384 protein-coding genes, 6 tRNA genes, 3 rRNA genes, 7 pseudogenes and 1 riboswitch (2 of these 401 only partly in view) are annotated in these 458,696 nt (G+C 64.9%); of the genes and pseudogenes, 189 read left to right on the forward strand and 211 right to left on the reverse strand.

The window, feature by feature from the left end; genetic code table 11:
- Positions 1–430, forward strand: the 3' portion of a protein-coding gene (locus tag ACPRTJ_RS05825; RefSeq protein ID WP_078479911.1) for a YkgJ family cysteine cluster protein. It extends 332 nt beyond the left edge of the window; 430 of the gene's 762 nt are visible here — the last part of the coding sequence; its start codon lies off the left edge, out of view; its stop codon occupies positions 428–430.
- A 7-nt stretch (positions 431–437) separates the two neighbouring features.
- On the opposite strand, the gene ACPRTJ_RS05830 is transcribed toward ACPRTJ_RS05825, so the two are convergent.
- Together ACPRTJ_RS05830 and ACPRTJ_RS05835 are read right to left on the reverse strand one after the other, a co-directional pair.
- On the reverse strand, positions 438–1,310 hold the full coding sequence (locus ACPRTJ_RS05830; RefSeq protein ID WP_370409068.1) for a methyl-accepting chemotaxis protein: 873 nt from the start codon (positions 1,308–1,310) through the stop codon (positions 438–440).
- A gap of 429 nt (positions 1,311–1,739) precedes the next feature.
- A pseudogene (locus ACPRTJ_RS05835) lies at positions 1,740–2,084 on the reverse strand (PAS domain-containing protein); the annotation flags it as partial.
- Positions 2,085–2,232: 148 nt separating this feature from the next.
- On the opposite strand from ACPRTJ_RS05835, the gene ACPRTJ_RS05840 reads away from it, so the two are divergent.
- The 7 genes from ACPRTJ_RS05840 to ACPRTJ_RS05870 all read left to right on the forward strand — a co-directional run bounded on the left by ACPRTJ_RS05840 (position 2,233) and on the right by ACPRTJ_RS05870 (position 12,189).
- Complete coding sequence (locus tag ACPRTJ_RS05840; RefSeq protein ID WP_054916289.1) at positions 2,233–3,411, forward strand: efflux RND transporter periplasmic adaptor subunit; 1,179 nt, start codon at positions 2,233–2,235, stop codon at positions 3,409–3,411.
- Complete coding sequence (locus tag ACPRTJ_RS05845) at positions 3,408–6,509, forward strand: multidrug efflux RND transporter permease subunit (RefSeq protein WP_426428346.1); 3,102 nt, start codon at positions 3,408–3,410, stop codon at positions 6,507–6,509. Before ACPRTJ_RS05840 ends, ACPRTJ_RS05845 begins: the two co-directional genes overlap by 4 nt.
- Before the next feature lie 9 nt (positions 6,510–6,518).
- The gene (locus ACPRTJ_RS05850; protein ID WP_043864394.1) at positions 6,519–7,193 is read left to right on the forward strand and encodes a heavy metal response regulator transcription factor; all 675 of its coding nucleotides are present in this window, start codon (positions 6,519–6,521) and stop codon (positions 7,191–7,193) included.
- On the forward strand, positions 7,168–8,550 hold the full coding sequence (locus tag ACPRTJ_RS05855) for a heavy metal sensor histidine kinase (protein WP_100632998.1): 1,383 nt from the start codon (positions 7,168–7,170) through the stop codon (positions 8,548–8,550). Before ACPRTJ_RS05850 ends, ACPRTJ_RS05855 begins: the two co-directional genes overlap by 26 nt.
- A gap of 208 nt (positions 8,551–8,758) precedes the next feature.
- Positions 8,759–8,980, forward strand: a complete 222-nt coding sequence (locus ACPRTJ_RS05860) for a hypothetical protein (RefSeq protein WP_043864392.1) — start codon at positions 8,759–8,761, stop codon at positions 8,978–8,980.
- 255 nt (positions 8,981–9,235) lie between these two features.
- Positions 9,236–10,510, forward strand: a complete 1,275-nt coding sequence (locus ACPRTJ_RS05865) for an OprD family porin (RefSeq protein ID WP_231390716.1) — start codon at positions 9,236–9,238, stop codon at positions 10,508–10,510.
- 176 nt (positions 10,511–10,686) lie between these two features.
- Entirely contained in the window at positions 10,687–12,189 is a 1,503-nt protein-coding gene (locus ACPRTJ_RS05870; RefSeq protein ID WP_058541380.1) for a GGDEF domain-containing protein, read from the forward strand.
- Here ACPRTJ_RS05870 and ACPRTJ_RS05875 read toward each other — a convergent pair.
- On the reverse strand, positions 12,186–12,662 hold the full coding sequence (locus ACPRTJ_RS05875; RefSeq protein ID WP_043864389.1) for a PA2169 family four-helix-bundle protein: 477 nt from the start codon (positions 12,660–12,662) through the stop codon (positions 12,186–12,188). The genes ACPRTJ_RS05870 and ACPRTJ_RS05875 overlap by 4 nt on opposite strands.
- A 204-nt stretch (positions 12,663–12,866) precedes the next feature.
- Between ACPRTJ_RS05875 and ACPRTJ_RS05880 the strand changes: the two genes are divergently transcribed.
- Positions 12,867–13,097 carry a DUF3820 family protein gene (locus tag ACPRTJ_RS05880; protein WP_043864478.1) on the forward strand — a complete coding sequence of 77 codons (231 nt, stop codon included), beginning with the start codon at positions 12,867–12,869 and terminating at the stop codon, positions 13,095–13,097.
- Here ACPRTJ_RS05880 and ACPRTJ_RS05885 read toward each other — a convergent pair whose 3' ends face one another.
- Genes ACPRTJ_RS05885 through ptsP form a run of 3 tightly spaced genes read right to left on the reverse strand, consistent with a single transcriptional unit; the run spans position 13,098 to position 18,648 of the window.
- Positions 13,098–14,837 (reverse strand): PTS fructose-like transporter subunit IIB, encoded by a 1,740-nt coding sequence (locus ACPRTJ_RS05885; RefSeq protein WP_426428349.1) that lies wholly within the window; start codon positions 14,835–14,837, stop codon positions 13,098–13,100.
- Positions 14,834–15,790 carry a 1-phosphofructokinase gene (gene pfkB, locus ACPRTJ_RS05890; protein WP_426428351.1) on the reverse strand — a complete coding sequence of 319 codons (957 nt, stop codon included), beginning with the start codon at positions 15,788–15,790 and terminating at the stop codon, positions 14,834–14,836. Before pfkB ends, ACPRTJ_RS05885 begins: the two co-directional genes overlap by 4 nt.
- Entirely contained in the window at positions 15,790–18,648 is a 2,859-nt protein-coding gene (gene ptsP / locus ACPRTJ_RS05895; protein WP_426428353.1) for a phosphoenolpyruvate--protein phosphotransferase, read from the reverse strand. Before ptsP ends, pfkB begins: the two co-directional genes overlap by 1 nt.
- Positions 18,649–18,932: 284 nt before the next feature.
- Between ptsP and cra the strand changes: the two genes are divergently transcribed.
- Together cra and ACPRTJ_RS05905 are read left to right on the forward strand one after the other, a co-directional pair.
- Positions 18,933–19,928 (forward strand): catabolite repressor/activator, encoded by a 996-nt coding sequence (cra, locus tag ACPRTJ_RS05900; protein ID WP_054916282.1) that lies wholly within the window; start codon positions 18,933–18,935, stop codon positions 19,926–19,928.
- A 2-nt stretch (positions 19,929–19,930) separates the two neighbouring features.
- Positions 19,931–20,707: a TatD family hydrolase gene (locus ACPRTJ_RS05905; RefSeq protein WP_054916281.1), complete on the forward strand. Its 777-nt coding sequence runs from the start codon at positions 19,931–19,933 to the stop codon at positions 20,705–20,707.
- A 41-nt stretch (positions 20,708–20,748) separates the two neighbouring features.
- On the opposite strand, the gene ACPRTJ_RS05910 is transcribed toward ACPRTJ_RS05905, so the two are convergent.
- The 4 genes from ACPRTJ_RS05910 to ACPRTJ_RS05925 all read right to left on the reverse strand — a co-directional run bounded on the left by ACPRTJ_RS05910 (position 20,749) and on the right by ACPRTJ_RS05925 (position 26,592).
- A complete protein-coding gene (locus tag ACPRTJ_RS05910; RefSeq protein WP_054916280.1) occupies positions 20,749–22,767 on the reverse strand; it encodes a methyl-accepting chemotaxis protein in 2,019 nt (672 codons plus the stop codon).
- A gap of 180 nt (positions 22,768–22,947) precedes the next feature.
- Positions 22,948–23,781, reverse strand: a complete 834-nt coding sequence (ampE, locus tag ACPRTJ_RS05915; RefSeq protein WP_254997828.1) for a regulatory signaling modulator protein AmpE — start codon at positions 23,779–23,781, stop codon at positions 22,948–22,950.
- Positions 23,778–24,338 (reverse strand): 1,6-anhydro-N-acetylmuramyl-L-alanine amidase AmpD, encoded by a 561-nt coding sequence (gene ampD, locus ACPRTJ_RS05920; protein ID WP_043864381.1) that lies wholly within the window; start codon positions 24,336–24,338, stop codon positions 23,778–23,780. Before ampD ends, ampE begins: the two co-directional genes overlap by 4 nt.
- Positions 24,339–24,417: 79 nt before the next feature.
- Positions 24,418–26,592, reverse strand: coding sequence for a DUF1631 domain-containing protein (locus ACPRTJ_RS05925; protein ID WP_353229774.1), 2,175 nt, complete (start codon positions 26,590–26,592; stop codon positions 24,418–24,420).
- A 249-nt stretch (positions 26,593–26,841) separates the two neighbouring features.
- Here ACPRTJ_RS05925 and nadC point away from each other — a divergent pair, with 249 nt between their 5' ends.
- Complete coding sequence (nadC, locus tag ACPRTJ_RS05930) at positions 26,842–27,690, forward strand: carboxylating nicotinate-nucleotide diphosphorylase (protein ID WP_054916277.1); 849 nt, start codon at positions 26,842–26,844, stop codon at positions 27,688–27,690.
- Positions 27,691–27,787: 97 nt separating this feature from the next.
- Here the strand turns inward: nadC and trxB are convergent, their stop codons facing one another.
- Positions 27,788–28,750 (reverse strand): thioredoxin-disulfide reductase, encoded by a 963-nt coding sequence (gene trxB / locus ACPRTJ_RS05935; RefSeq protein ID WP_043864378.1) that lies wholly within the window; start codon positions 28,748–28,750, stop codon positions 27,788–27,790.
- A gap of 336 nt (positions 28,751–29,086) precedes the next feature.
- Here trxB and cysZ point away from each other — a divergent pair, with 336 nt between their 5' ends.
- Entirely contained in the window at positions 29,087–29,815 is a 729-nt protein-coding gene (gene cysZ / locus ACPRTJ_RS05940) for a sulfate transporter CysZ (protein ID WP_054916276.1), read from the forward strand.
- Between the two features lie 42 nt (positions 29,816–29,857).
- Here cysZ and ACPRTJ_RS05945 read toward each other — a convergent pair whose 3' ends face one another.
- Entirely contained in the window at positions 29,858–30,289 is a 432-nt protein-coding gene (locus ACPRTJ_RS05945; RefSeq protein WP_373870459.1) for a methyl-accepting chemotaxis protein, read from the reverse strand.
- A gap of 159 nt (positions 30,290–30,448) precedes the next feature.
- Positions 30,449–31,294, reverse strand: a pseudogene (locus ACPRTJ_RS05950) (PAS domain-containing protein); the annotation flags it as partial.
- A gap of 55 nt (positions 31,295–31,349) precedes the next feature.
- Between ACPRTJ_RS05950 and ACPRTJ_RS05955 the strand changes: the two are divergent.
- On the forward strand, positions 31,350–32,543 hold the full coding sequence (locus ACPRTJ_RS05955; RefSeq protein ID WP_426428357.1) for a glycosyltransferase family 4 protein: 1,194 nt from the start codon (positions 31,350–31,352) through the stop codon (positions 32,541–32,543).
- Here ACPRTJ_RS05955 and ACPRTJ_RS05960 read toward each other — a convergent pair.
- The 3 genes from ACPRTJ_RS05960 to ACPRTJ_RS05970 form a co-directional block, all read right to left on the reverse strand.
- Positions 32,512–33,615, reverse strand: a complete 1,104-nt coding sequence (locus tag ACPRTJ_RS05960) for an NADH:flavin oxidoreductase (protein WP_054916275.1) — start codon at positions 33,613–33,615, stop codon at positions 32,512–32,514. The genes ACPRTJ_RS05955 and ACPRTJ_RS05960 overlap by 32 nt on opposite strands.
- A 166-nt stretch (positions 33,616–33,781) precedes the next feature.
- A complete protein-coding gene (locus tag ACPRTJ_RS05965) occupies positions 33,782–34,264 on the reverse strand; it encodes a glutathione peroxidase (protein WP_043864373.1) in 483 nt (160 codons plus the stop codon).
- A 164-nt stretch (positions 34,265–34,428) separates the two neighbouring features.
- Entirely contained in the window at positions 34,429–34,914 is a 486-nt protein-coding gene (locus ACPRTJ_RS05970) for an FKBP-type peptidyl-prolyl cis-trans isomerase (RefSeq protein WP_043864372.1), read from the reverse strand.
- Here ACPRTJ_RS05970 and ACPRTJ_RS05975 point away from each other — a divergent pair.
- Genes ACPRTJ_RS05975 through ACPRTJ_RS05985 form a run of 3 tightly spaced genes read left to right on the forward strand, consistent with a single transcriptional unit; the run spans position 34,913 to position 38,247 of the window.
- On the forward strand, positions 34,913–35,221 hold the full coding sequence (locus tag ACPRTJ_RS05975) for a DUF3565 domain-containing protein (RefSeq protein ID WP_043864371.1): 309 nt from the start codon (positions 34,913–34,915) through the stop codon (positions 35,219–35,221). The genes ACPRTJ_RS05970 and ACPRTJ_RS05975 overlap by 2 nt on opposite strands.
- A gap of 33 nt (positions 35,222–35,254) precedes the next feature.
- Positions 35,255–37,351, forward strand: coding sequence for a phosphate acetyltransferase (gene pta / locus ACPRTJ_RS05980; protein ID WP_043864370.1), 2,097 nt, complete (start codon positions 35,255–35,257; stop codon positions 37,349–37,351).
- A gap of 2 nt (positions 37,352–37,353) precedes the next feature.
- Positions 37,354–38,247: an acyltransferase gene (locus tag ACPRTJ_RS05985; RefSeq protein ID WP_054916274.1), complete on the forward strand. Its 894-nt coding sequence runs from the start codon at positions 37,354–37,356 to the stop codon at positions 38,245–38,247.
- Between the two features lie 74 nt (positions 38,248–38,321).
- On the opposite strand, the gene ACPRTJ_RS05990 is transcribed toward ACPRTJ_RS05985, so the two are convergent.
- Complete coding sequence (locus ACPRTJ_RS05990; RefSeq protein WP_043864368.1) at positions 38,322–39,014, reverse strand: OmpA family protein; 693 nt, start codon at positions 39,012–39,014, stop codon at positions 38,322–38,324.
- A 376-nt stretch (positions 39,015–39,390) separates the two neighbouring features.
- On the opposite strand from ACPRTJ_RS05990, the gene ACPRTJ_RS05995 reads away from it, so the two are divergent.
- The 3 genes from ACPRTJ_RS05995 (at position 39,391) to ACPRTJ_RS06005 (ending at position 51,735) form a co-directional block, all read left to right on the forward strand.
- On the forward strand, positions 39,391–41,085 hold the full coding sequence (locus ACPRTJ_RS05995) for a ShlB/FhaC/HecB family hemolysin secretion/activation protein (RefSeq protein WP_078479897.1): 1,695 nt from the start codon (positions 39,391–39,393) through the stop codon (positions 41,083–41,085).
- Between the two features lie 61 nt (positions 41,086–41,146).
- Positions 41,147–51,412, forward strand: coding sequence for a DUF637 domain-containing protein (locus ACPRTJ_RS06000; protein ID WP_426428360.1), 10,266 nt, complete (start codon positions 41,147–41,149; stop codon positions 51,410–51,412).
- Positions 51,413–51,417: 5 nt separating this feature from the next.
- On the forward strand, positions 51,418–51,735 hold the full coding sequence (locus ACPRTJ_RS06005) for a hypothetical protein (protein ID WP_058541370.1): 318 nt from the start codon (positions 51,418–51,420) through the stop codon (positions 51,733–51,735).
- Positions 51,736–51,766: 31 nt separating this feature from the next.
- On the opposite strand, the gene ACPRTJ_RS06010 is transcribed toward ACPRTJ_RS06005, so the two are convergent.
- Positions 51,767–51,826 carry a hypothetical protein gene (locus ACPRTJ_RS06010; protein WP_081315181.1) on the reverse strand — a complete coding sequence of 20 codons (60 nt, stop codon included), beginning with the start codon at positions 51,824–51,826 and terminating at the stop codon, positions 51,767–51,769.
- A 302-nt stretch (positions 51,827–52,128) separates the two neighbouring features.
- Between ACPRTJ_RS06010 and ACPRTJ_RS06015 the strand changes: the two genes are divergently transcribed.
- The 7 genes from ACPRTJ_RS06015 to ACPRTJ_RS06045 all read left to right on the forward strand — a co-directional run bounded on the left by ACPRTJ_RS06015 (position 52,129) and on the right by ACPRTJ_RS06045 (position 59,135).
- On the forward strand, positions 52,129–53,409 hold the full coding sequence (locus ACPRTJ_RS06015; protein WP_426429081.1) for a DUF637 domain-containing protein: 1,281 nt from the start codon (positions 52,129–52,131) through the stop codon (positions 53,407–53,409).
- A complete protein-coding gene (locus tag ACPRTJ_RS06020; RefSeq protein WP_078482008.1) occupies positions 53,409–53,885 on the forward strand; it encodes a lytic transglycosylase in 477 nt (158 codons plus the stop codon). The genes ACPRTJ_RS06015 and ACPRTJ_RS06020 overlap by 1 nt, the downstream gene beginning before the upstream one ends.
- Before the next feature lie 826 nt (positions 53,886–54,711).
- Positions 54,712–55,917, forward strand: a complete 1,206-nt coding sequence (locus ACPRTJ_RS06025) for a hypothetical protein (protein ID WP_426428363.1) — start codon at positions 54,712–54,714, stop codon at positions 55,915–55,917.
- Between the two features lie 12 nt (positions 55,918–55,929).
- Positions 55,930–56,199 carry a hypothetical protein gene (locus ACPRTJ_RS06030; protein WP_054916221.1) on the forward strand — a complete coding sequence of 90 codons (270 nt, stop codon included), beginning with the start codon at positions 55,930–55,932 and terminating at the stop codon, positions 56,197–56,199.
- Between the two features lie 789 nt (positions 56,200–56,988).
- The gene (locus ACPRTJ_RS06035; protein WP_147303853.1) at positions 56,989–58,206 is read left to right on the forward strand and encodes a hypothetical protein; all 1,218 of its coding nucleotides are present in this window, start codon (positions 56,989–56,991) and stop codon (positions 58,204–58,206) included.
- Positions 58,203–58,511 (forward strand): DUF3630 family protein, encoded by a 309-nt coding sequence (locus ACPRTJ_RS06040; RefSeq protein ID WP_054916223.1) that lies wholly within the window; start codon positions 58,203–58,205, stop codon positions 58,509–58,511. Before ACPRTJ_RS06035 ends, ACPRTJ_RS06040 begins: the two co-directional genes overlap by 4 nt.
- A 354-nt stretch (positions 58,512–58,865) precedes the next feature.
- A complete protein-coding gene (locus ACPRTJ_RS06045; protein WP_353229557.1) occupies positions 58,866–59,135 on the forward strand; it encodes a toxin glutamine deamidase domain-containing protein in 270 nt (89 codons plus the stop codon).
- Between the two features lie 490 nt (positions 59,136–59,625).
- Here ACPRTJ_RS06045 and ACPRTJ_RS06050 read toward each other — a convergent pair whose 3' ends face one another.
- From ACPRTJ_RS06050 to ACPRTJ_RS06095, 10 genes are all read right to left on the reverse strand, one after another.
- Positions 59,626–60,132, reverse strand: coding sequence for a GNAT family N-acetyltransferase (locus ACPRTJ_RS06050; RefSeq protein WP_054916224.1), 507 nt, complete (start codon positions 60,130–60,132; stop codon positions 59,626–59,628).
- A 52-nt stretch (positions 60,133–60,184) separates the two neighbouring features.
- A complete protein-coding gene (locus ACPRTJ_RS06055; protein WP_043864366.1) occupies positions 60,185–60,589 on the reverse strand; it encodes a hypothetical protein in 405 nt (134 codons plus the stop codon).
- Positions 60,590–60,719: 130 nt separating this feature from the next.
- Positions 60,720–62,027 (reverse strand): carbohydrate porin, encoded by a 1,308-nt coding sequence (locus ACPRTJ_RS06060; RefSeq protein WP_258661706.1) that lies wholly within the window; start codon positions 62,025–62,027, stop codon positions 60,720–60,722.
- 156 nt (positions 62,028–62,183) lie between these two features.
- The gene (locus ACPRTJ_RS06065; RefSeq protein WP_043864365.1) at positions 62,184–62,876 is read right to left on the reverse strand and encodes a sensor histidine kinase; all 693 of its coding nucleotides are present in this window, start codon (positions 62,874–62,876) and stop codon (positions 62,184–62,186) included.
- Positions 62,873–64,480 (reverse strand): tetratricopeptide repeat-containing response regulator, encoded by a 1,608-nt coding sequence (locus ACPRTJ_RS06070; protein WP_043864364.1) that lies wholly within the window; start codon positions 64,478–64,480, stop codon positions 62,873–62,875. The genes ACPRTJ_RS06065 and ACPRTJ_RS06070 overlap by 4 nt, the downstream gene beginning before the upstream one ends.
- Before the next feature lie 251 nt (positions 64,481–64,731).
- Positions 64,732–67,452: a LuxR C-terminal-related transcriptional regulator gene (locus tag ACPRTJ_RS06075; RefSeq protein ID WP_315403806.1), complete on the reverse strand. Its 2,721-nt coding sequence runs from the start codon at positions 67,450–67,452 to the stop codon at positions 64,732–64,734.
- Between the two features lie 252 nt (positions 67,453–67,704).
- A complete protein-coding gene (locus ACPRTJ_RS06080) occupies positions 67,705–69,069 on the reverse strand; it encodes a DUF1329 domain-containing protein (RefSeq protein WP_043864362.1) in 1,365 nt (454 codons plus the stop codon).
- Between the two features lie 25 nt (positions 69,070–69,094).
- Positions 69,095–70,978: a DUF1302 domain-containing protein gene (locus tag ACPRTJ_RS06085; protein ID WP_088515274.1), complete on the reverse strand. Its 1,884-nt coding sequence runs from the start codon at positions 70,976–70,978 to the stop codon at positions 69,095–69,097.
- A 337-nt stretch (positions 70,979–71,315) separates the two neighbouring features.
- Positions 71,316–72,998, reverse strand: a complete 1,683-nt coding sequence (locus tag ACPRTJ_RS06090) for a fatty acid--CoA ligase (protein ID WP_054916228.1) — start codon at positions 72,996–72,998, stop codon at positions 71,316–71,318.
- A gap of 132 nt (positions 72,999–73,130) precedes the next feature.
- Positions 73,131–73,760, reverse strand: a complete 630-nt coding sequence (locus tag ACPRTJ_RS06095) for a LysE family transporter (RefSeq protein ID WP_043864359.1) — start codon at positions 73,758–73,760, stop codon at positions 73,131–73,133.
- Between the two features lie 188 nt (positions 73,761–73,948).
- On the opposite strand from ACPRTJ_RS06095, the gene ACPRTJ_RS06100 reads away from it, so the two are divergent.
- From ACPRTJ_RS06100 to ACPRTJ_RS06110, 3 genes are all read left to right on the forward strand, one after another.
- Positions 73,949–74,911 (forward strand): 2-hydroxyacid dehydrogenase, encoded by a 963-nt coding sequence (locus ACPRTJ_RS06100; protein WP_426428368.1) that lies wholly within the window; start codon positions 73,949–73,951, stop codon positions 74,909–74,911.
- A 42-nt stretch (positions 74,912–74,953) separates the two neighbouring features.
- Complete coding sequence (locus tag ACPRTJ_RS06105) at positions 74,954–75,952, forward strand: class I SAM-dependent methyltransferase (RefSeq protein WP_043864357.1); 999 nt, start codon at positions 74,954–74,956, stop codon at positions 75,950–75,952.
- Between the two features lie 38 nt (positions 75,953–75,990).
- A riboswitch (yybP-ykoY riboswitch) is annotated at positions 75,991–76,112 on the forward strand.
- An 87-nt stretch (positions 76,113–76,199) separates the two neighbouring features.
- Entirely contained in the window at positions 76,200–76,787 is a 588-nt protein-coding gene (locus tag ACPRTJ_RS06110) for a TMEM165/GDT1 family protein (RefSeq protein WP_043864356.1), read from the forward strand.
- 87 nt (positions 76,788–76,874) lie between these two features.
- Here the strand turns inward: ACPRTJ_RS06110 and ACPRTJ_RS06115 are convergent, their stop codons facing one another.
- Positions 76,875–77,690 carry a M48 family metallopeptidase gene (locus ACPRTJ_RS06115; RefSeq protein WP_043864476.1) on the reverse strand — a complete coding sequence of 272 codons (816 nt, stop codon included), beginning with the start codon at positions 77,688–77,690 and terminating at the stop codon, positions 76,875–76,877.
- Between the two features lie 1,333 nt (positions 77,691–79,023).
- On the opposite strand from ACPRTJ_RS06115, the pseudogene ACPRTJ_RS06120 reads away from it, so the two are divergent.
- Both ACPRTJ_RS06120 and ACPRTJ_RS06125 read left to right on the forward strand, forming a co-directional pair.
- Positions 79,024–79,083: pseudogene (locus ACPRTJ_RS06120) on the forward strand (hypothetical protein); the annotation flags it as partial.
- 198 nt (positions 79,084–79,281) lie between these two features.
- Positions 79,282–79,986 (forward strand): methyl-accepting chemotaxis protein, encoded by a 705-nt coding sequence (locus tag ACPRTJ_RS06125; protein ID WP_426429084.1) that lies wholly within the window; start codon positions 79,282–79,284, stop codon positions 79,984–79,986.
- 85 nt (positions 79,987–80,071) lie between these two features.
- Here the strand turns inward: ACPRTJ_RS06125 and ACPRTJ_RS06130 are convergent, their stop codons facing one another.
- From ACPRTJ_RS06130 to ACPRTJ_RS06140, 3 genes are read right to left on the reverse strand one after another with little or no spacing between them, the layout of a single operon-like run.
- Positions 80,072–80,692: an SOS response-associated peptidase gene (locus ACPRTJ_RS06130; protein ID WP_043864354.1), complete on the reverse strand. Its 621-nt coding sequence runs from the start codon at positions 80,690–80,692 to the stop codon at positions 80,072–80,074.
- Positions 80,693–80,701: 9 nt separating this feature from the next.
- The gene (locus ACPRTJ_RS06135) at positions 80,702–80,962 is read right to left on the reverse strand and encodes a putative signal transducing protein (protein ID WP_043864353.1); all 261 of its coding nucleotides are present in this window, start codon (positions 80,960–80,962) and stop codon (positions 80,702–80,704) included.
- Positions 80,962–81,144 carry a CPXCG motif-containing cysteine-rich protein gene (locus ACPRTJ_RS06140; protein WP_054916232.1) on the reverse strand — a complete coding sequence of 61 codons (183 nt, stop codon included), beginning with the start codon at positions 81,142–81,144 and terminating at the stop codon, positions 80,962–80,964. Before ACPRTJ_RS06140 ends, ACPRTJ_RS06135 begins: the two co-directional genes overlap by 1 nt.
- 123 nt (positions 81,145–81,267) lie before the next feature.
- On the opposite strand from ACPRTJ_RS06140, the gene ACPRTJ_RS06145 reads away from it, so the two are divergent.
- Positions 81,268–82,431 carry a 1-acyl-sn-glycerol-3-phosphate acyltransferase gene (locus ACPRTJ_RS06145; RefSeq protein WP_043864351.1) on the forward strand — a complete coding sequence of 388 codons (1,164 nt, stop codon included), beginning with the start codon at positions 81,268–81,270 and terminating at the stop codon, positions 82,429–82,431.
- Positions 82,432–82,538: 107 nt separating this feature from the next.
- Here ACPRTJ_RS06145 and ACPRTJ_RS06150 read toward each other — a convergent pair whose 3' ends face one another.
- On the reverse strand, positions 82,539–82,799 hold the full coding sequence (locus ACPRTJ_RS06150; RefSeq protein ID WP_054916233.1) for a hypothetical protein: 261 nt from the start codon (positions 82,797–82,799) through the stop codon (positions 82,539–82,541).
- A 163-nt stretch (positions 82,800–82,962) separates the two neighbouring features.
- Here ACPRTJ_RS06150 and ACPRTJ_RS06155 point away from each other — a divergent pair, with 163 nt between their 5' ends.
- The gene (locus ACPRTJ_RS06155) at positions 82,963–83,169 is read left to right on the forward strand and encodes a hypothetical protein (protein WP_043864349.1); all 207 of its coding nucleotides are present in this window, start codon (positions 82,963–82,965) and stop codon (positions 83,167–83,169) included.
- 72 nt (positions 83,170–83,241) lie between these two features.
- Here the strand turns inward: ACPRTJ_RS06155 and ACPRTJ_RS06160 are convergent, their stop codons facing one another.
- Positions 83,242–83,826, reverse strand: a complete 585-nt coding sequence (locus ACPRTJ_RS06160) for a YajG family lipoprotein (protein ID WP_043864348.1) — start codon at positions 83,824–83,826, stop codon at positions 83,242–83,244.
- 791 nt (positions 83,827–84,617) lie between these two features.
- On the opposite strand from ACPRTJ_RS06160, the gene mqo reads away from it, so the two are divergent.
- Entirely contained in the window at positions 84,618–86,123 is a 1,506-nt protein-coding gene (mqo, locus tag ACPRTJ_RS06165) for a malate dehydrogenase (quinone) (protein ID WP_043864347.1), read from the forward strand.
- A 54-nt stretch (positions 86,124–86,177) separates the two neighbouring features.
- Here mqo and ACPRTJ_RS06170 read toward each other — a convergent pair whose 3' ends face one another.
- From ACPRTJ_RS06170 to ACPRTJ_RS06180, 3 genes are all read right to left on the reverse strand, one after another.
- Positions 86,178–86,465, reverse strand: coding sequence for a PA4642 family protein (locus tag ACPRTJ_RS06170; RefSeq protein WP_054916234.1), 288 nt, complete (start codon positions 86,463–86,465; stop codon positions 86,178–86,180).
- 71 nt (positions 86,466–86,536) lie between these two features.
- The gene (locus ACPRTJ_RS06175) at positions 86,537–87,004 is read right to left on the reverse strand and encodes a hypothetical protein (protein ID WP_054916235.1); all 468 of its coding nucleotides are present in this window, start codon (positions 87,002–87,004) and stop codon (positions 86,537–86,539) included.
- A 154-nt stretch (positions 87,005–87,158) separates the two neighbouring features.
- Entirely contained in the window at positions 87,159–87,716 is a 558-nt protein-coding gene (locus ACPRTJ_RS06180; RefSeq protein ID WP_043864344.1) for a hypoxanthine-guanine phosphoribosyltransferase, read from the reverse strand.
- Between the two features lie 165 nt (positions 87,717–87,881).
- Between ACPRTJ_RS06180 and upp the strand changes: the two genes are divergently transcribed.
- Positions 87,882–88,520 carry a uracil phosphoribosyltransferase gene (upp, locus tag ACPRTJ_RS06185; RefSeq protein WP_054916236.1) on the forward strand — a complete coding sequence of 213 codons (639 nt, stop codon included), beginning with the start codon at positions 87,882–87,884 and terminating at the stop codon, positions 88,518–88,520.
- 2 nt (positions 88,521–88,522) lie between these two features.
- The gene (locus ACPRTJ_RS06190) at positions 88,523–89,797 is read left to right on the forward strand and encodes a uracil-xanthine permease family protein (RefSeq protein ID WP_043864342.1); all 1,275 of its coding nucleotides are present in this window, start codon (positions 88,523–88,525) and stop codon (positions 89,795–89,797) included.
- Positions 89,798–89,884: 87 nt separating this feature from the next.
- On the opposite strand, the gene hemH is transcribed toward ACPRTJ_RS06190, so the two are convergent.
- A complete protein-coding gene (hemH, locus tag ACPRTJ_RS06195; protein WP_043864341.1) occupies positions 89,885–90,901 on the reverse strand; it encodes a ferrochelatase in 1,017 nt (338 codons plus the stop codon).
- Between the two features lie 12 nt (positions 90,902–90,913).
- On the reverse strand, positions 90,914–91,816 hold the full coding sequence (locus tag ACPRTJ_RS06200; RefSeq protein WP_043864340.1) for a TIGR01777 family oxidoreductase: 903 nt from the start codon (positions 91,814–91,816) through the stop codon (positions 90,914–90,916).
- 185 nt (positions 91,817–92,001) lie between these two features.
- Here ACPRTJ_RS06200 and ACPRTJ_RS06205 point away from each other — a divergent pair, with 185 nt between their 5' ends.
- The 5 genes from ACPRTJ_RS06205 (at position 92,002) to ACPRTJ_RS06225 (ending at position 97,105) form a co-directional block, all read left to right on the forward strand.
- Positions 92,002–92,988: an NAD(P)/FAD-dependent oxidoreductase gene (locus ACPRTJ_RS06205; protein WP_043864339.1), complete on the forward strand. Its 987-nt coding sequence runs from the start codon at positions 92,002–92,004 to the stop codon at positions 92,986–92,988.
- A gap of 112 nt (positions 92,989–93,100) precedes the next feature.
- Positions 93,101–94,057, forward strand: coding sequence for a YbgA family protein (locus ACPRTJ_RS06210; RefSeq protein WP_282362166.1), 957 nt, complete (start codon positions 93,101–93,103; stop codon positions 94,055–94,057).
- Positions 94,047–94,937, forward strand: coding sequence for a MerR family transcriptional regulator (locus ACPRTJ_RS06215; protein ID WP_426428376.1), 891 nt, complete (start codon positions 94,047–94,049; stop codon positions 94,935–94,937). The genes ACPRTJ_RS06210 and ACPRTJ_RS06215 overlap by 11 nt, the downstream gene beginning before the upstream one ends.
- A 28-nt stretch (positions 94,938–94,965) precedes the next feature.
- Positions 94,966–96,393, forward strand: coding sequence for a deoxyribodipyrimidine photo-lyase (phrB, locus tag ACPRTJ_RS06220; protein WP_282362168.1), 1,428 nt, complete (start codon positions 94,966–94,968; stop codon positions 96,391–96,393).
- A gap of 10 nt (positions 96,394–96,403) precedes the next feature.
- The gene (locus ACPRTJ_RS06225; RefSeq protein WP_158554925.1) at positions 96,404–97,105 is read left to right on the forward strand and encodes an SDR family NAD(P)-dependent oxidoreductase; all 702 of its coding nucleotides are present in this window, start codon (positions 96,404–96,406) and stop codon (positions 97,103–97,105) included.
- A 57-nt stretch (positions 97,106–97,162) separates the two neighbouring features.
- On the opposite strand, the gene ACPRTJ_RS06230 is transcribed toward ACPRTJ_RS06225, so the two are convergent.
- From ACPRTJ_RS06230 to hemA, 6 genes are all read right to left on the reverse strand, one after another.
- Positions 97,163–97,681, reverse strand: a complete 519-nt coding sequence (locus tag ACPRTJ_RS06230; RefSeq protein ID WP_043864335.1) for an acyloxyacyl hydrolase — start codon at positions 97,679–97,681, stop codon at positions 97,163–97,165.
- Positions 97,682–97,795: 114 nt separating this feature from the next.
- The gene (gene murI, locus ACPRTJ_RS06235; RefSeq protein ID WP_043864474.1) at positions 97,796–98,587 is read right to left on the reverse strand and encodes a glutamate racemase; all 792 of its coding nucleotides are present in this window, start codon (positions 98,585–98,587) and stop codon (positions 97,796–97,798) included.
- Positions 98,580–99,335 (reverse strand): molybdopterin-synthase adenylyltransferase MoeB, encoded by a 756-nt coding sequence (locus tag ACPRTJ_RS06240; RefSeq protein WP_054916242.1) that lies wholly within the window; start codon positions 99,333–99,335, stop codon positions 98,580–98,582. The genes murI and ACPRTJ_RS06240 overlap by 8 nt, the downstream gene beginning before the upstream one ends.
- Positions 99,329–100,159 (reverse strand): peptide chain release factor N(5)-glutamine methyltransferase, encoded by an 831-nt coding sequence (gene prmC, locus ACPRTJ_RS06245; RefSeq protein ID WP_426428380.1) that lies wholly within the window; start codon positions 100,157–100,159, stop codon positions 99,329–99,331. The genes ACPRTJ_RS06240 and prmC overlap by 7 nt, the downstream gene beginning before the upstream one ends.
- The gene (prfA, locus tag ACPRTJ_RS06250; protein WP_054916244.1) at positions 100,160–101,242 is read right to left on the reverse strand and encodes a peptide chain release factor 1; all 1,083 of its coding nucleotides are present in this window, start codon (positions 101,240–101,242) and stop codon (positions 100,160–100,162) included. It abuts the gene before it with no gap.
- Entirely contained in the window at positions 101,239–102,516 is a 1,278-nt protein-coding gene (hemA, locus tag ACPRTJ_RS06255) for a glutamyl-tRNA reductase (protein WP_043864331.1), read from the reverse strand. Before hemA ends, prfA begins: the two co-directional genes overlap by 4 nt.
- Before the next feature lie 177 nt (positions 102,517–102,693).
- Between hemA and ACPRTJ_RS06260 the strand changes: the two genes are divergently transcribed.
- The 9 genes from ACPRTJ_RS06260 to ACPRTJ_RS06300 all read left to right on the forward strand — a co-directional run bounded on the left by ACPRTJ_RS06260 (position 102,694) and on the right by ACPRTJ_RS06300 (position 111,893).
- Complete coding sequence (locus ACPRTJ_RS06260) at positions 102,694–104,424, forward strand: tetratricopeptide repeat protein (RefSeq protein WP_054916245.1); 1,731 nt, start codon at positions 102,694–102,696, stop codon at positions 104,422–104,424.
- Positions 104,425–104,428: 4 nt separating this feature from the next.
- On the forward strand, positions 104,429–105,046 hold the full coding sequence (lolB, locus tag ACPRTJ_RS06265) for a lipoprotein insertase outer membrane protein LolB (RefSeq protein ID WP_043864329.1): 618 nt from the start codon (positions 104,429–104,431) through the stop codon (positions 105,044–105,046).
- Positions 105,046–105,894: a 4-(cytidine 5'-diphospho)-2-C-methyl-D-erythritol kinase gene (ispE, locus tag ACPRTJ_RS06270; protein ID WP_229589142.1), complete on the forward strand. Its 849-nt coding sequence runs from the start codon at positions 105,046–105,048 to the stop codon at positions 105,892–105,894. The genes lolB and ispE overlap by 1 nt, the downstream gene beginning before the upstream one ends.
- Positions 105,895–105,928: 34 nt before the next feature.
- A tRNA-Gln gene (locus ACPRTJ_RS06275) sits at positions 105,929–106,003 on the forward strand.
- A 47-nt stretch (positions 106,004–106,050) separates the two neighbouring features.
- A complete protein-coding gene (locus tag ACPRTJ_RS06280) occupies positions 106,051–106,992 on the forward strand; it encodes a ribose-phosphate pyrophosphokinase (RefSeq protein WP_010225730.1) in 942 nt (313 codons plus the stop codon).
- Between the two features lie 138 nt (positions 106,993–107,130).
- Positions 107,131–107,727, forward strand: a complete 597-nt coding sequence (locus ACPRTJ_RS06285) for a 50S ribosomal protein L25/general stress protein Ctc (protein ID WP_043864327.1) — start codon at positions 107,131–107,133, stop codon at positions 107,725–107,727.
- 75 nt (positions 107,728–107,802) lie between these two features.
- Positions 107,803–108,387: an aminoacyl-tRNA hydrolase gene (gene pth, locus ACPRTJ_RS06290; RefSeq protein ID WP_043864326.1), complete on the forward strand. Its 585-nt coding sequence runs from the start codon at positions 107,803–107,805 to the stop codon at positions 108,385–108,387.
- Positions 108,388–108,408: 21 nt separating this feature from the next.
- Entirely contained in the window at positions 108,409–109,509 is a 1,101-nt protein-coding gene (gene ychF / locus ACPRTJ_RS06295) for a redox-regulated ATPase YchF (RefSeq protein WP_054916246.1), read from the forward strand.
- Between the two features lie 179 nt (positions 109,510–109,688).
- Positions 109,689–111,893, forward strand: coding sequence for an OsmC domain/YcaO domain-containing protein (locus ACPRTJ_RS06300; protein WP_058540633.1), 2,205 nt, complete (start codon positions 109,689–109,691; stop codon positions 111,891–111,893).
- Between the two features lie 99 nt (positions 111,894–111,992).
- Here ACPRTJ_RS06300 and metE read toward each other — a convergent pair whose 3' ends face one another.
- On the reverse strand, positions 111,993–114,281 hold the full coding sequence (metE, locus tag ACPRTJ_RS06305; RefSeq protein WP_229589135.1) for a 5-methyltetrahydropteroyltriglutamate--homocysteine S-methyltransferase: 2,289 nt from the start codon (positions 114,279–114,281) through the stop codon (positions 111,993–111,995).
- A gap of 208 nt (positions 114,282–114,489) precedes the next feature.
- Between metE and ACPRTJ_RS06310 the strand changes: the two genes are divergently transcribed.
- The 5 genes from ACPRTJ_RS06310 (at position 114,490) to ACPRTJ_RS06330 (ending at position 121,102) form a co-directional block, all read left to right on the forward strand.
- On the forward strand, positions 114,490–115,866 hold the full coding sequence (locus tag ACPRTJ_RS06310; RefSeq protein WP_078481512.1) for a pyridoxal-phosphate dependent enzyme: 1,377 nt from the start codon (positions 114,490–114,492) through the stop codon (positions 115,864–115,866).
- A complete protein-coding gene (locus ACPRTJ_RS06315; protein ID WP_043864321.1) occupies positions 115,863–117,029 on the forward strand; it encodes a trans-sulfuration enzyme family protein in 1,167 nt (388 codons plus the stop codon). The genes ACPRTJ_RS06310 and ACPRTJ_RS06315 overlap by 4 nt, the downstream gene beginning before the upstream one ends.
- A gap of 101 nt (positions 117,030–117,130) precedes the next feature.
- Positions 117,131–117,661 (forward strand): sigma-70 family RNA polymerase sigma factor, encoded by a 531-nt coding sequence (locus ACPRTJ_RS06320; RefSeq protein ID WP_043864320.1) that lies wholly within the window; start codon positions 117,131–117,133, stop codon positions 117,659–117,661.
- On the forward strand, positions 117,658–118,626 hold the full coding sequence (locus ACPRTJ_RS06325) for a FecR domain-containing protein (protein WP_256589645.1): 969 nt from the start codon (positions 117,658–117,660) through the stop codon (positions 118,624–118,626). Before ACPRTJ_RS06320 ends, ACPRTJ_RS06325 begins: the two co-directional genes overlap by 4 nt.
- An 85-nt stretch (positions 118,627–118,711) precedes the next feature.
- Complete coding sequence (locus ACPRTJ_RS06330; RefSeq protein WP_426428387.1) at positions 118,712–121,102, forward strand: TonB-dependent siderophore receptor; 2,391 nt, start codon at positions 118,712–118,714, stop codon at positions 121,100–121,102.
- A 7-nt stretch (positions 121,103–121,109) separates the two neighbouring features.
- Here ACPRTJ_RS06330 and ACPRTJ_RS06335 read toward each other — a convergent pair whose 3' ends face one another.
- Positions 121,110–122,465 (reverse strand): amidase, encoded by a 1,356-nt coding sequence (locus ACPRTJ_RS06335; protein WP_054916250.1) that lies wholly within the window; start codon positions 122,463–122,465, stop codon positions 121,110–121,112.
- A gap of 13 nt (positions 122,466–122,478) precedes the next feature.
- On the reverse strand, positions 122,479–123,810 hold the full coding sequence (locus ACPRTJ_RS06340) for an MFS transporter (protein ID WP_043864317.1): 1,332 nt from the start codon (positions 123,808–123,810) through the stop codon (positions 122,479–122,481).
- Positions 123,811–124,057: 247 nt separating this feature from the next.
- Between ACPRTJ_RS06340 and ACPRTJ_RS06345 the strand changes: the two genes are divergently transcribed.
- From ACPRTJ_RS06345 to ACPRTJ_RS06360, 4 genes are all read left to right on the forward strand, one after another.
- Entirely contained in the window at positions 124,058–125,056 is a 999-nt protein-coding gene (locus ACPRTJ_RS06345; protein WP_229589130.1) for a LacI family DNA-binding transcriptional regulator, read from the forward strand.
- A gap of 110 nt (positions 125,057–125,166) precedes the next feature.
- Positions 125,167–125,682, forward strand: a complete 516-nt coding sequence (locus ACPRTJ_RS06350; protein WP_043864315.1) for a sigma-70 family RNA polymerase sigma factor — start codon at positions 125,167–125,169, stop codon at positions 125,680–125,682.
- Positions 125,669–126,625 (forward strand): FecR domain-containing protein, encoded by a 957-nt coding sequence (locus tag ACPRTJ_RS06355; protein WP_043864314.1) that lies wholly within the window; start codon positions 125,669–125,671, stop codon positions 126,623–126,625. The genes ACPRTJ_RS06350 and ACPRTJ_RS06355 overlap by 14 nt, the downstream gene beginning before the upstream one ends.
- A 91-nt stretch (positions 126,626–126,716) precedes the next feature.
- Positions 126,717–129,173, forward strand: a complete 2,457-nt coding sequence (locus ACPRTJ_RS06360) for a TonB-dependent siderophore receptor (protein WP_426428391.1) — start codon at positions 126,717–126,719, stop codon at positions 129,171–129,173.
- A gap of 9 nt (positions 129,174–129,182) precedes the next feature.
- Here the strand turns inward: ACPRTJ_RS06360 and ACPRTJ_RS06365 are convergent, their stop codons facing one another.
- The 3 genes from ACPRTJ_RS06365 to ACPRTJ_RS06375 all read right to left on the reverse strand — a co-directional run bounded on the left by ACPRTJ_RS06365 (position 129,183) and on the right by ACPRTJ_RS06375 (position 131,861).
- On the reverse strand, positions 129,183–130,340 hold the full coding sequence (locus ACPRTJ_RS06365) for an MFS transporter (RefSeq protein WP_043864312.1): 1,158 nt from the start codon (positions 130,338–130,340) through the stop codon (positions 129,183–129,185).
- Between the two features lie 76 nt (positions 130,341–130,416).
- Positions 130,417–130,554 (reverse strand): hypothetical protein, encoded by a 138-nt coding sequence (locus tag ACPRTJ_RS06370; RefSeq protein ID WP_168186857.1) that lies wholly within the window; start codon positions 130,552–130,554, stop codon positions 130,417–130,419.
- Positions 130,555–130,640: 86 nt separating this feature from the next.
- Positions 130,641–131,861 (reverse strand): MFS transporter, encoded by a 1,221-nt coding sequence (locus tag ACPRTJ_RS06375; RefSeq protein ID WP_088515261.1) that lies wholly within the window; start codon positions 131,859–131,861, stop codon positions 130,641–130,643.
- Positions 131,862–132,095: 234 nt separating this feature from the next.
- Between ACPRTJ_RS06375 and ACPRTJ_RS06380 the strand changes: the two genes are divergently transcribed.
- The 4 genes from ACPRTJ_RS06380 (at position 132,096) to ACPRTJ_RS06395 (ending at position 136,217) form a co-directional block, all read left to right on the forward strand.
- Entirely contained in the window at positions 132,096–132,617 is a 522-nt protein-coding gene (locus tag ACPRTJ_RS06380; RefSeq protein WP_043864310.1) for a sigma-70 family RNA polymerase sigma factor, read from the forward strand.
- On the forward strand, positions 132,614–133,540 hold the full coding sequence (locus ACPRTJ_RS06385; protein ID WP_116052781.1) for a FecR family protein: 927 nt from the start codon (positions 132,614–132,616) through the stop codon (positions 133,538–133,540). The genes ACPRTJ_RS06380 and ACPRTJ_RS06385 overlap by 4 nt, the downstream gene beginning before the upstream one ends.
- A gap of 96 nt (positions 133,541–133,636) precedes the next feature.
- Positions 133,637–136,048 (forward strand): TonB-dependent siderophore receptor, encoded by a 2,412-nt coding sequence (locus ACPRTJ_RS06390; protein WP_426428394.1) that lies wholly within the window; start codon positions 133,637–133,639, stop codon positions 136,046–136,048.
- Between the two features lie 92 nt (positions 136,049–136,140).
- Positions 136,141–136,217: transfer RNA gene (locus ACPRTJ_RS06395), tRNA-Met, on the forward strand.
- Between the two features lie 116 nt (positions 136,218–136,333).
- Here the strand turns inward: ACPRTJ_RS06395 and ACPRTJ_RS06400 are convergent.
- From ACPRTJ_RS06400 to ACPRTJ_RS06415, 4 genes are all read right to left on the reverse strand, one after another.
- Entirely contained in the window at positions 136,334–138,790 is a 2,457-nt protein-coding gene (locus tag ACPRTJ_RS06400; protein WP_043864307.1) for a TonB-dependent siderophore receptor, read from the reverse strand.
- Between the two features lie 76 nt (positions 138,791–138,866).
- Positions 138,867–139,808, reverse strand: coding sequence for a FecR family protein (locus tag ACPRTJ_RS06405; RefSeq protein ID WP_229589126.1), 942 nt, complete (start codon positions 139,806–139,808; stop codon positions 138,867–138,869).
- Positions 139,805–140,320, reverse strand: coding sequence for a sigma-70 family RNA polymerase sigma factor (locus tag ACPRTJ_RS06410; RefSeq protein WP_043864306.1), 516 nt, complete (start codon positions 140,318–140,320; stop codon positions 139,805–139,807). The genes ACPRTJ_RS06405 and ACPRTJ_RS06410 overlap by 4 nt, the downstream gene beginning before the upstream one ends.
- 112 nt (positions 140,321–140,432) lie before the next feature.
- Positions 140,433–141,050 carry a LysE family translocator gene (locus ACPRTJ_RS06415; RefSeq protein ID WP_058540620.1) on the reverse strand — a complete coding sequence of 206 codons (618 nt, stop codon included), beginning with the start codon at positions 141,048–141,050 and terminating at the stop codon, positions 140,433–140,435.
- A gap of 115 nt (positions 141,051–141,165) precedes the next feature.
- Here ACPRTJ_RS06415 and ACPRTJ_RS06420 point away from each other — a divergent pair, with 115 nt between their 5' ends.
- Positions 141,166–142,014, forward strand: a complete 849-nt coding sequence (locus ACPRTJ_RS06420) for a LysR substrate-binding domain-containing protein (RefSeq protein ID WP_078481779.1) — start codon at positions 141,166–141,168, stop codon at positions 142,012–142,014.
- Here the strand turns inward: ACPRTJ_RS06420 and ACPRTJ_RS06425 are convergent.
- Positions 142,001–143,644 carry an AarF/UbiB family protein gene (locus ACPRTJ_RS06425; RefSeq protein WP_116052775.1) on the reverse strand — a complete coding sequence of 548 codons (1,644 nt, stop codon included), beginning with the start codon at positions 143,642–143,644 and terminating at the stop codon, positions 142,001–142,003. The two genes, ACPRTJ_RS06420 and ACPRTJ_RS06425, sit on opposite strands and share 14 nt — an antisense overlap.
- A 96-nt stretch (positions 143,645–143,740) precedes the next feature.
- A complete protein-coding gene (locus ACPRTJ_RS06430) occupies positions 143,741–144,334 on the reverse strand; it encodes a YcbK family protein (RefSeq protein WP_054916259.1) in 594 nt (197 codons plus the stop codon).
- 87 nt (positions 144,335–144,421) lie between these two features.
- Here ACPRTJ_RS06430 and ACPRTJ_RS06435 point away from each other — a divergent pair, with 87 nt between their 5' ends.
- Positions 144,422–145,546: a hypothetical protein gene (locus ACPRTJ_RS06435; protein ID WP_043859819.1), complete on the forward strand. Its 1,125-nt coding sequence runs from the start codon at positions 144,422–144,424 to the stop codon at positions 145,544–145,546.
- Between the two features lie 88 nt (positions 145,547–145,634).
- On the opposite strand, the gene can is transcribed toward ACPRTJ_RS06435, so the two are convergent.
- On the reverse strand, positions 145,635–146,273 hold the full coding sequence (can, locus tag ACPRTJ_RS06440) for a carbonate dehydratase (protein WP_043859818.1): 639 nt from the start codon (positions 146,271–146,273) through the stop codon (positions 145,635–145,637).
- A gap of 118 nt (positions 146,274–146,391) precedes the next feature.
- Here can and ACPRTJ_RS06445 point away from each other — a divergent pair, with 118 nt between their 5' ends.
- Positions 146,392–146,715 (forward strand): serine kinase/phosphatase, encoded by a 324-nt coding sequence (locus tag ACPRTJ_RS06445; RefSeq protein WP_286898886.1) that lies wholly within the window; start codon positions 146,392–146,394, stop codon positions 146,713–146,715.
- A gap of 4 nt (positions 146,716–146,719) precedes the next feature.
- Here ACPRTJ_RS06445 and rimI read toward each other — a convergent pair whose 3' ends face one another.
- Positions 146,720–147,175 (reverse strand): ribosomal protein S18-alanine N-acetyltransferase, encoded by a 456-nt coding sequence (gene rimI, locus ACPRTJ_RS06450; protein ID WP_043859816.1) that lies wholly within the window; start codon positions 147,173–147,175, stop codon positions 146,720–146,722.
- On the reverse strand, positions 147,168–147,950 hold the full coding sequence (locus ACPRTJ_RS06455; protein WP_426428397.1) for an energy transducer TonB: 783 nt from the start codon (positions 147,948–147,950) through the stop codon (positions 147,168–147,170). The genes rimI and ACPRTJ_RS06455 overlap by 8 nt, the downstream gene beginning before the upstream one ends.
- 166 nt (positions 147,951–148,116) lie before the next feature.
- Here ACPRTJ_RS06455 and mksB point away from each other — a divergent pair, with 166 nt between their 5' ends.
- Genes mksB through mksF form a run of 3 tightly spaced genes read left to right on the forward strand, consistent with a single transcriptional unit; the run spans position 148,117 to position 152,916 of the window.
- Entirely contained in the window at positions 148,117–149,394 is a 1,278-nt protein-coding gene (gene mksB, locus ACPRTJ_RS06460; protein WP_078481776.1) for an Mks condensin complex protein MksB, read from the forward strand.
- Entirely contained in the window at positions 149,384–150,085 is a 702-nt protein-coding gene (gene mksE / locus ACPRTJ_RS06465; protein ID WP_043859813.1) for an Mks condensin complex protein MksE, read from the forward strand. Before mksB ends, mksE begins: the two co-directional genes overlap by 11 nt.
- Positions 150,082–152,916, forward strand: coding sequence for an Mks condensin complex protein MksF (gene mksF, locus ACPRTJ_RS06470; protein ID WP_054916262.1), 2,835 nt, complete (start codon positions 150,082–150,084; stop codon positions 152,914–152,916). Before mksE ends, mksF begins: the two co-directional genes overlap by 4 nt.
- A gap of 106 nt (positions 152,917–153,022) precedes the next feature.
- On the opposite strand, the gene ACPRTJ_RS06475 is transcribed toward mksF, so the two are convergent.
- The 5 genes from ACPRTJ_RS06475 to rplU all read right to left on the reverse strand — a co-directional run bounded on the left by ACPRTJ_RS06475 (position 153,023) and on the right by rplU (position 156,700).
- A complete protein-coding gene (locus ACPRTJ_RS06475; protein ID WP_043860223.1) occupies positions 153,023–153,484 on the reverse strand; it encodes a CreA family protein in 462 nt (153 codons plus the stop codon).
- Between the two features lie 4 nt (positions 153,485–153,488).
- Positions 153,489–154,607: a glutamate 5-kinase gene (gene proB / locus ACPRTJ_RS06480; RefSeq protein WP_043860222.1), complete on the reverse strand. Its 1,119-nt coding sequence runs from the start codon at positions 154,605–154,607 to the stop codon at positions 153,489–153,491.
- Positions 154,608–154,682: 75 nt separating this feature from the next.
- On the reverse strand, positions 154,683–155,906 hold the full coding sequence (gene cgtA, locus ACPRTJ_RS06485) for an Obg family GTPase CgtA (protein WP_043860221.1): 1,224 nt from the start codon (positions 155,904–155,906) through the stop codon (positions 154,683–154,685).
- Positions 155,907–156,097: 191 nt separating this feature from the next.
- Positions 156,098–156,355: a 50S ribosomal protein L27 gene (gene rpmA / locus ACPRTJ_RS06490; RefSeq protein WP_010225698.1), complete on the reverse strand. Its 258-nt coding sequence runs from the start codon at positions 156,353–156,355 to the stop codon at positions 156,098–156,100.
- A gap of 33 nt (positions 156,356–156,388) precedes the next feature.
- Positions 156,389–156,700, reverse strand: a complete 312-nt coding sequence (rplU, locus tag ACPRTJ_RS06495) for a 50S ribosomal protein L21 (RefSeq protein WP_038614793.1) — start codon at positions 156,698–156,700, stop codon at positions 156,389–156,391.
- Between the two features lie 253 nt (positions 156,701–156,953).
- Between rplU and ACPRTJ_RS06500 the strand changes: the two genes are divergently transcribed.
- The 3 genes from ACPRTJ_RS06500 to ACPRTJ_RS06510 all read left to right on the forward strand — a co-directional run bounded on the left by ACPRTJ_RS06500 (position 156,954) and on the right by ACPRTJ_RS06510 (position 158,745).
- Positions 156,954–157,922 carry a polyprenyl synthetase family protein gene (locus tag ACPRTJ_RS06500; RefSeq protein WP_054916263.1) on the forward strand — a complete coding sequence of 323 codons (969 nt, stop codon included), beginning with the start codon at positions 156,954–156,956 and terminating at the stop codon, positions 157,920–157,922.
- 99 nt (positions 157,923–158,021) lie between these two features.
- On the forward strand, positions 158,022–158,363 hold the full coding sequence (locus ACPRTJ_RS06505) for a zinc ribbon domain-containing protein YjdM (RefSeq protein ID WP_043860219.1): 342 nt from the start codon (positions 158,022–158,024) through the stop codon (positions 158,361–158,363).
- Positions 158,364–158,496: 133 nt separating this feature from the next.
- The gene (locus tag ACPRTJ_RS06510) at positions 158,497–158,745 is read left to right on the forward strand and encodes a hypothetical protein (protein ID WP_043860218.1); all 249 of its coding nucleotides are present in this window, start codon (positions 158,497–158,499) and stop codon (positions 158,743–158,745) included.
- A 114-nt stretch (positions 158,746–158,859) separates the two neighbouring features.
- On the opposite strand, the gene ACPRTJ_RS06515 is transcribed toward ACPRTJ_RS06510, so the two are convergent.
- The 5 genes from ACPRTJ_RS06515 to ACPRTJ_RS06535 form a co-directional block, all read right to left on the reverse strand.
- Positions 158,860–159,477: an FKBP-type peptidyl-prolyl cis-trans isomerase gene (locus tag ACPRTJ_RS06515; RefSeq protein ID WP_043860217.1), complete on the reverse strand. Its 618-nt coding sequence runs from the start codon at positions 159,475–159,477 to the stop codon at positions 158,860–158,862.
- A gap of 86 nt (positions 159,478–159,563) precedes the next feature.
- Positions 159,564–159,869, reverse strand: a complete 306-nt coding sequence (locus tag ACPRTJ_RS06520; protein WP_043860216.1) for a DUF6482 family protein — start codon at positions 159,867–159,869, stop codon at positions 159,564–159,566.
- A 136-nt stretch (positions 159,870–160,005) separates the two neighbouring features.
- Positions 160,006–160,494, reverse strand: a complete 489-nt coding sequence (locus tag ACPRTJ_RS06525) for a TIGR00645 family protein (RefSeq protein ID WP_043860215.1) — start codon at positions 160,492–160,494, stop codon at positions 160,006–160,008.
- A gap of 108 nt (positions 160,495–160,602) precedes the next feature.
- On the reverse strand, positions 160,603–160,944 hold the full coding sequence (locus tag ACPRTJ_RS06530) for a hypothetical protein (RefSeq protein ID WP_043860214.1): 342 nt from the start codon (positions 160,942–160,944) through the stop codon (positions 160,603–160,605).
- Positions 160,945–161,160: 216 nt separating this feature from the next.
- Positions 161,161–163,599 (reverse strand): Lon protease family protein, encoded by a 2,439-nt coding sequence (locus ACPRTJ_RS06535; protein WP_043860213.1) that lies wholly within the window; start codon positions 163,597–163,599, stop codon positions 161,161–161,163.
- A gap of 276 nt (positions 163,600–163,875) precedes the next feature.
- Here ACPRTJ_RS06535 and ACPRTJ_RS06540 point away from each other — a divergent pair, with 276 nt between their 5' ends.
- The 4 genes from ACPRTJ_RS06540 (at position 163,876) to ACPRTJ_RS06555 (ending at position 167,359) form a co-directional block, all read left to right on the forward strand.
- Entirely contained in the window at positions 163,876–164,364 is a 489-nt protein-coding gene (locus ACPRTJ_RS06540) for a DUF3015 domain-containing protein (protein WP_426428405.1), read from the forward strand.
- 79 nt (positions 164,365–164,443) lie between these two features.
- Positions 164,444–166,297 (forward strand): DUF4105 domain-containing protein, encoded by a 1,854-nt coding sequence (locus ACPRTJ_RS06545; protein WP_426428407.1) that lies wholly within the window; start codon positions 164,444–164,446, stop codon positions 166,295–166,297.
- A gap of 155 nt (positions 166,298–166,452) precedes the next feature.
- Positions 166,453–166,803 (forward strand): hypothetical protein, encoded by a 351-nt coding sequence (locus ACPRTJ_RS06550; RefSeq protein WP_253086772.1) that lies wholly within the window; start codon positions 166,453–166,455, stop codon positions 166,801–166,803.
- A gap of 67 nt (positions 166,804–166,870) precedes the next feature.
- A complete protein-coding gene (locus ACPRTJ_RS06555) occupies positions 166,871–167,359 on the forward strand; it encodes a GreA/GreB family elongation factor (RefSeq protein ID WP_054916265.1) in 489 nt (162 codons plus the stop codon).
- Here ACPRTJ_RS06555 and gdhA read toward each other — a convergent pair.
- The 27 genes and pseudogenes from gdhA to tssA form a co-directional block, all read right to left on the reverse strand.
- On the reverse strand, positions 167,356–168,693 hold the full coding sequence (gene gdhA, locus ACPRTJ_RS06560) for an NADP-specific glutamate dehydrogenase (protein ID WP_043860208.1): 1,338 nt from the start codon (positions 168,691–168,693) through the stop codon (positions 167,356–167,358). The genes ACPRTJ_RS06555 and gdhA overlap by 4 nt on opposite strands.
- A 265-nt stretch (positions 168,694–168,958) precedes the next feature.
- Entirely contained in the window at positions 168,959–170,623 is a 1,665-nt protein-coding gene (ettA, locus tag ACPRTJ_RS06565) for an energy-dependent translational throttle protein EttA (RefSeq protein ID WP_043860207.1), read from the reverse strand.
- A 120-nt stretch (positions 170,624–170,743) separates the two neighbouring features.
- The gene (locus ACPRTJ_RS06570; protein WP_054916267.1) at positions 170,744–171,007 is read right to left on the reverse strand and encodes a PAAR domain-containing protein; all 264 of its coding nucleotides are present in this window, start codon (positions 171,005–171,007) and stop codon (positions 170,744–170,746) included.
- Between the two features lie 217 nt (positions 171,008–171,224).
- The gene (locus ACPRTJ_RS06575; protein WP_426428408.1) at positions 171,225–171,764 is read right to left on the reverse strand and encodes an SMI1/KNR4 family protein; all 540 of its coding nucleotides are present in this window, start codon (positions 171,762–171,764) and stop codon (positions 171,225–171,227) included.
- A 188-nt stretch (positions 171,765–171,952) separates the two neighbouring features.
- Positions 171,953–172,433, reverse strand: a pseudogene (locus tag ACPRTJ_RS06580) (RHS repeat-associated core domain-containing protein); the annotation flags it as partial.
- A 101-nt stretch (positions 172,434–172,534) separates the two neighbouring features.
- The gene (locus ACPRTJ_RS06585; RefSeq protein ID WP_210015181.1) at positions 172,535–173,149 is read right to left on the reverse strand and encodes a hypothetical protein; all 615 of its coding nucleotides are present in this window, start codon (positions 173,147–173,149) and stop codon (positions 172,535–172,537) included.
- Positions 173,150–173,545: 396 nt separating this feature from the next.
- A pseudogene (locus tag ACPRTJ_RS06590) lies at positions 173,546–174,268 on the reverse strand (RHS repeat-associated core domain-containing protein); the annotation flags it as partial.
- A gap of 255 nt (positions 174,269–174,523) precedes the next feature.
- Positions 174,524–175,138, reverse strand: a complete 615-nt coding sequence (locus ACPRTJ_RS06595) for a hypothetical protein (RefSeq protein WP_426428410.1) — start codon at positions 175,136–175,138, stop codon at positions 174,524–174,526.
- Positions 175,139–175,150: 12 nt separating this feature from the next.
- The gene (locus ACPRTJ_RS06600) at positions 175,151–179,857 is read right to left on the reverse strand and encodes an RHS repeat-associated core domain-containing protein (RefSeq protein ID WP_426428412.1); all 4,707 of its coding nucleotides are present in this window, start codon (positions 179,855–179,857) and stop codon (positions 175,151–175,153) included.
- Entirely contained in the window at positions 179,854–182,874 is a 3,021-nt protein-coding gene (locus ACPRTJ_RS06605) for a type VI secretion system tip protein VgrG (protein WP_426428414.1), read from the reverse strand. The genes ACPRTJ_RS06600 and ACPRTJ_RS06605 overlap by 4 nt, the downstream gene beginning before the upstream one ends.
- 87 nt (positions 182,875–182,961) lie before the next feature.
- Entirely contained in the window at positions 182,962–183,480 is a 519-nt protein-coding gene (locus ACPRTJ_RS06610) for an Hcp family type VI secretion system effector (RefSeq protein ID WP_043859617.1), read from the reverse strand.
- A gap of 317 nt (positions 183,481–183,797) precedes the next feature.
- Entirely contained in the window at positions 183,798–184,847 is a 1,050-nt protein-coding gene (locus ACPRTJ_RS06615; RefSeq protein WP_426428415.1) for a serine/threonine-protein kinase, read from the reverse strand.
- The gene (locus ACPRTJ_RS06620; protein ID WP_058540723.1) at positions 184,844–185,572 is read right to left on the reverse strand and encodes a PP2C family protein-serine/threonine phosphatase; all 729 of its coding nucleotides are present in this window, start codon (positions 185,570–185,572) and stop codon (positions 184,844–184,846) included. Before ACPRTJ_RS06620 ends, ACPRTJ_RS06615 begins: the two co-directional genes overlap by 4 nt.
- Positions 185,573–189,130: a type VI secretion system membrane subunit TssM gene (tssM, locus tag ACPRTJ_RS06625; RefSeq protein ID WP_123752314.1), complete on the reverse strand. Its 3,558-nt coding sequence runs from the start codon at positions 189,128–189,130 to the stop codon at positions 185,573–185,575.
- Positions 189,131–189,144: 14 nt separating this feature from the next.
- Positions 189,145–190,014, reverse strand: coding sequence for a type IVB secretion system protein IcmH/DotU (gene icmH / locus ACPRTJ_RS06630; protein WP_058540725.1), 870 nt, complete (start codon positions 190,012–190,014; stop codon positions 189,145–189,147).
- Positions 190,015–190,018: 4 nt separating this feature from the next.
- Positions 190,019–191,350 carry a type VI secretion system baseplate subunit TssK gene (gene tssK, locus ACPRTJ_RS06635; protein WP_054916577.1) on the reverse strand — a complete coding sequence of 444 codons (1,332 nt, stop codon included), beginning with the start codon at positions 191,348–191,350 and terminating at the stop codon, positions 190,019–190,021.
- 2 nt (positions 191,351–191,352) lie between these two features.
- Entirely contained in the window at positions 191,353–191,847 is a 495-nt protein-coding gene (gene tssJ / locus ACPRTJ_RS06640; protein WP_043860551.1) for a type VI secretion system lipoprotein TssJ, read from the reverse strand.
- Positions 191,848–191,852: 5 nt separating this feature from the next.
- Positions 191,853–193,016 carry a type VI secretion system-associated FHA domain protein TagH gene (gene tagH / locus ACPRTJ_RS06645; RefSeq protein WP_078481829.1) on the reverse strand — a complete coding sequence of 388 codons (1,164 nt, stop codon included), beginning with the start codon at positions 193,014–193,016 and terminating at the stop codon, positions 191,853–191,855.
- Positions 193,017–193,033: 17 nt separating this feature from the next.
- Positions 193,034–193,174, reverse strand: a complete 141-nt coding sequence (locus tag ACPRTJ_RS06650; protein WP_058540727.1) for a hypothetical protein — start codon at positions 193,172–193,174, stop codon at positions 193,034–193,036.
- Positions 193,175–193,270: 96 nt separating this feature from the next.
- Positions 193,271–194,788 (reverse strand): annotated as a pseudogene (locus tag ACPRTJ_RS06655) (sigma 54-interacting transcriptional regulator).
- A gap of 10 nt (positions 194,789–194,798) precedes the next feature.
- Positions 194,799–197,387: a type VI secretion system ATPase TssH gene (gene tssH, locus ACPRTJ_RS06660; RefSeq protein WP_426428419.1), complete on the reverse strand. Its 2,589-nt coding sequence runs from the start codon at positions 197,385–197,387 to the stop codon at positions 194,799–194,801.
- A 6-nt stretch (positions 197,388–197,393) separates the two neighbouring features.
- Positions 197,394–198,401 (reverse strand): type VI secretion system baseplate subunit TssG, encoded by a 1,008-nt coding sequence (gene tssG / locus ACPRTJ_RS06665; protein ID WP_426428421.1) that lies wholly within the window; start codon positions 198,399–198,401, stop codon positions 197,394–197,396.
- Complete coding sequence (gene tssF, locus ACPRTJ_RS06670; protein ID WP_054916573.1) at positions 198,365–200,152, reverse strand: type VI secretion system baseplate subunit TssF; 1,788 nt, start codon at positions 200,150–200,152, stop codon at positions 198,365–198,367. Before tssF ends, tssG begins: the two co-directional genes overlap by 37 nt.
- 65 nt (positions 200,153–200,217) lie before the next feature.
- Positions 200,218–200,625 carry a type VI secretion system baseplate subunit TssE gene (gene tssE, locus ACPRTJ_RS06675; protein ID WP_426428423.1) on the reverse strand — a complete coding sequence of 136 codons (408 nt, stop codon included), beginning with the start codon at positions 200,623–200,625 and terminating at the stop codon, positions 200,218–200,220.
- 14 nt (positions 200,626–200,639) lie between these two features.
- Complete coding sequence (tssC, locus tag ACPRTJ_RS06680) at positions 200,640–202,115, reverse strand: type VI secretion system contractile sheath large subunit (RefSeq protein WP_058540731.1); 1,476 nt, start codon at positions 202,113–202,115, stop codon at positions 200,640–200,642.
- A gap of 25 nt (positions 202,116–202,140) precedes the next feature.
- Positions 202,141–202,650 carry a type VI secretion system contractile sheath small subunit gene (gene tssB, locus ACPRTJ_RS06685; protein ID WP_043860560.1) on the reverse strand — a complete coding sequence of 170 codons (510 nt, stop codon included), beginning with the start codon at positions 202,648–202,650 and terminating at the stop codon, positions 202,141–202,143.
- 32 nt (positions 202,651–202,682) lie between these two features.
- Entirely contained in the window at positions 202,683–204,245 is a 1,563-nt protein-coding gene (gene tssA, locus ACPRTJ_RS06690; RefSeq protein WP_043860561.1) for a type VI secretion system protein TssA, read from the reverse strand.
- Positions 204,246–204,609: 364 nt separating this feature from the next.
- On the opposite strand from tssA, the gene ACPRTJ_RS06695 reads away from it, so the two are divergent.
- Both ACPRTJ_RS06695 and glyA read left to right on the forward strand, forming a co-directional pair.
- The gene (locus ACPRTJ_RS06695) at positions 204,610–208,452 is read left to right on the forward strand and encodes a sensor domain-containing protein (RefSeq protein WP_426428426.1); all 3,843 of its coding nucleotides are present in this window, start codon (positions 204,610–204,612) and stop codon (positions 208,450–208,452) included.
- Between the two features lie 208 nt (positions 208,453–208,660).
- The gene (gene glyA / locus ACPRTJ_RS06700; protein ID WP_043860563.1) at positions 208,661–209,914 is read left to right on the forward strand and encodes a serine hydroxymethyltransferase; all 1,254 of its coding nucleotides are present in this window, start codon (positions 208,661–208,663) and stop codon (positions 209,912–209,914) included.
- 142 nt (positions 209,915–210,056) lie between these two features.
- Here glyA and yjiA read toward each other — a convergent pair whose 3' ends face one another.
- The 3 genes from yjiA to ACPRTJ_RS06715 all read right to left on the reverse strand — a co-directional run bounded on the left by yjiA (position 210,057) and on the right by ACPRTJ_RS06715 (position 213,385).
- Positions 210,057–211,040: a GTPase gene (gene yjiA, locus ACPRTJ_RS06705; RefSeq protein WP_162484866.1), complete on the reverse strand. Its 984-nt coding sequence runs from the start codon at positions 211,038–211,040 to the stop codon at positions 210,057–210,059.
- A 62-nt stretch (positions 211,041–211,102) separates the two neighbouring features.
- The gene (locus ACPRTJ_RS06710; protein ID WP_043860565.1) at positions 211,103–211,300 is read right to left on the reverse strand and encodes a YbdD/YjiX family protein; all 198 of its coding nucleotides are present in this window, start codon (positions 211,298–211,300) and stop codon (positions 211,103–211,105) included.
- Between the two features lie 18 nt (positions 211,301–211,318).
- Complete coding sequence (locus tag ACPRTJ_RS06715) at positions 211,319–213,385, reverse strand: carbon starvation CstA family protein (protein WP_426428429.1); 2,067 nt, start codon at positions 213,383–213,385, stop codon at positions 211,319–211,321.
- A 197-nt stretch (positions 213,386–213,582) separates the two neighbouring features.
- Here ACPRTJ_RS06715 and ACPRTJ_RS06720 point away from each other — a divergent pair, with 197 nt between their 5' ends.
- The 3 genes from ACPRTJ_RS06720 (at position 213,583) to ACPRTJ_RS06730 (ending at position 216,407) form a co-directional block, all read left to right on the forward strand.
- On the forward strand, positions 213,583–213,948 hold the full coding sequence (locus ACPRTJ_RS06720; RefSeq protein ID WP_058540734.1) for a PilZ domain-containing protein: 366 nt from the start codon (positions 213,583–213,585) through the stop codon (positions 213,946–213,948).
- Between the two features lie 264 nt (positions 213,949–214,212).
- Entirely contained in the window at positions 214,213–215,733 is a 1,521-nt protein-coding gene (locus ACPRTJ_RS06725) for a nucleobase:cation symporter-2 family protein (protein WP_054916569.1), read from the forward strand.
- Between the two features lie 176 nt (positions 215,734–215,909).
- Entirely contained in the window at positions 215,910–216,407 is a 498-nt protein-coding gene (locus tag ACPRTJ_RS06730) for a hypothetical protein (protein ID WP_426428432.1), read from the forward strand.
- A 602-nt stretch (positions 216,408–217,009) separates the two neighbouring features.
- On the opposite strand, the gene ACPRTJ_RS06735 is transcribed toward ACPRTJ_RS06730, so the two are convergent.
- The 4 genes from ACPRTJ_RS06735 to radA all read right to left on the reverse strand — a co-directional run bounded on the left by ACPRTJ_RS06735 (position 217,010) and on the right by radA (position 219,257).
- Entirely contained in the window at positions 217,010–217,201 is a 192-nt protein-coding gene (locus ACPRTJ_RS06735; RefSeq protein ID WP_146095003.1) for a hypothetical protein, read from the reverse strand.
- Between the two features lie 76 nt (positions 217,202–217,277).
- Positions 217,278–217,550: a colicin immunity domain-containing protein gene (locus tag ACPRTJ_RS06740; RefSeq protein WP_104572301.1), complete on the reverse strand. Its 273-nt coding sequence runs from the start codon at positions 217,548–217,550 to the stop codon at positions 217,278–217,280.
- Positions 217,547–217,798 (reverse strand): hypothetical protein, encoded by a 252-nt coding sequence (locus ACPRTJ_RS06745; RefSeq protein ID WP_426428435.1) that lies wholly within the window; start codon positions 217,796–217,798, stop codon positions 217,547–217,549. Before ACPRTJ_RS06745 ends, ACPRTJ_RS06740 begins: the two co-directional genes overlap by 4 nt.
- Before the next feature lie 91 nt (positions 217,799–217,889).
- Positions 217,890–219,257 carry a DNA repair protein RadA gene (gene radA / locus ACPRTJ_RS06750; protein WP_054916566.1) on the reverse strand — a complete coding sequence of 456 codons (1,368 nt, stop codon included), beginning with the start codon at positions 219,255–219,257 and terminating at the stop codon, positions 217,890–217,892.
- 175 nt (positions 219,258–219,432) lie between these two features.
- Here radA and mscL point away from each other — a divergent pair, with 175 nt between their 5' ends.
- Positions 219,433–219,846, forward strand: a complete 414-nt coding sequence (gene mscL / locus ACPRTJ_RS06755; RefSeq protein WP_054916565.1) for a large-conductance mechanosensitive channel protein MscL — start codon at positions 219,433–219,435, stop codon at positions 219,844–219,846.
- Between the two features lie 48 nt (positions 219,847–219,894).
- Here the strand turns inward: mscL and ACPRTJ_RS06760 are convergent, their stop codons facing one another.
- On the reverse strand, positions 219,895–220,671 hold the full coding sequence (locus tag ACPRTJ_RS06760) for a ferredoxin--NADP reductase (protein ID WP_043860573.1): 777 nt from the start codon (positions 220,669–220,671) through the stop codon (positions 219,895–219,897).
- A gap of 246 nt (positions 220,672–220,917) precedes the next feature.
- On the opposite strand from ACPRTJ_RS06760, the gene ACPRTJ_RS06765 reads away from it, so the two are divergent.
- Positions 220,918–221,622 carry an autoinducer binding domain-containing protein gene (locus tag ACPRTJ_RS06765; RefSeq protein WP_426428438.1) on the forward strand — a complete coding sequence of 235 codons (705 nt, stop codon included), beginning with the start codon at positions 220,918–220,920 and terminating at the stop codon, positions 221,620–221,622.
- Positions 221,623–221,727: 105 nt separating this feature from the next.
- Complete coding sequence (locus ACPRTJ_RS06770; RefSeq protein WP_210015158.1) at positions 221,728–222,852, forward strand: methyltransferase; 1,125 nt, start codon at positions 221,728–221,730, stop codon at positions 222,850–222,852.
- Between the two features lie 135 nt (positions 222,853–222,987).
- Here ACPRTJ_RS06770 and ACPRTJ_RS06775 read toward each other — a convergent pair whose 3' ends face one another.
- The 3 genes from ACPRTJ_RS06775 to ACPRTJ_RS06785 are packed head-to-tail and all read right to left on the reverse strand — an operon-like array spanning position 222,988 to position 225,603.
- Positions 222,988–223,143, reverse strand: coding sequence for a DUF2474 domain-containing protein (locus tag ACPRTJ_RS06775; protein WP_043860576.1), 156 nt, complete (start codon positions 223,141–223,143; stop codon positions 222,988–222,990).
- Positions 223,144–223,155: 12 nt separating this feature from the next.
- The gene (gene cydB, locus ACPRTJ_RS06780) at positions 223,156–224,163 is read right to left on the reverse strand and encodes a cytochrome d ubiquinol oxidase subunit II (protein ID WP_043860577.1); all 1,008 of its coding nucleotides are present in this window, start codon (positions 224,161–224,163) and stop codon (positions 223,156–223,158) included.
- Positions 224,164–224,166: 3 nt separating this feature from the next.
- Positions 224,167–225,603 carry a cytochrome ubiquinol oxidase subunit I gene (locus tag ACPRTJ_RS06785; RefSeq protein ID WP_043860578.1) on the reverse strand — a complete coding sequence of 479 codons (1,437 nt, stop codon included), beginning with the start codon at positions 225,601–225,603 and terminating at the stop codon, positions 224,167–224,169.
- Between the two features lie 373 nt (positions 225,604–225,976).
- On the opposite strand from ACPRTJ_RS06785, the gene ACPRTJ_RS06790 reads away from it, so the two are divergent.
- A complete protein-coding gene (locus ACPRTJ_RS06790) occupies positions 225,977–227,206 on the forward strand; it encodes an MFS transporter (RefSeq protein ID WP_313328236.1) in 1,230 nt (409 codons plus the stop codon).
- A gap of 92 nt (positions 227,207–227,298) precedes the next feature.
- Here the strand turns inward: ACPRTJ_RS06790 and ACPRTJ_RS06795 are convergent, their stop codons facing one another.
- Positions 227,299–227,784 (reverse strand): GNAT family N-acetyltransferase, encoded by a 486-nt coding sequence (locus tag ACPRTJ_RS06795; RefSeq protein WP_054916561.1) that lies wholly within the window; start codon positions 227,782–227,784, stop codon positions 227,299–227,301.
- Positions 227,785–227,943: 159 nt separating this feature from the next.
- On the opposite strand from ACPRTJ_RS06795, the gene ACPRTJ_RS06800 reads away from it, so the two are divergent.
- Positions 227,944–229,239: an NCS2 family permease gene (locus ACPRTJ_RS06800; protein ID WP_043860685.1), complete on the forward strand. Its 1,296-nt coding sequence runs from the start codon at positions 227,944–227,946 to the stop codon at positions 229,237–229,239.
- Positions 229,236–230,321 (forward strand): tRNA (uridine(54)-C5)-methyltransferase TrmA, encoded by a 1,086-nt coding sequence (trmA, locus tag ACPRTJ_RS06805; protein WP_043860686.1) that lies wholly within the window; start codon positions 229,236–229,238, stop codon positions 230,319–230,321. The genes ACPRTJ_RS06800 and trmA overlap by 4 nt, the downstream gene beginning before the upstream one ends.
- Positions 230,322–230,429: 108 nt before the next feature.
- Here trmA and ACPRTJ_RS06810 read toward each other — a convergent pair whose 3' ends face one another.
- Entirely contained in the window at positions 230,430–231,596 is a 1,167-nt protein-coding gene (locus ACPRTJ_RS06810) for an alkaline phosphatase family protein (protein WP_088513889.1), read from the reverse strand.
- 168 nt (positions 231,597–231,764) lie between these two features.
- Here ACPRTJ_RS06810 and ACPRTJ_RS06815 point away from each other — a divergent pair, with 168 nt between their 5' ends.
- Complete coding sequence (locus ACPRTJ_RS06815; RefSeq protein WP_426428442.1) at positions 231,765–232,625, forward strand: shikimate dehydrogenase; 861 nt, start codon at positions 231,765–231,767, stop codon at positions 232,623–232,625.
- A gap of 75 nt (positions 232,626–232,700) precedes the next feature.
- On the opposite strand, the gene ACPRTJ_RS06820 is transcribed toward ACPRTJ_RS06815, so the two are convergent.
- Positions 232,701–233,369: a TetR/AcrR family transcriptional regulator gene (locus ACPRTJ_RS06820; protein WP_043860689.1), complete on the reverse strand. Its 669-nt coding sequence runs from the start codon at positions 233,367–233,369 to the stop codon at positions 232,701–232,703.
- A gap of 81 nt (positions 233,370–233,450) precedes the next feature.
- The gene (gene quiC, locus ACPRTJ_RS06825) at positions 233,451–235,358 is read right to left on the reverse strand and encodes a 3-dehydroshikimate dehydratase QuiC (RefSeq protein WP_054916558.1); all 1,908 of its coding nucleotides are present in this window, start codon (positions 235,356–235,358) and stop codon (positions 233,451–233,453) included.
- A gap of 279 nt (positions 235,359–235,637) precedes the next feature.
- Between quiC and ACPRTJ_RS06830 the strand changes: the two genes are divergently transcribed.
- Positions 235,638–236,978 carry an MFS transporter gene (locus ACPRTJ_RS06830; RefSeq protein ID WP_043860691.1) on the forward strand — a complete coding sequence of 447 codons (1,341 nt, stop codon included), beginning with the start codon at positions 235,638–235,640 and terminating at the stop codon, positions 236,976–236,978.
- A 41-nt stretch (positions 236,979–237,019) separates the two neighbouring features.
- Here ACPRTJ_RS06830 and ACPRTJ_RS06835 read toward each other — a convergent pair whose 3' ends face one another.
- Both ACPRTJ_RS06835 and ACPRTJ_RS06840 read right to left on the reverse strand, forming a co-directional pair.
- On the reverse strand, positions 237,020–237,841 hold the full coding sequence (locus ACPRTJ_RS06835) for a sugar phosphate isomerase/epimerase family protein (protein ID WP_078481786.1): 822 nt from the start codon (positions 237,839–237,841) through the stop codon (positions 237,020–237,022).
- 145 nt (positions 237,842–237,986) lie between these two features.
- Positions 237,987–238,763, reverse strand: coding sequence for an IclR family transcriptional regulator (locus tag ACPRTJ_RS06840; protein WP_043860693.1), 777 nt, complete (start codon positions 238,761–238,763; stop codon positions 237,987–237,989).
- 170 nt (positions 238,764–238,933) lie between these two features.
- On the opposite strand from ACPRTJ_RS06840, the gene ACPRTJ_RS06845 reads away from it, so the two are divergent.
- The 3 genes from ACPRTJ_RS06845 (at position 238,934) to ACPRTJ_RS06855 (ending at position 242,191) form a co-directional block, all read left to right on the forward strand.
- Positions 238,934–240,652 (forward strand): FAD-dependent oxidoreductase, encoded by a 1,719-nt coding sequence (locus ACPRTJ_RS06845; protein ID WP_426428446.1) that lies wholly within the window; start codon positions 238,934–238,936, stop codon positions 240,650–240,652.
- Between the two features lie 56 nt (positions 240,653–240,708).
- On the forward strand, positions 240,709–241,620 hold the full coding sequence (locus ACPRTJ_RS06850) for a LysR family transcriptional regulator (RefSeq protein WP_078481788.1): 912 nt from the start codon (positions 240,709–240,711) through the stop codon (positions 241,618–241,620).
- A gap of 100 nt (positions 241,621–241,720) precedes the next feature.
- Positions 241,721–242,191 carry a hypothetical protein gene (locus tag ACPRTJ_RS06855; RefSeq protein WP_078481789.1) on the forward strand — a complete coding sequence of 157 codons (471 nt, stop codon included), beginning with the start codon at positions 241,721–241,723 and terminating at the stop codon, positions 242,189–242,191.
- Between the two features lie 6 nt (positions 242,192–242,197).
- Here ACPRTJ_RS06855 and pcaG read toward each other — a convergent pair whose 3' ends face one another.
- Entirely contained in the window at positions 242,198–242,803 is a 606-nt protein-coding gene (gene pcaG, locus ACPRTJ_RS06860; protein WP_426428449.1) for a protocatechuate 3,4-dioxygenase subunit alpha, read from the reverse strand.
- Positions 242,804–242,814: 11 nt separating this feature from the next.
- A complete protein-coding gene (pcaH, locus tag ACPRTJ_RS06865) occupies positions 242,815–243,534 on the reverse strand; it encodes a protocatechuate 3,4-dioxygenase subunit beta (protein WP_043860698.1) in 720 nt (239 codons plus the stop codon).
- A 193-nt stretch (positions 243,535–243,727) separates the two neighbouring features.
- Between pcaH and ypfJ the strand changes: the two genes are divergently transcribed.
- Positions 243,728–244,612 (forward strand): KPN_02809 family neutral zinc metallopeptidase, encoded by an 885-nt coding sequence (gene ypfJ / locus ACPRTJ_RS06870; protein ID WP_043860699.1) that lies wholly within the window; start codon positions 243,728–243,730, stop codon positions 244,610–244,612.
- A gap of 195 nt (positions 244,613–244,807) precedes the next feature.
- Positions 244,808–246,715: a methyl-accepting chemotaxis protein gene (locus ACPRTJ_RS06875; protein ID WP_043860700.1), complete on the forward strand. Its 1,908-nt coding sequence runs from the start codon at positions 244,808–244,810 to the stop codon at positions 246,713–246,715.
- A 97-nt stretch (positions 246,716–246,812) separates the two neighbouring features.
- On the opposite strand, the gene ggt is transcribed toward ACPRTJ_RS06875, so the two are convergent.
- The 3 genes from ggt to ACPRTJ_RS06890 form a co-directional block, all read right to left on the reverse strand.
- Positions 246,813–248,480 (reverse strand): gamma-glutamyltransferase, encoded by a 1,668-nt coding sequence (gene ggt, locus ACPRTJ_RS06880; protein WP_043860701.1) that lies wholly within the window; start codon positions 248,478–248,480, stop codon positions 246,813–246,815.
- 80 nt (positions 248,481–248,560) lie between these two features.
- Positions 248,561–249,457, reverse strand: coding sequence for a LysR family transcriptional regulator (locus tag ACPRTJ_RS06885; protein ID WP_054916552.1), 897 nt, complete (start codon positions 249,455–249,457; stop codon positions 248,561–248,563).
- A gap of 67 nt (positions 249,458–249,524) precedes the next feature.
- Complete coding sequence (locus ACPRTJ_RS06890; protein ID WP_054916551.1) at positions 249,525–250,115, reverse strand: NAD(P)H-dependent oxidoreductase; 591 nt, start codon at positions 250,113–250,115, stop codon at positions 249,525–249,527.
- Between the two features lie 186 nt (positions 250,116–250,301).
- Here ACPRTJ_RS06890 and ACPRTJ_RS06895 point away from each other — a divergent pair, with 186 nt between their 5' ends.
- Positions 250,302–250,616 carry a putative quinol monooxygenase gene (locus tag ACPRTJ_RS06895; protein WP_043860704.1) on the forward strand — a complete coding sequence of 105 codons (315 nt, stop codon included), beginning with the start codon at positions 250,302–250,304 and terminating at the stop codon, positions 250,614–250,616.
- Here the strand turns inward: ACPRTJ_RS06895 and ACPRTJ_RS06900 are convergent.
- A complete protein-coding gene (locus tag ACPRTJ_RS06900; protein ID WP_088513834.1) occupies positions 250,606–251,370 on the reverse strand; it encodes a sulfite exporter TauE/SafE family protein in 765 nt (254 codons plus the stop codon). The two genes, ACPRTJ_RS06895 and ACPRTJ_RS06900, sit on opposite strands and share 11 nt — an antisense overlap.
- 77 nt (positions 251,371–251,447) lie before the next feature.
- Here ACPRTJ_RS06900 and ACPRTJ_RS06905 point away from each other — a divergent pair, with 77 nt between their 5' ends.
- Genes ACPRTJ_RS06905 through ACPRTJ_RS06935 form a run of 7 tightly spaced genes read left to right on the forward strand, consistent with a single transcriptional unit; the run spans position 251,448 to position 258,157 of the window.
- Entirely contained in the window at positions 251,448–252,386 is a 939-nt protein-coding gene (locus ACPRTJ_RS06905; RefSeq protein ID WP_426428453.1) for a LysR family transcriptional regulator, read from the forward strand.
- Between the two features lie 41 nt (positions 252,387–252,427).
- Positions 252,428–253,033, forward strand: coding sequence for a CDP-alcohol phosphatidyltransferase family protein (locus ACPRTJ_RS06910; RefSeq protein WP_054916548.1), 606 nt, complete (start codon positions 252,428–252,430; stop codon positions 253,031–253,033).
- A 30-nt stretch (positions 253,034–253,063) separates the two neighbouring features.
- Positions 253,064–254,821, forward strand: coding sequence for a bifunctional alpha/beta hydrolase/class I SAM-dependent methyltransferase (locus ACPRTJ_RS06915; RefSeq protein ID WP_043860708.1), 1,758 nt, complete (start codon positions 253,064–253,066; stop codon positions 254,819–254,821).
- On the forward strand, positions 254,818–256,137 hold the full coding sequence (locus ACPRTJ_RS06920) for a phosphatase PAP2/dual specificity phosphatase family protein (protein WP_123752300.1): 1,320 nt from the start codon (positions 254,818–254,820) through the stop codon (positions 256,135–256,137). Before ACPRTJ_RS06915 ends, ACPRTJ_RS06920 begins: the two co-directional genes overlap by 4 nt.
- Positions 256,134–256,589 (forward strand): hypothetical protein, encoded by a 456-nt coding sequence (locus ACPRTJ_RS06925; protein WP_078481796.1) that lies wholly within the window; start codon positions 256,134–256,136, stop codon positions 256,587–256,589. The genes ACPRTJ_RS06920 and ACPRTJ_RS06925 overlap by 4 nt, the downstream gene beginning before the upstream one ends.
- A 10-nt stretch (positions 256,590–256,599) precedes the next feature.
- Entirely contained in the window at positions 256,600–257,223 is a 624-nt protein-coding gene (locus tag ACPRTJ_RS06930) for a lysophospholipid acyltransferase family protein (protein WP_043860711.1), read from the forward strand.
- Between the two features lies 1 nt (position 257,224).
- Positions 257,225–258,157 carry a phosphatidate cytidylyltransferase gene (locus tag ACPRTJ_RS06935; protein WP_043860712.1) on the forward strand — a complete coding sequence of 311 codons (933 nt, stop codon included), beginning with the start codon at positions 257,225–257,227 and terminating at the stop codon, positions 258,155–258,157.
- 96 nt (positions 258,158–258,253) lie between these two features.
- On the opposite strand, the gene mmsB is transcribed toward ACPRTJ_RS06935, so the two are convergent.
- Positions 258,254–259,141 carry a 3-hydroxyisobutyrate dehydrogenase gene (gene mmsB / locus ACPRTJ_RS06940; protein ID WP_043860713.1) on the reverse strand — a complete coding sequence of 296 codons (888 nt, stop codon included), beginning with the start codon at positions 259,139–259,141 and terminating at the stop codon, positions 258,254–258,256.
- Positions 259,142–259,151: 10 nt separating this feature from the next.
- On the reverse strand, positions 259,152–260,678 hold the full coding sequence (locus ACPRTJ_RS06945) for a CoA-acylating methylmalonate-semialdehyde dehydrogenase (protein ID WP_043860714.1): 1,527 nt from the start codon (positions 260,676–260,678) through the stop codon (positions 259,152–259,154).
- 134 nt (positions 260,679–260,812) lie between these two features.
- Between ACPRTJ_RS06945 and ACPRTJ_RS06950 the strand changes: the two genes are divergently transcribed.
- The gene (locus ACPRTJ_RS06950; protein WP_043860715.1) at positions 260,813–261,760 is read left to right on the forward strand and encodes a LysR family transcriptional regulator; all 948 of its coding nucleotides are present in this window, start codon (positions 260,813–260,815) and stop codon (positions 261,758–261,760) included.
- Here ACPRTJ_RS06950 and ACPRTJ_RS06955 read toward each other — a convergent pair.
- From ACPRTJ_RS06955 to ACPRTJ_RS07015, 13 genes are all read right to left on the reverse strand, one after another.
- Positions 261,757–262,248, reverse strand: a complete 492-nt coding sequence (locus tag ACPRTJ_RS06955) for an OmpA family protein (RefSeq protein WP_058540757.1) — start codon at positions 262,246–262,248, stop codon at positions 261,757–261,759. The two genes, ACPRTJ_RS06950 and ACPRTJ_RS06955, sit on opposite strands and share 4 nt — an antisense overlap.
- A 5-nt stretch (positions 262,249–262,253) precedes the next feature.
- The gene (locus tag ACPRTJ_RS06960) at positions 262,254–263,531 is read right to left on the reverse strand and encodes a diguanylate cyclase domain-containing protein (RefSeq protein WP_043860716.1); all 1,278 of its coding nucleotides are present in this window, start codon (positions 263,529–263,531) and stop codon (positions 262,254–262,256) included.
- Positions 263,528–264,103 carry a YfiR family protein gene (locus ACPRTJ_RS06965; protein WP_043860717.1) on the reverse strand — a complete coding sequence of 192 codons (576 nt, stop codon included), beginning with the start codon at positions 264,101–264,103 and terminating at the stop codon, positions 263,528–263,530. The genes ACPRTJ_RS06960 and ACPRTJ_RS06965 overlap by 4 nt, the downstream gene beginning before the upstream one ends.
- 115 nt (positions 264,104–264,218) lie before the next feature.
- Positions 264,219–266,297 (reverse strand): exodeoxyribonuclease V subunit alpha, encoded by a 2,079-nt coding sequence (gene recD, locus ACPRTJ_RS06970; RefSeq protein WP_426428458.1) that lies wholly within the window; start codon positions 266,295–266,297, stop codon positions 264,219–264,221.
- Complete coding sequence (gene recB, locus ACPRTJ_RS06975; RefSeq protein ID WP_426428459.1) at positions 266,294–269,977, reverse strand: exodeoxyribonuclease V subunit beta; 3,684 nt, start codon at positions 269,975–269,977, stop codon at positions 266,294–266,296. Before recB ends, recD begins: the two co-directional genes overlap by 4 nt.
- On the reverse strand, positions 269,974–273,453 hold the full coding sequence (gene recC, locus ACPRTJ_RS06980) for an exodeoxyribonuclease V subunit gamma (protein WP_426428461.1): 3,480 nt from the start codon (positions 273,451–273,453) through the stop codon (positions 269,974–269,976). The genes recB and recC overlap by 4 nt, the downstream gene beginning before the upstream one ends.
- A gap of 135 nt (positions 273,454–273,588) precedes the next feature.
- Positions 273,589–273,704 (reverse strand): 5S ribosomal RNA (rrf, locus tag ACPRTJ_RS06985).
- 138 nt (positions 273,705–273,842) lie between these two features.
- Positions 273,843–276,732 (reverse strand): 23S ribosomal RNA (locus ACPRTJ_RS06990).
- Between the two features lie 224 nt (positions 276,733–276,956).
- Positions 276,957–277,032, reverse strand: a tRNA-Ala gene (locus ACPRTJ_RS06995).
- 7 nt (positions 277,033–277,039) lie between these two features.
- A tRNA-Ile gene (locus ACPRTJ_RS07000) sits at positions 277,040–277,116 on the reverse strand.
- Positions 277,117–277,200: 84 nt separating this feature from the next.
- Positions 277,201–278,737, reverse strand: a 16S ribosomal RNA gene (locus ACPRTJ_RS07005).
- Together the 16S, 23S and 5S rRNA genes with 2 tRNA genes alongside form the textbook arrangement of a ribosomal RNA operon.
- A 569-nt stretch (positions 278,738–279,306) precedes the next feature.
- Positions 279,307–280,800 (reverse strand): CoA-acylating methylmalonate-semialdehyde dehydrogenase, encoded by a 1,494-nt coding sequence (locus tag ACPRTJ_RS07010; protein ID WP_043860970.1) that lies wholly within the window; start codon positions 280,798–280,800, stop codon positions 279,307–279,309.
- 62 nt (positions 280,801–280,862) lie between these two features.
- Complete coding sequence (locus ACPRTJ_RS07015; RefSeq protein WP_043860969.1) at positions 280,863–282,209, reverse strand: aspartate aminotransferase family protein; 1,347 nt, start codon at positions 282,207–282,209, stop codon at positions 280,863–280,865.
- 124 nt (positions 282,210–282,333) lie between these two features.
- Here ACPRTJ_RS07015 and ACPRTJ_RS07020 point away from each other — a divergent pair, with 124 nt between their 5' ends.
- From ACPRTJ_RS07020 to ACPRTJ_RS07040, 5 genes are all read left to right on the forward strand, one after another.
- Positions 282,334–283,251, forward strand: a complete 918-nt coding sequence (locus ACPRTJ_RS07020) for a LysR family transcriptional regulator (protein WP_043860968.1) — start codon at positions 282,334–282,336, stop codon at positions 283,249–283,251.
- Between the two features lie 100 nt (positions 283,252–283,351).
- Positions 283,352–284,011 carry a TetR/AcrR family transcriptional regulator gene (locus ACPRTJ_RS07025; protein WP_043860967.1) on the forward strand — a complete coding sequence of 220 codons (660 nt, stop codon included), beginning with the start codon at positions 283,352–283,354 and terminating at the stop codon, positions 284,009–284,011.
- A gap of 9 nt (positions 284,012–284,020) precedes the next feature.
- Positions 284,021–284,605, forward strand: coding sequence for an IMPACT family protein (locus ACPRTJ_RS07030; protein ID WP_043860966.1), 585 nt, complete (start codon positions 284,021–284,023; stop codon positions 284,603–284,605).
- A 361-nt stretch (positions 284,606–284,966) separates the two neighbouring features.
- On the forward strand, positions 284,967–285,653 hold the full coding sequence (locus tag ACPRTJ_RS07035; protein WP_426428462.1) for an SDR family oxidoreductase: 687 nt from the start codon (positions 284,967–284,969) through the stop codon (positions 285,651–285,653).
- A 115-nt stretch (positions 285,654–285,768) separates the two neighbouring features.
- Positions 285,769–287,124, forward strand: coding sequence for an 8-oxoguanine deaminase (locus ACPRTJ_RS07040; protein ID WP_426428463.1), 1,356 nt, complete (start codon positions 285,769–285,771; stop codon positions 287,122–287,124).
- Between the two features lie 4 nt (positions 287,125–287,128).
- Here ACPRTJ_RS07040 and ACPRTJ_RS07045 read toward each other — a convergent pair whose 3' ends face one another.
- Positions 287,129–288,214, reverse strand: coding sequence for a calcium:proton antiporter (locus ACPRTJ_RS07045; protein WP_043860963.1), 1,086 nt, complete (start codon positions 288,212–288,214; stop codon positions 287,129–287,131).
- A gap of 146 nt (positions 288,215–288,360) precedes the next feature.
- Between ACPRTJ_RS07045 and ACPRTJ_RS07050 the strand changes: the two genes are divergently transcribed.
- A complete protein-coding gene (locus tag ACPRTJ_RS07050; protein ID WP_054916632.1) occupies positions 288,361–289,314 on the forward strand; it encodes an adenosine deaminase in 954 nt (317 codons plus the stop codon).
- Between the two features lie 58 nt (positions 289,315–289,372).
- On the opposite strand, the gene ACPRTJ_RS07055 is transcribed toward ACPRTJ_RS07050, so the two are convergent.
- Together ACPRTJ_RS07055 and ACPRTJ_RS07060 are read right to left on the reverse strand one after the other, a co-directional pair.
- Positions 289,373–290,101, reverse strand: coding sequence for an ArsR/SmtB family transcription factor (locus ACPRTJ_RS07055; protein WP_043860961.1), 729 nt, complete (start codon positions 290,099–290,101; stop codon positions 289,373–289,375).
- Between the two features lie 356 nt (positions 290,102–290,457).
- The gene (locus ACPRTJ_RS07060) at positions 290,458–291,378 is read right to left on the reverse strand and encodes a LysR family transcriptional regulator (RefSeq protein ID WP_043860960.1); all 921 of its coding nucleotides are present in this window, start codon (positions 291,376–291,378) and stop codon (positions 290,458–290,460) included.
- A gap of 112 nt (positions 291,379–291,490) precedes the next feature.
- Between ACPRTJ_RS07060 and ACPRTJ_RS07065 the strand changes: the two genes are divergently transcribed.
- Both ACPRTJ_RS07065 and ACPRTJ_RS07070 read left to right on the forward strand, forming a co-directional pair.
- Positions 291,491–292,504, forward strand: coding sequence for a zinc-binding alcohol dehydrogenase family protein (locus ACPRTJ_RS07065; RefSeq protein ID WP_043860959.1), 1,014 nt, complete (start codon positions 291,491–291,493; stop codon positions 292,502–292,504).
- Positions 292,505–292,618: 114 nt separating this feature from the next.
- Positions 292,619–292,783, forward strand: coding sequence for a sensor domain-containing protein (locus ACPRTJ_RS07070; protein WP_116052671.1), 165 nt, complete (start codon positions 292,619–292,621; stop codon positions 292,781–292,783).
- Here the strand turns inward: ACPRTJ_RS07070 and ACPRTJ_RS07075 are convergent.
- Together ACPRTJ_RS07075 and ACPRTJ_RS07080 are read right to left on the reverse strand one after the other, a co-directional pair.
- Positions 292,767–293,948: a multidrug effflux MFS transporter gene (locus tag ACPRTJ_RS07075; RefSeq protein WP_054916633.1), complete on the reverse strand. Its 1,182-nt coding sequence runs from the start codon at positions 293,946–293,948 to the stop codon at positions 292,767–292,769. The two genes, ACPRTJ_RS07070 and ACPRTJ_RS07075, sit on opposite strands and share 17 nt — an antisense overlap.
- Positions 293,949–294,200: 252 nt before the next feature.
- Positions 294,201–294,401, reverse strand: coding sequence for a heavy-metal-associated domain-containing protein (locus ACPRTJ_RS07080; protein WP_043860957.1), 201 nt, complete (start codon positions 294,399–294,401; stop codon positions 294,201–294,203).
- A gap of 136 nt (positions 294,402–294,537) precedes the next feature.
- Between ACPRTJ_RS07080 and ACPRTJ_RS07085 the strand changes: the two genes are divergently transcribed.
- From ACPRTJ_RS07085 to cueR, 3 genes are read left to right on the forward strand one after another with little or no spacing between them, the layout of a single operon-like run.
- Positions 294,538–294,924 carry a hypothetical protein gene (locus ACPRTJ_RS07085; protein WP_054916634.1) on the forward strand — a complete coding sequence of 129 codons (387 nt, stop codon included), beginning with the start codon at positions 294,538–294,540 and terminating at the stop codon, positions 294,922–294,924.
- Between the two features lie 54 nt (positions 294,925–294,978).
- Complete coding sequence (locus ACPRTJ_RS07090) at positions 294,979–297,381, forward strand: heavy metal translocating P-type ATPase (protein WP_058540777.1); 2,403 nt, start codon at positions 294,979–294,981, stop codon at positions 297,379–297,381.
- A complete protein-coding gene (cueR, locus tag ACPRTJ_RS07095) occupies positions 297,378–297,779 on the forward strand; it encodes a Cu(I)-responsive transcriptional regulator (RefSeq protein WP_043860954.1) in 402 nt (133 codons plus the stop codon). Before ACPRTJ_RS07090 ends, cueR begins: the two co-directional genes overlap by 4 nt.
- Before the next feature lie 4 nt (positions 297,780–297,783).
- On the opposite strand, the gene ACPRTJ_RS07100 is transcribed toward cueR, so the two are convergent.
- Positions 297,784–298,677 (reverse strand): PA4780 family RIO1-like protein kinase, encoded by an 894-nt coding sequence (locus tag ACPRTJ_RS07100; protein ID WP_043860953.1) that lies wholly within the window; start codon positions 298,675–298,677, stop codon positions 297,784–297,786.
- A 192-nt stretch (positions 298,678–298,869) separates the two neighbouring features.
- Positions 298,870–299,661 (reverse strand): AraC family transcriptional regulator, encoded by a 792-nt coding sequence (locus ACPRTJ_RS07105; protein WP_054916636.1) that lies wholly within the window; start codon positions 299,659–299,661, stop codon positions 298,870–298,872.
- Between the two features lie 85 nt (positions 299,662–299,746).
- On the opposite strand from ACPRTJ_RS07105, the gene ACPRTJ_RS07110 reads away from it, so the two are divergent.
- A complete protein-coding gene (locus ACPRTJ_RS07110) occupies positions 299,747–300,763 on the forward strand; it encodes a bile acid:sodium symporter family protein (RefSeq protein WP_043860951.1) in 1,017 nt (338 codons plus the stop codon).
- On the opposite strand, the gene ACPRTJ_RS07115 is transcribed toward ACPRTJ_RS07110, so the two are convergent.
- Positions 300,750–302,027, reverse strand: a complete 1,278-nt coding sequence (locus ACPRTJ_RS07115) for an acetyl-CoA C-acetyltransferase (RefSeq protein WP_043860950.1) — start codon at positions 302,025–302,027, stop codon at positions 300,750–300,752. The genes ACPRTJ_RS07110 and ACPRTJ_RS07115 overlap by 14 nt on opposite strands.
- Before the next feature lie 124 nt (positions 302,028–302,151).
- On the opposite strand from ACPRTJ_RS07115, the gene ACPRTJ_RS07120 reads away from it, so the two are divergent.
- The 9 genes from ACPRTJ_RS07120 to ACPRTJ_RS07160 all read left to right on the forward strand — a co-directional run bounded on the left by ACPRTJ_RS07120 (position 302,152) and on the right by ACPRTJ_RS07160 (position 310,371).
- The gene (locus ACPRTJ_RS07120) at positions 302,152–303,504 is read left to right on the forward strand and encodes a 3-oxoacyl-ACP reductase (RefSeq protein ID WP_196933181.1); all 1,353 of its coding nucleotides are present in this window, start codon (positions 302,152–302,154) and stop codon (positions 303,502–303,504) included.
- Positions 303,505–303,506: 2 nt separating this feature from the next.
- Entirely contained in the window at positions 303,507–304,379 is an 873-nt protein-coding gene (locus ACPRTJ_RS07125) for a MaoC family dehydratase (RefSeq protein WP_088514183.1), read from the forward strand.
- Positions 304,380–304,419: 40 nt separating this feature from the next.
- Positions 304,420–305,253, forward strand: coding sequence for an AraC family transcriptional regulator (locus ACPRTJ_RS07130; protein ID WP_043860947.1), 834 nt, complete (start codon positions 304,420–304,422; stop codon positions 305,251–305,253).
- A gap of 49 nt (positions 305,254–305,302) precedes the next feature.
- On the forward strand, positions 305,303–305,893 hold the full coding sequence (locus ACPRTJ_RS07135) for a LysE family translocator (protein WP_104572955.1): 591 nt from the start codon (positions 305,303–305,305) through the stop codon (positions 305,891–305,893).
- Positions 305,894–306,015: 122 nt separating this feature from the next.
- Complete coding sequence (locus ACPRTJ_RS07140; RefSeq protein WP_043860945.1) at positions 306,016–306,321, forward strand: MazG-like family protein; 306 nt, start codon at positions 306,016–306,018, stop codon at positions 306,319–306,321.
- Positions 306,318–307,067, forward strand: a complete 750-nt coding sequence (locus tag ACPRTJ_RS07145; protein WP_100632880.1) for a methyltransferase domain-containing protein — start codon at positions 306,318–306,320, stop codon at positions 307,065–307,067. Before ACPRTJ_RS07140 ends, ACPRTJ_RS07145 begins: the two co-directional genes overlap by 4 nt.
- Before the next feature lie 30 nt (positions 307,068–307,097).
- Entirely contained in the window at positions 307,098–307,727 is a 630-nt protein-coding gene (locus tag ACPRTJ_RS07150; protein WP_426428470.1) for a DUF4136 domain-containing protein, read from the forward strand.
- Between the two features lie 19 nt (positions 307,728–307,746).
- Positions 307,747–308,316 carry a DUF4136 domain-containing protein gene (locus ACPRTJ_RS07155; RefSeq protein ID WP_043860942.1) on the forward strand — a complete coding sequence of 190 codons (570 nt, stop codon included), beginning with the start codon at positions 307,747–307,749 and terminating at the stop codon, positions 308,314–308,316.
- 105 nt (positions 308,317–308,421) lie between these two features.
- Positions 308,422–310,371: a pilus assembly protein TadG-related protein gene (locus ACPRTJ_RS07160; RefSeq protein WP_426428472.1), complete on the forward strand. Its 1,950-nt coding sequence runs from the start codon at positions 308,422–308,424 to the stop codon at positions 310,369–310,371.
- Here the strand turns inward: ACPRTJ_RS07160 and ACPRTJ_RS07165 are convergent.
- Positions 310,356–313,031: an ATP-binding protein gene (locus ACPRTJ_RS07165; protein ID WP_426428474.1), complete on the reverse strand. Its 2,676-nt coding sequence runs from the start codon at positions 313,029–313,031 to the stop codon at positions 310,356–310,358. The two genes, ACPRTJ_RS07160 and ACPRTJ_RS07165, sit on opposite strands and share 16 nt — an antisense overlap.
- Positions 313,028–313,471 (reverse strand): TadE/TadG family type IV pilus assembly protein, encoded by a 444-nt coding sequence (locus ACPRTJ_RS07170; RefSeq protein ID WP_043860940.1) that lies wholly within the window; start codon positions 313,469–313,471, stop codon positions 313,028–313,030. Before ACPRTJ_RS07170 ends, ACPRTJ_RS07165 begins: the two co-directional genes overlap by 4 nt.
- 75 nt (positions 313,472–313,546) lie before the next feature.
- Here ACPRTJ_RS07170 and ACPRTJ_RS07175 point away from each other — a divergent pair, with 75 nt between their 5' ends.
- The 4 genes from ACPRTJ_RS07175 to ACPRTJ_RS07190 all read left to right on the forward strand — a co-directional run bounded on the left by ACPRTJ_RS07175 (position 313,547) and on the right by ACPRTJ_RS07190 (position 316,391).
- A complete protein-coding gene (locus tag ACPRTJ_RS07175) occupies positions 313,547–314,017 on the forward strand; it encodes an A24 family peptidase (protein ID WP_043860939.1) in 471 nt (156 codons plus the stop codon).
- A 134-nt stretch (positions 314,018–314,151) separates the two neighbouring features.
- Positions 314,152–314,931, forward strand: coding sequence for a response regulator transcription factor (locus ACPRTJ_RS07180; protein ID WP_043860938.1), 780 nt, complete (start codon positions 314,152–314,154; stop codon positions 314,929–314,931).
- A gap of 126 nt (positions 314,932–315,057) precedes the next feature.
- Positions 315,058–316,224: a hypothetical protein gene (locus ACPRTJ_RS07185; protein WP_054916643.1), complete on the forward strand. Its 1,167-nt coding sequence runs from the start codon at positions 315,058–315,060 to the stop codon at positions 316,222–316,224.
- 38 nt (positions 316,225–316,262) lie between these two features.
- Positions 316,263–316,391: a hypothetical protein gene (locus tag ACPRTJ_RS07190; RefSeq protein WP_256582768.1), complete on the forward strand. Its 129-nt coding sequence runs from the start codon at positions 316,263–316,265 to the stop codon at positions 316,389–316,391.
- Positions 316,392–316,431: 40 nt separating this feature from the next.
- On the opposite strand, the gene ACPRTJ_RS07195 is transcribed toward ACPRTJ_RS07190, so the two are convergent.
- Genes ACPRTJ_RS07195 through cpaB form a run of 8 tightly spaced genes read right to left on the reverse strand, consistent with a single transcriptional unit; the run spans position 316,432 to position 323,874 of the window.
- The gene (locus ACPRTJ_RS07195; RefSeq protein WP_258661304.1) at positions 316,432–316,689 is read right to left on the reverse strand and encodes a DUF3613 domain-containing protein; all 258 of its coding nucleotides are present in this window, start codon (positions 316,687–316,689) and stop codon (positions 316,432–316,434) included.
- Entirely contained in the window at positions 316,686–317,369 is a 684-nt protein-coding gene (locus tag ACPRTJ_RS07200; RefSeq protein WP_043860936.1) for a tetratricopeptide repeat protein, read from the reverse strand. Before ACPRTJ_RS07200 ends, ACPRTJ_RS07195 begins: the two co-directional genes overlap by 4 nt.
- 14 nt (positions 317,370–317,383) lie before the next feature.
- Positions 317,384–318,268, reverse strand: coding sequence for a type II secretion system F family protein (locus tag ACPRTJ_RS07205; protein WP_054916706.1), 885 nt, complete (start codon positions 318,266–318,268; stop codon positions 317,384–317,386).
- Position 318,269: 1 nt separating this feature from the next.
- Complete coding sequence (locus ACPRTJ_RS07210) at positions 318,270–319,118, reverse strand: type II secretion system F family protein (protein WP_286901664.1); 849 nt, start codon at positions 319,116–319,118, stop codon at positions 318,270–318,272.
- A gap of 35 nt (positions 319,119–319,153) precedes the next feature.
- Positions 319,154–320,428, reverse strand: a complete 1,275-nt coding sequence (locus tag ACPRTJ_RS07215; RefSeq protein ID WP_043860934.1) for a CpaF family protein — start codon at positions 320,426–320,428, stop codon at positions 319,154–319,156.
- The gene (locus ACPRTJ_RS07220; RefSeq protein ID WP_043860933.1) at positions 320,429–321,619 is read right to left on the reverse strand and encodes a pilus assembly protein; all 1,191 of its coding nucleotides are present in this window, start codon (positions 321,617–321,619) and stop codon (positions 320,429–320,431) included. It lies immediately after the preceding gene.
- Positions 321,616–322,911 (reverse strand): type II and III secretion system protein family protein, encoded by a 1,296-nt coding sequence (locus tag ACPRTJ_RS07225; protein WP_054916708.1) that lies wholly within the window; start codon positions 322,909–322,911, stop codon positions 321,616–321,618. The genes ACPRTJ_RS07220 and ACPRTJ_RS07225 overlap by 4 nt, the downstream gene beginning before the upstream one ends.
- A gap of 21 nt (positions 322,912–322,932) precedes the next feature.
- On the reverse strand, positions 322,933–323,874 hold the full coding sequence (gene cpaB / locus ACPRTJ_RS07230; protein ID WP_426428479.1) for a Flp pilus assembly protein CpaB: 942 nt from the start codon (positions 323,872–323,874) through the stop codon (positions 322,933–322,935).
- A gap of 324 nt (positions 323,875–324,198) precedes the next feature.
- On the opposite strand from cpaB, the gene ACPRTJ_RS07235 reads away from it, so the two are divergent.
- A complete protein-coding gene (locus tag ACPRTJ_RS07235) occupies positions 324,199–324,384 on the forward strand; it encodes a Flp family type IVb pilin (RefSeq protein WP_043860930.1) in 186 nt (61 codons plus the stop codon).
- A 15-nt stretch (positions 324,385–324,399) separates the two neighbouring features.
- Positions 324,400–324,807, forward strand: a complete 408-nt coding sequence (locus tag ACPRTJ_RS07240; protein ID WP_043860929.1) for a response regulator — start codon at positions 324,400–324,402, stop codon at positions 324,805–324,807.
- Positions 324,808–324,899: 92 nt separating this feature from the next.
- Here ACPRTJ_RS07240 and ACPRTJ_RS07245 read toward each other — a convergent pair whose 3' ends face one another.
- The 3 genes from ACPRTJ_RS07245 to pbpC all read right to left on the reverse strand — a co-directional run bounded on the left by ACPRTJ_RS07245 (position 324,900) and on the right by pbpC (position 330,877).
- Positions 324,900–326,573, reverse strand: a complete 1,674-nt coding sequence (locus tag ACPRTJ_RS07245) for a ShlB/FhaC/HecB family hemolysin secretion/activation protein (RefSeq protein WP_426428481.1) — start codon at positions 326,571–326,573, stop codon at positions 324,900–324,902.
- A 109-nt stretch (positions 326,574–326,682) separates the two neighbouring features.
- Positions 326,683–328,248 (reverse strand): collagen-like triple helix repeat-containing protein, encoded by a 1,566-nt coding sequence (locus tag ACPRTJ_RS07250; RefSeq protein WP_353230225.1) that lies wholly within the window; start codon positions 328,246–328,248, stop codon positions 326,683–326,685.
- Between the two features lie 286 nt (positions 328,249–328,534).
- Positions 328,535–330,877 (reverse strand): peptidoglycan glycosyltransferase PbpC, encoded by a 2,343-nt coding sequence (gene pbpC / locus ACPRTJ_RS07255; protein ID WP_104572961.1) that lies wholly within the window; start codon positions 330,875–330,877, stop codon positions 328,535–328,537.
- A gap of 104 nt (positions 330,878–330,981) precedes the next feature.
- Here pbpC and ACPRTJ_RS07260 point away from each other — a divergent pair, with 104 nt between their 5' ends.
- Positions 330,982–331,275, forward strand: coding sequence for a hypothetical protein (locus ACPRTJ_RS07260; protein WP_043860925.1), 294 nt, complete (start codon positions 330,982–330,984; stop codon positions 331,273–331,275).
- Positions 331,276–331,355: 80 nt separating this feature from the next.
- Here ACPRTJ_RS07260 and ACPRTJ_RS07265 read toward each other — a convergent pair whose 3' ends face one another.
- On the reverse strand, positions 331,356–336,305 hold the full coding sequence (locus ACPRTJ_RS07265) for an alpha-2-macroglobulin family protein (RefSeq protein WP_426428483.1): 4,950 nt from the start codon (positions 336,303–336,305) through the stop codon (positions 331,356–331,358).
- A 147-nt stretch (positions 336,306–336,452) separates the two neighbouring features.
- Here ACPRTJ_RS07265 and ACPRTJ_RS07270 point away from each other — a divergent pair, with 147 nt between their 5' ends.
- A complete protein-coding gene (locus ACPRTJ_RS07270; RefSeq protein WP_426428485.1) occupies positions 336,453–337,793 on the forward strand; it encodes an MATE family efflux transporter in 1,341 nt (446 codons plus the stop codon).
- A gap of 100 nt (positions 337,794–337,893) precedes the next feature.
- On the opposite strand, the gene speA is transcribed toward ACPRTJ_RS07270, so the two are convergent.
- From speA to ACPRTJ_RS07290, 4 genes are all read right to left on the reverse strand, one after another.
- Complete coding sequence (gene speA / locus ACPRTJ_RS07275) at positions 337,894–339,807, reverse strand: arginine decarboxylase (protein WP_043860454.1); 1,914 nt, start codon at positions 339,805–339,807, stop codon at positions 337,894–337,896.
- A gap of 149 nt (positions 339,808–339,956) precedes the next feature.
- Complete coding sequence (locus ACPRTJ_RS07280) at positions 339,957–340,328, reverse strand: translation initiation factor Sui1 (protein WP_043860455.1); 372 nt, start codon at positions 340,326–340,328, stop codon at positions 339,957–339,959.
- A 194-nt stretch (positions 340,329–340,522) separates the two neighbouring features.
- On the reverse strand, positions 340,523–341,059 hold the full coding sequence (locus tag ACPRTJ_RS07285) for an NUDIX hydrolase (protein ID WP_043860456.1): 537 nt from the start codon (positions 341,057–341,059) through the stop codon (positions 340,523–340,525).
- Positions 341,059–342,132 carry a DUF2333 family protein gene (locus tag ACPRTJ_RS07290; RefSeq protein ID WP_043860457.1) on the reverse strand — a complete coding sequence of 358 codons (1,074 nt, stop codon included), beginning with the start codon at positions 342,130–342,132 and terminating at the stop codon, positions 341,059–341,061. The genes ACPRTJ_RS07285 and ACPRTJ_RS07290 overlap by 1 nt, the downstream gene beginning before the upstream one ends.
- 278 nt (positions 342,133–342,410) lie before the next feature.
- Here ACPRTJ_RS07290 and ACPRTJ_RS07295 point away from each other — a divergent pair, with 278 nt between their 5' ends.
- The 6 genes from ACPRTJ_RS07295 to accC all read left to right on the forward strand — a co-directional run bounded on the left by ACPRTJ_RS07295 (position 342,411) and on the right by accC (position 350,635).
- Entirely contained in the window at positions 342,411–344,027 is a 1,617-nt protein-coding gene (locus tag ACPRTJ_RS07295) for a response regulator (protein WP_043860458.1), read from the forward strand.
- Positions 344,028–345,372: 1,345 nt separating this feature from the next.
- Positions 345,373–346,152, forward strand: coding sequence for a methyl-accepting chemotaxis protein (locus ACPRTJ_RS07300; RefSeq protein WP_371920457.1), 780 nt, complete (start codon positions 345,373–345,375; stop codon positions 346,150–346,152).
- A 165-nt stretch (positions 346,153–346,317) separates the two neighbouring features.
- Positions 346,318–348,087, forward strand: coding sequence for a protein-disulfide reductase DsbD (locus tag ACPRTJ_RS07305; protein WP_426428488.1), 1,770 nt, complete (start codon positions 346,318–346,320; stop codon positions 348,085–348,087).
- Positions 348,088–348,259: 172 nt separating this feature from the next.
- Positions 348,260–348,712, forward strand: a complete 453-nt coding sequence (gene aroQ / locus ACPRTJ_RS07310) for a type II 3-dehydroquinate dehydratase (RefSeq protein ID WP_043860461.1) — start codon at positions 348,260–348,262, stop codon at positions 348,710–348,712.
- Positions 348,713–348,803: 91 nt separating this feature from the next.
- Positions 348,804–349,262: an acetyl-CoA carboxylase biotin carboxyl carrier protein gene (gene accB / locus ACPRTJ_RS07315; RefSeq protein ID WP_043860462.1), complete on the forward strand. Its 459-nt coding sequence runs from the start codon at positions 348,804–348,806 to the stop codon at positions 349,260–349,262.
- A 17-nt stretch (positions 349,263–349,279) separates the two neighbouring features.
- Complete coding sequence (accC, locus tag ACPRTJ_RS07320; protein ID WP_043860463.1) at positions 349,280–350,635, forward strand: acetyl-CoA carboxylase biotin carboxylase subunit; 1,356 nt, start codon at positions 349,280–349,282, stop codon at positions 350,633–350,635.
- A 162-nt stretch (positions 350,636–350,797) separates the two neighbouring features.
- On the opposite strand, the gene ACPRTJ_RS07325 is transcribed toward accC, so the two are convergent.
- Entirely contained in the window at positions 350,798–352,663 is a 1,866-nt protein-coding gene (locus tag ACPRTJ_RS07325; RefSeq protein WP_426428491.1) for a sigma-54-dependent Fis family transcriptional regulator, read from the reverse strand.
- Positions 352,664–352,931: 268 nt separating this feature from the next.
- Here ACPRTJ_RS07325 and ACPRTJ_RS07330 point away from each other — a divergent pair, with 268 nt between their 5' ends.
- From ACPRTJ_RS07330 to ACPRTJ_RS07385, 12 genes are all read left to right on the forward strand, one after another.
- Positions 352,932–353,990 (forward strand): ATP-NAD kinase family protein, encoded by a 1,059-nt coding sequence (locus ACPRTJ_RS07330; protein WP_043860465.1) that lies wholly within the window; start codon positions 352,932–352,934, stop codon positions 353,988–353,990.
- A 22-nt stretch (positions 353,991–354,012) separates the two neighbouring features.
- A complete protein-coding gene (locus ACPRTJ_RS07335; protein WP_043860466.1) occupies positions 354,013–354,990 on the forward strand; it encodes a thiamine pyrophosphate-dependent dehydrogenase E1 component subunit alpha in 978 nt (325 codons plus the stop codon).
- Between the two features lie 39 nt (positions 354,991–355,029).
- Positions 355,030–356,049: an alpha-ketoacid dehydrogenase subunit beta gene (locus ACPRTJ_RS07340; RefSeq protein WP_058541559.1), complete on the forward strand. Its 1,020-nt coding sequence runs from the start codon at positions 355,030–355,032 to the stop codon at positions 356,047–356,049.
- A complete protein-coding gene (locus ACPRTJ_RS07345) occupies positions 356,046–357,152 on the forward strand; it encodes an acetoin dehydrogenase dihydrolipoyllysine-residue acetyltransferase subunit (RefSeq protein WP_058541560.1) in 1,107 nt (368 codons plus the stop codon). Before ACPRTJ_RS07340 ends, ACPRTJ_RS07345 begins: the two co-directional genes overlap by 4 nt.
- 223 nt (positions 357,153–357,375) lie before the next feature.
- A complete protein-coding gene (gene prmA / locus ACPRTJ_RS07350; protein WP_043860469.1) occupies positions 357,376–358,254 on the forward strand; it encodes a 50S ribosomal protein L11 methyltransferase in 879 nt (292 codons plus the stop codon).
- A gap of 40 nt (positions 358,255–358,294) precedes the next feature.
- Complete coding sequence (locus ACPRTJ_RS07355; protein ID WP_278929519.1) at positions 358,295–359,626, forward strand: DUF3426 domain-containing protein; 1,332 nt, start codon at positions 358,295–358,297, stop codon at positions 359,624–359,626.
- A 207-nt stretch (positions 359,627–359,833) separates the two neighbouring features.
- Positions 359,834–360,847: a tRNA dihydrouridine synthase DusB gene (gene dusB / locus ACPRTJ_RS07360; RefSeq protein WP_043860471.1), complete on the forward strand. Its 1,014-nt coding sequence runs from the start codon at positions 359,834–359,836 to the stop codon at positions 360,845–360,847.
- A complete protein-coding gene (fis, locus tag ACPRTJ_RS07365) occupies positions 360,844–361,164 on the forward strand; it encodes a DNA-binding transcriptional regulator Fis (protein WP_003186237.1) in 321 nt (106 codons plus the stop codon). Before dusB ends, fis begins: the two co-directional genes overlap by 4 nt.
- 82 nt (positions 361,165–361,246) lie before the next feature.
- Positions 361,247–362,854 (forward strand): bifunctional phosphoribosylaminoimidazolecarboxamide formyltransferase/IMP cyclohydrolase, encoded by a 1,608-nt coding sequence (purH, locus tag ACPRTJ_RS07370; protein WP_058541562.1) that lies wholly within the window; start codon positions 361,247–361,249, stop codon positions 362,852–362,854.
- Between the two features lie 181 nt (positions 362,855–363,035).
- Positions 363,036–364,331 (forward strand): phosphoribosylamine--glycine ligase, encoded by a 1,296-nt coding sequence (gene purD / locus ACPRTJ_RS07375; RefSeq protein ID WP_426428494.1) that lies wholly within the window; start codon positions 363,036–363,038, stop codon positions 364,329–364,331.
- A 92-nt stretch (positions 364,332–364,423) separates the two neighbouring features.
- Positions 364,424–367,201, forward strand: a complete 2,778-nt coding sequence (locus ACPRTJ_RS07380) for a hybrid sensor histidine kinase/response regulator (protein WP_043860474.1) — start codon at positions 364,424–364,426, stop codon at positions 367,199–367,201.
- Positions 367,202–367,240: 39 nt separating this feature from the next.
- Positions 367,241–367,837, forward strand: a complete 597-nt coding sequence (locus ACPRTJ_RS07385; protein ID WP_043860475.1) for a MarC family protein — start codon at positions 367,241–367,243, stop codon at positions 367,835–367,837.
- A 3-nt stretch (positions 367,838–367,840) separates the two neighbouring features.
- Here ACPRTJ_RS07385 and ACPRTJ_RS07390 read toward each other — a convergent pair whose 3' ends face one another.
- The 7 genes from ACPRTJ_RS07390 to cobG form a co-directional block, all read right to left on the reverse strand.
- Entirely contained in the window at positions 367,841–368,494 is a 654-nt protein-coding gene (locus ACPRTJ_RS07390; protein WP_043860476.1) for a hypothetical protein, read from the reverse strand.
- Positions 368,481–369,212, reverse strand: a complete 732-nt coding sequence (locus tag ACPRTJ_RS07395) for a hypothetical protein (protein WP_426428496.1) — start codon at positions 369,210–369,212, stop codon at positions 368,481–368,483. The genes ACPRTJ_RS07390 and ACPRTJ_RS07395 overlap by 14 nt, the downstream gene beginning before the upstream one ends.
- Positions 369,213–369,267: 55 nt before the next feature.
- Complete coding sequence (locus ACPRTJ_RS07400) at positions 369,268–370,059, reverse strand: hypothetical protein (protein ID WP_058541565.1); 792 nt, start codon at positions 370,057–370,059, stop codon at positions 369,268–369,270.
- Between the two features lie 128 nt (positions 370,060–370,187).
- Positions 370,188–371,894 (reverse strand): precorrin-3B C(17)-methyltransferase, encoded by a 1,707-nt coding sequence (cobJ, locus tag ACPRTJ_RS07405; protein ID WP_229589700.1) that lies wholly within the window; start codon positions 371,892–371,894, stop codon positions 370,188–370,190.
- Entirely contained in the window at positions 371,894–372,625 is a 732-nt protein-coding gene (locus ACPRTJ_RS07410) for a precorrin-2 C(20)-methyltransferase (protein ID WP_054916149.1), read from the reverse strand. The genes cobJ and ACPRTJ_RS07410 overlap by 1 nt, the downstream gene beginning before the upstream one ends.
- Positions 372,625–373,251 (reverse strand): precorrin-8X methylmutase, encoded by a 627-nt coding sequence (locus ACPRTJ_RS07415; RefSeq protein ID WP_426428498.1) that lies wholly within the window; start codon positions 373,249–373,251, stop codon positions 372,625–372,627. The genes ACPRTJ_RS07410 and ACPRTJ_RS07415 overlap by 1 nt, the downstream gene beginning before the upstream one ends.
- On the reverse strand, positions 373,244–374,587 hold the full coding sequence (cobG, locus tag ACPRTJ_RS07420) for a precorrin-3B synthase (protein WP_426428500.1): 1,344 nt from the start codon (positions 374,585–374,587) through the stop codon (positions 373,244–373,246). Before cobG ends, ACPRTJ_RS07415 begins: the two co-directional genes overlap by 8 nt.
- 101 nt (positions 374,588–374,688) lie before the next feature.
- Here cobG and cbiE point away from each other — a divergent pair, with 101 nt between their 5' ends.
- The 12 genes from cbiE (at position 374,689) to cycA (ending at position 388,131) form a co-directional block, all read left to right on the forward strand.
- Positions 374,689–375,900 (forward strand): precorrin-6y C5,15-methyltransferase (decarboxylating) subunit CbiE, encoded by a 1,212-nt coding sequence (gene cbiE / locus ACPRTJ_RS07425; RefSeq protein WP_258661165.1) that lies wholly within the window; start codon positions 374,689–374,691, stop codon positions 375,898–375,900.
- Complete coding sequence (locus ACPRTJ_RS07430; protein ID WP_258661163.1) at positions 375,893–376,987, forward strand: cobalt-precorrin-5B (C(1))-methyltransferase; 1,095 nt, start codon at positions 375,893–375,895, stop codon at positions 376,985–376,987. The genes cbiE and ACPRTJ_RS07430 overlap by 8 nt, the downstream gene beginning before the upstream one ends.
- Positions 376,984–377,697, forward strand: a complete 714-nt coding sequence (locus ACPRTJ_RS07435; RefSeq protein ID WP_054916152.1) for a cobalt-precorrin-6A reductase — start codon at positions 376,984–376,986, stop codon at positions 377,695–377,697. Before ACPRTJ_RS07430 ends, ACPRTJ_RS07435 begins: the two co-directional genes overlap by 4 nt.
- Before the next feature lie 175 nt (positions 377,698–377,872).
- Positions 377,873–378,259, forward strand: coding sequence for a DUF2946 domain-containing protein (locus ACPRTJ_RS07440; protein WP_054916153.1), 387 nt, complete (start codon positions 377,873–377,875; stop codon positions 378,257–378,259).
- Positions 378,260–378,306: 47 nt separating this feature from the next.
- Complete coding sequence (locus tag ACPRTJ_RS07445; protein ID WP_043863478.1) at positions 378,307–378,777, forward strand: copper chaperone PCu(A)C; 471 nt, start codon at positions 378,307–378,309, stop codon at positions 378,775–378,777.
- 20 nt (positions 378,778–378,797) lie between these two features.
- The gene (locus ACPRTJ_RS07450; protein WP_054916154.1) at positions 378,798–379,214 is read left to right on the forward strand and encodes a DUF2946 domain-containing protein; all 417 of its coding nucleotides are present in this window, start codon (positions 378,798–378,800) and stop codon (positions 379,212–379,214) included.
- A gap of 82 nt (positions 379,215–379,296) precedes the next feature.
- Positions 379,297–381,357, forward strand: coding sequence for a TonB-dependent copper receptor (locus tag ACPRTJ_RS07455; protein ID WP_054916155.1), 2,061 nt, complete (start codon positions 379,297–379,299; stop codon positions 381,355–381,357).
- Between the two features lie 198 nt (positions 381,358–381,555).
- A complete protein-coding gene (locus tag ACPRTJ_RS07460; RefSeq protein WP_426428504.1) occupies positions 381,556–383,694 on the forward strand; it encodes a TonB-dependent receptor in 2,139 nt (712 codons plus the stop codon).
- Between the two features lie 97 nt (positions 383,695–383,791).
- Positions 383,792–384,580 (forward strand): ABC transporter ATP-binding protein, encoded by a 789-nt coding sequence (locus ACPRTJ_RS07465; RefSeq protein ID WP_282362446.1) that lies wholly within the window; start codon positions 383,792–383,794, stop codon positions 384,578–384,580.
- Complete coding sequence (locus ACPRTJ_RS07470) at positions 384,577–385,521, forward strand: ABC transporter substrate-binding protein (RefSeq protein WP_043863483.1); 945 nt, start codon at positions 384,577–384,579, stop codon at positions 385,519–385,521. Before ACPRTJ_RS07465 ends, ACPRTJ_RS07470 begins: the two co-directional genes overlap by 4 nt.
- Positions 385,518–386,531, forward strand: coding sequence for a FecCD family ABC transporter permease (locus ACPRTJ_RS07475; RefSeq protein ID WP_282362445.1), 1,014 nt, complete (start codon positions 385,518–385,520; stop codon positions 386,529–386,531). The genes ACPRTJ_RS07470 and ACPRTJ_RS07475 overlap by 4 nt, the downstream gene beginning before the upstream one ends.
- A 178-nt stretch (positions 386,532–386,709) precedes the next feature.
- Positions 386,710–388,131 carry a D-serine/D-alanine/glycine transporter gene (gene cycA / locus ACPRTJ_RS07480; protein WP_054916158.1) on the forward strand — a complete coding sequence of 474 codons (1,422 nt, stop codon included), beginning with the start codon at positions 386,710–386,712 and terminating at the stop codon, positions 388,129–388,131.
- Here the strand turns inward: cycA and ACPRTJ_RS07485 are convergent.
- Positions 388,122–388,652, reverse strand: a complete 531-nt coding sequence (locus ACPRTJ_RS07485) for a hypothetical protein (RefSeq protein WP_196932992.1) — start codon at positions 388,650–388,652, stop codon at positions 388,122–388,124. The two genes, cycA and ACPRTJ_RS07485, sit on opposite strands and share 10 nt — an antisense overlap.
- Positions 388,653–388,898: 246 nt before the next feature.
- Between ACPRTJ_RS07485 and urtA the strand changes: the two genes are divergently transcribed.
- The 6 genes from urtA (at position 388,899) to ACPRTJ_RS07515 (ending at position 395,056) form a co-directional block, all read left to right on the forward strand.
- Positions 388,899–390,164, forward strand: a complete 1,266-nt coding sequence (gene urtA / locus ACPRTJ_RS07490) for an urea ABC transporter substrate-binding protein (protein WP_043863487.1) — start codon at positions 388,899–388,901, stop codon at positions 390,162–390,164.
- Positions 390,165–390,261: 97 nt separating this feature from the next.
- A complete protein-coding gene (urtB, locus tag ACPRTJ_RS07495) occupies positions 390,262–391,764 on the forward strand; it encodes an urea ABC transporter permease subunit UrtB (RefSeq protein WP_104572981.1) in 1,503 nt (500 codons plus the stop codon).
- The gene (urtC, locus tag ACPRTJ_RS07500) at positions 391,764–392,843 is read left to right on the forward strand and encodes an urea ABC transporter permease subunit UrtC (RefSeq protein WP_426428507.1); all 1,080 of its coding nucleotides are present in this window, start codon (positions 391,764–391,766) and stop codon (positions 392,841–392,843) included. Before urtB ends, urtC begins: the two co-directional genes overlap by 1 nt.
- Positions 392,840–393,700, forward strand: coding sequence for an urea ABC transporter ATP-binding protein UrtD (gene urtD / locus ACPRTJ_RS07505; protein WP_167400197.1), 861 nt, complete (start codon positions 392,840–392,842; stop codon positions 393,698–393,700). Before urtC ends, urtD begins: the two co-directional genes overlap by 4 nt.
- Positions 393,701–393,803: 103 nt before the next feature.
- On the forward strand, positions 393,804–394,502 hold the full coding sequence (urtE, locus tag ACPRTJ_RS07510) for an urea ABC transporter ATP-binding subunit UrtE (protein ID WP_043863491.1): 699 nt from the start codon (positions 393,804–393,806) through the stop codon (positions 394,500–394,502).
- 32 nt (positions 394,503–394,534) lie between these two features.
- Entirely contained in the window at positions 394,535–395,056 is a 522-nt protein-coding gene (locus ACPRTJ_RS07515; protein WP_058541576.1) for a GNAT family N-acetyltransferase, read from the forward strand.
- Between the two features lie 15 nt (positions 395,057–395,071).
- Here the strand turns inward: ACPRTJ_RS07515 and ACPRTJ_RS07520 are convergent, their stop codons facing one another.
- Together ACPRTJ_RS07520 and cbpA are read right to left on the reverse strand one after the other, a co-directional pair.
- Positions 395,072–395,377, reverse strand: coding sequence for a chaperone modulator CbpM (locus tag ACPRTJ_RS07520; RefSeq protein ID WP_043863493.1), 306 nt, complete (start codon positions 395,375–395,377; stop codon positions 395,072–395,074).
- 2 nt (positions 395,378–395,379) lie between these two features.
- Positions 395,380–396,342: a curved DNA-binding protein gene (gene cbpA / locus ACPRTJ_RS07525; RefSeq protein WP_043863494.1), complete on the reverse strand. Its 963-nt coding sequence runs from the start codon at positions 396,340–396,342 to the stop codon at positions 395,380–395,382.
- A 166-nt stretch (positions 396,343–396,508) separates the two neighbouring features.
- Here cbpA and ACPRTJ_RS07530 point away from each other — a divergent pair, with 166 nt between their 5' ends.
- The 3 genes from ACPRTJ_RS07530 to ACPRTJ_RS07540 are packed head-to-tail and all read left to right on the forward strand — an operon-like array spanning position 396,509 to position 399,651.
- Positions 396,509–397,774 carry an Hsp70 family protein gene (locus tag ACPRTJ_RS07530; RefSeq protein ID WP_043863495.1) on the forward strand — a complete coding sequence of 422 codons (1,266 nt, stop codon included), beginning with the start codon at positions 396,509–396,511 and terminating at the stop codon, positions 397,772–397,774.
- A 27-nt stretch (positions 397,775–397,801) separates the two neighbouring features.
- Positions 397,802–398,716 (forward strand): hypothetical protein, encoded by a 915-nt coding sequence (locus ACPRTJ_RS07535; RefSeq protein ID WP_043863496.1) that lies wholly within the window; start codon positions 397,802–397,804, stop codon positions 398,714–398,716.
- Complete coding sequence (locus tag ACPRTJ_RS07540) at positions 398,713–399,651, forward strand: hypothetical protein (RefSeq protein WP_078479884.1); 939 nt, start codon at positions 398,713–398,715, stop codon at positions 399,649–399,651. Before ACPRTJ_RS07535 ends, ACPRTJ_RS07540 begins: the two co-directional genes overlap by 4 nt.
- Before the next feature lie 7 nt (positions 399,652–399,658).
- On the opposite strand, the gene ACPRTJ_RS07545 is transcribed toward ACPRTJ_RS07540, so the two are convergent.
- On the reverse strand, positions 399,659–400,666 hold the full coding sequence (locus tag ACPRTJ_RS07545; RefSeq protein ID WP_054916161.1) for an AI-2E family transporter: 1,008 nt from the start codon (positions 400,664–400,666) through the stop codon (positions 399,659–399,661).
- Between the two features lie 166 nt (positions 400,667–400,832).
- On the opposite strand from ACPRTJ_RS07545, the gene ACPRTJ_RS07550 reads away from it, so the two are divergent.
- Both ACPRTJ_RS07550 and ACPRTJ_RS07555 read left to right on the forward strand, forming a co-directional pair.
- Complete coding sequence (locus ACPRTJ_RS07550) at positions 400,833–401,384, forward strand: hypothetical protein (protein ID WP_116052605.1); 552 nt, start codon at positions 400,833–400,835, stop codon at positions 401,382–401,384.
- Entirely contained in the window at positions 401,377–402,321 is a 945-nt protein-coding gene (locus tag ACPRTJ_RS07555) for a hypothetical protein (RefSeq protein ID WP_353228754.1), read from the forward strand. Before ACPRTJ_RS07550 ends, ACPRTJ_RS07555 begins: the two co-directional genes overlap by 8 nt.
- Before the next feature lie 14 nt (positions 402,322–402,335).
- Here ACPRTJ_RS07555 and ACPRTJ_RS07560 read toward each other — a convergent pair whose 3' ends face one another.
- Both ACPRTJ_RS07560 and ACPRTJ_RS07565 read right to left on the reverse strand, forming a co-directional pair.
- The gene (locus ACPRTJ_RS07560; RefSeq protein WP_043863501.1) at positions 402,336–402,620 is read right to left on the reverse strand and encodes a PsiF family protein; all 285 of its coding nucleotides are present in this window, start codon (positions 402,618–402,620) and stop codon (positions 402,336–402,338) included.
- A 75-nt stretch (positions 402,621–402,695) separates the two neighbouring features.
- Entirely contained in the window at positions 402,696–403,481 is a 786-nt protein-coding gene (locus tag ACPRTJ_RS07565) for an AraC family transcriptional regulator (protein WP_043863502.1), read from the reverse strand.
- Between the two features lie 113 nt (positions 403,482–403,594).
- On the opposite strand from ACPRTJ_RS07565, the gene ACPRTJ_RS07570 reads away from it, so the two are divergent.
- Complete coding sequence (locus ACPRTJ_RS07570) at positions 403,595–404,506, forward strand: DMT family transporter (protein WP_043863503.1); 912 nt, start codon at positions 403,595–403,597, stop codon at positions 404,504–404,506.
- Here ACPRTJ_RS07570 and ACPRTJ_RS07575 read toward each other — a convergent pair.
- Positions 404,466–405,356: an esterase/lipase family protein gene (locus ACPRTJ_RS07575; RefSeq protein WP_213606831.1), complete on the reverse strand. Its 891-nt coding sequence runs from the start codon at positions 405,354–405,356 to the stop codon at positions 404,466–404,468. The genes ACPRTJ_RS07570 and ACPRTJ_RS07575 overlap by 41 nt on opposite strands.
- 134 nt (positions 405,357–405,490) lie before the next feature.
- On the opposite strand from ACPRTJ_RS07575, the gene osmE reads away from it, so the two are divergent.
- Positions 405,491–405,835, forward strand: coding sequence for an osmotically-inducible lipoprotein OsmE (gene osmE, locus ACPRTJ_RS07580; RefSeq protein WP_043863505.1), 345 nt, complete (start codon positions 405,491–405,493; stop codon positions 405,833–405,835).
- A gap of 85 nt (positions 405,836–405,920) precedes the next feature.
- Positions 405,921–406,451 carry a ferritin-like domain-containing protein gene (locus ACPRTJ_RS07585; protein ID WP_043863506.1) on the forward strand — a complete coding sequence of 177 codons (531 nt, stop codon included), beginning with the start codon at positions 405,921–405,923 and terminating at the stop codon, positions 406,449–406,451.
- 85 nt (positions 406,452–406,536) lie between these two features.
- Here ACPRTJ_RS07585 and ACPRTJ_RS07590 read toward each other — a convergent pair whose 3' ends face one another.
- Positions 406,537–408,609, reverse strand: a complete 2,073-nt coding sequence (locus ACPRTJ_RS07590) for an AsmA family protein (protein ID WP_043863507.1) — start codon at positions 408,607–408,609, stop codon at positions 406,537–406,539.
- Between the two features lie 177 nt (positions 408,610–408,786).
- On the opposite strand from ACPRTJ_RS07590, the pseudogene ACPRTJ_RS07595 reads away from it, so the two are divergent.
- The 3 genes and pseudogenes from ACPRTJ_RS07595 to ACPRTJ_RS07605 all read left to right on the forward strand — a co-directional run.
- Positions 408,787–409,062: pseudogene (locus ACPRTJ_RS07595) on the forward strand (phage infection protein); the annotation flags it as partial.
- 112 nt (positions 409,063–409,174) lie between these two features.
- Positions 409,175–409,807 (forward strand): TetR family transcriptional regulator, encoded by a 633-nt coding sequence (locus ACPRTJ_RS07600; RefSeq protein WP_043863508.1) that lies wholly within the window; start codon positions 409,175–409,177, stop codon positions 409,805–409,807.
- A 90-nt stretch (positions 409,808–409,897) separates the two neighbouring features.
- The gene (locus tag ACPRTJ_RS07605; protein WP_043863509.1) at positions 409,898–411,007 is read left to right on the forward strand and encodes an AGE family epimerase/isomerase; all 1,110 of its coding nucleotides are present in this window, start codon (positions 409,898–409,900) and stop codon (positions 411,005–411,007) included.
- Between the two features lie 66 nt (positions 411,008–411,073).
- Here ACPRTJ_RS07605 and ACPRTJ_RS07610 read toward each other — a convergent pair whose 3' ends face one another.
- From ACPRTJ_RS07610 to ACPRTJ_RS07635, 6 genes are all read right to left on the reverse strand, one after another.
- Positions 411,074–411,838 carry an SDR family oxidoreductase gene (locus ACPRTJ_RS07610; RefSeq protein WP_043863510.1) on the reverse strand — a complete coding sequence of 255 codons (765 nt, stop codon included), beginning with the start codon at positions 411,836–411,838 and terminating at the stop codon, positions 411,074–411,076.
- Positions 411,839–412,642: 804 nt separating this feature from the next.
- Complete coding sequence (locus ACPRTJ_RS07615; RefSeq protein ID WP_043863511.1) at positions 412,643–413,359, reverse strand: ABC transporter ATP-binding protein; 717 nt, start codon at positions 413,357–413,359, stop codon at positions 412,643–412,645.
- Positions 413,356–414,231: an ATP-binding cassette domain-containing protein gene (locus ACPRTJ_RS07620; RefSeq protein WP_054916169.1), complete on the reverse strand. Its 876-nt coding sequence runs from the start codon at positions 414,229–414,231 to the stop codon at positions 413,356–413,358. The genes ACPRTJ_RS07615 and ACPRTJ_RS07620 overlap by 4 nt, the downstream gene beginning before the upstream one ends.
- The gene (livM, locus tag ACPRTJ_RS07625) at positions 414,228–415,511 is read right to left on the reverse strand and encodes a high-affinity branched-chain amino acid ABC transporter permease LivM (RefSeq protein WP_426428516.1); all 1,284 of its coding nucleotides are present in this window, start codon (positions 415,509–415,511) and stop codon (positions 414,228–414,230) included. The genes ACPRTJ_RS07620 and livM overlap by 4 nt, the downstream gene beginning before the upstream one ends.
- Before the next feature lie 2 nt (positions 415,512–415,513).
- Complete coding sequence (locus tag ACPRTJ_RS07630) at positions 415,514–416,428, reverse strand: ABC transporter permease subunit (RefSeq protein ID WP_043863513.1); 915 nt, start codon at positions 416,426–416,428, stop codon at positions 415,514–415,516.
- Between the two features lie 162 nt (positions 416,429–416,590).
- Entirely contained in the window at positions 416,591–417,727 is a 1,137-nt protein-coding gene (locus tag ACPRTJ_RS07635; protein ID WP_253087316.1) for a branched-chain amino acid ABC transporter substrate-binding protein, read from the reverse strand.
- A gap of 458 nt (positions 417,728–418,185) precedes the next feature.
- Here ACPRTJ_RS07635 and pncB point away from each other — a divergent pair, with 458 nt between their 5' ends.
- On the forward strand, positions 418,186–419,388 hold the full coding sequence (gene pncB / locus ACPRTJ_RS07640) for a nicotinate phosphoribosyltransferase (RefSeq protein ID WP_043863515.1): 1,203 nt from the start codon (positions 418,186–418,188) through the stop codon (positions 419,386–419,388).
- Between the two features lie 3 nt (positions 419,389–419,391).
- A complete protein-coding gene (gene nadE, locus ACPRTJ_RS07645; RefSeq protein WP_043863516.1) occupies positions 419,392–420,219 on the forward strand; it encodes an ammonia-dependent NAD(+) synthetase in 828 nt (275 codons plus the stop codon).
- A gap of 101 nt (positions 420,220–420,320) precedes the next feature.
- Here nadE and azu read toward each other — a convergent pair whose 3' ends face one another.
- From azu to rnr, 11 genes are all read right to left on the reverse strand, one after another.
- The gene (gene azu / locus ACPRTJ_RS07650; RefSeq protein WP_043863517.1) at positions 420,321–420,767 is read right to left on the reverse strand and encodes an azurin; all 447 of its coding nucleotides are present in this window, start codon (positions 420,765–420,767) and stop codon (positions 420,321–420,323) included.
- A 295-nt stretch (positions 420,768–421,062) separates the two neighbouring features.
- Positions 421,063–421,965 (reverse strand): transglutaminase family protein, encoded by a 903-nt coding sequence (locus ACPRTJ_RS07655; protein WP_100632902.1) that lies wholly within the window; start codon positions 421,963–421,965, stop codon positions 421,063–421,065.
- Positions 421,965–424,436: a circularly permuted type 2 ATP-grasp protein gene (locus ACPRTJ_RS07660; protein WP_196932994.1), complete on the reverse strand. Its 2,472-nt coding sequence runs from the start codon at positions 424,434–424,436 to the stop codon at positions 421,965–421,967. Before ACPRTJ_RS07660 ends, ACPRTJ_RS07655 begins: the two co-directional genes overlap by 1 nt.
- A gap of 180 nt (positions 424,437–424,616) precedes the next feature.
- Positions 424,617–426,920, reverse strand: a complete 2,304-nt coding sequence (locus ACPRTJ_RS07665) for a YgiQ family radical SAM protein (protein ID WP_043863520.1) — start codon at positions 426,918–426,920, stop codon at positions 424,617–424,619.
- 101 nt (positions 426,921–427,021) lie between these two features.
- The gene (gene dnaB, locus ACPRTJ_RS07670) at positions 427,022–428,419 is read right to left on the reverse strand and encodes a replicative DNA helicase (RefSeq protein WP_043863521.1); all 1,398 of its coding nucleotides are present in this window, start codon (positions 428,417–428,419) and stop codon (positions 427,022–427,024) included.
- A gap of 110 nt (positions 428,420–428,529) precedes the next feature.
- Positions 428,530–428,976 (reverse strand): 50S ribosomal protein L9, encoded by a 447-nt coding sequence (rplI, locus tag ACPRTJ_RS07675; RefSeq protein ID WP_043863522.1) that lies wholly within the window; start codon positions 428,974–428,976, stop codon positions 428,530–428,532.
- A gap of 21 nt (positions 428,977–428,997) precedes the next feature.
- Complete coding sequence (locus ACPRTJ_RS07680) at positions 428,998–429,888, reverse strand: hypothetical protein (RefSeq protein WP_043863523.1); 891 nt, start codon at positions 429,886–429,888, stop codon at positions 428,998–429,000.
- A 36-nt stretch (positions 429,889–429,924) separates the two neighbouring features.
- Positions 429,925–430,155: a 30S ribosomal protein S18 gene (gene rpsR, locus ACPRTJ_RS07685; RefSeq protein WP_003171373.1), complete on the reverse strand. Its 231-nt coding sequence runs from the start codon at positions 430,153–430,155 to the stop codon at positions 429,925–429,927.
- A 28-nt stretch (positions 430,156–430,183) separates the two neighbouring features.
- The gene (gene rpsF, locus ACPRTJ_RS07690; RefSeq protein ID WP_043863524.1) at positions 430,184–430,609 is read right to left on the reverse strand and encodes a 30S ribosomal protein S6; all 426 of its coding nucleotides are present in this window, start codon (positions 430,607–430,609) and stop codon (positions 430,184–430,186) included.
- Between the two features lie 264 nt (positions 430,610–430,873).
- Positions 430,874–431,626, reverse strand: coding sequence for a 23S rRNA (guanosine(2251)-2'-O)-methyltransferase RlmB (rlmB, locus tag ACPRTJ_RS07695; protein ID WP_043863525.1), 753 nt, complete (start codon positions 431,624–431,626; stop codon positions 430,874–430,876).
- A complete protein-coding gene (rnr, locus tag ACPRTJ_RS07700) occupies positions 431,623–434,262 on the reverse strand; it encodes a ribonuclease R (RefSeq protein WP_058541588.1) in 2,640 nt (879 codons plus the stop codon). The genes rlmB and rnr overlap by 4 nt, the downstream gene beginning before the upstream one ends.
- 264 nt (positions 434,263–434,526) lie before the next feature.
- Between rnr and ACPRTJ_RS07705 the strand changes: the two genes are divergently transcribed.
- The 4 genes from ACPRTJ_RS07705 to ACPRTJ_RS07720 all read left to right on the forward strand — a co-directional run bounded on the left by ACPRTJ_RS07705 (position 434,527) and on the right by ACPRTJ_RS07720 (position 437,584).
- Positions 434,527–434,613, forward strand: a tRNA-Leu gene (locus tag ACPRTJ_RS07705).
- An 83-nt stretch (positions 434,614–434,696) separates the two neighbouring features.
- Positions 434,697–434,783: transfer RNA gene (locus ACPRTJ_RS07710), tRNA-Leu, on the forward strand.
- 222 nt (positions 434,784–435,005) lie between these two features.
- Positions 435,006–436,019 carry an extracellular solute-binding protein gene (locus ACPRTJ_RS07715; protein WP_043863527.1) on the forward strand — a complete coding sequence of 338 codons (1,014 nt, stop codon included), beginning with the start codon at positions 435,006–435,008 and terminating at the stop codon, positions 436,017–436,019.
- A complete protein-coding gene (locus ACPRTJ_RS07720) occupies positions 436,019–437,584 on the forward strand; it encodes an ABC transporter permease (RefSeq protein ID WP_426428522.1) in 1,566 nt (521 codons plus the stop codon). Before ACPRTJ_RS07715 ends, ACPRTJ_RS07720 begins: the two co-directional genes overlap by 1 nt.
- A gap of 87 nt (positions 437,585–437,671) precedes the next feature.
- On the opposite strand, the gene ACPRTJ_RS07725 is transcribed toward ACPRTJ_RS07720, so the two are convergent.
- The 12 genes from ACPRTJ_RS07725 to ACPRTJ_RS07780 all read right to left on the reverse strand — a co-directional run bounded on the left by ACPRTJ_RS07725 (position 437,672) and on the right by ACPRTJ_RS07780 (position 452,032).
- The gene (locus tag ACPRTJ_RS07725; RefSeq protein WP_043863529.1) at positions 437,672–439,606 is read right to left on the reverse strand and encodes a methyl-accepting chemotaxis protein; all 1,935 of its coding nucleotides are present in this window, start codon (positions 439,604–439,606) and stop codon (positions 437,672–437,674) included.
- Positions 439,607–439,805: 199 nt separating this feature from the next.
- Positions 439,806–441,095 (reverse strand): adenylosuccinate synthase, encoded by a 1,290-nt coding sequence (locus ACPRTJ_RS07730; protein ID WP_058541589.1) that lies wholly within the window; start codon positions 441,093–441,095, stop codon positions 439,806–439,808.
- 54 nt (positions 441,096–441,149) lie between these two features.
- Positions 441,150–442,337 carry an ATP phosphoribosyltransferase regulatory subunit gene (locus ACPRTJ_RS07735; RefSeq protein ID WP_043863531.1) on the reverse strand — a complete coding sequence of 396 codons (1,188 nt, stop codon included), beginning with the start codon at positions 442,335–442,337 and terminating at the stop codon, positions 441,150–441,152.
- A 278-nt stretch (positions 442,338–442,615) separates the two neighbouring features.
- Positions 442,616–443,485 carry a protease modulator HflC gene (gene hflC, locus ACPRTJ_RS07740; RefSeq protein WP_043863532.1) on the reverse strand — a complete coding sequence of 290 codons (870 nt, stop codon included), beginning with the start codon at positions 443,483–443,485 and terminating at the stop codon, positions 442,616–442,618.
- Positions 443,485–444,651 carry an FtsH protease activity modulator HflK gene (gene hflK, locus ACPRTJ_RS07745; protein WP_043863533.1) on the reverse strand — a complete coding sequence of 389 codons (1,167 nt, stop codon included), beginning with the start codon at positions 444,649–444,651 and terminating at the stop codon, positions 443,485–443,487. The genes hflC and hflK overlap by 1 nt, the downstream gene beginning before the upstream one ends.
- Positions 444,652–444,717: 66 nt before the next feature.
- Complete coding sequence (hflX, locus tag ACPRTJ_RS07750) at positions 444,718–446,049, reverse strand: ribosome rescue GTPase HflX (RefSeq protein WP_043863534.1); 1,332 nt, start codon at positions 446,047–446,049, stop codon at positions 444,718–444,720.
- Between the two features lie 12 nt (positions 446,050–446,061).
- A complete protein-coding gene (gene hfq / locus ACPRTJ_RS07755) occupies positions 446,062–446,322 on the reverse strand; it encodes an RNA chaperone Hfq (protein ID WP_043863535.1) in 261 nt (86 codons plus the stop codon).
- A 95-nt stretch (positions 446,323–446,417) separates the two neighbouring features.
- On the reverse strand, positions 446,418–447,392 hold the full coding sequence (miaA, locus tag ACPRTJ_RS07760) for a tRNA (adenosine(37)-N6)-dimethylallyltransferase MiaA (protein WP_043863536.1): 975 nt from the start codon (positions 447,390–447,392) through the stop codon (positions 446,418–446,420).
- Between the two features lies 1 nt (position 447,393).
- Positions 447,394–449,289 (reverse strand): DNA mismatch repair endonuclease MutL, encoded by a 1,896-nt coding sequence (gene mutL / locus ACPRTJ_RS07765; protein ID WP_236176692.1) that lies wholly within the window; start codon positions 449,287–449,289, stop codon positions 447,394–447,396.
- Positions 449,286–450,710: an N-acetylmuramoyl-L-alanine amidase gene (locus ACPRTJ_RS07770; RefSeq protein ID WP_196932996.1), complete on the reverse strand. Its 1,425-nt coding sequence runs from the start codon at positions 450,708–450,710 to the stop codon at positions 449,286–449,288. Before ACPRTJ_RS07770 ends, mutL begins: the two co-directional genes overlap by 4 nt.
- A gap of 3 nt (positions 450,711–450,713) precedes the next feature.
- The gene (tsaE, locus tag ACPRTJ_RS07775; RefSeq protein WP_116052588.1) at positions 450,714–451,184 is read right to left on the reverse strand and encodes a tRNA (adenosine(37)-N6)-threonylcarbamoyltransferase complex ATPase subunit type 1 TsaE; all 471 of its coding nucleotides are present in this window, start codon (positions 451,182–451,184) and stop codon (positions 450,714–450,716) included.
- Positions 451,172–452,032 (reverse strand): NAD(P)H-hydrate dehydratase, encoded by an 861-nt coding sequence (locus ACPRTJ_RS07780; protein WP_058541594.1) that lies wholly within the window; start codon positions 452,030–452,032, stop codon positions 451,172–451,174. The genes tsaE and ACPRTJ_RS07780 overlap by 13 nt, the downstream gene beginning before the upstream one ends.
- 64 nt (positions 452,033–452,096) lie before the next feature.
- Here ACPRTJ_RS07780 and queG point away from each other — a divergent pair, with 64 nt between their 5' ends.
- Positions 452,097–453,164 (forward strand): tRNA epoxyqueuosine(34) reductase QueG, encoded by a 1,068-nt coding sequence (gene queG / locus ACPRTJ_RS07785; protein ID WP_058541595.1) that lies wholly within the window; start codon positions 452,097–452,099, stop codon positions 453,162–453,164.
- Positions 453,165–453,270: 106 nt separating this feature from the next.
- Here the strand turns inward: queG and ACPRTJ_RS07790 are convergent, their stop codons facing one another.
- Together ACPRTJ_RS07790 and orn are read right to left on the reverse strand one after the other, a co-directional pair.
- Positions 453,271–453,885 carry a trimeric intracellular cation channel family protein gene (locus ACPRTJ_RS07790; RefSeq protein ID WP_173925102.1) on the reverse strand — a complete coding sequence of 205 codons (615 nt, stop codon included), beginning with the start codon at positions 453,883–453,885 and terminating at the stop codon, positions 453,271–453,273.
- A 90-nt stretch (positions 453,886–453,975) separates the two neighbouring features.
- Positions 453,976–454,518, reverse strand: a complete 543-nt coding sequence (orn, locus tag ACPRTJ_RS07795) for an oligoribonuclease (protein ID WP_043863543.1) — start codon at positions 454,516–454,518, stop codon at positions 453,976–453,978.
- A gap of 100 nt (positions 454,519–454,618) precedes the next feature.
- On the opposite strand from orn, the gene rsgA reads away from it, so the two are divergent.
- Complete coding sequence (gene rsgA, locus ACPRTJ_RS07800) at positions 454,619–455,650, forward strand: small ribosomal subunit biogenesis GTPase RsgA (protein WP_196932997.1); 1,032 nt, start codon at positions 454,619–454,621, stop codon at positions 455,648–455,650.
- Positions 455,651–455,653: 3 nt separating this feature from the next.
- Here the strand turns inward: rsgA and ACPRTJ_RS07805 are convergent, their stop codons facing one another.
- Positions 455,654–455,941: a DUF3077 domain-containing protein gene (locus tag ACPRTJ_RS07805; protein ID WP_043863545.1), complete on the reverse strand. Its 288-nt coding sequence runs from the start codon at positions 455,939–455,941 to the stop codon at positions 455,654–455,656.
- A gap of 681 nt (positions 455,942–456,622) precedes the next feature.
- On the opposite strand from ACPRTJ_RS07805, the gene ACPRTJ_RS07810 reads away from it, so the two are divergent.
- Positions 456,623–457,102, forward strand: coding sequence for a toll/interleukin-1 receptor domain-containing protein (locus tag ACPRTJ_RS07810; protein ID WP_054916177.1), 480 nt, complete (start codon positions 456,623–456,625; stop codon positions 457,100–457,102).
- Positions 457,103–457,169: 67 nt separating this feature from the next.
- Here ACPRTJ_RS07810 and motB read toward each other — a convergent pair whose 3' ends face one another.
- Both motB and motA read right to left on the reverse strand, forming a co-directional pair.
- Positions 457,170–458,186, reverse strand: coding sequence for a flagellar motor protein MotB (gene motB / locus ACPRTJ_RS07815; protein ID WP_229589719.1), 1,017 nt, complete (start codon positions 458,184–458,186; stop codon positions 457,170–457,172).
- 3 nt (positions 458,187–458,189) lie between these two features.
- Positions 458,190–458,696: the 3' portion of a flagellar motor stator protein MotA gene (motA, locus tag ACPRTJ_RS07820; protein WP_043863548.1), read on the reverse strand. Its footprint extends 345 nt past the window's final position; the window shows 507 of its 852 coding nt (coding positions 346–852); the start codon falls outside the window, past its right edge — the gene reads right to left on this strand; it ends in the stop codon at positions 458,190–458,192.

The following is a 458,696-nucleotide window of genomic DNA, read 5'->3' on the forward strand; positions in this document are numbered from 1 at the left end:
CCGGCCGCTGGTGTGCCGCATCTACCCGATGGAAATCAACCCGCACATCCCGTTGCGCCCCGACGCCAAGGACTGCCCGACCGAAGCCTGGCAACGCGGCCCGGTACTGATCCACGGCAGCCAGTTGATGGACCGCCAACTGGCCGAGCTGATCGAGCGCTCGCGCCAGGCCGACCGCGACGATATCCACGCCAAAGTGCAGATCTGCCAGCAACTGGGCATCACCACCAGCGCGCTCAAGGGCAACGGCTTCACCGCCTACCTGCCCGACACCGGGGCGCTGCACGCCGCCCTGCACGCCCCGGGCAACGCCGCGCTGGCGCCCTGGACCCTGCACGTGGAAAACCCGGCACTGGTCGAGCAACTGCATCAGGCCGGCGCCCGGGTGTGCAGCACATCGGCTGGCCACTACAGCTTCATCGGTTTCTGAGCGGCGCCTAGCGGCGCTGCCAGAACTCCTCGGCCAGGCGCCGCAGGTCTTCGGCCAGGCCGGCCACGTCGCTGGCGTTGGCATGCCCGTGCTGACCGGCCACCACGCTCTCTTCGCTGGCCTGGCGAATGCTGATGATGTTGCGGTTGATATCTTCGCTGACCAGGCTCTGCTGCTCCACCGCCGCAGCAATCTGCAGGCTCATCTCGCTGATCTGGTTGACCTGCTGGCTGATGCCGTCCAGCGCCACCGCCGCCTGCTGCGCCTGCTCGACGCTCTGCCCGGCATGCTCGCGGCTCTCGTGCATGGCCTGCACCGCATCGCGGGTGCCGCGCTGCAAGGCGCTGATCATGCGCTGGATTTCGCCGGTGGACTCGGCCGTGCGCTTGGCCAGGCCGCGCACCTCATCGGCGACCACCGCAAAGCCACGCCCCTGATCCCCCGCCCGCGCCGCCTCGATGGCCGCGTTCAGTGCCAGCAGGTTGGTCTGCTCGGCGATGCTGTGGATAACCGACAGCACTCCGGAAATTTCCATGCTGTGGCCTTCCAGGGTGTGGATAACCTCGGTGGCAGCGCTCAGTGCGCTGGCCAGTTCGAGGATGCTGCTGCGGCTGCGGTCCACCAGCTGATGACCATTCTGGGTGGCATCCTCGGCATGCTCGGCGGCCTCCGAAGCCTGCTGGGCATTGCTGGCCACCTCGGCCACGCTGGTGGTCATCTGGTTGATTGCCGCCGCCACCTGATCGGCCTCGCCCTGCTGGCCCAGGGTGGTGGTGTGGCTGTGCTGCAGGTGCTGCGCCAGCTCTGCGGTGTGGCCGGCCAGGCGCTGCGAGGTGTCGCCAATGCGCCCCACCACCGCCCCGATCTGCGCCTCGAGCATCAGCAGGGCGAACTCGATCTGCCCCACGGCGCCCGCCTTGCCGGTATACAGCTGCTGGCTCAACGGGTTGTCGGCAATCGACTGCGCCCGCACCCGCAGTTGTTCCAGTGGGCGCAGCAGCACCGACACCAGCAGCGCACTGAGCCCACCGGCGGCCACCAGCTCCAGTAGCCACTGCCACGGCAGCGTCGGCAACAGCAGGCGGCTGGTGCCCAGCACCACTGCCAGCACCAGGCCTGTGCCCAGCCCCAGCTGCAACGCCAGGCCAGGGCGCGGCAGGCGTTGCCACCAGGGCAACGGGCGCTGCTGGCGCAAGCGTGCATAGCAACGTTCGGCGGCCTCCACCTGCGCCGGGGTGGGCTTGGTGCGCACCGACTGGTACTCCACCGTCTGGCCCTGGCTGGTGACCGGCGACACGAATGCGCTGACCCAGTAATGGTCGCCATTCTTGCAGCGGTTCTTCACCAGCCCCATCCACGAGCGGCCGGCCTTGAGGGTCTGCCACATCTGCGCAAAGGCCTGGGAAGGCATGTCGGGATGGCGTACCACATGGTGCAACTGGCCAATCAGCTCGTCGCGCTCGAACCCGCTGACCTTGAGAAAATCCTCGTTGGCATAGGTAATGGCGCTGGTCAGATCGGTGGTGGAAAGGATATTCGCGTCACCGGGGTAATCTACATTGCGGCCGGTCACAGGCAGATTGCTCTTCATCGAAAGCGCTCGCGTTTTTATAGGTGGAGGGGCGGCAGGGCGAGAGACTCTACGGGGCAACATTTAGTAAAACCTTGATCCAGCGCAGACTATTGGCACTTGGCCATCTGCCAGCTGACAGCGCTGACAGGTGGGCGTCACACTGCTGACCCCCAGTAGCAGCTATAACCTACTGACAGCCCTCCTTTTTCTGCCCTGGCGCCGTGCACGCATGCGAATTTCCAGCTCTCGAGTGTTTTTTTTCGGCCTGATAGCGTTGCTGCTGGGCCTGGCGCTGTACCTGACTTTCGGTCGCCATACGGCCAGCCAACCGGCCATGCCCGTGGCCACCCCGGTCAGTGTGATCCAGGTGCAGCAGCAGGATGTGCCGCACTACCTCAGCGCCATCGGCGCGGTGCAGTCGCTGCACAGCGTGCAGATCCGCCCCCAGGTGGAGGGCGTGCTGACCCGGATCCTGGTCAAGGAGGGCCAGCCGGTGCAGGCCGGTGACCTGCTGGCCACCCTGGATGACCGCAGCATCCGCGCCAGCCTCGAGCAGGCCCAGGCGCAACTGGGCCAGAGCCAGGCCCAGCAGCAGGTGGCCGAGGTCGACCTCAGGCGCTACCGCCTGCTCAGCGAAGACAACGGCATCTCGCGCCAGACCCTCGACCAGCAGCAGGCGCTGGTCAACCAGCTCAAGGCAAGCATCCTCGGCAACCAGGCAGCGATCGCCGCGGCCAAGGTGCAGTTGTCGTACACCCAGATCCGCTCGCCGGTCACCGGACGGGTGGGCATTCGCAACATCGACGAAGGCAACCTGGTGCGCACCAGCGACGCCCAGGGCCTGTTCAGCGTGACCCAGATCGACCCCATCGCGGTGGAGTTCGCCGTGCCGCAGCAATGGCTGCCGACCCTGCAGGGGCTGGTGGCCGCCGAACCCCCGGCGCCGATCCGTGCCTACCTCGAAGGCAACGGCGACAGCGGCGGCCTGCTGCTGGGTGAAGGGCACCTGAGCCTGATCGACAACCAGATCGCCGCCAACACCGGCACCCTGCGCGCCAAGGCCGCGTTCGACAATGCCCAGGCCCGCCTGTGGCCGGGGCAACTGGTGAGCCTGAAGATCCAGACCAGCATCCAGCGCGATGCGCTGGTGGTGCCCCCCGGCGTGGTGCAGCGGGGCATCGACCAGCACTTCGTGTACCGCGTCGAGGGCGACAAGGTCGCGGTGGTGCCGGTCAAGGTGCTGTATCAGGACAGCAACCTCAACGTGATCAGCGGCGTAGCGGTCAACGACACGCTGGTGGCCGACGGGCAGTCGCGGCTCAGGCCCGGCGCCCGGGTCGAGGTGCTGGCAGCCCCGCCCGCCGCGCCCGTCGGCGACGATGTTGCCGGCAGCGGTGTGCAGCCATGAGCGGGCGCAGCTCGATCAGTGCGTGGTGCATCGACCGCCCGGTGGCCACCCTGCTGCTGACCTTCGCCCTGGTGCTGCTGGGCGTGGTGGCGTTCCCGCAGTTGCCGGTGGCACCGCTGCCCGAAGCGGACTTCCCCACCATTCAGGTCAGCGCGCAGCTGCCCGGCGCCAGCCCCGAGACCATGGCCTCGTCGGTGGCCACCCCGCTGGAGGTGCAGTTCAGCGCCATCCCCGGCATGACCCAGATGACCTCCAGCAGCGCACTGGGCTCCACCAGCCTGATCCTGCAGTTCACCCTCGACAAGAACATCGACACCGCCGCCCAGGAAGTCCAGGCCGCGATCAACACCGCCTCCTCGCGCCTGCCCCAGGACATGCCGAGCCTGCCCACCTGGCGCAAGGTCAACCCGGCCGACAGCCCGGTGCTGATCATGACCGTCAGCTCCGCGCAGATGCCGGCCAACGAACTGAGCGACTACGCCGAAACCCTGCTGGCACGCCAGCTGAGCCAGATCGACGGGGTCGGGCTGGTCAACATCACCGGCCAGCAGCGCCCGGCGATTCGCGTGCAGGCCCAGCCGGAAAAACTCGCCGCCATCGGCCTGACCCTGGCCGACCTGCGCCAGGCCATCCAGCAGACCAGCCTCAACCTGGCCAAGGGCGCGCTGTACGGCGACAGCAACGTGTCGACCCTGGCCACCAACGACCAGCTGTTCCACCCCGATGAATACGCCCAGCTCATCGTCGCCTACCGCGACGGCGCCCCGGTACACCTCAAGGACGTGGCCACGGTCATCAACGGCGCCGAAAACGCCTATGTCAAAGCCTGGTCCGGCGACCAGGAAGGCCTCAACCTGGTGGTGTTCCGCCAGCCCGGGGCCAACATCGTCGACACCGTGGACCGGGTCATGCAGGCGCTGCCGCACCTGGAAGAAATGCTCCCGGCATCGGTGCAGGTGTCGGTGCTCAGCGACCGCACCCAGACCATCCGCGCCTCGCTGCACGAGGTGGAGATCACCCTGCTGATCGCCGTGCTGCTGGTGATCGCGGTCATGGCGCTGTTCCTGCGCCAGTGGTCGGCCACGCTGATCGTCTCCAGCGTGCTGGGGGTATCGCTGGTGGCCAGCTTCGCGCTGATGTACCTGTTCGGCTTCAGCCTGAACAACCTGACCCTGGTGGCCATCGTCATCGCCGTGGGGTTTGTGGTGGACGATGCCATCGTGGTGGTGGAAAACATCCACCGGCACCTGGAGGCCGGCGACGACAGCCGCACGGCTGCCCTCAAGGGCGCCGGCGAGATCGGCTTCACCGTTGTCTCGATCAGCTTCTCGCTGGTGGCCGCGTTCATTCCGCTGCTGTTCATGGGGGGCGTGGTGGGGCGGCTGTTCAAGGAGTTCGCCCTCACCGCCACCTCCACCATCCTGATTTCGGTGGTGGTCTCGCTGACCCTGGCGCCGACCCTGTGCGCGCTGTTCATGCGCCGCCCGCAACACCCCGAGCACGCCGCACCGACCTTCGGCGAGCGCCTGGTGGCCGGTTACGATCGTCTGCTGGTCAGGGCCCTGGCGCACCAGAGGCTGATGCTCGGGCTGTTCTTCGTGACCCTGGCCCTGGCCATCGGCGGCTACGTGGCCATTCCCAAGGGCTTCTTTCCGGTGCAGGACACCGGCTTCATCCTCGGCACCACCGAGGCCGCGGCCGACGTGTCGTACCCGGACATGGTGCGCAAGCACCAGGCGCTGGCGAAGATCATCGAGGCCGACCCTGCGGTACGCGCGTTCTCGCACTCGGTGGGGGTTACCGGCAGCAACCAGACCATCGCCAACGGGCGCTTCTGGATCGCCCTCAAGGACCCTGCCCAGCGCGACGTGTCGGCCAGCGAGTTCATCGACCGGCTGCGCCCCAAGGCCGCCCAGGTGCCGGGCCTGGTGCTGTACCTGCGGGCCGGGCAGGACATCAACCTCAGCTCCGGGCCCAGCCGCAGCCAGTACCAGTACGTGCTCAAGAGCAACGACGGCCCGGCGCTCAACCTGTGGACCCAGCGCCTGACCGAACGCCTGCACGCCAACCCGGCGTTCCGCGACCTGTCCAACGACCTGCAGCTGGGCGCCAGCGTGACCCGCATCGACATCGACCGCCAGGCCGCCGCGCGTTTCGGCCTGACCACCGCCGACGTCGACCAGGCGCTGTACGACGCCTTCGGCCAGCGTCAGATCAGCGAGTTCCAGACCGAGACCAACCAGTACAAGGTGATCCTGGAAATCGATGCACGCCAGCGTGGCAAGGCCGAGAGCCTGGCCTACTTCTACCTGCGCTCGCCCCTCAGTGGCGAGATGGTGCCGCTGGCGGCGCTGGCCAAGGTCGCGGCGCCCAGCACCGGGCCGCTGTCGATCAGCCACGACGGGCTGTTCCCGGCCGCCAACCTGTCGTTCAACCTGGCACCGGGGGTAGCCCTGGGCGATGCGGTGAGCATCCTCGAACGCACCCAGCGCGAGCTGGGCATGCCGGCCTCGATCATCGGCACCTTCCAGGGCGCGGCCCAGGCCTTCCAGAGTTCGCTGTCGAGCCAGCCGTGGTTGATCCTGGCCGCGCTGGTGGCGGTGTACATCATTCTGGGGGTGCTCTACGAGAGCTTCGTGCACCCGCTGACCATCATCTCCACCCTGCCCTCGGCGGGCCTTGGCGCACTGGCGCTGCTGTGGCTGATGGGCCAGGACTTCACCATCATGGGCCTGATCGGCGTGGTGCTGCTGATCGGCATCGTCAAGAAGAACGGCATCCTGCTCATCGACTTTGCCCTGGAGGCCCAGCGCCAGCGCGGGCTTGCGCCAGAGGCGGCGATCCACGAGGCGTGCCTGACGCGCTTTCGTCCGATCATCATGACCACCCTGGCCGCCCTGCTGGGCGCGGTGCCACTGATGCTCGGCGCCGGGGCCGGGGCCGAGCTGCGCCAGCCGCTGGGCATCGCGGTGGTGGGCGGGCTGCTGGTCAGCCAGGCGCTGACACTGTTCACCACGCCGGTCATATACTTGGCCCTGGAGCGCCTGTTCCACCGCCGCCGCAACGACCTGCCGGCGGCCCGGCCGATCGAGAACTGAGAGCCGACCATGCGCGTGCTGATTATCGAAGACGAACAGAAGACCGCCGACTACCTGCATCGCGGCCTCACCGAACAAGGCTTTACCGTGGACCTCGCCCCGGACGGCATCGAGGGCCTGCACCTGGCCCTCGAGGGCGACTACTCGGTGATCGTGCTCGACGTGATGCTGCCGGGCCTGGATGGCTACGGCGTACTGCGCGCCCTGCGTGCACGCAAGCAGACCCCGGTGATCATGCTCACCGCCCGCGAGCGCGTCGAAGACCGCATCCGCGGCCTGCGCGAAGGCGCCGACGACTACCTGGGCAAGCCGTTCTCGTTCCTCGAACTGGTGGCGCGCCTGCAGGCGCTGACCCGCCGCAGCGGCGGGCACGAGCCGGTGCAGATCCAGGTCGCGGACCTGTGGGTGGACCTGATCAGCCGCAAGGCCAGCCGCGCCGGCCAGCGCCTGGAACTGACCGCCAAGGAGTTCTCGCTGCTCAGCGTGCTGGCGCGCCGCCAGGGCGAGATCCTGTCCAAGACCGCGATTGCCGAGCTGGTGTGGGACATCAACTTCGACAGCGACGCCAACGTGGTGGAAGTCGCCATCAAGCGCCTGCGCGCCAAGCTCGACGGCCCGTTCGAGACCAAGCTGCTGCACACCATCCGAGGCATGGGCTATGTACTGGAAAGCCGTGCGCACTAACTCCATCGCCCTGCGCCTGAGCCTGCTGTTCAGCCTGGTGGCGCTGGGCGTGTTCCTGCTGATCGGCGGTGCCCTGTACAAACAGGTCGACCGCAGCCTCGACCTGCTGCCGGAGGCCGAACTGGACGCCCGCTACAGCGTGCTGGAATCGGCGCTGACCCGCTATGGCACCCGGGAGCACTGGGCCAAGATCACCAACAAGCTCAACCTGCTGGGCGAGGAAGACCGGCGTATCCGCTTCTGGGTGGTGAGTGGCGACGCGCACTACGAGTACGGCCAGCCCGACGCCGCGCTACGCGACTTTGCCGCCGGCCCGCTGGGCATGCGCGACCTGCAGCTGGAGGGGCGGCCGTACCCGTACAAGGTGCTGGTGAGCGAGCTGCCGGCGCTGGACCGGCGCCCTGCCCTGCGCTTTCTGCTCGGCATCGATACCGAAACCTTCTGGCACACCCAGCACACCCTGCTGGGGGCATTGATCAGCCTGGCGGTGATCGGCGTGCTGCTGGCCTCGGCCCTGGGCTACTGGGCTGCCCGCATCGGCCTGCGCCCGCTGCGGGCGCTGTCGGCCGAGGCCCAGCAACTGGCGCCACCGCACCTGAGCGCACGCCTGTATGCGGCCGACCTGCCGCCAGAGCTGCAACAGTTCGCCGGCACCTTCAATGCCACCCTGGAGCGGGTCGAGCAGGCCTATTCACGCCTGGAGGGGTTCAATGCCGACGTGGCCCATGAGCTGCGCTCGCCCCTGACCAACCTGATCGGCCAGACCCAGGTGGCGCTGACCCGCGGTCGCAGCGCCGAACATTACTTCGAGGTATTGCAATCGAACCTGGAGGAACTGGAGCGGCTGCGCAGCATCGTCAACGACATGCTGTTCCTGGCCAGTGCCGACCAGGGCAACAAGGCCACAGCGCTGACCAGCAGCTCGCTGGCCGAGGAAGTGGCGACCACCCTGGACTACCTGGACTACATCCTCGAGGACGCCCAGGTACGGGTGCAGGTCAGCGGCGATGCACGGGCGCGCATCGAGAAAGCGCAGTTGCGCCGGGCGCTGATCAACCTGCTCAACAATGCGGTGCAGCACACGGCCCGCCAGCAGGTGATCCAGGTGCATATCGAGCGTCAGGGCGAGCAGGTATGCATTGCCGTGAGCAACCCGGGCCCGGCCATCGAGGCCGTGCACCTGCCTCGCCTGTTCGAGCGCTTCTACCGGGTGGATGCCGCGCGCAGCAACAGCGCCGTGGGCAACCATGGGCTGGGGCTGGCGATCGTCAAGGCGATTGCGCTGATGCATGGCGGCAGCGTGTTTGCCCGCAGCCAGGCGGGGGCCAATACCTTCGGGATTCTGTTGCCGGCCTGAAGCCCCCATCGCGGGTCAAGCCCGCTCCCACAAGGGCCAGCGAACACCCTGTGGGAGCGGGCTTGACCCGCGATGGGCCAAACGCTGCGCTCGACTGTTACCCGAAATGCAACAGTGCATTGCCCAATCCCCTCTGTTTCAAGCCCCCACCGAGGACTATCGTACCCACACCAAATAGATAGCTTGCTATGCAAGAAGGTAGCTTCAAATGTCCAACAGTATGGGTATTGCCAGTATTTTCGTCCTGTCGTCCGTATTGCTCTCGCCCCTGGCCATGGCCGAGGAGTCCCCTGCTTTCGTGGCGCAGTACGCCGCCCGCGCCGCTGCCGCGCAGCAAGGCCGCGAAGCCCTCGCCCAGCAGCAGGACCACGCCAAAAACCTGGAGCAGACCGCGTCCAAAGGTTCTGCGAGTGCCGACAAAGACAGCTGATACGCTGCCTCTGCCTCTCTCCTATTCCCTCGACTGCTGCGCTGGCGACGTGTTCGCCTGCGTGGCCGTCTTTCAAAGCCGCTGCTATCAGCGGCTTTTTTTTGGCCTGGACAAAAGGTTCTGCGGCCAGAGATGTGTCCTCACAAGAAAACACCGCTTCGCACAATAAAAAGCTGCATCCCTCACCTCAAGGAGTCCACACCGGTGATCCACGCGTTTCGCTTGACCCCGCTGTTCGTTGCGCTGGCTGCAACGATGCCCCTGCACGCCCAGGCCGACGAGGCCGAAGGCTTCGTCGAAGGTGCGCACCTCGACGTGCTCAGCCGCAACTACTACCTCAACCGCAACCAGCTGCAGCGCGGCAACCACGACAACCGTGAATGGGGCCAGGGCTTCATCGGCAAGTTCGAGTCCGGGTTCACCCAGGGCACCGTGGGCTTTGGTCTGGATGCCCATGCCATGCTCGGCCTCAAGCTGGACGGCGGTGGCGGCACGGCGGGTTCGAGCATCCTGCCCTACCACTACAAGGACGATGGCGAACTGGGCAAGGCCCCGGATTCGTTCTCCAATGCCGGCGCTGCCATCAAGCTCAAGGCCTTCGACACCGTACTGCGTGCCGGCGACCTGTTCCTGACCAACCCGGTGATCGCCGGTGGCGAGACGCGCATGCTGCCGCAGACCTTCCGCGGCGTCAGCCTGACCAACAACAGCATCGACGGGCTGCAACTGGAAGGCGGCCAGGCCAGCTTCACCAAGCTCTACAACCAGAGCGGCCACAAGCGCATCGGCGCTACCTACGGCAACCTGCCAGATGACCGCGAAAGCCGTCACCTGAACTGGGCCGGCGCAGCCTGGGCACCGGTCGAAGGTTTTACCAGCAGCCTGTACGCCGCCGAACTCAAGGACGTGTGGAACCAGTACTACCTGGACCTGGACTACACCTGGCAGCTCGCCGACGGCGTCAGCCTCAACCCCGGCCTGCACTACTACCACACCCAGGACACCGGCGATGCGCTGCTGGGCAGCATCGACAACAACACCTACAGCCTGCACCTGGCGCTCGGCGTGGGTAACCACACCGTCACTGCGGTGTACCAGCGGGTCAACGGCAACACGCCGTTCGACTACATCACCCTGGGCGACAGCGTGTACCTGGACAACTCGCAGATGTACTCGGACTTCAACGGGCCTGGCGAGCGTTCGTGGAAACTCAAGTACGCCTATGACTTCGCCGGCGTCGGCATGCCCGGCCTGACCACCGCCGTGTCGTACTCGCGCGGCAAGCTGGACCTGAGCAAGGTCGACCCGGCCAGCGCCGGCTACAGCAACTGGTACAGCGCCGACGGCGACAATGCCCGTCACTGGGAACGCGACATGGACCTGGCCTACGTTTTCCAGCAAGGTTCCCTCAAGGACCTCAGCGTGCTGCTGCGCTGGGCCTCGCACCGTGGCAGCCAGGGCTACGCCCAGGTCGACAACGATGTGGACGAATACCGCGTGATCGTCGAATACCCGCTCAACGTCTTCTGATCCCACCGCCATGCGCCAAAGAGCTTGCAGGATGCAGGCTCTTTTCCTGCAAATAGCCCCAAGATGCCGTACATCAATCGGCACCAGCAACAGCTTGTCCGACAATCTGCACCCGCCTAGAATACCGCCGCCTCGCACCTGCCCTTTCAACGACAGCGGTACGAATCACCTCCATCATGCCTTCGCGCCTTCCGCCCCAGCGCCCGACCCTGTACAGGACTCATCCGGAGTTGATCCTTAACCTGGGCAGTTGCCTGGCGGTTCTGGCCATCATCACCATCGTGACCTTCCTGCTGGTACGCGAAAAAGCCAACGTGGGCCAGGCGGCCGCACGCTCGGCCAGCAATATCGTGCAGTTGATCGACACCGACATCGTGCGCAACGTCGAGCTCTACGACCTGTCGCTGCACGGACTGATCTGGGCCATCCAGCGCCCTGAGCTGGCCAGCGTGGCCGCGCCGCTGCGCCAGCAACTGCTGTTCAACCAGGCCTTCACCGTGCCGTTACGCGGCGACATCCTGTGGCTGGACCGCAACGGCAACGTGGCGGCCGACTCCACCAGCGTGGTGCCACGCAGCGCCAACTTTGCCGATAGCAAGGTGTTCCAGGCCCATCGCGACAACCCCGGCCTGGGCCTGGTCATCAGCCCGCCATTCAAGGCACGCCTGGGCGAGCTGGACTGGTGCATCAGTTTCAGCCGGCGCATCAACGATGCCGATGGGGCCTTCGCCGGTATCGCGTCAGGCGCCCTGCGCCTGGCCTACTTCAGCGAGCTGTTCCAGCGCCTGGACATCGGCCGCGACAGCAGCGTCAACCTGTTCAACAGCGACGGCGTGATGCTCGCCCGCCACCCTTCGCTGCCCAGCGACCCGCTGATCGGCGCCGACCTGTCCGAGCAACCCAACTTCAAGCGCGCAATGGCCCAGGGCAACGGCAGCTTCACCGCGCGTTCGAGCCTGGACGGCAAGCATCGCCTGTACACCTTTTCACGGGTGGACGACCTGCCGCTGCTGGTGGTGGTGGCCTTGTCCACCGACGAGGTCTATGGCTCGTGGCGGCGTACCGCACTGGTGGTCAGTATCGCTACCGGCCTGTTGTGCATCGGCATCCTCTGGCTGTCGTTGCTGCTGGGGCGCGAATTGCGCAGGCGCCACAGCGCCGAGCAGGGCCTGGCCGAACTGGCAGCCACCGACAGCCTCACGGGGCTGGCCAACCGTCGTCAGCTCGACCAGGTACTGCGCCGCGAATGGGCACGTGCCCAGCGCAGCCAGCGCCCGCTGGCGGTACTGATGGTGGATGTGGACCACTTCAAGGCGTTCAATGAACGCCACGGTCACCAGGGCGGGGACGAAGCGCTACGCCAGGTGGCGACGACGATCGCGCACAGCATCCGCCGCCCGGCGGACCTGGCCGCACGATATGGTGGGGAGGAATTTCTGGTGATCGTGCCCGAGACCGACCTCAACGGCGTGCTGACCCTGGCCGAACGTATCCGCAGCAGCGTCGAGGCACTGCCGCCGTTCGGCGACGACCAGCACCCGGTGACCGTCAGCATTGGCGTGGGCCTGCAGACGCCAGAAGCCCAGCAGGATCTTTCGACCTTGCTGGGCTGTGCGGACGATGCGCTGTATTGCGCCAAGCGCAACGGGCGCAACCGGGTAGAGGTGTACGCCGGTTAGGAACGTGCGCGGGCCGCGTCGCGCAGCACCTTGACCTGGTCATGGTTGCGCTGCACGCCATGGTACTGGCGCTCGACCAGGGCATATGCCGGGTCACTTGCCGGTACATTCAGCTTGGCCAGTTTTTCCAGGGCATCCTTGTAGGCTTTGAGGGCGTGGTCTTCACCGCGCTCCACTTCTTCCAGCACCGCCTTGTCGTCGTTGCTGGTCAGCGAAGACTTGAGGTTGACCCAGGCGCGGTGCATGTCACCGCTGAGGCTGGTGGTGGTTTCCGGGTCGCCGCCCAGGGAACGCACGTGCTGCTGCAGATCTGCGGCGGCGCTACGGCATTCGCCTTCACGCTGCAGGAAGAACGCCTTCAGGTCCGGGTTCTTGGCATCCTCGGCAGAAGTCTTGAAGCCCTTCTCGCCATCCTTGCTGTACTCGATGAGGTTGTTCAGAACCGAAATAACGTCTTTGTTCACGTTGGTCATGACAGTGCTCCTTTGCATGAGGGTGGTTGCGTAGTACAGGAGCAGTGTTCATGCCAGCTTTTCTGTAAAAATTAAATCTTTTAAAATCAACAACTTATAAAAATTTTGAACCTTCCCCAAGCAGCGTTTTGCATGAACGGACCTTTGGTCTCGTGCAGATTGCATGTATTGTCGGGGCCTTTCCTGCACTGCTGCGCCGAGCCCATGACTCCCGAGACACTCGAACTGCTGGTCACCCGCGAAATGCCCTATGGCAAGTACCAGGGCCGGCTGATCGCCGACCTGCCCGGCCACTACCTCAACTGGTTCGCCCGCCAGGGCTTTCCCAAGGGCGAACTGGGCGGGCTGCTGGCGCTGATGCACGAGGTCGACCACAACGGCCTGGCCGACCTGCTCGAACCGCTGCGCAAGAAGCACCCGCGCCCACGCCCCTGATCAGGCCTTGGCCGGCTCCAGTGCCAGCTCGGCCACGTCCCTGCGCTTGAGCACCGCGTACACCACAGCGGTCAGCAGGCTGCCGGCGGCGATGGCCAGCAGGTACAGCAGGGCGTGGTTGATCGCGTTGGGAATCAGCATCACGAACAGCCCGCCGTGGGGCGACATCAGCTTGCAACCGAAATACATCGACAGCGCGCCGGCCAGTGCACCGCCGACCACGCTGGCGGGGATCACCCGCAGCGGGTCCTTGGCCGCGAACGGGATCGCCCCCTCCGAAATGAAGCACATGCCCAGCACCAGCGCCGCCTTGCCGGCCTCGCGCTCGCTCTGGGCGAACTTGCGTCGCGCCAGGAAGGTGGCGATGCCCAGGCCGATCGGCGGTACCATGCCGGCGGCCATGGTCGCGGCCATCGGCGCCATGCTCTGGTTGGCCAGCAGGCCCACCGAGAAGGCATAGGCGGCCTTGTTCACCGGCCCGCCCAGGTCCACGCACATCATGGCGCCGAGCAGTATGCCCAGCAGCACCGCGTTGGCAGTGCCCATGCTGTCGAGAAAATGCGTCAGGCCATCGAGCATGCCGGCCACCGGCTTGCCCACCACGTAGATCATCACCAGGCCGGTGAACAGGCTGGCCAGCAGCGGGATGATAAGGATCGGCTTGAGACTCTCCAGGCTGCTGGGCAGGCGGACCCAGTGGCTGATCGCCTTGGCCGCGTAGCCGGCCACGAAGCCTGCGACGATGCCGCCGATGAAGCCGGCGCCCAGCGAACTGGCGAGCAGCCCGCCGATCATGCCCGGCGCCAGGCCCGGGCGGTCGGCAATCGAATACGCGATGTAGCCGGCCAGCAGCGGCACCATCAGCTTGAATGCGGCGTCTTCGCCGATCTGGCGCAGGGCGGCGGCCAGGGTGCCCGGCTCCTTGTAGGCATCGAGCCCGAACATGTATGCCAGGGCGATCAGCAACCCGCCTGCCACCACCATCGGCAACATGAACGACACCCCGGTCAGCAGGTGCTTGTACACCCCGGCCCTTTCACTGCGTGCAGGTGCGGCGCCGGCGTTGCCGGCGGCACGCTCTTCGCGACCTTCGGCCAGCGCCTTGTTCAAGGTGGCCTGGGCCTGCTTGAGGGCCACGCCGGTGCCACAACGGTAGATGCGCTTGCCGGCGAAGCGCTCGGTGGGCACTTCGATATCGGCGGCCAGCAGTACCACGTCGGCTTCGGCGATGGCCGCGGCGCTCAGCGGGGTGCGTGCCCCCACCGAGCCCTGGGTTTCGACGGCCAGTTGATAACCCAGTTGCCGGGCCGCCTGCTGCAAGGCTTCGGCGGCCATGAAGGTGTGCGCCACCCCGGTGGGGCAGGCAGTGACCGCAACGATCTTCTTCACCGCCCCCGCTGCGGCCGGCGCAGGCGCCATGGCTTCGGGGTGATGCACCTGGGCCTGTTCGGCGGCCAGGCGCAGAAAGCTCTCCACATCCTGCAGGGCCTGGGCCGGGGTGCTCTGGAACAGGCGCTTGCCGGCAAAGCGCTGCAGGTCGAACGGGCCGGTGCTGATCACCAGCACCCAGTCGGCGGCGGCGATCACTGCCGGCGAAAGCTGGCGCTCGGGATGGTCGGGGTCGTGCACCTCGACACTGGTGCTCCAGCCCTGGCGCTGCGCGGCCGCATCCAGCAGGCGAGCGCTGAGCAGGCTGGACACCTGGCCGTTGGGGCAGGCGGTGACGATGGCGATCTTCATTGTTCACCCTCTTGTCGAGCGTGGGGAATCTGCACCCGGACGGCATCTGCGAGCTGCGCCAGTTGCACGCGGTCGCCGATGCCGAAGCCGATCTGGGTCACGGCCTGGGCGGCAATCGCGGTGGCGCGGCGCAAGGTCTGCGCGGCAGGCTCGGCACTGAGCAGGCCGTGCAGCATGCCGGCCAGCAACGAATCGCCCGCGCCCACCGTGCTGGCCACCATCACCTGGGGCGGCAGCGCCTGCAGGGCGCCGTCGCGCCGGAACCAGATCACCCCCTGCTCGCCCTGGGACACCACCACATGCTCGACGCCCTGGTCGATCAACTGGCGGGCAGCGGCCTGCTGCTCGGCAATGCTGTGCAGCGGGCGGCCCAGCGCTTCGGCCAGTTCGTCGGTATTGGGCTTGACCAGCCACGGCGCGCTCTTGAGCCCGGCGATCAAGGCCGCACCACTGCTGTCCAGGATCACCTTCAGGCCCAGCGACTTGAACCACGCCAGCAGCATCTGCAGCCACTGCGGGCTCACACCCGGCGGCAGGCTGCCGGCCACCACCACCGCGTCATACCCGCTGGCCAGGTGCTGCAGGCGTGCCAGCAGCTCGCCCTGGGCGTTTTCGTCGACCTGCGGGCCCACGCCGTTGATATCGGTGACCCGGCCATCGCCCTCCACCAGCTTGAGGTTGCTGCGGGTTTCGCCGGGCACCCGCACGAAGCAATCGGCAAAGCCGCGACGGGCCATCAGGGCCTCGAAGGGCTGCAGGTTGTCCTGGCCCAGGAAGCCGCCCACCGTCACCGAATGCCCCAGGTCGGCCAGCACCTGCGCCACGTTCAGGCCCTTGCCCGCCGCGTGGCTGTGCTGCGCGTGGCTGCGGTTGACCGCGCCGGGCTGCAGGGTGGCGAGGCTGACGGTGAGGTCCAGCGCCGGGTTGAGGGTCAGTGTGAGTATCCGTGCCATCAATGCATCTCCACCCGTGCGCGCACATCGGCGGCACTGCCCTGCACCAGCGCATCACGCGCCAGTTGCCGGGCCTGTTCAAAATTCAGTTCGCGCACCACCGCCTTGACCTCGGCAATGCTGCGCGCCGCCACGCTCAGTTCATCCACGCCCAGCCCCACCAGCACCGCCACCGCCTGAGGGTCGGCGGCCAGTTCCCCGCAGATGCCCACCCACTTGCCGTGGGCATGCGCGGCGCGCACGGTGATGTCGATCAGCTGCAGCACCGCTGGGTGCAGGCCATCGGCCTGGGCCGACAGGCTCGGGTGGCCGCGGTCGATGGCCAGGGTGTACTGGGTCAGGTCGTTGGTGCCTACACTGAAGAAGTCCACCTCCGGCGCCAGCACCGGTGCCAGCAGCGCGGCCGAAGGCACCTCGATCATGATGCCCACCTGCAGGTCGCCGACCGGTATCTCCTGGCGCAGGCGCTCGACCATTGCTCGGGCCTGGCGCCACTCCTCCACCTGCCCGACCATCGGGAACATGATGCGCAGCGGTCGCTCGCCCGCCGCGCGCAACAGGGCGCGCAACTGGCTTTCCATGACCTGCGGCCGTTGCAGGGTCAGGCGAATGCCGCGTACCCCCAGAAACGGGTTTTCCTCCTTGGCGATGGGCCAGTAGGGCAACGGCTTGTCGCCGCCCACATCCAGGGTGCGCACCACCAGCGGCCGGCCCTGCAGGCCGTCGAGCACACGGCGGTACTCGGCTTCCTGGGTGGCCTCGTCGGGCACCTGTGGATGGGCCATGAAGATCAGCTCGGTGCGCAGCAGGCCGATGCCTTCCGCGCCCAGGTCGATCACCTGTTCGATACCCGCGCTTTCACCGATGTTGGCGAACACTTCCACGGCATGCCCGTCGCGGGTCACGGCAGGTTCCAGGCGACGCGCCCGGGCCGCCTGCAGGCGCTGTTCGCGCTGCTCGCGCTCGGCCAGGGCGCGCTGCAGCTCGTCCGCCGCCGGGGCCACGGTCAGGCGCCCACGCTGGCCGTCCAGCAACAGCTCGGTGCCGGCGGCGATCAGCAGCACCGCCGCGCCGGCCCCCACCACCGCCGGGATGCCCAATGCCCGCGCCACGATCGCGCTGTGCGCGGTGGCGCCACCCCGTGCGGTGAGAATCCCGGCCACCCGCGCCGGATCGAGGCGCGCCACATCGGACGGGCCGACTTCGTCCATCACCAACACATACGGCTGTTGCGGGTCCGCCACCTCGGCGGCCCCGCACAGGGTGGCCAGCACACGGCGGCCCACGTCGCGCAGGTCGGCGGCGCGTTCGGCCAGCAGGACGTCTTGCAAGGCCTCCTGCTGCCGCGCTGCGGCCTCGATCACGGTCATCCAGGCCGCTGGGGCGCTTTCGCCCTGGAGCAGGCGCAGCTCGACTTCATCGCCCAGCCCCGGGTCGCTGAGCATTTCCTGGTGAGTGACGAAGATCTCGCGGATGGCCTTGGCCGGGCTGCGCCGGATCAGCGCTTCGAGCTCACTGGCCACGGCGGCCAGGGCACGTTGCAGGCGGTCGCGCTCGATCACCGGCGACTCGCCCCGCAGCGGGTAGTCGAAATGGCGCAGCACCTGCACATGCGCCGGGCCGCAGGCGATGCCCGGCGATGCGGCCACGCCCTGGACCTGCGTGCCCGGCAGCGGCGCGCTCAGCACAGGCTCGAGCACCTGGGGCGCCGCTACCTCGCTCACCGGCGCCAGCGCCTCGACCGCTTCGCCCAGACCTGCCTGCACCGCCGCCAGCAACGCCGGCAGCGCGCTGTCGGCCACGCTCGGCTCGGCGATGAACTCCAGTACCTGGCCACGGCGTGCGCCCAGGCTCAACAACTTGCTCAGGCTCTTGACCGACACGGCGGCCTCGCCGCTGTCGACCACGCGCACGCGCACCTCGCCCTCGAAGGCCTTGGCCAGTTGCGCCAGCTCCTTGGCCGGGCGCGCATGCAGGCCGTGGGCATTGGCCAGACCGACGCGAACGCTGGGCCAGTCGGCCGGCAGCTCGCCGCCCAGCACCTCCAGCACCGCACGGCTGCTGGTAGCGCGAAACAGCTCCTGCGCCCGACCTTCGATCAGCAGGCTACACAGACGTTCGAGCAGGGCCTGGTGCGCCGCGCCCAGGCTGGCCAGGCAGAACAGGCCGTTGAGCGGCTGGCCCAGGTAGCGCAGCGGCTGCTGCGGGGTGACGAACGCCAGGCCCGGCTTGCGCACGGTCTGCTCGCTGTGCAGCCACCACAGGCCATCGCCCAGGGGCAGCGCCTCGACCTGCTGCAGCACGGCGGCAAAGCCATTGCCGGCGCAATCGGCACGGCGCAGCAGGCGGGCGCCACGCCATACCAGCTCTTCGAAATCCTCGGCGGGCACACCCAGGCCGATCATCTGTGCATCCAGTGCCAGCTCCTGCGGCGCCCCCTGCAGCAGTTTGAGCAACGCCTCGGCGCTGCCGGCCCGGCGCAGCGCCTGGGCCAGGTCGGTCTCGCCCAGCGCGCGGGTGAGCAATTGCAGCAGGCGCAGGTGCTCGTCGGAGCGCGCGGCGATGCCGATGGCCAGGTACACGATCTGCCCGTCGCCCCAGTCCACGCCCTCGGGGAACTGCAACAGGCGCACGCCGGTGGCATGCACCAGCTCGCGGGTCTGCGGGGTACCGTGGGGGATGGCGATGCCCTGGCCGAGAAAGGTCGAGCCCTGGGCTTCACGCGCCTGCAGCCCGGCCAGGTAGCCCTCGGCCACCAGCCCGTCGGCCACCAGGCGCTCGGCCAGCAGCTGCAGCGCGGCGGTCTTGTCCACGGCCGACTGGCCCATGGAAATCTGCTCTATGGTGAGCTCGAGCATGAACCTCTCCTTTGCAGCGCCGGGCCGGCGCCGAGGTATTGTTGTGAATTTAGCAGCACCCGACACTTCGCAGGGCCGGGCGCAGGCGAAGGCCACGGCAGAAAAATCGCCTGCTGAATCGTTTAACCTAGAATAGCGTGCACGTTACTCGATAACCTGCGAACAATGAAAGCCCCATTTTGTCGGACAATTGCGACAATGGTCGTCTGCGCCGATGCTTCGCAATCGGCGACAATACCCGGTCAGGCTCTGCAGCCAACCCCGGTAATAACAAGGAAAATTCGGTGAAACTCAGCGATATCGCCCGTCTGGCCGGTGTGTCCGTTACCACTGCCAGTTATGTCATCAATGGCAAGGCCGAACAGCAACGCATCAGCAGCAGCACGGTAGAGCGTGTGCGTGCGGTGGTCGAGGCCCATGGCTTCACGCCCAACCCGCAGGCGGCCGGGCTGCGCAGCCGTCACACGCGCACCCTTGGCTTCATCCTGCCAGACCTGGAAAACCCCAGCTATGCGCGCATCGCCAAGCAACTGGAACAAGGCGCAAGGGCCCAGGGCTACCAGCTGCTGATCGCCAGCAGCGACGACCAGCCCGACAGCGAGCGCCAGTTGCAGCAGCTGTTTCGCGCACGGCGCTGCGACGCTCTGTTCGTCGCCAGCTGCCTGCCCGAAGACGACGACAGCTACCGCACGCTGCAGGCCAACGGCCTGCCGATCATCGGTATCGACCGCAGCCTGGACCCGGCGCAGTTCTGCTCGGTGGTCAGCGACGACGAGCATGCCAGCCTGCACCTGACCCGCAGCCTGCTCGACAGCGCCCCGGCGCATATCGCACTGATTGGCGCACGCCCGGAGCTGAGCGTCAGCCGCGCTCGCGCACGTGGTTTCGACCAGGCCCTGCAAGGCTTCGACGGACGGGCCAGCCAGCACCAGGGCGAAGCCTTCAGCCGCGAGTGCGGGCGCCGCCTGATGAGCGAGCTGCTGGCCGACCTGGGGCGCCTGCCCGACGCACTGGTGACCACCTCCTATGTACTGCTGCAAGGCGTGTTCGATGTGCTGCAGACCCGCCCGCCAGCATCGCGCAGCCTGCACCTGGGCACCTTCGGTGACAACCAGTTGCTGGACTTCCTGCCCCTGCCGGTCAACGCCATGGCCCAGCAGCACGGCCTGATGGCCGAAACCGCCCTGCGCCTGGCGCTGGAGGCGGTGGAGAAGCAGCACTACACGCCGGGTGTGCACGCGGTGGCGCGCACCTTCAAGCAACGCCTCTTCAAGGCCTGACCATGCGCCTGGTAGACACCCACACCCACCTGGACTTCCCCGACTTCGATGCCGACCGCAGTGAAGTGCTGGGGCAGGCGCGCCGCGCCGGGGTCGAGCGCATGGTGGTGCTGGGGGTGTACCAGGACAACTGGCAGCGGGTATGGGAGCTGGTCAAGAGCGATCCGCAGCTGTATGCGGCGTTCGGCCTGCACCCGGTGTACCTGGAACAGCATCGCCCGGAACACCTGCTGGCGCTGGGCGACTGGCTGAGCCGACTGCGTGGCGACCGGCAGTTGTGCGCGGTGGGCGAGTTCGGCCTGGACTACTACGTGGCCGAGCTGGACCGCGAGCGCCAGCAGGCGCTGTTCGAGGCCCAGTTGCAGCTGGCGGTGGACTTCGACCTGCCGGCGCTGCTGCATGTACGGCGCAGCCATGCCGACGTGATCGCCCGGCTCAAGCGCTTCAAGCTGGCGCGTGGCGGCATCGTGCATGCGTTTGCCGGCAGCTACGAGGAGGCCCGCGAGTACCGCCGCCTCGGGTTCAGGCTGGGGCTGGGCGGTGCGGCCACCTGGCCCCAGGCGCTGCGCCTGCGCAAGGTGCTGCCGCGCCTGGGGCTGGACGGCGTGGTGCTGGAGACCGACTCGCCGGACATGGCCCCGGCGATGTACGCCGGGGTGCGCAACAGCCCTGTGCACCTGCCGCAGATTGCCGTGGCACTGGCTGAGGTGATGGGGGTTGCGCCCCAGGTGCTGGCCGAGGCCAGCACGCGCAATGCCTGCGAGCTGTTTGGCTGGTAATACCGGCCCTGCGCCTTGCCGGCGAAGGGCCCAGCCCTCGCTCAGACCCTGAACGCCCCGATCAACTGCTTCAACTCCATCACCTGCGCCGACAGCTGCCGGCTCGCATCTTCGGTCTGGTGCGCGCCCTCGGTGGTGTGCTCGGCCGCGCGATTGATCTGCACGATGTTCAGGTCGATGTCATGCGCCACCGCCGTCTGCTGCTCCACCGCCGCCGCAATCTGCTGGTTCTGCTCCACGATGCTGCCCATCGCCCCCAGAATGTTGACCAGCGCCTGCTGCACCTGCTGCGACTGCCCCACGGTGCCCGCCGCCATCTGGTGACTGCTGTCCATCGCCCGCACCGCCGCCTCCACCCCGCCCTGCAGGCGTGAGATCATCTGGTCGATTTCCTCGGTCGACTGCTGCGTGCGCTTGGCCAGCGTGCGTACCTCGTCGGCCACCACCGCGAAGCCACGCCCCTGCTCCCCGGCCCGCGCCGCCTCGATGGCGGCGTTGAGCGCCAGCAGGTTGGTCTGCCCGGCGATGCTCTTGATCACCTCCAGCACCTGGCTGATCTGCTGGCTGTCGCTGACCAGCTGGTTGATCACCCCCACCGACTGGTCGATTTCGGCCGCCAGCCCGGCAATGCTGCCCTGCTGCGACTCCACCAGCTCGCGCCCGCTGACCGTCTCGCGGTTGACCCCGTGGGCGCTGTTCACGGCTGCCGCAGCGCTGCGCGCCACTTCCTGGGCAGTGGCCGACATCTGGTTCATGGCCGTGGCCACCTGCTCGATCTGCCCGCGCTGGCCGCTTACCGCCTGGTTGCTGCGCGCCGATACCGCATGCACCTGCTCGGCCTGGTGTTCCACCTCGGCCACCGTCTGCCCGACCCGCTCGATCAGGTCATGGATGCGCCGCACCGTGGTGTTGAACACCTCGCCCAGCTCGCCCAGCTCGTCGCGACTGCGGGCCTGGAAGGTCACCGTCATGTCGCCCCCGGCCACCTTGTCCATCACCTTGCCCAGGGTACGCAGGGTGCTGCGGGTGGAGGCATAGAAGCCGCCATACAGGTAGCCGATCAGCATGAACACCGCCGCCAGGGCCAGCACCAGCAGCACCATGTGCTGGCGGTAGTCGCCCAGGCGCGCCTGCAACTGCTGTTCGAGTACCTGCAGGGTGGCGCCATTGAGCAGGTAGGTCTGCTCGATCAGGCCGCTGACCTGCTGGTAGAACGCCGGCCACGGCGCATCGAGGGTATCGGCCATCACCACCTGGTCTTCGAGCAGCTCGCTGGCCTGCTTGAGCGACGCCTGGCTGCTGGCGGCCTGGCTGGCCAGCCGCGGCTCGTCGCCCAGGGCGTCCTGCAGGCGAATGGCGTAGTCGGCCGACAGCTTGTCGAGGCTTTTGAGCAGTTCTTCGAAACGGGTACTGGCCGATGAGTTGAGAAACCCCTGGCCCAGCGAGTAAGCCCCGATTGCGCGGCCTTCACCCAGGGTCTGGGTGACCTGGGCGGTGACCGTGGTCAGCAGCTCGCCCATCTGGCGCACGCCGGCATCGCTGTCCTGGCCAAGGCCCGACTGGCTGACCACCAGCTTGCCAAGCAGCTGCGCCTGCGCCAGCAGGGCGTCGTACAGGGCTGCACGGGTCTGCAGCGAGGAGTCGGCTCGCGCCGCCTCGAGCCCTGCCAGCAACTCGTCGCGCCGGGCGGTGAAGGCCTGCACCTGGGCCGGGTCCTCGGTCATCGGGGCCAGCGCGGCCACGCGCTTTGCCACCTGCTGTTCCAGCGCATCGATGCGCGCCTCCAGGTCGTCGGCCTTGCCGGACTGCCCCAGCACCGCGTTGATCTGCACCAGGTTGCCCAGGCTCTCCAGATCACCGCGCACGGCCAGGCTCTCGCTCAGCAGGCCGAGGCTGTGCAGCTCCACACGGGTGGCGTGGAACTTGGCATAGGCGTCGCGCACCAGATAGAAATTGGTGACCAGCATGGGCAGAAAGAACAGCACGCTGATCAGGCTGAACTTCATGCCGAAGCTCAGCCGGTTCATCAATGCGATTGCCGGATACAAGAGGCGCTTCAAGGGTCGTCTCCTTTCGATTTCTTATTGTTTTCTGCGCAATAGCACTAGGCCACTGGCGATCGTCAGCAGCCTCTGTATAGCGCATATCGAAGGGAAGTTTTGTAACTTAAGGTTAACCACCAGTAGCGGCGGCCTGTAGGAACGAGCCGCCGTTGCGGCAGCCCGTTTACACGTTGTGAGTCAGCCGAGCACGGTCCACAGGGCAAAGCCCGCGTACCAGAGCACTGCGGCACGCAGCAGCAGTTCCCACAGGCTGTCGAGCCCGGCCAGGCCTTGCGGGCCGGCCTCGACGTCGGCGGGAATCTCCGCCGCTGCCGTGCCCGCCTGCTCCACCAGGCGCGGCGCGCCGATGTGCCAGTTGAGCAGCTCGTGCAGCATCATGCGGCTGACCGCCACAAAGTTGCCCACCAGTGCAAAACTGGCGGCCAGTACCCGCACCGGCGCCCAGTCGAAGGCGTGGCGCAACTGCCGGGCGCGTTCCTGTACCGCCGGGTTGCCGGCCCGCTCGCCCGTCAGCGCCAGCAGCCGGTAAGCCAGCGCTGCAGCCGGGCCCAGCAGCACATACCAGAAGATCACCGCAAAGAAGCTCTGGTAGGCCTGCCACAGCAGGTGCCCCTGCACCTTCTGGATCAGGCCCTGGCTGTCGTCGGCCGTCACCCCCAGGTCGCGCTCGGCCACGTGCACGGCCGCCTGTTCATCGCCGCGTCGCCAGGCATCGCGAAACGGCCCCAGCGCCGCCTTCACATCGCCCCGGCCCAGGCTGTAGATCAGCACCAGCAGGTGCACCGGCAGGGCCAGCAGGCCATAGGCGACCGGGTCGAGCACGTGCAGCAGCAGCGCCAGTACCACTACTGGCAACAGCACCAGAATGCCCAGCACCCACCAGGGGTCGGCCTTGGGCCTGCGCTCCAGGCGGGCCAGTTCGGTGAGAAAAAAGCCGTCGCGTTGCAGGCGCTGGCGCAGCGCCGAGAACTTCTCGACCCACAGCACCAGCAGTAACACCAGAAAACTCATGATCTGTCCTCGTTGACGTGCAGGCTGGCGCGATAGCGTTCCCAGTCGAACGCCGGCCCCGGGTCGGTCTTGCGCCCCGGCGCAATGTCGCTGTGGCCGCGGATTCGCCCCGCGATGGGCCAGGCAGCCTGCAGTTGCAGGGTCAAGTGTTGCAGGGCAGTGTACTGGGCGTCTGTGAACGGCGTCTGATCGGTGCCTTCGAGTTCGATGCCCACGGAAAAGTCGTTGCAGCCCTCGCGGCCCTCGAAGCGCGATACCCCGGCATGCCAGGCCCGGTCCAGGCACGAGACGAACTGGGTGACCCTGCCGTCACGCTCGATCAGAAAGTGCGCCGATACACGCAGGTCCTTGATCTGCTCGAAAAACGCATGCTCGGCGATGGGCAGGCGGTTCTGGAAGAACGCCTGCACCTTGCCGGTGCCGAACTGCCCGGGCGGCAAGCTGATGTTGTGGATCACCAGCAGGCTGATGGCTTCGCCCTCGGGGCGCGCGTTGAAGTTGGGGGAAGGGCAATGGGTGACGCCAGCGACCCAGCCAGTAGCGTGGTCAAGTTGCATAGAAGATCCTGAAGCATGAGGGCTCTGGCGCAGTATGCCCCGAGGAATCGACGGTTGTATCGTTAAAAAGTGCGGGCGCTCAGGGTTGGCGCTGGCGCAGTTGGCTGACCACCGAACCCAGTGCACGTTCGAACAGCTGGGTGGCATCGAGCAGGCGTACCTGGCCCTGACTCAACGCCCCGGCAAGCCCCTGCTGCGACCATTCGCGCAGCTTGCGCCCGGTACGGTCGACGAACACATAGGTGTGAGTGCTGTCGATGATCGCGATCAGCTTGCCGCGCACCGGCTCGTCATCCTCGTCGCGCAGCTCGATCCAGGCCCCCGGGCGCAGGTCGCGCACCTGGTGCAGCGCCGGGTCGTCGTCGGGCAGGCTGGAGCACAGTCCGCCCGCCGCCACCGACTCCGGCCCCAGCAGCACGATCCGATCACGCACCAACACCCGCTCGATACGCGCCTGGCCGGGGTGCCCTGCCCCTTCCACAGCCTGCAGGTGCAGCGCTTCGAGCTGGGCGAAGAACTCGCTGGTGGCAAAGGGATCGTAGGCAACCCGGGTCAACCCCTCGCGCAGGGCCTTGAGCAGGCCCGGCACCTGCTCCAGCAGCCGTGCACGGTCGTCGCCTGTGTGTGACTCGACACTCCAGAGCAGCAGGTCCATGTTGGCCAGCGCGCCCTGCCACTGGGTCGAACCCCGCCCATGCTTGAGGCAGGCCAGCAGCAGCACCTGGCTCCAGGCCTGCTCGATCACCCGTACCACGCCTTGCGGCAGGCACTTGCCGAGCAGGCGCAGGTTGAGTTCGCTTTCAACCTGCTGGCGCGCCAGCACGGTGCGTGCCCGGCCCTCTTCGGCATCGCGGGTGCGCTGTTCGAGCAACTCGGTACGGCGGCGCTCATCGGCACTGAAAGCAAGGAACTCGGCCAGCAGCTCGGCGAAGATCTGCGGGTCGTCGGCAAAATCGGTGAGCAGGCGCTGCACGATGGCCTCGACCCGCAGGTACAGCTCGTCGCGCTGCACGTCATCACGCGCGCCCCAGCCCATCGCCACTGCGGCAATCTCGTCGAGCAGGCGGCGCGCCGGGTGGGTGGCGCGGCTGAAGAAGCTCTTGTCGAGCAGCGCCACCTTGAGCATCGGGATCTGCAGGCGTGCGATCAACTGGCGCAGCGAATGCGGCAGGTTGCGATCGCCGAGGATGAAGTCGAAGAGCATGGCGATCAGGTTGATCACATCCTCATCGATCACCTCGACCCTGCGGTACTTGCCACTTTGCACGCTGGCCCGGGTCAGCAGCTGCTCCAGCTGGTGGCGCAGGTCGAAGTCCTGCACCTCCTCCGCTGCCGGCACGAACTGCTGCAGGTGCGAGAGCAGGCGCAGCAGATCCTGCCTGCTGATCGGCTGCACCCGGTCATAGGGCTCCAGGCGCGGGGCCACCCGACCGCGCACCGGGGACAACAGCACCTGCAGCGAGGCGAAGGCGGCCTGCGCCCCGGCATCGGCCATCAGCGGGGCTGGCTTGACCTCCGGATCGCCGGCCGGGTGCGCCGGTTCGGCCGCCGGGGTGCGCCAGCCCGGCGCGCTCTTGAGGTCGGGCAGGATCCCGGTGGCGCTCAACAGCTGGTTGGCTTCGCCGTACAACTGGCCGACGTCGCACAGCACGTAACGCTCGAACAGCTTGAGCAGTATCAGCTTGACCTTGATGCCCACGCCCAGGCTGCGCCCGGCCTGCAGAAAGTACTCGCACAGCAGCGCCGGCCCCAGCGGGTTGGCGCGATCGTCCAGGCGCTGGCTGATCAGGCTGTTCATGCGCAGGGTCAGTTGGCCGAGGGCGAAGCCGTCACGCGTGGCCACGCGGGCCACCATCGTCTCCACGGCCTGGGCCCGCTCACGCGCATCGTCGGCCATCAGCGCCTGCCTGTCGTAGCCACGGCGCGCCAACGGCGCGGTCGGGTCGTTGCCGGCAATATCGATGAAGGCGTCATAGAACAGGTCGAGGAAGGCACGCTCGATGCTCTTGCGCTTGAGGCGCAGGTCGCGCATCGCTTCGAAGAACAGGCTGCGGTCATGGTTGTCGGCGGCCGTGTCGGCCATTTCGAAGAGTGTGTCGTCGGCGTTGTCGAACAGCCCCTGCAGCGCCTGGCGCAGGTGCTGCGCTGCCTTGTCGCGCACTTGCAGCAGGATGACCGGCAGACGAGCGAACGGCGTGCGTGACGCCTGATCGGTGGCCGCCTTGAACGGCACCACCTTCCCGTCATTGGGCATCCCGGTCTCCTTGCTGGGTTGGCTACGAAGTGGATTGAATGGCTGTCAAAGTCATGACGCCAATTACAAGGCGCGCATTATCTGGCAAAAACGCGCGGCCTGCCAGCGAACTGTGCAGTACGTTTCGGCCAGCCTGTGGATAGACCGCCATGGGGCGCAAATGCTCATTTGCTGCGACCAAAGGCGGATTGCTGCACGCCCGCCCCGGGCTGCCCTATAATCGCGGCCACCTAGCTTGTGGAGCCCACCATGCCGAATCTACGCCTCGCCGACCTGACCGCCGAAATCGAAGCCAACGTGCGCCGTGCGTTGCTCGAAGATGTCGGCAGCGGCGACATCACTGCCCAGCTGATTCCTGCCGAGCGCCTGGCCAAGGCCACCATCATTACCCGCGACGACTGCGTGATCAGCGGCACGGCCTGGGTGGACGCGGTGTTTCGTCAGCTCGACCCGCGGGTGGCGGTGCACTGGCAGGTCAAGGACGGCGACCGGGCCACGGCCAACCAGGCACTGTTCCACCTGGAAGGGCCGGCCCGCTCGCTGCTGACCGGCGAGCGCAGCGCGCTGAACTTTTTGCAGCTGCTGTCGGGGGTGGCCACCCATGCGCGGCACCTGGCCGACCTGGTGACCGATACCCAGGTCAAGCTGCTGGATACGCGCAAGACCCTGCCGGGCCTGCGCCTGGCGCAGAAGTACGCAGTGACCTGCGGCGGCTGCCACAATCATCGCATCGGCCTGTACGACGCGTTTCTGATCAAGGAAAACCACATTGCCGCCAGCGGCGGGATTGCCGAAGCGATCGCTGCGGCGCGCCGCATTGCGCCGGGCAAGCCGGTGGAAATCGAGGTGGAGAGCCTGGATGAACTGCAGCAGGCGCTGGAGGCCGGGGCCGACATCGTCATGCTCGACGAGCTGAACCTGGACGAAATGCGCGAGGCGGTGCGCCTCAATGCCGGCAAGGCCAAGCTGGAAGCCAGCGGCGGGATCAGCGAAAGCACGTTGCGCGCAATTGCCGAGACGGGGGTGGACTACATCTCGATCGGGGCAATGACCAAGGATGTGAAGGCAGTGGACCTGTCGATGCGCCTGAGCCTTTGAAAGCATCGCGGGTCAAGCCCGCTCCCACAAGGACAGCAGTGATCCCTGTGGGAGCGGGCTTGACCCGCGAAGGGCTGCGAAGCAGCCCCAACAGTCCTCAGAACGAAGCGTTCTGCAGGCCGTCCAGGTAACGCTCGACATCCAGTGCCGCCATGCAGCCGGCACCGGCCGAGGTGATTGCCTGGCGATACACGTGGTCGGCCACGTCGCCGGCGGCGAATACGCCCTCGATGCTGGTGGCGGTGGCATTGCCGTCACGCCCGCCGTTGACCACCATGTAGCCATCCTTGAGCGCCAGCTGGCCTTCGAACAGCGAGGTGTTGGGGGTGTGACCGATGGCGATGAACACGCCGTCGACCTTCACTTCATCGAAGCTGCCGTCGTTGTTCTTCAGGCGCGCACCGGTCACACCCATGTTGTCGCCCAGCACTTCGTCCAGGGTGGCGTTGAGCTTGAGCTCGATCTTGCCTTCGGCCACGCGGGCGTGCAGCTTGTCGATCAGGATCTTCTCGGCGCGGAAGGTCTCGCGGCGGTGCACCAGGGTCACCTTGCTGGCGATGTTGGCCAGGTACAGGGCTTCCTCGACGGCAGTGTTGCCACCACCGACCACGGCCACCGGCTTGTTGCGGTAGAAGAACCCGTCACAGGTCGCGCAGGCCGAAACGCCCTTGCCCATGAACGCCTCTTCCGACGGCAGGCCCAGGTAGCGCGCGCTGGCGCCGGTGGCGATGATCAGTGCGTCGCAGGTGTAGGTGGCGCTGTCGCCCTTGAGGGTGAACGGCTTGTTGGCCAGGTCCACGGCGTTGATGTGGTCGAACACCACTTCGGTCTCGAAACGCTCGGCATGCTCCTGCATGCGCTGCATCAGCGCAGGGCCGGTCAGGCCATGTGCATCGCCCGGCCAGTTGTCGACTTCGGTGGTGGTGGTCAGCTGGCCGCCAGCCTGCATGCCGGTGATCAGCAGCGGCTTGAGGTTGGCACGGGCCGCGTACACGGCGGCGCTGTAACCGGCAGGGCCGGAACCGAGAATGATCACTCGCGAATGACGAACTTCAGACATGAAACGCTCCTGTCGAGCTGGCGAGCCAGCCACATGACGCCGGGGGCACCGGCTGGAATAAAAAAGAACCCGCGAAGCACTTGGGGAAGGCTATTGGCCGCAGGTTCTGGAAACCGTGAAATTGGTGCGACTGTAACGAGGAGGCAGAGATTAAGGAAATATCCTTAGACAATCCACCTTATAGACGACCTCTATTCACCTGCCGAGCACCGGCCGCTTTGCCTATTAAATGATCGACAGGGTTTTGTTACCGGGGGTTGCGCGCATTTCGCCGCGCTTTCGCCCAGGCGTCAAACTCGGTAAGGTCGGCGCGTTTACCACCGCTCGGAGCCTTTTATGCAAGCCCCTGTCCTGTCCGGCCCCCAATACCTGCGCGAGGGCCTGAAACTGGTCCTGAGCCCGGGCCTGCGCCTGTTCGTGCTGCTGCCGCTGGCGGTCAACCTGCTGCTGTTCGTGGGCCTGATCTATTTTGCCGGTCACCAGTTCAGCCTGTGGGTGGACTCGCTGATCCCGACCCTGCCGGGCTGGCTGAGCTTTCTCAACTATGTGCTGTGGCCGCTGTTCGTGGTGCTGGTGGTGCTGATGGTGTTCTTCACCTTCACCATGCTGGCCAACATCATCGCGGCACCGTTCAACGGTTTTCTGGCCGAAAAGGTCGAGGTGGTGGTACGTGGCACCGACCCGTTCCCGGCCTTCAGCTGGGGCGAACTGGCGGCCATGGTGCCGCGCACCCTGAGCCGCGAACTGCGCAAGCTGGGCTACTTCGTGCCGCGCGCCCTGGCGCTGTTCATCCTGTCGTGGATCCCGGTGGTCAACATCGTGGCCGCGCCGCTGTGGCTGCTGTTCGGTGTCTGGATGATGGCCATCCAGTACATCGACTACCCGGCAGACAACAACAAGATGAGCTGGCAGGACATGCTCGCCTGGCTGCGTGCCAAGCGCTGGCAGAGCCTGGGCTTTGGCGGCTCGGTGTACCTGGTGCTGCTGATCCCGTTCGTGAACATCGTGATGATGCCTGCCGCCATCGCCGGTGCCACGCTGTTCTGGGTGCGCGAACGCGGCTGACGGTTGCCGGGGCGACGGTGCAAGGCCGCCGCCACCGCGCCGTCAGGGCGCCAGCTGGTTGGAGAACTGGCCGACCGCGTCCACCACCTTCTGCGCGCCGTCCTGAATCTCGACGATCACCGTGCCGGTCTGCCCGGCCAGCGACAGGCCCTCTTCGGCCTGGCGCTTGCTGTTGTCGATGATGTCGACCGCCGCCTTGGCCAACTGGGCGTTCTGCTGCACCACCCGGGCGATTTCCTCGGTGGCGCTGCTGGTGCGCGAGGCCAGTTGCCGCACCTCGTCGGCCACCACCGCAAAACCCCGACCCTGCTCGCCGGCACGCGCGGCTTCGATGGCCGCATTGAGCGCCAGCAGGTTGGTCTGCCCGGCAATGTCGCTGATGGTCTTGATGATCGAACCGATCACCTGGGACTGCTTGTCCAGCGCCTCGATGCCGTCGGCGGCCTGCTGCATGTACGTCTCCAGGCCGCGCATGACCTCGACCGTCTGGGTCACCACCTCGGTGGCGCGACGTGCACTGGAGTCGGTGTCCAGGGACGTGGTGTAGGCGATGTCGGCGGCGTGGGCCACCGCCGCTTCCTGGTTGACCTGGTCGGTGATCACGGTGGCGAACTTGACCACCTTGTACAGCACGTCATGGGCGTCGATGATCGGGTTGTACGACGCCTCCAGCCAGACCACGCGGCCATGGGCATCGATGCGCTTGAAGCGCTCGGCCACGAACTCGCCACGGCGCAGTTTTTCCCAGAACTGCTGGTAATGCGCCGAGTTGTACTCTTCCGGCTCGCAGAACATGCGGTGGTGCTTGCCGCGCACCTGCTCCAGGGAATAGCCCATGGTCTTGAGGAAGCGGTCGTTGGCCGCCAGCACCTCGCCATTGAGGTTGAACTCGATCACTGCCGTGGAGCGCATCAGGGCCTTGATCAGGCTCTCGTGCTCGCGTGACGTCTCGATGGTGCGGGTCAGGTCGCTGGAGTGCAGGGTGAAGTAGCGCAGGCGCCCGTCACTGCCCTTGACCGGCTGCAGGATCGAGCGCAGCCAGGCTTCCTCGCCGTTGCCGCGCAGCAGGCGAAACGCGCCGTTGAGGTGCTCGCCGCGGTTGATCGCCTGTTTCATGCGCTGGTAGAAATCCAGCGGCTTTACATGCGCCGGCACGATCTCTTCGATGTTGCGGCCCAGCAGCTGCTGGCTGCTGTAGCGCATCTCTTTCTCGAAGTTGCCGTTGACCGCTTCGATGCGGCCCTGGGGGTCCAGTTGCAGCACCAGCATCTCGCTGTCCAGGCTGCACTTGACCTGCTCCATGGTCATCAGCTCTTCGCGCAGCCTGGCATTTTCTTGTTTCAGTTTGCTGTTGAACATCACCGCTCCTGGAGCGAAAGTCTCATTCGAATGCAACTTCATCGGCTGGCGATGCGGCATTCTTGAGGCGCTGGCCAAGCTTATTTTCACAGCGCAAAAGCGCCAATGATCGGGCGTCATGTATCCGTCATTTTGCTGTCATCCGGGCGCAATCGGCACCTCGGAAAATCCTCCCATGACCAGTCCCGCCGCCCTGCACATAACCCTTGTCAGCGAAACCTTCCCACCCGAAATCAATGGCGTGGCCAACACCCTTGGCCGCCTGCACGAAGGCCTGCGCCTGCGCGGCCACCGGGTGGAGCTGGTGCGCCCGCGCCAGGCCGACCTGCTGTTGTGCCGTGGCTGGCCCCTGCCCGGCTACCCCGGCCTGCAATGGGGGCAGGTGTCGATGCACAAGCTGCTGCGCCGCTGGCGCCGCGACCGCCCGGACGTGCTGTACATCGCCACAGAGGGGCCACTTGGCCTGAGTGCACTGCGGGCGGCGCGGCGCCTGGGCATCGCGGTGGTCAGCGGCTTTCACACCAACTTCCAGCAGTACTCCGGCCAGTACGGCTTCGGCCTGCTCACGCGGCTGGTCACCCGTTACCTGCGCGGCTTCCACCATCGCTGCCACAGCACCCTGGTGCCCAGCGTCAGCCAGCGCCTGGAGCTGCAGCGGCGCGGCTTCGAACGCCTGACCCTGCTGTCGCGCGGGGTCGACAGCAGCCTGTTCAACCCGGCCCGGCGCCGCCAGAGCTTGCGCGACCAGTGGGGCCTTGGGCCCGACGACATCGCCCTGCTGCATGTGGGGCGGCTGGCCACCGAGAAGAACCTGGGCCTGCTCGGCCAGTGCCTGGACGCCCTGCGCAAGGCCTACCCCCTGCGCAACCTGCGCCTGATCGTGGTGGGGGACGGCCCGCAGCGCGGCGCACTCGAGCAGCAGTTGCCAGGTGCAGTGTTCTGCGGGGTACAGCGCGGCGAATGCCTGGCCGAACACTACGCCTCGGGGGATATCTTCCTGTTCCCGAGCCTGACCGAAACCTTCGGCAACGTGGTGCTGGAGGCGCTGGCCTCCGGCCTTGGGGTAGTGGCCTACGACGAGGCCGCAGCAGCCCAGCACATTCGTCATGGGCACAGTGGCGCACTGGCCATGCCGGGAGATGCAGAGGCCTTCATCGATGCCGCCAGCTGGCTGCTGGAAGACAGCGAGACCTTGCGCCGGGTGCGCCTCAATGCCCGCCAGCATGCCAGCCGCCAGGGCTGGCCGGCCATCGTCGAACAGTTCGAGGCGCACCTGCGCGGCGCCTGCGAACAGGCACCGGCACCGTCTCAGCGCCGCGTCGATGCGGCGCTGCTGGTCAAGCCAGGCTCGTCAGCGCCTCGCGGCTGAACGGCAGGATGTCCTGCTCGCGCCCCTCACGCACCTTGGCCGCCCACTGGGCATCCACCAGCAAGGCACGCCCTACGGCCACCAGGTCGAACTCCTGGTCGCCCAGGCGCTGCAGCAGTTTCTCCAGGCTGGCCGGTTGCGCCACCTTGTCGGTGTCGACCATGAACTGCAGAAACTCCCCATCCAGGCCCACGCTGCCCACGGTGATGGTGGGCTTGCCGGTGAGCAGGCGGGTCCAGCCAGCCAGGTTCAGGTCCGAGCCTTCGAACTCAGGCTCCCAGAAGCGGCGCGTGGAGCAGTGGAAGATATCCACGCCGGCGTCGGCCAGCGGGCGCAGGAACTCGCCCAGCGCCTCGGCGTTGTCGACCAGGCGGGCGCTGTAGTCCTGCTGCTTCCATTGCGAGAAGCGCAGGATGATCGGAAAGTCCGGGCCTACGGCGGCGCGTACCGCCTGCACCAGCTCGATGGCAAAGCGCGAGCGGCCGGCCAGGTCGCCGCCGTACTCATCGCTGCGCTGGTTGCTCGTGGCCCAGAAGAACTGGTCGATCAGGTAGCCGTGTGCGCCATGTATCTCGACGCCATCCATGCCGATGGCCTTGGCATCGCGGGCAGCCTGGGCGAACGCCTCGATCACGTCGCGGATGTCGGCATGACTCATGCCGTGCACCACCACCTGGCCATCCTTGAGTTTTTCGCTGGGGCCGTAACCCGGCACGCTGGCGTCCGGCTCGGTACCCAGGCGGCGCACGCTGCCCACGTGCCACAGTTGCGGCACGATCCTGCCGCCTTCGGCGTGTACGGCATCGACGACCTTCTTCCAGCCCGCCAGGGCATCTTCACCATGAAAGCGCGGCACGTTGGGGTAACCGTTGGCGGCCGGGTGGTCGACGGTAGTGCCTTCGGTGATGATCAGGCCGACATCGGCAGCGGCGCGGCGGCGGTAATACTCGACCACCTGCGCATGAGGCACACCGCCGGGGCAGAAGGTTCGGGTCATCGGTGCCATGACCACACGGGTCGGCAGCTCGAGGGCGCCCAGCTTGAAGGGGGTGAACAGGGCTTGAGCAGGCATTCGGCGCTCCTGGGAAAGGGATGGCGCCTGAGCATAGGGCGGGATTGTCGCTGACCCCAGTACTATTGATAGCGGTGATCGGGGTGGATTTTTCGCCGGCAAGGCCGGCTCCTGCATACGACGGTGCATCCATTGCAGGAGCCGGACTTGCCGGCGAAGGGGCACGTCAGGCCAAGGCTTTCTCGATAGCCTGCACCACCGTGGCATCATCCGGCGCAGTACGCGGCGCAAAGCGCGCCAGCACGCGGCCGTCCTTGCCTACCAGAAACTTCTCGAAGTTCCAGGTGATATCCCCCGGGAACTCGGCGCCTTCACCGGCCAGCAGGCGGTACAGCTGATGCCGCTCCGGGCCGTTGACCTCCAGCTTGCTGCCCAGCGGGAAACTCACCCCGTAGTTCAGGCTGCAGAACTGGGCGATCTCCTGCTCGCTGCCCGGCTCCTGCCCGGCAAACTGGTTGCACGGCAGGCCCAGCACGCTGAAGCCCTTGTCCTTGTAATGCTGGTAGAGATTCTCCAGCGCCGCATATTGCGGGGTCAGGCCACATTTGGAGGCGACATTGACCACCAGCACCACCTGCCCCTTGAACGGCGCCAATGGCAACTCCTGGCCATCCAGCGCCTGCAATTTCAGGTCGTGAAATGCACTCATGACGTACTCCCCTTTCCAGTTCCCGGCCAGTTACCGGCATCGGTCCCGGCTGGCGCAACAAATGCTGCCCACTAAAAAAGCGCCCGGCCAAGCCGTCTGCCTCCAGGGAGAACACGACAGACTTGCCCGGGCGCCTTAGCGACCTTCTGAGCTTAGCGCAGAAATCAGTGCTGATGGCCACCTTCGCCATGCACGTGACCATGGGCGATTTCTTCTTCGCTGGCATCACGCACGGCAACGACCTTGACCTTGAAGTTCAGGCGCTGGCCAGCCAGTGGGTGGTTGCCGTCGACGGTCACGTCGTCGCCGTCCAGGTCACGGATGGTCACGATCTGCATCTGGCCATCAGGCGCGGACGCGTGGAACTGCATGCCCACTTCCAGCTCGTCGACACCTTCGAACATGCTGCGGTTCAGGGTGCTGACCAGTTCGGCCAGGTATTCGCCATAGGCGTCTTCCGGCTCGATGGCAACGTCCAGCTCGGCGCCGGTATCCTTGCCTTCCAGGGCTTTTTCCAGGCCCGGAATGATGTTGCCTGCACCGTGCAGGTAAACCAGCGGCGCGCCGCCGTTGGAGCTATCGATGACCTCACCAGCGTCGTTGGTCAGGGTATAGTCGATGGAGACAGCCTTGTTGGCGGCGATCGGCATGGGGCGAGACCTTTTGCATAAGAATGTAGAACGAACAAGTGTAACCAACGCATCGCCTGAAAGCGAACGCAACCCGGACAAACGGGAAGCCGCTTTTCCCAGCCGGGTGCTGGGTTTTCATCAGGACGAGCATGGCCACTGGGTGGTCGAACTGTCGTGCGGGCATACCCAGCACCTGCGCCACGAACCGCCGTGGCAGTCGCGTGGCTGGGTGCTGGACGCAGACCTGCGCCAGCAACGAATCGGCCAGCCATTTGCCTGCGGCTGGTGCGCTCAGGGGGTCGATAGCGCTACCCTTGGCAATTGATTCTTTTGCAACAGCTCACTTCGAGAAGCTCGCATGCAGACATTTTTCATCGCGCCGACCGACTTTGGTGTCGGCCTGACCTCCATCAGCCTGGGCCTGGTGCGCACCCTGGAACGCGCCGGACTCAAGGTCGGCTTCTTCAAGCCGATCGCCCAGCCCCACCCCGGCGACACCGGCCCGGAACGCTCCACCGAACTGGTCGCCCGCACCCACGGCCTCAAGCCGCCGCAACCGCTGAGCCTGGCGCATGTGGAACGCATGCTCGGCGATGGCCAGCTGGACGAACTGCTCGAAGAGATCATCACCCTGTACCAGCAGGCCTGCATCGGCAAGGACGTGCTGGTGGTCGAGGGCATGGTGCCGACCCGCCATGCCAGCTACGCGGCACGGGTCAACCTGCACCTGGCCAAGAGCCTGGACGCCGAGGTGATCCTGGTGTCGGCGCCGGAAAACGACGTGCTGGCCGAGCTGTCGGGCCGTGTCGAGCTGCAGGCCCAGCTGTTCGGCGGCCCGCGCGACCCCAAGGTGCTGGGCGTGATCCTCAACAAGGTGCGCAGCGACGAACCGATGGACACCTTCGCCAGCCGCCTGCAGGAGCATTCGCCCCTGCTGCGCAGCGGCGAGTTCCGCCTGCTGGGCTGCATCCCGTTCCAGGCCGGGCTCAACGACCCGCGCACCCGCGACGTGGCCGAGCTGCTCGGTGCCCAGGTACTCAACGCCGGCGACTACGAAACCCGGCGCATGAACAAGATCATCATCTGCGCCCGCACCGTGGCCAACACCGTGCCGCTGCTCAAGCCCGGCACGCTGGTGGTGACCCCGGGTGATCGCGACGACATCATCCTGGCCGTCAGCCTGGCGGCGATCAACGGTGTGCCACTGGCCGGCCTGCTGCTGACCAGCGACAGCAAGCCCGACCCGCGCATCCTCGAACTGTGCCAGGGCGCCCTGCTGGCCGGCCTGCCGGTGCTGTCGGTGAGTACCGGCTCCTACGACACCGCCAACCAGCTGAACCAGTTGAACAAGGAAATCCCGGTGGACGACCGCGAGCGTGCGGAGATCATCACCGACTTCGTGGCCAGCCACCTGGATGCCGACTGGCTCAACCAGCGCTGCGGCACCCCGCGCGAGATGCGCCTGTCGCCTGCGGTGTTCCGCTACCAGCTGATCCAGCGAGCCCAGCAGGCCAACAAGCGCATCGTGCTGCCCGAAGGCGCCGAGCCGATGACCGTGCAGGCCGCCGCCATCTGCCAGGCCCGCGGCATCGCCCGCTGCGTGCTGCTGGCCAGGCCCGAGGACGTACAGGCAGTGGCCCGCGCCCAGGGCATCAGCCTGCCCGAGGGGCTGGAGATTCTGGACCCGGACCTGATCCGCGAGCGCTACGTCGAGCCTATGGTCAGCCTGCGCAAGAGCAAGAGCCTGAACGCGCCGATGGCCGAGCAGCAGCTCGAAGACCCGGTGGTGATCGGCACCATGATGCTGGCCCTGGACGAGGTCGACGGCCTGGTCTCGGGCCTGGTGCACTCCACCGCCAACACCATCCGCCCGGCCCTGCAACTGATCAAGACCGCCCCCGGCTGCAGCCTGGTGTCGTCGGTGTTCTTCATGCTGTTCCCCGAGCAGGTGCTGGTGTATGGCGACTGCGTGATGAACCCGCACCCCACTGCCGGCGAGCTGGCCGAAATTGCCCTGCAAAGCGCCGATTCGGCCGAAGCCTTCGGCATTACCCCGCGGGTGGCGATGATCAGCTATTCCAGTGGCGATTCGGCCAGCGGCGAAGAGGTCGAGAAGGTGCGCGAGGCCACCCTGCTGGCCCAGGAAACCCAGCGTGGCCTGCAGATCGATGGGCCGTTGCAGTACGACGCCGCCGCCAACCAGGACATCGCCCGCCAGCTGGCGCCCAACAGCAAGGTGGCCGGACGCGCAACGGTGTTCGTGTTCCCCGACCTGAACACCGGCAACACCACCCACAAGGCCGTGCAGCGCAGCGCCGATTGCGTGAGCCTGGGGCCGATGCTGCAGGGCCTGCGCAAGCCGGTCAACGACCTGCCGCGTGGCGCCCAGGTCGACGACATCGTCTACACCATTGCCCTGACCGCGATTCAGGCCAACCGCTCGCTGGATAACTGACCATGCTCGCTTTTCTGCCCGCGCCCGTGCGCGGAGTCATCGGCTCGCTGCTGCTGGCCGCCAACACCATCCTGTGCTGCACACCGCTGTTCATCGTCAGCCTGTTCAAGCTGTGCCTGCCCTTTGCCGCCGCGCAGCGCGTCACCGACGAACTGATGCGGCACATCCACGAAGCCTGGATCAGCAACAACAAGGGCTGGATGAACCTGGTCGGGCGCACCCGCTGGGACATCGAGGGGCTGGCCGGGCTGGACTACCAGCACAGCTACCTGGTGACCAGCAACCACCAGAGCTGGGTGGACATCATGGTGCTGCAATACGTGCTCAACCGACGCATCCGACCGCTCAAGTTCTTCCTCAAGCAGGTGCTGATCTGGGTGCCGGTGATCGGCCTGGCCTGGTGGGCGCTGGGCTTTCCGTTCATGAAGCGCTACAGCAAGGCCTACCTGGCCAAGCACCCAGAAAAACAGGGCAAGGACCTGCAGACCACGCGCCGTACCTGCGCCAGGTTCCGTGGCAAGCCCACGGCGATCTTCAACTTTGCCGAAGGCACGCGTTTCACCCCCGCCAAGCATGCCGAACAGGGTTCGCCGTTCCGGCACCTGCTCAAACCCAAGGCGGGCGGCATTGCCTTCGTGCTGGATGCGATGGGCGAGCAACTGGAGTCGATCATCAACGTGACGATCCATTACCCGCAGGGCACACCGGGCTTCTGGGACCTGCTGTGCGGGCGAGTGGCGCGGGTGGAGGTGACGTTCGAGGCGCTGGCGATTCCCAAGGAATTCCTGGGACGCAGCTACGACCAGGATGAAGCCTACAGGCTGGCGTTCCAGCAGTGGATCAACCGGTTGTGGGAAGAGAAGGATGAACGGCTGGAGCGGATGCGCCAGCAGTGAGCCCTTCGCCGGCAAGGCCGGCTCCTACAACGGCGTGAGCTCCCTGTAGGAGCCAGCATTGCTGGCGAAAAGATTTACTGGTACTGCTGCCCAGGAATCGGCTTGAGGTTCACCTCCACCCGACGGTTCTGCGCACGCCCGTTGGCATCGGCGTTGCTCGCGATCGGCTGGTCCGGGCCCAGGCCACGCGCACTCACGCGCGAAGGGTCGACGCCCTGGGAGGTCAGGTAGGTGCTCACGGCCTGTGCACGACGCTGCGACAGGTCCATGTTGTGCTGGCGACTGCCGGTGCTGTCGGTGAAACCGACCACTTCGATGGTGTTCTGGTTGAACTGCTTGAACGAGTTGGCCAGGTTGTTCAGCGGCGCGTAGAAGCTTGGTGCAATGCTCGCCGAGTCGGTGGCGAAGGTGATGTTGCCCGGCATGATCAGCTTGATCTGGTCGCCTTGACGCTGCACTTCGACACCGGTGTTGGCCATGCTCTCGCGCAGTGCCGCCTCCTGGCGGTCGGCGTAGTAGCCGTAGCCGGCGGCGGCGGCGCCCACCGCGGCGGCGCCGATCAACGCACCCTTGCCACGGTTGTTGTGGTCGATGGCGGCACCGGCAACGGCACCGGCCAATGCGCCCAGGCCGCCGTACTTGGCGGTCTTGCTCATCCCGGTGGAGCCTTGCGCCTGGCCCTGGTTGTCATAGGGGTTCTGACTGGCGCAGCCAGTCATCAGGGCAGCAGCAGTAGCGACGATAATCAGACGACGCATGGTGAACATGGACAAGCTCCTACAGAATTCGTGTATGCAGCGGACCGACGGCGGTTCCCTGCCAGGCTTGGAACGCGAGCTGCGATAAAAATTCCCTCGGGACAAACTGTAGTCTACTGGCTGCCACGGTAAACCCGAAAAGTGCGAAGCCGGCGGCCCCCCAAACAAACAGGATGTTCATCACGCGCACCGGTCAGAACCGAGTGCACGTCTGCGCCCTGCAAATTCGACGCTGTTCACCCCATGTGCGGCAACCGGAAACCTCCTACACCCGTTACAAAAATGACGTCAATTAGCCATCACCTCGACGCTTTTTTGCAGTATCCTGCGCCGCGTTTGTAGGAAACAGACGTTCTTTTTGCATAACGAGTGATGGATCACCCTCATGCTCTACCTCTTCCGTCGCCTGGCTTTCGGCCTGGCGCTGCTGCCGTTTTTCGCCTCGGCCGACCCGCTGCAAACCCCAGGCGACCGCGACCTGATCCGCGACCGCCAGGAGCGGCTGCTGCAAGAACAGCGCAAACGCCTGCAGGAGCTGCAGAGCCTCCCAGGCAGGGCTGCGCCCCAGGTGCCAGCCAGCACACCTGAAGACACCCGTTGCTTTACCATCCGTCACATAGTGCTCGAGGGCGCCGAGCACCTGGGCGAGCGCGAGCAGCGCCGTCTGCTCGAACCCTACGAAGGCCAGTGCCTGGGTGTCGGCCAGCTCAATGCGCTGCTCAAGGTGGTCACCGATCACTACCTCAACCGTGGCTACATCACTACCCGCGCCTACCTGCCCCAGCAGGACCTGTCCTCCGGCACCCTGCAGATCACTGTCGTCGAAGGGCGCCTGGACGGCCTGGACAGCTCCAGCCTGGCCAGCCCGCGCGAGCTGGCCATGGCCTTCCCCGGCACCACCGGCGAGGTACTGAACCTGCGCGAACTGGAGCAACTGGTCGACCAGCTGACCCGCCTGCCCTCGCGCCAGGCGCAACTGGAACTGGTGCCGGGCGACGAGGTGGGCAGCAGCCGGGTGCAGTTGCAGGGGCAACGCGACAAGCCCTGGCGCGTGTCGGCCACGCGCAACAATGACGGCGACCGCAGCAGCGGTGAACAGCAGATGGGCCTGGGCCTGGACTGGGACAGCCCACTGGGCCTGGCCGATCAGTTCAGCCTGAGGGCCAATCAGGACGCGGTCAGCGACCACTGGCGCCACTCCGACAGCCAGTACCTGAACTACAGCGTGCCATGGGGCTGGTGGACCTTCACCTACAGCTACAACCAGAGCTACTACCGTACCCGCGACGATTCCAGCGGCTTTCCCTTCAAGCTCGATGGCGACAGCCAGATGCACCAACTGCGCGTCGAGCGCGTGATACACCGCGATGCCCTGAGCAAGACGGCGGTCAACCTCGGCATCAGCCACCTGCGTACCAACAACTACCTGGACGACAGCCTGATCGACGTGTCGAGCACGCGCCTGAGCGAAAGCCAGCTGGGCGTGAACCATGGGCGGCGCATCGGCACCGCCTTCCTCAACCTCGACGCCGGCTGGCAGCAAGGCATCGGCGCCTTCGACGCCCAGGGCGCGGGCGACCCGCACGGCACCGAACCGGTTGCCCGCTACAACAAATACAGCCTGACCCTGAGCTACCTGCAGCCGTTCACCCTGTGGGGCGAAGCATTCAGCTTCGACAGCCTGGCCACCGGCCAGCGCAGCGAAGACCCGCTCTACAGCCCGCAGCGCATCAGCGTGGGCGGGCTCAACTCGGTACGCGGGTTCAAGCAGCAGACCCTCACCGGCAACAGCGGCGGCTACTGGCGCAACCAGTTGCGCTGGCGTCGCCCGGTGAGCTGGGCGCCCTTGCAGCCCTTCGTGCAGGAGTACGGCGCGGCACTGGCCTACGACGTGGGCGTGATAAAGGGCGACCACAACAACCCCGACACCCATGGCCGCCTGAGCGGCAACGCCGTGGAACTGAACCTGCGCGGGCAGTACTTCGCCGCCAGCGTCAGTTTTGCCCGCTCGTTGCAGCGGCCCGACAGCCTCGAACGTCGTGAACACCCGATCTACGTGCGCATGGACGCGTTCTTCTGACCGGCCCCCCAGCCGATTAACGTGCCCTGATGGAGGGGCACCGATTTTCCGGAGTTTTGACATGGACGCCCGCAGCCCGTTGAACCAGTACCTGGCCCTGATCGTTGCCGGGGTCATGTTCCTCAACCCGATCGTCGCCACCGCCGCGCAGGTTACCGTGGATGCGGCGGCCAAGGCCGGCACCACGGTGGGCGCAGCCGGCAACGGGGTGCCCATCGTCAACATCGCCCGCCCCAACGGCAGCGGGCTGTCGAGCAACACCTTTCGCGACTACAACGTCGGCAAGCAGGGGCTGATCCTCAACAATGCCACCAACAAGACCCAGAGCACCCAGCTGGGCGGCATCATCGTGGGCAACCCCAACCTCAAGGGCCAGGCGGCCAAGGTCATCCTCAACCAGGTGACCGGGGGCAACCGCAGCACCCTGGCGGGCTACACCGAAGTGGCCGGCTCCGCTGCGCGGGTGATCGTGGCCAACCCCCACGGCATCACCTGCAACGGTTGCGGCTTCATCAATACCCCGCGCACCACGCTGACCACCGGCAAACCGATCATGGACGGCGAACGCCTGGACCGCTTTCAGGTCGATGGCGGCGACATCGCGCTCGAAGGCGCCGGGCTCAATGCCAGCAATGTCGAACAGTTCGACCTGATCACCCGCAGCGCCAAGCTCAACGCCACGTTGCACGCCCAGCAACTGAACATCGTTACCGGACGCAACGACGTCAAGGCCGACAGCCTGCAGGTCACGCCACGGGCGGACGACGGCAGCGGCAAACCCTTGCTGGCCATTGACAGTTCCGCACTGGGTGGCATGTACGCCGGCGCCATCCGCCTGGTGGGCACCGAAAAGGGCGTGGGGGTGAAACTGGCCGGCAACATGGCCTCCACCGCCAGTGACGTGCAGATCGACGTGAACGGCAAGCTGAGCCTGGGCAATGTCACCGCCGAGCGCGACCTGAAAATCGCCGCCCACCAGGTGGAGCTCGAAGGCAAGACCTACGCAACGCGCAACGCCGAGATTCGCAGCGCCGAGCAACTGGTCAACCGGCAAAGCCTGGCTGCTCGCGAACGCATCGACGTGGCAGCCAGGCAGATCGACAACCGCGGCGTGATCGAAGCCGGTGTCGAAGCCAACAACACCCGCAACAACCGCGGCGACCTGCACCTGGCCAGCCAGGACCTGCGCAACAGCGCCAGCGTGGTTGCCAGCCGCCAACTCGAAGTGACCGCCCGCGCCAACCTGGACAACCAGGGTGGCAGCCTGAAGGGCGCTACCACCACGGTGACCGCCGGCAAGCTGGACAACCGCCAGGGCCAGGTACTGGCCAGCCACACCCTCACGCTCAAGGCCGACACGCTGGACAACCGCGACAAGGGCCTGCTGCATAGCCAGCGCAGCACCGTGGTGCAGGCCAACTCCGGCCTGAACAACCAGGGTGGTCGAGTGATCGGCCTCGACAGCCTGGCCATTGACGCACCGCAGCTGGACAACAGCAACGCAGGATTGCTGGCCAGCAACCGGCAGGTGGTGATTCAAAGCCACGCGCTGAACAACCAGGCCGGCGAGGTTTCCGGCGCACGCAACGAAGTGCGCAGCGCCAGCGTGAACAACCAGGGCGGCAAACTGCTTGGAGGCGACGTGCTGCTGATCGCCAGCGCTGCCATCGACAACCGCCTGGGCCTGATCTCGGCCAGTCAGCACCTGGACATCCAGGGCCTTGGCCTGAACAACAGCAACAAGGGCGCCCTGCTCAGTCAGGGCACGCTGAACACCCGCATCAGCGGCCTGCTGGACAACCGCAACCAGGGCAACGTGGTGAGCGAAGGCGCGCTGCAGGTCACGGCCGGCCAATTGAACAACAGTGGCAGCGGCCTGCTGTCGAGCAAGGCCACACTGACGCTTTCGGGTGAGCGGCTGGACAATCGAGGCGGTGTACTGGTTGCCGATCAGGGGCTGACGGTGGTCGGCGACACCCTCGACAACAGTGGCGGCGGCAAAGCCAGCACCCAGGCCGACCTGGTCGTTGACGTGGGCACGCTGCGCAACCATGACGCCGGCAAGCTGCTCGGCCAGGGCCGCGTGACCCTCGACGCCAAGCACATCGACAACCAGCGCGCCGGGCAGATCGTCGGCAACGATGCGGTGACTATCACCACCCACGACCTGCTCAACCAGCAAGGTGTGGTGTCGAGCATCGGCACGGTGGGCATCGCAGCTACCGGGCAACTGGACAACACCAGCGGCAAGGTCATCGGCGACAGCGGCCTGACCCTCACCGTGCAGCGTCTGCTCAACCAGAGCAAGGGCCTGCTGGCTGGACGCGATGGGGTAGTACTGCGCGGCGCCGAGTTGCTCAACAGCGATGCCGGCCGGGTCAGCAGCCTGGCTTCGGTCGATATCGAACTCAGCGGCACGCTGGACAACAGCGTGGGCGGCGAGCTGGTCAGCGAGGGCCGCCTGAGCCTGAGTGCAGCTCAGTTGGACAACCACAACAAGGGCCTGGTATCGGCCATCGATACCTTGAATGTGGTCAGCCACGGCGCCCTGAACAACCAGGGCGGGACCCTGGTGACCGACGCCGCGTTGTCGATCCGCAGCGCGAACCTGGACAACCGTCATGGCGGCGCAATCAGCGCGGTGGGCGCACTCGAGCTGCGCAGTGGCGGGCTCGACAACCGCGACAAGGGCCGCATCGGCAGCGACACCGGCATCACCCTGCATGGCGCCCAGTTGTACAACGGCGAACAGGGCCGCATCACTTCCAGGGGCAAGATCGAGGCCACCCTCAGCGGGCTGGACCAGCGCGATGGCGGCTACCTGTTCAGCGCAACCGGCATCAGCCTGGACCTGCAGGGCGGCACACTGATCAACCGCGACAAGGGCGTGATCGCCAGCCCCGGCCAACTACTGCTGCGCCAGATCGGCGCGCTGGACAACAGCGCCGGTGGCGAGATATCCAGTGACCTCGGCTACAGCCTGCACACCGATCGCCTGGACAACCAGGGCGGGCGCCTGATCAGCGCCGACAGCCTCATCCTGCGCATCGCCAACGCCCTGGACAACAGCCGCAACGGCGTACTGTCGGCGGGCGCCGGGCTGGATATCGAAGCCGGCAGCCTGAGCAACACCCATGGCGGCACCCTGGCCAGCCGTGGCGACATCGGGCTGACCCTCGAAGGCCTGCTGGCCAACCAGCATCAGGGCACCCTGTCGGCAGGCGGCAATCTGCGCCTGCACAGCGGCGTTTTCGACAACAGCGACCAGGGGCTGGTATCCGCCAACCTGGGCTTGCACATCGACACCGGCACCCTGGACAACAGCCAGGGCGGCCAGTTGATCAGCCAGGGCGATGCACGCATCGACAGCACTACGCTGGATAACCGCAGTGGCGCCATCACCAGCGCCAAAGCCTTGCTGTTGAACAGCACCGACCTGCGCAACGGCGCCTACGCCAACGCCCTGCCCGGTGGCCGCATCAGCAGTGACGCCAACCTCACGATCACTGCCCGCCACCTGGACAATGGCCCGCGCGGCGAACTCTCGGCCAAGGGCGACCTGCGCCTGAGCGTACAGCGACTGATCCAGCAGCAAGGCCGCCTGATCGGCGAACAGGCCGTGCACCTGAACCTGCAAGGCGGCACGCTGGACAACCAGGGCGGGCTGATTCACGCCCGCGGCCCGCTGACCTTCGAGCGCCTGGGGCTGGTCGACAACAGCAATGGCGGTGAGATATCCAGCGAGCAGGCATTCAGCCTGCTCGCCACGCAACTCGACAACCAGCACAAGGGCCGCCTCATCAGCGCGGGCACATTGCAGGTCGAGGCCACCAGCATCGACAACAGCAACGCGGGGCTTGTCTCGGGCCTGCAGGGCCTTGAGGTCAGGGGCACTACGCTGGACAACCGCGGCGCCGGCACCCTCTCCAGCCAACATGGCCGCCTCGACGTGCACCTTGAAGACACCCTGGACAACCGCGACCAGGGCGCACTGGTCAGCCTTGGCAGGCAGCAGATCACTGCCACGCGCCTGGATAACCGACACGGCATCATCGCCGGTGAAGCCGATGTGACCCTGAGCATCGACGGCCGGCTCGACAACAGCCAGGGTGGCCTGATCGCGGCCACCCAAACCCTGAGCCTGAACCGTACCAGCAGCGTGATCGACAACAGCGGCGGCCAGCTCAATGGCCAGCGCCTGGAAATCGACGGCAAGCAGCTGAACAACCAGAACGGCCAGGTGACCAGCCAGGGCGCACTGCGCGTCACCCTGCTCGGCGCGCTGCTCAACACCCAGGGCGCACGCCTGGCCAGTGGCGGCGACCTGCTGCTAAACAGCGCCAACCTCGACAATCGCGGCGGCAGGCTGGTCAGCCAGGCCTTGCTGCGCATCGACGCCGACAGCCTGAACAACAGCGCTGGCGGCACACTGGCCAGCCAGCAGAACCTGGTATTACGTCTGAAGGGCGACCTGCTCAACCAGCAGGACGGCCTGGTATTCAGCGAACGCGGCAGCCTCGACATCCAGGCCCAGGCCCTCGACAACCAGGCGGCGAGCCTCAAGGCCCAGGGCAATATCCTGCTGCGCCTGGGCGACGACCTGCGCAATCAGGGCGGGCGCGTGGACAGCGTGGCCGGCAACCTCGATATCCACAGCACCCACCTGAACAACAGCGCCGGCGGCATGCTCAATAGCAGCCAGGGCCGGCTCACGCTGGTCAGCGGCCTGCTCGACAACAATGCTGGCACCCTCCAGGCCCAGACGCTGGACCTCGAGGCCCGCGACGGCCTGCAAAACCGCAAGGGTTTCATCTCTGCCTTGTCCGGCGACAACCGCATCGCCACCGCCACATTCGACAACCAGGGCGGCGGGCTGTATGCCGCAGGATGGCTGGGTGTGAACGCCGGGCAGTTCCTCAACCAGGCCGGCAAGGTGGGTGCCGGGCGCATCGACTTCGACCTGTCGGGCCTGCTCGACAACCAACTGGGCCAGCTCGAGAGCGAGGCTGACCTGGCCCTGCGCAGCCAGACGCTGAACAACGCCAATGGCAGCCTGCGCGCGCTGGGGCGCAGCGGCACCACCCTGATCAGCACCCGCGAGACGTTCAACAACAACGCTGGCCTGCTGGAAACCGCCAACCAGCACCTGGACCTGCAAGTCGCCGGCCTGAGCAACAACAGCGGGCAGTTGCTGCACACCGGTAGCGGCAACTTCGGCCTGGCCGCCGACAAGGTGATGCGTGCGGGCGGCCTGCTGTACACCAACGGCCTGCTCGACATCAAGGCCGCCAACTGGACCAACAGCAGCGTATTGCAGGCCGCGCGCCTGAACCTGGACATCGGCCAGTTCACCCAGACCGCGAGCGGCAAGCTGCTGGCGGCGCAGAGTTTCACCGGCAAGGGGGTCAATTGGCGCAACGACGGCCTGCTGGCCAGCGACGGCAGTTTGCGGCTCGACCTCACCGGCACCTACAACGGCACCGGGCGCACCACCAGCCTGGGCAACCTGACCCTGAACGCGGCCAGCATCGACCTTGCCAGCACCAGCACCCTTACCGGGGGCGCCACCAGCGTGGTGAGCGCCACCAACACCTTGACCAACCGCGGGCGGATCACTTCGGCGGGCAATCTGACCGCCACGGCCGGCACGCTCGACAACTACGCCACCCTGGGCAGCGCCACGGCCTTGCGCATCAATGCCGACACCCTGCGCAACGACCGCGGGCTGATCTTCAGCGGCAACGATATGACGCTGCGGGTAGGCACCTTCACCAACACCTATGCCGACCTGTACAGCCTCGGCGGGCTGAGCATCGCCCGTGATGACCGAGGTACCCGCGCCACGCACGTGGAGAACATTTCCGGCAGCCTGGAAAGCGCCGGCAACATGAGCCTGCTGGCCGACACCCTGATCAATCGCAAGGACAAGCTCACGGTCCGGACCGAACGGGTATCGGGGAGCATCAACACCTATGCCGACGACCATTGCAAGGGTAAGGGCTGCGAGTTCCAGTTCACCGCCGTCGAGATCTCCCACGATGTCATCGACCAGGACAGCCAGGCCGCATCGATCACCACAGGTGGCAGCCTGACGTTCAGCGGCAACGAGTTCAGCAACCGTTACAGCAGCGTCTCTGCCGCCCGCAACATCAGCATCGACACTGCCGTACTCAACAACGTTGGCGTGAGCGGTGGCGTGCAGCGCAACTTGAACGGTAGTTTCTACAGCCGTAACCGGTCGCACTATTCCGGCTTCATGCAAAAGAAGAACGCGTTCAACCAGTCCGGCGTACCCGGCATGGAAACCCTGGACCAATTCCTGGCCGCCGGCGGCTACCCCGGCAAAGGCGTATACAGGTTGAGCGACAACCGCACGCCCATCGCTGGCGCCGTGGTCTCCCCTGCCGTCATCCAGGCTGCGGGCGCCGTCACCATCAACGCCACCGAGCGCATCGACAACAGTGTGGTGCGCGCCAATGCCAGCGGGGTCGGCGGCATCGGCCAACGCGGTGCCAATGCCGACAAGGCCACCGCGCAAACCTCGGTACGTGCCGTTACCTCGCAGTTGCCGCCCGACCTGGCACAGCGCCAGGTCAACCCGGTCACGCTGCCAAGCTTCAGCCTGCCGCAGGGCGAGCACGGCCTGTTCCGCCTTAGCGGGCAGACCGGCCAGACAGCCCAGGCCAGCGGTGCACTGGCCGCAGGTGCCGACCTGACTCAGCACGGGCAAGCCGGCACGCTGGGCAGCCTGGCCAACACTGCCACCGGCAACGCCGGCCAGGGTCACTGGGCAGGCCCTGACGCACAGGCTGCCAGCGTTGCCGGGCAAACCGGTACGGGCCTGGACGGCTTGCCGGCAGGCGTGAAGCTGGTACAGGGCGTGCCAACCCCGGCAACTGCCAGCCAGCCGCACAAGTACCTGGTGGAAACCAACCCGGTGCTCACCGACCTGAAGAAATTCCTCAGTTCCGACTACCTGCTGGGCAGCCTCGACATCGACCCCGACGCCACCAAGAAGCGCCTGGGCGACGGCCTGTACGAACAGCGCCTGATCCGCGATGCGGTAGTGGAGCGCACCGGGCAGCGCTTGATCGCCGGGCTGGACAGCGACGAGGCGATGTTCCGCTACCTGATGGACAACGCCATTGCCAGCAAGGATGCGCTGAGCCTGAGCGTAGGCGTGTCGCTGAGTGCCGAGCAGGTGGCCGCCCTCACCCACGACATCGTGTGGATGGAAACCATCGAGGTCAACGGCGAGCAGGTGCTGGCCCCGGTGCTCTACCTGGCCCAGTCCGAAGGACGCCTGGCGCCCAACGGCGCGTTGATCCAGGGACGCGATGTCAGCCTGATCAGCGGCGGCGAGCTGAACAACGTCGGCACCCTGCGCGCCAGCAACAACCTTTCCGTCACCGCCGGCAACATCGACAACAGCGGCCTGATGGAAGCCGGCCAGCGCCTCGACCTGCTGGCCACCGATTCCATCCGCAACAGCGCCGGCGGCATCCTCAAGGGCCGCGACGTGAGCCTGTTGGCCCTGACCGGCGATGTCATCAACGAGCGCAGCGTCACCCGCCTGGACGATCGTGTCGGCGGCGAGCACGTGGTGCAGAACATCGTCAACAATGCGGCGCGCATCGAGGCTGCCAACGACCTGACCCTCTCGGCCGGTCGCGACATCGGCTTTGTCGGTGGCGTGGCCACCGCCGGCGGCAACATTGCGCTGAGCGCCGAGCGCGACCTCTACATCGCCAGCCAACAAGTCACCGACAGCCACGAGTACCAGCGTCGCCGCGTCAGCGGCTACGACAGCACCACCACCCAGTACGTCAGCCAAGTGCAGGCTGGCGGCAGCTTCAGTGCCTCGGCCGGGCAAGACCTGTCGGTCATCGCCAGCGAGATCGAGGCACGTCGCGACATCGCCCTGGAGGCTGGGCGCGACGTGTTCATCGCTGCTGCGGCAGACGAAGAACATGCCTATTCCAAAGGCAGAAAAGGCAACACCAAAACCGAGAAACAGCACGACAGCGTGCGCCAGCAGGCGGCCGAACTGACTGCCGGCGGCTCGCTCAGCATCGAGGCCGGCGACAACCTGCTGATGGTTGCCAGCAAGGCCACGGCGGGCGGCGAGGCCTACATCTCCGCCGGCAATACCCTGCAGCTACTGGCCGCCAACGACAGCGAGTACTCGCTGTACGACATGAACAAGAAAGGCAGCTGGGGCAGCAAGAAGACCCAGCGTGACGAAGTCACCGATGTAAAGGCGGTGGGCAGCGTGGTCACCAGCGGGGGTGACCTGACCCTGGTGAGCGGCGGTGACCAGTTGTACCAGGGCGCCGCCCTGGAGTCAGGCCGCGACCTCACAATAGAAAGCGGCGGTGCGGTGACGTTCGAAGCCGTCAAGGACATGCATCAGGAGAGTCACGAAAAGAGTAAGGGCGACCTGGCGTGGACCAGTGCCAAGGGCAAGGGGCAGACGGATGAGACGCTGCGCCAGACGCAGATGGTGGCCAACGGAAACCTGATAATCAATGCGGTAGACGGCATCAAGGTCGATATAAAAAAGATCGACCAAAGGACTGTCAGTCAGTCCATCGACGCCATGGTGAAGGCTGATCCGAAACTGGCATGGTTGAAAGAAGTGGAAGCCAGGGGTGGTATCGACTGGCGCCAGGTGGAGGAAATTCACTCTAGCTTCAAGTACGACAATTCCGGTTTGGGTGTTGGAGCACAACTGGCTGTAGCTATCCTGATGGCCGCCGCAATGGGCCCGGCAGGATTCGGTCTCACGGGCTTTCAGCTAGGCGCAGCAACAAGCCTGGCAACAACCGGTGCGGTCAGTACGATCAACAACCAAGGTGATCTCGCAGCAGCGCTCAAGGAAACACTAAGCAAAGACAGTCTGAAGAATGCAGCAGTCTCCTCACTGACGGCAGGTTCATTTGAATACGTAGACACTCACTGGTTCGGCGTAGAACAAAGCGGTCAAGCGGGCGGATTCGCGAAGGCTGCCGATGGCACCCTCATTCCGGTTTCCAGCAACCCGCGCAACGTACTCACATGGGCGAACGCCTCAGATACGCTCATTCGGGCTGGTGCGCACTCGCTTGTTTCGAGCGGAATATCTACGGCCATCAATGGCGGCAGCTTCAGCGACAACCTGGGTAATGCTCTAGTCGGCCAGGCAGGCAGCATCGCCATGGCCACGGGCTTCAAGTTTGCCGGTGACCAGACCATTCGATTTGAGAACGGCAGCCTGCCCAAAATTGTGGTTCATGCCGTCATGGGTGGTTTGCTGGCAGAGGCCACGGGCAGCGATTTCAAAACTGGCGCCATGGCTGCGGGCTTGAACGAAGCCATGGCAGATACGCTGTCAACGTTATCCGGTGGCGACACCAACGTTCATGTGATGCTGTCCCAATTGACTGGTGTGCTTGCCGCCGCAGCCGTCAACGGTGATCTTCAGAAAGGCTCCGAGGTTGCTCAGAGTGCAACCATTTACAACCATGACCTGCACAGGAAGAATGCCGAAAGCTTCGCCAAAGGCATCGCCGATGCATGCAGGCAAATGCCCGGTTACTGCGCGCCAGGGGCTGAAAACGTAACTGAACAGCAGATGGTTCAAGCGCTGGAAGCCACCGCGCGGCATGGTCAAGGGAGGGAAAAGGTCGATCCTGCTGCGCTGCAATTGGTCAGTCAGTTTCTGAACCAGTTTGAGAGCACCAAAGATACGCTGTTTACGCCGACCGAATCGGAGAGTCATCGGCTTGGGGTGGAGGCAGAAGCGGAACTGGCGCTGGCGATTATTTCGCTGGGAAGTGCTGCTAAAGCTGTGGCTTCGAAAACGCCAGGGTGGCTTGAGAAGCTGGCGGGGATGTTGCAAAGCGGGGAAAAAAATGCAACAAAGGCTGCAAAAGGAACTGTGCCTAGTGGGTTTGCGAATACAAAGGAGTTTTCTAGTTTCGGCGGCAGTGTAAGAGATGGTTTATCGAAAGCTGGTTACGGAAATGTTGAGCCCATTCTTCAGGGGAGCGCGGTAACAGGTAAAAGTTACCGAACTGGACAGGCGTTTGATGTGGGGAGGACTAGTGACTTTGATATTGCACTGGCAAGTCCGGAACTTTTGCGAAAAGCAGAATCTTTGGGGATTGGGTTAAGAAGTGGCGGGGCACGAACTGGTCCACTAAGCATGAGAGACCTAAAAGCGTTAGGTTTAAATGATCTGGCTAGTCAGCTGACTAAACAAGCCGGCCGAGATGTTAACTTCATGATTTATGGTTCGACATCCTCAGCAACAAGTCGAGCTCCAAGTCTTATTTTACCTAAGTGATTAAAATGCCTGCTTATGATTTATATGGTTTCAAGGGTGCGGCTATTTTGGAGGCCAAATCAAAAATCGAGGAAAAGTTAAATTTTTCTTTTGAGGAGAGAGATAGTTCATATCAAGGAGGGATCTATTATAAGTTTGGCGACAAGGAGTCAGAAAGCTTTGTTCTGAAAGGAAATATTGACCCTTTTGATGGAGAGTCTGTTGAGCAAATGTTCTCGGACTGTCCGATTTTGCTTTATGTGGACATGACTCTGCGCTCTGAGGAGATTAAATTGTTGTTAAGTACAGACTTTTATTTGCTCAGGCATGAATTGTTTGATTAGAAATATCCCCCGGCGTTGCCGGGGGATATTTTCACTCTGCCGTAATCACCAAACACCCCTTCATCACCCGCACTTTCACGTTCTCATTCACCTCAAACCCCGCCTGCCTTAGTCACAGCCCGCGTAACCTGACCTAGGGCACGGACCGGGCGCTAGCGTAGTCATTGTCCTTGTCGCTGGCCGGGTAGAAATCGGCGTTCAGTGCATGCACCTTGATTGCACTATTTCTGAACCCTATTTGCATCTTAAGCGCTCCATGAACCCCACATTCCAAGCACTTATCTGATGCTTGATGCTGTGGTCCTGATTTCTTTCTGAAGCTCAGCACCCTCATTCCGGTTTCCAGCCCCCCCGCACAACGTACTCACATGGGCGAACGCCTCAGATACGCTCATTCGGGCTGGTGCGCACTCGCTTGTTTCGAGCGGAATATCTACGGCCATCAATGGCGGCAGCTTCAGCGACAACCTGGGTAATGCTCTAGTCGGCCAGGCAGGCAGCATCGCCATGGCCACGGGCTTCAAGTTTGCCGGTGACCAGACCATTCGATTTGAGAACGGCAGCCTGCCCAAAATTGTGGTTCATGCCGTCATGGGTGGTTTGCTGGCAGAGGCCACGGGCAGCGATTTCAAAACTGGCGCCATGGCTGCGGGCTTGAACGAAGCCATGGCAGATACGCTGTCAACGTTATCCGGTGGCGACACCAACGTTCATGTGATGCTGTCCCAATTGACTGGTGTGCTTGCCGCCGCAGCCGTCAACGGTGATCTTCAGAAAGGCTCCGAGGTTGCTCAGAGTGCAACCATTTACAACCATGACCTGCACAGGAAGAATGCCGAAAGCTTCGCCAAAGGCATCGCCGATGCATGCAGGCAAATGCCCGGTTACTGCGCGCCAGGGGCTGAAAACGTAACTGAACAGCAGATGGTTCAAGCGCTGGAAGCCACCGCGCGGCATGGTCAAGGGAGGGAAAAGGTCGATCCTGCTGCGCTGCAATTGGTCAGTCAGTTTCTGAACCAGTTTGAGAGCACCAAAGATACGCTGTTTACGCCGACCGAATCGGAGAGTCATCGTCTTGGGGTGGAGGCAGAAGCGGAACTGGCGCTGGCGATTATTTCGCTGGGAAGTGCTGCTAAAGCTGTGGCTTCGAAAACGCCAGGGTGGCTTGAGAAGCTGGCGGGGATGTTGCAAAGCGGGGAAAAAAATGGTGCAAAAGCTACTGGTGGCGCTGCTGGAAAGGTAGATGATGTTGTAGCTCCATCGTCTAAACCTGAATGGTTGCAACGGCTTGATGCGGGTAATGAGTTTAATAAGGTACAGTCTAAAAACTACCCGAATAACGAAGTTTATATTCAGCGACCTGACGGGAATGGCTATTATCGTGTTGATTCGTATAATCCCATAAAAGGCGAAATCGTCTCTCGTAAATTGACACAGCTTTCTGAGGTTTCAGAGGCGACAGCAAAGAGCTACATAAATGAGGCCATTACGAAATACCCTTCTGGTGCGACCATTGCGAAAGTTCCATCTAGTGGGTCTTTGGGTGGTCAAAAATTGCAAAGTACTGTTATTCTGGAGGTTCCTCCACAGAATGGAGTAATTCCAAAAGCCATCTTGGACTCTGCCAATAAAGCAGGGGTTTTAATTAGAGATACTAATGGGAAGGTGTATTGATGGAGCTACCTATTTATTATTGTAAGACTTGGTTTCGGATGAAGAAGTTTGCGATAGAGCCTATGGATGAATCTCTGGCACATTCTAGGCATCTCTCGGGTGAGTCATATACGGCTCTCATTGGCTCGGACTCTGCGCCATCTTGCTTTGTTGAGTTCTCCATAGATAAAGGAATGGTTGGTGTCGGTTTTTTAGATAAAAAATGTCGTGAGTACCTGACCTACCAATTTCAAGTAACAGATTCGGATAACTTATTTTTGACTATGGCGACTCATCGTGAGTTTGAAGGGGATGGAGACGAGGTCATAGGTGGGGAGTCCTATATTTTCAATGAGGAAGGCGGTCTTGTTATTAGGCGAGAAAAATTTAATCCTCATGAGATTGAAGAGGCTAGATCAAGTTTCGAACCGTCTCGAAATTATGAAAAAATTCCCGAGTTTGGTTGTTACTCTAATTTAACAAAAGCTGATAGATGAAACAGGCAGGTGAGTTCCATTATAAATTTTAAGGGGTCTGAGTTGATATGGCACCGGCCTTGCGCCGGTGTTTTTGCACCCTGTCTGCACCCTTTTTGCCGCCTTCTTGCATCCTATTTGCATCCTTTCTGCAGTCAAGTTGCATCCCTTTTGCACCCACCCTGACGACCTACGGTCTAGCTGCTCAATACGCCCTTTTTGAGCATGATTTTTCGCTACTTAACAGGAGCAAAATCTCAATACACAACACGCACCCCCGTCCGGGGTAAGTGTTTCCTTGTAGATCAACGGATTAGCCATTTTTCGTGCTGATTGATGGCTATACATTTGTAATACAAAACAGAGCTAACTATTTGATTTGTCTAGGATCATGTGTATAGCTTTTGTTATACATCGCTCCATAGCTTCGCTTGCTTAGCTGTTTCGCCTGTCCCGAGCCTTTTCCAACGGATCAACCAGTTGCTCTGTCATGGCCAGCAGAAAGAATCCCCAGACGATAGCGGCATAAGCCCAAAAGCTATTGAGGTACTGTAGCCAAATGAAATGATCGTGACCAAATATGCTCAGCAGAGCATAGGCAAACAACAACGCTGCGATAACTGGAAATAGCAGAAAATTTGTCTTTAGGTACAGCTCAAAATGTAGTTCGGCAATTAGTTTGTAAGTGAGAAGTCAACAATCAGCTGTCGCCGGTAGAGTATGAGAAACGCTATTTTCTGAGCTTGGAGAATGTCAAGGAAACCAGGGGCGATTCAAACTGCACCTGGAAGAACGCAAGCTCATCTCCGAGCAAGCCAAGGCGCTCGCGCAAAAGCATAACATCAGCATGGCCGAGGCATTTGCCTACTACACCGACAAGGACTGGCAGACCACGATCAGCGCTGCGGGCGTGAAGTTCGACGACAGCACCCTCGCCCACCTCGGGCAGGCGCTGGCGCCGCTCGGGGCGAACTATGCGACCACGGACAAAGGGGATGTGCCGAGCATCAGCGAACCGCACAAGGTGTATACCGCCTCGGAAACGTTGGCGTTGCTCAAGAACTACGAGATCAACCACGCGAACTTCTATGATCCGAAGGTGAATCAGGAATACCTGATCAACGACAGATTCCTTCAGAACTGGGAACAACTCGCCTATTACGACCGCAACCTCAATTACGGCAAAACCGATCTGCTGGGTGGTGGGATTGGCGTAGGGCAAGGCATTGCGGCGGCAGTGGCCGAGTCAGCCAAAAACATCTACGGCTTGGGTGAAGGGCTGGTCACGGACTTTAGTGGCACCAGTTCTCGTATCACCAACGGACTGATTCAGAAGGCCAGCAATCCGTACGAAGTCGCACAAGCCTTTGAGAGCGCCAAGCAGGACGCGAAAGTCCAGGCATTTGTTTTGCGCCTGCAAGGCCAGGAACAGGCTGCCCTGCGGGTGGAAATGCAGTGGGAGACCGAGTTCGCCCTGAGCTTTGCGGTGATCAACAAGGCAGGGAAGCTGGGGCAGGTTGCGAAAGCGCTTGGGGAGCGGGAGACGGCTTGGAAGGCGTCGAGCCTGGTGGACAACGCTGGTGGTAAAAATGGGCCACCTGGAAAGAATCCGAATTCGACAAGTGGTATAACGGATGCGGAGGCAGGGATGCCTTATGCGCATTCGGTGGGGGGTGCAAAAGGAACTGGGGCTGTTGTAGATGACACGATCAAGGCATTACCAGCCCCAAGACAAATAGATGCATCGTGGAGCGCGAGCACTTATAACAAAGGCGGTTTGATGACAGGTATTGAGCATGTATTCTATCGCCATGGACCTGATTCAGGATTTGCGAATGTTAGTAAGTTCTCGCAAGGAACATCTGTTAAAGATGTCTCTAGTTATGTTGATAACGCACTGAAATATGGGAAGGTAACTCCTAATGGCCCAGGTGGGCACGTTATTGAGTACAATGCAGGTAAGGTGATTGGAACAAACGTCTCAGGCGCTCCAACATCGACAATCAAAATAAATGTTCGGGATGGTGTGATTCAGACTGCATTCCCGTACTAGTTAGGAATGGTTATGAGCAGTGGCGGCACACTAATAGAACGATTTGTCGCCCAAGAGTTGGACGACAGCGTTCGCTCTATTTTGAAAGATGCCTTTGATGAGCGGATGTGCTCAAAGAGCGTTCTGCTCAGGGAGTTCGAGTTTAATTGCTTTGACGTTTCTTTGGACTTTGAAAAAGGCATCGTCACATTGCAAGATGTTCTTTCCGCTGGAGAGAGTAGCTTTCTTGATATACCGATACGTGATTTTATCTCTGCTTGCGGTTTGAATGTCTCTTGTTAATTGTAGAAGCCTAGGTGTGATCTGACACCGGCCTAGCGCCGGTGTTTTTGCACCCGATCTGCACCCTTTTTGCCGCCTTCTTGCATCCTTTCTGCAGTCAAGTTGCACCCCTTTTGCACCCACCCTGACGACCTACGGTCTATCTGCTCAATACTCCCTTTTTGAGCATGAATTTTCGCTCCTTAACAGGAGCAAAATCTCAATACACAACACGCACCCCCGTCCGGGGTAAGTGTTTCCTTGTAGATCAACGGATTAGCCATTTTTCGTGCTGATTGATGGCTATACATTTGTAATACAAAACAGAGCTAACTATTTGATTTGTCTAGGATCATGTGTATAGCTTTTGTTATACATCGCGCCATAGCTTCGCTTGCTTAGCTGTTTCGCCTGTCCCGAGCCTTTTCCAACGGATCAACCAGTTGCTCTGTCATGGCCAGCAGAAAGAATCCCCAGACGATAGCGGCATAAGCCCAAAAGCTATTGAGGTACTGTAGCCAAATGAAATGATCGTGACCAAATATGCTCAACAGAGCATAGGCAAACAACAACGCTGCGATAACTGGAAATAGCAGAGAATTTTTCTTTAGATACAGCTCAAAATGTAGTTCGGCAATTAGTTTGTAAGTGAGAAGTCAACAATCAGCTGTCGCCGGTAGAGTATGAGAAACGCTATTTTCTGAGCTTGGAGAGTGTCTAGGAAACCAGGGGCGATTCAAACTGCACCTGGAAGAACGCAAGCTCATCTCCGAGCAGGCCAAGGCGCTGGCGCAAGAGCAGAACATCAGCGTGGCCGAAGCCGAGCGGCGCATGGCCGAGGCATTTGCCTACTACACCGACAAGGACTGGCAGACCACGATCAGTGCTGCGGGCGTGAAGTTCGACGACAGCACCCTCGCCCACCTCGGGCAGGCGCTGGCGCCGCTCGGGGCGAACTATGCGACCACGGACAAAGGGGATGTGCCGAGCATCAGCGAACCGCACAAGGTGTATACCGCCTCGGAAACGTTGGCGTTGCTCAAGAACTACGAGATCAACCACGCGAACTTCTATGATCCGAAGGTGAATCAGGAATACCTGATCAACGACAGATTCCTTCAGAACTGGGAACAACTCGCCTATTACGACCGCAACCTCAATTACGGCAAAACCGATCTGCTGGGTGGTGGGATTGGCGTAGGGCAAGGCATTGCGGCGGCAGTGGCCGAGTCAGCCAAAAACATCTACGGCTTGGGTGAAGGGCTGGTCACGGACTTTAGTGGCACCAGTTCTCGTATCACCAACGGACTGATTCAGAAGGCCAGCAATCCGTACGAAGTCGCACAAGCCTTTGAGAGCGCCAAGCAGGACGCGAAAGTCCAGGCATTTGTTTTGCGCCTGCAAGGCCAGGAACAGGCTGCCCTGCGGGTGGAAATGCAGTGGGAGACCGAGTTCGCCCTGAGCTTTGCGGTGATCAACAAGGCAGGGAAGCTGGGGCAGGTTGCGAAAGCGCTTGGGGAGCGGGAGACGGCTTGGAAGGCGTCGAGCCTGGCTGACAACGCTGGTGGTAAAAATGGGCCACCTGGAAAGAATCCGAATTCGACAAGTGGTATAACGGATGCGGAGGCAGGGATGCCTTATGCGCATTCGGTGGGGGGTGCAAAAGGTACTCCTGCTTGGGACAACGCTATATCTAAAGCTGACGGAGACTTCGGGTATCTCCCACCTGTCCGACAAAACTATGTTAAAGATGTTTACGACTTGCAAGGTGCTGTGGACAAAATGCGTGCCGGCGGCGCTAGCGCAGAAGAAGTCGCAAAATATGCATATGGCGCAAGAAACGAGTTGAAAGTAAAGTATAGGGAGTATACGCCTCCGGATATGCTTGACGTAATCGATGCAAGAAATTTAGAGCGATATGGTAACAAGATCGGCCCTGCATTTGATGATTTAGTTAAAAAGGGAAAAACTTTTGATCAGATAATTGAGAGCTCTACGCGAGCTGGTGGTGGAGATCTTTTTCAATGAAAAAATTTATTGATGAAAAAGTGTTTTCTCTTGGCCGCATGAGGTCTGGGAGACTGTATGCGGAGCTGACTTCTGATGTGGGCTGGGAAGGCTTCCCTAATTATGCCGAAGAATTCGTTAAGTTATTTTCTGGAAAGATTATTAGCAGAAGTGATTCTGTTGATACTAGAGTGTGGGGGGTGATTATAAAAGACCGGCTCCTGCGATTGGTTTATGAAGACTTTCCTGTGATGATTAGTTTGGAGTCGCAAAGTGAGGAGGGGGATCGACTTATCGAGGAATTAAAAGAAATTTCTATTAAGTAGAATTAGTCCTTCGGTGCAAAAGGCGCAGGTGAGGTTGCCTCTATAGGCGGAAAGGCCTGTGTTTATAACTGCGTTATTGATGGCGTGACTCGTTACGTTGGAAACCGACGACATAGTTAAACGCAGTCAAGCTCACCTCAGACAAAAAGGTATAGTGGTTTCCGAAATCAGAGGGCTTGAGAATATTTCTCGTGCTGACGCTCGGGCAGTTGAGCAAACACTGATCGATTACGATGGCCTTGGTAAAGATGGCGGCACGTTAATCAATACTAACTCTACATAGTCCATCAAAAAACCGACCAAGTATGGTTTGTTTTGCGCCTGCAAGGCCAGGCGAAAGGTGTCCCGCTGAGTGTGTTTCAAAAACAATTTGGCTCTAAATTTGGCCCTATAACGGCGCCTGACAATATTGCGCAGCAAATGGCAAGCTCCGGAAATGGCGCTCGGGGAGTTGTGTTTGGTTCTTATGGGCTGGGTCAGCCAGGGCATGTTTTCAATGTGTTTAATCAGAATGGTGTTGTTAGATTCCTTGATGGGCAGACCGGGAAGCCAGCAAATCTCAGTAATTTCAAAATACTACGCAGTCTGGTGCGCTTCATGTTCTTGGAACAGCAAAGCCCTTAGAAAGTTATTTGGAGGACTACATAAAAGAGAAGGCCGTGAAATCTAGGTGATTTAACGGTGCAAAAGCAACTGGTGGCGCTGCCAGAAAGGTAGATGATCTAGCTACTAGTGGCTTAAGCTCAGCGTCAAACCTTCCAAGTGGAACAGGTCTTGGGCCACGCTTACGCACAGTGGTTTCCTGCTGCTGACCAAACAGCTCTTCGAGTTTGGTCGAAAGCAGTCGGGCCAGCTCTCATCGCTGGAATAATTGTCAATGCACGGCGGTATGGATCTCTGACATTCCGCACAAGGGCGGGTGGGCCGGGTGGCTCGCTCTGGCTGTGGGACGGTGACGAAGAGTATCGACCGGACAGGGCATTCAGCTCGCAAGAGCAGAAGTACCCCACCCGAGGATTAATCAGCGCGCCCTTGCTGGTCGAGCGCATCGAAAAAAACTACAGGGCCCAGCCCCATGAAGTCTGGTGAGGCTTGCCGCTGGTAGCCGGCCCTTTCAATGCATGACCGCCCGCGTAATCAAAAAGCTCAGCAACTCGCCCTCGTCATCCAGTTCGATGGCCTGCACCGGCCGTGGCAGGTTGTCGAGCACGCTGCGCCAGAACGCCTGTGAGGTTTCATCCTGGTCATAGAAGCGCACCAGCCAGTCCCCTTCCCCACTCATCAGCACCTGGGTAGCCAATGCCTGGCCGATGCCCTTGCGCCGGTAGCGCTTGAGAATGAACAGGTCGGCCAGCTCCTGTGCGTCCAGCCCTGCCAGTTCGCTGCGCTCGACCAGCAGGAAGCCGGCGATGTAGCCATCGACCAGGATCAGGTTGGCGCTCCACTGCGGCTCCTGCCAGTAGCGGGCTAGGTGTTCGTCGTGGATGTAGAAACGGCCGTCCACCTCGACGTCTTCCTGCTCCCAGTCCGAGGACTCGTAGGCATAGAACTGGTAGAGGTTGCGGATCAGCTCGATGTGTTCAGGGCCGGTCGGGATCAGTTCGACGGTGAGTTCACTCATGGCTACGGCAGGGGCTCGATGAAAAAGAGCGCGCAGTCAGCCACGATTCGCGTCACAACTCAACCCATTCGCCCTGCGAGTAGACGCTGAACCGGTTCGACTCGGAAAGCCGCATGGTGTAGGACGATTGCACGTGGTGGGTCTGCCCGCCGTCGCCGAGCAGGCGTACTTCGGCACCGCAGATGAAGTTCGAATCGCGGTCCGGGCCCATCGATGCGCAAGAGACAGTGGAGACTTCTATGCGGCCCAGCACCTTGATCGGCGACGTCATCCGGCCACTGGCGTGAAGCTTGCGGGTGAAGTCAGCCATGGCATCTTGCACCTGGCCCTGGGTCGGCATCCAGTCGGGGCAGACATAATCGTCACCGCTGCAACTCTTGTCCGAGGCCGCAGGGGCGGCGTAGGTGAAAACCGGGAAGGAGAACAGAGCTAGGGCAAGCAGTGAAGTGCGAAGCATGAAGGCAGGCCATCCTGGGCGATCTGGGCGCGGGATGATGTCATGCACCCCTCTTCGCCAGCAAGGCTGGCTCCTACAGTCCTGTGCAGGGGTCAGCCTCCCGGCGAACAAGCGCATCGCGCTCACTCCATCAGAACTGCACCTTCACCTGTACGCCGGCCAGCAACGCGTCCTGGGTGTCCTTGCCGGAAAATGCACCCGGCTCCATCACGTACTGCACGCTCGGGCGCACCGTCAGCCAGCGGGTTACCTGGGCGGTGTAGCTCAGTTCCACCAACTGCTCGCCCATGTCCAGGTTGCTGACACTCTGCGCCTGGGCCAGGTCGCCACCGCGCTCCAGGTTGGCGATCTGGACATCGCGGCTGCGCGAGTTGAACACCGCACGGCCGTATGCCAACCCCACGTTGTCATGCTCGCGCGAAGCGAACGGTCGGCTCAGCACCGCTCCGGCCGCGTACCAGTGCGAGAACGGCGAAGTGGCCGTGTCGGTGTCGGTGGCCTGCGCGAACAGGCGTACGCTGCGCCCCCGGGTCGAATCCGAACGCCATACCATCTGATCGACCAGGACATAGGCACCGTGACGCCCCGCCGCCTTGCTGTCGGGCTGGCCGATGCGCGCAGTGTCGGAGGTGTCGTAATACCAGCCGAACTTGTACTGCCCATCATAGGTAGCCAGGTTGTTGTAAATCAGCTCCACCGGCAGGATGGCCCCGGTGGTGCCGCTGGAGGTCAGGTCGAAGGCCTTGGACGAGGCGCTGTTGGTCTCGGGGTTCACGTTGAACCAGGCGGTCTGCACCGTCCACTCGGGGCTGATGCGGTATTTCAGTTCCATGCCCCAGTGCGCCGTGGGGTAGTTGCCCCAGCCACTGCCACCGGACATGCTCAGCGGGTGCGCGCAGAAACCTGCGTTGACGAAGTTGGTGAGGATGCCCATGCCGCCGAAGTCATTGCCCATGGCCATCCAGCCGAGCTTGACGTTCAGGTCGTCGGTGAACAGGCTGCGCGCATAGCTCAGTTCGCTCAGGCGCGTGTACAGCCCGCCATAGATCTCCTGCACCGGCAGCCGGTTGCCCACCAGGTCTTGCGAGGCGCTGTTGCCGCGCCGGTCATTGATCGTCAGCTGGACCGTGCCTGCATCCGCCTCGCCCAGCAATGTCTCGAGGTCGAAGGTCGCGCCCAGGCGGACCTGCTGCGCATAGCGCGCACCGTGCTTGAGGCCACCGCTGACCAGGCCCATGGTTTCCGACACATATTCGCCGGTGAGCTTGACGCCGCTCGCCTCCAGGCGTGAGCGGCTGCCGCCCCAGTCGCCGGTCAGGGTCGGGCTGTCGACAAGGTTGTCGAATGCATCGGCCTGCACCGCACACGCCAGCAGGCTGGAAGAAAGGCCCACGGCAAACGCGAGGGGGCTGAACGGAAAACGCGAAAAGAGGCTCAAACGGCCCTCCCGAAAGACAATAGATCACCACCCGGTCAGCGACGAAGGCGCGAACCGGGACACAAGAAATGCAGGTGGCCTATGTTACGGGATTTTATGTACTAACCGTTTAATTTGTAGACTTTGGTGCAACGCCCTGGCCGACCGGCGGCTGGCTCAGGGCAGGTACAGCTGGAACAGGCCGCCGCCCAGGGCACCGCCATTGGCGATCTCGATGCGCCCGCGCACACCGTTGCGCTCGTGCAGCGCAGCAATGCGTTCAGCGAAGTACAGGCCCAACCCGGTGCTGCCGGTGTGCAGGTTGATGCCCTGCACGTAGTCGGCCTGACGGTCGATCATGCCCTGTGGATAACCCGGGCCGTCGTCATTGATGCTCAGCACCAGTTGTTCGCCCTGCTCGGTCACCGTGACCAGCAAGGCGTGCCCGGCATAGCGGATGGCGTTGTTGATCACGTTGGAGATCACCGAACCGACCAGCTCGCGGTCGAAGAAGCCCAGCGGGTTGAAGGCATCGATCTCGTAGCGCGCAATGATCTCGCGGCTGTCGATGATCGGCTGATTGGAGGCCAGCAGGCCGCCGATGAAGTCGTCCAGGTCATGGTAGTCGGGGCACATGGGCAACTGATTGACCCCGAGTTTGTACAACCCCAGCAGCTGCACGAGCATGCCGTTGAGGTGCGCGAACTCGTGCTCCACCACCGCCTGCTCCGGGCCTTGCGCCTGGGCGGCCGGCAGGCGCGACAGCCACTGGCTGTGCGCCTGCATCAGCATCGCCAGGGAGTTCTTCATGTCGTGTACGGTGGAGGCGATCACCGTGGAAAAATCCAGCCCCTGGGAATCGTTGCTCATGAGCCCACCGCCCGGATACGCAGTTTTCGATAGCGCTCGTAGCGCGGATCGGTATTGGGAATGCCCGCCACCTTGGCCAGGCACGCGCGGCATTCCTCCAGCGCGGCGCTCGAGGGGTTTTCCCCGGCCATGCGCAGCAGCGCCTGGGCAGTGTTCAGTGCAATGCTGATGTTCTTGGGCTGCAACGCCAGCGCGCGCCGGAACTGCTCCAGCGCCTCGCCGACCTTGCCGGCCTGATAGCTGCGCACGCCCTGGCGGTTGAGGTCGACGGCTTCGTTGCCGGCGCCCAGAATCGTCGGATCGTCGGTCAGCTTGGCGATGCTCTGCATCACGCTCGCGTCGTCACCGTAGACTTCCACGCAGTTCTTGAGGATGGCCGTGCCCGCCGCCTCCTGGCCCAGTTGCTGCAACTGCGCAGCCACTGCCAGGGCGGTTTCGGCCGAGAAGAACTGGTCCATGTTCTCCAGCCGCGCAACCGCCGCCTCGGTGAGCTTGGCGGCCGTCTCGGCATCGCCCGCCTGCGCCAGGCCGGTGGCCTTGATCAAGCGCGCACGTACCTGCAGGCCCTGGTCGTCGGTGTACTCCTTGGCCACATCGCCCAGCACCTGATTCAGCTCCACGCGTGTGCGTGCATCCAGGCCGTTGCCCACGTTCTTCTGGATCAGCGCCTGGGCCAGGCCCAGGTTGCTTTCAGGGTCTTTGAAACGCGAATTCTGGCCCTGGCTCACGGCCTGGCGATAGGCCCGCGACGAGGTGTCGAAGTCGGCGTTGCCCAGGGCCAGCTTGCCCAGTTGCATCTGCCGGCGGACCGCCAGCGGCGACAGGCGTACGGCCTCTTCGAGCACCGACTGGGCACGGCGGGTTTCACCTGCGGCAGCCAGCACGTCGGCCAAGCCGTCGTACAGGCCGGGCATCATCGAAAACGCCTTGATCGCCTGTTCGTAGATTTCCTTGGCCTGGACGGCCTGGCCGCGCTTGAACAGCAGCTTGCCCAGCGCCGCGTACGCCCACGGCGTAGGGCGGTTGGCCAGGATCGCCTTGAGAAAGCGCTCCAGCTCTTCATGCCGGTTGAGGGCGCCCAGGGCGTCGGCACGGTAGCGCAGGCACAGCGGCGCAAAGCGCGGGTCCTGCTTGCACAGGTTGTCGCAGGCCAGCAGCACTTCGGCCGGTCGGCCACGGTCCAGCGCCTGCAAGATAGGCTTGAGCAGGGTCTTGCGCTGTACCAGCTTGTCCAGGCGCTGGGTCAGCCCCAGGCGGTTGAAGGGCTTGGTCAGGTAGGCATCCGGCTCGTGCTCCAGGGCACTGAGCACCACCGCCTGGCTGCTCTCGGCCGTCACCATGACAAAGATCGCCTCGTGGCTGATCAGCTTGTCGATCATCAGGTCTTCCAGCACCTGCTGGCCGTTCTTCTTGCCGTCGCCCAGGTGGAAGTCGTGCAGGATGAAGTCATAGCGCTTCTGCCCGCACATGCGAATCGCCGTCTCGCCGCTCTCGGCGGTATCGACGTCGCGGATACCCATTTCCCGCAACATCGAACGCACGGACGTGCGGAAGTCGGTGAAGTCATCGACGATCAGAAAACTTTTTTGGCTATACACCAACATCCACAAAACCTGACTTGGAAGAAAGAAGAGCGGCGCCAAGGCGCCTACAGGGACAGGCTCGGCTTCAGGACGCAAGCAGCGCGACGATCATCGCCAGCGCATGCTGCTTGGCAAGCAACGTCAACGGCTGCAGGCCTCGGAAAGGCTATCGGCAGCACGTGCACTTTGCTTGAGGCGCCGCAAGCATGCGGCACGAAGCCAACGCGCCAAGTGTGATGGCGCGATGCCATCATACTTGGCCGACTGCCGTGCTACAACAGGCCCAGCGCCTTGGCCCGGGCGACCGCCTGGGTGCGGCGCTCGACGCCGAGCTTGCTGTTGATGTGGCTGGCGTGGGTCTTGACGGTGTGCAACGAAATGAACAGTTGCTCGCTGATCTGCTGGTTGGAACACCCCAGCGCGATCAGCTTGAGCACCGACATCTCTCGCGCACTCAGGGCCTCGGTGCCCGCCCCGGGGGCCGGCGAGGTATCAACCACCGGCAACAGCGACAGCAGGCGCGCCTGCACCGGCCCCGCCGGCTGGGCCAGCAACTGCTCGCGTATCCACTCGGGGTGATCTTCCAGCAGCCGCTGGAAGGGTTGCAGCACGCCCCCCTGCGCGGCCTCCAGGGCCTGGGGCAGCAACACCACGGCCGCCTCTGCAGCACCGCTCGCCAGCAACAGGCCGATATGCTGACACACCGCGGTGGTGCCGAGCAGCTGGCCGCCATTGCTGCGCCCGTGCTCGGTCAGCGCCTGCAGGCGTTGTGCGGCCTGTGCGGTACGCCCCTGGGCCTGTTCCAGCAGGGCCTGCTGCAGTTCGATGTGCAAAGGCAGCAGCGGATGGAACTCCGGTGCGGCGGCGGCACGTTCGCCACCGTAGGTCTGGCCCAGGCGCAGCAGCCAGGATTCGGCCAGGTCCATGCGCCCCTGGGCCAGCCACAGCTCGCATTTGACCAGGGTGATCATGGCCAGGTAGAACACCGGCGGCACGTCCCAGATATGCATCAGGCGCTCGGCCTCGGCCAGCTCGCAGAAGGCCTCGGTAAAACGCCCCTCGCGCCCGTCCAGGGTGGCCAGCACGCAATGCCCGATCAGTACGCTGATGTCGCGACAGGCACGCGCTTCCACCAGCCCGGCACGCAAGCGCGCACGCCCTTCCTGCGGCTGCAGCCCGGCGACCAGCAGGTAGCCTTCGTACAGCGCCAGGCGCGCACGCGCCGCGTACAGGCGCTGGGCCGACAGCCCTTGCAGGCGTTGCAGGCCGTGGCGCACCTCCTCCATCGAACGCAGGACCTCGCCACGGGCATGCAGCACCCGCGCGCGATCGTAGTGGGCCAGGGCCTCGAACAACGGGTTGCCGACCCGCCGTGCCAGCTCCAGCGCCTCGCGGTTCCAGCCACGGGCGTGCCAGAAATCGCCCTCGGCGATGGCCAGGTTGGACAAGGTGGACAGGCACATCAGGCGCTGGCCGTAGCGCTTGGTGGGCAGGCTGCGCAGCGCCTGCTGGCAGTACGAGCGAGTTTTCAGACGGTCGCCGCGACCGCGGGCGATGATTCCGCTCAGGGCCAGCCATTGCGCCAGCATGGACTTCTGCGCCGTGGCCGAAGGCGCCGGCAGGAACCGGCTGAGGTGGCTGACCAGTTCCTCGGCCGCATCCAGCTGGCAGGCCAGCCCCAGCGCCCAGCTGTACAGCACGATCAGGCGCGGGGTGCTGATCAGCAGGCTGTCGGGCAGGTCCATCTTCCAGCGCAGCAGCATGCCGACGTTCTGTTCGGCCAGCAGTTGCTCTTCGGACAGGTTCTGCACCAGGTTGGCCGCCACGTCCAGGTGACCGGCGCGCAGGGCCTGCTCCACCGCCTCGTCGAGCAGGCCCTGGGCGTGGAACCAGCGGCACGCGCGCAGGTGCAGGCTGGCCAGCGGCTGGCTGGCCTGGCGGGTGCGCAGCAGGTCGGAGAACAGGTGGTGATAACGCAGCCATTGACCCTGCTCGTCCAGCGGTACCAGAAACACCTGGTGTGCCTTCAGGTAACGCAGTATCTGCGCGCTGTCGTGGCTTTCGCGCAGGGCATCGCACAGGTCGGCGCAAAAACGCTCCTGGCAGGCGGTGTCGTAGAGAAACGCCTGCACCTCGGGCGGCAGGCAGTCGATGACTTCTTCGAGCAGGTAGTCGCGTATCAGCCCCTCGCCGCCATGCAGGGCGTGGGGCAAGGCGCTGTCGACCCCCGCCTCGGAGGCGGCCAGCAGCCAGAAGCGCAGGCCGGCGACCCAGCCATCGCTGCGTTGAATCAGGTTGTCCAGGGCCTGGCCACGCAGCGTGGTGGGGTGCTGGTCGAGCACGGCCAGGGATTCCTCGGGGCTCAGGCGCAGGTCCTGTTCGGTGAGTTCGAGCAACTGCTGCGACAGGCGCAGGCGCGCCAGGTGCCAGTCGGGACGCTGGCGGCTGGTGACCAGCAGCACCAGGCCAGGCGGCAAATGATTGAGGAAGAACTGCAGGCAGCGGTCGAGCACCGGGCCCTGGGCCAGATGGTAGTCATCGAGCACCAGCAGCAGCGGGTTCTGCGGGTGCAGGTGCAGGGCCAGTTCGTCGAGCAGGCTATCGAGCCACTCCTCGAAGGCAAAAGGCTGGTGCCGCTGGCGCATCTTGAGCAGGCCCAGGGCCTGGTTGCCCAGGTCCGGGCAGAACTGCTGCAGCCCTTCGAGCAGGCGCTCCAGAAAGCGCCCGGGGTCGCTGTCGCGCTGGCTCAGCCCCAGCCACAGGCTGCCCCACGAGGCGGGCAGGCTCTGGCAGAACTCCACGGCCAGCGAGCTCTTGCCGAAACCGGCGGGCGCCGAAACCAGCAGCAGTCGACCGCTCAGGCCGGCGTGCAGGCGCTGGCATAGCCGCGGGCGCGGCACGTGCCCCTCGGGCAGTGGTGGACGGTAGAAGCGGCCCTCCACAGCGCTGATGGCCTGGCTGGCGAACCCTTGCATACGCGACAGATCAGTCATGGCCGGCTCGTTTTAGTTGGAAGTCTTCGGCAGAACAGACCCGCCGAGACTAGCGCTTTAAACGGCACATTTGAAGATGATTGGCGCAGAGGTCGGAAAAAAGACTACAACAAAAAGCGACAAAAACTCACGAAGCGCAGCATTGCGCGCAATTCATCCCGCATTGCCCCTCACGGCCTGTTGTCGGGCCACACACAGAAACGCCCCGGTCAAGCCGGGGCGTTCTGGGGATCACACGGAGGAGGTTCTAACTCAGCGCACACCATCCTGGCGCAGCGCTGCCGGCTGGAAGTCGGCCTTGCTGGCAGTGAAGTCGAAGTTGTAGGCCTTCTGCTCTTCGTTCTTCATGCCCAGCGCCAGGTAACGGCCCGACTGCAGGTCGTAGATGGCTTCCAGGGTGTACCACGGCACCTGCTTGTTGTAGTAATCCTGGGCATGTGCCTCGGATACCCGCCACAGCTGGCCGCGGCCGTCGTACTGGTCGATCACGGCCGCTTGCCAGGTGTCTTCGTCGATGTAGAAGTCACGCTTGGCATAGATGTGCCGCTGGCCCGGTTTCAGGGTGCCCACCACATGCCACACGCGACGCAGCTCGTAACGGGTCAGGTCCTGGTTGATATGCCCCGGCTTGATGATGTCGGCATACTTGAGGCTCGTCGAATCGAGCTTGTAGCTGTTGGAGGCAATGTACATCTCCTTCTTGCCTTCCAGCTTCCAGTCGTAGCGGTCCGGCGCACCGTTGAACATGTCCAGGTTGTCGGAGGTACGCAGGCCGTCAGCGGCGGTACCCGGGCCGTCATACGACACTTGCGGGGCCTGGCGCACGCGGCGCTGGCCAGCGTTGTACATCCAGGCCTTGCGCGGCTCCTTGACCTGGTCGAGGGTCTCGTGAACCAGCAGCACGGTACCGGCCAGGCGCGGCGGGGCGGTCACTTTCTGCTTGAAGTAGAACAGCACGTTGCCAGGGTTGGCCGGATCGAAATCCTTCAGGCGATCGCGGAACATGAACTGTTCCTCGAGCTTCACCATGCTGTAGCTGCCGTTCTGCTGCGGCGTGGCCTGGTTCACCACACGCGTGACGCCACCGCCACGGTAGCGGGTGATGTGGTTCCAGATCACCTCCACACCGCTTTTCGGGATCGGGAACGGGATCGCGATCTGGAAGTTCTCCAGCCCGTTGCCGCCAGCTACCAGGTTGGTGGTGGTGGCGTTCTTCTTGATGGCGGCGAACACCGAGTCCGGCACCGTGGAGCCACGCTGGGTCGGGTACACCGGCAGCTTGAAGGTGTCCGGATAGCGCTTGAACATGGCCAACTGGCCAGGGGACAGCTTGTCCTTGTACTGGTCGACGTTCTGCGCGGTGATGGTGAACTTGGGCTTGTCGTTGCCGTACGGGTCGGACAGGAAGCCCTTGGCATCGACCGAACCGGCCGTGGTGCTCAGGGGCTGCCAGGCAGTGATCGAACCGTCGGCATTGCCGGCCTTCTCGGCGCCCATCGGGGTCAGGCTGGTGCCCAGCTTGGCGGCTTCGTCGGCGGACACCGCCGCCATCACGCCGGTGGCGAGCAGCGACAGGCTCAGCACACCGATTTTCAACAGACTCTTGGTTGCTTTCATGATCTTGGTCTTCCCGGATCAGTGCTTAGAAGTTCACGCCGAAGCTGAGGGCGATGAAGTCGCGGTCATCCACGGTGGTGTACTTGCCATCGAAGAAGTTGGTGTACGACAGGCTCGCGGTGTAGGTGTTCTGGTATTCGGCGTCCAGGCCCAGGCTGACCGCCTTGCGCCCTTCCTCAAAGTTGCCGCCCGGGCCTGGCGAGTAGCCGGACACGTCATGCGACCAGGCCACGCTCGGCTTGAGGTTGACCCCGGCGAACACATCGTTGTAGTCCCAGATCACGCGGCCACGGTAGCCCCACGAGGTGCTGGTGGTGTAGCCGTCCTTTTCGCACTTGCGGCTGCGGTTGGCGGAGGAACCACCGCCAGGCGCGGCGCCACCGATGGTGCCGGCGTTGAGGATGTCCGTGCAGGTATTGAGGCCGAAGGTATCCGGCAGCGGGCCAGGGCCATACACCGGATCGCGGCCGTAGCGCAGCTTGTCGGCGCTTTCCAGGCCGCCCACGTGGGTCACGCCCACTTCACCTACCACGGTCATGCGGCTGGCGCCCATCACCTGGTCGAAGAAGTGCGTCAGGGTGGTCTGGAACTGGGTGATTTCCTTGCGTTTGTAGCCGTGCAGGTCGGTATCGGCCTGGCCCTTGAGCAGCGAGGCATTGCCGAACGTGCCGCCCAGCTGGGTGACCCCGGCGTACAGGATGTCGGTGGTGTTCAGCTGCACCGGTGCGTTCGGCCGGTAGCTGATTTCACCGCTCCACGCGGTGCCGGTAGGCAGGGTGGTGGAGAAGCTCAGGCCGTACAGGCGGATGTCTTCGGGATACTCGACGAAGTACTTGGAGTTGCCCGCCACGATGGCGGCGCCGGTGCGCGGGTCGACCATGCCGGCAATGGCGTAGGCCTGTGCAGAAGCCCCCGTGGCGCTGAAGATCGGCGCACGGCTGTGGTAGTTCATGGCGTAGGCGCCGAACTCGGTATTGAGCGGTTCGAACATGTAGCGCAGGGCAACACCGAACTGGCCGCTGTCACGGGCATCGCGGTCGGGGCCGCGCGCCACCTTGATGCCTTCCTCGTTCACGTCCACGCCGAAGTTGGCCAGGCCGGCGATCTGTGCCGGGGTCATGGTGCGGCTGCTGGACAATACGCGCAGGTTGTCGGTGCAACCGTCGGCGATGATGTCCGGCTGGGAGAAGAAGGTGCCGCAGTTGTCGACGACGGTCTGGTCCCATTCCAGCTGGTAGAAGGCTTCGGCCGACAGGTTGTCGGTCAGGCTCTGGGAGATGTAGAACATGTTGACCGGGATCAGGCCTTCCTTGATCTCGGCACCCGGGCGGCGGAACGCGGAAACGTCGATGGGGTTGATCGAGTTGATGCCACCACCGATGAAGGTACTTTCACCCCAGCTCACCACCTGCTTGCCGAAACGCACCGAACCCGGCAGTTCGCCAATCGAGTAGTTGTGGTAGACGAAGGCGTCGAGCAGCTCGGCACCGGACGACTTGGCGCCCTCTTTGCGGTTGGAGTCGCTGATGTCCTTGAACTGGCGGTGTTCGTCCTTGAGTTCGAAGTCGTACCAGTACTTGCCACGCACGAACACGCCGGTGTCGCCGTACTTGAGCTCCAGGTCGTGGATGCCCTTGAAGATCTTCGAGAAGGTCTCGCCGCGCTTGAAGTTCAGGTGGCCGTCGTCGGAGGTCTGCGACAGACCCTTGCCGCCGTTGTTGACGCCGATCAGGTTCTGGTTCGGCTTGGCCGTCGACCAGCTGGCCCCCACGGACAGCGACGAGTCGAACTGACCTTCGATTTCACCGATGTTGAAACTGACGCCGAATGCAGGGCCGGCGAGCGTAGAAGCGAGGCTGACGGCCAATGGCAATTTCGCCCGGCGCCAGAACAGATTTACTGATGTCATCGACGCTACTCCATGTACTTTATTTTTATGGCAGTGAGTCCTTTGAGAAACGCATCGAACGACCGACGTGAATACGCCTGCTGGTCGACCAACGTGGCAGTGCGCAGTCATTTGCGCGGGCCCCCGTCCCTAAAAATCCCCTGACCCGACTATAGCCAGCAGGTACCTGTGCTTGATCCCTCTAAAGTGTGATTTGCACGTTGGTACTACACCCAAAGAGCTGATTCGCTCGCCAACTGCGCGGGCAGCGGCAAGGATGGCCTATTTTTTCGCTTTGACAAGGCGCGCAGGTGTCTGGCGCAAGGGTCGCACCCGCCAGGGCGCGACCGGCCCGCCTTCAGAGGGTGGACAGAAATGCGCTGTTGCTGGCCTGCCAGTGGCTGATGTCGACGCGGATGCGCTTCTTGTCCAGCTTGCCCACGCTGGTCTTGGGAATTTCGGTAACAAGGGCGATCTGGCTGGGGATTGCCCACTTGTTGATCATGCCCAGCTCCACGTAGGGCTTGAGGTGCTCCTTGAGCTCGCGGGCGTCGATGCTGGTGCCGTCACGCACCACCAGCAGGGCAAACGGACGCTCGCCCCACTGCGGATCGGGTACACCCACCACCGCCACTTCGCGCACCGAGGGGTGGCGGCTGACGAGGTCTTCGAGGGCCAGCGACGACACCCACTCCCCGCCGGTCTTGATCACGTCCTTGATGCGATCGCGGATATCGACCACGCCCATGCTGTCGATGGTCGCCACATCCCCGGTGTGCAGCCAGCCGCCCTGCCACAGCTCGGCGCCTTTCTCCGGTTCGCGGAAATACCCCATGCTCAGCCACGGCGCGCGTAGCACCAGTTCGCCCTGGGACTCGCCGTCAGCCGGCAGGAAGCCGCCTTCGGCATCCATCACCGCGGCCTCCACCAGCGGCACCGGCACGCCGGCCTTGATGCGGTAGCTGATGCATTCGTCGTCGCTGCCGGCCAGCAGCTCTTCGTTGAGGTGGGCACAGGCCACCAGCGGGCAGGTTTCCGACATGCCATAGGCCGCCGTGAGCTGGATGCCCTGGGCCTTGGCCGACTCATACAGGGCGCGGTTGAGCGAGCTGCCGCCAATGATGATCTTCCAGCCGCCGAAATCCTGGCCCTGCGCGCCCTTGGCGTTGAGCAGCATCTGCAGGATGGTCGGTACGCAGTGCGAGAAGGTGACCTTTTCGTCCCGCCACAGCTGACACAGCATCTCCGGCTCGTAGCGCCCCGGGTAGACCTGCTTGAGCCCGAGCATGGTGGCCACGTAGGGGATGCCCCAGGCGTGCACGTGGAACATCGGGGTGATGGGCATGTACACATCATCGGTGCCCAGCAGGCGGATGCTGTCGATGCTGCCGGTCACGGTAGCCACGCCCAGGGTGTGCAGCACCAGCTGGCGGTGGGTGAAATACACGCCCTTGGGGTTGCCGGTGGTACCGGTGGTGTAGAAGGTGGTGGCCACCGAGTTCTCGTCGAAGTCGGGGAAGTCGTAGGTGGTGGCCGCGCCCGCCAGCAGGTGCTCGTACTCGCCCACCAGGTTCGGCAGTTCGGCATGCTTGTCGGGGCCGTCAGTGAGCAGCAGGGTCTTCTCGACCGTGGTCAGTTGCGGCGCGATGGACTGATACAGCCCGATGAAATCGCTGTTGACCAGCACGAAGCGGTCTTCGGCGTGGTTCATGGTGTAGAGGATCTGCTCGGGCGACAGGCGCACGTTGATGGTGTGGGCCACCGCGCCGATCATCGGGATGGCGAACATGCACTCCAGGTAGCGATGGCTGTCCCAGTCCATCACCGCCACGGTGTCGCCGGCCTTGACCCCGGCTGCGGTGAGCACGTTGGCCAGGCGCGCGATGCGCTCGCTCAGGGTCAGGTAGTTGTAGCGCAGCTGATCGCGGTACACGATCTCGCGGGTTTTCTCGTAGCGGCTGCCCGACATCAGCAGGCGCTTGATCAGCAGCGGGTATTCGTAAGCGCCCGCAGCGGGGGCGATAATCCTGGTTTGCAGCATGGGAGTCCCTTTTTCGAGTACGCAGGCATGGCAATACGGCGCTTACTCTAGAACGGGACGGGGGCGCTCAAATCAGCCAAAGGAATGATTTGCGCGCCCGCAGGGATGACAGGCCAATGGCCATCAACCGCCTCAGTGCATCTCGGTGAAGGCGATCTTGATACCCAGCGCCACCAGCACCGCGCCCATGCCGCGATCGAACCAGTGGCCCATGCGCGCAAACCCGGAGCGCACGCGGGCGTGGCTGAACAGCAGGGCCACCAGGCAGAACCACAGGCCGGTGGCCAGTGCCAGGTAGGCCCCGTAGCCGGCCTGTATCAGCAGCGGCGTGTGCGGGTTGATCACCACCGTGAACAGCGACAGGAAGAACAGCGTGGCCTTGGGGTTCAGGCCGTTGGTCATGAACCCTGCCACAAAGGCGGCACGCGGGGTGCGCGCCACGGTCGAGACCTGCACGCTCTCGCTGCCGGCAGGCGCCGGGCGGGCACGCAGGGCCTTGATGCCGATGTACACCAGGTAGGCCGCAGCCAGCCACTTGAGCACGTTGAACAGCATGATCGACTGCGACACGATCAGGCCGATGCCCAGCAGCGAATAGCCCACATGCAGGAAGATCGCCGTGCCCACGCCGAAGGCGGTCCAGGTACCGGCGCGCCGACCGTGGGTAACACTTTCGCGCACCACCACCGCAAAGTCCGGGCCGGGGCTGGCCACGGCCAGCAGGTGGATCAGCGCAACGGTGAGAAATTCTGCCCAGTACATGGGGTGACGCTCCTGGCAAACGATCGGGTGGCGTACCTTACCCACTGCCTGGCAGTTCTGAAAGATACAGTTACAAGTGAATCGGCACAGTCACCTCCCGTGCAGCCGGATGCCTGGCTTTACGCCCACGGCGATGCAGGCTCTAATGCCCCACTACCTGCTCAAACCACACCCCAGGAGCCTGCCCCATGACCTTGCGCCGCGCTGTATTCCTCGACCACAGCTCCCTGGACCTGGGCGACCTCGACCTGAGCCGCCTGCGCGGCTGCTTCGATGAACTGCAGTTGCACCCGGCCACTGCCCCCCACGAGGTGGCCGAGCGTCTGCAGGGCGCGAGCGTGGCGATCACCAACAAGGTGCACCTGGACGCCGCCGCCCTCGCCGCCTGCCCCGACCTCAGGCTGATCCTGGTGTCGGCCACCGGCACCAACAACGTCGACCTGCAGGCCGCGCGCGCCCAGGGCATCGTGGTCAGCAACTGCCAGGGCTACGGCACGCCCTCGGTGGCGCAGCACACCCTGGCCCTGCTGCTGGCGCTGGCCACTCGCCTGCCCGATTACCAGCAGGCGGTGGCCGACGGCAAATGGGCCCAGGCCAGTCAGTTCTGCCTGCTCGACTTTCCCATCGTCGAACTGGAGGGCAAGACCCTCGGCCTGCTCGGCCACGGCGAACTTGGCGGTGCGGTGGCGCGCCTGGCCGAAGCTTTCGGCATGCGCGTGCTGTGCGGCCAGTTGCCCGGCCGCCCGGCCCGCGATGATCGCCTGAGCCTGGCCGAGCTGCTGCCGCAGGTGGATGCGCTGACCCTGCACTGCCCGCTCAACGACAGCACCCGCAACATGATCGGCGCCGCCGAGCTGGCCCTGCTCAAGCCCGGCGCGTTCGTGGTCAACACCGCCCGTGGCGGGCTGATCGACGAGCAGGCGCTGGCCGACGCACTGCGCAGCGGGCACCTGGGTGGCGCCGCCACCGACGTGCTCAGCGTGGAGCCTCCGGTCAATGGCAACCCCCTGCTGGCAGGCGATATCCCGCGCCTTGTGGTCACCCCGCACAGTGCCTGGGGCGCGGTCGAGGCGCGCCAGCGCATCGTCGGCCAACTGGCCGAGAACGCCGAAGCCTTCCTGCAGGGCAACCCGCGCCGAGTGGTCAGCTGAGTTCTGCTAGAATTCGCGACTTTTTGCAGAGGGGCGCCGACCATGGACCCGCGTAGTGAAGTGTTGCTCCGTCAGGCCGAGCTGTTCAAAGGCCCCGTGTTGCTGGCCGGCCTGCCCGCCGACGACCTGCTGGGCAGCCTGCCCGATGCCCGCGCCTGGAGCTGGCACGCCGGCGACCAGGCCGCGCTCGAGGCGCGATTTGCCGGGCGCAGTCACTATGGCGTGGAGGTGCCGCCGGTGGCTTTCGACGGCGCCGTGCTGTTTCTGCCCAAGTCCCGCGATCTGGCCAACTACCTGCTCAATGCCCTGGCCTCGCGCCTGGGTGGGCGCCAGCTGTACCTGGTGGGTGAAAAGCGCGGGGGTATCGAGGGTGCGGCCAAGCAGCTGCACGCCTTCGGCAAGCCGCGCAAGCTCGACAGTGCACGCCATTGCCAGCTGTGGCAGGTCACGGTGGACACCCCGCCAGAGGCGCAGCCGCTGGAAAGCCTGGCGCAACGATTCGAACTGCCACTGGCCGAAGGCCCGCTGCAGATCGTGAGCCTGCCCGGGGTCTTCAGCCATGGCCGGCTGGACCGCGGCAGCGCGCTGCTGCTGGATAACCTCGAGCAACTGCCCGTGGGCCATGTGCTGGACTTTGGCTGCGGCGCGGGCGTACTCGGCGCGGCGATCAAGCGCCGCTACCCACAAAGCCGGGTAACGCTGCTGGACGTGGATGCCTTCGCCGTGGCCAGCAGCCGCCTGACCCTGGCCGCCAATGGCCTGGAGGGGGAGGTCATCGCCGGTGACGGCATCGATGCCGCGCCCCGCGAGCTGAACGTGATCCTGAGCAATCCGCCGTTTCACACCGGGGTTCACACCAATTACCACGCCTCGGAAACCTTGCTGAAAAAATCGGCCGATCATCTGAAAAAAGGCGGCGAACTTCGACTTGTGGCCAACAGCTTCCTGCGGTACCAACCGCTCATCGAAGGCGCCTTGGGCAACTGCCTGATTCGCGACGAGGGACAAGGCTTTCGGATCTACCAGGCCACACGAACTTAAAAACTTCGCTTGCCCAAACGGTTTTGCCTAGGCAGAATCCGCTCCGTCCTAGGGGAGTAGTCTCCCGCGAGCACCCAGCTCGCCCGGTACGCGTCAACATACTTGGTCCTCAGACCATGGCGCGTACGACCCACGGTCCGCACAGACGGATCCAGGGTTTGACAAGACCTATGACACGCACACCTTACCCGGGGCGGGAAGGCTGTACGTGTCATAGCCGTGTCGACCCGCCCCCGTAGGAATCCTGATGCTGGAATCATTGCTGGTCCCCACCGCCATCGTTGCGCTCGCCGAAATCGGCGACAAGACGCAACTGCTCGCGCTCATCCTCGCTGCACGCTTTCGCAAACCCTGGCCGATCATCGCCGGTATCGTTGCCGCGACCCTGGCCAACCATGCGGCGGCCGGTGCAGTGGGTGCGTGGTTCGGCAGTTTCTTCTCGGAGGCCACGTTGCACTGGATCCTGGCCGCAAGCTTTGCCGCCACGGCCCTGTGGACCCTGGTGCCGGACAAGATGGATGACGATGAAGCCAGTACGGCGCGGCGCTTCGGCCCGTTCCTGACCACGCTGATCGCGTTCTTCATTGCCGAGATCGGCGATAAGACGCAGGTGGCCACGGTGATGCTGGCGGCGCAGTACCCGCACCTGATCATGGTGATCATCGGCACCACCCTGGGCATGCTGATTGCCAACGTACCGGTGGTGCTGGCGGGCAATTTTGCCGCCGAGAAGCTGCCGTTGACCCTGATCCGTCGCCTGGCGGCCACGGCATTCGTGGTGCTGGCGCTGGTGGCGGTGTATTCGGCGATGAAGGTCAGCGGGTGGGTGGGCTGATACCGGCTAGCGTGTGAAGCATTCGCCGGCAAGGCCGGCTCCTACAGGTTCAGGTAGGAGCCGGCAGTGCCGGCGAAGGTCACGGCGCTATTTTCTGGCTTGCTCGTACAACGGCATCACCTTGGGAATCGCCGCCTGCAACGACGCGATACGGCTGCTCGAAGCCGGGTGAGTGCTCATGAACTCAGGCTGCGAACCACCCGACGCTTCGGTCATCTTGTTCCACAGGCTGATCGCCGCATTCGGGTTGTAGCCCGCACGCGCCGCCAGCTCCAGGCCGATCAGGTCGGCTTCGTTCTCGTTGCTGCGGCTGTTGGGCAAGGTCATGCTGTACTGCACCACGGTGTCGGCCAGCGCCAGGCTGTCCTGGCCCAGGCCGAACAGGGCACCTGCGCCCTGGCGCGCCATCTCAACACCATAGGCCTTGGACATCGCCTCGCGACCATGCTCGCGCAGGGCGTGGGCGATTTCGTGGCCCATTACCGCCGCGATCTCGTCGTCGGTCAGCTTGAGCTTGTCGATCAGGCCGGTATAGAAAATGATCTTGCCACCCGGGCCGCAGTTGGCATTGAGCTCGTCGCTCTTGATCAGGTTGACTTCCCATTTCCACTGCGCCGCATCGGGGCGGAACTTCGGCGCCTGCACGATCAGCCGATCGGCAATGGCCTGCACCCGCTTGGCGGTGGCACTGGTCTTGTCGAGCATACCTTTGGTGGATGCCTCGCCCAGGGTCTGCTGGTACGACTGCGCGTACATCTGGTTGACCTCATCGGTCGACAGCATGCTGAACATGTACTGTTTGCGCTCCACGCCTACCGCTCCACCACTGGTGGTGTTCACGGCCTGGCAACCGGCCAGCAGCACACTGGCGCTCAGGGCACCGATAACAACTGATCTACGCATGAAAACACTCCCTTCGAACATGCGGCGTATCCTAGGCCGCGCATCATAAACGCGCTACAGCCGTTCGCGAAGAATTGCATCGCCACACTCATGCTTTGCCCCCGGCGCGCCGATAACGCCCAGACAGGCGACCCTCTTTGCGCTCGGAGCTCCCATGAAGTTCAAGTCGATCCAGTTTTCCGTGGCCGCGCTGGCCGGTGCCATCGTGCTGAGCATCGTTGCAGCACTGGTGCTATACGCAGTGTATTCCGGTGCCCGCACCCAGACGCTGGTGCACAACCGCACCCAGCAACAGTTCGAGGCAGTGATCGAGCAACGCCTGACGGCCCTGGCCCAGACCCAGGTCAGCCAGATCCAGCGCAGCCTCGAGGCGCCGCTGCTGATCGCCCGCGGCCTGGCCACCACCAATGCCCTGATCGGCATGCAGGATGCTGCCGGCAACCCGCAGCTCAAGCTCGAACGCGAACAGATGATCGCCCTGCTCAGGCAGACCGCCCTGGACAACCCGCTGTTGCTGGGCGTTTACGTGGGCTGGGAGCCCAATGCGCTGGACCACGACGATGCCCGCTATGCAGGCAGCACGCTGGCGGGCGTCAACCCGCAGAGCGGGCGCTTTCTGCCGTGGTGGTACCGTAACGACGACGGTAGCCTGACCCTCGACAAACTCCAGGATGTGGACGACCGTACCCTGCTGCCCACGGGCGTGCGCACCAGCGAGTACTACCTGTGTTCCAAGGAGACCGGCAAGGCCTGCGCCATTGACCCGGCCCCGTACCAGGTGGGCAACAAGACCGTGATGCTGGCCTCGTTCGTCGAGCCGATCATGGTCAACGGCCAGTTCCAGGGCATCGCCGCCGCCGACCTGTCGCTGAACTTCATCCAGGATATGCTCAAGGCCGCCGACGCCCAGCTGTATGACGGTGCGGGCGAGATGGCGCTGCTGTCCAACAACGGACGCGTGGTGGCCTATACCAAGGATGCGAGCACGTTCGGCAAAAAAGCCAGCGATGTGCTGCAACCCAATGAAGTGGCGGTGCTCGGCAACCTGTCGGGCAAGGCGCTGCACTACGAAATCGACCATGCCAGCGGACAGATCGAGCTGTTCGTGCCATTTGCCGTGGGCAACACCGCCTCGCGCTGGACCTTGCTGCTGCAACTGCCGGTCAGCGCGGTGATGGCCGACCTTGACGCGCTGCAGCGCGAAATGAGTGCCCAGCGCAGCACCGACCTCACCGGCATGATCGTGGTCGGCCTGGGCATCGCCGGGCTTGGCCTGCTGGTGATCTGGCTGCTGGCCCACGGCATCGCCCGGCCGCTGCGCCAGATGGTCGGCATGCTGGACGACATCGCCCAGGGCGAAGGTGACCTGACCCGGCGCCTGAGCAGCGATCGCGCCGACGAACTGGGCGCCATCGCCCGTGGCTTCAATACATTCCTGAGCAAGCTGCAGGCAATGATCAGCCAGGTGGTGGTGTCGGTGCAGAAGGTCAGCGACTCGTCCGAGCACACCGCCGACATCGCCATTCGCACCAACCAGGGCGTGCACAAGCAGATGGCCGAGATCGACCTGGTGGCCACTGCGGTGCATGAAATGACCGCGACCGCCCAGGACGTGGCGCGCAATGCCACCCATGCAGCGCAAGCGGCCAGCAATGCCGACCAGGCCGCCAACCAGGGCCTGGAGATCGTGCGCAACACCTCCACCTCGATCAGCGCCCTGGCCGAGGAGATCGGCCGTGCGGTGGGTGTGGTACAGGCCCTGGCGCGCGACAGCGAGAACATCAACGCGATCCTGGTGGCGATTCGTGCAATTGCCGAACAGACCAACCTGCTGGCGCTCAACGCGGCCATCGAGGCGGCGCGAGCCGGTGAACAGGGACGCGGGTTTGCCGTGGTGGCCGATGAAGTGCGCAACCTGGCGCAGAAGACCCAGCAGGCTACCGAAGAGATCCAGCAGATGATCCAGCAGCTGCAGCAGGGCACGCGGGATGTGGTGCAGGTAATGGAGGACAGTCAGGGCAAGACCGAAGTCAGCGTGCAACAGGCGGCGCAGGCGGCCCAGGCGCTGGAGAGCATCACCCGGGCGGTGTCGGTGATCAACGACATGAACACCCAGATCGCCAGCGCGGCGGAGGAGCAGAGCGCAGTGGCCGAGGACATCAACCGCAACGTGATCAATATCGGTCAGGTGGCCAACGAAGTGGCCGGTGGGGCGGACGAGTCGAGCACAGCGAGCGCGGAGCTGACCAAGCTGGCGGAGCAGCAGCGCCGGTTGATCAATCAGTTTCGCGTCTGAGCCAGAAGCTTCGCCGGCAAGGCCGGCTCCTACAGGGGCATGCAGTGCCTGTAGGAGCCAGCCTTGCCGGCGAAGGGCTCCCCACTTACGCCGGGGTCAGGCACTCCGGCGCATTCAACTTCGGATCATTCACCAGGTTCGCCAGCACCCGCTCGCGCAAGGCGGCCTGCGGGCCAGCGAGCAATTCCTGCAACTTCACCAGCGGCGTCTGCGGGTCCAGCCACGCGGCCTGCCCTGCCGCATCCAGAATCAGCGGCCGGCGCTGGTTGACTGCGGCCTGGGTCACCACCGCCGTGCTCAGCCACACCTGGTCCTGCACCGGGTAGGCCTCCCACACGCCGGCAAAGAACAGCGAAGACCCCTCGCCCGGCGTCAGCCAGTAAGGCCGCTTGCGCGCGGTGCCGCGCCACTCATAGAAGCCGTTGGCCGGCAGCAGGCAACGGCGCAGGCGAAACGCTTCGCGAAACATCGGTTGCTCGGCCAGGGTCTCGGCGCGCGCCTGGGCCGGGGTGCGCGACAGGTCGGTCAGCCACGCCGGGGTCAGCCCCCAGCGCGCCCGCGCCAGCTCCAGCTGGCCTTCGCGCTGACGCTGGATCAGCACCGAGGCGCCGGGCGAGATGTTCCATTGCGCCTGCTGGTCAGGCGGGAACCCGGGCAGCGCGGCAAACGCCGAAGACCAGCGAAACAGGGCGTAACGTCCACACATGAGCAAAACCTAGCAAATCAGTATTCCCGGAAGGCTCTCCGGCTCGTCGCCAGGAAGCGGCTGGGCGCCATTGTACGCGGCGATCAGCTGGCGTGCGTATTCGGCCTGCGCATCGGGCACCGCCAGGCCCAGCAGCCCCTGCATCGGCAGCTCGCCCACGGCGCCCATCAGGTCGCGCCCACTCAGGTGCGCCTGGATCCCTTCGCTGCGCAGCATGCCGATCAGAAGCTCGGCCTCCAGCAGACTTTCCGGCTCGTAGATACGCTGCATCACTCGTCCTCGCGCTTGACGTCCAGCATCCACTCCTCGCCATGCACCTGCAGCACGAACACGATCGGCCGGCAACAGACCTGGCAGTCCTCGATATAGCTCTGGTCGCCACCGGACAGGTCAACGGTGGTTTCCACTTGCTCACCGCAGTAAGGACAATCATAGAAAGCAGATTCCACCATCGCAGTCTCCCAGGTGACTTGTGCGTATAATTGCCGGTCTATTTACAGGCCTTGCCGGTGTCTGAGCCGTTTTTCAGTCCGCAGCCCTACTATTACCCTAGCCGTTTCCAACAAGAGAGCATGATGGGCGAATTCGATGCCATCCGACCGTACAACGACGCCGAGGTGCCCGCCGTGCTGGCGCGCCTGCTCAGCGACCCGGCATTTCTGGATATCCTCACCCACTTTCGCTTCCCGCGCATGGCCGGGGCCTTCGGCTGGCTGCTCAAGCCGCTGATCGCTCGGCGCCTGCGCAAGGAATTTGCCGGGGTCAGTTGCGTATCGACCCTGCAGGACAAGGTCGAATACTACGTCGACCACACCATCGACCGCGCCACCGACGGGGTGACCTACACCGGTGTCGAGCAGTTCAAGTCCGGCAGTGCCTACCTGTTCCTGGCCAACCACCGCGACATCGTGATGGACCCGGCCTTCGTCAACTATGCGGTGTACCACGCCGGCCTGCCGACCCCGCGCATCGCGATCGGCGACAACCTGCTGCAAAAGCCGTTCGTCAGCGACATGATGCGCCTGAACAAGAGCTTCATCGTGCACCGCTCGATCACCGGGCGGCGCGAAAAGCTGGCGGCCTATCAGCTGCTGTCGGCCTACATCAACCACTCGATCCGCAACGACTGCGCCTCGATCTGGATCGCCCAGGCCGAGGGCCGCGCCAAGGATGGTGACGACCGCACCGATTCGGCGATCCTCAAGATGTTCCACATGAGCCGCAAGGACGAACCGTTCGGCGCGGTGATCCAGTCGCTGAACCTGAGCCCGGTGTCGATCAGCTACGAGTACGACCCGTGCGACCAGGCCAAGGCCCGCGAGCTGTACATCCGCGCCACCACCGGCACCTACAGCAAGGCGCCTGGCGAGGATGACGTGAGCATCGCCCAGGGCATTACCGGCTACAAAGGTCGCGTGCACATCAACTTCGCCCCGCCGGTGAGCGAGTACTTCGAAGACACCAAGCAACTGGCGGCGGAAATCGATCGGCAGATACTGGGTGGCTACCGGTTGTTCCCGGTGCATTACCTGGCGTATGCACAGTGGGCCGATGCCGACCCGCAGTTGCAGGTGCCCAGGGCCGCCGAGGTGTTCCCGGCCGATGAGCTGGCCCGAGCCCAGGCCGAGTGGCAACGGCGCCTGGATGCCTGCCCGGTGGAACACCAGCCGTACCTGGTGCTGCAGTATGCGATGCCGGTGCGCAACCAGTACCGCGTCAAGGCGGGGTTGGCGCTCTAGAGCGCGTCGCCCGTATCGCGGGTCAAGCCCGCTCCCACAGGGATATCACTGGCCTTGAGTACAGTGCAGAACATGTGGGAGCGGGCTTGACCCGCGATGGCTTCACCTCAGATCCAGGTACTGAACCACGACAGCAGCAGCGCCATCGCCAGGCACGAAAACCCCAGGATGTAGTAGAACCGGTTCACCCGCAGGTTCATCCCCTCCACCATCACCTCATCACGCGCCAGCCCCGCCAGCGCCTGCGCGCCACGACGCCGCGCCGCTTGCAACAGCAACCCGCCAGGGCAGGTAATCAACAAGGCCAGCACATTGATCAGCTTGGCCGGGTGGGCCGCCAGCAGCCCCCACATCACTTGCAACGACATCGCACAACCTCGATAAAAAACCAGACCTCGACACGCCGCGCATTCTACCCAAGCGCCAGCGGCTCTCTCGTACTTTGCGACCGATGACAATTAAATCCGGCCGTCACACGTTCGTCATCCCGACAAGCCACTCTATTGCCCTTCAACACTCAGGGAGCTTGTCATGCTGCACGCCGAAAACCAGGACCGCCTCTATCTGATCGCCCCCAGCGATGAACAACAGGCCTTGATCGACGGCCTGGCGTTCAACGTCCAGGACCGCCAGTGGCTGGTGTACTGCGCACTTGGCGGGCATGCCCACCATGACCTGCCGGAGGTCGACCAGGGCACCGGCATCAGCCTGCTGGACTTCTACGTCGAAGCCGCCTGAGCAGGTCACGCCCACTAAAAAGCCCGATGCCTGCAACGAGGCATCGGGCTTTTTCGTTTGCCGTCAGCGGGTTTACTCGCCCAGTACCTGACCGACCGTCGGGTCCTTGAACAGGCGGGTCAGGGCGTCGCTGAGCACGTCACCCACCAGCTTGGTGTTGGTTTCCTGGTTGGGCGCCATGCCGAAGCGCTGGTCCAGCGAGGCGCCGTAGCGACCGCTGTAGCGGCGGTTGGCATTGGACACGTCGGCACGGAAGGTGGCGCCGATGGTGGCCTCGGTCACGTACAGGCCTTCCTTGGGCGACTGGTACTTCAGCTCGGCCAGGGTCACGGTCAGCTGCGGGGCGTTGTAGGCGTTCGCCGTGGGCGTGAAGCCCAGCAGGCGCACCGCTGCCTCGGCCTGGGCCTGCAGCTTGGGCACGATGTCATTGCCGTTCACGGTGATGGCGCTGGTTTCCGGGTACAGCCCGCCGCGGGTACCCAGGGTTTGCGAAGGACGACCATCGACCACCTTGACCACCACCGGCTGGCCACGACCCACGGGCGCGAGCTGGGCAGTGAGTTTGGGTTGCGGGCTGAGTTGTTGCGGGCTGTGGGCACAACCGACCAGGGTCAGGCTGGTGACAGCGATCAAACCGAACAACAAACGTTGCAACATGCTCATCTCTCCAGGAATAGCAGCAAAGGTCGCCAGTATAACCACCCGGGACCACCCCAGCCATCGGGGCCAGCCACTGTCACAATCGTTTCATCATCGACCGCGTAGACTGCCCACCTGCGCCGGTGAGCGCTCTGTTCAGCCGCCTGCCCCCTGCAGGCCAGCCCGCCACGGCGTGGCCGGCGAAGCAAAGCGCAACAAAAGTCGTTAATAAAGATCGTTTCTGCCCGCGACCTCGTTATAATCTCCCCCCGATTATAAGGACGTCTCCTGATCGGGCCTCGCAGCACCGCCAATGCCATTGCATCGGCATCCCCGAATCGCCCACAGAGAGCCGCCCACACAGGTCTTGCCAAGCTGGTGTGCCCGCGTTCCTTCGGCGCTCTGCTCTGCCTGAACCTGCCGGGTTTGCCATCGTGCACACCCTTTTTGAGGTTCACGACTCCAAAAGAGCGTGAAAAAACGGTTTTCACAACTTCACGAGAGTGTGGCGAGCAATGAACAGTCTGGCATGTGTAAAAGCAGCAACTGCGTCCCTGAAAGCCCCAAACAGCTGGCAACAGCACTCATCTGCGATGGGTGACTAAGGCCGGTCCATAGCGCACGATGGACACCTTGACCATAAGTCGAATTGCCGCACGGGCGGTAAAATGCGTTCATAGGCAACGCAAAGCCCGGTTGGTGGTGTCCGCGGAAGTTGAAAAACCTGCGAAGTAGCGGACATGGAAATCCCGGCCAAGCCTGGGAGCCATGCTGTCAATTTGGTGCTGAAGATTTTTGGAGACGCGTTAATGGCGCAGAACGAAGCAGTCGATGTAGTACTGGTAGGGGCCGGCATCATGAGTGCCACCCTGGCCGTACTGCTCAAGGAACTCGACCCGGCGATGAAGCTGGAAGTCGTCGAGTTGATGGATTCGGGTGCCGCGGAAAGTTCCAACCCGTGGAACAACGCCGGGACCGGCCATGCCGGGCTGTGTGAGCTGAACTACACGCCGCAGGCCGCCGACGGCAGCATCGACATCAAGAAAGCGGTGCACATCAATACCCAGTTCGAGGTATCCCGGCAGTTCTGGGCCTACCTGAGCAAAAAGGGCGCCTTCAAGAACCCGCGTGCCTTCATCAACCCGATCCCGCACCTGAGCTACGTCGAAGGTGACAAGGGCGTCGCGTTCCTGAAAAAGCGGTTTGAATCGCTCAAGCCTCACCACGCCTTCGCCGAGATGGAATACACCGAAGACAAGGCGCTGATGAACGAGTGGATGCCGCTGATGATGCCGGGCCGCCCCGCCGACCAGCACATCGCCGCCACCCGCGTGATGAAAGGCACCGACGTCAACTTCGGCGCCCTGACCAACAAGCTGCTCAAGCACCTGGCCGACACCCCCGAGTCGCAGGTCAAGTACAGCAAGAAGGTCACCGGCCTGCGCCGTAACGGCAGCGGCTGGACCGTCACCATCAAGGACGTCAACAGCGGCAGCAGCCGCGACGTCGATGCCCGCTTCGTGTTCCTCGGCGCCGGTGGCGCGGCCCTGCCGCTGCTGCAGCTGTCGGGCATCGAGGAGAGCAAGGGCTTCGGCGGTTTCCCGGTCAGCGGCCAGTGGCTGCGCTGCGACAACCCCGAGGTGGTCAAGCGCCACCAGGCCAAGGTCTACAGCCAGGCCGCCGTGGGTTCGCCGCCGATGTCGGTACCGCACCTGGATACCCGCGTCGTCGACGGCAAGACCTCGCTGCTGTTCGGCCCGTACGCCGGGTTCACCACCAAGTTCCTCAAGCACGGCTCGTTCCTCGACTTGCCGCTGTCGGTGCGCCTGGGCAATATCGGGCCGATGCTGGCCGTGGCCCGCGACAACTTCGACCTGACCAAGTACCTGGTCAGCGAGGTGATGCAGTCGATGGAACAGCGCCTGGAATCGCTGCGTCGCTTCTACCCTGAAGCCAAGGCCGAAGACTGGCGCCTGGAAGTGGCCGGGCAACGGGTGCAGATCATCAAGAAAGACCCGAAAAAAGGCGGCATCCTGCAGTTCGGCACCGAACTGGTGGCGGCCAAGGACGGCTCGCTGGCCGCCCTGCTGGGCGCCTCGCCGGGTGCTTCGGTCACCGTGTCGATCATGCTGGAACTGATCGAACGCTGCTTCCCCGAGCAGGCCAAGGGCGCCTGGGCGGCCAAGCTCAACGAGATCTTCCCGGCACGGGAGAAGGTCCTGGCGACCGACGCTGCGCTGTACCACAAGATCAGCGCGCAGAACGACGAGGCCCTGGGCCTGGTCGAGAACCAGCCGACGCAAAGCTACGCGTAAGCGTGATGCATGAAAAAACGCCCCTCGGGGCGTTTTTTCATGGCTGCGATGTACTCACTTGCGGGCGCTGTCGATGATCTCGATGTACTCGGGCGCATTGCGCTGGTCGCCGATCACCTGGGCGAAGGTGTTGCCGTGCTCGTCCTTGCCGTCCACATCGTATCCGGCCTCGACGAAGAAGCCGACGAAACGTTCGAAGTCATCGATGCGCAGGCCGCGATAGGCCTTGATCAGTTTGTGGTGCGAGGGCGAGCTGGCATCGGCCGGTTCGAACTGGAGAAACGACTTGATGTAGTCGTCGCTGATCTCATCACCAATCACTTGCTTCTTGTCTTTACGCATTGCCGACTCCAACTGAACCATCACGGACATTTTTCACGGGCCGGCAGTTTACCCCCCGGCAGCGCTGTGGCTCAACGCGCGCGTAGGGTGCCGGTGTGCACATCGGCCCAGATATGACCGTTGGCATAGCTGAGGAACTGCACGTACAGGGTGTCGTTGCGCAGCAGGTCGAGAATCACCCGGTACTGGCTGGCGGGATAGTTGAGGGTCAGGGTGCGGCTCTTGGCGTCGAACGCCGGTTTGCGCAGGCTCTTGCCTTCGCCGTCGAAGCTGATCAGCACCTCGCTGATGGTGGCGCCCTTGTTCAGGGGCTTGCCCTTGAGGCGCATCAGCACCGGTGCCGTGACCGGTATCGGTTGCTGGTTGGACTGTCGCTGGTTGCCGACCACCACCGAATACTGGGTCACCTGCAGCAGTTGCTGGGCTTCGGGGGTTTCCTGGCGCAGGGTAAGGTCGTCGGGCGGCAGGAACTGGCTGTGCAGCGGCGCGGCGGCCAGGGGCAGGCTGGTCAGCAGCAGGAGGGCGAGGATGGCGCGCATGGCAGGCTCCTTGGGGGCGGCCTGGCACTCTAGCATGAGAAATGTACGAAGCTGACGGCCTCTTGTGGGAGCGGGCCTGACCCGCGATGCAGGCACCGCAAATAGCTGATACCGCATCGCCCCTTTCGCGGGCCAAGTCAGCTCCCACCCGGTTTTACATGCCCTTCACGGCATAGATACCCGCCGCATTGCGCCAGTAGCCCTTGTAGTCCATGCCGTAGCCGAACACATAGCGGTCAACGCAGCTCAAACCGCAGTAGTCGGCCTTCAGGTCAGGGCTGGCCTTGCGGTCGTGGTCCTTGTCCACCAGCACCGCGCTGTACACCGCCTTGGCACCGGCATGCTTGCAGAAGTCGATGATGGCGCTGAGGGTGTGCCCTTCGTCGAGGATGTCGTCGATGATCAGCACTTCTCGATCGATGAACGACACTTCGGGCTTGGCCTTCCAGAACAGGTCACCGCCGCTGGTCTGGTTGCGGTAGCGCGTGGCATGCAGGTAGGACGCCTCCAGCGGGAACTGCAAATGGGTCAGCAGCTTGCCGGAGAAGATCAGGCCACCGTTCATCACGCAGAACACCACCGGGTTGCGGTCGGCCAGGTCGGCGGTGATCTGCGCGCCCACACGGGCAATCGCCGCTTCGACTTCGGCTTCGCTGTGCAGGCAGTCTGCTTCACGCATGACTTGACGGATATGCTCGAGATCAGCGGACATGACGCTCTCCAGGGGGCTGCGGTTGAGAAAAGCGGGCAAAGGTACGCACCCTCACGCATCAGATCAAGCATTTATGGACTAACGTGCACAATGCCTATAGGACACCTGCGGCCGAATAGATTACTCTAGCGCGGTTTTTTTGCCCGCCCCCCGGAGCCTTTCCCTATGCCAACCCGTGAGATCCGCCATCCGCTGATCCGTCACAAGCTCGGCCTGATGCGCCGCGCCGATATCAGCACGAAGAATTTTCGCGAACTCGCCCAGGAAGTCGGCGCGCTCCTGACGTACGAGGCAACCAAGGATCTGCCGCTGGAAAGCTACGACATTCAAGGCTGGTGCGGCACCGTACAGGTCGAGAAGATCGCCGGCAAGAAGATCACCGTGGTGCCGATCCTGCGCGCCGGTATCGGCATGCTCGACGGCGTGCTCAGCCTGATCCCGGGCGCCAAGGTCAGCGCCGTGGGCGTTGCCCGCAACGAGGAAACCCTCGAAGCGCACACCTACCTGGAAAAACTGGTACCCGAGATCGACGAGCGCCTGGCCATGATCATCGACCCGATGCTGGCCACCGGCAGCTCCATGATCGCCACCATCGACCTGCTGAAGAAGGCCGGCTGCAAGGACATCCGCGCCATGGTGCTGGTGGCAGCGCCCGAAGGCATCGCGGCGGTCGAGGGTGCACACCCCGACGTGCACATCTACACCGCCTCGATCGATGAACGCCTGAACGAACACGGCTACATCATTCCCGGCCTGGGCGATGCAGGCGACAAGATCTTCGGCACCAAGCAGAAGGACACCTGAACATGCAGGACGAGTTCAACGACCCGCTCTGGCGCCAGGTCGTCTCCGGCGCGCAGATGCTCTTCGTGGCATTCGGCGCGCTGGTGCTGATGCCGCTGATTACCGGCCTCGACCCCAACGTTGCGCTGTTCACTGCGGGCCTGGGGACTCTGCTGTTCCAGGTGGTCACTGGCCGTCAGGTGCCGGTGTTCCTCGCCTCCAGTTTTGCCTTCATCACCCCCATCATTCTCGCCAAGGGCCAGTTCGGCCTGGCCGAGACCATGGGCGGGGTAATGGCGGCCGGGTTCGTCTACACCTTCCTGGGCCTGGCCGTGAAGATCAAGGGCACCGGCTTCATCGACCGCCTGCTGCCGCCGGTGGTGATCGGCCCGGTGATCATCTCGATCGGCCTGGCGATGGCGCCGATTGCTGCCAACATGGCCATGGGCAAGGCCGGCGACGGCGCCGAACTGCTGCCCTACAGCACCGCGATGATGATCTCGATGCCAGCGCTGCTCACCACCCTCATCGTGGCGGTGTTCGGCAAGGGCATCTTCCGCCTGGTGCCGATCATTGCCGGGGTGCTTGTGGGCTTTGGCCTGTCGTTCTACTTCGGTGTGGTCGACACCGCCAAGATCGCCGCCGCCCCCTGGCTGGCCCTGCCGCACTTCACCGCGCCGGCCTTCAACTGGCAGGCGATCCTGTTCATCGTACCGGTGGCCCTGGCCCCGGCGATCGAGCATATCGGCGGCGTGATTGCAGTGGGCAGTGTGACCGGTCGCGACTACCTGAAAAAGCCCGGCCTGCACCGTACCCTGCTGGGTGACGGCATCGCCACCACCACCGCCGGCCTGTTCGGCGGCCCGCCCAACACCACCTACGCCGAAGTGACCGGCGCGGTGATGCTGACCAAGAACTACAACCCCAAGATCATGACCTGGGCGGCCGTGTTCGCCATCAGCCTGGCCTTCGTCGGCAAGTTCGGCGCGTTGCTGCAGAGCATTCCGGTGCCGGTGATGGGCGGCATCCTGTGCCTGCTGTTCGGCTCGATCGCGGCAGTGGGCATGAACACCATGATCCGCCACAAGATCGACCTGAGCGAAGCGCGCAACCTGGTGATCGTCTCGGTGACCCTGGTGTTCGGGATTGGCGGTGTGCTGGTCGGCACCGGTACCGGCCCGGACGACTGGGGCCTGAAGGGTATCGCGCTGTGCGCCGTGGTGGCCATTGCGCTCAACCTGCTGCTGCCGGGCAATGACGGCTGGAAGAACAAGGTGCTGGACGACCATTTGCCTTGATCTGAAACGCTTCGCCGGCAAGGCCGGCTCCTACAGGGGTTCGCGCAAACCTGTAGGAGCCGGCCTTGCCGGCGAACGCTGCACTACCTAACCCGCCTGCTCACACAACTGCGTAAGCGCCTCCACCCACTGCGGGTGATCATTCAGGCACGGCACCAGCACCAGCTCTTGCCCGCCCGCCTCGACAAACTGCTCGCGCCCGCGATCGCCGATTTCTTCCAGCGTCTCGATGCAGTCGGCCACGAACGCCGGGCACATCACCAGCAGCTTCTTGACGCCTGCCTTGCCCAGCTCGTCCAGGCGCGCCTCGGTGTAGGGTTCGATCCACTTGGCCCGGCCCAGCCGCGACTGGAACGACACCGACCATTGGCCCTCGGCCAGGCCCATCTTCTGCGCGAACAACTGTGCCGAACGCAGGCACTGCGCGCGATAACACACCGCCAGCACCTCGGGCGAAGCGTTGCGGCAGCAGTCGGCATTCTGGAAACAATGCGAACCGGTAGGGTCGAGTTTCTTCAGGTGCCGCTCGGGCAAACCGTGAAAGCTCAGCAGCAGGTGATCGAAGCCCTGCTCCAGGTACGGCCTGGCACTGGCCACCAGCGCGTCGATGTACAGCGGCTGGTCATAGAACGGACGCAGCACCGGCATCTGCAATGCCAGCTTGTGCTCGGCCACCACGGCCTTGGCCTGCTCGATCACGGTGGTCACGGTGCTGTCGGCAAACTGCGGGTACAACGGCGCCAGGGTCACCTTGGTGACGCCCTGGCCGGCCAGACGCTGCAACACCGTGGACAGCGAAGGCTCGCCATAGCGCATGGCGATTTCCACAGGCCCGTGGGCCCAGTGCGCGCCCATGGCCTGCTGCAGGCGCCGGGTCAGCACCACCAGCGGCGAGCCTTCCTCCCACCAGATGGAAGCATAGGCGTGGGCCGACTGCTCCGGACGCTTGATCAGGATCAGCGAGACCAGCAGGCGACGCACCGGCCACGGCAGGTCGATCACATACGGGTCCATCAGAAACTGGTTGAGGTAACGACGCACGTCGGCGACGGAAGTGGAAGCCGGTGAACCCAGGTTGACCAGCAGCAGAGCATGATCGGTCATGCAACATCCTTTTCAGAGGCGCGCGGACAAGTCATCCAGCGCCGATTGCACATCGTTGTAACGGAACGTGAAGCCTGCCGCCAGCAAGCGCACCGGGCGCGCCCGCTGGCCACCCAGCAGCAATACCGACAGTTCGCCGAGCCCGGCGCGCAGTACCAGCGCCGGCAACGGCATGAACGCCGGGCGGTGCAGCGCGCGCCCCAGGCGTCGGGCAAATTCACGGTTGCGCACCGGCTCCGGCGCGCAGGCATTATAAGGACCGCTGGCATCCTCGCGCTGCAACAGAAAATCAATCAGGGCGATTTGGTCGTCCAGATGGACCCACGGCATCCACTGGCGACCACTGCCAATCGGCCCGCCCAGCCCGAGCTTGAACGGCAGGCGCAGGCGCGACAAAAAGCCGCCCTCGGCCGCCAGCACCAGCCCGGTACGCACCAGCACCACCCGCATGCCCAGGGCCTCGGCGCGCAGCGCGGTTTCTTCCCAGGCAATGCACAGCTGGCTGGCAAAGTCCTCCTTGACCGGCTGCGACAGCTCGGTCAGCTCGCGCTCACCACCATCGCCATACCACCCCACCGCCGACCCCGAGATCAGCACCGCAGGGCGCTGCTGCCGGCCTTGCAGCCAGGCGATCAACTGCTCGGTGAGGGTGATGCGGCTAGCCCATAGCAGCGCGCGTCGGTGCGACGTCCAGGGGCGATCGGCAATCGGCGCACCGGCCAGGTTGACCACGGCGTCCACCGGCTCCTCGCCCAGTTCGTCGAGCCGGGCAATGCCGCGCACCCCTGCCCCGCACACCTGAGCGACCTGCGCCGGACGCCGGCTCCACACCGTCAGGCGGTAACCCTTGTCCAGCCAGAAGCGGCAAAGGTGTCTGCCGATCAGGCCCGTACCACCGGTCAGCAATATATGCATGGCTGTGTCCTCACATGGCGCGCGCTGGTCTATTTTTAAGTTCAAGGCACTTTTTTGACCGAACGCTCTCGGATAAACATAGGCCAACCTGCAACGTCGAGCGGAATCATCTTATACAAGCTGGAGATATTGTACAGGCTTGTCGGGCAGCGTAGGCTGTTTCCAAAAGGTTCGAAGAGGCCATCATGACTGTTCCTATCGCAATCATCGGTGCCGGCATCGCCGGCCTGTCCGCCGCCCAGGCCCTGCAGAAGGCCGGGCACACCGTGCACCTGTTCGACAAGGGCCACGGCAGTGGCGGACGCATGGCCAGCAAACGCAGCGAAGCCGGCGCCCTGGACCTGGGCGCGCAGTACTTCACGGCCCGCGACCGACGTTTCGTCGAACAGGTCCAGGCCTGGCAGGCCAAGGGCTGGGCGGCCGAATGGAAGCCGCAACTGTACAACTACCGCGAAGGTCAGCTGACCCCCTCGCCGGACGAGCAGATCCGCTGGGTGGGTGTACCGCGCATGAGCGCCATCACCCGCGGCCTGCTCAAGGATGTCACCGTCAACTTCAATTGCCGCATTGCCGAGGTGTTCCGCGGCAAACAGTACTGGCACCTGCAGGACACCGAGGGCGGCAGCCACGGGCCGTTCAGTCGCGTCATCATTGCGGTGCCGGCGCCCCAGGCCACGCAGTTGCTCAGCGCCACCACCAAGCTGGCCGGCATGGCCGCCAGCGTGCAGATGGAGCCCACCTGGGCCATTGCGCTGGGCTTCGATACTCCCCTGGACACCCCCATGCAGGGCTGCTTCGTGCAGGGCTGCGACCTCGACTGGCTGGCGCGCAACCGCAGCAAGCCCGGGCGTGACGAAAAACTCGACACCTGGGTTCTGCACGCCACGGCCAGCTGGAGCAAGCAACACATCGACCTGTCGCGCGAGGCCGTGATCGAGCACCTGCTGGGCAACTTCGCCGAACTGGTGGGCTGCGCCGTGCCGGCCCCCACCTTCACCCTGGCCCATCGCTGGTTGTATGCCCGCCCGAGCAGCAGCCATGAATGGGGCGCCCTGGCCGATGCCGACCTGGGCCTGTACGCCTGCGGCGACTGGTGCATGTCGGGGCGCGTCGAGGGCGCATGGCTCAGCGGCCAGGAAGCGGCGCGGCGCCTGCTCGAACACCTGGAATGACCCCTGCACCGGCTGAAGCTGTACAGAACATTTGACTTGTACAACGCGTTATCTATGATGAGCGAAGCTGTACATAATTTTGTTTCTGTACAAATTTCAGTCGAGAGCGACCATGGCGGCCACCAGACCAAAGATTGCCATCAGTGCATGCCTGACCGGCGAAGAGGTCCGCTACAACGGCGGGCACAAGGCCTCGCGCCTGTGCAATGAAGTGCTGGCCGAGCACTTCGACTTCATCGGCATCTGCCCCGAGGTTGCCATCGGCCTGGGCACACCTCGCCAGGCCATCCGTCTGACCGGTGACCCGGCCAACCCCAAGGCCGTGGGCAGCCGCGATGCCAGCCTGGACGTCAGCCAGGCACTGGATGCCTACGGCGCAGAAATGGCCGGGCAACTGACCGACATCTGCGGCTACATCTTCATGCAGAAATCGCCATCCTGCGGCCTGGAACGGGTCAAGGTGTACCAGGCCAACGGCTACCCGGCCACCGAAGGCGGTCGCGGCCTGTATGCCGCACGGTTCTGCGCCCAGCGCCCCGACCTGCCGGTCGAAGAGGATGGCCGGCTGTGCGATCCGGTACTGCGGGAAAACTTCATCACCCGCGTGTATGCCTACGCCGACTGGCAGCAATTGCTGGCAGGCGGGCTCAGTCGTCATGCCCTCATCGCCTTCCACTCGCGCTACAAGTACCAGTTGATGGCGCACAACCCCCAGCAGTACAAGGTGCTGGGCAAGTTGCTGGGCAGCATGCAGCGCCAGGACGACCCCACCCAGATCGGCCCACGGTATTTCAGCCAGCTGATGAGCGCCCTGAGCCGCTGCGCCAGTCGCGGCACCCACGGCAACGTGCTGATGCACCTGAGCGGCTACCTGCGCCGGTTTCTCGACCCCCGCGACAAACAGGAAATCCGCGCCCTGATCGAGCAGTACCAGGCCGGCATCGTCCCGCTGGTGGTGCCGCTGACCCTGCTCAAGCACCACCTGCGCCGCCACCCCGATCCCTACCTCATGCAGCAGGTCTATCTGCAACCGCACCCGGAAAACCTGAGCCTGCGCAATGCCATCTGAAGACGACCTGCTGCCCATTCGTGAAGTCACCCGCCTGACCGGGGTCAACCCCGTGACCCTGCGCGCGTGGGAGCGTCGCTACGGGCTGATCGTGCCGCAGCGCACCGGCAAGGGTCACCGGCTCTACAGCGCCGCACACGTGCAGCGCATCCAGCAGATTCTGCAATGGCTCAACCGCGGAATCGCGGTGGGCCAGGTCAAGCCGCTGCTCGACACCTCCCCAGCAGTGCAACCCGCACCCGGCAACGACGACTGGCACACCCTGCGCCTGCAACTGGTCGACTGCATCGCGCAACTGGCCGAACGCCGACTCGACCAGTTGTTCAACCAGGCCATGGCCCTCTACCCCGCCGCCACCCTGTGCGAGCAACTGTTGCTGCCGTTGCTGCAAGAACTCGACACCCGCTGGCACGGGCACTTTGCCGCCCGCATGGAGCAGGTGTTCTTCCATACCTGGCTGCGCAGCAAACTTGGCGTGCGGGCGTATCACAACAACCGTCAGCTGAACGCCGCGCCCGCCCTGCTGGTCAACGCCTCGGCCCTTCCATTCGACCCGCAGCTGTGGCTGTGCGCCTGGCTGCTCAGTGATGCCGGCTGCGCGGTCGAGGTATTCGACTGGCCGCTGCCACCTCGAGAGCTGGCGTTTGCCGTGCAGCAGCTCAAACCCTGTGCGTTGGTGATGTGCCTGAACGCGGCGCTCGATCCGCGTGAACTGCAGCGCAGCCTCAATGCGATCGATCTGCCGACCCTGCTGCTGGGCAGCATGGCCGCGCTCTACAAGGAGCATGCCGAGGCGGCGGGCCTGCAGGCAGGCAACGTGCATCTGCCGTCCTCTGTGGTGGCGCTGCCCGCCCTGTTGCTGGGCCTGCTGGCCACCTGACGTCTCCCCCACATTCACAGGATTTCGTATGCAACTGATCTGGCTGCGCAACGACTTGCGCGTTCACGACAACACTGCGCTGGCCGCTGCCTGCTCGCGCGGGCCCACCCTGGCGGTGTGGCTGGTAAGCCCCGGGCAGTGGCTCGCCCACGACGACGCCCCGTGCAAGGTGGACTTCTGGCTGCGCAACCTGCACAGCCTGCGCCAGTCACTGGACGCCCTGAACATTCCCCTGCTGATCGTGCATGCCGACCAGTGGGCCGATGCGCCTCGGGTGCTGCTCGCGCTGTGCAGGCAACATGCGGTCAGTGCCGTGCACCTGAACGAGGAATACGGGGTACACGAACAACGTCGCGATCAGGCCGTGCAGCAGGCATTGCGCCAGGCCGACATCCAGGTGCACAGCTACCTAGACCAGTTGCTGTTCAAGCCCGGCAGCATCCTGACCCGCAGCGGCGGTTACTTCCAGGTGTTCAGCCAGTTTCGCAAGGTGTGCTACGAACGCCTTCACCTGGGGCTTCCCTCACGGGTAGCGGCGCCGGCAGCCCAGGCCCGGCTGGCCATTGCCAGCGACACCGTCCCCACCCAGGTGGCCGGCTTCGAGACGCCGCCCGACGCGTTGCGCACGCTGTGGCCGGCAGGCGAGGATGAAGCCGCGCGCCGCCTGGCGCGCTTTGTCGACGAGGCCATCGAGGATTATCCGGTACAGCGCGACCTTCCTGCCGTGCCTGGCACCAGCCAGCTGTCGGCCTACCTCGCCGCCGGGGTGATCTCCCCCCGCCAGTGCCTGCATGCCGCCTTGGCCTGCAACTTCGGCGAATTCGACAGCGGGAATGCCGGCGCCATCACCTGGATCAACGAACTGCTGTGGCGCGAGTTCTACAAGCACATTCTGGTGGGCTACCCGCAGGTTTCCCGCCACCGTGCCTTCAGGTCACATACCGAAGCCCTGCCCTGGCGCAACGCGCCACAGGACCTGCTGGCCTGGCAACAGGGCTGCACCGGCATCCCTATCGTGGATGCGGCCATGCGCCAGTTGCTCGCCACAGGCTGGATGCACAATCGCCTGCGCATGGTCACGGCCATGTTTCTGACCAAGAACCTGCTGATCGACTGGCGTGAAGGCGAACGCTTCTTCATGCGCCACCTGATCGACGGCGACCTGGCCGCCAACAACGGCGGCTGGCAGTGGAGCGCCTCGACCGGTACCGACGCCGTGCCCTACTTTCGGATCTTCAATCCGGTGAGCCAGTCGCAACGCTTCGACCCTGCAGGGCGATTTCTGAAGCACTGGCTGCCTGAACGCGGCAAACTGGACCACAAGGCCGTCCATTTACCCAATGTCCAGAACGATTTGTTTGCAATAGATGTCTATCCTCATGCAATTGTAGACTTAAGTTCTAGTCGCCAACGCGCACTGGATGCGTTCAAACACTTACCTAAACGCAACGATTGAGGAAAGGATCTTGAGCAGTGATCGACCTCGGCGCATCTGGATTACCGGTGCCAGCAACGGACTTGGGCATGCCTTGGCAGAGGCGCTGCTTGAACAGGGCTGCAAGGTGGCGCTCAGTGTTCGCAATCGCGACGATGCACACCCCCTTGAGACCGACTATCCCGGTAGGGTCCTTGTGCTTGCCGGCGACCTGCACCAGATGCCGCAGGCCAGGCGCGCCTGCGCCACCCTGACCGAACAATGGCAGGCCATCGACGGCCTGATCGTCAACGCCGGCACCTGCGACTACCTGCCGTTGCCGATTACCCAGACACTGCTGCAGGACGTGGTGCGAAGCAACCTGGCCGCCGCCTCGCACTGCCTCGATGGCGCGCTCCCCCTTCTGGACAAGGGGCGCGCCCCGCAGGTGGTGGGGATTCTCAGTGCGTACTCTGCCCTGCAGCTGGGCGAACCCGGCCAGCCGCGGCGCCCTGCCAACAGCATCGCGTCACTGTTCGAAGACGCCCGCCCCCTGCTGGTCGCACACGGCATCGACCTGACCATCGTGGCCCCTCAGACGCCTGCACAGGCCATGAACACACCCACTGCCATCCCGGATGAGTGGGACGCCAGTTCGGCTGCCAGCGCCATCCTGCAACGCCTGGGCGAACGCCCGCAGCAGTTGACCCTGCAGGCGCTGGCGGTCAATGAGCTGTGGCCGCTGCCAAAATGAAAAAAGGCCCTGACGCAAGTCAGGGCCTTTTTCGAGGTGCAGGGTACCGGCCGACCGTCAGAGCGGCATGCGGTAGTGCAGCGAATAGCTTTCCACGCCATCGTTGGGGCTTTGCAGGCCCGCGTTCGAATAGTGGATGGCGCGCACGCCTACCTCGTGTCCGCCCGCGAAGCGCAAGCCGAACCCGATGCGGTCTTCGAACTGGAACGACGAGCCGAGCTTGTTGGTTTCAAGCTTGGTGCTGGAGAAGGCCGCTACACCGATACCCGCCTCGATGTAGGGTTTGACCGACTCACCGGCGAACTCGTAGACGAACACGGGCGCGAACGAGAGGCTGTGGTTGCTGGAAGTCTTGTCGCCGTCCCAGTAGGTGTAGGCACCGTCCCAGTAGCCGGTCACGCGGCCGACGCTGGTCTGCCACCAGCTGGCGTCCCAGTTGGACTGCAGCCCAAGGCGATAGACCATGGTCGAGTCACCGGTCTGCCCTACGGAAAACGAGGCGTCAGCGGCGTTTGCGGTGAAAGAGTGCCCCAGGGTAACGGCTGCAATCGCAGCCAAGCAAAGCAGTTTCTTCATGAGAAACGTCCCTTTTCCTAAATGCTGTTGTGGTTTTGTGTCTCATCAGACGATTGAATAGAAATCGGCAGTAGTACGATAGTTCAGGAAAAAAATGCATTTTTCACAGTTTTTTTACAAGTCGAAGCTTCGCACACTGTCAGATTTATTCCACAACATCGGCAGAATCTTTACCAAATGTGCCGGACTGCCGCTGGTCCAGAACTGCGCAGGCTGCGCCGGGCCGTGGGCCAGCAGGTCCCGTTCACCCAGCAAACGCTGGAGTTGCCGGGCAACGGCAGCGCCGGTATCGATGATGGCCACGGCAGGCGGCACCATGTGCGCCAGCAGCGGTTTCAGGAAGGGGTAATGGGTGCAGCCCAGGATCAGGGTGTCGCAGCCGGCGGCCAGAAGCGGCTCGACATAGCCCTGCAGCAACTGGCGCAGCGCGGGGCTGTCCAGGTCGCCCGCCTCGATCAGTTCCACCAGCCCCGGACACGGCTGGGTAACTACACGAACGTCGCTGGCAAAGCGGTCCAGCAACGCGGCGAACTTGGCGCTCTGCAGGGTGCCGGTGGTTGCCAGCACCCCTACCACGCCACTGCGGGTGGCCGCTGCCGCCGGCTTTACCGCCGGCTCCATGCCCACCAGCGGCCAGTGCGGGTAGCGCTCGCGCAGATCGGCCACCGCCGCCACGGTGGCGGTGTTGCAGGCCAGCACCATGGCCTTGGCGCCCTGTTGCTGAAAGAACTCGGCTACCAGGCGGCAGCGCTGGCGGATGAACTCGGGCGACTTCTCGCCATAGGGAATATGCCCGCAGTCCGCCACATACAGCAGCGACTCGTCGGGCAGCAGGCGGCTGATTTCCGCCAGCACCGACAGCCCGCCCACGCCGGAATCGAACACCCCGACCGGCGCTTCACGCATGGCCGGCGCCACACACGCTGCAGGCCGGGTCGCGCTTGACCCGCAGCTCGCGAAACCGCGTTCCCAGGGCATCGACGAGCAGCAGGCGACCCACCAGCGGCTCGCCAAACCCGGCCAGCAGCTTCAAGGCCTCCAGCGCCTGCAGGCTGCCCACCAGGCCTACCAGCGGGCCGAGCACACCGGCTTCGCTGCAGGTCAGCTCGGCTTCGCTGCCATGCCCGTACAGGCAGTGGTAGCAGGGGCTGAGCGGGTTGCGCGGATCGAACACCGACAGCTGGCCTTCCAGGCGAATGGCCGCACCGCTGACCAGCGGCTTGCCGGCCGCGACGCAGGCAGCGTTCACCGCCTCGCGGGTGGCAAAGTTGTCACAGCAGTCCAGTACCAGGTCGACCGCCCCCACCGCCTGGGCCAGGGAGTCGTCATCCAGGGCCTGGCGATGGGCAACCAGGGCGACCTGCGGGTTGATCGCCTGCAGCCGGGCCATGGCCGAATCGACCTTGCTCAGGCCCACGGCGGCCGTGTCGTGCATCACCTGGCGTTGCAGGTTGGTCAGGTCGACCGTGTCGAAGTCGGCCAGGTGCAGCTCGCCGACCCCGGCCGCCGCCAGGTACAGCGCCACCGGCGAACCCAGGCCGCCCAGGCCGACGATCAGTACCCGGCTGCCCTTGAGGCGCAACTGCCCGTCGATATCCACCTGGGCCAACAGGATCTGCCGGCTGTAGCGCAACAGCTCCTCGTCGTTCAGCATGCCAGGCGCCCGAGGCTGATGCGCTCATGGCCGCCAAGGTCGGTGCGGCTCTGGATCTGCTCGAACCCGTGTCGCGCCAGCAGTTCGCGCACCGCTGCAGCCTGGTCATAGCCATGTTCCAGCAGCAGCCAGCCGCCGGGCAGCAGGTGCTGCGGGGCCTGTGTGATGATCTGGCGCAGGTCGTCGAGCCCGTCGCTGCCGGCCACCAGCGCACTGCTGGGCTCGAAGCGCACGTCGCCGGCCGCCAGGTGCGGGTCCTGCTCGGCGATGTAGGGCGGATTGCTGACGATCAGCGCAAAGCGCTGCCCTTGCAGGGCGTCGAACCAGTGGCTGGCAAGCACCTTGGCGTTGTCCAGCTGCAAACGCTGGCGGTTGAGCTCGGCCAGGGCCACGGCTTCGGGCACCCGGTCGACGGCCGTCACCTGCCAGCCGCCGCGCTCGCTGGCCAGGGCCAGGGCGATGGCGCCGCTGCCGGTGCCCAGATCGAGCACCTGCAATGGCGTTGCCGGCAGCAGCTCAAGGGCGACCTCCACCAGCAGCTCGGTGTCCGGCCGCGGGATCAGCGTGTGCGGGGCTACTTCCAGGTCAAGCTTCCAGAAACCCTGCTGGCCGAGGATATAGGCCACCGGCTCGCCTTCGCTGCGTCGCTGCAGGTAGGTGGCGAAGGTTGCGGCCGCTTCGCTGCTGACGATGCGCTCGGGCCAGGTGTGCAGGTAGCTGCGCGATTTGCCGATGGCCGCAGCCAGCAGCAGCTCGATATCCAGGCGCGCGGTGGGCGAGTCGGGTAGCTGCGCCCCGCGCAGCAGGCTGGCAATGATGGTCATTTACTCACCCAGTGCGGCCAGTTGATCGGCCTGGTATTCGGACAGCAGCGGCTCGATGATCGCATCGACGCCGCCCGCCAGTACTTCATCCAGCGAATACAGGGTCAGGTTGATGCGGTGATCGGTCACCCGGCCCTGTGGATAGTTGTAGGTACGGATACGCTCGGAGCGGTCACCCGAGCCCACCAGCAGCTTGCGCTCGCTGGCGATCGCGTTCTGCGCGGCACTGGTCTGCATGTCGTTGAGCCTGGCCGACAGCCAGGACATCGCACGGGCGCGGTTCTTGTGCTGCGAGCGCTCTTCCTGGCATTCGACCACGATGCCGGTGGGCAAGTGGGTGATACGGATGGCCGAGTCGGTCTTGTTCACGTGCTGGCCGCCCGCGCCGGAGGAGCGGTAGGTGTCCACCCGCAGGTCGGCCGGGTTGATCTCGATGGCCACCTGCTCGTCGGGCTCGGGCAGCACCGCCACGGTGCACGCGGAGGTGTGGATGCGGCCCTGGGACTCGGTTTCCGGCACCCGCTGCACGCGGTGTGCGCCAGACTCGAACTTGAGCTTGCCGTACACGCTGTCGCCCTCGACGCGGGCGATGATTTCCTTGTAGCCGCCGTGCTCGCCCTCGTTCTCGGAGAGGATTTCCAGGCGCCAGCCGCGACGCTCGGCATAACGCGAGTACATGCGAAACAGATCGCCGGAGAAGATCGCCGCCTCGTCGCCACCTGTGCCGGCACGGATCTCGAGGAACACGTTGCGCCCGTCGTTGGGGTCCTTGGGCAGCAGCATGCGTTGCAGTTGCCCTTCGATAGCGGCCAGTTGCTCCTTGGCCTCGCGTACTTCCTCGACCGCCATTTCGCGCAGGTCCGGGTCGCTGTCCTTGAGCAAGGCCTGGGCGCCCTCCAGGTCAGCCTGCACCTTGCGCCACTGCGCGTAGGTCTGTGCCACGGGCTCGACCTCGGCATATTCGCGCGAGTAGGCACGGAAGCGCGTCTGGTCCGAAATCACTTCGGCATCACCCAGCAGGGCGGTCAATTCCTCGAAACGGTCCTGGAGCGTGTCCAGTTTATTCAGCAGCGACGCTTTCATTGCGGGGTTTTATCCGTGGAGCCCTCGTTGAGGGCAAAGAGTTCCTGGGCCATGGCCAGCGCATCGAGGCGGCCTTCGGCAGACAGCTTTTTCAGTTGCACGCTCGGCGCGTGCAGCAACTTGTTGGTCAGGCCGCGGGCCAGCTGCGCCAGCACCTCTTCGGCGTTGCTGCCGTTGGCCAGCAGGCGCTGGGCCTTTTGCAGCTCTTCGTCGCGCAGGCGCTCGCTCTGCTGGCGGTAGGCCTTGAGCACATCCACCGCAGCCAGCTCGCGCAGGCGCAGCATGAAGTCCTCGGCGCCCACGGTGACCAGCTCTTCGGCGGCCTGGGCGGCGCCCTGGCGGCTCTTGAGGTTTTCGGCCACCACATCGTGCAGGTCGTCGACGGTGTACAGGTACACGTCGTCCAGCTCGCCCACCTGCGCCTCGATGTCGCGGGGCACGGCGATGTCGACCATGAAGATCGGCTTGTGCCGGCGCTGCTTGAGTGCACTCTCGACCGCGCCCTTGCCCAGGATCGGCAACTGGCTGGCAGTGGAACTGATCACGATATCGCTGTTGACCAGCTCCTGCGGGATGTCCGACAGCAGCACCGCATGGGCACCGAACTGCTCGGCCAGGGTGCTGGCGCGCTCCAGCGTGCGGTTGGCCACCACGATGCGGCGCACGCCCTGCTCGTGCAGGTGTCGCGCCACCAGCGTGATGGTTTCTCCGGCACCGATCAGCAGGGCCTGGCTGCGGCCCAGGTCGCTGAAGATCTGCTTGGCCAGGCTCACGGCGGCAAATGCCACCGACACCGGGTTTTCACCGATGGCGGTATCGGTACGCACCTGCTTGGCGGCGCTGAAGGTCGCCTGGAACAGGCGCCCCAGCAGCGGGCCGATGGTGCCGGCCTCGCGCGCCACGGCATAGGCCGATTTCATCTGGCCGAGGATCTGCGGCTCGCCCAGCACCAGCGAGTCGAGCCCGGAGGCCACCCGCATCATGTGCCGCACGGCGCCATCATCTTCATGGATATAGGCACAGGCGCGCAGTTCATCCAGGCTCAGCTTGTGATAATCGGCCAGCCAGCGCAGTACGCTGTCCGCCGCCAGGTGATCCTGTTCGATGTACAGTTCGCTGCGATTGCAGGTCGAAAGGATCGCAGCTTCGCGGCTGGCGGTCAGTCGACACAGCTGCTGCAAGGCTTCGACCAGCTGCTCGGGCGTAAACGCCACGCGCTCGCGTACGTCTACCGAGGCAGTCTTATGGTTGATACCGAGGGCAAGAAAGGCCATTCAAGGTCGCTGATTGTGACGAGAAGCCGATAATTGTCCTACTTCGCCGGATAGAGAACAACCACCGCTCGTTATTGTCTCTTATAGTCTGTATCCAAAAGCCCCATCGACGATGGGTTTGCCATGATCCTTGTGTCATGATGATCCGACCGCAGGTAAGCCGCCCAAATCCTCCCTATGAATAGATCTTCCGCGTTATTCCTCGCCTTTGCCTTGCTCCAGGGTTGCCAGACGCTGACCCCGGGCGCCCGGGACGCCACGGCGCCTGCCGACGATGCGGCCACGGTCGCCGAGGCCAAGAAGCCCACGGTGTACGGCTCGTTCACCCAGGACACGGTGTACAGTCTGTTGACCGCCGAGCTCGCAGGGCAGCGCAACCGCTTCGATATCGCCCTGGACAACTACGTCACCCAGGCGATCAAGACCCAGGATGCGGGCATTTCCGAGCGGGCCTTTCGCATTGCCGAGTACCTGGGCGCCGATCAGGCCGCCCTCGATACCGCACTGATATGGGCCAGGAACGACCCCGAGAACCTCGACGCACAACGCGCCGCCGCCATCCAGCTGGCGCGCAGTGGACGCTATGACGATTCGATGGTGTTCATGGAGAAGGTGCTGCAGGGTCAGGGCGACACGCATTTCGACTTTCTCGCGCTGTCGGCGGCCGAAACCGACCAGGACACCCGCGACGGCCTGCAGAAAAGTTTCGACCGCCTGCTGGTAAAGTACCCCGACAACAGCCAGCTGGTGTTCGGCAAGGCCCTGCTGCTGCAGCAGGACGGCAAGTCCGAGGCCGCCCTGGCGCTGCTCGAAGCCCACCCGCCGGCGGACGGTGAAATTGCCCCGATCCTGTTGCGCGCGCGCCTGCTGCAATCGCTCGACCGTGGCCCCGAAGCCCTGCCGCTGCTGCGCAAGGCCATCGCCCGCAACCCCGACGACAAGCGCCTGCGCCTGACTTACGCGCGCACCCTGGTGGAGCAGGACCGCATCGACGACGCCAAGGTCGAGTTCGCCAACCTGCTGCAGCAATACCCCGAAGACGACGAACTGCGCTATTCGCTGGCGCTGGTGAGCATCGAGGCCAAGGCGCTCGACGAAGCCACCAGCTACCTGCAGGAACTGATCGAGCGCGACAGCCACGTGGATGCGGCGCACCTGAACCTGGGGCGCATCTTCGAAGAGCGCAACGATTCCGAAGCGGCCCTGACCGAGTACGCCCTGGTCGGCCCTGGCAACGACTACCTGCCCGCGCAACTGCGCCAGGCCGACATCCTGATTGCCAACGGGCGCACCGACGAGGCCAGCCGGCGCCTTGCCGAAGCCCGCGAGGCGCAGCCGGACTACGCGATCCAGCTGTACCTGATCGAGGCCGAAACCCTTGGCAACAATGACAAGGACGCCCAGGCCATGCAGGTGTTGCAGGCAGCGATCCGGCAGTACCCGGACGACCTGAGCCTGCTGTACAGCCGTGCCATGCTCGCCGAGAAGCGCGACGACCTGGCCCAGATGGAAAGGGACCTGCGCAGCATCCTGCAACGCGAACCGGAAAACGCCATGGCGCTCAATGCGCTGGGCTACACCCTGGCCGACCGTACCACCCGCTATGCCGAAGCCAAGGGCCTGATCGAGAAAGCCCTGCAGATCAACCCCGAAGACCCGGCCGTGCTCGACAGCCTGGGCTGGGTCAACTACCGCATGGGCAACCTGGACGAGGCCGAGCGCCTGCTGCGCCAGGCCCTGGAGCGCTTCCCCGACCACGAGGTCGCGGCGCACCTGGGCGAAGTGCTGTGGGCCAACGGCAAGCGTCGTGAAGCCCGCCAGGTTTGGGCCAAGGCCTTCGAAGGCCAGCCCGACAGCCCTATTCTGCGCAAGACCGTCTTGCGCCTGACCGGATCCGAGACTCTATAAGCTTATGTTACTGCGCCATTTCATCACCTTCAGCCTGATCGCCGTGCTTGCCGGCTGTTCCAGCTTCGGCTCCCGCGAGGCCGTGCAGGGCCAGGGCAACGCGCAACTGTGGCGTGAACACAAACAGCAGTTGAGCACCCTCGACGGCTGGCAGATCAACGGCAAGGTGGGCATCCGCGCACCGAAAGACTCCGGCAGTGGCACCCTCTTCTGGCTGCAACGCCAGGACTACTACGACATTCGCCTGTCCGGCCCGCTGGGTCGCGGCGCCGCACGGCTTACCGGCCGTCCGGGCCAGGTGGTGCTGGAAGTGGCCAACCAGGGCCGTTTCGAGGCACAAAGCCCGGAAAGCCTGCTGGCCGAGCAACTGGGCTGGGAGCTGCCGGTATCGCACCTGGTGTGGTGGGTACGCGGCCTGCCCGCCCCCGACAGCAAGAGCCAGCTGACCCTGGACGGCGACAGCCGCCTGGCCAGCCTCAAGCAGGACGGCTGGAGCGTCGAGTACCTGAGCTACACCGAACAGAACGGCTACTGGCTGCCCGAGCGCCTCAAGCTGCACGGTCAGGACCTCGACGTGACCGTGGTGGTCAAGGAATGGCAACCGCGCCAGCTGGGGCATTGATGATGAGCCGATTGACCCTGCCGGCCCCGGCCAAGCTCAACCTGATGCTGCACATTCTCGGCCGCCGCGCCGACGGCTACCACGAGCTGCAGACGCTGTTCCAGTTTCTGGACCATGCCGACGAACTGAGTTTCGACCTGCGCGACGACGGCCAGGTCATCCTGCACAGCGACCTCAAGGATGTGCCCCACGAGAGCAACCTGATCGTGCGCGCGGCGCGCAAGCTGCAGCAACTGACCGGCTGCCCCCTGGGCGTGGACATCTACCTGAAGAAGGTACTGCCCATGGGCGGCGGCATCGGCGGTGGCAGTTCGGATGCCGCCACCACCCTGCTCGGTCTCAACCACCTCTGGCAGCTTGGCTGCAGCGAAGACCAGCTGGCCGAGCTGGGCCTGACACTGGGCGCCGACGTGCCGGTTTTCGTGCGCGGGCACGCGGCGTTTGCCGAAGGCGTGGGCGAGAAGCTCACCCCCGTCGACCCCGAGGAACCCTGGTACGTCGTGCTGGTACCGCAAGTATTTGTAAGTACAGCAGAAATTTTTTCGCATCCGTTGTTGACACGTAATTCACCGCCCATTAAGATGCGCCCCGTTCCCAAGGGAAACAGTCGTAATGACTGCCAACCGGTAGTAGAGCAGAGTTACCCGGAAGTACGTAACTCACTGAATTTACTAGGTAAATTCACGGATGCTAGGCTAACCGGAACTGGAAGTTGTGTGTTTGGGGCCTTCCCAAGCAAAGCTGAAGCTGATAAAGTTTTGGCCCTTCTTACAGAGACCCAAACAGGGTTTGTGGCTAAAGGAAGCAACATCTCAATGTTGCATCGCACGCTGCAAGGTCTGCTCTAGGAATCGAGTATCAGGTACTCGCAGCAACAGATACAGGGGCGTCGCCAAGCGGTAAGGCAGCAGGTTTTGATCCTGCCATGCGTTGGTTCGAATCCAGCCGCCCCTGCCATTTTCCTATACTCATCCAGGTATACCCTCAGCCTTCAGGTACTGCGCGTGTCCAAGATGATGGTCTTTACGGGGAACGCTAACCCCGATCTGGCTCGGCGTGTCGTACGTCAGCTGCATATCCCTCTCGGTGACGTCTCTGTCGGTAAGTTCTCCGACGGCGAAATCAGCACTGAGATCAATGAAAATGTTCGTGGTAAAGACGTTTTCATTATTCAGCCGACTTGCGCGCCAACCAACGATAACCTGATGGAACTGGTAGTGATGGCCGATGCCTTCCGCCGCTCCTCAGCGTCTCGAATCACTGCCGTGATTCCTTACTTCGGATATGCCCGCCAGGATCGCCGTCCGCGTTCGGCGCGTGTAGCTATCAGCGCCAAAGTGGTTGCCGACATGCTCACCGTCGTCGGGATCGACCGTGTTCTCACCGTCGACCTGCACGCTGACCAGATCCAGGGTTTCTTCGATATTCCGGTAGATAACATCTACGGCTCCCCCGTTCTGGTGGATGACATCGAAGACCAGCGTTTCGAGAACCTCATGATCGTGTCCCCGGACATCGGCGGCGTCGTGCGTGCACGTGCTGTTGCCAAGTCCCTGGGCGTCGATCTGGGTATCATCGACAAACGCCGCGAGAAGGCCAATCACTCCGAAGTGATGCACATCATCGGCGACGTCGAAGGACGTACGTGTATTCTCGTCGACGACATGGTCGACACCGCCGGCACCCTGTGCCACGCGGCCAAGGCCCTGAAAGAACACGGCGCGGCAAAGGTTTACGCCTACTGCACGCACCCTGTCCTGTCGGGTCGCGCGATCGAGAATATCGAAAACTCCGTGCTGGACGCACTGGTGGTGACCAACACCATCCCGCTGTCCGCTGCAGCACAAGCCTGTGACCGTATTCGTCAACTGGATATCGCACCGGTCGTGGCCGAAGCGGTTCGCCGCATCAGCAACGAAGAATCGATCAGCGCGATGTTCCGCTGAGGGCCTGGCCCTCGCGAGATCACGTTGACGTAAAGCGCCCCGCCCCAGCACTGGTTGTTGGGGCGGGGCTTTTTTGCCCTCCCCGGTTTGGCGCTGGTCGCAAACGCCGCCGGGGTCTGGCTATTTTGGAGAAACAACATGACTGATTTCACTCTGAACGCCCAAGCGCGTACCGACCTGGGGAAAGGTGCGAGCCGCCGCCTGCGTCGTCTCGCCGCCCAAATTCCTGCCGTTGTCTACGGTGGTGACAAAGAAGCGCAATCCCTGACCATCGTGGCCAAGGAAATCGCCAAGCTGTTCGAAAACGAAGCTGCCTTCAGCCACGTGATCGAACTGAACGTTGACGGCACCAAGCAGAACGTCATCGTCAAGGCCCTGCAGCGTCACCCAGCCAAGCAGTTCATCATGCACGCCGACTTCGTGCGCGTTGTTGCTGGCCAGAAACTGACCGCTATCGTTCCTGTGCACTTCGTCAACGAAGAAGCACCGGTCAAGAAAGGCGGCGAAATCTCCCACGTAGTTTCGGAGATCGAAGTTTCCTGCGAAGCCAAAGACCTGCCTGAGTTCATCGAAGTCGACCTGGCCAAGGCCGAAATCGGCACCATCATCCACCTGTCGGACCTCAAAGCTCCGAAAGGCGTAGAGTTCGTCGCTCTGGCCCACGGTGATGACAAGGCTGTTGCAAACGTTCACGCTCCGCGTGTTGCGCCTGAAGCAGAAGGCGCTGCCGAGTAATCCACTCGACACGCCGGCGTTGACCGGGTTGCAGCCCCGCGCTGCAACCCACAACTCCAAGGAAGAGCCCCTGACGTGACCGCCATCCAACTGATCGTCGGCCTGGGAAACCCCGGCCCCGAATACGAACAGACCCGGCATAACGCAGGGGCTCTTTTCGTGGAACGCATTGCCAGCGCCCAGCGCGTCAACCTGACCGCTGACCGCAAGTATTTCGGCCTGACGGCTAAATTCAGCCATCAGGGCCAGGACGTTCGTCTGCTGATCCCCACCACCTACATGAACCGCAGCGGCCAGGCCGTTGCTGCACTGGCGAACTTCTTCCGCATCCCGCCAGATGCCATCCTGGTGGCCCACGACGAACTCGACCTGCCCCCCGGCGTCGCCAAGCTCAAGAAAGGCGGCGGCCATGGCGGGCACAACGGCCTGCGCGACATCATCGCGCAGCTGGGCAACAACAAAGACTTTCACCGTCTGCGGCTTGGCATCGGCCACCCGGGTGACAGCACCAAGGTGTCCGGTTTTGTCCTTGGCAAGGCGCCCCGCGCCGAGCAGGAAAAACTCGATGCCAGTATCGATTTTGCCCTCGGCGTGCTGCCGGACATCCTCGCCGGCGATTGGACGCGTGCGATGAGAGAGCTGCACAGCCAAAAGGCCTGACTCCACGAAGAGGGATTCACCATGGGTTTCAATTGCGGCATCGTCGGCCTGCCCAACGTCGGCAAGTCCACCCTGTTCAACGCCTTGACCAAATCCGGCATCGCGGCAGAAAACTTCCCCTTCTGCACCATCGAGCCGAACAGCGGCATCGTGCCGATGCCCGACCCACGTCTGGATGCCCTGGCTGCGATCGTCAAGCCCAACCGCGTGCTGCCGACCACCATGGAGTTCGTCGACATCGCCGGCCTGGTGGCAGGTGCGTCCAAGGGTGAAGGCCTGGGCAACAAGTTCCTGGCCAACATCCGTGAAACCGATGCCATCGCCCACGTGGTCCGCTGCTTCGAAGACGAGAACGTGATTCACGTCTCCAACAGCGTCGACCCCAAGCGCGACATCGAGATCATCGACCTGGAACTGATCTTCGCCGACCTGGACAGCTGCGAGAAGCAACTGCAGAAGGTCGCGCGCAACGCCAAGGGCGGCGACAAGGATGCCCTGGCACAAAAGGCCATCCTCGAGAAGTTGATTGCGCACTTCACCGAAGGCAAGCCGGCGCGCAGCCTGATGAAGACCATGGCCGACGACGAGAAGGCACTGGTACGCGGTTTCCACCTGCTGACCAGCAAGCCGGTGATGTACATCGCCAACGTTGCCGAAGACGGCTTCGAAGACAACCCGCACCTGGACGTGGTCAAGGCCATTGCCGAGGAAGAGGGCGCGATCGTGGTACCGGTCTGCAACAAGATCGAAGCCGAGATCGCCGAGCTGGAAGACGGTGAAGAGAAAGACATGTTCCTCGAAGCCCTGGGCCTCGAAGAGCCAGGCCTGAACCGCGTGATCCGTGCCGGTTACTCGCTGCTCAACCTGCAGACCTACTTCACGGCCGGCGTGCAGGAAGTGCGGGCCTGGACCGTTCGCGTGGGCGCCACCGCGCCTCAGGCGGCCGGCGTGATCCACACCGACTTCGAAAAGGGCTTCATCCGTGCCGAAGTGGTCGCCTACGACGACTTCATCCAGTACAACGGTGAAAGCGGCGCGAAGGAAGCCGGCAAATGGCGTCTGGAAGGCAAGGACTACATCGTCAAGGATGGCGACGTGATGCACTTCCGCTTCAACGTCTAAGCCCCGAGCCGGGTCGCCACGACGCCCGACGCACACCAAACCCCTTGAGCGTTTACGCCTCAGGGGGTTTTGTTTTTACCGGTGTCGGTCACGCCTTCGGGTGACATGCCAAGACTTCCGGGCAAAAAGCCGGATAATGGCGGCCAATTCGTTTCGCACTTTCAGCACGGTATTCCCGCATGGAAATCAAGGTCAATTTTCTCGACAACCTTCGACTTGAAGCCAAGTTCGATGACTTCACGGTGGTGGCCGACCAACCCATCCGCTACAAGGGCGATGGTTCGGCACCCGGCCCGTTCGACTATTTCCTGGCCTCCTCGGCCCTGTGCGCGGCCTACTTCGTCAAGCTGTACTGCGAAACGCGCAACATCCCCACCGACAACATTCGCCTGTCGCAGAACAACATCGTCGACCCGGAAAACCGCTACAACCAGATCTTCAAGATCCAGGTCGAGCTGCCGGCCGACATCTCGGCCAAGGACCGCCAGGGCATCCTGCGTTCCATCGACCGCTGCACCGTGAAGAAGGTGGTGCAGACCGGTCCCGAGTTCGTGATCGAGGAAGTCGACAACCTCGATGCCGACGCCCAGGCCCTGCTGATGCTGGACGCCCAGGCGCAGACGCGCACCGTGATCGCCGGCAAGGACCTGCCGCTGGAACAGACCATCGCCAACATGTCGGGCATCCTCGCCAGGCTGGGGATGAAGATAGAGATCGCCTCGTGGCGCAACATCGTGCCCAACGTCTGGTCGCTGCACATCCGCGATGCGCATTCGCCCATGTGCTTCACCAACGGCAAGGGTGCAACCAAGGAAGGCGCACTGGCCTCGGCACTGGGCGAGTTCATCGAACGCCTGAACTGCAACTTCTTCTACAACGACCAGTTCTGGGGCGAGGACATCGCCAACGCCGACTTCGTGCACTACCCCGACGAGCGCTGGTTCAAGCCGGGCCGCAAGGACGCGCTGCCGGCCGAGATCCTCGACGCCCACTGCCGCGACATCTACAACCCCGACGGCGAACTGCGTGGCTCGCACCTGTACGACACCAACTCGGGCAACACCGAGCGTGGCATCTGCGCCCTGCCCTTCGTGCGCCAGTCCGATGGCGAGGTGGTGTACTTCCCGTCCAACCTGATCGAAAACCTGTACCTGAGCAACGGCATGAGCGCCGGCAACACGCTGGCCGAGGCGCAGGTGCAGTGCCTGTCGGAGATCTTCGAGCGCGCGGTCAAGCGCGAGATCCTCGAAGGCGAGCTGGCCCTGCCCGACGTGCCGCAGGACGTCATCGCCAAGTACCCCGGCATCCTCGCCGGCATCCAGGGCCTGGAGGCCCAGGGCTTCCCGGTGCTGGTCAAGGATGCGTCGCTGGGCGGTGAGTTCCCGGTGATGTGCGTGACCCTGATGAACCCGCGCACCGGCGGCGTGTTCGCCTCGTTCGGCGCGCACCCAAGCCTTGAAGTGGCGCTGGAGCGCAGCCTCACCGAGCTGCTGCAAGGGCGCAGCTTCGAGGGTCTGAATGACCTGCCGCAGCCGACCTTCGAAAGCCAGGCGGTGACCGAGCCGAACAACTTCGTCGAGCACTTCATCGACTCCAGCGGCGTGGTGTCGTGGCGCTTCTTCAGTGCCAGGGCCGACTTCGAGTTCGTCGAGTGGGACTTCTCCGGCCAGGGTGAAAACTCCAACGCCGAAGAAGCTGCCACCCTGTTCGGCATCCTCGAAGGCATGGACAAGGAAGTGTACATGGCGGTGTACGAGCACCTGGGTGCCACCGCCTGCCGCATCCTGGTACCGGGCTACTCGGAGATCTACCCGGTCGACGACCTGGTGTGGGACAACACCAACAAGGCGCTGCTGTTCCGTGCCGACATCCTCAACCTGCACCGCCTGGACGATGACGCCCTGCAAGCGCTGGTCGAGCGCCTCGAAGACAGCGAACTGGACGACTACACCGACATCACCACACTGATCGGCATCGAGTTCGACGACAACACGGTGTGGGGTCAGTTGACCATCCTGGAGCTCAAGCTGCTGATTCACCTGGCGCTGGAGCGTTTCGAGGAGGCCAAGGAGCTGGTGGAGACCTTCCTGCAGTACAACGACAACACCGTCGAGCGCGGGTTGTTCTACCAGGCGTTGAACGTGGTGCTGGAAGTGGTGCTGGACGACGAGATGGCGCTTGAAGACTACGCCGTCAACTTCCGGCGCATGTTCGGGGACGAGCGCATGGATGCCGTACTGGGCTCGGTGGATGGCAGCGTGCGTTTCTACGGCCTGACCCCCACCAGCATGAAGCTCGAAGGTCTGGACCGTCACCTGCGCCTGATCGACAGCTACAAGAAGCTGCACGCGGCACGTGCCCGTGCGGTAGCGGGCACACGCTGATACAACGCCGATCCTGCAGGCCATGGCCTGCAGGATCGGCGTTGCCAGGCTTGTTCGTTCGCCAACAGGTCGTGGTGGCGGCCAACAAGCCTCGAACGATCACCCCAGCTCGTTGCGCAACAAGCGGGCAGCACTCACCATGTTCGCCAGCGCCGCCTCGGTTTCCGGCCAGCCGCGGGTCTTCAGGCCGCAGTCCGGGTTGACCCACAGGCGCTCGACCGGAATGCGCCGGGCAGCCTTGCGCAGCAGCTCGGCCATTTCCGAAGCCTCCGGCACCCGGGGCGAGTGGATGTCGTAAACCCCCGGGCCGATCTCGTTCGGGTAGTGGAAGGCTTCGAATGCCTCCAGCAGTTCCATGTCCGAACGCGAGGTTTCGAGGGTGATCACGTCGGCATCCATGGCGGCAATCGATTCGATCACATCGTTGAACTCGCTGTAGCACATGTGGGTGTGGATCTGGGTTTCGTCACGCACGCCCGAGGCGCACAGGCGAAACACTTCGGTAGCCCAGTCAAGGTACTGCTGCCACTGCGCCCGGCGCAGCGGCAGGCCCTCACGAAACGCCGCCTCGTCGATCTGCACGATCTTGATGCCGGCCGCCTCCAGGTCCACCACTTCATCGCGGATGGCCAGCGCCAGTTGCCGCGCCTGCACCTCGCGCGACACATCTTCACGCGGGAACGACCACATCAGCAGGGTCACCGGCCCTGTCAGCATGCCCTTCATCACCTTGTCGGTCAGGCCCTGTGCGTAGCGGATCCACTCCACCGTCATGGCATGCGGTCGGCTCAGGTCGCCGAAGATCACCGCCGGTTTCACACAGCGCGAACCGTAGCTCTGCACCCAGCCGAAGCGGGTGAACACGTACCCATCGAGCTGCTCGGCAAAGTACTCGACCATGTCGTTGCGCTCGGCTTCACCGTGCACCAGCACGTCCAGGCCCAGGCGCTCCTGCACCTGCACGGCGTGGCGAATCTCGCTGTGCATCGCCTCCACGTATTGGCCCTCGCTCAGCTTGCCCTGCTTGAACGACTGGCGTGCCAGGCGAATCGAACCGGTCTGCGGGAACGAACCGATAGTGGTGGTCGGCAACAGCGGCAGGTTCAGGCGGGCACGCTGGCGGGCGATTCGCGTGGCAAAGGGCGAGTGGCGCTGGCTGTCCTTCTCGCTGATGGCGGCCACACGGGCCTGCACCGCCGGCTTGTGGATGCGCGTGGAGGCAGCGCGGCTGGCCTGCACTGCACGGCTGCGGGCCAGGGCCTGCACCACCGGGGCCGCCTCGGACTGGTCGAGGGCATGGGCCAGGATCGCGACTTCCTCGCACTTTTGCACGGCAAAGGCCAGCCAGCTCTTGAGCTCGGCATCGAGGGCGTCTTCACGGCCCAGGTCTACCGGGCTGTGCAGCAGCGAGCACGACGGCGCCACCCACAGACGCTCGCCCAGGCGTTCATGGGCGTGCTGCAGCACGGCCAGGGCCTTGTCCAGGTCGCAGCGCCACACGTTGCGGCCGTTGACCACACCCAGCGACAGCACCTTGTAGGCCGGCAGGCGGTCGAGAATGGTCGGGTACTGCTCGGGGGCGCGCACCAGGTCGATGTGCAATCCGTCGACCGGCAGGTTGGCCGCCAGCCCCAGGTTCTCCTCCAGGCCACCGAAGTAGGTGGCAACCAGCTTTTTCAGCGGGTCGCGCTGGATCAGGTTGTAGGCACGCTCGAAGGCGTTCTTCCACGCCTGCGGCAGGTCCAGCGCCAGGATCGGCTCGTCGATCTGCACCCACTCCACACCCTGTGCCGCCAGGCGCTGGAAAATCTCGCCGTACAGCGGCAGCAGGCGCTCGAGCAGCTCGAGCTTGTCGAAGTCGCCGCCCTTGGTCTTGCCCAGCCACAGGTAGGTCAGCGGGCCGATCACCACCGGCTTGACGTCGTGGCCCAGGGCCCTGGCCTCGGCCACTTCCTCGAACAATTGTTCCCAGCCCAGGCCGAACTGCTGGTCGGCGCTGAATTCAGGCACCAGGTAGTGGTAGTTGGTGTCGAACCACTTGGTCATCTCCTGGGCATGCGCACCACCACAACAGCTGTTGCTGACGCCACGCGCCATGCCGAACAGGGTCTGCAGGGTGGCCTTGCCGTGCTGCGGGCGAAAGCGCTCGGGCACCACGCCGAACATCAGCGAATGGGTCAGTACCTGGTCGTACCAGGCAAAATCGCCCACCGGCAGCAACTGGATGCCGGCCTGGCGCTGCAGGGCCCAGTGGGCCTTGCGCAGTTCGCTGCCCACAGCACGCAGGCCCGCCTCGTCGAGCTCGCCTTTCCAGAACGCTTCCTGCGCCTTTTTCAGTTCGCGGTCGCGACCGATACGGGGGAATCCGAGTGAGTGGGCCAATGCCATGACAATGCTCTCCTTAGGGGGTGATGGCAGCCATTGTCGGCAGGCCCGCAGAATGAGACAAACTCATTTAATTTCACATCAAATCAAGTTCTGCTCATGTAAAGACATCGACAGCGCTGCGCCTGGAGACGCAACCGGCTGGCCGGACAGGGTTGCGAGGCCCCTGATCTGCGCCTAAGGTCAAACGACCCCGAAGCGAGATGACGTCATGCCCAACGCCTCGAACCCCGCCGTACTTGCCCTGATCGGCAACACCCCGATGGTGCAGGTGAGCCGCTTCGATACCGGCCCCTGCACACTGTTCCTCAAACTCGAATCACAGAACCCCGGCGGCTCGATCAAGGACCGCATCGGCCTGGCCATGATCGATGCCGCCGAGCGCGACGGGCGCCTGCGCCCCGGCGGCACCATCGTCGAGGCCACCGCCGGCAACACCGGCCTGGGCCTGGCGCTGGTCGGGCGGGCCAAGGGCTACCGGGTGGTGCTGGTGGTGCCCGACAAGATGTCCACCGAGAAGGTGCTGCACCTCAAGGCCATGGGCGCCGAGGTGCACATCACCCGCTCCGACGTCGGCAAGGGCCACCCCGACTATTACCAGGACGTGGCCGCACGGCTGGCGGCGGACATCCCCGATGCGTTCTTCGCCGACCAGTTCAACAACCCCGCCAACCCGCTGGCCCACGAGACCAGCACCGCCCCGGAAATCTGGGCGCAGACCCAGCACGATGTGGACGCCATCGTGGTCGGCGTGGGCTCGGCCGGCACCCTTACCGGGCTGACCCGTTTCTTCAAGCGCGTACAGCCGGGCCTGGCCATGGTGCTGGCCGACCCGGTGGGCTCGGTGATGGCCGAGTACAGCCGCAGCGGCACCCTGATCACGCCTGGGGCGTGGGCAGTGGAAGGCATCGGCGAGGACTTCGTGCCCTCGATCGCCGACCTCTCCAGCGTGCGCCAGGCCTACTCGATCAGCGACGAAGAAAGCTTCGAGCATGCGCGTCAGCTGCTGCGCGCCGAAGGCATTCCGGGCGGCTCCTCCACCGGCACCCTGCTGGCCGCCGCGCTGCGCTACTGCCGCGAGCAGACCGAACCCAAGCGGGTGGTCAGCTTTGTGTGCGACACCGGCACGCGCTACCTGTCCAAGGTCTACAACGACCAGTGGATGACCGACCAGGGCCTGCTGCAGCGCACCCGCTACGGCGACCTGCGCGACCTCATCGCGCGGCGCTTCGAGGATGGCCGGGTGATCAGCGTGCGCCCCGACGACACCCTGCTCACTGCCTTCCAGCGCATGCGCCTGGCCGACGTGTCGCAATTGCCGGTGCTGGTCGACGGCCAGCGCCTGGTGGGCGTGATCGATGAATCCGACATCCTGCTGGGCATGCATGAAGACCCGTCGCACTTCTCCCTGAGCGTGGCCAGCGCCATGACCGACCAGCTGGAAACCCTGCCGCCGTCTGCCAGCCTGGCGGCGCTGCAGGCCGAACTGGACCGAGGCCTGGTGGCGATCATTGCCGACGCCACGGGCTTTCACGGCCTGATCACCCGTGTCGATATGCTTAACCACTTGCGCAGAGCACTCCCATGACCCAGCACGACAAGACCGCCTTCGCCACCCGCGTGATCCATGCAGGGCAATCGCCCGACCCGTCCACCGGCGCGCTGATGCCGCCGATCTATGCCAACTCCACCTACATCCAGCAGAGCCCCGGCGTGCACAAGGGCCTGGACTACGGGCGCTCGCACAACCCCACGCGCTGGGCACTGGAGCGCTGCGTGGCCGATCTGGAGGGCGGCACCCAGGCGTTCGCCTTCGCCTCCGGGCTGGCGGCGATCTCGGCGGTGCTCGAACTGCTGGATGCCGGCTCCCACATCGTTTCGGGCAATGACCTGTACGGCGGCACCTTCCGCCTGTTCGAACGGGTGCGTCGGCGCAGCGCCGGGCACCGCTTCAGCTTCGTCGACCTGTCCGACCTTGCCGCGTTCGAGGCAGCGTTGCAGGACGACACGCGCATGGTGTGCATCGAAACCCCGAGCAACCCGCTGCTGCGCCTGAGCGACCTGGCGGCCATCGCACGCCTCTGCCGCGCACGCGGCATCCTCTGCGTGGCCGACAACACCTTTGCCAGCCCATGGATCCAGCGCCCGCTGGAACTGGGTTTCGACATCGTGGTGCACTCGAGCACCAAGTACCTCAACGGGCATTCGGACGTGATCGGCGGCATTGCCGTGGTGGGTGACAACGCCGAGCTGGCCGAGCGCCTGGGCTTCATACAGAACGCAGTGGGCGCCATCGCCGGCCCGTTCGATGCCTTCCTCACCTTGCGCGGGGTCAAGACCCTGGCCCTGCGCATGGAGCGCCACTGCAGCAATGCCCTGGCACTGGCGCAGTGGCTCGAACAGCAACCGCAGGTGGCGCGTGTGTACTACCCCGGCTTGCCCTCGCACCCGCAGCACGCCCTGGCGCGCCAGCAGATGCACGGTTTTGGCGGGATGATCTCGCTCGACCTGGCTACCGACCTGGCCGGTGCCCGACGCTTCCTGGAGCAGGTACAGATCTTTGCCCTGGCCGAAAGCCTGGGCGGTGTGGAAAGCCTGATCGAGCACCCGGCGATCATGACCCATGCCACCATCCCCGAGCAGACGCGCGCGCAACTGGGCATTGGCGACGCCCTGGTGCGCCTGTCGGTAGGCGTGGAAGACCTCGATGACCTGCGCGCAGACCTGGCCCAGGCACTCGCACGTATCTGACCCCCATCAGCGCAAGCCAGCCCCTTGCTTGCGCTGATTGCTCAATGCCCGCCGGCTGAATATACTTGATAACTATTCTCATTCGGTACGGGCGCCACACGATGACCTCCCCTCCTTGCGGCTACCGTACCAACGTGGCCAGCCTCTACAGCGACAATCACGGCTGGATCCAGCAGTGGCTGGCACGGCGTCTGGGCAACGTGCACGATGCCGCAGAGCTGGCCCACGACGTATTCCTGCGCCTGCTCGCGCAACCGCGCGAGTTCAGTAGCGACGGGCATGCGCGGGCCTACCTGAGTACGGTGTCCAAACACCTGTATGTGGATTTCCAGCGCCGCAAGCAGGTCGAGCGTGCATGGCAGCAGACGCTGGCCAACCAGCCGCAACGCATCGCCCCCTCCGAAGAGCACCAAGCGTTGATCCTGGAGACCCTGGGCCAATTGCAGGCCATGCTCGAACGCTTGCCGGCACCTGTGGCCGAAGCCTTTTGCCTGGCGCAACTGCAGGGCCTGAACTATCGCCAGATCGCCACGCAGCTGGGTGTAAGCGAACGCACGGTCACCAAGTACATGGCCCAGGCCATGCTCCAATGCCTGCTGCTGGAAGTGGAGCTGGACGGGGCCTTGCTGTGAGCGCGGCCCTGGACTCTGCCACCCTGGAGCAGGCCGCCGACTGGTTCGCACGCCTGCGCGCCGCGCCAGCCGATGCGGCCTTGCGGGGCCAGTGGCAACAGTGGCTGGAACAACAGGAACAGCATCGTATCGCCTGGACCTACGTGGAGCGCATCAGCCAGCGCTTCGACAGCCTGCAACCGCAAGCCGGGGCGGCGCATCAGACGCTCGCCAGCCTGCGGCGCACGCAACGCTCCCGCCGCCAGGTGCTAAGCAGCCTGTGCGTGCTCAGCGGTGGGGTGACGCTGGGCTGGCTGGGCTGGCAACGCCACTGGGTGGACGACCTGCAAGCGCTCACTGCCGGCACCACCACCGCAGTGGGCGAGGTACGTCGCCAGGTGCTGGCCGACGGCACCCTCCTGTGGCTCAACAGCGCCACCGCCCTGGATGTACAACTGGACGGGCAGCGCCGGCTGCTGACCCTGTACAGCGGTGAAGTGCTGATCGAGACCGCCGCTGAGGCGCGGCCCTTCCAGGTGCAGACCCGGGCCGGCAGCCTGGTGCCCCTGGGTACGCGCTTCAGTGTGCGCCAGCAGGGCGCCCGCACCCTGCTCAACGTGTACGACGGCGCGGTACGCGCCACCTGTGCCGCCAGCGCAATACAGCGGGTCGCCAATGCGGGGCAGGGCCTGGGCTTCGATGCCAGCACCATGGCCGCCACCACGCCGGCCTGCGCCCAACGCCAGGCCTGGAGCCAAGGCCTGCTGGTGGCGCAGGACATGCCACTGGGGGATTTCATTGCAGAGCTGGCCGACCATCGGCGCGGGCACCTGGCGGTGAACCCGCTGATCGCATCGTTAAGGGTCATGGGCACCTACCCGCTCAACGATACCGACCAGGTGCTTGCCATGCTCGAAAGCGCCTTGCCGGTGCGAGTGTCACGACGCTTCGACTGGTGGGTGACCCTGGAGCCTGCCGAAAAATAAAAAGCGTCAGGTGCTTCCGGTTTTTGCGGCTCATTCGAATTAGAGGAGAACACCCTTTCACCCCTGTGCGCCCGAAGGATTCTGCATGCCACTCGCCTCTGCCCCTGCCCTGTTGAAACGCCCCCTGGCCCTGCTCATTGCACTCGCCAGCGGCGCCGCCACCGCCGCGCCACTGGACATCCCTGCCGGCCCCCTGGCCAGCCAGTTGAACCAGCTGGCAAGCCAGGCCGGTATCTACCTGGCCAGCGACGCCGCCCTGACCGCCGGCAAACAGAGCCGGCCCGTGACCGGTGCAAGTACCCCTGAGCAGGCCCTGCACGGCATGCTTGCCGGCACGGGCCTGAGCGTGGTGCGCACTGGCGAAAATCGCTACCAGCTGATCACCGCCCCCACCGGCAACGCCGTGGAACTGGGCGCCACCAGCATCAACGGCGCAGGCCTGGGCGAGACCACCGAGAACACCGGCGCCTACACCACCGGCCAGACCCGCACCGCCACCAAGCTCGGCCTGTCATTGCGCCAAACCCCGCAGTCGGTCACCGTGATCCCGCGCCAGGTACTGGACGACCACAAGCTTGCCTCGCTCGACGATGTGGTCAAGTTCACCCCCGGCCTGTCGAGCAACCACCGCGACAGCGACCGCTATACCTTCTACTCGCGCGGTTTCCAGATCCAGAACATACAGTACGACGGCATCCCGACCCAGGTGGCCAACGAGTCGCAGCAATTCACCAGCACCCTGTCGGACATGGCGATCTACGACCGTGTCGAAGTGGTGCGCGGTGCCACCGGCCTGCTCAGCGGTGCGGGCTCGCCCTCGGCCACCCTGAACCTGGTGCGCAAGCGGCCCACGGCCGACTTCCAGGGCTACGTCTCGGGAGAAGCCGGGGCCTGGGACCGCTACCGGGGCGAATTCGACGTCGCCGGCCCGCTGACCGACTCGGGTACTGTGCGCGGCCGCCTGGTCAGCGCCTATGAAACCGCCAACTCGTTCGTCGACTGGTACAAGACCGACAAGCGCGTGATCTACGGCGCACTGGATTTCGACCTGAGCGAAAGCACCCTGCTGCGCGTGAGCCTGGACTACCAGAACAACAACTCCGACGGGGTCAGCTTCGGGCACATTCCGCTGTTCAACAACAATGGCAGCGCGACGAACTTTTCCCGCTCGTTCAACCCCGGAGCCCGCTGGAGCTACCTGGACAACACCCAGTACAACTTCACCAGCGTGCTGGAGCAGAAACTCGCCAACGACTGGAGCCTCAAGACGTCCTACAGCCACCAGTACGCCTACCGCCGCGGCGTGACCGGTTCGGCCAGTGCCGGGGCGCCCGACCCGCAGACCGGCGCCGGCGTGTCGATGTACATCAACCGCCTGGACAGCTACCAGACCCAGGACAACGCCGACCTGTACGCCAGCGGCCCGTTCGAACTGGGTGGGCGCGAGCATGAACTGGTGGTGGGTGCCAACATCGCCTACACCCACCTCAACTACCCGACCTATCAACGTGCCAACCCGGCGGTCGACGATATCAACCAGTGGGATGGCAACCCGGGCGGCAAGCCGCACCTGTCCAAGACCGAAGAAAGCCTGACCCGCCTGAGCCAGTCGGGCACTTACACGGCCCTGCGCCTCAAACCCTATGACCCGCTGTCGATCATCCTCGGCACCCGGGTCAGTTGGTGGGATCAGAAAGACGACAGCAGCGACGAACTGACCGGCGCCAGCACCAGCCGCGACCGTACCAGAAAATCCGGCGTGGTCACCCCGTATGCCGGTGTGGTGCTGGACCTGAACGACACCTTCTCGGTGTACGCCAGCTACACCAACATCTTCCAGCCGCAGACCTACTACAAGACTGCCAGCAACACCTCGCTGGAGCCGCTGCAAGGCGACAACTACGAACTGGGCATCAAGGGCGAGTTCTACGACGGTGCGCTGAATGCGAGCCTGGCACTGTTCGAAGTGCAGCAGAAGAACACCCCGCAGTACGTTGGCGAGTCGCCCCAAGGGCGCGAAATCTACCGGGCCATTGCCGGTACCACCACGCGCGGCATCGAAACCGAAGTGTCCGGCGAAGTGCTGCCGGGCTGGAACATCATCGGCGGCTATACCTACCGTGAATCCCACGACAAGGACGGCAATCGGGTCGAAACCAACCAGCCGATGAACCTGTTCAAGCTCGGCACCACCTACCGCCTGCCGGGGCAGCTGAACCGCCTGACCGTGGGCGGCAACCTGGTCTGGCAGAGCGACATCTACGCGGTCAACGGCACCTACGGCACCAAGGCACACCAGGGTGACTACGGGGTGGTCGGGTTGCTGGCCAACTATGCGGTGGATGAACACCTCACGGTCGGCCTGAACCTCAACAACCTGTTCGACACCCATTACTACGACGGCCTGGGCACCTTCAACTCAGGCTCCTACGGCGAACCGCGCAATGCCATGGTGAATGCCAAGTGGACGTTCTGAGGCTGCATCAAGTGCGAACGTAGCGCTGCGCCAGCAACTGCAGCAGCTGATCGTCGGCACCCGCCGCACCGATCACCTGCAGCCCCACCGGCATGCCCCGCACCTGCCCTGCCGGCAGGCTGATGGCCGGCAGGCCGGTGAGGTTCCAGGCACTGGTGTAACTGAGCACTGCAGCACGCACGTCGATACGTTGCTCACCCACCTGTACCTCGCGTGCATCCACCGGCGTCGCGGTGATCGGCACGCTGGCCGAGACCAGGAAGTCATAACGCTCGAACAGCCGCGCCATCGCCGCCTTGAGCCGAGCCTGGCCGGCCTGGGCGCGAATGTACTGCCAGCCCCTGACCTCGCGTGACAGCTCAAGGCGTTCGCGCACCTCCTGCTCGAACAGCTGCGGCGCCGTCTGCATGCGCTCGGCATGCACGTCGTAGGCCTCGGCGCGCTGCAGGGTGAGCAAGGTGTCCTTGAGCTGCGCCACCAACGGCTCCAGCTCGCCGGTCTGCTCCAGTGCATCGCCAAACAGCTGCTGCGCAGCCTGGTACACCTGCCCCTGAACGTCGGCGTCCAATGGCCCGAAAGTGCCCGGCTCGATCCAGCCTACACGCAGCGGGCGACGCAGCGTGGCCGGCGCGCAGGTACGCGCGGCGATCACTTCGAACACTACCCGGGCATCGTCCACATGGTTGGCAATCGGGCCCACGTGGTCGAGGCTCGACGACAGCGGGAACACCCCGTCCAGCGGCACGGCAGCGAACGACGGCTTGAAGCCGACCGCGCCGCACAACGCCGCCGGAATGCGGATCGAGCCGCCGGTATCGGTGCCCAGTGCCAGCGGCACCATGCCGCTGGCCACCGCCGCTGCACTGCCGGCGCTCGAACCGCCGGTGATGCAGCGCGCATCCCACGGGTTGCGCGCCGCGCCCTGCAGCGAGCGGTCGCCGGTGGGGCCATAGGCGAACTCGTGGGTCAGGGTCTTGCCCACGATTACCGCGCCGCCCTCGCGCAGGCGCTGCACGCACAGGGCGTCCTGCGTGGGGCGAAAGCCTTCGAAGTGCGCCGAACCATAGGTGGTCACGTGGTCGAAGGTGTCGATGTTGTCTTTGATCGCTACCGGTATGCCGTGCAGCGGGCCCAGGTCCAGGCCCTGGGCAAACAGTTCGTCGGCCTTGCGCGCCTGCGCCAGCGACACTTCGGCATCCACGGCGACAAAGGCATTCAGTGCCGGGTTCAGGCGCTCGATGCTGTCGAGCGCGGCCTGGGTCAGCTCGACACTCGTCAGGCTGCCGGCGCGCAGGCGCCGCGCCAGGTCGCCGACCGACAGGCCAAAAAAGTATCCAGTGTGGGTTGGCTTGGCCAGGTTCATACAGGCAACTCCATCAAACCGTTGCAGGTGTAGGGGAAGGGACAACCTGCCGGCTGCCGGGGCGCACCATCAGCATCGCGCTCATGCCCAGGGCCGTGGCCACGGCGGCGGCCACGAACATCGACGAGTAGCCATAGCGCACGGTCAGGTAGCCGGTGAGCATCGGCGCGATGAACGAGGCGGTGTTGGCGATGAAGTGGGTCATGCCGCTGTAGGCACCGACGCGGTTGGATGGCGCGGTGTCGATCACCACCGCCCAGTAGACCGAGTTGGGCAGCGCGTTGAGGGCGTTGGCCAGGGTCATCAGGGCGATCACGCCCCATACGGTCTGGGCCTGCGACACCAGCATGAAGCACAGCGTGGTCAGCAGCAGGCAGGTTGCGGCCAGCCAGCTGCGCGCCACCTTCAGGTTGCCGGTGCGACGCAGCAGCAGGTCGGAGATCTTGCCGCCCAGCAGCACGGTGAAGCAGGCGCCGGTCCACGGGATCATGCCCATGTACCACAGCGACGACAGGTTGTAGTGGAACTCGTCCTGCAGGTACTTGGGGGTCCAGGTCAGCAGCAGGAAGGTGACGTACACGAACGAGAAGTAGCCCACCGCATTGAGCAGCAGGTCCTTGTTCTTGAAGAAGTGCCAGATCGGCGCAACGCTGGTGGTCGGGGTGCTGGCGTTGGCGGCAGCGGCGCGCTCCTGGCGCAGGAACTCGCGCTCGGCCTCGGACACCCGCGGGTTTTCATCCGGGGTGTTGGTGAAGCGGGTCATGAAGAAGATCAGCAGCGCCAGGCTGACCACGCCCAGTACCACGAACATGCTGCGCCAGTCGCCGGTCAGGGTCTGCAGGCCGACCGCCACCGGGGCGGTGAGCAAGGCGCCCAGCGGTGTGCTGAGCAGGCCCACCGAGACCACGAAGCCGCGCTCCTTGGGCGTGGCCCAGTTGGCCACGCTCTTGTTGATCACCGAGTACGCCGGGCCTTCGGCAAAGCCGAACAGCACGCGGATGGTGGCAAAGCCGGCCATGGCCGAACCGCCCATGAAGGCCAGGCCCATGTCGCCGGCAAAGGCGGTGGCGATCTCGAAGATCGACCAGGTGCCGCCGGCGATCAGCCATACGCGCTTGGCGCCGAAACGGTCGGCCAGGATGCCGCCGATCAACGCACCGACGATGTAGCCGTAGCCGAAATAACCCAGCACGTTGCCCCAGTCGGCCTTGTCGAAACCGTACTCGGGGAGAATGCTGGCCGAGGCATACGAAATGGCACCACGATCGATGTAGTTGAGCAGCGCCATCAGCATGATCAGGAAGAAAATCTGGTAGCGAAAGCGCGGAACGGGTGGGTTGTTCATAGGGATCTGACTCTTCAAGTGATGGCAGAAGTCAAAAATGCGGCCGCGTCCGGCGTATTTTTATTGTGTTGCCCAAACGTTTGGGTTGAGCGAATGTATTCACACAAAAACATTTAGTCAATCGTTTGGGTAAAGGTTGTTTGCCGAGACAAGCCGTCGATTGGGTTAGAATCGCGCCCCGAAATCAGCCACGGTTGGAAGCCCCTCGAACATGCCCACTCCATCACGCCCTGCCACCTTGAAGTCCATGGCAACCGCCCTCGGGGTGCACGTTTCCACCGTGTCGCGGGTGCTCAATGGCGACCCTGCCGGGGTCGAGCGCGCGGCATCGGCCGAGGTGGTGGCGCGCATTCGCGCGTTGGCGAAAGAGCTGGATTATCGGCCGAACACGCAGGCATCCAACCTGAAGTTGCGCAAAAGCCAGGAGATCTGCGTGCTCATGCCGCGCCTTACCGACCTGGTGATGGCGACCATCTACGACAGCATCGACGCCGCCGCCGAACAGGCTGGCTACCTGACCTTCGTGTCCAATACCGACGATCAGCAACCCCGCCAGCTGGCGCGGGCCGAGCATGCCCTGCGCCGCTCGGTGGCGGGGTTGATCGTGGGCGACTCGCACGTGGGCGAGCAGCAGCCATTGCTGGAGCTGCTGGGGCGCAAGCACATCCCCTACGTGCTGGTCAGCCGGCAGATTGCCGGGCACCTCACGGCGGGCAGCGATGACGAGTTGGGCGGCTGGCTGGCGGCCGAGCACCTGTACCGCCTGGGCTGTCGCGACGTGGCGATCCTGGCGGGCGAGCGGCACGCCTCCACCGGTGCCGACCGCACGCGAGGCTTTACCCGGTACTACCGCGAACAGGGCATTACCCTGCGCCCGGAATGGACGCTCAATGGCCCGTTCGACAGCCTCACCGGGCACAAGCAGGGCGAGTACCTGCTGGGGTTGAACCCGCGCCCCCAGGCGTTTTTCGCGGTGAACGACTTTCTGGCCATCGGCCTGATGGGCGCCGCGCGGGACAAGGGCCTGGAGCCGGGCAAGGACATCGCCGTGGTGGGTTTCAACGACACACCATTGGCCAACGAACTGATCGTGCCGCTGACCAGCGTGCGCCTGCCGCTGGCCGAGATGGGTCGGCATGCAGTGGAGTTGCTACTCAAGCGCATCAAGGGTGAAGCGGTGGAGTCGATCATTCTGGCGCCGCAGTTGCAGGTGCGGGCGAGCTCGGGATTGCGGGTGGCTGGCTGAAGAACGGCTGGCAAAGCGGCCCGCACGCCCACCAATTGCATCGCGCCCTGCTCCCCGCATAGAATGCGAACGATTCACAATCACTTCTTGCGCGCAGGCCCCGACCGACGATGCCCACCAGCGACACGCTCCCTCCGTCCGAGGTCGACCTGCTCTACCGTACCCACCACTCCTGGCTCAACACCTGGCTGCAGCGCCGCGTTGGCTGTCACGCCCACGCCGCCGACCTGGCCCAGGACACCTTCGTGCGCCTGCTCAAGGCTCGCCACGCGCACCCGCTCAAGCAGCCGCGTGCCTACCTGAGCAGCATCGCCCGCGGCCTGATGATCGACCAGTTTCGTCGCCGCGCCCTGGAACAGGCCTACCTCGAAAGCCTGGCCCACCTGCCCGCCGCGCACGCGCCCAGCGAAGAACAGCGCTGGATGATCCTCGATACCCTGCAACGCCTCGACCGCCTGCTGATGCAGCTCAAGCCACGGGTGCGCCAGGTGTTTCTGCACGCGCAACTGGACGACATGAGCTGCCCGAAAATCGCCGAACAGCTGGGTGTGTCCCGCGCCACGGTGGAGCGCGACCTGGCCAAGGCCATGGGCGTCTGCTATCGGTTGCGCCATGCCCGGGGCTGAGCCAGCACCGGGCCAGGCCCACGTCGACCAGGCCATCGAATGGCTGGTGCAACTGCGCTACAACACGCCCACCGTACAGGCCGAACAGGCCTTTGGTCGCTGGCTCGACCAGCACCCGCACAACGCCCTGGCCTGGGCCCAGGTCCAGGCCATGAGCGAGGAGTTCAGCAGCCTGCCCCGCGAGCTCAGTCGGCGCACCCTGGAGGGCACGCAGCGACGCAGCATCAGCCGGCGCGACAGCCTCAAGCTGCTGGGCCTGCTCGGCGCCGCCGGCACCCTGGGCTGGGTCGGTCGCGAGCCGCTCGGGCTGCCCACCCTGCTGGCCGACAAGCACACCGCCACCGGTGAGCGGCGCACCTTCCACAACAACGACGGCAGCGTGATCCAGCTCAACACCGCCAGCGCCATCGACCTGCGCTTCGCGGCCGACCTGCGCGCGCTGAGCCTGATCCAGGGCGAGGTGTCCATCGATACCGGCAACGACCCACGCCCACTGCGCGTGACCACCCGTGACGGTGTACTGCAAACGCAAGGCTCGCAATTGCTGGTACGCGAACGTACCGACGGCACCCTGCTGGCGGTGCGCCAGGGCAGTGTGACGCTGTACCCCGGCAACGGCACCGCGCCGCGCATCGCCCGCCCCGGCGAGCAACTGCTGTTCAGCGCCAGCGGCCAGGTCGGCCCGGCCGTGACTCACGCCGACCCGTGGGGCTGGCGCGAAGGCGTGCTCAGCGTGCAGCGGATGCCCCTGGGCGAGTTCATCGCCGAGCTGTCGCGCTACCGCCCCGGCGTGCTGCGCTGCGCCGAGGCGGTGGCCGGGTTGAAGGTGTTCGGCACCTATCAGCTGGCCGACACCGACCAGATCCTGGCGCTGGTGGCCGAAGCACTGCCGATTCGCATCGACTACCGCACCCGCTACTGGGTCAGTGTCAGCCCGGCTTGAATCTGTTTGAAAAATAAATGAGGTGGTTTCTCATTCAGCTTCGGCCTGTAGGGATAAAGGCGAAACGTCTGTCTCTTCTCAGGAGCCCCGAATGATCCACCCCAGTGTTGCCCGCCCCGATCCCCTTCAGCGCGCCGTGCGTGGCGCCTTGCTCGGCCTGGCCCTGAGCGCCGCCGCTGCGCCGTTGCTGGGCGCTGCCGCACCTGCGGCCACCCAGCAGGTGCAACGCTGGAACATTCCCGCAGGGCCCCTGGACGCAGCACTTGAGCAGATGGCCCGCCAGGGTGGGCTGAACCTGTCGTATGACGCCGCCAGCCTGCAGAGCAAGACCACCGCCGGCGTGTCCGGCAGCCACGACAACGCCCAGGCCCTGGCGCTGCTGTTGCAGGGCAGCGGCGTGCAGGTGCAGCAGAAGTCGGCCAACAGCTTCCTGCTGCTGCCGGCGGTGGACATCGGCGACGCCCTGGAGCTGGGCGCCACCAGCATCTCCAGCGACCGCCTGGGCGAAACCACCGAGCACAGCGGCTCGTACACCACCGGTGCGGTGACCATCGGCAAGATGCCCCAGACCCTGCGCCACACGCCGCAATCGGTGTCGGTGCTGACCCGCCAGCGCCTGGACGACCAGAACATCACCAACCTCACCACCCTGATGGAGCAAACCCCGGGTGTGGTGGTCGACTACGTCGACAGCGAGCGCGTCACCTACTACTCGCGCGGCTACCAGATCGACGCCATCCAGTATGACGGCGCCACCGTGGTGCAAGGCAGTGGCGGCGGCTCGTTCATCCAGAGTGACTCGGCGATCATCGACCGCGCCGAGATCCTGCGCGGCGCCACCGGCATGCTGCGTGGCGCGGGCAACCCCTCGGGCACCGTCAACCTGGTGCGCAAGCGCCCTACCCGGGACTTCCAGGCCTCGGCCAGCGTCACCGCCGGCTCCTGGGATGCGCAGCGCTACGTGGCCGACCTGTCGGGCGCGTTGACCGACAACGGCGCGATCCGCGGCCGCATGATCGCCGTGCACGATGACAAGGACTCGTTCCAGGACAGCCGCATGGAGCGCAAGAACGTGTTCTACGGCGTGCTGGCCGCCGACCTGGGCGAACGCACCACACTCACCGGTGGCATCGAATACACCGAGCTGGAGGCCACCGGCTCGTGGGGCGGCCTGCCGGCCAACTTCGATGGCTCGCCGCTGAAGCTCTCGCGCAGCACCTACCTGGGCGCCGACTGGAACCGCTGGAACCGCAGCAACCTGCAGACCTTCGCCGAACTCGAGCATGTGTTCGACAACGACTGGACGCTCAAGGTATCGGGCACCCGCACGCAGTTTCGCCTCGACGACCACGGCTTCAAGCAGACCTACTTCACCCGCGCCAGCACCACCAACCCCTACCTGATGAATTACCAGGTGACCGAGGGCGACGGCGGCGAAAGCGAGCAGACCAACCTCAGCGCCACCCTCAACGGCCCCTTCCAACTGCTGGGCCGCGAGCACGAACTGATGGTGGGCGTGGAGCGCATCCGCAACGACTCCACTGCCTCGGCCACCAACTTCACGGCCTCCGGGGTGTTCGACATTCGCGAATGGGACCCCAAGACCAGCCTGCCCGAGCCGTCGATCAACATCAGCGCAAAGCCGGTGATGACCCGCACCACCCAGCAGGCGGCGCACGCCACCTGGCGCATCTCGCTGGCCGACCCGCTGACCGCGGTGATCGGCGCGCGCATCAACTGGTACGACTACGAGCAGGAAAACAACCTCAAGACCTCAGGCAAGTACAGCGTCGACCGCGAGATCGTGCCGTATGCGGCGCTGATCTACGACCTGAACAACAACCTGAGCCTGTACGGCAGCTACACCGAGATCTTCAACCCGCAAAGCGCCACCGATGCGTCCAACGCGGTGCTCGACCCGGTCACTGGCGAAGCCTACGAGCTGGGCGTGAAGGGCGAGTTCTACGATGGCAGGCTCAACACCTCGCTGGCGGTGTTCCGCATCTACCAGGTGGGCAACGCCCTGGATGACCTGGGCAGCCCCGACCCGTGCCTGCCCAACTACACCAGCGGCCACTGCAAGGTGGCCGCCGGCAAGAACCGCAGCGAAGGGTTCGAACTGGAAGTGACCGGCGAAGTGCTGCCCGGCTGGCAGGTCTCGGGCGGCTACACCTACACCACCACCGAGTACCTCAAGGACACCCTCAGCAACACCGGCAACGTGCTGCGCCCCACCGACCCCAAGCGCCAGTTGAAGCTGTTCACCAGCTACCGCCTGCCGGGGGCATACGACGCCTGGACCGTGGGTGGCGGGGTCAGTGCGCAAAGCGACATCTACTCGCGCAACGGCAATGCCGTGGCCTCGCAAAGCGGCTATGCGGTGTACAGCGCGCTGCTGGGCTACCGCTTCAACCAGCACTATTCGCTGCAGCTCAACGCCAACAACCTGTTCGACAAGCACTACTACAAGAAGGTGGGCGCCACGGCCACGGGGTACTACTACGGCGACCCGCGCAACGTCTCGCTGACCCTGCGCGCAAGCTTCTGAGGCCGGCCGCTACTGCGCGGTGCGGGCCGCATAGGCCTTGCGCCGCGAGCTGCGGGCAAAGCACACGAACAGCGCGGCCATCGCCGCCAGTGCCATCGGCAGGCCATGGGGGGCGACGTCCATGGCCGCGCCACTGACCAGCGGCCCCACCAGGCTGCCCACACCCCACAACAGGCCGACGCTGGCATTGGCCGTGACCAGGTCCTGGCCCTTGAACTGCTGGCCGATCAGCACCAGCGCCAGGGTATACACCCCGCCCGCCACCGCCCCCAGCAGCACCAGCGCCGGCCACAGCAGCCACTGCACCTGGATCAGCCACGGCAGCGCCAGGCCGATCAGCATCGCCACCACGCCGCACACCAGGTGTACCGTGGTGCGCTCGCAGCGGTCGGCCAGCCAGCCCAGCGGCAACTGGAACAGCATGTCGCCGGTCAGGATCACCGTGACCATCAGCGCTGCCACGCCCACCGCATAGGCGTGGTTGGTGGCGTACACCGGCAGCAGCGAGAGAATCACCGCATCGAAGAACGAGAAGAACAGCACGCCCATGCAAAGGGCCGGCGCCACACGAAAGAAGCCGCCCAGCGTAAAGCTCTTCTCGCCGTCGTCACCGTGCTCCACATAGTCGTTGGGCACTGTCCACACGATGCTCGCCAGGGCCAGGGCATAGCAGCCGCTGACCACGATGATCACCCAAGGGCTATGGGTGCCGAACAGCGCAAGCATGGTCGGGCCGAGCATCTGGCAACCGGTGAAGGCGGTGGCGTACAGCGCCATGACCTTGCCGCGGTTGTGCTCTTCGCTCAGTTCGTTGACCCAGGATTCGCCCAGGATGATCGCGATCCCCATGCCTACGCCCATGCCCAGGCGCAGCAGGCCGAGCAGCCAGGTGGAGTCGAACGCCCACTCGATCAGCCCCACGCTCAGGGCGCACAGGCCGAAGCTGAGCAGGTAGATGGTGCGCCGGGTGAGGTGGCGGCAGCAGGCGTCCACCAGGAACGCCGAGAGCATCATGCCGGCAGCGGGCGCGGCCGACAGGATGCCGATGTGCAGGGTGCTGGCCCCGGCATCGAGCAGGCGCAGGGAAACCAGTGGCAGGGTGGCGCCCAGGCTCAACCCTACGATCGAAACGGCGAACAGAAGGCCCGCCAGCAAACGCGTGTTCATCTACAACTCCGAAACCCGCCGACGCGCACATGCGCGCAGGCATCAACATGACTGTGTTCTGAAAGCGACGGTCAGTTCAGGCGCGCGGAGGAGAAAAGGTGAAGGCGAACAGGACGCTGCGCCGACGCTTGAGCACCGTATCGCACGGCCAGTCGCACAGCAGGGCCTGGACTACCGGCGGCTTTGCTGCGCAAGGACGGGAGAAACGTTTCATGGGTCGACTACAGGAAAAGGAAGGCCGGCACTCTAGGTGAAACCCCGGCCAGGCGTCAATCGCATCGACGCCTGGCCGGCGCGCTGTCAGCGCTTGCGCGTGGACGGCAGCAGAATCGCCAGCAGCCCGAACAGCGGCAGGTACGAGCACAACGTGTACACGTACTCGATGCCGTGAATGTCTGCCAGGTAGCCCAGCAGCGCCGCGCCGATACCGCCAAAGCCGAACATCAGGCCGAAGAAGATCCCCGCGATCATGCCCACGTTGCCCGGCACCAGCTCCTGCGCGTACACCACGATGGCCGAGAACGCCGAAGCCAGGATGAAGCCGATGATCACGCTGAGCACGCTGGTCCAGAACAGGTCGGCATACGGCAGCGCCAGGGTGAACGGCGCCACGCCCAGAATCGAGAACCAGATCACCGCCTTGCGGCCGATGCGATCGCCGATCGGCCCGCCGAAGAAGGTCCCGGCAGCCACCGCCCCCAGGAACAGGAACAGGTACAGCTGCGAACTGGCCACCGACAGGTCGAACTTCTCGATCAGGTAGAAGGTGAAGTAGCTGGTCAGGCTGGCCATGTAGAAGTACTTGGAGAACACCAGCAGGCCCAGCACCACCAGCGCGCCGATCACCCGGTTGCGGCTCAGGCCGTGGGTGGCGGCCTGGCCGGCCTTGGCCTTGAACAGCGCCAGGTGGCCGCGGTACCAGCGGCTCAGGCCGTAGGTGACGATCACTGCAAACAGCGCGAACAGGCCGAACCACACCACGTTGCCCTGGCCGAACGGGATGATGATGGCGGCGGCCAGCAGCGGCCCGAACGCCGAGCCGGCATTGCCGCCGACCTGGAAGGTCGACTGCGCCAGGCCGAAGCGCCCGCCCGAGGCCAGGCGCGCGATGCGCGAGGTTTCCGGGTGGAAGGTCGAGGAGCCGATGCCCACCAGTGCCGCAGCCAGCAGAATCATCGGGAAGCTGCCGACATACGCCAGCATCACGATGCCCACCAGGGTGCACAGGGTGCCCAGGGGCAGCAGGTTGGGCATCGGCTTGCGGTCGGTATAGAAACCGACGGCCGGTTGCAGCAGCGAGGCGGTGATCTGGAAGGTCAGGGTAATCAGCCCCACCTGGGTGAAGCTCAGCCCGTAGTTGGCCTTGAGCAGCGGATAGATCGACGGCAGCACCGCCTGGATGAGGTCGTTGATCAGGTGCGCCAGCGCACAGGCAGCGATGATGCGCATCACCAGCGGGCTGCTCTGGCTGGGCGCGGCGGTGCTGGCGGGCGTACTTGACGGGGCGGTGCTCAAGGCCATGGGAAAACGTCCATCGGGTGGTCGGGATCCAATTATCCAGAATTCGTTAGCAAGCGCACTATTCTTTTCAGTAAGTGGGCTACTTGTTAATAATTCTCAGTAACGCTAGCATCGCGAGCACTTGTGGGAGCGGGCTTGACCCGCGATTGCATCGCCGCAGAGCCAGGCACATGCGCGGTGACTGCATCGCGGGTCAAGCCCGCTCCCACACCCATAGCGAGCCCCGACCACTCCATGCCCGACAATCAGGAAGACCGAAGCCTGACGCTGCTCTACCAGCGTCACCGCAACGAGCTGCTGGCCTTTCTCACCCGTCGGGTGCGCTGCCGGGAGACCGCACGCGACCTCGTGCAGGACGCCTTCGTGCGCCTGATGCACAGCGAGCGCAGCGAGGTCGGCAACCTGCGCGCCTTCCTCTACCGCATCGCCAGCAACCTGAGCATCGACCACGCGCGCCGCAACCAGGTGCGCGGGGTCAGCGACGAGCAGGCCCTCGACCAGTTGCTCACCGACACCAGCCCCGAGCGCAGCGCCGTGGCCGGCAATACCCTCGACCATCTGGAGCGCCTGATCGACGGCCTGCCCTCGCCCACCCGCGAGGTGTTTCTGCTGGCCCGGGTCGAGCAAATGAGCTACAAGGACATCGCCGCACGCCTGGGCCTGGAGCCCCGCGCCGTGGAGCGCCACCTGAACAAAGCCCTGAGCCACTGCGCGGCCGCCGCCCTGCACGCGCGCCAGCCGAACGAAGCCGAATGACGCCCGATCACTCCCCCAGCGCTGAACGCGAACAGCAGGCCTTGCACTGGTTTACCCGGCGCCGTGCCGATGACCTCACGCCCACCGAACGCGACGCCTTCGACGCCTGGGTGCACGACGCACAGAACGCCGCCGCGCTGGCCGCCGTCGAACAGCTCTGGCAGACCCTGGAGCTGCCCGCCCACCGGGTGCGCAAGGCCGACCGGCACCGCGCCAAGAAAAGCCGTTGGCCGCTGTATGCGGCCGCCGCCAGCCTGCTGCTGGGCGCCGGCCTGAGCTGGTTGCTGGTGCCCTCGCTGCACACCCTGGGCAGCGACTACGCCACCGCCGCCGGCGAGCGCCGCGAGGTGCAACTGGCCGACGGTTCGCGCCTGCGCCTGGACAGCGCCAGCGCGGTGGACATCGACCTCGACGGCGACACCCGCACCGTGCGCCTGCGCCAGGGCCGGGTGTTCGCCGACGTGGTGCACGACGGCAGGCCCTTCGTGGTGGAGGTCGACCAGGCCCAGGTGCAGGTGCTGGGCACGCGCTTTTCGGTCAGCCGTGGCGAGCACGATGACGTGGTGCTGCTCAGCGGCAGCGTCGAGGTCAGCACCGCCAGCCAGCGCCAGCGCCTGAGCCCCGGCCAGCGCCTGACCCTGCACGGCGAACGGCTCGATGCGCCGCAGACGGTGGATGCCGAACGCCTGCTGGCCTGGCGCGACGGTCAGCTACGGGTGCGCGATGTGCCGTTGCAGCAGGTGCTCGAACAGCTGGCCACCTACAAGGGCACCCGCCTGGTGCTGCTCAACGAGGCCGCCGGCCAGCGACGGGTCAGCGGCAGCTTCAACCTGGACCAGGCCGACAGCGCCCTCGATGCCCTGCTCAGCAGCCAGAAACTGCGTGCCGATGCCGTGTTGGGGCACTGGCTGATCGTGCGCTGAAAATATTTTGCCGGCGGCGCGGTAATTCCCGTTTCTGCTGCGTCACACCCCCAACATAAGAAGCATTACCATTTGCACCTTCTTGGGGGAGGAACCATGCAGTACCCACGTGACGTCGCATTCACCCGTCGACCCTTGGCCAGCGCGATCCTGGCCGCCAGCCTGCTGGCGTTGCTGCCAGGCGCCGCCGTGCAGGCCGCCGAGGCCACTCAGGCCCAGACGCAACGCATGGATTTCCATATCTCGACGCAGTCGCTGGTCGATGCCATCGAGCTGTTCAGCGCGCAAAGCGGCTACCAGGTGATCTATGACGCCAACCAGGTAGCGGGCATCGTGTCCCCCGAGGTGCAGGGCCAGTACACCGCCGAACAGGCGCTGCGCACCCTCACCGGCAGCAGCGCACGGCTGAGCCAGCCCAACCCCAACAGCTTCCTGATCGAGCTGCCGGTGGATCTGGGCAGCGGCCTGCAACTGGATGCCGTGAGCATTTCGGGCAAGGCGCCAGGCTCGACCACCGAAGGCACCGGGCTGTACACCACCTACTCCTCCAGCAGTTCGACGCGCCTGAACCTCACGCCCAGGGAAACCCCGCAGGCGCTGACCGTGATGACCCGCCAGCGCCTGGACGACCAGCGCCTGAGCACCCTGACCGATACCCTGGAAGCCACCCCGGGCATCATCGTCACCCGTGACGGCCTGGGCGCCGAGAGCGACAGCTACTATTCGCGCGGCTTCGTGATCCAAAACTACGAAGTGGACGGCGTGCCTACCACCACGCGCATGGACAACTACACCCAGAGCATGGCGATGTACGACCGGGTGGAGATCGTGCGCGGCGCCAGCGGCCTGATCAGCGGCATGGGCAGCCCGTCGGCGACCATCAACCTGATCCGCAAGCGCCCCACCTACGAGGGCCAGGCCAGCATCACCGGCTCGGCCGGCACCTGGGACCGCTACGGCAGCGGCTTCGACGTGTCCGGCCCGCTGACCGAAAGCGGCAACGTGCGCGGCCGCCTGGTGGCCGACTACAAGACCGAAAAGGCCTGGGTCGACCGCTACAAGCAGGACACCCAACTGCTATACGGCATCACCGAATTCGACCTGAGCGAAGACACCCTGCTGACCCTGGGCTTGAGCTACCTGCGCACCGACGTCGACTCGCCGCTGCGCAGCGGCCTGCCCACCCGGTTCAGCAACGGTGAGCGCAGCAACCTCAGCCGCTCGATCAACAGCGCACCCACCTGGTCGTACAACGACCACGAACAGACCAGCTACTTCGCCTCGGTGGAGCAGCAACTGGGCAACGGCTGGAGCGGCAAGCTCGAGTACAGCCACTCGGAAAACAAGTTCGACGAGCTGTTCGGCTTCGTCATGGGCGATCTGAACCCGGACGGCAGCGGCATGAGCCAGCTGCCGGTGCGCTTCTCGGGCACCCCGCGCCAGGACAACCTGGACCTGTACGTGACCGGCCCGTTCAGCCTGTTCGAGCGCGAGCACGAACTGATTGGCGGCGTGACCCTGTTGCAGTTCAGCCAGAGCGTGCCCGAGTGGGGCGGCTGGCGCTACGACTACAACGCCACCCCGGGTGCGTCGATCGACAACATCTTCGACTGGGACGGCAAGCAGCCCAAGCCGGCGTTTACCGAAAGCGGCAAGTCGTCACAGGAAGAAAACCAGTACGCCGCCTACCTCACCACCCGCCTGCACCTGAGCGACGACCTGAACCTGATCCTGGGCAGCCGCCTGATCGACTGGGAGCGCAAGACCGAGGACCGCCCCTATGGCGCGGCCAGCAGCAACACCGACCGCAAGGAAACCGGCGTGTTCATCCCCTATGCCGGGGTGGTGTACGACCTGAACGACACCTGGTCGCTGTATGCCAGCTACACCAAGATCTTCAACCCGCAGGGGTCGTGGGTGCAGGACGCGCAATTCAAGCCCATCGACCCGATGCAGGGCATCGGCTACGAGATGGGCATCAAGGGCAGCCACTTCGACGGCAAGCTGAACTCCAGCGTGGCGGTGTTCAAGCTCGAACAGGACAACCTGGCGATCTGGCAGCACGACAACGTGTACGAGGCCAAGCAGGACACCACCTCCAAAGGCATCGAGATGGAGATCAACGGCGAACTGGCCGAGGGTTGGCAGGCGTCGGCGGGGTATGCCTATACCCTGACCACCGACAACCAGGACGAGCGCATCAACACCGTGCTGCCGCGTCACAGCCTCAAGACCTTCACCAGCTATCGCCTGCCGGGGGTGCTGGACAAGGTGACCGTGGGCGGTGGCGTGAACTGGCAGAGCAAGGTGGGCAACGACCTGCACACCTTCACCCAGGGCAGCTATGCCATCGCCAACCTGATGGCGCGCTACGACATCAACGAGCACCTGGAAGCCTCGGTGAACCTGAACAACCTGTTCGACCGCGAGTACTACAGCATGGCCGGCCTGTACGGCACCTACGGCGCACCACGCAACGTGATGACCAACTTCACCTACAGGTTCTGAGGGGTTTTTGGCTAAGCGGTTGATCGGGCGTTAAATTTTTTGAAATTGGGTGTTGACACAACATCGTTTCGAGCGAATAATGCGCGCCACTTGGCTACATAGCTCAGTTGGTTAGAGCATAGCATTCATAATGCTGGGGTCCGGGGTTCAAGTCCCTGTGTAGCCACCAAGTACTAAAAAGGGCTTACCGAAAGGTAGGCCCTTTTTTCATGTCTGAAGAAAAGTGCCGGCCGCTTCGCCGGCAAGGCCGACCCCTGCACGCCCGCAGGAGCCGGCCTGATCCTTTCAGAGCGACCAGCGCAACGTCAGCATCGCATTGCGTGGGTCACCGTAGAAGTTGCCGCCATACACCGTGTTGGTGGCAATGCTCTGGTAGTACCTGGTGTCGAACACGTTGTTCACGTTCAGGCGCACGTCCAGGTGCTCGGAGGCCTTGTAGCTGAGCATCAGGTCGACCAAGGTGTAGGCATCCTGCTCGATGCGGTAGGTGCTGTCGGTGGCGTACCAGTTGTCACCCTTGTTGTAGATCGCATTCTGCCGGTACACCCCGCCGCCGACCTTCCAGCGCTCGAACTCGCCCGGCAGCTGGTAGGTGGTGAACGCCTTGAACACGTGCCGCGGGATGTCGGTGTCGAACAGCCGCCCCTCGTTGGCCGGGTCGCCGTCCTTCACGTACTTGACCTGGGCGAAGGTGTAGCCCGCGCCCAGTTCCCAGCCCGGCAGTACGGTGCCGTTCACTTCCAGCTCGATACCCTCGCTGCGCAGCTTGCCCGCCGCCTCGGAGCAGCTGGGCACCAGGTCGGAGCACTGGTAGCGCTCCAGGGTCTTGGCGCGATTCTCCTGGTCGATGCGAAACACCGCGGCACTGGCATTCAATGCGCCGTCGAAGTACTCGCCCTTGATCCCCACCTCGTAGTTCTTGCCCTCGATCGGCTTGAGTTCGCTGCCGCTGGCGTCCTGCTCGGACTGCGGCTTGAAGATGTCGGTGTAGCTCACGTACACCGAATGCTGCGCATCCAGGTCGTAGATCACCCCGGCGTAGCGGGTCAGGTTGCGCGTGACGCTCACGTTGACAGGCTTGCCCAGGCGCGTGCCGTTGCGGGTCTGGGATTCGCTGTCGTACCAGTCCAGGCGCCCGCCCACGATCAGCTTCAGGTCGTCGGCCAGGTTGAAGCGCGACGTGACGTAGGTGCCGGTCTGCGAGGTTTCGCGGTCCTGGTGCCAGTAGTTCAGGTCCAGGCGACGCTTGGGCAGGCTGCCGGGGTCCCAGGCATGGATGTTCATGCCGATCAGGTCGTCGCTGTAGTTGCCCTTGCCCTCGAAGGTCAGCTCGCGGCGGCTGGCCCCCACCACCAGTTCGTGTGTACGCCCCAGCAACTGGTACGGCCCGGTGGCATAGGCGTCATAGCTGCTCTGCTCGTCGTCGTAGTGGTACTGCCCCAGGTACTGGCCGAACACCTCGCCCTCATCGCCCATGCGCTCGGTCATGCTGCCGAGCATCTTGAGCTTCGACCAGGTGCGGCTGGCCGCCAGCAGCAGCTTCCAGTCGTTGTCCAGGCGATAGTCCAGGCGGCTGAACAGGGTGGTGTTGTCCTGGTCCCAGTATTCCCAGTCGTTGCCCAGGTAGGTGGAGCGCGAAAGGTGCAGGTCGCTGCCGTCGATGCCAGTGGGCAGGCCGCCCCAGGTGGAGGTGTTGTTGACGCTCTGGTTCGACAGCCCCAGGGTGAAGGTGCTGTTGTCGCTCAGGTCGGCCTCGCCGATGGCATAGAACACCGAGCGCTCGGTATCGGCCACGTCCTGGAAGCTGTTGCGGGTCTGGTAGGCGGTGACCATCCGGCCGCGCAGGGTGCCGCTGTCGTTGAGCGCGCCGGAGCCGTCGACCTCGGTGCGGTAGTTGTCCCAGCTGCCGGCACTGCCGGTGATGCTCAGGCGCGGGTCGGCCGTGGGGCGCTTGCGCACCATGTTGATCGCTGCCGACGGCGTGCCCGAGCCCTGCATCAGGCCGGTGGCGCCGCGCACCACCTCGACGTGGTCGTAGATCGCCATGTCGGGCGTGGAGTTCATGTCCCGCGAGAGGTAATGCGACAGGTCGTTGGAGAGCCCGTCGTTCATCAGGTTCTCGACGGTGAAGCCGCGGGCGTAGAAGGTCGGGCGCTGCGGGCCGTCCTTGGTCATGGACATGCCGGGGGTGTTCTTGAGCACATCTTCCAGGCTCTGCATGTCCTGGTCGTCCATGCGCTGGCGGGTGATCACACTCACCGACTGCGGGGTTTCACGGATGCTCAGGGGCAGCTTGGTGGCCGTCTGCATCGGCCCGGTGGTGTAGGAGCCGGTACCCTCGGTGGTGCTCCCCAGCACCTGCCCGTTGATACTGGTGGCGCCCAGCTCCACCGCGCCGTTGGCCGCCGGCAGCGCAACCAGCACGTAGCCGTCGCTGCTGGCCTGGGCCTGCAGACCGTGGCCGTACAGCAGCGCGGCGAAGCCGTCCTGCAGGGCATAGTTGCCCTGCAGCCCGGCGCTGGACAGGTTGGCGACCTGGCCGGCATTGAACGAAATGGCCACCCCCGACTCGCGGGCATAACGGCTCAGCACGTCGCCCAGCGCCCCGGCCGGGATGGCATAGCGCTGCACCTGCTGTTGCGCATGCGCCGGCTGCAGGGCCAGCAGCGGCAGCGTGCCGAGGGCTAGATGAACCGCCAGCGCCAGGGCGCGGCTGGGCTTGAGGGGCTTGTGTGAAGGCATGTTCCCGACTCTCCGATGTATTGGCTAATACAAGGACGCACAGGTAACGGGAACTGGAAGCGTTTGATAAGGATTTCTATTCAAGAGTGACTCGCGTGACCCACGGGGTGTAGTGCTGCACCCGGATCGGGAAGCTGCGCGCCAGCAGGCGCAACGCCCGCTCGCTGTCGTCGGCGGGCAACACGGCGGTCACGTTCAGGTGCGCCAGCGCCTTGGTATCGAACAGCAGGTAGCCGCCGTGATTGCGTGCCAGGCGTTCCAGCACCTCGCCCAGCGGCTGCTCCTTGACCATCATCTGGTGGCTGGCCCAGGCCTGCTCCAGCCCGGCGGCGTCGACCGCCTGGAGTGGCTGGATGCCAGTGGCGTCGAAGCGCACCTGCTGGCCGGCGCTGACCGTGCGGCTGCTGCCGGCGCTCTTGACCTCGGTGCTCGACTCGAGCATGGCCAGGCGTGTGCTGTGCTCGCTGCGCTCGACCATGAAGCGGGTGCCCAGGGCACGGATGCTGCCGTGTTCGGTGACCACGCGGAACGGGCGACTGGCGTCCTTGGCCACATCCAGCAGGATCTCGCCGCTGAGCAGGCGCAGGGTGCGCGATTGGGCGTCGAACTGCAGGTCGACCGCCGACCGGCCATCCAGGCTGATGCGGCTGCCGTCCGGCAATTGCTGTGTAGCCCACTGGCCGCTGCCGGTACGGATATCGGCCATCAGATAAGCCGGCGGATAGTGCTGCAGCACCAGGCCGGCCGGCAGCAGCAGGCCCAGGCTGATTGCCAGCGCCTTGAGCGCGCGCTTGCCACGGGGTTGCGGCGCAATGCGCTTGAGCGCCGCGCGGGCCGGCGCACGGGGCAGTTCACGCAGTGGCGCGAGGCTGCCCTGCAACTGGCGCACGGCCTCCAGGTGCTGCGGGTCGCTGGCCAGCCATGCCTCGAAGGCCTGCTGGTCGCCGGCACTGGCGCTGTCGTCCAGGCGCACCAGCCATTCGGCAGCCTTGCGCAGCGTGGCCGCAGGCAGGTTCACAGGGCAGGATCCGTGGCAGCGTGGCAGTGCAGCAGGGCCTGCACCAGGTGGTTCTGCACCGTCTTGGTCGAGACGTTCAGGCGTGCGGCGATCTCGGCATGGCTGAGCCCTTCGAGGTGACGCAGGATGAACACTTCGCGGGCACGCACGCTCATCAGGTCGAGGGCGCGGGCGATGTGCTCCAGGGCCTGGAGGGCGGCCAGCATCTGCTCGGGAGAAGGTGCCTGGTCGAGGTACTCGACATGCCGGGCGAGCGCTTCGCGGTAGGCCTGTTCGAGCTTCTGCCGGCGCCCGCGGTCGATCAGCAGACGCCGCGCCACGGTGGCCAGGAAGGCCCGCGGCTCGCGCGGGGCCACATAGCTGCCGGCGCTGAGCAGGCGCATGAAAGTGTCCTGGGCCGTGTCGGCAGCGTTGTGCGGGCAGTCCAGGCGTTGGCGCAGCCACACCAGCAGCCAGCCGTGGTAGCCCTTGTACAACGAAGCGAGACTGTCGGCGGGTGGGGTGGCTTTCATGTCGGCGGCACTAAATGAGAATGGTTATATCTTATGGCGCCGCTGGTGGGAGATGCAATGGCGGGATCGGTGGTGCGCCTTTCGCTGGCTAGCCAGCGCAGCGGCCAGGCGCTCAGCGCACATTCACGAACACCACCGCCACCCCCAGGCCGATCAACGCCACCCCGATCACCCGGTCCACCATGCGCTGGCGGCGCAGCATCGCCTGGCGCAACGCCTCCCGCGAAAAGAACAGCGCCACCAGGCTGAACCACACCCAATGCGCCAGCGACATGAACGCCCCATAGGCAAAGTTGAGCCCCAGCGATGCCCCCGGCTGCACCACCTGGCTGTACGCGCTGACCACGAACAGCATGGTCTTGGGGTTCAGCGCATTGGTCAGAAAGCCCGATGCGAACGCCCCCCATGCACCGCGCCCCGTCACCCCCACCGCGCCCTCCAGGGCCACCGGCGCACGAGTGCGCAGCGACCGATACCCCAGGTAGATCAGGTACCCTGCTCCCACCACCTTCATGGCCATGAACAGCCCCGGCGACTGGCTGATCAGCACTGCCACCCCCAGCACCGTGTACACCACATGCACCTGCACGCCGCAGGCAATCCCCAGGGCGGCGAGCAATCCGCTGCGCCTGCCAAACGCATAGCTGCTGCGTGTCACCATGGCAAAGTCCGCCCCCGGGCTGATCACCGCCAACACGGTAATCAAGGCCACCGCCAGCAATTCACCCACCGTCGATACTCCATGAAATGACGCAGATGATTCTGCGCAGCGCCATTATCGAAAGCTTCAGCACGGCAAAAAAGCGATTTATAGTGGCGCAAATCCGCTAGTTTTCCTCACACATATGAAACTGCCCGCCCTCGCCGCCTTTCGCTATTTCGACGTCGCCGCCCAGACCGAAAGCTTCGTGCGCGCCGCCCAACAGCTCAACGTCACCCACGGTGCGGTGAGCCGTCAGGTGCGTCTGCTGGAAGAATCCCTGGGGGTGCAGTTGTTCGAGCGGCGCAACCGCGCCATTTTCCTCACGCCGGCCGGGCGCGCCCTGCACGACACCACCCTGTCGGTGTTCGAGCAGCTGCACGCCAGCGTGCAACGCCTGCAGCAGGCCCGCGACAACGTGCTGGTGCTGTCATGCGAGCCGACCATCGCGATGAAGTGGCTGATCCCGCGGCTGCCGGCGTTCCATGCCGCGCACCCGGACATCCAGTTGCACCTGGTGGCCGCCGGCGGGCCGGTGGACTTTGCCCGCAGCGGCATCGACCTGGCGCTGCGCCGCGACGACTTCCACTGGGATGCCAGCCTGCACAGCCTCAAGCTCTGCAACGAGGCAGTAGGGCCGGTGTGTCGCGCCGACCTGGCGCTGCCCGACAAGGGCTTTGCCGGTACCCGCCTGCTGCACAGCGCCACCCGTCCCGACGCCTGGAAGCACTGGCTGCGCCTGAGCGGCCAGTCGGCCAAGGGCAGCAGCCGCGCCGGCTACGAACACTTCTACCTGTGCATCCAGGCAGCCCTGGCCGGGCTGGGCGTGGCGCTGGCCTCGCGCATGATGGTGCAGGACGAGCTCGACAGCGGGCAGTTGGTGGCACCCTACGGGTTCACCGAGGACGGTTCGGCCTACTACCTGCTGAGCCCCGAGCCCTTCGCTGCCGGCACACCGCAGCGGCGCTTTGCCGACTGGCTCACGGGCTCTTGAACAGGCTGCGCAAAAACGCCAGCAAGCCGCCCAGGGTGGCGATCGCCGCCAGCCAGCTGACGGCGGGCAAGCCCAGCCACACCGGCCCGGCAGCGGCGATCTGCGGGCCGAAGGCAATCACCAGCGCACTGATCAGCAACGCCAGCGACAGCCGCGTCGAGGCCAGGCGCAACGAACGCTCCAGGCGCTCCAGCCCCGGCACATCGACGCGCATCTCCAGCACACCATGCTTGAAGCGGTTCACCAGCAGCCGCGTCAGTTGCGGCAATTCGCCGAGCAGGCCGCGTCCCAGTTCCAGGCCATCGAGCCCCAGGCGCCTGGCGATCTTCCAGCTCAGCTGCGCCTTGAGCTGAGCCCTGATCGCCGGTCTGGCGGTGGCCACCAGGTCCAGTTGCGGGTCCAGCCGGGTCAGTACGCCGTCGGCGGTCACCAGGGCCTTGAACAGCACCAGCAGGTCGGGCGGCAGCAGCAGGCGGTATTCGCGCATCAGCCCCAGAAAATCCTCGATCAGCGCGCCCATCTTCAGCACCTTGCCGCCGTGACGCGCCATGTATTCGCCGGCCGCCTGCTCGATGGCGGGCATGTTGCGCACGCCGTCGTCGTTCCAGTCCAGCAGCACCGTCACCAGTGCATCGCTGTTGCCCTCGGTCAGGGCGCGCATGAACGTCATCACCTCCAGCCGACGGCGCTCGCCAAGGCGCCCGACCATGCCGAAGTCGATGAAGCCCACGCGGTTGTCGTCCATGGCCTTGAGGTTGCCCGGGTGCGGGTCGCCATGGAACAGCCCGTCCTCCAGCAGCATCTTGATGAACGCGGCGGCGCCGCGGCTGGCCAGCAGGCTCGGGTCCAGGCCCTGCTCGATCAGCGCCTCGCGCTCCAGCGGGGTATGGCTGGGCAGGTACTGCTGCACCAGCAGCCGCTCGCTGCTGTGGGCCCAGTAGATGCGCGGAATGACGATGTGCGGCTGGCTGGCGAAATTGGCCGCCACCGCGTCGCAGTGGCTGCCTTCCTGGGTGAAGTCCAGCTCTTCGAGCATGGCCCGGGCCAGTTGCCGCACCATCTTGCGCGGCTGGTAGTCGGCCAGGGCGGTGTTTTGCTCGACCAGTTGCGCAACGCTTTCGAGCAGTTGCAGGTCGGCGGTCATCTTGCGCCGCAGCCCCGGACGCTGAACCTTGACCACCACCTCCTCGCCCCCGAGCAGGCGTGCCCGATACACCTGGGCCATGGACGCCGCCGCCAGCGGGGTGGTGTCGAACTCGGCGAACACCTGGTCCAGTTCGGCGCCCAGGTCTTCGAGCACCTGGGCCTGCAGCTGCGCCCAAGGCAAGGTAGCGGCGCTGCTGTGCAGGGCCTGCAACTCGTCGATCCATGCCGCCGGCAAAATGTCGCTGCGGCTGGAGAGGATCTGCCCGAGCTTGACGAAGGTCGGGCCCAGCGCCTCCAGCGCCCGCCGCACGCGTTGCGGGGTGCCTTCGTCGGCGGGCAGGCCGGCCACCGTTTCGGCCTCCCCCAGCAGCCTGCCCAGCCCCAGGCGGAACAGAACGTCCTGGGCGCCGAAGTTGGCCAGCACCACGACAATCTCGCGCACACGCTGATGATGCTTGAGCGCAGTCCAGGTCGATTCGAGCATTGGGCGGTTCCTCGGGGCGGGTTGATGTGCAGGGGGTGAACTACTTCCGTACCTTGCGGGGCCCAGGAGTTCCTTGCCCCGCCATCGCCGAGCTGTTCAGGAGCTGGGCGCCAGGCGCGGGCAAAACGACGAGTCGGCACTCAGGTCGCCGCCCCAGGTGCGGTAGCCGGCGGTGTCGATATGGATGCGCCCCGACGGGTAGCGGCCAAGCCCCATGTTCCAGGCCTGGCCCTGGGTCTGCCAGAACTCGCACAATGGTCGCGGATCGGCCCACGCCGGCAGCAGCAGGTCGACGGCGAAGGCGCGGGTATGCGCACTGTCGCGGGCACCACCGGCGCAGCGGTTGAGGGTGGGGTTGCGATAGGCCGAGACCACTTCGTAGGTTTTCAGGCGCTGCTGCTCGCCCAGGGTCTTGAGCAAGTGCAGGGTCGAGCGTACCGCCGGCCACTGGTCGGGCGGCGCCACGGCGAACGGCTCGGCGTTGCACAGGCGCCAGTCGCTGGCCGAGCGCAGCAGCTGGTACAACGGCACTACCCCATACAGCCGCGCCTGCACCAGCATTTCGCGAAACGCGCGCGTATCGTGGCTGCCCGTCCACTGCGCGAACGACCACAGGTCGCGCTCGTCGGCGTGGGCCGGCAACACGCTCAACAGCCCGGCGAACAGTGCAATGCCCGGATACCCCTTCATGGTCCTGCCCCCTTCCCCTCGTCCTGAGAACTACCCCAGTATGGCAAGCCTTCCGCACATCGGGAGTTCATCGACAAGGAGTTGAACATGCGTACACCTTTTGCCCTGGGCCTGATCGCCCTTGCCGCCAGCAGCGCCGTGCTGGCCGACGCCCGCGTACCGCTGGGCGATGCGCAGCGCGTGACCCGCCTATTCGCCTACCCCAACAACTGCGGGGTGATCTGCTTTCGCGACTGGTCGCTGGAGCGCACCGTGGAGCACTACCTGACCCAGAGCGTGCAGCGCGATGGCTACCCGACCGCCACGGTGACGGTGCGTCGCGAGCACGACCAGCTGCATGCCGACATCAGCGGCGTACCGACCACCTACGCGGCCCCGCTCAAGGCCCTGCTCGACAGCGGCGAACTGGCCTATGCAGGTGCCGACCGGCTCAATCGCGAGGGCAAGTGGGCGTACAACTGGGCGTTGTTCCTGCCGTTGGGCATGGCCCTGGAGAACCGGCGCAGCATCGAGCTGCTGCACTTTCCGCCGGACTACTCGCTGACCCAGGCCCAGGACTACCTGCGCTCCAACACCACCGACCGCTGGGCCCAGCTGCTGACCTTCAACGGCGTGCCGGCGCAACACACCCCGGCCTACCAGACCATCGTGGACATCGCGCCGATTGCCGCGCCAGCCAGTGCCGGCAAGGACCTTGAAGGGGTGTACGGGTATTTCACCGACTACCAGGTGCGCATGGTCAGGGACATGACCGCGGCCGCTGACGGCGCCAGCCTGCCGATGGTGGCGTTCGGTGCGCCGGTGCGCAGCTGGGTGCAGCAGCAGTACGGGCCAGAGGTGAAGGTACTGGGGCTGGTGAGCATCAGCCCGGTGCCTGGGCGCAACGTGCCGGTGCTGGGCGCAAATCACCCGAGCGCGATCTGGTACGCCGCCGACCCGAAGAACAACGACAACGACCCGGACAAGGCCGATGCGGCGGGTTTGCGGATGATGGGGCAGGACTTGAGCGCGGCGTGCTGGCAGGCGGGAATGGGGCGCAACCCGAAGGCTGATGCAAGTGCCACGCTAGGGGCATGCACGCAAAAATGGCAAGTGAAGGAGAAGAAGCAGACCTGCGGGCTGTTTTTCCGCACGGTACGCCAGATGACGCCGGAGCAGGCCCATGCCAAGTGCAATACGGGGGTAATGACGCGGGCGTTACGCAACCTGTAGGAGCCGGCTTTGCCGGCGAAGGCCGCACCACGGACAGGTAGCGCGGCCTTCGCCAGCCAGGCTGGCTCCTGCAACAGCCAATGGGCGGTCAGTCCTGCGGACGCAACCGGTACTGCGGCGGCAGCTGCTCGAACCCGCTGATGGTGGTGTTCAGGCTTTTCCACAGGCCGTCCTTGATCCCGTAGATGCACCCATGGATCGACAGGCTCTGCCCGCGATGCCAGGCGTTCTGCACGATGCTGGTGTGCCCCACGTTCGCCACCTGCTGGATCACGTTCAGCTCGCACAGGCGGTCGACCTGCTCTTCCTCGGTCGCCAGCTTGGACAATTCCACACGATGCTCGTAGTACACGTCGCGAATCGCCCGAAGCCAGCCGTCGATCAGGCCCAGCTGACGGTCCTGCATCGAGGCCCGCACGCCGCCGCAACCGTAGTGCCCGGTCACCAGGATGTGCTTGACCTTGAGTACGTCCACCGCGTACTGGATCACCGACAGGCAGTTGAGGTCGGTGTGCAGCACCACGTTCGCCACGTTGCGGTGCACGAACAGGTCGCCCGGCAGCATGCCGACGATCTCGTTGGCCGGCACCCGCGCATCCGAACAGCCGATCCAGAGGAATTCCGGAGTCTGCTGACGCGCCAGCTTGGCGAAGAAGTCCGGATCTTCCTGCTTGATCGCATCGGCCCAGCGCGCGTTGTTATCAATCAGTTCTTGTAGATCGTGCATGGTCAAGCCTCATGGGAATGCGCATGTGTGACTGGCGCCACCCCGTTCGGGTCACGCCTTTGAATCTTCCCGCCAGTGGCCGGTCCACCCCTTACAGGCCACCCGCAGGAGAATAGACATGACCGAATCACATCGCCCGCCGCATGCCCCGGAACCCGCACCGATCGATACCATCGAGGACCAGATGGGCTCGGTGCAGCCGCTGGACTTCGATCAAGACCCACCGGTGACCGACACGCACTACGACCCCAGCGACGATGACCTGACGCCCGAAACCCTGATCCCCGAAGACGGCGCCCGCTCAGCCGATGAAGTCGGCGACGACCACCCGGCCGACTGGGACCTGAGCGTAGTCGACGAAGATGACATTGGCGGCGGCAACGGCCTGGACGAGGCCGAACTGGCGCGCCGCGACCCGCTGGACGGCAAGCGCGAGCGCTGAAGGGTTATTCTTCGAACAGCGTGCAGGCCATCACCAGCGCATCTTCGCGGCCACCCGCCACCGGGTAGTAGTCGCGTCGTCGGCCGATCTCGTTGAAGCCGAAGCGCTCGTACAGGCGATACGCCGACTGGTTGCTGGCGCGCACTTCGAGGAAGCACTCGCGGCCGTTGCTGGCGTAGGCGCGCTTCATCAGCTCTTCGAGCAGGCGCAGGCCCAGGCCACGGCCCTGGCTTTCGGGCTTGACGGTGATGTTGAGCAGGTGCGCCTCGTCGATGATCACGTTGATCACGCCGTGGCCCACCTGCTGCTGGCCTTCGAACATCAGCCAGATTTCGTAGTTCTTCAGCCCGTCGAGAAAGATCCCCCGGGTCCACGGGTGGCTGAAGGCGGCGTATTCGATCTTCAGCACGGCATCCAGATCCGCCTCGGTCATGCGGCGAAAACTGATGTTGTCACTCATTGCGTGGTTTCCAGCGCGCCATCAGCCGGCGCATGGCTTGCCAGACGTGCGCCTTGCGGGCGGGCTCGTCCATCAACAGTTCAAGGCCGGGCAAGGCCCAGCAGTTGCCCAGGCCCTCCACCGGCAATTCGCGGTAGTACGCCTGCTCGTCGGCTTCACCGGCAAAGCGCACCGCCGGCAGGCCGACCAGCCACAGGCAGCTGCAGGGCGCCTCTTCAAGGCGGGCCTGGATGAAACCCTGGACAAAATCACGCGCCGCCAGCGGGCCCTGGTCGAGGGTGCCGCGCACCAGCAACGGCCAGCGTACCGGCTCGCCGATGATCTGCGGGCTGTCGGGCAGGCCGGCGGCGCGCAGCATGTCCTTGAGCAGCAGGTAGGACGGGTCGCGGCTCTGGAACGGCTGGCCGGTGACCAGCTCCACCAGCACCAGGCAATCGCCGGCACGCAGCAACTGCAAGGCAAAGCGGGGCGGCGGTACCAGCGCTGGCTTGACCACGGCGGCGGTTTCTTCGGCGTCGAGCACCGGCTTGCTGGCCGGCTTGGCGCTGACCGTCGGTCGCGGAATCTCGATTTTTGGCCGCTCGGCCGGCTTGGCAGCCGGTGCAGACGCCTTGGCCACCACTGCCGACAGCACCACCGGCGCCTCGACCAGCGGTTCGGGTACCCGCAGCAGCTCGGGGCGCGATGGCGCGGCGAACGGCAGTTCGGCGCGCGGCAGCCAGTGCACCACTTGCATGGCGTTCAGGTAGGCGCGGCGGCGGGACTCGGTAAGCAAAGGGCGGCCATCTGTGGATAAGTCGGGGCGAGCATTCTACCGCCGTTACGCCGCCGTTGCAGGCACAAAACCGCCCGACAACACCGGCAAACGATCAGGGGGTGAATCGATCCCCCCCTGATGCAGTACAATCGGCGCTTTTACTTGGCAGCGAGTCGACCCGCCAATGATCGAACCCAAGCGCGTCCTGCGCGCCCTAGCCGAACACTGGGCCCTGCTCGAGCCGTTGTGCGAGCGCTTCGACGGGGGCACCCTGAGCCTGGCCGAGCTGCGCGGGCAACTGGCCGCACAACAGCTCGACAGTACGCCCCAGGACATCACCAACCTGCTGGACGTGTGGATTCGCCTGGACATCCTGGTCCCGGTGGCCAAAAGCCCGAACCGCTTCGAGCTCAACGCCCAGATCCACGACTTCCTGGCCTACCTGCGGCGCGAGCACCGCCTGGGCCTGTGCCTGGAGATCGAAGCCTACCTGCGCCACCTCGAGCGCCTGGCCGGGCATATCCAGGACGCCTTCGACATCCGCGACGGCAACGACCTGGCGCGCCAGCTGCGTCTGCTCGACATGCGCGTGCGTGACGTGCTGAAAAAACTCGACAACGACGAGCAGGCGCTGGTGGCGGTGGCCGAGCGGGCCAAGACCAGCGACCGGCAGATCCCGCTGCGCCAGCGCTACGCCGAAGTGCTGGCCACCTGGGACGAATACGTCGAGCCGATGATCCAGCTGGTGAACGCCGACGGTGCCTTCGAACAGGGCGTGCGCAAGGTCGAGACCGTGCTGTTGCGCCTGCTGGGCGAGCAGGCGCGACTGGGCCACCTGGTCGATGACGACATGCTGCTGCGCACCCACGCGCGCATCCTCGAGATGCAGACCAGCGCCCAGCTGACCCTGCGCCACGCCCGCGAGCTGCTGCTGCCGCTGCGTGAAGAGGCGCGCCGGCACAACGCCGTGACCCGTGGCGCCGCACTGGCGCTGTCGGTGATCCGGCGCAAGGGCATCGACGCCGTGCCGCAGGCGGCCATGCCGCTGTTCACCCGCCCGCAGAGCACCTTCCTCGGCAGCGCCAGCCAGGTCGAGGCCTACGTGTATGCCCTGGCCCGCTTCGAAGCCAAGCCGGCGCAGTTCCCCAAGGCGCACAAGAGCCACAAGGGCGACGCGCCGCGTGCACCGCGCACGGTCAAGGAAATGCTCGAGCGCTGCGAAGACGCCCTGCCGCTGCCCGACCTGATGGTGTGGCTGCTGGAGCAGGAGCCCGAAGGCGCCACCGACGAACTGCTGTACTGGTTCTCGCGCCTGTCGCGGGAAAAACGCTTTACCCGCGCGCGCCTGGAGCGCCGCGAGTACACCACTCAGGAACACCTGGTCAGCCTGCGCTCGTTCGCCCTGACTTCAAGCCGCGAACCGTCGCCCGAGCCTACTGCGAGCCCTACCCATGCATCTTGATCTTTCCGAACTGTCCCAGCTCGCACCGATCTTCCGCGAGCTGTTCAAGGGCTTCCACATCAGCCGGCGCGACCCGGAGCTGTACGCCCAGCTGTCGAACTTCCAGGACCAGTACCGCGGCCTGTTCAAGGCCCTGGGCTTCGAACTGGTGTGCGACACCCGCGGCTTCTACTACTTCGTGCCGGAACTGGCCGCTGCCCAGGTCAACAAGACCGCCCAGCGCCTGTCGCTGTTCACCTTCATCCTGGTGGAGCACCTGGCCGACCAGGGCCGCGACCCGATGTCGGTGCTCGACGGCGGCAGCCTGGGGCGCGACGAGCTGCCCTCGCTGCTGGAAAAGTACCGCGACCTGTTCCTGCAGGCCGAGGTGCAGACCCCCGACGAGCTGGAAGAGAAGATCATGCGCCGCATGACCCAGCTCGGCTTTGCCAGCGAAGACAACGGCATCTACCGCTTCCTGCCGCCGATGCACCGCTTCCTCGACGTGTGCCTGTCGGTGCAGCAGGACCGCGACCTGGCCGCCAGCCTGCACAGTGCCCTGCCGCTGCCGACCCCGGTGCTGGTGGTGGAAGAAACCCCTGAAGAGCTGAACAGGACCGACGACCCGCTCGACCTGAGCCCGTTCGAGGAAAGCGAAGAAGACGCCTTGGCCCGTGCCATTGCCCAAGAGCAACAGGAGATTGACGCATGAGCCAGGACCGCTACGGCATTCGCCGCTTTGCATTGCTCAACACCGCCGGCTACAGCCTGGGCCTGTTCCCGCTGGAGCACCCGCTGTCGGTGTACGGCGCCAACAACCTGGGCAAGAGTGCGTCGATCAACGCCCTGCAGTTCCCGATCCTGGCGCGCATGTCGGACATGAGCTTCGGCAAGTACAGCCTGGAGCAGTCACGCCGCTTCTACTTCGCCAGCGACACCAGCTACATCCTCTGCGAGGTCAACCTGCCCCACGGCCCGCACGTGATCGGCGTGGTCGGGCGCGGCCCTGGCGGCGGCTTCGGCCACCAGTTCTTCGCCTATGCCGGCGAGCTGGACCTGGGCCACTACCAGAAGAACGACACCTGCCTGCGCCAGAAGGAGCTGTTCACCAACCTGGAGCGCAACGGCCTGAAAGCCTACGAGCTCAAGCCCGACGAACTGCGCCGGCTGCTGGTGGGCGGGCACACCTCGGTGCCGCTGGACCTGACCCTGATTCCGCTGCGCTCCACCAGCGAGCAGAGCCTGAAGACCTTCCGCGCCCTGTTCATCAACCTGCTGCACATGCGCGAGATTACCGCGGCCAAGCTCAAGCAGCTGTTCCTCGATGCGTTCGAGCACAGCCTGCGCTCGGGCAGCGTCGACTACATCGCCGCCTGCGAAGAAGCCTTCCGCGACGTGCGGCGCATGGAACAGGACTACAACTCGCTGGTAGCCGCCGGCCCGCTGGTCGAGGCCCTGGCCAATGGCGTGGCCCAGCGCGACATCCTGCGCGGCAAGCTGCACCGCCTGTCACCGCTGCTCGACCAGTTGCTCGGCACCTGGCAGGACTACGCCGGCGCACGCAAGGAAGAACTGGTGCTGCAGGCCGAGCACTACAGCCACGAGCAGGACGCGCTGCAGAACAACCAGCGCGGCGGCACCCAGGAGCTGATGCGCCTGGAACGCGAAATGACCGGTATCCAGCGCTGGCTGGGCGAACTGTCGGTGCTCAAGCACCGCTTCGCACTGGTGGATGACGTCAAGGTGCTGGAGCAGCAGCTGCTGGCCGCCAAGGACGCCCACGACGAACTGGCCGGTGCCCTGGCGCAGTCGCGCCAGTTCAGCGCCGAGGACCTGGAAGAGCGCCTGCGCGACCTGGAGAAACGCCTGAAGTCGGTCAAGCAGCAGCTCGACCATGCCGACAACAACAGCTATGCACGCCTGCGCGAAGAGTTCTCGCAGCAGGACGTCGAGCGCCTGATGCGCCTGTTCAACGGGGCGCTGTTCAGCCTGCCGCTGGGCGAGCGCGGCATCGAGCTGGATGACAGCGACGTGTGGGTCAAGTCTCTGGAAGCGGTACTCGACGGCTTCAAGGGCGAGCGCTTCGAGGCGCCGGGGCTGTCCATCGACCTCAGCCATATCGAGCCGCCGGCCTTGCAGGCCCTGGCCGACCGCGCCGCGCTGCGCGACCAGAAGGAGCGCCTGGAAAAAGAGCTCAAGCAGCTCAAGACCCAGCAGGCCGTGGCCGCCGACCGCGCCGCGAGCAAGACCCAGACCGAAGCGCTGTACCAGCAGGTGCTGGATGCGCAAAAGGCCCTGGAAGACTACCGCCGTACCCAGACCCTGTCGGCCGAGGAAGGCGACAAGCTGGAGCAACTGGCGCAGATGGAGGCGGCCCAGGACGAGCTCAAGCGCTCCAGCGACGCGTTCACCGAGCGCGTGCAGCAACTGTCGGCCAAGCTGCAACTGGTCGGTCGCCAGATCGCCGACATGGAGGCCAAGCAGCGCACCCTCGACGACGCCCTGCGCCGTCGCCAGCTGCTGCCGGCCGACCTGCCGTTCGGCACGCCGTTCATGGACCCGGTCGACGACTCCATGGACAACCTGCTGCCGCTGCTCAACGACTACCAGGACAGCTGGCAGGGCCTGCTGCGGGTGGATGGCCAGATCGAGGCGCTGTACGCCCAGGTACGCCTCAAGGGCGTGGCCAAGTTCGACAGCGAAGACGACATGGAGCGCCGCCTGCAGCTGCTGATCAACGCCTATGCGCACCGTACCGACGAAGCCCTGACCCTGGGCAAGGCGCGGCGCGCGGCGGTGACCGACATCGCGCGTACCCTGCGCAACATCCGCAGCGACTACGACAGCCTCGAGCACCAGCTGGCACTGTTCAACCGCGAGATCAACAAGCGCCAGGTATCCAACCTGCAGAGCTTTCGCATCGTGCTGGCGCCGAACAAGGAAGCGCTCAAGCACATCGACCAGATCATCCACAGTGCCGGCCAGTACGAGGAAGGCGAGACCCTGTCGGTGTTCGACCTGAGCCAGAGCGCCGAGCAGGACAACAAGAACGAAGAGGCCAAGGAGTACCTGGCGCGGCTGGTGGCAGCCAACCACAACCAGCTGGGCCTGAAGGACCTGTTCGAGCTGGCGTTCGAGATCACCAAGGTAGGCGGCCAGCCGATCATCCATACCGACATCGATGGCGCGGCCTCCAACGGCACCACCATGACCATCAAGGCGCTGACCAACATGTACCTGTTGCTGCACCTGATGGACCGCGACCAGGCCGGGCGCGTGCGCCTGCCGTACTACCTGGACGAGGCGGCCGACATCGACGAACGCAACCAGGCGGCATTGCTGGAGACCAGCCTGCAGTTGGGCTTCGTGCCGATTCTGGCGAGCGTGAAGCCGCAGGTATCGGCGCACGTGGCAATCGACCTGGAGGGCGGTAGCGGGCCGAACGGGATCTACATCGACGAGGCGGACTGGAAGTACATCAGCCGTCGCGATCAGGTGAAGGTCGAGGTGCGGGAAGTGGAGGTTGAGCCGGCGTCGATCTGACGGCCTTGGGGCCCTTTGGGCCCCATCGCGGGTCGAGCCCGCTCCCACAGAGGGCACCATTGAACCTGTGGGGGCGGGCTCGACCCGCGATGGATTAAACGCGGTCTTATTCTGCCCAAGGCAGAATCGGAATCGCCGTCACCGCGTTCTGCGGGCTGCCTTCGATCAGGCGGTCGCTGTACACCAGGTACACCAGCGTGTTGCGCTTCTTGTCCAGAAAGCGCACCACCTGCATGGTCTTGAACACCAGCGAGGTGCGCTCCTTGAACACTTCATCGCCATCCTTGAGCTCGCCCTTGAAGCGAATCGGCCCCACCTGACGGCAGGCGATCGACGCCTCGGCACGGTCTTCGGCCAACCCCAGCCCACCCTTCACGCCGCCGGTCTTGGCGCGCGACAGGTAGCAGGTCACGCCCTCCACCTTGGGGTCGTCGAACGCCTCGACCACGATGCGGTCGTTGGGCCCGACGAACTTGAACACCGTCGACACCTGGCCGATTTCCTCGGCACCGGCCAGCATCGGCAAGGCCAGCAAGGCGGCTGCAAAAATCCCTTTGATCACGCTCATTTCCTCATACCAGAATCAGGTTGTCGCGGTGCACCAGTTCCGGCTCGGCGCTGTAGCCCAGCACGGCCTCGATGGCCTCGGATGACTGGCCGATGATCTTCTGTGCTTCCAGCGCGCTGTAGTTGGCCAGGCCGCGGGCCACTTCAAGGCCGTCCGGCCCTACGCAAACGACCATCTCGCCACGTCTGAAACTGCCCTGCACGGTCTTGACGCCCACCGGCAGCAGGCTCTTGTTGGCCTGGCGCAAGGCCTGCACCGCACCGGCGTCCAGCACCAGGGTGCCGCGGGTCTGCAGGTGCCCGGCCAGCCATTGCTTGCGTGCCGCGAGCATGCCGCGCTCGGGCGAGAGCAAGGTGCCCAGGCGCTCGCCGGCCTTGAGGCGGTCGAGCACGCGCTCGATGCGCCCGCCGACGATGATGGTGTGCGCCCCCGACCGCGCGGCCAGGCGCGCCGCACGCAGCTTGGTCTGCATACCGCCACGCCCCAGTGCGCCACCGGTGCCGCCGGCCACGGCGTCCAGCGCCGGGTCATCGGCGCGCGCCTCGTAGATCAGCTGAGCTTCGGGGTTGTTGCGCGGGTCGGCATCGAACATGCCGTCGCGGTCGGTGAGGATCACCAGCAGGTCGGCTTCCACCAGGTTGGCCACCAGTGCGGCCAGGGTGTCGTTGTCGCCGAAGCGGATCTCGTCGGTGACCACGGTGTCGTTCTCGTTGATCACCGGTACCACGCCCAGCTCCACCAGGGTACGCAGGGTGCTGCGGGCATTGAGGTAACGCTTGCGGTCGGAGAGGTCGTCGTGGGTCAGCAGAATCTGCGCGGTGTGCCGGCCATGCTCGGCAAAGCTCGACTCCCAGGCCTGCACCAGGCCCATCTGGCCGATGGAGGCGGCAGCCTGCAGCTCGTTCATCGCACTCGGTCGCTTGCTCCAGCCCAGGCGGCTCATGCCGGCAGCCACGGCCCCCGAAGAGACCAGCACCAACTCGACCCCTGCCTCATGCAGGGCCACCATCTGCTCGACCCACACGCCCATCGCCGCGCGGTCCAGGCCCTTGCCATCCGCCGTCAGCAACGCGCTGCCGATTTTCACGACCCAGCGCTGCGCACCCGTCACCTTGCTCCGCATCTTCTTCCAACCTATAGAGATCTTTAGATACCAAAACGCCGCTTGAAAAAGCGGCGTTTAGTGTACTGCAACGAATCAGTCGCGCACGTAAATGATTTCCGGGCCGTCTTCGTCGTCTTCCCAGTCGTCATCGTCATCATCGTCGCCGATGTCGTGCACGCTCTTGACGCCGGTACGGCGCAGGGCGCGCGCGTCGTCCAGGGCCTGCAGCTGGGCACGGGCCTCGTCTTCGATGCGCTGGTCGAGGTCGGCCAGCTCGTCGCGGTAGGCCGGGTCGGCCGCCAGGCGGTCGGCACGGTCTTCGAGGTAGCGCATGATGTCGCGGCTGAGCTGCTCGGTGCCCTGCTTGGAGATCGCCGAGATCACGTACACCGGGCCTTCCCACTGCAGGCGCTCGACCACTTCCTTGACGCGCTCGTCGCGCTCGTCGTCCATCAGCATGTCGGTCTTGTTCAGCACCAGCCAGCGGTCACGCTCGGCCAGCGACGGGCTGAAGCGGGTCAGCTCGTTGACGATGACTTCGGCGGCGTCGGCGCTGCTGCTTTCATCCAGCGGGGCCAGGTCGACGAGGTGCAGCAGCAGGCGGGTACGCGCCAGGTGCTTGAGGAAGCGGATACCCAGGCCGGCGCCTTCCGAAGCGCCTTCGATCAGGCCGGGGATGTCGGCGATGACGAAGCTCTTCCAGCGGTCGACGCTGACCACGCCCAGGTTCGGCACCAGGGTGGTGAACGGGTAGTCGGCGACTTTCGGCTTGGCGGCCGACACCGAACGGATGAAGGTGGATTTGCCGGCATTGGGCAAGCCCAGCAGGCCGACGTCGGCCAGCACTTTCATTTCCAGTTTCAGGTCACGCTGCTCGCCGGGCTTGCCCGGGGTGGTCTGGCGTGGCGCACGGTTGGTGCTGGACTTGAAACGGGTATTGCCCAGGCCGTGCCAGCCGCCCTGCACCACCATCAGTTTCTGCCCGGCCTTGACCAGGTCGCCGATCACTTCCTGGGTGCCCGCGTCGATCACGGTGGTGCCGACCGGCACGCGCAGAATCAGGTCGTCGCCCTTCTTGCCGGTGCAGTCGGTGCTGCCGCCATTGGAGCCGCGCTGGGCCTCGAAGTGACGGGTGTAGCGGTAGTCGACCAGGGTGTTGAGGTTTTCGTCGGCAACCATGTACACCGAGCCGCCGTCGCCACCATCGCCACCGTTGGGGCCACCGTTCTCGATGAACTTCTCGCGGCGGAAGCTCATGCAACCGTTACCGCCGTCACCGGCCTTGACCTTGATCGATACTTCGTCAACAAACTTCATAAAAACCGCCTCTCGTCAGTTGGACGAGCTGAGTGACACAAAGACATAAGGCTCTTGCAAAAGTGAGCGCGGCGGCCCCGATACGGCCAGAACACCAGCGCCGGCAGCCCATACAAACAGCTTTGCAAGAGACTCACCCCACAAACGAAAAAGCCCCGTCGCGAGACAGGGCTTTTCCAGCGATCGCGCGATTACTCGGCAACGACGCTCACGTAACGACGACCGAAGGCGCCTTTTACTTCGAACTTGATCTTACCCGCGATCTTGGCGAACAGGGTGTGATCCTTGCCCATGCCAACGCCGTAGCCAGCGTGGAATTGGGTGCCGCGCTGACGCACGATGATGTTGCCCGGGATGATAGCCTGGCCGCCATACATCTTCACGCCAAGGCGTTTGGCTTCTGAGTCGCGACCGTTACGGGTACTACCACCAGCTTTTTTGTGTGCCATGGTTCAATTCTCCAGAAATGGGGATTTGGGCGATTAAGCCGAAATACCGGTGATCTTGATTTCGGTGAACCACTGGCGGTGGCCCATACGCTTCATGTGGTGCTTACGGCGGCGGAACTTGATGATGCGCACTTTGTCGTGACGACCTTGCGAGATCACTTCAGCAACAACCTTGGCACCAGCAACGACTGGAGCGCCGATGTTCACGTCGTCGCCATTGGCAACCAACAGAACGCGGTCGAAAGTCACGGATTCGCCAGTGGCGACTTCCAGTTTTTCGATTTTCAGGTATTCACCTTCGGCGACTTTGTACTGCTTGCCACCGGTAACAATTACTGCGTACATGGGTATTTCTCCGATAATCCTGCTCACCCAGCTCTTTATAGGAAGAGTATTGGCTGGCATGGCTGCATAGGGCTGGAACGGCCCAGTGCAATTGCGTAAGGCAGGTGCTGCCCAGGAAGTTCAGGGTGCGCGATTGTACGCAAGCCAGCTTTGCCTTGCAAGTGTGGCCATTGACCCCACGGGCAGTGCGCCTTGACACGCCGGGACCCGCAACCTAGCATGCCGCGCAACCCTTATGGAGCACCTGTGGCCGATGCAACCCCAAGCTTTCTACCGTGCGGTAGCGGACGACTTCAGCGCCGTTGACGAGATCATCAAGAAGCAGCTGACTTCGCGTGTGCCGCTGGTATCGAAAATCGGCGACTATATTACCTCGGCCGGGGGCAAGCGTCTGCGCCCGCTGCTGGTGTTGCTGTGCGGCAAGGCGCTGGGCCGCGAAGGCGACGACCTGCGCCTGCTGGCAGCCACCATCGAGTTCCTGCACACCGCCACCCTGCTGCATGACGACGTGGTCGACATGTCGGGCATGCGCCGTGGCCGCTCCACCGCCAATGCCCTGTGGGGCAACGCGCCAAGCGTGCTGGTGGGCGACTTCCTGTACTCGCGCTCGTTCGAGATGATGGTCGAGCTGGGCTCGATGCCGGTCATGCAGATCCTCTCCAAGGCCACCCGCGTGATTGCCGAGGGTGAAGTGCTGCAGCTGTCGCGCATTCGCGACGCCAGCACCACCGAGGAAGTCTACATGGACGTCATCCGCGGCAAGACCGCCATGCTGTTCGAAGCCTCCACCCACAGCGCCGCCGCACTGGCCGGCGCCAGCGACGAACAGCGCGAAGCCCTGCGTACCTTCGGCGACCACCTGGGCGTGGCCTTCCAGCTGGTCGACGACCTGCTCGACTACAAGGGCGACGCCGAGACCCTGGGCAAGAACGTCGGTGACGACCTGGCCGAAGGCAAGCCGACCCTGCCGCTGATCTACACCATGCGCGAAGGCACCCCCGAGCAGGCGGCGCTGGTGCGCCAGGCCATCCAGAAAGGTGGCCTTGAAGACCTGGAGAGCATCCGCAACGCAGTGGAGGCCGCCGGCGCGCTGGAGTACACCGCACAGATGGCGCGTGACTACGTGGCCCGTGCCATCGCCTGCCTGGACGTGCTGCCGGCCAGCGAATACCGCGATGCGCTGGTCGAACTCAGCGAATTCGCCGTCGCCCGCACGCACTGATCCCCTGCCCCGGCCCATCGCTCGATGGGCCTGCTTTTCCTCTGGCCGGCAAAACCCTATACAATGTGGGTTTTCTGCACGTAGTCCTGAGGAACCGTAGTGAGCACTTTGCCACCCTGCCCCAAATGCAACTCCGAATACACCTACGAAGACGCCAGCCAGCTGATCTGCCCCGAGTGCGCCCACGAGTGGTCGGCCAGCGGTGAAGCCGAAGCGGCCAGCGACGAAGCGGTGAAGAAGGATTCGGTGGGCAACGTCCTGCAGGACGGCGACACCATCACCGTGATCAAGGACCTCAAGGTCAAGGGCACCTCGCTGGTGGTCAAGGTCGGCACCAAGGTCAAGAACATCCGCCTGTGCGACGGCGACCACGACATCGACTGCAAGATCGACGGCATCGGCCCGATGAAGCTGAAATCGGAATTCGTGCGCAAGGTCTGACCCCTGCCTGCCCGGGGCTGCACTCGCAGCCTCGACCCTACCGCCCGGCGGTAATCGCAAGAAAAATCCAATAGTCACTTGCTATTTTGATAATAAGAATTATTCTCATTGAACGCTTTCAAGGAGAATAGCCATGACTTATCTGATAGACGCCTGGCTTGACCGCCCCCATCCGTACCTGCGCATCCTGCACCGCGAAACCGGCGAGGTATGCGCCGTGCTCGAAGAAGACGCGCTGGGCGAACTGCGCGACCAGGGCGACCTGGATCTTCACGGGTTGAATTCGAGCGAGCCTGTGGTGCTCAAGGAGCTGGTGAGGAATCTGTTCCTGTTCTGCTATGCCCGGGCGTTGCGCCCTGGGGGTGGTGCGCAGTGGAACTGAAAGCATCGCGGGTCAAGCCCGCTCCCACAAGGATCACTGCAATCATGAGACTGGCAGTGTACCTGTGGGAGCGGGCTTGACCCGCGATGAGGGCCGCAAGGTCCTGCGACGTACTTACAGTACGTCCAGCAGCTCGACGTCGAACACCAGCACGCTGTGCGGCGGGATGCTGCCAACGCCCTGGGCGCCGTAAGCCAGCTCGCTCGGTACGTACAGGCGCCATTTGCTGCCCGCGTTCATCAGTTGCAGGGCCTCGGTCCAGCCAGCGATCACGCCGCCGACCGGGAATTCTGCCGGCTGGCCACGCTCGTAGGAGCTGTCGAACACGGTGCCGTCGATCAGGGTGCCGTGGTAGTGGGTGCGCACGCTGTCTTCACGGCTTGGCTTGGCGCCTTCACCGGCAGTCAGTACTTCGAACTGCAGGCCCGAGGCCAGGGTGGTGATGCCGTCACGCTTGGCGTTCTCGGCCAGGAAGGCCTTGCCTTCGCCAGCGGCCGCTTCGGCCTTGGCAGCCGCTTCGGCCTGCATGATTTCACGGATGACCTTGAAGCTGGCCGACAGGTCTTCTTCGCTGACGCGGCTGGCCTGGCCATTGAAGGCGTCGGTCAGACCGGCCAGGATCGCGTCCAGGTTGACGCCCGGTGGCGGGTTGTCACGCAGCTGGCCACCCAGCTGACGGCCAATGCCGTAGCTGACGCGGGTTTCGTCGGTGGACAGGTTGAGTTCGGACATGTTTCTGCTCCGCTACAGGGCGCACAAAAGCCGCGCCCGCTGTGAAAAGGGCAAGCAGCCTAGCACACTGCGGCAAAGCAGTTCAGCTACCAGGCAGTACGTCGCGGCATCGGCACCTTGAGGTCTTCTTCGGGGGTGCCGTGCAGGCCGCACATCTCGTCCTGCACCGACCAGTGCACCAGGTGCAACGGCACGGCGGGCAAGCCATTGAGCAGGCGCTGGCCATCGACCACCGAGTGCACCTTGAGACGTACCCCCTTGGCATCCAGCAACGGGTGCGCCTTGCCCTTGACCCGGGCCTCGAGCACGAAGTCCCCCCCTTCGATGGCGATCAGGTTCAGTTCGTCCACCCGGCCGGCCCTGGCCTCGCTGTTCAGTTCATGCAGGTTCATTGCGATACCTCGCTACTGGAACATTCCACAGGCCGTTCATTTTTTGTACAGCATCGACCAAAGCACAAGCCAGAAACGCAACCGCCCGTCCGTTATGCAACGGACGGGCGGCTGACAAGGCGTGATACCCCGCAGGTCAGTGCTTGGTCATCTTGTCCAGGTAGCCCATGGCGAACGCCGAGACCACGAAGGTCATGTGGATGATCACGTACCACATCAGGTACTGGGTCTCGATGTTGCGCGCGTCCATGAACACCCGCAGCAGGTGGATGGAGGAGATCGCCACGATCGAGGCGGCCACCTTCATCTTCAGCGAGGAAGAGTCCATCTTGCCCAGCCAGTTGAGCTTTTCGGTGCCTTCGGCGATATCCAGCTGCGACACGAAGTTCTCGTAGCCCGAGATCATCACCATCACCAGCAGGCCGCCCACCAGGGCCATGTCGATCAGCGACAGCAGTACCAGGATGAGGTCGGACTCGGCCAGCGAGAAGACGTTGGGCAGCACATGGAAGATCTCCTGAAAGAACTTCAGCGCCAACGCCAGCAGCCCCAGGGACAGGCCAAAATAGATGGGTGCGAGCAGCCAGCGCGAGGCGTACATCGCATTTTCGATAAAGCGTTCCATTGAGCAGATCACCAGGTGGCTGGAAAAAAACGAGCGCGAGTATAGCAGCCACCTGTGACAGGAAAAGCCCGCGACACGCTGCCACAGGCCGGAGGATGAACGGTCGGCTCAGGTGTCGGGGTTGGACTGCAGGTCACCCACATGGTGAACCCGTTCGCCGTTGATGCGACGCAGCTGCGCCTGCAGGTGCACGCACCAGATCTGCGGGTCGTCGGCCACCTGGTAGCCGTGCAGGGTCAGGCTGTCGACAATCGCGCTGAGCACCGACTCGGCCACGAACGGCCCGTGAAACGGCCCCTGGGCCTTGATCGCGGAGGGTTGCTCGCCGGCCATGCCGGCGGCGAACAGCAGTGTCCACATGCCGGTGTCACCGGCCAGCGGGCGGATACGGCACTCAATGCGGGTCACCAGGCCCAGGCATTGACGGGTAAGGCTGAGGGTACGCGGCATGGCGACGGTCCTCGGTGAGGCGTTGCGTAGCCTGTGGCCAGGCTGGTTTCGATCCTTTTGCGCACGACGGTCCATGCCTTGAGGATAGAAGAAATCCGCCGGCGACAAGCGGTCGGCGCCGAGCGGTCATGTGCCATGCGCCGAACTGCCCCCTTCGCCCGTAATGCCGACTCCCACATGTAGGAGCCGGCATTGCCGGCGAAGACCCCACCGCGGTCAGGAAGGCTTCACCTGCGCCAGCGCCTCTTCGGCCTGCTCCTTCTCGGCTTCCTTGAGGTCCTCTTCGCTGATCATCTCGGCAATCACCCGCAACCGCTCGACCACCCGCGCATTGATGCTGCCCTCGGGGAACTCGCCCTCCTCGTTCGGCTGCCCGGCCGGCTCGCCCACCAGCAGGCTCAGGGCCTCGTCGGCCTGACTGACTGCGTACACATGGAATTGCCCGGCGCGCACCGCCTGCAGCACGCGCTCGTCGAGCATCAGCGTGGCCACGTTGGCCCGCGGGATGATCGCGCCCTGCTCACCGGTCAGGCCACGAGCCTCGCACAGGCGGAAGAAGCCCTCGATCTTCTCGTTGACCCCGCCCACCGCCTGCACTTCACCGAACTGGTTGATCGAGCCGGTGATCGCAAAGCACTGCTTGAGCGGGGTTTTCGACAGGGCCGAGATCAGCGTGCAGGCCTCGCCCAGCGATGCGCTGTCGCCATCCACATAGCCGTAGGACTGCTCCAGCGCGATGCTGGCCGAAATGGCCAGGGGGAACTCCTGGGCATAGCGGCTGCCCAGGTACCCGGTGAGGATCATCACGCCCTTGGAGTGGATCGGCTGGCCCAGGTTGACCTCACGCTCGATATCCACGATGCCGCTGCCGCCCGGGTACACCGTGGCGGAAATCCGCGCCGGCACGCCGAACGCCGAATCGCCCACCTCCAGCACGGTCAGGCCGTTGCACTTGCCCACCGCCGCGCCTTCGGTGTCGATCAGGATGATCCCGGCCAGCATGTCGTCGAGAATCCGCGCCGATACCCGCCCGGTACGCGTGGCCTTGGCCTTGAGCGCCCGCTCGATGTGCCCGGCGTCGGTCATCTCGTCGTTGGCCAGGTGGCGAATGAAATCCGCCTCGCTGACCAGCTGGAACAGGTCGCCGATGCGCGCCGACAGGCGCCCCTGGTGCTCGGCCAGGCGGGCGCTGTAGGTGGCCAGGCGCGCCACCGCATCGGCGGTCAGCGGGGCCATGCCCTCCTCGCTGGTGCGGGTCTTGAGCAGCTGGGCGAACTGCTCCAGGCTCTCCTCGACCATGGGAATGTCTTCGTCGAAGTCCACCAGCACCCGGAACATCTCCTGGAAGTCCGGGTCGTGGTCCTGCAGTGCGTAGTACAGCTGGCGGGCGCCGATGATGATCACCTTGACCTGCAGCGGGATCATCTGCGGGGTGAGGGTCACGGTGGCCAGGCGACCGAACTCGCCCAGCGGCGACTCCATCTTCAGCTTGCGCGATTGCAGGGCGCGCTTGAGCGCATCCCACACGAACGGCTCGCCGAGCATCTTCTCGGCTTCCAGAATCAGGAACCCGCCATTGGCGCGGTGCAGCGCCCCCGGGCGCAACTGGCGATAGGTGGTGTACAGCGCGCCCTGGTCGTTGCCGTATTCGATGCGGCCGAACAGGTTGTCGTAGGTAGGGTGCGGCTCGAACACCACGGGCGCGCCGCCGCTGGCATGATGGCCGACCACCAGGCTGGGGGCGTACTGCTCTTCGAGCATCTTGCGCGCCACCGCGTCGGTCTTGCTGTCGTCGACCAGTTGCTCGACCACGGTGCGCAGCAGGTTGACCTGCATGGCCTGCAGGTAGGCGCACACTGCGGCGTTCTCGGCGTATTTCTCCGACAGCGGGGCCAGCAAGGGCTGCAGGGCCAGGGTGATGGTTTCTTCGTTGAGCTGGCGCAGCTGGTTGTTCGACTCGCGCTTCCACTGCGGCAGGCTGGCGAGCTCTTCGTTGAGGCGCTCTTCCAGCGCGGCGATGTCCTCGTGGAAGCGCTCGCGCTCGGCCTCAGGCAACTGGGCGAACTCGGCCTCGTCCAGCGCCTTGCCATCGGCCATGGGGGTGAAGGCGACGTTGCTGCTGTCGCGGTACAGGGCCACGTCCTTTTCCAGCGAGGCGCGCTCGATCACATCCAGGGCACGGTCGTAGCGCTGGTTGAAGGCGCGGTCGATGGCGCTTTTCTTCTGCTGATAGGACGGGTGCTCGAACACCGCCGGAAAGGTCGCCAGCAGGTTGTCGATCAGGCCCCCGATATCGGCGATGAAGGCCCCGGCACTGCCGGCCGGCAGCTCGAACGCCTTGGGCTCGCGGGGCTCGTCGAAGTTGTTGACGTACAGCCAGTCGGACGGCGTCTGCAGGCGCTTGCCTTCTGCCTTGAGGTAGCGCTTGACGAACGAGAAGCGGCCGGTGCCCGGCTCGCCCATGACAAACACGTTGTAACCGGGGCGTGGCATGGCGACGCCGAACTGCAAGGCTTCGACTGCACGTTCCTGGCCTAGCACACCGCGAAAGGGCTCCAGATCATTGGTGGTGGAAAAATCGAACTGTTCAGCGGAAAACGGCCGGGTCAGGGCTTCGGGCGCAAGACGCAGGCTCGCAGCAACAGGATCGGGCATCGGGCTTCCTTACTTCGGCGGGGCGGATGACGGCATTCTGGCGCCGCCTGCGCCCGGCTTGCAAGGCTCTTCAACGCTTTAGCGCGCAGGGTCGAAAACCTGCTCCGCGTCAATTATTTCAAGCAATCTTTTGCAATTAATCACGGAACCCTTAGATCGTGCCTAAACTCCAAACTGCGCGGCTGGGTAAACAACCGACCCGTCCTGGCAACTAGTCCTACAGACATGCCAGATAACCCTGACCTTTGGTTTGAACATCAGAAAGAGAACAATGCTATGAAACGGATTCTTCTGGGTACTCTGTTCACCGCGGTTTCGCTCAACGCCATGGCCCAGGCGCCAGGCGGCCCGGACTGCGGCTGGGGCAACATGCTGTTCGAGGGCCAACGCGGCACGCCGGCTCACTTCCTCGCATCCACCACCAACGGTACCTCGGGCAACGCCACCTTCGGCATGACCTCGGGCACCAACGGCTGCTCCACCAATGCGTCGCTGACCTATGGCGGCAAATCCTGGTTCGCCATGAATGGCATGATGAACGAGCTGTCCGAAGACATGGCGCAAGGCCAGGGCGAAGCACTGACCACCTACGCGGTGGTACTGGGCGTCGCACCGGAAGACCGTGCGCACTTCGCGGCCGTGACCCACCAGCACTTCCAGGAAATCTTCACCACAGCCGACGCTACCGCTGAAGATGTTCACACCAACACCCTCGCCGTCCTGAAAAGCGACTCCCGTCTGGCCAAATACGCAACCCCGGCCTAAGCTCGGCACACCCGCCCCGACCACGGGGCGGGTTTGTTTGCCCGCCTCTATCGGCATCATTCAGACGTAGTTGCCCGACATGCTCAAACGCCTTGCCTACCTGGCGCTCTGTGCCTGCGCCCCGCTGCACGCTGCCACCGTGCTGGACGATGCTCGTCTGCACGCACTGGCCAACGACCGCTACTGGATCTCCCTGGGCCATTACGAAACCGCCAAGCTCGGCGGATGGCGCAGCTACGTGGACGACCCCAAATTCTTCCTGGCCAAGGACGGTGCGCACCACCCTGACCAGGAACTGCGCGCCACCTATGAGGCGCTGTACGCCCCGGCCAGCCTGGGCGACCAGCACGCGCAATGCGTATTCCCGGCGCGCACCCGCTGGCTGCGCGAGCAGTTGCAACTCACCGACCTGCCGGCGCCGGACTGCACGGCCTACACCCAGTGGTACTCGGATGTGTCGCCGCACAGCGCGGTGATGATCTTCCCGGCGGCCTACCTGAACAGCCCCTCGTCGATGTTCGGGCACACGCTGCTGCGTATCGACCAGGCCGACGTGCAGAGCGACAACACCGCACTGCTGAGCTACGCGATCAACTTCGGCGCCTACATCGAGGGCAACGACAACAGCATCCTGTATGCCTGGAAGGGCCTTATGGGCGGCTACCCCGGCCTGTTCGCGCTGGTGCCCTACCAGGAGAAGCTGTCCGAATACCGCAGCCTGGAAAACCGCGACCTGTGGGAATACCGGCTGAACCTCACGCCCGAGGAAACCGGGCGCATGGTCGAGCACATCTGGGAACTCAAGCAGATCCAGTTCGACTATTTCTTCTTCGACGAAAACTGCTCGTATCGCCTGCTCGAACTGCTGCAGGTGGCACGGCCGAGCCTGGACCTGACCTCGCAGTTCCCGCTCACGGCGATCCCCACCGACACGGTCAAGGCGGTGAAACAGTCCGGGCTGGTGGCGCGTACCGACTACCGCCCATCGCGCGAGCGCGAGCTGCTGGAGCGGGCCAAACCGCTGGACCATGCCGAACAGCAGCAGGTGCTGGCCGTGAGCGCCGACACCGCGCAGCTGCAGAGCCCCGCCTTCACCGAGCTGCCGCGCGAGCGCCAGGCGCTGGTGCAGGACGCCGCCTATCGCCTGGAGCGCTACCGCGCCAATGGCCTGGAGCGCGACCCGGAGCGGGCCAGGCGCAGCTTCGAGTTGCTGCGCGCGATCAACCGCAACCCGCCACCGCCGTTGCAGATCGAACGCCCCGGGCTGCCGGAGGACGGCCACGAGTCGCGCACCTGGCAGCTGGGCGTGGGTACCCGAGAAGACCGGGCCTTTGCCGAGTACGGGCTGCGCATGGCCTATCACGACCTCAACGACAACGCCTACGGCTTCCCGCTGGGGGCGCAGATCGAGATCCTGCAACTGAAGGTGCGCCAGTACGAACACAACGACTGGCAGGTGCAGCGCCTGGACCTGGCCACGATTCGCTCGCTGACGCCGCGCAACGACCTGCTCAAGCCGTGGTCGTGGCAGGTGGCCGGCGGGTTGGAACGGGTGCTGGGCAAGCATGAGAACGAGGTGCTGGTCAGCCATGTGAATGGCGGCGCCGGGGGCACCTGGCAGTTGGGCCAGGACATGCTCGGGTTTGCCCTGGGCACGGTGCGGGTGGAGCACAACAATGACTTTGCCGGGTTCATCGCACCCGCGGCAGGGTTCAACACCGGCGTGCTGTGGCGCAACGGGCTGGGCAACCTGAGCCTGGAGGCCAAGGGCGACTACTTCACCAATGGCGAGGTCCGCCGCAGCCTGAGCCTCAACCAGCAGTGGGAACTGTCGCGCAACCTGGGCCTGCGCCTGAGTGCCAGGCGCGAGTTCAGCCAGCTGGCGACGGCGCAGAACGAGGTGATGCTCGAGGTGAAGTGGTACAACTACTGAAGTCATCGCGGGTCAAGCCCGCTCCCACAAGGGCAGTGAGAAACCTTGTGGGAGCGGGCTTGACCCGCGATGCGATCCAATTGTTTGACATCTTTTTGACCTCTCTTGCACACACCAGCACCTAGACTTCCCCCCAACAGGTGGAGAGTTCGAACATGCGCGGGCACTGGGTACTGGTGGCAATGATACTGGGCGGTTGCGCCAGCACCCACGATCAACTGATCGAGCAAGGCTACCCTGCCCCCTACGCCGACGGCTTCCAGGCCGGTTGCAGCAGCGGCCACCAGGCCGCAGGCGTGATGATGGGCGAGTTTCGCAAGGACGTGCCGCGCTATCTGCACGACCGCCAGTACGAGACCGGCTGGGACGACGGCTTTCGCCAGTGCCAGGCCATGCAGCAGAGCCAGGACCAGGACACCTACCGCAGCCGCCACTGGGACGAGCGCGACCAGCAGTGGCAGCAGGAAAAGGACCGCGACGCCGCCCGCGCCTATCGACGCCAATAGGTCGCCCTCGAACATTCGATGCAACCGGTGACCGCGCATCATGGTCTTCCTACAAAGGAGGCCAACCATGAGCCGAGCATTCGTCAACGAAGATCAGGCCGCCGATCAGGCCAATCAACCGGTAGAGCGGCGCATCAGCGAACAACCCAACCACGTCACCGCCCAGGGCCTGACCCTGCTCAAGCAGCGGGTCAGCGAACTGGAGACCCTGCGCAGCACGCTGCTGGGCGACCCCGACAAACAACGCCTGGCCGAGGTCGAGCGCGACCTGCGCTACTTCAGCGCCCGCGTGCAGAGCGCCCAGGTGGCCGCACCCGCCACCTCGCAGAGCAAGGTGCAGATCGGTAGCCGGGTGGTGTTTGTCGATGAAGAAGGCCGCCAGCATGAAGTGCAACTGGTCGGCGAAGACCAGGCCTATGCCGCCAGTGGCCTGATCAACTGGGGGTCACCCCTGGGCCGGGCACTGCTGGGGGCAGCGCCCGGTGACGAGGTGCTGTGGCGACGACCGGCGGGGGATCAACTGATCGAGGTCGTCGCCATCGAGCCGCAGGCCTAGACCACGCCCTGGGCCAGCATGGCGTCGGCAACCTTGACGAAGCCGGCGATGTTGGCGCCCTTGACGTAGTTGATGCGGCCGTTCTCTTCGCCGTAGTACACGCAGGCATGGTGGATCGACTGCATGATGTTGTGCAGCTTGCTGTCCACCTCGCCGGCCGTCCACAGCAGGCGCATGGCGTTCTGCGACATCTCCAGGCCGCTGACGGCCACGCCGCCGGCGTTGGAGGCCTTGCCCGGGGCGAACAGGATGCCGGCTTCGATGAAGAGGTCCACGGCGTCCAGGGTGGTCGGCATGTTGGCGCCTTCGGCCACGCAGATGCAGCCGTTGCGCAGCAGGGTGCGTGCGTCTTCAGCGTCCAGCTCGTTCTGGGTGGCGCACGGCAGGGCGATGTCGCAGGCCAGGCTCCAAGGGCGCTGGCCGGCGCGGAACTCCAGGCCGAACTCGCCGCCCAGCTCGCTCAGGCGGCCGCGCTTGACGTTCTTGAGCTCCATCAGCGCATCCCACTGCGCATCGTTCAGGCCGGCTTCGCAGTACAGGGTACCCTCGGAGTCGGACAGCGAGATGACCTTGCCGCCCAGGTCCATGACCTTGCGCGCGGCATATTGCGCCACGTTGCCGGAGCCGGAGATGGCCACGCGGCGACCGTCGATGCGCAGGCCGTCGCGCTTGAGCATTTCTTCGGCGAAGTACACGCAGCCGTAGCCGGTGGCTTCGGGGCGAATCAGGCTGCCGCCGTAGTTCATGCCCTTGCCGGTCAGCACCGAGGTGAACTGGTTGGCCAGGCGCTTGTACTGGCCGAACAGGAAGCCGATTTCGCGACCACCTACGCCGATGTCACCGGCCGGCACGTCGAGGTCGGCGCCGATGTGGCGGTACAGCTCGCTCATGAATGCCTGGCAGAAGCGCATGACTTCGGCGTCGCTCTTGCCCTTGGGGTCGAAGTCCGAGCCGCCCTTGCCGCCGCCCATGGGCAGCGAGGTGAGGGAGTTCTTGAGTACCTGTTCGAAGGCCAGGAACTTCAGCACGCCGAGGTTCACCGAAGGGTGGAAACGCAGGCCGCCCTTGTATGGGCCGATGGCGCTGCTCATCTGGATGCGGTAGCCGCGGTTGACACGCACCCTGCCCTTGTCGTCGACCCACGACACACGGAACAGAATGGCCCGCTCCGGCTCGACCATGCGTTCGAGAATACCGGCCTGCAGGTAGTGCGGGTTGGCTTCGAGGAAGGGCCACAGGCTGCGCAGTACCTCTTCCACGGCCTGATGGAACTCGGGCTGGGCAGGGTCGCGTTTTTGCAGGCGTGCGAGGAAGTCTTCGACGGATTCGATCATTTAGACATTCACCAGATAGAGTTGGACTTATTAGTTTTTTCAGGACTTTACCAAGAACCGCTCGCACCGCAACAGGGCAAAATGTCGTTTTTATGGAAATAAATGGTGCATTTCTATAAATGTATACACCTTCGCCGGCAAAGCCTGCTCCTACAGCAGGCCGCACAACCCTGTAGGAGCCGGCCTTGCCGGCGAAGGATTCACCCGGATTCCAGGCAAAAAAAACGGGGCCCGAAGGCCCCGTTTCAGTGCAAGACCGTGAAGGTCATGCCAGTTTCTTGTGCCGTACCCGGTGCGGCTGGGCAGCGGCTTCACCCAGGCGCTTCTTGCGATCGGCTTCGTACTCGGTGTAGTTGCCTTCGAAGAACACCGCCTGCGAATCGTCTTCGTAGGCCAGGATGTGGGTAGCCACACGGTCAAGGAACCACCGATCGTGAGAGATCACGATAGCGGCGCCCGGGAAGTCCAGCAGGGCTTCCTCCAGCGAACGCAGGGTTTCGACGTCGAGGTCGTTGGACGGTTCGTCGAGCAGCAGCACGTTGCCGCCCTCTTTGAGCGTCAACGCCAGGTGCAGACGGCCACGCTCACCACCGGAGAGGTCCTTGACGAACTTCTGCTGGTCGCCGCCCTTGAAGTTGAAGCGCCCCACGTAGGTACGCGCCGGAATCTCGTAGTTGCCGATGCGGATCTGGTCGGAACCGTCGGAGATCTGCTGGAACACGGTCTTGCCGCCGTCCAGGTCTTCGCGGCTCTGGTCGACGCAGGCCAGTTGCACGGTTTCACCGATCTCGATGCTGCCCGAGTCCGGTTGCTCCTTGCCCATCAGCATGCGGAACAGGGTCGATTTACCGGCACCGTTACCGCCGATCACACCGACGATGGCGCCTTTTGGCATGCTGAACGACAGGTTGTCGATCAGAACGCGGTCGCCGTAGCCCTTGGTGACGTTCTTGAACTCGATGACCTTGTCACCCAGACGCGGGCCGGCCGGGATGTAGATCTCGTTGGTTTCGCTGCGCTTCTGGAATTCCTGCGACTGCATTTCTTCGAAGCGTTGCAGACGCGCCTTGGATTTGGACTGGCGGGCCTTGGCGCCTTTGCGCACCCATTCCAGTTCTTCCTTCATGGCCTTTTCATGGGCCGACTGCTGCTTGGACTCCTGGGCCAGGCGGTCCGACTTGGCTTCCAGCCAACCCGAATAGTTGCCCTCGTAAGGAATACCGGCGCCGCGGTCGAGTTCCAGAATCCAGCCGGCGACGTTGTCCAGGAAGTAACGGTCGTGGGTAATAGCAACCACGGTGCCCGGGAAGTCGTGCAGGAAGTGCTCCAGCCAGGCGACCGAGTCGGCATCCAGGTGGTTGGTCGGTTCGTCGAGCAGCAGCATGTCGGGGGCCGACAGCAGCAGGCGGCACAGGGCCACGCGGCGCTTCTCGCCACCGGACAGGTGTTCGACCTTGGCGTCCCAGGCCGGCAGGCGCAGCGCGTCGGCGGCGACTTCCAGCTGGCGCTCGAGGTTGTGACCGTCGCTGGCCTGCAGGATCGCTTCCAGCTTGGCCTGTTCGGCGGCCAGCTTGTCGAAGTCGGCGTCCGGGTCGGCATAGGCGGCGTAGACCTCGTCCAGGCGGGCCTGGGCGTCCTTGATCACGCTGACGGCCTCTTCGACCACTTCACGCACGGTCTTGGTCGGGTCCAGTTGCGGCTCTTGCGGCAGGTAGCCGACATTCAGATCGGGCATCGGACGCGCTTCGCCGTCGAACTCGGTGTCGACGCCGGCCATGATTTTCAGCAGGGTGGATTTACCCGAACCGTTGAGGCCGAGCACGCCGATCTTGGCGCCGGGGAAAAAGGACAGCGAAATGTTCTTGAGGATTTCCCGCTTCGGCGGCACAACTTTGCTCAGCCGATGCATGGTGTAGACGTATTGAGCCAAAACGTGAGCTCCAGTAAGTAGGTCAATCAAAGGAGCTGATTGTAGACACAATTGGGTACCCCGGCCATCGTCGCGACTGGCGGTGCGGCCGGGGGGGAACGTACACGTTGCGGGCAATGCCTAGCTGATGACTGCGCCCTTGGGGCCACTGGCGATCAGCGCGGCGCCACAGGCGGTCTTCATGCCATCCAGCGCCACGGGCGTACCGCCGACGCTGTAGGTGCTGCTGCCCTCGGCAATGGGAAATACCCCTTTGCACAGGGGGCAACTGACGCTGTGCCCTACCCCGGCAATCGGCTTGCCATTGAGGTTGGTGTTGGAAAAGGCTTCGAGTACCACGCCACCGTGGGTGGTGGCATCGCCCAGGCGAACAATGTCTTTCATGAGGTGGGTCCGTCCTTGTGTGATGGGATGTATTACGTGTGGAGGTGCAGGCCTTTGCACTCACGTCCGATGGTGCCTGATTGGAAGAGGGCTGAACATCAACATGCCGTTGCATGTCGTGGGAACGCGGGCGTCATCGAGCGGGTATCACGCTGGGCTGCCCAGATCCTCATAGTCGCTGTCAAACATTCAAGCCATCCAGGGCTACTGATGATCGTTAAGGAGCAGGATCAACGCTACTCAGCCACTGCTCAAAGTCATCCGCAACACGGCGGGCACTGCCCGTTTCATGATCCCACAACACCACGACAGGTTCGCCTGAGGCGCCTCGCGCGTCATAATCGAAGCAATAATAATCACCTGTTCCAAACTCTGCGAAGGGCAACAGCGGTGCAAAACGCTCAGGCGATTGCGAGAAATTTTCCAGCCACGCCTGCCACCCTGACGTGTAATTTCGGACGATCGAGTCCCAGGTCTTCCTCGGGTCTCGGCTGTCGAACACGGGAAACACCACCAGGCCACCCAGTGACCGTCCATTGTTGGCAAGCAGCCAGCGGGAAAAGGATGTGGGGAACGTTCTGTTCAGTTCCTTCTCTGCAGAAGCGATTGCAGAAAGCGTTGTGCCGATGACACGCGTTTTTGACATTCGGTTTCGAAATCCATCACTGGAGGCTACAAGAATCCCGCGTTGAGCACTGTATTGGTGGCCCTGACTCACGTCCAGAAGATCATCGTGCCGCCAGGGGTGATTCAGCATGTTATCAACACGTCTGAGGACACTCCGCTGTCCTGCGAATACGCCAGATCGGTAACACCCTGAAACGGCTCCATCATGTAACAGAATTTGAGATCCAACTCCTTGGCACGCTATGGCCTGGTCGATCACGCCGCATGAGGTCGCTTGTATTTTCGTTCACATGCCAGTAACTGCTTTCGGACCTGCACACCGTTGTGCAACCGGTGGCTCAGGTTGCCCCGCTCGTCATAGGTGTAATGCGTGCCCGCATACTCACGCAGCAGGTTGTCCATCAACCGGTTACGCCTGGGCGCACGCTCCAGCGGACGGGTCGGTTCGTGGTGCTTGTCGTCCAGCAGGTTGGGGCCAGCAGTTCATGCTGATCGACCGTCATGCCCAACAGATGACCGCTACCGTAGGTCAGCCAGCTGACCTTGTGGCCATCCGGACGCACGGTCGAGGTGCGCAGGCTGAGGGCGTCGTACTCGTGCTGCCACACCGCGACCATCAGGCTACCGGTGGCCAGGTAGTGCAGGTGTCACGAACGAGGTTGCCGGCCTTGTCATGGAACCACTGCAGCTTGCTCGCGGCGTTGATGACCTGGACCAGCCTGCCGTCGTAGGCGAAGGTTTCTTCCACGCGCTGTTCGCCCCGGCTGGGGATGCGGGAGGTGAAGCGCCTAACGGGGTCGAGATAACGTGAGCGCCGCGCCCACCGTTTGAGCCTCCCGGAGCATAGCCGACTCGCTCATTTCAGAGCGTGAGGTGTCGGTAGGTTTTTGCCCGAATTCGTCACCGCAATGGAACCGGCAATCGGCGCGTGAGAGGCCGAAGCTTTTCACGATCCTTCCAGAGCCCCGGAAAAACTTCAAACTTAAGATCGTCTCTATTTACACCTGTATCGTAATAGCGAGCCAATCTGTCGGAAAGATCAAGATCACCCCACATATTTGTAAGCTCATACGTTTCAATAATCTCTCGATCATCATAAACCGACAGATCGTGTTTTATTACCGGAGCCCCATATGTTTCTGGATTCTCAACCTCTCCTACGTCTATAAGTCTTCCACCATAAAAAGAAAACGTTTCTCGACTACCTTTAAAGTGCGCCCCATCCAATGACGTATACGGCTTTAGCCAGTAGCGCTGAAGTTTGAGGAATCGAGATTGAATTCCCTCCACAGAAATTTTACGCACACCTAAATTTTTTTGTACCACAGCCCCAACAAAGACCTGAAAAAGCGCTTCAACCCCACTCCAATCGATGTCATCCCAGTAATCATCCTCTCGAAAAACATCATAGATACAAAGAACGGTCTTCCCAGTCATTCTAGCGACGGTATAAAGATTCTCCCTAACCTTGATTACAATGAAATGGCCAGATTTCCATACGATTCTTTTTTTCAAATCACCCACCCCTTAGTTAGAGCTCGCATACTACAGACCCGCCGAAGCCTTGAGAATCCAAATGTCGATTAGCGGCATCAGTATATTCTTGACACCTTTTGTTATTCTTCCCAACCGGATTCTGTTTGTTTGCAGTTCCGTCTAGCCCATCGTTTTCCACGAAATAATGCTGCTCTAGTCCTCTGGCAGTGTCCTTTCCACCCTGACCACACCCACGATATACAACCTCCGGCGCGCCCCCCCCCAAAAGCGCTCATAATTTCCGCCATATCGATACTTTACAACATCCACACCGACTCTATCCCCAGGCATACTTGCATAACCTATATACGGCTTACCTGTCTGCTGATCAATTGCTTGATACGTAACATGCGTCGCCGTTGCTGGATTTCCGGCAAGACCTAATGGATCGATCCAGTAAACCGGATTCGGCGTATACGCAAACAGGTTCAACCCGCCCGCATATCCAATCGGATCCTGCCCAACAAACCGCCCAACCGCCGGATCATAGTACCGATACCGGTTGTAGTGCTGACCCGTCTCATGGTCGTGATACTGGCCCTGAAAGCGGATCGGGTTGTTCAACCCCACCTGTTTCGCCCAGGCCGAACGTTCTTGTTTCACCTCGCCCCACGCCTTGTACTGCGCCGACCACGCCACGTCGCCGTTGTGGTCGGTCAGCTCCATCGGCGTACCCAGGTGGTCACACTGGTACCAGGCAATCGCATCAAAGGGTTGTGGCGAGGCCGCTTGCTGCCAGAGCGGGTCCTGATCGATGTCGTAGGGGCGGTTGCTCCAGTCCGGCTCCTTGTACAACCGTATCGGGGCCTTGCGCAGAGCCTGCGCCACCGGCACAAAGCTGCCGGGTTCGTACAAGTAGTGCACCGTGCGCCCGGTGTCACCTTCATCCTGCGCAGGCGAGCTTTCCCAGGCGAGGGTGTCGCCGTCCCAGCCGAACAGGGTGAAGCCACAGTTCAGCTCGCGCTGGCGCTTGGCTCGCTCCAGCTGGTTCCAGCCAGTACCGGCCTCAGGTTTGTTCCAGTGATGCGCCGTCGAGTGCTTGTGCAACCTTCGCCCGAGGGCGTCATAGCTGTACTCGACCTTGAGCTTGAGCTTGTCGTCGTTTTAGCTGTGCAGCCGATCAAACAAACTCTAGGTAAGCTGTGCTGACACACCGGGGTGACGGTGCCACCACTGATCGATTGCAGCCAGGCGTCGAATTCGGCGGCGCCGCGGCCCACGTCCTTGGCGTCGATGGTGTTGAGCGGGGCGACCGCGACCTAGGGTTCGCGGGGTTTGGCGGACTCGCTCATGCCAGCACCTCGCGGGTCAGCACGTTCTGGGCCGGATGAATCAACGAGGTGTCTGGACTCGTCACCTCAATGGAACGGGCAATCGACGTGTCAGGGGCCGCAACTTTTCACGATCGTCCCAGAGCCCTGGAAAAACCTCAAACTTAAGGTCGTCTCGATTGACACCCGTATCGTAATAGCGGGCTAACCTGTCGGAGAGGTCAAGATCACCCCACATATTGGTAAGTTCTAGAGATTCAATAGTCTCTCGATCGTCTAGAACCGACAGATCGTGCTTAAGAACTGGAGCTCCATAAATGGAAAAAACCTCACTTTCTCCAACGTCTATTAATCGGCCACCGTAAGACGCATAAGTGTCCTTGCCCCCCTTAAAATGGGAAACATCTAAAGAAGAGTAAGGGTAAATCCAGAAGCGCTGTGACAACAAGCACTCTGCTGGCATGCCATCTATAGATATCTTCCTAACACCTAACCTCTTCTGCACTGCAGAACCTACAAGCACCTGAAAAAGAGGACGCACCTTTGACCACTCAACGCTATCCCATTCGTCGGAATTACGAAAAATATCGTAAATACATAGTTGAGCCTCACCAACCATACGAGCTACAGAATACAAATCATCACGAACTTTAAGCACGATAAAATGCCCTGATTTCCATACTATTCTTTTACCCACAAAGTTGCCCCCTCATAATTCACAAATTATTGAACCGCTGGCCGCCTTAGATTTCAGGTGCCGATCAGCGGCGTCCTCATACTCTTGCCGCCTCTTATTTTTCTGCCCAACTGGGTTTTGACGATTTGCTGTACCTTGCAGCCCATCATTTTGTTTAAAGTAATACTGCTCCAAACCTCGAGCAGTATCTTTTCCATCTTGACCGTACCCTTGATATAGCGGAGTTGGCGCATTCCCTCCGAACCGATCGTAATTACCGTTATATCTGTATTTTATTACAGCCTGATCGGTTCTTTTCCCGGGCATACTCGCATACCCTACATATGGCTTCCCAGTTGCGGCATCAGTCCCCTGATATGTAACGTGCGTGGCATAGGCTGGATTTCCGGCAAGACCTAATGGATCGATCCAATAAACCGGATTCGGCGTATACGCAAACAGGTTCAACCCGCCCGCATATCCAATCGGATCCTGCCCAACAAACCGCCCAACCGCCGGATCATAGTACCGATACCGGTTGTAGTGCAGGCCAGTCTCATGGTCGTGATACTGGCCCTGGAAGCGGATCGGGTTGCTCAACCCCAGCTGTTTCGCCCAGGCCGAACGTTCTTGTTTCGCCTCGCCCCACGCCTTGTACTGCGCCGACCACGCCACGTCGCCGTTGTGGTCGGTCAGCTCCATCGGCGTGCCCAGGTGGTCACACTGGTACCAGGCAATCGCATCAAAGGGTTGTGGCGAGGCCGCTTGCTGCCAGAGCGGGTCCTGATCGATGTCGTAGGGGCGGTTGCTCCAGTCCGGCCCCTTGTACAACCGTATCGGGGCCTTGCGCAGAGCCTGCGCCACCGGCACAAAGCTGCCGGGTTCGTACAGGTAGTGCACCGTGCGCCCGGTGTCACCTTCATCCTGCGCAGGCGAGCTTTCCCAGGCGAGGGTGTCGCCATCCCAGCCGAACAGGGTGAAGCCACAGTTCAGCTCGCGCTGGCGCTTGGCTCGCTCCAGCTGGTTCCAGCCAGTACCGGCTTCAGGTTTGTTCCAGTAATGCGCCGTCGAGTGCTTGTGCAACCGTCGCCCAAGGGCGTCATAGCTGTACTCGACCTTGAGCTTGTCGTCGCTGTAAGCCTGCAAACGGTCGAACAGGTCCCAGGTGAATTTCGCATGCACACCGTTGTGCAGCCGATGGCTCAGGTTGCCCCGCTCGTCATAGGTGTAGTGCGTGCCCGCATATTCGCGCAGCAGGTTGTCCATCAACCGGTTGCGCCTGGGCGCACGCTCCAGCGGACGGGTCGGTTCGTGGTGCTTGTCATCCAGCAGGTTGCCGGCCGGGTCGAAGGCGAAGGTCTCCACCCCCAGCCGGCTGGTGGCCTGCAACAGGCGGCCAATCGGATCGTACTGGTAGGCCAGATGACCACGACGGGTGTCGTGGATGTCGGTCAGCTGGCCTACCGCGTCGTACTGATACTCACGCTTGAGCAGGGTCGATTTGCCGTCCTGGCTGCCCAACAGCTGTTCCTGCAAGCGCCCCGCCGGGTCCCACGCCTGAGTCTGGCTCAACCTGTTGCCCTGATGCCGCACAACCTCGCGGTGCAGGTCATCGCGCTCGTAGGCCAGCAGTTCATGCTGATCGACCGTCATGCCCAACAGATGACCGCTACCGTAGGTCAGCCAGCTGACCTTGTGCCCGTCCGGACGAGTGGTGGAGGTACGCAGGTTGAGGGTGTCGTACTCGTGCTGCCACACCGCGACCATCGGGGTGCCGGTGGCCAGGTAGTGCTGGTGTTCACGAACGAGGTTGCCGGCCTCGTCATGGAACCACTGCAGTTTGCTCGCGGCGTTGATGGCCTGGATCAGCCTGCCGTTGCCGTCGTAGGCAAAGGTTTCTTCCTCGCGCTGGTCACCCTGGCTGGCCACGCGGGAAATGAGACGGCCGACGGGGTCGAAGGTGACGTCGAGGCGGCGTTGCCCAACGTGGGTGGAGGTCAGGCGCCCCGTGTTCGTGTCGTACTGGTAGCGCGTGGTGAGGCCGTCGAAGCCGCTCTCTTCCAGCAGACGGCCGACCGGGTCGTAGCGGAAACTGGCGTGGCTTTCGTTTTCGTTTTCCAGGCCCGTGAGGCGGCCCAGTTTGTCCCAGCGGTAACGCAGGGTGTTTTCGGCCGCGTCGACCCGCTCGGCGAGCAACCCGGCGACGGTGTAGGTCCAGGTGGTGCAGCGGTCGAGGGCATCGACGTGGGCCAGCAGGCGACTCTCGGCATCGCGCTCGAAGCGCTCTTCGGTCTTGTCCGGATGGATGACCAGGGCGAGCTGGCCGGCCTTGTACGTGTACTGGGTCTTGTTGCCGGCGGCATCGGTGAACTGCACCAACTGCCCGATATCGTCATAGGCCCATTTGCTGGTCTTGCCCGAGCAGTCGGTGTACTCGACCAGTTGCCCGGCGTCGTTGTACACCAGCGCCTTTTCGTTGCCGTTGGCGTCCTTGATCGCCTTGACCAGACCGGAGGGTGTGTAGGCGAACTCGGTCTTGTTGCCCAGCGGGTCGACGGTTTCGCTGAGGTTGCCCTTGAGGTCGTACTGGCGTTCCCACACACCGGCCTCGGCGTCGCGGATCCTGATCGGGCGACGGCGGTCGTCGTAGGCAAAGTGAACCTGGCTGTGGTCGGCACGGATATGCCGCACCACGCTGCCTTGCTCGTCGTAGTCGTAACGGTCTTCGCTGCCATCGACGTGGACATGCCGAACGATGTGCTTGCGCTCGTCGCGAAAGATCCACTCCGAGCGCTCGTCGGGGTAACGCACACGGTACAGATGTCCAAGGATGTCGTAGTAGTACCAGGTCTCCTGGCCATGGGCGTCGGTGACGTAGGTGAGCCGAATGTTTTCGTCCCATTCCAGACGCGTGTCGTAGCTACCGTCATCGGCCCACTCGTGGATGGCCTTGGCATCGAACGCACTGCCATTCCACTCCAGGTTCATGCCCCGACCGGTTCGGTCGGTGTAACGGGTTACCAGGTGGTTCTGGTACTGGTAGTGCCAGGTGGCGGCGTACTCGTCCTGCGCGGCAATCAGGTCGCCGTGGTCATCGTAGTGGTAGGCGCACAGCTGGCGCAGCGGTTGCCCGTCGTGCATTTCCCACAGGCCGGTGAGGTGGCCGTGGTCATCGATCAGGGTGCCCAGGTGACGGTGCACGTCACTCATGTCGCCCTGAAAGGTGATGATGTCGGACAGCACCGGGCGCCCATCGTGGCGGTGCTCGTAATGCAGCATGCAACCGGCGTCGTTCTGCAGCAGGATCTTCTGCAAGTAATAGCGCTCGCCCACGCGCAGGTAATACTCCTTGCGATCAAAACCGCGGCAGATCACCAGCTCGTCTTCACGACTGCGTACCAGCAGCAGGTCCTCGATGGCGTTGTACCTCGACTTCTCGACCTTGGGCAGGTCGAACGCGTGGCTGCGGCCATCGTGGTCATGAAACAGCAGGCCCATGTCGACCACATCGATACGTGTGGTGAACTCAGTGATCCATCGCGCACCCAGGCTGCCCTGATCGTACTCGGCCAGGCGTGAGTGGTAGATACGCTGCCACTCGATGGGGAAGGCACCCGGCAGAACAAAGTCGGTATGAATGATGAACTCGGAGCCCAACGAAAAACTGATCGCGTGGTTCGAGTGACTTTTCGGTTCCGGAGGACACCTGCGGCGCGTGGGGCTGGGAGTAGACGTCGCCTCATGCTGCCTGGCCGTCGCCCCCAGCTCCCCCTTGGGTTTCTCCCGTTCCACCTGGGTCACGGTGCCCGGCTTGCTCACGCCCGACTGCCCGTTCTTGTTGCGCTTGCGAAAGCCCTTCACGGCGCCGTCCAGCACATTGAGCATCGAACCGATGCTCATCGCCAGCGACGGGTCCGCCAGCCTGTTCAACTGGCGCGCCAACTCCGGCCCCAGCTTGCGCAACTGCCCGGTCTGGGCCAGTACCTGAGCCTTGATGTCATCCGACACCAGCTTGCTCACGGCGCTGTTCACCACCCCCTTGCCCGCAGCCTTGCAGGCACTGTGCATCGCACCGAAGATGTTCCTGATCGCCGCCCTGGGGCTGTGCGTGAGCTGGTCGCCAGCCGCAGACAACTGCTGGCTCATCGCCGTGCGGTCGCTCCTGGCATCGAGCTGGCCGGTGGCCACGGCGTCCAGGCCGTCGGCGATTTCGCCGAGCATCTGGGTGCCCTTCGCACCCGCCGCGTCAAGAATCTCGGCCAGCTTGGGCTTGGCCTGGGTGACGAAGTCGTCGATGGTGCCGGCGATGGTGGCGTTCAGGTGCCCTATCAGCACCTGGATAAGCGAGTCGCCCAGCAGCATCTTGGCGCTGTTGCGCAGCTCCTGGCGCACCAGGAACAACGTCGGGCGCAGGCTCATGCGCGCGGCCGCCATGGTCGGCGGTGCCGGCAGTACGCCGATCAGGTTGATGCCCAGGCTGACCCAGTCCAGCACCTCGCGCTGCTTGCTCTTGACCAGGGTGACCACGTCCCCCAGTGCATCCACCAGGGCCATGATGTTGCCCACCACCGGCAAGGCGCCGGCCACGGACTTGATGCGTTCCAGGGTGACGGTGCCACCACTGATCGATTGCAGCCAGGCGTCGAATTCGGCGGCGCCGCGGCCCACGTCCTTGGCGTCGATGGTGTTGAGCGGGGCGACCGCGACCTGGGGTTCGCGGGGTTTGGCGGACTCGCTCATGCCAGCACCTCGCGGCTGGCCAGAGCCTTGGCCGGGCTGCTCGGCAAGGTCGGCTGGGCCAGACCGGGCAAGGTCTTGAGCGCCCTTGCCGCTTCCAGCGACGCCGCTGCGCCGGGCACCACGCTACTGGCCAGGCCGGCCATCGCGGCGGGCTCGCCCTTGAGTGCAGCGCCCACCTGCTGTGCCTGCTGCAAGGCCGCCTGGCCACTTCTGGCCAGTTGCAGCCCGCTGCCCACAAGCGCCTTGCCATCGTCCATCACTGCAGAGCCACCGGGGCCCATGAGGCCCTGGGCCATTGTCTTTCCTTGTGCCATAACGTCCTGTTCCAGTCCTTTGCCCTTGTCCATGCCTTGCTGCACCAGTGCCTTGCCGTTCTCCAGGCCATCCCTGGCCGCGCCCAGCACCTCGCCGACCACTGATTGCTGGCCGGGTGCGATATCGTCGAGTGAGGGGCTGAGCGGCCACGTGCTGGCGCCAAAGTGGCTGGCCTCGGCCCAGGTGTCAGCCGGGTCCAGGCCGAAGTCGGCCCACAGCGGGCCGAGGGCGGCACCGCTGGCGAGGTTGAAGCCGTCGGCGTCGAGCGTGCCCTTGATCGATTTGCCCAGTGCGTCGGTCACGTTGTAGTCGCCGGTTTTCACGCCTTTGCTGTTGGCGTACTGGTACAGCAACTCCAGATCGCCCTTGCCCGGTTTCGGCGGCTCGGGGAAGGTCCCGGCCAGGCTCTTGGGCCCCACATGGGCGAAGTTCGCCGCGTGCGCGGTGTATGGCCCGGTAGTTACGTGAGTGATGCCACTGGCGTTGTAGGTGGTGGCACTGCCGCCGCCCTGCACCACCAGTTCGGTCTTGGCGGTGAGGGTGATGCGGTCGGCATTGGCGGTGATGTCGAGCTTGGCCAGCAGGTTGATGTTGTCTTTCAGCGCTTTGATATCGATGTCGCCCGACGCCGCCACCAACCGCCAGCCCATGTTCTGCACGAACAGTCGCATGCCCTGGCTGGCACTGGCCAGCAGCCGCTTGCCGATCGACAGGCTCGTATGCCCGGTGCTGCTCAACGCCAGATGTTCGCCGGTGGCGACATGGGTCGAGCGCGGCGTGGTCAGGGCGATGCCCGCCGGGCTGGCCAGCACCAGGTGCGGTTCGCTGAACTCGGGAAATTCGTTGGCGCTCTGGTTGGTCGGGCCGCTGCCGACGATGCCCTGGTGCTGCGCATGCAGGGCCTTGGCCACCTCGTCCTGGTCGCCCGCGTCCTGCGCCTGCACCTCGCGTGCCTGCTGGCCGAAGCCGTCCTGCTGCTCGCTGGCGGTGGCCAGGCGTTCGGCGGTTTCGGGCAGGTCCTTGTGGTGCTTGGCTTCGTGATGCCGGGGCTCGGTGGTCAGCAGCAGGCCCGCCGCCGCGCGCACGGCGCCATGTCGGTCGGTGCGCAGTTCGAAACCCTCACCGCGCGGCTGGCCGCCCGAGGGGCGCGGGTGGGTCAGGTAGCCCAGGTTGATCGCGCTGGCGCCGTGGTCGCTGCGCAACGCGATGCTGATCTCGCTGGTGGTGTCGTCGATGCGCAGCTCGTTGCTGCGGCTGCCCTTGTATTCCTTGCTCTTGACCGTGGCCAGGGTCTTGAAGTCGGGCAGCCGGTACGGCGGCAGGTTGGCGCCGTGGTACAGGCACCCGGTGATCAGCGGCTGGTCGGGGTCGCCTTCCAGAAAGGTGATCAGCACCTCCATGCCGATACGCGGCAGCGAGATGGCGCCGAAGCTGCTCTGGCTGGCCCAGTTGGAGGCCACGCGCATCCAGCAGGTGGTCTTGTCGTCCGATTGGCCTTCGCGGTCCCAGAAGAACTGCACCTTGACCCGGCCGTACTCGTCGCAATAGATCTCCTCGCCTTCGGGGCCGGTCACCACGGCGCGCTGGGAGCCCAGCACCCGTGGCTTGGGATGCCTCAGCGGCGGTCGATACGGCACGTCCCACGGCGTGGCGCAGAAGCGGTTGCGATAGCCCTGGTGAAAGTCGTCCTTGAGGTCGGTGACGTCGCTGCTGATCACCTCCTCGAGCACCTGCGGCTGCTTGCCTTCGTGGATGATTTCGGTCAGCAGCCACAGGTCGTTCCACGCCGGGTTGGCGTGTTCGGTCAGGCTCAGAAAATGCCCGCTGACCAGGCTCGGCTGGTCGCTGCGGCCCTCGGCCAGGCGGTAGTCGCTGCGGTGGCGCTCCAGCGCGCGGGTGGCCAGGTGCTTGCCGCGCGCGCGGTCGCTGAAGCGGGCCGGGTAGTCGTAGTCTTCCAGGTCCGGCGCGGCACCGCTGTCGGCGTCGCTTTCAAGCTGGATGCGCGGTTTGGTGAAGTCGTAGTCGCGCCGCGTGGTGCGGCTGGTGCGCGTGGCCAGGCGCAGGCCGAAGCGCTTGATCACCGGCACGTCGGCCACCAGCCCGGTGTCCTGCTGGTAGGCCACCGGGGCCAGCGTGGGGAATACGGTCTGGTCGTCGCCGAACACCAGCGCATGGCCCTGCGGGCTGTGCTGGAAGTGGTAGTGGATGCCCTCCTCCTCGCACAGGCGCTGGATGAAGTGCAGGTCGGACTCGTCGTACTGCACGCAGTAAATGCGCTCGGGGTACACCGCGCCAAGCACGAAGCGGTGGTCGCTGGCGAGGATGCCGTGCTCTTCGAGCACCTGGGCGATGATCTGCGGCACCGTCTTGTGCTGGAAGATGCGCTGGTTGATGCGGTGCGCCAGGTACGCCAGCTGCGGGCGCAGCACCAGCCGGTAGCGCGACAGGCGCCGCCCGGCTTCGCCCTGCGCGGCGCTGTAGACCAGCCCGTGAATGCCGCTGCCGCTGGGCGACAGCTGCAGGAAGGCGAGCGTGTGCAGGAGGGATTCGAGGTTCAGCGACGCCCGTTCACTGACCAGCTCCAGTTCGAATTCGAACGGCTGGCTGAGCGCTTCGCGCCCGCTGAACGACAGCACCTGAAAGTCGCTGTCGACCCCGTCCAGGGTCAGGGTGAAATGGGGCTGGTTGGCCGCTGAGAACATCCGATGTTCCTCCCGCTGCAAAAACTGGGGTGACAGGCTGCCCCGGCCGGCCATGCTGGCTGGCCGGGGCAGTGAACTAACGCAGGCTTAGCCGGCGACCGGGGTGCGCCAGTCGTCCGAGCCGGAGGTACCGGACACTTCGTGGGTCCAGGTGATCTTGCGGTAGGTGAAGTGCACGTCTTCAAGGTGGGTGAAGTGCGCGTTGGCCGGGTCCTGGCAGTTGTGCATGTAGTCCTTGATGTCGACGATGATCGCGTCTTCGAGCTTGGTGGTGAAATAGTGCTCCTGGGTGCCGGCCGCCGAGGTGCGGTACCAGTGGATGACGATTTCGGTCAGGCGCTCGCCGGAGGTCAGCGCGGCCAGCAGCAGGGGCGACGCCTTGTCGAAGACCTTGGTGATGACCACCGGCTTGTGCACGCGCTGGCCGGTCGGCTGACCGGACTGCGGGTCGCGCGGGATGATCACTTCGTGGTTGAAGCCCTGGACCATGACCTGGTCTTCGTGGCCTTCCTGGTAGGTGTTGCCGACCGAATCAGCGGTGAAGGCACCGGCGGTGATCAGGCCTTGTTTGGTGCCGGTGACGGACATGTAGGCAGGTGTTGCCATGGGGTTTGCTCCTTGCAAAAAGTGAAGCCGAACAGGCGAAAAATGCCGTGCGGCTGCAAGGAGACAGTTCAAGACCCGTGCCAACTTAAATTTAGTTGTTATTAATCAGTATCTTGTGTTTTCGCTGTACGTTTTTTGAGCACTTTTACGCGAGAAAACCCGAAAAAGTGCGCAACTTCTTGCGCAGTACTGTGCAAGAAGTTGCGCACTCGTCTGTAGGCCTTTATCCCAAAGGCCTAGGGAAATGTATGCACAGGGTTATCCACATTTGAGTGCGCAAGAAGTTGCGCAGTTGGTAAAAACGGCAGGGTAGGTTTTCACCGCTTGAAAAGCGAAAAAACACGCCCCCAACAGCCCCCTTTCGACGCCAGCGCCTCCTGCAGTTGCCGCGCACTGATCGTGCGCTGGGCAGGGTCGAATGCCAGCGCAATTTTCAGCGCAGGCCAGCAGTGCGCGGGCAGGTTCGACGGGCGCGTCAGCGTGCGATCGAGCTGCTCGGCGCGGGCCTGAGTTGAAGGCAGGCGCCGATAGGGATGCTTGCCGCTGGCCAGCTCGTAGATCAGGCAGGCCACCGCATACATATCCGCCGCCGCACCCAGCGTGCCGTGTTCCAGCAGTTCCGGTGCAGCGTAGCCGGGCGTCCAGGCGTTGAAGCGCTCGCGGCTGAGGTGGGCCAGCCCCGAAAGCACACCGGCGTCGGCCTGGCCAAGACCAAAATCGAACAGGCGCACGCCGTCTTCGCCGAGCATCACGTTGCTCGGCTTGAGGTCACCGTGAAACACGCCCCGGGCATGGCAGCAGGCCAGGGCTTCCAGCAGAGGCAACACGATCGCGTTCAACGCCTGCCCGTGCAGGCCCAGCGGTTGCTCGCACAGCAGTTTGTCCAGTGCAGGCCCACGCAGCAGCTCCAGGGTGATGAAGGCGCGCTGGCTCGGCGGGTCGATCTCGAAGCTGTACAGGTTGACCACCTGCGGGTGCGCCACGTGCCGGGTCAGGGCAAACTCGCTGAACAGCAGCGCGTTGGCATCCGGCGAGGCGGCCAGCGCCTCGCTCACGAGCTTGATCGCCACACAGGGCTGTGGGTCACCGAACTGCTCGCGCAGCAGATCGCGGGCGCGATAGACCATGCCCATGCCGCCGGCACCGAGCAGGCGTTCAAGCCTATAGCGCCCGGCCAGCACCTGCGGCAGCGGCACCAGCGGCGGTGTCGGCGCCGGCTTTTTCTTGCCTGTGCGGCGCCCCTTGCGCTTGGCCGCAGCGGGCGCCGGGGCGGCCAACTGGCCGTTGACGAAGGCGAAATAGGTGAGGTTGGCGTCGCGGGATTCGGTGGCCAGCAAGGCACCGAGGTCGGGCTGGTGCCTGCTCATTGGCGAATCACCACTGCGGTCAGGTTGTCCCCCGCCGCGCCGCGCAATGCCCCTTCGAACAGACGCTCCAGCGCGACCTGCGCCGACGCCAGGCTCAACGCCTTGCCCAGGGCATCGCTGCTCAGTTCCTGGTACAGGCCGTCGCTGCACAGCAGGAACGCATCGCCCGGGTATACCTGCAGCTCCAGCACCTCCAGGGTCAGCTGCTCGCTGGCGCCAAGGGCGCGGGTCAGGGCGCGAGCGCCCGGTTGCGCCCGCGCCTGCTCCGCGCTCATCTGGCGCTGGTCGATCAACTGCTGCTGCAACGAATGGTCGCGTGACAGCTGGTAAAGACGCTGCTGGCGCCACAGGTAGCAGCGGCTGTCGCCGGCCCAGATGCACGCGGCACGCTCGCCCTCGAGCAGCAGCGCCACCACCGTGCTGCCCATGATGCTGTCGTGGTGTGCATCCGTGACAGTCAGTTCCTGGCCAAGGCGCCGGTTGATCCAATGCAGGCACCCGCGCACCCCTTCCAGGCGCTCGTCAAAACTGCCATGGGCCGGCAACTCGGCCAGGCTGGCGACGATCAGCTGGCTGGCCAGGTCGCCACTGCGGTAGCCGCCCATGCCATCGGCCACCGCCCACAGCCCCTGCGCCGGGCACTCCAGAAACGCGTCCTCGTTGCGCATGCGCACCTTGCCAGCATCCGTGCGCGCCGCGCTGCGCCAGCGTGCTCCAACCTGCATCTAGAGCGACCCCGGCAGACGAAAGCCGCGTAACACGCCAACGTCGAAAGGGTTGGGCGCACGCTGGCTGCTGAGCAGGTAGTTGGCCCGCAGCCCGCCCACTTCGGCCTTGAGCACCAGCACGTCGCGGCCCTTGAGGTACTCGGTCTGCATCAGGTCGAACAGGCGGAACAGCGACCACGGCCCGGTGTTCTTCTCGATGCCGATCGGGCGCTCGACCATGCGTTCTAGCACCAGGCTTGCGCGACCGTCCTGGGCATCGGTCGGCCAGTTGAAGGTCATGGGCACCACCGGGCCGTGGCGATAGTCCAGCTGCCGATCGCCAAAGCGGAACTCGGCGCGGCTCACCGCCGAGTCCAGGGTGTAGGGCTCGAGCCTGAACTGCACCTGCGGCTGCGCCGGGTTCTCGGCGAAGAAGCTCTGGCGAATCGTCTGGGTCCTGGCCATCTGGTCCAGGTAGACCCGCGAGATCGGCAGGCTCTGGCCGTCGATGCTGCGCAGGCGGTAGCTGCCCGGGTCGCCGCTGATGAACGGGCGCAGGTAGGTGTCGAAGAAGCGCTCGGCGATGCCCTGGGCCTTGAAGAACTCACGAAAGTCGTTGATCGCCACGTCACTGGTGCTGTGGGCATCGAACGGGTAGCGCTGCTGGATCGACTCACCGTAGAAGCCGTACAGCTCGCTCTGGTAGCGCTCGTTGACGTACTGGTAGGCATCGTTGAGTACCAGCCGCCAGCTGTCTTCGGCCAGCAGGTTGAACCAGCCATTGAGCGGTCGCGGCAGACGCCCGGAGGCGTTGCGCAGGGCGCTGAGCGCATCGCGCTGGCCCCCCATGCGGGTCTTGGCAAGCTCGAAGGCCATCTGCTCCGGCTGGCTGGCGCGCGCGAGGCCGGCCATCTGCAGTTGCAGGTCGTTGAGCGCCTGCAGCGCCGGGGTGAGGTCGGCGGAGGGGCCATTGTTTTCGTCGAGCAGCCGATGCAGGGATTCGAAACGCCGCTGCAAGGACTTCTTCGCGGTGTCGGGCAGCGGCTTGGCCGTCACGGCGGGCTTGCTCGCCAGGGCGCCCTGGACCTTGCCGGCCACGGCGACCGCCGTGTTGGCCTTCTTGCCCAGCTTGACCCCCTTGGCCGGGTCGCTGGCCGGTGCCTCGGCGGGCTCATCGGTGCTGCCCGGCACGGGCTCGAAACGGGTGTTGTCGCGCACCTGCACCAGCAGTTGAAGTACCGGCGAGTTGGCCGAGGTGAGCCCGGCGAGCTGATCGGCGCCCTCGCCGGCATCGCCGAACGGTTGCAGGCCGACCTGGCCGACAGCCTCGCTCCAGTGATTGGCGTAGTCGCGAAAGTACAGCTGTTCCAATCCTACCAGCAGGCGGCGCATGTCCATGTCGCTGATGCCGCTGCCCTCACCCAGGACCCAGTTGTCACGCAGCAGCTCGCTGACCAGGGTCGAGCCCTGTACCGAGAAATACTGCTCGTAGCCCTGCTGGGTGTAAAACCCCGGAATCACGTAGTCGGTGCCGAAAAACAGCCCGCCCTGGGGGCCCAGGTGCTGGCTGAGGCGGTAGTCGGGCAGGCTGCTGGCCTGCTCGCGCAGTACCCGGTACACCACGTTGACCAGCGATTCGCTGCGCAGCACCTTGCGTGCCTGGGCCACCAGTTGCGGGTCCAGCGGGTAGCTGAATGGCAGTTGCAGCAGGCGTTCGAAATGCCCATTGAGCCCGTTTTGCACCGCCGTGTTGCCCGCGTAGCGGCGCGACCAGTCAGCGGCTACCCACTCCTGCAGCCAGGCGGCTTCGCGGCGGTCGGGCATGCTCAGCATCAGGTAGGCACGCAGGCTGTTGAGCAGGCGCTCACGGTCGCGCAGGTTGCCACGAATCTGCCCTTCGAGCTGTTTGGCCACCCGTGGCAGCAGTTGGGTGTGCAGGTCCTGTTCGTAGGCACTGCGAAGCAACGGATTGCTCTGCTCGCCCTGGTACAGGCCCAGGCGCTCATGCAGTGACGCATCACCCGAAGGCGGGAATACCTGGGTCGCGGCATAGCTGCTGTCCAGCGGCTTGAGCGCGGCCATGGCATCGCTTTGCGGGGTCAGCGCTGCACGCTGCCCGGCCCACACCTGACCGAGCCCGCGCAGTTGCTCGAGGCGGTCGTGGTTGGCACTGAAACCGCCCGCCCACAGCAACCCGCAGCACACCAGTACGCCCAGCGCGCCGACATACAGTGCGCGCTGCCCCCAGTCGATGCGTCGCCGCTCGCGCTGGTCGAGGCCGGCCAGGTCGGCCTCGGGGAAGATGACCCGGCTGAGCAGGTGATGGATGAACCGCGAACGCCCGCTGCGCAAGGTGGGTAGCACCGTGCTGGGCAGGCCCAGGCTGGCCCCGATGCTGGCGGTGTCCGGGTCCAGTTGCTGGACAAGGTGCGGCGCACTGGTGAGGTAGAACCCGCGAAGCTGGCTGGCGCGCTGGTAGCGATTGCCGGTGAAGGCGATGTCGACGAACAGGCACAGCTGCTCGCCGATCTGCGCCAGCTGGTGCGGGAAGTCGAGGATGCGCGCGCGCCGCTGTGTATCGCGCTCGTGGTGCATGCGCATGATCACCTGGCTGTTGAGGCGCCGCAGCAGCGCCTCGAAGGCCTGGCGCAGCACGGCCACATCGGTGCCGTTCTGCGCCTTGGTGAAGGTGCTGCCCAGTACCTGGTCGCTTTCTTCACGGCTGAGCTGGTCGAAGAAATCGTCGAAGCCCTGCAACTGGTCGGCCTTGCTCAGCACCAGGTACACCGGCACCTGGACATGCAGGGTCTGCTGGATTTCCTGCAGTCGCGCATGGACCTGGCGCGCCAGGTTTTCCAGGCCCTTCTCGTCGCCACTGCGCAGCAGCTCGACCGGCACGCTGACCAGCACGCCGTTGAGCGGCCGGCTGCGGCTGCGTCGACGCAGCAGATTGAGCAGGGTACGCCAGGCACTGGCGTCGACCTCGGCGGTTTCCTGGGTCAGGTAGCGTCCGGCGGTGTCGATCAACACCGCGTGGTCGGCGAAATACCAGTCGCAATGACGCGTACCGCGGGTGTCGCGGGTGAGTTGGCGGTCCAGTTTGTTGAGCGGAAACTCCAGGCCGGAAAAGTCCAGCAGGCTGGTCTTGCCACTGCCCTGGGGGCCGATCAGCAAGTACCAGGGCAGGTCGTTGCGCCAGCGCTCGCTGCGCCCGCCATACAGGCTCGAGCCCTTGAGCGTACGCAACGCCTCGCTGAAGCGGCTGCGCAGTTCCTTGTGGTCCTCGTCGATGCGCGCTTCACGGCGCAGGCGTTCCTGGCCGTCCTCGCTCTCTTCGACAGCCTTTTTCTGCACCCCGGCGCGCCAACTGGCGAACACCATGCCCAACCCCCAGCACAGGAACAGCGCACTGATGGTCAGCAGGCGCGAGGTGGCCGAGGCCCAGAAGCGGTGGTCGTCGACTGCCAGCAGCGGCCCCACGAACCACACCAGCAGTACCAGCGACAGCACCAGCAACAGCGTCCATACCCACGTCTTGCGCAGGAAATCGCCGACTTTCTTGAAGAAGTTTTTCATCACACGTCCCTGTTCTACTGCTGCGCCTGGACCGTTTCCGGGTCAAGCTGCTGAAAAGGTTGCAGCACGGCCTCGCGCTGCTCGCCCAACACCCAGGCGAACCCCGAATACATCACCACCAGGCAGATCAGCGCGAACAGCGTGACCATCCACCACGGCACCACCCGCACCAGACTGCGACGCTGGTCGTTGAGCCCTTCCCACTGCGGCGAAAGTTCGCGCGGGGCATCCCCGCGCAGTTGCCGCACCTGGCGGAACAAGGCGTCGCGAATCCCTTCGAGTTCGAGCATGCCGCGCACCATCACGCGGTACTTGCCCTCGAACCCCAGCGACAGGCACAGGTACATGAGCTCCAGCATCGGCAGGTGCTTGACCGGGTTCTTCGACAGACGATCAAGCAGCTGGAAGAACTTCTCGCCACCGAAGGTCTCGTTGTGAAAGGTGCTGAGCAGGCTCATCTGCGCCCACTCGCTCTCGTTGCCCCAGGAGGTGGTGACCACGGCCTCGTCGAGCACCGAGCACAGCACGTAGCGCGCGGTCATCACCTGGCTGGGCTCGGCGCCGTTGTGCAGCGCATGGGCCTCGAACAGCTTGATGCCATGGGTGAGGGTCTGGTTGAGGGCGTCGAGGTCTTCGCGGCTGTCGCTGTGCTTGAGCCGCACCACGTGCGAGAGCAGGTCCGAGGCGGCTGCCACCAGGGTGTTGAGGCTGATGTTGATGGCCTCGGCCGGGCCCAGGCGAGCCGAGTAGATCATCCGGTCTTCCAGTTGCTCCAGGCGCGGCGTGGCCAACCCATCGGTCAGCGGAACCTGCCTGGGCGCCTGGCCCTGGCGGTCCACCAGCACGGTCTTGTCGTCCTGACGGTGTTCGATGTCCTTGTGCATGCGGTCAGTTCCTGATGGCCCAGAATTTCAGTTCGAGCTCGGCGAACTCGCCCGAGACGTGGAAGGCAAAACCACCGGAGCGCTCCAGCAGGGCCTGGTCTTCGGCGTTGAATTCGAGCAGGAAGTAGGTCTTGTTGGAATGGAACGGAATCTGCCGCGGCGCCACCGGCAACGGCACCACCTTGATGCCAGGCAGGTGCAGGTTGACCAGTTGCCGGATACGTTCCACCGGGCCGACCTTGAGGTGCGAGGGCAGGCGCGTGCGCAGGGTCTCGCTGTCGCAGTTGGCGCTGGCGGCCAGTACGAACGAGGCCGAGGCGAGCAGCGTCTGGTCGTGCACGGCGGCCACCAGGATGCCGTACTGGCGGGTTTGCAGGTCCAGTTCGATGGCGTGCTGTTCCAGCACCATTGACAGCACCTCGCGTATGCCGTCCATCAGCCGGCGAAAGCTCGCGCCCTGGTCGCTGTGCTGATAACGGCTGTCGGTACGCGGGCGCTTGGTGTCGCTGGCAAAGGTCGCCAGGTCCCCCAGCATGGTCAGCAGGGTGCGGTACAGCTCCTCGGGGTGCAGCTGGTCCAGGCCCAGGTAGTGACGCAGCAGCAGTTCGGTGCGATTGATCAGTTGCAGCATCATGAAGTCGCCCACCTCCGCGCCACCGACCTTGCCGTTGGAACGGATGCGCTCGGCAATGGTGTCGCCACGGTGGCCGAGCATGCTGATCACCTCCTTGAGGCACGACAGCAGGTAGCTTGAAGCGTGGGTGTGAATGAAGGTCGGCACGAACTCGGGGTCCAGGCTGATCACGCCGTCCGGGGTGGTGTCGAGTACGGCGCACAGCTTGAGCTTGACGTAGGCCTGATCGCCCTGCTGCTCGCCCAGCAGCAGGCGAAAGTCCGGCCGTGCACAGCTGATGTCGCTGTTGATGTCGTCACCGGCGTTGGAGTCGCTGACCGGGGTCTCGTAGGCGATGTAGCGCGCCAGCACATCGGACTGCTCCAGTCGCCGGGTCTCGATGTGGTTGCCGGTCACCAGCGGCAGTGCCAGGTACACCGGCGTGTTGCCGGTGTTGGGCGGTATGTCCAGGGCCAGCGGCTCGATGTTGCTGCTGAGTTCGAACAGGCTGCCGTCGGGCAGCACGCCGCTGGCCTGGCTGACCACCAGCTTGCCCATGCTCAGGAACTGCTGGTCGATCTCCAGGCTGAGAAAACCCCAGTTGTAGCTGCCCAGCAGCTGGGTGCGGGTTTTCATCTGGTAGTCGTAGTAGCGATCGTTGTGCTGGAAGTGCTGCGGACGCAGCAGCATGCCTTCCTGCCAAATGACTTTGTGCACATGCATGATCAGTTTTCCGTCCGGGCCAGTGTGGCGTTGCTGTTGCGAATGCCGGCCTGGTCCAGCGTCAGGCTGGCGCTGTTGAGTGCCTGCGGGGTGATCTGGACCACGTAGCGCCACTGGGTCTGCTCCAGGTCGCGGTAGGCCGCCAGCACGCCGACGTAGCGGCTGCCAGGTTCCACGCTCAGGCGCAGCGTCACGTGCTCACCGGGGCGCAGCTCCAGCTCTTCGCTGACCACCAGGTCTGGCGCCAGGGATTCCTTGGCCCGCTCGTACAGGCTGAAGAAGTCGGCATGCTCGAAGGCCACCGGGTGCTTGAGTTCGAACAGGCGCACCACGATCGGCGAGGGCCGGCCATTGAGGTCCGGGTTGAGCTGGTCACCGGCGTCGAGGGTCAGTTGCAGCTTGGTCAGTTCCGAGTACGGCGACAGCGCGGAGCAACCGGCCAGCAACAGCGCCAGCGCCATCAGGCCGGTGGAGAGAAAGGTCTTGCAGCGCAGCATGGGGATCATCCTTGAGCGTCGGTGTGAAGGGTGCCGATCAGGCGAACCTGTTCGGCGTAGGCCTGGGCGAAGTCGCGCGCCAGCAGGCGCTCGCTCCATTCATCGTCCTGGCCAAGGGCCTGGTGGTAGCGCACGTAGGCGCGCCACTGGCTGCCGGCAGTCCGCAGCAGCGGTGCCCGGCCGCGCTCGAACTGCAGGCCCAGCTGGCGTGGCGAAAAGTGCTCAAGCACACCCTGCAGCGCAGCGCGACAGGCCGTCAGCATCGCCACCTGATGCGCCTGCAGGTCGCGGTAGGCCTGGGTCAGTGCCTGGCTCGCAGGGAGCTGGCCGGGCGCGGCCGGGTGCAGCAACAGGCCCAGCGCCTGGCCGGCATCGGCGCTCGACTTCAACGGGTTGTGGCTGGCGCGGTGGGAGGTGGTCAGGGCCAGGCGCAACTCGTTCTTCAGTTCGCTGCGGGTGCGCAGGCTTTGCTGCACGCCGCCGATGCTCTGCTTGAGCAGGCCGGCCGCCTTGATCGCCAGGGCTTCACGGGCGCCAGGGTCGAGCCCGCCCAGATCGACCCCGAGGGCGGTACCAAAGGCTGCCCAGAACCGTTCGTTACATGCAGGTGCCGGCGGCGCCTGTGGTTCATCGTCGGGTTCGGGCTGCGCCACCAGGTTGGGTACCAGCAGGCTTTCCATGTCTATGCGCGCGTAGTCGGGGCGCTGGCGGGCCACCGGTGCAACCGTGTCGAGTGCACTCAGTGCGTCGAGGGGCGAAGGCTCGACGTCCTGCTGGTCGAGGGCATGGAACGGGTCCAGCTCAAGAAAGGCGTCGTCAGGGATGATGCTGCCCGCGGCGCTGGGCAGGCCGACCTCGACATCGGCTGCGGTGCGGGTGACCAGGCGCGCGCGCACCTCGAAACCGCCCAGCAGGTACACGCTGTCCTGCTCGATTCGCTGCGCCTGCCCCTTGCGCAGCTGCGCACCGCTGCGCCCGTCGCGGGTGCCGTTGCTGCTGATGTCGGTGAGGAAGAACACGCCCTCCTGACAGGTGACCAGCGCATGTCGCTTGGAGACATGCCGCTGCGGGTCGCTGATGACCCAGTCGCACGCCTCGTCGCGCCCGATCACGCCGCCTGCACGGGTGAAGGTCTTGCTGCGTCCCTGCGTTTCAAGAACCAGTTCCATGTTGATGCTCCTTGCTCTCACTTGCCGCGGTTGGCTGCCTGCGGATCGCCCAGCGGGCGATAGGTGTCGTCGTTGAATTTGTAATTGCCGCTACAGCCGCCCAGGCCGCTGAGCACGATCAGCGCCAGCAGCAAGGCGGGCCAGTGACGAACAGACATTTGCAGATCTCCATCGGTGGGCATTGCACGGGGCGCCGCCCGCCGGGGGCAGCGCACGGTTGTAAGGGAAAATGCAGCATTGCTCGCCATGGCCGCTCAACCTTCGAACTCGCCAAGGTTGATGTTCAGCCGCCCCAGGCGGTACAGCAGGGTGCGCCGCGGCAGGCCCAGCTCGCGTGCGGCCAGGGTCTGGTTGCCGGCGTTCTTGCGCAGGCAGTCGAGCAGCCAGTGGCGCTCCACGTTTTCAAGGCGGTCACGCAGGTTCAGCCCGCTGTCCCCCGACGGTACTTCGCTGGCCGGGGCAACATGCTCAGGCAGCAGGCACTCGCCGTCGCACAGCAACACCGCGCGCTCCACCAGGCCCTTGAGTTCACGCACGTTGCCCGGCCAGGCGAGCCCGTCGAGGTAGGCCAGTGCCGCCGGCGACCACTGCAGGGGCTTGCGCCCCAGAAACTCGCAGGCCTTGGCAGAGAAATGCCGGGCCAGCACTGGCACATCGCCGCCGCGCTGACGCAGGGCCGGCAACTCGATGGGGAACTGCGCCAGGCGGTAGTACAGGTCTTCACGAAAGCGCCCTTCGCTGACCAGCACCGCCAGGTCGCGGTGGGTGGCGGCGATGATGCGCACATCGATGGTGTGGGTGTCGTTGGAACCCAGCGGGCGGATCTCGCCCTCCTGCAGCACGCGCAGCAGCTTGGCCTGCAGCGACAGCGGCATGTCGCCGATTTCGTCGAGCAGCAGGGTGCCGCCGTGGGCGGCATCGAACAGGCCAGGGCGGTCGCGCAGTGCGCCAGTGAAGGCGCCCCGGCGATACCCGAACAGTTCGCTCTCCAGCAGGTTTTCCGGCAGGGCCGCACAGTTCTGCACCACGAACGGCCGGGTACCACGCGGGCCGTAGTCGTGAATCGCCCGGGCCACGACCTCCTTGCCGGTGCCGGTCTCGCCCAGCAGCAGGACGGTGTAGGGGCTATGCAGCACCTTGCTGATCAGCTGGTAGGCCTGGCGCATCGCGGCGCTGTTGCCGATCAGCCCGTAGTCGGTGGCGCCGGCGCGCGTGGCGGGCAGCGGCGCCGGCGCCACCTCGGGCTGGTGCAGGCGTTGCAGCAACTCCATTTGCACCAGCACGAACGCCCCCAGCTGTCCCAGCGACTGGGCAAAGCCGCCCAGGTCGACGCTGGTACGGCTGGCACACAGCAGCAGGCCGGCGATGGCCTGCTGCGGGTTGAGCAGCGGTACGCACAGCAGCGACTGCTAGGGGCTGTGCAGCACCGGCAGGAAACTGGTGTCGAGCAGGCTGGCGGGCAGGTCGGCAAGGCTTACCGAACGGTTCTGGCACAGCGCGAACTGCAGCAGTTGCTCGCCGTTGTAATCCACCGGCACGCTGGCGGCAGCACGCGGCTGCAAAGCCCCGCCCAGCCATTCGGCGGCAAGGCTCAGCGAAGTGTGGGTGGCATCGAGCAGGTACAGCTGACTGAGCTCGCAACCGCTGAGCTCGGCCACCGCCTGCACGAAGCGCTCCTGCAGCGCGGGTTCCCGGCCCGTACGCGACAGGCTGGCGAAGTGCGTCAACAGGGCTTCGGCATAGCGCAAGGGCTGCGGCACGTGGGTGAACATCACCCCCACCTCAGGCAAACTCGCACCTCACGCCCGCATCGCCATCGAGCGTTGCATGCACCTGCTGCAACGACTCCCCGGCCGCCATCGCTGCCAGCAGCCGGTCAGCCACCTGCGGCATCAGGTGCAGGTCGAGCAGGTGGTCGATCAGCCGCGCGCCGCTGTCGCCCTGGGTGCAACGCTCGGCCAGGTGCTCGACCAGCGCCGGGGCATAGGTGAAACCCAGTTGCCGGCGCAGCAGCCGCTGGCCAAAGCGCTGCAGCTTGATCTCGACCAGCTCGCGCAGCACCGGGCCGCTCACCGGGTAGTACGGCACCACACGCATGCGCGCCAGCAAGGCCGGTTTGAAATGCCTGCTCAAGGCGGGCCGTATGGCCTGTTCCAGTTGCTCGGCAGAGGGCCGTTCGGCGCCTTGGCAAAGGCTCGCGATCTGCTCGCTGGCCAGGTTGGAGGTCATCAGGATCAGGGTGTTGCGAAAGTCGATTTCGCGCCCCTCGCCGTCGTTGGCCACGCCCTTGTCGAAGATCTGGTAGAACAGGTTCAGCACGTCCGGGTCGGCCTTCTCGACCTCATCCAGCAGCACCACGGAATAGGGCTTCTGGCGCACCGCCTCGGTGAGCATGCCGCCCTCGCCATAGCCGACGTAACCGGGCGGCGCGCCGATCAGCCGCGACACGGTGTGCTTCTCCTGGAACTCGGACATGTTGATGGTGGTGATGAAGCGCTCGCCGCCATACAGCAGGTCGGCCAGGGCCAGGGCCGTTTCGGTCTTGCCCACGCCACTGGGCCCTACCAGCAGGAACACCCCGACCGGCGCATCGGGCTTTGCCAGGCCGGCTGCGTTGGCCCGCATCGAGCGGTCCAGTGCCTGCACGGCCTGCTCCTGACCACGGATGCGCGCACGCAGGTCTTCGGCAAAACGCATGATCCTGGCGTTGTGCTCGCGGGCCAGTTGCTCCAGCGGCACGCCGGTCCAGGCACTGATCACTTCGGCCACCAGGCGCGGGCACACTTCGAAGCTGACCAGGCGCTCTTCGGCCTGCGCCGCTTCCAGCAGGCTGCCGGTGGTCTCCAGGCTGGCCTGCAGTACGGCCACGTCATCCCGTGCATTGCCCTGCTCGCGGGCTTCGGCCAACTGCCGGCGCAGGTCCAGCACCTGCTCGGCCAGCGCGCGCTGCTGTTCCCAGCGCACCTGCACGGCCTGCTGGTCGGCCTGGTCGCTGCGCAGTTGCGCCTGCAAAATGTGCAGCGCCTCTTGGTCTATGGCCACACCGGCTTCGGCGTCGCGCTGCTGCGCCTGCACCTGCCGCTCGCCCTCGGCCAGCGAGGCACGCAGGCGTTCCAGGCGTTGCGGCGCGGCGGCCAGGCTGATGCGCACCCGGGCACAGGCGGTGTCGAGCACATCGACCGCCTTGTCCGGCAACTGTCGCCCGGCCAGGTAGCGCGCCGACATGTGCGCCGCCGCCACCACCGCATCATCGCGCAGGTAGATACCGTGACTCTTCTCATACACCTGGGCCAGGCCGCGCAGGATGGTCACCGCCTCGTCCGCTGTCGGCTCGTGCAGTTGTACCGGCTGAAAGCGCCGGGCCAGGGCCGGGTCCTTCTCGAAGTACTTCTTGTACTCGCTCCAGGTGGTGGCGGCGATGGTGCGCAGCTCGCCCCGCGCCAGTGCAGGCTTGAGCAGGTTGGCCGCATCCGAACCGCCGGCGTTGCCGCCCGCACCGATCAGGGTGTGGGCTTCATCGATAAACAGGATGACCGGTCGGGGCGCGGCCTTGACCTCGTCGATCACGCCCTTGAGGCGTCGCTCGAACTCGCCCTTGACGCTGGCGCCGGCCTGCAGCAGGCCCATGTCCAGCGCCAGCAGCTCTACCCCGCGCAGTGCCGGCGGCACTTCGGCGGCGGCAATGCGCAGCGCCAGGCCCTCGACGATGGCGGTCTTGCCCACACCGGCCTCGCCCACCACGATGGGGTTGTTCTTGCGCCGCCGGGCAAGGATGTCGATCATCTGACGCAGCGCTTGATCGCGGCACAGTACCGGGTCGAGTCGGCCGTCGCGGGCCTGCTGCGTGAGGTTGTGGGTAAAGCGCTGCAGCATCGACTCGCCCTGGCCGCCCGCGGCACCCTGCGCTGCAACCGGCCGGGACGCCAGGGCGAAGCCCTTGAGGCGCTCGATGTTCAGGCGGGCCAGCAGCGGCTGGTAATGGCTGCCGGCATAGCGCACGGGGTTGCGCAGCAGCGCCAGGATCAGCGCAGCCTGTTCGACCTGGCTGCTGCCCAGTTCGAGGTTGGCCACCAGCAGCGCATCCTGCAGCCACTGCACCAGTTCGGGGGCGAACACCGGGTTGCGCGAAGCGCTGTGTTCAAGCTGCACCTGCAAGGTGGCGCGCAGTTCGCCCGGCGCCACGTCGGCGTCGTGCAAGGCCCGTTCAAGAAGGCCTTCGGGGCGATCGAGCAATTCCAGCAGCAGGTCCTCGACCAGGATCCTGCTGCCGCCACGTGCCACGCAACGTTCGGCGCAGCGCTCCAGGTCACGACGGGTGTCGGCGTCCAGCGCCTGGATGAGTTGTTGCAGGTCTACGGTGATCATGTCCATCGGTCCTTAATGAATTTTGCTTCCCAGGGTCACCACGCCATCGGCGCGTTCGTGACCGAGCCAACTCGTCCATCCCAGACGGCAGGCGTTGTCCTGGCCGATACGCAGCTCGCGAATCTCTTCCTGGCGCAGCACCAGGCGGATGTCGTAGTCCAGCGGGTCGCGCAGGGTGAAACGCACCAGGGCACACAGCGGCTGATAGCCGAAGCCGATCGGCAGGAACTCGTGAAAGCGCTGCCAGTCGAGCTTGGTGATGTGGATGCGGAACTTGCCGTTGCGATCACGCACCCGCTCGCCCAGCACCACGTCCTCGCCCAGCAGGCTGTTGGCGCGCCCCAGGCGATTGCACTGCTCCTGCAGGATGACCACGCGACGTTCGATGCACTGCTCGATGACCAGCTGCGCATGCTTGAAGTAGTAGCGCAGCACCGCCTCGATCAATGCCGCCGAGTGGGCACGCAGGCTCAGCAGGCCCAGGTAGGGCAACAGGCGCTTCCAGTTCAGTTCGCGGGCCTCGCGAATGTGCTCGCCACCCAGCCCGATCAGGGCGAACAGCTGCGCCGAGAATGGGTCCATCGCCCCGCTCTGGAAGCGTGCGCGATAACGGTACTTGCGCCAGATGGGCAGCATCAGGCGCTGTAGCCGATGGTGGAACACGTCGAGAAACTGCCGGGTCGTGTTGCCGTCCTCGCCATCGCCCAGCGCCTGCTCCACGTAGAACGCCGGCAGCGGCGAGCTGGCGCCGCACAGGCCAATCAGGTTGAAACGCAGGCGTGCACGCATCTGCCCGCGGTCGTCGAAGAACTCGACGCGATCGACGTCGCTGCCCGGAAAGCCCAGGCTCGGATTGGCCTGGAACTCCAGCTGGTCGTACAGCTCCTCTTCGCTCAGGTGCGGATGGAACTCGCGCAGCCGGTCGATGACCAGCAGCACGGCCTGAAACAGCGAGTATTCGCGTATTGCGTGGCTCAGCCCGCTCAAAGCAGGGGCTGCAGGCCCATACGTGGTGTCCATTGGTACACCTCTCCCTGGGTACTTCTGACCCGCAACTCGTGGTACGAGTTGAGGCTGGCATAAAGGGCAAAGAACTCGTTGAGCACCGAGGCGAACACGAACAGGTCGCCTTCGCCGATGTAGCCTTGCGGGTCGATGGTCAGTTCGGTGCGCAGCCCGCGCAGGGGCAGGCCGCGGTGCAATCGGTCGACATGCTCGTGACGGATCGACTTGAGCCCGCCGAGCAGGCGCTTGCTGACCTTCTCGGCATGTTGGTCGTAGTAGCGCGGCAGGTCGTAGGTTTCCAGGATCACCTTGAGCGCATCGACGTTGGCCAGCGACAGGTAGTTGAGCGACATGTTGCTGATCAGCTTCCACAGGAAATCCCGGTTCAGGGGCGGCGCGTAGCTGGCCGTGACCGGGGTGATGTTGCGGAAGGTGAGGAACTCCGGGGTCTGCTCGGACGGCTGGTCGATATCACCCAGCTTGAGCCGGCGCGGTAGGTTCTGGTTGGTGCAGGTGAGCTCGATGGACAGCGTCTCGTGGGTGCGGGTATCGCGTATTCCGAAGCTCAGGTAGGTGTCCAGGCCGTCATGCAACAGCGAGGAGCGCTGGCGAATGCTGTAGTGCGGGCTGGTCTGCGGCACGTCGAAACTGGGGTCGTGCTCGAACGACTCGAACGGCACATAGGCCTGGTAGCCCACGCCGCCGGGCTTCCAGCCGGTCACGCTGTGCACCGAGAACACCCCGCAGTTCTCCAGGTCGTACTCGGCGGGCAGCAGCAGGTATTCGTCCTGCTTGCCATCCAGGCGAATCGGCAGGGCATCGTGCTGGAACAGGTTGGCGATAGGGGTGCAGTACAGCTTGACGTTGTCCAGCGTGGGGCGCATGCGCTGGATACCGCCCCTGCGGATGTCGAAACGTATCTCCAGCCCACGCATCTGCTTGAGGGTTTCCGTGCCCAGGGACTTGAGTGCCTCCAGACCGTCAAGGTCGACGAACAGGAACTTGTCCTGGAAGGCGAAGTACTCCTGCAGGTAGCGGTAACCGCGAAAGGTGTTCAGCGGGTAGGGAATCAGCGCCTCTTCCTCGGCGAAGCCGACCGGCTGGATACGGTTGCCAGCCAGGCGCACTGTCACGTTCTCGCCACTGGCGCGCACCAGCGGCTTGCCATCGCCCCCCAGCGGCACCAGCTCGATGCCTTCCACGTTGCGCAGCAGGCACAGGTAGAGCATCTGGCTGATGTAGCGCTCGCCTGCCAGGTGCAGGCGCAGGCGGCTCAGTTCCAGCTCGCCGACATGCCCGTCGCAGCTCATCTCCAGGCGCAGGCTGAGCAGCGCCCCATCACCCTTTACCGAGTAATTGAGCGCGGTGAGGTCCAGGGCCATGACATCGGTGGGGTAGCAGGTACGAAAACGGCAGCGCACCTCATCGATCGGCTGGCTCTCGACCGGTGTATCGCGCGCCACCCGCAAGGGCGGGCCGGACTGGCCCAGCGGGTCGAACTGCAGGATGCTGAACGCCGGCAGCGGGCGCATGTAGTTGGGCCACAGCAACTGCATCAGCGAATGGCTCAGCTCGGGCAGTTCGTCATCGAGCTTCTGGCGCAGGCGCCCGGTGAGGAAGGCAAAGCCCTCGAGCAGCCGCTCCACGTCCGGGTCGCGCCCGGCCTGCCCCAGAAACGGCGCCAGGGCCGGGCTGCGCTCGGCAAAGCGTCGCCCCAGCTGGCGCAACGCGGTGAGCTCGCTCTGGTAGTAATGATTGAAGGACATGCTCGGTTACCTGTTTTGCATGCTCAGGAACGTCCTGTTCGCGAGACGGCAGCGCGGTGCGCGTCTCAGTTGACCTGCACCTGCCCGCCGCCCTCCAGGCGCGCGGAAAAGCTGACCTGACGCTTGATCCCGTCCAGCTCAAGCAGGCCTTCGATGCTGAAAGCCAGCTTGAGCTGATCGTGATCATGCGGCAGCGACACCACGCGCACATTGGTCAGGCGCGGTTCGTAGGCTTCGATGAACTGCTCGATGGCCTGACGCGCCTGGCTCAGCGCGTCATGCAGGCTCAGGCGCATGTCATTGAGGTCTGCCAGCCCGTAATCGGGCAGCGTCTGCACGCTGCCCGCACGGGTACTGAGCATCTTGCCCAGGTGCACCGCCACCGAGGCCATGGCAGCCCTCTCGCGGCTCCAGCCGCGACGCTTGTCGGCTTCGCCGCCCAGACGCTCGAAAAGGCTGCCATATCCGCTCATGTACGCGCCCCCGCTTACTCTTTATCCAGTTTGCCGACCAGCGACAGGGTGAAGTCGGCGCCCATGTACTTGAAGTGCGGGCGCACGTTGAGGCTGACCCGGTACCAACCCGGCTCCCCTTCAACATCGCTGACGATGATCTGGGCCGCGCGCAGCGGACGACGCCCACGCACCTCGGCGCTCGGGTTCTCCTGGTCGGCCACGTACTGGCGGATCCACTTGTTGAGTTCCAGCTCCAGGTCGGTGCGCTCCTTCCACGAGCCCAGCTGCTCGCGCTGCAGTACCTTGAGGTAGTGGGCCAGGCGGTTGACGATCATCATGTACGGCAGCTGGGTACCGAGCTTGTAGTTCAGCTCGGCGGCCTTGCCCTCGGCGCTGATGCCGAAGAACTTGGGTTTCTGCACCGAACTGGCGGAGAAGAAGGCGGCGTTGTCACTGCCCTTGCGCATGGTCAGGGAAATGAAGCCTTCCTCGGCCAGCTCGTACTCGCGACGGTCCGACACCAGCACTTCGGTGGGGATCTTGGTCTCGATCTCGCCCATGCTTTCGAAGTGGTGCAGCGGCAGGTCTTCCACCGCGCCACCGCTCTGCGGGCCGATGATGTTCGGGCACCAGCGGAACTTGGCGAAGCTGTCGGTCAGCTTGGTGCCGAACGCATAGGCGGTGTTGCCCCACAGGTAGTGCTCGTGGCTGTTGGCCACGGTTTCCTTGTAGACGAACGACTTGACCGGGTTTTCCTCCGGGTCATAAGGGTTGCGCAGCAGGAAGCGCGGCACGGTGAGGCCGATGTAGCGCGCGTCCTCGGACTGGCGAAAGCTCTGCCACTTGGCAAACTGCGGGCCTTCGAAGTGGTCCTTGAGATCCTTGAGGTCCGGCAGGCCGGTGAAGCTTTCGAGGCCGAAGAACTTCGGACCGGCAGCGGCGATGAACGGCGCATGGGACATGCACGCAACGCTGGAGACGTACTGCATCAGCTTGACGTCGGGGGAGCTGGGCGACATGAAGTAGTTGGCGATGATCGCGCCCACCGGCTGGCCACCGAACTGGCCGTACTCTGCGGTATAGATGTGCTTGTAGAGACCGGCCTGCATGACTTCGGGCGAGTCCTCGAAGTCGTCCAGCAGGTCCTGCTTGGAGACGTTGAGAATTTCTATCTTGATGTTTTCGCGAAAGTTGGTGCGGTCGACCAGCAACTGCAGACCACGCCAGGCCGACTCCAGCGACTGGAAGTCGGGGTGGTGGAGAATCGCGTCCATCTGGCGGCTGAGCTTGGCATCGATCTCGGCGATCATGCGGTCGACCATGGCCTTCTTGACCGGTTCGCCGTCGTTGTGCGGCTTGAGCAGCTCTTCGATGAAGGCCGACACGCCGCGCTTGGCAATGTCATAGGCTTCATCGTCGGGCGTCAGGCGGGTTTGCGCGATGATGTTGTCGAGAATGCTGTACTCGCCTTCGGTGCTGCTGGTTTGCTGTGCTGCGCTGGTGCTCATGGTGTTCTTCCTTGACGGGGGAGGCTCAAGCGTCGGTGGTCGGCGTGGCGCTCAGGCCCAGTTCGCCGAGTACGCGGGTGCGCGACTCATCGTCGGCGAGCACGCCTTCGATGGCCTTGCGAAAAGCCGGTGCGTTGCCCAGCGGGCCCTTGAGTGCCACCAGCGCATCGCGCAGTTCCATCAGCTTCTTGAGCTCTGGCACCTGCTCGACCAGGCTGGCCGGGTTGAAGTCCTTCATGGAGTTGACCCGCAGGCTGATGCCCAGCTCATCGCTGGCGCTTTCGTCGTCCTGCAGGCGGTTGGGCACGCTGAGGGTCAGGCTCAACTCCTGCTTGGCGAGCACTTCGTCAAACGTCATCTTGTCGATGCTGATGGGCTTGCGGTCCTCTACCTTGCGTTCGTCCGGACGCTGGGTGTAGTCACCGATCGCGAGCAGCTTCAAGGGCAGTTCGATTTCTTCCTGGGCACCGCCCGTGGCAGGTTTGAACGTGACGTTGATGCGTTCCTTGGGGGCTACCGAGCCTTCTTTGGCCATGGCTTTTCTCCTTGCGTTTGCGGCCCGGGGGCCTAGTCGAGTACCACTTCGAGGTCGAGGTGGCACAGCCTGCGATAAACCTCATCCTTGCGTTCGCGCACGGCGTGGTTCTGCGGCAGCAGCTCACAACAGCTGTGCAGCAGACGCAGTACTTCCAGTGCCAGGTCCGGCTCCCACTGATGCAGGCCGGCCTGTTGCAGTTCGTGATCGAGGGCTTCGAGCTGGGTCTTGGCCAGTTCGTACTTCTTGGCCAGAAAGCACAGCCGCGCCTGGCTGAGCTGCCAGAAAAAGCGCACACGCCCGCCTTGAGCCGCCTGCATGCCCTGCTTGAGTATCTGCACGGCAGGCTTGAGGCCGTCCTTGCGCAGCACGGGCAGCACCGCCTCCAGGGCCAGCTCCCAGGGTGGCAGGCTGGTCGCGAGGTCGGTCTCGACCTTGCGCGGTGCGCTGGTGCTCTGCAGGTGCGGCATGACGCTGGCGTTGATCCAGCCCCGCGTCGCCGGGTCGGCAAACGGCGTGCCGTCATGAAAGCGCAGCTCCACCACCCCGGGCAGGCGCTGCAGCAGTTGCGCGAAGTGGAACTCCACCTCGCGCATGCCCTGCTCGGCGTTGAGCTCCAGCAGGCACTCCCAGACCATGCGCTGGCCGTCGAACCAGAACGGCGACTTGGCCAGGCTGGCCTCGAGCTCCATCAGCAGGTCGGCGTACTGGCCGTTGGCAAAGCGTTCCTGGTAGATCTTCAGGCGGTCGACCGGCAACCCGCGCAGCACGGTCACCTGTTCGGCATTGCGCTCGGGCACCGCGTCGATCTGCAACCACAGCAGCGTGCGGTTGAGGCGCAAGGCGCGCACGTCGGTGGCCTTCTGCTTGAGCCACCAGTTCGATAACGGTCGAGCGCCATCCTGCAGGGTGCGTAACACCTTGTGCGCGTCTTTTTCGCTGTCGACGGGGGCGCCGGGGGTGAGCAACTGGGTGGCGGCCTGCTTGACCTGGGCCACGACCGCGCCCACGGCACCGGGTTCGGGCTGATTGTCGGCAGCACGTTGCACCATGCTCGACAGGCGTCGGCACAACGGCAGCAACAGCGGCGCCTCATCGCCCAGGTGCGTGGTCAGGGCTGCATCGAGCGCCTGCAGGCTGTCGACCAGGCGGCGGAACAGCGCCAGTTGCTCCTTGATCGCGACATTTTCACCCAGTACCTGCTCCAGGCGCGGCACCAGCCAGCCGATGGCCGCGGCCCGCGTGCGTGGCTTGGCCGGGTGCACCTGCGCCCAGTGCTGCTCGCACAGGTGCTGCAACAGCCCCACGCCGGCCAGCAGGCCCGGGAAGGATTCGCGTTGATACAACGCCCACGTCAACCAGGCGGCAACCCGCAGGTCCTTGGACTGTGTGCGCAGCAGCGTCTCGCTGTTCTCGAGCACGCGGAGCCAGTCGATCTGGCCGCTCTCGTGAACGGACTGAGCCTTGTTCAACTCGCCTTCCAGTGCTTCGTACTCACTGGAAAAACGCACGTCCTCGCCCGCAAAACAGTCTGGTGATACAGCCTGCCGGGCAACCTCGTGGTAACGAGCGTGCAACTTGCTTGAGTAGGACATCCTTGGCCTGTAGTTGGACTGCAGGCCCCGCGCCGGCCGAAAAAGCCCAGGCGGCACGGGGCCTACCAAAACAGCGTCAAACACCCATCCGTGGGTTCGCTGCCTTAAGTGAGGGGGCACATCCTAGATAGGGAAATGGCACATTGCAATCAACACAGCGTGTGCAATTTGTATCAAAAAGCAGGAAACCATTCCGCTGACGAACAGGACTGGCACTTTGCCACACTTCAAGGCATGCTAGCCGCCCTTCGGGCGTGCAGCTTATAGTGCGCGCCTGGAACCGGGATGCGACAGGACTACCGCACACTGCGCCGCTTGTCGCTGCGTAGCGATCACCTGCCACAGCCTCACGCAGGAACAGCGTTTGACCAATCTGACTCAGCCTTCATCCCCGCGCAAAGCCACGAGTGCGTCCGGTTCGCCCTTGCGTGGCTCGCTCAAAGGCGCGTTGGCCATCCTGGTGCTGCTGTTGCTCGCGCTGCTGTTCTGGCAGGTGTTCGAACAGTTCCGCCATACCCAGGCCGATCGCCGCCAGCAGAGCCTGGATGCAAGTGCCGAACTGGCCAGCCAGCTCAACCTGAGCCTGGCATTGAACGCGCAAAAAGCCCTCACCCTGCTGCAACCCTACCCTGCCGCACCGGCCGTCACCGACCTGCCGCCGCTGCTCGAACACCTGCACGCACGCCTGCCCGCCCTGCGCAGCCTGGTGTGGGTGGACGCCCAGGGCGCGTTGCTGCGCGACAGCGCGGGCATCAGTGCCGACCGCAAGGCGCTCCAGGAGCTGCTGCACCTGGGCCAGGAGCGCCCGTACTACTTCAGCAACAGCGACGACAACAGCCTGGTCTACCTGCTGCTGCAGCACCCCGACAGCGACACCCGTGGCTATTGGCTGCTGCGCCTGGCCCCGGAGTACTACCAGCAACTGAGCCAACCCCTGGATCACGCCGCGCCACCGCTGTGGCTGCTGGAAAACAGTCGCACGGCCCAGGTCATCGATCGCCACGCGCCGCCGCTCGATGCGCGCGACGCCAGCATCGAGCCGCCGCAAAGCGTGCTGCTGGCGTACCTGGACAACAGCGACTGGCAACTGCGCGGCCTGTTCGATGCCGCCCACAGCCGCCAGCAACTGCTGCCGGCCTTGATCGGCAAGTGCGTGCTGGGCCTGGTGTGCGCGCTGATCCCGCTGCTGGCGCTGATCAGCATGCGCCGCCGCCACCGCGCCCTGCAGGAAGGTCGGCGACGCTATCAGGACATCTTCGAAGGCACGGGCGTGGCCTTGTGCGTACTCGACCTGTCGGGGCTGACCGAACTGCTGGAACGCCTGCGCCTGCGCAGCACAGCCGAGCTGGCCCAGCGCCTGGCCCGGGATGTATCGCTGCGCCACAGCCTGCTGGGCGAGCTGAAGGTTACTGAAGTCAATCAGGTGGCCCTGCAACTGCTGGGCGCCGGCTGCTGCGAGAGCGCCTGGCAGCGCCTGATCGAAGGCCACTCGCCGGGCGCCGACGGGGTGGGCATGCAGTTGGTCGAGGCAGTGGTGCAGGACCTGCGCCTGCTGGAGCTGGAAGTGCGGCTCAGCGACCCCCAGGGCCAGGACCAGCACCTGTGGCTGATGGTGCGCTTCCCCCAGGCACGGCGTGACTACCAGGCCGTGATCCTGAGCATCAGCGATATCACCAGCCGCAAGCGCGTGGAGCTGTCGCTGCTGGAGCGCGAAAGCTTCTGGTCGGACGTGGTGCGCACCGTGCCCGACCAGCTGTACGTGCAGGATGTGCACAGCCTGCGCATGATCTTCAGCAACCGCCACCTGGGCCAGACCCTGGGCTATTCGCGCAGCGAGCTGGCGCAGATGGGCGAGTACTTCTGGGAGGTGCTGCTGCACCCGCAGGACGCCGAGCTGTTTCGCCAGATGCGCCAGCAGCAGCGCCAGAGCGGCTATGTGGAGCAGTTGCATTGCCAACTGCGTTTTCTTCACCACGACCAGAGCTGGCGGCGCTACGACATTCGCGAACAGGCCCTGACCCGCGACCCTGACGGTACGGTGCTGCGCATCATCGGGGTGGGCAAGGACGTCACCGACCAGATCGAGGCGAGCGAGTCGCTGCGCGACAGCGAGCAGCGCTACCGCATGCTCGCCGAGAGCATCAGCGACGTGATCTTCTCCACCGACCCGCAGTTGCAGCTCAACTACGTCAGCCCTTCGGTGCAGACGGTACTGGGCTACGACGTGCCGTGGATCTTCGCCAACGGCTGGCAGTCGACCATTGCCAACCCGGCGCAGCTGACCGGCGTGTTCACCCTGTTCGAACGGGTCAAGCGGGCCCTCGAGGAACCCGCCGCGCTGGAGCGCCTGCGCACCGAGGTGACCACCCAGCTGTTCCTGTTCGACTGTCTGCGCGCCGACGGCCGCAAGATCCCGATCGAGCTGCGCGTGGTACTGGTGTGGGACGAGCACAACCATTTCGAGGGCATCCTGGGCGTCGGCCGCGACATCAGCCAGCAACGCCGCGCCGAGAAAGACCTGCGCATGGCCGCCACGGTGTTCGAGCATTCCACCTCGGCGATCCTGATCACCGACCCGGCCGGCTACATCGTGCAGGCCAACGAAGCCTTCAGCCGGGTCAGCGGCTACGCGGTGAGCGACGTGCTCGACCAGTTGCCGAGCCTGCTCACCGTCGACGAACAGCAGGAAGCCCACCTCAACTACGTGCTCAAGCAACTGCACCAGCGCGGCACCTGGGAAGGCGAGGTCTGGCTCAAGCGCCGCAGCGGCGAGCACTACCCGGCGTGGGTCGGCATCACCGCGGTACTCGACGACGAGGGTGACCTGGCCAGCTACGTGTGCTTCTTCACCGACATCAGCGAGCGCAAGGCCAGCGAACAGCGCATTCACCGCCTGGCCTACTACGATGCCCTGACCCACCTGCCCAACCGCACGCTGTTCCAGGACCGCCTGCACACCGCGCTGCAGCAGGCCGAGCGGCAGAAGGCCTGGGTGGTGCTGATGTTCCTGGACCTGGACCGTTTCAAGCCGATCAACGACTCCCTGGGGCATGCCGCGGGCGATCGCATGCTCAAGGACATGGCCGAACGCCTGCTCGACTGCGTACACGACGACGACACCGTGGCACGCATGGGCGGCGACGAATTCACCTTGCTGCTGCAACCCAAGGCCACCCGCGAAATCGCGCTCAACCGCGCGATCCACGTGGCCGAGCAGATCCTGGGCAGCCTGGTGCGACCGTTCGTGCTGGAGAACCGCGAGTTCTTCGTCACTGCCAGCATCGGCATCGCCCTCAGCCCGCAGGACGGCAGCGAGCTGAGCCAGCTGATGAAGAACGCCGACACCGCGATGTACCACGCCAAGGAGCGCGGCAAGAACAACTTCCAGTTCTACCAGGCCGACATGAACGCCAGTGCGCTGGAGCGCCTGGAGCTGGAAAGCGACCTGCGTCATGCGCTGGAGCAGAACGAGTTCATCCTCTACTATCAGCCGCAGTTCAGCGGCGACGGCAAGCGCCTGACCGGTGCCGAGGCCCTGCTGCGCTGGCGCCACCCGCGCCGCGGGCTGGTGCCGCCGGGCGACTTCATCCCGGTGATCGAGGAACTGGGGCTGGTGGTGGACGTGGGCGACTGGGTCATCAGCGAAGCCTGCCGCCAGCTCAAGGCCTGGCACCAGGCCAAGGTGCGAGTGCCCAAGGTGTCGGTGAACATTTCGGCGCGCCAGTTCTCCGATGGCCAACTGGGCACGCGCATCGCCACCATCCTGGCCGATACCGGGCTGCCGCCGGCGTGCCTGGAGCTGGAACTGACCGAAAGCATCCTGATGCGCGAGGTCAACGAGGCGATGGTGATCCTCGACAGCCTGAAGAATCTGGGGCTGAGCATTGCGGTGGACGACTTCGGCACCGGCTACTCGTCGCTCAACTACCTCAAGCAGTTCCCCATCGACGTGCTCAAGATCGACCGCACCTTCGTCGACGGTCTGCCCGAGGGCGAGCAGGATGCGCAGATCGCCCGCGCCATCATCGCCATGGCCCACAGCCTGAACCTGGCGGTGATCGCCGAGGGTGTGGAGACCCATGAGCAACTGGAGTTTCTGCGCGAGCACGGCTGCGACGAGGTGCAGGGCTACCTGTTCGGGCGGCCGATGCCGGCCAACCAGTTCGAGGCGCAATTCAGCAACGAAACGTTGTTCATGTTCGAATGACGCATCGCGGGTCAAGCCCGCTCCCACAGGATGTTCTCGGCCCCCGAGAGCGGATACCAGACCTGTGGGAGCGGGCTTGACCCGCGATAAGTTCACACCGAGCCTGAATGAGCCCCGCTTGTCTGCGACATGATGCCCTTTCATATGCCAGACAAAAGCCGATGAGGTAGAATGCCCGCCTATTTCAGCACGATCCTTGAGGACCGCCATGTTCAGCCGTGATTTGACCATTGCCAAGTACGACGCCGATCTCTTTGCCGCCATGGAGCAAGAAGCTCAGCGCCAGGAAGAGCACATTGAGCTGATCGCTTCGGAAAACTACACCAGCCCTGCGGTGATGGAAGCTCAAGGCTCGGTACTGACCAACAAGTACGCCGAAGGCTACCCGGGCAAGCGCTACTACGGTGGCTGCGAATACGTCGACGTGGTCGAGCAACTGGCCATCGACCGCGCCAAGCAGCTGTTCGGCGCCGACTACGCCAACGTGCAGCCGCACGCCGGTTCCCAGGCCAACGCTGCCGTCTACCTGGCCCTGCTGTCGGCCGGTGACACCATCCTGGGCATGAGCCTGGCCCACGGCGGCCACCTGACCCACGGCGCGGCCGTGTCGTCCTCGGGCAAGCTGTACAACGCCATCCAGTACGGCATCGACGCCAACGGCCTGATCGACTACGACGAAGTCGAGCGCCTGGCGGTCGAGCACAAGCCGAAAATGATCGTGGCCGGTTTCTCGGCCTACTCGCAGGTGCTGGACTTCCCGCGCTTCCGCGAAATCGCCGACAAGGTCGGTGCCTACCTGTTCGTCGACATGGCCCACGTGGCTGGCCTGGTCGCCGCTGGCGTGTACCCGAACCCGGTGCCGTTCGCCGACGTGGTCACCACCACCACCCACAAGACCCTGCGCGGTCCACGTGGCGGCCTGATCCTGGCCCGTGCCAACGCCGACATCGAGAAGAAGCTGAACTCCGCCGTATTCCCGGGTGCCCAGGGCGGCCCGCTGGAGCACGTGATCGCGGCCAAGGCGATCTGCTTCAAGGAAGCGCTGCAGCCTGAGTTCAAGGCCTACCAGCAGCAAGTGGTGAAGAACGCCCAGGCCATGGCCGGCGTGTTCATCGAGCGCGGCTTCGACGTGGTGTCGGGCGGTACTGAAAACCACCTGTTCCTGCTGTCGCTGATCAAGCAGGAAATCTCCGGCAAGGACGCAGACGCTGCCCTGGGCAAAGCCTTCATCACCGTCAACAAGAACTCCGTGCCAAACGACCCACGCTCCCCGTTCGTCACTTCCGGCCTGCGCTTCGGCACCCCGGCCGTGACCACTCGCGGCTTCAAGGAAGCAGAGTGCAAGGAACTGGCGGGCTGGATCTGCGACATCCTGGACGACCTGAACAACGAAGCGGTGATCGACGCCGTTCGCGAGAAGGTCAAGGCCATCTGCGCCAAGCTGCCGGTGTACGGCAACTGATCGCAGGTACCTGATGTGAAAAAGCCCGGCTCCCAGCCGGGCTTTTTTGTGGCATCGCGGGTCAAGCCCGCTCCCACAGGATTTCATAGCCCTCCAGATGGGTAGTAAACCTGTGGGAGCGGGCTTGACCCGCGATGGGCCCTCAGGGGCGACCCAAGGCCTCGAACCCCTCGCGAATCTTCGCCTCGGGCAGGTCATCGGCAATGAACACCATCACACTCTCGCGCTGTTCACCTTCGGCCCACTCGGTATCCCAGTCGAAGCCATACAGCTTCAGCACGCCCTGAAACACCAGCCGCCGATCCTCGCCAGCAATGTTCAACACGCCCTTGTAGCGCAACAGCTGCTTGCCATGCGCCTCCAGCAATTGGTTCATGAACTCGCTCAGCCGGTCGATATCCAGCGGCACATCGGTACGCAGCACCATGCTGGAGATCCGGTCCAGGCTGTTGCCCGCCGCCACAACAGGCCGCAGGTTGAGGCTGGCGTTGAGGTTGAACCCGCGCACATCCAGCATCTCGGCCAGGTCGATCCTGCCGTTGTCCACCACACGGATCGGCGCACGTCGGTTGATCCGCGCCAGGCGCTGGCTCAAAGCCTCGAACGCGGCCGCATCGACCAGGTCGGTCTTGCTCACCAGCAGGCGATCGGCAAACCCGACCTGGGCCTGGGCGATGGTCTGGGTCAGGTGCAGGTCGGCATGCGCGGCATCCACCAGGGTGATGATGCCGTCGAGGATGTAGCGCTCGCGCAGCTCTTCGTCGATGAAGAAGGTCTGCGCCACCGGTGCCGGGTCGGCCAGGCCGGTGCACTCGATCACCAGCCGGTCGAAGGCGATTTCGCCGCTGTCCAGACGCTCCAGCAGCAGGAACAGCGCCTTGGTCAGGTCGGTGTGGATGGTGCAGCACACGCAGCCGTTGGCCAGGGTCATGACCTGCACCGGTTCGTCGCCCAGCAGTTGGGTGTCGATGCCGGCGTCGCTGAACTCGTTTTCGATCACGGCGATTTTCAGGCCGTGCTCGGCCTTGAGCAGGTGGCGCAGCAAGGTGGTCTTGCCGGCCCCCAGAAAACCGCTGAGCACGGTGACGGGAATGGGTTGCACGGAAAATCTCCTGAACACTGAAATGACTGTGGGAGCCCGGCTGCCCGGGCTCCCACAGGTTTGTCACACGCGGGCGGTGCCGTCTTTCAACAGCACTTGGGCCCGCCCTTGCCGCCGTAACGCGCCTCCTGGCGTTCCCGGAAGAACTCCTCGTAGGTCATCGGCGGCAGGTCGGGGTGCCGGGTTTGCATATGCTCGACGTAATTGTCGTAGTCGGGCATGCCGACCATCAGGCGGGCTGCCTGCCCCAGGTACTTACCCAGTCGACCGAGATCGTTGAACATGTCTGCAATCCTCTTGGTTTACGCGTCCGGCAAGGCCTGGAACGGCGATTCCTTGTCGGTACGTTCTTTCTTGTTCAAGGCGCGGATACCGACCTTGAGCGCGAAGAACAGGATGCTGAACACCACGAACAGGAACAGCGCGGTCAGCGTCGCGTTGGTGTACGCGTTGAAGATCACGTGCTGCATCTGCGCGATGTCCTTGGCCGGGGCCAGTACCTGACCGGCGTCCAGCGCCGCGCTGTACTTGTTGGCCAGGGCCAGGAAGCCCACCGCCGGGTTCGGGTCGAACAGCTTGATGAAGCCTGCGGTGGTGGTGCAGATCAGCAGCCATACCGCCGGCACCAGGGTGACCCACATGTACTGCTGGCGCTTCATCTTGATCAGCACCACGGTGCCGAGCATCAGCGCGATACCGGCCAGCATCTGGTTGGAGATGCCGAACAGCGGCCACAAGGTGTTGATGCCACCCAGCGGGTCGATCACGCCCTGGTACAGCAGGTAGCCCCACAACGCCACACAGCCGGCGGTGGCGAGCAGGTTGGCGCCCCACAACTCGGTGCGCTTGAGCGCCGGCACGAACGAGCCCAGCAGGTCCTGCAGCATGAAGCGCCCGGCACGCGTACCGGCGTCTACCGCAGTGAGGATGAACAGGGCTTCGAACAGGATCGCGAAGTGGTACCAGAACGCCATGGTGTTTTCACCCGGCAGTACCTGGTGCAGGATCTGCGCGATGCCCACCGCCAGGGTCGGCGCACCACCGGCACGGGCCAGCACGGTGTGCTCGCCGATGTCCCGGGCGACCGCCTCGAGCTGCTCGGGGGTGATGGCAAAGCCCCAACTGCTGACTGTCTGCGCCACCGACACCACGTCGGCACCGACCACCGCGGCCGGGCTGTTCATGGCGAAGTACACGCCCGGCTCGATCACCGAGGCGGCAACCATGGCCATGATCGCGACGAATGACTCCATCAGCATGCCGCCATAGCCGATGTAGCGGGCGTTGACTTCGTTGTCCAGCAGCTTGGGCGTGGTGCCCGAGGAGATCAGCGCATGGAAGCCCGATACCGCGCCACAGGCGATGGTAATGAACAGGAACGGGAACAGGGTGCCCTTCCACACCGGGCCGGTGCCGTCGGTGAACTGGGTCAGCGCCGGCATCTTCAGCTCGGGCGCCAGCACCAGGATGCCGATGGCCAGGGCAATGATGGTACCGATCTTGAGGAAGGTGGAGAGGTAGTCACGCGGCGCCAGCACCAGCCATACCGGCAGCACGGCGGCGACGAAGCCATAGCCCACAAGCATCCAGGTGATCTGCACGCCGGTGAAGGTGAACGCCGGGCCCCACACCGGATCGGCGGCCACCAGGCCCCCCAGCCAGATGGACAGCAACAGCAGCACCACACCGATCAGCGAGATCTCGCCGATGCGGCCCGGGCGGATATAACGCATGTACACGCCCATGAACATCGCGATGGGGATGGTCGCCATCACCGTGAACATGCCCCATGGGCTTTCGGCCAGGGCCTTGACCACGATCAGCGCCAGCACCGCAAGGATGATGATCATGATCAGGAAGCAGCCGAACAGGGCGATGGTGCCGGGAATGCGGCCCATTTCCTCACGCACCATGTCGCCCAGCGAGCGACCGTTGCGGCGGGTGGACAGGAACAGGATCATGAAGTCCTGCACTGCACCGGCCAGTACCACGCCGGCGATCAGCCAGAGCGTACCGGGCAGATAGCCCATCTGCGCAGCCAGTACCGGGCCCACCAGCGGGCCAGCGCCGGCGATGGCCGCGAAGTGGTGACCGAACAGGATGTGCTTGTTGGTCGGCACGTAGTCCAGACCATCGTTGTTGAGCACCGCCGGGGTGGCCCGGCGCGGGTCCAGCTGCATCACCTTGGTGGCGATGAACAGACTGTAGTAACGGTAGGCGACCAGGTAGAGGGCTACCGAGGCAACCACAATCCACAAGGCGTTGATCGCTTCGCCACGGCGCAGGGCAACCACACCCAGCGCACAGGCCCCCAGGACTGCCAGCAGCAGCCATGGTATATGGCGTAGCAGGCTATTATTGTTGTTCATGGTTTGCTTCCAGCTAGTGGATATGAAAGACCGCCCATCGAGTCTAGGGCGAGTCTTGGCGCATTGCCATACTTGCTTTGGTCTAGAGCCTGCAGCCCCGCCCACAGTCTCGTTATGCGCGTTCGCGATCATGCTGGCAAGCCCTGAGCTATAGTCAGTCAGGTTCCAGCCAGGTTCTACTGCAAAGGGCCTCCACCATGAGCGATCACCCAGAACGCCGGCGCTTCCAGCGCATACCCTTCGATGCACCGACCGAACTGCTCCAGGGCGAACGACGCTGGCCGGTCAACCTGCTCGACCTGTCGCTCAAGGGCCTGCTGATCGAGGCGCCCAAGGCCTGGGACGCCGACCTCGAGCGGCCGTTCGCTGCGCAGATACGCCTGGGTGAAGAGGCGTTTGTCACCATGACGGTGGAACTGCGCCATGTCGACGACACCCAGCTGGGGTTTATCTGCGAGCACATCGACCTCGATTCGCTGGAGCACCTGTGCCGCCTGGTGGAGCTCAACCTGGCCGATCGCACCGAACTGGAGCGCGAATTCCATCAACTCATCGACATTTGAAATCTTTTAGCCCGCTACCGACCTGACCCCGCCCCGCCTTCCTGTCCACCCAGACAGCTTTCAAACAGCCGTTCATGCCACCGGACCCAGCCCTGGCGGGCCTGGTGCTGCGTGTTGGAACGATAACTGCATCCACGCCTGCACCCAAACCAATGACCTGACTGTTCCTGTGCCAATCTAAAAATTGTATACAATTGTTCTGGCAATGAATGGCACGAGTTGTCTACAGTAGCGCCACAACAATAAAACAGAGAACCTGCTCCCATGACTACGTCCTCCCCCGACACGTCCACGGCATCACGTCCTGAAGACGAGAACCTGGGGCTCGGCGCCAACCTGGCGTACGGGCTGCAACACGTACTCACCATGTACGGCGGTATCGTCGCGGTACCGCTGATTCTCGGCCAGGCGGCCGGCCTGGGCCCGGCCGACATCGGCCTGCTGATTGCCGCATCGCTGTTTGCCGGTGGCCTGGCGACCCTGCTGCAGACCCTGGGCCTGCCGTTCTTCGGTTGCCAGTTGCCGCTGGTACAGGGCGTTTCGTTTGCCGGCGTGGCCACCATGGGCGCGATTCTCAGCAGCGAGGGCGGCGGCGGCCTGCCGGGGGTGCTGGGCGCGGTGATGGCGGCCTCGTTGATCGGGTTTCTGATCACCCCGGTGTTCTCGCGCATCACCAAGTTCTTCCCGCCACTGGTGACCGGCATCGTGATCACCACCATCGGCCTGACCCTGATGCCGGTCGCGGCGCGCTGGGTCATGGGCGGCAACAGCAAGGCACCGGACTTCGGCAGCATGTCCAACATCGGCCTGGCGGCGGTGACCTTCCTGATCGTGCTGATACTGAGCAAGCTGGGCAGCGCGGCGATCTCGCGGCTGTCGATCCTGCTGGCGATGGTGTTCGGCACCCTGATCGCCTGGTCGCTGGGCATGGCTGATTTCAGCAAGGTGCTCGAAGGTCCGCTGGTGGCCTTCCCTACCCCGTTCCACTTCGGCATGCCGACCTTCCATATCGCGGCCATCCTGTCGATGTGCATCGTGATCATGGTGACCCTGGTGGAAACCTCGGCCGACATCCTCGCGGTAGGTGAGATCATCGACACCAAGGTCGACTCCAAGCGCCTGGGCGATGGCCTGCGTGCCGACATGGCCTCGAGCATCCTGGCGCCGATCTTCGGTTCGTTCACCCAGAGCGCATTCGCCCAGAACGTCGGCCTGGTGGCCGTGACCGGGGTGAAGAGCCGCTACGTGGTGGCTACCGGTGGCGTGATCCTGGTGGTGCTGGGCCTGCTGCCGATCATGGGCCGGGTGATTGCCGCCGTACCGACCTCGGTACTGGGTGGCGCGGGGATCGTGCTGTTCGGCACCGTGGCGGCCAGTGGTATCCGCACGCTGTCCAAGGTGGACTACCGCAACAACATGAACCTGATCATCGTGGCCGCCTCACTGGGCTTCGGCATGATCCCGATTGCCGCGCCCAACTTCTACGCGCAGTTCCCGAACTGGTTCGAGACCATCTTCCACTCCGGCATCAGCTCGTCGGCGATCATGGCGATTCTGCTGAACCTGGTGTTCAACCACTTCAAGACCGGCAACTCCGATCATCAGTCGGTGTTCGTGGCCGCCTCCGAGCGCACGCTGAACTACTCGGACATTTCCGGGCTGCGTGACGGCGACTACTTCGAAGACGGCAAGCTGTTCGATGCCGAGGGCAAGGAGATTCCGTTGCTGGAGAAGGATGAGCATGGGGGGCAGATAGTGAGGCGAGAGACGGTGGCTGAGCATTGATAGTGCTCGGTTGATGAGGAAGGGCTGGTGCACGTGCACCGGCCCTTTTTGTGTGTGCCTGTTGGCCATCGGAAAGCGACTGAATGTGGGCGCACCGAGACGGGAAGGCCTGACGGCACAAGCATGGTCTCTCTGTGATCATCCTCGCCCTCGATACCCCTTCAAAGGACGCACACATGGCATGTATGCCCAGCCACCCTGTTGTTCCTCGTACCGCTCGCCTGCTGGACGCGGCCCTGACCGGGCGTGGGCAATCTGGAGGTCATCAAGCTGCTGATTGCCGCCGGCACCGACCCTTACACGTCACCACGCCAGACTCCACAGCGCTGCACTTTGTCTGCGAGCGCCCGTATGCACTGAACGATGCTCCCGACCCACAGGCTGCCCAGCGTATTGCGCTGCTGCACAAGCCTGGCACGCTCGATGCGTTCTATCCGCAGAAGGGCGTGATGTCGCTGGGCACTGCGCTGCTGGAAGCGGCCCGCTCCCACAACCCCGACTGCGCGAGGGCGCTCATCGCTGCCGGGGCCAGCCTGAAGGCACCGGCGTTTTCGCCGACCTACATGGAGCAGTACCCTGAAATCCGCCAGCAGACTGTGCGCGAGTATGTATTGAGCAGTACGAAAGAGTTGCCGATTCTTTACTCGGCTGAAGTGACCAAGCTGTTCAAGTAATACGTGCTTCTAGGCGCTGCATGAGCGTGCGAGGGGTCGCGTCACTGCCCCTTTTCGCTGCGCTGTTGCGTCGGACTACTCGGTGAACATGGCGCTGAGGCATCTAGACTCACTCTTTATTGTTTTGAATTTTGCCACAACTCACTTAAAACAATTAACACCCTAGAATAAACCAGTAGTTGCAAATTAATAATCACAACCCCTCCCGAAACATGAATTCCCAACGGATTTGAAACATTGAAACCCTGGACTACTGAAGCCTTTGAAAACACCGCAGCAGAGAAACGACTGGTAATTTTCTAAATACCAGAATACAACACTTCAATGCTTTCTTTCTGACGACTTACAATTATATCCTTTTCAAAAAACCTTGAAACGCCGCCATCGAAACCTATTCAATACACCCCAAACTCAAATCATAACTGAGAGACATACAATCTCCACAACCAGACACAATAAGACTTTCAAGATGCTTGCATACTGTTTTTTTGATGACCCATCTATTTGAGACTCTTCAAAAAATCTCTAAGACCTTCTTTGGTAGCGGGGAAAACTAAAAGAGAACCGTTCCCACTTTTCCAGCCCCTAATGCTGCGCCTTCCTCATGCATAACAGCCTTTAATAGTGACCGTCTTGCCTCCTTGAGATTGGGTATGTTGTAGGAGTTTTTTAAGCGGCCCGACTAACTCGGCAGCCCCACCGTGACCATTGCCAATAAAACCTTTCGGTGTACCAACAGTAAAGTCATCAAATATGACCTCACCGGCATTCATCGTCACTTTCGGGAAGTACATTGCTAGCCCCCATTAGCAGCATCAAATGAAGCCTTTCCAAGATCTGCTGCGAGAGGAGAGGTTGCTTTTGCACAAACTAATCAGTGACTATTTTTTGCATCAAGCTCGCGACTTTAGATTTAAGCATTTCATCGTCAAATTCATACTCTTCCCTTGATTCATCTGGCTCGTACATATCCGCAGCACAAAAAATGCTGGACAAGCACTCGCTCAACGAAGGCTCATCGAGCTGAAGGACATTCCTATCTCGCTCAATTTTCCAAAGCTCAATATACGCCTCCGAAAAAACTTTGGCTGTCAGTCTTCCTGCGACATACGATCTTGCAAACTCCAAGATAGTAAGACTCATCGCAAAACTCCATATTTAATAAAGCAGCGGGCATCGGCCGGCACCGGTGCAGTCTGGGTAGGGGCGGTGCTGCCAGGCAGCTCCTTGAGTTCCTGCAGGCGCCGCTGCTGCTCTTCAAGCAACCGCCCCTGACGCTCGCGAATCAGTTCCTGGTCACCCGGCAAGCTCGCGGCCGATACAGGGCCAGCAAGGATGCCCAACAACAGCCAGAAGCAGGACAGCTTTGTGCCAGATACCAAAAACGCCATCTTCCCATCCCTGGAAGCAAAAAACGAAGGCGCGATAGTAGAGAGACAGAACAATGGCGCCAATTTGCCATCACGGCAAATTGATTACATTTTATTCAAACAACGCATCCAACGCCTGCTCCAGGCGCGTCACCGCAATCACCTGCAGCCCCGGCGGCGCTTCCTTGGGCGCGTTGCCCTTGGGCACGATGGCGCGCTTGAAGCCGTGCTTGGCGGCCTCCTTCAGGCGCTCCTGCCCGCTCGGCACCGGGCGCACTTCACCGGACAGGCCCACCTCGCCGAACACCAGCAGGTCGTGGGGCAGCGGGCGGTTGCGCAGGCTCGACATCACCGCCGCCATCAAGGCCAGGTCCGACGCGGTCTCCAGTACCTTGACCCCGCCCACCACGTTGAGGAACACGTCCTGGTCGTGGGTGGGGATGCCGCCATGGCGATGCAGCACCGCCAGCAACATGGCCAGGCGGTTCTGGTCCAGGCCCAGGGTCACACGGCGCGGGTTGGCCATGTGGCTTTCATCCACCAGCGCCTGCACCTCCACCAGCATCGGCCGGGTACCTTCCCAGGTGGCCATCACCACGCTGCCCGGCACTTCCTCCTGGGCACGGGTGAGGAAGATCGCCGACGGGTTGGAGACTTCCTTGAGGCCGCGGTCGGTCATGCCGAACACGCCCAGCTCGTTGACCGCACCAAAGCGGTTCTTCACCGCGCGCAGCAGGCGCAGGCGACCGTCGGACTCGCCCTCGAAATACAGCACGGTGTCGACCATGTGTTCCAGTACCCGCGGCCCGGCCAACGCGCCCTCCTTGGTCACGTGGCCGACCAGGAAGATCGCCGTGCCGCTCTGTTTGGCATAGCGCACCAGCAAGGCGGCACTCTCGCGTACCTGCGACACGCCACCGGGCGCCGACTGCAACTGTTCGGTGAAGATGGTCTGGATGGAGTCGATCACCATCACCTTGGGCTTTTCGACCCGCGCGGTGGCAATGATGGTTTCGATGCAGGTCTCGGTCATCACCCGCAACTGATCCTGCGGCAGGCCCAGGCGACGGGCACGCATGGCCACCTGCTGCTGGGATTCTTCCCCGGTGACGTACAGCGCCGGCATGCGCGTGGCAATGTTGCACAGGGTCTGCAGCAGGATGGTGGACTTGCCGATGCCCGGGTCACCACCAATCAGCACCACCGATCCATCGACCAGGCCGCCACCGAGCACGCGGTCCAGCTCGGCGCTGGCGGTGCTGAAACGCGGGATCTCCTCGACACTGACCTCGGCCAGGGTCTTGATCTGCGCCTGTTGCCCGGCCCAGCCGGTGCGCCCGGCAGGCGCCGCAGCGCCGCCACTTTCGATCATGGTCTCGACCAGGGTGTTCCACGCGCCGCATTCGCCGCACTGGCCCGCCCACTTGGGAAAGGTCGCGCCGCACTCGGTGCAGCCGTACATGCGCTTGGCCTTGGCCATGGGGCAGTCTCCTGGAAAAAGGGGCCATGATAGCCGAGCCGACCCAGCTGCGGGGCGCCGCCTGGGCGACAAAACTATTCGGCATAGCCGGGGTCTTTTACTGCAACGCGGAGCATGAAGCGCATAGCTGATTTACACTGCGATGACCAATCTCATCTGTTACAGGGAATAAACCATGGGCGTGATCAGTGAATTCAAGGCCTTCGCGGTCAAGGGCAACGTGGTCGACATGGCCGTCGGTATCATCATCGGCGCCGCGTTCGGCAAAATCGTTTCATCGTTTGTTGGCGATGTGGTGATGCCACCCCTGGGCCTGCTGATCGGTGGAGTGGACTTCAGTGATCTGGCGGTGGTGCTCAAGGCGGCCGAGGGCGACGCGCCGGCGGTGGTGCTGGCCTATGGCAAGTTCATCCAGACGGTGATCGACTTTCTGATCGTGGCCTTCGCGATCTTCATGGGCGTGAAGGTGATCAACCGCCTCAAGCGCGAAGAAGCGGTGGCCCCGACCCTGCCGCCGGTACCCACCAAGGAAGAAGAACTGCTGGGCGAAATCCGCGACCTGCTCAAGGCGCAGAACCAGCAGCCCTGAACCGGGCCTGCCTGACCGTAACGGCGCCTTCGGGCGCCGTTGTGCTGTCTACCAGTAGTTTTCCACCGCCACCTGGCCCGGCCGGCGGCTGAGGCTCAGCTGAAGATCACGTGCCTTGAGCACCTGGCGGGTGTCGTCGATCATCTGCGGGTTGCCGCAGAGCATCACCCGCGAATGTTCGGGGGTCAGCGCCAGGCCGGCCGCACGCTCCAGTTCACCGTTCTCGATCAGGGTGGTGATACGCCCGTTCAGCGCACCCGGGTGTTGCTCGCGGGTGACCACCGGAATGAACTGCAGCTTGCCCGCATGTTCGGCCAGGTAGTCGCGCTGCTCCAGGCCGGCGATCTCCTGCTGATAGGCGAGCTCCCTGGCTTCGCGCACCGAATAGACCAGCTTGATGGTGTCGAACCGCTCCCAGGCTTCGAAGTCCTGCAGTATCGACATGAAGGGTGCAATGCCGGTACCTGTCGCCAGCAACCACAGGTCCCGCCCGTCGGCGAAGCGATCAAGGGTCAGGAAACCGAACGCCTGGCGGTCGATCAACAGTTGGTCACCCTCGCGCAGCCGGCTCAGCTCACTGGTGAACTCGCCGCCGGGCACGACGATCGAGAAAAAGTCCAGGTACTCGTCGAACGGCGACGAGACCATCGAGTACGCCCGCCACACCACGCTGCCATCGGCACGGGTCACGCCCAGGCGAGCAAACTGGCCGGCCCGGAACCGAAAACCGGGATCACGGGTTACGCGCAGGCTGAACAGGTTGGGGGTCAGCGGCTGGACATCGAGCAGGGTCTGGCGGGTGAACTTCTCCGCACTGGCAGTCATGGTGTGCTCCACAATTCAGGTAAACACAGTGTCGCGCAAAGCTGACGGGATAAACACCGCCGCGATGTAATGGCATTACGCTCATGTGCTTCAACCACGTAACAAAACATGTAACGCGGGTTGTACAACCCTATTTTTATGTAGAGCACTGGAACATTTCTATAGCAAAAAAAACCTAGAACAACGTGCGACTTTTCCTACACTCGATCCAGGGTGACTAAATTGCAAAGGTGCACGGAGGCTCAAATGCCATATTGGAAGCAGGAGCAGTTGCAACAACTGACGCAGGAGGAAAACCAGCAACAGATGTTTGCCACTGCACTGTCACTGGCCGAGCAACTGGACATGGAGTTTCTGGCATACCGCCTGAACGGCAGGACGGTCGCCGAAGGCCCGCAGGTCATGATGTTCAACAACTACCCGGCCGAATGGAACGAGCTCTACAAGAAGAACGAGTACGCGCGCATCGACCCGGTGCTTGTGCATTGCCATCATTCGAACATGCCGGTGCTGTGGTCCCCGCAGTTGTACAAGCAAGCCCCCGAGTTGCGACAGACGGCGTGCGAACATGGCCTGTGCCATGGTTGGAGCCAGGGCACCCAAGACCTGCGCGGCAACGAAAGCGTGCTGTGCGTATCACGCCGGCAGGGCGAAGTGAGCATGGCGGAACTGTACGAAAAGTCGGCCCAGACCCTGTGGCTGTGCAACCTGCTGCACACCCTGATGGTTGCCAAGTTGCATCCGCCCAAGGCCCGCGTGCAGGCACTCTCGCCCCGGGAACGCGAGGTGCTGCAGTGGACCGCTGCCGGCAAGACCGCCGAAGACATCAGTTGCATCCTCACGCTGTCCAGAAGCACGGTCAATTTTCATATCCGCAGCATCACCAGCAAACTCAACACCACCAACAAGACCAGCGCGGTCGCCATCGCCAGCCAGTACGGGTTGATCTGAGGTTCTGCTCGCCCCCCCCCCTCCCCACCTGCAAAAACGCTGTAGAATCTGCGCCCGTCCAGCGCCAAGCCCCAGCGCGCGCGCCAAAGCCCAGAGCCCTACGCCATGCCCCTGTTGATCACCCCCTTCGCCGAGCTCGAGCTGCTTCGCCAGCCCGAATACGCCAACGACCCCTTGCAGGCCTTCGACGCGGCCGACGAGTACCTGCTCGAACACCTGGCCGCGCAGGCGCTGCCTGCCACGAGCCGGGTACTGGTACTCAACGACAGCTTCGGCGCGCTGGCCATCAGCCTGCGCGCCCATGCCCAGGTGCTGGGCAGCGGCGACTCCTACCTGGCCCGGCTGGCACTGGAGAAGAACCTGGTGCGCAATGGCCAGGCATTCGACAGCGTGCCCTTCATCGCCGCCAGCCAGCATTGGCAGGGGCCGTTCGACCGGGTGCTGGTGCGCGTACCCAAGACCCTGGCGCTGCTCGAAGAGCAGTTGATCCGGCTGCAGGGCCAGTTGGCACCCGGCGCGCAGGTAATCGCCGGGGCGATGATCAAGCACCTGCCACGGGCAGCCGGCGACCTGCTGGAGAAGTACATCGGCCCGGTGCAGGCATCGCTGGCGCGCAAGAAGGCGCGCCTGCTGATCGCCACGGCCGAGCCCAGGGCGGCGGCAGCCTCGCCCTACCCCACCCGTTATCACCTGGAGCAACCACCGCTGGAGCTGGTGAACCACGCCAATGTGTTCTGCCGCGAAGGGCTGGATATCGGTACTCGTGCCTTCCTGCCACATCTGCCCCGCGACCTGGGCGATGCGCGGGTGGCCGACCTTGGCTGCGGCAACGGCGTGCTGGGCATCGTCAGCGCGCTGGCCAACCCGCAGGCGCACTACACCCTGGTGGACGAGTCGTACATGGCGGTGCAGTCGGCCGAGCAGAACTGGCAGGCGGCGCTGGGCGAGCGAGCCGTGACGGTGCGCGCCGACGACGGGCTGGCCGGGCAGGCGCCGCAGTCGCTGGACGTGGTGCTGTGCAACCCGCCGTTTCACCAGCAGCAGGTGGTGGGGGACTTTCTCGCCTGGCGCATGTTCCAGCAGGCACGCGAGGCACTGGTGGTGGGCGGGGCGCTGTACATCGTGGGCAATCGGCACCTGGGCTATCACAGCAAGTTGGCGCGATTGTTCCGGGGAGTAGAACAGGTGGCAGCCACGCCGAAGTTCGTGGTGCTCAAGGCGCGCAAGTAGGCCGGGTACGGAGCCGACACCTTCGCCGGCAAGCGGCTCCTGCGCCAGGCGGCCGAGACAGGCAAAAAAAACCCTGCGCAGCTCACGCGGCGCAGGGTGTAAACCCGCCCAGGGCGGGATGGGAAATACCTTGGCTCAGTGGGTACTCAAGCCCGCCGCCGCCATGAACATCCGCATCAGCCAGGCCACCACGGCCAGGCTTGCCACGCTCACTGCCCAGATCAGCAGCAGCCAGCCCAGGCGCTGCATCAGCGGCTTTTTCTCCGGTTCGAAGGTGTCTTTGCCAGTCATTGCCAGGCCCTCCTAGTGATAGCCGTCGTCGTGGGTCACCTTGCCGCGGAACACGTAGTAGCTCCAGAAGGTGTAGCCCAGGATGAACGGGATGATGAACAGCGTGCCCACCAGCATGAAGCCCTGGCTCTGCGGCGGCGCTGCGGCGTCCCAGATCGAGATCGACGGCGGGATGATGTTCGGCCACAGGCTGATGCCCAGCCCACTGTAGCCCAGGAAAATCAGCACCAACGTCAGCAGGAACGGGGTGTAGTGGGCATGGCGTGCCACCGCCCGCACCAGCCCGTACAGGGTGACCAGCACCAGGATCGGCACCGGCAGGAACCAGAACAGGTTGGGCAGGCTGAACCAGCGCGTGGCGATGTCCGGATGCGCCAGCGGCGTCCAGATACTCACCACACCGGTCACGGCCAGCAGCACGAAGGCCAGTGGGCGCGCCAGGTCATGCATCTTGCTCTGCAACGGGCCTTCGGTCTTCATGATCAGCCAGGTGCAGCCGAGCAAGGCATAGGCCACGATCAGCCCCACCCCGCAGAACAGGCTGAACGGCGTCAGCCAGTCCAGCGAGCCGCCTGCGTAGTTGCGTTCGACCACCTTGAAGCCTTCGATGAATGCGCCCAGTGCCACGCCCTGGAAGAAGGTTGCGGCCAGCGAGCCGCCGATGAACGCCTTGTCCCACAGGTGGCGCTTGTCGGCCTTGGCCTTGAAGCGGAACTCGAAGGCCACGCCACGGAAGATCAGCCCCATCAGCATCAGCATCAACGGCAGGTACAGCGCCGAGAGCACCACCGCATAGGCCAGCGGGAAGGCGCCGAACAGCGCCGCCCCGCCCAGCACCAGCCAGGTCTCGTTGCCGTCCCAGACCGGGGCGACGGTGTTCATCATCACATCGCGGTCGCGCTCGCCCTTGACGAAGGGAAACAGGATGCCGATGCCCAGGTCAAAGCCGTCCATCACCACGTACATCATGATGCCGAAGATGATGATCACGGCCCAGATAAGCGGAAGATCAATACCCATGAGTCAGTTCCCCTTGCTCAGGCTGGCGTGGTCGTCGGCATGGTCGTCGTCGGCAGCCGACAACGGCCGCGCCGGGGTGCGTTGCTGGCCAGGCCCGCCATGGGTCGGCTCGTCGCCCTCGCCGGTTTCCGGCCCCTTGCGCACCAGACGCATCATGTAGCCGAGCCCCGCGCCGAACAGCGCGAAGTACACCACCACGAACATCACCAGGGTGATGCCCAGTTGCGCATAGCTGTGGTTGGACACGCCATCGGCGGTACGCATCAGCCCGTACACCACCCACGGCTGGCGACCGACCTCGGTGGTGAACCAGCCGGCCAGGATCGCGATCAGCCCGGACGGGCCCATCCACAGGGTCAGGTAGAGGAACGGGCGCGAGCTGTACAGGGTGCCGCGCTTGCGCAGCCACAGGCTCCACAGGCCCACGGCGATCATCAGCATGCCCAGCCCGACCATGATGCGGAACGACCAGAACACCACGGTGGAGTTGGGCCGGTCTTCAGGCGGGAACTCCTTCATCGCCGGCACCTGCTTGTCCAGGCTGTGGGTCAGGATCAGGCTGCCCAGCGCCGGGATCTCCAGCTTGAAGTGGGTGGTCTCGTTCTTCATGTCGGGGATGCCGAACAGGATCAGCGGGGTCGGCTCGTCGCCGACGTTTTCCCAGTGGCCTTCGATGGCGGCGATCTTCACCGGCTGGTGCTTGAGGGTGTTGAGCCCGTGGAAATCACCGATCACCGCCTGCACCGGCGCCACGATCAGCGCCATCCACATGGCCATCGAGAGCATCTTGCGAATCGCCGGGTTGTCCTTGCCGCGCAGCAGGTGCCAGGCGGCCGAGGCGCCGACGAAGAAGGCCGTGGCCACGAATGCTGCCGTGGCCATGTGCGCCAGGCGGTAGGGGAAGGACGGGTTGAAGATCACCGCGAACCAGTCGACCGGGATCACCACGCCGTTGACGATTTCATAACCTTGCGGGGTCTGCATCCAGCTGTTGGACGCCAGGATCCAGAAGGTGGAGATCAGCGTGCCGACGGCGACCATGATGGTGGCGAAGAAGTGCAGGCCGCGCCCGACCTTGTTCCAGCCGAACAGCATGACCCCCAGAAAGCCCGCTTCGAGGAAGAACGCGGTGAGCACCTCATAGGTCAGCAACGGACCGGTGATCGAGCCGGCGAAGTCCGAGAAGCGGCTCCAGTTGGTGCCGAACTGGTACGCCATGACCAGGCCGGAGACCACGCCCATGCCGAAGTTGACGGCAAAGATCTTCGACCAGAAGTGGTACAGGTCGCGGTAGACGCTGTTGTGGGTCTTGAGCCACAGGCCTTCGAGCACCGCCAGGTAACTCGCCAGGCCGATGGTGATGGCCGGGAACAGGATGTGGAAAGAGATCGTAAACGCAAACTGGATTCGGGCGAGATCTAGAGCCTCTAATCCGAACATAGTGCTTCCTCTGTCAGGTTATCCGGCGTCAGGGTCACGGCCTTGGCGCCAACTGCCCCTACGTCATTGAGTGCGGCGAGTTGGAATTGTTCTGAAAACTTGCAATCGCAGGGAATTCGGCCCTCCGGCCACATCGTTGCATTTGAAACAGTTGCAAAAACAACAATTGATCCAGGTCAACGATTGCCTGAAAGCATAGTCCTGAACGGGCCGCATGGTTGTGTGGTGGTTTGCCGCGTGACCGGTTGCCTCACCCCCTTTACGCACACACGAATCGGTGCGCCTACCGCACGGGGATGACGGCTTTCGCAACCTACTGTTACAAACTGGTGATAATCTGCCCCGCCGCCCCCGCAAAGGCTCTGTATCGCACATGTCAGACCATGCCCCGCTCCTGCTGCGCCATCACCGCCCCTTCCTGGCGTTCTGGTGCGCGCGAATTTTCACTGCCAGCGGCTTCCAGATGCTCACCGTGGCCATCGGCTGGCACCTCTATCAGCTGACCGGCAACGTGCTCGACCTGGGCCTGGTGGGCCTGGTGGAATTCGCCCCGAGGGTGCTGTTCATGCTGCACACCGGGCATGTGGCCGACCGCTATGACCGGCGCCGGGTGGCAGCGCTGTGCCAGTTCGCCCAGGCGCTGATCGCCCTGGCGCTGGTGGTGGGCAGCAGCACCCACAGCGTGACCCGCGAACTGATCTTCGTGCTGGCGTTCCTGCTGGGCAGTGCGCGCTCTTTCGAGATGCCGGCCACCCAAGCGTTGCTACCCAACGTGGTGCCCTCGGCGCTGTTTCCGCGGGCAGTGGCCGCGTCGGCCTCGGCCATGCAGTCGGCGACCATCGTCGCGCCGGCGCTGGGGGGCTTTCTGTATGCGTTTGGCAGCGTGTGGGTGTATGGCCCGACCGTGGTGCTGTACGTGATCGCCTGCGGCCTGACCTTGCGCCTGAGCGCCGCCCGCCAGCCGGCCAACCGGGGCCGGGCGAGCCTGGAATCGCTGCTGGCGGGCATTCGCTTCATTCGCAGCCGCCCGGACGTGCTCGGCGCGGTGTCGCTGGACCTGTTCGCCGTGCTGCTGGGCGGCGCCACGGCGTTGCTGCCGGTGTTCGCCAAGGACATCCTGCTGACCGGCCCGTGGGGCCTGGGCCTGTTGCGCTCGGCGCCGGCGGTGGGGGCGCTGCTGATGTCGGTGTGGCTGGCGCGCTTCCCCATCGAGCGCAGGGTCGGGCGGGTGATGTTCACGGCGGTGGGGGTCTTTGGCGTGGCGACCATTGCCTTCGGCCTGTCGACCTCGTTCTGGTTCTCGCTGGCGGTGCTGGCGGTACTGGGCGCGGCGGACATGATCAGCATGGTGATCCGCAGCGCGTTCGTGCAACTGGAGACGCCGGACGAGATGCGTGGTCGGGTAAGCGCGGTGAACGGGTTGTTCATCGGCGCCTCGAACCAGCTGGGCGAGTTCGAGTCCGGGGTCACGGCGCACTGGTTCGGCACCGTGCCGGCGGTGGTGCTGGGCGGGGTGGGCACGCTGGTGGTGACGGGCGTGTGGATCAAGCTGTTCCCGACGCTGGCGGGGCGCGATCACATGCATACCCAGAAAAAGGGCTGACCGCGCGTACCCAATCGTGGGTCAAGCTTGCTCCCACAAGGGCCTCACTGAATCTGTGGGAGCGGGCTTGACCCGCGATGAGGCCAGCCAGATCAAAGCATCAGGGTCATCTGCCGCTCATACCCCACCCGCCCGCGATACCCCTCGCCGCTGTCCACCCACCCCGCCGCGCGGTACAGCCTCAACGCCGCCTGATTGTCGGTATCCACCGACAGTTGCAGGCAACGCACCTGCGGCCACACTTCGCGCACCCGCGCCGGCAGCGCCGCCAGGCACCAGCGGCCAAGCCCCTGCCCCTGCGCCCGCCAGTCAACCTGCAGGGCATGCAAGGTGGCCGCATCATGGCGGGCCCACGGCGGCAGGTGTGCACCACGCTTGAGCAGCAGGAAGCCCTGCGGCACGCCCCCCACCAGCAGCGCCAGCCCGCGCACATCGTCGCCGGGCCGGTTCAGCAGGGTATGCAGCGCACCCTCGATGTCACCGCAAAACGCCCGCTGCGCCGCCAGCACCTCGATGCCGGGCAGGCCTGCGCGCTGGGCCGGGGTCAGCGCATCGTAGTGAATCAGCTGCACGGTCATGGTCCTGGTCCAAAAGTGGCGGTCTTGCTGATATGATGCGCGGCTTTTTTGCGGCCCATTCAAAAATCACTCAGTCCGGCACCCCGTGTCCGGTACAGTCTGTGCTTTGCTGATGGGGTCGAACATTCAAGGCGCCGCAGTGCGCCACGGGGAGCTGGCATGCTGGAAAGGCTGTTTCAACTGAAAGCGCACAATACCAACGTGCGCACCGAAATCCTGGCGGGGGTCACCACCTTCCTGGCCATGGCCTACATCCTGTTCGTCAACCCGAGCATCCTCGGCGAGACCGGCATGGACAAGGGCGCGATCTTCGTCGCCACGTGCCTGGCTGCCGCCATCGGTTCGGCGGTGATGGGGCTGATCGCCAACTACCCGATCGCGCTGGCGCCGGGCATGGGCCTGAACGCCTTCTTCACCTACACCGTGGTGCTGCACATGGGCCACACCTGGCAGGTGGCACTGGGGGCGGTATTCATTTCGGCAGTGCTGTTCTTCCTGCTGTCGATCTTTCGCATCCGCGAATGGATCGTCAACAGCATTCCGCTGCCGCTGCGTTCGGCAATTGCCGCCGGCATCGGCCTGTTCCTGGCGCTGATCGCCCTGCACAACGCCGGCATCGTGGTCGACAACCCGGCCACCCTGGTGGGCCTGGGCGACCTGCGCAACCCGGCACCGGTACTGGCCACCCTGGGCTTCTTCCTGATCGTCGCGCTCGAGGCGATGAAGGTACGCGGCGCCGTGCTGATCGGCATCCTGGCGGTCACCGTCGCCTCCATCGGCCTGGGCTACACCCCGTTCAACGGCATCGTGTCGATGCCGCCCTCGCTGGCCCCGACCTTCCTGCAGCTGGACATCAAGGGCGCACTGGATGTCGGCCTGATCAGCGTGATCTTCGCCTTCCTGTTCGTCGACCTGTTCGACAACTCCGGCACCCTGATCGGCGTGGCCAAGCGCGCCGGGCTGATGGGCAAGGACGGCCACATGCCGAAGATGGGCCGCGCCCTGATCGCCGACAGCACCGCGGCCATGGCCGGCTCGCTGCTGGGCACCTCGACCACCACCAGCTATATCGAATCGGCGGCCGGCGTGAGTGCCGGCGGACGCACCGGGCTGACCGCCATCGTGGTGGCTGGGCTGTTCCTGCTGGCACTGTTCTTCGCCCCGCTGGCCGGCAGCGTGCCGGCCTTCGCAACCGCGCCTGCACTGCTGTTCGTCGCCGTGCTGATGGCCTCGGGCCTGGCGGAAATCAACTGGGACGACGTGACCGAGGCCGCCCCGGTGGTGGTCACCGCGCTGGCCATGCCGCTGACCTATTCGATTGCCAACGGCATCGCCTTCGGCTTCATCTCCTGGACCGTGATCAAGCTGATCTCGGGCCGCCGGCATGAACTGAACTCGGCGCTGGTGGTGCTCTCCATCCTGTTCGTGATCAAGCTGGGCTGGTACGCCGCATGAGTTCCGTCTACGACCCGACTACCTACACCGCGCAGCTTGAGGCCAAGGTCGAGCGCCTGCGCGCACTGCTGGCGCCATTCGGCGCACCGGAGCCGGCGGTGTTCGACTCGCCGCGCGAGCATTACCGCCTGCGTGCCGAGTTTCGCCTGTGGCGCGAGAACGAGCAGCGTCACTACGCGATGTTCGCCCCGGGTGAAAAGCACCAGGCGATCCTGATCGACGACTTCCCCATCGCCAGCCAGCGCATCAACCAGTTGATGCCGCAGCTCAAGGCGGCGTGGCAGGCCAGTTCGGCGCTGAGCTTCAAGCTGTTCCAGGTGGAGTTCCTGACCACCCTGGCGGGCGACGCGATGATCACCCTGTGCTACCACCGTCCACTGGACGAGCATTGGGAAGCCGCTGCCCGGCAACTGGCGACCGACCTGGGCGTGAGCATCATCGGGCGCTCCAAGGGCAAGCGCGTGGTGATCGGCCGTGACTATGCGGTTGAAGAGCTGGCCGTGGGCGGGCGCACTTTCCGCTATCGCCAGCCAGAAGGCGCGTTCACCCAGCCCAACGGCACGGTGAACCAGAAGATGCTCAACTGGGCCTACGAGGCCCTGGGCGAGCGCGAGGACGACCTGCTGGAGCTGTACTGCGGCAACGGCAACTTCACCCTGCCGCTGGCCACGCGGGTGCGCAAGGTGCTGGCCACCGAGATCAGCAAGACCTCGGTGAACGCCGCGCTGCACAACCTGGACGACAACGGCGTGGATAACGTGCGCCTGGTGCGCCTGTCGGCCGAAGAACTGACCGAGGCCCTGAACGAGGTGCGGCCGTTCCGGCGCCTGGAAGGCATCGACCTGAAAAGCTATGCCTTTGGCAGCGTGTTCGTCGACCCGCCGCGCGCGGGCATGGACCCGGACACCTGCGAGCTGACCCGGCGCTTCGATAACATCCTGTACATCTCGTGCAACCCCGAGACACTGGCGGCGAACATCGAGCAGTTGAGCGATACGCACCGTATCGAGCGGTGTGCGCTGTTTGACCAGTTCCCGTATACGCACCATATGGAAAGCGGGGTGCTGCTGGTTCGGCGCTAGGCCCGGATCGGCGGTGTTCTATCGCGGGTCAAGCCCGCTCCCACAGGAATGTCACGGCTCTGAAGGGCAGTGGGGTACCTGTGGGAGCGGGCTTGGCCCGCGATGGCCCTAATCTGAGTACATCAACAGCGGCACCACCTGGTCCGCGTCCGTCAACGCCCCATGGTGCCCGCGCCACTGGCTGGGGTGCTTCTCCTCCACGCTGCGAATGATCCCGCCGGCCCCGGTCGGAACCACGATCAGGTCCCCGATACGCCCTTCGGCCTGGCTCAGCATCACGTCCCCGAACAACCCCGCGCCAATCGCCTGGGCCTTGCTCAACACCCGGTATTCATCCCCCAGGCGGTTCTGCCAGCGCTCGTGCACGCGGTCCTGCTGATGCTCGTGGGTGTACAGGTAGCGCGCCCGGATGTCCCCGGCCATCGCCCGCACCCCGTCCTGCAAGGCACTGTCGGTATCGAAGTCATGCACCTGGGCGCGGTCCAGGTCGAGCATGCCGTGGTCGGCAATCACGAGCATGCGCGCCGAGCGCGGCAGGCGCCCGGCAATGTCGCGGGCCAGCTGATCGGCAATCTCCAGTTGCCTGCACCAGTCGGGCGAGCCCGGCCCATACAGGTGCCCGGCAAAGTCCAGGTCACCGAAATAGGCAAAGCAGAAGGCTGGCGCCTCCACCTCCAGTGCGCTACGCACCAGCTCGGGATAGGCATCGTAGGCCGGCGCGGCAAGGATGCCGCCGGCCTTGTAGATGGCACGGGTGAAGTCCGAATCGGCAAAGCGCCCGAGCATGACCGTGCTGATCTGTACGCCCTGGGCGGCCGCGTCTTCCCAGGCGGTCTGCGGCACGATGAAGGAGGCCGCGACAGGCGCCGCGGTCGGCACGCTGCCCGTCTGCGCGGCCGCAGTGGTCCATGACAGCGGCGAGAACACCGAATGGGCATCCAGGGCGAAATCGCAGCCCACGATGCCATGCGCACCGCTGCCCATGCCGGAGGTCACGGCGGCCAGGCTGGCGGCAGTGGTGGCCGGGAAGCCGACCTTGAAATGGCTGTCGGGCTGCATCAGCGCGGCCAGGAACGGTGCATGCTCGGCGTGCGCCTTGAGCAGGTTCCAGCCCAAGCCGTCGATCAACAGCAGGCAGGTGGCTGTAGAGCGCTCGAGCCGGAACGGATTCCTGAAGCCCCTGGCGCCCAACCCGGCGAAAACCGACTGGGTCAGACTGGCCAGGCCCGGCCAGGTGTCGTGAACGTCCCGCATCTCTTCGAACTGCGCCGCCATGTCGCCCTCCGTGGTGCCGTGCAAAACAACAGGTTTAGCACAGCTTGTTCGATCAGCGAACAGAAACGATCAATGCACGGCCCGTCCCGATTGACCCTATTAACCAGTCAGTACATTTTAGTCGTGACGCTCCCTCCCCCTGCCAAGAACAACAATGGAGTTTTACCGATGAGTTTGGCCTCCCCTTCCGGCATTCTCGCCGGCCTGATCGGCGCCGGCATCCAGGCCTCGCGTACCCCGGCCCTGCACGAGCACGAAGGCGCCGCCCAGGGCATCAACTACCTGTACCGGCTGATCGACCTGGACCAGCTGAAGCTGGACAGCAGCGCCCTCGAAGAACTGCTGACCGCGGCCGAGTACATGGGCTTTACCGGGCTCAACATCACCTTCCCGTGCAAGCAGGCGATCGTGCCCCTGCTCGATGAGCTGTCGCCCGAGGCGCGTGGTATCGGCGCGGTGAACACCGTGGTGCTCAAGGACGGTCGACGCATCGGCCACAACACCGACTGCCTGGGGTTTGCCGAGGGCTTCAGGCGTGGCCTGGGTGATGTTTCACGCCGTCATGTGGTGCAGATGGGGGCAGGCGGTGCGGGTGCCGCGGTGGCCCATGCGCTGCTCAGCGAAGGGGTGGGCCAGCTGACACTCTTCGATGTGGAGCCCGCCCGGGCCCAGGCACTGGCAGACAACCTCAACCAGCATTTCGAGGGCAGCCCGGCACGCTGCGGGCATGACCTGCAAGCGGCCATGGACCAGGCCTGCGGGCTGGTCAACACCACCCCCATGGGCATGGCCAAGCTGCCGGGCATGCCGGTGCCCAGGGCGCTGCTGCGCGCCGAAATGTGGGTGGCCGAGATCGTGTACTTCCCGCTGGAGACCCAATTGCTGCGCGAGGCGCGGGCACTGGGATGCCGCACGCTCAACGGGGCCAACATGGCGGTGTTTCAGGCGGTGAAGGCCTTCGAGCTGTTCAGCGGCGTGGTGCCGGATGCACAGCGCATGATCGGGCACTTCAACAGCCTGGGGGATTGAACGCTTAGCCGGCACCTGTACAGGGTGGTCAACCCGCAGGTGCCGGCCCTGCCGGCGACTGGAGGCTCCCCGGCATCACGCCTGCAGGTAGCGCAGCACCGACTCGCAGATCATCTCGCGGTGCTTGTCCTTGAGCGCCTTGTCCTCGAAATCCACCTGGAAGATCTCGCCAAAGGTGTGCCGGTTGGACACGCGATAGAAGCAGAACGAGCTGATCAGCAGGTGTACGTCCAGCGCCGTCAGGCCCTGGCGGAACACCCCCTCGGCAGCCCCGCGCTGGAGTATCTCGTCCAGCGCGGTGAGCACCGTCTTGTTCATCGAGCGGATCGCGGCCGACTGCTTGACGTACTCGCCGTGATGCATGTTTTCGTTGCACACGATACGCACGAAGTCGACGTTGCGGTCATGGTGATCGAAGGTGAACTCGATCAGCCGGCGAATGCCCTGGCGCGGCTCCAGTTCAGCCAGGTGCAGGTTGCTTTCGGTGCTGCGGATATCGCCGTAAAGCTTCTCCAGCACCTCCACATACAGCTGCTCCTTGCTGTTGAAGTAGTAGTAGATCATGCGCTTGGAGGTCTGGGTGCGCTCGGCGATCGCATCGACCCGGGCACCGGCCAGGCCTTGCTGCACGAACTCGCTGATGGCCGCCTGCAGAATGTTCTCGCGGGTTTTCTCAGGATTGTTCTTGCGGCTCTTGCGCGGCGCCTCGGCAGGTGCCGCCAAGGGTGCTGGAGTTGTCGTCATACGGGGCTCTTGACCAGTCGGTTAACCGCGCGATTATGGCCCCGGGGTGCGCCAGAAGAAAGCCTGACGGGCGCTGACACGTTACAGCTTGGCATGCCGCAGCCCGCCGCTGCGCGCCTTGGCCATCGCTGCCAGGCGCACCGCGACGTTGGCCGCGCCGTAACCGCTGTAGCCATTGCGCCGCTGCAGCACCTCGAAGAAGAAGCGCTCCTCGAACGGCTCGGTGTATACGTGGAACAGCTCGCCGCCCTGGGCATCACGGTCGTACAGCACGTTGTAGTAGGCCAGCTCGCTCAGGAACTGATCGTCGAAGTCGAACCGGGCCGCCAGGTCGTCGTAGTAGTTGAGCGGGATATCGAGCAGCGCCACGCCGGCTTCCTTGGCGCGCTTGACGGCGGCGAAGATGTCCTGGCAGTCGAAGGCGATGTGATGCACGCCCGAGCCGCGGTAGTTGGACAGCGCGTGGGCAATCGCAGTGTTGCGGTTTTCGGAGATGTTCAACGGCAGCCGGATCGAACTGCACTGGCTGCGCAGGGCGCGGCTCTTGACCAGGCCATAGGGATCGGGAAGCACCACCTCGTCATCGGCGCTGAAGTCGAGCAGGCTTTTGTAGAACAGCACCCAGCTGTCCAGGCTGTCGGCCGGCAGGGCCAGTGCCATGTGGTCGATGCGGGTCAGGCCCAGGCCATGGGCGGGTTGCTCGCTGAGGCTGAAGTCGGTGTCGTAGATGGTGCGCCCATCCGCGCCCTGGTCCACCAGGTAGATCAGGCTGCCGTCGGGGGCGCGTACCGCTGCCAGCTCACGTTCGTTGGGCCCCACCAGGCCACGATAGGGCTGGCCGTGATAGGCCACCGCCCGGGCCAGCGCCTGGGCGCTGTGCCTGACCCGGATCGCCGTGGCGCACAGCGACGGGCCGTGGCTTTCGAAAAAATTGTGCGCGAACGAATAGGGTTCGGCGTTGAGGATCAGGTTGATCTCGCCCTGGCGCAGCAGGCTCACATTCTTCGAGCGATGCTTGCCGGCACGGGCAAAGCCCAGGCCTTCGAGCCAGTTGCCCAGCTTGGCGCCCGAGGCGTCGTCGACCGCAAACTCGAGAAACTCGATGCCATCGCAGCTGCTGGCCGGCGGCGGCGCGAACAGCAGCTCGGGGTCGGCCAGCGGTGCGGTGCGTTCGAGCAACTGACGGGTCTTTTCCTCCAGGTACAGCAGCGAACGCAGGCCGTCGGCGGCATTGGCCCGTGGCGGCGCGGCACGAAAACCGTCGTTGAAGATCTCCAGCGACAGCGGCCCGCGATAGCCGGCCTGCAGAATCGGCGCCAGAAACCCCGGCAGGTCGAACTCGCCCTGCCCCGGGAAGCAGCGAAAATGCCGGCTCCACTCCAGCACATCCATGGCCAGGATCGGCGCATCGGCCATCTGCACGAAGAAGATCTTGTCCCCCGGCACCTGCGCGATGGCGCTGGGGTCGCCCTTGAGCGACAGGGTGTGGAAGCTGTCGAGGATCATGCCCAGGTTGGCGTGATCGGCCTGGCGCACGATGTCCCACACCTGCTGCCAGGTGTTCACGTGCCGCCCCCAGGCCAGCGCCTCGTAGCCGATGCGCACACCGTGGGCGGCGGCCCGCTCGGCCAGCAGGCTCAGGTCGTCGACCAGCAGTTGCTGGCCGCCCAGCGCGTCGGCCGACACGTTGCTGCACACCAGCACCAGGTCGGTGCCCAGTTCCTGCATCAGTTCGAACTTGCGCTCGGCGCGCTCCAGGTTGCGCGCCAGGCGCCCGCGCGGGCAGCCCTCGAAATCGCGAAACGGCTGGAAAAGGGTGATGTCCAGCCCCAGGTCGGTGCAGCGCTGGCGAATCTCGCGGGGGCTGCCGTCGTAGTAGAGAAGGTCGTTTTCGAAGATCTCCACGCCGTCGAATCCGGCGGCGGCAATGGCTTCGAGTTTTTCCGGCAAGGTGCCGCTCAGGGACACGGTGGCAATCGAACGCTGCATCTTCAGGCTCCAACGGGCAGGCAGTGCCCAGCTGCACGAATTATTGGCTGGGGTTTATCCTAGCTCAATCAAAAGGTACGAACTGGTTAGTTTTGTGTGCGATTATCGCCCAGTACCCGCCCAGATCAATTGACCCTTTTTTGACCAATGCGCACCATTTCTTACCACCAGGCAGATGAGCATCTTGCCAAAAGCACCGACGAACCTGCCGTAGTCGACTGGTGTACCGCGTGTCATCCTGGCTTGACCCATAAACATAAAAATACGGGTAATCACCACATGATCCACAGCCAAAGCACTCCCCTGGCCCAGCCATCGGCCAGTACCCCGCACGCCGGCATCGGCGACAAGATCCGTGGCGCCATGGGCGTCGGCAAGACCCGCTGGGTGATGCTGGCGCTGGTATTCTTCGCCACCACCCTGAACTACATCGACCGCGCCGCACTGGGCGTGATGCAGCCGATCCTGGCCAAGGAAATGAGCTGGACGGCGATGGACTACGCCAACATCAACTTCTGGTTCCAGGTGGGCTACGCCATCGGCTTCGTGCTGCAGGGCCGGCTGATCGACCGCATCGGCGTCAAGCGCGTGTTCTTCTGCGCGGTGCTGCTGTGGAGCCTGGCCACTGGCGCCCACGGCCTGGCCACCTCGGCGGTGGGCTTCATGGTCTGTCGCTTCATCCTCGGCCTGACCGAAGCGGCCAACTACCCGGCCTGCGTGAAGACCACCCGGCTGTGGTTCCCGGCGGGCGAGCGGGCGGTGGCCACCGGCATCTTCAACGCCGGCACCAACGTCGGCGCCATGTTCACCCCGATGCTGCTGCCGCTGATCCTCACTGTGTGGGGCTGGCAGGCGGCGTTCATGGCCATGGGCGCGCTGGGCCTGGTGTGGGCCACGTTCTGGGGCCTGAAGTACTTCAACCCGGAAAACCACCCGAGCGTGAGCAAGGCGGAACTGGCGTACATCCAGAGCGAGGTCGAGCCTGAACAGGCGGCCGTGCCGTTCACCCGTATCCTGCGCATGCGTGGCACCTGGGCCTTTGCCCTGGCCTACTCGATCACCGCGCCGGTGTTCTGGTTCTACCTGTACTGGCTGCCGCCGTTTCTGAACCAGCAGTACAACCTGGGCATCAGCGTCACGCAGATGGGCATCCCGCTGATCGTGATCTACCTCAGTGCCGACTTCGGCAGCGTGGGTGGCGGGATCCTGTCCTCGTTCATGATCGGCCGCGGCATGGCGCCGGTGAAGGCGCGGCTGCTGTCGATGCTGCTGTTCGCCACCACCATCGTCGGGGTGATCTTCGCCGCAGGCGCCAGCAGCCTGTGGGTGGCGGTACTGGCCATCTCCCTGGCGATTGCCGCGCACCAGGCCTGGACCGCCAACATCTGGAGCCTGGTGATGGACTACACGCCCAAGCACATGATGAGCACCGTGTTCGGCTTTGGCGGCATGTGCGCGGCCACCGGGGGGATGTTCATGACCCAGATCGTGGGGCATGTGCTGACCAGCACCAACAACAACTACACCGTGCTGTTCACCATGATTCCGGCGATGTATTTCATCGCGCTGCTGTGGATGTATTTCATGGCACCGCGCAGGATCCCGACAGTCGAGGCGTAAGCCCGGGCTGCAATGCAGCCCTTCGCCAGCAACGCTGGCTCCTACAGGGAGCCGGCGTTCATTACCTTGCGGGCCTTCTCCAGCGCCCACTGCGCGCGCTGCAGCGCACTCACCCCCTGCTCCAGCAACTGGCGCGTGGGGATCTCCAGGCTCAGCGGCAGGTCGGCCGGCAAGCTGTGCAGCAACCCGTTCAGGTCGCACTCCCCATCCCCGGGAAAACGTCGCTCGTTACGCGCCTGACGCAGGATCTCGGCCATGTCGTCGGGGCGCGGGCCCGCCACGTCGCACAGTTGCGCGTAGCGGATGCGCGAGACCGGCAGGCGGCGCAGGTCTTCCAGGCGCGACGCCGAGCGATCGAAGTGGAAGGCATCGACCAGCACGCAGCCGTTGGCGCGCCCGGCGTTTTCGACGATGCGGGTGGCCTGGGTCAGGTCCTTGGCATCGGTCCACGGCATGAACTCCAGGTGCGGGTGCAGGCCATACGGCGCGGCCAGGTCGCACAGCGCCGCGAAGTTGTCGGTCAGGCGCTGTTCATCCGGGTCGTTGCCGGCAACCAGCAGCTCACTGGCACCGAAGTCGGCGCCCACCGCGAGCAGGGCCTCAAAGTTGGCGACCAGGGTGTCGGGCTTGAGCCGCAGAATCTCCACATCGAGCACCCGGATGCCGGTGTCGCGCAGGCGCTCGGCTGTCTGCCGGCGCAGGCCGGCGTCGCTTGCCAGCGGGAAGTGATGCTCTTCGGGGGTGGCCGGCTCGAGGCGCAGGCCGACATGGCTGTAGCCGGCCCGGGCGGCGACTTCGACCATCCGGGGTGGGGACAGCTCAAGGACAGTGAGGGCGGCCAGGGACATGACACGTGGGTTCATGGAGGAGTCTCGGGTGCGTTGTTGTATTTGCATTATTTAGAACTTAGTTCCAATTTCAATGCAAGTACAAAAAAAACAGCTTTGCGCTCCGCAAAACTGCCTTTGTTTGCCTGAGGGCCGCTTCGCTGGCTTGCCAGCGAAGCGTCTAGACAAACAGCTCCGACGCCGGGCTGGCCGCCGACAGCTCGGCCGCCGCCGCCAGCAACGCCGGCGCCAGCTCGTGCAGGCGCGCCTCGTTCAGGCGCGCGGTCGGCCCGGCCACGCTCAACACCCCGACCACATGCCCATCCTGCGGGTGTCGCACCACCGCCGCCAACGCCGACGTACCCAGCGCCGAACTCTCCACCACCCACGCATAACCCAGTTCCCGCGCCATGCGCAGGCGTTCCAGCAGCTGGGCATTGGAAGCTGGCGCGTTCGGCCCGAAGTCCTCGCGCCGGCCCACGCCCTGGCGCTCCACCAGCAGCAACGCCTGGGCATCGCTCAGGCTGGCCAGCCAGGCATGCCCCGACGCGCTGTAGAACAATGGCGCCTCACGCCCCATGTCCGGGTCGTAGCGCAGGCCGGAGCGGGCGCCCTGGGCCTTGGCGATCCACACCTGGCGCTCGCCGTCGATGATCCCCAGCCGCACCAGCTCGCCGGTCTGCGCGGCCAACTGGTCGAGAATCGGCTGGACGATGTCGGCACCGCTCTGGGCCAGGTAGCGAAAGCCCATGCCCACCAGCTTGGTGCTCAGCAGGTACCGGCTGTTTTCCGGGTTCTGGCGCACGTAGCCCAGGCGCATGAGCTCGGCGAGCATGCGATGGGTCGCGCTCTTGGGGATGTCCAGCTGCTCGGCCAGGGTCTGCATCGGCAGCCCGCGCGGCTCGCTGGTGAGGCTTTCGAGAAGGCTGAAAGCACGTTCGATCTGACTGCCGGCCATGGTCACGGTCCCTGAAAATTTCGCCGATTCTAAAGAGCGCCGGGCAAAGCGCAAACCACTGTTCGATCTTCGCCCAACTTTGCAGGCGACGGCCTTGGCAGCCGACGTGCAATCATAGAATATGGAACTTCGTTCCAAAATAATAATTGCGCGCACTGCGAGGACCCAGCATGACTGCCCACACCCCTACCTCCCGCCCGTTGGACTGCGATGTCCTGGTCATCGGCTCCGGCGCTGCCGGCCTGAGCGCCGCGGTGACCGCCGCCTTTCACGGGCAGAAGGTCATCGTGGTCGAAAAGGACCCGGTGTTCGGCGGCGCCACGGCCTGGTCCGGCGGCTGGATGTGGGTACCGTGCAACCCGCTGGCACAGCGCGCCGGCATCGTCGAGGACCGTTCGCTGCCGCGCACCTACCTGCAACACGAACTGGGCGAACGCTTCGAACCGGCGATGATCGATGCGTTCCTGGAGGCGGCGCCCCACATGGTGTCGTTCTTCGAACGCCATACCGCCCTGCAGTTCGCCGACGGCAACGGCATTGCCGATATCCACGGCGACACGCCCGGGGCCGGCACGGGCGGGCGCTCGGTGATCGCCGCACCGTATGACGGGCGCAAGGTCGGCAAGCTGCTCAGGCAGCTGCGCCGCACGATGCGCGAAACCTCATTCATGGGCATGCCGATCATGGCCGGCAAGGACCTTACCGCCTTTCTCACCCTGACCCGTTCGTGGCGCTCGCTGCTGCATGTGGGCAAGCGCCTGGCACGCCATCTGCTCGACCTCGCACGCTACGGCCGGGCGATGCAGCTGGTCAACGGCGTGGCCCTGATCGCGCGCCTGGCCAAGTCGGCCGAAGACCTCGGCGTGCTGCTGTGGGCATCGGCCCCGGCGCAGCGCCTGCTGCACAACGCTGGCCGGGTGACGGGGGCGGTGGTGCAGACGGCCAACGGCGACGTGAGCATTCATGCGCGCAAGGCCGTGGTGCTGGCAGCCGGCGGCTTCCCCAACGATATCGAGCGGCGCAAGGCGCTGTTCCCGCGTACCCCCACCGGGCATGAGCACCTGGCCTTGCCGCCGCTGGGCGCCAGCGGCGATGGCCTGCGCCTGGGCGAGAGCGTGGGCGCACACGTGGTCGACGACCTGGCAAGCCCGGTGGCCTGGGCCCCGGTGTCGAAAGTGCCGTACAAGGACGGCAGCTTCGGCCATTTCCCGCACATCATCGAACGTGCCAAGCCCGGCATCATCGGTGTGCTGGCCAACGGCAAGCGCTTCGTCAACGAAGCCAACGGTTACTACGACTACGTGAGTGCAATGGTCGCCAACGCGCCCGGCGAGCAGGTGGCCTCGTGGCTGATCTGCAGCCACGCCTTCCAGCGCCGCTACGGCCTGGGCATCTCCCGGCCCTTCCCACTGCCGGTGGCGCCCTTCATTCGCAGCGGCTACCTCAAGTGCGGCGACAGCATCGAGGCGCTGGCCATCGCCTGCGGCATCGACCCCCAGGGCCTGAGTACCACGCTCAGCGACTACAACCGCCATGCGCGCCACGGCGAAGACCCGCAGTTCGGCCGTGGCAGCACGCCTTACAACCGCAAGCAGGGCGATGCGCTGCACCGGCCCAACCCGTGCGTGGCGCCCATCGAGCAGGGGCCGTTCTATGCGGTGAAGGTGGAGCCGGGCTGCTTCGGCACCTTTGCCGGGCTCAGGACCAATGCCCACGCCCAGGTACTGGATGCACAGCAGCAGCCGATTGCCGGCCTGTATGCCGCCGGCAGCGACATGCTCAGCATCATGGGCGGGCATTACCCGGCGGGGGGGATCAATCTGGGGCCGGCGACCACCTTCGGCTACATCGCCGGGCGGCACATTGCCGGGGTCAGTGCCTACGAGTAGGCGCGCCGGCTGCTGCTAGACTGGCGACCCGACTCCTTCATGAAAGCCAGCCGACCATGGACCAGATCAGCGCGATGCAGGCGTTTCGCCGCGTGGTAGAGAGTGGTGGTTTCAGCGCCGCTGCCGCCCTGACCGGGCAATCGCACACCGTGCTGTCGCGCCAGGTCAAGAACCTGGAGCGCCACCTCGGCACCCAGTTGCTCAGCCGCACCACGCGGCGCCTGCACGTCACCGAAGCCGGCGCACTGTGCTACCGCCATTGCGTGCAGGTGCTGGAGCAGCTCGAAGCCATGAGCCTGGAGATTTCCGAACACCAGCAGCAACCCACAGGCACCCTGCGCCTGAGCGTGGCCACGGCATTCGGTGAACTGGAGCTGGGGCGCTGGCTACCGGACTTCGTCGAGCGCTTCGACCAGTTGCAGGTGGAGCTCATCTGCACCGACCGCTTTGTGGACATGCTCGAAGAAGGGGTCGATGTGTGCCTGCGGGTGACCACCCACCTGCCCGACTCCAACCTGGTGGCCCGGCAACTGGCCGTCAGCGAAGTCGTGCTGGTAGCCGCCCCCGCGTACCTGCAGCGCTGGCCGGCCCCCATCGAACCGCACACCCTGGGGGAGCATGCGTTGCTCGGCTACAACCGCCTGGCCCAGCCGCAACGGCTGAGCCTGCAGGGGCCCGACGGGCAGCGCCTGGACGTGGCAATGCCCAGCCGGCTGAGCGCCAACTCGCCGATGGCGTTGCGTGCGGCGGCCATTGCCGGCCTGGGTATCGCCAGCTTCGACCGCTTCATCGTGCATGACGCCCTGCTCGACGGGCGCCTGGTACAGGTGCTGCCCGAATGGCAGCAGCCCTCCCGGCACGTGTACGCGATGTTCCCCCAAAGCCGCTATCTGGCGCCCAAGGTTCGGGCATTGGTCGAGTATGCGCGGGCGTACTACGCTGAACCACGATGGGAAATCAAGATGTGATCTGTGCAAGAAGCACACAGGTTCTGGGCTGCTTCTGCCGTATTTGTGCGTTCGTTGTTTGATTAACCTTCTTTCGATTGTTCATCAGAGGGTTTCAACCATGAAAGCACTTCGAGTTACCGCCGCCGGCTTGCTGCTGGCAGCTTGCGCCACTACCGCCGTGGCTGCGGTCTGCTACTGCACCGCCCCACTCATCTCCCTGCCGAAAAATGCGCTGACCTGGAAAGTGGTACCGGGCACCAACAACAACGTCACCTACGCCAACGTGCAGGGCGACATCCTGGGCAATGGCGCCTACGAGGCCTTCGTCAGTTTCCGTCCCGGTGTGGACAATGGCTACCACACCCACACCGAGACGTTGCCGACCGTGGTGATGAGCGGCGTGTTCTACGCCCGCATCAAGGACAAGAACGGCAAGCTGGTCGAGACCGAGTACCCGGCCGGTTCGTACTACCAGTTGCCGGCCGGGCTGGAACATGAGAGCGGTTGCAAGATGACCGCCAAGAAGGAGCCTTGCCTGCTGTTCCAGTACCAGCGCAACCACTTCGACCTGAACCCGGTGCCCCGCTAGGCGGCCTCAGAAATCGAAGAACACCGTTTCGCCTTCACCCTGGATGCGGATATCGAAACGGTAGGCCAGCTTGCCATCCACTTCGCAGCGCCGCGCGACCAAGGTCTCGCGGCGTTGCGGCTGTTCGATCAGGTTGAGCACCGGGCACTTGGCATTGGCCTGGCCCTCGTCGTCGAAGTACAGCCGCGTGTGCAGGTGGATGTTGATGCCGCGGGCGAACAGGCTGACATTGATATGCGGTGCCATCGGCACGCCGGCGGCATTGGCGACCACACCGGGCTTGACCGTCTGCAGCGTCCACTCACCGGCATCGAAGGTGGTGGCGGTGCGTCCGAAGCTGTTGAACGGTTGTTCCAGGTTGAATTCGCTGTGGTACTGCCCGGCCGCATCGGCCTGCCAGAACTCCAGGAACGAGTCGCGCACCAGGTGGCCGTTGCCGTCGTAGACGTGACCGATCAGCAGGATGTGCTCGCCGGGCACATCGCTGCGCGCCATGCGGTTCCAGATTTCCTGGTCACGGGTCGGGTTGCCGGCCGCTTCCAGGGCCAGGCCGATGTGCACGTAGGGGCCGGCGGTCTGCGATGGGGTTTCCGGCAGCAGTTCGATAGGCATGGCGGGGCTCCTCAGCGGTTTTCGAAGTGGGTCTTGCGCTGGCCGCGCAGAACGATGTCGAAGCGGTAGGCCAGGCAGTCCATGGGGTTGGCATTGGCCATGTCGAGCCGGGCGATCAGGCTCTGTACCGCGTCCGGGTTGGCGATCGACTTGACGATCGGGCACATCGGGATCAGCGGGTCGCCTTCGAAGTACAGCTGGGTGATCAGACGCGTGGCAATCGACGGGCCGCTGATCGACACGTGGATATGCGCCGGGCGCCAGTCGTTGGGGCCGTTGCGCCACGGGTACGGGCCCGGCTTGATGGTACGGAAACTGTAGTAGCCCTCGCTGTCGGTCAGCGCGCGCCCCACACCCCCGAAGTTGGGGTCCAGCGGCGCCAGATAGCGATCGTTCTTGTGGCGATAGCGGCCGCCGGCATTGGCCTGCCACATTTCGACCAGGGTGTGCGGGATCGGCTTGCCATACTGGTCGCACACGCGCCCGGCCACGATGATGCGCTCGCCGATGGGCAGGCCGCCGTGGTTGAAGTTCAGCAGCAGGTCATTGTCGTGCTCGGCAAATTTCAGGTGGGAGAAATCCGGCCCAGTGCTTTCGCTGACGGACTGTGGAATGCTCACCAGCGCCTGGCGAGGCGAGCGCGCGACGGAGGTCTTGTAGTCGGGGGTAAGGGCTTTCGGATGCCAGTTCCGATCACGGATAACGAAACGACTGGTGTCTTGTGCAGACATGCCGTTCTCCTCTTATTGGATTTTTGGAGGCCTGTACGGGCAGGAGTGATGGGCAGTGTGGCCGAGGCATGCACCGGCGAACATTGAAAAGAATCCTTGAACCCATAACCGTATGGTTATGTCCAAAGCGCTGACGCCGCCGGGCCGGGTGGACTAATCTTTATCTTCATATTTCAAGCTTGGGAGAACGCTCATGCTCTGGCGAAAAGGCAGGCGCAGCGACAACGTGGTCGACGCTCGCGGTGAAGGCGGCGGTGGTGGTGGCATGCGCCTGGGCGGCAAGGGCCTGAGCCTGACGGCGGTGGTACTGATCGTGGGGATCGGCCTGCTGACCGGGCAGGACCCGATGCAGATCCTTGGCCAACTGAGCGGGCAGATGAGCGAACAGAGCGCGCCGGCAAGCACCGGCGAGCGCAAGGCACCACCGGCCGGCGACGAACAGGCCGAGTTCGTCGCCAGCATCCTGGGCGACACCGAAGACACCTGGCGCGCCCTGTTTGCCCAGGCCGGGCGCCAGTACAAGGACCCGACCCTCAAGCTGTTCAGCGGTCAGGTCAACTCCGCCTGTGGCTTTGCCTCGTCGGCGACCGGCCCGTTCTATTGCCCGGCCGACCAGCAGGTGTACCTGGACATGAGCTTCTTCAAGGAGATGGAAACCCGCTTCGCGGCAGCGGGCGACTTTGCCCAGGCCTACGTGATCGCCCACGAGGTCGGCCACCATGTGCAGACCCTGCTGGGGGTGTCAGCCAGGATCGACCAGGCCCGTCGCAGCGGCCAGCGCCTGCAAGGCGACAACGGCCTGCTGGTACGTCAGGAACTGCAGGCCGACTGCCTGGCCGGCGTGTGGGCCTACCAGGCACAGCAACGCCATAACTGGCTGGAGCCGGGCGATATCGAAGAGGCCCTGAACGCCGCCAACGCGATCGGCGATGACCGCCTGCAGCAGCAGAGCAAGGGCCGCGTGGTGCCCGACTCGTTCACCCACGGCACTTCCGCGCAGCGCGTGCGCTGGTTCAAGACCGGCTTCGCCAAGGGCGACCTCAACCAGTGCGACACCTTTGGCGCCAGCAGACTCTGACGCCTGTAATGGGGTGTTTGCGGCCTGGCGCAAACACCCTAAACATTTTGTTGATGGTTTTCGTCGGAATTAGAGAAAAAGCGTTTCAGCTCTGCAACATCCCGCCGATAAAGGCAGCTCACGTCAGCTGGCCTCCAAGAAAAACAACCTCCAGCGATTTAGATCAAAGAGCGCACAGAATCCTGGAGGGATCGCATGAACAGCTGGTTTGCCAATATCAGCGTCAACCTGAAACTCGCCCTGGGCTTCGGCCTGGTGCTGCTGCTGACCGGCCTGTTGGCCCTGACCGGCTGGACCAGCCTGGGCGGTCTGATCGACCGCAGCAACTGGATGAGCGACATCACCCAGCTCAACAACGAGCTCACCGAACTGCGCATCGCCCGCCTGCAGTACATGATTGCCGACGGTGACGACAAGCTCGCGCAGAATGTCCAGGCCAAGCTGGATACCTTCAAGGCCCGCCAGCAGAACCTGCTGAACACCTTCAAGAGCCCGGAGAACGTCAAGCTGCTGCGCGAACAGGCGCAGGTGGTCGCCGCCTACGAGGTGTCCCTGGCCAAGATGCGCAGCGCCTACAAGCAGGGTGGCGAAGCGCGCCGCAGCATGGGCGTTACCGCCAATGAGGCCGGTGCCCTGATGGAAACCCTGCTGGCCGACAGCCTGTCCTCTGGCCAGAGTGACAGCGAGCGCCTGGAACATCTCAAGCGCCTGACCACCGTACGCCAGCACCTGCTGCTGGCCCGCTTCGAGGTGCGCGGCTACATCGCCGACCTCACCCCGGAAACCGAACAGGTCGCCGCCCGCCAGCTCGACGCCACCCTGGCCGAAACCCGCCAGCTGGCCGCCACCGATGCTCGTGCCCGACCGCTCGAGGCCGCCACCCTGCACTACGCCGAAGCGGTGCGCAGCTTCAAGGCCGCCAACACGGCGATCGGCGAGGCGCGCAAGGAAATGACCACCCAGGGCTACGACATCGTGCGCCTGAGCGATGAGCTGTACGCCATCCAGCTGCAACGTCGCGACCTCGAAAGTGCCCAGGCGCGTACCTGGCAACTGGCAAGCACCCTGGCGGCGCTGCTGTTCGGCGTGCTGGCGGCGATCATCATCACCCGCCAGATCACCCGCCCGCTGCGCGAAACCCTGGAAGTGGTGGAGAAGATCGCCACCGGCGACCTGACCCACACCCTGCGCGTCACCCGCCGTGACGAACTGGGCGTGCTGCAACAAGGCATCCAGCGCATGGGCGAAACCCTGCGCGACCTGATCGGCGGCATCCGTGACGGCGTGACCCAGATCGCCAGCGCGGCCGAAGAGCTGTCGGCGGTCACCGAGCAGACCAACGCCGGGGTCAACAGCCAGAAGGTCGAGACCGACCAGGTGGCCACCGCCATGCACGAAATGGCGGCCACCGTGCAGGAAGTGGCGCGCAATGCCGAGCAGGCGTCCGAGGCCGCCACCGACGCCGACGGCCAGGCCCGCGCCGGTGACCAGGTGGTGGCCCAGGCCATCGCGCAGATCGAGCGCCTGGCGGTCGAGGTCAACCGTTCCACCGAGGCCATGGGCCAGTTGCAGCAGGAAAGCCAGAAGATCGGCAGCGTGATGGACGTGATCAAGTCGGTGGCCGAACAGACCAACCTGCTGGCGCTCAACGCCGCGATCGAAGCGGCACGGGCGGGTGAAGCCGGGCGTGGTTTTGCCGTGGTGGCCGATGAAGTGCGCGGCCTGGCGCAGCGCACCCAGAAGTCCACCGAGGAAATCGAGGTGCTGGTGGCGGGCCTGCAAAGCGGCACCCAGCAGGTGGCCAACGTGATGCATGGCAGCCGCAGCCTGACCGACAGCAGCGTGGAGCTGACGCGCAAGGCGGGTGCCTCGCTGGAGAACATCACCCGCGTGGTGTCTAACATCCAGTCGATGAACCAGCAGATCGCTGCGGCGGCCGAGCAGCAGAGCGCGGTGGCCGAAGAGATCAGCCGCAGCATCCTGAACGTGCGTGATGTGTCGGAGCAGACGGCGGCGGCGAGCCAGGAGACGGCGGCATCCAGCGTCGAGCTGGCGCGCCTGGGCAATCAGTTGCAGATGCTGGTCAGCCACTTCCGCGTCTGACCGCATCGGACGGCGTAACCATCGCGGGTCAAGCCCGCTCCCACCAGGTTCAGCGAAACCTTGTGGGAGCGGACTTGGCCCGCGATGCTGTCAGCCCTTACTTGACGACCTGCCCCACCCCGCGTCCACGCGGGTCAGACGCGGTTTCCAGCGCCGAACCCGTCACCCGGATCGCCTGGATATCGCCCATCTCCCAGCCCTGGTCCTCCAGGGTGTAGCCCATCTTCTTCAGTTCCTCGGCCACCTTGCCATCGAGCGGCGCATAGGCGTCGTAGTAGATAGTGTCCTTGGGCAGCAACTGGTGGTGCACACGCTGCGCCGCCACCGCCTTCTCCAGCGGCAGGTTGTAGTCGTACAGGTTGTTGAGCACCTGGAAGATCGAGGTGAAGATCCGCGAGCCACCCGGCGTACCCAGCACCAGCGTGACCTTGCCATCGCGGGTCACCAGGCTCGGGGCCATCGACGACAGCATGCGCTTGCCCGGCTCGATGGCATTGGCATCGCCACCGACCACACCGAAGGCGTTCGCCACACCCGGCTTGGCACTGAAGTCGTCCATCTCGTCATTGAGCAGGAAGCCCGCGCCCTTCACCACCACGCCGCTGCCGTAGTCCCAGTTCAGGGTGTAGGTGTTGCTGACCGCGTTGCCCTGCTTGTCGACGATGGAGAAGTGCGTGGTCTGGTGCGGCTCCAGCCCCGGGCGCACCTTGGCGGTGTCGGAGATGGCGGTCGGGTTGACCTCTTGCGCGCGCTTGGCCAGGTAGTCCTTGGCGATCAGCTGCGCCACCGGCACCTTGGAAAACGCCGGGTCGCCCAGGTAGTCGGCACGGTCGGCGAACACACGCTTCTCGATTTCCGAAAGCAGGTGGATGTAGCGTGCCGAGTTCAGCTCGACACCCTTGAAGTCGGCTGCGCGGTTTTCCTTGATGCCCAGCAACTGCGCCAGCGCGATGCCGCCCGAGCTGGGCAGCGGCGCGGTGTAGACCACGTTGCCACGCCATTCGATGCCCATCGGCTCACGCCACACGGCCTTGTAGTCCTTGAGGTCTTCCTTGCTGACCAGGCCCTTGTCGGCCTGCATCTGCGCCACCAGCAGGTCGGCGGTCTTGCCCTGGTAGAACTCGCTCACACCCTTGTCGGCAATGCGCTCCAGGGTCTGCGCCAGCTCGGGCTGCCTGAAGGTCTCGCCCACCTTCATGCTGCCGAAATAGTCGTTGAAGTTGGTGCTGTCCTTGAACAGCCCCTGGGCATCTTCGCGGTACTGGTACTGCTTGGCGGCGATCTTGAAGCCGTTCTTCGCGTAGCCCACCGCCGGGGTCAGCAGCTCGGCCCAGGGCAGCTTGCCGAACTTCTGGTGCGCCTCCCACAGGCCCATCACCGTGCCCGGCACCCCGGCGGCCCGGGCGCCCACCAGGCTGAGGTTCTCGATGATCTCGCCTTTGTCGTCCAGGTACATGTTGCGGCTGGCCGCCTTGGGCGCCACTTCACGGTAGTCGAGGAAGTAGGGTTTGCCATCCATGTACAGGGTCATGAAACCGCCGCCGCCGATGTTGCCGGCCTCGGGGTAGGTAACGGCCAGGGTGAAGGCAGTGGCCACCGCGGCGTCCACTGCGTTGCCGCCCTTCTTGAGGATGTCGGCGGCGACCTGTGCACCATATTGATCGGGCGCGGCCACCGCGCCGCCGTCCAGCGTCACGGCATAGGCTGATGAGCTGGCGACGATCGCAGCGCTCAAGGTCAGCGTTCGAAACATCAGAGTGCGCATGCGGGTTTCCTTGGTGTTGTTTTTATCGAACAACCATTAAGGCGCATGCCCAGGGATTTTTCAAATGCCGCCTGCGGTTTTCAGCAGGCGTAGATCGACAGCTTGTGCTGGATGAAATCCAGAAAGCACTGGATACGCAGGGCCAGTTGCGAGTTGCGGTAGTACACCGCGTTGATCGGCTGGCGATAGCCGCTGTTGGCCTCGGCTAGCACCAGTTGCAGGCGGCCGGCCTGGAGGTCTTCGTGGGTCATGAAGTGCGACAGGCAGGCGATGCCTTCGCCGGCCAGCGCCAGGTGGCGCAGGGTTTCGCCGCTGGAGGCGCACAGGTCGGGGCGGATCGCCAGGCGGTCGCCTTCGGTGTGGCGCAGCGGCCAGTGATTGAGGGTTTCGGTCTGGGTGAAGCCCAGCAGCGAATGCCCGGCCAGTTCCTCCACATGCCGTGGCGTACCGCGCCGCGCAAGGTACGCGGGGCTGGCCAGCACATGCAGCGGGCTGCACCCCAGCGAGCGGGCGTGCAGGCTGGAGTCGGCCAGCTCGCCGATGCGGATGGCGATATCGGTGCTCTGTTCGAGCAGGTCGATGATCAGGTCGTCGGTGTTGAGCTCCAGCTGGATATCCGGGTACAGCTGGCGGAACTCCCCCACCCAGGGCACGATGGCATGCAGCATGAACGGCGCCGCCGCATTGATGCGCAGGCGCCCGGACGGGGTCTGGCGGTGCAGGCTCAGGCGCTCTTCGAGTTCGTCCATCTGTTGCAGGATGGCCTTGGCACGCTCGAAGAAAAACCGCCCCTCTTCGGTGAGGTCCATGCGCCGCGTGGTGCGGTTGATCAGCGTGGTGCCCAGCTTGGCCTCCAGCCGCGACAGGCTGCGGCTGATGGCCGACGGGGTCTGCCCGCCCTGTTCGGCGGCGGCGGAAATAGAGCCGCACTCGATGACCGAGACGAACATCTGCAATTCATCGGACCTGGCTTTCACGGCTGTTCCCTGGTGTGGCGTTCAGCCGTGATAGATAGCCGCTTGGCGTTGCCCGCGCAACCCTTCATCAGGCGCCAGTGTGGAAAACCCGGGCCAGGTGCTGCTCGTAGCCGGCCACGGCAGCCTCGACGTTGGGGTTCTTCATCACGTCGGTGGCCAGGTAGGTCGGCAGACCGCTCATGCCCAGGAACTGGTTGGCCTTGTGGAACGGGAAGTACACCGCGTCCACGCCCTTGCCTTCGAAAAACTGCGCCGGATCGTCGAACGCTTCCTGCGGTGCGTTCCAGGTCAGCGACAGCATGTACTGCTTGCCCTGGATCAGGCCGCCGCTGCCGTACTTGCTCGACGCATCGGAGCGGGTGCGCCCGTCGCTGGCGTAGAGGCTGCCGTGGCCGGCGGTGAACACTTCGTCCAGGTACTGCTTGACGGTCCACGGCGCGCCCATCCACCAACCGGGCATCTGGTAGATGACCACGTCGGCCCAGAGGTACTTCTGCACTTCTTCGGCAACGTCGTAGCCGCCATCGATGTAGGTGCTCCTGACGTCGAAACCGGCGCGGTCGAGAAACGCCAGCGCGGCCTCGTGCAGGGTCTCGTTCAGGCGGCCATCGGAGTGGGCGAACTGCTTGCCGCCGTTGAGCAACAGGATCTTCTTCATCATCTGCCTCATGTGTGTTCGGGGCGGCCAACAGAAGGGGCGGCCCGGTGAATGTGATGGCGGCAGATTAATCAGTTCAGCGCAGCGGAAATACCCTCGCGCGGGCAAAACGCTTTTGACCAAAAAGCACGAATTGAGCGCTTATTGTTGAAATAAGATTGGCTCACTTTTTACAGGAGCCTCCCCATGAGCGAACCCTACGGTTTCATCCTCAAAGCCAAGACCCGCCCCGAAAAAGCCGAGGAGTTCGAGGCGCTGTTTCGCAGCTATGTAGAACCCAGCCGTGCCGAGCCCGGCTGCATCGAGTACCACATGCTGCGCGACCGGCAGGACCCAAGCCTGTTCGTGTTCTACGAAATCTGGGCCAGCAAGGCCGCACTGGATGTGCATTCGGCGCTGCCGCACATGCAGCAGTTTGCCGAGCGGCGCATGGAATACCTTGAGCGCGACTTCGACATCCAGTTGATCGAGATGCTCAGCCCGTCCTCGGCTAGCCGTTGAGCGCCAGATGGGCGCCCAGCAGCGCCAGGCCGATGAAAAAGCAGCGTTTGAACAGCACGGCACTGATGCGCTGACGCAGGCACTGGCCCAGCCACATGCCCAGCAATGCCGGTATCAGCACCACCAGCGAGGCCCCCAGCGCCTCGCCGCCCAGTGCGCCCTGCCCGGCAAGGCCCACGGCCAGCGCCAGGGTCGAGACGGTGAACGACAGGCCCAGCGCCTGCACCATCTGTTCACGGTGCAGGCCCAGGGCCTGCAGGTACGGTACGGCCGGTATCACGAACACCCCGGTGGCGGCGGTGATGATGCCCGTCACCAACCCGCACAGCGGGCCCAGCCAGCGCTCGTGGCGGGGGGCCAGGTGCAGGCCTGGGTGGCACAGGCCGTACAGTGCATACACCAGCAACGCCACGCCCAATGCGTGCGCCGCCCACGCGCCACTGTCGATGCCCAGCCAGACACTGCCCAGCAAGGTGCCGATGAAGATCATCAGTTGCATCGGCCAGAGCCTGCGCAGCAACGCACGCAAGTGGCCACCCGCCGCCAGCTGCCAAAGGTTGGTGACCGTCGACGGCACGATCAGCAGCGCGGCAGCCTGCGCCGGTGACATAGCCAGCCCCAGCAACCCCATGGCCACGGTGGGCAGGCCCAGGCCGATCACGCCCTTGACCGTGCCTGCCAGCACGAAGGTAAGCACAACCAGCAGCGACAGCGCCGGGCCGATAGCCTGATAGAAGCCGAACAAAGTAGTCATGGGCCCATGCTGCCCTGCCCGCACGTCCCTGAACAGTTGCCATATACTGAGCCAGACTATTGCCCAGGCAGAGGCTCATGCATTTCGATCTGATTGACCTACGACTGTTTCTGCACACCGTGGAGTGCGGCAACATCACCGCCGGCGCCCAGCGCAGCCACCTGTCGCTGCCGGCGGCCAGCGCGCGCATTCGCGCCATGGAAAGCTCGCTGGGCGTACCGCTGCTGCAGCGCAACCGGCGCGGCGTGCAACCCACGGCCGCCGGCCAGGCCCTGGTCAACCATGCGCGCCAGATCGGCCAGCAGGTGCAGCGGCTGCAATTCGACCTGGGCCAGTATGCCCAGGGGTTGCAGGGCCAGGTGCGGCTGCTGTGCAACACCGCGGCGCTGACCGAGTACCTGCCCGAACTGCTGGCGACGTTTCTGGCCCGCCACCCGGCCATCGACGTGGACGTGGTCGAATTGCCCAGCCTGCGTATCGTGCAGACGATCACCCAGGGCGAGGCCGACCTGGGCATCATCTCCAATGCCGTGGCCAGCGAGCACCTGCAGAGCGTGGCGTTTCGCGACGACCCGCTGGTGCTGATCATGGCGCCGGATCACCCGCTGGCCAGCCACCCGCACCTGCGCTTTGCCGACACCCTTGAACATGGCCATGTCGGGCTGCAGGCAGACAGCGCCCTGGCCCTGTACCTGGAGGAACAGGCCCTGCACCTGGGGCGCCGGCTGCAGGTGCGGGTACGTGCCGAAGGCTTCGACGGGGTGATCCGCATGGTGGCCCATGGCGCAGGCCTGGGCATCGTGCCGCAGGCTGCCGTGCAACGCTGGCAAGGGGTGCTGGCGCTGCACAGCCTGGCGCTGGACGAACCCTGGGCACAACGCCAGCTGCGCCTGTGCAGCCGCAATTTTTCGGCGCTTCCCGGGCACACGCGCACACTTCTGCAAAGCTTGTGGGCAGGCGCTATTGCCCCGGCAGGGACAATCCACCCACAATCGCCTTCGCGCACCGCTATGTAACAAGACAATGCCGTGCCTACGAGCCGTAAAGGGAGTTTTCCGTGCCGTCGATCTACCAGTTGAAACCGCGCTTCCAGGCGCTACTGCGCCCTATGGTCAAGCGTCTGTACGAGCGCGGCATAACTGCCAACCAGGTGACGGTCGCCGCCGCGGCGGTCAGCGTGGCGCTCGGCCTGCTGCTGGCCGCCGCACCGCACATCACCTGGCTGTTCGCCCTGGTGCCGGCCTGGATGCTGCTGCGCATGGCGCTCAATGCCATCGACGGCATGCTCGCCCGGGAATTCGGCCAGCAGTCACGCCTGGGTGCCTACCTCAACGAGCTGTGCGACGTGGTCGCCGACAGCGCACTGTACCTGCCCTTCGCCCTGCTGCCGGGCGTGTCGCCGGCGCTGGTGGTGATTGTGGTGCTGGCCGCGCTGGTGAGCGAATACGCCGGGGTGATGGGCCCCCTGGTAGGCGCCGAACGCCGTTATGACGGCCCGATGGGCAAGAGCGACCGTGCCTTCGTGTTCGGTGTGCTCGGTGCCGGCGTGGCCACCGGCCTGCTGAGCGCAGCGTGGCTCAACGGCGTGTTGCTGGTGGTGCTGCTGCTGTCGCTTCATACCCTCTACAACCGGGTGAGCCGAGGCCTGGCGCAACCCCGCTGAAGCCCTCCGAGCCAGATAAGGATATTTGCCATGCGCACCGCGCAATCCCTGCATTTCACCACCCATGACGGCGTAGAGCTGCATTACCGCCACTGGCCGGCCAACCGCCAGCCCGGCCAGCCGCGCCGCGCCGTGGTGCTGTTCCACCGTGGCCACGAACACGGCGGGCGCATGGCCCACCTGGTGGATGAACTCGACCTGCCCGGCCATGACTTCTTCGCCTGGGACGCCCGTGGCCATGGCGAGTCGCCCGGGGCCCGTGGCGACAGCCCGAGCTTCGCGTGCAGCGTGCGCGATGTGCAGACCTTCATCGAGCACATCGCCCGCGAGCATGCCATCGACGAACAGGACATGGCGGTGCTGGCGCAAAGTGTCGGCGCCGTGCTGATCGCAACCTGGGCGCATGACTATGCGCCGAAGGTGCGCTGCCTGGTGCTCGCCTCGCCGGCCTTCAAGGTCAAGCTGTACGTGCCGTTCGCCCGCCCGGGGCTCAAGCTGATGCGCGCCTGGCGCGGCAACTTCTTCGTCAACAGCTACGTCAAGCCGCGCCTGCTCAGCCACGACCCCGAGCGCATCGCCTCGTATGAAAACGACCCGCTGATCAGCCGGCCGATTTCGGTGAACATGCTGCTGGGGCTGTACGAAGCTGCCGATCGCGTTGTGGCCGATGCCCAGGCGATCCAGGTGCCGACCCAATTGCTGATTTCCGGCGCCGACTTCGTGGTCAAGCGCCAGCCGCAGGAGCAGTTCTTCGAGCGCCTGGGCAGCGTACACAAGGAAAAGCACGTGCTGCCCGGCTTCTTCCACGACACCCTCGGCGAGCGTGATCGCGGGCATGCGCTGGCGCGTATCCGGCGCTTCGTGGAGCACTGCTTCAGCGTGGCGCCCCAGCGCCCGTCGCTGCTCGATGCCGACCAGCTCGGCGCCAGCTGCGCCGAGGCCGAAAGCCTGGCCGCGCCGCTGCCACGCAACTCGCCGGCCGACCTGTACTGGCGCGCAACCCGCGCCGGCCTGCGCCTGGGCAAGGGCCTGTCGAGCGGGGTCAAGCTGGGCTTCGACACCGGTTTCGATTCGGGCAGCACGCTGGACTACGTCTACCGCAACCAGGCCACCGGCAAGGGCAAGCTGGGCCGCATGATCGACCGCAACTACCTCGACGCCATCGGCTGGAAGGGCATCCGCCAGCGCAAGCTGCATGTGGAAGAGCTGTTGCGCCTGGCCATCGAGCGCCTGCGCGAACAAGGCGCACCGGTGCATATCGTCGACATCGCCGCCGGCCATGGCCGCTACATTCTCGAAGCCCTGCAGGGCCTGGAGCAGCGCCCGGATTCGATCCTGCTGCGCGACTACAGCGAGCTCAACGTGCGCGAAGGCACGGCGCTGATCGAACACAAAGGCCTGGCCGACATCGCCCGCTTCGTGCAGGGCGATGCCTTCGATGCGCAGAGCCTGGCCACCCTTGAACCGCGTCCGAGCCTGGCGGTGGTATCGGGGCTGTATGAACTGTTCGCCAGCAACCAGATGGTCGGCGACTCGCTGGGCGGCCTGGCCCAGGCCGTGGCGCCGGGCGGCTACCTGGTATACACCGGCCAGCCGTGGCACCCGCAGCTGGAGATGATCGCCCGCGCCCTGACCAGCCACCGCGCCGGTCAGGCCTGGGTGATGCGTCGGCGCAGCCAGGTGGAGATGGACCAGCTGGTGGAAGCGGCAGGCTTTCGCAAGGTGTGCCAGCGCATCGACGAGTGGGGCATCTTCAGCGTCAGCCTGGCCCAGCGAGTTGCTGAATGAGCACAGTGCGCGAGCCGGGCCTGATCCGGCGCGGCGTGCTCTGGCTACTGTTGCTCGGGCCGCTGTTCTTCTTGAGCTATGGCCTGAGCAACACCTTCACCGCCGGGCGCAGCGACGTCGGCAGCCTGGTGTTCGCCTGGGAAAGCAGCATCCCGCTGTGGCCGTGGACCATCCTGCCGTACTGGTCCATCGACCTGCTGTACGGGTTGTCCTTCCTGCTGCCGCTCAGCCGCCTGGAGATGGACCGGCATGCCTTGCGCCTGCTGAGCGCACAGTTGATCTGCATCGCCGGCTTTCTGCTGTGGCCGCTGCGCTTCACCTTCGAGCGCCCTGAACTGCAGGGTGTGTTCGGCTGGCTGTTCGATGTGCTGATGGGCTTCGACAAGCCGTTCAACCAGGCCCCTTCGCTGCACATCGCGCTGTTGGTGATCATCTGGGCGATGTTCGCCCGGCACACCCGTGGGCGGCTGATGCGCTGGCTGCTGCATGGCTGGATGGGGTTGATCGGTTTGTCGGTGCTGACCACCTGGCAGCACCACTTCATCGACGTGCCCAGTGGCGCAGTGGCAGGCGCGCTGTGTGTATGGCTGTGGCCCGTGGAGGGCCGGCCGGTACTGGGCAGCCTGCAGCCGACCCGTGACCGCCGGCGCTGGCGCCTGGCCGCGTACTACGCGCTGGGCAGCGCCGTGCTGGGTGGGCTGGCGCTGTATGCCGGCGGTATCGCCCTGTTGCTGTTGTGGCCCGCCCTCGCACTGCTGATGGTGGCGCTCAACTATGCCGTGTTGGGCGCCGAGGGCTTTCAGAAAGGCCCGAGCGGCCAGTTGTCGTATGCCGCGCGCTGGCTGCTGGCGCCGTACCTGATCGGCGCCTGGCTCAATTCGCGTTGGTGGACGCGCCGCCATCCACAGGCCGACGAGGTGTGCGAGGGGGTGTACCTGGGGCGGGTGCCTGCACGAGGTCAGGCGGCATCGTTTGCCGCGGTGGTCGACCTGTGTGCAGAACTGCCGGCGGCACACACGCCGGGCCAGGCCTATTGCAGCCTGCCCTGCCTGGACCTGGTGGTGCCCAGTGCCGAACGTTGCCGCGAGGCGGCCCAGGCCATCGAGCGACTGCGCCAGCAGGGCCCGCTACTGGTGTGCTGCGCCCTGGGTTACTCGCGCAGTGCCTGCGCCGTGGCCGCCTGGCTGGTACTCGGCGGGCGCTGCCAGAACGCGCAGCAGGCCCAGCAACTGATCGCCCAGGCCCGCCCAGGGGTCGTGCTGCACCCGGCGCACCGCCAGGTGATCGACAGCCTGCCGGCGGGGGGCGGCCTGTGAGTAGCCAGACCCACCTGGCGCTGGTGGCCAGCCTGTTGCGGCGCGGGCGCCAGGTGGAACGCCTGTCGGACGGCATCAGCCTGCTGGCGCTGGCCTATGGCCTGGCGCCACTTGCCGGCGCGCCGGCCCCTGTGATCGGCGCCCTGTTGTGCGTACTGCTGCTGGCAGCCGGCCTGCTGCAAAAATACTGGGGCATGCGGGTTGCGCTGGACGCCGAGCTGTTCGCGCACCTGGCCACCCAGGCCGCAACCTTGTCGCCAACTACCCGCGCGCTGGACCAGGCGCTGTTCGACCTGGGCCTCAAGCCCGCCCCGGTCGACGACCGCGACTGGCAGGCGCGCAGCCGGGCCGCACTGCGCCTGATGCGCCAGCAACTGCTGTGCCTTGGCGTGCAGGTACTGCTGGCGATTGCCGGCATCCTGTGCCTGCCCTGGCTTTCTCTCGTCGGATAAGGACCTCGTCATGCTAGCCGCCCTCACCGCCTTCGGCATCACCTCGGTGGCCCGCCTGATCACGGGCGCCCGCGCCCTGTGGCTGGGCTGTACACCGCAGCCGGTGCAACGCCTGTACTACGCCAACCACAGCAGCCACGGGGACTTCGTGCTGATCTGGGCCTCGCTGCCCCAGGAACTGCGCCGGCACACCCGCCCGGTGGCCGGGGCCGATTACTGGCAAAAACCGGGCATTCGCCAATTTCTGATCAACCGGGTGTTCAACGGCGTGCTGATCGACCGCCAGCACAGCGAGGCTCAGAGCGACCCCTTGCAGCCGATCCATGCGGCGCTGGAGCAGGGCGACTCGCTGATCTTCTTCCCCGAAGGCACGCGCAACCTGGGCGACGAGCCCTTGCTGGCGTTCAAGAGCGGGCTGTTCCATCTGGCCAGTGCCCACCCCGAGGTGGAGCTGATCCCGGTGTGGATCGCCAACCTCAACCGGGTGATGCCCAAGGGCCGTGCCCTGCCCCTGCCGCTGCTGTGCACCCTGAGCTTCGGCGAGCCGCTGCAACGCTTGCCCGATGACAGCAAGCACGCGTTTCTGGAACGGGCACGCCTTGCCCTGCTGGCCCTGGCCCCCAAGGAATCCTGAGATGGACCACAACACACTTCTGCTGTTTGCCGGTATCGGTGGCCTGCTGCTGCTCGCCAGCCTGATCGGGCGCCTGCTCAAATGGCGCGCGGGCCCGGCCCCGCACGCGGTCATCGACAACCTCAATGCGCGCATCAATGCCTGGTGGGTGATGGTGCTGGTGATCGGCCTGGCCTTCGTGTTCGGCAAGCTGGGGGTCATCCTGCTGTTCTATTGCGTGTCGTTCTATGCGCTGCGCGAGTTCCTCACCCTCACGCCCACCCGGCGTGGCGACTACCCGGCACTGGTGGCGGCGTTCTATGTGGCGCTGCCGGTGCAGTACCTGCTGATCGCGATGGACTGGTACGGGTTGTTCAGTATCTTCATCCCGGTGTACCTGTTCTTGCTGCTGCCGATCCTGGCCAGTTTCGGCGGCGATACCACGCGCTTTCTGGAGCGGGCCTCGAAGGTGCAGTGGGGGCTGATGATCGCGGTGTACTGCCTGTCGTCGGTACCGGCCCTGATGACGCTGGATATCCCCGGGTTCGAGGGGCGCAACCTGCTGTTGATCGCCTGGCTGATTCTGGTGGTGCAGATTTCCGATGTACTGCAGTACGTGTGCGGCAAGCTGTTCGGCAAGCGCAAGGTGGCGCCGCGGCTGTCGCCGTCCAAGACGCTGGAGGGGTTGCTGGGCGGTGTGGCACTGGCCACGCTGATCGGCGCGACGCTGTTCTGGATCACCCCGTTCACCTTCTGGCAGGCGGCGCTGATGGCGCTGACCGTGAACGTCATGGGCTTCTTTGGCGGGCTGGTGATGTCGGCGATCAAGCGTGACCGCGGGGTGAAGGACTGGGGGCACATGATCGAGGGGCACGGCGGCATGCTGGACCGCATGGATTCGGTATGTTTCGCGGCGCCGGTGTTCTTTCACTTTGTACGTTACTGGTGGGCTTGAGGGCCAGGCGAGTGCTGCGCACTCGATCGCGGGTCAAGCCCGCTCCCACAGGTACAGCACAGTCCCTGTGGGAGCGGGCTTGACCCGCGATGCTTTCTACTCGGGCTTGCGGTAGCCCTCGATGATCGCCGAGAAGTCCTTGCCACCCTCCCCGCGCAGGCTCATCGCCTGGTACAGCTGCTGCGCCACCGCGCCCAGAATCACCGGCTGGTGCGCCTGACGCGCCGCCTCGGTGGCCAGCCCCAGGTCCTTGAGCATCAGCTCCGCACCAAAGCCACCGGTGTACCCGCGTGATGCCGGCGCCGTCTCGACGATGCCCGGCCACGGGTTGTAGGTGTCCGAACTCCAGCAACGCCCGGTGGAGCTGTTGATGATGCCGGCCAGCACCTTGGTGTCGATGCCCAGGGCATTGCCCAGGGCCATGGCCTCGGACACGCCGATCATCGAGATGCCCAGCAGCAGGTTGTTGCAGATCTTGGCGATCTGCCCGGTACCCACCTCGCCGCAGTGCACGATGTTGCGCCCCATCTGCGCCAGCACCGGCTGCAAGGTGGCGAACAGCGCCTCACTGGCGCCGACCATGAAGGTCAGGGTACCCGCCGCCGCGCCGCCGGTGCCGCCCGACACCGGTGCATCGGCCAGGTCCACACCCTGCCTGGCCGCCGCTGCATGCACCGCACGCACGGTCTGCGGGTCGATGGTGCTGCAGTCCACTACCGGGGTACCGGCGCGCACGCCGGCCAGCACGCCGTCTTCGTTGAGGTACACGCTGCGCACATGGGCAGCGGCCGGCAGCATGGTGATGACCAGCTCGCTGGCGCTGGCCGCGTCCTTGGGCGAGGCACTGATCTGCCCGCCGAGTTCGGCCAGTTCTGCCAGTACCTCCTTGTTCAGGTCGAACAGACTGAGCTGATGGCCGGCCTTGATCAGGTTGCGCGCCATCGGCGCGCCCATGTTGCCCAGCCCGATGAATGCAATACGCATGGTCGACTCCTTAACGCAGGCTGATGGTGGTGTTCACGCCATCGTTGACGCTGTCGTCGTCGAACCAGCGCGCGGTGACGGTCTTGGTCTGGGTGTAGAACTGCACCACTTGCTTGCCGTAGGGGCCCAGGTCACCCAGCTTGGAGCCGCGCGAACCGGTGAAACTGAAGAACGGTACCGGCACCGGGATCGGAATGTTGATGCCCACCTGGCCCACGTCGATCTCGCTCTGGAACTTGCGCGCCGCGGCGCCGCTCTGGGTGAACAGGCCGGTGCCGTTGCCGAACGGGTTGCGGTTGACCAGCGCGATGGCCTCGTCGAGGGTGTCGACCTCCAGCACCACAAGCACCGGGCCGAAGATTTCCTGGGTGTAGATCTGCATGTCGGTGGTCACGCCGGAGAACAGCGTGGGGCCGACGAAGTTGCCCTGCTCGTAGCCGGGCACCTGCACGTCGCGGCCATCGAGTTCGAGGGTGGCGCCTTCCTTGATGCCGCTTTCGATCAGGCCCAGCACACGCTCCTTGGCGCGCTTGGAGATCAGCGGGCCCACATCGGTGCCAGGCTCGCTGCCGGCGTTGACCTTGAGCTTGGCGGCCAGGGCCTTGAGCTCCGGCAGCCATTCGCGGGCCTTGCCCACCAGCACCGCCACCGAGGTGGCCATGCAGCGTTGGCCGGCAGCGCCGAAACCGGCACCTACCAGGGCATTGAGGGTTTGCGTGCGGTTGGCGTCGGGCAGCACCACGGCGTGGTTCTTGGCGCCCATCATCGACTGCACGCGCTTGCCGTGCTGGCCGGCCAGGTTGTACACGTGGGTACCGACCTCGGTGGAGCCGACGAACGAGATCGCCTTGATGTCGGTATGGGTGCACAGCGCATCCACCACCTGCTTGCCGCCGTGCACCACGTTGAGCACGCCGGCCGGCACACCGGCTTCCAGCGCCAGCTCCACCAGCATCATGGTCGACAGCGGGTCCTGCTCGGACGGCTTGAGCACGAAGGTGTTGCCGCACACGATGGCCATCGGGAACATCCACAGCGGAATCATTGCCGGGAAGTTGAACGGGGTGATGCCGGCGCACACGCCGATGGGCTGGCGCAGGGTGTAGGTATCGACGCCGCCGGCCACGTTCTCGGCGAACTCGCCCATCTGCAGGGTGCCGATGGAGCACGCATGCTCGACCACTTCAAGGCCGCGGAAGATGTCGCCTTCGGCGTCGGCGATGGTCTTGCCCTGCTCGGCGCTCAGGGTCACGGCGATGCGCTTGGAGTGTTCGCGGATCAGCGCCTGCAGCTTGAGCATGATGCGCATGCGCGCGCCGATCGGGGTGTCGCGCCAGGTCTTGAACGCACGCTGGCCGGCAGCGATGGCGGCATCGACTTCTTCGGCGGTGGCAAAGGGTACGCGGGCCAGCACCTGCTGGGTGGCCGGGTTGACCACGTCGCGCCATTCGGTGGTTTTCGACTCGACCCACTGGCCGTCGATCAGCAGCTTGACGCTGTCGACCTTGGTCTGGCCGGGCGTGAGGGATGCGTTCATGAGGGGTTCTCCTGGATTTATTGTTAGGGAGAGAAACGCCGACGCGGCAGCCGCGACGGTGCTTGGGTCCTGGGCTGAATTGGAGTATAGATGTGCAAACTTCTAATAAGAACGCACATAAAAGCCGGACCAACATGCAAAAAAACATCACATCCCTGGGGTCGCTGAACTGGGACGACCTCAAGTTCTTCCTCGAAGTGGCGCGCACGCGCAAGGCCAGCAGCGCGGCCAAGCGCCTGGGCGTGGACTACACCACGGTGTCGCGGCGCATCAGTTCGCTGGAGGTGGCGCTGGGCACGTTGCTGTTCGAAAAGTCGCGCACCAGCGGCTTCGTGCTCACCGCCGAGGGGCAGCGCCTGCTCAGCTATGCCGAGGCCATCGAGAGCACCCTGCACATGGCCTGCGAGCAGGTGTCCGGCTCGGGCGTGGCGCTGTCGGGGCATGTGCGCATGGGCTGCACCGAAGGCTTTGGCAGCTTCTTCATCACCCCGCAGTTGAGCCACTTCGTCGATGCCTACCCGGCGATCTCGGTGGATATCCTGCCGCTGCCGCACTTCATCAGCCTGTCCAAACGCGAGGCCGACATCGTGATCGCGCTGGAGCGCCCGGAACACGGACCCTATGTGTGCTGCAAGCTGTGCGACTACCGCCTGCGCCTGTACGCCACCCGCGACTACCTGGACAACCACGAGCCGATCCTGCGCAGCAGCGACCTGGCCCGGCACCCGTTCATCAGCTACGTGGACGACCTGGCATTCAGCTCCGAGCTGCTGTACCTGGCCAACCTGCTGCCCACCGCTACCGCACACCTGCGCAGCACCAGCGTGATCGCCCAGTACGTGGCGGCCCAGCAGGGTCGCGGGCTGGCCATCCTGCCGTGTTTTCTGGCCGCACAGGACCCGCGGCTGGTGCCGGTGCTGCCGGGGGAAGTGGAGATTACCCGGCAGTTCTGGATGTACTGCCGGGAGGACCTGCGCAAGCTCAAGCGCATCACGCTGCTGTGGGACTACATCCGCGACGTGACCGAGCGCAACGCGCCCCTGCTGATGGGCGAGTCGCACACGATGAGTTTTGCCGACTAGTCGGAGGCGACCACGATCGCCACGCGGCGGTTTTCGGTGCGCCCGGCGGCGGTGTCGTTGCTGGCCACCGGCTCGCGGCTGCCAAGGCCGCGGGTCTCGACGTTCTCCGGGCGCATGCCCACGCCCACCAGCACCCTGGCCACACTGGCCGCCCTGCGCGCCGACAGCTGTTCGTTGTAGCTGGCCTTGCCGGATGAATCGGTATGGCCATCCACCCGCACCCGCTCGATGTGCACCGACAGCAGCGCCTTGCCGATACGCTCGACGATCTCGCGGCTCTGGGTGTTGAGTGCATCCAGGTCGCTGCCGAACAGCACCTTGCCGGACAGGCCGAAGGTCCAGCCCTCGTCGGTGGGGGTGAACCCCTCCTGTTTGAGCACGGCTATCTGCTCGGGGGTCAGGCCCTTGGGCGGCGGGGTCTGGCAGCCGCCGAGGGCGAAAAGGGCCAGGGCCAGACAGGCCAGGTGCAAGCGAAGGTATCGAGTCAGGTGAATCACGGTTCAGCTCCTGTTTTTGCGCTGGACGCAGAGAACTCCGCCTCTGCCGACTGGGGCCCGTCACGGGTGTGACGCTTGGCCTGGTACATCGCCGCATCGGCGGCATTGAGCAACTCGGCCGGGGTACGGCCGTCATCGGGAAACACTGCGATGCCTACGCTCAACGAGGTAACGACGCACTGGCCGTCCGGCAGGCGGATAGGCAGGCTCATGCTGGCGGCTATCTTGTCGGCGATACGCTGGGCATCCTCGAAGCGATGCAGAGGGGTAAGCAGCACCGCAAATTCGTCCCCCCCCAGACGCGCCACCAGGTCGTGCTCGCGCAGCTGCGCACGCACCCGGCTGGCCACGGCGACCAGCACCTCGTCGCCTGCGGCATGGCCGTAGCTGTCGTTGATTTCCTTGAAGCGGTCGCTGTCCAGAAACAGCAACGCCAGCCCGTCGCCATGCTTGATCGCGTTGCGCAGGCTGCGGCTCAGGCGGCCCTCGAAGAACGCCCGGTTGGGCAGGCCGGTCAGGCTGTCGTGGCTGGCCTGGTGGGCCAGGGTCTCGTTCTCGCTCTGCAGGTGGTTTTGCCAGGCTTCCATTTCGTCGAGCAGGGCATTGAAGTCGTTGCCCAGCTCGTTGAGTTCGGCGATCTGGGTGGAGGGCACGCGCCGGTCGAAGCTGCGTTCGCGCCGCGCCGCATGGGCCACGCTGGCCAACCCGCGCAGGGGCCCCACGATATCGGCGAACAGCCGGCGCGACAGGTACAGGGCACTTACCGCGCTGAGCGCCGTGCACAGCAGAATGCCCGCCAGACCACTGAGCAGAAAGCGCATCAGGCTGCCGCCCTGGCCAACCAGCTCGATGCGCCCCACCTGCTGGCCCTGGTGCACCACCGGCAGCCGGATCGGCTCTTCGAGCAGGGTCCGGGCGATCTTGAGCTCCAGCTGGTCGAGCATGCCGCCTTCACTGCGCTCCCAACTGGCCAGCAACTGGTCCGCATCGTCGAAGACCTTGACGTTGGCCACTTCCTCGGCCGCAGCAATCAGCGCCAGGGCTTCGTTGGCGGCGCTGCTGTCGTTGAACACCACCGCGGCCTCGACGGTGTAGTTGATCGAACGGGCAATCAGGTGAAGGTTGTGGTTGGCATAGACGCGCAATGCCAGCACCCCCAGCACGGTCAGCGAGATGCCGGCCAGCCCGATGGCCAGCAACGCCACGCCCAGGTGCCCGCGGCTGAGCACCGCGCGCAACGTGGTCCGTTCGCGTGTCTTGAGCCAGCCGATCATGGCTGCAGCGCTCGGCGCCGCGACAATTGCAGCACGCTGGGATGGATGCGCACGCCGCTGCGCGCCACCGAGTCGAGGTTCACGTCAAAGGCCACCTGGGTGTCCTTGACCCGCAGGCAGAACAGGCTGCCGACCGTACAGGGGTCATCCGCTTCGCTGATGCTCAGCACCGGCTTGCCATTGATCGCGCTGATGAGCTGGCTGCGCGCCTCGCCACTGAGCTTGCCGATGTACACCGCATCGCACTGGGTGAGGATACGCGGATCCCCCGCCAGCAGGCGACGTACGGTCAGCGGCCGGCCGGTGGCCTGGGTGGTCCCCTTGACCAGGTCGTCGGCATATTCGGTAGGGCCGATCAGGCACAGGCGCAGCTGTTCGGGTTCCACCGGCCAGCGCGCGTAACTGAGGATACCCAGTACCACCTGGGTCACTGCCTTGGCCCGCTGCTCGGCCAGTGTGGCGGCCGCGGCGCCCTGGGCCATGCCGTGCAGCGGAAGTACCAGCACCAACGCCGCCAGCAGCATGAGCCTCCAGCGTTTTACACGTCCCGGTGTAAGGGCGGCGACCTTCATATAGGAAATCTCTTAAGACCATGCCTTGCGTGGGGGCAAGATAGCATAACGCCTGCTTTTCCCGCGAGGTCGCCTCCAAGGGCGGATCAGCCGAATCGTCGGCTGCGCCGGCGCCTTACACCTGTTCCAGCATCAGCCCGGAAATACGCTTGACCTTGCGCCGCACCGCCTCCTCGAAAATGCCCTGGCGCGGCTCTATCAGGCTGAAGCAGTCCTTGGCGCGGGTGATGCCGGTGTAGATCAGTTCCTTGGTCAACACCGGGTTCAAGGCGTCGGGAAGCACCAGAACCGTGTGGGAGAACTCCGAGCCCTGGGACTTGTGCACCGTCATGGCGTACACGGTTTCAACCTCACTTAACCGGCTGGGCAGGACGAATCTGACGCCGCCCTGGCCATCGTTCCGAGGAAACGCCACCCGCAGCAACGGTGTGGAGGCCTGGGCGTCCGGCAGGCGCAAGGCAATGCCGATATCGCCGTTCATCAGGCCCAGCCCATAGTCGTTGCGCGTCATCAGCACCGGGCGGCCTTCGTACCAGGGCTGTTCGCCATCGATCAGACCGGCCGCCGTCAGCACCTTGCCGACCCGCTGGTTCAGGCCCTCGACACCCCAGGGGCCCTTGCGCACCGCGCACAGCAGCTGGAAGCGCTCGAAGGCGCGCAGCACCTTCAGTGCCCACGCCTCCCAGCGTGGATCGTCAGCGGCGGTATCCGGCGCCGGGCGGGTCTGGCGAATCAGGTGCAGGTACTCACGATAGCCCTGCGGGCTGTCGCCACCGCGGCCCAGCCCCTGCAGCAGCAGGGTGTCGAGCTTGCGGTCGTGCTCGCCACTCAGGCGCAGGCTGTGCACGTCGGCAAGACCTTGCTCGAGCAGCGCACGGGCCTGCTCCGGCTGCTGGCCGTTGACCTGGCGCGCCAGCTGGCCGATACCGCTGCCCTCACCAAAGCGGCGCGAATGGCGCAACATCACCACTTGCTGGGGCAAGGGGTCGCGCTGGGCATCGCCCTCGACCAGGCCGCTGCCGGCCAGCGACTCGCCACTGACCTGCTCCAGCCAGCTGCGGGTGGCAGCGCTGTAGCGTCCGGCCTCGGCATCGCGACACAGGTCGCCCAGCACTGCGCCGGCCTCGACCGACGCCAGCTGGTCCTTGTCCCCGAGCAGAATCAGGCGCGCATGCCCCGGCATCGCCGCCAGCAGGTTGGCCATCATTTCCAGGTCGATCATCGAGGCCTCGTCGACCACCAGCACGTCCAGTGGCAACGGGTTGCCGGCGTGGTGACGAAAATGTCGCGAGCCCGGGCGGCTGCCCAGCAGGCGGTGCACGGTGGAGACATCGCTGGGGATGTTGCTGCGCACGCCGTCACTGACGGCCAGCCGCTCCACCTGCTGGCCGATGGATTCTGTAAGACGCGCCGCTGCCTTGCCGGTCGGTGCGGCCAGGCGGATACGCAACGGGCGCCCGACCTCCACGGCCGGGGCCTGCAACAGGGCCAGCAGGCGCACCACGGTGGTGGTCTTGCCGGTGCCGGGGCCGCCGGTGATGATGCTGAACGCACTGCGGGTGGCCAGCGCGCAGGCGAGCTTCTGCCAGTCGACCTGACCGGCCAGCGCCGAGCCTTCGAACAGCGCATCCAGGCGGGCGCGCAAATCGGCGGGCGTGGGTTCGGCCTGTTCCAGGCGTTCGCGCAGGGCACTGTCGATGCGCCGTTCATAGGCCCAGTAGCGGCGCAGGTACAGGCGCTGCCCACTCAACACCAGCGGGCGCGAGGCCTGTGCTTCACTGCTGCCCAGGGCAACCAGCGCGCTGCCTTGCAGGCGCTGGCACCAGGTGGCCAGATCGAGGCGCTCCAGCAGTTGCGAAGGCAGCAGCAAGGGGCCGGCCAGGGCATCGCCCTCGGGTGGCAACGACAGGGCAAAGTCAGGCTCGGCCAGGGTTTCGGCCAGGTCCAGGCACACGTGCCCGTGCCCCAACTGGTGGCTGGCCAGTGCGGCGGCCAGCAGCACCAGCGGGTCGGCCTGCGGGTCGCGTTCGCCGAGGAAAGCCACGAAGGCGCGGTCCAGTGCTCGCAGCCAGCCGCGCTCGACCCATCGATCGAGCAGCGCCAGCAGGTCGGCGCCCACCGTCAACGGCGCCAGGGCCGCCAGATGCCCGGCATCCAGAGGGGTGGGCAACAGGTCGTCGAACGTGCGGCTCATGCGCTGTCTCCGGAAAACAGATCAGGTTGCTGCGGTGCGCATGCGCCGCTGAACAGGGCATCGAGCCGCTCGATCAGCACGCGCGGCGGCTTGATGAAGTACAAGCCCTGGCTGGCCGCGTGCACCCCACGCAGGAACAGGAACACCGCGCCGCCCACATGCCGGTCGTAGTCGTAGTCGGGCAGGCGGGCACGCAGCTGACGGTGCAGGGCCAGCAGGTACAGCACGTACTGCAGGTCGTAGCGATGCTCGAGGATCGCGCCCTCCATCGCCAGCTCGCTGTAGGCCTGGTCGTCGGTGCCCAGCCAGTTGGACTTGTAGTCGGCCACGTAGTAGCGCCCGTCGTGCTCGAATGCCAGGTCGATGAAGCCCTTGAACATGCCATTGAGCAGCGCCGACTGTGCGGCCGGTCGGGCCGCGCCGTCGTGGGTGTGGGTGCATACCAGGCGGTCGAGGGCCAGCACGTCGACCTGATGGCTGGCGAACCAGAACTCCATCTCGATCTGGTACTGGCTCAACTGGCCCAGGGCAACCGGCGCACTGTCCGGTGCCAGGTGCAGCGGTGCGTTCAGCAGGTGTTCGAGCCAGTTGCCGAGGGTGTTGATCCAGCCGGTCCAGTCGCGCCGGTTGCAGCGCTGGGCCACGGTCTTGTGCAGTTGCTCGGGCGCCGCGACCACCTGGCCGAAGCCTTCGTGACCGGCCCATTCGAGCAGCCCGTGGAGGAAGGTGCCGGGGTTGGGGCCACGCGGGAAGCGGTGGATGTCGCCGCCCGTCGCCACGACTTCGCGCAGGGCCTGCGGATCGGCCGGTTCGTCATCGAGCAGTTGCTGGGCCTGGGAGCTGTCGGCGGTGAGCAGCTCCTCGCCGATGCGCAGTGCACTGTAGGAGGCGATCCACCAGTTCTCTGCGGCGCGGCGGCGCGGCTGGCGGGCCGGCAGCAGCTCGGCGGTGTTGCGCGGGGCCTGGTAGCGCTGGGTGTCGGCAATCGGCAATACCTGGCTGTGGATGGTCGCGCAACCTTCCTGCAATGCCTGCAGCCAGCCCTCAAGGGCGGTGGAAGCCGGCAGTACAGCGCCGCCGCCCAGCAGGTAGCCGAGCGCGCAGCGGTGCAGCAGCGACTCCTTGCCGGTGCCGCGCTTGAGGTCCGCCACCCCCAGCCAGCACGCGTGCTGGGCACGGGTCAGGGCCACGTAGAGCAGACGCAGGTCTTCGGCCAGGCGCTCGTCATCGGCCAGGGCGATCTGCTCGGCATCAGGGGTCAGGGTCAGCTGGGCATTGCCCTGGGCGTCGTGCCAGCCCAGGGGCAGGCGCTTTCCGTCCACCGGCTTGGCGGTGCTGATGAAGGGCAGGAACACCAGCGGGTATTCCAGCCCCTTGGATTTGTGGATGGTCACCACCTTGACCAGTTGCTCGTCGCTTTCCAGGCGCAGGATCTGTTCTTCACCGGCCTGGCCGGAGCTGGCCAGGTGTTCGCTCAGGTGGCGGATCAGCGCCTGCTCGCCGTCCAGCTCGGTGGCCGCCTGCTGCAGCAGCTCGGCCAGGTGCAGCAGGTTGGTCAGCACCCGTTCGCCATCGCTGCGGCGCATCAGTACCTGGGGCAGGTCGAAGTCGTGCAGCAGGTGACGCAGCATCGGCAGCACGCCCTGGGTGCGCCAGAGGTGGCGATAGTCGCGGAACTTCATGACCCAGTGTTCCCACACCCGCTCGTCCTGGTTGAGCTGGGCCAGCCGGGTCAGCGGCAGGTCGAGGGTGACGCTGGCCAGCGCCGCCTTGAGCAGGCGCTCGCTGTCGGGTTCGGCGCAGGCCTTGAGCCACGCCAGCAGGTCGTGGGCCTCCTGGGCGGCGAACACCGAGTCCTTGTCCGACAGGTAGACGCTGCGTACGTCGCGGGCGGCCAGTTCGGCGCGGATCAGCTGGGCCTCGCGACCGTCGCGAACCAGGATCGCAATGTCCGATGGCAAACAGCCACGCAACGCCTGGCCTGGCTGGACAAAGCCGCTGGTGCCCAGTTGGCCGCCGTTGAGCAGGCTGACGATCTGGGTGGCGCAGCTGGCGGCTACCTGTTGGCGATAGACCGCGCCGGACAGCGGCTCGTCGCTTGCCAGGTGCCACAGGTTGAGCGCTGCCAGGGGCTGCCCGTCGACCTGCAGGTGCTCCTTGCGCCCCTGCGCCCTGACCGCCACGAAGGGGACGGGGTTCTCGGCGCCGTCGCGGAACAGGAACGCCCCGCGACCGGCCTCGCGCTGTTCGGCGCGCATGAATACATGGTTGACCGCATCGACCATCGGCTGGCTTGAGCGGTAGTTGGTATCCAGGCTGTGCAGCCGTCCGTGGGTGGCGCGTCGGGCGCCCAGGTAGGTGAAGATGTCGGCGCCGCGGAAGGCATAGATGGCCTGCTTGGGGTCGCCGATCATGAACAGCCCGGTTTCGCGCACGTCCTCCTCGATGCGATAGATACGCTGGAAGATGCGGTACTGCACCGGGTCGGTGTCCTGGAATTCATCGATCAGGGCCACCGGGAACTGTTCGCGGATCAGCCCGGCCAGGCGCTCGCCGGCCGTCCCGCCCAAGGCCGAGTCGAGACGCAGCAGCATGTCGTCGAAGCCCATTTCGGCGCGGCGGCGCTTTTCCTGCTCGAAGCGTTTCGACACCCAGTTGGCAGCGTGTTCGAGCAGGCGGGCGTCCGGGGTCGGCAACGCCTGCAGCTCCAGGCGCAGGCCGGGCATGGCATCCAGCGCCGGGTGGCTGGGCGGCTCGCCCTTCCAGGCTTCGGCCATGCCTTGCGGGGTGAAGCGGGTGAACCCGGTGCCAATATCCAGCTCCACCGCCTGCTCGTCCTGGGCCCAGGCCGCGATCTTCTCGCACCAGGGTTCGAAATAGCGCGGCTGCATCTTGCGCCCGTCCACCTGCTTGGCGGCATGTGCGGCATGGCACAGTTGCAGCAGTTCCTGGGCCCACTGTGCCCAGGGCGCCTTGAGCTGGCGCAGCCGTTCGGCACGTTGTTGCACCACCGCTTCGATCAGCGCCTGTGGGTCGGCGCTGTCTTCCTCGCTCCGCGTGCGGCCGAACAGCGTGCGCACCCTGGGCAGCAATGCCTCGGGGCTGCTCCAGTGGCTGCGCACCCAGGCCAGGGCCTCGCCGTGCATGGGGTAGCAGAAGCGCCGCCAGTAGTCGCGCATGACCTGGCCGAGCAGCTCGCTGTGGTCGGTCTCCAGGGTCTGGGTGAACAGGCTGCCGCTGTCGAACGCGTGCTCGCGCAGCATCCGCTGGCACCAGCTGTGGATGGTCGAGACGGCGGCTTCGTCCATCCACTGCGCGGCAACGTCCAGGCGGTTGGCGCAGGCGGGCCAGGTGTCCGGGGCGTAGTGCTCGCGCAGTTGCACCAGCAAGGGGTCGGCTTCGGGCAGTTCGCCACGGAAGAACCGCGCCGCTTCGGCCAGGCGGGTGCGAATGCGCTCACGCAGCTCTTTGGTGGCCGCATCGGTGAAGGTCACCACCAGGATCTGTGGCGGCAGCAGCTCGCGCCCGAAGCCCTGCTCGCCGCCATGGCCGAGCACCAGGCGCAGGTACAAGGCAGAGATGGTGAAGGTCTTGCCGGTACCGGCACTGGCTTCGATCAGTTGGCTGCCGTGCAGCGGGAAGGTCAGTGCCAGCGGCGGCTGGTGTGCGTGGGCAGTCATGGATGCGCCTCTTCACTGCCCAGGCGTTGCCAGGCGGCTTCGAACATCGGCCGGTACAGTGCCTCGCACCAGCCCTCGAATTCTTCACTCGCGGTCAGCGCCGCGAAATCACTGAACTGCCGGGCCAGTGCGGTGCTTTCGCTGCGCTCGCCGCGGGTGTTCTGGCCGTCGCCGTCGTAGGCCTTGGCTGCGGCCGCCAGGGCTTTTTCAGGGTCACTCTGGCCGAGCCAGGTGAAGGCGGTCTTGATCGCCACCGGCAGCGGCGCATTCATGCCGGCCTGCCGGGCCACCAGCAGATCGCCGAGCAGTTCCGCGGCACGCGGTTGCTCCAGCGGGTCGAGCAACAGGGTCACGTCGGTGGCGACCACTGCGCTGCTCAACCGGTGCCCCACGGCACACGCTGCCAGGTGCATGACCCAGGTCGCCACCAGTCGGTGCCACTTGAGTGATTTGCCGCTGCTGATGCCGTTGGGCAAGGTGGTGATGCTCAGCAGCGCCTGGTCGTCACGCTGGTACACCCGCCCCAGCCAGCCTTCGAGCCGCAGCTGGCGATACTCGAAGCTGATCGGCAGCGCACTGTCGATCAGGGTTGGCCATTGGCCGAGCAGTTGAGCGTGTCGCAACAGCAGGTCGGGCAATGGCTCGATCAGTTCGGCCTGCAGGCATTCACCGAAGCCGGCCAGCGGCAGCATGCCGCTGCGTTGCAGGCGACGGGCCTGGGCCTGCAGGGCGTCGGTGCTGTTGGTGGGGTCGGCCAGGGCTGCGCCCAGCAAGCTTTCGCTCAGGCTGTAGCGCTGCAGGGCGTCGAGCACGAAGGGCTCTTCGTCGGCCAGGGGGGCTTCGGCGGCTTCGAAGAACACCTTCAGGCGCTGGCTGAAGAAGTGCCGAACGGGGTGGCGCATGAAGTCCTGGAGCAAGGTCAGGCTCAGGGGCTCTTCGGGCACGAAAGGCTCCAGTTGGTCGGCCTCGGTCGGCAGCTGCGTTGGCGGCAGGTGCAGGGCGCGCCATTCGCTGGCATAGCTGAACAGGTTGCTGTGCTTGTGGAAGTAGCGGGCGCTGAACGGTTGCAGGGGGTGTTCCTGCGTCAAGGCGTGCAAAAGTTGCAGACCGCCCTCCACAGGGTCGTCGGCCTTGGCCTTGGGGCTGCGCCAGCCGGTGGCGAGGTGATCGCGCAACTGGCCGATGAGCACCGACGCCGGCCGCTCGCTGTTGTCGCGAATGCTGCGGCCCACCCAGCTGACGTACAACTGCTCACGCGCCGACAGCAAGGCTTCGAGCAGCAGGTAACGGTCGTCCTCGCGTCGAGAGCGGTCGCCGGGGCGGTAGTCGCTGCCCATCAGGTCGAAGTCCAGCGGCGGCTGCGCACGCGGGTAGTCACCATCGTTCATGCCCAGCAGGCACACCACCTTGAAGGGGATGGCACGCATGGGCATCAGGGTGCAGAAGTTCACCGAGCCGGCCAGAAAGCGCTGGGACAAGCGCCCCTGGTCCAGGCCGGCGAGCCAGGCTTCGCGCACCACCGTCAACGGCAAGGCGTCCTCGAGCCCGACCGACTCGCAGGTTTGCAGCCAGGTTTCGCACAGGCCCTGCAGTTGCACCAGCAGGTAGTCATCGTGTTCGGTTTCGGCCAGGAAGAACACCTGCAGCAGGGCATGCAGGCGCGTGCCCCATTGCGCCGCCGGTGCCGGCTGCGAGAGCTCGGCATGGGCCACCTCGAGCGCATCGAGCAGGGCCACCAGCGGGCCGATCAGGGCAGCATCGAGGCCGCCGATTTCATCATAGGGTTCGATGTCGTCGCAGCTGTCGCCCGTGCCCACCGCATAGCCCAGCAGCATGCGGCGCAGGCCGAATCGCCAGCTGTTCTGCTCGAGGTCATCGGGCAGGCCCAGGCCGGCACGCTGCTGTGCATTGAGGCCCCAGCGCACGCCGGCCCCTTCGATCCAGCGGTGCAGCGTGGGCAGGTCGCTTTCCTTGATCGCGAAGCGGGCACGCAGGGCGGGAACATCCAGCAGATCGAGAATCTCGCTCACCGGGAAGCGGCTGTCCGGCAACTTGAGCAGGTGCTCCAGGGCAATCAGAAGCGGGTCGCGGCCGCGCTGGCCTTGGTCGGTCAGGGTGAAGGGAATGTAGCGCGGGTCGTTGCGCCCAAGCTGGCCGAACACGGCGCGGATGTGGGGCGCATAGGTGTTGATGTCCGGCAGCATCACGATCACGTCGCGCGGGCGCAGACCGGGGTCGGCGCTGAAGCGGGCGAGCAACTGGTCGTGCAGGATCTCGACCTCGCGCTGCGCGCTGTGGGCCACATGAAAACGCACCGAGCGGTCCTTGGCCGGGTCGACGGCGGGCCACAAGGCGCGGGTCTCGACCAATGGGCGCAGTTCGAGAATGTCGTCCTGCAACTGGTTGAGCAGAGTGGCCTGCCCGTTTTCGGTGAACAGGTCGATGCGCCCGTCACTGAACACGTTGCGATAGCTGCCCGGGTCATCGTAGCTGTCGAGCAGGTTGATGTAGTCCCGGCCCTGCTTGCCCCAGGCCGCAAGCAGCGGATGGGCATGCTGGTGCAGGGTGTCGGCGTCGATCAGGCTGGGCATGCCTTGCTTGCGCTGCTGGCGCTTGTACTGATGGCGCAGCAGGTCCTTGTCGGCGACGATATCGGCCCAGTGGTGACGGCAGGGGTTGTGCACGCATAGCAGCACCTGGCTGAAACGTGCCAGGCCTGCCAGCGCTTCAAGGGCCTGGGCCGGCAACGAAGAAATGCCGAACACGATGACCCGCGATGGCAGGCCCTTGGGGGCTTGTTCCAGTGCATTGATGCGCTCGACGAAACGCTGGTGCACGCCGGCACGGCTCTGGGCCATGCCTTCCTCTCCCACATCGAGCAGCAAGGCACGCCACAGCTCTGCCTGCCAGCAGTTGGCGGGGGCCAGCGCACGGGAGTCGCCACGAGCGTTGCTCAGCACGTGACGTCCGGCTGCCCAGTCCTTCAGCCAATCGGCACGGTACACCTGGTATTGGTCGAACAGGTCGGCAAGGCGCTCGGCCAGCTGGTAGCGCTTGCGCAGGTCGCTGTCATCGGTAAGAAAGCGCTGCAACGGCTCGAAATGCGGCTGGTTGATCACTTCCGGCAGCAGGCGCATCAGGCGCCAGGTCAAGGGCGCCTTGTCGAGCGGGGAGGTTTCAGGAATCTCTTCGCGGCCAAGTACCCGGCGGTACAGCTGCCACATGAAGCTACCAGGCAATTGCACATCGATGGCGGCCGCGATGCCGCAACCGCCCTGGTCATCGTCCTGCGGGTCTTCGGCCAGGGCCAGCTTGAGCCACTGGGCGATACCGTTGCTCTGCACCAGCACCATCTCGTTTTCCAGGGGTGCCAGCGGATAACGCCGCATCAGGCTCACCACCAGGCCACGCAGTTCATCCAGGTGGTTGCCGTGAACGACCATGAATCCCGGTTGAAGCGTGCTTGCATGCGGCATGGGGCATCCCTTGGGCTGTGCGGATTTTGGGGGGAACCTTATCACGGTCTGCGTACAGACCGAGGGCCTGCAGCTTTTCGGCCCACAAAGACAAAACCCCTACCTGCAGATGCAGATAGGGGTTTCGGAATTTAATCTTGACGATGACCTACTCTCACATGGGGAAACCCCACACTACCATCGGCGATGCATCGTTTCACTACTGAGTTCGGGATGGGATCAGGTGGTTCCAATGCTCTATGGTCGTCAAGAAATTCTGTTGCCAGAAGGTCTTGTTCAGACACTCCAGCGAATCGGGTATGTGATGTTTGTGAGTTACAAATCTTCGGCTTACTGTGTCTTCACAACACCGCAATCTGGTCGTTCGACGCAAATTGCTTGGGTGTTATATGGTCAAGCCTCACGGGCAATTAGTATTGGTTAGCTCAACGCCTCACAGCGCTTACACACCCAACCTATCAACGTCGTAGTCTTCGACGGCCCTTCAGGGAGCTCAAGGCTCCAGTGAGATCTCATCTTGAGGCAAGTTTCCCGCTTAGATGCTTTCAGCGGTTATCTCTTCCGAACATAGCTACCCGGCAATGCCACTGGCGTGACAACCGGAACACCAGAGGTTCGTCCACTCCGGTCCTCTCGTACTAGGAGCAGCCCCTCTCAAATCTCAAACGTCCACGGCAGATAGGGACCGAACTGTCTCACGACGTTCTAAACCCAGCTCGCGTACCACTTTAAATGGCGAACAGCCATACCCTTGGGACCGGCTTCAGCCCCAGGATGTGATGAGCCGACATCGAGGTGCCAAACACCGCCGTCGATATGAACTCTTGGGCGGTATCAGCCTGTTATCCCCGGAGTACCTTTTATCCGTTGAGCGATGGCCCTTCCATACAGAACCACCGGATCACTAAGACCTACTTTCGTACCTGCTCGACGTGTCTGTCTCGCAGTCAAGCGCGCTTTTGCCTTTATACTCTACGACCGATTTCCGACCGGTCTGAGCGCACCTTCGTACTCCTCCGTTACTCTTTAGGAGGAGACCGCCCCAGTCAAACTACCCACCATACACTGTCCTCGATCCGGATAACGGACCTGAGTTAGAACCTCAAAGTTGCCAGGGTGGTATTTCAAGGATGGCTCCACGCAGACTGGCGTCCACGCTTCAAAGCCTCCCACCTATCCTACACAAGCAAATTCAAAGTCCAGTGCAAAGCTATAGTAAAGGTTCACGGGGTCTTTCCGTCTAGCCGCGGATACACTGCATCTTCACAGCGATTTCAATTTCACTGAGTCTCGGGTGGAGACAGCGCCGCCATCGTTACGCCATTCGTGCAGGTCGGAACTTACCCGACAAGGAATTTCGCTACCTTAGGACCGTTATAGTTACGGCCGCCGTTTACCGGGGCTTCGATCAAGAGCTTCGCGTTAGCTAACCCCATCAATTAACCTTCCGGCACCGGGCAGGCGTCACACCCTATACGTCCACTTTCGTGTTTGCAGAGTGCTGTGTTTTTAATAAACAGTCGCAGCGGCCTGGTATCTTCGACCGGCATGAGCTTACGGAGCAAGTCCTTCACCCTCACCGGCGCACCTTCTCCCGAAGTTACGGTGCCATTTTGCCTAGTTCCTTCACCCGAGTTCTCTCAAGCGCCTTGGTATTCTCTACCCAACCACCTGTGTCGGTTTGGGGTACGGTTCCTGGTTACCTGAAGCTTAGAAGCTTTTCTTGGAAGCATGGCATCAACCACTTCGTCGCCTAATGGCAACTCGTCATCAGCTCTCGGCCTTAAGATCCCGGATTTACCTAAGATCTCAGCCTACCACCTTAAACTTGGACAACCAACGCCAAGCTGGCCTAGCCTTCTCCGTCCCTCCATCGCAATAACCAGAAGTACAGGAATATTAACCTGTTTTCCATCGACTACGCTTTTCAGCCTCGCCTTAGGGACCGACTAACCCTGCGTCGATTAACGTTGCGCAGGAAACCTTGGTCTTTCGGCGTGGGAGTTTTTCACTCCCATTGTCGTTACTCATGTCAGCATTCGCACTTCTGATACCTCCAGCAAGCTTCTCAACTCACCTTCACAGGCTTACAGAACGCTCCTCTACCGCATCACCTAAGTGATACCCGTAGCTTCGGTGTATGGTTTGAGCCCCGTTACATCTTCCGCGCAGGCCGACTCGACTAGTGAGCTATTACGCTTTCTTTAAAGGGTGGCTGCTTCTAAGCCAACCTCCTAGCTGTCTAAGCCTTCCCACATCGTTTCCCACTTAACCATAACTTTGGGACCTTAGCTGACGGTCTGGGTTGTTTCCCTTTTCACGACGGACGTTAGCACCCGCCGTGTGTCTCCCATGCTCGGCACTTGTAGGTATTCGGAGTTTGCATCGGTTTGGTAAGTCGGGATGACCCCCTAGCCGAAACAGTGCTCTACCCCCTACAGTGATACATGAGGCGCTACCTAAATAGCTTTCGAGGAGAACCAGCTATCTCCGAGCTTGATTAGCCTTTCACTCCGATCCACAGGTCATCCGCTAACTTTTCAACGGTAGTCGGTTCGGTCCTCCAGTCAGTGTTACCTAACCTTCAACCTGCCCATGGATAGATCGCCCGGTTTCGGGTCTATACCCAGCGACTAAACGCCCTATTAAGACTCGCTTTCGCTACGCCTCCCCTATTCGGTTAAGCTCGCCACTGAATATAAGTCGCTGACCCATTATACAAAAGGTACGCAGTCACCTAACAAGTAGGCTCCCACTGCTTGTACGCATACGGTTTCAGGATCTATTTCACTCCCCTCTCCGGGGTTCTTTTCGCCTTTCCCTCACGGTACTGGTTCACTATCGGTCAGTCAGTAGTATTTAGCCTTGGAGGATGGTCCCCCCATATTCAGACAAAGTTTCTCGTGCTCCGTCCTACTCGATTTCATGACTAAGAGATTTTCGCGTACAGGGCTATCACCCACTATGGCCGCACTTTCCAGAGCGTTCCGCTAATCTCAAAGCCACTTAAGGGCTAGTCCCCGTTCGCTCGCCACTACTAAGGGAATCTCGGTTGATTTCTTTTCCTCAGGGTACTTAGATGTTTCAGTTCCCCTGGTTCGCCTCTTGCACCTATGTATTCAGTACAAGATACCTGACTTATGCCAGGTGGGTTCCCCCATTCAGAGATCTCCGGATCAAAGTCTGTTTGCCGACTCCCCGAAGCTTATCGCAGGCTACCACGTCTTTCATCGCCTCTGACTGCCAAGGCATCCACCGTATGCGCTTCTTCACTTGACCATATAACCCCAAGCAATCTGGTTATACTGTGAAGACAACATTCGCCGAAAACTTGTAATTACTCACAAATTTTACCTTAGCCTGAACATACACCAGTGAAAGTGCTGTCCAGTCTATCTTTCTATCACATACCCAAATTTTTAAAGAACGATTCTGATAAAGTTCAGAAATCAATATTCGACGCGAATATTCATTTCTAAGCTTTGACAAACTGGCAAGCGGGGTGGTGGAGCCAAGCGGGATCGAACCGCTGACCTCCTGCGTGCAAGGCAGGCGCTCTCCCAGCTGAGCTATGGCCCCAGCAAATTGGTGGGTCTGGGCAGATTCGAACTGCCGACCTCACCCTTATCAGGGGTGCGCTCTAACCAACTGAGCTACAGACCCAATCGAAGGTTGCTAACCTAATCGTCTTCTTCAATGAATCAAGCAATTCGTGTGGGAGCTTATGAGACAGCTGATGTCGTCGATTAAGGAGGTGATCCAGCCGCAGGTTCCCCTACGGCTACCTTGTTACGACTTCACCCCAGTCATGAATCACACCGTGGTAACCGTCCTCCCGAAGGTTAGACTAGCTACTTCTGGTGCAACCCACTCCCATGGTGTGACGGGCGGTGTGTACAAGGCCCGGGAACGTATTCACCGCGACATTCTGATTCGCGATTACTAGCGATTCCGACTTCACGCAGTCGAGTTGCAGACTGCGATCCGGACTACGATCGGTTTTGTGAGATTAGCTCCACCTCGCGGCTTGGCGACCCTCTGTACCGACCATTGTAGCACGTGTGTAGCCCAGGCCGTAAGGGCCATGATGACTTGACGTCATCCCCACCTTCCTCCGGTTTGTCACCGGCAGTCTCCTTAGAGTGCCCACCATAACGTGCTGGTAACTAAGGACAAGGGTTGCGCTCGTTACGGGACTTAACCCAACATCTCACGACACGAGCTGACGACAGCCATGCAGCACCTGTCTCAATGTTCCCGAAGGCACCAATCCATCTCTGGAAAGTTCATTGGATGTCAAGGCCTGGTAAGGTTCTTCGCGTTGCTTCGAATTAAACCACATGCTCCACCGCTTGTGCGGGCCCCCGTCAATTCATTTGAGTTTTAACCTTGCGGCCGTACTCCCCAGGCGGTCAACTTAATGCGTTAGCTGCGCCACTAAAATCTCAAGGATTCCAACGGCTAGTTGACATCGTTTACGGCGTGGACTACCAGGGTATCTAATCCTGTTTGCTCCCCACGCTTTCGCACCTCAGTGTCAGTATGAGCCCAGGTGGTCGCCTTCGCCACTGGTGTTCCTTCCTATATCTACGCATTTCACCGCTACACAGGAAATTCCACCACCCTCTGCCCTACTCTAGCTCGCCAGTTTTGGATGCAGTTCCCAGGTTGAGCCCGGGGATTTCACATCCAACTTAACGAACCACCTACGCGCGCTTTACGCCCAGTAATTCCGATTAACGCTTGCACCCTCTGTATTACCGCGGCTGCTGGCACAGAGTTAGCCGGTGCTTATTCTGTCGGTAACGTCAAAACAGCAAGGTATTCGCTTACTGCCCTTCCTCCCAACTTAAAGTGCTTTACAATCCGAAGACCTTCTTCACACACGCGGCATGGCTGGATCAGGCTTTCGCCCATTGTCCAATATTCCCCACTGCTGCCTCCCGTAGGAGTCTGGACCGTGTCTCAGTTCCAGTGTGACTGATCATCCTCTCAGACCAGTTACGGATCGTAGCCTTGGTGAGCCATTACCTCACCAACTAGCTAATCCGACCTAGGCTCATCTGATAGCGCAAGGCCCGAAGGTCCCCTGCTTTCTCCCGTAGGACGTATGCGGTATTAGCGTTCCTTTCGAAACGTTGTCCCCCACTACCAGGCAGATTCCTAGGTATTACTCACCCGTCCGCCGCTGAATCGAAGAGCAAGCTCTTCTCATCCGCTCGACTTGCATGTGTTAGGCCTGCCGCCAGCGTTCAATCTGAGCCATGATCAAACTCTTCAGTTCAATACTGCTTGGGTTTTGAGAAAACCCTAAACTTGGCTCAGCATTCTCAAATGACCTACTTTCAAATCTTTCGATTTTCGTGCAGTCACTTGTGATGCTGATAATCTTTCTGACTATCAGTCTGAGCTCACAAGCACCCACACGAATTGCTTGATTCAATTGTTAAAGAGCGGTTGGTCAAGAACTTTTCGTCTCAACCGAGGCGCGCATTCTACGCTTTCCTCAGAGTCTGTCAAGCGTTTATTTTGAAGTTTTTCGTTTCACTTCAAACACTTGACTCGCTTCGATCTCTCGTAGCGGGAGGCGAATTCTACAGCGTTACAACCTGCTGTCAACCACCTTTTTCACCGCTGCCGATCTTTCGATCGAAGCACCTCCAGCCTGACCTGAAACGTCCAACTCTTTGATATTCAAGGAGTTTTTCGTTCCTGCTACGCTGGAAGTGGGGCGAAGTATAAAGACTTCTGGAAACCCGTCAAGCGCTATTCGCAATAAATCTGTCACATCGGTCAAAAACGCTGAAAAACAAAAGAGGGAGGCCTTGCGGCCTCCCTCCTTTCAGCCCGCCCTCAAAGGCTTGGGAATGCGAACTGCGATGCTTCATGGCTGGCGCGCTGCGGCCAACGCTGGGTGATCGCCTTGCGCCGGGTATAGAAGCGCACGCCATCCGGGCCGTAGGCATGCAGGTCGCCAAACAGCGAGCGCTTCCAGCCACCGAAGCTGTGATAGGCCACCGGCACCGGCAACGGAACGTTGACCCCCACCATGCCCACTTCGATCTCGTCGCAGAACAGACGCGCCGCTTCCCCATCACGGGTGAAGATGCAGGTGCCGTTGCCGTATTCATGATCGTTGATCAACTGCATGGCCTGCTCGAGGCTGTTCACCCGTACCACACACAGCACCGGGCCGAAGATCTCTTCCTTATAGATACGCATCTCGGGGCTGACCCGATCGAACAGCGTACCGCCCACGAAGTAACCTTGCTCATGCCCCGCAACACTGTAGCCGCGGCCGTCCACCACCAATTCGGCACCGGCAGCCAGGCCGTCATCGATATAGCCAACCACCTTGTCGCGCGCAGCCGCAGTCACCAGCGGCCCCATGTCCAGACCGCAACTGGTACCGGCACCGATCTTCAGCGCCTTGATCTGCGGCACCAGCTTGGCCACCAGTGCATCGGCCACCTGGTCACCCACGCACACCGCTACCGAGATTGCCATGCAGCGTTCACCGCACGAACCGTACGCCGCGCCCATCAGTGCGCTGACCGCGTTGTCCAGGTCGGCATCGGGCATCAGCACCGCGTGGTTCTTCGCACCACCCAGCGCCTGCACACGCTTGCCACGACGAGTGCCCTCGGCATAGATGTACTCGGCAATCGGCGTGGAGCCCACAAAGCTCAGCGCCTTGACCTCTGGGGCTTCGATCAGCGCGTCCACCGCCACCTTGTCGCCATGCACCACGTTCAGCACGCCCTTGGGCAAGCCGGCTTCCAGCAACAGCTGGGCAATGAACAGCGACGAGCTCGGATCGCGCTCGGACGGTTTGAGAATGAAGCAGTTGCCACAGGCAATCGCCAGCGGGTACATCCACAGCGGCACCATGGCCGGGAAGTTGAACGGGGTGATCCCCGCAACGATGCCCAGCGGCTGGAAGTCGGACCATGCATCGATGTTCGGGCCCACGTTGCGGCTGTATTCGCCTTTGAGCACTTCGGGGGCAGCGCAGGCGAACTCGACGTTCTCGATACCGCGCTTGAGTTCACCCGCCGCATCCTCGAGGGTCTTGCCATGCTCTTCGCTGATCATCTGCGCAATGCGCGACTCGTTCTGCTCAAGCAGTTGCTTGAAGCGAAACATCACCTGGGCCCGCTTGGCCGGCGGGGTATTGCGCCAGGCCGGGAATGCCGACTTGGCCGAATCGATGGCCTGCTGCACGGTTTCCCGGCTGGCCAGCGCCACCTTGCGTACCGCCTGGCCGGTGGACGGGTTGAACACATCGGCGGTGCGCTCACCGCTTGAAACCATTTCACCGTGGATCAGATGCTGAACAATGCTCATGCAGAACTCCAGAAAGGGGGTTCAGGCGCGGCACCGCGCGCCTGCTTATATAAAGAGAGGGATCAGCCGACCTGGTTGATCGCTTCGCCCACCGCATCGAACAGGCGATCCAGTTCTTGCGGGGTGGTGTTGAAAGTCGGGCCGAACTGCAGGGTGTCGCCGCCGTAGCGAACATAGAAGCCGGCGTTCCACAGCTTCATGGCGATCTCGAACGGACGCACGATGGCATCCCCGTCCCGCGCGGCAATCTGGATGGCACCGGCCAGGCCGTAGTTGCGAATGTCGACGATGTTCTTCGCGCCCTTGACTCCGTGCAGCACACGTTCGAAATGCGGTGCCAGGTCGGCAGCCGACTGCACCAGGTTCTCCTTCTCCAGCAGGTCGAGTGCAGCCAGGCCGGCAGCGCAGGCAACCGGGTGCGCGGAGTAGGTGTAGCCGTGCGGGAATTCGACCGCGTATTCCGGGGTCGGCTGGTTCATGAAGGTCTGGTAGATCTCGCTGCTGGCGATCACCGCGCCCATCGGGATGGCGCCGTTGGTAACCTGCTTGGCGATACACATCAGGTCGGGCGTCACACCAAAGGCGTCGGCACCGAACATGGCACCCATACGGCCAAAACCGGTGATCACTTCGTCGAAGATCAGCAGAATGTTGTGCTGGTCGCATATCTCGCGCAGGCGCTTGAGGTAGCCCTTGGGCGGTGGCAGTACACCGGCGGAGCCGGCCAGCGGCTCGACGATCAGTGCCGCGATGTTCGACGCATCGTGCAGCTCGATCAGCTTGAGCATCTCGTCGGCCAGGGCGATACCGCCCTCCTCCGGCATCCCCTTGCTGAATGCGTTGCCCGGCAGCAGGGTGTGCGGGATATGGTCCACATCCAGCAACTGGCCGAACATCTTGCGGTTGCCGTTGACGCCGCCCAGGCTGGTGCCGGCGATGTTCACGCCGTGGTAGCCACGGGCACGGCCGATCAGCTTGGTCTTGGTCGCCTGGCCTTTGAGGCGCCAGTAGGCACGCACCATCTTCAGCGCGGTATCGGCGCATTCGGAACCGGAGTTGGTATAGAAGACGTGGTTCAGGTTGCCCGGGGTCAGGTCGGTGATCTTCTCGGCCAGCTGGAACGACAGCGGGTGGCCGAACTGGAAGGCCGGCGAATAATCCAGCACACCCAGCTGACGCGACACCGCTTCCTGAATCTGCTTGCGGGTATGCCCGGCGCCGCAGGTCCACAGCCCCGACAGCGCATCATAGATCTTGCGCCCCTTGTCATCCGTCAGGTAGCTGCCTTCGGCGGCGACGATCAGGCGCGGGTCGCGCTGAAAGTTGCGGTTGGCGGTATAGGGCATCCAGTGCGCATCCAGCTTGAGCTGGCTGGCAAGGCCGAGGGGAGCGTTTTCAGGCAGATTCATGGGACAAACCTCGCAAGGCAATGAGCAACATGAGGGAGGCAAACGTTGTTGCAGCTAAGTTGTCACGGGGATAAAGTCTGAAAAAGCCTACTTTTCTAATCTTCAGTTAGCTGGACACTAAACTATGAGCCGTCGCCCGGAGCCGCTTGCGCAGGTCAGTGATTTCGACATCCGTCTGTTGAAAATCTACCGCAGCGTGGTGGAATGCGGCGGCTTCTCCGCAGCCGAGAACGTGCTGGGCATCGGCCGCTCGGCCATCAGCCAGCAGATGAGCGACCTGGAGCAACGCCTGGGCCTGCGCCTGTGTCAGCGCGGCCGTGCCGGGTTCTCGCTGACCGAAGAGGGCCGCGAGGTGTACCAGAGCGCACTGCAACTGCTCGGCGCGCTGGAAAGCTTTCGCACCGAAGTCAACGGCCTGCACCAGCACTTGCGCGGCGAGCTGAACATCGGCCTCACCGACAACCTGGTGACCCTGCCGCACATGCGCATCACCCATGCCCTGGCGCAGCTCAAGGACCGGGGGCCGGAGGTACGCATCCAGATCCGCATGATCGCTCCCAGCCAGGTCGAACAGGGCGTGCTCGACGGCAGCCTGCACGTCGGCGTGGTCCCCCAGACCAGCCCGCTGTCGGGGCTCGAGTACCAGCCACTGTACAGTGAGCGCTCACTGCTCTATTGCGCGGTCGGGCACCCGCTGTTCTATGCCGATGACCGCCAGCTGGACGACGACCGCCTCAACAGCCAGGACGCGATCGCCCCCACCTTCCGCCTGCCGGCCGAGATCCAGGCCCAGTATCAGGACCTGCACTGCACCGCCAGCGCCTCGGACCGCGAAGGCATGGCGTTCCTGATTCTTACCGGGCGCTACATCGGCTACCTGCCCGACCACTACGCCAACGCCTGGGTACAGCAGGGGCGCCTGCGCGCCCTCAAACCCGACGAACGCTTCTATGACCTGAGCCTGTGCTGGGTTACCCGCAAGGGACGGCGCCCGCACCTGGTGCTCGAGAGCTTCCTGGACAGCCTGGCGGCCACCCGCTGATGCGGTTTATCGGCTTTTTCGCCGATGAGCGCTTGCCCGCCTGCCACGGCTGGGTTATCAGTGCATGTGCCACACTACCCCGCTCTGTCCGGAATCGCCCATGACCTTCGAAGTCCCCGCACACCGCCTCCAGGCTGCCAGGCCTGCCGGCCGTATCCGCCAGAAGAACGAGCAGGCCATCATCCAGGCTGCCGAAGACGAGTTCGCCCGTCACGGCTTCAAGGGCACCAGCATGAACACCATCGCGCTGAACGCCGGGCTGCCCAAGGCCAACCTGCACTATTACTTCACCAACAAGCTGGGCCTGTACGTGGCGGTGCTGAGCAACATCATCGAGTTGTGGGACAGCACCTTCAACACCCTGAGTGCCGACGACGACCCGGCCGAGGCGCTGAGCCGCTACATTCGCGCCAAGATGGAATTCTCGCGGCGCAACCCGCAGGCCTCGCGGATCTTCGCCATGGAGATCATCAGCGGCGGCCAGTGCCTGACCGACTACTTCAGCCAGGACTACCGCGACTGGTTCAAGGGCCGGGCCGCCGTGTTCGAAAGCTGGATGAATGCCGGCAAGATGGACCGCCTCGACCCGGTACACCTGATCTTCCTGCTCTGGGGCAGCACCCAGCACTATGCCGACTTCTCCACACAGATCTGCCAGGTAACCGGCCGCAGCCGCCTGACCAAGCAGGACATGGAAGACGCCAGCAACAACCTTATCCACATCATCCTCAAAGGCTGTGGCCTGACCCCACCGAACTGAACCCTGCTTATGCCTTTTACCCTGTTGGACACTTGCGAGTTTCGTGAAGAGATCCGCAAGAGCCGCTTCATCACCCTGGCCGGCCCCATCAGCAGCCCGGCCGAGGCCCAGGCCTTCATCGAACGGCACAGCGACCTGGCCGCCACCCACAACTGCTGGGCCTGGAAACTGGGGGCGCAGTACCGCAGCAGCGACGACGGCGAACCCGGCGGTACGGCCGGGCGCCCGATCCTGGCGGCCATCGAGGCGCAGGACTGCGACCAGGTAGTGGTGCTGGTGATTCGCTGGTACGGCGGCATTCAGCTGGGCACCGGTGGCCTGGCCCGGGCCTATGGCGGTGGCGCCAACAAGTGCCTGCAACAGGCCGAAAAGCGCCTGCTGGTAAGCCGTGTCGAGCTGCACTGCAGTTGCGCATTCAGCGAACTGGCCCTGCTCAAGCTACGCGTCGCCGAAGCCGACGGCCTGGTGATGGACGAGCAGTTCACCGCCAACGGTGTCGACCTGTTGCTGGCGCTTGGCGAGGAGCAGATCGAACCGGTGCAACGACAACTGGCCGACCTGAGCCGCGGGCGCATTCTGCTCGAACGGCGCTGACACTTGCCCACATCCACTGTGGGCCCGGCTGTGGATAACCTCTTAGCACTCGGCTGCAGCCCTTCTGGATCAAGGCTCGCAGAGAAACGATCATATTTTGATCAAGATTTGATGACAGGCCATCAAGCGGCGTCGAATCAGTGACTTATCCCCAGCCAGGTGTCCTCGAGGGCCGGCTCCATGGCCACAAAACCGTGCCTGGCGCTTGCACACAAATACTGTGGAGCAAGCTGTGGATAAACCGTGAGCGCCTGCGCCAAAGGCCTGCCGGCCAATGCTCAGCGTCGATTGATCATTTTATGAGCAGCCTCCAGGCCATGCTACGCTGCGTATTCTCTGCCCACCTGTACGGAGTTATCCCATGACCGCCCCCAAAACCGCACTGATCATTGGCGCATCCCGTGGCCTGGGCCTTGGCCTTGTGCAGCGCCTGCGCGAGCAGGGCTGGAACGTGACCGCCACCGTTCGGGCCCCTGCCAGGGCCCCTGCGCTGGCCGCGGTGCCCGGCGTACAGGTCGAGACCCTGGAAATGAACAGCACCGATCAGCTCGATGCACTGCAGGCGCGCCTCAAGGGTCAGACCTTCGACCTGCTGTTCGTCAATGCGGGGGTCAAGGGCCCTGATGACCAGAACCCGGAGCGGGTACAACTGGCGGATATCGGCGAACTGTTCATGACCAACAGCGTCGCGCCGATTCGCGTGGCGCAGCGCTTGAGCCCGCAGCTCAACGACAAGGGTGGGGTCATCGCCTTCATGAGCTCGGTGCTGGGCAGCGTGAGCATCCCCGACGCGCCCGACCTGGCCCTGTACAAGGCCAGCAAGGCGGCGCTCAATTCCATGATCAACAGCTTCGTCGTGCAGCTGGGCGACACCGGCCTGACCGTGCTGGCCATGCACCCGGGCTGGGTCCAGACCGACATGGGCGGCGAAGGCGCTGAAATCGACGTGCCTACCAGCACGGGCGGGATGGTTGAACAGGTCACCCTCAACAGCGGCAAGGGTGGCCTGCATTTCATCAACTACAAGGGCGAGAAACTGATCTGGTGATCTGACGCGCGGTGGGTGTAGACTCGGCCCTTCGCCCACCGCGGCGGACCTGGATCAGCAGACAGGGCAACACTGAGCTGGCTAACCTGAACCCACTTTCAGAGGAGCCGGCACCATGCCTGCGACCCGTATCTGGTTGAAAAACCCGCTTGCCATCTTTACCGCCAACACCCTCGACGCCCGTGGCGGCCTGGTGCTCGAAGGCGGCATCATCCGCGAAGTCCTCGGCCTCGGCCAAACCCCCGCCACACCTTGCCAGCAGACCTTCGATGCCCGTGAGCACGTGGTACTGCCAGGCCTGATCAACACCCATCACCACTTCTACCAGACCCTTACCCGTGCCTGGGCTCCGGTGGTCAACCAGCCGCTGTTCCCCTGGCTCAAGACGCTGTACCCGGTGTGGGCCCGGCTCACACCGGCCAAGCTGGAGCTGGCGACCCAGGTAGCCCTGGCCGAACTGCTGCTGTCGGGCTGCACCACCGCTGCCGACCACCACTACCTGTTCCCCGACGGCCTGGAAAACGCCATCGACGTTCAAGTGGAGAGTGTGCGCAAACTCGGCATGCGCGCCATGCTCACCCGCGGTTCCATGAGCCTGGGTGAAGCCGATGGTGGCCTGCCACCGCAGCAGACGGTGCAGCAGGGCGAGGTGATCCTGGCCGACAGCCAACGACTTATCCACAGTTACCACGAGCGTGACGCGGGCGCGCAGATCCAGATCGCCCTGGCCCCCTGCTCACCGTTCTCGGTCACGCCCGAAATCATGCGCGCCAGCGCGACCCTGGCCCAAGAGCTGGACGTGCGCCTGCACACGCACCTGGCCGAAACCCTCGACGAGGAGGGCTTCTGCCTGCAGCGCTTTGGCCTGCGTACCGTCGACTATCTGGACAGTGTCGGCTGGCTCGGCCCGCGCACCTGGCTGGCCCACGGCATCCACTTCAACCCCGACGAGATTGCCCGCCTGGGCGCTGCCGGCACCGGCATCTGCCATTGCCCCAGCTCCAACATGCGCCTGGCATCGGGCATCTGCCCCACCGTGGAACTGACCGACGCGGGTGCGCCAGTGGGCCTGGGTGTGGATGGCTCGGCCTCCAACGATGCGTCCAACATGATCCTCGAAACCCGCCAAGCCCTGTACCTGCAGCGCCTGCGCTACGGTGCCGAGGCCATTACCCCCGAGCGCGTGCTGGGCTGGGCCACACGAGGTTCGGCGCAACTGCTTGGGCGCAACGACATCGGCGAGCTGGCCGTGGGCAAGCAGGCCGACCTGGCCCTGTTCAAGCTGGATGAACTGCGTTTTTCCGGCAGCCATGATCCGCTCTCGGCCCTGCTGCTGTGCGGTGCCGACCGGGCCGACCGGGTGATGGTCGGCGGCCGGTGGCGAGTGATCGATGGCCAGATCGAAGGGCTGGACGTGAAGGGCCTGATCGCCGATCACCGCCAGGCCGCCGCGCAACTGATCGCCGGCTAGGCAGCTACAGGCCCAGCAGCGCCAGCATGATGAACGTGGCGAACAGCACGAAGTGGGTCATGCCCTCGATCGCGTTGGTTTCGCCATCGTTCAGGTTGATGGCGCTGACGATCAGCGTGATGAAGATCATCACCGTCTGTACCGGGGTCATGGCCATCTGGAACGGCTGACCGGTGTACAGGGCCATGGCCTCCATCAGCGGCACGGTGAGGATCACCGTCGACAGCGAGGCTCCCAGGGCGATATTGACCACCGATTGCATGCGGTTGGCCAGCGCCGCGCGCAATGCGGTGAGAATCTCCGGCGCGGCAGAGATGGCCGCCACCACGATTGCCGTCAGTACCGGCGGTGCTCCGCTGCCCTCCAGGCCATAGTCCAGGGTCTTGGACATGACTTCGGCCAGCAGGCCGATCACCACCACCCCCGAAATCAGAATCGCGATCGATCGCGCCTTGTGGCCGCCCGGCGTCCCTGCCACCGGGTCGCGGCGTTTCTTCTGCGGGTAGCTGTAGCTGAAAAAGTAGCTGTGCGGCCCCACCTGCATGCGCAGAAACAGCGTATACAGCACCACCATCGCGCCGATGGTGAAGGCCGAATACAGATGCCACTGGGCTTCGGGGATGAACTCGGGCACCACCATCGACACGCCCATCGCGGTCATGATCATCACGCTGTAGGTGCGTGCCGAATCGTCGTTGTAGCTCTGCTCGCCGTGCTTGAGCCCGCCCATCAACGCGGCCAGGCCCAGGATCCCGTTGATATCGAGCATCACCGCCGAGTAGATGGTGTCGCGCACCAGCGTCGGCGAGGCCTCATTGCTCATCATGATGGCCAGGATCACCACCTCCACCAAGACCGCCGAGAGGGTCAGGATCATGGTGCCGTAGGGGTCGCCGACCTTTTCCGCCAGCAGCTCGGCATGCTGTGCAACCCGCATAGAGGCGCACACGATCGCCCCCACCAGCGCGAACCCGGCCAACAACGCCACGCCATGGCCGTGCCCCAGCAACAACGGCTCCAATGGCCAGGCCAGCAGGGCGGTCACCACGGCCAGCAGCAAGAGCTTTTCCTGGGTCAGTAGCTTGAGCATCGGCGGCCTTGAACAGAAGGGGTTTGGCTAGAGACTGTAGCTGCTGTGGAAGGTTTCCTGCTGCCGGACCATCCGGCCAGGTTTCGCGCCGCCCCTCGTCAACCGCTGTAGAATGGCGCGCAACCGCACCTTGATGAGAACACGCTATGTACGACTGGCTTAACGCGCTGCCCAAGGCAGAATTGCACCTGCACCTGGAGGGATCGCTCGAGCCCGAACTGCTGTTCGCTCTGGCCGAACGCAATGGCATCGCCCTGCCCTGGAACGATGTGGAGGCCCTGCGCGCGGCCTATGCGTTCAACAACCTGCAGGAGTTCCTCGACCTGTACTACCAGGGCGCCGACGTGCTGCGCACCGAGCAGGACTTCTACGATCTTACCTGGGCCTACCTGCTGCGCTGCAAGGCACAGAACGTGATCCACACCGAACCGTTCTTCGACCCCCAGACCCATACCGACCGGGGCATCCCGTTCGAGGTGGTACTGGCCGGCATCAGCGCAGCCCTCAAGGATGGCCAGCGCAAGCTGGGCATCAGCAGTGGCCTGATCCTGAGCTTCCTGCGCCACCTGAGCGAAGACGAGGCCCACGCCACCCTCGATCAGGCCCTGCCCTTTCGCGATGCCTTCATCGCCGTGGGGCTGGACAGCTCGGAGCAAGGCCACCCGCCCAGCAAGTTCCAGCGCGTGTTCGACCGCGCCCGTAGCGAAGGCTTCCTGACCGTCGCGCACGCCGGCGAGGAAGGCCCGCCCGAGTACATCTGGGAAGCCCTGGACCTGCTCAAGATCCAGCGTATCGACCACGGCGTGCGCGCCATCGAGGACGAGCGCCTGATGCAGCGCATCATCGACGAACAGATCCCGCTGACCGTCTGCCCTCTGTCCAACACCAAGCTGTGCGTGTTCGACCACATGCGCGAACACAACATCCTCGAGATGCTCGAACGTGGCGTGAAGGTCACGGTGAACTCGGACGACCCAGCCTATTTCGGTGGCTACGTGACCGAGAACTTCCATGCCCTGCATACCCACCTCGGCATGACCCAGGACCAGGCCAGGCGTCTGGCGCAGAACAGCCTGGATGCGCGCCTGCTCAAGCCCTGACCTCTGCGCGGGCAGGTCGACCCATCATCGGTGGGTCGGCCTTGCCCGCCATCTGCGGCTACTCCCCCACCGCCAACGGCATGGGCGACTGGGCAATCAGCGGGATTTCACGCAACCCGGCGGGGGTGACGTGCAAGGCGCGCGAGTCACCGTTCATGCGCACCCAGCCCGACTGCACGAAAAGCCTGAGCAGGCTGCTGCCCAGGGCCCCGCCCAGGTGCGGGCGCTGCTCGCTCCACTCGCTGCAGCAACTGCACGCGCTGCAGGCTCTGCCCTCGCGCAGTGCCAATGCCTCGACGAAGATGCCAAAGTCGGCAAAGTGCAGGCGCCCCAGCGAGCTGACCTCCAACTGGCGGTCGCAGAGCTCCAGCCACTTGGCTTCCTGCAAGCGCTGGTAAAGGTCGGCCGCCAGCTCACCGCCCAGGTGGTCACGGCACAAGCGTGCGCGGCGCATCGCCAGCGGGATCCCCGGCGCCTCCCGGCTGACACGCACGCCCTGACGAAAATGCTCGCGCACCGGCACACTGGCCAGCGCCTCCACAGCGGCGCCCACCTCCGGGGCTGCCAGCCGAAAATACCGTTTGCGCCCGCGCGCCTCTATCTTCAGCAGCCCCCCTGCCAGCAGGCGCCCAAGGTGAGCGCAGGTGGAAGAAGGTGTCAGGCCGGTCATCCTGGCCAACTCGTCGGAGGGGCGGGCCAGACCGTCGATCAAGGCCCACAGCATGGCGCTGCGCTTGGGGTCAGCCAGCAGGCTGGCGATCACACTGATACTTGCTACAGGTTTCATATCTGCACTCCCTGCGGATTCCGAAGACGTAACTTGCCCGCCCCTGCAATGGAAACGTCTCTTGCTGGTAACGACTGCGGGGGCAAGTATATGCCGGCCTGTAAGCACTTAAACGGCCTCTATCTCCGGCAAAATTGCCCGTTTTGGGCAACCATGTGGCCTTCTGCAAAGGTCACTTTCGGGTGACGGGCCTTCCGCCCCTGGCACCACAGCCGCATGGGGGCGGCTTTCCCTGCAGAGCGAGGGTTGCGCTCAAGGGCCGATGAGCGCGCAACACCCTACATCCAAGGTAAACAAGTCATTCAACCTAAAATGAAATGTATGACCCTGATCCAGCGCCCGACAGGCGGCCCTGCCTAGCCGGTCATCGCCAGCAGCGGCTCCAGCAGGTGCCGGCATCTGGCCTTGAGTTCGTCGCGCAGCAACTGCACCGGCTTGCCGAGCTGCGCCCGGTGGGTGCACAGCAGATTCAGCGGCGCAGCTTCACCCCGCACCCCGGGCAGCAGCACTTCGAGGCGCCCGGCCTTCACATCGGCTGCCACATCCAGCCAGGACTTGTAGGCAATGCCCACACCTGCCACGGCCCAGCGCCGTACCACGTCGGCGTCGTCGCAAAAGCGGTCGCCACGCACCAGCACCGTCTGTGTCGCGGCCCCGTCACTGAAGCGCCACTGGTCATGCACACGACCACCCAACTGGTACAGCAGGCAGTTGTGCTCGGCCAGCTGTGCAACCGTCGCCGGTTGGCCATGGCGCGCCAGATAATCAGGTGCGGCGCACAGCACCCGGCGGTTGTCGGGGCACAGGGGCAACGCCACCAGGCTCGAGTCTTCGGGGGTGCCGTAGCGCAGCGCCACATCCACCGGCTGGCGAAACAGGTCGGCATTGCGATCGCCCAGCAGCAGGCGCACGTTCAGCAACGGGTGCGCCTGCTGCAACTGGTCCAACCAGGGCAACAGCACATTGCGTCCGAAATCCGACGGTGCCGACAACTGCAGCACGCCGCTCACCTCGGCCTGGCCCTGAGCCAACGCCCGCCGTCCCTCCTCGAGGCTGGCCAAGGCTACCCGGGCGTGGTTGAGGAACCCCTCGCCTTCAGCGGTCAGGCGCAGACTGCGCGTCGAACGGGCCAGCAGGCGCACCTTCAATTGCGCCTCAAGGCGCTTGAGCGCTGCGCTCGCCACTGCCGGCGAAAGGTCCAGCTGGCGCGCAGCGGCCGACAGGCTGCCCAGTTCCGCGGCGCGCACGAACAGTTGCAGATCATCGGTACGCAGCACTTGTCGGCCTCATTATCAAAAAAAAATTGAAAGTATCTGCCGTTTTATCGGGTTTTAACCCCAAGTGAAAGCACTGATGATGGCGGCACTCCCCCCCCTCAAGGACCTCTTCATGAAAGCCATTGCCTACTATCAATCGTTGCCGATTGCCGACCCCGCCGCGCTGCAGGACATCGAGCTGCCCGCCCCGCAGCCTGGCCCGCGCGACCTGCTGGTGCAGGTGCACGCCATCTCGGTCAACCCGGTCGACACCAAGGTGCGCCAGAACGTGCAGCCCGAGGCCGGCGTGGCCAAGGTGCTGGGGTGGGACGTTGCCGGTGTGGTCAAGGCGGTGGGCAGCGAGGTCAGCCTGTTCCAGCCTGGCGACAAGGTCTACTACGCAGGCTCCATCGCCCGCGCCGGGGGCAACAGCGAGCTGCACGTGGTCGACGAGCGCATCGTCGGGCACATGCCCCGAACCCTGGGTTTCGCCGAAGCCGCCGCATTGCCGCTGACCGCCATTACCGCCTGGGAGCTGCTGTTCGAACGCCTGCAGATCGCCGAAGGCAAGGCCGACCTGGGCCAGAGCCTGCTGATCGTCGGTGGCGCCGGCGGCGTCGGTTCGATCCTGACTCAACTGGCCAGCCAACTGACCGGGCTCAAGGTCATCGCCAGCGCTTCACGCCCCGAAACCCAGGCCTGGGTAAGGGAACTGGGCGCCGATGTGGTAGTCGATCACCGTCAGCCCCTGGCCCAGGCCCTGAAGGCGCAGGGTATCGATAGCGTTACCCACGTTGCCAGCCTCACCCAGACCGACCAGCACCTGGATCAGCTGGTCGAGGCACTCGCCCCGCAGGGCAAGCTGGCGCTGATCGACGACCCCAAGCAGTTGGACGTGACCAAGCTCAAGCGCAAGAGCCTGTCGCTGCACTGGGAATTCATGTACACCCGCTCGCTGTTCGAAACCGCCGACATGCAGGCGCAGCACACGCTGCTCAACCGCGTGGCCGAGCTGATCGACGCAGGCACCCTCAAGACCACCCTGGGCGAGCATTTCGGCCCGATCAACGCAGCCAACCTGCGCCGGGCCCACGCGCTGCTCGAAAGCGGTGCAGCCAAGGGCAAGATCGTGCTGGAAGGGTTCTGAGCCCCTCCGGGCCCCGGCATGACCGTCAGTCAGTACACTGACGCCGGTCATGCCGGGGCCCGGTCGCGGCGCTACAATGCTGCTGCATTTACCCAACCACACAGGTAGGCAGCGATGAAGATTATCGTCAGTGCATCAGCCCGCAAACCCGGGTGCCCGTGGCAGGTTCAGCTCGACCAGCATGTGGTCAGCTTTCGCAGCGAGGCCGAGGCTCGCGCCTTTGTCGACACCCTGCAACAACGCTTGCGGGCCCCGCACCCGCTCAAGCAGGTCGGCTGAGCTGCAGGCGTCGGGTCAACATAGCCACGCCCACCGCCGCCGCACCGCACAGGCTGATGACCAGCGCCATCGGCAGCGCGCTGCCGTCATGCAGCACTCCCACCAGGGCAGCCGCACCCGCCGCCACGCTGAACTGCACGCACCCCAGCAACGCCGAGGCACTGCCGGCGCGGGCACCCTGCCCGCTCATGGCGCAGGCCGAGGCGTTGGGGATGATGCAGCCAAGGCTGGCAATGCACACGAACAGCGGCACCAGCAACGGCCACAGCGCCTGCGTATGCAGCGCGCTGATTCCCAGCAGCACCAGCCCGGCCGCCAGGTATACCCACACCGTGCGGGCCAGCAAAAAGGCAGGCCCACGCTTGGCCAGCAATCGCGCATTCACCTGCGCCACCAGGATGAAGCCCGCCGCATTGCTGCCGAACAGCCAGCCGTAATGTTCGGCCGGTACGCCATAAAGCTTGATGAACACGAAGGGCGACCCGGCGATATAGGCGAACATGCCGGCAATCGCGATGCCGCCGGTCAGTGCATGCCCCATGAACACGCGGTCCTTGAGCAGGCGCCCGTATTGGCGCAACGCCCCCGACAGCGGCTGGCGTGGTTGGTTGGAAGGCAGGCTCTCCGGCAGGCCCAGGGCAACGGCCAGCGTACAGCCGGCGCTGAACAGGGTGAGCACGAGGAAGATCGACTGCCAGCCATACAGGTTGACCAGCACCCCGCCCAGCATCGGGGCAAGGATCGGCGCCAGGCCCATCACCAGCATCAGTTGCGAGAACACCTTGGCCGAAGCCACTGCATCACACTTGTCGCTGACGATGGCCCGCGACAGCACCATGCCTGCGCAACCACCCAGGGCCTGTACAAAACGCGCGGCGATCAGGGCGTCCAGGCTCGGTGCAAAGGCACAGGCCAGCGACGCCAGGGTAAACAGGGTCACCCCGACCAGCAGCGGAATGCGTCGACCGAAGCGGTCGGCCACCGGGCCATAGGCCAGCTGCCCCAGCGACAGGCCCAGGAAATAGGCCGCCAGGGTGGTCTGGATGTGTTTTTCGTCGGTCGCAAAGGCCAGGGCCATTGCCGGGAAGCCGGGCAAGTAGAAATCGATCGCCAACGGCCCGAACGCACTGAGTGCGCCGAGGATCAGGATGGTGCGCAGGTTCATCGGGAATCCATAGCAGGCTAAGCAAGTGCCTTAGTCTAACCGGGCTGCCATGGATAAGCCGCGAATCTTTTGCCGAATTCGCTGGCACGTGCGCCCCTTGTTGGAGCCGGCCTTGCCGGGGATCGAGCGCGCAGCGCTCGCACACCGGAATGCACAGTGCAGCAGACACACCGCCCATGCAGGGTCGGTAGCCGCTTCGCGCCGGTTCGCCAGCAAGGCTGGCTCCTACAGGCGAAGCGGCTACCGGCTTGTTCAGGCCACAAGCTCGGCCTTGTAACCCTCATCGACAATCGCCTGCACGATCTGCGGCGCCTGCAGCGAACTGTCGACGCGCACCTGCTTGCTGGCCAGGTCCACCTCTACGATGGCCTGTGCATCCTGGCTCTGTACCGCACGGGTCACGGCCTTCACACAGTGGCCACAGGTCATGCCTTGAACAGTGAATACTTGCATGGGAACTACCTCCTTGGGATTTGAGCGCAGTCTCAAGCTTGCCATCGGGGCAAGGTCAAGTGCATGCCGAACTGGAAATCCGCGCCAAGCTCGGCCAAGCTGCGCCCTTGTCGAACGATCAGCAGGAGATTCATTCATGGGCAGGGCAGCATTGGGCCTTATCGGTTTGCTCGGGTTGTGCAGCATCGTGCCCCTGGCCAGCGCCGAAGGGCCGTCGGACTACAGCGTGTTGATCATTTCCCGCGAGCGTCTGGAGGTCGCCACGTCCTGCGAGATCGGCATCTATCTCAACGACCAGCTGTCGGCGCGACTGTTCCAGGAACACTCCACCTCGTTCAACCTGCCGGGCGGCCCGGTGAACGTGCGCCTGCGCCTGCTTCCCGGGCAGGCACCGGGTTGCAACAACGGCATCGAGAACCAGCGCAGCACGCGAATCAACGTACTGGCGGGCCAGGTCAACAAGTACCGCATCGTCATGGACAACAATGGCCTCAGCCTGAAGAAGGCCGCTCTGGGCTATTGACCTTGCCAATGGGGTAAGGTTGATGCTTGGCGCCTGTCCAAGGAGGAGAGCCCCATGTCCGCATCAACCACCTTCGATCTGCCGATTCAAGGCATGACCTGCGCCAGCTGCGCCGGTCGTGTCGAGCGCGCCCTGCGCAAAGTCGCCGGCGCCGAACACGTCAGCGTCAACCTCGCCACCGAACACGCCCGGGTGCAAGCCCCGGCCGACGCCCTGCCGGCACTGGTCGACGCCGTCAGCCAGGCCGGTTACAGCGTGCCCGCCCAGAGCCTCGAACTGCAGATTGGCGGCATGACCTGCGCCAGCTGTGCCGGGCGCGTGGAGCGGGCCTTGAACAAGGTGCCCGGCGTACAGCGGGTCAGCGTCAACCTGGCCAACGAGCGCGCGCACATCGAGCTGCTGGGGCAGGTCGACAGCGCGCTACTGATCGACGCGGTGACCCAGGCAGGTTACACGGCCAGCCTGCCGCAAGCGGGCAAGGCCGACCAGGCCGACGCCGAGCGACGCCTGCGCAAGGAGCGCTGGTCGGTCGGCCTGGCCATACTGCTGGCCCTGCCACTGGTGCTGCCGATGCTGCTGCAGCCCTTCGGCATCCACTGGATGCTGCCGGCCTGGGCACAGTTCGTACTGGCCACCCCCGTGCAGTTCATCCTGGGCGCACGCTTCTATGTCGCGGCCTGGAAGGCGGTACGCGCCGGGGCCGGCAACATGGACCTGCTGGTAGCCCTGGGCACCAGCGCCGGTTACGGCCTGAGCCTGTACGAATGGGCGCGGGCCACCGCAGGCAGCATGCCGCACCTGTATTTCGAAGCCTCGGCGGTGGTCATCGCCCTGGTGCTGCTGGGCAAGTACCTGGAAAGCCGCGCCAAGCGCCAGACCGCCAGTGCCATCCGCGCCCTCGAAGCCCTGCGCCCTGAGCGCGCCCTGCAGGTGATCGACGGCCAGGAGCGCGACGTACCCATCAGCGCCCTGCGCCTGCATGACCTGGTGCGCGTGCTGCCTGGCGAACGCTTCCCGGTGGACGGTGAGGTGATCGAGGGCCAGAGCCATGCCGACGAAGCCCTGATCAGCGGCGAAAGCCTGCCCGTGCCCAAGCAGCCGGGCGACCGCGTGACCGGCGGCGCCATCAACGGCGAAGGCCGCCTGCTGGTAAGTGTGCTGGCTCTGGGTACTGAAACCGTGCTGGCGCGCATCATCCGCCTGGTCGAAGACGCCCAGGCCGCCAAGGCCCCCATCCAGAAACTGGTCGACCGGGTCAGCCAGGTGTTCGTGCCAGCCGTGCTGGTGCTGGCCCTGGCAACCCTGGTCGGCTGGTGGCTGGCCGGCGCGCCAATCGAAACCGCGCTGATCAATGCCGTGGCCGTGCTGGTCATCGCCTGCCCCTGTGCCCTGGGCCTGGCCACACCCACCGCGATCATGGCCGGTACCGGCGTGGCCGCGCGCCACGGCATCCTGATCAAGGACGCCGAAGCGCTGGAGCGTGCCCATGCAGTCAACCGCGTGGTGTTCGACAAGACCGGCACCCTCACTTCCGGCAGCCCGCGCATCGTTCACAGCAAGGCCCAGGGCATCGAGGCAGGCGAACTGCTGCAACTGGCCGGCGCCCTGCAACGCGGCAGCGAACACCCGCTGGCCAAGGCGGTACTGGATGCCTGCCAGGAGCAGGGCCTGACCGTACCCGACATCGACGACAGCCAATCGCTGACCGGCCGCGGCATCGCCGGCCACCTCAATGGCCGCGACCTGGCCCTGGGCAACCGTCGCCTGCTGGAAGAAAGCGGCCTGCAACCGGGTGAACTCGCCACCAGCGCCCAGGCCTGGGAGGCCGAGGGGCGCACCTTGTCGTGGCTGATCGAGCGCGGTGCGCAACCACGGGTGCTGGGCCTGTTCGCCTTCGGCGACAGCCTCAAACCTGGCGCAGACGCCGCCGTACGCCAGCTGAGCCAACAGGGCATCAGCAGCCACCTGCTGACCGGCGACAACCGCGGTAGCGCCAAGGTGGTGGCCCAGGCCCTTGGCATCAATGACGTATACGCCGAGGTGCTGCCGGCCGACAAGGCCGCCACTGTTCTCGAACTGAAGAAATCGGGTGTGGTAGCGATGGTGGGTGATGGAATCAACGACGCGCCGGCCCTGGCCGCCGCCGACATCGGCATCGCCATGGGTGGCGGCACCGATGTGGCCATGCAGGCCGCCGGCATCACCCTGATGCGCGGCGACCCGCGCCTGGTACCAGCCGCCCTGGAGATCAGCCGCAAGACCTACGCCAAGATCCGCCAGAACCTGTTCTGGGCCTTCATCTATAACCTGATCGGTATTCCGCTGGCGGCCTTCGGCCTGCTCAACCCGGTGCTGGCCGGTGCGGCCATGGCCCTGTCGAGCGTCAGCGTGGTCAGCAACGCCTTGCTGCTCAAAACCTGGAAACCGCAAACGCCGCCACAGGACGATGCCCCATGAACATCGGACAAGCCGCCAAACGTACCGGCCTGAGCGCCAAGATGATCCGCTACTACGAGTCCATCGGCCTGCTCAAGCCGGCCTCGCGCAGCGACAGTGGCTACCGCCTCTACCAGCAGGACGACCTGCACGCGCTGGCATTCATCAAGCGCTCGCGAGACCTGGGGTTTTCATTGGAGGAAGTGGCCAAACTGCTGACCTTGTGGCAGGACCGCCAGCGCGCCAGCGCCGATGTGAAAGCCCTGGCCAACGAGCATATAGCCGACCTGAACCGGCGCATCGACGAACTGGTGAGCCTGCGCGATACGCTGAGCGAGCTGGTCGCCCACTGCCAGGGGGACGATCGCCCCGACTGCCCGATCCTCAAGGACCTGGCAGCCGGCAGCTGCTGTCACTAGCGCGTTACTGCATCCACGGCGGTGGCGGTTCCTCGGCCTTGGCCGGGCCGTTCTCCGCCTCGGCGCGTGCAGCCTGCCGGCGCGCCTCGTCCAGGCGTGCCGCTTCGATCTCGCGCATCACCCCGTCGACATCGGCGCTGTGCTCGTCCTCCGCGAACTGCCCGCTCAGCGGGCTTTCCGGAGTCAGCTCGCCGGCCTCGTACAACGCCCACATTTCCTTGGCGTAGCGGGTGGCCTTGAGCTCCGGGGCAAACTGGCCGAAGTACCCGGCCATGTTCCCCACATCGCGCTCGAGCATGCTGAACGCATGGTTGTTGCCGGCCGCATCCACCGCCTGGGGCAGGTCGATGATCACCGGGCCGTCAGGGCCGAGCAGCACGTTGAATTCCGACAGGTCGCCATGCACCAGGCCGGTGCACAGCATCAGCACGATCTGGCGGATCACGAAGTCGTGGTACTCGCGGGCCTGATCGGCCTCCAGGTGCACGTCGTTCAGGCGTGGCGCCGCATCGCCATGGGCATCGGACACCAGCTCCATCAACAGCACGCCATCGAGAAAATCGAACGGCTTGGGTACCCGCACGCCGGCACTGGCCAGGCGAAACAGGGCTGCCACCTCGGCATTCTGCCAGGCCTCCTCGGCCTCTTTGCGCCCATACTTGGAGCCCTTGGCCATGGCCCGCGCCTGGCGGCTGTTGCGCACCTTGCGGCCCTCCTGGTATTCGGCGGCCTGACGGAAGCTGCGCTTGTTGGCCTCTTTGTAGACCTTGGCGCAGCGCAGCTCGGTACCGCACCGCACCACGTACACCGCGGCTTCCTTGCCACTCATCAGGGGTCGGATGACTTCATCGACCAGCCCGTCTTCTATCAGTGGTTCTATGCGTTTTGGAGTCTTCATCGGCTTTTGTTCTGGGTCCTGTTTTGCCAAACACACGGGTATCACGGGTTGCCGGCCATCGTCTCACAGCCATGAGCCAGATGCGCGCTCACGATACAACAAGGCCCTCAAAGGAAGTGGACCCGATAATGTCCAAATAATTTAATCCCGCCTGCACCGAGTGCCTCGTGGCTTCCCGAACATGGCAGACACTCACTGCCTGAACAGTTCCCCCGGCGTCGCCCCGAACAAGCCCTTGAACGCCACGATGAACGCCGACGTCGACTCATAGCCGCAACCCAGCGCCGCCTGGGTCACGCTCTGCCCCTGCTCCAGCGCCTGCAGCGACGACAGCAGGCGCATGCGCTGGCGCCAGCCGCGAAAGCTCAGCCCGGTCTCGCGCTGAAACAACCGCATCAGGGTCTTCTGCGAACGCCCCAGGCGCTCGGCCCAGTAGGCCAGGCCGGCGTCCCGCTCCGGGTGCGCCAGCAATGCATTGCACACCTCGAGCAGGCGCGGGTGCTGCGGTAGCGGCAACGAAAAGCCCACCTCCGGCAGCCCCTGCAACTGCTCCAGCAGCACCTGCACCAGATGTGCCTCGGGGCTCTCGCCTTCGGCGTAATCCACCGGGAACAGGCAGAACTGCTTGATCAGCTCACGGGCCAGCGGCGTCACCTCCAGCACCCGGCAGCGCGGCCCGGCCCACGCCGCATCGGCCTGACGCACATACAGGCTGCGCATTTCGGCACGAGTCGAGGTAATCACCTCATGCTCCACCCCGGCCGGTATCCACACGCCCCACTGCGGCGGTGCAAAAAAACTGCCCTCGGCGGTGTACACCCCCAGCACCCCGCTGATCGCATAGGAAAACTGTATCCAGTCGTGTCGATGACGCGGCGTCCACGAGCCGGCCCCCAGGCTTTCGGCACGCGCATACAGTGGCCGCGGCAGGGCATCGAGCAGCGGGATTGGGCGTGGCAGCAGATTTTGTCCGTTACTCGGCATCGCTTGGCCTTGTGTCGCGAGACGGAAGAATGGCCACAGGTTAGCCTGCCGCTTCGTTATTACAAGATGATTCGCAGGCCCGCCTATGCAAGCTCACCTCAAGCGCGTGGTAACCGACTGGTTCCTGTGCGGCATGTTTCTCGCCACCTTCCTCGCCTGGCTGTTCCCGCACTTCGGTGCCAGCGGCGGCTCGATGCACGCCGAATACGTGATCAACATCGGCGTTTTCGTGGTGTTCTTCCTGCACGGCATCAACCTGTCCAGCGAACAGATCCGCCATGGCCTGAAGAACTGGCGCCTGCACCTGATGGTGCAGGGCTTCACCTTCGTGGTGTTCCCGCTGCTGTGGTGGCTGGGCAACAGCGTGCTGGGCAGCCATGTGCCGGCGCTGCTGATGCTGGGCTTCCTGTACCTGTGCGCCCTGCCCTCGACCATCTCCTCGTCGGTGGCGCTGACCGGCAGCGCCGGCGGCAACGTACCCGCCGCGATCCTCAACGCCAGCCTGTCCAGCGTGCTGGGCATCTTCCTGACCCCGTGGCTGGTGAGCCTGGTGGTGGGCAACGGCAGCGATGGCATCGACCTGGGCGCCACCCTGCTCGACCTGTGCGCCATGCTCCTGCTGCCGCTGGTGCTGGGGCAGTTGCTGCGCCCGTGGCTGGGCCGCTTCTTTGCCCGCCACAAGCGCTACACCAACGTGATGGACAAGGTGGTGATCCTGCTACTGGTGTACGCGGCGTTCTGCAACTCGATGATCTCGGGGCTGTGGCAGCAGCAGGGTGGCTCGGTACTGCTCACCGCCGTTCTGGGCAGCGCCTTGCTGCTGGCGCTGATCCTGTGGCTGACCACCCGCAGCGCGCGGCTGCTCAGGTTCAGCCCGGCCGACGAGATCGCCGCAGTGTTCTGCGCCAGCAAGAAATCCCTGGCCGCCGGCGCACCGATGGCCGCATTGATCTTCGGCGCCCATCCCGGGCTGGGGCTGATTCTGCTGCCGATCATGATCTATCACCCGCTGCAGTTGATCGTGTGCTCGATCATGGCCGAACACTACGCCAACCGCCCGGCGCCCCTGGCCAAGGAGGCGCCGCTGGTCAGCGCTCGATGATCGCGGTCACGCCCTGCCCGCCCGCGGCGCAGATCGAAATCAGCCCGCGGCCCTGGCCGGCCTCGTCCAGCAGCTTGGCCAGGTTGGCCAGAATGCGCCCGCCGGTGGCGGCGAACGGGTGCCCTGCAGCCAGCGAACTGCCCTTGACGTTGAGCCTGTCGCGGTCGATGGCGCCCAACGGCTCGCTCAGGCCCAGCCGGCTCTGGCAGTAGTCGGCGTCTTCCCAGGCCTTCAGCGTGCACAGCACCTGGGCGGCGAAGGCTTCGTGGATCTCGTAGAAGTCGAAGTCCTGCAGGGTCAGGCCGTTGCGCTCCAGCAGTCGAGGTACCGCATAGGCCGGCGCCATCAGCAGCCCCTCCTGGCCTTTGACGAAATCCACCGCAGCATTCTGACCATCGAGAAAATACGCCTTGATCGGCAGCCCGCGCTCGCGCGCCCACTCTTCGCTGGCCAGCAGTACCACCGAAGCGCCATCGGTCAGTGGCGTGGAGTTGCCCGCCGTCAGCGTGCCCTTGGCGCTGCGCTCGAACACCGGCTTGAGGCTGGCAAGTTTCTCCAGGGTCAGGTCCGGGCGCAGGTTGTGATCGCGGGTCAGGCCCAGGAAGGGCGTGAGCAGGTCATCCTGCCAGCCTTCGGCAAACGCCCGGGCCAGGTTCTGGTGGCTGCGCAAGGCCAGCTCGTCCTGCTCGGCACGGCCTATTTGCCAGGTCTGCGCCATCAGCTCGCAGTGCTCGCCCATCGACAGCCCGGTACGCGGCTCGCCATTGCGCGGCAGCTCGGGCTTGAGGTGCCAGGGCCTCAGTTGCAGGAACACCTTGAGCTTGTCGCCCGTGGTCTTGGCCCGATTGGCCTGCAGCAGCAACTTGCGCAGCCCCTCGTTGACCGCAATCGGCGCATCGGAGGTGGTGTCCACGCCGCCGGCAATGCCGCTGTCGATCTGCCCCAGGGCGATCTTGTTGGCCACCATCAGCGCGGTTTCCAGCCCCGTGGCGCAGGCCTGCTGCAGGTCATAGGCCGGGGTCTGCGGCGACAGCCGCGAGCCCAGCACGCATTCGCGGGTCAGGTTCATGTCGCGCGAGTGCTTGAGCACCGCGCCCGCCGCCACTTCGCCCAGTTGCAGGCCATGCAGGCCGAAACGCTCCACCAGCCCTTCGATTGCCGCTGTCAGCATCGCCTGGTTGCTGGCCGTGGCGTAGGGCCCGTTGGAGCGGGCGAACGGGATTCGATTGCCGCCGATGATCGCGACCCGACGTAAAGCGCGCATGCACAGACTTCCTTATTCCGAGACGGGATAGACCCGCTATAGCGTAGGTGTTTTTTCGCCAGTCGAACGACCGAAGGCGAAACATGGTCCACACTTTGGTGCTTAATTTCCGGGAGACGTTCACATGAGCGACCGCTATATCGACTTCGCCAACTCTTCATTCGGTCGGCGCGTGGCCGGTGCCGTCGGCCTGCCCACCCCCGCCCGCCTGGAGCGCTGGGAAGCCGGCAGGCTGCGCCCGGTCGAAGGCGCCCTGCTGCTCGGCGGCGGGCCGCTGGTGACGAACGTGGCCGCCTTTGCCAGGCGCCTGACCGACGAGGTCTACAGCTATGCCGATGAAAGCCTCGAACTGCCGGCCTGGGTCGCGGGCCTGGGGCCCAAGCTCAAGGCCGTGGTGTTCGACGCCAGCCACCTGAGCGACAGCGACCAGCTCAAGCAACTGCGCGAGTTCTTCCAGCCGCTGCTGCGCAGCCTGGCTGCCAGTGCGCACATCGTGATCCTGGGGCGCGCGCCCGAATCGCTGGACGACCCGCTGGCCAGCGTGGCGCAGCGGGCCCTGGAAGGTTTCAGCCGTTCGCTGGCCAAGGAACTGCGCAACGGCGCCACCCTGCAACTGCTGTATGTGGACCCGGCCGCGCAGGACCAGCTCGAAGGCGCGCTGCGCTTCTTCCTCTCGCCCAAGAGCGCCTTCATCAGCGGCCAGGTGCTGCGCCTGACCGCCTGCGCCACCCAGGTACAGGACTGGTCGCGCCCGCTGGCTGGGCGCAGGGCGCTGGTCACCGGTGCGGCCCGCGGCATCGGCGCCGCCATCGCCGAAACCCTGGCCCGTGACGGCGCCGAGGTGGTGCTGCTCGACGTGCCCCAGGCCAAGGCCGACCTCGACGCCCTGGCCGCGCGCCTGGGTGGGCGCAGCGTGGCGCTGGACATCTGCGCCAGCGATGCATCGGCGCACCTGCTCGAAGCGCTCCCCGAGGGCATCGACATCGTCGTGCACAACGCCGGCATCACCCGCGACAAGACCCTGGCCAACATGACCCCCGAGTACTGGGACGCCGTGCTCGCGGTCAACCTCAAGGCCCCCCAGGTGCTGACCCAGGCGCTGCTCGACGGCGGCGCGCTGCACGACAACGCACGCATCGTGCTGCTGGCCTCGATCAGCGGTATCGCCGGCAACCGCGGGCAGGCCAACTATGCCGCCAGCAAGGCCGGCCTGATCGGCCTGGCCCAGGCCTGGGCGCCGCTGCTGGCCAAGCGGGGTGCCAGCATCAATGCCGTGGCCCCCGGCTTCATCGAAACACGCATGACGGCGGCAATCCCCTTCGCCCTGCGCGAAGCCGGGCGACGCATGAGCTCCCTGGGCCAGGGCGGCCTGCCGCAGGACGTTGCCGAAGCCGTGGCCTGGCTGGGACAGCCCGGCAGTGGCGCGGTCAACGGCCAGGTGCTGCGCGTATGCGGCCAGGCCGTGATGGGGGCATGAGCATGGACCGACACTGGCACGATCTGCACCGCACGCAAGGGCTGAGCGGGCTGTACCTGAAGGCTGCGCGCAAGCGCAGCATCACCGGCGACAGCCTGCCCGCCAGCGGCCTGCACTGCGCCATCGGCGTGAATCCACAGCGCCTGCAGGCCTACCGCAAGCTCTGCCACTTCGGCGACGACAGCCACCTGCCGCCGACCTTCCCCCACGTGATGGCGTTCGCCCTGCAACTGCAACTGCTGACCGCCGACGACTTCCCATTCCCGCTGCTGGGCCTGGTGCACCTGAACAACCGCATCCGCGTGGTGCGCCCGCTGGGTGGCATCGGCACGCTGCGCTTCAGCGTGTTCGTCGACAACCTGCAGCCCCACGCCAAGGGCGCGACCTTCGACCTGATGACCGAAGCCGAAGACAGCCTGGGGCTGCTCTGGCACGAGCGCAGCCGCATGCTGTGTCGCGGCGTCAAGCTCGAAGGCGAGCCACCCGCCGTCGACACCCCTGAACCGCTGCCTCTGGGCGAGCTGACCCGCTGGTATGCCGACAGCGACATCGGCCGGCGCTACGCCAAGGTCTGCGGCGACTACAACCCCATCCACCTGAGTGCGCTCAGCGCTCGCCTGTTCGGGTTTCCCCAGGCCATCGCCCATGGCATGTGGAGCAAGGCCATGGCGCTGGCCGCGCTGCGCGGGCACCTGCCGCTCAGCGGCTACGAGGTGGATGTGGCCTTTCACAAGCCCGTGCGCCTGCCCAGCGAAGTGGTGCTGGAGGGCAGCGCAGTCGCACCCGACGGCCAGTTCCGCCTGGTAGGCCACGGCGACCTGGTGCACATGACCGGCAGTTGGCACACGCTGCACGAATCTTCTAGACCTGCCTGACGGACCGGGCGATAACGGTTTTCTTTGCCGGTAGCACACGATGAACAGCAACTGGATAGACCTGCGCCAGGAGCCCGATACCGGCATCGAGACCCTGCGCGCGCATTTTCGCGGGCATGCCTATGATCCGCACTGGCACGACAGCTACCTGGTGGGCGTGACCGAACAGGGCGTCCAGCAGTTCACCTGTCGCCGCGCCCGCCACCAGAGCACACCGGGCAAGGTGTTTCTGCTCGAACCCGGCGAGTTGCACGACGGCGATGCGCCCAGCCCCGAGGGCTTCACCTACCGCATGCTCTACCTCGACCCGCAATGGCTGGAGCGCGAGCTGCGCGGCTTCACCGAGCATGCCCCGCCCGCCAGCCAACCCGGTTTTGCCCACACCCTGGCCAGCGACCCGCGCCTGGCAGCGGCCACCGCGTGCGCCTTCCAGTCGCTGCACGAACCGGAGTTGCGCATGGTGCGCCAGGCGGCACTGGACCAGTTGCTGGAGCACCTGAGCGGGCATCTGCAATGGCGCCGCCGGCTCGACCCCGACCCGCGCCTGCCGCTGGTGGCGCAGCGGGCACGCGACTACCTGCATGCACACCTGCACCACGACATCGGCCTCGAGCAACTGGCCGCAGCGTGCAACATCGACCGCTTTCGTCTGAGCCGCGCCTTCAAGGCCGCGTTCGGCCTGGCGCCCCACGCCTACCTGGTGCAACTGCGCCTGGCCCATGCACGCCGGCTGCTGGCGGCAGGGTCGAGCCCGGCACAGGTGGCGCCAGCGCTGGGCTTTGCCGACCAGAGCCACCTGGGGCGCTGGTTCCTGCGCGCCTATGGCATGACCCCGGCACAGTACCGCAGGCGCTGCACAAAGCTTCCAGACTGACGCGCGCCAACACGCGAGCATGCAAGCCCCTCTACCAAGGAGCCTGCCCATGCTGGCCTTCATGCTGTTTGCCTTCGTTGCGTCCATCACCCCCGGGCCGACCAATTTCCTGGTACTGAGCAACAGCGCCAGCCATGGCCTGCGCGCTGCATTGCCAATCATCCTGGGGGCCGGTGCAGGGGCCGCGCTGATCGTCTGGCTGGTGGGCAGTGGCATGGGCGAGGCACTGTTCCGGGCCCCGGCAGTGCAGCCGCTGCTCAACGGGCTGGGCGTGGCCTGGCTGACCTGGCTGGCCTGGAAGATCTTTCGCAGCCCAGTGCAGGTGCAGCAATCGGGCGCGACGTCGGCCAGGCTCGGCCTGTGGGGCGCGGCGGCGTTGCAGGTGATCAACCCCAAGACGTGGATGATGGCGCTGGCGGTGGCCAGCGTGTTCATCGATGCCGCAGCCAGCGACCGCCTGCTGCAGGTGACGCACCTGAGCCTGGTGTTCTTCGTGATCGCGCTGCCGTGCCTGGGTGGCTGGGCCTTGCTCGGCAGCGGGGCGCGGCGCCTGAGCGGTTCGCCGGTGGTGCTGCGCCGGGTCAATCAGGGGCTGGCGCTGCTGTTGCTGGTGTCGGCCTGGGCCAGCCTCTGGCAGTAAGGCCCCATGCACCTGACACAGGGCTTGCAGGAGCCGGCGTTGCCGGCGAACAGGCCAGCACAATCCCCTGAAAAACCCGCCGACCCGCGCTAAGCTACGCCGCACGAGGAGAGCCCCCACCCATGAACCTGCAAGAACTCACCACCCGCCTGCACACCATCCGCGACAACAACGACTGGCGCGGCTTCCACAGCCCCAAGAACCTGGCCATGGCCGCCAGCGTGGAAATGGCCGAGCTGGTGGAGATCTTCCAGTGGCTCAGCGAGGACCAGTCGCGCCAGCTGTCCCCCGAGCAGCTCGAACACGCCGGCCAGGAAGTCGGCGACGTGGTGCTCTACCTGTTGCTGCTGTGCAGCGAACTGGGCCTGGACATGGACCAGGTGGTGCGCAGCAAGCTGGCCGACAGCGAACGGCGCTTCGCCCGATGAAAGACCGCCACTTCGACGCACTGGCGACCCGCTTCGCCGAAAAGATCTACGGCGGCGCCAAGGGCGCCATCCGCCTCGCGGTGCTCCAGGCCGACCTCGCCGAAGCACTGCCCGACCGCCCCCTGCGCGTGCTCGACATCGGCGCGGGCCTGGGCCACATGGCCCTGTGGCTGGCCGAGCGTGGCCACCAGGTGACCCTGGCCGAACCCGCCGCGCCGATGCTCGAGGGCGCCCGCGAACGCTTCGCCGCCGCCGGCCAGCCAGCCACTTTCATCCAGGCGCCCTGGCAGGAACTGCTTGGCCAGCTCACCGAACCCTACGACCTGGTGCTGTGCCACGCCGTGCTCGAATGGCTGGCCGAACCCGAGACCATCCTGCCGGTGCTGCACCAGCTCACCCGCACCGACGGCCTGCTGTCGCTGGCCTTCTACAACCGCGACGCACTGGTGTATCGCAACCTGCTCAAGGGCCATTTCCGCAAACTGCGCGGGGCCAGCCTGGCCGGTGAAAAGCAGAGCCTGACCCCGCAAAAACCACTTGATCCGCGCGAACTCCGGGCGCACCTTGAAGGTCTGTGGGATATACACAGCGAGAGCGGTGTACGGGTGTTCCACGACTACATGCCCGTCGAGTTCCAGGCCAAGGCAGAACTGCTCGACCTGCTCGAAATGGAACTGGCGCACCGCCGCCACCCGGCCTTTGCCGGCCTGGGCCGCTACCTGCACTGGATGTGCCACCCACGCTGAGTACCGAGCCGTGTCTGCCGGGAGACTGCCATGCCGTACCGTTTGATCCTGGGCCTGCTGTGCCTGGCCCTGGCCGCCTGCCAGGGCAGCAACCCGTATGTGGCCAGCTCCCGACCGCTGCCGCCGGCCCCGCCCCAGGCGGCCACCACCTTCGACGCCAGCGCCTACCCGGCACCAGCCCGTGACTATGGCCGTTACCGCAGCTGGTCATGGCGCAACGGCCAGCTCCCGGCCGGCAGCGCCTCCAGCGACCCGGCCGAGCTTGCCGACGCAGTCAGCGCCGCCCTCGACCAGCGCGGCCTGCGGCCTGCGCGCAACACCCGCAGCGACCTGCTGGTCAGTGCCGACCTGCGCATGGAACGGCGCCTGCGCCAGGTACGCGACGATTACTACCCCTATGACAACTACGGCTACGGGGGCATCGGCTACAACCGCTACGGTGGCTATCGCAACGGCTATGGTGTGTATGGCAGCGTGCCGATCATACGCACCTACCAGGTCGACGTGATGGTGGTACGCCTGGACCTGTTCGATGCCGGCAGCGGCCAGCCGGTCTGGAGCGCCAGCGCAGAAACCACCGGCCAGGGCTCACCGAGCGAGCGCGCCCGCGCCCTGCGCGATGCCGTGCACAAGGCCCTGGATGGCTACCCCCCAAGCTGAAGGCAACCGGAGAATCATCATGCTGCGCCGTCTCGCTCTACTTCCCCTGTTGGCCCTGCTGGCGCTGCTCGGCGCCTGCCAGAGCAACAACGTCACCCAGGACTTCGATGCCAGCCGCGACTTTGCGGCCTACCGCAGCTGGAGCTGGCAGGAGCCGGCCCTGCAATATCGCCCGGACGACCCGCGAATCAAGAGCGACCTCACCGAGCAGCGCATCCGCCAGGCCGTCAGCGAACAGCTCGACCAGCGTGGCCTGCGCCCGGCCCAGGGCAACGCCAGGGGTGACCTCAAGGTGCAGACCTACCTGATCGTCGAAAACCGCCAGCAGCAGATCACCACCAACTACGGCGGTGCCTGGGGCGGTTACTGGGGTGGTTACTGGGGCGGCCCGGCCTACAACGAGACCCGCAGCGTCGACTACAAGGTCGCCACCATCCAGGTCGACCTGTTCGACAGCCGCGACGGCAAGCTGGTATGGCGCGGCAGCGCCGAGCAGATCATGAACAACTACCCGCCCGGCCCCACCGAGCGCAACACCGCGATCCAGAATACCGTGGCCAAGGTACTGGCCAACTACCCGCCCCACTGAGCCGGCGATGGCCGGTCGCCACCTCAAGGCGACTGGCCATTATCTTGACTACACTTCTTTGACGCATGCGTTCGCGCACGGCCTGGTGCCGGCAAAGGAGTGCTCGTGGCTACCCGATTCCCAACCCGGCAGCGTGGCGCGATCGGCCTGATGGCCGCCCTGACACTGGCCCTGGCGCTGGTGTTCGCCCTGTTGGTGATCGATAGCGGGCGGCTCTATCTGGAACAGCGTTCGCTGCAGCGGGTGGTCGACATGGCCGCCCTGGAAGCGGCTGGGCAAAGTGCGGTGTGCACCGGCAGCGGCCCGCAGGCGGCGACCGTGGCCCAGGCCAGCGCCGCACGCAACGGCTTCGCGCCCGGCGCCAAGCATACCCTGGCCACCACCTGCGGCACCTTGCAGACCGGTGCCGGCAGCCGGCGCACCTATACCGTCAACCCGAGCAAGAGCGAAGCGATCCGGGTCAGTGCCAGCAGCGCCGTGGCCACCAGCATTGCCGCCGGTGTACAGGCCCTGCTGAGCGGCGTCGCCGTGCCGGCCACCACCACCCTGCACGCCAGTGCGGTGGCCTCGCTGCCCAAGCCGCCACAGGCGATGCTGCGTCTCAAGAGCACCCTGCTGACCATCGACACACGCAAGTCCGATGTGCTCAACGCCCTGTTCAAGGCCCTTGGCGGCAACGTCAACCTCGACGTACTGGGCTGGCAGGGCATCGCCGACGTCAACGTCGACCTGCTGAGCTTTCTCGATGCCCTGGCCATCAAGGCCGGGGTGCAGGTGGGCAATTACGATGAACTGCTGGGCAAACAGCTGCACCTGACCGACCTGCTCGATGTCGCCGTCGACCTCGCCCGGCGCGGCGGCGCGGCGGCCCAGGTGGTGACCGACCTCGGCAAGCTGGTACTCGGTGCCGGCAACAACCCGCTGGTCAAGCTGGGCGATATCCTCGACATCCAGAACGGCGCGGTCCAGTCCGGCCTGGATGCCCAGATGCAACTGCTGCAACTGCTCAAGGCCTCGGTGATGCTGGCCAACATGAACACTGCGGCCACCGCCGAGGTGCCGCTCAACATCCCGCCGCTGGTCAAGGCCAACCTGCGCCTCAAGGTCATAGAACCCGAACAGATCTCCGCCGTGGGCAACCCGCAGTACGACACCATCAAGGTGCACACCGCTCAGGTCCGTGCGCTGGTCAGCCTGGAGCTGCCGCTGCTCAACAGCATCACCGGCCTGCTCAACGCCGTGCTCGACCTGGCCGAACCGCTGACCAACGTGGTCAGCAACCTGCTCAGCCTCAATCTGGTGGCCACGCTGGAGTCGGTGTTCTGCCTGCTGGCGATCCCGTGCAAGGTCAGCGACGTCCGTTTGCTGCCTGGGGTGGTACACCTGGACATCGGCCTGGAAGTCGCCAGCGCCAGCAGCCAGGTCACCCGCTACAGCTGCAAGCCGGACAAGACCCTGACCGCCAGCACCCGCAGTTCGGCGCTCAACGTTTCGGTGGGCATGTTCAGCGATCCCCAAGCCTTTTTCAGCACGGGCAACACCGCCATCTCGCCGCTGCCGCTGATCGACATCGGCAGCAAATACTGCACGCGCTTCCTGATACTGCCGTCCACCTGCGGCGCGCGCACCGCCTTCGCTGGCGGTGGCGTAGGGCTCAAGGTCAATGCGCCGCTGCTGGGCAGCAACTCCACCGGGCCTGCCACCGACCTGCTGTTTCGCAACGCCAGCGCACCACCGGACATCGACCTGCCACCGGCCTACATGGCCACCTCGGCCAGCGATATCGTGCAGAGCCTGAACAACACCATCAATGGCATCGAGCTGCAGGTGTACCGCCCGCTCAACGGCAACCTGCTCGGCAACGTGCTGGTGGTGGCCGGCAACCTGCTCGATGACGTCAAGGCGCTGCTGCAGCCAGTGATCAGGAACCTGCTCGGCAAGTTGGTCGACCCGCTGGTCAACACACTGCTCAAGGCACTGGGGCTGGACCTGGTGAACGTCGAGGTCGGTGCCAACCTCACCTGTGACGGCAACCGCGCTCAGCTGATGCTCTGAACCGGCAGCTCGATCACGAAACACGCGCCCTCGGCGCCATTGTGTGCGCTGAGCAACCCGCCCATGCCCTCGATGATCCCGCCACTCACCGACAGGCCCAGCCCGGTACCCACGCCGCTGGGCTTGGTGGTGAAGAACGGCTCGAAAATCCGCTCCAGCAGCCGCGGGTCGATGCCGCCGGCATTGTCGCGCACCTGCAGGCGCACCCCACCCGCCACCGGCTCGGCCTCCACCGCGATCCAGGGGCGCAACTGCGGGTCGGCCTCACGCCGGCCCAGCAAGGCGTCGCGGGCATTCACCACCAGGTTGATCAGCACCTGCTCCAGCTGATCGGCATGGCCGCGCACATGGCAGCCGCTCAGCGCCGGGCCCAGGTTCAGCGCCACGCCCTTGCCGGCCAGGCCGTCGGCCAGCAACGACACGGCACCCTCAACCGCCTGCCAGGGCTCGAACAGTTGCTGTTCGACCTCCGAACGCCGCCCGAACACGCGCATGTGGTCCACCACCTTCGAGGCCCGCAGCACCTGCGCATCGATGCGCCTGAGCTTGTCCTGCAGGTATTCCACCTGCACGTCGCCGTTCTCCAGGCGCTTGAGCGCGTTGACCACCGCCATGCGCATCACGTTCAACGGCTGATTGATCTCGTGGGCGAGGCCGGTGGCCATTTCGCCCAGGGTGGCCATCTTCGCGCTCTGCAACAGCTGCTGCTGGCTGCGCCGCAGCGCCGTGTTGTCGCGCCCCACCGCCTGTACCTCCAGCAGACGGCCCTGCTCATCGAACAGGCCGCGGTCGGACCACACCCACCAGGCATGTTCGCGCCCCGGCAGTTGCAGGCAGATTTCGGCACTGCTCACCGGCTGCTGCGGGGTCAGGCCGGCCAGGCGCTGCACGAACGCCTCGCGCTGGGCCGGCGACATCCACTGCCCCAGGTCGCTCCCGGGCAACTGGTCAGGTCGGCACTCCAGGTAGTCGGCCAGCGGGCGGTTGCCGAACAACACAGTCAGGTCGGGCCGGTAGCGGCAGATCATCGCCGGCGAGTCCTCCACCAGCACCCGGTAACGTTCCTCGCTCTCGCGCACCCGCTCGGCGGCCAGGGTCGCCTCGGTCACGTCGAGCCAGATACCCACGGCTTCCACCGGCAGGCCCAGGTCGTCACGCAGCAGGCGCGCTTCATCCAGCACCCAGTGGTAGAAGCCCTGCGCATCGCGCAGGCGGTAGCGGCTGCGCACCTGGCCCTCGCGCAGCAGGTCGCGGGTACGTTGCAGCCACAGCCCCTGGTCGTCGGGGTGTACCCAGTGCGCCGGTTGCAGGTCGGCAGCGGGCGTCCAGCCAAGCAGCGGCTGCAGGCTGGCACTGAAGAATTCGGCCTGCAGCGCGCCGGCGTCATAGCGCTGGATATAGATCACTGCCGGCGAACTGGCGATCAGGTTGTCCAGCCGTGCGTGCGCGGCCCTGGCCTGCTGCTCCTGGGCCTTGATATCGCTGATGTCGAGCATGAAACCCTGCAGACGTCGCTGCTGCCCCTGCCCGTGCACATCGCCACAGATGCGGTACCAGCGCAGCGACGCGGCCTGCAGGCGCACGCACAGTTGCAGGCTGCAGCCCTCGCGCTGCAGCGCCTCGAACGCCAGTTGCGCCGCCTCCCGGTCGGCCGGGTGCAGCAGCGCCCACCAGGCCGGCAGCGCCAGTTGCGCACTCACGCCGAAACTGGCCGCCAGCCCCGGTGCCAGGTGCAGGTAGGGCTCGTGCAGCGACCACTCCCACCAGCCCGCACCGAGCAACCCCTGTACATTGTCCAGGCGCTGCTGGCTGGCCTGCAGGCGGTCGCCGGCCAGGCGCGCCAGCAGCGGCTCGGCCATGGCATCGAGCAGCAGGGGGGCCGCCTCGGGCCGGGCCTGCCCGCCCTCGTCCGCGCACAGCAGCCAGGCCTGGGCCTGATGCTGCTGCGCATGGCCAACCACATACAGCGCGTGAGTCGGGCAGAGCACCTGCAAGGTCGGAAACTCGGCGCTGCACAGCACGCGCCCCGACGGCAGGCGGTCGAGCACCGCGCTCAGGCGTGCATCGTCGGCCCAGGGCACGCTCGATGCGTCCCGCGCGAAGGTGTGCCAGCCGCCAGGGGTGCGCAGCAGCAGCGCCGCCCAGCCCATGCGCCAGTGCCAGGCCAGGCGCTGCAACTGCTCGGCGGCCACCTGGGGCAGGCGCTCCAGGCTGCAATCGCGCAGTGCTGCGCCGACCTGGCGGGCCAGTTGCTGCTGGCGCCGGGCATCCTGGCCCTGCTGACGCTGCTGCAGCAGATCGCCCACATCGAATAACTGCAACAGCCAGTCCTCGCCCTGGGCCAGCAACCAGCCGCGGGTGTGCAGGGTGCTGCCATTGGCGGTTCTGAAGTCCAGGTCCAGCGGTTGTGCCTGCCAGTCGGCGGGCTCGCCTTCGAGCACCAGCAGGCTGTGCGCCTGCACGTAGTCCTGCACCCGCGCAGCAGCCTGCGCGGGCAGCGCCAGGGCGCTGCGCAGCGGGCCGCCCAGGCGCAGCACGCGGCCCTTGTCATCGAGCCACAGCTGCAGGCCCACCGCCGCCGGTACCGGGGCCTGCGGTGCGGCCACCGCGGCGGCCGGGCGCCCGCGCCAGCGATCGAACAGGCCGTGGCCACCGCTCAAAGCTGAAGGCTCGCGGTGGCGCCAAGGGTTGCCGGCAGGCGTGGCACCTCGCCCACCACCGGCAGGTCGAGCACCGGCAGCACCGTCGTGAGCCGGGCCTTGGCGTAGTTGATGCGCACGGTCAGCAGGTTGGTGTTGCTCAGGGTCACGACCGCGTCGGTGCCGGGCTGGAACTTCAGCGTTCCCGGCATCCACGCCAGCTGCTGGGCCAGCACCTCGCGGGCCAGTGCCGGCACATCGGTGCGGTAGGTGGCGCTGGTCGGGTCCAGCGCCATGCAGCGACGCACCGCCTCGCTGCTGGCCTGGTGGAACGACTGCAGCATCAGCAGTGGCAGGGCGTAGCTGACCACCCCGTAGAACACCGCGAAGAACACCACGAACACGGCGGCGAATTCGATCGCCGCCGCACCTTTTTGCCGTCTTGCAAGGCCTGCTTTCATGATCGCGTCTACCCTGACAATGACACCCGCAATCAAGCATAGAATCAATCACGACCAAGGGATGGCATTTCGCCTATGCAAAGCATCGTCCTGCTGCTGTGGCTCGCATTGTGTGCCGAACAGGATGCCCGAGAAAGGCAGATCAACAACACCTTGACCCTTGGCGCCGCAGCCTGCGCCCTGGCCTATCTCTTCATCACCGGACACACCTGGATCGGCGCCGATGCCAGCGAGGGTGGCTGGGCGCTGCTGATCGTGATGCTGCTGACCCTGCCCGGCTACATGCTCGGGCGCCTGGGCGCCGCCGATGTGAAACTGCTGGGTGCGCTGGCGCTTGCCACTGATCGGATGTACCTGCTGGGCACCTTCATCGGTGCCGGGGTGGCGGTGGTGATCTGGTTGCTCAGCCGCCGCTGGCTGTGGTCCCTTCTGAGTCAGAAGGTTAAGCAACGCTTCAGGCAGGTGATCGAAGAAGCGTCAAAAAAACAGCCCTTCGCCCCCTTCGTGCTGGCCGGCTTTTTATTGGCTGCGGTATGGATCCATTGATCGAACAACCCGTCTAACCTGCTGTACATACGTTGTACATAGCCGCCAACTGCGTCTATTTTTCTAGTCACTGCCCCTCGATGCCACAAGCGTCATGGCCGTACCAGGAAGGGCACGTCAGCAGGGAGTTGCGTGTGAACAAGCCAGTGAGTCCATTCAAGGTGTTGATCGTCGACGACCAGCCGTTGATCGTCGAAGAGCTGTGTGAATTCATCGAGGGCAGCGGGTACCGGTGCGTACCGTGCCACAGCAGCCAGCAGGCCATCGAGCGGTTTACCGAAGACCCGGCAATCGGCCTGGTGCTGTGCGACCTGCACATGCCCGAGCGTGACGGCATCGAGCTGGTCAAGGCGCTCAAGGCCATTGCCGGCAAGCAGCGGATCTTCGAGGCGATCATGCTCACCGGGCGGGCCGAGAAGCAGGATGTGATCAAGGCGCTGCGCGAGGGGTTCGCCGACTACTACCAGAAGCCGGTGGACCTCCCCGAATTGCTCGAAGGGCTCAAGCGCCAGGAGACCGCGTTGCTGGAGCGGCAGAAGAACTTCCAGCACCTGGGCCACCTCAACCAGAAGCTGCAGTACCTGGCCGAATCCATCGACGACCTCTACCAGGACCTGGGCAAGGCCCGCGAGCAGGTGGTGGGCACGGGCCTGGGTGGCGAGGATGCAACGGCAGCCGAGAGCATGCCGGCGATCTTCGACCAGCTGTCACCGCGCCAGCTGGACGTCGCGCGGCTGGTGGGCAAGGGCCAGACCAACTATCAGATCGCCTGCGAGCTGGGCATTACCGAGAACACGGTGAAGCTGTATGTGTCGCAGGTGCTGCGCCTGACCCACATGCACAACCGCACCCAGCTGGCCCTGGCGCTGGCGCCCAACCCCTCGGCGCTGCGTCAGCGCATAACGGCGCATTGAACAGGTCGCCGCTGCCTTCGAGCCTTCGAAGGCAGCGGTGAAACCTGAAACAAATTGGATATGCCAGCCCCCTTGGGCTATGCAAGAATCCGGGCCACTTCTCGTCGATGTGTGGCCTGCTCAAGCATGACTTCATTTCTCAAAGGGCTGTTTGCCCCCAGCGGTGCGTTCTTCGGCTCTATCGCCATTTTCGCTACCGTTCTGGTGGGTGCTTACATCTCCCTTTACAGCTCGGCAATAACAGGACAGTTCAACAACCTGTGCCTTGGGCTGTTACCCACCTGCGAGGGGGCGCCGCTGAATGAAGCGTCCACGGCATTCAGGCTGTTGCTCTACCTCGGCCTGTTCCTGTTGCTACGGGAAATAGCCGTCAACCGGGAAAACAACTCGGCGCGCAGCCAACTGCACAGTTACATAAAAAGCACTCCGTCAAAGTCGTTTCTCGGAAACTACTCTGCCTACATGCGTATCCTCGGCGCCCGGCGTCTGGAAATCAAAGCGGAGCTCAACAGCGAGGCGCCCAAACCCGACGTGGTCCACAAGCTGATGCGCGAGTGCCTGCACGGTGTGTTGTCGCTGGCCAAGGACTGGGATGGCAATGAAGGCAAGTCGTCGGTCTATCGAGCCAACATCATGACCCTGGTGCCATCGGGTTTTCTCGATACGGTAACGCTTGCCGACGGCAGCATGGACAACATTGCCCGCATCATCGATTCCAGCAAGCTATTTCTGTACAACAACTCAACACTTGGCAAACTTGCAAAGTGCAGTGGCATCCTGGTGCTTGAAGATACGACTTTCACGGTGTCTACCAAAGTCGAGTTCGGCGAGCGGGACGACTTCATAAAAGAGCCGATTTGCTTCCCTTATGTCGAACAGGGTTATGCCGGTTTCACAACGCAACCCATCATCCCCGGCGCCCCCATGTGCGCCAGTTTCGGTATGGCGCAATACCTGCACCATACCCAAAGCGAAATATCTCTGTTTCTGGACAATCTTGCATACAAGAACCGCGAGTTCTGCAATCGCTTCAAACATGATGTACTGGAGTATTACAACGATATAGAAGAAGCCCAGTCGATACTCTCCATTCCCATTCAGGTTCGACGCGAGGCGGATGCGGAACAACTCCCTGTCTATGAAACCATCGCCGTAATGAATATATACCGCAACAAAAAGGGGATTTTCCGCGATGAAGACAGCGCGATGAACTTTGCTCAACTTCTGGAGCCGATTTGCTATCATTTCGGGAAAATGCTAGTATCGCTAGCGCAAATAGAACCTGAAACATGACACTCAGCGTATATTTTCATTACTTTCAGGAGCCGTAGATGACCTCCCTAAAAGTACTAAAAACCAGATACAAGGAAGAGAGCCCCAGCAAGCGCTCCTCCGAGCAAACCCGGGAAGCCCTCAAGAGCATGGTGCTCAGAAACTTCTCCGCCAAGCCCAAATCGTGAATGAAGCCCAGCCGACGCTGGGCTTTTTCTTGGGCATGACTCACTTGTCGCTATTGCTGGTCTTCTCCCACCGGAAGAAATCCGGAATCACGTATTTGTAGGTATCCAGCCAGCGTTGCATGCTCTGGTCGCGCTCCTTGGGCGTGGCGCTCTGCGGGGTCTTGGAGGCCTGCGCGCCGCTGGCCTGCAACTGCAACCACGCCTCGGTGGCCGACTGCGCCTTGGACGAAGGCCCGGGCTCGATCGCCTGGGCCAGGCCCGGCAGCACTACCAGCATCACCAGTATCCGACTGTTCATGACGACCTCTGCACGGCAGCCACACTGCCAGGTTTGAGTTGTTGGGCGCGCGCCTGCGCTTCGTTGAATTGCGCCGCACTCAGGCCCAGCCGGCTCACCAGGTCGGCCGCCTGCTGCCACTTGTCCTGGTACAGCAGCAAGGTCACCAGGTTGACCGCCGCCAGACGGTCGCTGTCCTTGAGTTCGATTGCGGTCAGAAACTCGAAGCGCGCCTGCTCCAGCTTGCCCTGGTTCAGGTACACCACCCCCAGGTCGTTGCGGATCTTCTCGTCGGTGGGGGCCAGTTGCATGGCCCGTTGCAGATGCTGCAGCGCCTGCGCGTTGTCGCCACGGGCCGCCGCCATCTGCCCCAGCCCATGCTCACCCTCGGCCGCCAGGCACCCGCCAAGCAGGCTGCGGTACAGCGGCTCGGCCTCGCTGCGTCCGAGCAGGCGCAGTACCTTGGCCTTGCGCACCCGCACCTGGGCCAGATCGGCCGGCAGCGCCTCCAGGTGCGCAAGGCTGGCATGCGGGCGCCCGTCGGCAAGCATCTCGTCGGCCATGTTCAGCGACAGCTCCTGGCTCGAATCAGGCTTGGCACAACTGGCCGTCGAGCCCGGCATGGCGAGCCACGGCGCCGAGCCATCCGTGGCGCAACCACCGAGCAACAACAACCCCAGCGCCGCGATGCATGCCTTCATTGCGTACACTCCTCTCAAGCCCCGAATGCCCTGGCCAGGGCGGTGAAGCCCGGGCCGGCGAGTACGATCAGCAACGCCGGGAACAGAAACAGCATCATCACTGCCGACATCTTTCCCGACATCTTCGAAATCCGTTCCTGCAAGGTGGTCAGGCGCCGGTCATCGAGCAGTTGCTTGAGTGCCAGCAGCGACTTCATCGCCCCGCCCCCCTGGGTCAGCAACTGGCGCAGGATGATGCAGGTGTCGCTGAACGCCTCCACCCCCAGCAACTGCGCGGTCTTCTCCAGCTCCGGGGCCAGCGCCAGCCCCGAATCGACCCGTGCCAGCAACAGCCGTAACTCCTCGCTCAGCACCGGCAGCAGGCGCTGCCCCTCCAGGCTCAGCAGGCGCAGGCTCTGCTCCACCGCCAGGCCCGACTCGAACATGATGCGCAGCAGCGGTATGAAGGTCGACACCTCCTGCGCCACCTGGCGCTGACGGCGTGCCGCCAGCAGCGCCAGCAACCGCTTGGGCAGCAGGTAGCCCAACCCCAGCCCCATCAGCGGGAACAACCAGGGCGAACGGCTCTCGCGAAAGAACACCTCCTGCACCAGCACCGCCGCCCCCATCAGGCATAGCGGCAAGCCCACCTGGCAGGCCGCGAACAGCGAGCGCTGGCGCGAACGCCGCCAACCCACCCGGTCGAGCAACTGGCGGGTCTCGCCGTCCAGGTTCAGCGAACGTTGCCCCAGCCGGCTGTCGCCCATGCGCTGCAACCAGCCGCGCAGTGCCGGCTCGTCCGGCGCACGCCCCTGCAGGCGTTGCTCCACCAGGCGCTGGCTGCGCCGCTGACGCAGCCACTGACCCAGCAGCAGGGCGAACGCGCCAAACAACAACACCGCACTGAGCAACAAGGCCATCTCAGATACTCCGCAACATGCGCCACAGCGCCAGACACCCCAGCGCCTGCAGCACGAAGGCACTGAACAGCAGGCGCTGGCCGACACTGTCATGCCACATGGTCAGCAGGTAATTGGGGTTGCTGAACATGAAGTAGCCGGCCACGCTGACCGGCAGCACCGCCAGCACCACGGCGGTGATGCGGGTTTCACCGGTCATCGCGCGCAGCTGCCGCGCGCCCTGCTCGCGCTCGCGAATCACCTTGATCAGGTTCTCCAGCAACTCGCTGGCATTGCCGCCATAGCGGTGGTTGATGCGCAGGCCCAGAGCGAACAGGCGCAGCTCTTCACGCGCGTACACTTCGGCCAGATCCGACATCGCATCGTCCAGGCTCACCCCCAACTGCACGTTGCGCTTGACTCGCTGCATGGCCCCCAGCAACGGCTCGCGCGAGGCATCGATGGCCCCCAGCACCGCATCGCTCAGCGTGCGCCCGGCCTTCAGGCTGCGCACGCAATGGTCAAGCAGCACCGGCAACTGTTCGATAAGGCGGCGTACCCGGTGCTGGTAGCGCCAGGCCAGGAACAGGCGCAACAGCAACGGCCACGCCAGCAGCACCAGCAGCAGGCCAGGCCAGCCGCCGTACAGCCCGGCGCACACGGCCAGCAGCAGCCAGCCTGCCACCCACGCCATCAGCCGATCATTGCGGCGGTCGAAACCTGCACGCAACAGCATCAGCTCGAGCCAGTCGGGGCCATGTGGCCCGCTGTTGTCGGCGGCCTGCTGGTGCTGGCCCAGGCGCTGCAGAATGCGCTCGTTGCCCGAGCGGTGCAGGCTGGTATAGAACAGGCGCATCGAGATGCCGAGCATGACCACGCCCCCCAGCCACAACCACACCGCGCCGCTCACGGCCCGGGCTCCGCATCGTTGAGGTCACGGCGCAGCTTGTCGCTGGCCGGGTTGACCGCCTCGCGCAGGAAGGTGTCGCCGCCGCGCCGGTCGAGGCGAAACAGCGTGTTGGTGACATACACGTCGTCGCGCACCCCCACCACCTCCAGCACCTCACTCACGCAGCGACGGCCATCGGGCAGGCGGGCCAGCTGGATCACCACGTCGAGCGCGGCGCAGATCATCTGGCGCAAGGTCTTCTCGGCCACCTGGCGACCGGTCAGGCCCACCAGTGTCTCCAGGCGCAGCAGCGCGTCCTGCGCGTTGTTGGCGTGCACCGTGCTCATCGAACCGTCGTGGCCGGTGTTCATCGCGGTCAGTACATCGAGCACCTCGACCCCGCGGATCTCGCCCAGGATGATGCGGTCCGGACGCATGCGCAGGGCGTTGCGAATAAGCTCGCTGGCCTTGATCTCGCCATGCCCCTCGGCATTGGGCGGGCGGGTTTCCAGGCGTACCACGTGCGGGTGATCCAGCTGCAGCTCGGCCACGTCCTCGATGGTCACCAGGCGTTCACGGGGGCTGATCAACTGGCTGAGAATGTTCAGCAAAGTGGTCTTGCCGGTGCCGGTGCCGCCGCTGACCAGGATGTTGCAGCGCTTGCCCACGGCTCGTTGCAGAAAGTCGAGGATCGCCTGGTCGATGGCGCGGGTGGCCAGCAGGTCGGCGCTCTTGAGCATGTCCTTGCGAAACTTGCGGATCGACAGGCACGGCCCGTCCAGCGCCACCGGCGGGATGATCGCATTCACCCGGCTGCCGTCGGGCATGCGCGCATCGACCATCGGCGACGACTCGTCCAGGCGCCGCCCCAAAGGCGCGAGGATGCGCTGCATCACACGCTCCACGTGATGCGCGTCGATAAAGCGCAGGTCGGTCTGCTGCAGCACGCCCGCGCGCTCGATGAACACCCGGTGCGGACCGTTGACCAGGATCTCGGTGACGCCCGCATCGCGCAGCAGTACCTCAAGCGGGCCGAAGCCGGTGAGCTCGTCGACGATCTCCTCGGCCAGGCGCTCCATCTCGTAGCGCGACACGGCCAGGTGCTGGCGCGCGATGTAGTCGCCCACCTGCTCCACCACGAACTGCGCCAGCGCCGGGCGGGCGCCCTCCAGCAGGTTGAGGCCGGTATCCTCGATGGCATCGATGATGTGCCGGTGCAAGGCCCGCTTGAGCCCCTGCGGGTCGCTGCCCGGGTTTTGCCGCGGGCCGCCGAACAGCTCGTCGCCGCTCATCTACTTGTGCCCCCACAGGCGCTTCATCCAGTTGCCCGCCTTCGGTTGCAGGCTTTCCGAACGTCGTGCCAGCCGCTCGCCCAAGGCCTTGAGCGCCTGGGTCAAGGCCTCGCGCGGGGCCACCTCGAACAGCGACAGCCCCTGGTTCTTGGCGTTCAGGCGCACCTCGGGGCTGTAGGGCAGCACCACCAGCACCGGCAGGCCATAGCGCTTGCCCAGCGCGTCGGAGTCGGGCGCCACGCTGCGCAGGTAGCGGTCCACCAGCAGGCTCGCGTGTTCCAGTTTCATGCCCTTCTCGCGCCACAGGGTCAGCACCTCCAGGTTGCGCCGGCAGTCCAGCACGTTCTGGTCGGTGTACCAGATCAGCTTGTCGCAATGGCTGACGAAGGTGCGCAAGGGCTCGCTGTCGGGCTGCCCGGCCAGGTTCACCACGATGTGCTGGAAGTGCTGGCGCAGCGCGCTGAGCAGCATGTACAGCTCGGCCGCGCTGGTGCGCTCCAGTGCCTCGTCGCTGTCGGTATAGGCCAGCAGGCGCAGGCCCGAGGGTTCGCGGGCGAACGCGCTGTCGATCAGGGTGGCATCCAGGCGGCGCAGGTGGCGCAGCGCATCACCGAAGTGAAACGAGGCCTCCAGCCCCAGCAGCGCCAGGCTGTCGCCACGGGGCAGGCCCAGGTCCAGCAACAGGGTCTGCTGACCACTGCCCTGCACCACCCGCGCCAGGTGACTGGTGAGCAGGGCGCCGTCGCTGGCGCACTGGGTGCCGTACAGCACCGTCAGGCCGCCCAGGTGCGGGTTGCTGGTCACCGGTGGCAGGCGCTTGCTCAGGCGGCGCACCAACCCGGCCACTTCGCTTGAGCGCGAGCCGTAGGCGACGAAGTCCCGCGCACCGGCGCGCATCGCATTGAGCACCAGCTGGTTGTCCATGCCATCGCCCAGGGCAACGATCGCCAGCATCGGCTTGGCCTCCAGCACCCCTTCGATCAGCGCGCACTGGCTCACCACCTGCTCGCGGTCCAGGCCCACGAACACCAGGTTGGCGAAGGTCACATCCACCAGTGCGAGCAGTTCGTCGAGGCTGCCGCTGCCGGCCCCCACCACCTGGCCCAGCGGCGCCAGGGCGGTTTTCAGCCACTGCAGGTCACCGTCGTCACGGGTGATCGCAAGGAAGGTCTGGCTCAGGCTCTGGCTCATTGGCTCAATCCACTGCGCTGTTCGAAATTGCCGTTCTCGAGAAAGAACAGGCGCCCCCAGCTCGGGTCGTAGGTGCGCAGGCGCTCGCCGGGCAACTCGGGCAACTTGGCATTGGCCGCCAGCGGCTGCACCAGGCGCGGGGTCACGATCATCAGCAGTTCGGTCTCCTCACGGCTGATCGACGACTGGCGAAAGAACGCGCCCAGGATCGGCACGTCGCCCAGGCCCGGAAACTTGTCCACCGCCGAGCGCGCACTGCTGCTGATCAGGCCGCTGATGATGAAGCTCTCGCCATCGGCCAGCGACACGCTGGTGTCGGTGCGCCGCACCGTCAGGCCCGGCACGGTGACGCCGGCGATGCGCACTGCGTTGTTGTAGTCCAGCTCGCTGACCTCCGGCGCCACCTTGAGGGTGATGCGGTCGCGGCTGACCACCGTGGGTGACAACGCCAGGCGAATGCCGAACTCCTTGTACTCGATGGTCACCGTGTCGCTGCCGGTGCTGGGCACCGGAATGGGGATTTCGCCGCCGGCCAGAAAGCTCGCGGTCAGGCCGCTGAGTACCACCAGGCTGGGGCGCGCCAGGGTGTAGGCGAAGCCGCTGCTCTCCAGCGCATCGATGGCCGCCAGGAAGCGGCTGCTGCCGCCGCCCCACACGATATTGAACACATCGTTGTTCAGCGGGATGCTCGGGCGCACCTTGACCAGCCCGCCAACGCCGCCACCGTCGGGGCTGGTCACCGCACCCGGCACGTAGCCCGGCGACACCGTGGTGTTGGGCACGCTGCCCGGCGAGCCGAACAGCGAGTTGTTGGAACCCTTGAAGAACAGCCGCGTACCGGCCTCCTTGAGCTTGGTGCGGCTGACCTCGACAAAGCGGATATCGGCCTGCACCTGGCTCGGCAGCAAGGGGTCGAGGCTGGGCGGCAAGGCGCTGTCGGCCATCTCGGCAGTGGCCCGGCCCTTGATGAACAGCATGCTCTGGCGCGGCACGCTGGCGCATGCGGTCCACAGCATCAGGCTGGTGGCGCCGGGGCCCACGGCGCTGACCACCACGCCGCGCTCGCCACTGGCCTGCACATCGGCGATGTTGGGGTCGCCCACTGCCGCCCGGGTGATCGGCACCGGCAGGCGGATCTCCTGCTGCAGGCCCTGGTCCAGCTCGATGCTGGCCGGCACCGGGCTCAGCCCGGCACAACCCGACGGCGCCGCCAGGGCATGGGCAGCCGGCCCCCCCAGCAACAACAGGGTCAGGATGGAACGCTTGAACATCAGCTCGGAACGACTGCTCATCAACGGGCATCCTTGCTTCGATCAGGGGGTGGGCGTTGAAGCCTGGGGGCCTCGAATGATCTGCATCTGGTGCCTGGGCGCCTGGCCTGCAACCGGGGTTGCGGCCGGGGTCATGGCCAGTTGACTGAAGCGAAAGACGTCGCGGTTGGCGTTGTCCAGTTGCGGTGCAGCGGCCTGCGGGTCGGCCCAGTAGCTGGCCAGGCGTTTCTCTTCGGCGCTGCGTACCGCCAGGCGCAGGCTGCCTGCCTGGGCGGCCAGCAACAGGCGGCTGGCCAGGGCCTCAGGTACCGCCAGCACCACGGTGCGCGCCATGGCGCGACGCTGTTCCTGGGCCGCCTTGGCATCGGTGTCGGCCTCCGGCGGGCGGCCATCGTTGGCCAGCCCCAGTTGCTCGCCCACGCTGAGCAGGCGCAAGGCCGGCACGGCCACCTGGGCCGAGGCCTGCGGGTTGAGGTTGTCTTCGCGCAGGTACAGCAGCACATCCACGTAGTCGCCGGGGCGCAGTTGTCCGGCGGCGCCGACCACTTCGTCCACCGCCACCGCCAGGGCGCGCTCGCCGGGGTGGATCATGCGCGCCAGCGGCCCACCGGCCTCGAAACTGCTCTCCTCCAGCCAGGTACCTGCAGGCAGGGCCCGCCAGCTGGTGCGGCCCAGCACCTGCTCGGGGCGCTGGAAGCTGCCGGCCGGGGCCACCAGCAGGCGCTCGACACTCAGATCCTCGGCTGTCAGCACGGTGTAGGCGGGTACGTCGCGGCGCAGCACCAGCACGGGCTTGCGCAATGCGTCGGTGCCAGCCTCCGTGGCCTGGTCCACCGGCTGAGCCGGGCCGGCCGGCCCTGGCGCCGCCGCTTGCGGGGGCTCCGGTGCCTCGGATGCACGGCTGAGCACCAGCCCCCAGTAACCTGCCAGCACGGCACCGATCAGGAACAGCACGGCAAGGATCATGGTGATGCGACTGCTCATGTCGGCGCTCCCTCTGCCTGAACATCCCTTCGGCCGCGCGGTGTGCGAACTGGCCCGCAAACATGAAGTTGCAAGTAACTATTTCGCTATTTGACGGTAGCGCAGCTAGGACAAAACGCCATTACCCGTCAGTTTTTTTTCGGTCCGAAACCCGACACCCCCTGAAAACAACAGCTTATTGGCGCCAGCGTTGACACCCTTACTTTGGTATTAATGCCTTCTTACATTTGCCGGTTTCGAACCGCTTGACGATGCTGTGATGGCAAAGGGGAATCACCGTTTCCGGGCCCCATTACCCGCGCCTGTGGCGCAAGGAGAAGTACCATGGTCCTTTCCCGCATCCTCAAGCACTGCAAGCTGTTCTTCCATCGCAAGGACGGCGCGTCCGGTATCGAATATGCCATCGTGGCCGCCATGGTGGCCGTGGTGATCATCGGAGTCTCGACCGATGTGGGAGGCGGGGTGAAAAAGGTCTTCGACGACATCGTCGCCGCCCTGCCCTCAGCCTGATGACAGGACCTGAACATGCCGGCTTCCCACTCACGTCAACAGCTGCTGCTGGTGGATGACGAAGAAGACGCACTGCTGGAGCTGGCCGAGCTGCTGGAGGGCGAGGGCTTCTGTTGTCACACGGCAACCTCGGTCAAGCTCGCCCTGCAGCAGTTGACGCGACATCCCGACATTGCCCTGGTGATCACCGACCTGAACATGCCGGAAGAGAGCGGCATCTCGCTGATCAGGCGCCTGCGCGAGCACACGGCGCGTCAGCACCTGCCGGTGATCGTCACCTCGGGGCATGCCGACATGGATGCGGTCAGCGACCTGCTGCGCCTGCAGGTACTCGACCTGTTCCGCAAGCCGATCTACCACCTGCGCCTGCTGGAAACCCTGGACAACCTGTTCCCCAAGCCCCGCCTGCAACTGGTTCAGTAACGCCTGGCCGCCACGCGGCCCTCGCGGGTCAAGCCCGCTCCCACAGGTAGTGCGCATACCTTGTGGGAGCGGGCTTGACCCGCGATCGGTCGTCACAGCTGGTAACTGAAACTCAACGTATACCGTGGCCGCCGATTGAAGCTGTCCAGCGCGATATCCGACATCGGCTTGGCCGCCTCCAGCGAGATGTTGTAGTAGCGCGCATCGCCAAAGCGCAGCCCCAGCGCCGCCGACGACAGCCGCGAATCACGCACCGCCAGTTCGTTGAACCAGGTACGCGCGGCGTCTACCACCACGTACGGCTGCAGTACCTTGAGCCAGCTGCCATCGCGCTTGAAACTGTAGTTGACCTCGTATGCCGCACCCCAGCCCTTGTCACCGGAAGCCTGATCGCTGGGGTAGCCGCGGCCGAAATTCTGCCCGCCGAACACCGCGCGCTCGCTGTCGGGCAGGCTGTCGTCGGTCCAGTACAGCGCCGCCGATGCCACCCCCTGCCAGTTCTGCAAGAACCGGTCACTCTGCACCCCCGACAGGCGCAGGCGCAAAAAGTCCAGGTCGTAGTCGCTGTCGGTCTTGGCACCGAAGTGATCGAGGCCCTGGTACACACCGGCACTGAGGATGCGCAGCTGCTGCGCATCCGACTTGCTCCAGTCTGCCTCGAAGGCAAAGGCGCGCACATCGGTGCGGGTACTGACCTTCAATGGCAGGCCGACCACCCGGTAGTCGGTGCTGTCGTTCACCGCATAGAAGCGCGCTGCCACGTTCAGCCATTCGTTGCTCGAGGCGATCAGCGCCTGGCTCAGGCCGATGGAGTAACGGTCGTTCTCGCGGTGCTGCTTGAGGTCTATGCCGTTCTCCAGGCGCACCCGCGCCGCCGGGTTGCTGCGGTAGGTCGAGGCCGAAAGATTGAGCTGGGTGCCTTCGGCGTCCACGTACTGCGAGTAGTCGAGACGGTAGTAGCGTTCGTCATCCTGCCCCGGCGGGAACAGCGCGCTGAAGCTCAACTGCTCGGCCACCGCGGTCTGGGCGTTGCTGTTCAGGCCGAGCAGCGCCTGGGTGTCGTCGCGGCTGCCGTCGGTGAGGCTCAAGGTACTGGTGAACGGCTTGCGCGAGGCCTGCGCGATCAGCCGCGTGGCGCCGTCGGTGGTGCCCGGCGGCGGCACCTGGGCCTGCAAGGTCAGGCCCGGCACCCGGCTCATCAGCGCGGTGTAGCGTTCGAAGGTCTTGCGGGTGAGCGGGCGCTCGGCCTTGAGCTTGCCCACCAGCTTGTCGAGGTAGGCCGACACCGGCCCCACATCGCCCTGCAGTTCGTAATCACGTATGTAGCCTTCCACCAGCACCACGCGCAGACGGCCTTCGGCGAAGTCCTGCGGCGGCAGGTAGGCATACGACAACAGGTAGCCATCCTGCTGGTAGCGCTGGGTGAGGCGGCGGGTGGCCTCGATCAGCTCGCCCAGGGTCACCTCGCGGTCGAGCAGGCCCTGGTAGTTGTCGCGCAGTTCGCTGAGCGGGTAGATGGTGCCGCCTTCGACGCGCACCCGCTGCACGCGCACCCGCGTGCCCATCAGCAGCGGCTGTGGCTGCTGGCCGGCATCCGGTGCGGGCAGGTTCAGTTGGGGAGTGACGGGGCGAAAGGCATCGGCGGGCAGGTTGGGCGCTGGCAGCTTGCGCTCGGTCTCGTTGCTGTTGAGGAAGCTCGGCAGGGGCTCGGCATGCAGCGAAGCCACCCAGGACAGACCCAATAACGCGACGAACATCGATCGCATAGGACACTCCATGATCCTGAAAAATACGAGGGAACCAAAGACGGTTCCCTCGTCAGCCTCAAGCGTAGGTGTTGCCCGTAAAATCGTCTAATCGATGATGGCCATTTAGTTACTTGTTACCCCCGAGGCCGCCTTTCAGGCCCGTGGTCAGGCCATTGAGCAGACCGCCCACGCCGCCGCCCCCTTGCCCGTTGCCGTTGACCAGGGTACCGACCTGGCCCACGGTGCCGCCCGCGGCATTGACCGTCGCCCCCAACTGGGTGGTGACCGGGTTGTTGCCGGCTGCGGCAATCTGATTGCCCACCCCGCTGACTGCGCTGCCCACCTGGGTGACCAGGCCGTTGACCGGCGCACCGATGCCGGTTGCCGCGCCTACCTGCTGGGTAACGCTGGTCACACCGCTCACCACCGGGGTGAGGCCGGCGCCCACGCTGTTGCCCAACGCAGCGGTGGGCACCCCGGCCGGCACGCTGGCCACGCCATTGCCGCCCAGTACCGGCCCCAGCGAGGCCACGGTCTGGCCCACCTTGTTGACCGTGCTGCCTGCGGCGTCGAGCAGGCCGTTGCTGCTGCCGGCGCCGAGCCCGCTGCCCAGGCCCGCCACGGCGCCACCGGCGGTTTCCAGCAGCCCCGCACCGGGGGCGCTGCCACCGCTGCCGGTGCCGGTGTTGACCAGGCCACCGCTGGTGCCGACCGCCGTGCCGACATGGCTTACCAGCCCGCCGACGGCGGTGGTCAGCGGGTTGCCGTTGCCGGCACTGGCGACCTTGTCGCCCACCCCGTCGACTGCGCTGCCAACCTTGTTCAACAGGCCGCTGACCGGTGCACCCACCCCGGTGGCATCACCCACCTTGCCGGTGGCGCCTTCCACCAGCGACACCACCTTGACCACCTGGTTGCTCAATTGCTGGTTCAGGTTGCCCAGCTTGCCGGTGGTGCTCTGGGTGCTGAGGGTATCGCCAAGCATCACCACCACGTCGCCGACCTTGTCCACCACACCGTTGACCACGGGTATCTGTTCGATCAACTGGCTGCTGGCCACCGACTTGACCCCGCCGCCGATATCCGACACCCCGTTGCCCACGCCCTTGACCGTCTCGCCCAGGGCATTGCTGCCAGTGCCAAGCGTACCCAGGCCCTTGCCCAGGCCATCGCCGATGCTGGTGACGGCGTTGCCGGTGGCCGTCACCAGGTCGCCGGCACCGGTGCTGCCCACTACCGGTACGCCGCTGACGGCGTTGCCCACGCCGGACACGCCCGTGCCCACGCCCGACACGCCGCTGCCAACCTGGGCCACCACCTGGCCGACGACCGTGGTCGAGGTCGTGCCACCACCGTTGTTGCCGCCACCACCATTGTTGCCACCGCCGCCATTGTTACCGCCACCGCCGTTGTTGCCACCGCCGCCATCCGTACCGCCACCGCCGGTGCCACCACCGCCGTCCGTACCGCCACCGCCAGTACCGCCGCCGCCGTCCGTACCGCCACCGCCAGTACCACCGCCGCCGTCCGTACCGCCACCACCTGTGCCGCCACCACCGTCAGTACCGCCGCCGGTACCGCCACCACCACTGCCGCCATCGGTACCCGAATCGGGTGTGGAACTGCTTACGTGACTCTTGTGACCGCCACCGCCGCTGCTGCAACCGGCCAGGCTCACGGTCAAGATCAACATCACTGCCGTACTTGCTTTGATCCACGCTTGAGTTTTCATGGCGACTCCCTGCTACTGCTGCCGCTGCTTTTATAGGTGTGAAGCACCGGGTTTCCGGCCACTCCACGTCCGTTGCAGCTATCTGAGCGCGCAGGCGCAAGGGGAACAATTCTGAGCTTGGTATTAACCCGATATATACAGTCGCAGCACCAGCAAAAGCCCTTTTGCTTCAGGCACTTGAAAGCAAGGGGAAGGTGCTTTGGCAGCCCTTCCCCTTTCGCGTTATATCCATCTTACGGGTGCGGGGTCAGTCGTTGACCTGGAACTCGACCCGCGCGGTCTGCCCGCTGGCATCCAGCACGCTGAGCTCGTAGCGCCCCACCTCCTCCAGGTTCACGGCCAGCGCCGCCTGGGCTGTGGTCTCGCCCAGGGGTGCGCCGTTGAGGAACCACCAGCGCTGGCCTTCGCCACCCAGCGCCGAAACACTCAGGTGCAGGGCATCGCGGCTGGTGGCGGGACGACGCAACTGGTCGCCCGGGCGTATCCCCACCACCGACAACGGCGCGGCACTGGCCGGTACCTGCGGCGGGCAGCTCGGGTCGATGGCCGGCAAACGCGCCTCGCGCCGCTCCAGGCGCGGCAACCACGGGTCCAGTGGCGCCGGCCACAGCGCGATGTCGCGCGGCGCGGCCCCCGCACAGGCTGCATCCACCCGCAGGCCCCGGGCATTCACCCACACCTTCTCCAGCAGCCCCACCCCCAGGGGCTGGTCCTGCGCGAGCAGGGTCGGCGGCGTGGTGTTGTCCAGGGTCCAGGCAAAGCGCTGGCGCCGGCAGTTGGGGTCGGTACGTGCCATGGGCTGGCCCAGCGGCCAGCAGACCGCCGCCACCCCGACGTTGCCCGGCACTGCCGGCACCGGGGCGGCAATGCCGCGCTGGCTGTCGCGGTTGCTCAGCACGTCATGCACCTGCAGCATCAGCGGCGCGGCCGAGGCCAGGCCGAACTGCCCCGGCACCGGGGTGCCGTCGGGGCGGCCGATCCAGATGCCGATCAGGTAGCGCGGCCCCACGCCGATCGACCAGGCATCGCGAAAGCCGTAGCTGGTGCCGGTCTTCCAGGCCAGCTGTGGGCGCTGCACCAGTTCGGCGTGCGGGTCGCGGTCGGGACGCGCCTGGCCACTGAGGATGCGCCGGATGATCCACGCCGAGCCCGGCGACAGCAGCCGGCGCTCGACCAGCGGCGCATCCGGTTGCAGGCGCAGTGGCGCGCTCATGCCGTCGCGGGCGAACGCACTGTAGCCACTGACCAGGTCTTCGAGGCGGCTGCCGGCGCCGCCCAGGATCAGCGACAGGTTCGGCTCGGCCGCCGTCGGCAGGCTCAGCGGCATGCCGCCCATGCGCATCTGCGCGGCAAAGCGCTTGGGCCCGTAGGCTTCGAGCAACTGCACCGCCGGCAGGTTGAGCGACAACGCCAATGCCGAGCTGGCCGCCACCGGGCCACTGAAACCCATCGAGAAATTGCCGGGGCGATAGTCGCCATAGCGGCGTGGCACATCCTGCAGCAACGACTCCGAATGGATCAGGCCGTCATCCATGGCCATGCCGTACAGAAACGGCTTGAGGGTCGAGCCCGGCGAACGCAGGGCAGTGATCATGTCGACGTGGCCGAAACGGCGCTCATCGCCAAGGTCCACCGACCCCAGGTAGGCGCGCACTGCCATGGTCTGCGACTCCACCACCAGGATCGCCGCCGAAGTGCGCTCGGGCAGGCGTGCGCGCCAACCCAGCAGCAGGTCTTCCAGGCGCCGTTGCAGCGCAGCGTCGAGGGTGGTGTGGATCAGCGGCGGGCTGTCGGCACGGTTCAGCCGGCGAGCCAGCAGCGGAGCCAACGCCGGCTCCTGGCGTGGTGCCAGCAGCAGCGGTTCTTCCTGCGCTTCGGCGATGCGCTGCTGCGGCCACACCTGGTACTCGCCCAGGCGTTGCAGCACCTTGTCCCGGGCCAGGCGCGCGCGCTCCGGGTGGCGGTCGGGGCGCAGACGGCTGGGCGCCTGGGGCAGCACCGCCAGCAGCGCAGCCTCGGCCGGGGTCAGTTGCAAGGGCGACTTGCCCAGGTACGCCCAGCTGGCCGCCGCCACACCCTGCAGGGTGCCGCCGAACGGTGCGCGGTTGAGGTACAGCTCCAGGATCTGGCGTTTGGACAGGTGCCATTCCAGCTGCGCGGTGCGCCACACCTGGCGCAATTTGCCCGGCAGCGTGCGCGAGTGCGGGTCGAGCAGGCGCGCCACCTGCATCGACAGCGTGCTGCCGCCCGACAGCACGCGCCCGCCCGTGAGGTTCTGCCAGGCGGCACGGCCCAGGGCCAGCGGGTTGACCCCGGGGTGCCGGTAGAACCAGCGGTCCTCGTAGGTGAGCAAGGCTTCGAGGTAGTAAGGCGACACCTGATCGAGGGTGACCGGGTAGCGCCACACGCCCTCGGCATCGGCAAAGCGCCACAGCGGCGTGCCGTCTTCGGCCAGCACCACCCGCGCCAGATCGTCGGCCGGCATCGGCAATGGCCACAGGCGATCAGCCAGCCACAGCAACAGCACGCCGGCAAAGGCGGCGCACAGCAGCCGGGCGATGCGCGAGCGGGGTCGGGCTAAGCTGAACATCAGGCGCGGACACCTTTTTGCGTGGGTGAGGAACCGAGCCGGCAGGATGATGGCCAAAGCTCTGGGCACGGCGACTGCGCCGTAGCGTCGATCAGGAAGCGATTATGCATGTAGAAGGTTTTTTCGAATGGCTGGGGCAAGCGCTTGGCGCGGTGATCCGCTTCGTGGTGGATGCCCTGAGCGGGTTGTTCAATCTGCTGGCCAATGCCGGCGGCAACTTCATCGACGGCCTGGCACGCACACTGGGCATGGACACCTCGCTGGTCAGCATCCTGATGCTGGTGATCGGCCTGCTGTTGCTGTACTCGGCGGTGCGCGCGTTCATGCGCGCCTCGATCATCATGGGGATCATCTGGCTGATGCTGGGGTTGTGGGTGTTGAGCTGGGTGGTGCGGTGACAGCATCGCGGGTCAAGCCCGCTCCCACAGGGATTACTGCGACCCTTGTGGGAGCGGGCTTGACCCGCGATGGGGCCTGACTAGCGCCCCAGAATCACCATGTCACCCGGGCTTTCGCCCACCGCCTGCCAGTTGGGCCGGTACATCGACTCCACCTGCACCGGCGGCACGCGGTAGGTGCCCGGCGTGACCGCACGGGCCAGGTACAGCAGGTGCGTCACGCCATACGGGTCGACGTTCATCGCCGCCACGTAGCGGTCATCGCGAAACTCCTGGTGCACCACGTTGGCGTTCTGCATTGCTTCACGCCATTCCTTCACTGCACTGCTGGCGTTGTCCAGGCTGGCCGCACTTTGCGCCAGGTTCTGGTTTTCCAGCTCCAGGCCCGCCGGCAGCAGGTCGACGATCAGCGCGTCCGGCACCCGCTCGTTGGCGCGGATACCAATGTGCACCAGCACCAGGTCGCCACTCTTGAGCGACTTGATGTTCAGTGCCCGGCCATTCATGCCCAGGTACTCGCGGTAGATGCTCATGTTGGTGCCCACCGCACGGGATGCGAAGCGCGGGTAACCCGACACGGTCAACTGCTGGTACACGGTCTTGTCGCTGGTGTTGGTCACGGTCAGCGGCGAGGCCAGCAACGGCCCCTCCAGCTTGAGCCCGGCCTGGGTTGGGCCCAGGTCGCGCAGCTCGCCCGCGCTGTCCAGGCGTGCACTCCAGCGGCCTTCAGGCTGCTTGAGCATGCCACGCCCGGCCATGAACAGCGCATTGCGTTCCTGGGTGGACAGGTACGAGCTGCTGGCCATCTTGTCCGACAGCTCGAACAGGCGCTGGTCGAGCTGGTCGGTGGCCAGCTTGTTCTCTTCGAGCAGGGCCAGGATCAGCGCCTCGTCACGTACCGGGCTGCCATAGTCGCTCAGCCACACGTCCTGGCGCTTGACCGCCAGGCCCGCCTGCAGGGCCTGCGCCGAGCGCGGCTTGTCGCCCATCTTGTCCAGTGCGATCGACAGCTGTACCAGCGGCAGGCCCGAGCGTGCATCGGCGCGGCGCTCGAACAGGCTGCGCAGGGCACCCAACGGGGCCTGCTGGGTACGCGCCAGCACCAGCGCCGCATACGCCTGTACTGCGAAGCGGCTGTGCTCGGCGTTGCTGGTGTAGTACGGCTCGATCAGGTTGCGTTCCTGCAGGTAGCGCAGCAGGCGTTCGTTGGCCTTCTTCAGCGCCTCGGGCGGCACCGCATAGCCTTGCTCGCGGGCACGCTGCAGGAAGTCGGTGACGTAGGCGGTCAGCCAGTACTCCTCGCTGTCGTCCGCGCTCCACAGGCCGAAGCTGCCGTTGTAGCGCTGCATGCCGAGCAGGTGCTCGATGCCCATCTCGATCTTGCGCTGGCGCACCTTGGGCTCTTCACCCTTGATGCCCAGGCGCTTGAGCGTCTCGGCATCGGCGTACAGCGACGGGTACAGCCCGCTGGTGGTCTGCTCCAGGCAGCCATAGGGATAGGCCTCGAGGGCACGGATCTGCTCGGCGATGTTCAGCGGCGGGCGGCTCGACAGCGACAGCATCGCCTCCAGGCCCTGGGGTTCGAACGCGGCCAGGTCCTCGGCGGGCAAGGTCCATGGCTGGTCCTTGAGCGCGGCGCGGTAGTGCCTGAGCTGCGCCGGGTAGGCCGGGCGAATGCCCAGGGTCCACTCGCGGGTGAAGGCGGTGTTCGGTTCGCCCGGCAGCACCAGGCCGCTGACCTGCACCTTGACCTTGCCCTGGCCCAGGCCACCCACGGCCTGCACGCCCAGCAGCGAGGTCACGCGCTGGCCGTCACGCAGGCTCAGTGGCTGCTCGGACGGGGTCAGCAGGTTCAACTGGCCCTCGGTGGTCACCTTGACCGTGAACTTCTGCGCCTTGCCCGACAGGTTGGACAGGTCCAGCGCCAGCTCGGTACGGTCGCCGCCGGCCAGAAAACGCGGGGCCGACAGTTCGGCGATCAGCGGCGCGGCGACCACGGTCTTGGCCTCGGCCATGCCGAAGCGCTCGTCGGTCCAGGCCTGGGCCATCACCCGAAGCTCGCCGTTGAAGTCGGGGATGTCCACCGTCGCCTGACCTTCGCCCTTGGCGTCCAGGGTCACCGGGGCGCTCTGCAGGGCCACGATGGTCACGCTGGTGCTGGGACGCTTGCCGCCCTTGGCCATGGCCGCGTCACCGCCGAATGCCAGGCTGGCCAGGCGGCCCTGCCCGGCTTCGATCAGCTGGCCGTAGATATCCAGCTGGTCGGCGCCGTAGGCCTTGCGGCCGAACATGCCGGTGAACGGGTCGGGGGTGGCGTAGCTGGTTATGTTGAGAATGCCCACGTCCACCGCGGCCAGCAGCACCTGCACCTGCTTGGGGATGCTGCCATCGGCATTGCGCGCCTGCACCTTGACGGTGAGCGGCTGCTTGGGACGCATCTTTTCCGGGGCCTTGAGGGTCAGCGCCAGCTTGCGCTCGGCGCGATCCAGCGGCAGGTGCAGCACGCCCACGGCACGTTTGGGCGTGGCATTGGCCTTGCGCTCGCCAGGGCGGATCACCAGGGCGCTGACGTACAGGTCGTGGCGGGCCCATTTGGGGTCGAGCTTGACCGCGTAGGTCTTGCCTTCGGCAGGCACGTCGATTTCTTCCCACCACAGCGGGCCGTCATTGCCCTCGACGATCAGGTAGCCCTTGCCGGCAGCCGGCGGGGTCACGGTGATCTGCGCGGTGGCGCCATCGGCGTAGGCCGGCTTGTCCAGCGCCAGCTTGACCTGGTCGGGGCGCACGGCGCCGCCGTCGGTGTTGTCCTGGGCACGCCAGCCGGCCCAGAAGCGCACGCTGCTGGTCACGCCGGTGCTCGGGTCTTCGACCTCGACACGGTACGGGCCCCATTCCACCGGGAAGCTCAGCTTGGCAGTGCTGCCGGCCTTGATGCTGACCGGCTGCTCGGACTGCAGCAGGAATTTCTCGTTGTAGTTGTAATCCCAGCCGTCACTGGAGGAATAGTTCCAGTAGTAGTCGCGGCGCTCCTGAATCAGGCGCACCTTGAGGTTGTCGGCGGCCAGTTTGTGGCCATCACGGTCGGCCATCAGCAGTTCGAACTCGACCGGGGTGTTGCCGTCGACTTCTTCACCGTCGAACAGCCCACGCAGGCCGGGCATGCGCTCGGCCGGCCAGATCGGCTGCTCCAGGCGCCGGGTGATCGGCCGGCCACCGGACTCCTGCAGGCTGGCCTGCACGCTCAGTTGCAGCGGCGAATGCGCCTCGGACCAGCGGCTTTCGATCTGCAGCGTGGCATCGCCCGACGCGTCCAGGGTGGTTTCGTCCAGTTCCAGGTCGTGGCTCAGGTCTTCCTCGGTGATCGAGCCGAACTGGTAGCCCGGCAAGGCCGGCACCGCTTCGCGCAGCGGGCGCACGTAGGCCTGGCCGCTGAGGCGGTTGCCCGAGGCCGGGGCGCCGTAGAGGTAGCGGCCATTGACATGGATTTCAGCGGTTTCGCCCGGGCTCAGCGGGGTCGCGCTGCCCTTGAGTTCCAGGGCCAGGCGCTCGGGCATGAAGTCTTCGACAAGGAACTCGAACACCTGCTTCTTGCCGCCGCCCAGGTCGAACACCAGCTGCCAGCGCCCGGTCGGGGCTTCGCTGGCCAGTTGCAACTGGTACTGGTAGAAGCCGTTGGCATCGGCCTCCCACACGAACTTGCGGCTGACCTGTTCATCCGGACGACGCACCTCGACACTGACCGGCTGGGCTTTCACCGGCTTGCCGTCCTGGTCGCGCAGCAGGCCGTTGAGCAGCACGGTTTCACCCGGGCGATAGAGGTCGCGCGGGCCGAACACGAAAAACTGCAGCGGGTTGGCCTGCGGCCCGGTCAGCGCGAATTCGGAGAGGTCGAGCGCGGCGCTGTTCAGGCGCAGCAAGGTGGTGTGCACGCCCTGCTTGGCCAGCAGTACATCGGCCTTGGGCGGCATCGGCAATTGCGCATGGCCATCGCCGTCGGTCTTGGCCTGGGCCAGCAGCTTGCCTTCGCGGTCGAGCAGTTCGAGGTTGACCCCGTCCAGGGCCTTGCCGCCGTCCAGCGCCTGGGTGAACACGTCCAGGCGGTTGGTGTAGCGATGCGCCGACAGCCCGATGTCACTCAGGGTGAACAGGGTGGCCGGCTGCGAATAGTTGTAGCGGCCCGAGGCGCGCATCACCGCCAGGTACACCCCCGGTTCCTGCAACGGCTTGATCCCGGCAATCGGTAGCAACAGGGTTTCGCGGGTGTTGCGCACCGGGTTCAGGTCGAAGCGGCCGGCATACACCAGGTCGGCCTTGCTCAACAGCTCTTCGGAGTTGTAGTACTCGAGCGAGGTGTTGCGGCCCCAGCTGGCCAGGAAGCTGGACATCGACTCGGGCTTGATGCGGAAGAACTCGACGTCCACCTTGTCGATGTTCAGCGCGATCACCGGCAGGCCTTCGGCCAGGCGCGTGGGCAGCAGCGAGCCGCGGCTGGCGAAGCCCACGGTGGGCTGCATGTCGCGGGTTTCGAGGCGGCTGACGTACTCGCTGGGGAGCTTCTTGCCGTTTACCCCGAGCAGGCCGGCATCCACGGTCAGCACCAGCTTGCGCTGCGGCTCCAGGTGACGCAGGCGCAGCTCCATCTGGTTTTCGCTGAGCTCCCAGGCTCCGTCGAGCTTGCCCCGGGTGGTGTCCACCAGGTGCACGCGCTCGGCAAGGTTCTGGTCCTTGTCCAGCGGCACCGAGAAGGTCACCGACAAGGCGCTGGCACCGTCGACCTGCACTTCGGAAACGTCTACCACCGTCAGCTCGCGACCGGCGTAGCGCTCGCCCAGGCTCGCCTGGGTGGGCGCCGGGGGCGCCGCCGGGGCCGGTGCAGCTGCGGGCGCGGCCGGTTCGGCGGGGGCCGGCGCCGGGGCTACCGGGGCGGCCTGTTCCGTTGGCGCGGGGGCCGGGGCCGGTTTATCAGAAGACGAGTCGCAAGCACTGAGCAGCGCCATGGCGCACGCCAGCCACAATCCTTTGTTGAGCATGGAGGGTAACTCTTCCGGTAGCAGGGTCTGAGACGAGCACTATATAGCAAGCTCGCGGGCATCGCTGATCGAGGCGCCCGGCGTGAGACAGCGTTCACCAGTTTTAGTGCCGGGGGCGGCTACAATGCCGGTTCTCAAGGAGCCTGCATGTCCCGACTACTCAGCGACTGGCGCGACCGTCCGACCCACCACAGGGTCTGGGCGCTGGCCGCGCCGATGATTCTTTCCAACATTTCCGTGCCCATGGTGGCGCTGGTGGACAGCGCCGTGATCGGCCACCTGCCCCACGCGCACCAGCTCGGTGCCGTGGCGGTGGGCGCCAGCCTGTATACCTTCCTGGCGTTTCTGATGGGCTTCCTGCGCATGGGCTCCACCGGCTTTGCCGCCCAGGCGGCCGGACGCGCCGACGGCGCCGCGCTGCGCCAGGTGCTGGTGCAGGGGCTGCTGCTGGCGTTGCTGTTCGCCGTGCTGCTGGGGGCACTGGCGATTCCCTTCAGCCACCTGGCACTGGGCCTGATGCAACCGAGTGCCGCGCTGCAGGAAAACACCCTGGCGTTCTTCCACACGCGCTTGCTCGGCCTGCCGGCAGCGCTGGCCAGCTTTGCCCTGGTGGGGTGGTTTCTGGGTACGCAGAACGCCCGTGCCCCGCTGGCGATCCTGCTGACCACCAACCTGCTCAACATCGTGCTCAACCTGTGGTTCGTGCTGGGGCTGGACTGGGGTGTGCTGGGCTCGGCGCGGGCGTCGGTGATCGCCGAATGGTCGGCCGCGCTGCTCGGCCTGGCGCTCACGCGCCCGGCCCTGCGCGCCTACCCCGGGCAGGTGGCCTGGGCGCTGCTCAGGCGCTGGCAGAGCTGGCGCCCGCTGCTGAGTGTGAACCGCGACATCTTCATTCGCAGCCTGGCGTTGCAGGGGGTGTTCTTCCTGATCACTGTGCAGGGTGCGCGCCTGGGCGAGGCGACGGTGGCGGCCAATGCGCTGCTGCTCAACGGCCTGCTGCTGACCGCGTATGCACTGGACGGCCTGGCGCATGCGGTGGAGGCACTGTGCGGGCATGCGATCGGCGCCGGGGACCGCGGCGCATTGCGCCGTTCGATGACGGTGGCGTGTGGCTGGTCGTTGATCGTCAGCCTGGTGTTTGCCGGGGTGTTCCTGCTGGGCGGGCACTGGTTCATCCAGTTGCAGACGGATATCCCCAGCGTGCGCGAGACGGCGTTCGAGTACCTGCCATACCTGGCGCTGCTGCCACTGGTGGCGGTGTGGAGCTACCTGCTCGACGGGTTGTTCATCGGCGCGACAAGGGCGCGGGAGATGCGCAACGGCATGCTGCTGAGCGTGGCGATAGCACTGCCGTTCGCCTATGCGGCCAGCGGGCTGGGCAACCACGGGCTGTGGCTGGGCTTTCTGCTGTTCATGGGGCTGCGGGCGGTGACGCTGGGGGTGATGGGGTGGCGGTTGCAGCGGCGTGACGGGTGGTTTGTGGTGTAAGTGCCGGCCCTATCGCGGGTCAAGCCCGCTCCCACAGGTACTGCATCAGCTTCAAGGATGATGAAAAACCTGTGGGAGCGGGCTTGACCCGCGATTACGGTCAGGAGGACAGGTAGGACGAGCGGGTCAGCCCAAGGCGCAAGGCATCCAGGAACTGGGTACGCTCACGCGCCGTGATCTTCGCGCTGGCGCATTTGTCGCGGTAGTGGGTCATCAGCTCTTCGGGCGACAGGTGCACGTAGCGCAGCATGTCCTCGATGGTGTCGTGGGTCTCGATGCCGGCGTGGTACACGCTGCCGTTGGGGTTCTGGTAGATGTTCACCGAGTCGGTGTCACCGAACAGGTTGTGCATGTCCCCGAGGATTTCCTGGTACGCGCCCACCAGGAAGATCCCCAGCAGGTAGTCCTCGCCCTCGTTGATGGCGTGTACCGGCAGGCTGGTCTCGATGCTCTGCTCGTCGACGTACTGGTTGATCTTGCCGTCCGAGTCGCAGGTCAGGTCCTGCAGCACCGCACGGCGCAGCGGCTCTTCGCCCAGGCGATGCAGCGGCAGGATCGGCAGCACCTGGCCGATGGCCCAGGTGTCGGGCAGGCTCTGGAACACCGAGAAGTTGCAGATGTACTTGTCGGCCAGCTTGTCGTTGAGTTCGTCCAGCACCTGGCGGTGCGAGCGCTGGCGCGCCTTGAGCGAGTTGTGCAACCGGCGGCACACGGCAAAGTAGCACTGCTCGGCCAGGGCCTTCTGCGCGAGGGTGATCTTGCCGTCGGCGTATTGCGCGGCCACGTCGCTCATGTAGTGGGTGGCACGCCAGTAGGTCTCGGTGACCATCTCGATGTCGGTCGGGCCCAGCAGGTCGGCCAGCCACTGCACGGTTTCGGGCAGGCTCTGCTTGTCCTCGATCTCGGGTACTTCGTCGTTGTGCTTCTCGACGTCGGTTACCTGCACCACCAGCATCGCGTGGTGCGCGGTCAGCGCGCGGCCGCTCTCGGAGAAGATGTGCGGGTGCGGCAGGCCCTGCGCGTCGCAGAACTCCTTGAGCATGCCCACCACCACGCCGGCGTAGTCGTCCATGTCGTAGTTGATCGAGCTGGCATTGCGCGAGTGGGTGCCGTCGTAGTCCACGCCCAGACCGCCGCCCACGTCGATGTGGTCCACTGGCAGGCCCAGCGCACGCAGCTCGCCGTAGTAGCGGATGGCTTCCTTGAAGCCGTGCTGGTAGTCCGCCAGGTTGGCGATCTGCGAGCCCATGTGAAAGTGCAGCAGGCGAATGCCCTGGTCCAGGCCGGCATCGCGAAAGCGCTGCACTACCGAAATCAGCTGCGCAGCCGACAGGCCGAACTTGGACTTCTCGCCGCCGGTATCGGCCCATTTGCTCGAAGCCAGCGACGACAGGCGCACGCGCAGGCCGACCTGCGGCTTGACCTTGAGGTCGGCGGCTTCCTCGATCACCAGTGCCACTTCGGATTCTTTCTCGATCACGATGAACACGTTGTGACCCAGTTTCTGCCCCATCAGCGCCAGGCGGATGAACTCGCGGTCCTTGTAGCCGTTGCAGACGATGGTGCCGCCCTTGGGCGCCAGCGCCAGCACCGCCAGCAGCTCGGGCTTGGAGCCGGCCTCAAGGCCGATGGACACGTTCTGCGTGGCGATGATGTTCTCCACCACCGCTTCCTGCTGGTTGACCTTGATCGGGTACAGCGCGGTGTACTGGCTCTGGTACTCCAGGCGCGCGATGTTGGCGTCGAATGCGCCGGTCAGCTGGCGCACGCGGTGTTGCAGGATGTCGGGGAAACGTACCAGCAGCGGCAGCGACAGGCCGCTCTGGCGCAGCTCGTCGACCTGCTCGTACAGGTCGATCGGCGCACTGTCCGGCCCGTTGGGGCGTACTTCGACGCGCCCGGCCTCGTTGATCGCGAAGTAACCCGCGCCCCAATGGCGAATGCCGTAAACACTGCGGCTGTCGGCCACGGTCCATTGGCTGCCATCGTCTTTGCGTGTGCGTCGTACGGACATCGAAGTCCCCTATAAAGAAAGTCGTGAACACCGGCCAGGGCGTGCTGGCCAGTGTAGAAAATGAAGATGACGATTCTCCCTGTTCAGGCATAGACCCCTGCCCAGGGAACGAGTTTAGAAGTGCTGCAGGAAAAACCTCGCAGCGGCCATCAGCCGCCGGACTTTTTCGCCTTGAAGCCTTGCTTGATCAGCTCGGCCAGCAACAACTCGACGTGGTCGCCCTGGATCTCGATGACGCCGTCTTTCAACGCGCCGCCCGTACCACAACGCCGCTTGAGCGTGGTGGCCAGTTCCTTGAGTTGATCCAGGGGGAGCGGTACGCCACTGATGGTGGTCACCGTCTTGCCGCCACGGCCTTTGCTTTCACGACGCACACGGGCAATGCCGTCGCCTTCGGGGATGAGTGTCTGCTTGCAGATGCAGGCATCGACGGGTTTGCTGCAGTCCGGGCAATGCCGGCCTGCATCGGTGGAGAACACCAGGCCACCGAGGGCGGCGAATGATGCGGCTTTCTTGGCCACTTTTGATCCTCTGCGTTGAGGACAAAAACTGGTCGATGCCCCGGGGCGAGGTACCGACCGCGAAGCCCCACTCTGGCAGGGGCAGCGCGCCTGCCGCGGCAAGCCGTGGCAGGGTGAAAAGGCCGCGCAGTGTAACCACAATTGCGCCGAATGCTAAGTGCAAAACTGCGCCATTTTGCTTGGCTTTCGCGACGTCAGCCGCGCCGCGCCACGAAACGGTTCAGCGCCGCCAGTGAGTCGGGGCAGTAGGGGGTGCTCAGGCTGTCGTCCAGGGCTGCCTGCAAGGGCATGAAGCGGGCCTGGCTGACCTCCTCGGGCTGCAGGCGCAAAGGCCCGTCCCAGACCGCCGAGAACACCGCGCACCAGAGCCGGTTGCCAGGCTGGTCGAAGAAGAAGCGCTCGTGGAAGCTCAGCGACACGCCGCTCACCCCCAGCTCCTCGGCCAGCTCGCGCGCGGCGCAGCGCTCGTAGCTTTCGTGCTCGTCGACCATGCCGCCGGCGGCCACATCCCAATAGCCGGGGTAGATCGCCTTGCTCAGGGTGCGCTGGTGCACGCACAGCTCGCCGGCACTGTTGAACAGCAGGATGTAGGTGCCCCGCCCGATCAGCCCCTGCTCGCGCAGCTCGGCCCGCGGCTTGGCGCCGAGCAGGTTGTCCTGCTCGTCGACCCAGGCGATGCGCTCGGCATCCGAGGCGGCGCGGTGCGCCGCCTCGCTCTGGCTGAACAGCATCAGCCCTGGGACAGCAGCTGGCGCAGGTCGATCACTGCGGCGTTGGCGCGGGAAATGTAGTTGGCCATCACCAGCGAGTGGTTGGCCCACATGCCGAAGCCGCTGCCGTTGAGTACCATCGGGCTCCACAGCGGCTCCTGCGAGGCTTCCAGCTCACGGATGATCTGGCGCACGCTGACGGTGGCGTTCTTCTTGGCCAGCACGTCGGCGAAGTCGACCTCGATGGCGCGCAGCAGGTGCGACAGCGCCCAGGCCTGGCCACGGGCTTCATAGAACACGTTGTCGATCTGCAGCCACGGCGTCTCGACCACTTCCTCGTCCAGCTGCGGCACCTGGCCCGGCACCACCGATTCGGTCTTGAGGGTGGTGTTGAGCTTGACCCGGCCCACGCTAGCCGACAGGCGCTGGGACAGCGAGCCCAGGCGCGTGGCCACGTCGCCCAGCCAGTTGTTGAGGTTGTCGGCACGGGTGTAGAACAGCGCGCCCTGCTGGTCGGGCGAAGCCAGGCGCTTCTGGTAGCGGTTCAGTGAATTGATGCCTTCCTGGTACTCCGACTCGCTCGACGGCAGGATCCAGCTCTTGTTGTCGAAGTTGAAGCGCGGCTCGGCCTTGGCAAGGTCGGCGTCTTCGGCCGACTGCGACTGCGAACGGGCGAAGTCCTTGCGCAGGGCACGGCTGAGGTCACGTACCTGCACCAGCACGCCATATTCCCAGCTGGGCATGTTGTCCATCCACAGGCCCGGCGGGAAGCGGTCGTTGGAGATGTAGCCGCCTGGCTTGTCGAGCAGGGTGGCAACCACGGTCTTGAGGGTTTCGACGGTGGTGTAGCCGACGACCATCTGCTGGCCGTTGCGCTCGGCGGCGGCCTGGGCGTTCTGCTGCACCGGGAACAGGTCGGGCTCCTGGCTCCAGTACCAGCCCAGGGCGATGGTCACCAGCAGGTACAGACCGATCAGGGTGCCCAGCGCCCGGCTGAACAACAGCCCGCCGAAGTAGCTGCGGGTGCCCGAGCCACGGGCGTCCACCCGCTCGCGTGCCTCGGCTTTGCCTGTACGGTTTTTCCAGTCCAGCATGGCGTTGTCCTTTCTGTCAGGTCGTGTCCAGGGTTCGACCGCGCGGCCCCCGCTTCGTGCCCACGCCGGCCAGCATTGTGTGCCAGCGTGCGCGGCCGGGGCGCCAGCCAAGCCTGCACTATAAATCAAGCGCGCCGCTTCGCATAAGTGACTAACGGGTCAGGAAAGGAATTTAGCGCCACCCCAGTTAATTGATGCAGCACACTCGATTGCCGGAAAAGTGGTGCTAGCATAGAGCCATCACTCGAATTGCCTCACCCCTTACAAGTAGTCAGGACATGACCGAGCCAGAAGACCCGAATCGTGCGCGCCTCAAGCAACACTTTGCCCAGCGGGTCATTCACCAGGCCCGGCAAATTCTCGAGATCTGGCAGCGCCTGCAGCGCAGCGAGTGGACCAGCTGCGACCTGAGCGAGCTGGGCGAGGCCAACCTGCGCCTGCAGCGCTACGCCGAACGCTTCGAGCAGCCCGAGCACAGCCTGCTGGCCGATGCCATCGGCCAGACCCTGGCGGCGGTGGAGGCCAACAGCGCGCGCCTGAGCAGCAGCCTGATCAACGAACTCAACCGCCTGATGCAGCGCCTGTCGCGTACCGGGCTGCGCCAGGGCGACCAGCTCGAGCGCACCCCGCTGCCGCCGCTGCGCAAGCCCATCTACGTGATGCTGCAGGACCACGAGCGCGCCGAGCGCCTGGCCAAGCAGCTGGAGTTCTTCGGCCTGGGGGTCGAGCCGCTGTACAGCCCCGAGGCATTCCAGGCCTCGATGGCCGAGCGCCTGCCGGCGGCGATCGTCATGGATGTCGACTTCGGCGGCCAGGGCCAGGGCCTGCAGCTGGCCGCCCAGGCCCAGCAGGGCCTGGAGCAGCGCGTGCCGCTGCTGTTCTTCAGCCTGCACGAAACCGACACCCCCACCCGGCTTGCCGCGGTGCGCGCCGGCGGCCAGGAATTTCTCACCGGTACCCTGGAGGCCTCCAGCCTGCTGGAAAAGGTCGAGCTGCTCACCAGCGTGACCCAGTACGAACCGTTCAAGGTGCTGGTGATCGACGACTCGCGTGCCCAGGCACTGCACACCGAGCGCCTGCTCAACAATGCCGGCATCGTCACCCGCACCCTCACCGATCCGATCCAGACCATGGCCGAGCTGGCCGACTTTCAGCCCGACCTGATCATCCTCGACATGTACATGCCCGCCTGCACCGGCACCGAGCTGGCCAAGGTGATCCGCCACAACGACCGCTATGTGAGCGTGCCGATCATCTACCTGTCGGCCGAGGACGACCTGGACAAGCAGCTCGATGCCATGAGCGAGGGTGGCGACGACTTCCTCACCAAGCCGATCCGTTCGCGCCACCTGATCACCACCGTGCGCAACCGTGCGGCCAGGGCGCGCAACCTCAAGGCGCGCATGGTGCGCGACAGCCTCACCGGGCTGTACAACCACACGCACATCCTGCAACTGCTCGAAGACTGCAGCTTCCGGGCGCGGCGCGAAGACCGCCCGCTGAGCTTTGCCATGCTCGACATCGACCACTTCAAGAAGGTCAACGACAGCCACGGCCACCCCATGGGCGACCGGGTGATCAAGAGCCTGGCGCTGTTTCTCAAGCAGCGCCTGCGCAAGACCGACTTCATCGGCCGTTATGGCGGCGAAGAGTTCGCCATCGTGATGCCCAACACTGACCTGCACGCGGCGCACAAGGTGCTGGACGAGATTCGCCGGCGCTTTGCCGAGATCCACTACCCGGCGCAGCCGCGTGACCTGTCGTGCACCTTCAGTGCCGGGGTGGTGCAACTGAGCGACGGGCTGGATGCGCTGAGCATGGCCACCGCAGCGGACGAGGCGCTGTACCTGGCCAAGGGTGCGGGGCGCAACTGCGTACAGCGGGTCGAGGCCTGAGCCTTTTCGCCAGCAACCTGGCCGCTGTAGGAGCCGGCGTTGCCGGCGAAAGGGCCACCATTTAGCCACTTTATTTCGCAACACCCCTGCCATCGTCATAACCACGTCATAAAAACGCAATAACTTCAGGCACTTGCCATCCCGCCGTTGGTAGAGCCCGCTCATGCGCCTGAAGTTGCTGACCAATCTGAACACCCTGCTGCTGGTAACCGTGTGCCTGGCCCTGGGGGCGACCCTGTGGTGGTCGCAACGTGCCCTGGAACAGCCCTACCTGTTGATGGAGCGTTACCTGGCGCTGTCCCAGCAGTTCCAGAACCAGGTGGCCCGCAACACCCAGGATTACCTGAACAGTGGCGATGCCCTGCGCCACGCCACCGCCCTGCAAAGCACCCAGGACCTGCAACAGGAACTGGCCCAGCTGCCCGATGAGCTGGCCGCGCAACTGCGCCCCAGCCTCGACACCCTGCAGGCATTCACCGCCAATGAGCTGCTGGCCGCCGGCAAGCTCGCCGGCGACCCCCAGGCCCTGTTGCTGCAGGCCGAACGCGAACTGGGCGCCAACCTCGAACAGCTAGCCCGCTACGCCCACGACAGCGGCCACCCCGAGGCGGCGCACTACCAGTCGGCACTGCTGGAAGCCAGCCTGCACCTGGGCCGCCTGTCGCTGGCGCGTGACAAGCTGGTGAGCAGCGGTCGCAGCGAGCTGGCCGACGAGGTGGAGCGCGAACTGCAACTGATCATCACCCAGGCCAAAGCCCTCGACGCCCTGCCATTGCTGGGCGTGACCGCGGCAGTGGAATCCGGCGCCGACGACTTCGCCGCGATGATGGGCCTGCAGAGCGAGGCCACCACCAGCGCCGAAGACGTCGGCGTGGCCCTCAAGCGCGAGCTGGGCAGTTTGCTGGCGCGCTACCCGGCAGAACTGCAGCGCACCCGCGCGCAGATCGAGCGCCGTACCGAACTGGCCACCACCACCCAGGCGCGCATGGCCGCCGTGCAGCAGGCCATCGCCGACCTGGAACCGGGGGTGCGCGCGCAGCACGGGCAGATCCAGGGCGAAGTGCGGGTGATCCAGGGCCTGATGATCGGGTTGATCCTGCTGATCGCCCTGCTCATCGACACCTTGCAGCGGCGCCTGGCGCGGGTGCTGGGCAACCTGGCGCCGGCGCTCTCGCAGTGGGCCGGCGGCGACTTCAGCCAGGCCATTGCGCTGGGGCGCAGCAACCGCGAAATGCACGACATCCAGGACTCGCTCAACCGCCTGCGTGCCTACCTGGTAGACCTGGTGGGCACCATCCGCAGCAACGCCGAGCAGGTGGCCGGTAGCAGCCACGCCCTGGCCGGCATGAGCAGCGCGCTGCACGACGGCGCCGAGCGCCAGGCCGGCGACACCGCGCAGATCCGCGATGCGCTGGGCGAACTGGAGGCCACCATCACCCAGGTGGCCGGCGATGCCAGCCAGGCCGCCGACGCCAGCCGCCACGCGGGGCTGGCGGTGGAACAGGGCCAGGCGGTGATCGGTCAGAGCCTGAGCGGGCTGCGCCTGCTGGTGGACGAGGTGCAGGGCAATGCACAGATGATCGAGGGCCTGGCCCAGGAGTCGGCGACCATTGGCGGCGTGCTCACGGTGATCCGCTCGATTGCCGAACAGACCAACCTGCTGGCCCTGAATGCGGCCATCGAGGCGGCAAGGGCCGGCGAGATGGGCCGCGGCTTTGCCGTGGTGGCCGAGGAGGTGCGTTCGCTGGCCCAGCGCACCACCGGTGCCACCGGCGAAATCCAGACCCTGATCGCGCGCCTGCAGCAGGCGGCACGCGAATCGGTGGAAGGCATGCGCGCGCAACTGGAGCACGCCGAGGCCACTGCCCAGCAGGCGCAGTCTGCCGATGGAGCGCTGGACGAGATTGTCGCGGCGATCCAGACCATTGCGCAGACCGCCGTACGCATCGCCGACGTGACCGCGCAGCAGAGCGGTGCGGTGAGCGAGATTCGCGACCATAGCGAACGGATCCACGAACTGGGCGCGGACAACCTGGAGCGCATTGGCGAGGGGCGCGAGCAGGGTGAGCATCTGCTGCGCCTGGGCGGGGAGCTGAACACCGCCGTGCAGGCGTTCCGGGTCTGATCCAGGGGACTCTCGCGGGTCAAGCCCGCTCCCACAGGTATGCATCCTGATTGAGCCAGATGCATTGTCTGTGGGAGCGGGCTTGACCCGCGATGGGTTCAACTCGATTGCTCCTGCTCAAACTCCGTTATCATTGCCCCCACGTTCCCCCCAGCGAGACCGCTCATGCGTCGCCTGCTTTGCCTCCTGCTTCTGGTCCTGGCCCTGCCCGCCATGGGCGCCGGGCTGCTCGACAACCGCCCCAGCGCCACCCTCGGCGCACCGGGCCTGAACAACAGCGCCGACTTCCTGCCCGTGCGCGAAGCCTTCAAGCTCAACCTGATCCAGGGCGACGCCCAGGCCATCAAGCTGCGCTTCGTCACCACCGAGGGTTACTACCTCTATCGCCACCGCTTCCAGTTCCGTACCGAACCTGCCGACATCGCCCTGGGCACCGCGCAGCTACCTGCCGGCGAGGCCAAGCACGACGAGTACTTCGGCGACGTCGAGGTGTACCACGGCATCCTCGACATCGACCTGCCACGCACTGCCGACCAGCGCCCCTTCACCCTGGTGGTGAGCTATCAGGGCTGCGCCGACAAGGGCCTGTGCTACCCGCCGGAAACCGAGCGCCTGAGCATCGACGGCGTCGGCGCCGCGTCCACCGCCGCCGCCCCGGCCAGCAGCAACGCCTGGAGCTGGAAGGAAATGCTGCTGTTCTTCCTTGCCGGCGTCGGCCTGACCTTCACCCCCTGCGTGCTGCCGATGCTGCCGATCCTTTCCGGGGTGGTGCTGCGTGGCCAGGTCGGTGGCGGTCGCGGCCTGGCCCTGTCGCTGGCCTACGTGCTGCCGATGGCCGCCTGCTTCGCCCTGCTCGGCGCGCTGATGGGCCTGTTCGGTGCCCAGCTCAATTTGCAGGCACGCCTGCAATCGGCCTGGGTGCTGGTGCCCTTCGCGGCATTCTTCGTGGTATTCGCCCTGGCCATGTTCGGCCTGTTCGAACTGAAGCTGCCGCAGTTCATCAGCAGCCGCCTGGACCGCGTGGCCGGGCAGACCAAGGGCGGCTCGCTGCTGGGCGCCGCCGTACTCGGGGTGGTTTCCAGCCTGCTGGTCTCGCCCTGCGTGTCGGCGCCACTGGCCGGTGCGCTGCTATATATAAGCGCCAGCGGCGATGCCATCGGCGGGGCGCTGAAACTCTTCGCGCTGGGCCTGGGCATGGGCGCGCCGCTGCTGCTGGTGGCCACCGGCGGTGCGGCCTGGCTGCCCAAAAGCGGGCCGTGGCTGGTCACGGTGAAGAACGCCATCGGCGTGCTGCTGCTGGGCCTGGCCATCGGCCTGCTCAGCCGCGTGCTGCCCGGCCCGCTCACCCTGCTGCTGATCGGCCTGCTGGCAGCCGGCGTGGCGCTGTTCCTCGGCGCCCTGGAGTTCGGCGTGAAGACCACCGGCCAGCGCCTGGCGCAGCTGCTCGGCCTGTTGCTGCTGGCCTACGCGCTGGCCTGCTGGTACGGCGCCTTCAGTGGCCAGGCCGACCCGCTGCGGCCACTCCCCGTCCCCGCCAGCACCCCCTCGGCCGCACCGGTCAGCGCCTGGCAGACGGTGAACACCCCCGCCGCCCTGGATGGCCTGCTGGCCGAAGCCAGGGCGGCCGGGCAACCGCTGCTGCTGGACTGGTACGCCGACTGGTGCATCAGTTGCAAGGTGATCGAGCATGACGTACTCGGCGATCCGGCCGTGCAGGCGCAACTGCAGGGCTACCGCCTGGTACGGTTCGACATCACCGAAAGCAACGCCGAGCAACGCGCGCTGCTGGACCGCTACCAGCTGTTCGGCCCGCCGGGCTTCCTGGTGTTTGCCGCGAACGGCAGCGAAAAAACCGACAGCAGGGTGATAGGCGAGGTAAAAGCCGGCGAATTTGCCGAACACCTGGCGCGCATTCGCAGCGAAGTGGGTCTATAACTGCTGGGGCCGCTTGAAAAGCGCCACGGATGACCGAAATTGGCAAGATAGTCATAAATTTCGCGCGAATCTCGGTCATCGTGCTGGCTATTGCAGGTAACTGGACAGTGCTCGGCAGTTTGCGGCATAGTCGCCGCGCTACGTTTTTGCCCGACAATAAAAGGAACCGCAGATGGCAACGCTACTGGTGCTGCATGGCCCCAACCTGAACCTGCTAGGCACCCGCGAACCGGGCGTCTATGGGGCCGTGACCCTGGCCCAGATCAACCAGGACCTGGAGCAGCGTGCACGCGCCGCCGGCCACCATCTGCAATACCTGCAAAGCAATGCCGAGTACGAACTGATCGATCGCATCCACGCCGCACGCAACGAAGGGGTGGACTTCATCCTGATCAATCCGGCGGCTTTCACGCACACAAGCGTCGCATTACGTGACGCATTGCTGGCGGTGAGCATCCCATTCATCGAAGTGCATCTGTCCAACGTGCACAAGCGCGAGCCGTTTCGCCACCACTCCTACTTTTCAGACGTCGCCGTAGGGGTGATCTGCGGCCTGGGCGCCACCGGCTATCGCCTGGCCCTGGAGTCCGCCCTGGAACACCTGGCAGCGCACGCCAAACCCTGAATAACCGAAGCCTGGCCGCAGGCCGGGCCGTGTACGAACGTTAACATTCACGTTTATACGACCCTGACCGACCCTTGGGAGTTGATGATTAATGGATATCCGTAAAGTCAAGAAACTGATCGAACTGCTGGAAGAGTCTGGCATCGACGAGCTGGAGATCAAGGAAGGCGAAGAGTCCGTCCGTATCAGCCGCCACAGCAAGACCCCGGCCCAGCAGTACTACGCGCCAGCCCCGATGGCTGCCGCACCGGCCGCCGCCCCTGTGGCCGCCGCTGCCCCGGCTGCCGCCGAAGCGCCAGCCGCGCCGAAGCTCAACGGCACCGTGGCCCGCTCGCCAATGGTCGGTACCTTCTACCGCAAAGCCTCGCCTACCTCGCCTGCCTTCGTCGAAGTCGGCCAGACCGTGAAGAAAGGCGACACCCTGTGCATCGTCGAAGCCATGAAAATGATGAACCACATCGAAGCTGAAACCAGCGGTGTGATCGAATCCATTCTGGTAGAAGACGGCCAGCCGGTTGAGTACGACCAGCCGCTGTTCACCATCGTTTGAACCGCGGAGAACCAACGATGCCAGCCAAGTTGGAAAAAGTCCTGATCGCCAACCGCGGGGAAATTGCCCTGCGGATCCTGCGCGCCTGCAAAGAGATGGGCATCAAGACCGTCGCCGTGCACTCCACCGCCGACCGCGAGCTGATGCACCTGGGCCTGGCCGACGAATCGGTATGCATTGGCCCGGCTTCGGCCACCCACTCCTACCTGCACATCCCGGCGATCATCGCAGCCGCTGAAGTGACCGGCGCCACCGCCATTCACCCAGGCTACGGTTTCCTCGCGGAAAACGCCGATTTCGCCGAGCAGGTCGAGAACTCCGGCTTCGCCTTCATCGGCCCCAAGGCCGACACCATCCGCCTGATGGGCGACAAGGTGTCGGCCAAGGACGCGATGATCAAGGCCGGCGTACCGACCGTTCCGGGTTCCGACGGCCCGCTGCCGGAAGACGAGGAAGAAGCCCTGCGCATCGGCCGTGAAGTCGGCTACCCGGTGATCATCAAGGCCGCCGGTGGCGGTGGTGGTCGCGGCATGCGCGTGGTGCACAAGGAAGAGGACCTGATCGCCTCGGCCAAGCTGACCCGCAGCGAAGCCGGCGCCGCCTTCGGCAACCCGATGGTGTACCTGGAGAAGTTCCTGACCAACCCGCGTCACGTGGAAGTTCAGGTACTGTCCGACGGCCAGGGCAACGCCGTGCACCTGGGTGACCGCGACTGCTCGCTGCAGCGCCGCCACCAGAAGGTGCTGGAAGAAGCGCCAGCCCCGGGCATCGACGAAAAGGCCCGCCAGGAAGTCTTCGCCCGCTGCGTCAAGGCGTGCATCGACATCGGCTACCGTGGTGCCGGCACCTTCGAGTTCCTCTACGAGAACGGCGCGTTCTACTTCATCGAAATGAACACCCGTGTTCAGGTGGAGCACCCGGTTTCGGAGATGGTCACCGGTATCGACATCGTCAAGGAGATGCTCAGCATCGCCGCTGGCAACAAGCTGTCGTTCACCCAGGATGACGTGGTGATTCGCGGTCACTCGCTGGAGTGCCGGATCAACGCCGAAGACCCGAAGAAGTTCATTCCGAGCCCGGGTACCGTCAAGCATTTCCACGCACCGGGCGGCAACGGCGTTCGCGTCGACTCGCACCTGTACAGTGGCTATGCGGTACCGCCGAACTACGACTCGCTGATCGGCAAGCTGATCACCTACGGCAAGGACCGTGACGAAGCCATGGCGCGCATGCGCAATGCGCTGGACGAGATCGTCGTCGACGGCATCAAGACCAACATCCCGCTGCACCGCGAGCTGGTGCGCGATGAAGGTTTCTGCAAAGGTGGCGTGAACATTCACTACCTGGAACACAAGCTCGCCAACGACGAGTGATGCAGGTGTGATGTGAAAAAGACCCCGGCCTGGTGCCGGGGTCTTTTTTTTGGGCTGCGGTACGCCCATCGCGGGTCAAGCCCGCTCCCACAGGAACGCCATTGATCTCAGGATCACCGCTGTACCGGTGGGAGCGGGCTTGACCCGCGATGAATGCGCCGCCTAGTCCCGCCCCATGCGCGGCATCTCGATGCCATGCGCATGCACCCGCCGGTACAAGGTGGCCCGCGAAATACCCAGCGCCTTGGCCGCCTCCCCCGGTTTCCAGCGATGGCGTACCAGCGCCTCCAGCAGCACCTGGCGCTGCGGGCTCATGCTGGCCTGCACCTGGCCCTGCACCTGCGCCCCGCGCACATCCGCCGGCAGGTCCTGCAACTGCAGCGTGCCAGCGGCGCACACCGCGCAGGCGTAACGCAGCACCTGGCGCAACTGGCGCAGGTTACCCGGCCAGCGATACCCCAGCAGGCACTCCAGCGCTGCCTCGCTCAAGCCCACGTCCACCCCGCAACCGGCCGCCTCCTCGGCCAGCAAGCGGTTGATCAAGGCCAGCCGGTCACTGCGCTCGCGCAGCGGCGGCAGCTCGAAGCGCGCATTGGCCAGGCGAAAGTACAGGTCTTCGCGAAAGCGCCCGTCGGCCACCCGCGCCGCCAGGTCGCGGTGCGTGGCGCAGATCACCTGGATATCCACACGCTCGCGCCTGGCCGCACCCAGCGGCGCCACCTCGCCTTCGGCCAGCACCCGCAGCAGGCGGGTCTGCAAGGCCAGCGGCATGTCGCCGATCTCGTCGAGAAACAGCGTGCCGCCATCGGCCTGCTGCAGCAGCCCGCGCATGCCCTTGCTGGAGGCCCCGGTAAACGCCCCGGCCACATAGCCGAACAGCTCGCTCTCGATCAGGCTCTCGGGAATCGCCGCGCAGTTGAGCGCCACGAACGGCTTGCCGGCCCGCGCGCTGCGTTCATGCAACTGGCGCGCGAACACCTCCTTGCCCGCACCGGTCTCGCCCACCACCAGCACCGCCAGGTTGCAGTTCTTGACCCGCACCGCCAGGCGCAGGCTTTCCTCCACCCGTGCATCCACCCCGCCCGGCACCGGCACCACCCGCGCCGGACGCTGTGGCGAGCTGACCCGCACATGCAGCGCATCGCCATCGGCGCTCCAGCTCAGGCGCTGGGCCGACTCGTCGGTCACCGCGCGCAACTGGTCCAGGTCGAACAGCTGGCCGATATGCGCCGGCAGCTCGCCGTAGCGCGAGAGCAATGCCGAGCGTGCCAGGCTGTTGAGCGCCTGCAGGCGTCCGTCGGCATCCCAGGCCAGCAGAAAGTCCGGCTGGCTGTCCACATACCCCGGCGCGCTGTGCGCCCGCAGCACCCAATGCGCCTGGGCGTTGTGCATGAAAAACGCGTTCTCGATCTCCCGCGCGGTCTGCACCACCAGTTGGCGGATCAGGTGCTGGCTGCGCCGGTCGTCCGGCGACTGCAGTGCCGACACGTCGACCACCCCCAGCAGCTTGCCCTGCGGGTCGAACACCGGCGCCGCCGAGCAGGTCAGGCCGATGAACGCGGCGCGAAAGTGATCGCGCTTGTGCACCGTGACCGGCACCTGGCTGGTCAGTACCGCCGCCACTCCGCAGGTGCCCTCCTCGCCTTCCGACCAGCAGGTGCCCAGGTACAGGCCGGCCTTGCGGCAGTCGTTGCGCAGCGCGGCGTCGACGCGGTAGTCGATGGTGCGACCCTGCGCGTCGGTCAGCAGCACGCAGTAGTCGGCACCGCGCACCCGCTCGTGCAGGCGCGCCACCGCATCACTGGCAATGCGCATGAACAGCTCGGCGCGTTCGCGGCATTCGTTGAGCAGGGTTTGCGACAGGATGCGCGGCCCTTGCTGCGAGGAAGGGTCGAGGCGGTGCTGCTCCATCGAGCGGCGCCAGGAATCGAGGATCAACGGCGGTACCGGCGCCTGGGGCTGGCGGTCGGCATTCTTGAGCACACGGCTGACACAGTCGACGTGGGCTCTGGAGTTCGCGGCAAGCATGGGGCCTCCGGTTCTCGTGTTCTTGTCGTTATGCGGCCCATTAAGCGCCGTTTGCCAGGCCCCGACAAGCACCGCCTGGGCAAGCGGCGCCGTGAGACGCAGCGTCTCGGCGTCTCGCCGCGGCGCTGCCCGCACTGCAACGCAGCGTCTTGCCGACACCCCGCGAGTACGCCCCTGCAATGCTGCACAAAGGCTCTGGGTCAAGCCTTTCACCCAACCTGGCACCACCCTTGCTCCAGCCCTGGTACACAAGAACCAGAGGTGCGCCATGAGCCATCCCGCCCCCACCGTGGGCATCATCGTCAACCCGGCCTCGGGCCGCGACCTGCGCAGGCTTACCGCCAGCGCCGGCCTGTACTCCAGCACCGACAAGGCCTCGGCCGTGCAACGCCTGCTGGCCGCCTTCGCCGCCACCGGCATCCGGCGCGTGCTGCTGCCGCCGGACATGACCGGCATCGCCGCCGCCGTGCTCAAGGCCAGCAACGGCCCGCAGGCCGCCGGCCAGCGCTGGCCGCAACTGGACATCCTCGACATGCCGCTGCGCCAGACCGTGGAGGACACCCGCCTGGCCGCGCGCCAGATGCTCGCCCGCGGGGTCGCACTGATCGCCGTGCTCGGCGGCGACGGCACCCACAAGGCGGTGGCCGCCGAGGTCGGCGACATTCCGCTGCTGACCCTTTCCACCGGTACCAACAACGCCTTCCCCGAATTGCGCGAGGCCACCAGCGCCGGGCTGGCCGGCGGGCTGTTCGCCGCCGGGCGCATCCCGGCCCAGGTGGGCCTGCGCCGCAACAAGCGCCTGCTGGTGCGCGACCCGGCGCGGGAGCTGTGCGAATGGGCGCTGGTGGAAGTCGCGGTGTCGCCGCAGCGCTTCATCGGCGCCCGCGCCCTGAGCCGCGCCGAAGACCTTGCCGAAGTCTTCGCCACCTTCGCCGAACCCCATGCCATCGGCCTCTCGGCGCTGTGCGGGCTGTGGTGCCCGGTGTCGCGCCACGCCGCCGAAGGGGCCTGGGTGCGTCTTAACGGCCAGGCCGAACAGGCGCTGCTGGCGCCGCTGGCCCCTGGCCTGGTGCAAGGCTGCGGCATCACCGCCGCCGGCCCGCTGGCACCGGGCGTCGCCTACTCCCTGAGCCTGTCCAGCGGCACCCTGGCGCTGGACGGCGAGCGCGAGATCGAGTTCAGCGAGCACGACCGTCCCACCGTCACCCTCGACGCCCACGGCCCCCTGAGCATCGACGTGGAGGCCGTACTGGCCTTCGCCGCCCGCCATCGCCTGCTGGCGGTAGGCCGCGAACACCCGCAACACCCTGCGCACCCTCAGTGCTGAGACAACCCTGGAGAACAACAAGATGTCCACTCACCTGAACACCGAGCAACTCCTGCATGCCTACCGGGTCATGCGCACCATCCGCGCCTTCGAAGAGCGCCTGCACATCGAGTTCGCCACCGGCGAGATCCCAGGCTTCGTGCACCTGTATGCCGGCGAAGAGGCGTCGGCCGCCGGGGTCATGGCGCACCTGCGCGACAGCGACTGCATCGCCTCCAACCACCGCGGCCACGGCCACTGCATCGCCAAGGGCGTGGACGTGCACGGCATGATGGCCGAGATCTACGGCAAGAAGACCGGCGTGTGCGGCGGCAAGGGCGGCTCGATGCATATCGCCGACCTGGAAAAGGGCATGCTCGGCGCCAACGGCATCGTCGGCGCCGGCGCGCCCCTGGTGGCCGGCGCTGCCCTGGCGGCCAAGCTCAAGGGCACCGATGACGTGGCCGTGGTGTTCTTCGGCGACGGCGGCTCCAACGAGGGTGCGGTGTTCGAGGCCATGAACCTGGCCGCGATCATGAACCTGCCGTGCATCTTCGTGGCCGAGAACAACGGCTACGCCGAGGCCACCGCCTCCAACTGGTCGGTGGCGTGCGACCACATCGCCGACCGCGCCGCCGGCTTCGGCATGCCCGGGGTGACCATCGACGGCTACGACTTCTTTGCCGTGCACGAGGCGGCCGGCGCCGCCATCGAGCGTGCCCGCAGCGGGCAGGGCCCGTCGCTGGTGGAGGTCAAGCTGACCCGCTACTACGGCCACTTCGAAGGCGACGCGCAAACCTACCGCGCCCCGGACGAGGTGAAGAACCTGCGCGAAACCCGCGACTGCCTGATGCAGTTCCGCCAGCGCACCACCCGCGCCGGGCTGCTCGGCGACGCCCAGCTGGACCTGGTGGATGCCCAGGTCGAGGACCTGATCGAAGACGCCGTGCGCCGCGCCAAGTCCGACCCCAAGCCCCAGCCTGCCGACCTGCTCAGCGACGTGTACGTCGCCTACCCCTGAGCACGCTGCCCTTACAACAAGAACAATCGGAGAATCATCATGGCGAGAAAAATCAGCTACCAGCAGGCCATCAACGAAGCCCTGGCCCAGGAAATGCGCCGCGACCCCACGGTGTTCATCATTGGCGAGGACGTCGCCGGCGGTGCCGGTGCACCGGGCGAGAATGACGCCTGGGGCGGTGTGCTCGGCGTCACCAAGGGCCTTTACGGGCAGTTCCCCGGCCGCGTGCTGGACGCGCCGCTATCGGAAATCGGCTATGTGGGCGCAGCGGTCGGCGCCGCCACCCAGGGCCTGCGCCCGGTGTGCGAACTGATGTTCGTCGACTTTGCCGGCTGCTGCCTGGACCAGATCCTCAACCAGGCAGCCAAGTTTCGCTACATGTACGGCGGCAAGGCGGTCACCCCGCTGGTGATGCGCACCATGGTCGGCGCCGGCCTGCGCGCCGCCGCCCAGCACTCGCAGATGCTCACCTCGCTGTGGACCCACATCCCGGGCCTGAAGGTGGTGTGCCCGTCGTCGCCGTATGACGCCAAGGGCCTGCTGATCCAGGCGATCCGCGACAACGACCCGGTGATCTTCTGCGAGCACAAGCTGCTCTACAGCCTGCAGGGCGAAGTGCCGGAAGAGGTCTACACCGTGCCGTTCGGCGAGGCCAACTTCTTGCGTGACGGCGACGACATCACCCTGGTGACCTACGGGCGCATGGTCCACCTGGCCATGGAGGCGGCGGCCAACCTGGCGCGCCAGGGCATCGACTGCGAGGTACTCGACCTGCGCACCACCAGCCCGATGGATGAAGACAGCATTCTCGAAAGCGTGGAAAAGACCGGCCGCCTGGTGGTGATCGACGAAGCCAACCCGCGCTGCTCGATGGCCACCGACATCAGTGCGCTGGTGGCGCAGAAAGCCTTCGGCGCACTCAAGGGCCCGATCGAGATGGTCACTGCGCCGCACACCCCGGTGCCGTTCTCCGACGCGCTGGAAGACCTCTACATCCCCACCGCCGCCAAGATCGAGGCTGCCGTGCACACAGTGATGAAAGGGAGGGACGCGGCATGAGCCAGATCCATACCCTGACCATGCCCAAGTGGGGCCTGTCGATGACCGAGGGGCGCATCGACACCTGGCTCAAGCAGGAAGGCGAGCACATCAGCAAGGGCGACGAGGTGCTGGACGTGGAGACCGACAAGATCTCCAGCAGCGTCGAGGCCCCGTTCAGCGGCGTGCTGCGCCGTCAGATCGCCCGGCCCGACGAAACCCTGGCAGTGGGGGCGCTGCTGGCCGTGGTGGTCGAGGGCGAGGCCAGCGACGCGCAGATCGATGCGGTGGTACAGCGCTTTCAGGCCGAGTTCGTGCCCGGTGACGGCGCCGAGCAGGACAGCGGCCCGGCGCCGCAGAAAGTCGAGCTGGACGGGCACCGGGTGCGCTACTTCGACCTCGGCGAAGGCGGTACGCCGCTGGTGTTGATCCACGGCTTCTGCGGCGACCTGAACAACTGGATGTTCAACCACCCGGCGCTGGCCGCCGAGCGCCGGGTGATCGCCCTCGACCTGCCCGGGCATGGCGAGTCGGGCAAGCACCTGCAACGCGGCGACCTGGATGAGCTGAGCCAGAGCGTGCTGGCCCTGCTCGATCACCTGGACCTGGGGCGCGTGCACCTGGCCGGGCACTCCATGGGTGGTGCGGTGGCCTTGAACCTGGCGCGGCTGGCACCTGCGCGGGTGCAGTCGCTGAGCCTGATCGCCAGCGCCGGGCTGGGGCGCGAGATCAATGGCGGCTACCTGCAGGGCATCGTTGCGGCGGCCAACCGCAACGCCCTGAAGCCGCAGATGACGCAGCTGTTCTCCGACCCCGGGCTGGTGACCCGGCAGATGCTCGAGGACATGCTCAGGTTCAAGCGCCTGGAGGGGGTGGACGAGGCCCTGCGACAACTGGCCGACGCACTGGCCAGCGACGGCGTGCAGCGTCACGACCTGCGCCCGGTGGTGGCGCAGCAGCCGACGCTGGTGCTGTGGGGCAGCGATGACGCGATCATCCCGGCCACCCATGTGGACGGCCTGCCAGCCGAGGTGGCGATACTGCCGGGCCAGGGGCACATGGTGCAGCTGGAAGCGGCCGAGCAGGTCAATGCGCGACTGCTGGCGTTTTTGCGCGGGCACTGACCAGCACCGGTTTGTGTCTCGAGGGCTGCTCTGCAGCCCGATCGCGGGTCAAGCCCGCTCCCACAGGGATCACTGCCGTCTCTGTGGGAGCGGCTTGACCCGCGATCACGCCAGTACAGACACTGCAGCGCCCCCGATACAAACCCCTCGCACTCAAGTAAACTGGCGCGCTTCGCGCAGCCCCCAGCGGCTGCCCTCCACGAATTACCCAAAGGTGCCCGCCATGCCCTGGCTGCAAGTACGTCTGGCCATCAGCCCGGAACAAGCCGAAACCTACGAAGATGCCCTGCTCGAAGTCGGCGCCGTCTCCGTCACCTTCATGGACGCCGAAGACCAGCCGATCTTCGAACCGGACCTCAACACCACCCCGCTGTGGTCGCACACCCACCTGCTGGCCCTGTTCGAAGCCGACGCCGAACCCGAGGCAGTGTTTGCACACCTGCAACTGCTGACCGGGGCCGCCCTGCCCGAGCACCAGGCCGAAGTGATCGAAGACCAGGACTGGGAACGCAGCTGGATGGACAACTTCCAGCCCATGCGCTTCGGCCAGCGCCTGTGGATCGTGCCCAGCTGGCACGCCGCCCCCGAGCCGGACGCCGTCAACCTGCTGCTCGACCCGGGCCTGGCGTTCGGCACCGGCACCCACCCGACCACCGCCCTGTGCCTGGAATGGCTCGACGGCCAGGACCTGAACGGCACTGAAGTACTCGACTTCGGCTGCGGCTCGGGCATCCTCGCCATCGCCGCGCTGCTGCTGGGCGCACGCAAGGCAGTGGGCACCGACATCGACGTGCAGGCCATCGAGGCCTCGCGCGACAATGCCGGGCGCAACGGCATCGCCGACGCGCTGTTCGACCTGTACCTGCCCCAGGACATGCCGGCCATGCAGGCCGACGTGCTGGTAGCCAACATCCTCGCCGGCCCGCTGGTCTCGCTGGCCCCGCAGCTGTCCGGCCTGGTACGCCCCGGCGGCCTGCTGGCGCTGTCGGGCATCCTCGCCGAACAGGGCGATGAAGTGGCCGCTGCCTACGCCAAGGACTTCGACCTGGACCCGATCGCCGTGCGCGATGGCTGGGTACGCATCAGTGGTCGCCGGCGCTAACTGCGCCTAGACTACAACTCTGCACAACCCGGACCGCCGCATGACCGACAGTTTCGTCACCCAGTGCCCGCATTGCCAGACCAGCTTTCGCGTCAGCCACACTCAATTGAGTGTGGCCCGCGGGGTAGTGCGCTGCGGCAATTGCCTGCAGGTATTCAACGCCGCCAAGCAGCTGCTGGAGCAGAGTGCAGCGCAACAGGCGCTGCAGGTCGCCCCCGCGCTGCCGCCGGCAATGCCGTTGCCTGCGCCGGTGGCCGAACCCGAACATGCACCGCAGCCAGCGCCGCCGGCCGCCGCGCCGATCAGCCAGCGCGAATGGACGGCCAGCGCGCTGGACGTCGACCTCGACCAACTGGACCTCGACCAGGAACTCGCCCGCCTGGAGCAACGCGAAATCCAGCCGATCAGCGAGTTCAAGCGCAGCCAGGCCGAAGACTTCGACCTGGCGCCACGCCGCGAGGACAGCCTCAGCGCCCAGCGCGACGGCCCGGACGACACCTCGTACACCGACAGCCTGTTCAGCAGCCCCGCCGACGAACGCGAAGCCCAGGCAACGCCGCAGCCGCCGCTGGTCGACGAACCCGTCCCGGCTGTCGTGGCGCTGCCGGGCGAGCGCACCGAACCCTCGCTGTCGCTGGACCTGGACGGCCTGGATGACGAGCCCCCGCTGCGCGAGCAGCCCCTCCACGACCCCGACGTGGTGGCCGAGCACCTGTCGGCACGCGACCCGGGTGATGAGCCCGATACGCCGGACCCGGCGCTCGACGACGCCCCGAATACCCGCCACGAACCCGACCTTGGCCCGATGGCCGCACGCTCGCCGCGCAAGCCGGCGCTGGTCGACATCGTCGACGACCCGCTGCAGCTCGACTGGCAGAAGCCGCGCAGCCACTGGGGCCGGCGCCTGCTGTGGGCGCTGCTGACTCTGCTGGCTGGCGCGGCACTGGCTGGCCAGTACATCGCCTATCACTTCGACGAACTGGCCCGCCAGGACCAGTACCGCCCCTGGTTCCAGCAGCTGTGCCCGCAACTGGGCTGCGAAGTGCCTTCCAAGGTCGACATCGCCCGCATCAAGAGCAGCAACCTGGTGGTCCGCAGCCACCCGGACTTTGCCGGCGCGTTGATCGTGGACGCGATCATCTACAATCGTGCGCCCTTCTCGCAGCCATTCCCGCTGCTGGAGCTGCGGTTTGCCGACCTCAACGGCCAACTGATCGCCAGCCGTCGCTTCAAGCCCGGCGAGTACCTGAGCGGCGAGCTGGCCGGCAAGGCCGAAATGCCCAGCCAGACCCCGATCCACATCGCCCTGGACATCCTCGATCCGGGCCCGAAGGCGGTCAACTACAGCCTGAGCTTCCGCTCGCCGGAGTAAACCCAGCGACCAGCGGCAAGCTTCAGGCGGCAAGAGAAAAGCGCGGTATCACGCCACTCCTGCTTTTGGCTGGGGCTTGAAGCTTGTCGCTTGCCGCTCAAACTGTTCATATTTTATCCAGATCGACCTTTATCCGGTCACCGAGAGCGGGTATCATGCCCACCCTTTTTCGAACTCTAAGATCGGCCCCCACAACAGGGAACTCCTATGTCGGCGGTACGCATCGGCCCATACACACTGCAGAACGCCCTGATCCTTGCCCCGATGGCCGGGGTCACGGACCAGCCTTTTCGTCAGCTGTGCCGACGAATGGGCGCAGGCCTGGTGGTGTCCGAAATGGTCAGCAGCGACATGAGCCTGTGGAACAGCCGCAAGTCGCGCCTGCGCATGATTCACGATGGCGATCCCGAGCCCCGCTCGGTGCAGATCGCCGGCGGTGACGCGCAGATGCTCGCGGCCGCGGCCCGGGCCAATGTCGAGGCCGGCGCGCAGATCATCGATATCAACATGGGCTGCCCGGCAAAAAAAGTCTGCAACAAAGCTGCAGGCTCTGCTTTATTGAAGGATGAAGTGCTGGTCAACGAGATCCTCCAGGCGGTGGTCGCCGCCGTGGACGTACCCGTTACCCTCAAGATCCGCACCGGCTGGGACCGGGACAACAAGAATGGCCTGACCGTGGCGAAGATCGCCGAGCAGGCAGGCATTCAGGCACTGGCCGTACATGGCCGCACCCGTGCCGACCTGTACACCGGCGACGCCGAGTACGACACCATCGCCGCCATCAAGCAGGCGGTGTCGATACCGGTATTTGCCAATGGCGACATCACGTCGCCGCAAAAGGCCCGACAGGTGCTCGACGCCACCGGCGCCGACGGCCTGCTGATCGGCCGCGCCGCCCAGGGGCGGCCGTGGATCTTTCGCGAGGTCGAGCACTACCTGCGCACCGGCGAGCTGTTGCCGGCACCGCAGTTGGCTGAAGTGGAACGAATTCTGCTGGAGCACCTGGCCGCGCTGCACGCCTTCTATGGCGATGTGATGGGTGTGCGTATCGCCCGCAAGCATGTGGGCTGGTACCTGGCAACGTTACCGGGCGCCAGGGAGTTTCGCGCCCGCTTCAATGGTTTGGAAGAAACACACGCGCAGTGCGCCGACGTTCGCGAGTTTTTCCGCGAACGTGAACAGAGCCTTGAGACAGAGGACGGACAAGGGGTGGCCGCATGACGATGATGACCGAGACTTTAGTGAGTGGAACAACGCCCGTGAGCGACAACGTCAACCTGAAACAGCACCTGAACACCCCGAGCGAAGAGGGCCAGACCCTTCGCGGGAGCGTGGAGAAGGCGCTGCACAACTACTTTGCGCACCTCGAGGGCGCTGCTGTCACGGACGTGTACAACCTGGTGCTCTCTGAAGTCGAGGCACCCTTGCTCGAAAGCGTGATGAACTACGTCAAGGGCAACCAGACCAAGGCCAGCGAGCTGCTGGGGCTCAACCGGGGCACCTTGCGCAAGAAGCTCAAGCAGTACGATCTGCTGTAACAACGAATCCACACCAGAAAAGGCGGCTCCCATTCGATGAGGTCGCCTTTTTTGCTGACTCCACCGCGTTATGGAATCTGAAATGACCGACCAGACTACCCGCCTGCCGATCCGCCGCGCCTTGATCAGCGTTTCCGACAAGACCGGAATCCTCGAATTCGCCCGTGAGCTGCAACAGCTCGGCGTCGAGATCCTGTCCACCGGTGGCACCTTCAAGTTGCTCCAGGACAATGGCGTCGCCGCGGTGGAAGTTGCCGACTACACCGGCTTTGCCGAAATGATGGACGGCCGGGTCAAGACCCTGCACCCCAAGATCCACGGTGGCATCCTCGGCCGTCGCGGTACCGATGACGCCATCATGGCCGAGCACGGGATCAAGCCGATCGACCTGGTCGCCGTCAACCTGTACCCCTTCGAAGCCACCATCTCCAAGCCGGGCTGCGACCTGCCGACCGCCATCGAGAACATCGACATCGGCGGCCCGACCATGGTTCGCTCGGCGGCCAAGAACCACAAGGACGTGGCCATCGTGGTCAACGCCAGCGACTACGGCCAGGTACTCGAGAGCCTCAAGGCCGGTGGCCTGACCTACGCCCAGCGCTTCGACCTGATGCTCAAGGCGTTCGAGCACACCGCCGCCTACGACGGCATGATCGCCAACTACATGGGCACCGTGAACCAGTCGGCCGACACCCTGAGCACCGAAGACCGCAGCCAGTTCCCGCGCACCTTCAACAGCCAGTTCGTCAAGGCCCAGGAAATGCGCTACGGCGAGAACCCGCACCAGAGCGCGGCGTTCTACGTCGAGGCCAAGCCGAGCGAGGCCGGCATCGCCACCGCCACCCAGCTGCAGGGCAAGGAGCTGTCGTACAACAACGTGGCCGACACCGACGCCGCGCTGGAATGCGTCAAGAGCTTCGTCAAGCCGGCCTGCGTGATCGTCAAGCACGCCAACCCGTGCGGCGTGGCCGTCAGCCCGGACGCCGAGGGCGGCATCCGCCAGGCCTACGAGCTGGCCTACGCCACCGATACCGAATCAGCCTTCGGCGGCATCATCGCGTTCAACCGCGAGCTGGATGCCGAAACCGCCAAGGCCATCGTCGAGCGTCAGTTCGTCGAAGTGATCATCGCCCCGAGCGTGAGCGAAGAAGCCCGCGCCGTGGTGGCCGCCAAGGCCAACGTGCGCCTGCTGGCGTGCGGCCAGTGGTCGGCCGAGCGTGCCGCTGCCTGGGACTACAAGCGCGTCACCGGCGGCCTGCTGGTACAGAGCCGCGACATCGGCATGATCACCGAGGGCGACCTGAAGGTGGTGACCAAGCGTGCGCCGACCGAGCAGGAAATCCACGACCTGATCTTCGCCTGGAAAGTGGCCAAGTACGTCAAGTCCAACGCCATCGTCTACGCCAAGAACCGCCAGACCATCGGTGTCGGCGCCGGCCAGATGAGCCGCGTGAACTCGGCGCGCATCGCCGCGATCAAGGCCGAGCATGCCGGCCTGCAGGTACAGGGTGCGGTCATGGCCTCGGATGCGTTCTTCCCGTTCCGCGACGGTATCGACAACGCGGCCAAGGTGGGTATCACTGCGGTGATCCAGCCGGGCGGTTCGATGCGTGATGCCGAGGTGATTGCTGCGGCGGACGAAGCCGGCATCGCGATGGTGTTCACCGGCATGCGCCACTTCCGTCACTGACCAACAGAAAAGGTGCAGACATATCCCTGTGGGAGCGGGCTTGACCCGCGATGCGAGCGACGCGGTACTTCCTGATCGCGTGGCCCCCATCGCGGGTCAAGCCCGCTCCCACAGGACCTCGCTCTTGCAATGACTTGCACAGAACAGCACTCATCCGAATTAGCGTCATCGAGGTTTTGACATGAACGTTTTGATCATCGGTAGCGGCGGCCGCGAACACGCCCTGGCCTGGAAAGTTGCCCAGGACCCTCGCGTCGAGACTGTCTTCGTCGCCCCCGGCAACGCCGGCACCGCCACCGAAGCCAAGTGCAAGAACGTCGACATCGACGTCACCGCCCTGGACCAACTGGCCGACTTCGCCGAGAAGTACGTCGCCCTGACCATCGTCGGCCCCGAGGGCCCGTTGGTGGCCGGCGTGGTCGACCTGTTCCGCAGCCGCGGCCTGGACTGCTTCGGCCCCACCAAGGGCGCGGCGCAGCTGGAAGGCTCCAAGGCCTTCACCAAGGACTTTCTGGCCCGTCACAAGATCCCGACCGCCGACTACCAGAACTTCACCGAAGTGGAGCCGGCCCTGGCCTACCTGCGCGAAAAAGGCGCACCGATCGTGATCAAGGCCGACGGCCTGGCCGCGGGCAAGGGCGTGATCGTCGCCATGACCCTGGCTGAAGCCGAGGACGCGGTACGCGACATGCTCGCCGGCAATGCCTTCGGCGACGCCGGTTCGCGCGTGGTCATCGAAGAGTTCCTCGACGGCGAGGAAGCCAGCTTCATCGTCATGGTCGACGGGCAGAACGTGCTGCCGATGGCCACCAGCCAGGACCACAAGCGCGTCGGCAACGCCGACACCGGCCCCAACACCGGCGGCATGGGCGCCTACTCGCCAGCCCCGGTGGTCACTGCCGAGGTCCACCAGCGCGTGATGGACCAGGTGATCTGGCCGACCGTCAACGGCATGGCTGCCGAAGGCAACGTGTACACCGGCTTCCTGTATGCCGGGCTGATGATCGACAAGGCCGGCAACCCCAAGGTCATCGAGTTCAACTGCCGCTTCGGCGACCCGGAAACCCAGCCGGTGATGCTGCGCCTGGAATCGAGCCTGGTGCTGCTGATCGAAGCGGCGTTCGCCAAGGCCCTGAACAAGGTCGAAGCGCAGTGGAACCCGCAGCCGAGCCTGGGCGTTGTACTGGCCGCCGGCGGCTACCCGGGCGACTACGCCAAGGGTGCACCGATCAGCGGCCTGGACGCCGCAGCCAAGCTCACCGGCAAGGTGTTCCATGCCGGTACCGCCCTCAAGGACGGCCAGGTGGTCACCAGCGGTGGTCGCGTACTGTGTGCCACTGCCCTGGGTGAGACCGTCGAAGCCGCGCAGCAGCAGGCCTACCGCCTGGCCGCCGAAATCGAGTGGGACGGCAGTTTCTACCGCACCGACATCGGCTACCGCGCCATCGCCCGTGAACGTGGCGAGCACCAGGAGTAAGCTGACACGGCAAGGCTCCAAAGGGGCCTTGCCTTCGGCTTGGCACGCCGCGCATAGTTGCAAACCGGCATTTGGCTAGGAAGGGATATCTCGTGCGTTGGCTCAGGATTGCCATTGGACTCACCGTCAGCCTGCTGACTCTGCTCTGCCTGTTCCCGGCCACGGCCGATTCGGGCAGTGGGTGGTCGGTATTGCTCGACGATCAGGCCAACCTGCAACTGAGCGACATCCGTTCCGAGCGTTACCGTAACCAGTTCAGTCCCATCGAGCTCAACCAGCTCGATGCCGCCGAGCCCCAGCAGGCGCTCTGGCTGCATTACCACCTGCCCCCACACCAGCCCGAACAGGTACTGCGCCTGTTCGCCCCGGACCTGTCGCACCTGAACCTGTATGTGGTCGACGGCGCCCGGCTGATCGAGCAGTCCCACAACGGCCGCCCGGACACCAACGGCCCGGTGAGCCTGACCACCAACGATCACCTGCTGGCGGTGCCGAGCAGCGACCAGGCCCAGGACCTCTACCTGCGGCTGGTCTCCGAGCACCAGCTGCGGCCCGGCATCAGCCTGATGCCCGCCGTGAGCGCCGCCGCCGACCAGCGCCAGCCACTGCTGTTCGGGTTGCTGTTCGGCTGCATGGGCATGCTGATCCTGCACAACCTGGTGCGCTTCGGCTATTCGCGCTCCACCAGCAGCCTGTGGCTGGCCGGCTACCACAGCCTGATGCTGCTCAGCGCGCTGATCCTGCTCAACCTGAGCGGGCCGTGGAACCTCTGGCAGACTTCGCAGACCCCGGCCGCCTACCTCACCGCCCTGCTCGCCAGCCTCTGCGGGCTGGCCTTCACCCTGCGCTTCTTCGCCCCCCTGCAGCAGCCGCGCCTGGCCCGCCTGCTGCAAGGCGAGATCCTGCTGATCGCCATCGGCGGCCTGTTGCTGCTGTTCGTCGACACCTTGCCGTTGAACCTGGCCACCTACGCGCTGGTGGCCCTGGCCAGCCTGAGCATGCTGATCACGGCCGTTTGCCACTGGGTGCGCGGCTTCGCCCCGGCGCGCCTGTTCAGCCTGGCCATGCTGGTGTTCAACCTGGGCTGCCTGGTGGTGCTGCCGGCGCTGCTGGGCCTTACCCGCACCCCCACCGAATGGCTGCTGTTCATCCTGCTGGGGTTCACCGCCTTCACCGGCCTTCTGCTCAACATGGCCCTGGGCGAGCGCCTGCGCAGCATCAGCGAGGCGCGCTTCAGCGCCAGCCGCGAGCTGGCCGCCAGCACCGCCGAAATCAACGCCAAGGCAGAGTTTCTGGCACGCATCAGCCACGAGATCCGCACCCCGATGAACGGTGTGCTGGGCATGACCGAACTGCTGCTGGGCACCCCGCTGTCGGTCAAGCAGCGCGACTATGTGCAGACCATCCACAGTGCCGGCAACGAGCTGCTGACCCTGATCAACGAGATCCTCGACATCTCCAAGCTCGAGTCCGGCCAGATCGAGCTGGATGACGTGCAGTTCGACCTCAACGCCCTGATCGAGGACTGCCTGAGCATCTTCAGGGCCAAGGCCGAACAGCAGAACATCGAACTGATCAGCTTCACCCAGCCGCAGGTGCCGCGGGTCATCAGCGGTGACCCCACGCGCCTGCGTCAGGCCCTGCTGAGCCTGCTGGAAAACGCCCTGAAAAAGACCGAGCAGGGCGAGATCCTGCTGGTGGTGGCACTGGACCAGCGCGGCAGCAGCCCGCGCCTGCGCCTGGCCGTGCAGGACAGCGGCGAACCGATCCCGCCCAGCGAGCGCGAGGCATTGCTGCAGGCCGAGTTGCACAGCGAGCACGTGCTGTCGAGCAACAAGCTCGGCGGCCTGCTGGGCCTGGTGATCGCCAAGCAACTGATCGCCCTGATGCAGGGCGAGTTCGGCATCAAGACCAGCCACAACCAGGGCAACACCCTGTGGATGACCCTGCCGCTGGACCCGCAGCGCCTCGAACAGCCCGCCGCCGACCTCGACGGCCCGCTGCGCGATGCCCGGGTGCTGGTGGTGGACGACAACGACACCTGCCGCAAGGTGCTGGTGCAGCAGTGCAGCGCCTGGGGCATGAACGTGAGCGCCGTGCCCTCGGGCAAGGAAGCCCTGGCCCTGCTGCGCACCAAGGCGCACCTGCGCGACTACTTCGATGCCGTGCTGCTCGACCAGAACATGCCCGGCATGACCGGCATGCAACTGGCCGCCAAGATCAAGGAAGATCCGAGCCTGAACCACGACATCCTGATCATCATGCTCACCGGCATCACCAATGCGCCGAGCAAGGTCATCGCCCGCAACGCCGGGGTCAAGCGCATCCTGGCCAAGCCCGTGGCCGGCTACACCCTCAAGACCACCCTGGCCGAAGAACTGGCCCAGCGCAGCAAGGGCCAGATGCTCGGCATGCAGCCGCCCAGCCTGGCCACCCCGCTGGACGTGCCCGCCGACTTCCGCATCCTGGTGGCCGAAGACAACAACATCTCCACCAAGGTGATCCGCGGCATGCTCGGCAAGCTCAACCTGGAGCCCGACACCGCCAGCAACGGCGAGGAAGCCCTGCAGGCCATGAAGGCGCAGCGCTACGACCTGGTGCTGATGGACTGCGAGATGCCGGTGCTGGACGGCTTCTCGGCCACCCAGCAGCTGCGCGCCTGGGAGGCGGTCAGCCTGCGCCCGCGCACGCCGGTGGTGGCGCTGACCGCGCACATCCTGGCCGAGCACAAGGAGCGCGCACGCCAGGCCGGCATGGACGGGCACATGGCCAAGCCGGTGGAGCTGTCGCAACTGCGCGAACTGATCGAATACTGGGTGGCCCACCGCAAGCCCCACGAGCAGCCCGACAACGCGCCCGTCCCCCACTGATACACTTGCCCAACGCCCCCTTTGCCGCGAGCCCACGCCATGCTCCATGAGTTGTTCAGCGTCTACCTGAAGATGCTCGTGCTCTACAGCCCGTTCTTCGTCCTGTCCTGCTTCATCAGCCTGACCCGCGGCCACTCCAGCAAGGAGCGCAAGCAACTGGCCTGGCGCGTGGCGCTGGCGGTACTGATCGCCAGCGTGCTGCTGTACCTGTTCGGGCGGGCAATCTTCGGCATCTTCGGCATCACCCCCGACGCGTTTCGCATCGGCGCCGGCAGCGTGCTGTTCATCTCGGCGCTGGGCATGGCCCAGGGCAAGTCGGCGGTCAACACCGACAACGTGCAGCAGGACGTGACCATCGTGCCGTTGACCATCCCGCTGACCGTCGGCCCCGGCACCATCGGTGCGCTGCTGGTGATGGGCGTCAGCCAGCCGCACTGGGACGACAAGCTGCTGGCCATCGTGAGTATCGCCCTGGCCAGCTTCACCGTTGGCCTGGTGCTGTTTCTGTCGCACCGCATCGAACGGCTGCTTGGCGACCAGGGCCTGCAGATCGTCAGCCGGCTGATGGGCCTGTTCGTGTGCGCCCTGGCGGCGCAGATCATCTTCACCGGGATCAAGGGCTACCTGGTGCTCTAGCCCCTACCGGTCCTGGAAGAAACCTTCCGAGAGTGCCCGGGTCTGGGCCAGTACGAACGTGCGATGGCTCGCGTACGCCTGGCGATCGAACAGGTAGCAGCCACCATGGGGCGTCAGGGTCACGTAGCGCCGGTAGGTATCGGTCAGAAAGCCGTGTTCGACGTCCACTTCAAAGCGCATCACCAGCCCGCAGAAACACAGCATGGGCTGGTTGCGTCGATCGGTGAAACAGGGCGTGACCTTGCAGTGCATGGCCTTCTCCACGTCGCGCCTGGGCATGGCCGAAGACTCGAAGTGGCGCCGGGCCTTGGTCTCCAGGTCGAGGTCGCGCAGCGACTGGCTGATCACCTGGTGAAACAGCACCTCGGCGTCCCGCTGTACCACCGTGACCTCGAAGGCACGCACCTGCGCCAGGTCGTGGGCAGCCGTGGACACCGACGACAGAAAGCTGATCAGGCGGCAACCATGCCGCAGCAGGCAGGCATGGTGGAACTCATTCCAGGCCTGCGGCGAGGCATGCTGGCCAACCGCTTTGCTGGCGTACATCTCGGCGTACACCATCAGGTCCATCATGTCCTGCATGTCGGCAGGGTCCATGCCCTCACCGAACGACACCCGGTTGTCGCCGATCACCTGCGAACGTTCAGTGGAGGTCATGGGTGCCCCCTTGCAGCGAGCCGTCGGCCTTGGCCTTGGCCTTGGCCTGCGGCACCACCCGCCTGAGCACAACGGCATCGTCCTCCAGGGCTGCCACCGTCATCTCGCGCAGTCGCGCATACCGCGCAACCGACAACTGCTTGTGGCTGTAGAAGAACAGCGCGTCGCCCGGGCTGTCGACCCCACAGAACGTCTGGTGCAGAAAGTCCTGCTGAAGCGGCACCACCAGCGCCAGGCTCACAAACAGGCTGAACACCTGGTCTGGCGCAGTACACGCACTGAGCTGGAAGTTGATCGCCGTGCGCTGGCTGGCCTGGCTGTGCGCGAGCACCTGGGCACGAAACAGCTGGCGCGCCGGGTGCTCGTAGGCCAGTTCGCAAATCTGCTCCAGCATGTCGGTCATCTGCCGCACGATGGCCGCAGGCAACTTCTTCTTCAGGTGCCTGGTCACCAGCGCGACGATGCTCAGGTCATCCAGGCCGGCGAACCTGGACACATCGGACTGCACGGTCTGGGTGCTCCACATGAGCTGGCCCAGGCCGTCCACATTGCGCTTGAACCAGGCCCGGGGGTTGGCGGTGACCAGGCCGTCCTGGTTGGCCGACACCTGCGCCAGCAAGTGGGAGTTCAATACATCATCCCTGTCCGGTGCGCTCAACCCGCCGGGAAATGAAATCAGCTGCGCACCATTGACCCATGTCTCGTACTGCATTGCCATGCCTCGACTCCTTGAGGATAGCGGCACCGGCGCCTTGACACCGGTGCCGGTAGAATTACTTCTTCTTGATTTTCCTGAAGAAGTTATCCGAGGAAATACCCATGTAGTCGTGGATGTCGTCTTTGTTGCGCTGATAGACACGTTCGTTCCAGTTGACCATGGTGGCCACCTGAGTGATGTCCATGGTTTCGTTGTCCCACTTCCAGAACAGTGCGCCGCCCTTGTCGGTACGCTTGTTGTATTCAAGCCCGATGAACAGTGTCACGGCTTCGCCGTTATCCGTTTCAAGGCACGGCAGAATGCGGCAACTGTCCTTGCTCGCGCCGGTGCTGTTGTTGTTGAACAGGGTGATCATGTCCTCGTCGCCCTTGAGCTTGTCGAGGGCCCTGGAAACCAGCGGGATCATGGCGGCTGCGTTGCCACCGGCCACCGAGGCGACGATTTCCAGCACCACGCTGTCCATGGTGATGTCGCGCTTGCTGGTGTTGTAGCTCTGACGGTCCGAACTGGTCATGAACCAGCCGGCGTGCAGCATGGCCTCCCGGTAGGCTGCCAGCCATTGCAGGGGCTGCTCCTGGATACTGCCCGAGGTGTTGGCCACCATCTCGGCGAACAGGGTGGCGTCCTTGGCCATCTGGCGCTTGTCCGCCGACAGCTTGTCGGCAAAGGTCAGAATCGTCGGGCCTTCGCTGGTCATCAGTGCCACTTCGCCCGCTTCGTCATCGAGCCCTTCACTGGCCAGCAGCCCGCGCATGGACAGCGGCGAATGCTGAAGATCCGGTACTTCCAGGTTGCTGAAGAATTCAGCGCTTTTTTCCGCGCAGGGAAACACAGTCGAGTTATCCATAACATCATCCTTGTTCAGTTTTGGTTTGCCGCGGCACAGCCAGGCCACTGCAAACTATCACCGGGCCTGCATGAAAAAAGGTGCGCCCGTTTCCAGGCGCACCTTTTTTTCCCTACGAGACCCTGTGGCTATCCAGGGCGGCCGGCGCCATACCAACGCGGCGTGTACACCCACTCGCCACCGTCGGCACGCGCGAAGGTGCAGGTGGTGGACGACCCCACCAGCACCATGGTGCGCATGTCCACCTGCTCTGGCGTCAGCTCGCCCAGGGTCAGGGTGCGCAGGGTCTGGCCGGGGCGGCCGATGTCACGGCCCAGCACCACCGGGGTGGCTGGCGTTCGGTGCTGGCGCACGATCTCCAGGGCACGCCCCAGCTGCCAGGGCCGCGAGCGCGAGATCGGGTTGTAGAAGGCCAGCGCCAGGTCGGCCTGGCAGGCGAGGTCCAGGCGTTTCTCGATGATGTCCCAGGGCTTGAGGTTGTCCGACAGCGACAGCACGCAGAAGTCATGCCCCAGCGGCGCACCGGCCTGCGCGGCGGTGGCCAGCGAGGCCGAGACGCCCGGCAGCACCTGCAGCTCGACGCTGTGCCACTGCGGGTCCGTCGACTCGTGCAGGGCTTCGAGCACCGCCGCTGCCATGGCGAACACACCCGGGTCGCCCGACGATACCACCACCACCGAGCGGCCTTGCGCGGCCAGCTCGAAGGCATGCCGTGCGCGCTGCATTTCTTCGCGGTTGTCGGTGCAGTGCAGCACCTGATCGGCGCGGAACGGGCCGGCCATGCGCACATAGGTTTCATAACCCAGCACGTCATTGGCGCGTGCCAGCTCGGCCTTGACCGCCGGCACCATCAGGTCGGCGGCGCCCGGGCCCAGGCCGATCACCGCCAGGCGGCCACGGGCGCGCCCGATCCGTTGCGGGTCGATCGGCTGGCCGGCCACCGCAATCGCCACGCCCTCGCCTGCGCACTGCGGCGCCAGCAACTGCGGCCAGGCCTGCGCGGCCAGCTCGGCAACGCTGCCGGCCGCCGGGGCGAAGCGCAACGGCACGCCCAGCTCGGCCGCTGCCGCGTGCAACGCCGGGCTGGCCATCTCGCTGTCGGCCGCCAGCAGGCAGGCCAATGCCGGCTCGGCGATCTTCGCGCGGTGCAGCGCCGCACGCACCGCCGCGGCCAGCTCCGGCACCTGGGCACTCACGGCCACCAGCACGCAGCGCGGGTAGATCACCAGCTCGTTGGCGTCGGCCTCACGTGCATCGCAGCCCACGTGAATGGCCAGCTGCGCCTGCTCGCTCTGCGGCAGTTGCGCCTGTTCCAGCCACGGCGCGGCGCCATCGATGCGCACGCTTTCACCGGCCAGCAGGTCGGACACGAAACGCTTGCCCAGCTCCAGGTCGGCCAGCGCATAACCACTGGGCGGGTTGAGCAGGCAGGTGCCGAAGCGCAGCTCGCCGCTGGTGGTGATGGCCGGCGCCACGCCGAGGCCGGCGGCGATCTCGCGGGCCAGCCCGTTGACCCCGCCCAGCCCGCCCAGCAGCGGCACCACGGCGCTGCCGTCTTCGGCCACGGCCAGTACCGGCGGTTCGGCGCCCTTCTCCAGCAGCACGCTGGCCAGGCTGCGAATCACGATGCCGGCGGCGCACAGGGCAATGATCGGGGTGTCCTGCTGGTACAACTGGCGCAGGGTGGCGCCGAAGTCCTGGTAGCTGCGGTCCGTGCCCTCGACCCGCCCGGCCAGGCCGTGGATCAATGCATCGGGGTACAGCTGCTGGAGCCTGCGGGCAGTGGCCAGGCTGCCCTTGCCCAGGATCACGATGGCCGGTGCGTGAGATGTCATCACCCTTGCCACCGTTCACCCGGCACGATGATCAGCGAGAAGTATGGCGAGGACTGCGGGTCAACCGCATCCAGCGCCACGATCTTCTGGTTGGCCATGGTCGCGCGCTCCACGTACAGCGCTCGCTCGGCCAGGCCCAGTTCGGCCAGCACCTGGCGCACCTTGGGGAAATTGCGCCCCAGCTTCATGATCACCGCCGCGTCGGCATCGGCCAGGCGGCGCTTGAGCTCGTCGGCCGGCAGCACGCCCGACAGCACCGACAGGCTCTGGTTGCGGTACACCAGTGGCGCGCCGAGTACCGAGGCGCCCCCGAGCATCGAGCACACGCCGGGGATCACCTGGGCCTCGTAGCGCTCGGCCAGGCGGTCGTGCAGGTACATGTAGGAGCCATAGAAGAACGGGTCGCCTTCGCAGATCACCGCCACGTCGCGGCCGGCATCCAGGTGCGCGGCCACTTCCAGGCTGGCGCCGTCGTAGAAGTCGCTGATCACCTGTTCATACGACAGCGGCGCCGGCAGTGCCTCGGTGGTCACCGGGTACACCAGCGGCAGCAATGTCTGCGCCTGCTGCAGGTGCGCCTCGATGATGCCGAAGGCATTGCCGCGCTTGCCCTTGGCCACGAAATACGCCACCACTGGCGCCTCGCGCAGCAGGCGCAGCGCCTTGACCGTGATCAGTTCGGGGTCGCCGGGGCCCACGCCCAGGCCAAGCAGTCGTCCGCGTGGCTGCATCATTCGACCTCCGTGGCCAGGGCATTGACCGCCGCTGCTGCCATCGCGCTGCCGCCCAGGCGGCCCTCGACGATCACGAACGGCACGCCACGGCTGTCGGCCGCGAGCATCGCCTTGGACTCGGCCGCGCCGACGAAACCGACCGGGAAACCGAGGATCAGCGCAGGCTTCGGCGCCCCTGCATCGATCATCTCGAGCAGGTAGAACAATGCGGTCGGCGCATTGCCGATCACCACCACGCTGCCTTCCAGGTGCGGGCGCCACAGCTCCAGGGCCACCGCCGAGCGGGTGTTGCCCAGCTCCTTGGCCAGGCCCGGCACGCTGTCGTCGCGCAGGGTGCAGATCACCTCGTTGTTGGCCGGCAGGCGTGCACGGGTGATGCCTTCGGCGACCATGCGCGCATCGCACAGGATCGGCGCACCGTTGGCCAGCGCCTCGCGCCCGGCCTTGCCGGCGCCTTCGCTGAAGCGCAGCTTGTCGACCACCTCGACCATGCCGCAGGCATGGATGATCCGCACCGCGAGTTTTTCCAGGTCGGCCGGGATCCGCTCCAGGCGAGCCTCCTGGCGAATGATGGCGAAGGAGTTGCGGTAGATCTCCTGGCCGTCGCGGATGTAATCAATCATCGGGGTTGCTCCGTAGGCGGGCGTCGAGTTGCGCGCCCGCTTCTTTCAATGTCAGGTTGCGCCCGCCAGGGGCGCCCAGGCCCGGCTGCGCCGGGTCGTGAAAATACAGGTCGTAATGCCCGGGCCCGACCGCCAGCAGGGTGGCCGGTGCACGGTGGGCCAGCGCGCAGGAACGCGCGCAGCCGCTCAGGTGAATGCCGGCCACCGGGCCCGGCTCGCGCAGCAGCGCCGCCAGTTGCACGGCGTCGGCCTTGGTGTCGGCCAGGGCCTTGGCGCAGCCGGCCGAACCGGTGCAGGCCACCATGCGCGCCAGCGGCTGCGCCGGGTCGCACAGCAAGCCCAGCGCTGCCAGCCCGGCCAGCGCCTGCTCGGCGTCGGTGGCGGCAAGATTGGGCAGCAGCAGGCTTTGCCAGGGCGTCATGCGCAGGCTGGCGTCGCCCAGGCTGCTGGCCAGGTGCGCGGCGCCACGCAACTGCGCGGCGCTCAGGCGCCCCAACGGTGCGGCGGCGCCCACCGCGACCCTGCCCGTCTGGCGCTGTGGGTAGACACCCAGATGGCGGGCCTGGTCACGTCGCGGCCGGCGCCAGCCCAGCACCGCGTGGTCGCGGCGCAGCGCCACGCCAAGGCCCTGCACGAAAGCCTCGCTGCCGCATTCGGCCAGCAACTGGCGCATGCGCGCCTGCTGCGCAGTGGCCAGGTCGAGAAACCGCTGCAACACCGCCAGCACCAGCGCGTGCCCAGCGGCCAGCGGCACCGCGCCCAGCGCACCCTCCTCGGCCGGGCAGCCGGCCAGGCCGAAGGCCAGCCACACCTCGCCGTCCAGGCGCAGTGCCGACAGCCACAGGTCGTGGGGGTGGGTGAGCATGGCCAGGTCTTCGCCAGCGTCCAGTTGCACGGCGAACTTGGCAGACAACTGATGAAAGCGCTCGCAGGTCTGCAGCGATTCGAGGATCTGCCCCGCCAGCGCCCGGCTGTCGAACAGCATGGCCGGGTCGAGACCGGCCGCCGGGCTGAGCATCAGGTTGCGCACATCGTCGCCCGCCGCCTGGCGCGGGCCCAGGCCGGCGTCGAGCAGGCATGCCACCAGCCCGGCGTGGTCGGCACCGATGCCGCGAATCTGCAGGTTGCTGCGGTTGGTTACCTCGATCACGCCGCCGGCAAAGCGCTCGGCGGCGTCGGCCACTGCGTGTGCCTGGGCCGCGCTCAGGGTGCCGGCGTCGAGCTTGATGCGTGAAATGCCGCCGTCCAGCGCCTGCACGATACGCCACAACCCCGGGCAGGCCGAGGGGCGAAGAGCTGGAGTGGGCAGGGGTTGTGGCAAGGGATCACCCGGCAATCGTCAAAAGGCGCTGGTAGCACAAAGGCGCGGTATTATGCCTGCTTTGTCCGTCGGCAGGCTAAGCCAGCCGGTCGGATAGGCAAGCGAAGAGGAACGGCATGGCGCCCTGGTTGACGGTAGTAGGTATTGGCGAAGACGGCTTCACGGGCCTGGGCAAACAGGCTCGGCATGCCCTGCTGCGGGCCACCAAGGTGTTCGGCAGCCCGCGCCAGCTGGCCCTGCTGCCCCACTGCTCGCGCGCCGAACGGGTCGCCTGGCCCAGCCCGTTTTCCCTGGCGCCGCTGCTGGCCGAACGTGGCGAGCCGGTGTGCGTGCTGGCCAGCGGCGACCCGATGCTCTACGGCGTAGGCGCCAGCCTGGCGCGCCAGCTGCCGGCCGAGGCCATGCGGGTGCTGCCTGCCCCGTCCTCCTACTCGCTGGCCGCCGCCCGCCTGGGCTGGCCCCTGCAGGACGTGGTCACGCTGTCGGTGGTAGCGCGCCCGGTCGCCGCCGTGGCCGCCCACCTGTACAGCGGCCAGCGCCTGCTGGTGCTGAGCAATGACCGCAGCAGCCCCGCCGCCCTGGCCGCCCTGTTGTGCGAGCGCGGCTTCGGCCCCAGCCACCTGAGCGTGCTGGAGCACCTGGGCGGCGCCGACGAACGGCGCATCGATGCCCGTGCCGATGGCTGGCAGGACGCCGACTTCGCCGACCTCAACCTGGTGGCCATCGACTGCCGGGCCGGCGCCGATGCACCGCGCCTGTCGCCGCTGGCCGGCCTGCCCGATTCGGCCTTCGCGCACGACGGGCAGATCACCAAGCGCGACGTGCGCGCCATCACCCTCGCCCGCCTGGCCCCGCAGCCGGGCGAGCTGCTGTGGGACGTGGGCGCCGGCAGCGGCTCGATCGGCATCGAATGGATGCGCGCCCACCCCAGCTGCCGGGCACTGGCCATCGAGGCCGACGCCGGCCGCCAGCAACTGATCGAACACAACCGCGACGCCCTGGGCGTGCCTGGCCTGCAACTGGTGCGCGGGCGCGCCCCGCAGGCGTTGCAGGGCCTGGAACGGCCCCACGCGATCTTCATCGGTGGCGGCGTGACCCGCGAGGGCGTGCTGGACGAATGCTGGGCGCACCTGCGCCCCGGTGGCCGGCTGGTGGCCAATGCCGTGACCCTGCAGAGCGAGACCCTGCTGATGAGCTGGCGCGAACGTCATGGCGGCGAGCTCACCCGTATCCATGTGGCCCAGGCGCAGCCGCTGGGCGAGTTCGACACCTGGCGCCAGGCGCTGCCGATCACCCTGCTTGATCTGGTAAAGCCCCTCGATGCGTGACGAAACCGCAGAACAGCCGGCGCCGCTGCGCAGCGGCCTGACCACGGGCAGCTGCGCCACTGCCACCAGCCTGGCGGCGGCGCGCCTGCTGTTGAGCGGGCAATGCGACGACGCGGTGCACATCACCCTGCCCAAGGGCAGACAGGTGCAGATGCGCCTGGAGTTCTGCCGGCTGGCCGGGCCAGGCGCCGAAGCCGGCACCCTCAAGGATGCCGGCGACGACCCCGACGTGACCCATGGCGCGCTGCTCTACAGCCAGGTGCGGCTGCTGGCCGAGCCGGGCGTACGTTTTGTCGCCGGCATCGGCGTGGGCACCGTGACCCGCCCCGGGCTGGTGCTGGGGGTGGGCGAGCCGGCGATCAACCCGGTGCCGCGGCGCATGATGACCGAGCACCTGCAGCGTCTGGCGCTGGAGTGCGATTACGCGGGGGGCTTCGAGGTCACCGTGAACGTGCAGGACGGCGACAGCCTGGCCCTCAAGACCATGAACCCGCGCCTGGGCATCCTCGGCGGGCTGTCGATTCTGGGCACCAGTGGCATCGTGCGGCCGTTTTCCTGCGCGGCCTACATTGCCTCGATCCACCAGGGCATCGACGTGGCCAAGACCAATGGCTACGAACACATTGCCGCGTGTACCGGCAATGCCAGCGAAGACACCATGCGCCGGGTCTACGGCATTCCCGACATCGCCCTGATCGAGATGGGCGATTTTGTCGGCGCGGTGCTCAAGCACCTGCGCAAGGTGCCGGTTGGCAAGCTGAGCATCTGCGGCGGCTTCGGCAAGATCAGCAAACTGGCGGCCGGGCACATGGACCTGCACAGCCGGCATTCGAGCATCGACCTGCCACAACTGGCTGGCTGGGCAGCGGCGGTAGGTGCCGACACCGCGTTGCAGGCGGCGATCATCGGCGCCAACACCAGCCAGCAGGCGTTGGCCCTGGCCAGTGCGGCGGGGGTCGGGCTGGGGGATGCGGTGTGCGAGCACGCGCTGGCTTTCGCCCGTAGCGTGGTGCCGGCGCAGGTACAGGTGGAGGTGTTCGCCATCGACCGCCAGGGCGGCATCGTCGGCCGGGCGGGTGTTCGATGAGCCGGCGCATCCTGTTGCTGGGCGGCGTGACCGAGGCGCTGTTGATAGCCCGTCAGCTGGGCCCGCAGCACGTCTACAGCCTGGCCGGTATCGGCCGGGTGCCCAGCGACCTGGCGTGCCAGGTGCGGGTGGGCGGCTATGGTGGGGCCGAGGGCCTGGCCGCTTACCTGCGGGCCGAAGGCATCGGTCTGGTGATCGACGCGACCCACCCGTATGCGGCGCAGATCAGCCGCAATGCGGCGCAGGCAGCGCGCCTGGCCGGGGTTGAATGCTGGGCGTTGCGGCGCCCGGCGTGGCAGGCGCAGGCCGGTGACGACTGGCGGGAAGTGGCGGACTGGACGCAGTTGATCGAGGCATTGAAACCGTTTCGCCGGCCCTTGTTCACCCTGGGGCGCGAGCCGTTGCAGCACCTGCACGAGATACCCGCGCAGCAGTTCTGGACCTTGCGCGCGCTGGAGGCGTGCGAGGGGAATGCGCGATGCGAAGTGATCGGCGCGCGGGGGCCGTTTCGCCTGGAGGATGAACGGGCGTTGTTCGAGCGTTGCCGGGTGGATGTGCTGATCAGCAAGAACAGTGGCAGCGCCGCGACCGAACCCAAGCTCGAAGTGGCGCGCGAGCGGGGTGTGCCGGTACTGATCCTGAAGCGGCCGGCGCTGGCGGGGGTGGATCGGGAGTTCGTGGGCGTCGCCGATGTGCTGGCGGCGCTTTGACGGGTGCACACAGCTCCAGAGTCGATCAAAAAAGGCTGACACAAGGTCAGGGGAAGGATAGATGCGCTGTCGACGCAGTTACCCCACCTGCGACACTCCATCACACCCCGGCTTTTTTACATATACTTCGACATCTGGCTAAATAGCCCCACTCGATTCCTGACCGGATCTCCCCATGCCCGCACACCGGCTCGCCTACGCCTGGATCGCCTGCTTCGCAGTGCTGTTCAATCTGCTGGCCATGCCGTTGTCCGCCGCCGCTGCAAAAGCCCAACCCGAACAACTGCTGTGGGGCACCTTCTGCTCCAGCGGCGTGACCAAGATGATCGCCATCTCGCTGAATGCCCCCGACGGCCAACAGCAGAACGACGACCACTCCACCATGCAGCACTGCTGGTGCTGCTCCGGCACTGCCCCGCTGCTGGCCCTGCCCGGCCACCCGCCACGGCTGGTGACGTCCGAGCACACCCTCAACACCCCGTCACCGCTACTCGCCAGCTACCACCCCACGCCACGCCAGCAATGGCCCGCGCTCAATCCCCGCGCCTCCCCCCAGGCCTGAGTTCACTACGCTACCAGTTGCGAACCTGACCCGAACGGAGATTGACCATGCTCAAGAACGCCCTGCTGCTGGCCGCCCTGCTGCTGCCCGCCACCTTTGCCAACGCCCATGAATACACCGTGGGCGACCTGCATATCGCCCACCCGTGGTCGCAGGAGCTGCCACCCAACGCCCCCAACGTGGCCGCCTATTTCATCGTGCACAACAACGGCAAGAGCGCCGACCGCCTGCTCGGCGTCGACAGCCCGATCACCGACAACGCCGAACTGCACGAGCATGTGCACAAGGACGGCCTGATGAAGATGCAGCAGGTGCAGGGTGTCGACATCCCCGCCGGCGCCGACCTGGTGTTCGCCCCCGGCGCCTACCACGTGATGCTGATGCAGCCCAAGGACCGCAGCCTGCTCAGCGACGGCAAGCGCTTCCCGCTGACCCTGCATTTCCAGAAGGCCGGCAACATCACGGTCGAAGTGGCCGTGCAGAAACAGGCCCCCGAGGGCACCGCCCACAGCCATTGATTCGCTGACGGCTGCACGCCATGCGCCTGCCCCGTGGCAGGCTCGCCCGCCCCGCTGACCTCCAACGAGCACGCGGCAGCTGGCTGAGCCTGTTCGCCATGTTGATGATCTTCATCGGCCCACTGGTCTCCCAGTCGATGCCGATGGATCACCGTGCCTCCATGCCCGGCATGGACATGGCCATGGACTGCCACTCAGGCAGCCACGCCAGCAGCCCTGCCGACAACCCGGCAGCGCTGCACGTCATCTGGGAAAAGTGCGGCTACTGCAGCCTGTTCTTCCACTGCCCGGCGCTGCCGCAGACGCTCAGCCTGCTCGACACCGAGGCCGTCTCGCCCCACACCACCCTGCGCGCCCAGCCGCGCCAGGGCCATGCTCGCCAGGCCATCTTCCCCGGCGCCCGCAGCCGCGCGCCACCTGCCCACATCGTCGTCTGAACCCACTTTGCATGCGCCCCAGGGCCCGGCTTGCTGCCGAGGCTCTTGCGCACCCTCACGACCACACGATGTTGGAAATACTATGTCCGGCTCTACCGTTACCCTGCGCCTGTCGCTGCAAGGCACCATCGCCCTGCTGTGCGGCACCCTGTTCAGCCACGTGGCCCTGGCCGCCGACAGCGGCCACGAAGGCCACGACCACGCCGAACTGAGCCCCACGGTGATCACTGCCGTGGCGCCCAGCTCGCCGCTGACCATCGTCACCAACCCCAAGGACCCACGCCAGCCGGTACCGGCCAGCGACGGCGCCGACTACCTCAAGACCATCCCGGGCTTCTCGGCCATCCGCGCCGGTGGCACCAACGGCGACCCGGTGCTGCGCGGCATGTTCGGCTCGCGCCTGAACATCCTTACCAACGGCGGCGTGATGCTCGGCGCCTGCCCCAACCGCATGGACGCACCCACCTCGTACATCTCGCCGGAAACCTACGACCGCCTCACCGTGATCAAGGGCCCGCAGAGCGTGCAGTGGGGCCCCGGCGCCTCGGCCGGCACCATCCTCTTCGACCGCGAGCCCGAACAGTTCGGCGAGCTCGGCAGCCGCGTCAACGCAAGCCTGCTGGCCGGCTCCAACGGGCGCTTCGACAAGGTGCTGGATGCTGCGGCAGGCAACGCACAGGGCTATGCACGCTTTGTCGGCAACCAGTCGCGCTCCGACGACTACAAGGACGGCAACGGCGACACCGTGCCCTCGCGCTGGGACAAGTGGAACGGTGACGTGGCCCTGGGCTGGACCCCGGATGCCGACACCCTGCTCGAACTCACTGCCGGCAAGGGCGATGGCGAGGCGCGCTATGCCGGGCGCGGCATGGACGGTTCGCAGTTCAAGCGCGAAAGCCTGGGCCTGCGCTTTGAGAAATCCAACCTGGGCGGGGTGCTCGACAAGCTCGAAGCCCAGGTCTACTACAACTACGCCGACCACGTGATGGACAACTACAGCCTGCGCACCTCGCCCACCAGCGGCATGATGGCCGGGCCGATGGTCAGCAACGTCGACCGCCGCACCCTCGGCGGGCGGCTCAAGGCCACCTGGCGCTGGGAGGACGTGACCCTGGTCAGCGGTGTCGATGCGCAGACCAACGAACATCGCCAGCGCGGCGGCATGGGCGTGGATGCGCACAAGGCCGAGCCCTGGACCAAGGACGCGGACTTTCACAACTACGGCGTGTTCGGCGAGCTGACCTGGGAAACCTCCAGCCAGGACCGCCTGGTCAGCGGCGCGCGCCTGGACCGCGCCTCGGCCAAGGATTTTCGTGAAGCCAGCGCCACCCGCGGCAACACCCGCGCCGACACCCTGCCCAGCGGGTTCGTGCGCTACGAGCACGACCTGCTCGACCTCCCGGCCACCACCTATGTGGGCCTGGGCCATGCCCAGCGCTTCCCCGACTACTGGGAGCTGTTCTCGCCCAAGTCGGGCCCGGCCGGCTCGCTCAATGCGTTCGACTCGATCAAGCCGGAGAAGACCACCCAGCTCGACGTGGGCATCCAGTACAAGACCGAGCAGCTCGAAGCCTGGGCCTCGGGCTATGTCGGCCAGGTGCGCGACTACATCCTGTTCGACTACCGTCCCGGCATGATGGGCATGCTCAGCTCCCAGGCGCAGAACATCGATGCCCGTATCATGGGCGGCGAGCTGGGCGCGGCCTATCAGTTCGCGCCCAACTGGAAAGCCGACGCCACCCTGGCCTACGCCTGGGGCAAGAACAGCAGCGATGGCAAGGCGCTGCCGCAGATGCCGCCGCTGGAAAGCCGCCTGGGCCTGACCTACAGCCGCGACGCCTGGAGCGCCGGTGCGCTGTGGCGCCTGGTCTCGGCGCAGAACCGCATCGCCGAGGGTTCCGGCAACGTGGTGGGCAAGGACTACGAGAAAAGCGCAGGCTTCGGCGTGTTCTCGCTCAACGGCACCTACCGCGTGAGCAAGAACATCAAGCTCAGTGCCGGCGTCGACAACCTGTTCGACAAGGCCTACGCCGAGCACCTGAACCTGGCGGGCAACGCCGGCTTCGGCTACCCGGCCAGTGATCCGCAGGCGATCAACGAGCCAGGGCGTACCCTCTGGACCAAGGTCGACCTGAGCTTCTGATGCACCACACGGGCGCGGCCACTGGCCGCGCCCTCTGGCAGACCGGCGGCGCCAACCTGAGCCCTGCTCATGCAGCACATGAGCACGCTGCGCTACCGCCAATCGGCAAAATGTTACATTATACGCCCCGAAAAACACCCGCCTCGAACCCGGCGCACCGACGCGCCCGGGCCTTATGGACAAGCGATTTCCCTTCCGATGAACAAGTACCTGATCGGCTCCCTGAGCCTGCTGGCCGCGTGCGATTGCGCCCTGGCCAACACCCTGACCCTGCCTGCCGGCACCATCACCGCCACGGCCGACGCCGAACAGCGGGTCAGCCTCGATACCCCGACCAGCGCCGGTTCGCGCCTGAACCTGAACGCCCTGCAAACCCCGGGCAGCGTCGAGAGCCTGAGCGGCGAGCAGGTACGCGCACGTGGCGATCGCAGCGTACAGGACGGCGTGTCGCGCAGCACCGGCATCAGCCGCACCGGCACCCCGGGCGATGGCGGCACCTCGCTGCAGGCCCGCGGCTTCACCGGGCAGAGCTCGGTGATGCAGCTGTTCGACGGCAACCGCATGTACACCGGCATGGGCACCGTGACCTTCCCGGTAGACACCTGGTCGGTGGAACGCATCGACGTTCTGCGCGGCCCGGCCTCGGTGCTGTATGGCGAAGGCGCCACCGGTGCGGTGGTCAACGTGGTGCCGAAAAAGCCCTTCGAGGGCGAGATCGTCAACCACCTGCGCCTGGGCTACGGCAGCCACGACAGCCAGCAGACCGCCCTCGACAGCGGCGGCTCGCTCACCGACAGCCTGAGCTACCGCCTGAACATCAACCAGCTGCGCAGCAAAGGCTGGATCGACCACGGCGACTCCAGCAGCACCGCCATCAGTGCGGCGCTGCGCTGGCAGGCCAATGACGACCTGGCCTTCACCCTGGCGCACGACTATGGCGACCAGAAGCCGATGAACTACTTCGGCACGCCGCTGATCAACGGCCACCTGCGCGAGAGCCTGCGCGACAAGAACTACAACATCAGCAACGACAAGCAGCACTACAACGACCAGTGGACGCGCCTGACCACCGAGTGGCAGATCAGCGACAGCGTCAGCTCCACCAACGAGCTGTACTACCTCAAGGCCAACCGCCGCTGGCAGAACGCCGAGAACTACACCTGGGATGCGGCCAGCCAGCAACTGCTGCGCAGTGGCAACTTCGGCATCAAGCACCAGCAGGAGCAGCTGGGTGATCGCCAGACCTTCACCTTCAGGCACAGCCTGTTCGGCCTCGACAGCCAGACCCTGGTGGGCGCCGACTACAACCGCATCCGCTTCCAGCTCAACAGCAACGCGCCATTCAACGACAGCATCGTCGGCGGCGAGCCGATCGACCTGCGCCACCCGCAGCGCAGCGGCTTTGCCAGCGATTCGGCGTACCGTCCGCAGTTCGACAGCCTGACCCACCAGTTCGCGCTGTTCGCCGAAAACCGCCTGCAGCTCACCGAGCGCCTGTCGCTGGTGACGGGCGTGCGCCGCGACGTGGTGCACCTGGACCGCAACGACCTGCGCAGCGAAGTGACCGGCAACACACGCAGCGACACCAGCCTGGACGGCAACAACTGGAAGGCCGGGCTGGTGTTCGCCCTCACCCCCGAAACGTCGCTGTATGCCCAGCACGCCACCAGCACCGATGGCGTTGGCGGCTTGATCTCGCTGAGCCCCGACCAGCAGCAGTACGGCCTGGCCAAGGCGCGCCAGACCGAGGTCGGGGTCAAGCAGCAGTTCTGGCAGCAGCGTGGCGAATGGACCCTGGCGGCGTACCACATCGTCAAGAAGGACCTGCTCACCGACGACCCGTCGCAGATCGGCACCGGCCGGCAACTGCAGGTGGGCAAGCAGTCGTCCGACGGCATCGAGGCCAGCCTGGACCTGCAGCTGCCGCACGACTGGCAGGTACAGGCCAACGCCGCGTTCGTGCGTGCACGCTATGACGAGTTCGAGCAGGAGGTGAACGGCGTGATGGTATCGCGGGCCGGCAACCGCCCCACCGACGTACCGGGGCGCACCGCCAACCTGTGGCTGAGCAAGGGCCTGACCGACAGCCTGCGCGCCGGCGCCGGGGTGCGCTATGTGGACGGGCGCTATGCCGACATGGGCAACACTACCCGGCTGCCGAGCTACACGGTGGTGGATGCCTCGGTGGCGTGGCAGGTGCTCAGCGATACCACGCTGGGCCTGCAGTTGAACAACCTGTTCGACCGTCGGTACGCGCAAAGTCAGTACAATGACGGCCAGCAATGGATCCTGGGTGAGCCGCGCTCGTTCTTCGTGACGGCCGACTACACCTTCTGACCGCGTCGCCCCATTCGCCGGCAAGGCCGGCTCCTACACACCACACCGGTCCTGCAGGAGCCGGCCTTGCCGGCGAAGAGGCCCGAATAGACGACACATGACCACCCTGAATATCCACAACCTGCACTGGTCCCCCAAAGGCCACGGCCACTGCCACCACCAGTTCCAGCTGCGTGGCGTCGACCTGCAGGTGCGCCCCGGCGAATTCGTCGGCCTCATTGGCCCCAACGGCAGCGGCAAGACCAGCCTGCTGCGGTGCGCCTACCGCTTCAACGCGCCCGAACGCGGGCACATCACCCTCGACGACCACAACCTCTGGCAACAATCGCCGCGCTGGTGTGCCCAGCGCATCGCGGTGGTGCTGCAGGAGTTCCCCGACGCGTTTGGCCTGAGCGTGGCCGAAGTGGTCGCCATGGGGCGCATTCCGCACCAGGGCCTGTTCGACGGCGACAGCCGCCAAGACCACCAGCGTGTGCAGCAGGCGCTGCTCGATGTCGGCCTGCACGGCTTCGACGACCACGCCTTCGCCACCCTCTCGGGCGGTGAAAAGCAGCGCGTGATCCTGGCCCGCGCCCTGGTGCAGCAACCGCGCGTACTGATCCTCGACGAACCGACCAACCACCTCGACCCGCGTTACCAACTGGCCCTGCTGCACCAGGTGCGCCAGCTGCGCATCGCCACCCTGGCCAGCATCCACGACCTGAACCTGGCCGCGGCCTTCTGCGACCGCCTGTACGTGCTCGACCACGGCCGCATCGTGGCCAGTGGCACACCGCACCAGGTCCTCACCGCCGAGCTGCTGCGCGAGGTGTTCGGCGTTCAGGCGCTGATCGACCGCCACCCGCTGGCCGACCATCCACGCATCACCTGGATAGCCCCCCAATGATTCGATCCGCCCTGCTTGCTGCGCTGCTGCTGGTCGCCGGCCCGGCCCTGGCCGAGGCCACGCGCTACCCGCTCACGGTGCACAGCTGCAACCGCGAGGTGACCTTCGCCAAGGCCCCCGAACGCGCCCTGAGCCACGACATCAACATGACCCAGATGATGCTCGCCCTGGGCCTGCGCACGAAGATGGTCGGCTACAGCGGCGTCAGCGGCTGGAAGGCAGTGACCCCGGCGCTGCGCAAGGAACTCGACGGCCTGCCGGAGCTGGCCAGCAAGTACCCTTCGGTGGAAACCCTGCTCAACGCCAACGTCGACTTCTTCTTCGCCGGCTGGGACTACGGCATGCGCGTGGGCGGCGACCTCACCCCGCAGAGCCTGGCACCGCTGGGCATCGCGGTGTACGAGCTGACCGAGTCGTGCGCGTTCGTGATGAAGCGCCCGCCGGCGAGCCTGGACGACACCTACACCGACCTGCGCAACCTGGGCCGGATCTTCGACGTGCAGGCCCGCGCCAGCCAGCTGATCGAGCAGATGCAGCAGCGCGTGGCCAGCGTGCAGCAGCACCTGCCGACGCAGCGCCCGCGGGTGTTCCTGTATGACAGCGGCGAAGACCGCGCCATGACCTCCGGGCGCCTGGGCATGCCCGAAGCGCTGATCAACGCCGCCGGCGGGCGCAACATCCTCGATGACATCGAGGCCAGCTGGACCCGCGTGAACTGGGAAAGCGTGGTCGAACGCAACCCCGAGGTGATCGTGATCGTCGACTACGGCGAGATCACCGCCGCGCAGAAGCAGCAGTTTCTGGAACAGCACCCGGCCCTGCAATCGGTCGACGCGGTGCGTAACCGGCGCTTCGTGGTCATCCCCTATGTGGCCGCCACGCCGAGCCTGGAAAACGTCGAAGCGATCGAGGCCATCGCCAAGGGCCTGCACGGCGCATGAACACTCGCTATCGCCTGATGCTGCTGGCGCTGAGCGGCCTGCTGCTGGTGTCGTGCGTGCTCTCGCTGGGGTTCGGTTCGGCCCCGGTGCCGGTCGAGGTGGTCGCCCGGGTGCTGCTGCTCAAGGTGTTCGGTATTGCCCCCGAGGTGCCCGCCTGGACCGCCGGCCAGGAACATATCGTGTGGCTGATCCGGGTGCCGCGCATGCTCCTGGGCGCGCTGGTGGGCGGCGGCCTGGCGATGATCGGCGCGGTGCTGCAGGCGGTCACGCGCAACCCGCTGGCCGACCCGCACCTGCTCGGCGTGACCTCCGGCGCCACGCTGGGTGCGGTGTTGGTGGTGCTGCATGTGGGTGAACTGATCGGCGTGCTGACCCTGCCGCTGGCAGCCTTTGTCGGCGCGCTGTGCAGCATGCTGCTGGTGCTGGCGATTGCCAGCCGGCATGGCCGCCTGGACAGCGACCGCCTGTTGCTGTGCGGGGTGGCCGTGGCCTTCGTGATGATGGCGCTGGCCAACCTGCTGCTGTTCATGGGCGATCATCGTGCAAGCTCGGCGGTGATGTTCTGGATGCTCGGCGGCCTGGGCCTGGCGCGCTGGGAGCTGCTGGCGGTGCCGGCAGCCAGCGTGCTGCTGGGGCTGGGCCTGCTGCTGGGCATGGCACGCGCGCTCAATGCGCTGATGGCCGGCGAGCAGACCGCCGTGACCCTGGGCCTGAACGCACGCTCGGTGCGCCTGCTGGCGTTTCTGATCTGCTCGCTGCTGACCGGCGTGCTGGTGGCGATCAGCGGTTCCATCGGCTTTGTCGGCCTGATGGTGCCGCACATTGCGCGGCGCCTGGTGGGCGCCGAGCACCGCCGGCTGCTGCCGGTGTCGCTGCTGCTGGGCAGCCTGTTCCTGATCTGGGTGGATGTGGCCGCACGCACCCTGATCGCCCCTGAAGACCTGCCCATCGGCATCGCCACGGCGGCCATCGGCGGGCTGTTCTTCATCGGCATGATGCGCCGGCGCTGAACTGCTGCCTGGCGCTGAGCCCTTGCCTGGCCCGGAAATCCTGCCTTGACCGCGATCAACAAAGCGGTGCGAACGTACCAACTTGAGACGTATTGCCACCTCGCCAGGGCAAAAGCCCGTGATAGCCTAGCGAGCGCTTCACGCACAAGAAGACTGACTCCTCAATGGAATGCCACCCATGACCAACCAGCAACCGCCGGACACCCCGGCCCACGACCTGCAACGCAACCTCACCAACCGCCATATTCAGCTCATCGCGATTGGCGGGGCCATCGGCACCGGCCTGTTCATGGGCTCGGGCAAGACCATCAGCCTGGCTGGCCCGTCGATCATCTTCGTCTACATGATCATCGGTTTCATGCTGTTCTTCGTCATGCGCGCCATGGGCGAACTGCTGCTGTCGAACCTCAACTACAAGTCGTTCATCGATTTCTCCGCCGACCTGCTCGGCCCCTGGGCCGGCTACTTCACCGGCTGGACCTACTGGTTCTGCTGGATCATCACCGGCATTGCCGACGTGATCGCGATCGCCGCCTACTCGCAGTTCTGGTTCCCTGACCTGCCGCAGTGGGCGCCAGCCCTGGCCTGCGTCGGCGTGCTGCTGTCGCTGAACCTGATCACGGTGAAGCTGTTCGGCGAAATCGAGTTCTGGTTCGCCCTGATCAAGATCATCGCGATCATGGCGCTGGTGTGCACCGGCCTGTACATGGTGTTCGTCGGCTTCCAGTCACCCACCGGCACCAGTGCACAGCTGAGCAACCTGTGGAATGACGCGGGCATGTTCCCCCATGGCCTGATGGGCTTTTTCGCGGGCTTCCAGATTGCCGTGTTCGCCTTCGTCGGCATCGAACTGGTGGGCACCACCGCCGCCGAGGCGAAGAACCCCGAGCGCACCCTGCCGCGGGCGATCAACTCGATCCCGATCCGCATCATCATGTTCTACGTGCTGGCGCTGATCGCGATCATGGCCGTCACCCCGTGGCGCGACGTGGTGCCGGGCAAGAGCCCGTTCGTCGAGCTGTTCGTGCTGGCCGGGCTGCCGGCGGCGGCGAGCATCATCAACTTCGTGGTGCTGACCTCGGCGGCCTCCTCGGCCAACAGCGGGGTGTTTTCCACCAGCCGCATGCTGTTCGGCCTGGCCCAGCAGGGCGATGCGCCGAAAAGCTTCGAGACCCTGTCCAGCCGCAAGGTGCCGGCCAACGGCCTGTACTTCTCGTGCACCTGCCTGCTGCTGGGCGCGGCCCTGATGTACGTGATCCCCGACCTGATCGAGGCCTTCACCCTGGTGACCACGGTGTCGGCGATCCTGTTCATGTTCGTGTGGACGCTGATCCTGCTGTCGTACCTCACCTACCGCAAGGAGCGTGCGCCGCTGCACCAGGCCTCGAAGTACAAGATGCCGGGCGGGCGCTTCATGTGCTGGGTATGCCTGACGTTCTTCGCCTTCATCCTGGTGTTGCTGTGCCTGGAGAGCGATACCCGCCAGGCCCTGCTGGTGACGCCGCTGTGGTTCGTGCTGCTGGCCGTGACCTACCAGACCGTGCGCCGCAAGCGCCAGGCGCGTGTGCCGGTGCCCGCTACCACGCCGCGTCAGTCGTAGTCGTACTCCTGCTGCTGGAGGGCTTGGGCAAGCCCTTCCAGCACGCCATCGGCCTCGGCCCGCTGTTCGGGCGAAGGGCCGCTGGCAAACTGGCTGCGCTGCTGGCCCAGGGTGAGGAACGCATTGTCGCCATCACCCCAGATATACGAATAGACCAGCAGGAAGCTGTCCGACTCCGGCTTGGCGTACTTCGCCATCTGACGCAGAGGGGCCAGCAGCTGGATCATCTCGCCGTAATTGTTGGTGAACTCCACCAACGCGAACTGCCAGACCTGCGACGCCTCGTCGTACTGCATCAGGCTGCCGTACATGCAGTCGACCCAGCCCTGAAGCAAATCGCCCAGCGCCACCGCATTTTCAGGCGCCTTCTGGTCAAGATCACGTACCCCGTGCACCTCGGCGGCGTCCAGCCATTGCTGCCAGTCATCGAACTCGCCAGCGCCCGCCGCAGGTGAGGTCATCGCGGCCTGGTACTGGGCCGGGGTGATGTTGCAGCGAAAGTACAGCGATGACGCTTCCATGGCGAAAATCCTTGAGCCGAGTTGAAGTGAGGGCGCAAGCATAAGGCATCGCCGTGAACTATTGCTGTGCAGCCTTGCGCGTACTGCACCACGGCAAGCGCCATCCCGGTGCACCCACCCTGCCCTGCACCTTGTGAACACGCCGCTGGCAAGCCTGTGTACGACATCGGCACAGCCCTTGCTAAAGCTCTCTGCACAAAGTCGCGGTCTGCCCAGCAGACCATTCGATCCCATGGAGAGAGCACTATGAAGCGTCGCAGTCTGATCAAGGCATTCACCCTCAGCGCGTCGATTGCCGCGATGGGCCTGAGCTGGACGGTCCAGGCCGCCGAGACCATCAAGGTCGGCATCCTGCATTCGCTGTCGGGCACCATGGCGATCTCCGAGACCTCGCTCAAGGACATGGCCCTGATGACCATCGAGCAGATCAACGCCAAGGGCGGGGTCAACGGCAAGCTGCTGGAGCCGGTGGTGGTCGACCCGGCCTCCAACTGGCCGCTGTTCGCCGAGAAGAGCCGCCAGTTGCTGACCCAGGACAAGGTCGCGGTGGTGTTCGGCTGCTGGACCTCGGTGTCGCGCAAGTCAGTGCTGCCGGTGTTCGAGGAACTCAACGGGCTGCTGTTCTACCCGGTGCAGTACGAAGGTGAAGAGATGTCGCCCAACGTGTTCTACACCGGGGCAGCGCCCAACCAGCAGGCGATACCGGCGGTGGAATACCTGATGAGCGAGGACGGAGGCGCGGCCAAGCGCTTCTTCCTCCTGGGCACCGACTACGTGTACCCACGCACCACCAACAAGATTCTGCGCGCGTTCCTGCACAGCAAGGGCGTGGCCGACAAGGACATCGAGGAGGTGTACACCCCGTTCGGCCACAGCGATTACCAGACCATCGTGGCCAACATCAAGAAGTTCTCGGCCGGGGGCAAGACGGCGGTGATCTCCACCGTCAACGGCGACTCCAACGTGCCGTTCTACAAGGAACTGGCCAACCAGGGCCTGAAGGCCACCGACGTGCCGGTGGTGGCGTTCTCGGTGGGTGAAGAGGAGCTTCGCGGCATCGACACCAAGCCGCTGGTGGGGCACCTGGCGGCGTGGAACTACTTCGAGTCGGTGGACAACCCGGTCAACACGCAGTTCGTGGCCGACTGGAAGGCCTATGCCAAGGCGAAGAACCTGCCGGGCGCCGACAAGGCGGTGACCAACGACCCGATGGAGGCCACCTATGTGGGCATCCATATGTGGGCCCAGGCGGTGGAAAAGGCCAAGAGCACCGATGTGGACAAGGTGCGCGAGGCGCTGGCTGGGCAGACGTTCAAGGCGCCGTCGGGCTTCACCCTGACCATGGACAAGACCAACCACCACCTGCACAAGCCGGTGATGATCGGCGAGATCCAGGATGACGGGCAGTTCAGCGTGGTGTGGCAGACCGAGCAGCCGCTGCGCGCGCAGCCGTGGAGCCCGTTCATTCCGGGCAACGACAAGCGGCCGGATTATGCCGTGAAAGGCAACTGAGGCAGGGGGCCGCCGTGCGGCCCATTCGCCGGCAAGGCGCTGCCTTGCCGTTGTAGGAGCCGGCCTTGCCGGCGAATGCCGACTCCAGGACACCGATATGCCCAAGGTCCTCCACCGACTGTTGCTCGCCCTGCTCCTGCTGCTGCCTCTGGCAGCCCGGGCCGCTGGCGACGCCGACTACTTCATCGCCGCCAAGCCCAACGAACAGGCCAGCCTGCTGCAGGGCTGGGCGGCGCAACCCGACCCCGCGCGCCTCGAACTGCTGAGTTCGCTGCAGCAAGGCCGCCTGGGCCCGGACGACAGCCGCAAGCTGCGCCTGAACAACCGCCTGCGCGGCCTGGTGGACAACGCCCTGGCCAGCCATCGACTGCTCAGCGATGACGCCAGGGTCCGCCTGGCCGCCGCCCAGCAACTGCAGAAAAGCGCGCAGCCCGCTCAGGTCGCCTTCCTCGACCGGCGCTTTGCCAGCGAGCCCGACGCCGCCGTGCACGCAGCCCTGGGCCTGGCCCTGGCCAACCTGCAACTGGTCGCGACAGACCCCGCCGTACGCCTGGCCGCCGTGCGCCTGCTGGGCGAAACCGGCGACCCGATGGCCCGCACCCGCCTCGAAAGCCTGCTCGACCCCAGTGTGGAAACCGACCCCACGGTGCGCACCGCCGCCGAAACCAGCCTGGCCCAGGTCAAGCGCAAGCTGCTGATCGGCGAGCTGCTCGGCCAGGCCTTCAGCGGGCTGTCGCTGGGTTCGATCCTGCTGCTGGCAGCCCTGGGCCTGGCGATCACCTTCGGCCTGCTGGGGGTGATCAACATGGCCCACGGCGAAATGCTGATGCTCGGCGCCTACAGCACCTACGTGGTGCAAGTGCTGGTGCAGCGCTACGCCCCCGGCGCGCTGGACTTCTACCCGCTGCTGGCACTGCCGGTGGCCTTCGGTGTGAGTGCCGGGGTCGGCATGCTGCTCGAACGCACGGTGATCCGCCACCTGTACGGGCGCCCGCTGGAAACCCTGCTGGCCACCTGGGGCATCAGCCTGATCCTGATCCAGGCCATCCGCCTGCTGTTCGGCGCGCAGAACGTCGAGGTGGCCAACCCGGCCTGGCTCTCCGGCGGCCTGCAGGTACTGCCCAACCTGGTGCTGCCCTACAGCCGCCTGGTGATCATCGGTTTCGCCCTGTGCGTGGTGCTGCTCACCTGGCTGCTGCTCAACCGCACCCGCCTGGGCCTGAACGTGCGCGCCGTCACCCAGAACCGCAACATGGCCGCCTGCTGCGGCGTGCCCACCGGGCGCGTGGACATGCTCGCCTTCGGCCTGGGTTCGGGTATCGCCGGCCTTGGCGGCGTGGCCCTGAGCCAGATCGGCAACGTCGGCCCGGACCTGGGCCAGAGCTACATCATCGACTCGTTCCTGGTGGTGGTGCTCGGTGGCGTCGGGCAACTGGCCGGCAGCCTGTGGGCCGCGTTCGGCCTGGGCATAGCCAACAAGTTGCTGGAGCCGCAGATCGGTGCGGTGCTCGGCAAGATCCTCATCCTTGCGCTGATCATTCTGTTCATCCAGAAGCGTCCGCAAGGCCTGTTCGCCCTCAAGGGACGGGTAATCGACTGATGAACCAGCCACTGCTTGTCACTGCTACACAAAAGGCCGGCCCGCGCCTGACCCTGGCCGTCGGCGCCCTGGTGCTGCTGGTGCTGATCGCCCTGCCACTGCTGTCGTTGCTGCCAGCCGGCCACAGCCTGCAGGTGTCGGCCTACACCCTGACCCTGGTGGGCAAGATCCTGTGCTACGCCATCGTTGCCCTGGCGCTGGACCTGGTGTGGGGCTACGCCGGGTTGCTGTCGCTGGGCCATGGCCTGTTCTTCGCCCTGGGCGGCTACGCCATGGGCATGTACCTGATGCGCGAAGCGGCCGGCGACCGCCTGCCGGCGTTCATGACCTTTCTGTCGTGGAGCGAGCTGCCGTGGTACTGGGCCGGCACCCAGCACTTTGCCTGGGCACTGTGCCTGGTGGTGCTGGCGCCGGGGCTTTTGGCGCTGGTGTTCGGCTTCTTCGCGTTCCGTTCGCGGATCAAGGGCGTGTACTTCTCGATCATGACCCAGGCCCTGACCTTTGCCGGCATGCTGCTGTTCTTTCGCAACGAGACCGGCTTTGGCGGCAACAACGGCTTCACCAACTTTCGCAGCATCCTGGGTTTCGAGATCACCGCCCAGGGCACCCGCGCGGTGCTGTTCCTGCTCACCGTGGCCTTGCTGGCGGGCAGCCTGTACCTGGGCTGGCGCCTGGCACGCAGCAAGTTCGGGCGCGTGCTCACGGCGCTGCGCGACGCCGAGAACCGCCTGATGTTCTGCGGCTACGACCCGCGCGGCTTCAAGCTGTTCGTGTGGGTGCTGAGCGCCGTGCTGTGCGGCCTGGCAGGTGCGCTGTACGTGCCGCAGGTGGGCATCATAAACCCCAGCGAGATGTCGCCCACCAACTCCATCGAGGCCGCCGTGTGGGTAGCCCTGGGCGGGCGCGGCACGCTGATCGGGCCGCTGCTGGGCGCCGGCGTGGTCAATGGCATGAAGAGCTGGTTCACCGTGGCGTTCCCCGAGTTCTGGCTGTTCTTTCTCGGTGCGCTGTTCATTCTGGTAACGCTCTACCTGCCCAGGGGCGTGGTCGGCCTGCTGAAGAAAAGGGGTGAACAATGAGAAGCGTACCGCTGCCTGCCGTACACCCCGAGTTCATGCTCGAACCGATCATCGACGCCGGCAGCGGTCGCGATGCCATCGGCCTGGGCCAGGCACGCCAGCCGGGGCTGGACGTGCGCCACGGCACGGTGCTGACGCTGGAGGACATCAGCGTGAGCTTCGACGGCTTCAAGGCGCTGAATGCGCTGAACCTGTACATCGGCGTGGGCGAGTTGCGCTGCATCATCGGGCCCAACGGGGCGGGCAAGACCACGCTGATGGACGTGATCACCGGCAAGACCCGCCCCACCACCGGCAAGGCCTGGTTCGGCGAGACCCTGGACCTGACGCGCATGAGCGAGGTGCAGATCGCCCAGGCCGGCATCGGGCGCAAGTTCCAGAAGCCGACGGTGTTCGAGGCCTTGAGCGTGTACGAAAACCTGGAACTGGCGCAGAAGGCCGACAAGTCGGTGTGGGCCAGCCTGTGCGCGAGACTCGGCGGCGAACAGCGCGACCGTATCGACCAGGTGCTGCAGACCATTCGCCTGACCGGGTCGGCGCAGCGCCCGGCGGGGTTGCTGTCCCATGGGCAGAAGCAGTTTCTGGAGATCGGCATGCTGCTGATGCAGGACCCGCAGTTGCTGCTGCTGGACGAACCGGTGGCAGGCATGACCGACGCCGAGACCGAATTCACCGCCGAGCTGTTCAAAAGCCTGGCCGGCCGGCATTCGCTGATGGTGGTGGAGCACGACATGGGGTTTGTCGGCAGCATTGCCGACCATGTGACGGTGCTGCACCAGGGCAGCGTGCTGGCAGAGGGTTCGCTGGAACAGGTGCAGGCCGATGATCGGGTGATCGAGGTTTATCTGGGGCGCTGAAAAGCTTCGCCGGCAACGCCGGCTCCTACAGAGACACCGCGGCTCTTGTAGGCGCCGGCCTTGCCGGCGAAGAGGCCGGTACAGACAAAAAAGGACAAGGTACATGCTGAAAATCGACACCCTGCACCAGTACTACGGCGGCAGCCACATCCTGCGCGGCCTGTCGTTCCAGGCCAAGGTCGGTGAGGTAACCTGCCTGCTGGGCCGCAACGGCGTGGGCAAGACCACCCTGCTGCGCTGCCTGATGGGCCTGCTGCCCGCCCGCGAAGGCAGCGTGCACTGGGAGGGCCAGGCCATCACCACGCTCAAGCCGCACCAGCGCGTGCACGCCGGAATCGCCTACGTGCCCCAGGGCCGCGAGATTTTCCCGCGCCTGACGGTGGAGGAGAACCTGCTGATGGGCCTGTCACGCTTCGGCGCCAGCCAGGCGCGGGAGGTGCCGGCCTTCATCTACGAACTGTTCCCGGTACTGCTGCAGATGAAACACCGCCGCGGCGGCGACCTGTCCGGTGGCCAGCAACAGCAACTGGCCATCGGCCGCGCCCTGGCCAGCCGCCCGCGCCTGCTGATTCTCGACGAGCCCACCGAAGGCATCCAGCCATCGGTGATCAAGGAGATCGGTGCGGTGATCCGCCAACTGGCCGCGCGTGGCGACATGGCGATTCTGCTGGTGGAGCAGTTCTACGACTTTGCCGCCGAACTGGCCGACCAGTACCTGGTGATGTCCCGCGGCGAGATCGTGCAGCAGGGCCGCGGGGAAAACATGGAGGCCGAAGGTGTACGCGGCCTGGTTACGATTTAATCTGTGCGCCTGTCCCGTTTCGAGAGCCTGTCATGAATCACATCCGCGACGCCGTGCACGCCGACCTGCCGGCCATCCGTGATATCTACAACGATGCGGTGCTCAACACCCTGGCGATCTGGAACGAGCAGACGGTCGACCTGGGCAATCGCCAGGCGTGGTTCGCGGCGCGCCAGGCGCAGGGTTATCCGATACTGGTGGCGGTGAATGAGGCAGGGGACGTGCTGGGCTATGCCTCGTTCGGCGACTGGCGCCCGTTCGAGGGGTTTCGCCACACCGTGGAGCATTCGGTGTACATCCGCAGCGACCAGCGCGGCCAGGGCCTGGGGCCGTTGCTGATGCAGGCGCTGATCGAGCGTGCCAGGGGCTGTGGCAAGCATGTGATGGTGGCGGCGATCGAGAGCGGCAATACGGCGTCGATCCGCCTGCACGAGCGGCTGGGCTTCACCCTGAACGGACAGATGCCGCAGGTGGGGGTGAAGTTCGGCAAGTGGCTGGACCTGACCTTCATGCAACTGATGCTGGCACCGGGGGCGCAGCCCCCACAGGGCTGAGGGCCTCATCGCGGGTCAGCCCTGCACAAACCTTCCCAGGCGCTGCTTCAACATCGAGTTCTCACTGCGCAACTGCTTCACTTCCTCCAGCAGCTCCAGCGCCAGCGCCACCCCTTCCCACTCCAGTTCCAGCTCCTGGTGCAGCTTGGCCGCGCGCTTGGCCAGCACCGGGGCACGGTCGTCGAACACCCATTCCTCCGGCGTTCGCCCCGAAGGTTCAACGATGCCGTGCTCGACGATCTCGATCACGTAGGCTGCCGGTACATCGGCCTCCTGACAAAGGGTTCGCATGTCCAGTTGAACGATCAGGGTACTGCTCATGGTCACTTACTCCATTGAGTTCGCGGGTTGAACCCGGCCTTCTCCGACAGTTTGGTCCACAGTTCGCGGGCTTCGGCGCTCGATTGCGTCGGCATCACCACCTTCAGCTGCGCATACAGGTCGCCACGCTGGCCTTGCTTGTTGCTCAGGCCCATGCCCTTGATGCGCAGGCGCTGGCCGCTCTGGCTGTCGGGGCGGATGGTCAGGTTGACCTTGCCGGTCAGGGTCGGCATCTCGACCTTGGTGCCCAGCGCAGCCTCCCACGGTGCCAGCGGCACGGTGATGATCAGGTCATGACCTTCGACATCGAACAGCGGGTGGGGTGCCAGGCGAATGATCAGGTACAGGTCGCCATTGGCGCCGCCGCCCACGCCCGGTGCACCCTGGCCCTTGAGGCGGATGCGCTCGCCGTCGGTCACCCCGGCAGGGATCTTGACGTTGAGGGTCTTGGTGGTGTCGCCCGTGCGCTGCCCGGCCGCGTTGTACTGCGGCACCTGGAAGCTGATCTTCTTCGACTCGTTGGCCAGGGTTTCCTCGAGGAAAATCGCCAGTTCCATTTCCACGTCCTGCCCTCGCCGACCGGCACTGCGTTGCTGGCCACGGCCAAAGGGGTTGCCGTTGCCACGTCCGGCCGAGCCGAAAATGGAACTGAAGAAGTCCGAGAAGTCGCCGCCGCCAAAGTCGGCACCGCCACCGCCACCGCCACGGCTTTCCCAGCCCGGCGGGCCCTGGAAGGGCCGGCCGTGCTGGCCGTACTTGCGCAGCTCGTCGTATTCGGCGCGCTTTTCAGGGCTGCTCAGGGCCTCATAGGCCTCGTTCACTTCCTTGAAGTGGTTTTCGGCGTCGCGCTCTTTGCTGACGTCCGGGTGATACTTGCGCGCAAGCTTGCGGTAGGCGGTCTTGATCGCCTTTTCATCCGCCGTGGGCTCTACGCCAAGGATCTTGTAATAGTCTTTGAAGTCCATCTTTACGATTCACCATCGGTTATCGAATGCATCACTGCTGTGAAGATTGGGGTCAAGCATAGCCTTTCAAGTCGGACAAAGGATTGCTGTCGAGCAGATATTCGGTCTTGATTCTGCCGATGGCTGGCATAAACTGCGCGGCCGTTTTTCCCCCGGAAGCACACCCATGAGTCACGCATCCCCGGCCCGCGCCTGCGGTATCGACTTCGGCACCTCCAATTCCACCGTCGGCTGGCACCGTCCCGGCGTGGATTCGCTGATTGCCCTGGAAGACGGCAAGATCACCTTGCCCTCGGTGGTGTTCTTCAATATCGAGGAGCGGCGCCCGGTCTATGGCCGGCTGGCCCTGCACGAGTACCTGGAGGGCTACGAAGGCCGCCTGATGCGCTCGCTCAAGAGCCTGCTGGGCTCCAAGCTGATCAAGCACGACACCAGCGTGCTGGGCACCGCGCTGCCGTTCAAGGACCTGCTGGGCATGTTCATCGGCGAGCTGAAGAAGCGTGCCGAGGCCAATGCCGGGCGCGACTTCGACGAGGTGGTGCTGGGCCGCCCGGTGCATTTCGTCGACGACGACCAGGCCGCCGACCAGGAGGCCGAAGACACCCTGGCCGAGGTGGCGAAGAAGATCGGCTTCAAGGACGTGTCGTTCCAGTACGAACCCATCGCCGCAGCCTTCGACTACGAGTCGAGCATCCAGGGCGAAGAGCTGGTGCTGATCGTCGACATCGGCGGTGGTACCTCGGACTTCTCGCTGGTACGCCTGGCCCCCGAGCGCCACATGCTCGATGACCGCCACGCCGACATCCTGGCCACCGGTGGCGTGCACATCGGCGGTACCGACTTCGACAAGCAGCTGAGCCTGCAGGGCGTGATGCCGCTGTTCGGCTATGGCAGCCGCATGAAAAGCGGTGCCTTCATGCCCACCAGCCACCACATGAACCTGGCCACCTGGCACACCATCAACTCGGTGTACTCGCAGAAATCCCAGCTAGCGCTGGGCAGCATGCGCTACGACATCGAGGACACCGACGGCATCGACCGCCTGTTCAAGCTGATCGAACAGCGCGCCGGGCACTGGCTGGCGATGGAAGTGGAAGCCACCAAGATCGAGCTGACCCACAGCGACAGCCGCCTGGTCGACCTCAAGCGCGTGCAGCCCGAGCTGAGTGTGGAGTTGACCCGTGCGCTGTTCGAGGCGTCCATCGACAGCCTGCTCGAACGTGTGCGTGGCAGCGTCGGCGAGCTGCTGAACAAGGCCGGTGTCGGGGTGGCGCAGGTCGACACGGTATTCTTCACCGGCGGCTCCAGCGGCATCCCTGCCCTGCGCCAGAGCGTGGCGGCCATGCTGCCCAACGCGCGCCACGTCGAGGGCAACATCTTCGGCAGCATCGGTAGCGGCCTGGCGATCGAAGCCCGCAAGCGTTACGGCTAGCCCGCCGCCCCACAAGGACGTGAACAGATGAGTTTCAAACCCCTGGCGCTGATCAGCGCCTTGCTGCTGGCCGGTTGCAACGACGACCTGATGACCCTGCGCTTCGAGGACTCGGCCGGCTCGTCGGGCACCGGCCTGGACGCGCGCAAGCAGCAGATGATCGACGAGGCCCTGGTGCAACGCCAGATCGACCCGAAAAGCCTGCGCTGGCGGGTCGACCTCGAAGACCAACACCTGGTGTACGTGAGGGAACTGCAGCCGCTGAGCGAGGCGCAGCGCAAGGCGTTGCGCGAACCATTCGACGAGATCCTGCAGGCACGCGCGGCGAACACGCTGCAGATCGAACTCACCCTGGACATCACCCCCGAGCAACGCCAGGCCCTGAGCGCGGCAGAGCGCCAGCGGATCGACGCGCTGCCGCAACCGTTGTTGATCCCGCTGGAGCTCAGCCCGACGGTGCTGACCATGGCGCTGATGCCCAGGGACGACGACAACGTGCCGCGGGACGTGACCGAACGCATCAACTCCAAGGTCACCTGCCAACTGCAGGCGCTGCCGGTAAAGCCGTTGCCGGAAGGCATCACCGGCCTGTGGCAGATGACGCTGGACACGGCCAATCAGGTCAGCGTCGAGCTGGGCGAAGCGCACTACCCGGCGCATTACCGGCTGACCGACGCCGGCCTGCAAGGCAGGATCGACAAAGGCGAACTGTGGCTCGTCGAGCCGAACTACCTGTCGGTGGACCCACTGGTGGTGATGCTGGGCTTTTCGGACCTGGGGCAACAGCGGCTGTACCGCAGTTTTCCGTTGCAACCCAATGCTTCGCAGCTGATCCATTCGTGCGAAAGCGCTGCCAACCACTTGCCACGCCCCCTGAGCTTTCGGGTCGGGGACGGCCTGGACCGGCTCGAATCGGTGACCTACAAGGAAGAAACCCAATGAACCTGGCCAGAACCCTGGCACTGTCGAGCGCGCTGCTGCTGGGCGGCTGCGGCGATGAAACATTCATGAGCGTGCGCTTTCAGACCGACGTCGGCACCGCCCGCTGGGGGCTGGACCCGATCAACCTGCAGATGATCGGTGAGGCCCTCGAACAGCGCCAGGTCGACCCCAAGCGCCTGCGTTTCGACGTGGATGCCGAGGACAAGCGCCTGGTGCATGTGGTGCTGCTGCAACCGCTGGATGAACAGCAGCAGGCCGCCTTGCGCGGGCTGTTCGAGGACATCGTGCAGGCGCGCAACGCTGTCACCTTCGCTATCGAAGTCACCCTGCAACCCACCGCCGCCGAGCGCCAGCGCCTGACCCCAAGCCAGCTGCAGGCCCTGGAGGCGATGCCCGCCTCGTTCACCCTGCCCGCCGAACCGGGCGACGAAGTGAGCACGGTGGCCGCGATGCCGGAGCAATGGCCGGGCACCACGATGGATGTCAACGAACAGGTGCAGGCCGAGGTCAGTTGCCTGCTGTACATCAGCCCGCGCCAGTATTACCCGGGCATGACCGACGTCTACGCGGCCAAGGGCGATGACCCGCAGCGGGTGGTGCTGGAGTTTGCCGAAACAGGCGAAGCGAATGCCTTCAGCCTGTGGAAGGTGAGTGCCCGCTACCGCTTCAAGCAGGCCAGCCTGCAGCAGCAGGTCGACAAGGGTGAACTCGCGCTGCTGCCGGCTGACGAGCAGAACCGCAAGAGCCTGAGCATCGCGTTCAAGCTGGCGGACCTGGGCGAGCACGAGCTGATGCGTGCCTACCAGATCGACTATCGGGTCAAGGCGCTGAACAGCCAGTGCTACGCCGAGCAGATGAAGCTCGGGCGGCCGTACACCTTCTTCATGGGTGCGGGGCTGGATCGGGTGGAAGCGGTCACTTATCCACAGAAATGAGTTGGCCTTACACCAGCTCGGCCCGGCGCAACTCGCTCTTCAGGTACGCATAGTAGATCGGCCCCGCGACCACGCCCGGCAAGCCGAACGCCGCCTCGAACACCAGCATCGCCAGCAGCAGCTCCCACGACTTGGCGCGAATCTGCCCGCCCACGATGCGCGCATTGAGAAAGTACTCGACCTTGTGGATCACGATCAGGTAGCCCAGCGCCGCCACCGCCACCCAGATCGACAGCGACAGGCCGACGATGGTAATCAGCGTGTTGGACATCAGGTTGCCGATCACCGGCAGCAGCCCCAGCAGGAAGGTCAGCACGATCAGCGTCTTGGTCAGCGGCAGGTGCACCCCGAACAGCGGCAGCACCACCGCCAGGAATACCCCGGTAAAGGCGGTGTTGAGCAGCGAGATCTTGATCTGCGCGAACACGATGTTGCGAAACGCCTGCACCAGCAGCGACAGGCGCTCGAACAAGGCCGCGGCCAGCGGTTTGCGCTGGGTCAGGTCGGGGATGCGCTGCAAGGCCACGATGGCGCCCAGGATCATGCCGATCAGCAAGGTCACGAACATGTGCGCCGCGCCCTTGCCCACCAGTTGCAGGTCGGCCAGGTGGGTGCGCAACCATTCGCCGATGGCCACCTTGAACTCCGCCGCACTGGCCGGCAGGTAGGCATCGATGAACGGCGGCAACTGCCCGCGCGCCTGGTCCACCAGCAGCATGAACTTGTCCAGCGACGCGCCGGGATTCTCCGCCTCGTGCAGCAGAAAGCTGATGGCCCCGGCAAACAGCAGGCTCAGCACGCTCACGATCAGCGTGCCCAGCAACGCCACCGCCACCCAGCGCGCACGCTGCCCGGCAATCAGGTGCTGCAGCTTGGGCGTGAGCATGTTGACCAGCTCGAACACCAGCAGGCCGGCCAGCAGGCTGGGCAGCAGCTTGAGCGGCAGCGCCAGCAGCAACCCGGTGAACACGATGAGCCAACTCGCCAGGACGATCTGGCGCTGGGTAAATGTCATACAACCTCGGAGGCAGAAAGACCACAAAGACGGCAGTCTGCCAGCCTTCTACGAGCAGGCATAGGGGCACGCGGGGCGCGGCGCGCTGGCGTTGCCAGGGCAATCTTTCTATGATGCCCGCCCTCACGGAATGACCGCGCGCCCATGCGCAATCGCAGGAGCGTGCATGCGCGAAAAAGATATCCTCGAAATACTGGTGCCGATTCTCTGCGTGCTGATTGTCTGGCGCATCACGCCGATCTTCTGGACGTTCTTCATGACCTGGCTCAACCGCGTCAGGTACCTGCGCCGAGCCACCCCGATACGCCAGCTGAACGACGGCGAACGCGAGGCCCTGGCGTTTCTCGGCGGCCCGGCCTACATGCTGCGCAAGCTGGTCGGCACCACCGACCTGCCCTGGAAGAAACTGGCCCACGTCACCGGCAAGCGCGCTGCGGTGTACCGCCTGCAAGGCCCGCTGGACACCTGGGGCTACTCGCTGCAGCACTTCGGCGAAACACACCACCGCATCCAGGGCATCGCGGTGCACATGCCGCTGGAGGACATCGAGGAAAAGACCGACCCGCACAACGAGGTGGAGGTGATGTTCAGCCGGGGCGTGGCCATCATTCTTAGCGTCAATGGTCGGCCCACCCTCATCGAAACCCTGCGCCTGTGGCAGCCTCGCCTGCTGCCGCTGCAGGAACACGCCGACACGGCCAAGGAACCCCATGCGTAAGGTACTGCTGTGCGCGCTCGCGCTGTTGCTCGCAGGCTGTGACAAGGACTTTCTGGTGCTGCACTTCCAGGCGCCGGTGGGCGACCTGTACTACAGCCGGGACGTGCATTACAGCTACCGCGAATCGATCTTCGCGCTGCTGGCCGCGCACCACATCCCCACCGACAGCCTGGTGATGGAGATGGACGAGTACAACGACAAGGTGGTGCACCTGCGCCTGACGGACGACTCACTGAGCCCACAGCAGCTGGACGAGATTCGCGAGGTGTTCGAAGCCATCATCCCGGCACGCAATGCGGTGACCCTGAACATGAAGCTGCGTTTCGACGCCGACCAGGCCCAGGGGCTGACCGGCCAGCGCCAGGGCACCGGCGCGCCGCCGCGTCACTTCGACAGCACCGTGCTGACCCCGCAGAACCTGCACATTGCCCTTGGCCAGGACATCGGTACCCCGCCGCACAGCAACCCCTACCTCAAGGTGCTGCCGCAGGCCGATGACCAGATGCTCTGCACCCTGGAGGCCGGCATGACTCCGACACTGCCGTTCTACATGCTCGCCACCGGGCCAGGCGAGCTCGGATCGGGCCGTCAGGGCCTGCTGCACGTGCGCAACCGCGACTTCCAGGCCGCACAGGTGCCAGTGCACCTGCAGTTCGAAGACGCGGCGCTGCGCCGACTGGTCGATAACGGCACCCTGCAGGTGGCGTTCAGCACCCGCAACTGGCTCGACTACCTGAACCCCGACAACATTCACCTGCACTTCGTGATCGGCCCGCCACTGGTATCGGCGCCGATGGCCGAGATGACCCATGCGCGTGCCCGGGAACTGCACGCCGAGTGCAACCAGCGCATGGACGCACTGGGGCGGCCGTTCTCGTTCTTCTTTGGCGAGGGCGTGGACCGGCTGGTGTATGTGGGCCTGCCGGCACGCGACTGAGCCTCAGCGAGGGCTCATTTCTTCTTCAGGCAGGTACTCATGAACGCCTTGCGCTCGTCGCCCTTGAGCGCCTGGGTGGTGGCGTCGGCATTGCAGGTCTTCATCTTCTCCTGCTGGGTCGCGGGCTCGGCCTTTTTCAGGCAGGTGCTCATGAACGCCTTGCGCGCGTCACCCTTGAGCGCCTGGGAGGTAGCGTCGGCATTGCAGGTCTTCATCTTCTCCTGCTGTGCGGTGGCGGCGAACCCCTGCGAACACATCAGGACGCCAAGCAGCAGCAACGGCACACGCAACATTTTCATGGGGCATTCTCCTGGTCGCCACGCCATCCGCGCAGCCTCGACACCAGTGTAGACAAGAATTTTTACAAACCCCTGTCAGCCGCGGCGCGCCTGGCGTCGGTACTGCTCCGGGGTGCACTGGGCCTGGCGCTGGAACATCGCGATAAAAGCCGATGGGCTGCCGTAGCCCAGGTCGAAGGCGATCTGCTGGATGCTCTGCTCGCCCTCCAGGGCCTCGATGGCCCGCAGAAACCGCAGACGCTGGCGCCATTCGCCAAAGCTGATACCCAGCTCGCGGATGAACTGGCGGGCCAGGGTGCGCTCGCTCACGTGCACGCTGGCCGCCCAGTCGCCCAGCGGACGGTTGTCCCCAGGGTTGCGCTGCAGGGCCTGCAGCACGCTGCGCAGGCCCGGGCCCTGGGCATACGGCAGGTAGCCGGTGTGCACCGGCGCGCAGTGCAACTGGTCCACCAGCACCTGGGCCAGGCGCTGGTCGGCATCGGTGCGCGGTACCTTGACGTCGCGCCGGGCAAAATCGCCGAGGATGGCCTTGAGGATGTCGCTGATCACCAGGCTGCACGGCTGCGCAGGCAGGCTCTGGCTCAGCTCGCGGGTGATGTACACCGAGCGGTACACCACGGCCTGGGGGTTGTAGCAACCATGCTCGGTGTCCGGCGGCACCCATACCGCGTAGTTGGGCGGCGAGAAGAAGCGCCGGCCGTCGATCTCCAGCTGCATCACCCCGTGGGCGGTGTAGTTGAGCTGGCCCCAGGCGTGACGGTGCGCGGCGCTGTGGGTGTCGGCGCCGAACTCGTCATAGCGGAAGTACACCGGTGCCGGTAGCGCGTCCAGTTGCGGGATGTCGAGGTATTTGCGTGCCATGCTGTCGGTCGAATGCTGTCTGGATCAATGGGCGGGTTGTCTGGATCGCAGTATAAACATCCAGACAGACAGGCGGATAATGACCGCCGTCATCTTCAAAGAGTCCCTGTTGCATGAATTATGCGTTCCCCCTGCTGGCCATTCTGATCTGGGCCGGCAACACCGTGGTCAACAAGCTGGCCGTCGGCGCCATCTTCCCTGCCGAGATCGGCTTCTACCGCTGGGTGCTCGCCGGCCTGCTGCTCAGCCCGTTCCTGCTGCGGGCAGTGCTGCGCAACCGCGCGGCGATCCGCCCGCACCTGGGCAAGATCGTCATCCTCGGGGTGCTGGGCATGGCGGTGTACCAGAGCCTGGCGTACTTTGCCGCCGCCATCACCAGCGCCACCAACATGGGCATCATCCTGTCGCTGATGCCGCTGATGTCGCTGGCCCTGGCCATCGCTACCCTGGGCCAGCGCCTGAGCGCCGGCGCGCTGCTGGGTGCACTGGTGTCGTTCGCCGGGGTGCTGGTGGTGGTGTCCGGCGGCGACCCGGCCGCGCTGCTGGCCCACGGCCTGAACCTGGGAGACGCGATGATGCTGATCGCCACCCTGGCCTATGCGGTGTACAGCACCCTGCTGAAAAAGTGGCAGCTGCGCCTGCCGCCGCTGCAACTGCTGTACCTGCAGGTGCTGGTGGCGATCGTGGTGCTGTTGCCGCTGTACCTGTTCTCGCCCAAGGCCGGGCTGAGCGTGGACAACATCGGCCTGGTGCTCTATGCCTGCGTGCTGGCCTCGATCGTGGCGCCACTGGTGTGGATGCAGGCGGTGGTGCGCCTGGGGCCCAGCCGCACCACGCTGTTCTTCAACCTGCTGCCGGCGCTGACCGCGGTGATCGCGGCACTGGTGCTCGACGAACGCCTGGCGCCGTATCACCTGGTGGGCGGCGTGCTGACCCTGGCCGGGGTGATTCTGGCCGAACGCTGGACCACCCCGCTGCGCCGCCTCAAAGCCCCGCCGCCTTCAGACGCGCCGCGTGCTCGGTAAACAGCCGTACCGGGTCGGCGCCCTTGCCCACCGCGCCGAGTGACTGGTTGACGATATCCAGGTGATCCAGCGGGTAGTCGTCGCCGATCACCTGGCCCAGGTGCGAGCTGAACCGCCCGACCATACCGTCGCACTGGCCCGGTTCACGCACGAAGGTGCGCGCGAACAGGCGGCAGAAGCGGTTGCTGCCATCGAAGCGGTTGCGCCCGCTGTCGGTGATGCCCGGCTGCAAGGTGCCCGACCACGAGTAGTAGCGCACCCCGTCGACCTCGGCCGGCCCCTGGCCACCCCAGGTCAGCGGCAGGCCCTGTGGATAACGCTGGTTGAACAGGGCCACGCCCTCGAACGTCAGCGACTGGTGCGAGGCGTGCACGTCGATGGGCAGGCCTGCCCCGCGCCAGCCGGTTTCCAGCCAGCCCATCAGCCGTGCCAGCCCGTGCAGCACCAGTTTGAGAAGGCGCCCGCGGACGGAATCGCCGGGGTAGTGCCTGTCCAGGTAGTCGGCCAGTTCGGAGCCGTGGTTGGGGCCCGCGATGGAGGTGACCGAGGCCACCCATTCCGGGCGCCTGGCCGCCGCATAACGGGCGGTCAGCGCACCCTGGCTGTGGCCCAGCAGGTGAACCTTGTCGGCGCCGGTGCGGCGGCGCAGGTCGTCGATGATGCGCAGCAGCTGTTCACCGCGCACCTCGTTGCCGTGGACCGGCGAGACCTGCACCGGGAACACCGTGGCCCCGCCCCGGCGCAGGGCCGCGACAATGCCGAACCAGTACGGGTACAGCACCAGGCGCACGAAGCCGAGCATGCCCGGCACCAGTACCAGTGGATAACGCGTTGCAAGCGCTTGCGACATGGCGACCCCTCCCGATCCGTGGCAGTGCGCACCACCCTACAGGCACAACAATGGCAACTGCAATCGAACTCCCGGCGTGCGCTGCGGTTCCAACCCTTATCAGGCCATGACGGCCTTCACAAGGGAGCGAGACCATGTACAAGCACGCCCTGGCAGCCCTGCTGGCAAGCGCCACCCTGGTAGGCTGCGGCAGCAACCGCCCTGAAAACCCTGTGGACTACGTGACCTACCGCGAACAGCCGCTGGTCAAGCAGGTGGGCAACGGCATGACCATGCAGCAGGTGATCGCCATCGGCGGCAGCCCTTCCTCCGTCATCGACCTGCCCCACGGCGGCACATGCAACAACTACGTGCTAAACCATGAAGGCAAGCAACAGGCTTACTACGTGCGTTTCGATGCCACCGGGCATGTGGATGCCAAGGGCTTCAAGACGTGCGAGCAACGCCAGAAGGACGAACAGGCCCTTCCCGGCGCGTAAAACTTTTAGCGCGCCAATCAATCACACACTGTGCACCCGACGCGCCGTCAGAGCGTGAAACCCCGTTTTCAGCTTGGAGAACATGATGAGCAACGTTGAACTGACCGATGTACAAACCCTGCGCCACCGCGCCCGCCAGCACGTGGAAGACGGTGCGGTGACCGAAGGCTACACCGCCGACCGCGAAAAGATCCTGCGCCTGCTGAACGAGTCGCTGGCCACCGAGTGGGTGTGCGTACTGCGCTACAAACGCCACTACTTCATGGCCGAGGGAATCAAGGCCAACGTGGCCGCCGAAGAGTTCCTGGAGCACGCCAACCAGGAGATGGAGCACGCCGACAAGCTGGCCGAGCGCATCGTGCAGCTGGGCGGCGAACCGGACTTCAACCCCGACAACCTGAGCAAGAACTCCCACGCGCAGTACGTGGCAGGCAAGACCCTCAAGGAAATGGTGCTCGAAGACCTGGTCGCCGAGCGCATCGCCATCGACAGCTACCGCGAGATCATCCAGTACATCGGTGACAGCGACCCGACCACCCGGCGCATCTTCGAAGACATCCTGGCCCAGGAAGAAGAGCACGCGGACGATATGGCGGATCTGCTCAAAGGGCTGTAAACCGCAGCGACTTCATCGCGGGTCAAGCCCGCTCCCACAGGGTCCGTGGTGATCCTTGTGGGAGCGGGCTTGACCCGCGATGCGTTTAGCCAGCCTTGACGGTCTTGGGCGCCTTGCCCGAACGCATCTGCTCCAGCAACGGCGTGCACTGGTTCTCGTCCCCGCCGCTGGGCGCCACCAGCGCCAGCAACGCCGCCGCCGGCGCTACCGCCACCCCCAACGCCACCATCCCCGCCCCGCGCAACGCCAGCGGAATCGCCTGCACGCCTGCACTCGGCTTGGCGAACGGCCCGCGCACGTACAACGGCGAGCGCAGCGAGAACAGGCGCAGGCCCTTGGACTCGGGGTTGATCTTCAGGTCCAGTTGCTCGGTGGCGAAGTTGGCCGTGCCATCGATGTAGATGATCGCGTTCTCGGTGTCGAACACGAACAGGCGCGTACTGGCCAGGCCGTCCTTGATGCCGAAGTCCGCCGCCGCGCAGTTGATCTTCACCTCGTTGTCGCCAAACAGCTTGCCCACCACGTAGTTGCCCACGTTGAGCCCGGCGATCTCCATCAGGCCACGGCTGATCGCGCCATCGTTGATCAGCAGCCGCAGGTCGCCATTGGAGGTGCCGAGCAAGGCCGCCACAGAGTTGCCGCGGCCACTGATGTCGGCATCGCCATTGAGCGCACCGAAGCTGGTCTTCATCGGTTCGAAGGTGGGGAACAGCTGCTTGAGCTTGAAGTTGCGCGCACTCAGGCGCGCACGCCCCTGCATCGGCACCGCGCGGCCATCCAGGCGGATCTGCGCATCCAGCTTGCCGCCGGCCACGCCGAAACTCAGCGGCTCCAGGCGGAGCACGCCGTCATCGAGCACAAAGTGCGCGGCCAGGTCCTTGAAGGGCAGTTCTTCGCTGTGCACGATGCGCTTGCCGCTGAAGCTCACGTCGGCGTCCATGGTGCGCCAGCGCTCGGTGCGAAACTCCTCCACCGGCAGCACCTTGCCGGCCGGCTGCTTGCTCGCGCCACCACGGGCCTTCTGTTCGGCGTTGGAGTCGGCGCCGATCAGCGGGCCAAGATCCTTGAACAGCAGTTGGTTGGACACCAGCTTGCCGGTGAGCTTTGGCCGCGGCTGGCTGGCGACGAAGGCCAGGTCGCCATGGATATCACTGTCGCCGATCTTGCCGTTGAAGCCCTCGTAGCGGAACACCGCCCCGCCCGGCTCGTGCAGCTTGGCGATCAGGTGGCCGTCGGTGGAATAGGCCGGCGAGTCGGGCAGGGTCACCCCGGTCAGCGGGTACAGATTGCCCAGGCTTGCGCCCGACAGGCGCAGGCGCAGGTCGAGCGCGCCAAGGTTGCGCGGGTCGGTCAGGGTGCCGGCCACCGCGACGCGCGTGTCGGCGATGCGCACGTCAGCCTGCAGCGGAAACGGCTGCGTGGCGTCCTGCAGTGCCAGCAGCCCGCCGATCTTGCCGCTGCCATTCAACGGCTGGCCCTTGTAGCGGCCGTCGACCTTGAAGCCGAAGGCGTAGTCCTGGGGCGCCGAGCCCTGGCTCGCCGCCTTGTCGGCGCTGGCCTTGCCGACGATGTCGGTGAACGGAATGGGCTTGCCCAGCGGGTCGACCTGCACCTTCACCACGGTCTTGAGGGTCTGGTCGTCGAAGGCCACCTCGCCCTTGTCGAAGCCGATGGCGCCGATATCCAGCACCCATTTGGACGGCTCGGCGTTCTCGTCCTTGGGCCCGAAATCGAAGGTCCAGTTGGCGCGGCCATCGGCCAGGCGCTTGAGGCTGGCCACCGGCAGCGTCAGGTCGATACGCGGGATCACGATGCGCTGGGCCAGCAGCGGCAGCGGCGAGAGGCGAAACTCCACGCGCTGCAGGCCGACCATCTGCGGCGCCTTGAGCCACTCGGGGTTGCCCAGGGTCAGGTCCTGGGCGATGAAGCGCGGCCATGGCACCCAGGCGCGCCAGCCGCCCTCGTCGCGATCGCGCTGCCAGCGCACGGCCAGGTCGCCATTGATCGCAAAGGGTCGGTGCAAGGCCTCGGAGACCTTTTCGTTGAGGGTGGGCTTGATGCGGTTCCAGTCGAAGGTGGCGATGACGATGATCAGGACCGCCAGCAACAACAGCACAGTGGCGAAGGTCCAGGTGAGAATTTTGGCAGGGCGCGTCATTGCACGAATCTCCTGATGACAGCATGGCGAACAGCCATGCCCGTTGAGGGCACTTAACACTTCCGACTATCAATGCCGTCGATTGTTACCATTATCTTTATGAACTTCTTTATCTGACCCCCAAGCGTAGCATTGGCGCCGTACCCACTTACCAGCCCTCCCAAGGAGCGCCAGATCATGAAACGCCCATTGCTGCTCAGTTTTGCCCTCAGCCTGCTGGCTGCCAACGCCTTCGCCGTACCCGCCACCGAACAGAACCTCTCGGCCGAAGCCCGCGACAGCGCCAGCGTCATTGCACAGCCCCTCAAGACCCTGGCCGAAGGCGGTTCTGACCGCCTGATCGAGCGCAGCAACCGCGTTGCCGAAGGTGGTTCCGACCGCCTTGTCGAACGCAGCACTCGCATCGCCGAAGGCGGCTCGGACCGTCTGATCGAACGCAACAGCCGCGCGAGCTGAGCCCATGCGCCAGTGCCCGCGCCCACAGCCCGGTCCATCGACCGGGCTTTGTTTTTTGCGGCCCAGGCCCTAGAGTGCAGGGCTGTATGACTGTGAACCGATACTCGCCATGCTGCCGCGCGCCGAACAAAAGCTACAGACCCGACAGGCCCTGCTGGATGCCGCCCGCCACCTGATGGAGAGCGGCCGAGGCTTCGGCAGCATCAGCCTGCGCGAGGTAGCCAAGACCGCCGGCATCGTGCCCACCGGCTTCTACCGCCACTTCTGCGACCTGGACCAGCTGGGGCTGGCACTGGTCAACGAGGTGGACGAAACCTTCCGCCAGACCATCCGCCTGGTGCGCCACAACGAATTCGAACTGGGCGGCATCACCGATGCTTCGGTGCGCATCTTTCTCGATGTGGTGGCGGCCAACCGGGCGCAGTTCCTGTTCCTGGCCCGCGAGCAGTACGGTGGCTCGCAGCCGGTGCGCCAGGCCATCGCCAAGCTGCGCGAAGGGATCAGCTCGGACCTGGCGGCGGACCTCAAACGCATGCCGCGCTGGCGGCATCTGGACGACGCGGCACTGGGGGTGATGGCCGACCTGGTGGTCAAGACCGTGTTCGCCACCCTGCCCGAGCTGATCGACTCGCCGGCCGAGCCGGTACCGGGGCAGTTGAGCGCGCAGGCGAAGATCACCCAGCAGTTGCGCTTCATCTTTGTCGGGGCCAAGTACTGGCAAGGGCTCGGCGATCTGCGCTGAGCCCTTGGCTTGCCAGCGAAGGGGTGCTCAAGCCGAACCGCAATTCCTGCTACCATGCGCCACAAACGCCCACCGCGACGACGCCTCTCCATGCCCGACCTTCGTACCGCCCAGCCTGAACTCCCTGCCCTGCTCGACAGCGTCCAGCAGCACTTCGCCCAGCGCATCGTGCCGCTGTGGCAAGGCCCGGGCTGGAACGCGGACATGGCCCTGCCATTCGAAGCCCTCGACCCGCAGCACCGGCCCCTGCCGGTACAGCGCTACCGTGCCATGGCCTGCGCGCGCCAGCTATACCTGTTCAGCAGCCGCATCGAGCAGCCTGGCGCCGCGGAACGTGCCGCCGCCCTGCTGCGCACCCTGCAACGCCACTTTCACGACGCCGAGCACGGTGGCTGGTTCTACAGCATCGACGCCCAGGGCAACCCGCTGGACCGCACCAAGGACCTCTACACCCACGCCTTCATCGTGTTCGCCTGCGCGCATTACTGGGGCAAGGTGAACGAAGCAATGGCCGAGTCGACCTTGAATGCAGCCCTTGAAGTGGTGCTGGAGCGCTTTGCCACCGAGCACGGCCTGTACGAGGCGAGCCTGGCCGAAGACTGGTCGACGCTGGGCAGCGGGCCGTTGCAGAACCCGCTGATGCACCTGGCCGAAGCCTTTCTCGCCACCCTGTCGGTGCGTCACGACGCGGTGGTACAGGACGCGCTGGTGAACCTCACCGAGGCCATGCAGGCGCACTTCATCGACCCGGCACATGGGGTGATGCTGGAGAAACCGCGCGGGGCTGTGGATAACTGGTTCGAACCGGGGCACCAGTTCGAGTGGTTCTATCTGCTCGAATCCTCACCGCTGCTGCGCGGCGGCGCGCTGCATGGCTCGTTGAGCCGCGCATTCGGCTATGCCGAGCAACAGGGGGTAAAGGACGGTGCGGTGCTGGCGATGCTCAATGTCGACGGCAGCGTGCGTGACGCCACCCAGCGCATCTGGGCCCAGGCCGAATACCTGCGTGCGTTGGCGCTGCGGCCCGACAGCGCGGGCAAGGTGCTGGCGCAACTGCAGGCATTGCAGCAGAACTTTCTGCATGACGGCGGCTGGCATGAATGCCGCGACGCCAGTGGCGCGGTGAGCCGGCACGATATGCCGTCGACCACGCCGTACCACCTGGCGACCTGCCTGGAAGGGTTGCAGCGCGCCCTCTGATGCCTTCGCCAGCAACGCTGGCTCCTACATGAGTTGCAGGAGCCGGCCTTGCCGGCGAAAGTGCACTCAGGCCTTCGAACGATCGATCGAGAACCCCGCCCACGCCTGGCTCACCGGCATCAGCTCGAGGCTGTTGATGTTGATGTGCGCCGGCTGGTTGAGAATCCAGAAGATGGTCTCGGCAATGTCCTGCGGCTGGATCGGCTCGGCCCCGGCATAGGTGGCGTCGTAGCGCGCCTTGTCACCCCCGAAGCGCACCAGCGAGAACTCGCTCTCGCACAGCCCCGGCTCGATGTTGCTGACCCGCACGCCCGTGCCCTGCAGGTCGCAGCGCAGGCTCAGCGAGAACTGCCCGACAAACGCCTTGGTACCGCCATATACATGGCTGCCCGGGTACGGATAGTTGCCCGCCACCGACCCGACGTTGAGGATCGTCGCGCCACGCCCGTGGGCGATCAGGCGCGGCAGCAGCAGGCGGGTGCTGTACATCAGGCCCTTGATGTTGGTGTCGACCATGGTCTCCCAGTCGTCCAGGTCGCACTTGGGCGCCGGGTCGGCACCCAGGGCCAGGCCGGCGTTGTTGATCAGCCCGCGCAGCTTGGCAAAGGTCGGCGGCAAGCCTTCGATGGCCGCTTCCATGGCCTTGCGGTCACGCACATCGAGTACCAGGCCATGCACTTCGGTCTGCTTGGACAGCTCCGCACACAGCGCCTCCAGGCGCTCCTGGCGCCGACCGGTCAGCACCAGCGACCAGCCCGCCTCGGCGAAGCGACGTGCGCAGGCTTCGCCAAAACCGGAGGTGGCGCCCGTGATGAATACGGTGGAAGTCATGGAAAATCTCCTCGGGAAAACGTGCCCACGGGCAACTGATCGACAGGGCGTGCAGCATGCCCCGCCACGGCGCTGCGCAGCAAGCCGAAAATCAACTGTACAAAAAACGATCAAAACCCTGAAAGCCTTGCCCCGCAAGGCCCGGCGCGAGCTGTACGCACGTTATCCACAGGCCCTTCCACACAGACTGGGGGCAACTGCACAGGCTGCGGCCCACGGTTTGAGCGGGCTGTGGCCTGGCGTGGGAAGTATTTCGCTTGACCTGGCGGCCGCCCCTTGAACAACGCGACAGCCAGAGATGCAAAAGGATAACTGCAGTGATGGCCCGAGGCCTTTGATCTCGCTGCCTGCGCCAGTCTTTCCAGTGCTTGCCCACAGAGTTATCCACAGGCTGCACAGGTGAAATGAGGGGCAATCGACCTCGCCATAAAAGCCTTGACAAATGCCCGCTGCAGCGTCAGAAAAACCGCTGCTCAAAAAACAACCACACCTCTGTAAGCCTTGTATTACATGGTCTTCAGCCATGTACTACCAAGTTACCCACAGTCGGTTCCACACGAATCGGGGACAACTTCAATGCCTTTGAAAACAAGTGCCTGGAGCGACGTTGTGTCGCGTTACCTGCACACCTTCAAATAACTTTTCCACAATCTGCCGCAAGGCCGATCTGCGGCCCGATCGCGATTCAAGCCCGCTCCCACAAGGTTCACCGCTACCCCTGTGGGAGCGGGCTCGACCCGCGATTGGGTCGTAATACGCACAAAAAAAACCCCGGCAAGCCGGGGTCTTCTTTAATGTTCGCCGTCAGTGCCCACCCAGATACGCGTTGCGCACCTCCTCGTTGACCAGCAGTTCCTGGCCGGTGCCGGTCATGCGGATCTGCCCGTTGACCATCACGTAGGCGCGGTCCGACAGCTTGAGCGCATGGTTGGCGTTCTGTTCCACCAGGAAGATGGTCATGCCGGTCTTGGCCAGCTCGCGCAAGGTCGAGAAGATCTGCTTGACCACGATCGGCGCCAGCCCCAGCGACGGTTCATCCAGCAACAGCAACTTGGGCCGGCTCATCAGCGCCCGGGCAATCGCCAGCATCTGCTGCTCGCCACCGGACATGGTCATCGCCCGCTGGTTGCGCCGTTCCTTGAGCCGCGGAAAAAGCTCGAACATGCGCTGCATGTCCTCGCCGGCGAACTTGTCGCCAATCGGGATGGTGCCCATCATCAGGTTCTCTTCCACCGACATGTCCGGGAACACCCGGCGCCCCTCCGGCGACTGCGCAATGCCGTTGGAGGCGATGTAGTGGGACGACTTGTGGGTGATATCGGTGCCCCGGTAGAGGATCTGCCCCGACGCCGCGCGCGGCTGGCCGAAGATCGACATCAGCAGCGTGGACTTGCCCGCGCCGTTGGAGCCGATCAGGCTTACCGTCTCGCCTTCGTCGATGTGCATCGAGACCTTTTTCAGCGCCTGGATCGGGCCGTAGAACACGTCCAGGTCCTTCAGTTCGAGGATCGGTACGCTCATGCCAGCTCCTCTTCATCGGCGCCCAGGTAGGCCGCGATCACCGTCGGGTTGTTGCGGATCTCCTGCGGCGCGCCCTCGGCGATCACGTTGCCGTGGTCCAGCACCACGATATGGTCGGAAATGCTCATTACCATGCCCATGTCATGTTCGATCAGTACCACCGTCAGGTCATGCTCGTCGCGCAGCACGCGGATCATGCGGCTGAGCGCCTCGGTTTCCTGCGGGTTTAGGCCGGCGGCGGGTTCGTCCAGGCAGATGATCTGCGGGCGCGTGCACATGGCCCGGGCAATTTCCAGGCGGCGCTGCTGGCCATACGAGAGCTCGCCGGCCAGGCGGTTGGCGCAGTCCACCAGGTCGACCACCTCCAGCCAGTAGAAGGCATGGTCCAGGGCGTCGCTCTCGGCCTGACGGTAGGCCTTGGTGTTGAGCACTCCGGCCAGCAGGTTGCGGTTGACCCACATGTGCTGGGCCACCAGCAGGTTCTCCACCACCGACATTTCCTTGAACAGGCGAATGTTCTGGAAGGTACGCGCCAGCCCCGCCCGGTTGACCAGGTGGGTGCCGCCGAACATCTTGTAGTACAGGCGGCTGGCAAAGCTTCTGGGCGACACGAAGTCGGCCGCCTGGAAGCGTTCGCCCAGCAGCTGGATGACATTGGTGCGGGTGCCGCGCAGGTTCAGCTCGATCTTGCCGCCGCTGGCCTTGTAGAACCCGGTAAGGCAGTTGAACACGGTGGTCTTGCCCGCGCCGTTGGGGCCGATAAGCGCGAAGATGGCGTTGCGCCGGACCTTCAGGCTCACGTCGCTGAGCGCCTTGATGCCGCCGAACTGCATCATCAGGTTGTCGACCGAAAGAATCACTTCGTCGCTCATGGCGCCACTCCTTTACGCGGGACCACACCGATGCGGCTGATGCGGATCAGCCCACGCGGTCGCCAGATCATCATCAACACCATCAGCACGCCGAACAGCAGCACGCGGTACTCGGAGAAGCTGCGCAGCAGCTCCGGCGCCACGGTAAGCACGAAGGCGGCGATCACCACCCCGACCGTCGAGCCCATGCCGCCGAGCACCACGATGGCCAGGATCAGCGCCGACTCGAAGAAGGTGAACGAGGACGGGTTGACGAAGCCCTGGTAGCTGGCGAAGAACACCCCGGCCAGGCCTGCGGTGGACGCACCCAGGGTGAACGCCGAGAGCTTGACCAGCACATGGTTCAGGCCCATCGAGCGGCAGGCGATCTCGTCCTCGCGCAGCGCTTCCCAGGCGCGCCCCACCGGCATGCGGGTGAGCCGGTGCTTGATGTACAGCACCGCCAGCACCACCAGGAACAGCACGATGTAGATGAACAGGAATTTCACGTTGGGGTTGTAGTCGATGCCGAAGAACTCGTGGAACGGTACCCCGCCGTCCTTGGCCCGGCGCCCGAATTCCAGGCCCATGAAGGTCGGCGACGGTACCGGCATGCCGTTGGGCCCGCCGGTGAACGACAGCCAGTTGTTGAGCACCAGGCGGATGATCTCGCCAAAGCCCAGGGTCACGATAGCCAGGTAGTCCCCGTGCATCCTCAGCACCGGAAAGCCCAGTATGCAGCCGGCCAGTGCCGCGGCGATCGCCGCCAGCGGCAGCACCGTCCAGAAGCCCAGCCCCAGGTACTGGTAGCCCAGCGCCAGGCCATAGGCACCGATGGCGTAGAACGCCACGTAGCCCAGGTCGAGCAGCCCGGCCAGGCCCACCACGATGTTCAGCCCCAGGCCCAGCAGCACGTAGATCAGCCCGAGGATGACCACGGTAAGCAGGTACTTGTTGGCGAAGAACGGGAACACGATGGCAATCACGATCAGTGCCGGGATGATCCAACGCAGGCGCGACTTGTAGTCCGGCGCCAGCACATGCACACCCGAGCCACTGCTCTCGAAGCCCTGCAGGATGGCCTGGCCCTTGCTGGTCTGCAGGAACAGGCTGAGCACGAAGCGCCCCAGCATCACCCCCGCCACCAGCCAGGCGACACGCGCGGGCTGCATGTTGAAGCTGTAGCCGTCGAGCACCACGCCGACGATGGGGCCGAACACGATCAGGGAAATCAGCCCGGCGAGAACCATATCGACCAGGCTGCGCTTGATATCGATGGAAGCGTTTTTGGCAGCAGACATACTTACACCTTGGCCACGAGTGGGCGACCCAGCAGGCCTTGGGGACGGAAGATCAGGATCAGTACCAGCAGCGAGAAGCTGAACACGTCCTTGTAGTCGGAGTTGATCAGCCCGGAGAACAGCGACTCGGAAATCCCCAGGATGATGCCCCCGAGCATCGCGCCCGGCAGCGAGCCGATACCGCCCAGCACCGCCGCGGTGAAGGCCTTGATGCCGATGATGAAGCCGGCATAGAAGTCGAAGGTGCCGTAGTTCATGGTGATCAGCACGCCGGCCAGCGCGGCCATCACCGCGCCGATGACGAACACGTAGGAGATCACCCGGTCGGTGTTGATGCCCAGGATCGAGGCCATCTTGCGGTCCTGCTGGGTGGCCCGGCACATGCGCCCCAGCTTGGTGAACTTGATGATGTAGGTGAGCGCGGCCATGCCGACGAAGGCTGCCACCAGGATGAAGATCTTGGTGTAGGTCAGTTGCACGAAGCCGGTGCCCACTTCAAGGCGCCAGGCGCCTTCGAGCAGGGTCGGCACGCCCTGTTGGCGGGCGCCCTGGCTGATCTGCGCGTAGTTCTGCAGGATCAGCGAAATGCCGATGGCACTGATCAGCGGTGCCAGCCGGGTGGAGTTGCGCAGGGGTTTGTAGGCGATGCGTTCGATGGTCCAGCCATACACGCCGGTGACCACCACCGTGAAGATCAGCGTCCCGAGCATCAGCAGGGGAAAGGACTCGATACCGAAATACGCCAGCAATGCCAGGCTGATAGCCGCCAGGTAGGCGGAAATCATGTACACCTCGCCGTGCGCGAAGTTGATCATGCCGATGATGCCATAGACCATTGTGTAGCCGATGGCGATCAGACCATAGACCGACCCCAGGGTCAGACCATTGATCAGTTGCTGCAGGAAAATACCATCCATAACGCAATCTCACGTATTTGAGATTGCACAAGCGCCGACCACGTTGCACCGCCGTTGAGGCGGTACAAGCGGCGCCGGGTTGTGCAGATCTACGAGAAAAGACAGGTACGGCAAAAACCGGGGCGCGCCCCGGGCAGCGAGTGCCCGGGGTGCCGGCCGTTGTTATTTTTGTTTTTCCAGTTGGTGATACTTGCCGTCCTTGTCCCACTGGTAGACCACGTAGTCGGACACGGTCAGGTCACCCTTGGCGTCCCACTTCTTCTCGCCCATCACGGTCTGCACCGGGTTGGCCTTGAGCCACTTGGCAGCGTCTTCACCCTTGTTCGACTTGGAACCGTTGAACGCGGCGGCCAGGGCCTGGATCGAGGCGTAGGCGTACAGGGTGTAGCCTTCGGGCTCGGTACCGGCCTTGCGGAACTCGTCCACCACCGCCTTGCTGTCGGGCAGCAGGCGCGGGTCGGCGCCAAAGGTCATGTACACGCCATCGACGTACTGCTTGCCGCCGGCGGTGGCCACCAGTTCGTCGGTAACGATGCCGTCATCGGACATGAACTTGACGTCCTTGAGCCCCTGCTCGCGCAACTGGCGTACCAGCGGGCCGGCTTCGGGGTGCAGGCCGCCGAAGTAGACCACGTCGGCACCGGTGGAGCGGATCTTGGTGACCACGGCGCTGAAGTCCTTCTCGCCACGGGTCAGGCCCTCGTACAGCACCGGGGTGACGCCGCGCTTGGTCAACTGCGCCTTGGTGGCGTCGGCCAGGCCCTGGCCATAGGTGTCCTTGTCGTGCAGCACGGCAACCTTCTTGCCCTTGAGCACATCGACGATGTAGTCGCCGGCCACGATGCCCTGCTGATCGTCGCGCCCGCACATGCGGAACATGGCGCTCAGGCCACGTTCGGTGACCTGCGGGTTGGTCGAGCCGGGGGTGATGGCGATGACCCCGGCCTCGTCGTACACCTCCGACGCCGGGATGGTGTTGGACGAGCAGAAGTGCCCGACCACACCGATGACCTTGTCCTGGTCGACCAGGCGGTTGGCCACGGCCACCGCCTGCTTGGGCTCGCAGGCATCGTCGCCCTTGACCAGCACGATCTTCTCGCCGTTGATGCCGCCCGCGGCATTGATCTTGTCGGTGGCCGCCTGCGCACCTTTCATGTATTGCTCGCCAAACGCCGCGTTGGCACCGGTCATCGGGCCCGCTACACCGATCTTGACGTCGGCCTGTACATACGAAGACACGCCCATCGCCGTGGCAACGGCGAGGGCCAGAAAGCCTTTCTTGTAAAACGTCTGCGACATGAGGTGGTGCTCCTGAGTTTTTTTGGTTGGCACTACAACGTTCAGCAATTGCGATGAGCAAGGGCCGTGCCATTGGATTTTTATTCTGTAAAAACTCGCGATCAGGTTCGGCAGGCGCCGCTTTCGCGCCTTTTCCACGGGCCGTGCAACCTCCTGCCCTGCACCTGGCGCCACCCACGAACCGCTTGAAGCGCAACCCTTGAGTGCCATCATTGCAACCCTGACCTGTGTTTACGTGCAACCAGCCTGTAACAAGATACGTAACCGAACTGCACATCCTTGGTGCGCATCTGCTACAGCGGGCACCATAAGAGGCTAGCTGGCCAATGCGAAAACCGCCGCTACCCATAGCCTGCTACCGAATTACCCCGTCGGCGCCGGCCTCAGCGGCAAAAAGACTGGCACAATGGGCTGCAATGGCGGCCCCGGATGGGCGCACGCCCCACCTGGAGTCCTTTATGAGCGAAAGTGCCTTCGCCAACCGCATCGTGCAGAGCCTGCTCGATACTGATTTCTACAAGCTGACGATGATGCAGGCGGTGCTGCACAACTACCCCAACGTGGATGTGGAGTGGGAGTTCCGCTGCCGCAACGGCGAAGACCTGCGCCCCTATCTGGCGCAGATCCGCGCACAGATCGAGCGCCTCAGCGAGCTGAGCATCAGTGCCGAGCAGTTGGGCTTCCTGGAGCAGATCAGCTTCATGAAGCCGGACTTCCTGCGCTTTCTGGGGCTGTTTCGCTTCAACCTGCGCTACCTGCACCTGGCCATCGAGCACGATGAACTGGTATTGCGCCTGCACGGTCCGTGGCTGCACGTGATCCTGTTCGAGGTGCCGCTGCTGGCGATCATCAGCGAGGTGCGCAACCAGCACCGTTATCCACAGATCAAGCTGGTGGATGCACGCGACCAGCTGTACCGCAAGTTCGACTGGCTGCGCGCCAATGCCAGCAGCGAGGAGCTGGCCGAACTGCAGGTGGCCGACTTCGGCACCCGCCGACGCTTCTCCTACAAGGTCCAGGAACAGGTGGTGAAGGTGCTGACGGCGGAGTTCCCGGCGCGCTTCGTGGGCACCAGCAACGTGCACCTGGCACGCAAACTGGATATCAAACCGCTGGGCACCATGGCCCACGAGTGGATCATGGCCCACCAGCAGCTCGGCCCGCGGCTGATCGACAGCCAGATCGCCGCCCTGGACTGCTGGGTGCGCGAGTACCGCGGGCTGTTGGGAATAGCACTGACCGACTGCATCACCATGGATGCATTCCTCGGCGACTTCGACCTGTACTTCGCCAAGCTCTTCGACGGCCTGCGCCATGACTCCGGCGATCCGGTGCAATGGGCAGAGAAGGCCATCGCGCATTACCGCAAGCTGGGGATCGACCCGATGACCAAGACGCTGGTGTTCTCGGACGGGCTGAACCTGACCAAGACCCTGGAGATATTCCGCGCCTTGCGCGGGCGCATCAATGTCAGCTTCGGCATCGGCACCAACCTCACCTGTGACATTCCCGGGGTGGCGCCGATGAGCATCGTCCTTAAAATGACCGACTGCAACGGCCAGCCCGTGGCGAAGATTTCCGATGAAGCGGCCAAGACCCAATGCCGCGACGCCAACTTCGTCGCCTACCTGCGCCACGTATTCAAAGTGCCCAAGGAGTAACCCATGCAAGCCGTCCAGCGAGAGATTGCGCAGCAGCTCAAGGTTCAGCCGCCGTTCGCCGACGCGGCCGCGCTCGAGGCCGAGAAGGCCCGGCGCGTGGCCTTCATCCAGCAATGCCTGAAGAACGCCGGGCTCAAGACCCTGGTGTTGGGCATCAGCGGTGGTGTCGACTCGCTGACCGGCGCCCTGCTCGCCCAGCGCGCGATCAACGAGCTGCGCGAACAGACGGGCGATGTGCATTACCGCTTCATCGCCGTACGCCTGCCGTATCAGGTGCAGCATGACGAGCATGACGCCCAGGCGTGCATCGATTTCATCCAGCCTGACGAATGCCATACGGTGAACATCGCGCCGGCGGTGCAGGCGCTGGCGGCCGAGGTCGAGGCGCTCAGGGACGGCAAGCCGGCGCTGGTGGATTTCGTGGTGGGCAACACCAAGGCGCGCATGCGCATGGTGGCGCAGTACACCATTGCCGGGGCACGTGGCGGGCTGGTGATCGGCACGGATCACGCGGCCGAGGCGGTGATGGGGTTCTTTACCAAGTTCGGTGACGGGGCCTGCGACCTGGCGCCGTTGAGCGGGCTGGTGAAACATCAGGTGCGCGACATTGCACGCAGCTTTGGCGCGCCGGAATCACTGGTGGAGAAGGTGCCGACCGCCGACCTGGAAGATCTGGCGCCGGGCAAGCCGGACGAGGCATCGCATGGGGTGACCTATGCGCAGATCGATGCGTTTCTGCACGGCGAGGCAGTGAGCGAGGAAGCGTTCGAGATCATCAGGCGCACGTACGAGAAGACGCATCACAAGCGCGAAATGCCATTCGCCCCGTAAAAGCATCGCGGGTCAAGCCCGCTCCCACAGGTACATCACTGCCTTCAAGACCAGTGTTGTACCTGTGGGAGCGGGCTTGACCCGCGATTGGCAACGCCGCGTTACTTCAGGGTAACAGTGCCTTTCATCATCGAGATGTGGCCAGGGAACGAGCAGAAGAAGCCGTACTTCTCGTCAGCCTTGAGCTTGGAAACATCGAAGGTCACCGAATCCTTCTCACCAGCACCGATCACCTTGGTGTGGGCGATCACGCGGTCATCACCTTCCTTCAGGTAATCCTTGTCGATACCGGCGCTCAGGCCGTCGGTGGCGATTGGCTGCATGTCAGCTTCTTTGCTGATCACCAGGTTGTGGCCCATGACGTTCTTCGGCAGGTTGCCCGAGTGGGTCAATTCGACGGTGAAAGTCTTGCAGCTCTTGTCGATCTCAATGGCCTTGGTGTTGAAGGACATCTGGTCGGTGGAATCGACCGTGACCTTGCAATCGGCAGCGAAGACCTGGGCACTGGCGAGGGTCAGCAGGGATACCGCAACAGCTTTGGCAAACATCGTGAATCTCCTTGGCAGGGGTTTTTTATCCGTTTCTATACTGCCCCAGAGCGTCCCCCACCGGCCTGATATGAGTCAAGGGGCAGGTTAGGCGCGCTGGTAGTAAATTTTCGCTATGGATTGTATACACAAAATCCGCGGGACCATCATGCGCCATTCAGGGACGATGAGACAACCTCTCAATTAGGAGTACAGGACATGTCCCTTGGTAGTCTGATGCGCAGCCTGCTGGCTGCCTATGCCTGCGGTGCCACTGGCAGCAACGTCGAATTCGCGCGGCCGGAGTAATGGGCCGTCACGCCGGGCCTTCATCCAGCGGCAACACCGTCACCTGCACCTGCGGGTCATGGCTGCCCCCGCCCAGAATCACCCCACGCAGCGGTGACACATCGGAAAAATCCCGGCCCCAGGCCAGGGTGATGTGCTCCAGCGCCGGCAGCAGGTTGTTGGTGGGATCGAAATCCACCCAGCCGTTGACCGGGCAATACACCGACACCCACGCATGCGAGGCATCGGCCCCGATCAGCCGGGCCTGCCCGGGCGGCGGGCGCGTCAGCAGGTAGCCGCTGACATAGCGCGCCGCCAGCCCGCGCGAGCGCAGGCACGCGAGCATCAGGTGGGCGAAGTCCTGGCACACGCCGCGGCGACGCTGCAGCACCTCCACCAGCGGGGTGGCCACCTGGGTGGCACCGGCATCGAAGGTGAACTGGCTGAAAATCTGCTGCATCAGGGCCTGCACGCACAGCAGCAACGGCTGGCCCGGGGCGAAACACGGCTCGGCAAACGCGACGAAACGCTGCTTCAGCCGCACATACGGCGATTCGAAACGAAAGCGGCACGCCTCCAGCGTGGCCGCAGGTAGCGCCTGCCCCGAATACGCCAGCGCCTGGCACACCTGTTCCCACGGCGGCGAGGCAGCCAGCACCGGCGCGGCGCGCGACAGCACGTTCACCTGCACCCGCGTCACCACGCGCAGTTGATCATGCTGGCGCTCCAGCGCCAGCCGGGTCAGCGGGTTGCCGAAGCCGTCGAGCTCGTCGCGCCGCCGGGTCGGCAGCGGGTCGACCTGCAATTGCCGGTCTTCGCACTGCTGCCAGGCACAGGCCCGTGGCCACAGATGCACCAGTTGCTGGGCCAGGGACACCGGGCTGTCATAGCGGTAATGGGTGTCGTGCAGTACCTGGTAGCGCGCGCTCATCAGGCCGACACCGTCTGCTGGCTGATGTCATCGACATGCACGAAGTGGCGCAGCGCCAGTCGCTCGGAGGCCTGCAGGCTGGCCTTGGCGATCTCGCCCAGCAACTCGGCCAGGCCATCGAGCACCGCGCGCACGCTGGCCTTGCCGAACAGCGCGTGCTCCAGGCTGCCCAGGTCGAAGTGGTACAGGCGCTCGGCCAGCAGGGCCAGGGTCGGGTCTGGCGGGCTGCCGAACTCATCGCTGGATCGCTCCAGGGCACGCACCAGCAGCTTGAGCTGGAACAGCACCGCATGGGGGTTCTGCTGGTCGAGCAGGAGCAGGTCCAGCACCGGAATCAACTGCGCCACCGCCAGGTAGCGCGAGCGGTAGGTGATGCTGCTGTTGCCCAGTTCAAGCAGCCATTCCAGGCCCGCCTGGTCGAAGGCGCCGGGGCCGCGCAGAAAACTGGCCAGGCTCAGGCTCAAGCCCTGCAGGCGCTCGATGCGCCGCCCGATCATCAGAAAGCGCCAGCCTTCATCGCGGGTCATGTCGTCCAGGGCAAAGCCGGACAGCGCCGCCAGCGACATCACCAGGCGGTTGAGAAAATCCAGCAGCTCGCCGAAGTCCGCCGTCTGCCCACCCAGCGCCTGGGCTTCGTGCTGCAACTCCACCAGCGCCTGCCAGTTCTCCCGCGAGAGCTTGCCGCGCACCTGGGCGGCGGTCCATTGCAGGCGCTGCAGGTTGGCGCGCAGGCTGAACGCCCAGTCGGCATCGAGCAAGGCGGCGCGCAGGCGCTCGGCCAGGGTGCCCTCGGGGGGCAGCAGCTCAAGCTCTTCGGCCAGGGCCACCGCCGCCTGCCAGGTGGACGGATGTTCGCCATCCAGGTAGCGGCTGAGCAGGATGCGCAGCAGGCGCGCGCTGGTGTCGCAGCGCTCGCAATAGCGGCCGAACCAGAACAGGTTTTCCACGACCCGCGACGGCAGGTACGGGTCCTGGCGGATCAGATCGGCCACGCCAAGGGTGCGGCTGGCCTGCCACTGTTCGCCGACCGGGGCCGCCTCGCCGAGTACCCAGGTGTCCTTGCTGGCCCCGCCGCGCTGCATCGACACCACCTCGGCATCGGCCAGGGCGGCCACCCGGGTCAAGCCGCCGGGCAGCACCCGGTAGCCATCGGCGGTGGCCACCGCATATACCCGCATGCCGATCGGCCGCGCCTGCAGCGTGCCCTGCCATACCGGCGCCTGGGACAACTGCGCCAGTTCCTGTGCCACGTAGGCATACGGGCGTGCACGGATGCGCCCGGCCAAGGCATCGCGCGCCGCCTCGTCCAGGTCGCGCCCGAACAGCGCAGCGAAACTCTGCGAGGGGAACGCCGGCTTGATCAGCAGCTCCGGCAGCCTGGCCAGGGCCTGCTCCAGCGCAGGCGGCTCGCCGCACCACCAGGTGGCGATCGACGGCAGGCTCAGGGCCTCGCCGAACAGGTGCTGGTTGATGGCCGGCAGAAAGCCGAGCAGGCCGGGAGATTCGAGCACCCCGCTGCCCAGCGCATTGGCCACCAGCACGCGGCCCTGGCGTACCGCGTCGAGCAGGCCGGGCACGCCGAGGGCCGAGTCGGTACGCAGTTCCAGCGGGTCGCAGAAATCGTCGTCCAGGCGGCGCATGATCGCGTGCACCCGGCGCAGCCCGCCCAGGGTCTTGAGGTAAACCGTGGCATCGCGCACGGTCAGGTCGCTGCCTTCGACCAGTGGGTAACCCAGCTGGCGGGCGAGGAACAGGTGCTCGAAATAGCTTTCGTTGAAGCGCCCCGGGGTCAGCAGTACCACCAGTGGCGGTTCCTGGCCGCTGGGTGCCAGGCGCAGCAGGCTCTGTTGCAGGTTGCGAAAGAAGCCGGCCAGGTGCTGCACGTGCAGGTCGCGGTACAGGTCCGGCAGGGTGCGCGTGACCAGCGTGCGGTTCTCCAGCGCGAAGCCGGCCCCGGAGGGCGCCTGGGTGCGGTCGGCGGTGACCCACCAGCGCCCATCGGGGCCACGGGCAAGGTCGGCAGCGTACACATGCAGGAAGGTCGAGCCGGGCGGTGTGATGCCCTGGCACGGCCAGAGAAAATTGTTGTGGCCGAACACCAGCTCGGACGGCAGCAGGCCTTCGCCGATCAGGCGCTGCGGGCCATAGATGTCGGCCAGTACCGCGTTGAGCAGGTGCGCGCGCTGGGCGATGCCCGCCGCCAGCGCCTGCCACTCCTGCGCGGGGATCAGCTGCGGCAGCAGGTCCAGCTCCCACGGGCGATCGGTGCCGTCGGGGTCGGCGTAGATGTTGTAGGTGACGCCGTTTTCCTGCAGATGGCGCGCCAGTTGGGCCTGGCGCTGGGCCAGCTGGGTGGGGCCGCTGCGTTGCAGGTGCTGGTGCAGGCGCTGCCAATGCGGGCGCACGCTGCCATCCGCCGCGAACATCTCGTGGTAGGAGGCAGGGCTTGGTGAGGCCAGCGGGTCAGCCATGGGCGTGCTCGGTGACGGCAGGTGATGCAGGGTAGCGTGTGGCGGGGATGGGGAGAAGGATGGATGTGGCCTTGCGGGCCTCATCGCGGGTCAAGCCCGCTCCCACAGGATAGTCAGTGGCCTACGGATCTGCACTGTACCTGTGGGAGCGGGCTTGACCCGCGATGGCCGCGACGCGTATCAGCGTGGCAACACCGGCTCGCGGGTCTTCTTGCCCTTGCCCTTGCCACCCTTGGCGGCGTCCTTGCGTGCCTTGGCCGCTTCCTGGTTACGCGCAAAGGCGGCCGCCTTGGCCTGCTCGCGCTTGTCCCACGGCTTGGCACCGTCGCTGGCACGCGGCGGCAAGCCGGTGTGCTGGGTCAGGATCTTGGTTTCCTTGGCCACCTTGTGGCTGCCCGCCGGCGTCGAGTTCTTGCGCCGCGCACTCTGGTAGCTGTCGGTCGCCGGCTGGTGCAGCGGGATCAACTGGTGCTTGGCCGGCCCGATCAGGTCGGCACGCCCCATGCGCTGCAGGGCTTCGCGCAGCATCGGCCAGCCCTTGGGGTCGTGATACCGCAGGAACGCCTTGTGCAGCCGGCGCTGCTCCTCGCTCTTGACGATGGTCACCGCGTCGCTCTTGTAGGTGACCTTGCGCAGCGGGTTCTTGCCCGAGTGGTACATGGCAGTGGCCGAGGCCATCGGCGACGGGTAGAACGCCTGCACCTGGTCGGCGCGAAAGCCATTGCCCTTGAGCCACAGGGCCAGGTTCATCATGTCTTCGTCGGTAGTGCCCGGGTGCGCCGCGATGAAGTACGGGATCAGGTACTGCTCCTTGCCCGCCTCCTTGGAGTACTTCTCGAACATGCGCTTGAAGCGATCGTAGCTGCCGATACCAGGCTTCATCATCTGGTTCAGCGGGCCTTCCTCGGTATGCTCCGGGGCAATCTTGAGGTAGCCGCCCACGTGGTGGGTGACCAGCTCCTTGACGTACTCCGGCGACTCGACTGCCAGGTCGTAGCGCAGGCCCGAGGCGATCAGGATCTTCTTCACCCCCGGCAGGTCACGCGCACTGCGGTACAGCTGGATCAGCGCCGAGTGGTCGGTGTTCAGGTTGGGGCAGATGCCGGGGAACACGCACGACGGCTTGCGGCACGCAGATTCGATTTCCGGGCTCTTGCAGGCAATGCGGTACATGTTGGCGGTCGGCCCGCCCAGGTCGGAGATGACCCCGGTAAAGCCCGGCACCTTGTCGCGGATTTCTTCGATCTCGCGAATGATCGAGTCGTGGGAACGGTTCTGGATGATGCGGCCTTCGTGCTCGGTGATCGAGCAGAAGGTGCAGCCACCGAAGCAGCCACGCATGATGTTCACCGAGAAGCGGATCATGTCGTAGGCCGGGATCTTCTCCTTGCCATACGCCGGGTGCGGGACGCGCGCATAGGGCATGCCGAACACGTAGTCCATCTCTTCGGTGGTCATCGGGATGGGCGGCGGGTTGAACCACACGTCCACCTCGCCGTGCTTCTGCACCAGCGCACGGGCGTTGCCCGGGTTGGTTTCCAGGTGCAGCACGCGGTTGGCGTGGGCGTAAAGCACCGCATCGCTGCGCACCTTCTCGTAGGACGGCAGGCGGATCACGGTCTTGTCGCGGGTCATGCGCGGGCTGGCCAGAATCTGCACCACCTTGGCTTCCTGCGGGTCCTCGACCGGGCCCTTCTCCTGCTCGATGGCGCAGGCCTGGGTGTCCTGGGTGTTCACGTACGGGTTGATGATCTTGTCGACCTTGCCCGGCCGGTCGATACGCGTGGAGTCCACTTCGTACCAGCCCTGCGGGGTGTCGCGGCGCACGAAGGCGGTACCGCGGATGTCGGTGATGTCTTCGATCTTGTGGCCGTAGGACAGGCGCTGGGCGACTTCGACGATCGCGCGTTCGGCGTTGCCGTACAGCAGGATGTCGGCGCAGGCGTCGATCAGGATCGAGTGCCGCACCTTGTCCTGCCAGTAGTCGTAGTGCGCGATGCGGCGCAGCGAGGCCTCGATGCCACCCAGCACGATCGGCACGTGCTTGTAGGCTTCCTTGCAGCGCTGGCTGTAGACCAGGCTGGCACGGTCGGGGCGCTTGCCGGCCAGGCCGCCCGGGGTGTAGGCGTCGTCCGAGCGGATCTTCTTGTCGGCGGTGTAGCGGTTGATCATCGAGTCCATGTTGCCGGCCGCGACACCGAAGAACAGGTTCGGCTCGCCCAGCTTCATGAAGTCGTCTTTGCTCTGCCAGTTCGGCTGGGCAATGATGCCCACCCGGAAGCCCTGGGCTTCGAGCAGCCGGCCGATGATGGCCATGCCGAACGACGGGTGGTCGACGTAGGCGTCACCGGTCACGATGATGATGTCGCAGGAATCCCAGCCGAGCTGATCCATCTCCTCCCTGCTCATCGGCAGGAATGGCGCTGGCCCGAAGCATTCGGCCCAGTACTTGGGATAGTCGAAAAGTGGTTTGGCTGCTTGCATGTCAGTGACCGGTTCTTGGTATCAGGGAAATCGCGGGCGCGGAATATAGCACAAATTTTGACCAATTCCGACGTCAGAAGTCGGAATTGGCCATCGGCACCTTATTCGTCGTCGTCGAAGTTGTAGCTGCCCGGTGCCAGGTTCTCGAAGCGCGTGTACTTGCCGATGAACGCCAGGCGCACGAAGCCGATGGGGCCGTTACGCTGCTTGCCGATGATGATCTCGGCGATGCCCTTGTGCTCGGTCTCGGGGTGGTACACCTCGTCGCGGTACACGAACATGATCACGTCGGCGTCCTGCTCGATCGCACCCGATTCACGCAAGTCGGAGTTCACCGGGCGCTTGTTGGGGCGCTGCTCGAGGGAGCGGTTGAGCTGCGACAGGGCGATGACCGGGCAGTTGAATTCCTTGGCCAGGGCCTTGAGCGAGCGCGAGATCTCGGAAATCTCGTTGGTACGGTTGTCACCGCTGGAGCCCGGGATCTGCATCAGTTGCAGGTAGTCGATCATGATCATGGCGATCTCGCCATGCTCACGCACCAGGCGCCGGGTACGTGCGCGCATTTCCGACGGGCTGATGCCGGCGGTGTCGTCGATGAACAGCTTGCGGTCATTGAGCAGGTTGACCGCCGAAGTCAGGCGCGGCCAGTCGTCGTCGTCCAGCTGGCCGGAACGCACCTTGGTCTGGTCGATGCGCCCCAGCGAGGAGAGCATACGCATGATCAGCGATTCGCCTGGCATCTCCAGGGAGTACACCAGCACCGCCTTGTCGCTGCGCAACACGGCGTTCTCCACCAGGTTCATGGCGAAGGTGGTCTTACCCATCGACGGACGGCCGGCCACGATGATCAGGTCGGCCGGTTGCAGGCCGCTGGTCTTCTCGTCCAGGTCGGTGTAGCCGGTGGAAATACCGGTGATGGCGCTGTCGGAGTTGAACAGCGTGTCGATGCGGTCGATGGCCTTGGTCAGCAGTTCGTTGACCCCTACCGGGCCACCGGTCTTGGGCCGTGCTTCGGCGATCTGGAAGATCTGCCGTTCGGCCTCGTCGAGGATCTCGGCGGCGTTGCGGCCCTGGGGGTTGAACGCGCTGTCGGCGATCTCGCTGCTGATACTGATCAGCTGGCGCAGTGTGGCGCGCTCGCGAATGATCTGCGCATAGGCCTTGATGTTGGCCACCGACGGGGTGTTCTTGGCCAGCTCGCCCAGGTAACCCAGGCCACCGACCTGGGAGCTCAGGCCTTCCTTGTCGAGCTGCTCGTGCAGCGTCACCACGTCGAACGGGGTGTTGAGGTCGGCGAGCTTGTAGATGGCGCGGAAGATCAGGCGATGGTCATGCCGGTAGAAGTCGCCGTCGGAGACTTGATCGAGCACGCGCTCCCAGGCGTTGTTGTCCAGCATCAGGCCACCGAGTACGGCCTGTTCGGCCTCGATGGAATGCGGCGGCACCTTCAGGGCAGCGGTTTGCAGATCATATTGCTCGGGGGCGGTTATCTCGTTCATGGCCACTTGGGAATCAGGGTGTTGAAAAAGACAAAGGGCACGACCTGCAATGCAGGATCGTGCCCGATGTTAACCGGCTGGCACCCAGGGTGCCAGTCGATTGGTCCAGCTTAGGCTGCGACGACAACCACGCGAACGGTGGCTTCTACGTCGCTGTGCAGGTGCACGGCTACGTCGAATTCGCCAACGTTGCGGATGGTGCCGTTCGGCAGACGCACTTCAGACTTGGCCACTTCAACGCCGGAGGCGGTCAGGGCGTCAGCGATGTCGTGGGTGCCGATCGAACCGAACAGCTTGCCTTCGTCACCGGCGGTGGCAGTGATGGTCACTTCCAGCTCGGCCAGTTGGGCAGCGCGGGTTTCAGCCGAAGCTTTCTTGTCAGCAGCCAGTTTTTCCAGCTCGGCGCGACGCTCTTCGAACGCAGCCAGGTTGGCAGCGGTCGCAGCGGTAGCCTTGCCGAATGGCAGCAGGAAGTTACGACCGTAACCGGCCTTAACATTTACCTTGTCGCCCAGGTTGCCCAGGTTGGCGACTTTTTCCAGCAGGATCAGTTCCATTAGGTATAAACCTCTTAACTTTTAACCTTCACCGTTCGCGTCACCGGCATCTTTCGATGCAGAACGACCGCGAAAATCAATCAGGCTGTCGACAATGGCCAGAACCACGAGCAACGGATAAATCAGCTGCATGAACAGCACCAGCGTCACGTACATCCCCACCAGCCAGAACCTGGCCAGGCGCTTCTGCGCGACCAGCCCGTGAATCAGGGCCAGCCCGGCGAACACCAGCGGTACGCTGCACAACGGTGTCAACATCGCCAGTTCGCTGCCGAAATTCGGCGCTATCAGCATGCACACCAGCAGCAACAGCGCCGGTACCAGCGGGAGCCGTATGGCGCGAAACTCGCTGCCAAAGCCTCCCGGGTTGTACAACGCGGCTTGCCAGTAGCGACCCAACATCAGGGCCAGCAGACTGACTGCCTGCAGCAATGCCGCAATCAGGCCGGTAAGCACCGGTGCGATCACGCTCCCCAGGCGGGCCCGCTCTTCTACCGTCAACTGCTGGTAGAGACCGTCGAGCATCTGCGGCAGGGCTTTTTCAAGCACCTGCGCCAGCGCTTCGATCGGTTCGCGGAACACCGAACCCAGGATGACGCCATACACCAGGCCCCAGGCGATGCTGAACAACAGCACCCGGCTCCAGGACTGTCCGGCGCGTAGCAACGCAGCCAGACCGAAGGTTCCCAGCAACACCATCAAGGTGCGCGGTTCACCGAAGAACCACCAGACCAGCGCGGGCAGCAATGCCCAGGCGAGGATCCCGGAGGCGTCCTTGAAACCGCGCCGCAGGAACACCAGGCTCCCGGCGGCGGCACTCAACCAGAACAACAGCGGCAATGCCGCACAACCGACCACTACCAGAGTGGCCTGCACGCGACCGCGCATGATGAAATCAGCTAACGCTCGCATGCACTTTATCCCTTGCTACCTGTCGACGACCCGGTCTCAGCGGCCGTGGCTGTCGGTGTAGGCCAGCAGGGCCAGGAAGCGGGCGCGCTTGATAGCGGTAGCCAGCTGACGCTGATAACGAGCTTTGGTACCGGTGATACGGCTTGGAACGATCTTGCCGGTTTCGGATACATAAGCTTTCAGGGTGTTGAGATCTTTGTAATCGATCTCTTTCACTTCTTCAGCAGTGAAGCGGCAGAATTTACGACGACGGAAGAAACGTGCCATGTAATAGGCTCCTCAAAAGGTCCGTGGATTACTCGTCAGCGTTATCGCTGTTGTCGCTGTTGTCGCTGTCATCGCCTTCGGCGTTGTCAGCGTGCTCAGGACGGTCGCGACGCTCACGGCGCTCACTGCGGTTTTCTTCAGCCTTGAGCATCTCGGACTGGCCGGTAACGGCTTCGTCGCGACGGATGACCAGGTTACGGATCACGGCATCGTTGTAGCGGAAGTTGTCTTCCAGCTCGGCCAGGGCCTTGCCGGTGCACTCAACGTTCAGCATCACGTAGTGAGCCTTGTGAACATTGTTGATTGCATAGGCCAGTTGACGACGGCCCCAGTCTTCCAGACGGTGGATCTTGCCGCCGTCTTCTTCGATCAGCTTGGTGTAACGCTCAACCATGCCGCCGACTTGCTCGCTCTGGTCAGGGTGGACCAGAAAGATGATTTCGTAATGACGCATGAATGCTCCTTACGGGTTGTAGTCTGCCACCAGGGTGGTCAGACAAGGAGTGAATGACACTGTTTGTCTTGCCTTGTGCCGTGGGCGCATGCGCGCCTGCCAGCGGGGCAAGGGGCGCAATTGTAGAGAAGCGCCGGGGCGCACGCAAGGCAATTGGTGATTATTTGAACAGCTTTAAAAGCATCGCGGGCCAAGCCCGCCCCCACACAGGCCACCGAAAGCCCTGTGGGAGCGGGCTTGACCCGCGAAAGTAGCAACGCCTTATCAGGCCTTGCGCTTGGCCTGACGCTGACGCACCGCCTCGAACAGACACACGCCCGTGGCCACAGACACGTTCAGGCTGCTGACGCTGCCGGCCATCGGCAGCTTCACCAGAAAATCGCAGTGCTCGCGGGTCAGGCGGCGCATGCCCTTGCCCTCGGCGCCCATGATCAGGATGGTCGGGCCGGTCAGGTCCTGCTGATACAGCTCCTGTTCGGCCTCCCCCGCCGTTCCCACCACCCACAGGCCGCGCTGCTGGAGCTTCTCCAGGGTACGCGCCAGGTTGGTCACGGCCACCAGCGGGATCACCTCGGCAGCGCCACACGCCACCTTGCGTACCGCCGGGGTCAGGGTCGCCGACTTGTCCTTGGGCACCACCACTGCCAGCGCACCGGCCGCATCGGCGGTGCGCAGGCAGGCGCCCAGGTTGTGCGGGTCGGTCACACCGTCCAGCACCAGAATCAGCGGCGCGCCTTCGGTACGGTCCAGCAGCTCTTCGAGCATCGCCTCGCCCCACACCTGGCTCGGGCTGACCTCGGCGACCACGCCCTGGTGCACGCCCTCGACCCAGGCGTCCATCTCGCGGCGTTCAGCCTGGCCGACCGTCACTCGGTTCTGTGCGGCCAGCTCCAGCAGGGCCTGCACGCGCGGCTCGCTGCGGCTGTCGGCCAGCCAGATCTGCTTGACCCGCTTGGGGTGGTGGCGCAACAAGGCCTCCACCGCATGCACACCGTAGATCTTTTCCAGCTGACTCATGACTTGCCCTTGGGTTTACGTGAAGCGGAACCGGCTTTTGGCGGCCCCTTGCGGTGCTTGCTCGGTTTCTCCGAAGACGTCTTCGAGCCCTTGGCCGCAGGCTTGCCCACGGCGTTCTTGGCATCGGACAGCAACGCCTTCTTCATTTCCCGGCTCTTGCGCACTTCGGCGTTCTTGGCTGCGGCGTCGGCCGGGAAATAGGCTTCGGAGGTTTCGTTCTTGCGGCTGCGGCGCGGCGGCTCGGCCGGCGCCGCTTCGACCTTGGCGGCCTTGGCCGGCGCGCTGTAGGGCTTGGCGGCACCATTGGACTTGGCCGGGGCAGCGCCCGTCTTGCCCTTGGCGGCAGGCTCGGCACCACGCTGCTTGCGACCGATCGGCGCATTCAGGGTGTTTTCGGCCATCTCGAAATCGATCTTGCGCTGTTCGAGGTCCACGCGCATCACGCGCACTTCGACCGTGTCGCCCAGGCGGAAGCTGCGACCGGTGCGCTCGCCCGCCAGGCGGTGGTGTACCGGGTCGAAGTGGTAGTAGTCACCCGGCAAGGCACTGACGTGCACCATGCCTTCGACGTAGATGTCGGTCAGTTCGATGAACAGGCCGAAACCGGTCACCGCGGTGATCACACCCGGGAAGCTTTCGCCCACGCGATCCTTCATGTACTCGCACTTGAGCCAGTTGGTCACGTCGCGGGTGGCTTCGTCGGCGCGTCGCTCGCTCATCGAGCACTGCTCGCCCAGCTGCTCCAGGGCCGCCTCGTCGTACGGGTAGATGCGCGCCTTGGGAATGCTCATCGCGCCGGCCCGCTTGACGTGCGGGGTTTCCTGGCGCGAACGGATCACGCTGCGGATGGCACGGTGGGTCAGCAGGTCGGGGTAACGCCGGATCGGCGAGGTGAAGTGGGTGTACGCCTCGTAGTTCAGGCCGAAGTGGCCGTTGTTGTCGGCGCTGTACACCGCCTGGCTCAGCGAGCGCAGCATCACGGTCTGGATCAGGTGGAAGTCAGGGCGACCGGCGATCTGCGACAGCAGCGCCTGGTAGTCCTTGGGCGACGGACCATCCTTGCCCTTGTGCAGCGAAAGCCCCAGCTCGCCGAGGAAGGCGCGCAGTTTTTCCAGGCGCTCCGGCGGCGGACCGTCGTGCACGCGGTACAACGCAGGGATCTCGTGCTTCTTGAGGAACTCGGCCGTCGCCACGTTGGCCGCGAGCATGCATTCTTCGATCAACTTGTGCGCATCGTTGCGCACGGTCGGGCGAATTTCCGCGATCTTGCGCTCGGCACCGAAGATGATGCGGGTTTCCTGGGTTTCGAAGTCGATCGCGCCACGGGTGTGACGGGCCGCCAGCAACACCTTGTACAGCGCATACAGCTGCTTGAGGTCCGGCACCACGTGGCTGTACTGCTCGCGCAGCGCCTTGCCTTCACGGGTACGGGCATGTTCGAGCATGCTGCTGACCTTGTTGTAGGTCAGGCGCGCGTGGGAGTGGATGACCGCTTCGTAGAACTGGTAATCGACCATCTGGCCGGACTTGTTGATGGTCATTTCACAGACCATCGCCAGCCGGTCGACGTTCGGGTTCAGCGAGCACAGGCCGTTGGAAAGCTCCTCGGGCAGCATCGGGATCACCCGCTCGGGGAAGTACACCGAGTTGCCGCGCACCTGGGCTTCGTTGTCCAGGGCAGAGCCCAGGCGCACGTAGCTGGACACGTCGGCAATCGCCACGAACAGGCGCCAGCCACCGGAGAACAGGCGCAGCTTGCCCAGGCTTTCGCAGTACACGGCATCGTCGAAGTCACGTGCGTCTTCGCCGTCGATGGTGACGAACGGCAGGTGACGCAGGTCGATGCGGTGTTCCTTGTCCTTCTCTTCGACTTCAGGCTTGAGCTTGCGCGCTTCCTTGATGACCGCCTCGGGCCATACATGGGGAATGTCGTAGCTGCGCAGCGCCACGTCGATTTCCATGCCCGGCGCCATGTAGTTGCCGATCACTTCGACGATATCGCCCTGCGGCTGGAAGCGCTGGGTCGGCCAGTGGGTGATCTTCACCTCGACGAACTGGCCGACCTTGGCGCCTGCATTGCGGCCCGGGGTCACCAGCACTTCCTGCTGGACCTTGGGGTTGTCGGGGGTCACGAAGCCCACCCCGCCTTCCTCGAAGTAGCGCCCCACGATGCTTTCGTGGGCACGGGAGATCACTTCGACCACCACGCCTTCACGCCGGCCGCGCCGGTCAAGCCCGGACACGCGCGCCAGCGCTCGGTCGCCATCGAACACCAGGCGCATCTGCGCCGGGCTCAGGAACAGGTCGTCGCTGCCATCGTCGGGGACGAGAAAACCGAAACCGTCGCGGTGGCCCGAGATGCGACCCAGGATCAGGTCCAGCTTGTCTACCGGGGCATAGGTGCCGCGCCGGGTGTAGATCAGCTGGCCGTCGCGCTCCATGGCGCGCAGGCGGCGACGCAAGGCCTCGATCTGGTCCTCGGTCTGCAGGCCGAACTCTTCCACCAGTTGCTCGCGGGCGGCGGGAGAGCCGCGCTCGTCAAGGCGCTGGAGGATCAGCTCACGGCTAGGAATGGGGTTTTCGTATTTTTCCGCTTCACGAGCGGCCTCGGGATCGAGGGTCTGCCAATCGGCCATTAGTAGGGGTTCACCTTGTCTATATAGGGTTAGTTTGGCATAGCCGTATTGAAACCGGAAATCCGAGGCTTTGACAGCCCCGTCAGGGCCCTTGAGTGATGCCAAAACAGCCCAAGGAACAACGACTTGAAATTTTTGAGATTTTTTCTGAACGGGGCTTTACAGCCTTCGAGGGCATCCGTATAGTGCGCACCACAACGACGGACAGCGTCGTTATAGTTGAGAAGCGGCGCGATGTGAAGCATCATGAAGCCTCGACGATATGCCCAGATGGTGAAATTGGTAGACACGCCAGCTTCAGGTGCTGGTGACCTTACGGTCGTGGAAGTTCGAGTCTTCTTCTGGGCACCAATTTTCAAGTTTCAGATTAGCTTGCCTGTCTGGAATTTACGCAACACACGCTACACCGTTTCATGTTTCAATGCTTCAACTTTGCCCAGATGGTGAAATTGGTAGACACGCCAGCTTCAGGTGCTGGTGACCTTACGGTCGTGGAAGTTCGAGTCTTCTTCTGGGCACCATATTCTAGAGAAACCCGCGAAAGCGGGTTTTTTTATGCCTGCGATTCGAGCTCACCCCACTGCCGCCCATTCGGACGCTGCGTTGCCACCCCGCCCCGCCCAAAAAATCAAGTGAGTTAACCGATAGTCAGCTCATGAATTTTTCCTCACGGGCGTACTTGAGAAACTATATCGTTTATCATTGTTTCAAGATTTGTAGCCCGCAAGCGAGGAACCACCCGCATGACGATCCGCATCAACCCGATTTTGCGCGGCCTGGCCGTTTCCGTGTTCAGCCTGGTGCTCGCAGCACCCGCCGCCATGGCCGCCGACCCTGTGACGCTGACCCTGTACAACGGCCAGCACAAGGAAATCGGCGAAGCCATCGCCAAGGCCTACGAGGCCAAGACCGGCATTCACATCAATATCCGCAAGGGCAGCAGCAACCAGCTGGCCAGCCAGATCGAGGAAGAAGGCGCACGCTCCCCGGCCGACGTCATCTATACCGAAGAATCGCCGCCGCTGAACAACCTGGGCGAGAAAGGCCTGCTGGCCAAGATCGACGATTCGACCCTGCAAGTGCTGCCCAAGGAATACGTGGCCAGCAACGGCACCTGGATGGGCGTGACCGCTCGCACCCGCGTGGTGGCCTTCAACCCCAAGGTGATCGACGAAAAAGACCTGCCCCAATCGGTGATGGACTTCGCCGACCCCGAGTGGGACGGCAAGGTCGGCTTCGTGCCCACCAGCGGCGCGTTCCAGGAACAGGCCGTGGCCATCCTCAAGCTGCACGGGCGTGAAGCGGCCGAAGAATGGCTGACCGGCCTCAAGGCCTTCGGCAAGACCTACACCAACAACATGGTTGCCCTCAAGGCCGTGGAAAACGGCGAAGTGGCTGCCGTACTGGTGAACAACTACTACTGGTACGCCCTCAAGAAAGAGCGCGGCCAACTGGACTCCAAGCTCTACTACCTGGCCGACGGCGACGTCGGTGGCCTGGTGACCATCTCCAGCGCCGCGGCGGTCAAGGCCAGCAAGCACCCCAAGGAAGCCCAGGCCCTGCTCGCCTGGATGGCCAGCGAAGAAGGCCAGCGCGTGATCACCCAGACCACCGCCGAGTATCCGCTGCACAAGGGCATGGTCTCGGACCAGGGCCTGAAGCCGTTCGAAGACCTGCGCCCGCCGAAGATCACCCCGGCCGACCTGGGCAATGCCGAGGAAGCCCTGGAACTTGAGCGCGAGGTCGGCCTGCTCTGATGGAAGCCGTGCTGCCTGCGCCGTCTGTGGCGCGTTATGTTCCGCGCCGCAAGCGCCCCTCGATCTGGGTGGTGCTACCGGTGCTGCTGCTGGTGGGCCTGAGCCTGCTGCCGTTGCTGTACGTGGGCCTCAAGGCCTGGCAGGCCGGCTGGCGCGAGGCGTTGTACCTGCTGTGGCGGCCCTTCGTCTGGGGCCTGATGAAGAACACCCTGCTGCTGATGGCCGGGGTGACCGTGGCCTGCGCCGTGGTCGGCCTGGCCCTGGCCTGGCTGCTGGAGCGCAGCGACCTGCGCGGGCGGCGTTTGTGGGGCGTGATCCTGTGCCTGCCGTTTGCCGTGCCGGCGTTCGTCAGCGGCTTCACTTGGGTCTCGCTGAGCCCGCGCTTCGAGGGGCTGGGCGGGGCGATCCTGGTGATGGCGCTGTCCAAGTATCCACTGGTGTTCCTGCCGGTGGCCGCGACCCTGCGCAACCTCGACACCTCGCTTGAAGAATCGGCCCGCACCCTGGGCTACAACCGCTGGGGTGTGTTCCGCCGGGTCACCCTGCCGCTGCTGTGGCCGTCGATCCTGGGCGGCAGCCTGCTGATTGCCTTGCACATGCTGGTGGAATTCGGCGCGCTGTCGATCCTGGGCCTGCAGACCTTCACCACCGCGATCTACCAGCAGTTCGAGCTGGAGTTCAGCAACGCCAATGCGGCGATGCTCTCGGCGGTGCTGCTGTTCATGTGCCTGTTGCTGCTGTGGTTCGAGCTGCGGGTACGCGGCAAGGCGCGGCACGTGCGCATCGGCCAGGGCGTGGCACGCCGCGCCAAGCCGATCCGCCTGGGTGGCTGGAGCGTACTGGGGCAGTTGAGCTGCCTGCTGCTGGCAGTGCTGGGCAGCGGCATCCCGCTGGGCATGCTGGGCTACTGGCTGAGCGTGGGATCGTCGGCGGCCTTCCCGGTGGCCGACATCAGCCGGGCGCTGTTCTCGTCGCTGTCGCTGGCACTGGGTGGCGCGGGGGTGAGCCTGCTGCTGGCGTTACCGGTGAGCTTTCTGGTGGTGCGCTACAAGGGCCGCCTGGCGATCTGGGCCGAGCGCCTGCCCTACTTGCTGCACGCGCTGCCGGGGCTTGTGATTGCGCTGACCCTGGTGTATTTCGCCCTGCACTATGTGCCGGCGCTGTACCAGACCACCGGCCTGCTGTTGCTGGCCTATGCGCTGCTGTTCTTGCCGCTGGCGCAGGCGCCGATGCGTACCGCGCTGACCAAGGCCGCACCACAGCTGGAAGAGGCGGCGCGCACCCTGGGCGCGACGCCGTTCAAGGCGTTCTGCAAGGTGACCCTGCCGATCATCTTCCCGGCCCTGGCGGCAGCGTTTGCGCTGGTGTTCCTGGATGCGATGAAGGAGCTGACCGCCACCCTGCTGCTCAGCCCCACCGGCATGACCACGCTGGCGACCGAAGTGTGGGCGCATACCGCCAACGTCGAATTCGCGGCGGCGGCGCCCTATGCGGCGCTGTTGATTGTGGTGTCGGGGTTGCCGGTGTACCTGCTGACGACGCGGATGTACCTGAACCGCGCCTGAAAGGTATCGCGGGTCAAGCCCGCTCCCATAAGGATCGATGAGGCCCTTGTGGGAGCGGGCTTGACCCGCGATACAAACGACACTATCTCAGGCCCTGAACTGCCCCAGGCTGGCCTTCAACTGCGCCGCCAGGTCATCCAGCACCTTGCTGCTGGCCGTGGTCTGCATCACCACCTGCGCTGCACGCTCGGCCTGGGCATGAATCGTCTCGACCCGCCCACGCACCGCCTGCGCCCCCTGCGCCTGCTGCTCGGCCGCCCGGGTGGCCAGGCCGATCGCCGCATGCACCTGCTCCACCGACACCTGCACCGACTGCTGCAGGCGCGCGTTGTCCTTGAGCACGGTCAAGCCTTCGCTGGCCTGACGCCCGGCCTGGCTGATGGCTGCCACCGCCTCCCGCGCGCCCTGCTGCAAGGCACCGATGTGCGCCTGGATATCGCCGGTCGAGCTCTGGGTCTTGCTCGCCAGCGCCCGCACTTCGTCGGCCACCACGGCAAACCCGCGCCCGGTCTCGCCAGCCCGCGCCGCCTCGATGGCGGCATTGAGCGCCAGCAGGTTGGTCTGCTCGGCAATCCCGTGGATCACCTCCAGCACCACCTCGATCTGCTGGCTCTGCTCGGCCAGCCGCTCGATCACCTTGGAGCCCGCCCCCACCTGCCCGGCCAACGCTTCGATCAGCTTGGCCACCTGGGCCGAGGTACGGCTGTTCTCGTCGGTGGCCTGGCGAATGTCCACCACCTGCTGCAACGCTGCCTGCATGGCCTGGCTTTCGGCCTGGGCTTCATCGGCCATGCTCGACAGGGCACGCAGGCTCTCGGCCACCTCATCGCGCTGCGAAGCGGCCGCCGCATCGGCGCCCGCGTTGTTCTGCGCCATGGTGCCGATCTCGACCCCGGTGCGCTGCGCCACCTCGCCCGCTTCGCGCACGATGGGCTGCAGCTTGTCGACGAACTGGTTGACCGCTGCAGCCATGTCGCCGATCTCGTCTCGGCTGTCGATCGGCACGCGCTTGGTCAGGTCGCCGTCGCCGGCCGCCAGGTCGTTGAGCGCGGCAATCAGCAGGCGCAGCTTGCTCAGCACGCGCCGGCCGAGTACCACGGCCACCACCAGCAATACGCCGAAGCCCACCGCCACCAGCCCCAGGCCGATGTTCCAGCGCAGGGTCGCCGCTGCTTGCTGCACGGTCTGCGAGGTGTTGGCCTGCATCGCCGCAGCACTGGCCTGGGCCGCCTGCAGGCGGGCGCTCAGGGCCTTGTTGCTGTCGGCCGCAGCGCCCACCAGGCTGTCGCCGACCAACTGGTCGCCGCTGGCGATCAGCGCCGAGAAGCGCGCGTCCAGCGCCTTGAGCTCGTTGTCGACCGACGCCGTGGAGACGCCCATCACCACCTTGCCGATCTCGGTGCCGTTGGGGTTGATCGAGGCTTCGATCATGTACACCGCCGGGTCGTTGCGCGCCGCATCCAGCACCTTGTCGAGCGCCCGTTCGCCCTGGCCCTTTTCCATCAGGGCCTGGTTGATCGGGTTCTGCCGGTTCAGGTAGCGGGTCAGGTGCTGGCCCTGGGCATCGTCGTAGACCACGAAGAGCACGTTGGCATTGCGCTGGGCGCGCCGGGAAAACTCCGACAGTGCCGGTATGTCGTCATCCCAGATGGCCCGTGGCGCAACCGATGCCAGCAGTTCGGCCATGTGATTGGCCGACTCCTTGAGGCTTTTTTCGAGGGTGACGCGCAGTTGCGCCTGCTCCTCCTGAAGGCGTGCGGATAGCCCGGCGGACAAACGCTGGCGGGTACTGGCCGAAAGGCTGTCCAGGCCCGAGCTGAGCTCACGCCCGGCTTGTTCCAGTTCACCCGACAGTTTCTGGCTGTCTGCACCCAGGCGATTACCCAGATCGGCCTCCAGCGCAGTCACCGTGCTCCGCGTCAGCGCGACCGCAACCAGCACCTGCACCAAAAGAGCGATACCCAACGCAACAAAGACAGGCCGCAACAGGCGGCTTCGTAACAATGAGAGAACGGCCGACACACAAGAACCCTCCGTATCGCGGGGCCATTATAGTGATGGCACCTTATAGGACGATTCTTACAGCAAAGGCCGTGCCGGGCAGCAGGCATACCGGTCAAATTCATAGCCAGGGCTGACCTTTATGACCCTTTCACCAACTGGCCAAAAAAAACGCCGCTGACCCGGAGGGACAGCGGCGTTCTTTACTGCCTACAGCGAATCAGGCAAACGGATGGCGCAGCACGATGGTCTCGTTGCGGTCCGGGCCGGTGGAGACGATGTCGATCGGCGCACCGATCAGCTCTTCCACACGCTTGATGTAGGCACGGGCGTTGGCCGGCAGTTCTTCCAGGGTCTTGGCGCCCACGGTCGACTCGCTCCAGCCCGGCACTTCTTCGTACACAGGCTGCAGGCCCACGTAGCTGTCGGCGTCGGTAGGGGCAACGTCCTTGCCCTCTGCGTCCTTGTAGCCGACGCAGATGTTGATGGTTTCCAGGCCATCGAGCACGTCCAGCTTGGTCAGGCAGATGCCCGAGATGCTGTTCACGTCGATGGCGCGGCGCAGGATGACGGCGTCGAACCAGCCGCAACGACGGGCACGGCCGGTGGTTGCGCCAAATTCGTGGCCCTGCTTGGCCAGGTGCGCACCAACGTCGTCAAACAGCTCGGTCGGGAACGGGCCCGAACCTACGCGGGTGGTGTAGGCCTTGGTGATGCCCAGGATGTAGTCCAGGAACATCGGACCAACGCCCGAACCGGTCGCAACGCCACCGGCGGTGGTGTTGGAGCTGGTCACGTAGGGGTAGGTACCGTGGTCGATGTCCAGCAGCGAACCCTGGGCACCTTCGAACATGATGTCCTTGCCGGCGCGACGCAGGTCGTGCAGCTCGGCAGTCACGTCCAGCATCAGCGGCTTGAGCAGTTCGGCGTATTCCTTGCACTCGGCCAGGGTCTTTTCGAACTCGATGGCCGGCTCTTTGTAGTAACCCACCAGCATGAAGTTGTGGTAGTCCACCAGCTCGCGCAGCTTGTCTTCGAAGCGTGGCATGTTGAGCAGGTCGCCCACACGCAGGCCACGACGCGCAACCTTGTCTTCGTAGGCCGGGCCGATGCCGCGACCGGTGGTGCCGATCTTCAGCTCGCCACGGGCCTTTTCGCGGGCCTGGTCCAAGGCCACGTGGAAGGACAGGATCAGCGGGCAGGACGGGCTGATGCGCAGGCGCTCGCGCACCGGTACGCCCTTCTCTTCCAGCTTGGTGATCTCGCGCAGCAGGGCGTCGGGAGCAACCACCACACCGTTGCCGATCAGGCACTGCACGCCTTCGCGCAGCACGCCCGAAGGGATCAGGTGCAGCACGGTCTTCTCACCGTCGATCACCAGGGTGTGGCCGGCGTTGTGGCCACCCTGGTAGCGCACTACGGCGGCAGCATGTTCGGTCAGCAGATCGACGATCTTGCCTTTGCCCTCATCACCCCACTGGGTGCCCAGGACTACGACATTCTTACCCATAACACTTGTCCTCATTCGCGCAAACTTGGCGCCGGCTCGTGCCGGCGTGGAATCTCAAATGGCCAGCGGCAGAACCTGCCAAAGCCCGTTTTGCTGAATCAATTGCCGATCGCAATCCGCCTCGACGGCGGCGGTCAGCGGCTGCCCAGGCAAGGCCTGAACCACCCGCTGGCCCTCACTGCGCAATTGGCAGACCAACTGCCAAAGTGCTGCATCGCTGCTGTCGGGCATCCAGATCCCGCCAGACGGCAACACCACCTCGGCTCGCCCCAGTGTGACCAGGGTCTTCAAATCCGTGGAGAAACCGGTAGCCGGGCGTGCCCGGCCAAAGTCCGCTCCGATGTCGTCATAACGACCGCCCTGGGCGATCGACTGGCCGACGCCTGGCACGAAGGCGGCAAACACCACACCGGTGTGGTAGTGGTAGCCGCGCAACTCGCCCAGGTCGAAATACAGCGGCAGCTCGGGGTAACGCGTGGCGAGGCGCTCGGCGATCGCCATCAGGTCATCCAGCGCCGCCAGCACTGCGGCCGGGGCACGGCCCAGGCGCACACGTGCCTGCTCGAGCACTTCGCGCCCACCGCACAGCTCGGTCAGCGAACGCAGCATGCCGGCCAGGTCAGCCGGCAGCGTGGCGGTCAGCTCGATCACTTCGTCGATGGCCTTGCGCTGCAGGGCGTCGAACAACTGCTGCTCGACCGCGCCCGACAGGCCAGCCGCACGGGCCAGGCCGCGGTAGATACCGACATGCCCGAGGTCCATGTGCACATCCGGCACGTCGGCCAGTTGCAGCATGGCCAGCATCAGGCTGATGACCTCGACGTCGCTGACCGGGCTGGCATCGCCGTACAGCTCGGCGCCCAGCTGAATCGGGCTGCGCGAGGTCGACAGGGCACGTGGCAAGGCGTGCAGCACGCTGCCGGCATAGCACAGGCGGCTCGGCCCTTCACGGCGCAGGGTGTGCGCGTCGATGCGCGCCACCTGTGGCGTGATGTCGGCCCGAAAGCCCATCTGCCGCCCGGATTGCGGGTCGATGACCTTGAAGGTGCGCAGATCCAGGTCCTGGCCGGCACCGGTGAGCAGCGATTCCAGGTACTCGATATGCGGGGTCACGACAAACTCGTAACCCCAGCTCTGGAACAGGTCCAACACCTGACGACGCGCGATCTCGATGCGCGCCGCCTCAGGTGGCAGTACTTCTTCGATGCCATCTGGCAGCAGCCAGCGGTCTACCGTTGCCATTACGCCATTTCCCCTATGGTCCGGGCGGCCTGCCCGCGGGCGAGCCTTGAGTGAAGCAGCTATCGGCACACAATGACGGGCAGCGCTGATTCCAGCGAAACCGCAGTACCGATACCCTCGTAAAACCTGAAGTGCGCCACAAGCCCGGGCCCGATAAAGGCCAATCGATCTTGCAGACGCAAAAAAGCCGGGAATTTCCCGGCTGCCGCATCATACACCCGTTTTCTCGCGGGAGGCACCCCGCCCGACGTTTTAGCCGCCGGGCGGGGTGTGCATGCTTACGGTTTGGTCTTGCCCATGAAGCGGAAGAACTCGCTGCTCGGGTCCAGCACCAGCACGTCGCTCTTGTCGGCGAAGCTCTCGCGGTAGGCCTTCAGGCTGCGATAGAACGCGTAGAACTCCTGGTCCTGGCCATAGGCCTTGGCGTAGATGGCTGCTGCCTGGGCATCACCATCACCACGGGTTTCTTCCGACTCGCGATAGGCTTCGGCCAGCAACACGCGGCGTTGACGATCGGCGTCGGCACGGATGCCTTCGGCCAGCTCGTTACCCTTGGCGCGGTGCTCGCGAGCTTCACGCTCACGCTCGGTGCTCATGCGTTCGAACACGCTGCGGTTCACTTCCTTGGGCAGGTCGATGGCCTTGACGCGAACGTCGACCACTTCGATGCCCAGCTCCTTGCTGGCCATGCGGTTCAGCGAAGCGGTGATGTCAGCCATCAGCGCGTCACGTTCACCGGATACCACCTCATGCAGGGTGCGCTTGCCGAACTGGTCGCGCAGGCCGCTTTCCAGACGGCGCGACAGACGTTCGTCGGCGATCTGCTTGAGGCCCGAAGTCGCGGTGTAGAAACGCTCGGCGTCCTGCACGCGCCACTTGGCGTAGGCATCGACCATCACCGCTTTCTTCTCCAGGGTCAGGAACCGCTGGGTCGGTGCGTCAAGGGTCATCAGCCGCGCGTCGAACTTGCGCACCTGGTTGACGTAGGGAACCTTCACATGCAGGCCAGGCTGCACATCGGCCTGTACCACACGGCCGAATTGCAGCAGCACGGCGCGTTCGGTCTGGGCCACGATGTAGAAGCTGTTCCAGGCGACGATCGCCAGCACCACGGCGACGATCACGGCGATCAGGGATTTATTGCTCATCAGCGGCTCTCCCTGGAGCGCGTCTCGCGCTGTTGCTGTTGCAGGTCTGCGGCGGCACGGTTGGCGGCGTCATTGGCCGACGGCGTGACGCTGGTGACCGGGGTGCTGCCACTGCGGCGGCTGTCGATCATCTTGTCCAGCGGCAGGTAGAGCAGGTTGCTCTGACCGTCCTTGCCGGATACCAGGACCTTGCTGGTGTTGCTATACACTTCCTGCATGGTGTCCAGGTACAGACGCTGACGGGTCACCTCTGGAGCCTTGCGGTACTCGGCCACCAGCTTGGTGAAGCGGTCGGCCTCACCCTTGGCACGCGAGACCACTTCATCGCGGTAGCCGTTGGCATCCTCGATGATGCGCTGCGCCTGACCACGGGCTTCCGGCACCACGCCGTTGGCGTAGGACTCGGCCTGGTTGCGCGCACGCTGCTCGTCTTCACGGGCACGGATCACGTCGTCGAAGGCTTCCTGCACTTCACGCGGGGCTGCCGCGCTCTGCACGTTGACCTGGGTCACGGTGATACCGGTGCGGTAGGTGTCGAGGAAGCGTTGCAGACGCTCCTTGATTTCCACGGCCATCTGCTCACGACCTTCGGTCAGCACCTTGTCCATCGAGGTGGAACCCACCACGTGGCGCAGGGCACTGTCGGTCGCGTGCTGCAGGCTGACTTCGGGCTGATCGACGTTCAGCACGAAATCCTGCAGGTTGGTGATCTTGTACTGCACGGTCAGCGGCACTTCGACGATGTTCTCGTCTTCGGTCAGCATCTGGCCCTGCTTGGTATAAGCACGCTCGCGGGTGACGTTCTCCATGTACTTGCGATCGATCGGCGGGAAGTAGATGTTCAGGCCCGGCCCTACGGTTTCGTAGTATTTGCCGAAGCGCAGCACCACGGCCTGCTCCTGTTCGTCCACCACGTACACGGCGCTGTACAGCCATATGGCCGCCAGTACGGCCAGGCCGATACCCAGCAGACCGAAACCGGCACCCTTGCCGGAGCCGCTGTCGCCGCCCCGTTTCTTGCCACTGCCGAACATGCCGTTCAGGCTATCCTGCAGCTTGCGGAAGGCCTCGTCGAGATCCGGTGGTCCCTTCTTGTCGCCGCCACCACGGCGCCCACCCCAAGGATCCTGATTGTTCGAGTTGCCACCCGGCTCATTCCAAGCCATAGCGCTCTCCATCTGATAAAGCAAAGACGCGCCCACGGCGCGCCGTCCAATGCTACAGAATGCCTGTCACGGCTGCCCGACCGCGAGGTCGGGCTTGTATTGCAAAGTGTGTTGCTCGATGAACTCCAGCGGTTTCATCCCCTCGCGGCTTACCAGGCGATTGAACTCGACCCGGGACAAGCGTACCGCCAGCAGGGTGTTGCCGTCTTCGTCATGGTCTTCGCTCTGCACCGCCCCCAGGTCGAAGAACAGCGCGCGCAACCGCGCGAAACGCTGTTCCAGGCGCAGGGTACCGATGAACAGGTCATCCCCCAGCAGTTCTGCAATCGCCTGCCCCACCAGCTCCAGGCCACGACCGTCACGGGCCGATACCCATACCCGCTGCGGCTTGCCGTCGGCATCACGCTGTATCTGCGGCTCGACCCCTTCGAGCAGGTCGAGTTTGTTATACACCTCGAGGATCGGCAAGCCTTCGGCACCGATCTCGCCGAGCACCGCCATGACCTGCTCGATCTGCTCCATGCGCTCCGGCTCATGGGCGTCGATCACGTGCAGCAGCAGGTCGGAGTTGCTCGACTCTTCGAGCGTAGCCCGAAATGCCTCGACCAGCTTGTGCGGCAGGTGACGGATGAAGCCCACGGTGTCGGCCAGCACCACCGGCCCGACGTCATCCAGCTCGAGCCGACGCAGGGTCGGGTCGAGGGTGGCGAACAGCTGGTCGGCCGCATACACCTCGGACTGGGTCAGCGCATTGAACAAAGTGGACTTGCCGGCGTTGGTGTACCCCACCAGCGACACCGAGGGGATATCCGCGCGCTTGCGCCCGCGCCGTGCCTGCTCGCGCTGGCTGCGCACCTTCTCCAGGCGGCCCTTGATCTGGCGCAGGCGTATGCGCAGCAGGCGCCGGTCGGTTTCGAGCTGGGTTTCACCCGGCCCGCGCAGACCAATACCGCCCTTCTGCCGCTCGAGGTGAGTCCAACCGCGCACCAGGCGCGTGCTCATGTGCTCGAGCTGGGCCAGTTCGACCTGCAGCTTGCCTTCGTGGGTACGTGCCCGCTGGGCGAAGATGTCGAGAATCAGACCCGTGCGGTCAAGCACGCGACACTCGAAGACACGTTCGAGGTTACGTTCCTGACTGGGCGTGAGGGTGTGATTGAAAATGACCAAATCGGCCTGTTCGGCTTTGACCAGGTCGCGAAATTCCTCGACCTTGCCGCTGCCAATCAGGAACTTGGCGGTAGGCTGGTGTCGCGCCACATTGGCGAACGCGACAATATCGGCACCGGCCGACAGGGCCAGCTCGCGGAACTCCTGCGGGTCTTCGCGCGCCTCAGGGCTCTGACCTTCCAAGTGAACGAGGATTGCCCGTTCACCACCACCGTGGCGCTCAAAGAACAAAGCAGACTCCTATCAGGCGTTACCTGGCTCAGCGTCGCCCTGTTCGGCGTCGGCTGCGCTTGGCAGACGAATCGGACGAACCGGCACCACTGTCGAGATCGCGTGCTTGTAGACCATCTGGCTGACGGTGTTCTTCAGCAGAATCACGAACTGGTCGAACGACTCGATCGTGCCCTGCAGCTTGATGCCGTTGACCAGATAGATCGAAACGCCGACCTTCTCTTTTCTCAAAGTATTCAAGTAAGGGTCTTGTAGCGAATGCCCTTTTGACATATGCCGCACTCCTGTAAGGATCAATAGTAAAAAATCAAAGAAATATGATGGCTCAGGCCGCCCCACCCCCAAGAGTAGACGGCAATTGCAGGGACTCAGCCCAATATGGAGACCGATCCCAGGTATTTCAAGGTGCGTGGCAGATTGTCGCAAGCCAGGCTGTCCAACCAGTGCAGATCGGCCCAACTGCGCAACCAGGTAAACTGCCGCTTCGCCAATTGGCGAGTGGCAATGATGCCGCGCTCCTGCATTTCAGCTGCACTCAACTTGCCATCAAGGTGATCCCAGACCTGGCGATAACCGACTGCCCGTATAGACGGCAGCCCTGCATGCAAGTCACTTCTGGCACGCAGTGATCGGACCTCGTCGACGAAGCCCTGTTCCAGCATTTGCCCAAATCGTAGCGCAATTCGCTCGTGCAGCACCTTTCGATCCTGCGGGGCGATTGCCAGGCTGGCGACAGTATAGGGCAATTGTTCCTGGCCCGAAGCGCCTGCGACGCTACTTTGCGCCGATTGACGCTCGCGATGTGACGTCATCGTCATGCCGCTGACCCGGTACACCTCCAGCGCCCGTACCAACCGCTGCGGATCGTTGGGGTGGATGCGCGCCGCCGATTCGGGGTCGACCGCCGCCAGCTGGGCGTGCAAGGCCTGCCAGCCCAGCTGTGCAGCCTCGGCTTCAAGCTCGGCACGCACCTGCGCATCGGCCGCAGGCATATCGGCCAGGCCTTCGAGCAGCGCCTTGAAATACAGCATGGTGCCGCCCACCAGCAGCGGGATATTGCCGCGCGCGGTGATCTCGGCCATGGCCTGCAGCGCATCGCGGCGAAAATCGGCTGCCGAATAGCTCTGGGCCGGGTCGAGGATGTCGATCAGCCGGTGCGGGTGCTCGGCCAGCAACGCCTTGGACGGCTTGGCGGTGCCGATGTCCATGCCGCGGTAGACCAGCGCCGAATCGACACTGATCAGCTCGCACGGCAGCACCTTGGTCAGCTCGATGGCAAGGTCGGTCTTGCCGGCGGCGGTGGGGCCCATCAGGAAGATGGCCGGGGGATTGCGAACTGCCATATCAGCGACCGCGCAGGAACAGTTTGTCCAGATCGTCCAGGCCCATCTGGGTCCAGGTCGGTCGGCCATGGTTGCATTGACCGCTGCGCTCGGTGTTTTCCATGTCGCGCAGCAGGCCGTTCATTTCCGGCAGGGCCAGGCGCCGGTTGGCGCGAATCGCGCCATGACAGGCCATGGTGCCGAGCAGCTCGTTCAGGTGTGCCTGGATACGGTCACTGGTGCCGTATTCCATCAGGTCGGCCAGCACGTCCTGCACCAGGCGATTGGCCTCGGCCTGCTTGAGCAACGCAGGGATCTGCCGGATCGCCAGGCTTTCCGGGCCCAGGCGCTGCAGTTCGAAGCCCAGGCGCTGGAACCACGCCGCGTGTTCTTCTGCGCAGTCGGCTTCGCGCTGGCTCAGGGCCAGGGACTCGGGCACCAGCAGCGGCTGGCCGCTCAGGCCCTCGCTGGCCATGGCCACCTTGAGCCGCTCGTACATGATCCGCTCGTGGGCCGCATGCATGTCCACCAGCACCAGGCCCTGGGCGTTCTCGGCAAGAATATAGATGCCCTTGAGCTGCGCCAGCGCATAGCCCAGCGGCGGAATATCGCCCTGGCCCTGGGGCAGGTTGGCCGGCTCGCTGCCGGGCAGCGGGGCGAAGAATTCGCGATACACCCCCTGGGCCTCGGCCGCGGGCAATGCCTGGGCCGGACGTGGGGTGTACTGGTACTGGTAGCCGGCGCCCGAGCCACTGCCCGCCGTGTTCAGCATCGGCTGCGCCGGGGGCTGTTCGAGCAGGTTGGCGGCCAGGCGCATCTCGCCCTGGGGGCCGAACTCGCCGGCCTGCAGGCCACTGGGGCGCTCCACCTCGGGGGCAGCGGCTGCACCCGGCTGGTGATCCTGCGGGCGCACATCGGCCAGCGCCCGGTGCAGGGTGCCGTACAGGAAGTCGTGCACCATGCGCCCGTCACGAAAGCGCACCTCGTGCTTGGTAGGGTGCACGTTCACGTCCACGCCGGTGGGGTCGACCTCCAGAAACAGCACGAAGGTCGGGTGCCGACCATTGAACAGCACGTCGCGGTAGGCCTGACGCACCGCGTGGGCGACCAGCTTGTCGCGCACGGCACGGCCGTTGACGAAGAAATACTGCAGGTCGGCCTGGCTGCGCGAGAAGGTCGGCAGGCCGACCCAGCCCCACAGATGCAGGCCATTGCGCTCCACCTCGATCGGCAGCGCCTGCTCCAGAAAGCCCGGGCCGCAGATCGAGGCCACGCGCCGTGCGCGGGCCGTGTCGTCATGGGCTTCATGCAGGCTGAGGACGCTCTTGCCGTTGTGGCGCAAATGAAAGGCCACGTCGAAGCGCGCCAGCGCCAGGCGCCGGATGACTTCCTGCAGATGGTCGAATTCGGTTTTTTCGGTCTTGAGGAACTTGCGCCGGGCCGGGGTATTGAAGAACAGGTCGCGCACCTCGACCGAGGTACCCACCGGATGCGCTGCCGGCTGCACCCGCGGGGACATGTCACGGCCTTCGGTTTCAACCTGCCAGGCCTGGTCGGCGTCGCGGGTGCGCGAGGTCAGGGTCAGGCGCGCGACCGAGCTGATCGACGCCAGTGCCTCGCCGCGAAAGCCCAGGCTCATTACCCGCTCGAGGTCTTCCAGGTCGCGGATCTTGCTGGTGGCGTGCCGCGCCAGGGACAACGGCAGGTCGTCGGCAGCGATACCGCTGCCATCATCGCGCACCCGCAGCAGCTTGACCCCGCCCTGCTCCACCTCGACGTCGATGCGCCGGGCGCCGGAGTCGAGGCTGTTTTCCAGCAGCTCCTTGATCACCGAGGCCGGGCGTTCGACCACCTCGCCTGCGGCGATCTGGTTGGCAAGCCGCGGGCTGAGCAGCTCGATGCGAGCGCCGCTGCTCATGGCTGGCCAGCCAGCGTGGTGGCCGGTACGTCGAGGTTCTGGCCAACCTTCAGCTCATCGGTTTTAAGGCCGTTGGTGCTGCGCAGGCTGGCCACGCTGACCTGGTAGCGCACGGCGATCATGGCCAGGGTCTCGCCCGGACGCACGGTGTGCTCGCGCGGGCCCTGGGCGATCTTGCCGCTGTCACGCAGGAAGGCGATGTAGGTGCCCGGCGGCGGGTTCTGCTGGAAGAACTGGCGCACGCCACTGTGGATCGAGCGCGCCAGGGCCTGCTGATGGCTGGCAGTGGCCAGCTTGGAGGCCTCGTTGGCGTTGGAGATGAACCCGGTTTCCACCAGGATCGACGGGATGTCCGGCGACTTGAGCACCATGAACCCGGCCTGTTCCACGCGGCGCTTGTGCAGCGGGGTGACCCGCCCGATATTACCCAGCACCTTCTGCCCCACGTTGAGGCTGGAGCTGAGCGAGGCGGTCATCGACAGGTCGAGCAGCACGCCCGCAAGCATGCGGTCCTTGTCGTCGAGGCTGACGTTGCCGGCACCACCGATCAGGTCGGAGCGGTTTTCGCTGTCGGCCAGCCAGCGCGCCGTCTCGGACGTGGCGCCACGGTCGGACAGGGCGAACACCGAGGCACCGAAGGCCGCCTTGGACGGCGCGGCGTCGGCGTGGATCGAGATGAACAGGTCAGCGCCCTTCTTGCGCGCAATCTCGGTACGCTTGCGCAGTGGGATGAAGTAGTCGCCGGTACGCGTCAGCTCGGCGCGAAAGCCTTTCTCGCTGTTGATCTGGCGCTGCAGTTCCTTGGCGATGGCCAGCACGATGTCTTTCTCATGCTGGCCGCGCGAGCCGGACGCACCCGGGTCTTCGCCGCCGTGACCGGCGTCGATGGCGATCACGATGTCACGCTTGCCGCTGGGCACCGGGGTCAGCTTGATCGCCGGCTGCGTCGGAGTCACCGGCACGGCCGGCGTGGTGGCCACCGACGGGGTCGGGGTGGGTGGCGTGGCGTCGGATTCCTGATCGAACAGGTCGACCACCAGACGGTTGCCGTACTGGGCGTTGGGCGCCAGGGTGAAGCTCTTGGGCGTCACCGACTTTTTCAGGTCGATGACCACGCGAAGGTCGGTAGGGGTGCGCTGCGCCGAGCGCACGCTGGTGATCGGGGTATTGGAGGTGGACACGTTCAAAGGCGCACCCAGGGTTGCGCCATTGATGTCGATCACCAGGCGATCCGGGGCCGTCAGGGTGAACACACTGTGCTGCACCGGGCCGGACAGGTCGAACACCAGGCGTGTGTTGTCCGGCGCACGCCATAAACGGACACTCTTGACTTGCGTGATCGCGAAGGCATCGACGGTTACTGCCGCCAGCAGCAGTCCTACAACGCCAAACAGTGCGCGAAAGCGCATACCTATCCCCATTTTCTAATTGATTTCCAAGGCCAGAGCGGCACACCAGGCTTCACCGCGAGAGCCCTGCGGCAACAGGTTCAGCGAACGCCCGTCCGCCTGGGGGCTTATGGTAATGGTCAGGTCGGGCTTTGGCAAAATGCCCGCCCCCTTCTGGGGCCACTCGAACAGGCACAGTGCGTCGTCTTCGAAGTAGTCGCGAATGCCCATGAACTCCAGCTCCTCCGGATCGACCAGGCGATACAGGTCGAAATGGAAGGCACGAATGTCGCCAATCTCGTAGGGCTCCACCACGGTGAAGGTAGGACTTTTCACCGCGCCGATGTGTCCCAGACCACGGATGATGCCCCGTGACAGGGTGGTCTTGCCGGCCCCCAGGTCACCCTCGAGGAAAATCACGCCGTGACCTTTGGTCACCTGGGCGATACGGGCACCGAACTCACACATGGCCGCTTCGTCGGCCATAAACAGGGTTACACCTGACACGCTGAATGCTCCTCCAGAACTTGACGAATGACCGGTATCAGATCGCTGGCCGCCAGCCCGCGACCTTGTACGCCCAGGCGCTCGCCGGCACAGGCGTGCAGCCACACCCCCAGGCAGGCGGCGTCCCAGGCCGGCATGCCCTGGGCCAGCAGCGCACCCAGCACGCCGCTGAGCACATCGCCCAGGCCGGCACCGGCCATGGCCGGGTGACCGCGCTGGCACAGTGCCAATTGCCCGGCCGGGTCGGCCACCAGCGTGCCGGCGCCTTTAAGCACACACACCGCCGCGTACTTGCGCGCCAGCTTGAGCGCCGCCCAGGAGCGATCGGCCTGCACCGCTTCGGTGGAAATCCCCAGCAGGCGCGCCGCCTCCCCCGGATGCGGGGTAATGATGCTGCCCGCCGCCAGCGGCAAGGGTGCTTGCGCCAGCAGGTTCAGCGCATCGGCATCCCACACCTGGGCGTGCCTGGCCGGCACCACCGCCGAGAGCAGGCTGCGCCCCCAGGCGGCCTGCCCCAGTCCGGGTCCGACCACCAGTACGGTGGCGCGTTCAATCGGCGCCATCAACTGGTTGGCCGAATGCACGCCCAGGCTCATCACCTCGGGCAGGCGGGCCAGCGCGGCGGGCAGCTGCTCGCTGCGGGTAGCCAGTGACACCAGGCCGGCGCCGCAGCGCAGCGCCGCCTCGGCACTGAGCAGCACCGCACCGCCCGTGCCACGGTCGCCACCGACCACCAGCACATGGCCGAAGTCGCCCTTGTGCGCGGCATTCGAGCGCGGCGCGAGGCTCGCCAGGGTGACGCTGGTGAGCACCAATGGCTGATTTGCAGGGTGTTTGGTCTGAGGCATGCGTCGTTCGGCTCCGATGTCTGGCAGAATTATACGCACCTGAGTCATCGTTGCCCTATTTCGCATGTCTGCTTCCCCCCTCGATCTACCCGCCCTCGCCCAATCGATCAAGGATTGGGGCCGTGAACTGGGCTTTGCGCACGTCGGCATTGCCGGTGTGGAGCTGGGCGAACACGAAAAACACCTGGAACGCTGGCTGGCCGAGGGCTATCACGGCGAGATGGAGTACATGGGCGCCCATGGCAGCAAACGCTCGCACCCCGACGAGCTGGTGCCGGGCACCTTGCGCGTGGTGTCGCTGCGCATGGACTACCTGCCGGGCGACACGCAGATGGCGCAGATGCTCGCCCAGCCCGAAAAGGCCTACATCTCGCGCTATGCGCTGGGGCGCGACTACCACAAGCTGGTCCGCAAGCGCGTACAGCACCTGGCCGAGCGCATCCAGAAAGACATCGGGCCGTTCGGCTTCCGCGCCTTCGTCGACAGCGCGCCGGTGCTGGAAAAGGCCATCGCCGAACAGGCCGGGCTGGGCTGGATCGGCAAGAACACCTTGTTGCTCAACCGCAAGGCGGGCAGCTACTTCTTCCTCAGCGAACTGTTCGTCGACCTGCCGCTACCGGTGGACGAGGCACAGGCCACCGAGCATTGCGGGCGGTGCAGTGCATGCCTGGACATCTGCCCCACCCAGGCCTTCGTGGGGCCGTATGTGCTGGATGCGCGGCGCTGCATTTCGTACCTGACCATCGAACTGAAGAGCGCGATCCCCGAAGAGCTGCGGCCGCTGATCGGCAACCGGGTGTTCGGCTGTGACGATTGCCAGATCGCGTGCCCGTGGAACCGCTTTGCCCGGCCCACCGGCGAAGCGGATTTCAAGCCGCGCCACGGGCTGGACAATGCCGGGCTGGCGGAGCTGTTCATGTGGGATGAAGAGACGTTTCTGGCCAGCACCGAAGGCTCGCCGCTGCGCCGGGCGGGGTATGAGCGCTGGTTGCGCAACCTGGCGGTGGGGCTGGGCAATGCGCCCTCGACCATCCCGGTGCTGGAGGCGCTCCAGGCGCGGCGGGAGTATCCGTCGGAGCTGGTGAGGGAGCATGTGGAGTGGGCGCTGCGTCAGCATCAGGCACGCCTTTAGGTCTGCAGCGCGACCATCGCGGGTCAAGCCCGCTCCCACAGGGACAGCACCGGTTTCAAGAACAGTGGTGATCCTGTGGGAGCGGGCTTGACCCGCGAAGAAGCCCTCAATGCTCGTCGTTGTACTGGAACTTCGGCATTTCCCAGCGAAACCGTATCGCCAGCAGCCTGAGCAGCAACCCGCCAAACAGCGTCAGCAGAATCGCCTGCTCCCCCGGCACCTTGAAGTACACGCACCCCAGGTAGAACCACGCCGCCAGAAACGACACGCTGGCATACAGCTCACGCCGGAAGATCAGCGGAATGTCGTTGCAGAAGATATCCCGCAGGATGCCGCCAAACACGCCGGTGATCACCCCGCTGATCGACGCCACCAGCATGCCCTGGCCCATTTCCAGCGCGGTCATGCAGCCAATCAGGGTGAACGCCACCAGCCCCAGCGCATCGAGCACCAGAAACAGCGAACGCAGGTGGCGCATCAGCGGCGCGATGAAAATGGTGATCAAGGCCGCCACGCTGGTCAGCACCAGGTACTCCGGGTGCTTCACCCAGGTCAGCGGGTAGTGGCCCAGCAGCACGTCGCGCACCGAGCCTCCGCCCAGGGCCGTGACGCAGGCGATCAGCACCACGCCGAACCAGTCCATGCCGCGCCGCCCGGCCGACAGCGCCCCGGTCATGGCTTCGGCGGTAATGGCGATCAAATAGAGCATCAACAGCATGATGGCGCAGGTCCGTGCAAAGAGGCGCGCAGTCTACCCAGTTGCCCCAGGCACCAAAAGGGGGCGCGCCAACGATTGTTGGCGCAGTGCGGGTCAGAACTTGATGAAGTGCTCGCGGTAGTGGCGCAGCTCGGCGATGGATTCGCGAATATCGTCCAGCGCCAGGTGCGTGCCACCCTTCTTGAAGCTGTCGCGCACCTCGGGAGCCCAGCGTGCGGCCAGCTCCTTGAGGGTGGACACGTCCAGGTTGCGGTAGTGGAAGAAATTTTCCAGCTCGCGCATGTGGCGGTACAGGAAGCGACGGTCCTGGCAGATGCTGTTGCCGCAGATCGGCGACTTGCCCTTGGGCACCCACTGCTCCAGGAAGCGGATCGTCTCGGCCTCGGCCTCGGCCATGCTCACCTTGCTCTCGCGCACGCGCTGGGTCAGGCCGGAGTTGCCGTGGGTACGGGTGTTCCACTCGTCCATGCGCGCCAGCACCTCGTCACTGTGGTGGATGGCGATCACCGGGCCTTCGGCCAGGGTGTTCAGGTCACTGTCGGTGACGATGGTGGCCATCTCGATGATGACGTCGCTGTCCGGATCCAGGCCGGTCATTTCCAGATCGATCCAGATCAGGTTCTGTGGGTTCTGCATGATTCTGCTCCTCGGTAGGCGCGCAGTTTAGCCTAGTGGAGCGTGCTAGACTCGACGCCGTTGCACCCTCACATGCTTTGCTTGACGAAACGAGACCTACATGGCCAAACGCCAGCTCAATCGCCGCCAGAACTGGCGCATCGAAAAAATCCAGGGTGAGCGCGCCGCCCGCGCTGCCAAACGCGAACAGCACACGCTGGACACCCTCGAAGGCGGCGACCTGGGGCCTGAACAACTGGGCCTGGTGATTGCACACTTCGGCGTGCAGGTAGAAGTCGAAGCACAGGACGGCGACGTGGCCGGCCAGGTGTTCCGTTGCCACCTGCGCGCCAACCTGCCGGCGCTGGTCACTGGTGACAAGGTGGTATGGCGCGCCGGCAACCAGGGTATCGGCGTGATCGTGGCGCAGATGCCGCGCAGCACCGAGCTGTGCCGCCCCGACAGCCGTGGCCAGCTCAAGCCGGTGGCGGCCAACGTCGACCTGATCGTGATCGTGTTCGCCCCGGCCCCCGAGCCGCATGCCAACCTGATCGACCGTTACCTGGTGGCCGCCGAGCATGCCGGTATCCGCCCGCTGCTGCTGCTGAACAAGGCCGACCTGATCGACGAGCAGAACGCCCCGGCGCTGAATGCGCTGCTGGCGGTGTACCGTCAGCTGGGTTACCCGCTGCTGGAAGTGTCGGCGCACCATGGCGACGGCATGCAGCAGTTGCAGACCATGCTCGATGGGCACATCAGCGTGTTCGTCGGCCAGTCCGGGGTGGGCAAGTCGTCGCTGGTCAACAGCCTGCTGCCCGATGTCGACACCCGCGTAGGCGAGCTGTCGGAGTGGTCGGGCCAGGGCCAGCACACCACCACCACCGCGCGGCTGTACCACTTCCCGGGTGGCGGTGAGCTGATCGACTCGCCGGGCATTCGCGAGTTCGGCCTGGGGCACGTGAGCCGGGCGGACGTGGAGGCCGGCTTCATCGAGTTCAACGACCTGATCGGCACCTGCCGCTTCCGCGACTGCAAGCACGACCGCGAGCCGGGCTGTGCGCTGCTCAAGGCGCTGGAAGACGGGCGCGTGCAGCAGCAGCGCATGAACAGCTATCGCTCGATCATTGCCAGCCTGCCGCAGGACAGCTACTGACGGTCATGGCGCAGGCGTTTGTTCGATGAACATCGCATGCGCCACATCCTCGACCAGGGCCTTGGACATGCCGCTCAGGTAATGTGCCGCCCAGACAAGCGTGCCATCCGGCTCGATGCCGGCTTGCAAGGTGAGCTTGTAGGCGCAACTGAGCAGCAGGGCTGATTGTTCCAGGGCGAAGTCGGCGTTGTGGCCGGCTTGCACGCGAAACAGGCGCTCGGCGGTGGGGCCGCCTTCGCCTTCGCCGAAAGTGCCGACGCCTAGTGTCTTGAAGACTGAGCTGTTTTCCATCTGTTATCTCCCGACGACTTTCTTAATTGGCTCTACGGGCGTCTTCGCCGGCAAGGCCGGCTCCTACAGGTACTGCGAGCCTTTGTAGGAGCCGGCCTTGCCGGCGAACGAGCGCGCAGCGCTCGCGATCAGTGCACGAGAGGATGTCTTCGAGGGGCAGATGGGCGTATTGGGGTGGATCGGGGACGATTTTCAACATGACCAACTCCAGTATCAGTGGAGCTACCACGCTTTGCTGTCAAACAAATAGGTGGCAGCTGTACGCGGGTTGACAGACCGAGGATACCGGAACTCGGCGCACACGAAGTGCCCCACGCACAGCCGCCATAAAGCGATGCACATGTGGTCCGAAATCAGTAACGGTCTGTCAAAACCGGTCGTTGAACACCAACGACGCAACGCAGACTAGAGCGCTACCGTGACCACCGCAATGGCGGGAAAGCGGCAAAAGTATGATTGGGAAGGGGCCTACAGGGAATAGGGAAATTCCGAAGATTCGCCTTACGCGGACACCTGTAGGAGCCGGCCTTGCCGGCGAAGGCGTCAGTTGTCGCAACACATTTGTAGGCCTTTTCACCCAGGCATGTAGTCCACCTCCTGATTCAATCCCACGCCTTGCACCACGCGTCGTAATCATCAAAGGTATCCCGCACCAGATTTGCGCCCACCAGGGACCTCCGGATGCCAGTCTCACTCCTCTACTGCCGCAACGACCTGGCCGCCGCCATGGCCATCGGCGAGCACCTGCGCCTCGAGGGCCTCGCCACCTGCCTGGAGGCCATCGACCCCCAGGCCGACGATGCCTGCACCCTCACCACCCTCATCAGCCGCAGCCTGCACGGCTGCACCCACCTGATCGTGCTGGTGTCGGGCAACACCTGCGGCGCCTGGTGGGTGCCCTTCGCCCTGGGCGCCGCAGCGCTGGCCGACCGCCGGGTCGCCACGTTCCAGCTGGGCGAGCCGGCCAGCCCCACCTACCTGGGCGAACTGCCGGCCATGGCGCAAGCCGCCGACCTGGACCTGTTCGTCAGCGCGTACCGCCTGGAACACACCCTTGGCCGCGCCCTCAACCTGCCCACGCAGGCCGCACCCGGCGACAATCGCTGCAATGCCCAGCACTTCCAGGCCGAGCTCAAGGCCAGCATCGGTCGCGGCTACTGAAATGCCGAACCCCACACAGCACAACGCCCGCACGGATCACTCCATGCGGGCGTTGTCGGCTGCCGGCTCACTGCGACTTGTTGGGCTCGTCCATCTTCAACACGCCATCCTCGAAGATGTTCAGCTTCTCGCGCAGTTCACGCGGCTGCATCGGCTCGGGCTCGGGCGTCGGTGCCGCAGCGCCCGGCGCAGGTGCCGCGCCCGGCTGGGCTGCGTCCGGCGGCGTCGGCGAGGTCTGTTCGCCCTCGATGGTGCGCTGGGCCTTCTTGGTCAGCACGATGATGTCGATACGACGGTTCACCGGGTTGAGCGGGTTCTCGCGGTCGAACAGCGACGACGATGCATACCCCACCACCCGCGCCACCTGGGCATCCGGATAGCCACCGGCCACCAGCGCCCGACGCGCCGCGTTGGCACGGTTGGCCGACAGCTCCCAGTTGCCGTAATCACCGGTGCCGGCGTAGGGCTTGGCATCGGTGTGGCCGCTGATGCTGATCTTGTTCGGCACCGCCTTGATGGTGTCGGCCATGGCCAGCAGGATGTCCTCGAAGTACGGCTGCAGGCGCGCACTGCCCAGGTCGAACATCGGCCGGTTCTCGGCGTCCATGATCTGGATGCGCAGGCCGTCCTGGGTGATCTCGAACAGGATCTGGTCCTTGAACTTCTGCAGTTGCGGGTTTTCTTCGACCTTGTTCTGCAGCTCCTGCAGCACCAGGTTCAAGCGGTCTTTCTCGACCTGCTCGGCCATGCTCTCGACCGCGTCCTTGTCCAGCTGGATGCTGGTGTCAGGCGTCGGCTCGGACTGCACTTCAGGGTTGATGGTCTTTTCCGGGGCCAGCTCCGGCGAGCCGCCCAGGTCGATGATGTACGGGGTGCCACTCTCGGAGAACCCGATAGGGTCCTTGAAGTAGCCGGCAATCGCGATCTTCTGCTCGGGCGTGGCGGTGGACAGCAGCCACAGCACAAGGAAGAACGCCATCATCGCCGTGGCGAAGTCGGCGAACGCGATTTTCCAGGCGCCGCCGTGATGGCCGCCGCCGAAGCGCTTTACGCGCTTGATGATGATCGGCTGATTGTTTTCCATGGATCAGCGACCGCGAACTGCTTGTTCCAGCTCGGCAAAGCTTGGACGGTGCTTGGGGAACAGCACCTTGCGACCGAACTCCACCGCCAGCGATGGCGGCATGCCGGAGGCCGACGCCACCAGTGCGGCCTTGATCGCCTCGTACACGTTGACCTCTTCCTTGGCGTCGTGGGCCAGGGAGGTGGCCAGCGGGCCGAAGAAGCCGTAGGCCGCCAGAATACCGAAGAAGGTACCCACCAACGCCGCACCCACGTGCAGGCCGATGGACTTCTGGTCGCCTTCGCCCAGCGAGGCCATGGTCACCACGATACCCAGTACCGCCGCCACGATACCGAAGCCGGGCATGCCGTCGGCGATGCCGGTCACGGCATGGGACGGGTGGTCGAGCTCTTCCTTCATGCTCAGCAGTTCCATGTCGAACAGGCCTTCGAGCTCGTGCGGGGCCATGTTGCCGGTGGACATGATGCGCAGGTAGTCGCAGATGTACGCGGTCATGCGCTCATCCTTGAG

The sequence above is a fragment of the Pseudomonas palmensis genome, from assembly GCF_049942755.1.
GTDB lineage: Bacteria > Pseudomonadota > Gammaproteobacteria > Pseudomonadales > Pseudomonadaceae > Aquipseudomonas > Aquipseudomonas palmensis.

Bases quoted from the DNA above. Each gene is read 5' to 3' on its own strand.
- ACPRTJ_RS05875 (WP_043864389.1), bottom strand. From the start codon at position 12,662: ATGACCAACGTGAACAAAGACGTTATTTCGGTTCTGAACAACCTCATC.
- ACPRTJ_RS06390 (WP_426428394.1), top strand. From the start codon at position 133,637: ATGCAGTACCCACGTGACGTCGCATTCACCCGTCGACCCTTGGCCAGC.
- lolB (WP_043864329.1), top strand. From the start codon at position 104,429: ATGTTACTGCGCCATTTCATCACCTTCAGCCTGATCGCCGTGCTTGCC.
- ACPRTJ_RS06090 (WP_054916228.1), bottom strand. From the start codon at position 72,998: ATGCTGCAAACCAGGATTATCGCCCCCGCTGCGGGCGCTTACGAATAC.
- ACPRTJ_RS07265 (WP_426428483.1), bottom strand. From the start codon at position 336,305: ATGCTCAACAAAGGATTGTGGCTGGCGTGCGCCATGGCGCTGCTCAGT.
- ACPRTJ_RS06100 (WP_426428368.1), top strand. From the start codon at position 73,949: ATGACCTTGCGCCGCGCTGTATTCCTCGACCACAGCTCCCTGGACCTG.
- ACPRTJ_RS07035 (WP_426428462.1), top strand. From the start codon at position 284,967: ATGACCGCCCCCAAAACCGCACTGATCATTGGCGCATCCCGTGGCCTG.
- ACPRTJ_RS07235 (WP_043860930.1), top strand. From the start codon at position 324,199: ATGGTCCTTTCCCGCATCCTCAAGCACTGCAAGCTGTTCTTCCATCGC.
- ACPRTJ_RS07050 (WP_054916632.1), top strand. From the start codon at position 288,361: ATGTACGACTGGCTTAACGCGCTGCCCAAGGCAGAATTGCACCTGCAC.
- ACPRTJ_RS06365 (WP_043864312.1), bottom strand. From the start codon at position 130,340: ATGAACACGCGTTTGCTGGCGGGCCTTCTGTTCGCCGTTTCGATCGTA.
- ACPRTJ_RS07115 (WP_043860950.1), bottom strand. From the start codon at position 302,027: ATGCGCGCTTTACGTCGGGTCGCGATCATCGGCGGCAATCGAATCCCG.
- ACPRTJ_RS06710 (WP_043860565.1), bottom strand. From the start codon at position 211,300: ATGTTCAACGATCTCGGTCGACTGGGTAAGTACCTGGGGCAGGCAGCC.
- mutL (WP_236176692.1), bottom strand. From the start codon at position 449,289: ATGAGCAGCGGCGCTCGCATCGAGCTGCTCAGCCCGCGGCTTGCCAAC.
- ACPRTJ_RS07240 (WP_043860929.1), top strand. From the start codon at position 324,400: ATGCCGGCTTCCCACTCACGTCAACAGCTGCTGCTGGTGGATGACGAA.
- ACPRTJ_RS06570 (WP_054916267.1), bottom strand. From the start codon at position 171,007: ATGAAAGACATTGTTCGCCTGGGCGATGCCACCACCCACGGTGGCGTG.
- ACPRTJ_RS06725 (WP_054916569.1), top strand. From the start codon at position 214,213: ATGACTACGTCCTCCCCCGACACGTCCACGGCATCACGTCCTGAAGAC.
- motB (WP_229589719.1), bottom strand. From the start codon at position 458,186: ATGGAAAACAATCAGCCGATCATCATCAAGCGCGTAAAGCGCTTCGGC.
- ACPRTJ_RS06715 (WP_426428429.1), bottom strand. From the start codon at position 213,385: ATGAACAACAATAATAGCCTGCTACGCCATATACCATGGCTGCTGCTG.
- ACPRTJ_RS07515 (WP_058541576.1), top strand. From the start codon at position 394,535: ATGAATCACATCCGCGACGCCGTGCACGCCGACCTGCCGGCCATCCGT.
- ACPRTJ_RS06000 (WP_426428360.1), top strand. From the start codon at position 41,147: ATGGACGCCCGCAGCCCGTTGAACCAGTACCTGGCCCTGATCGTTGCC.
- ACPRTJ_RS07805 (WP_043863545.1), bottom strand. From the start codon at position 455,941: ATGGAAAACAGCTCAGTCTTCAAGACACTAGGCGTCGGCACTTTCGGC.
- ACPRTJ_RS06105 (WP_043864357.1), top strand. From the start codon at position 74,954: ATGGACCCGCGTAGTGAAGTGTTGCTCCGTCAGGCCGAGCTGTTCAAA.
- ACPRTJ_RS05970 (WP_043864372.1), bottom strand. From the start codon at position 34,914: ATGCCGATCGCCGCCAACAAGGCTGTCTCCATCGACTATACCCTGACC.
- ACPRTJ_RS06240 (WP_054916242.1), bottom strand. From the start codon at position 99,335: ATGCTGAACGACGAGGAGCTGTTGCGCTACAGCCGGCAGATCCTGTTG.
- ACPRTJ_RS06935 (WP_043860712.1), top strand. From the start codon at position 257,225: ATGGACCACAACACACTTCTGCTGTTTGCCGGTATCGGTGGCCTGCTG.
- cgtA (WP_043860221.1), bottom strand. From the start codon at position 155,906: ATGAAGTTTGTTGACGAAGTATCGATCAAGGTCAAGGCCGGTGACGGC.
- ACPRTJ_RS06915 (WP_043860708.1), top strand. From the start codon at position 253,064: ATGCGCACCGCGCAATCCCTGCATTTCACCACCCATGACGGCGTAGAG.
- ACPRTJ_RS06155 (WP_043864349.1), top strand. From the start codon at position 82,963: ATGCTGCACGCCGAAAACCAGGACCGCCTCTATCTGATCGCCCCCAGC.
- urtC (WP_426428507.1), top strand. From the start codon at position 391,764: ATGAACCAGCCACTGCTTGTCACTGCTACACAAAAGGCCGGCCCGCGC.
- ACPRTJ_RS06145 (WP_043864351.1), top strand. From the start codon at position 81,268: ATGGGCGAATTCGATGCCATCCGACCGTACAACGACGCCGAGGTGCCC.
- tssH (WP_426428419.1), bottom strand. From the start codon at position 197,387: ATGGACATGATCACCGTAGACCTGCAACAACTCATCCAGGCGCTGGAC.
- ACPRTJ_RS07200 (WP_043860936.1), bottom strand. From the start codon at position 317,369: ATGAAGGCATGCATCGCGGCGCTGGGGTTGTTGTTGCTCGGTGGTTGC.
- ampE (WP_254997828.1), bottom strand. From the start codon at position 23,781: ATGAGTTTTCTGGTGTTACTGCTGGTGCTGTGGGTCGAGAAGTTCTCG.
- ACPRTJ_RS06135 (WP_043864353.1), bottom strand. From the start codon at position 80,962: ATGCAGCGTATCTACGAGCCGGAAAGTCTGCTGGAGGCCGAGCTTCTG.
- ACPRTJ_RS06170 (WP_054916234.1), bottom strand. From the start codon at position 86,465: ATGCGTAAAGACAAGAAGCAAGTGATTGGTGATGAGATCAGCGACGAC.
- ACPRTJ_RS07100 (WP_043860953.1), bottom strand. From the start codon at position 298,677: ATGAAGACTCCAAAACGCATAGAACCACTGATAGAAGACGGGCTGGTC.
- ACPRTJ_RS07245 (WP_426428481.1), bottom strand. From the start codon at position 326,573: ATGCGATCGATGTTCGTCGCGTTATTGGGTCTGTCCTGGGTGGCTTCG.
- quiC (WP_054916558.1), bottom strand. From the start codon at position 235,358: ATGCAGCGTTCGATTGCCACCGTGTCCCTGAGCGGCACCTTGCCGGAA.
- ACPRTJ_RS05845 (WP_426428346.1), top strand. From the start codon at position 3,408: ATGAGCGGGCGCAGCTCGATCAGTGCGTGGTGCATCGACCGCCCGGTG.
- purD (WP_426428494.1), top strand. From the start codon at position 363,036: ATGAACGTTTTGATCATCGGTAGCGGCGGCCGCGAACACGCCCTGGCC.
- ACPRTJ_RS07075 (WP_054916633.1), bottom strand. From the start codon at position 293,948: ATGAACCTGCGCACCATCCTGATCCTCGGCGCACTCAGTGCGTTCGGG.
- ACPRTJ_RS06385 (WP_116052781.1), top strand. From the start codon at position 132,614: ATGACGCCCGATCACTCCCCCAGCGCTGAACGCGAACAGCAGGCCTTG.
- ACPRTJ_RS06315 (WP_043864321.1), top strand. From the start codon at position 115,863: ATGACCCAGCACGACAAGACCGCCTTCGCCACCCGCGTGATCCATGCA.
- ACPRTJ_RS07300 (WP_371920457.1), top strand. From the start codon at position 345,373: ATGAGCAGCGCGCTGCACGACGGCGCCGAGCGCCAGGCCGGCGACACC.
- tssE (WP_426428423.1), bottom strand. From the start codon at position 200,625: ATGAGCGGATATGGCAGCCTTTTCGAGCGTCTGGGCGGCGAAGCCGAC.
- ACPRTJ_RS06205 (WP_043864339.1), top strand. From the start codon at position 92,002: ATGACTGTTCCTATCGCAATCATCGGTGCCGGCATCGCCGGCCTGTCC.
- ACPRTJ_RS06115 (WP_043864476.1), bottom strand. From the start codon at position 77,690: ATGCGTAGATCAGTTGTTATCGGTGCCCTGAGCGCCAGTGTGCTGCTG.
- icmH (WP_058540725.1), bottom strand. From the start codon at position 190,014: ATGCACAAGGACATCGAACACCGTCAGGACGACAAGACCGTGCTGGTG.
- tssA (WP_043860561.1), bottom strand. From the start codon at position 204,245: ATGTCCTACTCAAGCAAGTTGCACGCTCGTTACCACGAGGTTGCCCGG.
- dusB (WP_043860471.1), top strand. From the start codon at position 359,834: ATGTCGGCGGTACGCATCGGCCCATACACACTGCAGAACGCCCTGATC.
- ACPRTJ_RS07810 (WP_054916177.1), top strand. From the start codon at position 456,623: ATGCCAGTCTCACTCCTCTACTGCCGCAACGACCTGGCCGCCGCCATG.
- mksB (WP_078481776.1), top strand. From the start codon at position 148,117: ATGATCGAACCCAAGCGCGTCCTGCGCGCCCTAGCCGAACACTGGGCC.
- ACPRTJ_RS05885 (WP_426428349.1), bottom strand. From the start codon at position 14,837: ATGAAGATCGCCATCGTCACCGCCTGCCCCAACGGCCAGGTGTCCAGC.
- ACPRTJ_RS05870 (WP_058541380.1), top strand. From the start codon at position 10,687: ATGCCTTCGCGCCTTCCGCCCCAGCGCCCGACCCTGTACAGGACTCAT.
- ACPRTJ_RS07615 (WP_043863511.1), bottom strand. From the start codon at position 413,359: ATGAGCGTACCGATCCTCGAACTGAAGGACCTGGACGTGTTCTACGGC.
- queG (WP_058541595.1), top strand. From the start codon at position 452,097: ATGTCTGCTTCCCCCCTCGATCTACCCGCCCTCGCCCAATCGATCAAG.
- ACPRTJ_RS06795 (WP_054916561.1), bottom strand. From the start codon at position 227,784: ATGACCGTGCAGCTGATTCACTACGATGCGCTGACCCCGGCCCAGCGC.
- ACPRTJ_RS06330 (WP_426428387.1), top strand. From the start codon at position 118,712: ATGCCACTCGCCTCTGCCCCTGCCCTGTTGAAACGCCCCCTGGCCCTG.
- ACPRTJ_RS07735 (WP_043863531.1), bottom strand. From the start codon at position 442,337: ATGGCAACGGTAGACCGCTGGCTGCTGCCAGATGGCATCGAAGAAGTA.
- ACPRTJ_RS06965 (WP_043860717.1), bottom strand. From the start codon at position 264,103: ATGAAGGTCGCCGCCCTTACACCGGGACGTGTAAAACGCTGGAGGCTC.
- ACPRTJ_RS06130 (WP_043864354.1), bottom strand. From the start codon at position 80,692: ATGTGTGGACGTTACGCCCTGTTTCGCTGGTCTTCGGCGTTTGCCGCG.
- ACPRTJ_RS07550 (WP_116052605.1), top strand. From the start codon at position 400,833: ATGCGCGAAAAAGATATCCTCGAAATACTGGTGCCGATTCTCTGCGTG.
- recD (WP_426428458.1), bottom strand. From the start codon at position 266,297: ATGAGCCGCACGTTCGACGACCTGTTGCCCACCCCTCTGGATGCCGGG.
- ACPRTJ_RS07435 (WP_054916152.1), top strand. From the start codon at position 376,984: ATGAGCCGGCGCATCCTGTTGCTGGGCGGCGTGACCGAGGCGCTGTTG.
- ACPRTJ_RS07175 (WP_043860939.1), top strand. From the start codon at position 313,547: ATGCAAAGCATCGTCCTGCTGCTGTGGCTCGCATTGTGTGCCGAACAG.
- ACPRTJ_RS07080 (WP_043860957.1), bottom strand. From the start codon at position 294,401: ATGCAAGTATTCACTGTTCAAGGCATGACCTGTGGCCACTGTGTGAAG.
- mscL (WP_054916565.1), top strand. From the start codon at position 219,433: ATGGGCGTGATCAGTGAATTCAAGGCCTTCGCGGTCAAGGGCAACGTG.
- ACPRTJ_RS05830 (WP_370409068.1), bottom strand. From the start codon at position 1,310: ATGCTCGAGGCGCAGATCGGGGCGGTGGTGGGGCGCATTGGCGACACC.
- ACPRTJ_RS06355 (WP_043864314.1), top strand. From the start codon at position 125,669: ATGCCCGGGGCTGAGCCAGCACCGGGCCAGGCCCACGTCGACCAGGCC.
- ACPRTJ_RS06740 (WP_104572301.1), bottom strand. From the start codon at position 217,550: ATGAGTCTTACTATCTTGGAGTTTGCAAGATCGTATGTCGCAGGAAGA.
- urtA (WP_043863487.1), top strand. From the start codon at position 388,899: ATGAAGCGTCGCAGTCTGATCAAGGCATTCACCCTCAGCGCGTCGATT.
- cueR (WP_043860954.1), top strand. From the start codon at position 297,378: ATGAACATCGGACAAGCCGCCAAACGTACCGGCCTGAGCGCCAAGATG.
- ACPRTJ_RS07225 (WP_054916708.1), bottom strand. From the start codon at position 322,911: ATGAGCAGTCGTTCCGAGCTGATGTTCAAGCGTTCCATCCTGACCCTG.
- ACPRTJ_RS06530 (WP_043860214.1), bottom strand. From the start codon at position 160,944: ATGCCGCGTACCCTCAGCCTTACCCGTCAATGCCTGGGCCTGGTGACC.
- ACPRTJ_RS07215 (WP_043860934.1), bottom strand. From the start codon at position 320,428: ATGAGCGGCGACGAGCTGTTCGGCGGCCCGCGGCAAAACCCGGGCAGC.
- ACPRTJ_RS07485 (WP_196932992.1), bottom strand. From the start codon at position 388,652: ATGGAAGCGTCATCGCTGTACTTTCGCTGCAACATCACCCCGGCCCAG.
- cysZ (WP_054916276.1), top strand. From the start codon at position 29,087: ATGCAAGCCCCTGTCCTGTCCGGCCCCCAATACCTGCGCGAGGGCCTG.
- ACPRTJ_RS06095 (WP_043864359.1), bottom strand. From the start codon at position 73,760: ATGTACTGGGCAGAATTTCTCACCGTTGCGCTGATCCACCTGCTGGCC.
- ACPRTJ_RS06730 (WP_426428432.1), top strand. From the start codon at position 215,910: ATGGCATGTATGCCCAGCCACCCTGTTGTTCCTCGTACCGCTCGCCTG.
- ACPRTJ_RS07475 (WP_282362445.1), top strand. From the start codon at position 385,518: ATGAACACTCGCTATCGCCTGATGCTGCTGGCGCTGAGCGGCCTGCTG.
- ACPRTJ_RS07250 (WP_353230225.1), bottom strand. From the start codon at position 328,248: ATGTTGATCTTGACCGTGAGCCTGGCCGGTTGCAGCAGCGGCGGTGGC.
- azu (WP_043863517.1), bottom strand. From the start codon at position 420,767: ATGTTTGCCAAAGCTGTTGCGGTATCCCTGCTGACCCTCGCCAGTGCC.
- ACPRTJ_RS07440 (WP_054916153.1), top strand. From the start codon at position 377,873: ATGCCCGCACACCGGCTCGCCTACGCCTGGATCGCCTGCTTCGCAGTG.
- rpsR (WP_003171373.1), bottom strand. From the start codon at position 430,155: ATGGCACGTTTCTTCCGTCGTCGTAAATTCTGCCGCTTCACTGCTGAA.
- accC (WP_043860463.1), top strand. From the start codon at position 349,280: ATGCCAGCCAAGTTGGAAAAAGTCCTGATCGCCAACCGCGGGGAAATT.
- rsgA (WP_196932997.1), top strand. From the start codon at position 454,619: ATGGCCAAACGCCAGCTCAATCGCCGCCAGAACTGGCGCATCGAAAAA.
- tssB (WP_043860560.1), bottom strand. From the start codon at position 202,650: ATGGCCAAAGAAGGCTCGGTAGCCCCCAAGGAACGCATCAACGTCACG.
- ACPRTJ_RS07135 (WP_104572955.1), top strand. From the start codon at position 305,303: ATGCTGGCCTTCATGCTGTTTGCCTTCGTTGCGTCCATCACCCCCGGG.
- tssG (WP_426428421.1), bottom strand. From the start codon at position 198,401: ATGGACACCACGTATGGGCCTGCAGCCCCTGCTTTGAGCGGGCTGAGC.
- ACPRTJ_RS06835 (WP_078481786.1), bottom strand. From the start codon at position 237,841: ATGAACCCACGTGTCATGTCCCTGGCCGCCCTCACTGTCCTTGAGCTG.
- ACPRTJ_RS07400 (WP_058541565.1), bottom strand. From the start codon at position 370,059: ATGGATAACTCGACTGTGTTTCCCTGCGCGGAAAAAAGCGCTGAATTC.
- ACPRTJ_RS07430 (WP_258661163.1), top strand. From the start codon at position 375,893: ATGCGTGACGAAACCGCAGAACAGCCGGCGCCGCTGCGCAGCGGCCTG.
- metE (WP_229589135.1), bottom strand. From the start codon at position 114,281: ATGGCATTGGCCCACTCACTCGGATTCCCCCGTATCGGTCGCGACCGC.
- ACPRTJ_RS06770 (WP_210015158.1), top strand. From the start codon at position 221,728: ATGCCCCTGTTGATCACCCCCTTCGCCGAGCTCGAGCTGCTTCGCCAG.
- ACPRTJ_RS05880 (WP_043864478.1), top strand. From the start codon at position 12,867: ATGACTCCCGAGACACTCGAACTGCTGGTCACCCGCGAAATGCCCTAT.
- ACPRTJ_RS06190 (WP_043864342.1), top strand. From the start codon at position 88,523: ATGCAGGACGAGTTCAACGACCCGCTCTGGCGCCAGGTCGTCTCCGGC.
- ACPRTJ_RS06895 (WP_043860704.1), top strand. From the start codon at position 250,302: ATGAGCGAACCCTACGGTTTCATCCTCAAAGCCAAGACCCGCCCCGAA.
- ACPRTJ_RS07410 (WP_054916149.1), bottom strand. From the start codon at position 372,625: ATGCAGCCACGCGGACGACTGCTTGGCCTGGGCGTGGGCCCCGGCGAC.
- ACPRTJ_RS07555 (WP_353228754.1), top strand. From the start codon at position 401,377: ATGCGTAAGGTACTGCTGTGCGCGCTCGCGCTGTTGCTCGCAGGCTGT.
- ACPRTJ_RS06840 (WP_043860693.1), bottom strand. From the start codon at position 238,763: ATGGCCGGCAGTCAGATCGAACGTGCTTTCAGCCTTCTCGAAAGCCTC.
- murI (WP_043864474.1), bottom strand. From the start codon at position 98,587: ATGCGTGAAGCGCCGGTCGGGGTGTTCGATTCCGGCGTGGGCGGGCTG.
- ACPRTJ_RS06230 (WP_043864335.1), bottom strand. From the start codon at position 97,681: ATGAAGAAACTGCTTTGCTTGGCTGCGATTGCAGCCGTTACCCTGGGG.
- ACPRTJ_RS06850 (WP_078481788.1), top strand. From the start codon at position 240,709: ATGGACCAGATCAGCGCGATGCAGGCGTTTCGCCGCGTGGTAGAGAGT.
- ACPRTJ_RS07155 (WP_043860942.1), top strand. From the start codon at position 307,747: ATGCTGCGCCGTCTCGCTCTACTTCCCCTGTTGGCCCTGCTGGCGCTG.
- urtE (WP_043863491.1), top strand. From the start codon at position 393,804: ATGCTGAAAATCGACACCCTGCACCAGTACTACGGCGGCAGCCACATC.
- pfkB (WP_426428351.1), bottom strand. From the start codon at position 15,790: ATGGCACGGATACTCACACTGACCCTCAACCCGGCGCTGGACCTCACC.
- orn (WP_043863543.1), bottom strand. From the start codon at position 454,518: ATGCAGAACCCACAGAACCTGATCTGGATCGATCTGGAAATGACCGGC.
- ACPRTJ_RS06125 (WP_426429084.1), top strand. From the start codon at position 79,282: ATGACCGCGACCGCCCAGGACGTGGCGCGCAATGCCACCCATGCAGCG.
- ACPRTJ_RS06815 (WP_426428442.1), top strand. From the start codon at position 231,765: ATGAGTTTGGCCTCCCCTTCCGGCATTCTCGCCGGCCTGATCGGCGCC.
- cpaB (WP_426428479.1), bottom strand. From the start codon at position 323,874: ATGAGCAGTCGCATCACCATGATCCTTGCCGTGCTGTTCCTGATCGGT.
- ACPRTJ_RS06310 (WP_078481512.1), top strand. From the start codon at position 114,490: ATGCCCAACGCCTCGAACCCCGCCGTACTTGCCCTGATCGGCAACACC.
- ACPRTJ_RS05855 (WP_100632998.1), top strand. From the start codon at position 7,168: ATGTACTGGAAAGCCGTGCGCACTAACTCCATCGCCCTGCGCCTGAGC.
- ACPRTJ_RS07185 (WP_054916643.1), top strand. From the start codon at position 315,058: ATGACTTCATTTCTCAAAGGGCTGTTTGCCCCCAGCGGTGCGTTCTTC.
- ACPRTJ_RS06555 (WP_054916265.1), top strand. From the start codon at position 166,871: ATGAGCCGAGCATTCGTCAACGAAGATCAGGCCGCCGATCAGGCCAAT.
- ACPRTJ_RS06650 (WP_058540727.1), bottom strand. From the start codon at position 193,174: ATGTCTGTTCGTCACTGGCCCGCCTTGCTGCTGGCGCTGATCGTGCTC.
- ACPRTJ_RS06110 (WP_043864356.1), top strand. From the start codon at position 76,200: ATGCTGGAATCATTGCTGGTCCCCACCGCCATCGTTGCGCTCGCCGAA.
- hflK (WP_043863533.1), bottom strand. From the start codon at position 444,651: ATGGCTTGGAATGAGCCGGGTGGCAACTCGAACAATCAGGATCCTTGG.
- ACPRTJ_RS07190 (WP_256582768.1), top strand. From the start codon at position 316,263: ATGACCTCCCTAAAAGTACTAAAAACCAGATACAAGGAAGAGAGCCCC.
- ACPRTJ_RS06945 (WP_043860714.1), bottom strand. From the start codon at position 260,678: ATGAACGCATCCCTCACGCCCGGCCAGACCAAGGTCGACAGCGTCAAG.
- ACPRTJ_RS05985 (WP_054916274.1), top strand. From the start codon at position 37,354: ATGCTCGCTTTTCTGCCCGCGCCCGTGCGCGGAGTCATCGGCTCGCTG.
- ACPRTJ_RS07780 (WP_058541594.1), bottom strand. From the start codon at position 452,032: ATGCCTCAGACCAAACACCCTGCAAATCAGCCATTGGTGCTCACCAGC.
- hemH (WP_043864341.1), bottom strand. From the start codon at position 90,901: ATGACCGATCATGCTCTGCTGCTGGTCAACCTGGGTTCACCGGCTTCC.
- ACPRTJ_RS06760 (WP_043860573.1), bottom strand. From the start codon at position 220,671: ATGACTGCCAGTGCGGAGAAGTTCACCCGCCAGACCCTGCTCGATGTC.
- ACPRTJ_RS06150 (WP_054916233.1), bottom strand. From the start codon at position 82,799: ATGTCGTTGCAAGTGATGTGGGGGCTGCTGGCGGCCCACCCGGCCAAG.
- prmA (WP_043860469.1), top strand. From the start codon at position 357,376: ATGCCCTGGCTGCAAGTACGTCTGGCCATCAGCCCGGAACAAGCCGAA.
- ACPRTJ_RS07610 (WP_043863510.1), bottom strand. From the start codon at position 411,838: ATGACTTCCACCGTATTCATCACGGGCGCCACCTCCGGTTTTGGCGAA.
- ACPRTJ_RS07450 (WP_054916154.1), top strand. From the start codon at position 378,798: ATGCGCCTGCCCCGTGGCAGGCTCGCCCGCCCCGCTGACCTCCAACGA.
- ACPRTJ_RS06215 (WP_426428376.1), top strand. From the start codon at position 94,047: ATGCCATCTGAAGACGACCTGCTGCCCATTCGTGAAGTCACCCGCCTG.
- rplU (WP_038614793.1), bottom strand. From the start codon at position 156,700: ATGTACGCAGTAATTGTTACCGGTGGCAAGCAGTACAAAGTCGCCGAA.
- ACPRTJ_RS07605 (WP_043863509.1), top strand. From the start codon at position 409,898: ATGCCCGACCTTCGTACCGCCCAGCCTGAACTCCCTGCCCTGCTCGAC.
- ispE (WP_229589142.1), top strand. From the start codon at position 105,046: ATGATGAGCCGATTGACCCTGCCGGCCCCGGCCAAGCTCAACCTGATG.
- ACPRTJ_RS06575 (WP_426428408.1), bottom strand. From the start codon at position 171,764: ATGCTGAATCACCCCTGGCGGCACGATGATCTTCTGGACGTGAGTCAG.
- ACPRTJ_RS06855 (WP_078481789.1), top strand. From the start codon at position 241,721: ATGAAAGCACTTCGAGTTACCGCCGCCGGCTTGCTGCTGGCAGCTTGC.
- ACPRTJ_RS07455 (WP_054916155.1), top strand. From the start codon at position 379,297: ATGTCCGGCTCTACCGTTACCCTGCGCCTGTCGCTGCAAGGCACCATC.
- ypfJ (WP_043860699.1), top strand. From the start codon at position 243,728: ATGCTCTGGCGAAAAGGCAGGCGCAGCGACAACGTGGTCGACGCTCGC.
- cbiE (WP_258661165.1), top strand. From the start codon at position 374,689: ATGGCGCCCTGGTTGACGGTAGTAGGTATTGGCGAAGACGGCTTCACG.
- livM (WP_426428516.1), bottom strand. From the start codon at position 415,511: ATGTCTGCTGCCAAAAACGCTTCCATCGATATCAAGCGCAGCCTGGTC.
- ACPRTJ_RS06745 (WP_426428435.1), bottom strand. From the start codon at position 217,798: ATGGCGTTTTTGGTATCTGGCACAAAGCTGTCCTGCTTCTGGCTGTTG.
- ACPRTJ_RS05990 (WP_043864368.1), bottom strand. From the start codon at position 39,014: ATGTTCACCATGCGTCGTCTGATTATCGTCGCTACTGCTGCTGCCCTG.
- ACPRTJ_RS07220 (WP_043860933.1), bottom strand. From the start codon at position 321,619: ATGAGCCAGAGCCTGAGCCAGACCTTCCTTGCGATCACCCGTGACGAC.
- ACPRTJ_RS06500 (WP_054916263.1), top strand. From the start codon at position 156,954: ATGCAACCCCAAGCTTTCTACCGTGCGGTAGCGGACGACTTCAGCGCC.
- tssK (WP_054916577.1), bottom strand. From the start codon at position 191,350: ATGCATGTGCACAAAGTCATTTGGCAGGAAGGCATGCTGCTGCGTCCG.
- ACPRTJ_RS06200 (WP_043864340.1), bottom strand. From the start codon at position 91,816: ATGCATATATTGCTGACCGGTGGTACGGGCCTGATCGGCAGACACCTT.
- rpmA (WP_010225698.1), bottom strand. From the start codon at position 156,355: ATGGCACACAAAAAAGCTGGTGGTAGTACCCGTAACGGTCGCGACTCA.
- trmA (WP_043860686.1), top strand. From the start codon at position 229,236: ATGAGTTCCGTCTACGACCCGACTACCTACACCGCGCAGCTTGAGGCC.
- ACPRTJ_RS06615 (WP_426428415.1), bottom strand. From the start codon at position 184,847: ATGAGCAGGCACCAGCCCGACCTCGGTGCCTTGCTGGCCACCGAATCC.
- mmsB (WP_043860713.1), bottom strand. From the start codon at position 259,141: ATGCGTATTGCATTCATCGGGCTGGGCAACATGGGCGCGCCGATGGCG.
- ACPRTJ_RS07460 (WP_426428504.1), top strand. From the start codon at position 381,556: ATGAACAAGTACCTGATCGGCTCCCTGAGCCTGCTGGCCGCGTGCGAT.
- ACPRTJ_RS07290 (WP_043860457.1), bottom strand. From the start codon at position 342,132: ATGCTGGACTGGAAAAACCGTACAGGCAAAGCCGAGGCACGCGAGCGG.
- ACPRTJ_RS06075 (WP_315403806.1), bottom strand. From the start codon at position 67,452: ATGACTGATCTGTCGCGTATGCAAGGGTTCGCCAGCCAGGCCATCAGC.
- cbpA (WP_043863494.1), bottom strand. From the start codon at position 396,342: ATGGACTTCAAAGACTATTACAAGATCCTTGGCGTAGAGCCCACGGCG.
- tssM (WP_123752314.1), bottom strand. From the start codon at position 189,130: ATGAAAAACTTCTTCAAGAAAGTCGGCGATTTCCTGCGCAAGACGTGG.
- ACPRTJ_RS05995 (WP_078479897.1), top strand. From the start codon at position 39,391: ATGCTCTACCTCTTCCGTCGCCTGGCTTTCGGCCTGGCGCTGCTGCCG.
- glyA (WP_043860563.1), top strand. From the start codon at position 208,661: ATGTTCAGCCGTGATTTGACCATTGCCAAGTACGACGCCGATCTCTTT.
- prfA (WP_054916244.1), bottom strand. From the start codon at position 101,242: ATGAAAGCGTCGCTGCTGAATAAACTGGACACGCTCCAGGACCGTTTC.
- ACPRTJ_RS06175 (WP_054916235.1), bottom strand. From the start codon at position 87,004: ATGCGCGCCATCCTCGCCCTCCTGCTGCTGACCAGCCTGCCCCTGGCC.
- ACPRTJ_RS06550 (WP_253086772.1), top strand. From the start codon at position 166,453: ATGCGCGGGCACTGGGTACTGGTGGCAATGATACTGGGCGGTTGCGCC.
- ACPRTJ_RS07105 (WP_054916636.1), bottom strand. From the start codon at position 299,661: ATGCCGAGTAACGGACAAAATCTGCTGCCACGCCCAATCCCGCTGCTC.
- ACPRTJ_RS06790 (WP_313328236.1), top strand. From the start codon at position 225,977: ATGTCAGACCATGCCCCGCTCCTGCTGCGCCATCACCGCCCCTTCCTG.
- ACPRTJ_RS06410 (WP_043864306.1), bottom strand. From the start codon at position 140,320: ATGAAAGCCACCCCACCCGCCGACAGTCTCGCTTCGTTGTACAAGGGC.
- ACPRTJ_RS06890 (WP_054916551.1), bottom strand. From the start codon at position 250,115: ATGAAGAAGATCCTGTTGCTCAACGGCGGCAAGCAGTTCGCCCACTCC.
- ACPRTJ_RS07205 (WP_054916706.1), bottom strand. From the start codon at position 318,268: ATGGCCTTGTTGCTCAGTGCGGTGTTGTTGTTTGGCGCGTTCGCCCTG.
- ACPRTJ_RS07545 (WP_054916161.1), bottom strand. From the start codon at position 400,666: ATGACATTTACCCAGCGCCAGATCGTCCTGGCGAGTTGGCTCATCGTG.
- ACPRTJ_RS06400 (WP_043864307.1), bottom strand. From the start codon at position 138,790: ATGCCTTCACACAAGCCCCTCAAGCCCAGCCGCGCCCTGGCGCTGGCG.
- ACPRTJ_RS07260 (WP_043860925.1), top strand. From the start codon at position 330,982: ATGCATGTAGAAGGTTTTTTCGAATGGCTGGGGCAAGCGCTTGGCGCG.
- ACPRTJ_RS06735 (WP_146095003.1), bottom strand. From the start codon at position 217,201: ATGTACTTCCCGAAAGTGACGATGAATGCCGGTGAGGTCATATTTGAT.
- ACPRTJ_RS07355 (WP_278929519.1), top strand. From the start codon at position 358,295: ATGACCGACAGTTTCGTCACCCAGTGCCCGCATTGCCAGACCAGCTTT.
- phrB (WP_282362168.1), top strand. From the start codon at position 94,966: ATGCAACTGATCTGGCTGCGCAACGACTTGCGCGTTCACGACAACACT.
- ACPRTJ_RS06720 (WP_058540734.1), top strand. From the start codon at position 213,583: ATGAGCGATCACCCAGAACGCCGGCGCTTCCAGCGCATACCCTTCGAT.
- ACPRTJ_RS06375 (WP_088515261.1), bottom strand. From the start codon at position 131,861: ATGGCCTTGAGCACCGCCCCGTCAAGTACGCCCGCCAGCACCGCCGCG.
- ACPRTJ_RS07020 (WP_043860968.1), top strand. From the start codon at position 282,334: ATGAGCCGTCGCCCGGAGCCGCTTGCGCAGGTCAGTGATTTCGACATC.
- ACPRTJ_RS07635 (WP_253087316.1), bottom strand. From the start codon at position 417,727: ATGTCGCAGACGTTTTACAAGAAAGGCTTTCTGGCCCTCGCCGTTGCC.
- ACPRTJ_RS07120 (WP_196933181.1), top strand. From the start codon at position 302,152: ATGAGCGACCGCTATATCGACTTCGCCAACTCTTCATTCGGTCGGCGC.
- ACPRTJ_RS06040 (WP_054916223.1), top strand. From the start codon at position 58,203: ATGAAAAAATTTATTGATGAAAAAGTGTTTTCTCTTGGCCGCATGAGG.
- ACPRTJ_RS07065 (WP_043860959.1), top strand. From the start codon at position 291,491: ATGAAAGCCATTGCCTACTATCAATCGTTGCCGATTGCCGACCCCGCC.
- ACPRTJ_RS06435 (WP_043859819.1), top strand. From the start codon at position 144,422: ATGCGTACACCTTTTGCCCTGGGCCTGATCGCCCTTGCCGCCAGCAGC.
- ACPRTJ_RS07665 (WP_043863520.1), bottom strand. From the start codon at position 426,920: ATGCAAGCAGCCAAACCACTTTTCGACTATCCCAAGTACTGGGCCGAA.
- speA (WP_043860454.1), bottom strand. From the start codon at position 339,807: ATGTCCGTACGACGCACACGCAAAGACGATGGCAGCCAATGGACCGTG.
- miaA (WP_043863536.1), bottom strand. From the start codon at position 447,392: ATGGCAGTTCGCAATCCCCCGGCCATCTTCCTGATGGGCCCCACCGCC.
- ACPRTJ_RS07195 (WP_258661304.1), bottom strand. From the start codon at position 316,689: ATGAACAGTCGGATACTGGTGATGCTGGTAGTGCTGCCGGGCCTGGCC.
- ACPRTJ_RS06335 (WP_054916250.1), bottom strand. From the start codon at position 122,465: ATGAACCTGGCCAAGCCAACCCACACTGGATACTTTTTTGGCCTGTCG.
- ACPRTJ_RS06545 (WP_426428407.1), top strand. From the start codon at position 164,444: ATGCTCAAACGCCTTGCCTACCTGGCGCTCTGTGCCTGCGCCCCGCTG.
- ACPRTJ_RS07565 (WP_043863502.1), bottom strand. From the start codon at position 403,481: ATGGCACGCAAATACCTCGACATCCCGCAACTGGACGCGCTACCGGCA.
- ACPRTJ_RS07680 (WP_043863523.1), bottom strand. From the start codon at position 429,888: ATGCGAGCGTTAGCTGATTTCATCATGCGCGGTCGCGTGCAGGCCACT.
- ACPRTJ_RS07470 (WP_043863483.1), top strand. From the start codon at position 384,577: ATGATTCGATCCGCCCTGCTTGCTGCGCTGCTGCTGGTCGCCGGCCCG.
- ACPRTJ_RS07040 (WP_426428463.1), top strand. From the start codon at position 285,769: ATGCCTGCGACCCGTATCTGGTTGAAAAACCCGCTTGCCATCTTTACC.
- ACPRTJ_RS05860 (WP_043864392.1), top strand. From the start codon at position 8,759: ATGTCCAACAGTATGGGTATTGCCAGTATTTTCGTCCTGTCGTCCGTA.
- can (WP_043859818.1), bottom strand. From the start codon at position 146,273: ATGCACGATCTACAAGAACTGATTGATAACAACGCGCGCTGGGCCGAT.
- rimI (WP_043859816.1), bottom strand. From the start codon at position 147,175: ATGAGTGACAACATCAGTTTTCGCCGCATGACCGAGGCGGATCTGGAT.
- nadE (WP_043863516.1), top strand. From the start codon at position 419,392: ATGCAAGCCGTCCAGCGAGAGATTGCGCAGCAGCTCAAGGTTCAGCCG.
- ACPRTJ_RS06300 (WP_058540633.1), top strand. From the start codon at position 109,689: ATGGAAATCAAGGTCAATTTTCTCGACAACCTTCGACTTGAAGCCAAG.
- ACPRTJ_RS06340 (WP_043864317.1), bottom strand. From the start codon at position 123,810: ATGAACAACCCACCCGTTCCGCGCTTTCGCTACCAGATTTTCTTCCTG.
- ampD (WP_043864381.1), bottom strand. From the start codon at position 24,338: ATGCAACTTGACCACGCTACTGGCTGGGTCGCTGGCGTCACCCATTGC.
- ACPRTJ_RS07520 (WP_043863493.1), bottom strand. From the start codon at position 395,377: ATGAGCAGTACCCTGATCGTTCAACTGGACATGCGAACCCTTTGTCAG.
- purH (WP_058541562.1), top strand. From the start codon at position 361,247: ATGACCGACCAGACTACCCGCCTGCCGATCCGCCGCGCCTTGATCAGC.
- ACPRTJ_RS07070 (WP_116052671.1), top strand. From the start codon at position 292,619: ATGAAGATTATCGTCAGTGCATCAGCCCGCAAACCCGGGTGCCCGTGG.
- ACPRTJ_RS07770 (WP_196932996.1), bottom strand. From the start codon at position 450,710: ATGGGGATAGGTATGCGCTTTCGCGCACTGTTTGGCGTTGTAGGACTG.
- ACPRTJ_RS06830 (WP_043860691.1), top strand. From the start codon at position 235,638: ATGATCCACAGCCAAAGCACTCCCCTGGCCCAGCCATCGGCCAGTACC.
- hflC (WP_043863532.1), bottom strand. From the start codon at position 443,485: ATGAGCAATAAATCCCTGATCGCCGTGATCGTCGCCGTGGTGCTGGCG.
- dnaB (WP_043863521.1), bottom strand. From the start codon at position 428,419: ATGAACGAGATAACCGCCCCCGAGCAATATGATCTGCAAACCGCTGCC.
- hfq (WP_043863535.1), bottom strand. From the start codon at position 446,322: ATGTCAAAAGGGCATTCGCTACAAGACCCTTACTTGAATACTTTGAGA.
- ACPRTJ_RS07415 (WP_426428498.1), bottom strand. From the start codon at position 373,251: ATGATTGATTACATCCGCGACGGCCAGGAGATCTACCGCAACTCCTTC.
- ACPRTJ_RS07150 (WP_426428470.1), top strand. From the start codon at position 307,098: ATGCCGTACCGTTTGATCCTGGGCCTGCTGTGCCTGGCCCTGGCCGCC.
- ACPRTJ_RS06140 (WP_054916232.1), bottom strand. From the start codon at position 81,144: ATGGTGGAATCTGCTTTCTATGATTGTCCTTACTGCGGTGAGCAAGTG.
- osmE (WP_043863505.1), top strand. From the start codon at position 405,491: ATGTACAAGCACGCCCTGGCAGCCCTGCTGGCAAGCGCCACCCTGGTA.
- pbpC (WP_104572961.1), bottom strand. From the start codon at position 330,877: ATGTTCAGCTTAGCCCGACCCCGCTCGCGCATCGCCCGGCTGCTGTGC.
- ACPRTJ_RS06875 (WP_043860700.1), top strand. From the start codon at position 244,808: ATGAACAGCTGGTTTGCCAATATCAGCGTCAACCTGAAACTCGCCCTG.
- ACPRTJ_RS07345 (WP_058541560.1), top strand. From the start codon at position 356,046: ATGAGCCAGATCCATACCCTGACCATGCCCAAGTGGGGCCTGTCGATG.
- ACPRTJ_RS07390 (WP_043860476.1), bottom strand. From the start codon at position 368,494: ATGACCTCCACTGAACGTTCGCAGGTGATCGGCGACAACCGGGTGTCG.
- ACPRTJ_RS07045 (WP_043860963.1), bottom strand. From the start codon at position 288,214: ATGCTCAAGCTACTGACCCAGGAAAAGCTCTTGCTGCTGGCCGTGGTG.
- ACPRTJ_RS07465 (WP_282362446.1), top strand. From the start codon at position 383,792: ATGACCACCCTGAATATCCACAACCTGCACTGGTCCCCCAAAGGCCAC.
- ACPRTJ_RS07335 (WP_043860466.1), top strand. From the start codon at position 354,013: ATGTCCACTCACCTGAACACCGAGCAACTCCTGCATGCCTACCGGGTC.
- ACPRTJ_RS06605 (WP_426428414.1), bottom strand. From the start codon at position 182,874: ATGTTCTCAGCGGCCAACCAGCCCCATTTCACCCTGACCCTGGACGGG.
- mksE (WP_043859813.1), top strand. From the start codon at position 149,384: ATGCATCTTGATCTTTCCGAACTGTCCCAGCTCGCACCGATCTTCCGC.
- ACPRTJ_RS05850 (WP_043864394.1), top strand. From the start codon at position 6,519: ATGCGCGTGCTGATTATCGAAGACGAACAGAAGACCGCCGACTACCTG.
- ACPRTJ_RS06020 (WP_078482008.1), top strand. From the start codon at position 53,409: ATGGAGCTACCTATTTATTATTGTAAGACTTGGTTTCGGATGAAGAAG.
- ACPRTJ_RS06160 (WP_043864348.1), bottom strand. From the start codon at position 83,826: ATGTTGCAACGTTTGTTGTTCGGTTTGATCGCTGTCACCAGCCTGACC.
- ACPRTJ_RS06540 (WP_426428405.1), top strand. From the start codon at position 163,876: ATGAAACGGATTCTTCTGGGTACTCTGTTCACCGCGGTTTCGCTCAAC.
- ACPRTJ_RS07140 (WP_043860945.1), top strand. From the start codon at position 306,016: ATGAACCTGCAAGAACTCACCACCCGCCTGCACACCATCCGCGACAAC.
- ACPRTJ_RS06765 (WP_426428438.1), top strand. From the start codon at position 220,918: ATGCCATATTGGAAGCAGGAGCAGTTGCAACAACTGACGCAGGAGGAA.
- ACPRTJ_RS07620 (WP_054916169.1), bottom strand. From the start codon at position 414,231: ATGAGCGACGAAGTGATTCTTTCGGTCGACAACCTGATGATGCAGTTC.
- ACPRTJ_RS05865 (WP_231390716.1), top strand. From the start codon at position 9,236: ATGCCCCTGCACGCCCAGGCCGACGAGGCCGAAGGCTTCGTCGAAGGT.
- ACPRTJ_RS07560 (WP_043863501.1), bottom strand. From the start codon at position 402,620: ATGAAAATGTTGCGTGTGCCGTTGCTGCTGCTTGGCGTCCTGATGTGT.
- rplI (WP_043863522.1), bottom strand. From the start codon at position 428,976: ATGGAACTGATCCTGCTGGAAAAAGTCGCCAACCTGGGCAACCTGGGC.
- ACPRTJ_RS07130 (WP_043860947.1), top strand. From the start codon at position 304,420: ATGAACAGCAACTGGATAGACCTGCGCCAGGAGCCCGATACCGGCATC.
- pcaH (WP_043860698.1), bottom strand. From the start codon at position 243,534: ATGTCTGCACAAGACACCAGTCGTTTCGTTATCCGTGATCGGAACTGG.
- ACPRTJ_RS06525 (WP_043860215.1), bottom strand. From the start codon at position 160,494: ATGGAACGCTTTATCGAAAATGCGATGTACGCCTCGCGCTGGCTGCTC.
- mqo (WP_043864347.1), top strand. From the start codon at position 84,618: ATGGCGCAGAACGAAGCAGTCGATGTAGTACTGGTAGGGGCCGGCATC.
- ACPRTJ_RS06960 (WP_043860716.1), bottom strand. From the start codon at position 263,531: ATGATCGGCTGGCTCAAGACACGCGAACGGACCACGTTGCGCGCGGTG.
- aroQ (WP_043860461.1), top strand. From the start codon at position 348,260: ATGGCAACGCTACTGGTGCTGCATGGCCCCAACCTGAACCTGCTAGGC.
- ACPRTJ_RS06085 (WP_088515274.1), bottom strand. From the start codon at position 70,978: ATGACATCAGTAAATCTGTTCTGGCGCCGGGCGAAATTGCCATTGGCC.
- ACPRTJ_RS07340 (WP_058541559.1), top strand. From the start codon at position 355,030: ATGGCGAGAAAAATCAGCTACCAGCAGGCCATCAACGAAGCCCTGGCC.
- ACPRTJ_RS07305 (WP_426428488.1), top strand. From the start codon at position 346,318: ATGCGTCGCCTGCTTTGCCTCCTGCTTCTGGTCCTGGCCCTGCCCGCC.
- pncB (WP_043863515.1), top strand. From the start codon at position 418,186: ATGAGCGAAAGTGCCTTCGCCAACCGCATCGTGCAGAGCCTGCTCGAT.
- ACPRTJ_RS07570 (WP_043863503.1), top strand. From the start codon at position 403,595: ATGAATTATGCGTTCCCCCTGCTGGCCATTCTGATCTGGGCCGGCAAC.
- ACPRTJ_RS07330 (WP_043860465.1), top strand. From the start codon at position 352,932: ATGAGCCATCCCGCCCCCACCGTGGGCATCATCGTCAACCCGGCCTCG.
- gdhA (WP_043860208.1), bottom strand. From the start codon at position 168,693: ATGATCGAATCCGTCGAAGACTTCCTCGCACGCCTGCAAAAACGCGAC.
- ACPRTJ_RS06380 (WP_043864310.1), top strand. From the start codon at position 132,096: ATGCCCGACAATCAGGAAGACCGAAGCCTGACGCTGCTCTACCAGCGT.
- ACPRTJ_RS07010 (WP_043860970.1), bottom strand. From the start codon at position 280,800: ATGAGCATTGTTCAGCATCTGATCCACGGTGAAATGGTTTCAAGCGGT.
- ACPRTJ_RS06905 (WP_426428453.1), top strand. From the start codon at position 251,448: ATGCATTTCGATCTGATTGACCTACGACTGTTTCTGCACACCGTGGAG.
- ACPRTJ_RS07660 (WP_196932994.1), bottom strand. From the start codon at position 424,436: ATGGCTGACCCGCTGGCCTCACCAAGCCCTGCCTCCTACCACGAGATG.
- rpsF (WP_043863524.1), bottom strand. From the start codon at position 430,609: ATGCGTCATTACGAAATCATCTTTCTGGTCCACCCTGACCAGAGCGAG.
- ACPRTJ_RS05975 (WP_043864371.1), top strand. From the start codon at position 34,913: ATGGGGCGAGACCTTTTGCATAAGAATGTAGAACGAACAAGTGTAACC.
- cobJ (WP_229589700.1), bottom strand. From the start codon at position 371,894: ATGACATCTCACGCACCGGCCATCGTGATCCTGGGCAAGGGCAGCCTG.
- ACPRTJ_RS06370 (WP_168186857.1), bottom strand. From the start codon at position 130,554: ATGAAACGTTTCTCCCGTCCTTGCGCAGCAAAGCCGCCGGTAGTCCAG.
- ACPRTJ_RS06785 (WP_043860578.1), bottom strand. From the start codon at position 225,603: ATGTTCGGATTAGAGGCTCTAGATCTCGCCCGAATCCAGTTTGCGTTT.
- ACPRTJ_RS07655 (WP_100632902.1), bottom strand. From the start codon at position 421,965: ATGAGCGCGCGCTACCAGGTACTGCACGACACCCATTACCGCTATGAC.
- ACPRTJ_RS07590 (WP_043863507.1), bottom strand. From the start codon at position 408,609: ATGACGCGCCCTGCCAAAATTCTCACCTGGACCTTCGCCACTGTGCTG.
- ACPRTJ_RS06025 (WP_426428363.1), top strand. From the start codon at position 54,712: ATGGCCGAGGCATTTGCCTACTACACCGACAAGGACTGGCAGACCACG.
- ACPRTJ_RS07445 (WP_043863478.1), top strand. From the start codon at position 378,307: ATGCTCAAGAACGCCCTGCTGCTGGCCGCCCTGCTGCTGCCCGCCACC.
- urtB (WP_104572981.1), top strand. From the start codon at position 390,262: ATGCCCAAGGTCCTCCACCGACTGTTGCTCGCCCTGCTCCTGCTGCTG.
- ACPRTJ_RS06515 (WP_043860217.1), bottom strand. From the start codon at position 159,477: ATGTCCGAACTCAACCTGTCCACCGACGAAACCCGCGTCAGCTACGGC.
- ACPRTJ_RS06285 (WP_043864327.1), top strand. From the start codon at position 107,131: ATGACTGATTTCACTCTGAACGCCCAAGCGCGTACCGACCTGGGGAAA.
- ACPRTJ_RS06820 (WP_043860689.1), bottom strand. From the start codon at position 233,369: ATGACGACAACTCCAGCACCCTTGGCGGCACCTGCCGAGGCGCCGCGC.
- ACPRTJ_RS05965 (WP_043864373.1), bottom strand. From the start codon at position 34,264: ATGAGTGCATTTCACGACCTGAAATTGCAGGCGCTGGATGGCCAGGAG.
- upp (WP_054916236.1), top strand. From the start codon at position 87,882: ATGCCAACCCGTGAGATCCGCCATCCGCTGATCCGTCACAAGCTCGGC.
- recC (WP_426428461.1), bottom strand. From the start codon at position 273,453: ATGCCGCATGCAAGCACGCTTCAACCGGGATTCATGGTCGTTCACGGC.
- ACPRTJ_RS06620 (WP_058540723.1), bottom strand. From the start codon at position 185,572: ATGCAGGTTGGAGCACGCTGGCGCAGCGCGGCGCGCACGGATGCTGGC.
- ACPRTJ_RS07030 (WP_043860966.1), top strand. From the start codon at position 284,021: ATGCCTTTTACCCTGTTGGACACTTGCGAGTTTCGTGAAGAGATCCGC.
- ACPRTJ_RS06425 (WP_116052775.1), bottom strand. From the start codon at position 143,644: ATGCTCGAATCGACCTGGACTGCGCTCAAGCATCATCAGCGTGTGCGC.
- ACPRTJ_RS06800 (WP_043860685.1), top strand. From the start codon at position 227,944: ATGCTGGAAAGGCTGTTTCAACTGAAAGCGCACAATACCAACGTGCGC.
- ACPRTJ_RS07325 (WP_426428491.1), bottom strand. From the start codon at position 352,663: ATGCTTGCCGCGAACTCCAGAGCCCACGTCGACTGTGTCAGCCGTGTG.
- ACPRTJ_RS07385 (WP_043860475.1), top strand. From the start codon at position 367,241: ATGCTCCATGAGTTGTTCAGCGTCTACCTGAAGATGCTCGTGCTCTAC.
- ptsP (WP_426428353.1), bottom strand. From the start codon at position 18,648: ATGCTCGAGCTCACCATAGAGCAGATTTCCATGGGCCAGTCGGCCGTG.
- ACPRTJ_RS07110 (WP_043860951.1), top strand. From the start codon at position 299,747: ATGCAAGCTCACCTCAAGCGCGTGGTAACCGACTGGTTCCTGTGCGGC.
- ggt (WP_043860701.1), bottom strand. From the start codon at position 248,480: ATGCGCACTCTGATGTTTCGAACGCTGACCTTGAGCGCTGCGATCGTC.
- ACPRTJ_RS06845 (WP_426428446.1), top strand. From the start codon at position 238,934: ATGACTGCCCACACCCCTACCTCCCGCCCGTTGGACTGCGATGTCCTG.
- ACPRTJ_RS06775 (WP_043860576.1), bottom strand. From the start codon at position 223,143: ATGACTGGCAAAGACACCTTCGAACCGGAGAAAAAGCCGCTGATGCAG.
- ACPRTJ_RS06420 (WP_078481779.1), top strand. From the start codon at position 141,166: ATGAAACTGCCCGCCCTCGCCGCCTTTCGCTATTTCGACGTCGCCGCC.
- ACPRTJ_RS07270 (WP_426428485.1), top strand. From the start codon at position 336,453: ATGTCCCGACTACTCAGCGACTGGCGCGACCGTCCGACCCACCACAGG.
- ACPRTJ_RS06055 (WP_043864366.1), bottom strand. From the start codon at position 60,589: ATGCTTCGCACTTCACTGCTTGCCCTAGCTCTGTTCTCCTTCCCGGTT.
- recB (WP_426428459.1), bottom strand. From the start codon at position 269,977: ATGACTGCCCACGCACACCAGCCGCCGCTGGCACTGACCTTCCCGCTG.
- ACPRTJ_RS05840 (WP_054916289.1), top strand. From the start codon at position 2,233: ATGCGAATTTCCAGCTCTCGAGTGTTTTTTTTCGGCCTGATAGCGTTG.
- ACPRTJ_RS06475 (WP_043860223.1), bottom strand. From the start codon at position 153,484: ATGAGCGTGATCAAAGGGATTTTTGCAGCCGCCTTGCTGGCCTTGCCG.
- ACPRTJ_RS05955 (WP_426428357.1), top strand. From the start codon at position 31,350: ATGACCAGTCCCGCCGCCCTGCACATAACCCTTGTCAGCGAAACCTTC.
- ACPRTJ_RS06005 (WP_058541370.1), top strand. From the start codon at position 51,418: ATGCCTGCTTATGATTTATATGGTTTCAAGGGTGCGGCTATTTTGGAG.
- ACPRTJ_RS07575 (WP_213606831.1), bottom strand. From the start codon at position 405,356: ATGTCGCAAGCGCTTGCAACGCGTTATCCACTGGTACTGGTGCCGGGC.
- accB (WP_043860462.1), top strand. From the start codon at position 348,804: ATGGATATCCGTAAAGTCAAGAAACTGATCGAACTGCTGGAAGAGTCT.
- ACPRTJ_RS06030 (WP_054916221.1), top strand. From the start codon at position 55,930: ATGAGCAGTGGCGGCACACTAATAGAACGATTTGTCGCCCAAGAGTTG.
- ACPRTJ_RS07535 (WP_043863496.1), top strand. From the start codon at position 397,802: ATGAGTTTCAAACCCCTGGCGCTGATCAGCGCCTTGCTGCTGGCCGGT.
- ACPRTJ_RS07025 (WP_043860967.1), top strand. From the start codon at position 283,352: ATGACCTTCGAAGTCCCCGCACACCGCCTCCAGGCTGCCAGGCCTGCC.
- ACPRTJ_RS06510 (WP_043860218.1), top strand. From the start codon at position 158,497: ATGACTTATCTGATAGACGCCTGGCTTGACCGCCCCCATCCGTACCTG.
- ACPRTJ_RS07585 (WP_043863506.1), top strand. From the start codon at position 405,921: ATGAGCAACGTTGAACTGACCGATGTACAAACCCTGCGCCACCGCGCC.
- ACPRTJ_RS06345 (WP_229589130.1), top strand. From the start codon at position 124,058: ATGGCAACCGCCCTCGGGGTGCACGTTTCCACCGTGTCGCGGGTGCTC.
- pcaG (WP_426428449.1), bottom strand. From the start codon at position 242,803: ATGCCTATCGAACTGCTGCCGGAAACCCCATCGCAGACCGCCGGCCCC.
- ACPRTJ_RS07210 (WP_286901664.1), bottom strand. From the start codon at position 319,118: ATGCTCGGCATCTCGATGCGCCTGTTCTATACCAGCCTGCACCGCTCG.
- pta (WP_043864370.1), top strand. From the start codon at position 35,255: ATGCAGACATTTTTCATCGCGCCGACCGACTTTGGTGTCGGCCTGACC.
- ACPRTJ_RS05960 (WP_054916275.1), bottom strand. From the start codon at position 33,615: ATGCCTGCTCAAGCCCTGTTCACCCCCTTCAAGCTGGGCGCCCTCGAG.
- ACPRTJ_RS06535 (WP_043860213.1), bottom strand. From the start codon at position 163,599: ATGCCCGATCCTGTTGCTGCGAGCCTGCGTCTTGCGCCCGAAGCCCTG.
- ACPRTJ_RS06360 (WP_426428391.1), top strand. From the start codon at position 126,717: ATGATCCACCCCAGTGTTGCCCGCCCCGATCCCCTTCAGCGCGCCGTG.
- ACPRTJ_RS07295 (WP_043860458.1), top strand. From the start codon at position 342,411: ATGACCGAGCCAGAAGACCCGAATCGTGCGCGCCTCAAGCAACACTTT.
- cycA (WP_054916158.1), top strand. From the start codon at position 386,710: ATGACCAACCAGCAACCGCCGGACACCCCGGCCCACGACCTGCAACGC.
- ACPRTJ_RS06080 (WP_043864362.1), bottom strand. From the start codon at position 69,069: ATGAAAGCAACCAAGAGTCTGTTGAAAATCGGTGTGCTGAGCCTGTCG.
- prmC (WP_426428380.1), bottom strand. From the start codon at position 100,159: ATGACCATCATTGCCAGCCTGCTGCGCGGGGCGCAGCTACCCGACTCG.
- ACPRTJ_RS07715 (WP_043863527.1), top strand. From the start codon at position 435,006: ATGACGATCCGCATCAACCCGATTTTGCGCGGCCTGGCCGTTTCCGTG.
- ACPRTJ_RS06260 (WP_054916245.1), top strand. From the start codon at position 102,694: ATGAATAGATCTTCCGCGTTATTCCTCGCCTTTGCCTTGCTCCAGGGT.
- nadC (WP_054916277.1), top strand. From the start codon at position 26,842: ATGCCGAATCTACGCCTCGCCGACCTGACCGCCGAAATCGAAGCCAAC.
- ACPRTJ_RS06070 (WP_043864364.1), bottom strand. From the start codon at position 64,480: ATGTTGGTGTATAGCCAAAAAAGTTTTCTGATCGTCGATGACTTCACC.
- cydB (WP_043860577.1), bottom strand. From the start codon at position 224,163: ATGGGTATTGATCTTCCGCTTATCTGGGCCGTGATCATCATCTTCGGC.
- ACPRTJ_RS07720 (WP_426428522.1), top strand. From the start codon at position 436,019: ATGGAAGCCGTGCTGCCTGCGCCGTCTGTGGCGCGTTATGTTCCGCGC.
- ychF (WP_054916246.1), top strand. From the start codon at position 108,409: ATGGGTTTCAATTGCGGCATCGTCGGCCTGCCCAACGTCGGCAAGTCC.
- ACPRTJ_RS06600 (WP_426428412.1), bottom strand. From the start codon at position 179,857: ATGAGCGAGTCCGCCAAACCCCGCGAACCCCAGGTCGCGGTCGCCCCG.
- ACPRTJ_RS07145 (WP_100632880.1), top strand. From the start codon at position 306,318: ATGAAAGACCGCCACTTCGACGCACTGGCGACCCGCTTCGCCGAAAAG.
- ACPRTJ_RS07170 (WP_043860940.1), bottom strand. From the start codon at position 313,471: ATGAAAGCAGGCCTTGCAAGACGGCAAAAAGGTGCGGCGGCGATCGAA.
- ACPRTJ_RS07600 (WP_043863508.1), top strand. From the start codon at position 409,175: ATGCTGCCGCGCGCCGAACAAAAGCTACAGACCCGACAGGCCCTGCTG.
- ACPRTJ_RS07085 (WP_054916634.1), top strand. From the start codon at position 294,538: ATGGGCAGGGCAGCATTGGGCCTTATCGGTTTGCTCGGGTTGTGCAGC.
- hemA (WP_043864331.1), bottom strand. From the start codon at position 102,516: ATGGCCTTTCTTGCCCTCGGTATCAACCATAAGACTGCCTCGGTAGAC.
- trxB (WP_043864378.1), bottom strand. From the start codon at position 28,750: ATGTCTGAAGTTCGTCATTCGCGAGTGATCATTCTCGGTTCCGGCCCT.
- ACPRTJ_RS07730 (WP_058541589.1), bottom strand. From the start codon at position 441,095: ATGGGTAAGAATGTCGTAGTCCTGGGCACCCAGTGGGGTGATGAGGGC.
- ACPRTJ_RS07090 (WP_058540777.1), top strand. From the start codon at position 294,979: ATGTCCGCATCAACCACCTTCGATCTGCCGATTCAAGGCATGACCTGC.
- ACPRTJ_RS07395 (WP_426428496.1), bottom strand. From the start codon at position 369,212: ATGGCAATGCAGTACGAGACATGGGTCAATGGTGCGCAGCTGATTTCA.
- ACPRTJ_RS06950 (WP_043860715.1), top strand. From the start codon at position 260,813: ATGCAAAAAAACATCACATCCCTGGGGTCGCTGAACTGGGACGACCTC.
- ACPRTJ_RS07540 (WP_078479884.1), top strand. From the start codon at position 398,713: ATGAACCTGGCCAGAACCCTGGCACTGTCGAGCGCGCTGCTGCTGGGC.
- proB (WP_043860222.1), bottom strand. From the start codon at position 154,607: ATGCGGAGCAAGGTGACGGGTGCGCAGCGCTGGGTCGTGAAAATCGGC.
- ACPRTJ_RS06610 (WP_043859617.1), bottom strand. From the start codon at position 183,480: ATGGCAACACCTGCCTACATGTCCGTCACCGGCACCAAACAAGGCCTG.
- ACPRTJ_RS05905 (WP_054916281.1), top strand. From the start codon at position 19,931: ATGCGCCTGGTAGACACCCACACCCACCTGGACTTCCCCGACTTCGAT.
- ACPRTJ_RS07285 (WP_043860456.1), bottom strand. From the start codon at position 341,059: ATGCTGTTCAGCCAGAGCGAGGCGGCGCACCGCGCCGCCTCGGATGCC.
- tagH (WP_078481829.1), bottom strand. From the start codon at position 193,016: ATGGAACTGGTTCTTGAAACGCAGGGACGCAGCAAGACCTTCACCCGT.
- ACPRTJ_RS06180 (WP_043864344.1), bottom strand. From the start codon at position 87,716: ATGTCCGCTGATCTCGAGCATATCCGTCAAGTCATGCGTGAAGCAGAC.
- ACPRTJ_RS05945 (WP_373870459.1), bottom strand. From the start codon at position 30,289: ATGCGCGGCCTGGAGACGTACATGCAGCAGGCCGCCGACGGCATCGAG.
- ACPRTJ_RS06050 (WP_054916224.1), bottom strand. From the start codon at position 60,132: ATGAGTGAACTCACCGTCGAACTGATCCCGACCGGCCCTGAACACATC.
- ACPRTJ_RS07015 (WP_043860969.1), bottom strand. From the start codon at position 282,209: ATGAATCTGCCTGAAAACGCTCCCCTCGGCCTTGCCAGCCAGCTCAAG.
- tssC (WP_058540731.1), bottom strand. From the start codon at position 202,115: ATGAGCACCAGCGCAGCACAGCAAACCAGCAGCACCGAAGGCGAGTAC.
- ACPRTJ_RS06350 (WP_043864315.1), top strand. From the start codon at position 125,167: ATGCCCACCAGCGACACGCTCCCTCCGTCCGAGGTCGACCTGCTCTAC.
- ACPRTJ_RS05925 (WP_353229774.1), bottom strand. From the start codon at position 26,592: ATGCCCAATGACGGGAAGGTGGTGCCGTTCAAGGCGGCCACCGATCAG.
- ACPRTJ_RS06930 (WP_043860711.1), top strand. From the start codon at position 256,600: ATGCTAGCCGCCCTCACCGCCTTCGGCATCACCTCGGTGGCCCGCCTG.
- tssF (WP_054916573.1), bottom strand. From the start codon at position 200,152: ATGTCCTTCAATCATTACTACCAGAGCGAGCTCACCGCGTTGCGCCAG.
- ACPRTJ_RS07530 (WP_043863495.1), top strand. From the start codon at position 396,509: ATGAGTCACGCATCCCCGGCCCGCGCCTGCGGTATCGACTTCGGCACC.
- ACPRTJ_RS06430 (WP_054916259.1), bottom strand. From the start codon at position 144,334: ATGAAGGGGTATCCGGGCATTGCACTGTTCGCCGGGCTGTTGAGCGTG.
- ACPRTJ_RS06210 (WP_282362166.1), top strand. From the start codon at position 93,101: ATGGCGGCCACCAGACCAAAGATTGCCATCAGTGCATGCCTGACCGGC.
- mksF (WP_054916262.1), top strand. From the start codon at position 150,082: ATGAGCCAGGACCGCTACGGCATTCGCCGCTTTGCATTGCTCAACACC.
- ACPRTJ_RS06920 (WP_123752300.1), top strand. From the start codon at position 254,818: ATGAGCACAGTGCGCGAGCCGGGCCTGATCCGGCGCGGCGTGCTCTGG.
- radA (WP_054916566.1), bottom strand. From the start codon at position 219,257: ATGGCCAAGGCCAAGCGCATGTACGGCTGCACCGAGTGCGGCGCGACC.
- ACPRTJ_RS06445 (WP_286898886.1), top strand. From the start codon at position 146,392: ATGACCGAATCACATCGCCCGCCGCATGCCCCGGAACCCGCACCGATC.
- ACPRTJ_RS06320 (WP_043864320.1), top strand. From the start codon at position 117,131: ATGACCTCCCCTCCTTGCGGCTACCGTACCAACGTGGCCAGCCTCTAC.
- ACPRTJ_RS06065 (WP_043864365.1), bottom strand. From the start codon at position 62,876: ATGAGCAACGATTCCCAGGGGCTGGATTTTTCCACGGTGATCGCCTCC.
- rlmB (WP_043863525.1), bottom strand. From the start codon at position 431,626: ATGAGTCAGCTGGAAAAGATCTACGGTGTGCATGCGGTGGAGGCCTTG.
- tssJ (WP_043860551.1), bottom strand. From the start codon at position 191,847: ATGCTGCGCTGCAAGACCTTTCTCTCCACCGGCCTGATGGCGCTGGCG.
- fis (WP_003186237.1), top strand. From the start codon at position 360,844: ATGACGATGATGACCGAGACTTTAGTGAGTGGAACAACGCCCGTGAGC.
- ACPRTJ_RS07125 (WP_088514183.1), top strand. From the start codon at position 303,507: ATGGACCGACACTGGCACGATCTGCACCGCACGCAAGGGCTGAGCGGG.
- ACPRTJ_RS06900 (WP_088513834.1), bottom strand. From the start codon at position 251,370: ATGACTACTTTGTTCGGCTTCTATCAGGCTATCGGCCCGGCGCTGTCG.
- ACPRTJ_RS07055 (WP_043860961.1), bottom strand. From the start codon at position 290,101: ATGAAACCTGTAGCAAGTATCAGTGTGATCGCCAGCCTGCTGGCTGAC.
- ACPRTJ_RS06520 (WP_043860216.1), bottom strand. From the start codon at position 159,869: ATGAACCTGCATGAACTGAACAGCGAGGCCAGGGCCGGCCGGGTGGAC.
- ACPRTJ_RS07630 (WP_043863513.1), bottom strand. From the start codon at position 416,428: ATGGATGGTATTTTCCTGCAGCAACTGATCAATGGTCTGACCCTGGGG.
- urtD (WP_167400197.1), top strand. From the start codon at position 392,840: ATGAGAAGCGTACCGCTGCCTGCCGTACACCCCGAGTTCATGCTCGAA.
- rnr (WP_058541588.1), bottom strand. From the start codon at position 434,262: ATGGCCGATTGGCAGACCCTCGATCCCGAGGCCGCTCGTGAAGCGGAA.
- ACPRTJ_RS06810 (WP_088513889.1), bottom strand. From the start codon at position 231,596: ATGGCGGCGCAGTTCGAAGAGATGCGGGACGTTCACGACACCTGGCCG.